Origin of the sequence: Paraburkholderia sp. MM6662-R1, assembly GCF_050436245.1 — a bacterium.
In the GTDB taxonomy this organism is placed as follows: Bacteria; Pseudomonadota; Gammaproteobacteria; order Burkholderiales; family Burkholderiaceae; genus Paraburkholderia; species Paraburkholderia tuberum.
The window spans coordinates 403,083-864,455 of record NZ_JBNDLV010000003.1; the positions used below are offsets into that span (position 1 = coordinate 403,083).

Consider the following 461,373-nt stretch of genomic DNA (forward strand, 5'->3'; position numbering starts at 1 on the left):
CCTTCGGTAAACCCGCGCGCTCGGCGATCAGCGCCGTGCTCGCGCCTTCGAATCCGCGTTCGGCAAACACGGCTTCGGCACAGGCGAGTAGATGGGATTCATTCGACGCACGAATGGAGGCTTTGCGCCGCTGTGGCTTGTGCGATGTATCGGCGGCTCGTTGCGCCTGCACGGTGCCGCGCGTCGCGAGGGGCGCGGCTCGCGTGGTGGGTTCGTCGTCGCGCATGTTCGGTCCATTCGGAAGAGAAAAGGAGCGCGGCGGCGCGCGCATGCCGGAATCATTGTAGCCACGATGCAAGTGCGCCGCGAATTCACCGACGTCAGGAGAAACGCGCAGCACGGACGCCTGGTTTTTTTCACGCACTGCAGCATCAATGGCACGCTTCTCGCTCGTAACTCCGCATTGAATTCGCGAAGTTTCTCGTCTAAAACCTGTCCAATCGGACAGGATTCGAAGGGCTGGGTTTCAGGGGCAGCGCAGTGCCATCGAGACGTGCACCGTCGTGGTCCTTCGCGCCCCAACACGGTGGCATGCATGCACGTTTGACAAGCACGGACAGGAGAACACGCATGAACGCAGTAAGCGAAGCCGCGCTGACGACCGCGATCCACGTGAACGGTCAGCGATTGTGGGACAGCCTGATGGAGATGGCCAGGATTGGCGCCACGCCCAAAGGCGGCGTGTGCCGTCTGGCGCTGACCGACCTCGACAAGCAGGGCCGCGATCTCATCGTGCAATGGGCGAAAGAGGCGCGCTGCACGATCAGTGTCGATCAGATGGGCAATGTGTTTATGCGCCGCGCGGGGCGCAACAACGACCTGCCGCCCGTGATGACCGGCTCGCACGCGGACTCGCAGCCAACCGGTGGGCGCTTCGACGGTATCTATGGGGTGCTCGGCGGCCTCGAAGTGATTCGCTCGCTCAACGATTACGGCATCGAAACCGAGCGCCCTGTTGAAACGGTGATCTGGACCAACGAAGAAGGCTCGCGCTTCGCGCCGGCGATGGTCGCCTCGGGCGTATTTGCGGGTGTGTTTGCGCTCGAGTACGGACTGTCGCGCAAGGACGTCGACGGCAAGACCATCGGCGAGGAATTGCAGCGCATCGGCTACGCGGGCGCGTTGCCGTGCGGCGGCCGCAAGATTCACGCGGCGTTCGAACTGCACATCGAACAGGGGCCGATACTCGAGGCCGAAAACAGGACGATCGGCGTGGTCACCGACGCGCAAGGTCAGCGCTGGTACGAAGTCGTGCTCACGGGCCAGGAGGCGCACGCGGGGCCTACGCCCATGCCGCGCCGCCGCGACGCGTTGCTGGGCGCCTCGCGCGTCGTGCAGCTCGTCAACGAAATCGGCCTGCGTCATGCGCCGCTCGCGTGCGCGACGGTCGGCATGATGCAGGTGCATCCGAATTCGCGCAACGTGATTCCGGGCCGCGTGTTCTTCACCATCGATTTTCGCCATCCGCAGGACGAGGTGCTGGCGCAGATGAACGCCGAGCTGCGCGAAGGCATCGCGAAGATAGCGGAACAGGGCAAGCTCGAAGCCGACGTCGAGCAGATTTTCTACTACGCGCCCGTGCCGTTCGACGAGGCGTGCGTGAAGTCCGTGCGCGCGGCGGCCGAGCGCTTCGGCTATTCGAATCGCGACATCGTTTCGGGCGCAGGTCACGACGCGTGCTATCTCGCGACGGTCGCGCCGACCTCGATGGTGTTCGTACCGTGCATCGACGGCATCAGCCACAACGAAGTCGAGGACGCCACGATCGAATGGATCGAAGCCGGCGCGAACGTGTTGCTGCACGCCATGCTCGAACGCGCGAGCGAGCCCGGCTGACGCAATCTCGATCGAACGCAAGCGGTCTCAGCGCCGCGCTGTCTTTCCAACGATTCCCCACCTACCGGCCGCGCACGTCACGCACGCGGCCGGCGGACCCGTGTTTTGCCTCGCAAGGAGCATCCGGATGTCCCAGACCACCTCGAATGCCGCCAACGGCATCGCGCCAGGCCGTCTCAGTGCCGAGCAACTGGGCTGCAATTTCGCCGACGTCGCGCCGCCGCTTTCCGCGAATGCGGCCGTGATCGCCGCCGACCGCTGTCATTACTGTTACGACGCGCCTTGCGTGAACGCGTGCCCCACGGGCATCGACATTCCCGGTTTCATTCGCAAGATCGGCAACGGCAATCTCAAGGGCGCGGCGCGCGATATCCTCAGCGCGAACCCGCTGGGCGGCATGTGCGCACGCGTGTGCCCGACCGAGATTCTCTGCGAAGGCGCCTGCGTGAGAAATCATCAGGATGGCGAGCCCGTTCAGATCGGCGCGCTGCAACGTCATGCCACGGACTTCCAGATGGCCCGCGAAGCCGCCGGTGCCCCTGCGCTCTTCAAGCGCGCCAGCGAGACAGGCCGTCATGTTGCCGTGGTCGGCGCGGGTCCCGCGGGTCTCGCCTGCGCGCACACGCTCGCGCTTGCCGGGCATCGCGTGAGCGTCTTCGACGCGCGCGAACAGCCGGGCGGCCTGAACGAGTACGGCATAGCGGCGTACAAGACCGTCGACAACTACGCGCAGCGCGAAGTGCGGTGGCTTCTTTCCGTTGGCGGGATAGAACTGCGCCAGGGCCAGCGACTGGGGCATGACGTGACGCTTGCGGAGTTACGCGCGGCGTATGACGCGGTGTTCATCGGCGTGGGCCTTGGCGGCACGCATACGCTCTCCATCGAGGGCGAACTGCTCGACGGCGTGCTCGATGCCGTGGATTTCATCGCGCGCGTGCGCGAGGCCGACGATCTGGCCAGCGTGCCCGTCGGTCGCAAGGTGGTGGTGCTCGGAGGCGGCAATACGGCAATCGACGCCGCCGTGCAAAGCCGCAAGCTGGGCGCGGAGCAAGTGACGCTCGCCTATCGTCGCGGCGCGGCGCAGATGAGCGCCACCTGGGCCGAACTGGAATTCGCGCGTAGCCAGGGGGTGACGTTGGCCGAGTGGATGAAGCCGCTGCGAATCGTCGGCGACACGCAGGTGCGGGCCGTGGAATTCGAGCGCACCGGGCTCGATATGAGCGGCGCATTGCGTGGCACTGGGGAGATCGTGCGCGTGGAGGCCGATATGGTGCTGAAGGCAATTGGCCAGACGCTGTTACCCGAAGGCCTCGACGGGTTGCAACTCACCGAGGAAGGCGGGCGCGTCGCGGTGGATGCGAACGGCGCCACGTCCCTTGCGGGCGTTTTCGCAGGCGGCGACTGTGCCGGCCACGGCGCCACCGATCTGACCGTCCAGGCCGTGCAGGACGGCAAGCTTGCCGCGCATGCGATCGACCGCTTCCTTGCGAGTCAGTCTGCCAAGGCCGCCTGAGCCGCGTGATAGCTACACCGAATCCAGATAAAACGAAGGAGTCGCATCATGGCCGACTTGCGCTGCACGATTGCCGGCATTCAATCGCCCAACCCGTTCTGGCTCGCTTCCGCGCCGCCCACCGACAAGGCCTACAACGTCAATCGCGCCTTCGAGGCGGGTTGGGGCGGCGTGGTCTGGAAGACGCTCGGGCTCGACCCGCACGTGGTGAATGTAAGCTCGCGCTATGGCGCCACCACCTGGCGCGGCCAGCGCATGGCGGGTCTGAACAACATCGAGCTCATCACCGACCGGCCGCTCGACGTGAACCAAAAGGAAATCGCGCAGGTGAAGCGGGACTGGCCCGACCGGGCGCTCATCGTCTCGCTGATGGTCCCTTGCAACGAGCACGACTGGAAGTGGATTCTGCCTCAGGTGGAAGACACTGGCGCGGACGCTGTGGAGCTGAACTTCGGCTGTCCGCACGGCATGAGCGAGCGGGGCATGGGCGCGGCGGTGGGTCAGGTGCCCGAGTACATCGAAATGGTCACCCGCTGGGTGAAGGAAGGCACGCGCTTGCCTTGCCTCGTGAAACTCACACCGAACGTCACCGACATTCGTCACGGCGCGCGCGCGGCGATGAAGGGTGGTGCGGACGGCGTCTCGCTCATCAATACCATCAACTCGATCGTCGGTGTCGATCTCGACGTCATGGCGCCGCTGCCCACCGTAGACGGCAAGGGCACGCATGGCGGCTATTGCGGTCCTGCCGCGAAGCCCATTGCACTGCACATGGTCGCGGAGATTGCGCGCGACCCGCAAACGCAAGGCTTGCCCATCTCTGGCATCGGGGGCATTTCCGACTGGCGCGACGCCGCGGAATTCATCGTGCTGGGAGCGGGCAGCGTGCAAGTATGCACCGCGGCGATGCACTACGGTTTCCGGATCGTCAGCGACATGATCGACGGCCTTTCCAACTGGATGGACGACAAAGGGTACGCGAGCCTCGACGCGATTCGCGGCCGCGCCGTGCCGAACGTCACCGACTGGCAATACCTGAACCTCAGCTACGACATCAAGGCGCGTATCGATCAGGACCGCTGCATCCAGTGCGGGCTCTGCCATATCGCCTGCGAAGACACCTCGCATCAGGCGATCACCGCCACGCGCGACGGCAAGCGCCACTTCGAGGTGGTCGATGCGAACTGCGTCGGGTGCAATCTATGCATGCATGTTTGCCCGGTCGATCAATGCATCACGATGGAGCGTGTCGATTCGGGCGAGCGCTACGAGAACTGGACCACGCACCCGAACAACCCGGCGCGTGTCGCCGACCCGAAAGCCGCCTGACATTTCGAAGCCGGATCGAGCCGGACCCACGACAAGCAGGTGGCACGGAGAACCCACCTCATGAGCCAGCCCTTTGCAGTCGACGCCAATGCGCGCCGCGCCGAAAGCGAGCTATACAACGATGATCTCGCGCCCACCGGCGTTGCGCAGCGCACATGGCGCTGGTATCACTTCGCGGCACTTTGGGTAGGCATGGTGATGAACATCGCCTCCTACATGCTCGCCGCCGGCCTCACCGAGCAGGGCATGGCGCCATGGCAGGCCGTGCTAACCGTGCTGCTCGGCAATCTGATCGTGCTCATGCCGATGCTGCTGATCGGTCATGCGGGTACGAAGTACGGCATTCCTTATGCGGTGCTCGTGCGAGCGTCGTTCGGCACCCAGGGCGCCAAGCTGCCAGCCATGCTGCGCGCCGTCGTGGCGTGCGGCTGGTACGGCATTCAATCATGGCTTGGCGGCAGCGCCATCTACACGCTCGTCAACATCCTCACGCACAACGCGCTGGTGGGCGACGCACTGCCGTGGCTCGGCATTTCGATCGGACAGGCTAGCTGTTTCCTCGTCTTCTGGGTGTTCCAGCTGTACTTCATCCTGCACGGCACCGATTCGATCCGCTGGCTCGAAAGCTGGTCCGCGCCCATCAAGGTGGTGATGTGCGCAGTGCTCGTGTGGTGGGCATGTTCGAAGGCAGGCGGCGTGGGCTCGATGCTGTCGCAACCGTCACAGTTCGCCGCCGGCGGCAAGAAGGCGGGCCTCTTCTGGGCGACGTTCTGGCCGAGCCTCACGGCCATGGTGGGCTTCTGGGCCACGCTCGCGCTCAACATTCCCGACTTCACGCGTTTCGCAAAAACGCAAAAAGACCAGTTCGTGGGCCAGGCCATCGGCCTGCCCATTCCGATGGCGTTGCTCTCGGTGGTCTCCGTGGTCGTGACCTCGGCAACGGTTGTGATTTACGGAAGGGCGATCTGGGACCCGATCGACCTCACGAGTCGCATGGAGGGCGTCGGTGTGGGCATCGCGCTCATCATCCTCACACTGGACACGATGTGCTGCAATCTCGCCGCGAATCTCGTCGGGCCAGCTTACGACTTCTCGAGCCTCTGGCCCAAGGGCATCTCGTACAAGACGGGCGGTCTCATCACCGCGGGTATCGCCATCGTGATGATGCCGTGGAAGATCCTTGCCACCACCCAGGGCTACATCTTCACGTGGCTCGTCGGTTATTCGGCGCTGCTCGGGCCTGTGGCCGGCATCCTGATGGTCGACTACTTTCTCGTTCGCAGCACACGCCTCGACACGGCCCAGCTGTTCGAGGAAAACGGCGAGTACGCCTACTCGAACGGCTGGAATCCGGCTGCCGTGATCGCGCTGATCGCAGGCGTGCTGCCGAACCTGCCGGGCTTTCTCAATGTCGCGTTCCCCAATGCGTTTGCCACCGTGCCCGATGCGTTCAAAAGCATTTACACCTATGCGTGGTTCGTGGGGCTCGCCATTGCGGCGCTCGTCTATGGCGTGATGATGAAGCTCGGCAAGAGCCGGCGCCCACGTGTTGCGAGCGCGTGAGCGTTTCAAGCGTGAATGTTCAACTGAAGGAGACTTGGCATCATGGCGATCCTGATTCGAGGCGGCACCGTCGTCAATGCAGACAAGAGCTGCCGTGCGGACGTGCTCTGCGAAAACGGCGTGATCCAGAGCGTTGGCGAGAACCTCGATGCGCCTGCGGGCGCGACCGTGGTCGACGCCGGTGGCCAATACGTGATGCCTGGCGGCATCGATCCGCACACGCATATGGAGTTGCCCTTCATGGGCACGACCGCCAGCGACGACTTCTACACGGGCACGGCGGCGGGGCTTGCGGGCGGCACGACATCGATCATCGACTTCGTCATCCCTAACCCGAAGCAACCGCTGATGGACGCCTTTCGCGAGTGGCGCGGCTGGGCAGAGAAAGCCGCTTCCGACTATGGCTTTCACGTGGCGGTGACGTGGTGGGATGAAAGCGTGTATCGGGACATGGGACTCCTCGTGAACGAGCATGGCGTATCGAGCTTCAAGCACTTCATGGCCTACAAGAACGCCATCATGGCCGACGACGAGATTCTCGTGAACAGCTTTGCGCGCTCACTCGAACTGGGCGCGCTGCCTACCGTGCATGCGGAAAACGGCGAGCTCGTATTCCAGTTGCAACGCCAGTTGCTTGCGCGCGGTTTCACGGGGCCCGAGGCGCATCCGCTTTCACGGCCACCCGAAGTCGAAGGCGAGGCAGCGAATCGCGCCATCCGCATCGCGCAGGTGCTCGGCGTGCCGGTGTACATCGTGCATGTCTCGGCGAAAGACGCGCTCGAGGCGATCGCGCGCGCACGCGGCGAAGGGCAGCGCGTATTCGGCGAAGTGCTCGCGGGGCATCTCGTGATCGATGAGTCGGTCTATCGCGACCCGGACTGGACGCGCGCCGCCGCCCACGTGATGAGTCCGCCGTTCCGTACCCAGGAGCATCGCGACGCGCTCTGGCGCGGGCTTCAGGGCGGCCTGCTGCACACCACCGCAACCGACCACTGCGTGTTCTGCGCTTCGCAGAAAGCCATGGGCCGCCATGATTTCACGAGAATTCCGAATGGTTGCGGCGGCGTGGAAGATCGCATGGCGGTGTTGTGGGATCAAGGTGTGAACACCGGCCGGCTCACGCCGAACGAATTTGTGCGCGTCACCTCCACCAATGCGGCGCAAATCTTCAACCTGTACCCGCGCAAGGGCACGGTGGCCGTGGGTGCAGACGCCGATCTCGTCGTCTGGGATCCCGAGGCCACGCGCGCGATATCGGTCAAGACGCATCATCAGAACGTGGACTTCAACGTGTTCGAAGGGATGACGGTTCGCGGCGTGCCGACACACACCGTCTCACAAGGCGAACTCGTGTGGGCGGACGGCGACCTGCGCGCGCGGCGCGGAGCCGGGCGTTATCTGAAGCGGCCCGCGAATCCCGGCTATCTGCAGGCCTCGCGCCTCGCGAAGAGCCTGAAGCAGACGCAGCCGGTGCATCGCGAAGGTGACGCACCACAATAAACACGGCAACGCGTGGAGGCACTGCAGGGGATATCGGGGGCTCGACGCGACAGGATTCGCGTTGCGCCCGGTAGTTCGAGTGCAAACCGGTCGGCGCTTTTTATCTGCGTCGGAGTTCGCCATTGAGCGATCAGATACAAGAACAGCGCGAGCCGGGGGGCGGTCATGGTTGAATGAGTAATCCGTATCTCGCGGTTAGTGTTTCCCGCGTTCCGCGATCCATGCGCTATCCGGTCGCTGTTCCAGTCAGCGATTCACAGGCCTGCCAGAGGCGTCTTGCATCGGTTCCGTTTCTTGCCTGACTGGCGACGTTCGCTGGTCCCACGTCTCGACCACGTGTTTCGAACAATCCGAGCGGACCATAGTAGCCGCCGTCGACGACATCGGCCGCGGTTGCGGCATAGAGCGTGGAAAGCGCGCCGGTCTGGTCACTGTTGAACAAGATATCGATCAGTCCGCCTAGCGCAGAGCGGACGATCGGGCTTGCGGCAAAATGGTCGGCACGGAACAGATTCGTATTGGCGACGCCGGGATGCGCGGCAACGGACATCACGCGCGATCGTGCGGCGCGCAACCGGCGATCGAGTTCGAACGCGAACATGAGGTTGGCGAGCTTCGACTGTCGATAGGCGGTCATCGGACGGTAACGACGGGTTGCCTGAAGGTCGTCGAAGTCGAGCCGCCCGGTCTTGTGTGCGATAGAGGCAACCGTGACCACGCGCGGCCGCTCGGCAGACGCTCCTGCCGCCATCTCGAGCGCAGGCAACAGCAGGCGCGTCAGGGCGAAATGCCCGAGTACATTGGTGCCGAACTGCAATTCGAAGCCGTCGACCGTTTCGAGGCGTCGGCGGGGCGCCATGACGCCCGCATTATTGATGAGGATGTCGAGCGGCCGGCATTGCGCGAGTTCGCGATCGCAAAAGGCGCGCACCGAAGCAAGGCTTGCGAGATCCAGTCGTTGAAGCCGCAATCGGGCGGCGGGCAGTTCCCTCTGCAGACGGGACAGGGCATCGGCGCCGCGCTGTTCGTCACGGCAGGCGAGTACGACTTCCGCGCCTGTGCGAGCCAGTATTGCAGCGACGTGATAGCCGATGCCGCTGTTGGCCCCCGTGATGATGGCGCGTCTGCCGTGCTGAGGCGTGATGTCGTCGATGCTCCATTGTTTGTTCTGGTTCATTGGCGATTGTCGAGGGAAGGCCGTTAGCCGGAGAGAATGCTGATTAGCATACCCCTTGCACGCGCGCCGCATGTGCTGGACATTCTCGGGTTTCGCACGGGTCCGGCGGCTTCCTGAGTCGGGCGCGCAGCGCGCGCATGTAATGCGTGTGAAACGCAAGGCGGGCGTCCTGCCCCGTTACATCAGCCGAAGCACGATTCTCTGAAGGAGGGAGGGCAGGTCGCGTCGAGCGTCGACCACGAGATGAACGAAAACGGTCTCGTCGCGGACCTGATAAATGATCCAGTTCTTGCCGGAAAGTCCTTGCCGGAAACCGTCCTCGAAGAAGCCCTCAAGCTCGGCAGGCGCATGACCGCTAGCGGGGAACTGACGAATGTGCGTGATCGTTTCCTGCAGTTGCGTCGATGGTATTGTCAAGTTGGCGCCGGGGTCGACGAATATAATGGGGCATGAAGAAAGCTTCCGTTTCCGTTTTGCTGTCGGCCGAGGCGCCGATTTCGTTCAAGGGCTATCGATTTCCGCCGGACATCATCAGCTACGCGGTGTGGGTCTACTGCTGGTCAGCTCTCTCCTCGTTCAAGAGGAAGCGATATTCCCTCTCCGGACGCCGATTCCGCTAGCTGCGCCGCTGCGATAGTTGCTCCATCCCGAACTCCGCGGCGCGCTGCGTCGCCATTTCGTTTGCGGCAATCGCCCATTTGCCACACGCCGGGCGGTCCCCGGCTACTTCTCGTCATGGCTCACACCTTTGGACTACATCATGAGCGAGTACGTCAGAACTTACAGAGGGTTGGAGATCTATCCCCTCGTCTATTCCCACATTCCCCGGGAGGCCGTTGGGTCATTCGACTATGATGCCGGCTTTGACGCTGCCGTCAGGATATGCCGCCGAGGCACCCACGACACACTGACGGCCAGCCGCGTATTTCGGATCCCACATCGTGCGCCGTTTGGCGATGCGGGCGAGGCGCGCATGGCATCCAACGACTATGCGGAGCGCCTGATTGATGGCGAGGTTGACGGGCAGTCTATGCGTGATCTATGAGCGAACGGCGATACGGTCCAATGCGCGAGGAAACGTGAATGCAGCATCTATGCTAGGCGAGAAGAACTATGAGGTCGTCGCCTCGTCCCGCCGGACGATAAATGGCGCCGTTCCGACCTTGAAGGTGACCCGCCTTTACGACAAGCGGGTTATCTATCCGTTTTGCGGTTGCCCGGACATGCCTCTATTCGACGATCCACAGAGCGCGAAGAATTTTGCCGAGGTGTACGGCTGGCAACTTGTGAAGGGCGATATTGCGGTTCCAGAGTGATCTGAGGGACCACCGTCGAGAGCCGCCGATTACGCTTTTCGGGTTGCATCGAGATAAGGCCAAACGGGCAGGAAAATTTCATGGATTCTCAATGCTGCTAACGGCTATACGATTGCATACGTTCCGCAGGATACGATGGTGACGAGCCCGAGCGGTTTTTTCTTCCCGAGAGAGGCGACTATTCTTCGTGACGAGCCAGCACGTCCTCATTGACGAGCCGAGCGGCCATTACCCTAACCGCATCGAAATCGAACCGCACGTCGATCCGGCGAACCTCGGTGCTTCCACGTTGATTTCAGTCCCGCTTTATGTCGACCGGCCGGGCAACCGTGCGGCAGGCACGCGACCTAATTGCGAGCGCCTCGGCGTATTTTCGAGTCAACCCATGCCTGCCGAAAGGGGCGTTGCGTCGTACACTGTCAAATTCGACATAAAAGGAGGCCATCGTGAGCAAAGCCCATGACGCCAAGAAGACGGAAAAGAAAGTCGCCACGAGGACGCCGAAGGAAAAGAAGGACGCGAAGAAGCTGAAGAAGGAGGCTTCGAAGCGTCGGTGATCTTGCAGTGCCACGAGCGCTGCTAAATAGCCGCGGCACACGGTGGCACGATCGAGGTGAGATCGGACGAACAAGAGATGTCTTCATAGTGCGCCTGCCGCGGCAGCAGTTACCCGGCGAGCGCTCAACCAAGGAAAAAATTGACTACCGTAATTCTGAAACCCGACGAGCCCGTGGAAGTTGCAATACGCCGTTTCCGTCGCGCGATCGAGCGCACCGGCTTGATTCCGGAGCTTCGTGCCCGGACAGCCTACGAAAAACCTACCGCAGAACGCAAGCGCAAAAAAGCTGCTGCAGCGGCACGCCTGCGCAAGCAGATCAAACGGTCGTTGCCGCCGAAAAAGCGGTACTGACCGGGAACTGCCGGGCAGCTATGCTGAAGCGGCCGTCTAGTGCCCAGGCAGGCGTCCCGCGTAACCTCCGCATGGGGAACCGGCTCTGATCTGCACCCAGTGGCCGGTTGAATCCGCCTTCGCATACCGGCCACTTGATCTTCTGCGATCGATAGACAGCTTCGGATCGGGTGCTGTCCGCCGGGCTCGTCGACGCAGCCGGCAACAATGAAGCCGCCTCGATGCTCAAGCGTGACGTCGACAACCTGGCCGCGTACTTCGGGCGATTTGCCCCGCAAATACTCACCGCAAATTATGGCACGGAGATCTGGACGCTCTTCGAAGCAGGCCGGCTGCATGTCGATGCCGAACTGACCGGCCGCATCGAGGTCGACACGCGACGTGTGGACCTCGATGGCGTGCCGCAGGAACTCGAAGAGACACGTTTTGAGGAGGACGCGCGAGTGCGGCGACAGCAGGAACTGAGCGCAGGCCGGTAACCATGCTCAATGTCCCCCGAAGATCGTCCGAATGTGAAGGTCTTCGAGGATGACCTTGCCCCTGTTTGGCGAATCCCTTAACCGAGGAAATTACGCAGCCTCGCCTTGCTGGGCTGCGAACCAGTTTTTCTCGAATGTCATGGGACTGACGTAGTCGAGTGTCGAGTGTAACCGGCGTGCATTGTACAAGCCGTCAACACAACGCCCATATCAGCGAATCAAAGGAGGTTCTCTACCGCTGGCATCCGTGGTACGGGCACACGGTATGGATTTTCACCACGATAGAGAGGAAGAACGCCGAGTCAGTGCTGCGCTGTGGGCGAGAGCCGTTCGACACGGCAGGCTTGCTGGAGGTGCCGCAATGGATGTTCGATCCCGTTGCCTGCTGTCGCATTACCTCGGCAACGTCTCCCGCCGTCAGCTGTGAAGCATTGAGGGAACTGAAGTACCTGCTGGCGCAGGCGCCTGCTGCCACGCCGCGCGGTATGGTACAAGCCGAGCACCATCCTTTGCTCCGTACAGGAGGTGCTGATGCGACGCCAGACAAACCCCCAACCGGGCGGTCAACTCGACCTGTTCCGTCCCTTTCCGAAGACACCACAATGGGCGCACCTGCCGCAGGAGGTCCGGCAGCAGACGGTGCGTTTGCTGGCGCAACTGCTGCGGCAACAGCGTCGCGGGTTGCTCGCCGCCGTACACGAGCCGGAGGTGCGCGATGAGTGACAAGATTCGGGCGCAGCATCTGGCGCGCAAGGCCATGCTGTACGTGCGCCAGTCGTCGGCCTATCAGGTCAGCCACAATCTGGAGAGCCAGAAGCTGCAGTATGCGATGCAGGATCGTCTGCATCAGTTGGGCTGGAACGAGATCGAGGTGATCGACGAGGATCTGGGACGCTCTGCGGCCGGAACGCAAACGCGCACGGGCTTCGAACGGATGGTCGCAGAGGTCTGTCTTGGGCACGTCGGCGCAGTTGCCGCTCGCGAGGTTTCACGATTCGCGCGCAACAGTCGCGAGTGGCAGCAACTGGTTGAGGTGTGCCGCGTCGTCGACACGGTGCTCGTCGATCAGGAGACCGTCTACTCACCGCGGCAGAGCAACGATCGTTTGCTGCTCGGCTTGAAGGGCAGCCTGAACGAATACGAGCTGGATCTGTTGCGTCAGCGTTCGCTCGAAGCTCGTCGGGAGAAGGCCAAACGCGGCGAACTCATTGTCGCGGCGCCGGTGGGTTACTGCAAGACCGAAGACCAGCGCCTGGAGAAGGATCCGGATTTGCGCGTGCAGGACGCCATCCGCTCGGTATTCCGCCAGTTCGGCGCGATTGGTTCGGTGCGTCAGACGTTGTTATGGTTCCTGGAGCACGGCCTGCAGTTGCCGGCATGCATGCCGCGCGGCGAAATCCAATGGAAACGGCCGAGCTACGGCACGCTGTACCGGATCCTGACCAACCCGATCTACGGTGGCACGTATGCCTATGGCAAGACCGAATGCGCGATCCATTACGAGGCTGGGGAACCACGCAAACGTGATCGCCGCAAACCACGGGATCAGTGGCTTGCGCTCATTCCGAATGCCCACGAAGGGTACGTTGACTGGGACGAATTCGAACGGATCCAGTGTGCCATTAGCGGCAACCTGCGTCTGGCCGGACACGCTGGCGCCCCGAAGAACGGTGAGGCTCTGCTGGCGGGACTGTTGCGCTGCAGGCGCTGCGCGAGCAAGCTGACGCTACACTACACGGGTAACAGGCACGACGCCTTGCGCTATAGCTGTCATCGCGGCTGGATGGACAAGGGGCAACCGCGTTGTATTGCGTTCGGTGGCACACGCGCGGACGCGGCCATCGCCGAGGCGGTCTTGCAGGTCGTTCAACCGGCGGCAATTGAGGCAGCAATCGTGGCGCGCGAAGAAGAGACCCTGAAGCAGGACGAAGTGCTGGCCGCGTTGCAGCGGGATCTTCAGGCTGCACGCTACGCCGCGCAACGCGCGCAGAAACAGTACGATGCTGCTGACCCCGAGAACCGGCTTGTCGCCGACGAACTGGAGCGGCGCTGGAATCATGCGCTACTACGCGTAGAGGAACTGGAATCGCGTATCGAGCAACAGTCGGGCACATCCGGCCAGATACCGCCTATCCAGCCAGAGGAGTTTGCCGATCTTGCCACTGCATTGGAATCGATCTGGCCGCAGGCCGACGCCCGCCTGAAGAAGCGCATAGTGCGCACCCTGATCCACGAAGTCGTCGTTGACGTTGACGACGCAACGAGCGAAATCGTGCTCGTCATTCACTGGAAGGGCGGAGTACATACCGAGATTCGCGTACCGCGGCGGCGCCGCGGAGAGAACACTACGCATACGTCACGTGAAGCAATTGATGCCGTGCGCCAGCTCGTCCGTGTCTGTCCGGATCTGGTGATCGCCGGCGTACTCAATCGCAATGACCTGCGAACCGGCCGGGGTAACTTCTGGACCCAGGAGCGAGTCACCGCGTTGCGCAGCCACCATCAGATCCCGGTCTATTCGAGCGAACGACGTGCTGCTGAAGGATGGATGACGTTGACCGAGGCATCGGCGTTCATCGGTGTGAGCCCCGGAACGCTCAGGCTCGCAGTTGAGCGCAACAAGATCCCAGCCGAACATCCGTTACCCAACGGGCCATGGATCTTCAATCGCAATTCGTTAACCGGGGACGCAGTTACCGAACTCGTCGAACGGGCTCGCGCACGGCGTGGACACCCCACAATACCAACGACACAACAGGGCTCTCTAGATTTATCAACAACATAGCGAGGTTGGGCAGTATGAAACGCACTTGTAAAAGCCCAGCCAGTCAATCACCTCATCCATTGCGGCACGCCGCGTGGCGAAGTGCCGGCCATGCATGCGTGCTACCTTCAGCGAACCCCACAGACTTTCGGTCGGCGCGTTATCCCAGCAATCGCCGCGTCGGCTCATCGACGAACTCATGCCATAGGCCTTCAACGTGTCCTGGAACAGGCCGCTGCAATACTGGCTACCCCGGTCGCTGTGCACGATTACGCCGGCTTCCGGGTGGCGCCGGAACCACGCCATACGCAGTGCGTCCGTGACCAGCTCAGCCTTCATGTGCGGCTGCATCGACCAGCCCACCACCTGCCGGCTGAACAGGTCGATGATGACCGCGAGGTACACCCACCCCTCGGCTGTCGCCAGATAGGTGATATCGCTCGTCCAGACCTGGTTCGGTGCAGTGGCGGTGAAATTGCGCTCCAGCAGATTCGGCGCCACCGGCAAATCGTGGTTCGAGTTCGTCGTTGCGATGTACTTGCGCTTGTGGCGAGCGCGAATGCCATGCTGCGCCATCAGCTTGCGAACCCGCTCCTTGCCCACGCGCACGCCACGCGCGAGCAGTTCCTTCCACATGCGCGGCCAGCCGTACTCGCCCTTGACCTGCGCGTGAATCGCCTTGATGTTTGCGAGCAGTGCATCGTCGCTCACGCGGCTTCGGTGCGGCCTGCCCTGCGCGGCGCGTTGCCGGCGCTGATGATATCCGCTGGGGCTGACCTCCAGCACTTCGCACAGCACCGAGACCGACCAGTGGCGTCGATTGCGCTCAATGAATGCGTACTTCACATCGATTCCCTGGCGAAGTACGCAGCGGCTTTTTTTAAAATATCTCGCTCCATCTTCAGGCGAGCTACCTCCGCACGCAGCCGGGCCAGCTCCATCTGTTCCGGGCTTACTGGCCTTGTCCCAGCTCCCGCCAGCTTGCCTTCCCGCTCAGCCTTCACCCAGTTGTACAGCGTCTGTTCAACCACACCCAGTGTCGCCGCCACTGCTGCCATGCTTTGCCCGGCCTTGACCAGTCGCACCGCTTCCAGCTTGAATTCGAGCGTGTACTGTGCCCGCTTTGCCTTGCCTGTCATCGTTCTTCTCCTTGCGTGAGTTTACCTGCTCAGCAAGGGATTCGTTTTTCGGGGGCAAGCTCAACGGCGCGCACACCAGGCAGTCGAATCCCTTCTGCACGAGCTGACGATAAAGTCCATAGCCGCACGGGCCCGCCTCGTAGACGATGCGGATGTGCCGCGCCTTCGATTGCAGGCGCGTACACAGCCGATCAATATCCGTCTTCGTCGTGCCAATCTTGCCGAGCAGTTCGACCTCGCCTGTGCCCAGCGCATAGGCAACCGTGATCGAATCCTTGTGAACGTCGAGCCCTACGTACAGTGTGATATCTTTTTCCACGCTGGCCTCCGTGATGGATATCGCCGGGTGTGGCCCTGTCCACACCGTGCGGCTCTGGCAGAAATACTAACCCGCGTTTGAGTCCTCGCGGCGGGCCAGCCTCTACCTCGCGGAGTCATACTGACTAGTGAATCGCGTCTTGTCGCCGACCATTTCACGGCGCTGATCGATCAGGCTCATCAGACAACGCATACCCGCGCTTTGCGGCCTCAGCGGAGCGAACCGCTCGGGATGCAAAGCAGCAGATCGAGTGCCAGTTTGGCATCGGTGGGATCGTCTTTGGCCCGACTCGGTTTGAACGCCTCGCGGTATTTTGCGAGCGTCGATGGATTAAACGGAAAGAGGACCAGGAAATCATACTTCTGAAGCGCGGAAACTATTGGTCCCCTTGCCAGCTCGAGGGCAACTGCGATCATCCCGTCAAAGCGCTGATGCAATCCATTTGCCCACTCATCAATGCATGCGACCTGATGGGAACACAACTGAACTCTCGACTGGTGTCGTCGGCAGCCTGCAGGCAGATATCGTGTTTCGTATCCGCCCAGTCGATGCCTACATACGCTGCAAACTGCTGATCCGATAGAGGCGACATGTGAACCTCTGCAAGTGATAGATTGTCTGGCAGGGACATGCATGCTTGCGCTCTGCGAAGCCAATATAGTGAGCCGGTGCGACGGCGAACCCTGAGTATTCGTTGACGAGCGCAAGCGCACCTGCGGACTTGGAGCTAAAGCCGCAAACGTCCAGGCGTTTGGGTCGAGATATTCGTAGCCCCGCGGGTGCATGTTCCGCTTGCGCTGGCAGCAAGCTGCCAGTGCTACCAGTATCAGTGAAAGCGGAACGGACTATCTATACAGGGTCGATCAATGGACCATTCGACTGTGCACTAACAGGCGCTCACGCTGCTGCCTGCACTGCAGAGGAAAGCGATTCGCGAGTGTAATCGCTCGGCGGGCAAGAACTGGCGCGCATCGTGACGCGAGGAGCTAGAGCATGTCACACGTTCCCTACCTACGATGGTTGCGGCCGGCGGGTGTGCGATCGGTCCGGCTGACTACCGGACTGGTGATGTTCACCTACGTAGGCACGCATCTCCTGAATCACGCGCTGGGGAATATCTCGCTCGCATGGCTGGAGCGTGATCTGCTTGTGCAGAAGTACGTCTGGCAGGGATGGCTTGGAACGGTCGTGCTGTACAGCGCGCTCGTGACGCATTTCTTCCTGGGTCTGTGGGCTTTGTACGAACGGCGCTCGCTGCACTGGACTCCGGGCGAGGTTGCGCAACTCGTTCTCGGCTTGTGCATACCGCCGCTGCTAGCCAACCATCTTGCGAATACGCGGGTCGCCTTTGCCGAGTTCGGCCTGAACAAGGGCTACGCGCAGGAACTGTACTCGTTCTGGATCGATTCACCGTTCTTTGGCGGTGTGCAGTAAGCGCTAGTTTTCACGCACCTAGCTTCTGCCTTTGAGAAGGTCCACGATTGCGTCCGCAACCCAAACTTGCGGACGCAATCCATGACCGAGAATGACCTGACCTTTTTGCCCTTGCGGGTGACACGCGTTGGTGTCGGCGGCAAGCGCAGTTTCCACCCGTCAGACAAGCGACGACTGGTCGACGCCTGCCTGCAGCCAGGCGCATCGCTGTCTGGCCTCGCCCTGAAGGCTGGGGTGAACGCCAACCAGTTGCGCAAATGGGTTCGGCTGCGCGAACAGTCGACTTCCTCCGCGAGATTCAACACTGCTGTCGGGTTGTCGGCCTTCGTGCCGGTCGTCGCGATCGACGACGCGGCGCCGACGACACATGTTGCGCAGCCGACGCCTGAACTGGATCGCGCAGATCTGTCGCCACCGGCGACACAAGCTGCGCGCCTGTCGGCCAGATTGCCCAACGGTGTAAAGCTTGAGCTCGAATGCTCAGGGCGCGACGCCGCACTGGTGAGCGCGATGATTGCCGCACTGAGAGCCCAATGATGTTCCGGTTCGAGGCGAACATTAAGGTCTTCCTGCATCGTGAGCCGATCGATTTCCGTGCCGGTATCAATAGCCTCGTGGCACTGGTCGAGCAGTCCATGCAACTCGACCCATTTGCACGTGCCGTGTTTGCCTTCCACAATCGCAGACGCAACCGGGTCAAGTTACTGTTCTACGAGCGCACCGGCTTCTGGCTGATGCTGCGGCGCCTCGAGCAGGACCACTTCGTCTGGCCACGTCGGCAACAGGCTGTGATCGAGTTGACGACCGAACAGCTGCATTGGCTCCTTGAGGGCATTGACGTTGACGCAGTGCGCCGCCATCCGGCACGGCGGTACCGTCACGCGAGCTGAACGCCGGGCGTTCCCAGTAAAAACAACGGGCGGGTGGACGGTTACAAATTCCCGTAAACCCGTCGCGCGCAATCATTCGCTATCCTGGGAGCATGAACGAAGACGACTTCTCCCGATTGCCGTCGGTCGCCCAGGCCTATATCCGTGAACTCGAGGCACGCAACCGGCAGCTGGGCGAACGGATTGCCCAGTTGGAGGAGCAGTTCCGCCTGGCGCAGAGCAAGCGCTTCGCGCCGAGTAGCGAGAAGCTCGGGGCTCGTGTCTTCGACGAGGCCGAACAGATCGCCGCCACCGACCACGACGACGATGACGCCGGCGATGCCGAAGGCACGTTCGCGCTGCCCGATACTGGCCTGCCAGATGTACCCGGGGCGGCACGGAACAGGCCCGGACGCAAACCACTGCCGGCGCACCTGCCACGTCAGCGCATCGAATACGACCTGCCCGAAGAGCAGAAGATCTGTCCATGCTGCGCACACGCACTTCACCGCATGGGCGAAGAGGTCAGCGAACAGTTGCATATCGAGGTGAAGGCGTCCGTGCTGCAGCACGTGCGCTTCAAGTACGCGTGCCGCCACTGCGAACGCCATGCCGAACGCACGCCGGTGATCACCGCACCGATGCCAGCGCAGCCATTGCCGGGCAGCAATGCCAGTGCGGCGATGATCGCCACCGTTACTGCCGGCAAGTATGTCGACGGGACACCGCTATACCGGATGGCTCACGCACTGGCGCGCGCAGACATCGAAGTCGGACGTGGCACGCTGGCAAACTGGATCATCCGGCCCGCTGAACTGCATTACCGCCGGCTCTATGAGGCATTGCGCAAGACGCTGCTGTCGCAGCCGTTGATCCATGGCGACGAGACAACGGTGCAGGTGCTCAAGGAGCCCGGCAAGACCGCGCAGAGCACATCGTATATGTGGGTCTACCGCAGTGCCGAAGACTGTGCGGAGCCGGTCGTACTGTTCGACTATCAGCCGGGGCGGGGGCAGGAATATCCTCAGGCATTCCTCGCCGGCTATGAAGATCTGCTGATGACGGACGGATACGCCGCCTGGCGTACGCTCGAAGGACCAACCCACTTCGGCTGCCTGGCTCACGCCCGTCGGGCCTTCGTCGACGCGCTCAAGGGCATGAAAAAACCCGGCGGCCGCGCCGGGCAGGCATTGGAATACTTCAAGGCGCTGTATCAGGTCGAGGCGCTGGCCAAAGCCGATATGCCCGAAGGCGAGACGCGCGTTGACTACACATACCGGCTGCGCCAGCAGCACAGCGTGCCACTACTCGAAGCGTTCAGAAAGTGGCTGGACGAACAGGCGCCGCAGGTTCTGCCAGAAAGCCTGCTGGGCAAGGCAATCTCATATACACGCAACCAGTGGACGTATCTCTGCCGCTACGTGAGCGACGGGCGTGCCGCCGTCGACAACAACGTCATCGAGCGCGACATCAGACCATTCTGTACAGGCCGATCCTCATGGCTGTTCAGTGACACTGTTGCCGGGGCGAAAGCGAGCGCAATCGTTTACAGCCTGATGCTCACGTGTCGAGCCTGCAATGTCGAACCCTACGCATATCTCGTGCATGTGCTGACCGAATTGCCGCAACGCGCACCGGATGCCGATGTCACAGACCTGCTGCCCTTCAACTTCGCGAAGCTCACGGCTGCAGCACGCAACCCCGTTTGATTTGACCAGCGCATTGGCGCGAACTTCACCAATCGACGCGCTGTCGTGAGACGCCATCTCCCCACCACCCAGGGACGTCAATTCCGTGTGCTGGATCGTGCGCTTACGGTGTGCAGTTGATGCTGTTGGTGGTCGCCTGGCTGCATGGGTGTTACGGCATCTGGTTTTGGTTGCGATTGAAACCATGGTTCGGAGCGTGGCGGAGCTTGCTGCTGAGCGCTGCCGTCCTGCTCCCGGTGCTCGCGCTTCTAGGCTTCTTACAGGGCGGACGGGAAGTGATCGCGCTCGCGCGAGATCCTGTCTGGCGCGCCGCGGCGACACGACCGACGATCGTTGGAACCGGACCGCAAAAACTTTGGCTCGCCGAACTGCGCAATGACTTTTTGCTCTTCGATGGCGGTGCGCTGCTGCTGGTGCTTGCCGCGCGGCTGGTGCGCACGGTGCGGGAACGCCAGGTCGGGCGGCTCGGCGTTCTGTATCCGGACGGGCGAAAAATATTTGCGCCGCGCGGATTTTCGGTACTTGAGACTAGCCGCATGGCCGGTGTTCCGCATGCCAGCATGTGTGGTGGGCGCGCCCGATGCACGTTGTGCCGGGTACGCGTGCTCAGCGATGTTCCGCTGCCCGCGCCTGCCGAAGCGGAGCGTCGCGTTCTGGAGCGACTGGGGGCTGATCCGCAGACAGTGCGCCTCGCCTGCCAATTGCGACCGGCCCATGACCTCTCCGTGTGGCCAATGGTGCCTCCCGCAGCATCGACGGCCTTCTTGCAGCGGCGCCAGCGGGACGTTATGCCGCAAGAGCGATTCGCGGCGTTCATGTTCGTGGATATGCGGGATTCCACGAGGCTTGCGGCGGCACAGTTACCGTTCGACACCATATTCTTGGCCAGCCGCTTCCTGAGTGCGGTCAGCTCTGCCGTAGTCCAGGCGGGCGGCCTGCCAAATCAGTTCCTGGGGGACGCAGTGCTCGCGATATTTGGCTTAAGCAGCGAGCCGTCGACCGCCTGTCGTCAGGCTCTCAGCGCAGTGCCGCTGGTGGCGGCCAATATTGACGAGCTCAGCGCTATGCTCGAGCAGCAGCTGCAAACGAAAATTCGCTTTGGGATCGGATTGCATTGCGGCGCGGCGGTAATGGGTGAGATTGGTTTTCGCGAGCACGTCACATTCACTGCAATTGGTGACCCGTTGAATGTGGCCTCGAGACTTGAGCAGTTGACAAAGGAGATCGCTTGCGAGGCGATCGTCTCAGAACAGGTCTTCCAGCATGCCGGCGTTCCGGCCGCAGGCCTGCCGCAGCTTGCCGCACGCCTGAGAGGCCGCGATGATCTGGTGCCCGTCCGTGTGCTGTCCAAGGCGGCGCAGATGCCTCGGGCCTGACCACGCCCGCGGCGCCACGCTCACAGACCGCGTAGTGTCGCTTGACACATCCGAACCGAAGGTCCCGTATTACCGCGAAGGACGAAACCGCTCGCGCGGTAAGGGGCTCCGGCCAACGTTAGTGGTCCCGGAGAGGAAACCGACTCTGTTTTCATGTTGAAGGGCGAGGCAATCCGCCTCGTCGTTCAACGGGAGCAGAGCCATGACTCACACCAGCCAGGATATCAGTCCGCTGCGCCAGCGCCTGATCGACGACATGCGCATGCGCAAGCTCGCACCGAAGACGCAAGCCGGTTATGTCCGCGTGGTCCGTCAGTTCGCCGCTTTTCTCGGGCGCCGGCCCGACACCGCCACGGTCGAGGACCTGCGGCGCTACCAGCTGCATCTGGTCGACCACGGCATCTCGCCCGTGTCGCTGAATGCCGCCATCACCGGACTGAAGTTCTTCTTCGAGATCACGCTCCACCAGCCCGAGCTGATGGCGAAGATGCAGCCGGTGCGCGTGCCCCGCACGCTACCGGTCGTGCTCAGCCCCGACGAAGTGGGCCGCCTGATCGCCGCCGCCGGCAACCTGAAGCACCAGACCGCGCTGTCGGTCGCCTACGGCACCGGCCTGCGCGCCAGTGAAGTGGTGGCGCTGAAGGTCGGCGACGTTGACAGCCAGCGCATGACGCTGCGTATCGAGCAGGGCAAGGGCCGCCGGGACCGCTACGCGATGCTCTCGCCGGTCCTGCTCGAACGCCTGCGTGTCTGGTGGCGCGTGGCCCACGCGCAGGGTCGCATGCTCAAGGGCGGATGGCTGTTCCCGGGGATGGATCCCGTCGACCCGCTGACCCCGAGGGACTGAACCGCGCCATCCATGCCGCCGCCGAGGCCGCGAACATCGACAAGCGCGTGTCCATGCACACGCTGCGTCACAGCTTTGCGACTCACCTGCTCGAACAGAAGGTCGATATCCGCCTGATCCAGGTCCTGCTCGGGCACCGCCAGCTCGAGACCACCGCACTCGTTTCTGCCGGCAACGGTAACAGGTCGATGGTTCCACCTGTACATGATCCTGGACCTGTATAGCCGCAAGATTGTCGGCTGGGAGGTGCACGACAGCGACGCGGCCGAACACGCTGCTCATCTCGTGCGTCGTACGGCGCTCTCCGAAGGCATTGCCGTCCTTGAGACCCGGCCGGTGCTGCACGGCGATAACGGTGCGACGCTCAAGGCCACGACCGTGCTGGCGATGCTCCACTGGCTGGGTGTCAAGCCGTCGTACTCGCGCCCCCGTGTCAGCGACGACAACGCCTACGCCGAGGCGCTGTTCCGAACCGCGAAGTACCGGCCGGAGTTTCCGGTCACAGGCTTCGAGGACCTGAACGCTGCTCGCACCTGGGCTGCCGGCTTCGTGCAGTGGTACAACTTCGAGCATCGTCATAGCGGCATCCGCTACGTGACACCTGCGCAGCGTCATGCCGGTGACGATCGTGCGCTTCTCGTGGCACGTCACGCACTGTACGCGAAGGCGCGCGCGTGCAATCCGGCCCGCTGGTCGCGTCACACGCGCAACTGGACACCGGTTGGTGCCGTGAAGCTTAACCCCGAACGTGACTCAGTCGTTGAGATGGCGTCGATCGGCGCAAATAAACAGCCTCTGGCTGCATGAGTGAGGCGACAACCTGCTTGATGCGCGCCGCACCGCGCGCGGCCTGCGCAGGGGCTTCGCCCGTGTAACCCTGATCGGCGAAGGCCACTTTCACGGTTTCTCCCGTTGCCTGCTGCACCTGGCGTGCCAGTTCTGCCACCTGTGCGCGCTCCTGCTCGTTGGCCGGTGTCACGTGTACGGCGAGCAACTGACCCAGCGTGTCGACCGCCATATGCACCTTGCTGCCACCCTTGCGCTTGTAGCCGTCATATCCTCCGCGTGGACCGCTCTCACATGTCGATTGCATCGTACGGCCATCAAGGATCACCGCGCTGGGCTGCCCCTGCCGCCCCTGCGCGACACGGATGATCGAACGAAGACCACTCACCATGCACTCGAAACAGCCGGCCGCCAGCCATCGCTGCGTCTGCTGGTACACCAGTTCCCGCGGCGGAAAGTTGGTCGGCAGCATTCGCCACGCAGCCCCAGCGCGAGCCATCCAGCGCAACGCATTGAACATCTCGCGCAACTCGTATTTGCGCTGCACTCTCATCCATCAACGTCAGATACGCTGCTACGAATCTCCATTCTTCGTCTGACACGTCTGTCGGGTAGGCTTTACGTTTCTCTCTTGTCATCCCTCCAGGGTGATATGACTTCTCGTGTCAATATGATCGGTTCTGTGTTTTCGATGTTTGAATTTCCTGAGGGCGACGTAGCAGTAAATCTCGACGGTGGATCAAGCTGATATCCGCGGATTGGCTACCGCATTACAGATGTCCGCCCAATGAGCCTTCCGCTACCTACCACCGCAATTCGGATGAGATCCGTTGCCTACCCTGGTCGCGGGTTACTCGTGTGCCGGGCTACGCCGCCTTCAGGAAACTCCTGCACGTGTCGTTACGGTGGATGCAGACGCAGGGCATTGCTGTACATCATGGCATCTGTGTCTCGCGCGGTATGGCCAGCGACAAGGAGAGCCGGCAGATGTCCCAGATGAATCCGCTGAGTTCACGGGCAACTGCGACTACGGCGATATTCTTCTGCTTGCCGCGCGCGACGAGTTTGCGATAGCGTCGGCACAAGCGCACCTGTGCGTCCCAGGCTCGATCTACAATCGGTTTAGGCAGACCTTCGTGACGACGCTGAATATCGGGGCTCACACGCGCAGGGTGGCGATAGCTCCATGCAGCTTCAACTAGCAGCTTTCTTGCATAACTGTTGCCGCTTTTAGTGATGCTGCCCTGACGACGCTTGCCGCCCGATGAGTGCTCGGACGGCGTCACCCCCAGCCACGCCATCAACTGGCGTGGGTGCACGAAGCGTGAGAGATCGCCCAGCTCGGCGAGCATGCCCACTGCCGTGGTGAACTGGACACCGCGCATTGCCTGCAGGCCCAGGACGGCGGGATAGAAGCGCCAGTTGACGACTGCCTCACGCAGCGCGGACTCCAGCCGGTCACATTGGGCGAGCCGGTCTTCGATCGCGCGACGTAGCTCTTCAAACGCAAACTGCTGCCACGCACTGTCGAAGCTGTATGCGCTCAGCCAGCGTCGGTGCGCCGGCCCCCAGTCGGCAGAGCCGGTGTAGCGCACGCCGTGCGACAGCAGAAAGGCTTTTACCCGTTGCCGTGCACGCTTGAGGTCGTCCTTGGCAATCACCCATGCGCGGGCCAGATCCCGGAATGCTTCATCGTCGATGCTGGGGACGTATACGGCCGACAGGTCGCCGGCACGCAGCGATCGGACGAGCTTGACGGCATCACGTCTGTCAGTCTTGATGTGCTCACCTGGCTTGCGGGGAATCAGCGAGGGCGCGCAGACCATGCACTGGAATTCTTTCTGGACAAGCTGCCGGTAAAGCCCATATCCGCACGGACCGGCTTCGTAGACGATGCTGACGCATCGCGCTTTAGATTGCAGTCTCTTGCACAACCGTTCCACGTCGGCCTGTGTAGTACCGATCTTGCCGAGCAGTTCAACCTCGCCCGAACCAATGGCATAGGCGACCGTGATCGAATCCTTATGAACATCAAGACCCACGTAAAGAGTGCTATCGTGCTCCATGCTGGCCTCCGCGTCGGAAATCGCCGGGTGCGGCACGTCCGCACCGTGCGGCTCTGACAGCAATGCTAACCCGCGTTTGATTCCGTTGCGGCAGGCCAGCCTCTGTCCCGCAGGAAGTCATACTGCCTACCAGGTTTTGATCGGAAGTTCCTTCTACCTTGCAGGCTCGCGGGATCGAATGTTCGGGTCAAGCGTTGCGAAATACCGGAGTACATCCGTGCGTCTCAACTGCTTGCACAACCATGTGGCCTTGCGGATCCACGGCGTGAAGCTGCAAAACATTCTTGGCCAGATCCAGTTCAATAGTCGCTATGTTCATGATGAACGCTCCTTTGCCGTGGACGTCACGACTTCTGCACTTTGGCATAAATCCTTTCGCCGCTTAGCGGGAGTCGTCCATCAGATCAGAACCGTTGACGCTTCCCCACAATAGCCCACTGCACATTCGTGTGCTCAATAGAGCGCTTACGGTTAAGCAATCTCGATCGGGCGCGCGCCGGGAGTCATTTGCGCGGGCGAGCGGAGCATTCGACCGGTGGAATCTGCAACTCGACAGCCATTCCGAAGCCAAAATAAAAAAGGGCAGCAGAGATTACTCTGCAGCCCCTTGACTCTCCAAGCGTCTGTCTATGCTTCGCGCGTTCGGAATTTTTGCTGCACTGTGGCTTCCGTCAACGCATCATCGCTACCTTCCTCCAGCGAAATATTCCGGGTTTCGCGTCCTTTGACCCACCAGATCGCGGCGGCCACCGGACCGGGCAGAGCAAGTGCGAGCAGCACGAGCAACGGTGCGGAAGGTGTGCCCGTCGTGCTAAAAGCACTCGTCAGTAGCAGCGGCGTAATCATTGCGCCCACTCGACCGAAAGCAACGGATACGCCCAAACCCGAAGCGCGTAGCCGTGTCGGCAGGATTTCAGCCGAAACCACGTAAGCCGAGATATAGCCCCACGTCACGCCAAACTGGATCAGGCAGTAACCGAACACCATGGAAGGCAGCGTTTGCGCAAAGTAGACCACCAGAATCGCAAGCACGGTGAACGTGTAGCTCGTGAAGAGAGATGAGCGGCGCCCCCACGACTCGAGCACACGAGATGCAAGCAGGCCACCGAGCAAAGCTGCTACGTTGCCGTAAACGTAGTAGATCGGCATCGCGGCGGCCGGCACTTTCATGTACGGCAGAATCACGAGCGCCATCAACGACAGTACGCCATATACAACGACGGCCTGCGAGAAGTTCAGCGCACTGGCAAGGCTGCACGGACCGCGATAGCGGCCAACCAGTTCACTCACGTTACGCCAGAACGTCGGGTGTGCAGGCACGATCGCGGTGGGTTCATAGCGTTTCTGCGCTTCGGTTGCCGCTGCGATTCCGGCGCCCTTTGCATACGCGGCAATCTCGTCGACGATCGCTTCGGCTTCGGTCACGCGCCCTTGCTGCAGAAGCCAGCGCGGCGATTCGGGGATCACGCGGCGAATCCAGAAGAAAATCAGCGCCATCGTGGTACCCAGGCCAAAACCAACGCGCCACGCGATGTCGGGTGGCAGCAGATTGAGCGCGTAGTACGAAACAATGGCCGACAACACGGCACCGAGCGGAAAACCAGACAGGATCAGCGCGTCGGTACGTCCGCGATTGCGGCGCGGAATGAATTCGCCCATGGTGGCCGTCACGGCAGAGTATTCGCCGCCCACGGCAAGCGCGGTCAGTGCGCGGAACAAAAGGAAGGAGTCGTAGTTCCACGCGAAGATGGTTGCCACGCTGAACGCGGCATACCAGAGGAGCGTAGCCAGGAACAGGCGTTTGCGGCCGAAGCGATCCGCGAGGTAGCCGAATGCGACCGCGCCGACCAGAATGCCGAGCACCCATACGCTCACGGCCAGCGAGCTTTGGGCCGCATCAAGGTGCCAAAGCGCCTTGATCGTGCCGAACACGCTACCGATGATATTGGTTTCAAACGAGTCAAGCGTCCAGCCCATTCCCAGCGCGACCGTCAGCAGACTGTGAAAGCGGGTCCACGGCATGTGATCGAGCCGGGTTAAGACGTCGGTCTTGATGGTGGTTCGGGAAGTCATGTCGATATGCTCCTTTCCTGATTCGATTCTCTATTCGTCATACTAACTAAAATGAAATATTTCAGACACATTCGAGTCATACCGCGCGGTTAATTAGCCATGGCGCGCCCCCTCGGACGGCGGTACATTGCCCGAATCAGCGCGTAGCACGTGGACCATGCCGTCATAAGCGATCAGAACGCCTTCCGGCATGATGTTTTCCGATTGCTCCAGTAGCCACGCATCGAGCGTATGGGATGCATGAGTCATCCAGGTACGCACTGGCCGCAGTTGCTCGACCAGCGCACAGGCGGTATCCCAGTCGTTGTGATTGGCCGGCTGAGCCCTCGGGGGAACGAGCAGTCGAGTGCGAGCGAGAACCGTCCCCATGTTCGCAGCCAGTCCAGCGTCGAAGATGGCAACCCGATCGTGTCGGTCAGATAGGCAAAGCGTTCGCCATTCAGCCCTTCGATCGCATAGCCGAACGTTGGTTTGGAATGGATCAGCGGCAACGCCGTGAATTTCAGGCCACCAATCTCGAAAGATCCGAATTTTTCCGCCTGATTGAATGCGAGCAGGCCCGGGTTGCGATACAGATCGGCGCAACCGTTGCTGTCTGGCGGAGCCCAGGTCGGCATGGGTTTCCCGAAGCCCCAGCGCAGATGGAACAATCCCTGCACGTGATCGGGGCGGAAATGCGTGAGTACGATCGCGTCGAGACTGCTGGGCGGAAAGCGTTCGGACAGGTCCATCAGCCCGGCATCGAGCAAAACGCGGGTGGTGTCCGTTTCGAGCAGAGCGCTGCAGGGACGACGGACGCAAGCGGGCACATGTCGCGCTTGTGTACACGCCGGGCAGTTGCAGCCGTAAAGCGGTACGCCGCCTGCCGCTCCGGTGCCGAGGAAGGTAACGCGCATCATGTTTGCTCCGCGTAACGGAGAATCAGCGAAACCAGTGCCTCCCCCGCCTGTTCGAGATCGCCGTCATTACGGATGATTTCCGCTTTGCCGGACAACTGCGCGAGCAGGTCGTTGCGCTGCAGGCGCTGCTCGACCTGCTCGACCGTTTCGCGGCCACGCGCCAGAAGGCGTTCACGCAGTACCGCCTGCGGTACTGCGATTTCCACCGGCACGAGGTACGGGTAGCGTGCGCGCGCCTGCGGCAGATATTCGCGCGACCCGTTCATCACGACGGTGAGACCCTTGTCCAGCCAGTGGTCGATCTCGGCCCCGATGCCGTATTGCAGCCCGTTGCTCGCCCAGTTCAGCGCGAACAGGTCCGAACCGCTACGTGCCGCGAACTCTTCCGGGCTCAGGGCGACGTGGTTTTCGCCACCGGCGTCTGCTGCGCGCGTGATGTAGCGATGAGCAAAGCAGATCGCGGCGTGGCCGGACAGCTGTTCGCGCGCATAGCGCAACAGACTGTCCTTGCCGCTGCCGGATGGGCCGCTCACGTGGATTAGCTTGCCTGACATCGAAGCGGCCTCAGTGATGCACGCGGCTCGCGCCGAGTACGAGCTTGCCGCGAGACCACACCTGGTCGGCATGCGGCAGGCCGCCTATGCGCTGGACTGCAACCAGATCGGCACGCTGTCCCACCGCGATCTCACCGCGGTCGCTTAGCCCGGCTGCGCGCGCAGGATTGCGCGTCACGAGAGTTATCGCGTGCGCGAGCGAAACGTCTGCGACCTCCGGCAGCCTGAACGTGGCCGGCAGCAACGAGGCTGGCGAGTAGTCGCCGCACAGGCAGTCCGCGACGCCTGCTAGCACGGCATCGAGCGCGCGCATGTTGCCCGACTGCGACTTGCCGCGCAGGATGTTCGGCGCGCGGAACAGCGTGGCAATGCCGTGGCCCCTCGCGGCCTGGGCCGTTTCGAGGTTGATCGGGAACTCGGAGATCGTCGCACCGAGTTCGCGCACCACGTCGACCTTGGCGGCCGAATCGTCGTCGTGGCTTGCAATCGCGACACCCCTCGCGCGTGCCAGCGCAGCGAGTTGCTGCATGCGCTCGAGCGCGCCTTTGGCAGCTTCTCGCTTCTGTTTCATGATTTCGTCGAGCGTGGCATCGTCAGCCTTGTAGGCGTTCGCAAGATAGTTGCGGAACGACTCCACGTCGCGAAACTGACCCTGGCCCGGGCTGTGATCCATGAACGAGATCAGGTCGATCACGCCTTCGTCCATCAGGGACGTCAGAACTGGTGGCGCGGTGACATCAGTCACCTCGAAGCGTGCATGGAATCTGTTATCGATCAGCGCATGCGCTTGCCACGCGAGAATCGAGCGGCCAAGTCCGGCTGCCGTTTCGTTGTTGCGCACGCCGAACTCGCGATTCGCAAAAGACAGCGCATGAAATACCGTGGTGATGCCGGCAGACGCGTTGCGTTTGTCCGCCTGCGCGCAGGCGAAGTCGAACGGAAAATACACGCCCGGACGGGGTTCGGCCTCTTTTTCCAGCGAGTCGCAGTGCAGGTCGATCATTCCCGGAATCAGCATATGGTCTTCCAGATCGATCACGGTCGCTCCGGCCGTATGCTCGGGGTCGAGTGCCGCGATTTTGCCGTCCTCGATGAGCACGGCAAGTCGCTCGCGCACTTCGTCGGCGAGAACGACGGTTGCGTTCGTCAGAAGTTGGCGGCTCATTGCGTTATTGCTTCCGAAAGAGAGGGCGGGACAACCGGCGGCGCCAGTTCGATTACATGGTCGGCAAGGCGTGCTACCAGGTCCGGGTGGTGGAAGATGGCGAGCATCGCCACACCTTCCGCCTTGATCGCCTGCAGGATTTCCACGATCTTGCCGGTGGTGCGAGGATCGAGGCTTGCGGTCGGCTCGTCGAGCAGTAGCAGGCGCGGGCGAGCGACCAGGCCACGCGCGAGGTTGACGCGCTGCTTTTCACCACCCGAGAAGGTCGCAGGCGGCACTTCCCAAAGACGCTCGGGCACGTTCAGCGCATCGAGCAGTCCACGCGCGTTGTCGCGCGCTTCGGCACGCGTCGCGCCGCGCACGAGCAGAGGCTCGGCCACGACATCGACAGCGGCCTTGCGCGGCAGGCAGTGCAGGAACTGCGTGACGAAGCCGATCTGGTGCTTGCGCAGCGCGAGCACGTCGTGCTCCGACGCCTGCGCGAGATCGACGGTCTCACCCGCTTCAGTACGGAACAGCACGCTTCCAGCGCTCGGCAGATAACTACGGTAGATGCATTTGAGCACCGACGATTTGCCCGCACCGGTCGGGCCGATCAGCGCGGACAGGGCACCGGGCTCAACGGCAAACGAGACGTTCGCACAGGACGGGATGGTCTTGCGCTGATCGTGCAGCGTGAAATGCTTGCTCAGGTTTTTAACGGTCAGGATCGCGGACATCGGTTTACCTCAGAGTGCGGAGGCCACGAGCCGCTGCGTGTACGCATGCTGCGGGTCTTCGAGGATCTGGTCGGTCAAACCCGACTCGATGATGCGGCCATACTTCATCACGATCGTGCGGCCCGCCAGCAAGCGGATCACGCCGAGATCGTGCGTGACGGCGATCATCGCCGTGCCGAGTTCCTGCTGGATTTCGAGGATCAGGTCGAGGATGCGCGCCTGCACCGACAGATCGAGGCCGGTGGTCACTTCATCGAGGAACAGTAGCGGCGGACGGGTCGCGAGTGCTTTCGCGATCTGCACGCGCTGTTGCATGCCGCCAGAAAACTTCTTCGGCGACTCGTCCATGCGCTCCGGCAGTACTTCGGTGCGCGAGAGCAGCTCGCGTGCGCGTTGCCGGATCTCGCCGAATAGCGTCACGTCGTTCATCAAGAGGCGCTCGGCGATGTTCCCGCCCGCCGACACATTGAAGTTCAGGCCGAGGTGCGGATTCTGGTACACCATGCCGAAACGGTGGTTGCGTAACCAGCGCTGTTCGGCGGCATTCGCTGCGAACAGGTTCCAGTCATTGTCTTCATCGAAGAAACACGCCGTACCCGCGGTCGGCTTTTCATCGAAATACAGCGTTTTGACGACGGTCGACTTGCCCGAGCCCGACTCACCCATGATGCCGAGGATCTCGCCCGGCCGCAGGTCGAAACTGACGTCGTGGGCAGCCACCACCGAACCGCAATGCGCGCAGATGTTGGTGTCCTGTTCCGGTCCGGTGCTCTCGATGCAGCGCTCGCAGCCTGCGCCGTGAATCTTGGTCAAACCGCGCACTTGAAGAATGGGGCTCACTGGGCAGCTCCTTCAGTCGTTGCCGTGGCCTTCTCATCAGTGCGGCCGGCGCGATAGTCGTTGCAATAGTCCGAATCGGAGCATTGGTACAGCTTGTCGCCGTCGTCTCCGATGATCTCGTCGAGAAAGCTCCCGGTCGAGCCGCAACGCGCGCAGGCGCGGCGCTTACCGTGCTCATCGTGGAAGTCCTCCGTACGGAACGGCACGTCGTCGAACGCGAGCGGATCCGCGCTCGTATAGGGCGGCACTGCGTAGATCTTCTTTTCGCGGCCCGCACCGAGCAGCACGAGCGCGGCCGACCTGTTCAGCTGCCGCACGTCGTAGCGCGGGATCGGGCTCGCGTCGATCACGTAATGGCCGTTGATGCGCGTCGGATAGCGATGCGAGATCGTGATCTCGTCGAACTGCACGAGGTCTTCGTACAGCTTCGTCAGCAGCCGCGAATAGTCGCCTTCGCCATGCATGGTCTTGCGACGCGCTTCGGACGGTTCCACCACGACCAGTGGATCGGGGTATGGCACCTGCAAAACGAGAATCTGCTGCTCCGTCAACGCGGTTTCGGGAATCCGGTGGCGAGACTGGATCAGCGTAGCTTCGCTGGTGTGCTCGGTGGTCTGTACGCCCTCGCAGGTGAGTTCGACGAAGTGACGCAAATTGACCGCGTTGACCGAGTCATCGGAACCCTGGTCGATCACCTTGAGCGTATCGTCCGGACCGACGAGGGACAGCGTGAGCTGCAGACCGCCCGTCCCGAAACCGCGACCCATCGGCATTTCGCGCGAGGCATACGGCGTCTGGTAGCCGGGTACGCAGATCGCCTTGATCACCGCGCGGCGGATCTCGCGCTTCGCGTACTCATCGAGAAAGCCAAAGTTGTAACCCGCCTCGTCGAGCGGCAATTCGTAGAGGTCGTTCATAGCTCGACTCCTTGTACATCCTGTTCGGTCTGCTTGCCCGCAGCCTTTCCCTGGGTCGTGCGCAGCCGATCCATGTCCGACTGGAACGTGACGTAATGCGGCATCTTGTAGTGACTCGCGAAACCCATCGAATCCACACCGTCGATATGCAGCAGCACGAACTCGGGATCCTCCGACGGATTGGTCGGACCGTTACGCATGCCGTTCTGCAGCGAGCGGTCAAGCACGGCCATCGAGATTGCCTTGACTTCGTTGTGGCCGAAACATGCGCCATAGCCGAGGGTGAAGACAGGTGGGCCGCCGCCGTCGTCGTCCTCGTACATCGCCACCATCTCGCACTCGGTCATCAGGACCTCGCCGGCTTCGACCAGTTCGCCCGTGACCGGATGCGGAATCCGCACAGGCACATAGCCCACGCGCAGTTCGGCCACCGTCGGGTGAACATCGCCATAGCCGCGCATGTTCGAGTACGCGATCGCGAGCAGTGAGCCGGTTTCGGCGCGCGCCATCGTCGCGAGCGCGGCGGAACGCGACACCGGGAAAATCAGCGGATCACGCGTGACATCGAACGGCTCCCCCTGCGATGGTTGGAGCGTCGGCAGCAGCCCCTCCGCGCGCAGCGCATCGACGACCTTCGGGAAGGTGTCGGGCAGATCGCTTTCGTCGATCGAGTCGAGGAACGTCCGTGCAACCGAACGGAATGCTTCCGGCGATTCGTTGGCGAGGTCGAGGCGCATCAGGCGCAGCGCGTAGTCGTTGGTTGGGCCGAGCATCTGACCGCCCGGAATGTCCTTGAACGCGCTGGAAATACGGCGGATCACGCGCATTTCGCCCGTATGCTGTACGGGCGCCTCGAGCAATCGAGGCTTGGTCGATCGATAGCCACGCAGCGCGAACGCTGCCTCGAGCGTATCGCCCTGCATCTGCTTGATCGCGAGCGCGGCGAGCCGCGGGTGATACAGACCGCCTTCCGACACCACCCGCGAGGTCAGGGAGCGAAGTTGATGTTCGATCGTCTGCAGCGTCAGCGGCGTGCCGTGTTCGCCCTCGGCCGTGCGCAGCGCGTCGACGACACGTTCAGTGCCCTGGATTGCCCGGCCGCCGCCCTTGATAGCCACATAACCCATTATCGGCCTCCTTCTACGGCAACCTTGATCGTGCGCGGCAGCGCGACTACGCTGCGCTCGTCCAGCAGCACCATATCGACGCCGAGCGGGAAGGCGCTGTTCCAGCGCTTGCGCAGCTTCCACCAAAGCGGGTCGACACCCGACATCTGCAGCGAAATGCTGCTTTGAATGCCGGGACCGCTGAGGACAAGCCCGGAACCTTGCGTGATCTCGTCCGCCACCAGTAGGAGTGTTGCGCCGTTCTCGGGGCTGTCGAGCGTGCCGCATGCAAGCTCGACAGCGGGTACTTTTCTGCCCGGCATCACGACGAATTGGGCCTGATCTGCACTGGCTGACTTTGCACCGAGTCGCTGAAGGTCTGCGGCATCAACCAGCTCGCAAGGATCGGCCAGCGTCGTTGCTGGATCGGCCAGCGTGGCAAGCACGAGGGGCAGCACATGCGCGGCCTGTGTCTGCAGTTCGCTGATTCGGCCCGGATAGGAAAATGCGTCCAGGATGCGGCGAAAGGCGCGTTGCTGAACCGGCGGGGTCCAGTCGGCCGGGTGCGAGACGATACGCGTCTGCAGCTCATTCATCATCGTCCTCCTGCGCGGCGAGCAACGCGAAGTCCACGCGCGTTGCCGCCAGCAACTTCTTGCGGTCGGCTGCGGTTGCTTCGACGCTCCGCTCGCCTTCGCGAAGCAGCTCCAGCGCGGCGTCATGTCCCGGCCACGCGGCTGCCGTTACCGCGTCGAGAATCGCGAGCGCACGAATCAGGCTGGTACGGTCATCCATCACGATCGCCGCGCCTTCGGCGGTGCCGCCTTGTGGGTCGGTCAGGCGCACATGCGCCTTGGCGAGCGGAATCTCGCCGAGGTAATAGGTCTCGCCCAGGGCAGCGTCGGTGAGCGGCACCAACGCGAGGCCGGATTGCGGGATTTCCAGGTCTTCCACCTGGAATTGCTCACAGATGCGATGCGCGAGTACGCGAATGCGCTCTACCGGAACGTTCGTCCAGTAGCGCATCCAGTCGCCGCGCGCAGGCTGCGTCCCCATTGTCTTCATGAGCAGTCCTTCAGAATATCCATATGGCTGGATAAATATAAAAAAAATCCGTTAGGTTTCCTGGCAGATCGCAAGGGCACCGGTGGCCAGAACTTCAGGCGCGGCAGTGCCCTGCTGCCGTTACAGCAGCGGAATACGCAACTGAACGCGATCTGCGCGGAATCGGGTAATCACATACTCGATCGGGTGGTTGTCGCGCTCATCCACGTTCACGCTCTTGACCCGCAAGACCGGTCGGTTTTGCGGCATGCCAAGGATTTGCGCATCGTCCCCTTGGGGCAGCACTGCGGTCACGGCGCTATCAACGCGGCGGAGCCGGCAGCCGTACTCTGCGCTCAGAAAAGCGTGAAGCGAGTCGCCTTGATATCGGACCAGCAGATCGGGGAAGGGATGTACTGGCAAAAAATGCGAAATGACACACATCGGCTTGCCGTCCACGCTTCGTAACGTCTCCAGCCAATGCACGGGCTCGCCTTCCAATATGGCAAGGCGTTCGGCAACGCGCATACTGGCAGGCAAGGTCTGCTTGCGAAGGATGCGGTTTCCGGCCTGCAAACCTTGAGCGTTCAGGTTTTCGGTAAAGCGGGTGGACTTACCGATCTGGTAGTCGATCTGGTTGTCGAGCACCAGGATGCCGCGGCCATGGCGGCGCTCCACCAGGCCGGCATCGACCAACTCGTCGATGGCGCGACGGAGCGTGTGCCGGTTCACCCCAAAGCGCGAAGCAAGCTCGCCCTCGGATGGCAGGTAGTCGCCCGGTGCGTAGAGATTGACGATCTCCTGTTCCAGTTGCCGTGCGATCTGGGCATACAAGGATTCGCCCTGCTCTCGACTGACAGCGTACAAGCTCATATGCGGTTATCTAGATAAGTGGATAACCGAATCCTACAAAGAGTCTGTGACAGATATGTGAGGAGGGATGGCAGCTTGTCGGAGCCAGCTGACGACTTTAAATCCATCTCGTTATACAGAGATCGCCGTTCTGGAGAGGATGTTCGGTAGCAAAGCTGCCAGAAGGGAGTTGGTAATGACGTCGATTCCGCGTTTATTCTCGGATTTCCCCGGGCGGTCACCCAAACGAGCTTTCGGTTCTCCACTATGTCCCCGAGCAGATAAATCACGCGGTCGTATTGGACCGTGAGCGCCTTGGTCACCTTGCGCGACTCACGCCAGGTGAGCAGCAGGTCCAGGTCCTCGTCGGCGCGCAGCGACCGATGCGCATCGAACGCGCTCTTGGGCGCCTTGGCAAAACGCGTGTTGTAGGCGGCGATGAAAGAGGGGGCGTACGCATTGGCATCCGCGTACCGTGGCGATGCCGCGCAGCTGCAGCTCTTTGACCAGGCGATCTTGCAGCGTTAAATGCGCGCGCTCGACGCGCCCCTTGGCCGAGCTGCTGTTGGCGCACCAGGTCGACGTTCAGTTCGTACATCGCGGGGCCACACGGCCACGCCCGGCGAGGGCGTGACGCACTTTTGAGGTCTTGGCTGGTCGCTGTTCCGGTTGGTTAGGCAGCCAGCGACGAGTCGTCAAGCCGCAATGTAATACCGGGGCTCAAGAGTCCAAAGCCAAATTCTACGGTTTGACCAGACGCGGGCGTCGCCAGCCGCAGGAAGAGGTTGACATGCTGCACATCGCCACCGGCCTTGTATTTCGAGCATCCATTCTCGACAAGACGCGAATGCCCGCGTTGACGCCGACACCAGTAATGCCTACTGGTAAAAATTCAAAATAAAATGCAAGTTCGATGACACCTGAAGGGCGGAGGCTGCACGATTTCGCAAGGAATGAAAGGCACCTGCAACCCAGAGATCAAAAGACAGGAGACGGAAGTGCACAAGAGAATTGCTGAATGCATGCTGGGTGTCTTGCTGCCGTGCGTAGCGCACGCTCAGTCGAGCGTCACGCTTTACGGCGTTGCTGACGTGTTTTACGGTTACTTCAAGAACTCCGCAACAAGCGTGAGCAGCCTCAATTCGGGCGGACTGGGCGGATCACGATGGGGCATTCGCGCCAAGGAGGATCTTGGCGGCGGCGTGACTGCAATTGCAGTTCTTGAAAGCGGCTTCAACATTAACAATGGAACGCTCGGGCAGGGCGGTCGGGAGTTTGGCCGCCAGGCGTATGTCGGCATCGACAGCCAGTGGGGAACGCTCGTGGGGGGGCGCTTGCAGACGGCAGGCTACGTATGGGGCACGACGTTCGACCCGATCTTGATGTCTGCAGGATCGGTCCTGGGGTCGATGACCGGCGAGGAACCGCGACCGTGGATCTTCAACCCGCTGCAGGATCCCGCCCGCCAGGACAATGCGCTGCAATACAGCTCGCCCACCTGGCATGGCCTCAGCGCGACCCTGGGCTACTCGTTTGGCTCAAACCAGGGCGCCGCCACGAATACGAAGTATCAGATCGGCACGCTGTGGTATGCGAATGGCGGCCTGGTCGCCAGCTACGGACTGGGCCGCAGTCTCACCGTGGCGCCCGGTGGCGACGCCAACACCCTGGAACATGCGTTTGGCGTCAAATACCGGTTCGACTGGCTTTCCCTGTATGGCACGTATCAGTTGCGGCGAAACAATCCTGGATTTACCGACAAGGCATGGCAAGCGGGCTTCACGGTGCCGACAGGGGCCGTGGGTATGTTCGGCTTTGCGTACGGCGGACTGAGCGACGAGAACCAGGTCCGCTCGCAAAACTGGAGCGTGCGCTCATTCGCAGTCAGCTATACGTATTATCTTTCGAAGACCACTTCGCTCTATGGCTTCTATAAGAAGCTCTGGAATCGCGGAGTCGCGAAGCAGACCATCTTCCCACCCGGCGGCTTGCCCGCGCCCACCACGTACGATGAACATGTGTCCGCTATCGGCATCGGCATGCAGATGCGGTTCTGAACCCTGTTGGGAAATGCGGAAATGGTCATCGGGCATTCGGCTATAGCCGTGCCCTCGAGAGCCCGGGCGACCTCGACATCAATGCGATGCGCAACTGCATTGGTGCATCGTTTGCGGTCATGCGCAGTGGGCGATCAAGCTTCGTTGACGAGCGAGGCTTGATGTACCCTCGCCTCGTGGCACCACGGTCCTCGGCCGGTAATAAATAAATGTAGCGCCCCCGGGCGGCCCAATCAGGAAGGGCTCGGACGCCTTGCGCCGTCGACAATCAGGATATAATTTCGTATTGAATACAACTCTTGGGCGGTCATCGTGACAATTACAGAACTTGATGGGGTCGACTTCCCGTCCCAGATCGCGTCGGAGATGCGCAAACTGATCAATCGCGGAACACTCGCGCCGGGCTTGCAACTTCGCCAGTCCGATCTGGCCGAACGTTTTGGCATCAGTCGCGTGCCAGTGCGCGAAGCGCTAAAGCTTCTGGCAGCTGAGGGCATCATCGAACACGACCCGAATCGTGGGTTTTTCGTGGCGCCCTTGTCCAGTGACGAGGCACGTCAACTCTATCGGATGCGCCATCTGCTTGAATCCGAGTTGCTCGCCACCATTGTCTGGCCCAACCCGCCCCAGTTGAAGAGCCTCAAGGCGATGGTGGCCGAGCTCAACCAGTTACTGGCAAGCGGCTCGCGCGACGCCTGGATTGAGCGCCACCGGGCGTTTCACGACGCGATCTTCGATCTGTCAGAAAACAAGATCCTAAAGCGTGAAGCATTGCGGCTGATGCGCCTGACCGATCGGTATCGCTCGTTGGCGGCGGACATCACGCGCCAAGGTACGCACCTCGACGCGCGAATCGAGGAACAGCTTCTCAAGGCATTGTCGGCGAAAGATCGCAAACTGCTCCTGAGCACCTACGACAAGGGCCGCGCCATCGTGCTCCAAGGCTTGATGGCGGTTTTGGCTGCGCGCGGCGTTTAGGAATGTTCATTAAGGGGCCGCCGGGATCAGGCTGGTCCGCGGCGCGCCCGTTTCGCTGCTTCTAGAACCGCAACTGCATCCCGGCAGCGGGGACCGACTGGATCTTGCCCGCCGCCGCGGTGCCAATTTCGGCAGGGTAAGCGCCGTTCGTAGGTAAGCGGTAAGCCATGGGCGTTATAGATCTCGCGTAGAGGCGATCGCACAATGCTCTTCGTTCAATTCGATCAGGAGCAGGCGATGACGGCATCAGCTAGAGAAGAGCAATCGGAAACGGGATGTTCTGCTGGACCGAACTCGGTGCCAGGCAGATCGGTATCGCGCAATGCCTCCTCGTGACGTGCAAGCTACACGACATCGATCCCTACGATTATCTGGTCGACGTGCTGCAGCGCGTGGGCCAGCATCCGGCATCGCGCGTGCATGAACTCACGCCGCGGATGTGGAAATCGCTCTTCGCCGGCAATCCGCTGCGCTCGCCCTTGCATCAGATCGCCTGACATCGCAAGGACGTCGATGAATTGCCGATTACGTTCGTACGCTGAAACACACCGGCCAGGTGGACTGCAGTGGTTTTGGATAGCGCGTGGGTGAGCTGGACCGCCGCTTGGTTGATTGCGACATTCTTCAAAAAGGCATTGTCGTTCCGAATCGGTGTGGGCTGCACCAAGATTCCATGCCGGGGCGAAGTCAGCTTGACCGCATTGGACATGCGCTTGACGCTCACACGGTCCCAGTTGATCGCCTCAGGCCCGTGGGCACGCCGTTGTTGATGATGGGCGGGTACGGGACGACTGCGGCCACCGCGCCGATCTGCGCGGGACCCGCGACACAGAGCAGGTCGGCGCCGAAGCGTCCGGTGCGAAAGTTCAGCATGCCTCGTGCTGCTCCCGTTGCGGGATCAATGCCGCCGATCAGAAAGTAGTCGAAGGCAAAATCATTCTGTCGCCCCAACCGGAAAAAGCCCAGCCCTGTCTGGCGCATCCCGACCGAAGCGGAGTTTTCGAACAGCGCCCCGCGCGACTGCGGGTCAAGGTTGCCGGTGCTCAGGCTGATCAGGGAGTCCAGGCTGAAATTGGCGCTGAGCCCACCGCCGGGTTGTGTCGCGATAAGATTGGCAAGGCAAGAAAGTTCCGCAATGACAAGGAGTCCTTACGCCACCAGCGAATAGAACTGATCGGCGGCGGTTCGGGCGACGCCGCTGTCCTTCATTTCGCCTTTCCTGATCATATGCATCGTCTCAATGCCTGACAGGATGATGCGGGCACACCGGAAATCCTTGAAGCCCATCATGGGCCTGGTTCGTCGTTTGATCGCCCGATGATCCTGCTCGACGATGTTGTTCAGATATTTGACCTGCCGGACCTTGATCGGCGTTTCCCGCTCGGCGTTGATGGCCTGGAGGGCGGCCAGATTCGCCCCGCTTTTATCCATGGTCACGGTCTCGGGCGTCCCGTTCCGATCGATGGCTTTCTCGAAGTAACGGCGCGCGGCAGCTTTGTCGCGATACGCCCGCAACAGGAAATCCACCGTATTACCGGCCTTGTCCACCGCGCGATACAAGTACTTCCACTGGCCGCCCACCTTGACGTAGGTCTCATCCATCCTCCAGCTCTTGCCGACCGGACGTTTGTGCTTGCGAAAGGCCTTCTCGAACAACGGTACGAGTTTGATCACCCAGCGATGCACGCTCGAATGGTCGACCTCGAAACCCCTTTCGGCCATCATTTCCTCGAGATTTCGCAAGCTCAGCGAGTAGGCCACATACCACCGCACACACAGCAGGATCACGTCCAGCGGATAGTGCAGGCGTTTGAGTACATTCGCTACGCCGGCAGGCAGGGCTTTTCTCGCAGTCGCATTCTTCATATCACGCTTCACTTCAGGAAAATGTCCGCCTGAATTTTACTCCCGCATCCTTAGCGCGACACAACTCGCGGAACTGGCGTGGCTGGCGCCCGCACGGTTCGCGGCGTTGCTGCCCGGACTGGGCGACGCGTCGCTTGACGCGCTATGCCGGCGCTTCGATGCGGAGTTTCCCGGCACCGGCGAGATCGACGATTACGCCTGGTTTCCTGCGTGGCTGCTGGTGGTCAAGCCGGCGCTCGCGGGCCAGCTGGGTGACGCCCGGGCGCAACGTGAGGTTGCGGCATCGCGGGCCACGGTCCTGCTGGGCGAGATCCTGCGCCGGGAGCATGACGGCGACCAGCACGAACTCGTCAGTCTGCGTCAGGCGCTCCGTCGCCTGCATGCGGCCCTGTTCGACGTGTACATGGCCGCGCGGAAAGTGCAGCACCGATGAGTGCGCCTTCTTTGCCGCTGCCAGATTCACTTCCGAAACGCTGCTGATTTTCCTTCGTCGGACGCCTCTTAACCCGTAACCGGGGCATCCCTTGCGTTAGTTGTCACCTAATGATAACATGCAGGTCATGACAGATCGAGACTCAAGCCTAGACACCCTCCTCGAGCTGGACGGAGTGGTGTTCACCGTCGACGACACCGGGTGTTGTTGGGTGAAATTTGAAGTGGCGCAAATCGCAGCATCACCGGAGCGCCCGCACGGGCTGCGGTATTCGCTGACCTTGCACGACGAAACGGGTGCTCGCCTGTTGGGATTCGATAACGCGCATCCGATTCGGGAGGGTTCGGGCCCCGGCGCACGGACGCGGATCGAGTACGACCACAAGCACGCCGGCGAGCGTATCCGGTTTTACGAGTATGCGGATGCCGCGAAGTTGCTTGAAGACTTCTGGACCGAAGTCGAAACAGTGATGAGGGAAAGGAGCGAGAGCGATGACTAACGAACATATTCTGAAGGTCGGGATTGCCCCGATGGAGCAATTCAAGGCGCGGACCATGGCAATCGCGCGAGGCGAATACAAGCCCGCCCCCGACGAGCCGAAAATCTGGTTCTCGTCGCCCGAGTCGTTCGCGCAGGTGCTGTCGGGCAAGAATCAGGCATTGTTGGCACTGATCGCGAAAACGAACCCGTCATCGTTGACGGAGCTTGCAGCGACGTCCGGACGCGAGAAATCCAACCTGTCGCGCACGCTTAAGACGATGGAGCGGTACGGCCTGGTGCACTTCGAGAAAGGCGACGGCCGCGAGGTCGCACCACGGGTCAACTATGCCGGCATCAGCCTGGAAATGTCGTTCGCGTAACGCCACACTACGCAGCATCAAGCCCGCGACACGCCGACCGGTGTCGCGGGCTTCTTCATTCTGAGCACCAGAAACTACGCATGGAACGCGAATATCGGCTCGTGTTAGCGGCGGTGTAAAAGCCAGCCCTTTCAAGGGGCGTGGTTCGAAAAGCGCCGATTTTGGGTAACACGGACGAACTGAGCCGCACCGCTCGTGGAGGGCGGTGTTTTGATTTTTGATTAGTATCCCGATGGATTTGGAGGTCTTGGGTATCGACCTCCCGCGCTCAGACTTGCCGCGGTTGAAGCGCTCCGAGTCCCAGCATCATGAGCCAGTGCGGGTGGTCCCGCCCCGTCATCAACTCACACGGACTTTTGCCTTGACGCTCGGCCCGGCGGCTGCGCACGAAGCGCCGATGATTCAGGAAGAAGCGCAGCAGGTCGAGGTAAGGGGCGCCCAGATGGCGACGCAGCGTGAAAAAGTTGCGCAAGCGCGAGTTCAGATTTTCGACGAGCGCGCTGCTGCGCGGCGTGTGGGCCATGGCCTCGGACACCGCGGCGAACACGGCGTGGAACTGGCCGCCCAGTCTGGCGCGTAGCCGGCCCCATCCCTGCCAGTACGCGGGTGAGGTGCGCGGCTTGCGATGCAGCACACACGCGGCGCGCACGAGCTCATCCGAGACGTTGGCGCGCTGCGCGATCGCGGCGAGCTTCTCATCGAGCACGCCGGCGAACGCGAGCAGGTCATCGCGCTGGTTCTGCAGCGCGATGCGCACCGGGCGGATGCGGCGCGCATCCAGCGCTTCGCGCACGCCCAATTCCTCGACGATGAAGTCGAACAGCGCTTGCCGCGTGGCGAGTTGCGGACCCGCCAGCGACACGATGTCATGACTGAGCCACTGGGTCAGCGTGCGGATGTCGCAGGCTAGCTGATGCGCCTGCGCCTCTGTTGTCAAACGAACTATCGTTGATACGAATTTCTACAAAAGTTGGTGCATTTTCAGTTCTGTGACGAATTCCGGGCTGAAGAGCCTTGTGTAGCAAGGGTTTCCGGCTGATTGACGTAAAGATGGTACGCTGTGTAGCGAGAGACTTTGGCCTGTCTCACCCGACGCGTGGCGTCTCAATCAAGAATCTCGAGCCCGTTTTCAGCGCCCCATTGCCTCAGTGCCTTTTCGACAGAGTCGGCTTCAAACGCATACCAGCGTTCCAGAGCACCTTCGCGCTCGAGTAAATCCTTGAAGCGCGCGTATCCCCCTCGCGGCTGGAAAAACCCTTCAATCTGGTCATAACGCGCAGGCAGCTGCTGTGCGGCAAAGCGCAGGGCGAGACTGCTTCCGAGATCAAGTTCGTTCTTGTGCGGTATCGCGAGGTAGCGATCCGGGTCTTCCAGATCCTCGGGAATCGCCTCCTCGATCGTGTCGATGGCATCGGAAATCCAGTAGATTTTTCCCGTATCGAGCGAGATATACGCCTGGTGTTCCATCGGCGCTGCATAGCTGACGAAGTCGAAGGCCGAGGAAAGATCATCGAATTTGACGGCGACCATGACGGTGACCTCATCGGGATGTTTTTGCTTTCTGTGGGGTTGTGTCGCGATAAGATTGGCAAGGCAAGAAAGTTCCGCAATGACAAGGAGTCCTTACGCCACCAGCGAATAGAACTGATCGGCGGCGGTTCGGGCGACGCCGCTGTCCTTCATTTCGCCTTTCCTGATCATATGCATCGTCTCAATGCCTGACAGGATGATGCGGGCACACCGGAAATCCTTGAAGCCCATCATGGGCCTGGTTCGTCGTTTGATCGCCCGATGATCCTGCTCGACGATGTTGTTCAGATATTTGACCTGCCGGACCTTGATCGGCGTTTCCCGCTCGGCGTTGATGGCCTGGAGGGCGGCCAGATTCGCCCCGCTTTTATCCATGGTCACGGTCTCGGGCGTCCCGTTCCGATCGATGGCTTTCTCGAAGTAACGGCGCGCGGCAGCTTTGTCGCGATACGCCCGCAACAGGAAATCCACCGTATTACCGGCCTTGTCCACCGCGCGATACAAGTACTTCCACTGGCCGCCCACCTTGACGTAGGTCTCATCCATCCTCCAGCTCTTGCCGACCGGACGTTTGTGCTTGCGAAAGGCCTTCTCGAACAACGGTACGAGTTTGATCACCCAGCGATGCACGCTCGAATGGTCGACCTCGAAACCCCTTTCGGCCATCATTTCCTCGAGATTTCGCAAGCTCAGCGAGTAGGCCACATACCACCGCACACACAGCAGGATCACGTCCAGCGGATAGTGCAGGCGTTTGAGTACATTCGCTACGCCGGCAGGCAGGGCTTTTCTCGCAGTCGCATTCTTCATATCACGCTTCACTTCAGGAAAATGTCCGCCTGAATTTTACTCCCGCATCCTTAGCGCGACACAACCTCTCCGAGCGTCGCTTCACGTAAAAAACGCTGGCCCTGTCGCTGTAGAACGCCACCGGCTTGCCATGCTGCTCCAAATACGCGCGCGTCGCCTCGAAGTAGCTGAAGGTCGATTCGGTCGCCGTGAAATGCAGCATCATCAGGCGGCTCGTGGCGTCATCGACGTACACCAGCAGCGTGCAGGCCGGCGCCCGGTCCTCGAACCAGCGATGGTCGCTGCCGTCGATCTGCACCAGCTCACCGAAGCACGCGCGCCGGGCCCGCGGCTGGTAGACCCTGGGCGGCCGCTGCCGGCGCGGTACCCACAGGCCGGCGTCCGTCATCAGGTGTCGCACGGTTTCCTTCGACAGCACGATGCCATGACATTCGCGCAGCTTCTCGCAGGCCAGCGTCGGCCCGAAGTCGGCATAGCGTTCGCGAATGGTGGTCAGGGCCCGCACAGCCAGTCCTTCATCGAGCTTCCGGTTGCCGGGCGACCTGCGCTTGCGTGAGGCCAGTCCCGCCGCGCCAGATTCACGATACCGCGCTACCAGCCGCTCGACCTGACGCACGGTCAGGCCAAGTCGCCCGGCGGCACGCCCGGGCTTGAGCCCGATGTCCACCACGGCCTGGATCACCTTCAGACGGTCGAGTTCGCGCATGTTCAATGTCACCAGTGCGGCTGGGCTCATGACTGGCTCCTGCGATCGCGCAGCAAAATGCCAGCTTGCCAGTCACGGTAAAACACGACATTTGTATCTTGCTAGAACACGACATTCTCATATTGCCGCTACATGTCATGTCGAGGCCAGATAGAAATGTCGGGGTTCCAGCAAGATACAGATGTCGGGGTTGAGGGTCGGTTTTGGGTGGTGGGTTAGGGTCGTTTTGCAGTCCTTTTATCTCTCTCTGGAGGGGTTTTTAGCACCGAGCCTCCCGGGTTCTGGTGTGTCCCCATGACTGCCGCATTCCAGTCCTCGAGCGTGACTTCGCGCTGCTTCCTCGTGCCAGGCAGCCGCGCCTTCGTACGCACGGGTTCACCGCGGTTCGTGCGTGACGGTGAGCCGGATATCCGGCGGTTGTCGCGCTGCGCCTGCAGTGCCTGGGCGACCTTCAGCGCATGACCAAGACGCTTGTGCTCCACCACCGCGCCCTGGTCGATCTCGGCAAGCTTGTCGTACTGGACACAGGGCAGCGCGACACCATCGGCGCGGATCTCGAGGCGTCCGTCCGGATACTCCCACACGTCGATGTAGCGGTGAATCAGCCTGCGGTTGGCCGGCGTATCGTCAAGCAGCCAGATCACGCGGTCGTTCAGCAGCGTCAGTGAATCCGAGACCTTGCGCAGGACGCGCCAGGTCAGGATCGCGTCGAGATTCTCGTCGGCGCGCACGGGTCGATGCGCATCGAAAGCGCTGCGTGGCGGCTTCGCAAAGCGCGCGTTATAGGCTGCCATGTAGGCGGGCGCCCAGGCGTTGGCGGCCTCGATGGTGCTGATGCCGCGCAGCCGGAGCTCCTTGACGAGCCGATCCTGCAGCGTCAGGTGGGCGCGCTCGACGCGCCCCTTGGCGGGGCTTGAGTTCGCGCAGAACGTGTCGATGTTCAGCTCGTACATCGCCCGGCCGAACTGCGTGACACCTTTGCCCGCTGTCTCCGAGCGTCGCTTCACGTAAAAAACGCTGGCCCTGTCGCTGTAGAACGCCACCGGCTTGCCATGCTGCTCCAGATACGCGCGCGTCGCCTCGAAGTAGCTGAAGGTCGATTCGGTCGCCGTGAAATGCAGCATCATCAGGCGGCTCGTGGCGTCATCGACGTACACCAGCAGCGTGCAGGCCGGCGCCCGGTCCTCGAACCAGCGATGGTCGCTGCCGTCGATCTGCACCAGTTCACCCAGGCAGGCACGACGGTTTCTCGGCTGATGCAGCTTCGGCGGCCGCTGTTTGCGGGGAATCCACAGCCCGGCCTCACGCATCCAGCGCCGCACGGTTTCCTTCGACAGCACGAGGCCATGACATTCGCGCAGCTTCTCGCAGGCCAGCGTCGGCCCGAAGTCGGCGTAGCGCTCGCGAATGGTGGTCAGGGCCCGCGCACGGACATCCACCGGCAGTTCGCGGTTGCTGGGCTGTCCACGCCGCGCTGAAACCAGCCCGGCCGGTCCCGCCGCCTCGTAACGCCGCACGAGCCGGCTGACCTGACGCTCACACAGCTGCAGCCGTTCAGCCGCCAGTACGCCCGTCAGGCGATGCTGGACGACCGCCTCGATGATCTTCACGCGCTCGAGCTCGTGCATGCTGATCGTGATGAATCCACGTCCGTTCATGGTCTAGCTCCGGGCTGACGGTGATGCCGCAGCATGCGCCACAGCAGCCAGCCCGGAGCAGGAAACCGGACATTTCTAATGAGCCAGAACCGGACATTTCTAAAAAGCTCTGACATTCTCATAATTGAATCTTGGTACCTATGGCACGGTGTTGCGTGGTTTGGTTTTTCAGGTTTTGTTTTTGTTGTATTTCAACGGGGAAGGCGGCCGAGTTATCCACAGGATATTGCCTCTTTAAACGAGTTCCCCGTTGCGCATCCCAAACCGGGACGCTTGTTGCGTCGAGTATCATGAGGCGACGCAACACGATACTCACCAGGAGCGATCTACGATGGCCGTCGGGTTGCGCACGATCTAGCTGGTTTGCGATTTGGGTCCCACGCCGAGTTGCCACAGCATGTCGATGTTTTTCAGGTACAGGGCAACATTCTCGGGCGGAGCATGGATGATCGAATGCCCATCTTCACCAACGCCGGCCACGTGTGCGGACCACGGGTCTTCCAGGCATTGGCAAACGTCGTTGATGTCGTCGATATACCTTTGCAGTGCTTCCGGATCCCAATCACGCACGGCGTCGGGCCCCAGGAGAACCGTTAGCGTTCCTTTCCTCTCACCGATATACCGTATCGGGGAGAGTAGGCCGCCGACGTAAAGCATCATGATGGCGTCGATCACGCGATCGTCGTGATCTTCATCCCAGATGACCGCGAAGTCGAGGAAGCCGCACCGGTCGATTCGGTTCAGGAACTCGTCGTGCCACACGGGCACACGAAGCACCGAGTAGTGGGTTCCGCGACCCAGGTTGCCGACTGGGCGCGTTTCGTCGTGCAGGGTCTGGAAGAACGGGCAATAGGACATCAAACGCTCCTTTCGGGAGAGAAGCGGCTTCCGCCGCGGAACCTCGGCCATTTCGTAGCTGGGGTGTCGAGCAAACACTATCACACCGCAGGGATGGTCATCCTCGCTTTGTGTCTTCGCGGCCTTTTGATTTGGTCGGCGGCATTGCCGATACAGGCGCAGCCGGTATCGCACCAAGCTCGGCAAGCCTGTCGCGCGCCTCCCGATGGTGCTCGTAGAATTTCGCCCACTTGCTGAAGCCACCGAGTTCGCCGACGGCACGCAGCATGGCGAGGTGAGAGGCGGTAAGCAACTGCACGGTAGCTTCGAGCTCTGCAATCCGGATGTCCTTGTCGGCAAGCGACGAGGCCGTGTCGGATCCGGAACGTTTCGCGATTCGGATTCGCCAGCGTCTGTACGCTGATTGCCGCTGCTGATACTCGGCGAGCAGTTGGCTTCGCGACTCGCTGCGGGTAATCGACGATGCCGCCTTGATGGTTGGATGCAATCGGGCAACAGCGCGCGCCGTGATGTCTTCGTCGTCAGCCAGCAGCGTCTCAAGGATCTCGCGCATTGGCTCGTCGCCGGATGCGGTCGTTTCACTGGGCTCAGTCATCAAGTACTCCACGTTGCGCCGGCGCCGAGAGGTCGACGCCGTCAGGGAAAGGGTGTTCACCCGGCCCCGTCGCGAGCAGCTTCTGTACGCCCGCCAGCCGCTTCTCGACATGATCGAGCTGGTTTTTCCCGCCAATGCTCGTTGAAGGACGGGCCCTGATCGTCTCCAGCGCCAGCTTGAACTTACCTTCGAGCCGGATGAGGTTCTGTCGGTGCTCCGGGAGGTCGGTCGCCGAGAGATGACGGCAGTCGGCGAAGCATTCGAGATGCTTGGGGCAAGGGTCGACAGTGAACGAGTTCAGGCAGTGCCCGTACGGCGTGGCATGGAATCCATCAGCTTCGGCACGCAGGTATTCGTACGCAGCCGTCTCGCCTTCCGTGGCCTGGATGCGCCGGAACGTGTCGACTATCGGCCCGTTTGCTTTGCCACCCTTAATGAGTCGGGCAACTGTGCTCGCTTTCTCGCCCAGCATGGCCTCGATTTCCCGCGGAATTTCAACGTGGTCAAGTTCTTCCGCGAGGCTTCGATGGTCATAGTCGTAACTCTGGGCCACACTCCGGCGGTTGAAGCGCTTGGAGATGATCGTGTCGGCGACGCCGAGCCGGAACAGTTCGGTGTTCTGTAGATGACGCAACATGTGGGATTGCATCCGTAGCTTACGATCGTCGTCGGTTTGTCCGTATTTCTCAAACACGGTCTCGCCGGTCGATTGCTCGCCGAGCGCCAACTGAATCAGGTCGGGCCCCGGGCGGCGGACGCACATGTAGCGATTGACGTCACAGAGCAAGTCATTGCGTTCTTCTGCAAGTGAACGCTTTGGCTGCACGAACAGAAGCTCGAACGGCTGAACGGAGCCAACTGCCAGCGGTAAAGGCGTAATGTCCGACACCTTCGTTGGCGTCGTGAGCCGGATGTGCTCCTCGAACTCGCCGACGTGCAAGTACGTCGTATGCCATCCCGTCCGCGCCAGGAGACTGATTGGCGAACCGTCGCCATGACGGAAGCGCAGGCCCGTCTCGCCTGCGCGTATCGCAGATTTCAGGCGATGTCCGAATTGATAGACGGCCATGTCAAGCGTCGTATCGCCGCTGTGCCGCAGCGCATTCTGATAGTCCTGCAGTTCAGCAAGAACGGCAGGTTCGAACCCGTTCCGGTAGCGTTCGATGAATGGCTCCCGTTCAATGGCCAGCCAGAACGGATTGCCCATGAGGCGCTGATAGACTTCGATGAAGGGCACGACGCTGTTGGCCGGATACCATGGGAGCAGTCTTCCCGTTTCGCATTGCAGCTTCAACGTCGCGCGCAGCGGTTCAGTGATTCTGGCCACATGGTCAAGCGTCTCAGTCAGCAGCGTCCGGAACATCTCTGGAACAGGCTGGGTCGCTTCATACAGGACCCTGCTATCCGTTTCATCCTGCTGCTGCTTTTCTGCGAAGTGACGGATCATCAGGGACGTCGAGATGCCACCGGATTCGCCGGCTGGCCGTCCGGTCCTATCCAGGTACGTGCGCTCCCGCTTCCAGTCCACTGGTAAAAGCGCTGCCTCACCCGACCGCATTCCCGTGATGATCATCGTGCGCAACGCTGCAAAGCGCAGTTCATCCATGAATGTGCGCGGCTTTTCAGTCATTATGATGCGCGTCAGTTCCCAGAATGCCCGGCGTTCTGGCAGACGCTCGCTCCGCTTGCGGGCGTCGAGATCGTCACGAAGCTCGTCGGGCGACCACGTATGTTTTGCCTTGATAGCACTTTTCACTTTCATGCGGGGAACGGCAAGTGCCGGGTACAACGGACCGGCGTCACAGACGTGCTGGGCGTCGAACACGAGCTTGACGATGCCACTCACCGCATCCCCCAGCTTTCCAGAAGCCTGGACAGCCGTGCCTATACGGACGGCAACGTGCAGGTCATCAACGGTCAGTTCCCATGGCTCGCTGCCTACGCACGTAGCAATTACGCGCAGTGGACGGAGAATATGTTTATACACATGTCCCGTCGTATTCCGCCTGAACAGCAACTGCTCGGCGACGGCCGCCTTGATCATGTCCTGCCATGCGTCAGACAGCGGCCGCCTGGGTAATGGTGCCAGTCCACGCTCAGCACGTTCCGCGTTGACAATTGCCAGCGCCTTCGTGTCCCCACCCAGGTCCCGCAGGTAGTGATTCGGCGGCGGTATGTCGCCGGCAATGGCCGTGAGGTTCCATCCGACGCCGTCTCGAGCAGCGCCGGCTTCGTCGAGAGGCATCTCCCAGCGCAGCCCTTTTTCGCGGGCGAGGGTTTTGCCCAGCTCGATGAACGCGGAGTAGTGAGGATTCATCGGCCCTCTCTTTCCAGCTCGTCGATGACCGTCTGTATTTCGGCGATCGTGCGCTGCAGCTGGAGATACGTCGGAGACCGGGTGTCGCCGCGAGAGCTCTGCTCGAAGAACACGACCACCTCACGCATCGAGGCCAACACGCTCTCATGCATTGCCTTGTCATGCAAGGGCAAGAACTTCCTGCAGCCGTAGCATGACGTCACCGGGTTATAAGGGCACGCCGGTTGTCCCGACATGCAACCACCGATGCCTGCAATCGGAATGCCGTGAGGCACGCCGGCGATCTGCTGTTCACCCTTAAGTAAGGTGAGCTCTTCCGGGGAGATGAACCGGTCGTGCGCAATCCTCGCCACCCGGCGGTACACATCCGAGGCGCCGAGCGCCCGGTTGACGCGTTCGGCGTGGGAGGCCGACGTCCGGAAGTACACCAGTCCGGTCCGAATGTACGAATGCCCCATGAACTCGGCGAGTTCCTCGTGGCTGGCACCGGCGTCAACGAGCCGTTGGGCTGCTGTATGCCGTAAATCCATGGCCGATCCGAGATCGTCGGAATCAATCAGCTTGCGCACCAGCGCAGCAATGCGAGCCCCAGCCTCGCTGTTCGATTGGACATCGAAGAAGTGTGCGTTACCGGTGGCTCCGTCGAGCCGCCGCCATTTATCAAGCGCAGCAAACACCGGCGCCCACTCATGTTTGACCCGACGTGTAAGAGGTCGCCGTTTGGCTGCACTCCGCTGTTTGGCCATGTGGAACGTCAGATGAACAGTTGGCAAGCCATCCTGGACATCGTGCCAGATGCGGACGTTTCGCATGCTCACCATCGCGATCTGGATGGGTCGCATGGCAAACTGGTAGGCGCACAGCAACATCCCTGTGTCGCAAAGTGCGTCGTAAGGAACCGAGGCCGGTGATGCAAGCGCCGCGACGGTCTCGTCCAGATGCCGCACAATCGCGGCCTCTTCGTCCACGCCCAGAAACACATCTCCAGAATGAACGCCAGCATAGACATCGCGGGCCGGCAAGGGAAGGGTGTTGGTGACATGGAAACTGTAGGAGTCCGACCAACCTTGAAGTCGATAGCGGCACAGAAGCCGAAGCAGCGACTTTGCCAGGACATAGGTCGAGACAGGCATCTCACGCACGCGCAGCGTCGCCCAGACGGATGCTATTTCCACAGGGCCCGCACGAACAATGTCAGCGATGTCCCTCCGCGACAGATGCGTCGCTGAGATCAGGTAGTTCGCAGCGGTAGATGCGGTGAGGTCCTGGCCCAGGAGATACACGAAGACGTGTTTTAACAGCAGGGCGTGCTTTGTTTCATACGGCGTGAAGTCGACCCTGATCGTTCGGCCATTGATCACCAGCTCGAAGACCACCGCATTGACCGGATCGCGAATCGAATACTGTTTGTCGTCAAAGTCGTCGTAATAGCGGAGGACCGGAGGCAGAGCCGGCAATGCCCTCAGGACCCGCTCAATGACGTCCCCGGCAGATGACGGTTCCGGGAACCAGCCTGGGCTCTGTGGTTCCTCCATATCAGTTCCTGCGAGGCAAGGCGCGAAGCAACGCAACCCGGTCATCGAAGGCGTCATTCCAGACGCCAGCCAGTCTGTCCTCAAACACTGCGCGCGCATATCGGGACGGCATCGCGGAGGTCTTGGACCAGCCGAAGAACGTTCGCATCTTCTGAATCGCCTCATCCATCGCATCGCCGTGCTCAAGCAACTGCTGCAGCCTGACGACGGCACTTGTGTGACGCAGGTCATGAGGCGTTATCGCATGCTTGCCAGTACGGTCCTTCAACTCAGCGAGTACTTCGGCCGGCAGGCAGCGAGATATCAGGGCGAATGTCTTGGTCAGCGTTTCAGTCGACAGAGGTGTGTCGAACTGGGAGTTCAGCAGATAGGAATGAGACGGCCGGCCGCGATAGTTTTCCACGTAACGTTGCACCACACTGGCCGTCAGTTCGCTAACAGGAACCTGCCGGACCGAATGCGCGTTCTTGATGCCCGGTTTCGAGTAGCGAGGGTCAACCTCCGCATCCTCGTACCCGTTGTCGTGGACATTGAGCCAGTAGCGCGTGCGCTGCTGCCGGCGGTCGTAAGCGCTTTTCACCGCATCAGCCGGCAGCATCAAGGCTTCCCCCCGGCGTAACCCTTGATGCAACATCAACACGAAGGCGACGAAGACACGCCAGCGTGTGCGCTCGCGTGCAAACGGATTTTGCCGGGAATTCGGGTCGAGCAAGAGGTACAGCGCCTCCAGAGTGCTGGCCGGCAACGAGCGCACCATCTCGACCGGATTGTCACGGCGAACATGAAGTTGGCCGTAGAGCCCGGCAAGGCTGTGTAGCCGCTGCTCAATCCGCCTTAGCCGGTCATTGGAGGCCTCGCTTTTTGATAGCCAGGTGACCACGGACGAGACGAATTCCAGTCCCGTTTGCCAGCGCTTTTCGTCGGCGCCGGTCACGACGGACTGATTGCGGATCGAAACGAACCACGACTCGAGAATTTCAGCCAGCGCCTGGTCGTCCAGCGCTGCCAGCGCGTCGTCCAGAGCATTCGGACCGCCGATTCCGACTGCATGCTGATACAGGTTTTCGAGATACCGGAGCTTTTTTGTATGCGTGGACGCTGCCAATCGAGACGACGACATTGTCGACCAGACTTCAGCCCAGTAACGCGGCAACCCGGTGTCGTCAACCAGCACCGGGCCACGGAGCAACAACGGAAGATCGGGATCATCCAAGTATCGAAACACGGAAGCCATCCGTCAGCAAACGCAACGGCAAAAGCTACCATCTGTTGTGTGACAGTTACCTGCGAGTACGGATTTCAGCCGTTTCCACGCAACGGCTTCATACATACCAGTCCTGGTGATAAATTACGTTATGTCAAATTGTCGGGGCGATTGACAAAAACTGACAGCCGTGTCGGCTCTGGCAACCACACAAGGAGAATATAAGACGGCGCTGCACTGGCCATTGCGAGCGGCGAGTGCGAACTAAACCAGAAGCGACGCCCTGGTCATCTCCCTCGAGGAGCAAAGCGTCGAGGCGAGGCTAGCCGACCACCATCATGATCTAGGAGTGTCCGACCGACCGCATCACAAAGAGGCGTTCGTCCCACACCACGGGTTGCGGCTCGGTCACGGCAATCCGCGTCGCGTCGGGGTGTGCGGGATTGACCAGCACGTTGAACTCTGCACGGACCACGACGGAAGGTACGATCAGGAGCGCGGTACGCGACTCGGTCAGCCAGGCGTCGCCGAACACCCTTGCCACCTGCAGTGCTGGCGCATCCCATCCCCCCGGCAACGATTCGGCCGAATGGCGTTCGACGCGAATATCGTCGGGAACCGCTGCTTCAACCCATCCGTGTGTCTTCGGTACCTTGCCGATGCGCGCATGAACAAGAACCTCGAGCATCGCACCGGCGAAGGTCGACGCGGCGTAGATGACCGGTCGCCCCGGGCTATTGAAGCGGCCGCCCACCAGCATCGCGCCGGTGCCACTCCAGACCGGGTGTCGAGTGTCGGCGATTCGAAACAACTTCACGCCGGCAACCCGTAAAACAGTTTCCAGAGCAGCTCTTCGACCCGGCGCGCGCCGAGCTCGGTCAGCGCAACATCGAGCGGCGCCCGCCCTTCGAGCTCCGGGTGCGGCGCCGACAGGAATTCCCGCGCGTCCTCTTCGTCGTTCCAGACGTAGGCCGTCGTCGCGACGATCCTGGCCAGCCGCTCAGTCTTTTCCGATTCGTCTGGCGTCAGCCGATCGCGACGCCGCTTATAGGTCGCTTCGGGGATGATGCGGGCAAGTAGCGCACGCCGGGCGTCGGCACCCTGCGTCGCATGTTCGACGCCCGCGCGCAGCGCGGACTTGGGCAGGCCGTCGCGGACAAGTGACTCGAGTTCCGCGAGCGTGTGCGGGACCTGCCGCAGTTCCATGACCGCGGCCACTGCTTCAGGCGTGATCAGTGACATGCGACTCCCGACCAAAGTATCAGTTGATGCCTAATGATAGCGCAATTGATACCGTCCGCAAACCCATCTTCGATCTAGCGGGCTCCAGCGGGGAGACTGCCGAGGCGGTCTCCTCGACATCGTCCGTGCCTGCGAGAATCGCCCCGGCCTACAGAAATCTTTCATACACGAAACGCTCAAGCAACTAAGCATCCGCTCGCGACAGGATGTCGCACCGGGCACACGGATAAACCATTTATAGTGCACTGCACAAGCCCGTGTGATTGGCAGCTGCGATCTGACGGTCGTGTTATAGTGCACTGCACAATCTCCGTCCGATCGGCAAGTGCGATCTGACGACCGCGTCCGGCGTTGCCGGGTTGCGGACAGACATGCCGCTGAAGGTGAATCGCCACGCCTGTCAGCTACGCCCAGTTTCTGTCTACATCATCAAAATGAGGTCCCTGTGAAATACCTTCCCCGCATCGCCGCGTCTGGAGCACTCCTGGTCGTCGCTCTCGGTATCGTCACCTTCGCCCAGATCAAGTTCGCGCCGCAATCCGCAGACAACAACCCGGTTGCACGGATCGTCCTGAACGTCGAGTCGCAACTGAACGGCTGAGCGACTCCACCGCTGTATGTAGCCCGCGCCCCACAGGCAAAGGCCGGCAAAGAAAACCCGCCAGGCTCCGAAGAGAACTGGCGGGTTTGAGCTACTGATTTCGGATTCACACGCCAGGCGATGGTAACGGAGTTGACGCCTGCTCAGTCTCCTCCAGCGATCAGTCAGCCTCCATGTCCACGGCATCGAACACCTTGGCAGGTCACCAATCGTCAATTCGAGACGCTTCATTGTGGCCTCGTGAGACAGGCAATCGTCCCCCTCGACGTTTCGATCATCAGAAACTTAAAGGAGCGTGTCGCCACACTGATCCAGCGCAAGCCAGCCCTCCCCGCCTTGCGCAAATTGTCACCGCGCAACCTGAAGGCATGGCCGAATCCAGAATTTGTGCAGCAGCCTCCTGCACAAATTGAAACCCCTTCGGCTTGGTAAACATAGGATTGCGAATTAATCTTCGATCATTCCTTTTATGTCAAGTGCAAACGAACCGGGGGGATAAACGAGGTGGAACAGTTCCCTGAATCTCCGGACACCTATCACCTCTTAAAGTCGAGGATAGTCTTGTGACTGGTTTCAAGCCTAGCTAGGGTGAATGGCACTTACTTAAGCCTACATGGAGGAGAAGACGCGGGTAAGTGCTTGAAGAGAAAGGGAGGGGGCTGATCCAGGGATTGATACGATGGTTGTTACCAGGCAAACACCGTCTCATTCCAAAGATCAGCCCCCATGGATCGTAATGCACGAAGTCATCACAGGCAAACACGAAGCAGGGTTCAAAGCCGGGCATGCAGGGCCCAGGCGGTAGACTACTTCAACATACTGACGAGCCCGGGGCTGTTGGGCATAACGGAAGCGTATTTGCCAGAACATCGGGAACGGCTGTATCCGCCGACGGTGACACTGTCGATGTTCATGCGCCAGGCGCTGGAAGAGGACGCCTCCTGTCAGAAGGCAGTCAACGGGTGGGCGGCGCAGCGAGCTGCCGACGGGCTGCGGCCCATGAGTGTGCGTACGGGAGGCTACTGCCGCGCTCGCCAGAGACTGCCGCTGACGATGGTGCGGGAGTTGGCGCGCGAGACGGGGCGCCAACTGCATGAGCAGGCCGAGCCTGCCTGGAAGTGGCGCGGGCGCCCGGTCAAGCTGGTTGACGGCACCGGGATCTCGATGCCCGATACGCCGTCGAACCAGGCCCGTTTCCCGCAGTCCAGTGCTCAGGCCGAAGGAGTGGGCTTTCCATTGGCCTATCTGGTTGCGGTGATCTGTCTGGCAAGCGGCGCAGTACTGGAGTCGGCGGTCGGAACTTACGCGGGCAAAGGCAGCGGGGAGCTGACGGCGTTTCGCATGCTGCAAGGCACGTTTCGCAAAGGTGACGTGATCGTCGCCGATGCCTTGTACTGCCACTACTTTCTGATGGCCTCAATGATCGCCGCCGGGGTGGACGTCGTGATGGAACAGCATGGGGCACGCCGCACCGACTTTCGGCGAGGCCGGTCCCTGGGCACGCGCGATCACATTGTGACGTGGCCCAAACCCCGGCAGCGTCCCGACTGGATGACGCATGAGCAGTACCAGGCCTTCCCCGATGAGCTGATGGTGCGCGAGTCCAGGCTGCATCACCGGGTGCTGGTCACCACGATGCTTGATGCACGCAAGACCAGCAAACAGGACCTCTCGCAGTTGTACGCCAGGCGCTGGAACGTGGAACTGGATCTACGTAACATCAAGACGACGATGGGCATGGATGTGCTGCATTGCCAGACTGCCCACATGAACGAAAAGGAGATCTGGGTCCATCTGCTGGCCTACAACGTGATTCGGCTGCTGATGGCTCAGGCCGCCAGTCACCATGCCACTGACCCGAGAACACTGAGTTTCAAACACACGGTGCAGTTATGGACTGAATGGCTGGCCAGAGGTCTGACGGCAACTCACAACCAGAGTCTCCTGTTCAACCTGATCACGCAGTCTTGCGTTGGGAGTCGCCCCGGTCGCATCGAACCACGAATGCGCAAACGAAGACCGAAGTCCTACCCATGGCTGAAAGAGCCTCGTCACATCGCACGTGAGCGCGTCCAAAAATATGGGCACGCTCCACGGGCTTACTAAGCCGAAACAAAGTAACCGGACATGGGTCAAGCCGCGTAGCGGACTGACGGATGTTGAAACATGGATCGGACCAAGGCTGGAATCTTCTGCAACGAGCGCAGAACCGCTCGAACTCGCTGCTTGAGATGCCCGGGACCTTTGATGGCAATGCCGATCTTGTGATGTTTGAGATAACCCCATACCAACTCGTCCGGGTTCAGGTCTGGGGAGTAAGCAGGAAGGAAGAACAGACAAAGGCGACCATTCGATTCCGCGGCAAGCTGCCGGATCGCTTTGCAACGATGTACCGGATGACCATCGGCAATCAGGAAGACAGGCGCATCGGCGGTGAGCATCAGTCGTTTGACGAAGTCGACGTACACGGAGATCTTGAAGCTGCCTTCGAAACACATGAATCGAAGTTGGCCACGCGGGCTGATCGCTGAGATCAGGTTCACCTTAAAGCGCGCGCCAGTGACTTCGACTACCGGTGTTTGACCGACCGGTGCCCAGGTCGTGCCGCTGTGATAGTCCGATCGCACCGTCGATTCGTCGACGAAGAAGATCTGTGCCCCGTAGCGTTTGGCCTGCCCGGCAATGGCCGGGTATTCGTCGCGCATCCACGACTCGACCAGTTCAGGGTCGCGTTGGTACGCACGCGCAAGCGGACGCTGGGGTAAAAGCCCGAGCTTGCGCAGCAGTCGACCGACCGACACCTGGGAGAGCTTGACGTTGAAATGTTCGCGAATCAACTCCCGCACCATGTCTCGCGTCCACAATGCAAGCTCGAACTTCATCTGCATGGGGTTCTTCGTTGTGACCGTCTGATAGACGAAGCGGATAGCCTCGGACGAGAGCTTCATCGGTCGACCAGGGATTACCTTGGCTCGTAACGCCTCGATCCCCCCTTCACGCCAGGCCGCCAACCACTCGTAAATACGCGCCCTCGAGAATCCGAGCATGCGGATCACGTCCTCCGGCGACTCGCCAGCTTCGACGCGCTTGACCGCCCGAATACGGATCTCTTCAAGCGTTGCATGTGAAAGCTGCCGGCCGTCGTCCTCGCGCCTCTCGCCCCCCTAAGCCCACCCATTTCCAGTTGAAACTTCTTGCCAGTCGCAATGCAATTTGTCGCAATGGATTTGCCCGTCGCAACTGAACCCGTGAAGCTGATAGCATCAACGTCGGGCGATTGTACGAGCGCCTCGCCAACAACGGACCCCGCTCCCATGACGAGGTTGGCCACCCCGGGTGGCAGGCCAGCTTCCTGCAGAATCTTCATCAGTTCCCAGGCACTTCCAGGAACGAGTTCTGCCGGCTTGAAAATGACGCAATTGCCGAAAGCAAGAGCTGGTGCCGTCTTCCACGCCGGTATCGCAATAGGAAAGTTCCATGGTGTGACGAGACCAACCACGCCGACGGGCTCGCGCGTCACTTCCACGGCCAAGCCGGGGCGCAGTGACGGGAGGATCTCACCGCCGACACGCAGAGCCTCGCCGGCGAAAAATTTGAAAACCTGTCCTGCGCGCGTTACCTCGCCGACGGCTTCCGCCAACGTCTTGCCCTCTTCGCGCGCGAGCAGGCGTCCGAGTTCATGCTTGCGGGCGAGAAGACTCGTACCCGACTGGTCGAGAACATCAAACCGCTGCTGGGGCGTCGTTTGCGACCACTTCGGAAACGCTTGCCGCGCCGCGCCGATTCGACGTGCGCCTGCTGCGCGTCAGCGTGGGCGAATTCACCGATCACGTCATCGGTGTCGGATGGGCTGACATTGCGGGAATAAGCGGTGGACGTTGTCCACTCTCCGCCAATGAAATTATCGAATCGAGTCATATTTGTGGTCTTAAAATGATCAGGTGCCAATGTGAAGACGACAGGCGCTACGACACAGGTCAAGGGCCTGTTAGCCCCCGGCTGATGAGATTGCGGTACAGCGCACGAACACCGAAGCTCCACGGGGGGGTGTCCGTGCACAAACCAACCGTGTTAACGAGAGCACCAAGGGGCGGTGCGGAGATCGTCACGACGTCACCGAGATGGTGGGTAAAGCCGGACCCCGGGGCATCCCGATCCATGATTGGCGAAAACATGGTGCCGAGGAAGAGCATGAATCCATCCGGATACTGATGGTGATCGCCATGGGTCTGCATGACGAGATCCGCCGGGTCGCGGCTGATCTGGCTCATGTGACTCGCACCTTCGAGCACGAAATCGTCGTCAGTGCCTTCCACACGCAGTGACACGCTCGTCTGACGCACCGTGTCGAGAGTGAAGTTGCCATCGAAAAGGCGGATGAAAGGGCCAATCGCGCAGGAGCCGTTGTTGTCCTTGCATTTGCCGAGCAGCAACGCAGAGCGTCCTTCGATATCGCGCAGGTTGACGTCGTTACCAAGCGTGGCGCCTACCGGCTCACTCTTGCTATCGACGGCCAGAACGATCTCGGGCTCCGGGTTATTCCAGGCCGACGAAGGCAACAGTCCGATGGGGGCGCCGAAGCCGACGGCCGACATTGGTTGTGACTTGGTGAAGACCTCGGCGTCCGGGCCAAGGCCGACTTCCATGTATTGCGACCACGCACCGCGCCGCAGCAGCTCTTCCTTCAGCCTTGCCGCGGCATCAGAGCCCGGGCGGATTTTTGACAGATCGGTGCCGATCAGTGCGGTGATGTTTTCTCGCACGTCAGCCGCCTTGTCGCGGCCGCCGCCGGCCTCTTCCTCGATCACGCGTTCGATGAGACTTACGGCGAAGGTGACGCCATGCCTTGATAGCCTGCAGGTCACATGGCGCGAGAATATATTGCTTGCCGGAAGCGCGGGCCGCGTGGGTCTGCGTCAGGAGCTGTTTGACAGGCCCCAGCGCTTCTCCCGGCGCCTGGCTTGCGATTTGCACGCGGTCGTCGCGATCGAGTAGGTCCGCCATCGTCGGTGCGTACGCCGAAATATCAAAGACCTCTCCCTTACGGATAGCGATCACGCATGGGCCTTCGCCCGCTGCGGTTTGTCGCCACATACGGCCGACGAGGAGCGCTGAATCGAGATCAGACGGCAGCCAGTTGGACTGGGTTGATGTATTCATGATGTTCTCTGTGTGAAGGTCAGGTGATCGCGCCGATCTGCCAGGGTAGGAACTCATTCTGTCCGTAGCCGTGAAGCTCACTCTTTGATCGCATGCCCGATGCGGCTGCCAGCATGAGTTCGAAAATTTGCTGGCCCATTTCATCGACGCTCTTCGTTCCGTCAAGGATCTCTCCGCAGTTCAGGTCTATATCCTCTTCCTGCCTGCGCCAAAGTTCGCTGTTGGTGCCCAGTTTCAACGAAGGGGAGGGTGCGCAGCCGTACGCGGAGCCGCGCCCCGTTGTAAAGCAGATCAGGTTGGCTCCGCCTGCTACCTGGCCCGTTGCCGAGACGGGGTCATAGCCCGGGGTGTCCATAAAGACCAAGCCGTGTGCCGACACCGGCTCCGCATAGCGGTACACGTCAACCAGGTTCGTCGTACCGCACTTGGCTACAGCGCCCAATGACTTTTCGAAGATCGTCGTCAGGCCACCTGCCTTATTACCCGCCGACGGGTTGTTGTTCAGGTCTGCGCCCATGCGTGCACAATATCTTTCCCACCAATGGATGCGCTCGATCAGCTTTTCTCCGACCTCGCGTGAAATTGCGCGGCGCGTGAGCAGGTGCTCGGCGCCGTATATTTCCGGTGTTTCGGACAGAATCGCAACGCCGCCGTGGGCAACAAGACGGTCGACTGCAGCACCAAGCGCGGGATTCGCTGAGATACCCGAATAGCCGTCGGACCCGCCGCACTGCAAACCGACGACGAGATTACTTGCGTCGACGGCCTCCCGTTTCACACGATTGGCTTCCGGCAGCAGCGCCTGCACTGCCTCAATGCCAGCTGCCACTGTGCGGGATGTGCCGCCGGTGGCCTGAATGGTCATGACCTTCAGCGCGGTGCCCGCCTCAAGACCCTGGCTCTCGAGGAGGCCGCCAATCTGGTTGGTTTCGCAGCCGAGTCCGATGATGAGCACCGCCGCAAAATTAGGATGTCGTGCATACCCACCGAGCGTTCGACGGATCAGTGCCAGACCTTCGCCCTGTGAGTCGATCGCGCAGCCCTGTCCATGCGTGAGGGCAACCACTCCATCCACGTTCGGATAGTTTCGTAGCGCTTCGGGTTTGAAGTGGTCCGCAATGGCACGTGCAACGGTCGCGGAACAGTTGACGGACGTAAGAATGCCGATGTAGTTGCGTGTCGCGACGCGTCCGTTAGGACGAACGATGCCCATGAAGTTCGCATGGCTCGCGACAGGCGCCGGCTTCGCGTTTTTCCCAAACGCATAGTCGCGGTCGAAGCTGCCCATCGACAGGTTATGAGTGTGGACGTGGTCGCCGCAGGCGATGTCGCAAGAGGCAAAGCCGATGATCTGCCCGTACCGTCGAACTGGCTCGCCTTGCTGGAGGGCACGTGAGGCGACCTTGTGACCGGGCGCCACCAGCCCTCGGACCGTTACGCGGCCACCGTCCACCGTCGTGCCACCCACAAGCTGCTGCCGCGCGATGACCACATCGTCATCGGGATGCAGTCGCACGGTGATATCTGCGGCCGCTGTTGAGGTTTCCATACTGTCTCCGATCATTTAATCGTGTAGTGCGGGGCGCGTCGAAGCGTCTATCGCGGCGTGGGTTCGGGCGCGTGCTCCGGGATCAGGCCATCGTGTTTCAGCGCTTGCCAGAGGCCTGATGGAATGTGCACGGACATTTCTTTCACATTCTCATGAACCTCGCCAGGATTTCGTGCCCCTGCAATTACTGCGCAAACAGGCCCGGGGGCGCTGCAGAATTGCAACGCCGCGGCCTTGAGGCTCACGCCAAATTCAGCGCAGCGCGCTGCCATCCGGGAAGCCATTTCAACCATTTCTCTCGGTGCGGTGCTGTATTCGAACGTTGTGCCTCCAGCAAGAAGGCCGGAGTTATAGGGGCCCCCGATCACCAGCTTCGCGTCGCACTGGATGCAAGCAGGGATCAGACTCTTTAGGGCCGTCGTATCCAGCAAGGTGTAACGACCCGCGAGCAGGAAGATGTCGGGGTCCGAGTCAGTCAGAGCCCTGACACACGGTTCAACCCGGTTGACGCCCAAGCCCCACGACTGGATCATGCCTTGTGCGCGCATGTCAGAAAGCGCCCGAGCTGCGCCGTCGATAGCGATGCGGTATTGCCTTTCCCAATCGGAGCCGTGCGTGTCTTCGGCTATATCGTGGATGTACACGGCGTCGATCCGGTCAACGCCCAGGCGCTTCAGGCTATCCTCAATGGATCGATATGCGCCATCGGATGAATAGTCGTACTCGACGCGAAAAGGCAAGCCATTGACATAGCCATGCCGCATAGACGGCACCGAATCATCCCGGACGAGCAGCCTGCCGACTTTCGTCGACAGAATGAGGTCGTCGCGCGGCATCTCGCGAAGTATCTGACCCAGGCGCCGCTCTGACAGGCCGGTGCCGTAGAAGGGTGCCGTGTCGAAATATCGGACTCCACTTTCCCACGCGGCCCGTATCGTTTCCTCTGCGAGCTGGTCGGGCACGACTGAAAATAGGTTGCCGAGAGGCGCGCCTCCGAAGCCCATCGGGCTCGGAAAAGTCCCACCATTTACTGGCCGGAATAGTCGTTTCTGGATTTCCATTTTGTCCTTCGCAATCGATTCGCCGCGCCGAGCGCAAGGCGAGCGTCGTCCATCATTGACCGACGCGGTGCGGATAACACGCTGCCCGCTGATTCCGGTCACACGGCGCGGGCCTTATCTCACAGCCGGTAAAATGAGCGGGCTGTCTCTCCAAAGATCGCCGCCCGGTCTTCTTTGCCGAGACTGGAGGCCAGTCGCTCGACGCACGCGTGCCACGACGCGTAATCCCCGTTCAGATTCAGGACCGGCCAGTCGCTCCCCCACATCAGGCGCTGAGGTCCAAATTGCGACAGCAGAAAAGCGAAGTACGGCGAGAACGCATCGTCGGTATAGCCCGGAGGTGCCTCGGTGACCATGCCGGAGAATTTGCACAGGACGTTTTTCATCCCGGCGAATTCGCCCATCCAGTGAGTCCACTCAATCCAGTCTTCCCCTACACGCGCACCGGCGTTCGTTCGTGCGACTCCCTGATCGTTGGGCAGATAAGGTTTGGCAACGTGATCGATGACAATCCGCAGTTCCGGGTGTCGTGCTGCAAACTTGGCGAGATATGGCAGATGTCGCACGTACACCAGCGCGTCGAAAGCCAAGCCGTGCGTGACCAGTGCGTCGACAGCCGGGTCTAATCCGGGATTTGCAATCCAGTCGTCGTCCGGCAGATCCTGCAGCATGGGTCTGACGCCCTTGAACTTTGGCTCACGAGCCAGCTCTTCGATGAAGCTTGCGGCGTCGGGGTCAAGCATTGGAACCCAGCCCACGACACCGCCAACGAGCGGCTCGTTGGCAACAAGCTTCAGCAGATACAGCGTCTCCTCCATCGTCGGTGCGGCCTGTACGACAACGGTCTTGTCAACGCCCGCTGCCTGCGCAAGCGGCGCGAGGTCTGCTGAGAAGAAGTCTCGCCATAGTAGAGGGAGTTCGGGTGTGAGCCAGCCGTAGTCGCTTCGCGCAATCGTCCAGAAGTGCTGATGTGCATCAACCTTCATGACCAGTCCTTTTCCCAATTACCACATCGATTTTCTAAAGAAGCAATGGTGTTGTGCATTTCGGTATCCTAATCATTCTGATATCGCATGACCGATGCGATGATCACTGTCAGCCGTCAGCTTTGCCTGGGGCGCCAGGCGTGAATATGTTCGCCAGTCAGCGGGCAGCCGTCGGAATATCGATATTTTCTTCCGTTCCCGCTGTATCCGTTTTTTTAACGCGCGACTTTTTGTCTGAATTCTCGCGTGCCCTCACGCTTGCAATTCGGCCGGCGCGTTCGCTTTCCGCGTTGCCGCTCGCCAGCGGGCTGCTGCACGATTGACGCACGATTAGTTCCGGCGGAAAGACCATATGCCGAGGGCTTCGTTCGTCTCCCCTGATGCGCTCGAGCAGCATGTTGAGCGCCGCTTCGGCCATCGCGTCGACGGGCTGCCGTACGGTGGTCAGTGCGGGAGAGAAAGCGTTCGCCCAAGGGAAATCGTCTATCGCGGTAACTGATACGTCCGTAGGACATGCGAAATGCTTTTCCGCCAACGCCCGCATCGTGCCAATCAGCATCTGGTTATTGGCCACGAAGATGGCTGACGGCGGCTCCGGCAGGTCCATTAGCTCAAGCGCTGCCGTGTAGGCGCCGTGCTCAACGAATGCGCCTTGACGCACGTAATCGGGATTGACCGGCAGATTCGCAGCTGCGATCGCCTGGGCGAAGCCGCGCAAGCGATCACGACCAGGCAGCAGGTTCTGCGGACCGGAGATGATTGCGACGCGCCGGTGGCCAAATTCCAGGATGTGCTGTACTGCAAGGCGTGCAGCGGCAACGTTATCAAGAGCAACCGAATCCCATTCATTGGGGCAGACCACATGGTCGACCGCCACAACAGGCATGATGCCGATCTCCGAGCAGACCTTGTCGTAGGCTTCCTCCGGTGCCGATGCACAAAGGATCGTGCCGACGGCCAGATGGGCGCGGAGCATGCGCAGATAGGCGCGCTCCTGTTCAAGATCCCGATCGCTGTCGAATAACAGAACAGAGTAGCCCAGGGCGTGAGCGCGCTTCTGGATGGAATGGACGAACTCGGTGAAGAATGGGTTCGTGATGTCCGGAACGACCAGGCCCAATAGCTTGGTGGTGCCCTTTTTCAGGCTGCTCGCGACTGTGTTCGGAGCGTAACCCAACGCCTTGACTGCGACGTGCACGCGCTGCGTCAGGTCTGGACTCACGTAGGTCGATCCAGACAGGACCGCCGAGACGGTAGCCAGACTTACTTCCGCAAGACGTGCGACATCCTTCATTGTTGCCATAATTTTCCTGCCACGCAGTTGTGCCCGAGCTTCCTACTGGTTCAGTTCCACCATCCCGCGTGCTCGCGCTTCGGCTGCCGCAAGATGCCGTCCGGTGTACGGGGCGGCTCAATTTCGAGCAGGAACCGCTGGGCAGGCGACATCCGCTCGTACAGTTCCGGGGTGAGATGGTCGATCTGGACGAGCTGCTGCGGAAGGTCACGTCGAGTATACGTGAGATGCAATACCCGGCGGTTTGCGTCGTTCTTTTTGAGTGTGCCGCTGTGCCATCCCGACGCGTTCATGATGAAGACGGTGCCAGCCCGTCCGGTCAGATAGACCTCACCCGGATATGGCGCGTCCAGATCGGCGGGAATCCGTTTGCGGTCTTCTTCGGAAATGGGGCCGGCCTCCCAGTCGCCCTGGTTCACAACAGGCACGTTAATCGGTGCCCATTTGTGCGACCCCGGCACAACCCGCGTCGGACCATTATCCAGCGTCATGTCGTCAAACAGAATGACGGCATTAACCACCCACCAGTCATCTTCGAAGTACTTCGGCACGTCGACGTGCAGTTGCTGGTGACCGAACCCCTTCACGGGATCGCGGAGGTTGGCGCCGTGCACCTTGATCTCACCGAGCAGCTTGTGGGCTGTGGCCAGCACCGGCTGCAGTTCCAGGCACCTATCGAACACCGATGTCTTGTTGAAGATGTTCGACACGCGGCGCGCGCCAGGCTCGACGTGAACTTCATGCCCACCCGTGAGGCGCTCGGCTTCATGGAGCCGCTCAAATTCGCGGGCCATCAGGCGGCACTCGTCCGGGCTCAGCACATTCTCGACGACGAAAAACCCCCTTTCGTCCAGTTCCTTGAGCTGCTCGCTGGCCAACGTGTCGTTGATTTGCAGTGCATGCATCGCCTGTCTCGTGTACATGGGTCGTGTCTCCGTCCATCTCGTTAGCGGGCGAAACGTTTAGCGAAACGTTTCGTTGAGTGAATTTATAGCAAGCATCAGCCGCTAGATATATTCGGGTTTCTCCTATGCCAATTTAAATTCAGCGCCCACGGTCAGCGGGTCAACTCACTTTATCCATGTTTACCCCATGTTAATTGACTTTGCGCAAAGAAGGCCTTAGATTCAGCGAAACGTTTCGCTAAACGTTTCGCCGTGAACTCGGCACCACTGAGTTTTCAGACCCAGGAAGAGACAGGAGACAGACATGAACAGTTTGACGAAGCCGCTGTGCACAACGCGCCCTGTGCGTGCACGCCGTCGTGTGATCGGTGCGGCAATGGGCGCGCTTATGCTCTCGGCGCTGGCCGCACCCTCAGCGTATGCGGACAAGGACCACCCTGTTGTTGCCCTGTTGCCAGGGGTGGTTGATCCGTTCTATTTCACGATGTACCACGGCGCTCAGAAAGCGGCGGCGGAAGACGGCGCCCAGGTGCTGTTCCAGTTGCCAAAGAGCTGGAACACGACGGAGCAGGTGCCGATTCTCAAGGCGTTTATCGCCAAACGCCCTGACGCCATCCTGATTTCTCCCGTGGACGCGCAGCAGCTAATCGAGCCGCTGACGGAGGCAAAGAACGCCGGAATCAAGGTTATCACTGTGGATACCTACATCGGCACCGGCCGTTATCAGACCGGCAGCGGAAACGCGGATTTTCCGCTTTCGTTCATAGCATCGGACAACGAAGAAGGCGGCCGCATCGCAGCGCGGACGCTGGCGAAGTCTATCGGCGAAAAGGGCGTTGTATTCTGCGAAAGCCTGAAGCCCGGTGTGTCAAGTACCGATGCGCGGGTGAAGGGCTTCCAGGAGGAAATGAAGAAGTATCCGAACATCAAGGCTCTGCCAACGTTATACAGCGAAGACGACGCGAATAAGGCGGTATCGGACGTGTCCGGGGTTCTCGCGCGAGAGCCGGATCTTTCCGGCGTGTTCGCATCCAACACGTTTTCCGGCAAAGGTGTGTCGGAGGCAATTCACATGGCCGGGAAGAGCGGCAAGGTCAAAGTGATCGTCTTCGACGCCGTCCCGGGTATCGACAAGGACCTGAGAAGCGGCCTCGTTGACTACGCAATCGCGCAACGGCCGGCCGACATGGGCTATTACGGTGTCAAGTATGCGGTGGACGCCATCCGTGGCAAGCCGATTCCCAAGGACAAAAGCACGGGCTTTGTCGTAATGGACAAGACGAACATCGACGACGCCAACGTCAAGCAATTCATCTACTCCAACTGATTTGCACCGGCGACGGCTCAAAACCGTCGTCCGGTCTTTGCACAGACTTATCTGGAGACATTGCGATGCAAAAGTCCACTTCACTTTCCGGCCTTCCCCCCACAACCAGCACGTCGTGGGCTAACAGGGGGCTCGATTACAGAGAGCTTGTCGGCCGCTTCTGGCCCTGGCTTTTCCTCGCAGTGCTCTGTCTCTTCTTCGAGATCTGGTCCCAAACCGCCCAGCACAAATCGTTTCTCTTTAATGCGTACAACGTACAGTCGATCGCCCTTGCCTCGAGCGCACCAATGCTTCTGGCAATAGGACAGACATTTGTTATCGTCACGGCCGGAATCGATCTGTCAGTCGGATTCGTAATGGGCCTCGCCGCAGTGTGCGCGGCGCAGTTCACATTGCTCGGCGGGGCATCGCCTTGGGCGCTTTGCCTTTCAGTGCCGCTGACTATTGCGGTATCGGTCATTCCCGGGGCGATCAACGGGATCCTGGTCGCGCGTTATCGCGTGCCTCCGTTTATCGGAACGCTGGGCATGTATGGCATCGCTCGCGGTGCCGGCTTTCTCGCGGCAGGCAGCGGCATGACCGTGTCGGTCGACAATGCGGGTCTCCAATGGCTCGGCTCAGGATGGAACCCCGTGATTCTCACGGTTGTGCTGCTGGCTGTCATGCACTTCATCCTGTCGCGCACCCGCTTTGGCCAATATACCTATGCCGTCGGTGGCAACGAGCAGTCTACCGCCCGGGCGGGCATCAATGTGCGTCGGCACAAGATCGTGATTTATATGCTCGCTGCTGCGTTCGCTGCGATTGGGGGCATCGTTTACACGGCGAGATTTTCGGCCGGTTCGGCTACAGCCGGGGAACCGATGCTGCTTAATTCAATCGCCGCTGTTGTGATCGGAGGCGCTAGCCTGTTTGGTGGTACCGGCAATCTGATTGGCACGTTAATTGGCGCTCTCATCATCGCCGTTATCGAGTTTGGACTCGTCTTCATTAACGTCGACGCATTCTGGCAATTCATTGCGGTCGGCGTTGTAATTATCGTGTCGGTGTTGATCGACCAGTACAAGGAACGTCTCGGAGTCCAATCATGATCCAACCGCTACTTGAAGTACGCAACGTCTCCATTCGCTTCGGCGGCGTAGAGGCGCTCAGGAAAGTTTCGATGAATGTGTACCCGGGAGAGGTTGTCGCATTGTGCGGCGACAACGGTGCAGGCAAGTCGACGTTGATCAAGATCATCTCGGGCGTTTATCAGCCCACCGAGGGCGAGGTGATCTTCGATGGAGAACCTCTTAACATGCGTGACCCGCACGACGCACGCGCCAAAGGGATCGAAACGATCTACCAGGATCTTGCACTTGCTGACAATCTCGACGTCGGCAGCAACATCTTTCTGGGACGTGAGCCGGTGAACCGTCGGTTCGGTGTGAGCACCATCGACCGCCCGCGTATGGCTGGCGTCGCACGCGAGGTGCTGGACCAACTCGACATTGTCATTCCGGAAAAAAAGATCCACGGTCCGGTCAAGATGCTCTCCGGCGGCCAGCGTCAGGCTATCGCAATTGGACGCGCTATTTATTGGAACGCCCGCGTGCTGATCATGGACGAGCCCACGGCCGCCTTGGGTGTACCCGAACAGCGAAAGGTGATGGAGCTGATCCTTGGGCTGAAGAAAAAAGGCGTCTCGGTCATTTTAATCTCGCACAACCTGCTTGACATTTTTAGTGTGTCGGATCGGATCTTCGTGCTTCGGCGCGGCGAGGCGGTGGGAGAAAAGCGGGTAACTGAAACCGATGGCGAATCGGTGGTGAAGATGATGGTCGGCGACGAGTACGCCGCTACGAAGGCTGCAGCCTAAGCACGACAAAAGTGCGCCCCCGAGAGACCGCCTTTCGGGTACGCAAGCGAAACACGGAGAACAGTCAATGCAACGAATGGGAATGGTCATTCACGTCAAGCCCGAGAAGATCGACGAATACAAGGCGCTGCACGCAGTTCCATGGCCAGCGATTGTCGAGCGGCTCCAGCGCTCCAATATCACCAATTACTCGATATTTCTTAAGGAGCCGGAAAATCTTCTTTTCGGATACTGGGAATACGTCGGGACAGACTTCGAGGCGGATATGGCTGCGATTGCAGCCGATGCCGAGACACAACGGTGGTGGAAATTGACAGACCCATGCCAGATCCCCTTTGTGTCGCGAAACAACGGGGAGCACTGGGCAACGATGGAAAACGTATTTCACATTGACTAGTAGCTCGAAGCTGCAGAATCGCCGTAGGCACGAAACAAAATTGTGCATCCGATATGTCGGTACGGGTAGCGTCGCTTCGGCGTCCTGCAGCAGTCACGCAAGCCTCTCCGTAGTCACCATTGTGCACCTGCCTGTTCGCTACCGGCGACCGTAGCAAAAGTCGAAAGCTGCTTTACTGAACGTCGCTTTCCGGTTCTATACGGGACCGTCGGAGCGGGCCGCCCAGTGGCTCTTGTGGGTCGTGAGTACGCGTTCGCCCGCAGAGAGTGCGACATTCGCAAACGTCGACATGCGAAAGTCGGGAATGGGACTGAGAGCTGCCTTGCAAACGCCGGCAGCCGAACGTCGGGTATGGCCGACTTGCCGTCCTCCCGGATTATCGCCGGCTGCCCGACCGCTCAGCTAGCCGTCCGCTGAAATGCCGCTTCGTCGCCGGCGGAGAGTGGGTTGGCGGGGCGATGTGCCCATTCCGAGACGGGCTCTTCGAGCACGTTATGGTTCGGGCTTTCCCCGCATCGACGGACGCCACCCAGCTGAGCAGGCAGGAGCGGCGCTGGGCTCTCGCGCATAGGTACAGGCCGCAGCGGCCGCCGATTCTCCTTTCCAGCTAAGAAGTGCTAAAGATAGTGCCGCGTTCCCGAGAATCAAAACCGATTCGTTGGTGTACGCAACTAACGGTCAAGCCCTCGCAGCGGCCGGCTTGGCTCCGCCACAACAGCATTGCCCAAAAAAGGGCGCCGGCCCGATTATTCATGCTTCGAGAAGCGTGCCCGATTCACCCGCGCTGTTCAGGGGCGCTCGAAGTCATCGGGTGTCAGTTCCAGGCGTACGCACGGATGCGCAAGTAGCTTCCGTTCGGCGATCGCGCGGATGCGGCTGTACCCGTCCCGGAAAATCCTCAGGATCCGGGCGTCCCCGGCCCGCGGCTCAAGCCAGAAATGGGCCTCCAGCGCTGCAATCGTGACGATGCATTCGACGGTGGTGTTTCCGCGGACGAGCCAGAACGACACACCCTGTCGATTTGCCAGAATCTGCGGCTCGAATTCAGGTTTTTCCATGGCTCGTTCCGGGCGTCATCTCGTAGGCGAGTGAGCAGGCTGTCGATCGCTCCGATGATGCCAGCGATGGTCGCCGGCATGGGGCCACTGGCTGCCTGACATCACTAAAGTGGGCGGAGGATTGCGCGCTCCGCTTGCCGGTTTGTACCAGCGATCGAACCGTCATCAGGAAACGGTCAACCACCGTGCCGGTCGGTCATGCAGGTTGTCGCGCTCACTTCCGGGTCGTAAACGCCTCACTGATCTGCCGCGCGCGCTTAACCTCGTCACTGTGCAGGTAGATCGAGGTGGTCGATACCGAGGCGTGCCGCAGGTTGTCGCGCACCGTGGTAAGTTCGGCGCCGTGACCGAGCGCGTAGGTAGCGTGGGTGTGCCGCAACCAGTGGGGGCTGGCGCGGCGCAGCTTCTCCGCGAGCGGTGGGTGATCGGTTTCGATGGCACTGGCGGCAAGGACGAGAAAGCGCTCAAGCACGCTCCACAGGCGCACGCTGCTGATGGCCGCACTACTGTCCGCGTCCAGGCTGCCGATGACCGGTGTGTCCGGCCGCCAGCGCGCCGTAGAAGTCGGCAGCTGGCGCCCGGCCAGATAGCGGGTTAGTGCGTCCCACGCGAGCGGCGGCAGCGCCACCCGCGCGACCTTGCCGCCTTTGCCGGTGACCCGCAGCCAGTGCTCGCCGCGTGCGTCCGTCTCGACGTGGCCGAGCGTCGCGCCGACCAGCTCACTCGCGCGCAAACCCGTCGCAAAGCCGAAATCGAGCAGGAACCGTAAGCGCTGCGCGGCCGGAACCGTCCAGCCGTGAGACCATTCCAGCCCCTCGGCCATCGTACGCACCAGCGCCCATTCCCCGTCGGTAAAGGCGCGCGACGCATCGAGCGTCGATGCCGTCTTGCCGCCGCGCACCTTGATGCCGGCAAACGGATTGGCCAGCACGTAGCGCTGTTCGACCAGCCAGCGGAACAGGGCGCCGAGAATTGACAGCGCGTGCGCGACCGAGCGCGCCGAGAGGGTGCCGTTAAACGGCCGCCAGTCCGGTGACGTGCGGGGGCGCACCGGGCCGATCCAGCGTCCCCGCGGCGCCGGATGGCGCAGGAACGTCCGGTACGCAATCGCGTCTTCGGTCGTGAGCGACGACAGCGCGCGGCCGCGTTCGACGATGGCCCAGAGGATCAGCCGCTCGGCTTCCTTGCGGTAGGTCCGTTGCGTGGCGGGCGACTCGTGCAGGGACAGCCACGTCTGCACGGCCTCGTAGTCGTTGGACGCGTCGAGCGTGCAGGTGGCGGGCGGTGCGCGGAACGTGCCGGCGGAGCCGTCGACCTCGTGCGGCAATTTGAGGGTTTCCCACGGCACGATGTCGCCGCGCTGGCTCGCGACCACCAGCCCACGCGCCCTGTCCGTGAGCGCGGGCCAGGCGGCGAAGAACGCCTCGATCGAACGGGCGCTCGCCGTGCCGAGCCCCGGCACGGCCTTCCACCACTGGCGCCGGCGCGGAATGCGCACGGTGAGATCGGCGAGCGTCGTGATGCCGTACGCGTGCAGTACGCGCACCGCGCGCGGGGAAAACCACTGCGCGATGTCGTCGGCGATCTGCGGTTCCCGCGGGCGTGCGGTGCGCAAAGCGTCGATCGCCAGCGCGGCACCTTTCGCATGCTGTTGACGTCCTGCCGCCGGATGAGTGAGGAGTGCGACAAGGTCGTGGCGATGGGCCGCACGCGCGATGTCCACCAGCCTGCGCCGGATGCGCCCGAGGACGCCGCGCGCCGATTTCCCGTCACCGAGTGCGGAGGGCAGGTAACGCGCCACGGCCTGCCGCACGGACACGCCGGCGTACCACGCGCGGAGCACGGCAAGCTCGTCGGCACCGGGAAAACCGGATGCAGAGGATTCAGCGTCAGCAGCAGGCGCGCAGGGCAGGGTGAGGCGCGTTTTCATACCCCGGAGTTTAGCGTAAAAACAGGCACCTTTAGATAAGAATACTTATCGTAATAGATGCATTGTGAATTCCATTTCGGAGAAAAGCCGGTACCAATACCCCGACCGTATTCCTCTTCGCAACTGAAGATGGCACGATTTCCGCTTGGGCAGGTGGGTGAATCCGGCGAACAACGCCGTGATCGCGGTCGATAACTCGTCCAATCCCTCCGCCGCCAACGGGGCTGTCTACAAGGGGCTGGTGTTCGGAGTGAATGCGCAAGGCGGATTCCTGTTTGCGACGAACTTCCGTTCGGGTCGGATCGATGTATTCGGGCCGAACGGTTCAGACGGCCTGTTCACGCCCGCGACGACCGACGGTGGCTTCGCCGACCCGAACACCCCAGCCGGCTATGCCCCGTTTTGGTATCGCGAACATCGATGGGGATCTTTTCGTCACCTACGCGAAGCAGGACAAACAGAAGCACGACGACGATGCAGCCCGCGGTCGTGGATTCGTCGACGTATTCGATACCGACGGCCACCTGCTGCGTCGCTTTGCAAGCTGAGGGACGCTCGACTCGCCGTGGGGTATCACGCGCGCATCGTTTGCGTTCGGCCGCTTCAGCGGCAAGATTCTCGTTGGCAACTTCGGCGATGGTCGAATCAATGTCTTCGACAATGACGGCTCGTTCGTCGATCAGTTGGAGAATGAGTTCGGCAATCCACTGGCTATCGACGGTCTGTGGACTCTGACGCTCGGTGGCGGGCGCAATTCGAGTCCAGACACGCTGTATTTCTCGGCAGGTCCTTAACAAGGAGACAAATGGACTCTTCGGGATCATCGCTCCAGTAAGCGGCTCCAGGGAACGAGCGTCCGGGCAGCACGGACAATAACCGGCAGCGCGCCCCTGGGCAACTCCAGAAGCGCGATGTCGCTGACCCATTGACGATATCGATTCAAGTTCGAGACGAAGGACCTCACCTCAGCCGGTCGCGGAACTCGCCAGACGTGACCGGCTGTTCATTGTTCCGTGGTGCCTGAAGGCCAGAATGACTCGTGGTACGGCAATTCCCGTCCTTCCACACTGAGCTTTACCCACAAGTCTGGTTATCAACTGGATCGAACGGTGTAAACTTGAGTCATTCTGTCGATGCAGCGGCAGCGGCAGCGGATAGGCGATCAGGGACCGTGACAGCGGCACTGGACACGCAAAACGTGCCACCTGTCCCGCACAACATGCCATCCGATGACGGCGCCACCACCATGCCACTGGCTGTGAATAATGGTGGTGAGTATTGAGAGAATGGGGTATGGCAGGTTTGCATCATGAAGGCAAAGGTTCTGTTTGCCATGCTGCTGCTTGGCGCGATAGATTGCGCTGCGGAGCCAGGTTATTACAACACGTGCGCGGCGTATCCGAGTTATCCGTGCGAGTTCTATGCCGGGTGTCCGTCTCGCGGCCAGCCATGCGTATTCCTTGGCGGCGGTTTCCACCGCTTCCACGACTTTGACCATGACGACGGCTTTCACCATGGGTTCCGCGGTGGCAGCACTCACTTCGAGCAGGGCGGGGGCCAAAGCGGCGGTCATGGCGGACGCCACTAGGCACCGGCACAGGCTCGCACGTGCAGTCGCGATATGAAATGCAATATCCTCATTAAGGTCCGGACGGCGCTCTTCGAATGCTTCCACCATGCGTTTTCGTGCACCTTCGATTTTTCCGTATTCTTGCTGTGATCCGCGGCGCATGCCAGGATCGCCGCACCTTCGGTCGCGATCGTCATGCGGAGCATCAAAAAATCACGCACGTCCGTGATGCCGGTCAACGAGCCGTGTGCGATAGCGGGCGGCGCTGCGCGCATGCGCTGGACATAATGCCCCGATCTCAATGATCGAGGGGGACCGGGAAAGGTTCTCCAGTAAACGGTGTGCCCGTGACCCTGCTGAGCTCGAGCGACGTGAAGCCCGATCCGGCGCTGGCGGCGAAGGGGCGCACATGGACGCCTCCGCCGGTGTCGACCAGGAAGGAGAATGGCGCGGCGATGTCGACCTTACACCGTCTCGGAAATTGCGCACTCGATCCCGGGATTGCCTGGGTCCAGACAAGGTCAGTAGCAAGTAGCTTCCGTACCTCGAGGGGCGTGTTAGCTCACCGCGTGCGATAACGCATTAAAAACGTGGAGACTGCGCTGCCGATGATCTTTTCAACCTGATCGTCGGATATCGCGTAGTCGATCTGCAGCAGGCGGGGAAAAAAGAGCGTTTCGCCCAACATTCCGATGAATTCAGCACGGGCGAGCTGCACGTCGGCGATCTGTAGCCCGCCTTCTTCCACCCGGTTTGTCAACCAGACGTCTGTCACGTCGCTGAAGAGATTCTTCGCGCGTTGAAAGAGAACTCCAATGTCAGGAAAGTTTCGCACTTGCGCAATGACCAGACGCAGTGCGGCGATCAGGGTGCTGTCCGAAACAAGTTCGTTGTACGCACGTCCAATCTCACGCAGGCCCGACTCGACCTCCACGGGCACTGTGTGATCCTTCCAGCGTGCGAACTGTTGATGCATGAGATGGTCCAGAGCCTGGCTGAACAAGTCTTCCTTGCCGGGAAAGTGTTTGTAGAGGGTCGCGTATGACACGGCTGCGCGGTCGCCGATGGAGTCCATCGTCGCCGCCTCATACCCATTGGCCAGGAACGTCTCGATTGCGACTTCCAGAATCAGCTTGCGCTTTTCCCTGCTAACGCGCTGCTGATACGCCAACAGGCCATCCGTTGGACGATCCCCCGTAGCAGGAACGGTTTTCTTTCGTTGTGCCTGTGTCATTTCCGCGTGTAAGCCACCCAAATAAGCATCCAGAGTTTTCAGCCGCATTCTGCCCTCCATCGGCAAAGTCCGCCAGCCGCGCCGCATATGCAAAGCCTGCAGCGCTAGGGTTTCCCCCAGCTTGGCAGCCGCAGTTTCTTTTCTGCACTATAGTGTAACATACACTACATCATAGAAAGGCGGAAACGCGAATGGAAATGGATGACAGGGTAAGCATGCGAGGTTTCAGGCAAATAGGCACAGGCTCGGTGGTCCGCAGTATCGATAACTGGTCGTTGATGGGGGCAAAGTGCGCCGATTGTGGGGCGCTGCTGTATCCAGCCCTTACCACGTGCCCCGAGTGCGGCGGTCGCACCTTTGTTGCATCGCCGCTGCAGGCGGTCGGCCATCTGTACAGCTATAGCGTCGTACACATGGGGCCCAAAGGCGTCGATGTGCCCTATGTCGCCGGCTATGTGGACTTGAGCGATGGTTTGCGGCTATTCGGACGCATCGAAATGCCGACTGGTGCTGTGCAAATAGGGCAGCAGCTCGAACTGCAGGTGAAGCCGGCAAATAAACAGGCGAGCCAATTCATTTATTTCTTTACCGCACCCGGCGAAGTTTCTCAGCAGGTCAATTCATGAGCATGGCGAACGGTTTGAGAAGTGTGAGCGTCGTTGGCACCGGCATGATCCGATTTGGTCGTTTTCCGGAAGTGAGTCTCTCCCAACTCGCCGCACCAGCGGTCATTGAAGCGCTTGATGAGGCCGAAATCGATCGCCGACGCATCGGTGCGCTTTACTGCGGAACGGTATCCGGAGGCATGCTGGCTGCCCAACGTATCGCACGGGAGACGGGGCTGACCGGCATCGAGGCAGTGAACTTCGAGAACGCCTGCTCGTCTTCAGCGAGCGCGTTCCGGCTCGCCTACCTCGCAATCGCGGCAGGTGCGGTGGACTGTGCGGTCGTGGTTGGAGTAGAGCAACTGACTCGCCTCGGAGCCGGCCCACTTGACTTGGGCGATGAGGATGTCGAGGCGGCGAACGGATTAACAATGCCCGCGTTGTACGCGATGCGCGCGCAGCGCTACATGCATGAATTCGATTTGTCACCCCGCGATCTCGCGCAGATAGCCGTCAAGGCCAGGGCGAATGGCGCGCTCAATCCCTACGCGCAAATTCGCAGCGCGGTCTCGATCGATGAAGTGCTCGGCAGCCGACCGGTGGCATTGCCGCTGACATTGCATCAGTGTTGCCCGCTTGGCGACGGCGCCTCGGCGGTGGTGCTTGCCGCCTCAAACCTCCCGGGTACAAAGCAAGACGCCGTGAAGATTCTCGCGTCCCATCTGACATCGGGGCGCTACATGCAGGGTGGTCGGGACATGACGACTCCCGAGGTGACGGTGCGTTGCGCGAACGAAACCTACGAATCCTGCGGTCTCGGCCCTTCCGACATCGATCTCGTCGAGTGTCACGACGCCTTCACCATCGCCGAACTGCTGTACTACGAAGCACTTGGTTTTGCAGCGCACGGACACGGCGCGGGTTTGATCAGAGAAGGTCACACGTCGGTTAACGGACGGATTCCGTTCAATCCGTCCGGTGGCCTGCTCTGCAGGGGCCATCCTCTCGGAGCGTCAGGAATCGCACAGATCGTCGAAATAACACGCCAGTTGCAGGGTCGCTGCGGCGCACGACAGGTCGCGCAAGACAAGCCGCGCGGTCCACGAATCGGGCTGGCGCACATCACCGGTGGGGGCACCTACGGCTTTGATCACGGTGCGTGTGCGATACACATTCTTGGAAGGTGAAAAGTGAAATCAGCACCCTTTACCTGGCACCGTCCAGAGAGCGTGGCGCGAGCAGTTGAACTGCTTTCCACGCTAGACAACGCGCGCATCGTCGCCGGCGGACAGACACTGATGCCGATGCTGGCCATGCGCTACGTGTATGTGGACCATCTGGTCGATGTGAATGCGATTCCCGGTCTCAACGGGATAACGCTGGAAGGCGACGAGGTGTGCATCGGCGCGTTGGTCCGCCAGCGGGATATCGAGCAATCCCCTTTGATTCTTCAATATGCACCGCTGATGGTCGAGGCGTATCACCTTGTCGGTCATATCCAGACGCGAAATCGCGGCACATTTGTCGGAAGCGTCTGCAACCTCGATCCAGCTTCGGAGCAGCCCGCCCTTGCAGAAATATTCAATGCGACCATCGTCGCCGTGGGACCCCGTGGGGAGCGGCGCATCCCATTCGATGAATTCGCGTGCGGCTTCATGACTACATCGATTGAGCCGGACGAAATGGTGACGCAAATTCGCCTTCGTATCTGGAATGAGCCGCATGGATACGCGTTCGAGGAGTTCGCGCGTAGACATGGGGACTTCGCAATCGTCGGCGCTGCGGTCATGGTTTCGGTCGACGCAAATCTCGCGATCAGGCGTGCTGATGCGGTCCTGTGTGGGATGGGTGGAACACCTTGTCGTGTGCAGTTTGCCGACATCCTGCAGGGACAGCAACCCAGCGCCGATCTGGCAAAGACAGCAGCCAACAGAGCAAGCTGGATTGACGCCATTAGCGACACGAGTGCCAGTGCCGCTTATCGGAAACGTCTCGCGTGCACCGTGACCGAGCGTGCGCTTGCGCGCGCGTTCTCTCGCGCATTGAACGTAAGCTGAGGGCATCATGGATCAGAGAATCGAGCTTGTCGAACAGAGAAAAATCGCCTTCGAACTGAACGGACAGGCGCTGACCTGCGACATCGACCCCAGAGTGACGCTCGGAGATTTTCTTCGTCACCAGCTTGACAAGACAGGCACGCACTATGGCTGTGAGCATGGCGTTTGCGGGGCCTGCACGGTACTGGTGGACGGACGCTCCATGCGCTCCTGCCTTCAGCTTTGTGGTCAGGTCGACGGGCGCAAGGTCACAACCGTAGAGGGGCTGGCGAATGCCGACGGCTCGCTCGGCGTCCTGCAGCAGGCCTTTCAGGATCGCCATGCATTGCAGTGCGGATACTGCACGCCAGGCATGTTGACCACGCTAACGGAGTTTCTGCAAGCCAACCCCGACCCGTCCGAGGCCGACGTTCGCGATGCGATCAGCGGGAACATCTGCCGGTGCACGGGTTACCAGGCCATAGTCGAAGCGGCGCTGCTCGCGGCGGCCCGAATGCGCGGCGAGCCCGATCCCGTTTTTGGACGTGTTACCGCGTATTCAAAAAACGGCGATCTCCACGCGGCTTCGACCGTGGGTGCACGATACGTCGGAAAACCCGTCAAGCGCACCGAAGATCCCGCGCTGCTGAGAGGCGAGGGGCAATTCGTCGACGATATCCACCTGCCTGGAACACTGCATTGCTGCTTCGTGCGATCTCCTCATGCGCACGCTCGCATCAAGCATATCGATACGGCAGCGGCGAAGGAAGTTTGCGGCGTGCAACACGTCTGGACCCATGCCGACCTGAACGAAGCACTACGACGGCCGTTGCCGTTCCTCACACCGACTCAGATGCTGACCGAACCACGCATGTGGTCGCCGCTGGCCTCGAGCGAGGTGTGCTTTGTCGGCGAAGCGGTGGCCGTGGTCCTGGCGGAAAGCCGCTATATCGCCGAGGATGCCGCCACTCTTGTCCACGTCGAATACGAGCCATTGTCCGTTGCGGGCGACATCCGGACGATATTTGAAGCCACGGCGCCGCAGGCGCACAGCGACGTTCCGACAAACCTCCTTCTCGACATGCCGTTTGCTTTCGGTGACGTCGATTCGGCGTTCGCGCACGCCGCGCACGTCGTCAGGCGCGAGATATTCCATCATCGTGGAACAGCCCATCCGATGGAGTGCCGTGCGACCCTCGCGCGGCTCGATCGCGGTACCGGCGACCTAACCGTCTGGAATGCAGGTCAGGCGCCGCATCTCGAGCGACGTCTTCTCGCAGAAGCGCTCGATTACGACGAAGCGAAGATCCGGGTCATCATGCCGGATGTCGGGGGTGCTTTCGGTCCGAAGGGAATCGCGTATCCGGAAGAGTTTGTCGTCGCCTCCGCGACACTCAGGTTGGGCGTGCCGGTCAAGTGGACTGAAGATCGGCGCGAGCACTTCCTGTGCATTACCCAGGAGCGCGACCAATTGTGGGATCTCGAGTTGGCGCTCGACGTGGACGGAAAGATCCTCGGCATCCGCGGATCCGTGGTCCATGATAACGGGGCGTACGTGCCGTGGGGCATTGTCGTGCCGCTCATCGCGGTAACCTCGTCGCTGGGCCCGTATGTCGTGCCGGCATTCGACGTGAAGCTGAAGGTGGCTTGCACGAACAAGGTGCCCACCACGCCGGTGCGTGGCGCAGGACGACCCAAGGCGGCATTCGCGATGGAGCGGATGCTCGATGCGGCGGCCGACCAGCTCGGCCTGTCCCGTCTGGAAATTAGGCGCCGCAACTTCGTTCAGCCGGACCAGCTGCCGTACAAAACTGGCCTGATATTCCGCGACGGTTCGCCGATGGTATATGACAGTGGCGACTATCCGAAGACCCAGGAAAAGGCGGTCGAACTCGCCGACCTGGATGCGTTTCGTGTCCGTCAGGAAGAGGCACGTCGTCAGCAAAGGTATCTCGGGATCGGCTTTGCCAACTATGTCGAAGGTTCCGGCCTCGGGCCTTACGAAGGCGCGGAAGTCACGTTGCAAAACGACGGGCGCATACACTTGAACGTCGGCGGCGCCGGCGCGCAAGGGCAAGGGATGAAAACCATCTTTGCTCAAATCGCTGCCGATCAGCTCGGCGTCGACATGGATGCCATTACGGTAGTCGTCGGTGACACGAGCAAGCTGGCAATGGGCGTCGGAACATTCGCGAGCCGGATTACCGTCAACGCCGGAAATGCCGTCCACATCGCTTGCGGCAAGCTCGCCGACAAAATCAGGGCGCTCGCTGGGAACGTATTCCACGTTCCGCTGGAATCGATCGAGATTGCGCATCGCGTCGTACGCGTCCAAGGCAATCTGGAAAGAGCATTGCCGCTCGGGCATATCGCTCGCATGTCGTACGGGACGCCGGGCTTCACGCTACCCGAATGGCTGGATCCCGGTATGACGGTCACACATTATTTTTCACCGAAAGCCAGCGTTTACGCCAACGGAACGGCGTTCGCGGAAGTCGAGGTGGATACCGGGACCGGCTACGTAAAGGTTCTGCGCTATGGCGTTGCACACGACTGCGGAACCGTGATCAATCCGATGCTCGTCGAAGGTCAGGTGATTGGCGCGATTTCTCATGGGATCGGAAATACGCTGCTCGAGCGGCACGGCTATGACGAGAATGCACAGCCGCTTGCGACAAATTTCGCCGAGTTCCTGCTGCCCACCGCACTCGACATGCCATCCCACATAGAGATGGCGCATCTTGTTTCTCCTTCACCGAATAACCCGCTTGGCGTCAAAGGCGCAGGAGAGGGCGGGACGATTCCCGCGTCCGCGGCGATCGTCAGTGCCATTGAAGATGCACTGAGCCGCTGGTCAATTCGTTTTAATGAAACGCCCGTGTTGCCTGAAATGATCTTTGATCGTCTGGATGCCGCCGGCGCGTACAGCGACGTAGACGCCCGCCACACCTGAAATAGTAAACTTGATGGATAACGATATGTCTTCTGGAAAAACTGGTCCCCTGAGCGGTGTGAGGGTTTTGGACCTCACCCAGTTTCTGTCGGGACCCTTCGGAACACAAATCCTCGGCGATCTCGGCGCCGAGATCGTCAAAGTCGAGCCGCCGGGTGGCGAGCTCGCGCGCGGCGTGCCGCCGTATTTCGTTGAGGGGGACAGCGCTTACTATCTCGCGGTCAATCGAAACAAAAAGAGTGTTGTCATTGACCTCAAGACGGAGAGGGGAGCGCAGCTCGTTCGGGAGTTGGCGAGGCAGTCGGACGTGCTCGTCGAAAACAATCGCCCTGGCGTGATGGAGCGGCTCGGACTCGGTCCGGCAGAGCTTCGCGCGGTCAATCCGCGCCTCGTGTACTGCAGCATCAGCGGGTTCGGACAGACCGGTCCGGACAGGGATTTGCCTGCTTACGACATGATCGTGCAGGCCATGTCGGGCGGCATGAGCCTGACCGGGGAGCCCGGCAGGGCGCCGGTTCGCGCCGGTATTCCCATTGGCGACCTCGCGGCCGGCATGTACGGCGTGATGGGCATTCTGGCCGCGCTGGTCGAGCGCCAGACTTCCGGGCAAGGGAGGTTCGTCGATGTGTCGATGCTCGACGCGCAGGTCGCAATGCTTTGCTATCAGGGCGCCTACTACCTGTTGTCGGGCGAAGTGCCGGAGCCGCAGGGGCGAGGCCACGATTCGATACCGACCTACCGTTCGTTCGAATGTGGCGACGGCGTCTCACTGGTCGTGACCGCCAACACGGAACGTATGTGGGCGGATCTGTGCAAGGCCGTCGGGTTGCCGCAGCTCGTCAACGATCCGCGATTTAAGGATCCGGCTGAACGGCTCGCGAACAAGGTGGCGCTGTGGGAAATCCTGGAGGCGCGCTTCCGCGCCGAACCGGCGCAGAGTTGGCTTGAGCGCTTGAATTCGGCTTTGGTCCCGGCCGCTATGGTGAAGACACTGGACAAAGCACTGAATGCTTCTCAGGTCGCGCATCGAGACATGCTCGTCGAGCTTCGCAGTCCTGCGGGATCTCATGTCCGTGTGCCCGGCAATCCGATCAAGTTTGATATCCCGGGGCATGCCGAACCTGGTTACCCGCCTCATCTGGGCGAGCACACCAACGTCGTGCTTGGTCAGTACCTCGGCCTTGATCCTGACGAAATAAGGACACTTCAGAACCAGGGGGTTGTCCGCCAGTTTGTACCAGGCATGCCGTCACCCGGCGTGAAGTCGCGATAAATCGGGAGTTTGGAATGGACGAAAATCTTCTGCTGAAGATGAAGGGTCATGTTTTGCATATCACCCTGAACAGCACAGACGGCAGGAACGAGGTGGACGACGCAATGCTGCGAGCGCTGACGCAGGCGATCAGCGATCCCCCGGAAAGCACTGTGGCCATCGTTTTATCCGAGGGGCGGGCGACAATTTCTGCGCGGGGCGGGCCGCATCGCCACTCCCGGCGCTTTCTCAAACGGAAGACCCACGCCCCGCAATCAAGGAACGCGGTGCGGCGCCAATTCTCGCACTCTACGAGGCAATCCGTTCGAGCGCGGTACCGGTCGCCTGCTTCGTCGCGGGGCTCGCTTCGGGTCTGGGTTGCGCACTCGTCGCGGCGAGTGACTATGCAGTCGCCGACGCGCGGAGCCAGTTCGAGGCCAATGAACTGGAGAAGCAATTCGCTCCGGCACTGCTGATGTCGGCACTCTTCGAGCGCATCCATGTCAAGGCGATTTCGCGTCTGGTTCTTACGGCGCAGCCGGTCGATGCAACGACCGCCCTGGCATTTGGGCTCGTCGGCGAAGTTGTCGCTCCTTGGGAACTGCCCAAAGCGTTGGACGATTTCATCGCCTTCATGAACAGCCGGGCTCCTCAGGCATTACGCGGAATCAAAACGTTCCTGCGCGACTCGCATGGTATGCATTCGCCAAAGCTTGCCGCGCTGGCCGTCGACGTTGTGGCGGAGTCGCTTGCCCCGCGCCTTGAGCCGACAGCGTCGCTCGCGCCGTCGCACGACAAGCGGTTCCTGACCATCGGCGGAGAACGGATCGCCTATGTCGACATCGGCAAAGGGCCCGCGGTCGTTTTGCTGCACAGTCTCGGCACATCGAGCTCGCTGTGGGACGACATTCTGCCTGCATTGATTGCGAAACATAGAGTCGTCGCCATAGACGCCAGAGGTCATGGTGACTCGACGAAGCACAGCGCGTGGAATGCAGACGCTGTCGCCAACGACGTGGTCGCAGTGGCCGATGCCGCCGGTCTCGGCCGTTTCGGCCTGGCGGGCATCTCGATGGGAGGACTCACCGCGGTACGCGTTGCCGCGAAGCTACGTCAACGCGTTGCTGCCATGGTCTTGTCAAGCGCTTACGCAGGCGTTTCTGGACCAGCAGTAGAGAAGCGGCTGGCCGCCACCGAAGGGATGTTGAAGAAACTGCCTATGCATCTGTTTGCTCGCATGTACGTGGAGCAGACCCTGCACAGGAACACGGCGTACGCGAATAGAGAAAAACTTGCCCAACAGATCGCAGCGATGTCTCCAAAAGATTACCTGGAAATATTGCGCGCCATTTGTACGGATGACGTATCGGGTCTTTTGCGTGATGTCGAAGTTCCGACGCTTGTGCTAAACGCCGAACTCGACGGGAGTGTACCAAAAGCCGTATCCGCGAAGTTGACGCAAGGAATCCAGGGCGCGGTGGAACAGACGTTGCCCGGCGCCGCGCACCTCGCATGCGTAGATATGCCCGATGCCTACGCCGAGGTCCTGTTAGACCGGTTTGAAAAATACACGGATGAGGACGGGGCAGTATGGAAATCGTAAATCGCTTTTCGGTCGACTCGGCTATCGAGAACGCCTGGAAGGCACTACTCGACGTGCCGTTGATCGTGTCCTGCTTTCCCGGTGCCACGTTGACTGAAACGCTCAGCGAAGACTCGTACAAGGGACTGATTCGCGTCAAGCTGGGTCCGATCGCAATGGCATTCGCCGGCACTGTCACGGTGAGCACACTGTCGGCAGACACGTATGCGGCGACTGTCAAAGCCGCATGGCAGGAGACCAGAAACCGGGGATCCGCCACAACGGCGACGACGTTTTCTCTTTCTCGACTTAGTGACGCAGCCGGCACTCAGGTCGACGTTCGCACCGCCGTACAGATGGCCGGGCAGGTTGCACAGTATGGACGCGGGGTTGGAATCATCAATGCCGTATCGGAACAGATGGTGCGTCAATTCGCTGCTAATTTGCAGGATAAACTCGCGGATCGTCCGGCTACGACAGAGGCGCGGCGAGTCGACGCAGGCGCGTCTGCTGCCGCACCCGCCGGAGAACGCGAATCCATGGCAGGGACACGCCGGGGTGACAACGCAGCGGGCTCAACGAACGAGATATCCGTGCTCGCACTGTTGTGGAGAACGATGGTCGCAAAGTGCAAGCAATGGCTTGCCAGGCCGCATTCCTCATAGTCCTCATCGTTGCTGCTCGTTCTTTCAAGTTAGTCAGGTTATCAAAACACAGGATCTTTTAGTTGTACATAGGAGGAGGAAAACCGATGAGAACGAACTCGACTCTGTTGGAGCCGTCAGGCTGCGCGAGGAATGCCGGCACGTCTGTGGTGGGCAGGGCAGCCTGGATCGTGCTTGGATCGGCGTTCGTGGGGTGGATGTTCGATGCGATGGATCTCTACCTGTTCACGATGGTCATGGTGCCGGCCCTTGGCGACCTGCTCGGGCCGTCACAAGGTAATGTCATGCAGATCGGGGGGCTGATCGTCAGCGCGAAACTACTTTGCTGGGGCATCGGAGGCATTCTGTTCGGTGTCCTGGCCGACCGGTTTGGTCGCGCTCGCGTGATGCTCGGCACGATGCTGATCTACTCGGTATTCACTGCGGCGAGCGCGTTCGCGCGGGATTGGCATCAACTCCTTTTGCTTCAGATGCTGGCGGGTTTCGGAATCGGGGGGGAATGGGCTGCCGGAGCGGCGCTGGTCGTCGAGACCTGGCCGGAAAAGCATCGGGCGAAGGCTGTTCAGGTGATGCAGGCTGCCAATGTAGTCGGACTGATCGTTGCCTCTGCGCTGGCGATCCTTCTGTCCGGGGCTGGATGGCGCTGGGTGCTTGGCGTGGGCGCGGTACCGGCGGTCGCAAGCCTTGGCCTGCGGTTTGTTACACCGGAATCGGCTCGCTGGAAGCAGTCGCATGCGGAAGCGATCCGTCACCCAGGTCAAAAATTCGGTTCGTTATCGGAGATATTCGGCGCTCCGTTACGTCGTCGAACAGTGGTGGGCTCTCTCGTTGCCGCTGCATTGATGATCGGTAGCTGGGGATCATCCATCCTCTTTCCCTCGTTACTGAGGGATTTCTTCCCGTCCGCCAGCAACGCGGAATTCACGCGACAGACAGGGATCGCCTTCATGGCGAGCAACGCTGGGGCGGCACTCGGATTCGCGTCGACGCTGGTCCTGGTGAGTCTGGCGCCGCGTATTTCCAGACGGGCAGTCTATGTGGTGTTTTGTGCAGGCGCCTGGATTGCAGTCGTTGCACTCTTCGGTGCAGCGAAAACACTGGAGACGTTTTATCTCGCCATGGTTGGATTCGGTTTTTTCGCGATTGGAGGATTCGGGATCGTCGCGCTGTACCTGACCGAACTGTTTCCGCTCCATGTTCGCGCCACGGGTCAGGGATTCACATGGAATGTGGCACGTTTATTCACCGCACTCGGTCCGTTGTTAGTGTCGTCTGCGTCAGCAACTCTGGAATTTCGTGCGGTAGGAATCGCTATCGCTACGGCATTTGGAATGGGACTGGTCGCTATTTTGTTTGGACCGGAAACCGGTTGAACAGGCGACGCGGATGCCGATTCGCGAATGTGCATGATCGGCGATCGGCGATCCGCTCTCACTGCAACCCTTGCGGTGCTCATGCCGGACTTGCCCGACACAAACAATACGACATCGGAGACGAAATGAAATTGAAAATGATCGGTGCCTCGGGGCTCATTGCATGCGCGACCGCGGCGCAGGCGCAATCGTCGGTGACGCTCTATGGCGCGATCGATACCGGATTGCTGTATCAAAGCGCGAATGCGCCGAACTTCCAGTCGAAAGTGAATCTCGGGCACGTCTACGAACTCAAGGACGCGGGCATTTTCACGAGCTTCTGGGGTATCAAGGGCACCGAAGACATTGGAGGCAGCTACAAGGTCAACTTCAGGCTCCAGGGAGCATTCGCCAGCCCCAATGGGAAGCTCGGACTGAGCGACACGCCGACCTCCACTGCGGTCTTCAACCAGCAGACGACCTTGGGTATCTCCGGTCCGTTCGGCTCGATCGACGCGGGCCGCCAGTTCGTGCCGATGATCTTTGCGATGGCCGACACCGACGTACGGGGCGCGCAATTCTTCGGCAGCATCCTCACCGCATGGCTCGGCTTGAACCAGGCTGCGGGCTGGCAGGGTACCAGCACGAACGGCGCGATCGGTGCGTTGTACGACTCCAACGCGATTGTCTATCAGTCGCCGAAGTTCTACGGCGCATCGCTTGCGCTCGAGTATGCGCCGGGCGGCGTTCCCGGCCAGTTCCAGGGCGGCACGCGCGAGTCTGTGGTGCTCAAGTATTCGAACTATGGCCTGAACCTCTCGGCTGCTTACTACAACGGGCACGACACCAATCCGTTCACGACGACGGCTACTGGCGCGATTATTACGGCGCCGTCCGCGGGTCAGGACAACAACCGCTTCTACCATCTGGGCGCGATGTACACATTCCACGATTTGTCCGTATCGACGTCGTACAGCATCGGCAAGAATCCGGCGAACAGCGGTCACGACGACTTCGAGATGATTTCCGGGGGCCTCGGTTACAAGTTCACCCCGTTCTTCAAGGTCACCTCGGGCTTCTATTACCTGAAGGACCGCAACGTTTCGTCCAATCAATCGAACTTGTTCGCGGTGGGCGCCGAATACAACTTGTCCACCTCCACCATCGCCTACGCACAGGTTGGCCACGTCAACAACCGGGGCAACATGAGCCAGACGATCGCCTACGGCGCGCCGGTTCCTGAGGGCAAGTCGACCACTGCAGCGATGGTCGGCATTCGCCACAGCTTCTGATCCCACCACAAGCGAACTGGAGTATTCAATGATGATTAACAGGGCACTCAGGATCGCCGCCAGCGTATTGATCGCCTCCGCATCCGTTCATGTCTGGGCGCAGGCAAGCGAAGGCGAAGTGAGTGACGTGTCGAGCGGAACCGCGATCGCGGCTTCGGGCGGCATGAGGGCGAAGGACATCTGGAAAGCCAATTTCGTGCTGCGCCGTAAGGTCTACGCCGCGATCGTGACGCACAAGGAGATAAATGCCGGCGACATCAGCGTGGTTGTGAAGCGCGGCGCGGTGACGCTCGACGGGACGGTGGCGGACACCTCGCAGATCGACACGGTGACCGAGATCGCGAAAGGCGTTCCGGGCGTGACATCCGTGACCAACATACTGACAGTCAAAAAGCCGTTTGGAGGTCAGTAGTAGGCGCACGGGCGCCAGTGCATGACCGTCGGGTCGAAGGGCAAGTTGGCATGAACAGTATTGACGTTGAGGTGCTGGAAGCGGCGATGCGCTGGCTCGATTCAGGCCACCGCATGATGCTCGTGACAGTGGTGAAAACCTGGGGTTCATCGCCGCGCCCGGAGGGTGCGATGCTTGTTTTGCGCGACGACGGTCAGGTGGTGGGTTCTGTATCGGGCGGCTGCATCGAAGATGACCTCATCGACCGGGTGCGCCGGTACGGCGTCGCCCAACAGACGCCCGAAGTTGTCAGGTACGGCATCAGTTCTGAGGAGGCGCGTCGTTTCGGGCTGCCGTGCGGAGGCACGATGCAACTCGTGCTTGAGCCAATTACGCAGCAAAGCGGCGTTCACGCGTTGTACGAGGCGCTCGGACGCCGCGAGCTGGTGGCGCGCACGCTCGACATGGCAACGGGCGCAGTCACGCTCGGGCCCGCATCCGCGACCGAAGGTGTGGACTTCGACGAGATACAACTGACGACGGTCCACGGGCCGCGCTACCGGATGCTCGTGATTGGCGCTGGACAGTTGTCGCGCTACTTGTGCCAGATTGCAGTGGGACTCGACTATCAAGTCACGGTATGCGACCCGCGCGAAGAGTACATGGAGATGTGGGAATTGCCCGGCACGAAGCTCGTGCGTACGATGCCCGACGACACGGTCCTGGACATGAAGCTGGACGAGCGCAGCGCGGTGATCGCACTTACGCACGATCCGAAGCTCGACGATCTCGCGCTGATGGAAGCGCTCAAGACATCCGCGTTTTACCTCGGCGCGCTTGGCTCGCGGCGAAATAACGCTGCGCGGCGAGAGCGGCTCAAGGAGTTCAATCTGAGCGACGCACAGCTTGCAACGCTACACGGTCCGGCCGGGATCTATATCGGCAGCCGCACGCCGCCCGAAATCGCGATATCGATCCTCGCAGAAGTGACGGCGGCGAAGAACAGCGTGCTGCTGCCGGCGATCCTTCAGGTCGAGTACGCGAAGGCGGCAAGAGAAGTCGCGAGTGGCGAGCCGGTAGCAGCTAATGGCTTTCTCGTTGCTGAGCGCCTGGCGGCACGAAAGAAACCAGTCTTACGGATCGCGCAGGACCAATGAGGCTCTGCTGGCAGGGCGGTGGGACGCACGCCTCGACGTCGATGAATCCGTCCAGGCGAAAGGTTTTTTCCATCCTAGCCCTTACTATAACGTTCGCTCGCGCGCTTGACGAATGATTCGACGAACGTGTCCGCGATGTGGCTCAACACCGGCCCGATCAGCTTCTCCAGGATGATGTTGGAGAATTCATAGTGCAGCGCGAATTCGATCTTGCAGGCGTCCGCGCGCAGAGGAATGAAGTTCCAGTAGCCCTTAAACGTCTTGAAAGGGCCTTCGGTGAACTCCATGTCGATACGAGTCGGCCGCTGCTGCTTGTTGTGCGTGGCGAAATGCTGGTGAATACCCTTAAAACGAATATCGATCCGCGCTTGCGCGCTCGTTTCGTCCTGGTGCCGGATTTCGACGCCACCGCACCACCGCAGGAAGTTCGGGTAGTCGGCGACATCGGTCACGAGGTCGAACATGCGTTCGGCTGAGTAGCGGATCAGGACTGTTTTCTGGAGGTCTGCCATATGCGGGTATCGGAGAAGCGACATCAGACGTGGCGCCGCACTGGCCGACACGCCCGAAGTGGCGAGTACGTGGTGTCAGCAACTCGCCTGGCGGGTCGCTTTCAACTGGGGTAGTGCATCTCACAAGGCGGAAGCTCGTTCCTTGGGCGTTGGCGGGCTGGGTCTCGTTTTGTAGATCAGGTATCTGCGTTATCCGGCGACAGATTGTTCCCGTTCGAGACGGGGACGCGTATCGGCGCAATGCGCCAGCAGATCCCGGACCATGACCGTCTGCGGCTTCGAAAGGGGGATATTCGCCGCTCGCAGGGCCAGCCAACGGTCCAGATCGAACTGGCTCGCGCGATACAGGACCGCGGAACATTGCTCACAGCGCGCCACCTCGCGCCGGGCCAGCACGCGGCGGCGGTAGACGCTGTCGCAATGTTCGCAGACCACGAGTGTGGGGAAGGTTTGCAGGACGTCGTTATCAGGAGAACTAGACAAGAACTTCTACCTCGGATAGTGCACGGGCTTTGAAGTACGATGTCGCATAGTCGACGAACGCCCGGACTTTCGCCGTCATCAGGCTCCGGTCCCGATATGCAAGCTTCAGCTCGACCTCGCCGTTCATCAGCTCGAAGCCGGGTAGAAGCCGGACCAGCCGGCCATCGTCCAGCTCCTTGCCGATCATCGCAAGCGGCAACGCGCCGAGGCCAGCGCCGCCTAACACCAGTTCCTTGTTCAGCGCGGCGTTGTTGGTCGACACTTCGTATTCCAGCGGCACCGCAATCTCTTCGCTACCGCGGCGGAACTGCAGCCGTGGTTCGCTGATCGATGCAAGTATCGTGACGAAGCGGAATGCGGCGAGATCTTCGGGCGTTTGCGGCAGCGCGCGCCCCTGCAGATAGCTGCGCGAGCCGACCACCACCAGCGGGAGGCGGTACAGCGCACGGGTGATCGTCTGGTCACTCGTCAGCATGTACGGCAGCAGCATGCCGAGGTCGTAAGCTTCCCTGACCAGATCGACCGGCCGTTCCGCCAGCGTCACTTCGAGTTGCACGCCTGGATAGCGAGCGCGAAACCCGGCAATGAGCGGTGGCAGTTCCTGCAGCGCCGCAGTGGTGTGCGCCACGAGCCTCAATACGCCGACAGGCTCGCGTGCGCGCTGGCCGGCATCGGCTTCCAACTGGTCCAGTTCGGCAACCACGCGCGAGCAGCCGGCGTAAAACTGTTCCCCGGATTCAGTGGGGGCGACGTGTCGGGTCGTGCGCTGAAAGAGACGAACGCCGAGCCTCGTTTCGAGCTCCGTTATCGAGCGCGAGACGACCGGCGTCGATACGCCGAGCGTATGCGCGGCACCCGTGAAGCTTTTCGCCTCGACGACCGTGCAGAAAACCCGCAGCGTTTCAAGGTGGTCCATAGTAGTCGCGATTCCGTGTTAGTAATGGGACTTCCGCAAATTTCATCGGGACACTCGATTGTGCTGCCGCCTTGCGGCAACTAACCGACCTTCTTCGGCAACACTGAAGTACCCACGCGATATCTGGCATTTCCATGGATTCCGTAATGGGGGGTCCTGGGCGTTGTAGGAAACGCTTTATCCGGATGCCGGATAGCGCGATTGCCATCTCTCCGGCAAAAGCGCAGTGAATAAAGTGGTACAAGTGTACCATGAGTCAGTACATCGTGCCTTCTCTCAGCAGGTGCGCACAGGCCCGTTTGCTGTTTGTGCACCACGCCCGTTTGACCCTGGGCCGTGGCCAGGCGATGTGAACGCCGTGCAGTTCCAGATAGTCGTGCCGTTCTCGTCCTGGCCTGAATGAAAAAACGCAGAAACGGCGGCGATTACGCACGATTTCGCCGCGCTTGAGGCGCTCTCGAATTCACCCTCGATGAGCGATAACTTGACGCTCCCAACGAGGATGGCAAAAAGAAGCCGCGCTGCCTGCTCGCTAGCGAGACTCCCGTGTACGTCGCGTGCGCAGGTGGCGAGCTCTATGACGTTGCGCAGCGCATCGCGCAACTCCCGGGTCGCTGACCGAATCCGCTCTGTCAGGACATTTCTTTCAGATAACTCTATACGAGTAAGAAAGATACTTGCCCGGCGAAGCCCGGCCGGGGAGTCCAGGAACCTATCAACCAATCGCAGGCAAAACGCCAGGATGCGCTCTGCCCCATGACCGGTCGTCGCCCAGGTCGGCCAATCGGGGATTAACACGGACACCGGCAGATGGACCCGGTCGAATAACGCGACCAGCAGTTCGTCCTTGTCCGCGAAGTGCCAATACACGGCGCCGGTCGTCAGTCCAGCATGGCGGGCTATGCTGGTTAGCGGGACGGCAGAAACACCGTCGCGTGCGAACAGCACCTCTGCTGCGTCCAGAATCTCCTCGCGGGTTACCTCGGCCTGCTTTCGGCTACTTCGTCCCATCTGAATTCCACTCCCTGTTCGTTTCGACAACGTGGCGTCGGGCCTGCTCCACCCTGGGCATTTGACACGCAGCGGGCGATCAGCCCGCATCTGCAAGTCAACCTGAATACTCCCCGCGACGTTGGCGGCTGTCACCGCCTGGCAGTCGCCTGCACGCAACTTTCGTCCGAGCTTCCATATCGCGCCGTCCATATGGTGCGTTCGCTAATTTGACGTACTGCGTCTGCTGCCTTGCGTGACCGCGTCGCAATACGGCAGCAAAACTTTGTACCGTGAAACGATACGATTGTACCGAAAATAAAAATTGCGTGGTACACTTGTATCGTCACATGGGAAGATGGTTCGCGCATGGTGTGCCAACGCGTGTGGTTGCTTCCCGGTTCCCTCTTAACATTTACAAGGAAGTTGCAAACATGTCTGCTGGATTTCAAACCCGTGCGGGGATTGGACTAACCGCGTGCTCTGTAGCCGCGTTGCTGCTGCTGGGCGGCTGCGACAAACCGCCGGTCGCGGTACCGACTGCGCCCGAAGTCGGTGTGGTCACATTGCGCAGCCAGGCCGTAACCATGACGGCGGAGTTGCCGGGCCGCACGGATGCATGGAAGGTGGCGGAGGTGCGTCCCCAGGTCAGTGGAGTCCTTCAGAAGCGGCTCTTCACCGAAGGCAGTGACGTAAAGCAGGGGCAGCAGCTTTACCAGATCGATGACGCTCCATACCGGGCCGCGTACGACAAGGCGGCCGCCGCCTTGACCACCGCTCAGCATCTTGCCGAGCGGGACGAGAAGTTGCTGGCCGATAACGCTGTCAGCAAACAGCAGTATGACGATGCGATGTCGGCCTGGCGGCAGGCTCAAGCGGACGTCGAAAGTGCCCGTATCAATCTTGCCTATACCAAGGTGTACGCACCGATCTCTGGGCGCATTGGCCGATCCGCGGTGACCGAGGGGGCGCTTGTTACCAATGGTCAAGGCGAAGCGCTGGCAGTGGTGCAGCAGATCGATCCCATTTACGTGGACGTAACGCAGTCTTCAATTGATCTGATGCGCCTGCGCCGCGAACTCGCTCAAGGACAGCTCAGCCGGTCGGGCGAGGACGCCGCAAGCGTCGGTCTCGTTCTCGAGGACGGGACGTCGTACGGCCAGCAAGGCAGTCTCAAGTTTTCAGAGGTCAGCGTCGATCAGGGAACCGGTAGCGTTCTGCTTCGCGCTGTATTCCCTAACCCCGATCACCACCTGTTACCCGGGATGTTCGTGCATGCCCGGCTGAATGAGGGCACAAGGGCGGACGCCGTCCTGGTGCCGGAACAAGGGGTGACGCGTGACACCACGGGCGCGCCACAGGTCTGGGTTGTGGGTCCTGATAGCAAGGCCACCCTTCGACGCATTCAGGTCGATCGAACGGTCGGCAACACCTGGCTGACAACGTCCGGGGTGCAAGCGGGCGAGCGCGTGGTGACAGAGGGCTTGCAGCGTCTGCAGCCGGGGGTGACGGTGTCGGCACAGCCGGCCACTAACGTGCAGATCCAGACCGGTGAGGATACGGGTCTGCCTGGAGCGGCGCCTGCGCCCGCGTCCGCGTCCGACTCAACTGGTAGCTAGGCGGGGGTTCTGATGTCTAAATTCTTTATCGGTCGGCCCATTTTCGCGTGGGTCATTGCGCTGGTCATCATGCTGACGGGCGTGCTGGCGATTCGCGCCTTGCCAGTCAACCAGTATCCCAACATCGCTGCACCTGCCGTCAGAATTACCGTCAACTATCCGGGCGCGTCAGCTCAAACAGTGCAAGACACGGTGGTGCAGGTCATTGAGCAACAGCTGAACGGTCTGGATGGCCTCCGCTATATGACGTCGAACAGCAATTCCGACGGTAGTATGGAGATCATTGTGACCTTTGATCAGGGCACCAATCCGGATATCGCTCAGGTACAGGTACAGAACAAGCTGCAACTAGCGACGCCCTTATTGCCGCAGGAGGTCCAGCAGCAGGGTATCCGGGTAGCGAAGTACCAGATCAACTTCATGATGGTGGTAAGTCTGGTGTCGGAGGACGGCAAGATGTCCAGCGACGACCTCAGCAACTTCCTCGTTTCCAATTTGAAGGACCCGATATTGCGGACGAAGGGCGTGGGTGACTATATGACGCTGGGTTCCCAGTACGCCATGCGTATCTGGCTCGATCCCGCAAAACTGGATAGTTACTCTCTCACGCCGCAGGATGTGTCCGCCGCGATAAGCGCGCAAAACGTTCAGGTTTCGTCCGGATCGCTGGGCGGGCTTCCGACGCGCAGCGGGGTTGAGCTCAATGCGACGGTGGTCGGCAAGGTGCGCATGAAGACCGCCGAAGAATTCAGGCAGATCCTGCTGAAGGTGAACCCGGACGGTTCGCAGGTGCGTCTGCGCGACGTCGCTGACGTGCGCCTCGGCCCTGAAGATTTTTCCATTTCGAGCAAACTGAACGGCAAACCCGCCGCGGGTATTGCCTTGCGTCTGGCGACCGGTGCGAACCTGCTCGAAACCGTTGCGGCGGTGCGCAAGGTTCTCGATGAGAAGAAGTCAATCCTTCCTCCGGGCGTCAAGGTAAGCGTGCCGTACGACACCTCGCCCGTCGTCGACGCGTCGATGCATGAGGTGGTCAAAACGCTGATCGAGGGCATTGTGCTTGTGTTCCTCGTGATGTACCTGTTCATGCAGAACATCCGGGCTACGTTGATTCCGACGCTGGCCGTGCCGGTGGTGCTGCTCGGTACGTTCGGCATTCTGGCCGCGTGTGGTTTTACCATTAACACCCTCACCATGTTCGGCATGGTTCTGGCGATCGGCCTGCTCGTCGATGACGCGATCGTGGTGGTGGAAAACGTCGAGCGTGTGATGGTGCAAGAGGGGCTGGGGCCGAAGGAGGCGACCCGGAAGTCAATGGGACAGATCCAGGGGGCGCTAGTCGGTATCGCGATGGTGCTCTCGGCGGTGTTTCTCCCGATGGCGTTTTTTGGGGGTTCGACCGGCATCATCTACCGGCAGTTTTCGATCACCATTGTCTCCGCCATGGGGCTGTCGGTGCTGGTGGCACTCGTCTTTACGCCCGCACTATGTGCGACGCTTCTGAAGCCCCCCGCTGCAGACCATCACGAGAAGAAGGGCTTTTTCGGCTGGTTTAACCGGACCTTCGACCGCGGTGCCGGACGGTATGAAGGGGCCGTTGGGTCGATTCTGAAGAAGAAAGGCCGGTATCTGCTGGTCTATGCCCTCATCGTTGTGAGCATGGGTTTTCTCTTTACCCGCATCCCGACCGCGTTTTTGCCGGACGAGGACCAGGGACAGATTTTCGTCCAGGTTCAGATGCCGCCCAATGCATCGGCCGAGCGCACCGAGCGCGTCCTGACCCAGGTCCGCGAGTACTTTTTGAAAAACGAAGCCGGCTCGGTGGCAACGGTGTTTAGCGTCAATGGTTTCAACTTCGCCGGTCGAGGTCAGAGCTCTGCGCTGTTGTTCGTCAGCCTGCGTCCGTGGGACCAGCGCACTGGCGACGATCCTAGCGTGTTCGGCGTGGCACGCCGTGCAATGGGCACCTTTTCGAAGATCAAGGATGGGGTGGTTATTCCGATCGTGCCCCCAGCGATTCTCGAGTTGGGCAATGCCGGCGGGTTCGACGTGTTTCTGCAGGACGACACCGCGCAAGGGCATGATGCATTGATGGCTGTACGTAACCAGTTTTTGGGGCTGGCTGCCAAAGATCCGCTGCTGGTTGCTGTCCGACCCAATGGCCTGAACGACGAACCCCAATTCCACGTCAAGATCGACGACGAGAAGGCGCGCGCGCTGCAGGTCAGCATTGCGTCAGTCAACGACACGATGACAGCCGCGTGGGGTTCCGAGTACGTGAACGACTTTATCGACAATGGGCGCGTGAAGAAGGTGTTTATGCAGGGCGAGGCAAGCTCACGGATCAGTCCTGAAGACCTGAACAAGTGGTATGTGCGCAATGCAGCCGGTGGCATGGTGCCGTTCTCGGCCGTTGCCTCCGCTACGTGGGGATACGGTTCTCCAAAGCTCGAGCGCTACAACGGCGTTTCTGCGGTTGAGCTGCAGGGCGCGCCGGCGCCGGGTCACAGTTCGGGTGAAGCCATGCAGGAGGTGGCGAAGATCGCTGCGCAGTTGCCTCACGGCTACAGTATCGCTCCCACTGGTCTCTCCTACGAGGAGAAGCTCTCGGGTTCGCAGGCGCCAGCGTTGTACGCATTGTCGATCCTGATCGTGTTCCTGTGCCTCGCGGCACTGTACGAAAGCTGGTCCGTGCCGTTCTCCGTCCTGCTGGTGATTCCGCTCGGTGTGATCGGTGCGGTGTGCGCAACCTTGCTACGCGGATTGAGCAATGACGTGTTTTTCCAGGTGGGGCTGTTGACCACGGTGGGGCTATCGGCGAAGAACGCGATTCTGATTGTCGAGTTCGCCAAGGACCTGCACGAGCACCAGGGCATGACGCTTGTCGCCGCTGCTGTGCGGGCCGCCAGGCTGCGGTTGCGCCCAATCATCATGACGTCAGCGGCTTTCGTTCTGGGCGTGCTACCGCTCGCAATTTCCCACGGCGCAGGCTCGGGAAGTCAGCATTCGGTCGGCACCGGCGTTGTGGGTGGGATGCTGACTGCGACGTTCCTCGCGATATTTTTTGTGCCTATGTTCTATGTATTGGTGACCGGCGCGTTCAAGCGTAGCAGTAACGAGGCAGTTGCGGAGATACAGCATGAAACCAATTAAATTGACTGTGATGGGTGCGGCCATCGTGTTGGCGGGTTGCACGATGATCCCGAACTATCACCGGCCAGACAGTGGTGTGGCGGCGGCCTATGCAGGTGAGCCGGCGGCGCACTCTGTCAAGCAGGACCAATCCGTCGCCGCGGATATAGACTGGCGGGATTTTTATCAAGAACCGCACCTGGCGAAGCTCATTGAGCTTTCGCTCCAGAATAACCGCGATCTGCGGGTTTCGATCCTGAACATCGAAAGCGCGCGTGCGCAGTATCAGATTCAACGCGCGGACCTGCTGCCGACGGTGTCGGCAGGAGCTTCGGGTACCGCGCAGCACTCTCCCGCCGATCTGTCTCTCCCGGGGCAGCCGTCGCACAACTACAACGTGGGCGGGCAGATCGCTTCTTATGAGCTGGATGTCTTCGGGCGGGTGCGAAGTCTCAGCCAGTCCGCGCTGCAGACTTATTTCGCCACAGCCGAAACAAGAAAAGCCGCGCAAATCAGCCTGATCGCCGAAGTCGCGAACGCGTGGCTGACGCTTCAGGCGGACCTTCAGCTTAGGCGGCTGACGGCGAGCACCCTGGAAAATCAGCAGGCCTGCAACAAGATCGTCCGCTCGAGCTTTAATGCTGGAACGGCTTCCGCGCTGGACGTGAGCGAGTCTGATACGCAGGTGCGCCAGGCGGAGGCGGATCTGGCTCAATATGACCGGTTTGCGAAGCAGGACACCAACGCGCTCACGTTGCTGGTTGGCGCACCGATTCCTGCGGAACTGCTGACAGAGGTGCCTCTCGAGTCGGTCAGGCTCGACGACGGGCTGGTACCGGGGCTGCCGTCCGAGCTTTTGACCAGGCGGCCGGATATCGTCGCGGCCGAGGATCGGCTGAAAGCGGCTAATGCGAACATCGGCGCGGCGCGGGCCGCTTTCTTTCCACGCATTATCCTGACCGCGAATGGCGGCACGGCCAGTGCCTCTTTGAGCGATCTTTTCACAGCGGGAAGCGGTGCATGGTCGTTTGGTCCCTCGATAAGCGTGCCCATCTTCGACTATGGCCGCAACAAGGCGAACCTGGACGTGGCCAAGGTAACCTCGCAGATTGAGGTTGCCAATTATCAGAAGGTCATACAAACGGCTTTTCGCGATGTGTCCGATGCACTGGACGGTCGTGAGACATTTGTGCGCCAGGAAAGCGCTCAAGCTGGGGTAGTGCAGGCAAGTGCGTTGGCCTACAGACTCTCGAATGACCGTTATCAGCAGGGGGTGGATGGCTATCTCAGCGCACTCGTCAACCAGCGCTCGCTTTACGGGGCTCAGCAGACGCTCGTTAAAGTCCAGCTTGCTCGGGCTGAAAATACGGTAGGCCTCTATCGCGCGCTAGGTGGCGGCTGGAAATCCGGACAAACCAACGATGCGGAGCAGGCAAACGCATCGGAAAGCGCCTCCGGGGGGCGGTCCGTTTCGTCGAAAGCGGATTGACCTTCAAGCAGGCCGTTGAGTGGCGGACGCCCGGGATGAAAGCGTCGAGCGCGCAAGGTAACCACGCCGCAAACATGTCGTATCATTATGCGGTACATATCCGCTGTTCTGGCCTCACGGGTGAGGCCAGAACAATCTATTTCACAGGAGCTGGTAGTGCGAAAGAGTTTGGCTGGAGAAGGTGACGATCAATGGCCCGACGCCGACAAGAATGGAATTCAAGTGGTTTCTCGGGCCGCGGCCATCCTGCGTGCTCTGGGACGACACCCAGAGGGACTCAGCCTCGGTGCGATCGCTGAAGCAACTACGTTGCCGCGTTCGACCGTACAGCGACTGGTCGGTGCACTTGAAGTGGAAGAGTTCGTCGAGTCCCTTGGCCCGCGCGGTGGGACACGGCTCGGGCCTGCCTTGGGCCAGCTCGCACGCGCGGCGCATGGAGACATCGTTTCAGTGGCCCGCCCGCATCTTGAAACCTTATCCAAGTCGGTCGGCGAAACAGTTGTCTTAGCTGGCGCAGCGGGGAGGCGAGCCATTGTAGTCGATCGCATTGTTTATGAACGTGAGCTTTGTATCATGGTTCCGGTTGGGGCGTCCGCCACACCCTATACCACTTCGTTTGGCAAAGCGCTCCTTGCACAGCTGCCGGACGACGCAGTGCGTAAAACGCTCGGTGACAAGGTCGAGCCGCAGACAAAACGTTCGGTGAAAACAGTGTCGGCGCTCTTGCGCCAATTGTCCGATATCAGAAAGAATGGCTTTGCATATGACCTGGAAGAGCATATCGAAGGATTATGCTCGGTCGCGACTTCGATCGATACGTTTCTGGGACCGTATGCGATTTCGATTGCTGCGCCGGTTCATCGGTATGAAGAAGGCGCAATGCGTTATGCCGAGGAACTGGCGAAATGCAAGCGCGCTATTGAAACGGAAGTTGGCCGCGCGAATGGCTGATGGACCGGCGGCTACTGACGTGTTCAACAGGGCGGCCGCGGTTCGGGTCGATCCTGAAAACCGCAGGGATTTGCCGCGCCCTTGAGTTACGTATCTCTGCAATGGGGGGAAGCAAGGCTGCCCTTCGGGCCGCCGTCAATGACTCAAGGTCATTGATGAGCGTTTTTTCAATCTAGACATTACGATCTATACCTGAGCATAACCAAGCTCGGATCCATCATGCCGAACACTACGAAGCCCCCGACAGCAAAGCGTCCCACCCGTGCGGCGCCGGTCGCCCCGGTTGCCGTTGCTGAAGGACGGGAGCCGCGCGGTGCGCGTCGCAAGCGCGAGACGCGTACGCGCCTGCTCGACGCCGCCCTCAGGCTGATGGCCGAAAAGGGTGTGGAGGGCGTCGCGATCAATGAAGTCATTGAAGCCGCCGATGTCGGCTTTGGCTCGTTCTACTATCACTTCGAATCGAAAGAGGCGATTTACGCGACGCTTGTCGACAACGTGTTCGAGGAATTCGCGAACATGCTGGATACGCTCGCCGGTGGCCTTTCCGATCCGGCCGAGGTGATTTCCGTCTCCGTGCGCCATACGGTCGTGCGCGCGCGGCACGACCCCGTGTGGGGACGTTTCCTGATACGAGAAGGGTTTTCAGCGCGCGCGATGAGCGTCGGGCTCGGGCTGCGGCTGATGCGCGACATCGAAAAGGGCATTGCCGCGAAACGCTTCGCGGTCGCCGACCCGTTTATCGGATTTATTGCGGTGGGCGGCACGGTCCTCTCTGCGATTGCCGCCGAGCTGAACTTCGTCGCTCCGGGCGCACCCGCGCGAGGCGTACTCAAGGAACTTGGCTTTAGCGGGGAGCACGTCCCTGAGCGTACGGCTGCGGTGCTGTTGCAGACACTCGGGCTCAAGCGCGCGGAGGCGGAGAAGATTGCAGCGCGTCCGCTGCCGTTAAGGTTTATTCGATGCCTGCCATCGGCCGCAGGAATGTGCATGCCTCCGTGCATGTCGGCAGGCGTCGAATAAACCCGATGGAGGAAACCGCGGAGTGCCTCAATGCGGCTGGATGCTTCACGACTATGGCGATTGATAGGGCGGAATGCTCAGTGGTGTCGGATGCGGCACGGTCAGGCGAGGTGCCGAACGGACGCTGACGCCGTAGCGAAGCGGTGCAGTCGTGCATGCACGATGATGAAGCGGGTGGGCGAAGCGCTTCGCGAAGCGACACGCACAAACGTCCGCCCCTGGGCCGCGTTGCCGCAGCGCCAACGTTCGACAGGCAGATTGAGGAACCGTGGAGTTCATGTCTGATCGCGGCGCATCGGCGGTGCGCGGATCGGGGCGGTGCGCGCGAGGATATCGACGACGATCATCGGTGCGCCGCAGTGCCGGCAGATGAAGACGGGGCGGGTTGCGACGATGGCCTCGTCCGGTGACGGGCTGATTCCGGGTGCGACGTGCAGCAGATCGCGCACCTTCGCGAGACTGGCGCGGCGTACCGGGTTGGCGAGCAGGCCGTAGTGACGGATCCGGTGGAAACCACCGGGCAGCACATGGAGCAGGAAATGAAATGAACGCGTCCCACCCGAGTATATGAGCGCAAAGGAAGCTGGATCCTCACAGGCCGATGTGCCTACGTGGAAAATACGAAGTTTCCAGGCAAACCGGAGGATCCGTCGTGAAGCTTACGCCAGTTGGGATTGACATTGCAAAGTCGGTGTTTCAGGTCCACTACGTCGATCAGGAAACCGGAGAAATCGTGAACAAGCCGATCAAGCGGGCAAAGTTTCTCGAGTACTTCGCGAACCGGGCTCCGTGCCTGATCGGCATGGAGGCGTGCGGCGGATCGCACCACTGGGCCCGGCAACTTACGAACATGGGTCACGTGGTAAAGCTGATGCCGGCGAAGTTTGTGAAGGCGTTCAACATCCGCAACAAGAACGATGCGGCAGACGCCCGTGCAATCTGGATGGCTGTGCAGCAACCCGGCAAGGCCGTCGCGGTGAAGACCGAGATACAGCAGGCGATGCTGGCGCTACACCGTATGCGGCAGCAGCTGATCAAATTTCGCACGATGCAGATCAACAACCTGCGTGGACTGCTGATGGAATATGGAGAGATCATGAGCAAGGGCCGGAACAAGCTGAACAAAGAGATACCGGTCGTGCTCGAACGGATCGCGGAGCGCCTGCCTGCCGTGCTGATCGATACGTTTCGCGAGCGGTGGAATGGACTGGCGAAGCTGGACGAACAGGTTGCCGAGATCGAGCGCCGGATGCGCGAGTGGAAGAAGGACGACAAGGCGGTGAAAGCGGTTAGCGAAATTTGCGGCGTCGGGCTGCTGACGGCAACGGCAGCCGTCTCAATGATGGGTGATCCGAAAGCATTCAGTTCGGGGCGGGAGTTTGCCGCATGGGTTGGCATCGTGCCGAAGCAGACCGGCTCGGGCGGAAAAGTGAACCTGCACGGGATCAGCAAGAGAGGCGACACCTATTTACGGACACTGCTGATCCACGGCGCGCGTAGCGTAATAGAGCACGCAAAGGAGCCCGGCGAGTGGGTCGAGCAGATGATGAAGCGGCGACCAAAGAATGTGGTGGTCGTTGCATTGGCGAACAAGATGGCGCGGACGATCTGGGCTGTGCTGGCCCATGACCAGCCGTACCAGAAGGCCTACGTGAGCGTGAAGCCCGTCTGAATGGTTCACGCGAAGCAGAAGATCAACGGTTAACACAGGGTGAACGTCGAAAGGTTGCGCAGCAATCGAGTGTGATGACACCCATTAGCGGGCTCGTGTCAAGCGAGTACGCAAAACCCACGGCTGTCAGCAGCCGGGTTCACATTCCACGGCTGATTGCAGTAGCTGAGCGCGCCCGTTTCTTCAATTCCCGGCTGCGACGGATCGCGCCAGACACCCATCAGGATCAAGCGATCGGCGTACTGCGGTTGCCTGTCGCCCTGGTGGCTTCGCCACCCCAGAAGAACTTTGGTACCGCAATGCGTCCATGGGGTTCGCACAAGTGCAAGGGCTGCCGGGTTGTCGGCGCCAATCCACAGTTGGCTCGCATTGCGGGCGATCCGCTTTACTGCATATCAGGGACGGCGGCACAGCATCCTATTCAAACCAAAGTGGTTGAATACCAGTCATCACATGAGGCTTGCGGCCGCCGTCGTTAGCTCTACGCAAAGCAGCGCGTCATATCGAATGGTTTGTGCTCCTTCAGCATGTGGAAGCACGCCCGGGCGAGCTTGTGCGCCAAAGCTTTGCGCGCCAGGATAGTATTGGTCTTGACCTTCTTTCGCTCATAGAATCGTTTGGCCTCAGCGCAATAGCGCAGCGCAAAGTTGGCCGCTTCGATGAATGCCCAGGACAGATACGGGTTGCCATTCTTTGTGTTGCCTTCGCCTTTCTTTTTGCCGTTGCTCATGTGCTGGCTGTCGACGCAGCGCGCATAGGAAGCGAAAGTGCCGGCGCTGGCGAAACGCTCGATGGTGCCCACCTCCAGCAGAATGACAGTTGCAAGAGTCTGGCCGATACCCGGCGCCGTCATCAGCAATTTGTGGTCAGGCTCCGGTGCGACTTTTTCACGGAGACTCTTTTCCAAAAGGTCGATCTGTGCGCAGAGCGTTGTTATGACCGCGACATTTGCCCGAACCGCGAGTGCGACTTCGTTTGGCAAGTGCATTTGTTTGATCGATTCTTCGTCCAGTCGTTTTACCTGATTGCTCGTGATTCGCCTGCCGAACTGGCGTGCCGTGATGTTCTCCACCGCGAGGATGTGGCTGGTGCGGCTTCGTACGAGTTGCATTCGTTTCCTCGCAAGATCACGGACAGCACGCTGTTGTGGCGGCAGGATGGTCCCTGTCGGGAGTATCCCCAGGCGCAGCAGGTGAGCTAGGTAACGTGCATCGGTCTCATCTCCGCTGTGCTTGAGTCCGTCGTATTTTTTGATCGCCGTCGTATTGGCGAGATGCACTTTGAAGCCCGCTTCCTGCAGCCCGTCGACAAGCCAGTACCAATTGAAGGTCCTATAGAAACATTTCTATAGCACGTTTTATGGACGCCCCGGAATTATGCACGCTTTGTCGTTGAGGAGAACGGAGTGCGCGGCGTGGGTGCCGATGTGAATCGAAGTATGGGGCGTGCCGCGCGCGCTTTCGAGTTCCTGAGCATTGCAGGGCTCACTGATCGGTTCAGTTCACGTGGCCGAGCATAATCACAAGCCCTCGAGGAACTGCAGTACGCGGTCAGTGGGCCGGTAGCGGTGTTGCCTGCCGTGGGGCAATTGAAGCGTACTGAGGGCCCTTTCCTTCATTGCCAGGTCTGCCTCTATGTACATGTGCGTGGTTGCTGGGTTCTCGTGACCCAGCCACAGCGCGATGACCGTGAGGTCAACGCCAGCCTGAAGCAGGTGCATGGCAGTCGCGTGCCGAACCAGGTGCGGTGAGATGCGTCGGCCCTTGAGTCCCGCGCAATGAGTCGCCGCAGCCTGGTAGGCGAGGTTAAGGCGATCGGTTATTCCGGTTCGCGTCATCGGTCCGCCTGAGCGATTTGGAAAGAGCCACTGTCCGGGTGAAGCGCCAATTTGACGAAGCCAGAGCCGGATCTGGCTTGCGGTGCTACGCCAGAGCGGGACCACACGTTCTTTGCGACCCTTACCGTGAAGTCGAACAGAAGGGCTTCGATCCAGATCGACGTCGCCGACGCGTATGCCGATGAGTTCGGATACCCGAGCGCCGGTGTTATAGAGGGTCGCCAACATCACGCGATCGCGCTGGCCGCACCATGTGTTGGGGTTGGGTGCATCGAGCAAGGCGCATATTTCTTCTCGGGAGAGGAAGCGGACCAGCGGGCGCTCGTAACGCTTCATCGGAATCGCGAGCACCTGTTGAATCGTGCCGAGCGATTCTGGTGCTCGGGACGCAGCATAGTGCAGAAACGAACGAATGGCGGCAAGCCGGAGGTTGCGGCTGCGGATGCTGTTTTGGCGAACCACTTCGAGATGATTGAGGAAGTCGAGAACCAGTGGTGCATCAATATCGCTGAGTTCCAGGCGTTCAGGTTTCCGATGCAATCGATGTTCGGTGAATTGGAGAAGCAGCCTCATGGTGTCGCGGTAAGCCGCCACCGTTCGCGGGCTGGCGTTACGCTGCTGTATCAGGCGCTCCATAAAGAACTGCTGCAGCAATTGCGCAAACGTCGGTAATAGGTTCAGATCAAGCATGATTGCCTCCTTGAACGAAGTGCTCGAAGCGATCGCCTGCGATGGTCATCAGCTCAGGTATTGCCGTTACATACCAGAACGTGTCGGTGACCTGGGTATGTCCGACATAGGTGGAAAGCACAAGCATCGCATTACCGACATCGATCCCCTCCTGATACCAGCCGACAAGACGGCGGCAGATAAAGCTGTGCCTCAGATCGTGGATGCGCGGGTGCGGGTGACCTCCTCGCGCCTGCCATCCGAGCTGCGCTCGAAGACGGGCAAAGGCATATGCGATCTGACGATAGTTCACTGGCCTCCCGCGGTCTGACACGAAGAACGCGTCGGTCGTCGACGCGGGCAGCCTTTTATCCCGAATAAAGGCGTAGGCACGGAGGGCTTCGGTGGTGGTCGGATGTAGAGGAACCTGGCGGGCTTTCCGAAACTTGCTCTGACGGATCGTGAGCAGGCCGCGTTCCAAGTCCACGTCCGAGCGCCGAAAGGCCAACGCCTCCGAGATACGCAAACCCGTGGCCGCGAGCAGACCGAAGACGGTTTCACAGGTAACTGGACGCAGGCTACCGGCGGGCGGAAGTCGTCGCGCAGTATCCAGCAACGCGTCGATCTCTTCCTCCGAGTAGATATGCGGAGTCAACCTTCGGTGTCCTGGTCCACAGAGTCCCGGCGGTGCAATTTCGGTGGCGGGATCAAACTGCAGGCGATACTTGGCGAACGGGCTCAAGATTCTTAGCCGACCTGCTCTCGTGGTGGCTGTCGCGCGGCTGGACGAACAGGCCCAACGCAAGGCCAGTTCTTCCGTGATCGGACCGCGGTGGCCGATTTGATCGGCGAAGCGTGCAAAGCACAGCAGCCGCCTTTCCTCACTCTCCAAAGCGAAGCCGAGTCGCCGCCGGCATTCGAGATAGTCCTCGACCAGGGAGACCATGGTAGTGGCGGCCTTCATGTGCGTCTCCCCGGCCATGGCAAGGCAACGGTGATGAGCCTGGGTAGATCGACTTTGACATAGATGGTCGTCGTGTTGACGTTGCGGTGGCGCAGTAGATCGGCGATGTCTTTGAGACTTGCCCCTTCCCTGAGTAGCCTTGATGCGACCGAATGGCGTAGCACATGGGTTCCGGTCCACCGCTGGGCGAGGCCGCACCGGGCGTAGGCACAGCGTACGGCATTACGCACCAGGCTGGGCCCCACCGGTTCATCGTGCGGAGCGCGGTGCCGCACAAACAGTGCGCGGCTTTCCGTTCGCGGGCGCCCGAAGCGCAAATAGTCAGCGATCGCGCGCCCCGTCTCCAAAGGCAACGGCAGAAGTGTTGTGCGCTTTGCCTTCGCTTTGGCAATCCGAAGCGTTCCTTCTCGCCAATTCAAGTCATCGAGCTGGATAAAAGCCACTTCGCTCGCCCGTAGGCCCAGGTCCACCAGACAGCGAACGATCGCGTAGTCACGTCGGCCGGTTGGACACGTATGATCGAAGGAACTCACAAGCCCCGCCAGTTCTGAATCGGTAAGAGAATCCGGTAACGCCGCTAGACGCCAGTAAGCGACTCTTGGGACTGCGGCAATCAGGGGTTCGGTAGGTTGTCCGTGTATGCGACGGAAACGCAAATAACTCCGCAGACAGTCGCCAATGATTCCTGCTGTCCGGGGTTGGCAGCCCGCGGCGCGATCAGTCACGAATCGACAGATCTCTTCTGGCTTGAGGCATTCAAGCGCAATCGGCCCCCAGCCAAATCGGGCAATGAGGAATTCACGGACGTAGCGCAGACGGTAGAGACGCGTTGCTGGTGCTAGCCCCTGCACATCCTGAAGATAGGCATCAAAGAGCTGAAGCTCCTCATTTACGAACACGGACACTGGCGTTGATCTCGGCGGAACGACGCCCTCCGCGCGCAGCATGCGAAGCAGATTGCGGAGCGCGCGGCGAAGATTAGCGAGGGTGCGCGGACTTGGCTTGTAGCAATGGCAGACCGGGAGGTGCACCGTAAGAAAGCGATGTAGTGTCGCCTCGTCGATGTGATCGAGAGCGATGCGCTGCGAAGTCAGCCACCGCCCGAAGTGCGACGCGCATTGCAGGTAGTTCCCTACAGTAACGCCCGCATATCCGCGTCGGACCAAGTATTCCGCGAAAGCCCCAACGAGGGGCTCGAGTGCGCCGTACCGTGCACGATTGCACGCGACGACTTCAGAAATGACTTGCGTGATCATGATCGCTCTCCTGAGAGATGGCGATGAAGCCATCTGGGAAGAGCAGTATCTGTTATGCAAGGTCGACCGTTGGGGAGGCGCTACCCGGCGTCCAGAGGAATTGGGCGTCGCACCTCAGAATGACCGACAAACCGTGCATAATTCCGGAGCGTCCATAAAACGTGGATTCGACCACGACGCCAGCCAGTTCCGTTCGCCATGGCGAGAGAAACGCAAGGATTTTTGGCAAGTCGTTAGGCATGCGCTTTTCCGCGACCACCCGGTCCGCCTCGTCGGTCACAGTCACGACGCTGTTATTCGAATGCAGGTCAATTCCGCTATATTTCATCACAGCCTCCCTTCGGTTAAAGCAGTTGGCAAACTCACTTTAACCGCGCCGCCTCCATGACGACGGTGGGAGGCCCGCTAGATGATTTTCAAACCAGGTAGGACCGGGACTCGCTAAACCTGAATGCGCCGTCGAGCTTCGAGCTCGCGCAGGAAATGAGGTGCGAGTCAGCGTATTTCATAGAGGCCCGCAGCAGCAATACCGGCTGCAACAAGGCCGGATATAAAGCTGCAGCCCATCCTGTCTGTCTGAACACACGAAAACTGTTGCAAACGGGACGCGTTCATATAAAGCGGCGCATGAATTCGCCAGCCTCCAGCGTCATGGTCTTGTAGCGGGTGCGTCCCTTCGCCCGGTAATCCTTCCAGCGGAACGTCACGCCACGCTCATCGAAGGCGACGAGGCGCTGGTTGGAGATGGCAACGCGGCTGCCTCCGCCAGTGCGCGGTCCTTGCGCTTCAGTTCGCGCTGCAATTGCACATTAGCCTGTTTCAGCTCACGCACCTCTGAGGCGTTTGCGCGTGGGCTGCCGGCAGCGCCGGCAGAGCAGAACTGCGCGCGCCACTGGACCAGATGATGGGCAAACAGGCCCCGTTCGCGACACCACGCGCTCAGTGCTTCGTCGTTCAGTCCATGGCTCTGTTGCAAGGCCAGCAGGCGCTCTTCCAAAGACCAGTCTTCCGGGCGCCGTGCATCGACTGGCCCCGTGTTGCGGCTTGCGGCGTTAGATACCCGGATCCACTTCCTCAAGGTTAATACGTTCATGTTCATTTCCGCGGCAACCGTTCCTACGGACCGGTTGCCGCGTTGCAGGACCTTCGCGAGTGCCTGCTCCCTGAATTCAACAGAATACGTCTGTTTGGCCTTCAACCTGCACCTCTGAGTTTTTCATATTAAAAAATTCAGAGGCGACATCTATTGTGACGCCGGGGGTGTTCTCGAGCTTCGCATGGCCGAGCAGCACCTGGATCACGCGGATGTCCACCTTCTGTTCGAGGAGGTGTGTCGCGAAGCTATGGCGCAGCGTGTGCATGGACACTCGCTTGTCGATGTTCGCAGCCTCGGCGGCGGCATGAATGGCACGGTTCAGTTGCCGCGTGCTTAACTGGTCGAGCGGATCGAGCCCGGGAAACAGCCACCCACCATCGAGCATCCTGCCCTGCGCACGGGCCACGCGCCACCACACACGCAGACGCTCGAGCAGCACCGGCGAGAGCATGGCGTAGCGGTCACGGCGGCCCTTGCCCTGCTCGATACGCAGTGTCATGCGTCCGCTGTCGACGTCGGTGACCTTCAGCGCTACCACTTCGCTGGCGCGTAGCCCCGCGCCGTACGCGACCGACAGCGCAGTCTGGTGCTTCAGGTTGCCGGCGGCCTCGATGAGCCGCCGCACTTCATCGGGGCTGAGCACGACAGGTAATACGCGGGGCACGCGCACGGGTTGCATCCTGACCATCAGCTCGGGCCGGTCGAGCGTGACTGTGAAGAAGAACTTCAGGCCGGTGATCGCATGGTTCAGCGACACGGCCGATGTGCCGTGGTCAACCAGATAGAGCTGGTAGCGCCGCAGGTCCTCGACGGTGGCCGTGTCAGGTGAGCGCCCGAGAAACCGGGCGAACTCACGCACGATGTGCAGATAGATGTCCTGCGTCTTGGGGGCAAGCTGGCGCATGCGCATGTCGTCGCTCATGCGCTGGCGCAATCGGCTGGCGTTTGCTGGTAAGGAGGTCATGATTCGGCTCCTGCTGGAGAACGAGGCGGATTGCCTCATTCGCCAACATAAAGCCGAGTGACCGGCCTCTCCCTGGCCTCCAGCGTCAGACCGTAGCCCCTACCGCGCGAGCGGTTTAGGCAGTATGACTTTCCGTGAGCCAGTGGCTGGCCCGCCGTGAGGAACCAAACGCGGGTTAGCATCACTGCCAGAGCCGCACGATGTGCACAGGGCACACCCCGGCGATTTCCAGCGCGGAGGCCAGCATGAACCACGATAGCACGGTGTTTGTCGGTCTGGATGTTCACAAGGAGTCGATCACGGTGGCGTACGCGATCGATATGGGCGACGTGGAACTGTTGGGCAAGATCGGAACGCTGAAGGCAGATATCGATCGATTGTGCAAGCGTGTTCAGTCGAAGGCGCGCCATGTCCGCGTCGTTTATGAAGCCGGCCCCTGTGGCTACGGGCTCTACCGCGCGCTCGTTGAAAGAGGATTCGACTGCGCGGTATGCGCGCCGTCCCTGATTCCGAAGAAACCGGGCGAGCGCGTCAAGACGGACCGGCGCGACGCCGTCAACCTCGTGCGCGCACTGCGCGCCGGTGACCTGGCAGCGGTACACGTACCGGATGTTGAAGATGAGGCGTTCCGGGACCTTGCGCGCGCATGGGCGGCAGCGAAAGCAGATCTCAGACAGGCCCGCCAGCGGCTAAAGTCCTTCCTTCTATCGCATGGCGTGCGCTACTCAGGTAACGCCAACTGGGGGCCCGCGCACCGGCGATGGATAAGCGTATTTGCATTCCCGAACCACTGGCAGCAACTGGCCTTCGACGAGTGCCGTCGCACGATTGAAGACAGGCTTGCGCAATGTGAGCGTCTCGAGGCGACCTTGCATGAAGCTGTCGTCGGCTGGCGATTCTATCCGGCCATACTAGGTCTGCAGACCATGCGCGGCATACAGTTCATCACCGCCGTGGGCATGCTCTCCGAATTAGGGGACCTCTCCCGCTTCGAGCATCCGCGTCAGCTGATGGCCTGGCTGGGCGTGACGCCCTCAGAACATTCCTCGGGTGAGCGGCGGCGTCAGGGCAGCATCACGAAGAACGGCAACAGCTATGCAAGAAAGCTGCTCTATAAGGACTTCCCTTTTTTTGCAAGCTGGGGTTGATTTATCCATCCATCCTCGTCCATCCATTCGATTGCCATGTCATCGGGGTACACATTCGGCATTCAGCGGCGAGACAGACTGCACACCTATAAACGGCCTTGTTGAGCACTATCATTGCGGGTGCCCGGGCCCGGATAGTAACCGCGCAGCAGGACTCCATCCGTTGGACGGCGAATACATTTCGTGTAGCGCCTCACAGCTTTTCGAGTTCGCCCGCTGCCGGTCTGACCTGTCGCTATCCTTGCCTTTGCGTCCTGGATTACGAAGTCACGCTTTTAGGTGACGCTGCGAATTTACCTGTTCATGCTGTTGTCCTACCGTGGCTGGGCCGGTGTTGAGGGAGTGGAGACATACGAGGGATCGAAGCGCTCGCCCTTGGCCAGAATTGCCCAGAGGATGCGCGCGTGCTTGTTGGCGACAGCCACCAGCGTTCGATACCAACCCACGCGTGCCTGGAGCTGAACGATCCAGCGCGAGAGCCGGTCGGTTCGTCGATGGGCGCTCGTTACTGCCGAGCGCGCGCCTTGGAACAGCAGCGTGCGCAGATACGTGTTGCCCTGTTTGGTGATGCGGCCCAGGTGGGTCTTGCCGCCGCTGCTCTTCTGTTTGGGCACCGTGCCGATCCAGGCGGCAAATTGGCGGCCGTTTTTGAACAGGCGAGCGTCGCCGACGGTAGCCACCGTGGCCGACGCGGTGAGCGGCCCGATGCCGATGACCGCCATCACGCGCTGCGCGTTGCTGTCGTGCTTCACGTGCGTGGCGACTTGCGCGTCGCACCAGGCGATTTGCTGGTCGAGGCCCTGCAGGTGCTCCCAGCCTCGCAGCAGCGCAGTGCGCGCGACACCGTTCAGTTCGGTGGCCCCGTCCTCCAGTGCCTCGACGAAGTGGGCACGAAATGCATTGATGCCTTGCGGCAGGAACACGCCGAACTCGACCAGCTCACCGCGCAGCCGGTTGACGAGCGCGGTACGCTCCTCAACGAAACCGTCCCGCATCCGGTGCAGCAGCAGCACGTTTTGCTGCTCTGCCGTTTTGACGGCCACGAAGCGCATGTGCGGTCGGCCCGCGGCCTCGCAGATGGCCTCGGCATCGAGCCTGTCGTTTTTCACGTGTTTGCCGCCCTTGCGGTAGGGCGCGGCGAGCTGCGGCGCGATCAGCCGAACCTCGTGGCCGAGCGCGCGCAGCTTGCGCCCCCAGTAGTGGGCTGCGCTGCACGCTTCCATTGCGACCAGGCACGGCTCGAGGTTGGCAAACCATTCGAGAAACTTCTGCCGTGAAATGGCTTTCCTGACCACCACGCGTTCCATGCTGTCCACGCCGTGTACCTGGATGATGTTCTTGGCCAGATCCACGCCGATACGAGTAATCTTGTCCATGACTTTCCCCTTCCCAGATGAGTTGTCTAGCACCAACCATCCTGGCATATCGCTATGCCACGAGATCGGGAAAGTCCTTACTAATTCGTTGAGGCCGCCTGGAGCTACAGATACCCGGCACGCGTGGGTCCGGAAATTCAGCGCCGACATGAAGGCATTCCCAAACGCATCCTTGACCGTGCCTGGGACGCACAGGTCCGACTCTGCCGCCGATACCGCAAGCTCGCAGCACGCGGCAAGAATGTGAACATTGCTGTCGTCGCCGTCGCACGCGAACTTGCGGGGTTCATCTGGGACATCAGCAAGCTCGCAATGTCCCTTGCCGTAACGAGAAACGAGCAGCCGGCGTAGGGTTGTGCTTTGCACCACAGATTCGACGAGTTTCCTGAAGGCGGCGTAGCCCGGCACCCGAGCAACCCGCGGTCGGACTATGCAACGGATGTCATTCGATTTGCGGCTTTAGATAGCGGCAGGCTCAAGGGGCGGACTCTGTAATGCGGTAACCAACCCGCGGATATCAGTGCGATCCACCGTCGAGACTTACTGCTACGCCGCCCTCAGGAAATTCATGTGCCTTCAAAGGCACATGAAAACCGATCACGATTGACACGGAAAGTCATATCAGTCCGCCGGCCAGTTTGAGACACTCAATCACAATGTTCGAGCGTCCGTTGCCGGGCCAACATGAGACGGTACGCCGACGCAGGTGTACTCCCTCACGCGGCTTATTTCGGCCCAAAGCATTGACCTGATGCATGCGTGACGCCTGCACAATCTCGCCCGACCCTGATTTTCATCCGAATATCAGCCATCGCGAAAGCACCTCCCATCCGTGGTCGACAGAAATGGAAGCGGTCGCTTCCAGGGTTTCAAACAGTGTGCCTACGTATCGTTGGAAAGAAGGAATCCGACGCTGCACACTGCGATAATACAAACCGAATCCCCAAGGAGCATTGGTGAAATGCCAGATGAGAAGACGAAACGGCCCGCGGTTGCACGCAAAACGCGGGTAACGAAACGGCCCGATGAGGCCAAGCCTGAACAAATCAAGCCCCTTGCGCAAAGCGAAGACGGACCGGCCTCCCAGACGACGCCCGGGCGAAACGAAAAGCTCAGGGCGCGCACGCGGGGCAAGCTGATGCAGGCTGCGCGGGTGGTGATGAGCCGCCGAGGCATTGAACGCACCGCGATCAATGACATTACCGAAGAAGCTCAGGTCGCCTTTGGCTCGTTCTACAATTACTTCTCAAGCAAAGAGGAAATCGCACGCGCCGTATTCGTCGAGGACGTGACTGCCACTGCCGACCTGCTCGATCGCAACCGGCCCGCCGACACGGACATCGCGATGATTGTCGGACTGAATATTCGCTGGGCCTTGCGCCATGCGATCACCGATCCGATCTGGGGGTGGTTTCTCGTGCATGCGGCATCCAGCGCTAACGATCTGGTCGAAACGATGGGCGGGCGGCTCGCGCGCGACATCCGGACTGGCGTAAATGACGGCAGCTTCGTGTGCCCCGACGTTCCGACAGCGATGGACTCGATCATCGGCGGCGTACTGTATCTGCTGCGCCAGATCCTCGAGGGACGCCGGCCGCCCCAAGCGATCGAACGGTTCGTCGAATTCGTGTTGCGAGGGTTGGGCGTCGAAGCGAAAGAGGCCGCACGCATCGTGAAGGCCGCTACAAAATACAAGTTGCTGTAATCCTTCCTCTTCGGCCGGCACGCGGTAGTCCGCCGGACCGACCTATTCCCTTCAGCGTCTTCCCACGCCCCACCGTTGCCAGTGGATGTCGTGGTTTGTCGCGCTCGCGCGCCGTCGTCGCTCGTCTTTCGTTCCGCACCTACCAGTCACCACGATTCGGGAAAGCCCCTAGCCGAAAAATATTGATGATGTTATCAAAATGATGAGAGTATCAAAAACAGCAGCACCTTGACGATCCATCATGTGAGGACGACATCTTGAACGCGAATCCCGAATTTTTTGAAGCAGGCAAAAGCGAGGCAGACCTGCGGGCCCGTGCGGCGTCGCTGGTTCCAGCGCTGAAGGGCCGCGCAGCCGAAGTGGACCAGCTGGGGCGCCTGCCGCAGCAAACGATCGACGAACTCGAGGCCGGCGGCCTGCTGGGTTTAACCACGCCTCGCAAATATGGCGGCCAGCAGGTTTCGGTGCGGACGGTTCTTGAAGTGGTGTCCGAACTTGGTCGAGGAGACGCGTCCACCGCGTGGGTGGCAGCCTTGCTCAACGTGACCACATGGGCCGCGGCGACGCTCTTCAGTGAAGCCGCAGCCGACGAAGTCTTTGGCGGTCCCGAGCCGGCCCGCGTGGTGGGTGTGCTGTCCGCGCGCAAAGCCGTGGTGAAGAAAGTCGAAGGCGGCTATCTGATCGAAGAAGGGCTATGGGGATTCAACTCGGGTATCTATCACGCGAACTGGGATTTGCTGGGCATTCCGCTCGTCGATGAGAACGGAAAAACCATCGATCAGGGCGTGGCGCTGATCCGCGCATCCGACGTCAAGATCCTTGACGACTGGAACGTGATCGCGTTGCGTGGCACAGGCAGCTCAAGCGTCTCGGTTACCAACGTGTTCGTTCCCGACGCGCGTGTCGCGTCGCTGAGCGAGGCTATCGAAGGCAACTACCGTTCGACGCATCTCGCTGAGGAGCCGCTCTATCGCGTGGCTTGCATGCCGATGCTCGCGATCATCCTGACATTCCCGGCGCTGGGCATCGCGGCAGCGGCGCTCGAAACCTTCCTCGAACAGCTTCCGCGCCGCGGCATCCAGTACACGTGGTACGCAAAACAGGCTGAGGCGCCTGTGACTCATCTGCAGGTCGGTGAGGCATCGGCGAGGCTCGACGCAGCGCGCGCCATCATCGAACGGCAGGCCGACGCGATGGATCGCAGTGCAGCGTCCGGGACCTACATGGCGTACCTGGATCGCGCGAAAGTTCGCCGTGACGTGGGCTTCGCCGAGAAGCTGATCTGGGAAGCGGTCGACTCGCTCGCGTCGGCCTCCGGCGGATCGCTTGCGTCCATGAATAACCGCTTCACGCGCATCTGGCACGATGCGCGCGTTGCGTGTCTGCACGGGATCGTGGCGCCGGCCACGAACTTCGAGACATATGGGCGCATCGCATGCGATCAACCGGCCGACACGCCGTTGATCTGATCCGGATGGAATTCCCGTCAGTCTGGAGGAGCACATGCTGGCTACTGAAGTCAATGCGGCCCAGTTTCGCCGCGCGATGGGCAAGTTCGCGACGGGCGTGACGGTCATCACTTTTTTTCATGAGGGCCGGCCGGCAGGCATGACGGCAAACGCCTTCATGTCGCTGTCCGTCGATCCGCCGATGATCCTCATCTCGGCGCGCAACCAGGCCCGCTTCGCGCAAACCGTCAAGGAAGGCAAGCGGTTCGGCGTGAGCTTTCTCGCAGAAGAACAGGAGGACCTCAGCCGTCACTTCGGCGGGCAGCCGCAGGCCGGACTGGAATCGCCGTTCGAATTCGCCGGGGAGGTGCCGGTGATCCGTTCGGCGCTGGTCCAGATGGTGGTGCGCGTGCATGCGATCCACGCGGGCGGCGATCACCGCATCTATGCGGCAGACGTCGAAAGTCTCAACGAATCGGATGGCCATCCGCTGCTGTTCTTCAGCGGCAAATACAAGCAGTTGCACGCGCTAGACCCGTCGCAGTGCTGGAACGGGGCAGCGTGGTGACGACGCGGGCTTGACCCGACATTTAAGCGTGGCGCTGCGGCGCCACAAGGAGCGAACAAATGATCAACGTGCGCGACATCGCGTATGTGCGTTATCAGGTGCCGGATATTGAGCAGCAATCGGTCTTTCTGCGCGATTTCGGACTGAATGTCTTGAAGCAGACTGACAATACCCTGCAGATGGCAGCCTGGTCCGGCGGTTATCCCGCGTATATCGCGCAGAAGGGCGAACAGAGGCCGCTGGGCGTCGGCTTCGTGGCTGGCAGCAAGGCGGACCTGGAGAAGGTGGCCGCGGCATTCGGCGTGGACGTGCGCAGCAACGATGAACTCGATGCGGGCTGGGTCGTGACGATCGCTGATCCGGACGGGTTCGTCATCGATCTGCTATTCGGCGGCGACACGATTCCGGGTCAGTCGTTTCGCGAGCCGCTGCGCATCAACAGCGCGGGGGAGCGCGTCCGGCGCGGCCACGTCAACCGCGTTCCAGCCGGTCCGTCACATGTGGTTCGGCTGGGCCATGTGGTGCTCAAGACGGTGGATTTCCCGGCAATGCTCAGGTTCTATGAGGGCATCCTCGGGTTTCAGGTCTCCGATAGCTACTATGCGCAGAAGCCCAACCAGACGGTGGCGGCGTTCCTGCACTGCGGTCTCGGCAGTACTTTCACGGACCATCACACGATCGCGCTGCTTGGCCTCGGCGCGAAGGAGCGGGACTTCGATCACAGCGCATTCGAAGTGATCGACTGGGACGATCTGTCGACCGGCAACGGCTTTCTTGCGGCAAAGGGATACCGGCATTCGTGGGGTATCGGGCGCCACGTGCAGGGCAGCCAGATTTTCGACTACTGGCGCGATCCGTTCGGCAATAAGGTCGAGCACTGGACCGACGGCGACATCGTCAACGAATCCACGCCGGTCGGGCACGAAGCGCTGTCGCCCGATGCGCTCGCTCAATGGGCGCCGCCGTTGCCGCCGGACTTCCTTTCCTGAACCACCTGCTAACCGTTTCCGAATTCAAGGCATAGCGATGAAACTTGCACGATACACCTATAAAGGCAAGACCTCGGTCGGCAAGATCGAGGGCGATACGATCGTCGATCTGTCGGGCGACGGCATAGGACTGCCTGCAGATATTGCTTCCATTCTCGCGTCGCCGGATGCGCTCGCGACTGCTGCCGCGGCGGCTGCAACCCCTGGCAACTCAGGCTGCGTCGCGCTCGCCGACGTGCGCCTCGAAGCGCCGGTACCGGCGCCGGGTAAGTTCCTCGCACTCGGCATGAACTACAAGGACCATGAAGAAGAGGCACGCCGGCTCGGCTTGCCGATTCCGACGTCACAGGTCTGGTTCAACAAGCAGACCTCGTGCATCAACGGTCCGTATGACGACGTCCACTATCCGCGTGTCTGCGAACAGCTCGATTACGAAGCGGAACTCGGCGTCGTCATCGCGAAGGAAGGCCGATACATCTCCGAAGAAGACGCACTCGACTACGTCGGCGGCTATTTTGTCGCGAACGATGTGAGCTCGCGCGACTGGCAGATGAAGAGCCCGACCTGGACGCTCGGCAAATCGTTCGACACCCACGGTCCGATCGGACCGTGGATCGTGACCGCCGACGAGATTCCGGACCCGCAGAAGCTGACGTTGCGACTGATGGTCAACGGCGAGGTCCGTCAGAATTCGTCGACAAGCCTGATGACGTACAGCATCGCGAAACAGATTGAGTACCTCAGCCAGGTCATGACGCTCAAACCCGGCGACATTCTCGTGACCGGTACGCCGGCAGGCGTCGGCATCGCAATGAGTCCGCCGGTCTTCCTGCAGGTCGGCGACGTGATCCGGGTAGAAATCGACGGGGTCGGTCACGTCGAGAACCGTATCGTCAAAGAACCGCGGATCTAACGTGCGGGGCGCCTGAATGCCGCGCGAAGCTCATGTCACACAAAGGGAGACATCGACATGGCGCAAGCCTCGAAGGTCATCATCACCTGCGCGATAACCGGCTCGATCCACACGCCGAGCATGTCGCCGTACCTGCCGGTTACGCCGGCGGAAATCGCCGCCTCTGCCATCCAGGCAGCAGCCGCCGGCGCGGCAGTCGTGCATCTGCATGCGCGCGATCCTGTCACCGGGATGCCCAGTCAGGATGCCGGACTGTTTGCGCAGTTCCTACCGCAGATAAAAGCCGAGTCGGATGTCGTGATCAATCTGACGACCGGCGGCGCGCCCGCCATGACGGTGGAAGAGCGCCTAATGCCGGCGCTGCGTTTCAAGCCCGAAGTGGCGTCGCTGAACATGGGGTCGATGAACTTCGGCATGTACGAGATGCTCGGTCGCTTCAAGGAATTCCGGCATGACTGGGAGCGGCCGTATCTCGAGGCGAGCGAGGACCGGATCTTTCGCAACACGTTCAAGGACATCGCTCACATACTCGCGGCCTGTAACGACAACGGCACGCGCTTCGAGATTGAGTGCTACGACATCGGTCATTTGTACACGGCTGCGCACTTCATGGACCGGGGGCTGCTCAAAGCGCCGGTTTTCATTCAGTCGGTGTTCGGCATTCGTGGCGGTATCGGCGTGCACCCGGAAGATATTGCGCACATGAAGCGCACGGCGGACCGTCTTTTCGGCGCTGACTACCACTGGTCTGCGCTGGGCGCAGGCGCACAGCAACCCCGGGTGCTGACCCAGGCGCTGTTGTTGGGAGGCAATGTCCGTGTCGGTCTGGAAGATAACCTGTGGTTGCGCAAGGGGCAGCTGGCAAAAAGCAATGCCGAGCAGGTCACGGCCATCCGATGCGTCGTCGAGCAGCTTGGGTTCGAGATCGCCACTCCGGACGAGGCGCGGGTGATGCTCAGGCTCAAGGGGCCAGGCGAAGTCGCGTTCTAGGTCGTTGAATGGGGAGCCCGGTTCGCGATAACGGAGCGGGCCCGTCGTATCGGATTCCAATCAATACCTGATGGACAGGTCTTAGAATATTAATAAGGTATCCGATTTATATATCAAGAAAACGTGGAGGAGAAAGGGTATGGAGAAGCGTCGAACGAGTCGCTTATTGGCAGTAGGTTGTGCGCTGGCTCTGGCATCCGGTGCAACGCAGGCAATGAACGCGACGCAAACGAATGCCGCGGGGGTGGACGAGTCGATGATGGGCGGTGCGTCGATTGCGAATCCGCTGACGAGCGCGATTGCCGGCGACAATCCGGCGGGTATGGCTTACCTCGGAAACCGCTCCGATCTGGGGGGGCAGGTGGTGGTGGGGCACGCCCGGTCCAGCTTCGGCAGTCCGTCGAATCAACAGGGCTTCGGCGCGATCGGTCCGATGCCCAGTGGCGGGGTGAATGTCGATGTGACGGAGCGGCTGGCGATCGGCATGTCGATCAACTCCTCGGGCGGCGGCGTCAACTATCCACACGCACCGCTGCCAATTCCAGGCGCGCCACCGGCAAAAGCGAAGGATATCTACATCAACTTCCTGCCGACGGTCGCATATAAGATCACGCCGGATTTGGCATTGGGCGTATCCGCCATCTTGGGCGTGCAGAAGTTCGAGGCGCAGGGCCTTGTTGCGCCGATGCCGGACGGCTCGATCGGCGTATTGCCGACACACGGCATGACAACGACGTATGGCATCGGCGGTCGCATCGGCGCGATCTGGAACGTGACCCGGATGCTGAGCGTCGGCGCCGCCTATTCGACCAAGGTCCGTTTTTCCAGGGCGAGCGGCTATGCGGACGATCTGTTCGCCGCTGCCGGTGGGCATCTGGACGAACCGTCACAGTACGGCGCGGGGCTCGCGCTGCATCTTTCTCCTCGCGTGACCGTTGCGGCCGATGTGGTGCGCATCAGGTGGTCCAACGTTGGCGTTCTGGGAGACACGCAGACGTTCGGCTTGCACGATCAGACCGCGTTGCGGTTCGGCGCATCCTGGGATGTCACCCGCAGGCTGACGTTACGTGTTGGCGGCAAGCACAGCACCGCTAGCGTCGACTCGAATCACACGATTGCCAACTACTACGCGCCGATGATTCTCACCGATTCGCTAAGCGGCGGCTTGACCTGGCACGCTTCGAAGAAGGTCGATCTTTCTGCCGGTTATGAATATGACTTTCCGCAGACCTTGAAGGGCACGGGGCCGAGCACGGGAACGGACATTCACGCTCGTTACTCGTTGATCATGTTCAATCTCGCGATGAAGTTCTAATTCGCGCCGCGGCAGGCGGTCGCACGCACGGCGCGGCGCTGCTGTCGATGATACTGCTCGGTAGCCAGAGTGCGATGACTGAGGGTTCGACGCCTTCTTGCAGCAGATCCATCGCTGTCGTGTGTCGCAACACATGCGGGCTCACGCGCTTGTTCTTCAGCGAAGAGCATTTCTCCGAGGCCGCCAACACATACTTGTGAAGCAGGTAATGGACGCCGTGTGCGCTCAGCCGGCCGCCGCGCGCATTTGGGAACAGTGGCTGATTCCCGGCCCGCGGTGGCTCTCGAACCCACGCGACCAATACGGAGCGGGTGCTCTTGCTCAATGGCGTGCAACGCTCCTTGCGCCCCTTGCCAAACACGCGTACGTGCGCGCCGGCGCCAACGTGCAGGTCCTCGCGCCGAAGGCCGGTCAGCTCAGACAGGCGTAACCCCGTCTGCACCGCCAACAACAATAGAGCGTGATCGCGGCGACCTGCCCAAGTCTGCTGGTCCGGCGCGGCCAGCAACGCATCGACCTCTTGTCGGCTCAGGAATGGGACCAATGCGCGGCTAAAGCGCTTGGCCGGGATGGCCAGCACGCGCTGGATGTGCGCTGAGTGTGACGGCATCTCGAAGGCCGCATACCGGAAGAATGAGTGCACTGCCGTCAAGCGCAGGTTACGCGTTCGAGCTGTGACGCCGCGAACCTGCTCCTGTTCATCGAGGAAGTCCGCGACCAGCGGCGCATCGATGTCTTCCAGTGCCAGAGTGGATGGCGCTTTATGCGGGCGTCGCTGTACAAATTCCAGCAGTAACCGGAATGTGTCGCGGTACGATGCGATCGTATGCACACTGGCCTGGCGCTGGTGCATCAGACGCTGGATGAAGAACTTCTCCAGCAAGGCGGCGAAGCTGGGCTCCCTAATCATGATGACTCCCCCCAACGGCGTTCCAGGAGATCCATCGCTTGTGCCATCAACTCGGGCGACCCGCTCAGATACCAGTATGTGCCGGCCACATAGATGTGCCCAAGATAGGTCGACAGCACCGGCAACAAGCGCCAGGCGTCCTCTCCAGACTGATACCAACGGATCAGCACTTCAACGGCGAAGCGATGCCGGAAGTCATGCAACCGTGGTCCCTTGCTTGCGCCTTCGGCACGCAGTCCCGTTTGCCGTGACAGCGCGTAGAACGTCCGATGAACGCGACCTATGCCGCGTCTCCATGAAACTGACGAACCGGGGCAACAGCAAACCGGCATCGTGCATCTTGAAGCCCAGGCTGCGTCGCAGGTCGAGATATTCTTGGAGCGCCTCTCGAATCGAGTTCATCGTGCACCTCCTGGCCAGGCCATAGCCAACTTCCGAAGTGCGCTGACATCCACCTTCGCATAAACGCTCGTGGACTGCGGGCTACGATGGCGAAGAACCTGGCCGATCTCCGGGAACGACGCACCGAGTTGCAACATGCGAACAGCCAAGGCGTGCCGGAACTGGTGCGAGCCGCGGTGCGGCGCGTCGACTTTGGCGCGATTGAGCGCGTGGCGCACAATCGTGCCGATACCGTCCGACCCTTCCATCAGCCCGCGTATCGGTGCCAGGGATCGAAGGAAGAGGTGCCGATCTGGACTGGCAGGACGCCCGCGCTCGAGATAGGCGGCGATCGCCTCGCCCACGTCGGCGGTCAATGGCAGGAGACTCTCGCGGCCACCCTTGCCACGCACACGCAATTGAGCGCAGTCCCAGTCGACGTCGTCCAGCGTCAACCTGACGATCTCGCAGGCTCGAAGTCCCAGTCTTGCCAGAAGCAGCAGCACGGCTCGATCGCGTCGGCCCACCGCGCTCCGGCGGTCGCAGCTGTCGATTGCGCGCTGCGCGTGCTCGGCTGCAATGGCTCTGGGGATGGGAGGTGTGCTTGCCCAACTGGCTACCGCTGGCACGCTTGCAGCAAATCCCGCGGTAACCTCGCCGCGAAACTGGGCGTAACGAAGGAAGGACCGCAGTGCCGTGACAACGTTCTTCAGGGCGGCTGGCGCCATGCGCTTTGCCTCGCTCTTAACGAAAGCGCTGGCGTCGGTCACGCGAACGTCCCGCAAGCAGACTTCTCCCTGGCCGAACCGCCACACCAGAAATTTGCGTGTCCACCTTGCATAGGACTCAACGGTCACAACGGCCAAACCCTGATCGCGTTTTAAGGATTGCGCAAACCCCTCGACAACGTCGTCAGCGGCAATAGCGTGCGTTTGAGCGACACGACACACACCGCGATCGCGCAAGAAACGCGTCAACAGTTTCAATGCGTGCAGTTCCCGGCGTCTCGTCTCGAAGCATCGCGATCGACGTCGCGAACGAACGCGCTGATATGCGAAACGCCCGTTCGCGGGACCCGAGGCGGTGCTCGCCTACCTGTCACGCTACACGCATCGCGTGGCCATCTCCAACCAGCGGCTCGTTGCGCTCGATGAGCGCGGCGTCACCTTCCGCTGGAAGGACTATCGCGCGAAGGGGCGCACCCGCTACAAGACCATGACCCTGGGCCCTCACGAGTTCATGCGCCGCTTTATATGAACGCGTCCCGTTTGCAACAGTTTTCGTGTGTTCAGACAGACAGGATGGGCTGCAGCTTTATATCCGGCCTTGTTGCAGCCGGTATTGCTGCTGCGGGCCTCTATGAAATACGCTGACTCGCACCTCATTTCCTGCGCGAGCTCGAAGCTCGACGGCGCATTCAGGTTTAGCGAGTCCCGGTCCTACCTGGTTTGAAAATCATCTAGCGGGCCTCCCACCGTCGTCATGGAGGCGGCGCGGTTAAAGTGAGTTTGCCAACTGCTTTAACCGAAGGGAGGCTGTGATGAAATATAGCGGAATTGACCTGCATTCGAATAACAGCGTCGTGACTGTGACCGACGAGGCGGACCGGGTGGTCGCGGAAAAGCGCATGCCTAACGACTTGCCAAAAATCCTTGCGTTTCTCTCGCCATGGCGAACGGAACTGGCTGGCGTCGTGGTCGAATCCACGTTTTATGGACGCCCCGGAATTATGCACGCTTTGTCGTTGAGGAGAACGGAGTGCGCGGCGTGGGTGCCGATGTGAATCGAAGTATGGGGCGTGCCGCGCGCGCTTTCGAGTTCCTGAGCATTGCAGGGCTCACTGATCGGTTCAGTTCACGTGGCCGAGCATAATCACAAGCCCTCGAGGAACTGCAGTACGCGGTCAGTGGGCCGGTAGCGGTGTTGCCTGCCGTGGGGCAATTGAAGCGTACTGAGGGCCCTTTCCTTCATTGCCAGGTCTGCCTCTATGTACATGTGCGTGGTTGCTGGGTTCTCGTGACCCAGCCACAGCGCGATGACCGTGAGGTCAACGCCAGCCTGAAGCAGGTGCATGGCAGTCGCGTGCCGAACCAGGTGCGGTGAGATGCGTCGGCCCTTGAGTCCCGCGCAATGAGTCGCCGCAGCCTGGTAGGCGAGGTTAAGGCGATCGGTTATTCCGGTTCGCGTCATCGGTCCGCCTGAGCGATTTGGAAAGAGCCACTGTCCGGGTGAAGCGCCAATTTGACGAAGCCAGAGCCGGATCTGGCTTGCGGTGCTACGCCAGAGCGGGACCACACGTTCTTTGCGACCCTTACCGTGAAGTCGAACAGAAGGGCTTCGATCCAGATCGACGTCGCCGACGCGTATGCCGATGAGTTCGGATACCCGAGCGCCGGTGTTATAGAGGGTCGCCAACATCACGCGATCGCGCTGGCCGCACCATGTGTTGGGGTTGGGTGCATCGAGCAAGGCGCATATTTCTTCTCGGGAGAGGAAGCGGACCAGCGGGCGCTCGTAACGCTTCATCGGAATCGCGAGCACCTGTTGAATCGTGCCGAGCGATTCTGGTGCTCGGGACGCAGCATAGTGCAGAAACGAACGAATGGCGGCAAGCCGGAGGTTGCGGCTGCGGATGCTGTTTTGGCGAACCACTTCGAGATGATTGAGGAAGTCGAGAACCAGTGGTGCATCAATATCGCTGAGTTCCAGGCGTTCAGGTTTCCGATGCAATCGATGTTCGGTGAATTGGAGAAGCAGCCTCATGGTGTCGCGGTAAGCCGCCACCGTTCGCGGGCTGGCGTTACGCTGCTGTATCAGGCGCTCCATAAAGAACTGCTGCAGCAATTGCGCAAACGTCGGTAATAGGTTCAGATCAAGCATGATTGCCTCCTTGAACGAAGTGCTCGAAGCGATCGCCTGCGATGGTCATCAGCTCAGGTATTGCCGTTACATACCAGAACGTGTCGGTGACCTGGGTATGTCCGACATAGGTGGAAAGCACAAGCATCGCATTACCGACATCGATCCCCTCCTGATACCAGCCGACAAGACGGCGGCAGATAAAGCTGTGCCTCAGATCGTGGATGCGCGGGTGCGGGTGACCTCCTCGCGCCTGCCATCCGAGCTGCGCTCGAAGACGGGCAAAGGCATATGCGATCTGACGATAGTTCACTGGCCTCCCGCGGTCTGACACGAAGAACGCGTCGGTCGTCGACGCGGGCAGCCTTTTATCCCGAATAAAGGCGTAGGCACGGAGGGCTTCGGTGGTGGTCGGATGTAGAGGAACCTGGCGGGCTTTCCGAAACTTGCTCTGACGGATCGTGAGCAGGCCGCGTTCCAAGTCCACGTCCGAGCGCCGAAAGGCCAACGCCTCCGAGATACGCAAACCCGTGGCCGCGAGCAGACCGAAGACGGTTTCACAGGTAACTGGACGCAGGCTACCGGCGGGCGGAAGTCGTCGCGCAGTATCCAGCAACGCGTCGATCTCTTCCTCCGAGTAGATATGCGGAGTCAACCTTCGGTGTCCTGGTCCACAGAGTCCCGGCGGTGCAATTTCGGTGGCGGGATCAAACTGCAGGCGATACTTGGCGAACGGGCTCAAGATTCTTAGCCGACCTGCTCTCGTGGTGGCTGTCGCGCGGCTGGACGAACAGGCCCAACGCAAGGCCAGTTCTTCCGTGATCGGACCGCGGTGGCCGATTTGATCGGCGAAGCGTGCAAAGCACAGCAGCCGCCTTTCCTCACTCTCCAAAGCGAAGCCGAGTCGCCGCCGGCATTCGAGATAGTCCTCGACCAGGGAGACCATGGTAGTGGCGGCCTTCATGTGCGTCTCCCCGGCCATGGCAAGGCAACGGTGATGAGCCTGGGTAGATCGACTTTGACATAGATGGTCGTCGTGTTGACGTTGCGGTGGCGCAGTAGATCGGCGATGTCTTTGAGACTTGCCCCTTCCCTGAGTAGCCTTGATGCGACCGAATGGCGTAGCACATGGGTTCCGGTCCACCGCTGGGCGAGGCCGCACCGGGCGTAGGCACAGCGTACGGCATTACGCACCAGGCTGGGCCCCACCGGTTCATCGTGCGGAGCGCGGTGCCGCACAAACAGTGCGCGGCTTTCCGTTCGCGGGCGCCCGAAGCGCAAATAGTCAGCGATCGCGCGCCCCGTCTCCAAAGGCAACGGCAGAAGTGTTGTGCGCTTTGCCTTCGCTTTGGCAATCCGAAGCGTTCCTTCTCGCCAATTCAAGTCATCGAGCTGGATAAAAGCCACTTCGCTCGCCCGTAGGCCCAGGTCCACCAGACAGCGAACGATCGCGTAGTCACGTCGGCCGGTTGGACACGTATGATCGAAGGAACTCACAAGCCCCGCCAGTTCTGAATCGGTAAGAGAATCCGGTAACGCCGCTAGACGCCAGTAAGCGACTCTTGGGACTGCGGCAATCAGGGGTTCGGTAGGTTGTCCGTGTATGCGACGGAAACGCAAATAACTCCGCAGACAGTCGCCAATGATTCCTGCTGTCCGGGGTTGGCAGCCCGCGGCGCGATCAGTCACGAATCGACAGATCTCTTCTGGCTTGAGGCATTCAAGCGCAATCGGCCCCCAGCCAAATCGGGCAATGAGGAATTCACGGACGTAGCGCAGACGGTAGAGACGCGTTGCTGGTGCTAGCCCCTGCACATCCTGAAGATAGGCATCAAAGAGCTGAAGCTCCTCATTTACGAACACGGACACTGGCGTTGATCTCGGCGGAACGACGCCCTCCGCGCGCAGCATGCGAAGCAGATTGCGGAGCGCGCGGCGAAGATTAGCGAGGGTGCGCGGACTTGGCTTGTAGCAATGGCAGACCGGGAGGTGCACCGTAAGAAAGCGATGTAGTGTCGCCTCGTCGATGTGATCGAGAGCGATGCGCTGCGAAGTCAGCCACCGCCCGAAGTGCGACGCGCATTGCAGGTAGTTCCCTACAGTAACGCCCGCATATCCGCGTCGGACCAAGTATTCCGCGAAAGCCCCAACGAGGGGCTCGAGTGCGCCGTACCGTGCACGATTGCACGCGACGACTTCAGAAATGACTTGCGTGATCATGATCGCTCTCCTGAGAGATGGCGATGAAGCCATCTGGGAAGAGCAGTATCTGTTATGCAAGGTCGACCGTTGGGGAGGCGCTACCCGGCGTCCAGAGGAATTGGGCGTCGCACCTCAGAATGACCGACAAACCGTGCATAATTCCGGAGCGTCCATAAAAGGTCCTATAGAAACATTTCTATAGGACGTACAATTGGTACTGGCTTGTCGACGGGCTGCAGGAAGCGGGCTTCAAAGTGCATCTCGCCAATACGACGGCGATCAAAAAATACGACGGACTCAAGCACAGCGGAGATGAGACCGATGCACGTTACCTAGCTCACCTGCTGCGCCTGGGGATACTCCCGACAGGGACCATCCTGCCGCCACAACAGCGTGCTGTCCGTGATCTTGCGAGGAAACGAATGCAACTCGTACGAAGCCGCACCAGCCACATCCTCGCGGTGGAGAACATCACGGCACGCCAGTTCGGCAGGCGAATCACGAGCAATCAGGTAAAACGACTGGACGAAGAATCGATCAAACAAATGCACTTGCCAAACGAAGTCGCACTCGCGGTTCGGGCAAATGTCGCGGTCATAACAACGCTCTGCGCACAGATCGACCTTTTGGAAAAGAGTCTCCGTGAAAAAGTCGCACCGGAGCCTGACCACAAATTGCTGATGACGGCGCCGGGTATCGGCCAGACTCTTGCAACTGTCATTCTGCTGGAGGTGGGCACCATCGAGCGTTTCGCCAGCGCCGGCACTTTCGCTTCCTATGCGCGCTGCGTCGACAGCCAGCACATGAGCAACGGCAAAAAGAAAGGCGAAGGCAACACAAAGAATGGCAACCCGTATCTGTCCTGGGCATTCATCGAAGCGGCCAACTTTGCGCTGCGCTATTGCGCTGAGGCCAAACGATTCTATGAGCGAAAGAAGGTCAAGACCAATACTATCCTGGCGCGCAAAGCTTTGGCGCACAAGCTCGCCCGGGCGTGCTTCCACATGCTGAAGGAGCACAAACCATTCGATATGACGCGCTGCTTTGCGTAGAGCTAACGACGGCGGCCGCAAGCCTCATGTGATGACTGGTATTCAACCACTTTGGTTTGAATAGGATGCTGTGCCGCCGTCCCTGATATGCAGTAAAGCGGATCGCCCGCAATGCGAGCCAACTGTGGATTGGCGCCGACAACCCGGCAGCCCTTGCACTTGTGCGAACCCCATGGACGCATTGCGGTACCAAAGTTCTTCTGGGGTGGCGAAGCCACCAGGGCGACAGGCAACCGCAGTACGCCGATCGCTTGATCCTGATGGGTGTCTGGCGCGATCCGTCGCAGCCGGGAATTGAAGAAACGGGCGCGCTCAGCTACTGCAATCAGCCGTGGAATGTGAACCCGGCTGCTGACAGCCGTGGGTTTTGCGTACTCGCTTGACACGAGCCCGCTAATGGGTGTCATCACACTCGATTGCTGCGCAACCTTTCGACGTTCACCCTGTGTTAACCGTTGATCTTCTGCTTCGCGTGAACCATTCAGACGGGCTTCACGCTCACGTAGGCCTTCTGGTACGGCTGGTCATGGGCCAGCACAGCCCAGATCGTCCGCGCCATCTTGTTCGCCAATGCAACGACCACCACATTCTTTGGTCGCCGCTTCATCATCTGCTCGACCCACTCGCCGGGCTCCTTTGCGTGCTCTATTACGCTACGCGCGCCGTGGATCAGCAGTGTCCGTAAATAGGTGTCGCCTCTCTTGCTGATCCCGTGCAGGTTCACTTTTCCGCCCGAGCCGGTCTGCTTCGGCACGATGCCAACCCATGCGGCAAACTCCCGCCCCGAACTGAATGCTTTCGGATCACCCATCATTGAGACGGCTGCCGTTGCCGTCAGCAGCCCGACGCCGCAAATTTCGCTAACCGCTTTCACCGCCTTGTCGTCCTTCTTCCACTCGCGCATCCGGCGCTCGATCTCGGCAACCTGTTCGTCCAGCTTCGCCAGTCCATTCCACCGCTCGCGAAACGTATCGATCAGCACGGCAGGCAGGCGCTCCGCGATCCGTTCGAGCACGACCGGTATCTCTTTGTTCAGCTTGTTCCGGCCCTTGCTCATGATCTCTCCATATTCCATCAGCAGTCCACGCAGGTTGTTGATCTGCATCGTGCGAAATTTGATCAGCTGCTGCCGCATACGGTGTAGCGCCAGCATCGCCTGCTGTATCTCGGTCTTCACCGCGACGGCCTTGCCGGGTTGCTGCACAGCCATCCAGATTGCACGGGCGTCTGCCGCATCGTTCTTGTTGCGGATGTTGAACGCCTTCACAAACTTCGCCGGCATCAGCTTTACCACGTGACCCATGTTCGTAAGTTGCCGGGCCCAGTGGTGCGATCCGCCGCACGCCTCCATGCCGATCAGGCACGGAGCCCGGTTCGCGAAGTACTCGAGAAACTTTGCCCGCTTGATCGGCTTGTTCACGATTTCTCCGGTTTCCTGATCGACGTAGTGGACCTGAAACACCGACTTTGCAATGTCAATCCCAACTGGCGTAAGCTTCACGACGGATCCTCCGGTTTGCCTGGAAACTTCGTATTTTCCACGTAGGCACATCGGCCTGTGAGGATCCAGCTTCCTTTGCGCTCATATACTCGGGTGGGACGCGTTCATTTCATTTTCTGCTGCATGTGCTGCCCGGCGGCTTCCACCGCATCCGCCACTATGGCCTGCTGGCCAATCCCGTGCGCCGGGAGAATCTCGCGAAGGTGCGTGGGCTGTTGCACGTCGTGCCCGCAGCCAGCACGCAACCCGACGACACCGGTCCCGCTCTGCGTCCTGCCTTCATCTGCCGGCACTGCGGCGCGCCGATGATCGTCATCGAGGTCCTCCAGCGCAGCGCACCGATCCGCGCACCACCCGTACAGCGAGCCGCAGCATGAGCACAGGTGTTTCGAGACGTTCAAGGCGATCGTCGGCTCTCCGGCAACGGGACCCGATAGCGGACGCTTGCGTCTCTTACACGGACCACGCGGCTGTGCGCCCGGCCTCCCGTCACCAACGCGCGCCGGACAGCCTCCCCAACGTGCATCCCGTCGACATCAACCCGCTTTGCCCCAGCGCCGCGTCAGTCCAACACCGCACGCGACCTCTTCAATCCCCATAGCGCTAAAGGTTCCGGCCGCGCCGGAACACTCCGCGGTTTCCTCCCTCGGGGTTTGTACGACGCCTGCCCGCATGCGCCTGTGGCGTGCGCTCATATCCGTGGTCGAGGGCAGGCATCCTACAAACCTAAACAACAGCGGCCAATCGCTCAAGTGCACTAATGGCCATTCGAGTGTCGGCTCCAGTCAGCTTTCCGCCATCTAGTTCGAATCCCCAAGCGCTTCCCTGGCAGGAAGTATCCGTCGGCAATTTGATTCGCCGCGTTGCCTTCCTGGCATCGTTGCCAGGCCGACGTGTCAGGATGGCGCTCGTAATGAGGTGAACGAGATGATCCGCTCGTGGCGCGAATGAGGGTTGGTCGACCGCCCAGCCGAGAGCCGTTATCAGGGCGAACAGGTCGTCCCCATTCATATCGGCGCGTGCCGTTCCCTCGCCCTGAGCACGGAGTAGTAGGCGCGCGCCTGCTGAGTGCACCGCTGCGCACGAAGCATAAAGCGCGGAATCCGGGTTCGTGTGGGCTGCCGCCATCATGGCGACAACACCCCTGTAGCTTTGGGTGAATACCACCAATTCCCGAAACCAGATGAGAAGTGCTTCGTCAGCCGAAGTCGATGTTTCGAGCTCGGCTGCCTTCTGCGTCAGTGCATCCAGATGGGTGCACAGCAACGCTTCGAATAGGGCTTCTCGTGTCGGGAAATGACGAAGCAGTGTGGCCAACCCGACGCCAGCCCGGCGAGCAATATCGCGCATCGATGCGTCGGCACCATGCTCGGTGACGACGTCACGCGCGATTGTGAGGATCTGGCTGCGATTTTTTTGAGCGTCGGCTCGCATAGGGATGTTGACAAGTGGATCGGTGATCCATATAGTGTTTATGTGGATCGGTGATCCATATCATACAGCGCTGTATGGCATTTCTCCAGCAACTCCAATGAAAGAGCACATGAAATGAACAGACTGAATGGAAAGACCGCCGTGGTCACCGGCGGCGCTACCGGCATCGGCCTTGCCGCGGCAAAGCGCTTCATCGAGGAAGGCGCGTTCGTCTTCATCTTCGGCCGCCGGCAGGAAGCACTCGATGCGGCTTTGGCCGACCTCGGGCCTAATGCCCGCGCGGTGAAAGGCTCTGTCTCCAATCTGGCCGACCTCGACCGACTCTACGCGGCGGTGAAGGCCGAGCGCGGAACCCTCGACATCGTCTTCGCCAATGCCGGGGCGGGAAGCCAGCTTCCGCTCGGCAAGATCACATCCGAGCACATTGACGAAATCTTCGATACCAACGTAAAGGGTTCGATCTTCACGGTCCAGAAGGCGCTGCCGCTGATGGGTGCGGGCGGTTCGATCATCCTGACCGGATCGAGCGCCGGCACCACGGGCGCCCCGGCATTCAGCGCCTACAGCGCGAGCAAGGCGGCAGTGCGCAACCTCGCGCGGACCTGGGCGGAGGATCTGAAGGGCACCGGCATCCGGGTAAATGTGCTGTCGCCCGGGCCGACGGCGACCGAACTCGCGAAGGAAGCGCTGGGCGAGGAAGGCGTGAAGGCCTTCGGCTCGATGACTCCGCTCCAGCGCATGGCCGATCCGGCGGAGATCGGGGCGGTGGCCGCCTTCCTCGCGTCGCAGGACAGCAGCTTCATGACCGCCAGCGAGGTCGCTGTTGACGGCGGCCTGGCGCAAATCTGACGCGCCACGCCCGGCCGGTCACTCCAGTGATCCGGTTATGCGCACATCCACTGAGGAAAATAAAATGGAACGATCCCTTAAAGGAAAAACCGCTCTCGTTACCGGGGCATCGCGGGGCATTGGCCGCGCCATTGCCGAACGTCTTGCAAAGGATGGTGCGACGGTCGCGCTGACTTACAACGCCAGCAAATCCGGCGCAGACGAAGCGGTCGCGACCATCGAGAAAGCGGGAGGCACTGCGTTCGCGATCCACGCGGACCTCGTTGACCCGGCGACAGTCCCGGCCTTGTTTGAGAGACTCGATGACGAGTTCACCAAGCGGAAGGGAAGCAAAGCTCTCGATATCCTGGTTAACAACGCCGGCAATTCCGGCTGGGTTGGCTTCAAGGACGCGACGCCGGAGAGTTGGGACACCCTGATCGCGGTCTACGCCCGCGCGCCCTTCTTCATCGTTCAGGCCGCTCTGGATCGTCTCACAGATGGTGGACGCATCATCAACATCTCATCCGCTGCCGCCACGAAGCCCGTAACAGCCGCGCCTGTCTATTCGATGGCCAAAGCGGCCATCAACAACCTCACCCATGCGCTCGCGTCCGAGTTGGGGCCGCGCGGAATTACCGCGAACGCCGTAGCGCCGGGCTACACGCGAACAGACGTGAACGCCGCCATCCGGGAGAATCCCGAACTCGTCAAGGCGGTCGAGGCCGAAATCGCGCTGGGACGCTTTGGCGAGCCTTCGGAAATCGCCGCCGTCGTGGCGTTTCTGGCCTCCGATGACGGCCACTGGGTGACCGGTCAGACGATTGAAGCGAGCGGCGGCTACAAGCTCTGATCGCGCCGCAAAAACCAAAGGAGAACATATGAGCTACGCAATCATCGGCTTCGGCAAGATCGGCTACGCGCTTGCCAAGGCGTTTGCCCGCAGCGGTATCGAAGTATCCGTTGCAACCACGCGCGACCCGGAAAGCTTTGCGTCCGATGCCGCCGCGATCGGACCCTGAATCATTCCCAAAACCCTGGCGGAAGCCCTCAAGGCAGACACCATCTTTTTAGCTGTCCGTTTCGAGTCGCACCCGGAGGTCGCGAAAGCGCTGCCGAACTGGAAAGGAAAGACCATCATCGACGCGATGAACACGTTAGCCCCGCTTGAGGAACTGGACGGTCTCCCGTCGTCAGTTTTCGTCGCGAAGGCGTTCACCGGAGCCAGGCTGGTGAAAGGCTTCAACCATTTGGTCGCTGCCGTCCTTGACCAGGACCCGGCCGTACACGGTGGCAGGAGAGTCGTGTTCCTGGCGAGCGACGATGACGGCGCCGCAGCGGAGGTTGGTGCGCTTGCGGAAAAACTCGGTTTCGCGCCAATCAACCTCGGCGGGCTTTCGGAAGGTGGACTGCTTGTACACGCGCGCGGAAATAGCTGGGGTCAACTGATATTCAAGGATCTCGTCAAGTTCAAATAGCGGCGCGTCACGACAAAGTCACAGCGGCCACGCGCATCGCCAAACGCATGCGGCGATCTGATCGAGATTCAGTTAGTGATTCTGAGCGAATGCATCATTGCCGCTAACGACCCACCGGCCCCGAGCGCCCGTAACGGAAGACGTGATGCGAACGAATGTCCGTTCGGAATTGGAAAGCGGTCGTTGTTGACATGGTGACGCGGATGACGGCTCGGGGTCGATTTGCGACAGATCGTTCTGTCGCTACCGTGCCTGTTTTCCGTTTTCTGAAGCGTCCCCCAGGCAGATGTCGTCCAACCACGGTATTGCCTTGAGGGGCGGCGTCGGCGTCCACCGCCTGCAGCACAAAGCATCGGCGTTGAAAGCCATACTGGCACGGAGCAGGCCTGCGCAGTCACTGACGCGAGTTGAACAATCGTAAAAGGTAAGCGCTAGTTATCGGCTGGCGTCTCCACCAATTTCCCGATCAGGCGCAGCAGTTCGGTATGCTCCGGCCCTTTGCCATCTCGAACGAGGAAGTCGCCAATTGAGATGTCGGACGGCCGGCCACCTGACGAGAGGTTTGGCTCATGTCGGACGAAAACCCGGCCAGAGTCGTATTCGTGGACGAGCGACCAACGGTCTCCGTTCGCGCTCCTGTAAAGCTCTCGCGCCTTTTGAGTCATGGCCCCTCCTATTCGGGCTAAGCATACAACGGCCGGGACGTCGCTGACAGGGTGTCAACGTGGTTTTAGCGATCGAATCGATCACGGCGATGATGCCGCGACATACGCGATCTTCGGTCCGCCCTTTCGGTCAACCGGCCGGAACTCGACCTTATGGAACGTATCGACCAGGCGTGCGTTGTCTTGCCTGGAAGTCAGTCGGCGCAAATAAAAGAACGCGTCGCAGTGATCCAGTTCCCGGTGGCGTTGTTTCGCGCAAGGGGAGGGGCGGCAAATGCCGGATGCTGTTCATCAAGTGGCGCCCCCCATGAGACTCGACAGACGGCACGCAACGGCTGAGCCTGAGGCCCCGGCAATCTTGAGTGTCGCCCTGGAAAGGGACATCGAGCTTGGTCAGTCAGGCGCTGTGAGCCAGCATGCATCGCGCGCCATTCCGCCAATCACCGCTGCGCACCGATCCTGCGAATTTCGCTGGTTTCACCAATCCACTCGCGTCAAAATGTGGAATGCGCCGCTCTCGCGATGCGTCTGCCAGCTTTCGCGCAACCGGCTACTGCATCGATCGGGACAAGCCATCCGGAGCGAGGAAAACGACCATGCAGAGCGCGATTCGGCGGCATTGCCTGCCCGTTACCGCGCTGGCGACCTGTCTCGCGTTGGCAGCCGTCAGTACGGGTCTGACTGGGCTGCAGTTCACTTTACAGTGAAGGCGCCACGGCGGGTGCCGGTATCGCCGGGGCGGCCGTCGCCGGCACGGTCACCAGCAACGCGGCCGTTGCCACCGGCATCGGCCTCGGCGCAGTGGCCGCTGCCCGAGCCGGCGTGCAGTACTCGGAACGCGTGATGCACGCGTATACGCAGGCGCAGATTGCGACCGCGGCGGGACCGCTCGCGGTCGGCGCCGTGGCACCCTGGTTCACCAGGCACAGCGTACCGATCGAGCCAGACGAAAAAGGCCGCGTGACTGTGAGCCGGGTGATCAGTACCGGTATGCTCGACTGCAAGGAAATTGTCTTTTCTGCCGATACCGATGCGAAGAAGGATCAGCCCGCGACCAGTTCGTTCTACGTCGCTGCGGTGTGCCGTGATGGTGATGACTGGAAATGGGCCTCGGCGGAACCGGCCACGGCACGCTGGGGTGCGCTGCAATGAAGCGCCGCTTTAATGCGATGCTTGCGGCCGGCGTTGTGGCGAGTTTGACGGTAATGATGAGTGGCTGCGCGTCGGTCGGCGCGGTGGCCGGTGCGGTCGCCGCGGTATCGACAGGCGCCGTCACCAGCAATCCTGCCATCGGCATCGGCGTGGGCATCGCAGTGCAGGCCGCCGCCGACGAAGCCGTCAGGCGCGTGATGAAGTCGCTGCACGGCGACCAGCAGATGGCGATCGCGGCCACGGCGGGTGAATTGCCGGTCGGCGCAACGAAGCCGTAGCGGGTCAAACACGTGCTGCCGCTCGAAAATGGTCACGGCGAGGTCCGCGTGCTGCGCGAGTTCGATAGCGCGCTGGCGACCTGTCGCGAGTTTGCATTTTCGGTCATTGCTGGCGAGAAGCCCGGTGCGCCCGCTGCCTGGTTTGTCGCGTCAATCTGTAAGGATCAGGACGGTTGGAAGTGGGCTTCGGCCGAGCCGGCGGTCGGGCGATGGGGCACCTTGCAGTAAAGTCCAGTCGGAACGCGCGCGCAATCGCCACATCGAATACGGCTGGCGTTACGGATTGCTCTGTCGCACCAAGGCGTTACTGTAAGGTAAGATCCGGTGGCCGGAAAATGCTGGCGACCCCCATGGCCAGGACGACGAAGACCGCGCAGGACGTTGCCCCCTGGCGTCGCCCAGGTGCTGAAGCGACTGCACTGTCCACATGATGTGATTTTGATGTGCGTGTGGTGGTCTGTTCGAGGATACTGCGCTTGCCGCCGCTTGCCCGGCAACAGGTGGAAGGGTACGAGGCTAATGTTCGCGCGGAGATCCGCCAAGCTGGGCATCGATCGCGCGCCTGGCGAGGTCTATCGCATCGCTGACTGCGGCCGCTACGCTGAGCAATGAGCGGTAGTGCTCCCAGGTATGCGGCCGCCCTTGCGGTCGATTTCGCCACGCCGCGACATCTGCTCCACCAGCAACGTAACGGTCGACCCGCCGTCGCAGTCCTCTCGCGCGCTGACCGTGATAATGTAGCCTCGGTCCACCTGTTGCTCTTCCATGGCCAACTCCAGACAACAAATGCAAGGTTATTCAGCGATGCCGGCGAGGTCTTCGATGTCGTTTTCAATACGTCCTCGCGCTTCAACCGCCGCTTCCTCCGTAGTCTTTGCGATCAGTGGGAAAATCAGTCCGTTCCCTTTGAATTCGCCGGCGAAATGGACCCATGCCACGTAAGAACATACGCCGGATTCCAGCCGACAGATATTCAGAACTACATCATAGGTACGCTGCAGTCCCTGTCGACGTACGTATTGAAATTTGTACACCTCGGTATCAGGCATGACGACCTCTTCCGCACCTTAAGCCTTAAGGGTAGGCGGCCACGTAGCGACGAAGATCTGCGCTCGTCGCTCGGCATAGCGCGGCTTCCTCCGGTCATACGAGGTTACGCCCTTCCGTATAGGTTGCGAAGACACGCTCAGTTCGATAGGCCCTTTCTCGTACATATCGATGTCCGGACACTACGTGCACGGATCGCGGCAACGCGCGTTGCCGCACGCACTTACGCGGACGCGCGACTCTTCAGCGCGCCGCACCATTACGTTGACCGGCCCGCTCGGCAACGGTGCACTAGCGTCACTTGATCGGCGACGCGGCGATTGGGTTCGTCCGTACCCGGCCAGTTTCCGACACTCGCTTGCGAACGCACACGGACGCTCGAGCGGCCGCTCAGTGTCGGCGCCAACGACCTTCGACGTCTCGATTTCTTCTGCATCCAATCTACCTTCGAAGCATCAAAGCCCACCGTTCTCGGCGCTCACGCCAACCGCGTCGCGCAGCAATCCAGACCCGACGCTGCGCGACGGTCCAGTCGGTCGTTACAGGTTTTGCGGGAACAAGGCGCGACGGGCACCCTCGTTCATCTCGGTGCTGAGGGTCATGCGTTGCTTCAGTGCGATGACCCGCGCCGCCGCCGGACGTGCAGAGATCTCATCGACCAGGCGCTGCACGTGCGGATAGTCGGTCAATCCACGCTCGCCAAAGATGTAGCCTGCCGAACAGGCCCAGCCCCACAGCGCGATATCGGCAATCGAGTATGTGCTGCCGGCCAGGTAAGGCACTTTCGCCAGACGCTGATCGAACACGCCGTAGTGCCGCTCGACCTCCTTGAAGTAGCGATTGCGGGCATAAGGCAGCGGTTCCGGCGCGTAGTGCAGAAAGTGCACGGCCTGGCCGCTGAACGGCGACAGCCCCGTCGCGACGAGCTGCAGCCAGGACAGTGCGGCCGCACGCCCGGCCGGATCCGTCGGCATGAAAGCACCGTGCTTTTCTGTCAGATGCAGCAGAATCGCGTGCGAATCGAACACCGTGATGCCGTCATCGACCAGGGCCGGCACCTTGCCGTTCGGATTGATCTCAAGAAATTCCGGCTGATGCTGCTCGCCGCGGAAAATATCGACGACCTCGATATCGAACGGCAGCTGCAGCTCCTCGAGCATCAGGGCGACCTTGCTGCCGTTCGGCGTGGGATGAAAATAAAGTGTCGGCATAGTGTTTCCTTTGGATCGAATTATTCAGAATTGCTGCAAAACGAATTGATCGATCTGCGGCGAGCCCGGCTTGAACAGCGTGTCGATTCGCGAATTGAGCACGTGCGTCTTGCCGTTTTCCGTCACGGCCGCAGTCGGCATCGAGCGCTCGCTCTTCTGTACACGCTCAATGGTGGCGGTTCGCCAGCCGTCGGTGGAGACGAGTTCGACCGTGCGATCGATGCCCTCGTTCTGCACCACGACCAGGTGCTGCGAATCCACCAGATCGAATCCGTCCGCGCCTTTCAGTGCTTCGGGCAACGTGATCTGCTCGATCCTCGACGGTTCATGAATATCGATCTTGAATAGCGCGCCAGAGTTGTAGTTGCCGATGATCAGATAGCGGTCCGGGTGCATTGCGATCCCGTTCAGGTTGAAGCCCTCGCCGGTGTAAAAACGCGGATCCCGGGCCCATGCCGACATCTGCCCATGCGTGTCGATGCGGTAGACGGTCGGTGCAAAGCTGTCGGTCACATAGACGTTGCCATCGGCGTCGACCGCCAGATCGTTGGCCAGATGCGCGCCCGGATTGATCGACGACAGATCGTAGTAGGCGCGTGGCTCACCGGTAGTCGCGTCGTAAGTCGCGATGGCCGCAAGTTTGCCCTTCGTGGCCGCATTGGTGTGCTCGCCGACACCCGGGTCCGAGTTGGTGACCCAAAGCGTGTTGCGGCGATCATCGACGAACAGACCCAGCGTCGAGATCAGACGGTCGTCATGGATGAATTCCGAGTAATGACCATCGGGCGTGATCTTGCCCACGGTACCGTGCCGCACCGAGCCCACCATGAAAACATGTTGACGGGCCGACCAGGTGATGCTCTCCGGAAAGGCCTGCGGGGCCGTGAACGTGATGTCTGCCGCGCTGGAGAGATTCGGTGCGAGCAAGGCAGCCGCGAGCGTCATGCCACTGATAAGTTGTGCTGGACGCTTGCGATGTTTTGGCGTTGTCATAGAGGTTCTCCTGTTTTCGGCACCAGGCCGGTGATGTGACGGGAGGGATTGTGCTTTTGCTGTATTCCCTAAACAATTAGCGCCAATGCAACCTACGTTTGCAATAAACGCAAAATGCGAGGCGGCAATGCTCAAGGATCTGGAGGTATTTGTTGCGGTCGTCGAAGCCGGCAATTTCTCGCTGGCCGCGCGCGCGCTCGATGTGGCGGTGTCGTCGATCACGCGCCGGATCGACGGGCTGGAAGAGGAACTAGGCTGCGCGCTGTTCCTGCGTGGCAACCGCAAGCTGGTCTTGACCGATGCCGGGCAGCACTTTCTCGGTACTGCGCGCAACGTACTAGGGGAACTGATGGAGGCGCGCGATGAGCTATCGAGTCGGGATCAGGAGCCGCGCGGCCTGTTGACGATCACCGCGCCGGCATCGTTTGGCAGGCGCCATATCGCACCGGCGGTGCATACCTTTCTTGAGAAATTTCCGCGGATGCAGGTCGACCTGCATCTGAGCGATCGGTTGACGGATCTTTCGGTCGAACGCATCGATCTGGCGATTCGGATCGGACGCGATCTGAGTGGCGATCTGATTGCGACGCGTCTTGCGCCGGTGCGACGACTGGTATGCGCCGCACCTTCGTATCTGGCGCGGGCGGGCCAGCCGGAAACGCGAGAGCAGTTGTTGGAACATGAATGCCTGACGGTCTCGTCGAAGCCGACTCCGCCGGGCTGGTGGACTTTCCCGGGGCTCAACCGGGGCGCACCGTTGCGGGTCAACGGGCGATTTCAATGCGATGATACCGAGACCTTGGTCGACGCGGCGGTTGCGGGCTTGGGCATCGTTCATTTGGCGAGCTGGCTGGTAGGCGATTGTCTGCGTGATGGCAGACTCGTGTCGCTCTTTCCCGAGAATGACGGCAGCCCGGGAAAGGGGGCATCGGCGATTCATGCGGTGCGCCTGCCCGGACGCTCCAACGTGACCCGCGCGCGTCTGTTCCTCGAGCACGTGCGTGAGCACATCGGCGATCCGCCGTATTGGGATCGGATGCAGCCGACCACGGGTTCGTCAGGCCGACGCCGCGCGAAGCGGAACGACGCGAAGAGTTAGGCGGGTTCGCTTGCCCTGAGAAGTTCGATCGCCCATTCGACGAATACGCGCACCTCGGAGGCGAGATGCCGATTGGCCGGATAGGCAACATGCACAGCGATGTCATCGCCGCGCCAATCGGGAAAGAGGCGCACGAGTGCACCAGAGCGAAGGTGCGGGGTGACGAGGAACGCATAGGTGGTGAGTACGCCGAGCCCTGCAAGTCCAGCCGCTAGCGCGGCGCTCGAGTCGTTGACGCTTAACCGATGATTGCCGTGGATTTCGAAGAGCTGTTCGTCCCGATGGAGCTGGAAGACGAAGTCTCGCCCCGAGCGCGGCGAATTCATGCGGACGATCGTATGGCCTTGCATGAGGTCCGCGGGCTCGCGGGGTAGCCCGTGGCGCTGAATGTAGGCAGGCGACGCGCACGTCACGAGCGGCAGCGTACCGGCCGAGCGCGCGATCAGCGAGTCGCTGAGTAATGGCCCGAGACGCAGAACACAGTCAAGGTTCTCGGCGATGAGATCAACCGACCGGTTACCGACGCTCAGCTCGACCTGGACATCGGGATAGCGCGCAAAGAAGTCCGGCATGGCCGGGACGACCAATTGGTACGCCAACGAGCCGGGCAGTTCCACCCTGATTTTCCCCTTCGGCGAACGGGTTGCGCTCAGGACGCTGCCATCCAGCGAGCCAACCTCGTCGAGCACGCGAATCGAGCCCTCATAATAGATCTGGCCTTCCTGCGTCAGCGTGAGTTGACGACTTGTACGGTGCAGTAGCCTCACCCCCAGTTCTTTTTCGAGTTCCTGTATGAGGCGGGTGACGGACGATTTGGGCACATTCATGAGGTCTGCAGCACGCGTAAAAGTGCCCGAGTCGACGACACGAACGAAGGTCTGCATCGCGGCCAGCTTATCCATGCATCAGTCCTGTCAGATTGGGATGCATGCGGGTCGCGGGTCGATACAGATATTTGCGTCGTGCGAGGATGCATGCGATGTGCTGCGGCATTCTCGCACGGCGCCGGCGCTGAAAGCGTGTCGTAGAGTCGGTCGCTGGTAGGCTTGCGCCGCCATCAAGCCTCGCTCAGGAAGCTGACCAATGCCTGATATGCGTGCCCCCTGTTCTTTTCGAGCATGAGCATGTGGGTTGCTTCGCCCAGTTCGAGCCAACGCTTGTCCGGCGACCCGCTCAGTTGCGTGAAGTAATCCTGCGCAAGCGCGAGCGGCACGTCGACATCCCATTCTCCATGAATCAGCAGGACCGGCACTTCGATCTGGCCCGGGTCATAAAACGCCTTACCTGCTCCCCAGTACTCGCGAATGTCCTGAATCGGCCCGTTCGCGACACGGATCGACTGGTTCTTGCGCAACGCCTCGTCGGGCTCGGTGCGAACCGTATTGTCGAGCCATGCTTCGAAGCCGCCGTCCGGTATCAGTGTGTTGCGCTTCCACTCGGGGGCGGCATTGACCCAGCGCTCGCGCGCATCAGCCGCGCGCACCACCCGGTAACCACCCAGCGGGCCACCTGCGTCAAGTGGGATTGGCTTGTCGCTGACCCACTGTGGTGCAACGAGCCCGAGCCTGCGAACATTGTGACCGTTGCGGGCCGTGAAGGCACCAGTCACGCTGCCGCCCCAGGACATTCCGATCACATTGATACGCGCGATTCCTGAAGTGCGCAGCACGAAGTTCACGGCGCTCGTGAAGTCGCGCACGCCGGATTCGGTACGCCCCAGCGGCTCGCTCTGCGCAGCGGCGACACTCATTTGCGGTGGTCGTGTCGACTCACCATAGCCGCGCACATCCACGGCGTAAACATCGAAGCCAGCGCGAGCGAGGTAGTCCATAAACGAATAACCGCCGATCGGCGTGTCGTAAAGGCTGCCGGATCCGTAGGTGGCGCCGTGCATCAACATCACGGTGCGTGCTTCGCCAAAGTCGGTGCGGCCTGCCGGCCGCTTGTTGCGGATGTGAAGCTCGATCTCGGGCGTATCGCTCGGGATCATGAAGTCGCGGGATTCAATCGGTGCTTGCGTTGCCATGATGTTTGCTCTCTTGGTGGAGAGGTTTAGCGGGGCAGCCAGGCGAAACCGCCGGCCTGCCTTTCGACGACGCCCACGGACGTTCCAGGGAAATGACTGCTGAAGAACAGCGAGTGCCGGTCTGCGGCGTGGTTCAGCGCCCAGAGCCGCGAGTGCTCGGCATCGTCGGGAAACTCGCAGAAAGTCGAGTTCCACTCGGGCTTGGCTATCTGAATCGGGTGATGCATGACGTCGCCTGAAAACAGTGCATGCTGCCCTTCAGAAGTGAAGCCGAACGACAGATGGTCGAAGCTGTGGCCTTTGGTTTGATAGAACGTGAACCCCTCCAGGCCTTCGAGCGTGGGCTGGCTTTGTGCGTCGATCAACAGGGCGTGGCCCGCATCGATAATCGGCTGCACGCTGTCCTCGAATACGCCGACGCTCGGTGTCTGCACGTGCACTTCGTCGGCATAGAAACGGTACTCGGCACCCGAGAACACGTAGGTCGCATTGGCGAACGTCGGGCGCCACGCGTCACCTTTTCGCACCGTGTTCCAGCCGACGTGATCGACGTGCAGATGCGTGATCAGCACGAAGTCGACGTCGGCCGGCTGAACGCCGGCTGCGGCAAGGCGCTGGAGGTACTGCGTATCGAGTTGATTGAACACGGGGTTCAGTGGTCGATGCTTGCCGTTGCCGGCACCCGTGTCGATCAGGACGGTTTTGCCCTCCGTCTGCACGACCCAGCTATGCACGCTCAACGCGAGCGTTTCACCGTCTTGCGAGACGTTCTCGCGGCCGATCCATGGCGGCGGATCGTTGGCAAGGATCGTGCGATCCCGGTCGGGAAACAGGTAGGCCGAAGGAATCTCAGAAAGAACGAGCTCGGCGACCCGTGTCACGGTCGCAGTGCCGATCCGATATCGATGAATGGTGTCCACTTTGATTGCTCGTCCTTTTGGAAGAGGCCGCGACGATGTGTCGATGCGTGGACGTATAGTCGTGCTTCCCGCCGTCTAGAAGAAGCCGGGCTGGGCGAAAGCATGGTTGCGCAAAAACGAACGTTGTGACGCCTAGACTGGATGGCCGCTTAGGGTGCAACGGCGCTGGCTGATGGACTGCAGCGACAGCTTTTCCGGCTTTCCGGGTATGGCGGCCCGGGTTGTCATGAATGACGCGGACCCGCCGCCGCTGTTTTTTTGTAGGTGTTAAGTGTTCACGAAAATCTGATTTGAAAATCTGAGCCGAATCCGTCGAGCAGTTTTTTGACCTCGGCATCGATGGTTTCCTTGGTCCAAGTGACGAAGCGGCGCCAGTGATACTTGGCGTGCTTCCAGAGGATTTCGATGAGATTCAGTTCGGGGCTGTAGGGCGGCAGATAGAACAGCACCATGCGATGTTCGAGAAACCATCGGTCGATTGTTTCCTGATCGATGTTGTGATGGATCGAGGCGTTGTCGAGCACCACTACCGTCGTCAGACCGGGCGTGCTTTCCCGCGCGATCTGCTCAAGGAATTGCACGACATCGGGGCGTTTGATCGTGGTCTTGTGGTGTGATAGGTCAGCAGGTTGGCGCCGAAATCCAGTGCACCAAGGACGGAGCGTTTGCAGTGCGGTTGCGGGAACACACGATGCGGTTCGCCGATGGGCGACCAGCCGCGCTGCACCGGGGGCGAAGCACTGAACCCGGATTGATCGAAGTAGAACAGCTGGCACGCACCGTCGAGTGCGGCCTGCTGTAGCTTCGTGAGGGTGGAGGCCTTCACGGCGAACTCCTCGGGGTTACGCTTTTTTTGAGCGAATAGCGACCACGCTTGTAGGAAAACCCCGCTCGTTTGAGCGCAGTCGACAAGGTATCCAGGCGGCAGGGAAACGGCACACCATGAGGTTCTTCAACGCGCTGCGCAATCTGTCTGAGAGTCGTCAATTCGGCGCTGGCGGCCTCGATGGCGGTCGCGATCATGGCTTCAGACAACGAACGGGGACGTCCGCCTCTATGACCGACCAGCAGCCCACATATGCCGGATTCTCGCCACGCGTGCGCCCAGTTGTAGACCGACTGCCCGCTCACGCTGAGCTGCGCAGCCACTTCAGTCAGTTTGATCTTGCGGCCGAGCATCATCACGCCCGCGGCCCGGGTGCGCATGTCGCGATGCTGGTGGTTCAACGACATCTGTTGCAAGGTCTTTTCCTCGGCTTCGCTCAGCTCTACAACACACTTCATCTGGACTCCGGCGCAATGGGTTCGCCGAAGTTAACAAAATTCAAACGCGTTTACCAGCAACACTTAGGTGGCGCGTTGTCGACGTGTAGCGGTCATTCAAATTAGAGCGACCGGCGAGGTTCAATCGTGGGTTACACGCGAGGTGCCTGATGAGGCCGCTATGGTCGATAATGGCCGCCCATTTTTTTCAGTCGTGGTGCGTGCATGAATCGATCCGCTAGCGCGGCAGCGAAGCTGCCTGAACATGAGCGTCAGGACCTGGCGGTTCGGGCATTGGCGGGATCCGGGACGATCAGCGCGCTGGCCGCGCGGCACGGCGTGAGCCGCAAATTCGTCTACGCGCAAACGCGCAAGGCCGGCGTCGCGCTGGCGGACGCGTTCGCGTCGGCGGTACCGGAGGATGAAGTGCTGTTCGAGTTGCCGGTCAGCCAGAGGTGGCTACGCCAGGTGATGGTTGCGCTGACGCTGATCTGCCGCAGCTCGTATCGCGGCGTGGTGGAGTTCATGCGCGACTTGCTGGGCGTGTCCACCAGTGTGGGCAACGTTCACGACGTGCAGCAATGGGCCGCGCAGCAAGCGGCCGCGCTCAACCGCGAGCAAGACCTGTCCGGCATTCGCGTGGGCTTGCACGACGAGATCTTCCAGGGCTCGCGGCCGGTGCTGGCCGGCGTCGATGCCGAGTCGACCTACTGCTACTTGCTGGCGGCCGAGGCCCATCGCGACGGCGACACCTGGGGCGTGCACCTGCTGGACGCGGCGCAGCAGGGACTGGCGCCCGACTACACGATTGCCGATGCCGGCCAGGGCCTGCGCGCCGGGCAGAAGGCCGCCTGGGGCGACACGCCGTGCCATGGCGATGTGTTCCACATCCAGCGCCAGTGCGAAGGACTGGCCAACACGCTGGGCAACCTCGCCAGGGGCGCCCGGTCGCGGCGCGAGAAGCTGCAAGCCAGGCTCAACCAGCGCGCTCGCGGGGGCGCGCCGGCGGCTTCGCTGCCCAGCTGAGGCGGGCACGTCGGACAGAGGCGCAGGCGCATCAGCTAGCCTGCGACATCCGCACGCTGACCCAGTGGCTCAGTCATGACATCGTGTCGCTGGCGGGTCCGCAACTCGCCACGCGGCAAGCGCTGTTCGACTTCATCGTCGAGGAATTGGGCGTGCGCGAAGCGCTGGATGCGCGCCGCATCCGCCCGGTGCGCATCGCGCTGCAGAACCAGCGCGATGACCTGCCCGCGTTCGCCGGCGTGCTCGATGAGAAGCTCGCCGCGATCGCGCAGCGCGCCAACATCTCGGATGAACTCGTGCGCGCCGCGTGTGTGCTGCATCGCAAGCCGCGCACCTCACCTGCGTACTGGCAGGGATGATGGGGCCGGCTACGCGCCAGACTGGGCGGCCAGTTCCACGCCGTGTTCGCCGCGGTGTCCGAGGCCATGGCCCACACGCCGCGCAGCAGTGCGCTCGTCGAAAATCTGAACTCGCGCTTGCGCAACTATTTCACGCTGCGTCGCCATCTGGGCGCCCCTTACCTCGACCTGCTGCGCTTCTTCCTGAATCATCGGCGCTTCGTGCGCAGCCGCCGGGCCGAGCGTCAAGGCAAAAGTCCGTGTGAGTTGATGACGGGGCGGGACCACCCGCACTGGCTCACGATGCTGGGACTCGGACCACTTCAACCGCGGCAAGCCTGAGCGCGGGAGGTCGAAACCCAAGACCTCCAAATCCATCGGGATACTAATCAAAAATCAAAACACCGCCCTCCATGAGCGGTGCGGCTCAGCTCGTCCGTGTTACCCAAAATCGGCGCTTTTCGAACCACGCCGGTGGCACTACGCCCGCGGCAGGCGTCGGCCAAACCGGCGCGATGCTCGGCGTTAAGCATCTTTTTTAAACTAAAATTGAACTGGTCGTGTGAGACAACGGAAAGCGTTCGATATGCTAGTGCGTCGCCTCAGGTCGTATGGACTGTTACGAATGGCCGAGCGGACGAGGATGATGGACGCGCCTGAAAATCGAGAGCCAACCGGGAAACGGTTCCGTGGTTCAGTTGCGCGTTCAAGAAGATGGTCGCAGTGCAGATGGTTAGCGCAATCCAACCGGAGCGACCAGGACCATAACTGTCCTATATTTGCGCTTGCGGGATATCAGGACCACGCCGACAGACTGTGACTCTCGCTAGCTACAGGGCCGATTTTCGATGCGTATCAAAGGCAGGATCGGAGTTCGCTGTTGCCCCGATATTCCTGTCTATCACGACTCATCGCGTTGGTTTGCATGATTTTGTTCCTCCTGCGGCACCGACAAATGGCGGCTCGGACCCGTAGCGAGAACAAATTTATTTGAAGAAATTTTGCATGAAATTGTTCCTTTAACGGACTATTGAAGCAATTTTGTAGGTGCCGACGCCTGGGCCGGACTTTGGATGACACCCAGCGCTGTCTAACGTTGTCATGTCGCTCAACCCCGAGTGCTTCAATCGTATTGGCAGCCGCTAGCCGGACCGTTCGCGCGCTCAGCAAGAGACGGCTGATATGACTCCGCTTGTCAAGAGGGGATCGGTTTTGGGTTTTGAGCTGCCATCTGAATTTCCTGAGGGCGACGTAGCAGTAAATCTCGACGGTGGATCATGCTGATATCCGCGGGTTGGTTACCGCATTACAGAAGTCCGCCCAGCGAGCCTGCCGCTATCTAGTGCCGCAAGTCGAATCAAATCCGTTGCCTAACCGTCTCGCGGGTTGCTCGGGTGCCGGGCTACGCCGCTTTCAGGAAACTCTTGCTCGGGTGGTGAGGTTGATTTACTTGTTGCTCAAGGGTTCGGTCACGCCATGCGCACCTCGGGCCGTACGGAGAGCGACATGGCGAGCTGGCTGATGTCCCAGATGAAACCGGCGAGTTCGCGAGCGACCGCGACCACCGCAATATTCTTCTGCTTGCCGCGCGCGAGGAGCTTCCGGTAGCGCCGGCACAGGCGCATCTGCGCGTCCCAGGCGCGGTCAACGATGGGCTTGGGGATGCCTTCGTGGCGGCGCTGGATTTCGGGGCTCACGCGGGCCGGATGCTGGTAGCTCCAGGCCGCTTCCACCAGCAACTTTCTTGCATAGCTGTTGCCGTTCTTGGTGATGCTGCCCTGACGGCGCTTGTCGCCCGACGAGTGTTCGGATGGCGTCACCCCCAGCCAGGCCATCAGCTGGCGCGGGTGGGCGAAGCGTGACAGATCCCCGAGCTCAGCGAGCATGCCCACTGCCGTGGTGAACTGCACGCCGCGCATCGTCTGCAGGCCCAGCACGGCAGGATAGAATCGCCAGTTGACGACAGCCTCGCGCAACGCGGCCTCCAGCCGGTCGCATTGCGCCAGGCGATCCTCGATCGTGCGCCGATACTCCTCGAACGCCAGTTGCTGCCAGACGCTGTCGAAAGCATAGGCGCTGAGCCAGCGCCGGTGCGCAGGTCCCCAGTCGGCGCGGCCGGCATAGCGCACGCCATGCAAGAGCAGAAAGGCCTTCAGCCGTTGCCGCGCACGCTTAAGATCGTCCTTGGCGCTGACCCACGCGCGAGCCAGATCGCGGAATGCTTCGTCTTCCACGCTTGGCACGTACACCGCTGACAGGTCGCCGGCGCGCAGCGACCGCACCAGCTTGATCGCATCACGCCGGTCAGTCTTGACCCGATCGCCCGGCTTTTTCGGAATCAGCGACGGCGCGCACACCAGGCAGTCGAATCCCTTCTGCACGAGCTGACGATAAAGTCCATAGCCGCACGGGCCCGCCTCGTAGACGATGCGGATGTGCCGCGCCTTCGATTGCAGGCGCGTACACAGCCGATCAATATCCGTCTTCGTCGTGCCAATCTTGCCGAGCAGTTCGACCTCGCCTGTGCCCAGCGCATAGGCAACCGTGATCGAATCCTTGTGAACGTCGAGCCCTACGTACAGTGTGATATCTTTTTCCACGCTGGCCTCCGTGATGGATATCGCCGGGTGTGGCCCTGTCCACACCGTGCGGCTCTGGCAGAAATACTAACCCGCGTTTGAGTCCTCGCGGCGGGCCAGCCTCTACCTCGCGGAGTCATACTGACTAGCCCGCATTCAGTCCTCGGCACTGCCGGACGCGGCAAAAGCAGATGCGGGTGGAGAACGGCGCAGGCTAGGCAACCGTTTTTACTCGGACAAGGGGCTGGGAACAAATTCATGCAAAATTCGGGAACAAAAGTTTGCAAACCAACGGGAGCCCAGATCGATGCGAGTTCGTGAAGTGCGAATTTGACATAAAAGAAATGATCGATATTTGGTAGGAATCCTATATATCGTTCGGCCATGAACGTTCAATCAATGACGCTAGTGTCGGCCTTCACGTCTGAGCATGAGGCGCTCGGCTTGGGCCCACACACCCACAAACTTTTGCTGCATCGCAAAAGTTGCCCCTCCGCGACGATAGGCGAGCGTGCGGTTCCTGCGAGAAAATCCTTGAGTCGCGCTTCGGCGTGAAGTACCGCATGCAGAGGTGCGGGCGAGTTGCGCGTCATATGGCGCGCGCGGACCGAACTGGCCGCGAGCACGGCCCATTTGGTTCTTTCTACAACGCCGAGTGTTACGATTCAACGGACCATACAACCGCAGACAGAGTCGTTGCAAACACGGACGATGCATTAGCGGGCGAGGCTTGCGGTTGGTATGTCGACCGCTTTGAACGGCGTAATGGCGAATGGCGGGTCGCCCATCGTACTGTCGTACCTGAGGCGCTGTCGAGCTACGTTGCACAGGGCGGCCGGCGCATTGAAGCGGCGGTTGTCAACGTACTTGTCGCGTCACCTCATGCGCACTGCTTTAGTTCTTCCGGTTGCATGCGCTCCGGATTGAGCCAGACTTCATCCTTCAATTTCCAGTTGCGCGTCGATCGGGACCAACGCCGTGGATTGCGCTGCCTGGCCTCCGCATAAACGATCTCACGTTGCGCAAGAACTGCATTCGCCACGCCGTTATGACACTGGGCCGGCGTGACGAATTTGAGGCCGCTGTGTTTGTGCTCATGGTTGTACCAGCGCACGAACTGCTGCGTCCAGGCCCGCGCCTCATCAACGCTGCCGAACGGCTTGCGCGGGTAGTCGGGCCGATACTTGCAGGTCCGGAACAGCGACTCTGCGTACGGGTTGTCGTTACTCACGCGTGGTCGGCTAAACGAGGCCACGACCCCCAGGTTCTCCAGGGTGGCAAGCATCGTCGCACCTTTCATCGGGCTGCCATTATCCGAGTGCAGCACCAGGGGACGTCCTGCCAGGCCCTCTGCCAGACTGGCACGCCGCATCAGCAACGCGGCCAGTTCTGCCGATTCGGCCTCATGCACTTCGTGACCGACAATCTTGCGGCTGAACACGTCCAGCATCATGTACCAGTAGTAATACTGTCCTTTGACCGCCGCAGGTACCCAGGTGATGTCCCACGACCAGACCTGATTGGGCGCCGTCGCGCAATGACTGGTCACTACCCGGGTCGAGGGCTTGCGCGCACGACCACGATGGTGCTGCTGCGAGGCGCTGCGCAGCACGCGGTAAAAGCTCGATTCCGATGCGACATACACGCCGCGATCGGCCAGCCTCGGCACGATCTGGCTGGGCGGCAGACTGGCAAACTCCGCACTATTGGCTACCTCAAGAATCTGTTGCCGTTCAGCCTCACTCAACTGGTTGCCCGGCGGCGGCCGTTCGGTCGTGGTACGACCATCAGCACGTACCGTGTCACCGTCACCGACCCAGCGCTGAAACGTGCGCAGGCTCACGCCCAACTCGTCGCAAGCCTTCTCCAGCCGGCAGCCTGACTGCGCCGCCTCGCGTATCAACGATATACATAACAGGCGATCCGGGACGTTGATCAATCGTCCTCTTTGTCTCCCCAGATCGCCTGGACTTTTTTTCTCAGAATCAGCAGCGCCGCCGCTTCCGCTAGCGCCTTCTCCTTGCGCTGCAATTCCTTCTCGAGCTGCCGGATGCGCTGCTTGTCGTCTTTCGACTGGTGGCGCTGCTCGCGTGCCTGCTCGGTGGCATTCGCGTTGGCTGCCTGGCAGGCCGCTCGCCACGCCGCGATCTGTTCGGGATAGAGTCCTTTGCGCCGGCAGTACTCGGCCAGCTCCGCTGCGTTGAGCGGGGCGGCTTCCAGCACTACTGCAAACTTGTCTTCCGAAGACCATCCCTCGGGATTCTTCCCATCGCCCGGCACGGCCAGCCCTTGTCCTTTCGCCTGTCGGCGCCACGTGTACAACGTCTGTTCGGTAATTCCCGTTTCTCTGGCCAGCGCTGAGACCAACGCGTTTTCCGGCGGCATCATGCGACGCACCAGCGCTTCTTTTCTTTCTGCTGAGTAGGCTTTCATTCACCCTGATTTTACCGCCCCCGGACCATGTCTATAAGATTCAGATAACACGACAAGTAGTCTGACGCCGGGGGGAAGGGCGGCGCTGGGGGCAACGCAACCGTTTGGACAGACTGTATGAAGTTACAGTAAATTGGAAATCTTTGGGTCCGCTAAGCTCCGTGGCACGCAATTGTTATGTCGATGCGGCAGCGGGTGAATGCGTTTGTTTACACAGAACTCGACTTCATGCATGCCGATGTATTGACGTGAGCAGCGTCGATCCGTGGCGCAGTCGTCAGCTCGACCGCCTCATCAGACCAAGCCAGGTAGGGGCAGACCTTCGCGATTATCTGGACGGCGTCGTTTGCGTGGCCGCTTTGCACACAACACAGGTTGTTGGCCGCTTTTCTCGAATCGACCCGTGGTAGCGCCCTCGGCGCCGGTCATCGCGCGAATTACGCGGTCTGATTGTGCGTGAGGCGATGGGTCATCAGCAGGACTTGTCCGTCCTGCCCGTATCGATGCACTTGGAATGCCATCACGTTCGTGGCGGCTCACGACCGGTCAACGCCTGCCACGCTACCACTTACTCACAACAGGACAGCTTGCTGCAAAAGCTCGAGCGCTTTCAATTCGTCCAATTGCCCCGTGCGTGCTTTACCTGCAAGCGTCTTGATCAATGCTTCCGCTATCGGTTCAATACCATGAAGATTGTCCAGGCTGGTCATGCAAGCGAAGGGGACCAGTACCGGGTTTGGCTGCGGTATGGCGGAGGCGGGGAGCGACTCAAGGGTTGCCGGTGTGGTTGCCGCGGCTTCCCCATTACTTTCTTCAAGTGAGTGACTGGCAAGGTCGTCGGGGAAATCACTTGCATGATCTTGCGGGCTGACGACGATCGTCTCATTCTCTGCTGCAACATCCGCCGAAACAGGTGAGGGCCTTTCCAGATCGCCCAGGGCGCCCGCCCGCGCGCGCCCCGTGCGCGCCTTCGCATTGGCGAGCTTTCCTGGTACGCCATCATTTTCAGCGGCCGCAAGCGGCTCGTGTTGTTGAACCGATACGCGACCGCGCGAAGCAGGCGTAAGCATACGCGACACCGACTCTGGGATCTCGGCCTCGGAGCGCGGCGTGTCCAACCAGCCAACTGGCAATCCTAACTGCTCCGTGAACCGGTTTGCTTCGACACTGTCCATGCGCTTCTTGCCATGTAGTCGATCGGCTATGTTGAATCCACTCATCTCCATGACCACGCCAAGTCTTACTTTCGATCCGTTGCGACTCGTGAGAACGTGGAGGTTAGCGCGTCGGATGTTCTCCACCTCAGCGCTGTCGCTCAAAGCCAGCGGTTGCTGTTGGGGTGTCTTAGGAGACGTCTTGTATTTCGAAGGCGAAGCTTTGAGCGGCGCGCGAGGTTTAGTCTCTCCGGCCATTTCGCTTCGACTATTCTTGACGGCTCTGGGTGACACGCCAGTTGCTTTCTTTGGCATTTGCGCTTCCTCGGACAAACTATCTTTAAGAAATGATTGCTGATCGACGTTCAGGGCAGAAGCCCGCGTGGTTGCTTCAGGCACGTTTGATTCGTCGTCCGTTTGAATGAAGTCGAGCGGTGACTTCAGACGAGTGATTGTCTCTGCCGCGAGTACGGGATTGGGCTGGTCAAAAAAGCCGTGCGGCAATCCAAGCGTGGTTTCCATGTGAAAGGCGGTCTCGGGCGTGAACCGCTCGCCCTTCATCAGTTCGGCCACGCGCGTCATGTTCGATTCAAGTGCTATCGCGATATTCTCCGCGCCCACCGCATCGACCAGAAACTGAAACGATCTTGTTTTGAAAATTGAGGCAGTCTGGGCGGGGTCTCGAGGAGGCGCCTTCACATACGGTTGTCCCTGCCGGCTGGGCGGGGATTTTTTTTCGTGGCGAGGTTGGCGTTGGCCGCTGTCCCGGGATCCCGCATATCGCCCGCGGGCTTGACTCATAACGTAGGGCTCCATGCGATGTTGATACTCTGAATATCTTGATTATAGAGGCGACGTTGTCATCTAATGCGTCAGTTGCTACATATGCGTCCTCCGCTACCGGCCTCCAGCGCCCAAAAGACCGCCCTCATGCTGTCACATTTCGACGTTAAGCTTTTTCGCCCCCGGTAGTAAGCCCACCGTCGTGGGTGGTCACCGGACGCCCGTCACCGGAACACCTGACGACGATCGTTTCTCTCTTTGCATCAGGAGCATCCCGTGCTGAGCGCCCACGAATTTGCAACATTGATGCTGGTCAAGGACTCCGCCGATCACATTGCCGATCGCGAAGAACTTGGAACATTGCTTGAACGCCAGCTTGTCGCACTGGAGCGACTTGCGGGCGGGGCAGTACGCCCTCGCATCACGGAGGACGGGGAGTCTCTTCTCCGTAACCTTGCTTTTATCAATTGATGAGAGAAAACCGTCGGGTGCCTCTCAGGATTTTCCACCCGCCCGACTCGCAGGCGGTACTGCCTCAACGCAGCGCTTCCAGGCGACGTTGGCAACGTTTGTCGTCTCCACCGCGTCGATAGCTCTGCATGGCCTTGGTGCGGTCCGGGGCAACGCTCCTGTCTTCTGCGCCCCACACGCCTTCCCAGAAAAGGCCGAGATTGTGTGCCGAGGCTTTATGCCCCAGTTCAATGGCCTGCTCGTAAAGCGAGCGCGCGCGGCTCACGTCCACCTGCATGCCTCTTCCGAGGCGCGCGCTATCGGCCAGCGCGGCGGCGGCCATGCCGCGCAGACGACCTTCGGCGGTTTCATCCTTCATCACATCCTCGAGAATCGCGTTACCTCTTCCCAGGTCCGGCTCCGCTCCAGTCGGGGTGACCAGAGAAATGGCCATTGCCAGTCGCCAGGCTGGATGACGGTTCGCGCCAAGGCGCTCGAGTAACCAGCGTCCCAGATCGGGTGCGCGGTTTAACGTGCTGGTGAGCAGCGCATTTGCGATGGCAGCGAGCGACTCCGGTGACAGGAATCCAGTCTTGTTTGCCGCAATGACGTGACGGGAGAACTTTTCGACATCCAGTGTAGGGTCGGCGCGGCGCAACTGATGCCATTCACGCTCGATGGTCCCAACCCAGCTTTCCATTTGCACGGTGAGCAATCCGTTGGTGAAGAATGCACCTGATTCTAGCTCACCTTTTGTCGATTGCAACCTGCGGATCAGATAGAGACTGCACGAAGACCCTGGCGGTGCGATTTTTCTACATAAGTGGTACCGCGATGAAGATCGATGGCTGCAGCGCGGTGCCCGTCATCAGAAGAGCGCGTTGAAAATACCTGGGGCAGTCAACGGGTGGTTGACTACAACGTGAAGGTCCGCGTGAAGTCGGACAACACGGGTGTCGACATTGCGAGTGTGAAGGTGTCGATGAACCCGTTGGACGAAATCGCCGTTGAAGAGGCGGCACATCTGAAGGAAGCCGGCGTGGCGACGGAAGTGGCCGCAATGTCAGGAAACGCTGCGCACGGCGCTGGCGATCGGCGCGTACCGCGCGATTCTGATCGAATCGAATGAAGGCCTGCAGTCGCGAAGCTGCTGAAGGCGCTGGTCGACGAGGAGCAACCGCAACTGGTGAACCCCGGCAAGCAGGCCATCGACGACGATTCGAACCAGACGGGCCAGATGCCGGCTGCGCTGGCGAATCTGCCGCAGGCGACCTTCGCGTCGAAGGTTGTGGTGGCTGGCGGCAAGGCGACGAAGGTGTCGCGTGAAGTCGATGGCGACGCGGAAACGTTGTCGCTGAAGTTGCCCGTTATGTCGCAGTCCGGACGATAATATTGCCTTCATCGCAACGGTGGCTGTTTTATCCCATCCATAAATTGGACGGTCTCGTAGTCACGCACGAGTTTTTCGAAACCGCGGACGACGTCGGCTTCCATCGCGTGAAGACCTTTTCCGCCTTGAAAGTTGGATCTGAAGGCTTGATTGAACCGGTTGTTCAAGTAGGAACTGACTTCCTCAATCTTTTCGGGACTCCCTGAGTTCGTGAAGAGAACTGACCTGGGTGAAGCAGCGTCATAGAAAAGGTTGTGCGGCCACTTGGGTACAAAGTTCGCGGGCCTCTCGTCGGTGATCCACATGGAACCGATAAGCTTAAGCTTCCCTTTCATCCCCTTAGGCGTTATGAACGTCCACACCTTGCGCGGCAGCCGCTCCTGAAGTTCAGCCAGCTTGTGAGTATCGGCGCCAAGTGTACCTATCCGCCCTTCGTTTACATCCGATACGAAGTCTTTCCAGTAGTAGAAGATGTCCAAATCTACTCCGTTCTCAAATTGACGATTTCGGGTCAAACGTCGGGACGGTCGACTGGAGGCCGACGCCTGGCAATTCAGTTCCCAAAGGCGCCTCGAATCTTCGAATGACCGGCGCAGCGGACCTGCAGACGGTGGAAGCGGCTCGCGACACCTGGTACCTCTACCGCTTGAACCGTATCCGGTCGAAGCCATCCGGGCGTACCTGAAGGAACATGAGATTGCACAACCGGTGCCCTACGCATCTTCCCGAAGTCAGTGACTTCGCGCGCCGACGGCTGAAGCCGATGCAGCGTCGCCCGAGTGCGCGGCGACACCCGTTAGAGCGAGCCGGTGTCAAGCAAACAGGCGAAGTCAGGCTTGCAGCATCAGGGTGGGGTGGTAGCGCCACACCTTCGGGTCGGCGCTCAGCAGGGGCATCCCCTCGTGCAGCGCCTGGGCGATCATGAGGCGGTCGAACGGATCCGCGTGATCCGCATGGGAAGGAAGCGTCGAGACTGCCTCCGTATGTTCACCCGTGATCGGCAGTTCGACGAAACCGGACAGGCGGAACGCCGAGCGGGCATCGCGCGGATGCACGCGCAGGTTGCCTTTCGCATGCTTGATGGCAATCTCCCAGATCGCGGCTGCGCTGACCAGCAACGTATTGGCCGGATCCTCGATCAGGCTGGCGGCCTGCGGTGACAGCTGTGGCGCACCTTCGGCGGCCCACAGCGCGATATGCGTATCGAGCAGCACTTTCACGGAGTGAGTCCCTGCTGCGCGCTTGCCTCGAAGTCGGCGGCGATCGCGTCATCGGCGGCGTTGAACGCCTCGATGGTGGCGGGCACGGCCAGGCCGGCCAGCAGGTGCCGCGCGGCGCCGATGCGCCGCGGCGCCGCGAACGGCAGCAGCCGCGCGACGGGCGTGCCGTTGCGGGCGATGATGACCTCGTTTTCCTGGCCGACCTCCAGCCGCTCGACCAGGCTTGATAGTTTCGACTTGGCGTCGTGCATGTTGATCGTGAGCATGGCACCACCTACGTATTAGCTAATCAATATTAGCTAGTATGCAGGCATGGGCCGCCAAAGGCAAGCACCAGCATTACGGACAGGTCGCGGCATCGCATGGTTCAGCAGGCGCAATTTGACATAATTAAGATTCACTTTTCGTGAACGTTTTAGTTAAAATTGTGCGCTCCGGATCCGATTCTGTTTTTCCTGTTGAGCCAACCTACCGCGGGCGGAGCCTGAACAGCGCGGCGCTGCCCGTCAGCACGCGGCAGCGCCCGTCGCAGGCTAACGGACATGCCGGGCAGGGCGCGCATTCGTGGTGACTTTCCCGGATGCGGTCAAGCGGGAACGGCTGCTTCCTCGGTGACTGATTCAGACGGGCAGTTCCTGGCCGGAGATGCCTGAACTGCCACGACAGAATTCTTTAACTTCCCACGCAGGGTGCAGCGATTCGCGCATTGAGCGCCCGGGTTTCGATGTTCCGGTTGGCACACCTTACTCCTGTAAAAGCTCACCATTTGCAAAGATTAACAATTGCAGATTCGCAACTAACCGTCTGTGGCAACTGCTCACACCACAAAAGCAAACCCGGCTTGCAGCGAAAGGGGTGATTCTGAAGATCGAACCAGGCGCCTTGTGACCGGCGATCACAGCGCCGGACCGGCGCTGAATCGTCACGTCGCTGGCTATCGCGCTGCATTGCTGTCGGTCAGAATGCACCGAAGATCCGGTCGAGCGCCGCCAGGATGGCTTCACGTTCATCCGAAAGAGAACCGATGCGTTTGCCGAGCGCGTTCAGAGGAACTGCACTCATGCCGGGCGTATCAAGGAAACATTTTTCGCCGTTAACCTCGAAAACCGGCAGCAGATCGGATGGTTTGCCCGAAAAAGCGAGATGCTCGACAGGTCGCAGAGGGATCACAATGCGCGTCGGCAAAATCCCAACGTGCGCGCTCTGTATGTCGAGCAGGTACGGCGCGAGTCTCCGCGTCTCTTTGTCGGGGTTGACGTAGAGATCGAACCGCGCCATTAGAACGTCCTGAATTTCGCTAGCGGAAGCCCGTCGCGATCGACCATCGCACTGTAGGCGGCGACCAATTCGGCGTTGTCATCGGCCCAACGGCGAGCCTCCGCCTCCTGAATTTCTTCCCGCACACCGCGCTCGCTCGCTCGCGAAAGGTTAATCCCCAGCTCCTTGGCCCGATCCAGGACTTCAGGCGGCAATGTGACGTTTGTGGACTTGCGCGGTCGAACTTCGAGTGCCTTACCCATGTGCCCATCCACGTTGCATTTTATGTGCATTATGGTCCACACAAGCGACCCGCGGCAAGTCTGCTTGATTCGGACTAGCTGCGTCCTGTTTCCATCAACACCCCGGGCATCCGTCTGATCCATTTTGGATGCGGGATCAACCCGTGACCTTCGTCGCTCCGCCAGCACGGCCGAGTTGGTCCACGACGTCATTTTTCGAAGCACGGTTCAGGTCAGCAAATTGAGTCGTGTTCCTGTTGAGCCGGGTAGTCAGACCTTTGGCGCTTATAGAGACGTACCATCAACAGCGGATCCTTGATGTTTTAAATGCACCACGAAATGTTGAATCTTGGTACCTATGGCACGGTGTTGCGTGGTTTGGTTTTTCAGGTTTTGTTTTTGTTGTATTTCAACGGGGAAGGCGGCCGAGTTATCCACAGGATATTGCCTCTTTAAACGAGTTCCCCGTTGCGCATCCCAAACCGGGACGCTTGTTGCGTCGAGTATCATGAGGCGACGCAACACGATACTCACCAGGAGCGATCTACGATGGCCGTCGGGTTGCGCACGATCTAGCTGGTTTGCGATTTGGGTCCCACGCCGAGTTGCCACAGCATGTCGATGTTTTTCAGGTACAGGGCAACATTCTCGGGCGGAGCATGGATGATCGAATGCCCATCTTCACCAACGCCGGCCACGTGTGCGGACCACGGGTCTTCCAGGCATTGGCAAACGTCGTTGATGTCGTCGATATACCTTTGCAGTGCTTCCGGATCCCAATCACGCACGGCGTCGGGCCCCAGGAGAACCGTTAGCGTTCCTTTCCTCTCACCGATATACCGTATCGGGGAGAGTAGGCCGCCGACGTAAAGCATCATGATGGCGTCGATCACGCGATCGTCGTGATCTTCATCCCAGATGACCGCGAAGTCGAGGAAGCCGCACCGGTCGATTCGGTTCAGGAACTCGTCGTGCCACACGGGCACACGAAGCACCGAGTAGTGGGTTCCGCGACCCAGGTTGCCGACTGGGCGCGTTTCGTCGTGCAGGGTCTGGAAGAACGGGCAATAGGACATCAAACGCTCCTTTCGGGAGAGAAGCGGCTTCCGCCGCGGAACCTCGGCCATTTCGTAGCTGGGGTGTCGAGCAAACACTATCACACCGCAGGGATGGTCATCCTCGCTTTGTGTCTTCGCGGCCTTTTGATTTGGTCGGCGGCATTGCCGATACAGGCGCAGCCGGTATCGCACCAAGCTCGGCAAGCCTGTCGCGCGCCTCCCGATGGTGCTCGTAGAATTTCGCCCACTTGCTGAAGCCACCGAGTTCGCCGACGGCACGCAGCATGGCGAGGTGAGAGGCGGTAAGCAACTGCACGGTAGCTTCGAGCTCTGCAATCCGGATGTCCTTGTCGGCAAGCGACGAGGCCGTGTCGGATCCGGAACGTTTCGCGATTCGGATTCGCCAGCGTCTGTACGCTGATTGCCGCTGCTGATACTCGGCGAGCAGTTGGCTTCGCGACTCGCTGCGGGTAATCGACGATGCCGCCTTGATGGTTGGATGCAATCGGGCAACAGCGCGCGCCGTGATGTCTTCGTCGTCAGCCAGCAGCGTCTCAAGGATCTCGCGCATTGGCTCGTCGCCGGATGCGGTCGTTTCACTGGGCTCAGTCATCAAGTACTCCACGTTGCGCCGGCGCCGAGAGGTCGACGCCGTCAGGGAAAGGGTGTTCACCCGGCCCCGTCGCGAGCAGCTTCTGTACGCCCGCCAGCCGCTTCTCGACATGATCGAGCTGGTTTTTCCCGCCAATGCTCGTTGAAGGACGGGCCCTGATCGTCTCCAGCGCCAGCTTGAACTTACCTTCGAGCCGGATGAGGTTCTGTCGGTGCTCCGGGAGGTCGGTCGCCGAGAGATGACGGCAGTCGGCGAAGCATTCGAGATGCTTGGGGCAAGGGTCGACAGTGAACGAGTTCAGGCAGTGCCCGTACGGCGTGGCATGGAATCCATCAGCTTCGGCACGCAGGTATTCGTACGCAGCCGTCTCGCCTTCCGTGGCCTGGATGCGCCGGAACGTGTCGACTATCGGCCCGTTTGCTTTGCCACCCTTAATGAGTCGGGCAACTGTGCTCGCTTTCTCGCCCAGCATGGCCTCGATTTCCCGCGGAATTTCAACGTGGTCAAGTTCTTCCGCGAGGCTTCGATGGTCATAGTCGTAACTCTGGGCCACACTCCGGCGGTTGAAGCGCTTGGAGATGATCGTGTCGGCGACGCCGAGCCGGAACAGTTCGGTGTTCTGTAGATGACGCAACATGTGGGATTGCATCCGTAGCTTACGATCGTCGTCGGTTTGTCCGTATTTCTCAAACACGGTCTCGCCGGTCGATTGCTCGCCGAGCGCCAACTGAATCAGGTCGGGCCCCGGGCGGCGGACGCACATGTAGCGATTGACGTCACAGAGCAAGTCATTGCGTTCTTCTGCAAGTGAACGCTTTGGCTGCACGAACAGAAGCTCGAACGGCTGAACGGAGCCAACTGCCAGCGGTAAAGGCGTAATGTCCGACACCTTCGTTGGCGTCGTGAGCCGGATGTGCTCCTCGAACTCGCCGACGTGCAAGTACGTCGTATGCCATCCCGTCCGCGCCAGGAGACTGATTGGCGAACCGTCGCCATGACGGAAGCGCAGGCCCGTCTCGCCTGCGCGTATCGCAGATTTCAGGCGATGTCCGAATTGATAGACGGCCATGTCAAGCGTCGTATCGCCGCTGTGCCGCAGCGCATTCTGATAGTCCTGCAGTTCAGCAAGAACGGCAGGTTCGAACCCGTTCCGGTAGCGTTCGATGAATGGCTCCCGTTCAATGGCCAGCCAGAACGGATTGCCCATGAGGCGCTGATAGACTTCGATGAAGGGCACGACGCTGTTGGCCGGATACCATGGGAGCAGTCTTCCCGTTTCGCATTGCAGCTTCAACGTCGCGCGCAGCGGTTCAGTGATTCTGGCCACATGGTCAAGCGTCTCAGTCAGCAGCGTCCGGAACATCTCTGGAACAGGCTGGGTCGCTTCATACAGGACCCTGCTATCCGTTTCATCCTGCTGCTGCTTTTCTGCGAAGTGACGGATCATCAGGGACGTCGAGATGCCACCGGATTCGCCGGCTGGCCGTCCGGTCCTATCCAGGTACGTGCGCTCCCGCTTCCAGTCCACTGGTAAAAGCGCTGCCTCACCCGACCGCATTCCCGTGATGATCATCGTGCGCAACGCTGCAAAGCGCAGTTCATCCATGAATGTGCGCGGCTTTTCAGTCATTATGATGCGCGTCAGTTCCCAGAATGCCCGGCGTTCTGGCAGACGCTCGCTCCGCTTGCGGGCGTCGAGATCGTCACGAAGCTCGTCGGGCGACCACGTATGTTTTGCCTTGATAGCACTTTTCACTTTCATGCGGGGAACGGCAAGTGCCGGGTACAACGGACCGGCGTCACAGACGTGCTGGGCGTCGAACACGAGCTTGACGATGCCACTCACCGCATCCCCCAGCTTTCCAGAAGCCTGGACAGCCGTGCCTATACGGACGGCAACGTGCAGGTCATCAACGGTCAGTTCCCATGGCTCGCTGCCTACGCACGTAGCAATTACGCGCAGTGGACGGAGAATATGTTTATACACATGTCCCGTCGTATTCCGCCTGAACAGCAACTGCTCGGCGACGGCCGCCTTGATCATGTCCTGCCATGCGTCAGACAGCGGCCGCCTGGGTAATGGTGCCAGTCCACGCTCAGCACGTTCCGCGTTGACAATTGCCAGCGCCTTCGTGTCCCCACCCAGGTCCCGCAGGTAGTGATTCGGCGGCGGTATGTCGCCGGCAATGGCCGTGAGGTTCCATCCGACGCCGTCTCGAGCAGCGCCGGCTTCGTCGAGAGGCATCTCCCAGCGCAGCCCTTTTTCGCGGGCGAGGGTTTTGCCCAGCTCGATGAACGCGGAGTAGTGAGGATTCATCGGCCCTCTCTTTCCAGCTCGTCGATGACCGTCTGTATTTCGGCGATCGTGCGCTGCAGCTGGAGATACGTCGGAGACCGGGTGTCGCCGCGAGAGCTCTGCTCGAAGAACACGACCACCTCACGCATCGAGGCCAACACGCTCTCATGCATTGCCTTGTCATGCAAGGGCAAGAACTTCCTGCAGCCGTAGCATGACGTCACCGGGTTATAAGGGCACGCCGGTTGTCCCGACATGCAACCACCGATGCCTGCAATCGGAATGCCGTGAGGCACGCCGGCGATCTGCTGTTCACCCTTAAGTAAGGTGAGCTCTTCCGGGGAGATGAACCGGTCGTGCGCAATCCTCGCCACCCGGCGGTACACATCCGAGGCGCCGAGCGCCCGGTTGACGCGTTCGGCGTGGGAGGCCGACGTCCGGAAGTACACCAGTCCGGTCCGAATGTACGAATGCCCCATGAACTCGGCGAGTTCCTCGTGGCTGGCACCGGCGTCAACGAGCCGTTGGGCTGCTGTATGCCGTAAATCCATGGCCGATCCGAGATCGTCGGAATCAATCAGCTTGCGCACCAGCGCAGCAATGCGAGCCCCAGCCTCGCTGTTCGATTGGACATCGAAGAAGTGTGCGTTACCGGTGGCTCCGTCGAGCCGCCGCCATTTATCAAGCGCAGCAAACACCGGCGCCCACTCATGTTTGACCCGACGTGTAAGAGGTCGCCGTTTGGCTGCACTCCGCTGTTTGGCCATGTGGAACGTCAGATGAACAGTTGGCAAGCCATCCTGGACATCGTGCCAGATGCGGACGTTTCGCATGCTCACCATCGCGATCTGGATGGGTCGCATGGCAAACTGGTAGGCGCACAGCAACATCCCTGTGTCGCAAAGTGCGTCGTAAGGAACCGAGGCCGGTGATGCAAGCGCCGCGACGGTCTCGTCCAGATGCCGCACAATCGCGGCCTCTTCGTCCACGCCCAGAAACACATCTCCAGAATGAACGCCAGCATAGACATCGCGGGCCGGCAAGGGAAGGGTGTTGGTGACATGGAAACTGTAGGAGTCCGACCAACCTTGAAGTCGATAGCGGCACAGAAGCCGAAGCAGCGACTTTGCCAGGACATAGGTCGAGACAGGCATCTCACGCACGCGCAGCGTCGCCCAGACGGATGCTATTTCCACAGGGCCCGCACGAACAATGTCAGCGATGTCCCTCCGCGACAGATGCGTCGCTGAGATCAGGTAGTTCGCAGCGGTAGATGCGGTGAGGTCCTGGCCCAGGAGATACACGAAGACGTGTTTTAACAGCAGGGCGTGCTTTGTTTCATACGGCGTGAAGTCGACCCTGATCGTTCGGCCATTGATCACCAGCTCGAAGACCACCGCATTGACCGGATCGCGAATCGAATACTGTTTGTCGTCAAAGTCGTCGTAATAGCGGAGGACCGGAGGCAGAGCCGGCAATGCCCTCAGGACCCGCTCAATGACGTCCCCGGCAGATGACGGTTCCGGGAACCAGCCTGGGCTCTGTGGTTCCTCCATATCAGTTCCTGCGAGGCAAGGCGCGAAGCAACGCAACCCGGTCATCGAAGGCGTCATTCCAGACGCCAGCCAGTCTGTCCTCAAACACTGCGCGCGCATATCGGGACGGCATCGCGGAGGTCTTGGACCAGCCGAAGAACGTTCGCATCTTCTGAATCGCCTCATCCATCGCATCGCCGTGCTCAAGCAACTGCTGCAGCCTGACGACGGCACTTGTGTGACGCAGGTCATGAGGCGTTATCGCATGCTTGCCAGTACGGTCCTTCAACTCAGCGAGTACTTCGGCCGGCAGGCAGCGAGATATCAGGGCGAATGTCTTGGTCAGCGTTTCAGTCGACAGAGGTGTGTCGAACTGGGAGTTCAGCAGATAGGAATGAGACGGCCGGCCGCGATAGTTTTCCACGTAACGTTGCACCACACTGGCCGTCAGTTCGCTAACAGGAACCTGCCGGACCGAATGCGCGTTCTTGATGCCCGGTTTCGAGTAGCGAGGGTCAACCTCCGCATCCTCGTACCCGTTGTCGTGGACATTGAGCCAGTAGCGCGTGCGCTGCTGCCGGCGGTCGTAAGCGCTTTTCACCGCATCAGCCGGCAGCATCAAGGCTTCCCCCCGGCGTAACCCTTGATGCAACATCAACACGAAGGCGACGAAGACACGCCAGCGTGTGCGCTCGCGTGCAAACGGATTTTGCCGGGAATTCGGGTCGAGCAAGAGGTACAGCGCCTCCAGAGTGCTGGCCGGCAACGAGCGCACCATCTCGACCGGATTGTCACGGCGAACATGAAGTTGGCCGTAGAGCCCGGCAAGGCTGTGTAGCCGCTGCTCAATCCGCCTTAGCCGGTCATTGGAGGCCTCGCTTTTTGATAGCCAGGTGACCACGGACGAGACGAATTCCAGTCCCGTTTGCCAGCGCTTTTCGTCGGCGCCGGTCACGACGGACTGATTGCGGATCGAAACGAACCACGACTCGAGAATTTCAGCCAGCGCCTGGTCGTCCAGCGCTGCCAGCGCGTCGTCCAGAGCATTCGGACCGCCGATTCCGACTGCATGCTGATACAGGTTTTCGAGATACCGGAGCTTTTTTGTATGCGTGGACGCTGCCAATCGAGACGACGACATTGTCGACCAGACTTCAGCCCAGTAACGCGGCAACCCGGTGTCGTCAACCAGCACCGGGCCACGGAGCAACAACGGAAGATCGGGATCATCCAAGTATCGAAACACGGAAGCCATCCGTCAGCAAACGCAACGGCAAAAGCTACCATCTGTTGTGTGACAGTTACCTGCGAGTACGGATTTCAGCCGTTTCCACGCAACGGCTTCATACATACCAGTCCTGGTGATAAATTATATTATGTCAAATCTAAGATTCGCGACCGCGCGGAGCCTGTCACCCGCGATGTCGACCCTCGTGCTAATATTGTGCACATATTGTGCACGGAGTATCGAGATGAACCCGGAACCCGTTCTCATTAGTCCGACCGCAGGCGCCAGCTTCGAACAGTTTATGGCATCGCTGCGTGACCCGGACAGTCCCGCGCCGGTCGTCTCCGCCCGTCGCTTCGGTGAGGCCCTGCATATCGACCTGCAGACGCTGGCCCAGCAGGCGCATGTGCATCGCAATACGCTCAGTCGTCAGCCCGCCTCGGAAAGCGTCCAGCGGTTTCTGCGCGAAGCCCTCCGTGTTATCCGTGCAGCGACGGACATTTGTGGGGACGTGAGCCAGGCCCTGTTCTGGTACAGGAATGAACCGTTGCCTGTATTTGACTACAAGACGGCGGAGCAACTGGTTTCCGATGGCCGGACTGACGACCTCCTTCGCTACGTTTCATCTCTGGAAGCAGGCGCGGCAGGATGATCCTCGCCGCCATTTCCGGCATCACGGCCTACCGGATGCACTCGCCCAAGTGGGCGGTCGCACCTACGAGCGGCGCTGGCGCGGGCAAGCATGGAGGACGGGCAAACCGCATCGGACTTTCCGCCCTCTATCTTGCGCTGGATATCAACACTGCCATACGGGAATATCAGCAGGTCTCGCCATTGATGCCGCCCGGCACGCTCGTCAGTTACCAGCTGACCATCGATTCTGTCGTCGATTTCACCGGTGGGTGTCGGGCCGGCCAATGGGCTGCGCTGTGGGAAGACTTTTATTGCGACTGGCGTGGTTGCCGGTTTAATCAGCGCGTCGAACCGCCGAGCTGGGTACTTGGTGACGAAGTTGTGGCTGCCGGTGCAAAAGGGATCATGTTCAGGTCACGTCTGTCGCCGGAGGGTGTGAACCTGGTTCTCTACGTGGATGAGCTCGGGTCGACAGACCGGCTTGAGGTGTACGACCCGCAGCGCGCGCTTCCCCGAGATCAGTCGTCGTGGATAGAAGGCCGTACAGCATATGGCTCCCTCCTCCTAATGGCGCTGCAAACCGACGGCACTCGATATCGCTCCAGCCAGGTCCGACCGGCGAACTGAGAGGCAAGAACTCACTGCAACCGTCCAAAGTCGGCCTTTCCTTACGACCGCTCCAAGAGCCCCGACGGCCACCGATGGTTCGGTTGGCCACGACCAGCGTCCCGCTTGCAACAACGTAGCGTAGCGCCCGTAACTTGGCCCACTTGCGCGGCAGGGATCACTTCGAGCAGTTCTTGGTTCATGCGGCCATTCGATCAACCAGTATCCTTATCGTGGCCTGTTCTGGAGCGGCTATCTAATGCGGAGATTTCCACTCGAGCGTCTTCAATGGGCAGCCTCTAAAAGAATGTGTCGGCCGAAGACCGATTGACGGCCGGGAGGCTTCTTAGCCTTTCCGCACTGTTGTATTTCCCGTCAAATCGGGACACGACACGCTTGCTTGTAACTGAATGTAACCATAGACTGTGGAAAAAATTTACTAGATGTGGTCTCCGGGGAACAATGAAAAAAGCTCTAGCCATCAGCGCAGCGGGTGCGATGCTCGCGGCCTGCGCAACCGTATCTACGCCTCCTCAAGTCAAGGAGGCGCCCACTCCCAGAACCCAGCAACAGGCAGCACAAGCCGTCAGCTTGGTGACTGACGAAGAGGCGGCGGTTAAACGAAAGATCGCCATCGGACGTTTCAGCAACGAAACCCGCTATGGCCGCACCTTCGTCGCCGATGCAAATCTTGATCCACTCGGTAAGCAGGCCAGCGACATCCTAGCAAGCCGCCTGGTGGCGTCAAAGCAGTTTCTCGTTTTCGAACGCCCCGATATTGCGAAGGTGGCCGCCGAACAATCTCTTTCGAAAGACGCGGGCCTGATCGGTGTGGACGCGCTGATTCTGGGCTCGGTAACCGAGTTTGGTCGCAGCACCACAGGCAAGGCGGGCTTCCTGAGCGCGACGAAGGTTCAGAATGCTCATGCGAAAGTCGAACTCCGACTGGTCGATGTCAAGACAGGATATGTCTTCTTCTCTGCCTCCGGTACCGGCGAAGCTTCCACCGAGTCGGGAGAGATCGCGGGATTCGGGAGTCGCGCCGACTACGACGGCTCGCTCAATGACAAAGCAATCTCCGCTGCGATCTCCGACGTCATCGGCCGCATGATGACCAAGCTCAAGGAGCGCCCCTGGAAGTCTGACATCCTCAAGGCAGACGGCTCTATCGTCTACATCAGCGGCGGCGCGCTGCAAGGCATCAAGCCCGGTTCAACTCTCCACGTCTACAAGGCGGGCGAGTCGATTCAGAGCGGGCAAACGGGCTTCACGATCACATTGCCCGCGACTCCCATCGCGACCATTCGCGTGACTTCGAATTTTGGCGACAGCGAAGTGAATGAAGGCTCTGTGGCCCTTGTGACAAGCGGGGCCGTCACGAAAGACAAATCTCTGAGGTTGACCCGGTTCGACGGATAGATTTGCAGTTGAGTCTAATGCGGTGTGGCACCTCCCGATAAGATCAAATCGCAGGTTGTCCACGGCCGGGCGGCGGGTCGCCTGTCAAGACCACGACGCTGCCCGGCGGTGGGCAACCCGCGCGACGATAAGCTTTGATCTTGCGCATGCAGGTTTTCGAATTCGAGCGGCGAACAGTAGCCGATGCTGCTGTGGAGGCGGCGTATGTTGTACCAGCTCTCCAGAAACGAGAACAGACGCCGCCTTGCCTGTTCGTGGGTCGCGAAGTGTTCGCGACAGAGCAGTTCGGCTTCGAGCGTGCCGAAGAATGACTCGCACATCGCGTTGTCGTAAGCGTCGCCGGTGGTCCCCATCGACGGTTGTACGCCGGCTTCTCGGCAGCGCCGCCCGAAGGCAATGGAGGTGTATTGGGCGGATTCAACCGGTCGTTGCAACACCTTTGATCGAGGAGGTGTTGCAACGACCGGTTGAATCCGCCTTGACAGCCTTGATCGGAATGTAGAATCACACCGTCATGGCGTCGCTGCTGCAACGCCATGTCAAACGCCCGCAACATCAGTTCGGTGTACAGATGGCTGGACATCGCCCAGCCGACGACGCGACGGCTGAATACATCCAGCACAACCGCCAGATAGAGGAATCCTTCACCCGTGGGTACATAGGTCGCGTCTGCGACCCACAGCACGTTTGTCGCCTCGGCACTGAAGTGCCGGCGCACCAGATCAGGCGCACGCCGGGCGCCTGCGCGTGGCCGTGTGGTGCGCGGCCAGCGCCGCCGGCTTGCCCCGCACAGACCCGCCATACGCATGAGGCGCGCCACCCGCTTGCGCCCCACGTGTATGCCTTCGCGCGCGAGTTGCGCATGAATACGCGGTGCCCCATACGTGCCGCGCGAGCTTGCATGGAGCGTGCGGATATGCGCGAGCAGTTGCGCATCGCTACGCGTGCGCATCGCGGGCTCCCGCACCAGCCATGTGTAATAGCCGCTCGTCGAGACGCCGAGCAGCCGTGCCATCATCGCGATGGGCCAGCGGGCCCGGTTCGCTTTCATGAATCCGTACCCCCCTTCGGTGGAATGGATCCCGTCTCCCTCGCGAACCAGGCTGCCGCGTGAGAGAGTATGTCGCGCTCCATCTTCAGTTGCCGGACTTCGCGACGCAACCGTGTGAGCTCCTGGCGTTCGGCTGTGGTCAGACCGTCATGCCGCACACCTGTGTCGCGATCAGCCTGCGCCACCCAGTTGTAGATGGTCTGTGCAGTCGGCTCGAACTCCTTTTCCAGTTCCTCCGGCCTGCGCCCGGCCTTCACCAGCCCGACCATTTGCGCCCGAAATTCCGCCGGGTACGGGGTACGATGCTTGGCCATAATCGGCACCTCCTTCTCCAAAGGATAGATGTCCGTTTTTGCGGGTCAACTTCACTCTCTTCGTAGCCGAGTAACCAACAAATGATGCGATCCATTTGCGTGACAACGCTTGCCGTTGCCCTCGCGGGCTGCGCTATGCCCCATAGCCAGGTCGTTTCGGGCAGCGCTCGTCCAACCCTTAGCCTTGTCGGCGCTCCGAGCGACAGCGAACTCGTGCTCGACGGGCAGCTGATCGGACCAGCGAACCAGTACAACGGAGTCAACGGCGTGATGTCTATTGAGGAAGGCCCGCACTCCGTTGAAGTGCGTCACGGCAACGCGGTGCTGACAAAGAAAAGAATCCTGGCTGCCAGCGGAGAAGCGGTCGCAGTGGACGTAACGACTGGAGGGCAATAACAATGAAAGTCTGGAAATTTGCAGTCGTGCTCACGGTAGCCGGAATGACCGCTGCCTGTGCTCCTCAGACGAAATACGCCTGGGGAAACTACGAGTCGTCCTTGTACGAACACTACAAGACGCCAGGCGACACTGCGGCATTTGCTCAACACCTGGCTGATACGATCAGCAAAGCCGAGGCATCGGGGAAGAAGGTGCCTCCGGGAATCTACGCTGAATATGGTCAAGTCTTACTTGAGTCCGGTGACTCGAAGCAAGCTGCTGTCTTCTTCGAAAAGGAGAAGACAGCCTGGCCTGAGTCGACCGTCTTCATGACGACCATGATCAGGGTTGCCTCCAGCACGAAGGAAACGAAGCAATGAGCGCAGCAAACCGCCTCCTGAAGCTCACTCTCGCCGTAACGTCTGTAGTTGCGATGGCAGCGTGCGCGCCAGTTCCCGTCCACAACAATTACACAACGTTCCGGCATGCTGATCCGCATTCGATTCTTGTTGTGCCAGCGATCAACCGCAGCGTCGATATCGATGCGCCAGACTATTTTCTGTCAACGATCAGCCGGCCGTTGGCAGAGCGCGGCTACTACGTCTTTCCGCTGAACCTCACGAAGCGAGTCATGGAGGATGATGGGCTCGGTGACGCGGATCTCGTTCACGCCAACGATCCGACCGTTCTGGGCAAGATGTTCGGTGCAGACTCGGTAATGTACATCACCATCAACCGGTGGGATGCGAAGTATGCGGTTCTCGCGACATCGGTGACAGTAGATCTCAGCTATGCGCTGAAGAGCGGCACCACTGGCGAAACTCTGTGGACGCACAGACAGACCATGGTCTACTCGCCGCAAGCCGCAAACGCGGGTAACCCGCTTGCGACGTTGATAGTAGCGGCAATCACGGCGGCGATCGCCAAGGCGAAGCCGAACTACGTCCCCTTGGCTCAACAGGCAAACGCGATCTCCGTCAATAAAGCCGGCCAGGGACTGCCCGCTGGCCCTTATGACGGTCACTACAAGTCTGACGGCGCGACTTTCTGAGACGATTGGCGCCGTTCGAGAATGAATGTTCCCGCGAGAGCAAACCCGGGAACAATTTCGAGGTGGGACAACCATTAAACTTCTTCCGCGCAATGCGTTATATCCGCGAAGTTGTTGCGGGACGTCGTAGCCGACCCGTTGTCCGCGGTCGAGCCGTCAGAGGTGAAAAGGCAGGTATCGGAGCCCGGCAGACGCTCGGTACGGCCACTCAAGGACAATTGGTCGGCCAGAGCAGTCGCTCACCAAAGTGGCGCGCGGGTTGCCGCGAATGACCGCTACCAGAAAATTCGAATGCCCGTAGTCGGGCCCGCCTCTGACGTTCGATCAGGTTCGGTGAAGGCCTCAGGCTCGTTCAAACCAGCCTGGACATAAAAACAGGCATTGGACTCTCCGGATTTGTTGAAATTGGTGACTTGGCCAGATTGTCGTCGACACGTGCAAAGCAAGGGTCTACGAGAAGCCGACCCTTAACCTCGCGATGCGCGACGCGATCATCAAGACATGCCTTTTTCTGATAACACCAACGGTCTCGACCAACCGGCGCCGACGCGAAGCCTCGCCTGCTCAGGAAAAGATCGCCTCGATATCCGCCGACGCGTCCTTCACCTCATCGAAGTTCAGCGTCGCTTCGATATGCTGCAGATGCTCCAGCATGCATGCGGCGGCACGCGCTTCATCGTGCGCTTCGATCGCATCGATCAGCTCGCTGTGCTCGTGATGCGGGCACGCCGGTGCGTTGGGCTTGTCATAGAGGGTGATGACGAGACAGGTCAACGGAGCGAGTTCACGCATCATCCGCAGCAGGATTTCGTTGCCAATCATCTCCGCGATCAGTACATGGAACTCGCCGGACAGCCGGATGATCGCAGGCCGGTCATTCTGTTTGCGCGCATCGCTTTCCTGCCGCACGTGCTTGTACAACGCGCGTACCTGCGCGGACGTGGCGGTGCGACTCAGGAGCCGGACCATTTCCGGTTCGATGATACGCCGCGTGACGAACACATCCCGTGCCTGCTGGACACTCGGACTTGCGATAAAGGCCCCGCGATTCGGCACCAGCTCGACAAGCCCCTCATGCGCAAGCTTGTTGAGTACTTCCCGGATTTTCGTTCGGCTCACACGCGAGACTTCCGCCAGCCGCTCCTCGATCAACTTGGTGCCGGGTGCAAGGCGATGTTCAAGCACGGCCTTCTGGATGCGTCCGTAGATTTCCTCGTTGGTATACGGCGTTTTGGACGCGACACTCTTACTGGCAGGCATGACGGAGGCTCGGCTCAAAGTGTTTCTCGCAGCTGGGAAATAAATCGATGATAGAACAATCGCGAGCGTTTTTGTGCACATAAATTCGCCGCGTCACTATGCCTGGTTGATCGCCGCGCAGCGTACTCCGATCGTCCCACAAGGCCAACCGTGCAATGCGCCGCCTCATCGTGCGGTCGTTCAGACTTGTGTTTCGTGTGCGGATACTTGTCCGAGATCTGGCGTGAAGCGACGCGCGACCAAATGAATTGGTAACTACTTTGTATACAACAATTTATAAATATGCATTGCGATCTTGGAGCAAGACGCACCGCGCGATGTGCGCTCTGATCGAGCTCATCAATCCCAATTTGGTGCGGGCGCGCACCATCTTCATGCAACTATTGCGGCCGTTCATTTCGTCGCGGTCCCCATGCGCTGGCTCAGTTTGAGGCGACCAAAAACCGGCCGGGAGCACCATCTGATCGAGACATGCGATTGCATACAATTTTCTTTTTTTTTGAGTACAAACACACTTATTTATGTTGGCATAAAGATTGCGTCATCAAGCGTCGAGCAAGCACCCTTCCAGCCCTGCTTGCCAGAAGGCTACCCCTGATATGGAAATCATGACGCAACGCACTTTGATTGGCATGTTGACCCCATCTTCCAACACGGTTCTCGAACCGGTCACCTCGACGATACTTTCGGGCGTGCCAGACGTCAGCGCGCATTTCGGCCGCTTCCGTGTGACCCAGATCGCGATGTCCGAGCAGGCGCTGGCACAGTTCGACGACGAGGAGATTCTCGCGGCAGCAACGCTGCTTGCCGACGCCAAGCTCAATGTGATCGGCTGGAACGGGACGTCATCGGGCTGGCTTGGTTTTGAAGCGGACGAGCGTCTATGCCGCAGCATCACCGCGCGCACCGGCATTGCCGCATGCACCTCGGTGCTGGCGCTCAACGAAATTTTCGCCACGACCGGCGTGCGTCGCTTTGGACTCGTCACACCGTATCGCGACGACGTGCAGGCGAAAGTCGTGTCGACCTATAGCGGCGCGGGCTTTGAATGTGTCGGCGAGCGTCATCTGAACAAGCAGGACAATTTTTCGTTTTCGGAAGTCAGCGCGGACACATTGCGCGAGATGGCTCGTGACGTCGCGAAAAGCAAACCCGACGCCATTACGATTTTCTGCACCAATTTGCGCGGCGCGCCGCTCGCCGAAGAGCTCGAAGCGGAGCTCGGCATTCCGGTGTACGACACCATCTCGACGGTGGTCTGGAAAGCGCTGCGGATGACCGGCATCGAGACATCGCGTGTCAAAGGCTGGGGGAGCTTGTTCCGGGAGGTCGCATGAGCGACGCGGCGGGGTTCGACCTTGTGATCCGCAACGCGGATATCGCCACCGCGGCCGACCGCTTTGCCGCCGACATCGGCGTGCGCGGGGGGCGCATCGTCGCGCTGGGCAGCGCACTGGCCCCGGGCGTCAGCGAGATCGACGCGGCCGGGCGGTTAGTCACCCCCGGCGGGGTGGACAGCCACTGTCACCTGGACCAGGACACCGGTGACGACAGCGTGATGGCCGACGACTTCCTGAGCGGCACCGTGTCCGCCGCCTGCGGCGGGACCACCACTGTCATTCCATTTGCGTGCCAGCAAAAGGGGCAAACCCTGCGGGCGGCCATCGATACGTACCATCAACGCGCTGACGGCCGTGCAGTCATCGACTACGCATTCCATCTCATCGTCACCGATCCCACGCCGCAGGTGCTTGAGCAGGAGTTGCCGCAACTGATCGAAGAGGGCTACACGTCGTTCAAGATCTACATGACGTACGACGCGCTCAAGCTCAACGATCGCCAGATGGTCGAATTGCTGGCGCTGGCTCGCGCCCACGGCGCCATGGTGATGATCCATGCCGAAAACGCCGATTGCATTGCGTGGCTGACCGAGGCATTGCTCGAACAAGGCATCACCGCGCCGATCGGTCATGCACTGTCGCGCCCCATGTTGGTCGAACGCGAAGCGACGCATCGGGCAATCAGCCTCGCGCAACTTGTCGACACACCTGTGCTGATCGTGCACGTCTCCGGCCGCGAGGCGATCGAGCAGATTCGCTGGGCGCAGGGCCAAGGTCTCGCGGTCTATGCCGAAACATGTCCGCACTATCTGCTGCTCACCGAAGACATGCTCGAAGACGGCCCACGCGGATATCAATGCATCTGCAGCCCGCCACCGCGCGATGAAGCAAACCGCCAGGCCGTCTGGGACGGTCTCGTGAACGGCACGTTTCAGGTGCTCTCCTCCGACCATGCCCCGTTTCGCTACGACGGCCCGCACGGCAAGCAGGTAGCTGGCGAAAACCCGTCCTTCGATCAGGTGCCCAATGGCATACCCGGCATTGAGACACGTATGGCCTTGCTGATGTCGGAAGGCGTGATGAACGGACGCATCGATATCCATGCCTTTGTCGCGTTGACTGCGACCAACGCCGCGAAACTGTACGGCCTTTATCCGCGTAAAGGTTCGATCGCGATCGGCGGCGACGCCGATCTGGTGATCTGGGATACGGATCGAGCTTTCACGCTCACCAACGATGCGTTGCATCACAACGTCGACTACACGCCGTACGAGGGCTGGCGGATGAAGGCATGGCCAGCGCTGACGCTTTCGCGCGGCGCGGTGGTCTGGGACGGCTCACAACCCTGCGGCACGCGCGGCCGCGGCGAGTTTCTGCCGGCCCTGCGGCCGCAACCCGCACAGCCGCACCGGCCGTTGAACCCGCGTATCGAAGCTCACCGGGTGCTGCCGCGGTTTGCCTTTCCCGCCGTCTATCGCGGGTAAGCAAGGTTCTGCCGCGTAGCGCTCCTTGCGTACTTCGCTGCGTCTCGCACGCTGTCTTAACTCGTAGGTACCTTGATTTTCTCTGGAGAGCCTGATGTCCGAACGATTTTCGCGTCGCCAATTCCTCCACCGTGCCGGCGTGGGCGCGGCCCTGGTGTCGATCGGTTTGCCCCGCTTTGCGCTGGCTGCCGGGCTCACGCTTGACGAGGTCAAGAAGTCCGGCGTCCTGCGCATCGGCTGTGAAGCGACCTATCCGCCGCTGACCTATCGCGACGCGAGCGGCACAATGATTGGCTACGACGTCGATCTTGCCAACGCGTTTTGCTGCAATCTGGGCGTCAAGGCGGAGTTTGTCGACACCGTCTGGGCGGGTGTGATTCCGTCGCTCTATACGAAGAAGTTCGATCTGGTCATGAGCAGTCTGAGCTATACGGCCGAGCGCGAAAAACACGTTGATTTCTCGGTGCCTTACGTCGAAGCGTCGCAGGCGTTGCTGATTCGGGCAGCAGATCAGAAGAGCGTGACCAGTCTTGCCGGGATGAACGGCAAGGTGCTGGGGCTCAAGCTCGGTTCACCGGGTCAGACGCTCGAGCCGAAGCTCGACGCTCAATTGAAAGCGGCTGCCGGAGCGGGCTTCAAAGAAGTGAAAACCTTCGATGACCATCCGGCCGCCTATATTGCGCTGGCCGAAGGCAAAGTCGACGGTGTGCTCAATACCCTGCCGACGCTCGCGCTCGTGCTCAAGAATGCACCAGGAAAATACGCGATCGTCAAGGGTATCGGCGCGGACAACTGGGCAGGCATCGCGGCGCGTACCGACGACACCGCGCTGATCGGCTTTATCGATCAGCAACTGCGCAAATTCAGGAGCGACGGCACGCTGCATGCGCTGCAGCAGAAGTGGTTTGGATTCGACATGAATTTGCCGGACGCGATTCCGGCGCTTACCTGAGAGCCCGGCGCCCATGGACTGGAGCATTATTGTCATGGCCATGCCGATTCTCGCGGTCGGCCTGCTCGCTACGCTGAAGGTCTGCCTCGCGGCAATCGCGATCGGCATTGTGCTCGGCTTCGCGCTGGGCTTTGGTGCGCTTAGCCGCTTCAGGGCGGTCCGTATCGCGGTGCTGGCGTATGTCGATTTCGTGCGCGGCACGCCGCTGCTGGTGCAGATCTTTCTCGTCTATTTTGCGCTGCCGGTCATCGGCATCAACTTCAACGAATATTGGGCCGGTGTCATCGCACTGAGCCTGAATGCCGGCGGGTTCATCTGCGAGATCGTAAGGGCGAGCATGCAGTCCGTCGATCGCGGCCAGACCGAGGCGGCCCAATCGATCGGCATGCGCCATGGCCAGATCATTGTGCATGTGCTCTTTCCGCAAGCGTGGCGGCGCATTCTGCCACCGCTCACCAACGAACTGATCTCACTAATCAAGGGCTCAGCGCTGCTCTCTGCGATCTCCGTGTACGAGCTCACACACGCCGGGCAAGAAATCATAGCGACATATTTCTCGCCGTTCGAGATCTTCCTGCTGATCGCCCTCTACTACTACGCATTGATCTCGGCGCTTGCGTGGCTGTCGCGCTACCTCGAGCGGCGGCTGCCGCAATACTGATTCCATGAACTCTGGTCCCACCATGTCTTCCATCATCACCGCCCCCGAGCTACCCGCGGCGCTCGCCGCTGCGCGCGAGCGTGAAGCCGCCGGTTCACCGCTGCTAGCCATCGAGCAACTGCATAAGCGCTTCGGCGACAAGGTCGTGCTGCCCTCGGTCTCGCTACAAGTGGGGCATGGCGAGACGGTGGTGCTGATCGGCCCCTCGGGTTCGGGCAAGACCACCCTGCTGCGCTGTATCAACTTCCTGGAGAAACCTGACGACGGCACGATCCGACTCGGCGGTCAGCGCATCGGCCTGTCCGAAAACGGCCGTGCGCTACCCGAGGCCGAACTCGCCCGGCAACGCAGCCGTTTCGGATTCGTCTTCCAGCGCTTCAACCTGTTCGCTCATCTGAGTGCGCTCGACAACGTCGCAGCGGGCCCGCAGCGCGTGCTGGGGCTGTCGCGCGATGCAGCTCGGGATCGCGCGCAACAGGCGTTGGAGCGAGTCCAGCTTGCCCCGCACGTCGGCAAGCGACCCGCGCAACTGTCAGGCGGACAGCAGCAGCGGGTGGCGATCGCCCGCGCACTCGCGATGGAGCCGGAAATGATCCTGTTCGACGAGCCCACCTCGGCGCTCGATCCAGAACTGGTCAACGAAGTCCTCGAAGTCATGCGCGATCTCGCCGCAGCCCGTACGACGATGATGGTCGTCACACACGAAATGAGCTTCGCGCGCAACGTCGCCCATCGGGTCGTCTTCATGGATGGCGGCACGATCGTCGAGCAAGGCGCGACCGGCGAGGTTTTCGGCCGTCCGCGCGAAGAACGCACCCAGCGTTTCCTGCAGCACCTGCACACCTGAACTGAACCGGATGAGTTGACTAATGACTGCCCTACCTGTCGACCTTGACCTGCTGTTGCTGGATGCCACCGTTGTGACGATGGACCCCGCCCAGCCGGTGTTACATGACGCGGCCATCGGCATACGCGGCAACCGGCTTGCCTTTGTCGGCCGCGCGCAGGACCTGAGCCTGCAAACGCGCGCGCGTACCACGCGACGGCTAGGCGGACGCCTTATCGTGCCGGGCTATGTCAACGTGCATACCCACGCCATTCTGACGATGGTGCGCGGTGTAGCCGAAGATCTGGGCTTCGCGCCCGCGTACACGCCAGGCATTCCGCACGGCCACGACGTGCGCCCGGACGAAGCGGTCGCGCTGGCTCGTCTCGGCGCGCTCGAAGCGATGCTGTTCGGCTCGACGCTGATCAACGATAGCTATGTTCATGCCGACCTCACAATGGAGGCAATGGCCGACCTTGGCTTGCGCGTGTTCTCATGCGGACGCCTTCACGACGTCGATTTCTCCGGCGTGGCGAACGGGCGCTGGGAATACCATGCCGCGACCGGGGAGCGTACGCTCAACGACGCACTGACGCTCGCCTCGCGCTGGCATCGCAAGCACAACGGCCGCACGGGCGTGCAACTGGCCGTTCACGCACCGGATACCTGCTCTGACGACTTTCTGCGTCGGATCGCCGATGCGGCACGCGCGCATGACCTTGGCGTAACAACTCACCTCGCGCAAAGCCGCACTGAAGTGGGGCAAGTGAAACGGCGTTCGGGCAAAAGCCCGGCGCAGCTACTCGACAATGTCGGACTGCTCAATGAACGGTTGGTGGCGGCGCACTGTCTGTATCTGGACGACGGCGACATCGAGCGCGTCGGACGCGCCGGGATTACGGTCGCACACATTCCAAAGGGCAACGCGACGGGGGGGACGATGGCGCCGACGCCGCGCCTGCGCGCCGCCGGCGCCCGCATCGCGCTCGGCACGGACAACATGCACGCGGATATGACCGAGGTCATGCGCTGGGCGCTGGCCATCGCGCGCATCCAGTTGGACGAGGTCGCCCCCGACTGGCAGCCCGCCGATGCGCTGGCGATGGCCACCCATAACGGCGCCCTTGCGATGGGCCTGGGCGACCAACTGGGTCGGCTGCAGACGGGCTGGCTCGCGGACCTCGCCGTATTCGACTTCCGACGCGCGCATCTGACACCGCACCCGAATCCGCTGGGCACGCTCGTGCATACGGGACTCGGGCGCGATGTGGAGATGGTCATCGTGGATGGAGAAATCGTGGTGGACGGCGGTGCTCCCACCCGTTGCGACGCCGATGCGGTCATCGCCGCCGCACAACACGCCGCCGCGCAATTATGGAAAAGGGCCAGCGCATGAGCACCCCGCACAGTATCGGTTCGCAGGCGAAGCACGGCGGCACAGGCGTCGCGGCCGCCGCATTTGCGCCTCCACGCGCCAGCACTTCACAAGCTGGTGCTGCCGTGCAGATGCGCGGCATCAGACACCGCTTCGCAGCGGTGCCCGTCATCGAAGACGTCACCCTCGAGGTTGCGGCCGGCGAACTGGTTGCGTTGCTTGGCCCCTCGGGGTGCGGCAAAAGTACCCTGCTGCGTATCCTCGCCGGTCTGCAGGTGCAGTCCGAGGGCGAAGTCCATATTGGCGGACAACGCGTGGATAGCCTCGCGCCGCGCCAGCGCGGTGTGGGCATCGTCTTCCAGAACTACGCGCTGTTTCCGCACATGACGGTGGCCGCGAACGTGGCCTACGGTCTGGAAGCCAACGGTGCGGCCCGTCGCGACGCCGCGCACAAGGCCATGCAGATGCTCGAGATGGTCCGCATGGATGCGTTTGCGAAGCGCTATCCCCGCGAGTTGTCGGGCGGCCAGCAACAACGCGTTGCACTGGCCCGCACACTCGCCGTCGAACCCCGCATCCTGCTGCTCGACGAACCGTTTGCGGCCCTCGACAAAAACCTGCGACTCGACATGCAGATCGAAATCCGACGTCTGCAGCGCGAACTGAACATCACGACCGTGATGGTGACGCACGACCAGGAAGAGGCGATGAGCATGGCCGACCGGGTCGCGGTTCTCAATCGCGGGCGTCTCGAACAATACGACACGTCGGTCGCGATCTACGACCAGCCCGCCACCTCGTTCGTCGCCACCTTCGTCGGCACCGCAAACCTGCTGCCGGTGACGCTGCGCCTGGATGGCAACCAGTGCCTGGCAGAGTTCGCCGATGGCGCCGTGCTGTCCGTTCCCCAGCCGGGCCCGTGGCGCGATCCCGGCGCGGCGTTGCTGGCGGTTCGACCCGAACAATGGGACTGGCAGTTGCCACAGCCTGGCGCCAACGCGCGGCAGTTGCTTGCTACCGTTCAACTGGCCATGCCGATCGGCCCAACGCTGGTTGTCGATCTGCAGACCGATGCTGGGCAGCCCGTGAAGATATCGCTCCCACGTGCCGAGGGTGCCGCCTTGCAGCCACGCCTGCGCGTGGCGCTCGATTTCAAACCGGATGCGCGGGTGCGCACCTTCAGTGCGCCGACGCACGGCGCCGCCGGCGTTTAGCGGATGCTCACGTCTGTCTTTATCCAACCGAGCGCGCGCGGCAGCGACGCCGTACGGCGCCGATCCTGTCCGCGGCGCGTGCACGTCGCCCTCTTCCCTATCACCCGTCTATCCACTTCAACCGTTCATCCGGAGGTCCTATGTCGCTGATCGATCACCAACGTCGCAAGCTCCTGCAACTGATGGGAGCGGCTGGGGCCGTTGGCCTGTCGCTCGGCAGCCCGCTTGCCATGGCTGCCTCCGAGTCCCTCGCGGCCACCACCTTTCCTGGCGCGTGGGAAGAGTCACAACGCAAGATCCTGTTGCCCGCGTTTCGCAAGGCTGCGGGTGTCAACGCCGTGCTCACTGCCTCCCAGGCGCTCGACACCCTGACCAAACTGGTGGCCGCGCGCAACAATCCGCCATTCGACGTGGTCATGATGGACGAGGGACCCTACCTGCAGGGCATCGCGCAAGGCGTGTTCGAACCCATTCCGGCGGCCCGCGTGCCGAACCTCGCGAATCTGCCCGCTCACTTCATCGACCCGAAGGGCCTCGGCGCGTATGTGTCCGCGCAGGTGTATGGCATTGCGTACAACACCGAGCGCGTGAAGAGCACGCCGAAATCCTGGAACGATCTGCTTAAGCCGGAATTCAAGGGCCGCGTCGGCCTCGTGAGTCTCGACTCGACCTTGGGCACGGTATGGATGGTGGCGCTCGCCAAGATGCTCGGCGGCGACGAAGACCACATGGACCTGGCATTCGATTACATCAAGCGCCTGATGCCCAACGTCGGCGCGGTCGCTGCCAATCCCGGCGCACTGGGCACGCTGTTCCAGCAAGGTCAGGTGGATATTGCGTGCCACTACATCAACAACGTCGAGTCACTCAAGGCCAAGGGCGTACCGATCGCGCTCGCGCGACCGGAGAGCAACTGGGGAATGGTGCGCAGCACGATGAATATCGTGAAGAACACCCAGGCGCTGGATCTCGCCGCGACCTATATCAACACCGCGCTGAGTGTAGAAGTGCAGCAGCAGATGACGGCTGCGCCTTACTATGTTGCGCCAACCAACACGAAAGTGCCGTTCGGCGCAGCGCTCGCCGCCATCGCCCATAACGCAAATGAAATGGCCTCGTTCGTACAGGTGGACTGGGCACGGATCAACCCGCGCCGTGCCGAGTATATTGACCGTTTCAACCGTCTGGTCAAGGCCTGACGCATCATGAACGCGAACCACCGGATGTCACGCGACTGGCTCCTCGTGCTGCCGCTGGGCCTGTTCTTCGTCGCGTTTGTGGGCGTGCCGCTCGCACTCGTCGCGTTGATCAGCCTGCACAGCGACACCGCCATGACGCATTTCGGCATGCGCCAATACCTGCTGTTTTTTGGCGACAGTTATAACCGGGGCATCCTCTGGCAAACGCTCATGCTGGGCGTGGCAACCACGCTTGCGACGATCGTACTTGGCTATCCCGTCGCCCATCTGTACGTGGTGAGCCGGCCGCGGTGGAGGCGTCTGCTGATGGTGCTGATTCTTCTGCCGCTTCTGACCAGCTCGGTGGTCCGCACGTTTGCATGGGTCGTGATCCTCGGCAATGAAGGGCTGGTCAACGCGCTACTCGTGGCGTTCGGGCGAACGGGCGAACCGGTGCGGCTCTTGTATACACCGCTGGCTGTTATCCTGTCGCTCGCGCAGATTGAATTGCCGTTGATGGTGTTACCGCTCGTCACCACGCTCATGTCGCTCGACACGCGCCTGCCCGAGGCATCGCACGCGTTGGGGGCGAGCAGTTGGTGCACCTGGTGGAAGATCACGGTGCCGCTCGCCATGCCGGGCCTGCTCAGCGGCACCTTGCTGGTATTTACCGGCGCGGTCAGCGCGTTCGTAGTTCAGACGCTGGTCGGGGGCGGCCAGTTGATGTACATGCCGTTCTACATCTACGAGCAGGCGATCCAGACGCAGAATTATCCATTTGCCGCCACACTCGCTGTGATTTTGCTGTTGAGCGTGCTCCTGGTCGTGACCTTGCTCAACTATTTCGGCCGCAAGACCCGGGGATTTGTCCATGGCTAAATACACCGCCGCCGCGGCGCAGGTCATGCCGACGCGCCGCACCCGGCCTGGGCGCTTGTCGTTCAATGCCGTGATGGGAGCGATCGGCGGCATCGGACTCCTGGTGCTGATCGGGCCCACGCTGATCGTGCTGATAACCTCGCTCACGTCGGGCTACTCGCTGAAGTTTCCGCCGCCGGGGTTCTCGCTGAGGTGGTATCACGCACTGATCTTCGATTCGCCCGAGATCATCGACGACCTGCTGCTAAGCCTGAGGCTCGCCGCCGCCGCGACCGCCTGTGCGACCGTGCTGGCGGTGGCGGCCGCGGTCACTCTGGCACGCCGCCGCACGCTCGCTGCGCGACTGCTCGACTCTTTTTTCATGGCACCGCTGACCATCCCGTCACTCGCGCTCGGTTTGGGTATCCTGATCTTGTTCAACCTGGAAAGTGCCGGCCTGTCGTTCTACAGCCTGCTCGCCGGACACATCGCCCTGTGCGCGCCCTATGTGCTGTACACCACGTCGGCCAGTTACGCGCAGCTCGATCCAGCGCTACTCGACAGCTCGAAATGCCTCGGGGCAGGCGGCTGCTTCACGTTTCGCCGCGTCGTGCTGCCGGCGCTGGTACCCGGCATCGCGTCGGGGGCGTTCATTGCGTTCATGAACTCGTTCGACAATGTCGCGCTGTCGCTGTTCCTGTCGGACGCCCGCTCAGAAGTGCTGCCCATCCACCTATGGCACATCATCGAGGACAGCCTCGACGTGCGGGCGGCTGCGGCCTCCGGCGTGCTGATTGTCGTCACCTTGATCTCCATGCTGCTGATGGAGCGGCTCGCCGGATTGTCGCGGCAGTTCCGCTAGCCCCTGCAGCTAACGTTCCTTCAACCGGGTGAAATCCTTGCGCAAGATCCTCTCCAACGTCAGAGCATTACACGGCGCCGGGCAGCGTTATGAGCCTCGGCGCGTCGACGTCGTGATCGAAGGCGAGCACATCGCCGCAGTCGTGCCGGGCGGCAGCGCGACCGACGGAGAGTGCGTGCCCCTTGACGACTGCCTGCTGGTGCCGGGGCTCATCAACGGCCATCAACATTCGCACGAGCATTTTCATAAGGGTCGGCTCGAAAACCTCCCGCTCGAATTGTGGATGCACTACGTGCGCGCCCCCCGCCCGGTCAAGCTGACGCCGCGCCAGGTTTACCTGCGGACCCTGATCGGTGCGCTCGAGTCGCTGCGCAGCGGCGCGACCACCCTGGTCGACGACGTGAGCCTTGGGCAGGCCATCGACCCCGCCATCGTCGAAGCGATTTTCCAGGCTTACGAAGACGCGGGTATTCGCGCGCTCGTCGGGTTCTCGATGATGGATCGCGCGATCGTCGATAACTTCCCTGACGTCGACACAATTTTCCCGCCCGCTCTGCTCGCGCAACTACGCGCCCAGCCGCGGCCCTCGCCCGATGCGTTCTTCGCGCTGCTGCAAAGCCAGTTGGCGCGGCACCATCCTCTGCATGACCGGGTCGGCATGCTGATCGCACCTTCGGCGCCGCAGCGCTGCACGTCTGAATTTCTCGCGCGTTGCCGCGCGTTCGCCGACACGCACGCGCTGCCGGTCATCATCCACGTTCAGGAAACGCGGCTGCAGGTGGTAACGGCACAAGCGTTCTATGGAAAGCCCATGGTGATGCGCCTCGCCGAATTGGGATTTTTGCAACCGGGCACCTCGCTGATCCACGCGGTCTGGCTGTCGGACGCGGAGATCGACTGCCTGGCGCAGTCTGGCGTCAGCGTCCAGCACAATCCGTGGAGCAACCTGATGCTCGGCTCCGGCGTGCAACCGGTACGTGAGCTGCTCGACGCGGGCGTCAACGTGAGTCTCGGGTCAGACGGCTGCGCGTCGACCGTCACCTGCAATATGCTCAACGTGCTTGGCAGCGCCGCGGCTTTGTCGAAGATACGCGGCGACGATTATTCGCGCTGGTTGTCGGCCGCCGAAGCGCTACATGCAGGGACGATCGGCGGCGCGACGGCGCTCGGACTAGGCGGGCAACTAGGCGCGATCGCTCCGGGTTATCGCGCCGACCTGGTCGCCTACCGGACCGACACCGTAGGCTTCACTCCCTTGACCGATCCGGTGCGGCAACTCGTGTATGCCGAGCGCGGCGCCGCCATCGACAGCGTGTTTGTCGCGGGCGAGGCAGTCATACGACAAGGCCGGCTCACGCGCGTCGATGAAGCCGCGCTAATGCGGGAAATTAGTGCGGCCTACGAGGCGCTCAGCGCGGAGTTTGGCCTCGCCGATGAATCAGTCGCACCACTGCGAGCGGAAATGGAGAAGGTCTACGCGCGAGCCCAGACGCTGCACGCCGATTGGCAGACCTGCGTGGCAAAGCTGCCCGGTTGACGGTGCGGCCAAGGGTGCGGTAGCCGTACGCCCCGATCCGTGGAGACAAATCACGAATCACCGGTGCAAGATAATCGCCGGTTCAGCAGAAACTCGCCGCTCGAAATCGCCAGTCATCAAGCCGCCCATACCATTATTCTTGGCGTTAGCTCTCCCTGCAAATGGCGGCTTCCCGCGTCCCAAGGACCCGGACCGAACCCTGCCGGCGGTATGGCAAGATGCCCCGGACAGATATTTAACGTCGTTTGTGTGTCCACCTTCGGTCATTCGATCGGGCGACATGGATGTCCCTTGATGGCCCAGACTGTGTCAAAACGAGCAGCCGCTGGGAATCGACGAAGCCTGTCTCGGCGCACCTCGCGGCTTGTCGGTTACGGCAACCCGAACGTCAAATCGGAGCACAACAACCCCGTGCGGGCGGCACGCCCTCATCGCGTTCATAACCGCTTCTGAACCGAGTATCTTGATCACCCGCTTCATGTTGTACGCCAGCACGTGCAAGCTCTTTTCCGTGCCCACCCGCCCGAGGGTCCGTGTCAGGAAATGAGTGGCGCCCATCCATGCCTTGATCGTGCCGAACGGGTGCTCGACAGTCTGTCGCCGGATGCGCATCATCTCAGGTGCATGATCAAGTCGCGCCTACATGTCATCAAGAACAGCTTCGTGCTCCCGGCGTGTCACGCGACGTTGAGGTCTTGGCGTGCAGCCCCCTTTTTGCGGACATTGCTGGCAATTCGAACTCCAGTACTTACTGATCTTCAGGCCGCGCTCAACGGTTGAGAACTGCCAGATGAGCCTCTCGCCTGCTGGGCACCGGTATTCGTTCGTCGTTGCGTTGAATATGATGTCTTCCTTGCCGAAGCGACCATGGGTCGTTGCACTCGATGTCACCGTCTTCGGAACGGTTGTGGTGCAATTCCGGCGCATCGGTCTGTTACTCTTGAGCTTTTGACGACCACGAGCCAAATGAGCAAGCTGAAAGATCTCGAACGGTTGTTCAACGGGCGTCATTTCGACCGCGAAGTCATCGTCCTTTGCGTGCGTTGGTATCTGCGCTACAAGCTCAGTCTGCGTGATCTTGTCGAGATGATGGCTGAGCGCGGCCTGTCCCTCGCCCACACTACGATCCTGCGTTGGGTGAAGCGGCTACACGCCGGAGTTCGTCAAACGCTGGAATCGGTTGGCTACGACAGCCGGTCAGTCGTGGCGAGTCGACGAGACCTACGTGAAGATTCGCGGCAAATGGGCCTATCTCTACCGCGCCGTTGACCGAGCGGGAAAGACGATCGATTTTCGCCTCAGCGCGAGGCGCGACGTGGCGGCAGCAAAGGCGTTCTTCGCGAAGGCAATCAGAACTCAGGGACGCGCTCCTGAGACGATTACGCTGGACGGCTACGCGGCATCTCATCGGGCGGTCCGCGAGATGAGGACCGACGAGTCGCTACCCAGGCGAACGAAATTGCGATCCTCGAAGTACCTGAATAATCTCATTGAGCAGGATCACCGCCACATCAAATCGCGGGTAAACGTGATGCTTGGGTTCAAGCGGTTCCACAGCGCCGCCGTTACCCTCTCCGGTATCGAACTGATGCATCGCATTCGCAAAGGCCAGTTCGATCTCACCGGCATGCACCTCAAAGATACCACTTCGCCCTCGATTCGGATGGCGGTTCTTTCAGCTCGTTGAGGTCTCCGAAACATGGGCGATTTCTCGCCCGCCTACCCAGTTTGCACCACAGCCGTACACCGCGCCGGTCTTGCCCAGTCTTCGCATCTCGTCGATGTGTGCGCCCCGCGCGCTCTGATGCCGGGCGATTGCTTCGCCCAACTTCGGCGCGAGCCTGCGCCTGCGCGCTTTTTGTTCTGGCGCGAAACGGGCGAATAACCGAATCCACACGTTAATACGGGTTTACCCGCAACAAGCTTGGCTTGTCCTGGCGGAATTGTTTTCTTGTTTGTCTTTCGATTCCCGAATAGCGAAGATCAATCGAACCAGTGACAGGCCGCGACGCGCTTCCTGTCGCACCCCCGCGTATTCACAGTAAGAGAGCCGCGCATGCATAACGGAAAACAGACGATTCGGGCGGGTGTCGACATTGGCGGCACGTTTACGGACGTCGCACTGGAGTACGGCGACCGACTCTACTCGGCCAAGGTTCTGACTGATTACGAAAAGCCTGAACGCGCGATTGTCGAAGCTCTGCGGCGTGCGGCGGCCCAGGCGTCGATCGAACCCGCGCAGATCGGAGCGATCGTTCACGGCACCACGCTCGCCACCAATGCCCTGATCGAACGGCGCGGCGCGCGCACCGCCTTCATCACGAGCGAAGGCTTTCGCGACGTCATCGAGATGCGCACCGAAAGCCGCTTTGAGCAATACGACCTGAGCATCGCACTGCCCAAGCCGCTCGTGCCGCGCTGCGACCGCTTCGCCGTGGGCGGCCGCATGGACGCGCAAGGCAACGAGCTCGTGCCGCTCGACCTCGATGGCCTCGAGCGGATCATTGCGGCGATTCGCGTTGCTGAATTCCCGAGTGTGGCAGTGGGCCTGTTGCACAGTTATCGCAATCCAACCCACGAACGCGCGGTGCGCGAGCATCTACAGCAGCACTTGCCCGGCGTCGCCATATCGCTGTCCAGCGAGGTTTCGCCACAAATTCGCGAGTACGAGCGTTTCAACACCGTCTGCGCCAACGCCTATGTCAAGCCGCTGATGTCGTCTTATCTCAACCGGCTGGCCACGGCGCTCGAAAGCGAAGGCATGCGCTGTCCGCTCTACATGATTCACTCGGGCGGCGGCCTGATGTCGCTGAAAAGCGCCGCTGAGTTTCCGGTGCGTCTGCTCGAATCCGGCCCCGCCGGTGGTGCGATTTACGCGAGCGACGTTGCGGCCCGCTTCGGGCTCGACAAGGTGCTTTCCTTCGACATGGGCGGCACGACCGCGAAAATCTGTCTGATCGAGGAACAGCATCCAAAGACCGCGCGCACTTTCGAAGTGGCGCGCACCTATCGTTTCAAGAAAGGCAGCGGCATGCCGATCTCGATTCCCGTCATCGAGATGGTCGAGATCGGTGCAGGCGGCGGGTCGATTGCGCATGTCGACGATTTGCGCCAGGTGCGCGTCGGCCCTGAAAGCGCCGGCTCGGAGCCGGGGCCGGCCTGCTACGGCCGCGGTGGCCGACGGCCGACCGTCACCGATGCCGATCTTCTGCTGGGCAAGCTCGATGCGAACCGCTTCGCAGGCGGCAAGATCCAGTTGGACACCGCTGCGGCGAACGGCGCTGTCGAGCGCGATATCGCGCAGCCGCTGCAAGGCGATCCAGTGCAGGGCGCCTTCGCGGTGGCGGAGATGGTCGACGAAAACATGGCCAATGCCGCCCGCGTGCATGCGGTCGAAAACGGCTGCGAGCTGGCCGAATACACGATGATCGCTTATGGCGGCGCGGCGCCTCTGCATGCAGCGCGCCTGTGCGAGAAGCTCGGTATCGCGCAACTGTTGATACCGCCCGGCGCGGGCGTGGGCTCCGCAATCGGTTTTCTGCGCACGCCATTCGGCTACGAGTCGCTGCGCAGTGCGGTGATGCGCCTGAGCGAATTCGACAGCGGCATGGTCAACACGCTGATAGATGAAATGAACGTCGAAGTTGCCGCGTTTTTGCGCGAGACTGGCCACACAGGCGAACTGCGACGCGAGTTACGCGCCTATATGCGTTACACCGGACAGGGCTGGGAGATTCCCGTCAGCGTCGCGGCTGAGCGTTTCACGGCATTCGACGTGGCCGCCTTGCGCCACAGTTTCATCGAGGCCTATACGCAGCTGTTTGGACACGAGGTGGCAGGGCTCGACGTGGAAGTGGTCAGTTGGGCGCTTTCCTTATGCACTGTAGAGGCGCGTCCCAAGCGCATCGAGCCGAGCGCCGGCTCGGCAGCGCCAGACCACGGCGGTATTGCCGCGCTCGAACACCGGCCGGTATTCGATGCGAGGAGCGGCCGCTTTCACGATTGCGCGGTCTATGCGCGCGCAAGCTTGCCGCGCGACATACGTATCGATGGCCCTGCGATCATCGTCGAGGACGAAACGTCGACGCTCGTCACCCCGGGTTTTTGCGTCGTCCTGCAACAGGACGATTGCCTGCTCATTCAACGTCGTCGTGAAGGAGATGCATAACATGAACACCACTAACGCCACTATTCATGTTCGTGAGCAGATCATGTGGAACCGGCTCATTTCGGTGGTCGAAGAGCAGGCCGTTACGCTGATCCGCACTGCGTTCTGCACTAGCGTACGTGAAGCCGGCGATCTCTCGGCCGGCGTGTTCGACGCGCAGGGGCGCATGATCGCCCAGGCAGTGACCGGCACGCCCGGGCACGTCAATTCGATGGCGGAATCGGTCGGCCATTTCCTTGCGCGTTTCCGCCCGGATCAACTTGCGCCCGGCGACGTGCTGGTCACCAACGACCCTTGGCTCGGCACCGGCCATCTGCACGACATCACCACGGTGACGCCGGTATTTCGTGGCGCGGGACACCCGATTGGCTTTTTCGCAGCGACTGCGCACGTGGTCGACATCGGTGGGCGCGGCTTTGGGCCGGACGCCGGCGAAGTCTACGAGGAAGGGCTGTGCATTCCGCCGATGAAGCTGTTCCGGTGCGGCGAGCTGAATGCCGATCTCATCGGGATTCTGCAAAGCAACGTGCGCGAGCAGGATCAGGTGATCGGCGACTTCCATTCGCTTGCGGCATGCAATGAAACCGGCCGCAAACGGCTGACAGCGATGATGGACGAGTTCGGTCTCGATAATCTGGCAGAGCTCGCGAATTTCATCTTCGAGCATAGCGAACGCGCGACCCGCGAACGCATTGCGGCGCTGCCACGCGGTCAGCATCGCTATGCGATGACGGTGGACGGTTACGAGCATCCGGTCGAACTGGCAGTCACGCTCGAAGCACGCGACGACGCGATGCTCGCCGACTTCGCCGGTACGTCGGGACCGAGCACATATGGCATCAACGTGCCGCTGACTTACACCAAGGCCTATGCGTGCTACGCGCTCAAATGCGCGATTGCGCCGGACATCCCGAATAACTGGGCCTCGCTGCGGCCGTTCGAAATCATTGCGCCACAGGACTGCATTCTCAATGCACCACGGCCGCTGCCGGTTTCCGTGCGGCATGTGATCGGGCATCTGATTCCCGATGTGGTGCTGGGTGCGCTGCAGGATATGTGTCCCGGCATCGTCCCCGCCGAAGGCGCGAGCGCCTTGTGGAACCTGCAGATGAAGTTTCAGGGCGCGCGCGACGATAACCGCGAGACACGCAACGAATTGCTCGTCTTCAACAGTGGCGGCACCGGGGCCCGGCCGGCGAGCGACGGCCTCAGCGCGACGGCATTCCCAAGCGGCGTGCATACGATGTCAGTCGAGGTCACGGAGAGCATTGGCCCTATCGTGATCTGGCGCAAGGAACTGCGGCCGGATTCGGGTGGCGCGGGCAGATGGCGTGGCGGTCTCGGTCAGAACATCGAGATCGGCGCTCGCGAGGGCTTTCAGTTCAGCCTGAATGCGATGTTCGACCGTGTCGCGTTTCCCGCACGCGGCCATCGGGGGGGCGGTAACGGGGCGGCGGGCAAGGTGCACCTGGATGACGGCACGGCGCTGCGCGCCAAGGGCCGCCAGGCGATTCCCGAAGGCCGCCGGCTGGTGCTCGAGCTGCCGGGCGGCGGCGGCTATGGCCGGGCGGAGGAGCGTCCCGCTGAGCAGGTGGAGCGCGACGTCGCATACGGTTATCTGAGCCCGGAGCAGGCCGAGCATGATTATCCCGGGGTCTTCACGCAGCGGCCCCGCACCTGAGCATGCTGCGTTTCGCTATGGGATTAGCGGCACCTGGACGGATAGCCGATGATTTCCTCGCGACATACATCTTCCAGCAGCCACTCGGCGAAATTCATCAGGGTGTCGGAGTTCTTGCGGTCGTTTTTGTAGAGCAGGAAAAATTTTGGTGTTTTTTCGAGTGGAAGCCTGCTCAGCAGATCGACGCCGAACGGCGCGATCAGCCGGCCGGAACGGATTTCAGTGAGTGCATCGAGATACGAAATGAAGCCGACGCCGAGACCCGCGAGCGTCGCTTCGAGCATTGCGCTGTGCGTGTGCAACAGCAATGTCGGTTGAGCATGTCTTTCTTCGATACCGAGCAGCGCGAGCGTGTCGTGCCACAGGCTATTACCGCCAAGTGGTGAGATCAGCGTATGCCTCAGCAGGTCTTCGGGTTTCTCCACGGGATTCTGCTTGAGCAGCGCCGGGGCCGCGGCAAGTACCTTCAGGTCCTCGATCAACGGCACTTCCGTGAAATCGCTGTTGCCGCCATAACCCCAGTGAATCGCGGCATCGAGGCCGAGATCGTCGAAGTCCACCAGGTCCACACCGATCGACATTCTGAAATCGAGCTCGGGAAACTGACGGGTGAAATGACCAAGGTGGCGGATCAGGCATGCGGTTGCGAAGTACGGGCTGACATGCAGAAACAGCTTGGGTGTGGCGCGTGCCCTCTTGATCAACGTCACGCCTTCGGAGATCTGGTCGAGTCCCCGCCGCACATATTCCACCAGCATCTCAGCGGATTCCGTGGCTGCCACGCTGCGCACGTGACGATCGAATAGCGGCCTGTCAAGCGATTCTTCGAGCAGTTTCAACTGGTGACTGACCGCTTGCGGGGTAATGCAGAGTTCGTCGGCAGCCTGTCGTATCGAGCCGCGGCGCATGACCGCTTCAAAGATCCGGAACGTGTTCAGCGGCGGAAGCCTATAGCGCATGGGCAGCAGGTGTTCGTGTTCAGAGTGAGGGCTGGCGAGACGGTCGGGTGCACGACGCAACAGTCGAAGAAACTGACCAGCGGGGCCGCCGGTACGTGAGTATAGGTGGAACAAAAAACGGCCGCAGAACCCAGCTATTCATGTGCAGGTATGCGGATTCAGTTCCATTGTCTCGACGGCGTTGTCGCGTTGCGGCGTTACCGATGGATAAGGGTTTACCCGTAACAAACCTGGCTTGGCCTGGCTGAATTGTTTTCTTGTTTGTCTTTCGATTTCCGGATCGCGAAGATCAATCGGACCAGCAACAGAGAACGCGCCGCGCTTCCCGTTGCCCATCTTTCGCGGGCCATTTATTCGGCTTGTAGATACCGTAACCACAATACGGTTAACCAATGAAACAGAATTCACGCTCAGGCAAGTATTCCGTGAACAACGGATTTTGAAAAGATACCATTCCAGTCGACGCTGTGCTGGCGGGACGTCCCCGCGAAGTGAACTCCGTTTATCGCGGACACTTAACCTTTAAAGGATTGCAAAATGGCTAGATTTGAGACGGCTTTGCGAATGGTGCTGAAAAGCCTGACGACGCTAAGTCTCGCAGCAATTGCACACGCAGCGTTCGCGCAAGACAGCTCCGTCAAGATCGGCTTCGCGGGTCCTTTAACGGGTCCATCCGCCAGCTATGGCAAGGATCTGGAAATGGGCGCGCGTTTGGCTATCGACGAGGCCAATGCCACCAACATCATGATCCATGGCAAGCAGTTGCAGCTCACGCTCGATTCCGAGGACGACCAGGCCGATCCCAAGATGGCGGTGCAAGCCGCCCAACGGTTGATCGATTCGAACGTCGTCGCGGTTGTCGGGCATTTCAACTCGGGTACCACGCTGGCGGCGTCTTCGGTTTACGACCGAAGCGGGATGGTGCAGATTGTCCCGTCGTCGTCCAACCCCACGATCACCCACCAAGGCTTCAAACTCCTGTTTCGTCCGTACGGCACCGATAACACGGTTGCTGAAGCGGCCGCGGCGCTGGCAGTACAGACCCTCCACGCCAAGCGGATTGCGATCATCGATGATCGCACTGCGTACGGCGCGGGTTTGGCCGACGAATTCGACGCAGCAGTGAAAGCCCAGGGCGGGCAGGTCACAGCCCGCGAATTCACCTCAGACCAAGCCACCGACTTTAAGGCGGTCCTGACTCACATCATCGGTCAGCAGGCGGATCTGGTGTTCGTCGCGTGCCTCGGCGCAGAAGGCGCGTTGATCGTCAAGCAAGCTCGTCAGTTGGATTACCGCGGGGCGTTCGTGGCTGGGGCGACATATGCCAACAAGAATTTTCTTGCCCGTACCGGCAAGGCCGCTGAAGGAATGTACGCCTTCGAGCAGGGCGCCATCCTGGACCAACTTCCGCAAGGCAAGGTGTTTCTCGCGAGCTTCCGTGCCAAGTATGGGGCTGACCCGATTGGCTTTGCTCCGTTTGCATATAACGACATCTGGGTGATCGTGAATGCCATGAAGGCGGCCAATTCGACTGACCCAAAGGTGTTTGCCCCGGCCATCTCGACGCTGTCCTTTCAAGGTGTGTTCGGCACGGTGGAGTTTAACCAGTTCGGCGATTTAAAGAATCCAAAGACCACCCTGTTCAAGGTTGAGCAGGGCAAGTGGGTGCCGGTGAAGTCCTGATGCGCGTCAAGCTGGCGAGGCAATCCATTACTCCTGCCAAAGGTGCGGACCTCAGGGTCCAGACGCCGTGATCGCGCTGTAGACCAGCGTGCGCAACGGACGACGCACCGGGTGTGCGCTCGACGGCAGGAATTGGGTGAGGAACAGCACGATCAGGTCCTCGCGTGGATCGACCCAGAAGAACGGAATCCGAGCATCGGCCGGGTGATGCGTTTGTTCGCGACGTTGCCAGCGATGCACGGCGAGACGAATGGCGGCGTCGTGCTGTCCGGACACACCGATGTCGTTCCCGTAACCGGCCAGAACTGGTCAAGTGATCCCTTCGATCCGGTCATCCGCGGCGATCGAATCTACGGCCGCCGGCAACAGGCGGTAATCGAGCTGACGACCGAGCAGCTACGCTGGCTGCTCGAGGGCATCGACATCGATGCAATGCACCGTCATCCGGCGCGGCGGTACCGCCACGCCAGCTAACGACCGGCATGCAGGTCAACACGCAACGGGGGACGGTTACAAATCTCCGTAAACCTGTAGCGCGTTGCATTCGGCTATCCTGGGAGCATGAATGAAGATGACTTCTCCCGGTTGCCGCCGGCCGCCCAGGCCTATATCCGTGAACTTGAGTCAAGCAATCGTCAACTGGGCGAACGTATTGCCCAGCTGGAGGAGCAGTTCCGCCTGGCGCAGAGCAAACGCTTCGCCCCGAGCAGTGAGAAGCTACGCGATCGTGTGTTCGACGAGGCTGCGCAGATCGCTGCCACCGAAGCGCATGACGAGGACGTCGCTGACAACACCTTCACACTGCCCGATACTGGCCTTCCGGATGCGCCGGAACCGGTACGGCGCAGTCCTGGACGCAAACCGCTGCCGGCGGATCTGCCACGTCAGCGCATCGAATACGACCTGCCTGATGACCAGAAGATATGTCCGTGCTGCGCACACGAGCTTCACCGTATGGGAGAAGAGATCAGCGAGCAGCTGCATATCGAGGCGAAGGCGTCGGTGTTGCAGCACGTGCGTTTCAAGTACCAGCCGGGGCGCGGGCAGGAATATCCGCAGGCGTTCCTCGCGGGCTATCAAGGCCTGCTGATGACGGATGGATATGCCGCCTGGCGCACGCTCGAAGGCCCCACCCACTTCGGCTGCCTGGCTCACGCCCGTCGCGCCTTCGTTGATGCGCTCAAGGGGATGAAGAAACCGGGCGGCCGTGCCGCGCAGGCGCTCGAAGGTTGTGTCGCGCTAAGGATGCGGGAGTAAAATTCAGGCGGACATTTTCCTGAAGTGAAGCGTGATATGAAGAATGCGACTGCGAGAAAAGCCCTGCCTGCCGGCGTAGCGAATGTACTCAAACGCCTGCACTATCCGCTGGACGTGATCCTGCTGTGTGTGCGGTGGTATGTGGCCTACTCGCTGAGCTTGCGAAATCTCGAGGAAATGATGGCCGAAAGGGGTTTCGAGGTCGACCATTCGAGCGTGCATCGCTGGGTGATCAAACTCGTACCGTTGTTCGAGAAGGCCTTTCGCAAGCACAAACGTCCGGTCGGCAAGAGCTGGAGGATGGATGAGACCTACGTCAAGGTGGGCGGCCAGTGGAAGTACTTGTATCGCGCGGTGGACAAGGCCGGTAATACGGTGGATTTCCTGTTGCGGGCGTATCGCGACAAAGCTGCCGCGCGCCGTTACTTCGAGAAAGCCATCGATCGGAACGGGACGCCCGAGACCGTGACCATGGATAAAAGCGGGGCGAATCTGGCCGCCCTCCAGGGCATCAACGCCGAGCGGGAAACGCCGATCAAGGTCCGGCAGGTCAAATATCTGAACAACATCGTCGAGCAGGATCATCGGGCGATCAAACGACGAACCAGGCCCATGATGGGCTTCAAGGATTTCCGGTGTGCCCGCATCATCCTGTCAGGCATTGAGACGATGCATATGATCAGGAAAGGCGAAATGAAGGACAGCGGCGTCGCCCGAACCGCCGCCGATCAGTTCTATTCGCTGGTGGCGTAAGGACTCCTTGTCATTGCGGAACTTTCTTGCCTTGCCAATCTTATCGCGACACAACCGTCCAGCCTGCTCATTCGCCCAGCCGTATCAGCCTTCCCCGATAGGGTTGTCGGGTCGGCCTGCGCATCGACCTTTTCGAGGTTTGCTCGGCGTTCACTCGCGTTACGGCCTGCACACTCGCGCTGTCACCAATTTGTGACACGCATCACCGAAGGCTTCAGCCATTTCGTTACCTCCATAGCTGCTCCGGTTGCTTCCGGCTGGAGCGGTTGCCGGGCGGGGCTTACACCCGCTGGAAAGCGCCACCTTTTCACGGCGCACACCCGATCCGGCCACTCGGTCCGGGGTTACTTCATTGGCAGCTTCCAGCGGCACAACGGCCATTGAAACCCGTCTGCCGTAGGTATTGCAGGCTCACCCCAAGGGCGAAGAGCGACATAACCGGTATCCCGAGGCCAAATCCCGCTGGCCACATCGCAAAGTTGCGCTTCATGTATTGGACGGCCGATAACCGCGCGTCCGATTTTTCGCTCAAGAATCACTGGTTGTTGCCGTTAGACAATCTGCCGTTCCTTCTGCGGCGTATGTGCAGTGCCGTGCGAGCTCGCGCGCCTGCGCATGATTTTATGCGGCCGTGAAACGAAGTTGTTGATAGCTACCAACGCACTGGCGGCGGCAGTTGTAGAGAGATCATTTGTGAAAGGAATTGCAAGGCGCATAAGCTCGCGTCACGCATTCGAAAAAATAAAAAGGAAGAAAGAGGGATGCGCGCTCGCCAGATCACATTGTTCGCTGCAACGGCGTCTATGCTGTTGTCGCTCGCTGGTTGTGGCGATGATTTCATCTCGGGCATGGAAGACTCAAGAGGAAAGACTACGCAGCAGCTAGGCGTATCTGGGAGCCAATCTCAAACAACGGTGACCCCCGGGCGCAATACGCCCTCGGGCAGTTGTATTACGACGGCTTGGGTGTTCCAAAGGATCGTGCTTTGGCAACATCTCTTTATGCGCGAGCGGCGAAAGGGTACACGGACGCCCAGAACGATCTGGGCTAGGCGCTAGCGACAGGAGATGGCGGGCAGCAGCCCGATCTCCCGCGTGGAGCGTCTCTCGTCAAGGCAGCCGCCGAAAAGCGATTGGTTCGCGCGGAGGTCAATCAGATTTTCGCGCTTTTCGTCAGACAGCACTCAACGTTAGATTCAAGTCGCATGTTTTGAGGACTGCTATCCAGCCGCGATTGGCTTGAATTGCCCGGTTGAGGAAGTCGAAGGGGTTACAGGTCAACAGCCTGTAACCGCGGAGCAGCATCGTTGGATGTTGTCCAAGGCGCGAAAAGACTATCGGACCTCACCACTCTATCTCGCACTGTTGGCTGCAAAAGCCGCATTACGGGATGAGACCGCTCGCCTCAAAGAGGGATGCAATCCGGCCAAGACTAGACGCTCCAAACCTGGCAAAGCGCAGCGGGAAGTAATGGTTCAGCGTAAGGAAGCGCGCCAGTCACAATTGCCGCTGAAGCCAGAGCCGGAAGATGTCGCAGGCACGGATCCGAGTCTCGACGAACTAGATTCTGATTAAGTTTGGACTAGGCCGGTCTTCCGGCCTGCAAAGGAGACTTTGCCGTGAACACCAAAAACTTCATGGAGAACGAAGGCGACTGCGTTGAAGTGGGTTCGCGACCCGTGCGCTCGCGGCCGAAACGGATCGGCCCAGGAAACAGATACAGCAGATCGCTGGACCGGGAGGGGCGCGGATACTCGAACGTCGCCTCCACGATCAGGATCTTTTGACGAATCAGCCATGACGCCACCCCATGCACGAGCTCCAGCATCAGCTCGCGCGCAAGCCCGCTGACCGGAGGGCCGTTCGAGGTTGCGGCGAATTCTATCGTCGCATGCGGCCCGTCCCGCGTCGACTCGAGCCGGAAGTCGTCGAGAATCAGGTGCAAGAACTGCCGGAAGCGATGAAGCGCGACCTCGAGCCGCGGTGCATCGAGGAGGCCCAGGCACAGGAACTTCCGGGTGCCGCTGCGCAGCGGGCGCGAGAAGATGCCGGGCATCTCGTCGTCGAGTTCCGTGTAGAGCGTCGAAAACTGCTCCTCGGTCACGCGGGCCGCGGCCTTGCGGAGCAATTCGTGCGGAATGCCCGAGGGTTCGGCGAGGCGCGCCACCGCCGCCCGGTCGGCGCCGCAAAGGAAGCCGTTGACGACGGAGATCGAAACGGTCGAGGAAGGAAACCTCATGACGGTTATGGCCGCCTATGTTATACCCTTGCCGCCCGCGAGCCGACCGCCGTGCGATTCAAGGTTCGGCTACCGCACGGGCCATCAGGAAGCGGCCGGCTCGTCTTCGCCATAACGGCGCTCGACGCAATCGAACATTTCCGTAATGGAAAACTGCAGCGCCACTTTTGCCATCAGACTGTCTCGCTGACGAAGTGCCCGCATCAGCATCGTGCTGGCCGCTTCGCTAACGACGGTCGGCGAGCTGAGTTCGGCATGCACGAGCGGTCCGGCCTGAATCCACAGGTTTTCGATGCAGTTCGTCAACGTCGGACGCCGCGCCTTCTCGTAGAGGTGGAAATGAAAGCGATGGCGCACCGACATCGCGGTTGCCGCGTCGGCTTGAGACTTCGCATCATTCAACTGCCTCGATAGCGAACCGGCCAGCGTCACGTCGTCTTCGGTCAAGTGGGGCACCGCCATTTCGATCGCCTGTCCTTCGAGCTCGATGCGCAAATCCCGGATCTCGCGTAAGCGCCCGCGATCGGCCAAGGGAACCGCCACGCTGCGGTCGCTCAAACTGACCAGCGCCTGCTCGGACACCAATTGCAAAAGCGCTTCGCGCACTGGCGTAATGCTCACGCCGAGCGCCTCCGCGAGCGGCTTCAATAGCAGCTTCTCGCCTGGCGCGAAGTGCCCCCGCATCAACCCCAGCCGCAGAGACCGGTACGCTCGCGAACTCAAGCTCCCCTTATCGAACGCATGCAGACTGGGAAGCTCCAACGCATGAGAGAGCTTATCCGTGGGATCGGTACTTTCTTTAGGTGGAAACGACAAGTCGGAACTCCGGTCTTTTGATCCGAACTACTCGAGAAGCATTGATTATACTGTTCAAAGGTCCCCCGTAAGCCGGCGCAAGGAGAGTGAGGCGCGGCTTTCCCCGCCGCGCCGATACGCGTTCGATGCCGGCGCTCATGCGCTCATGCTCACGGCGGCGTCGCGGTACCGTTTCAGCCATTGCTCGCGCCTCGTTGCCACCGCCGCCATGTTGCGTGTCTTCACGTGGCCGAACCCGCGAATATCTCCGGGCAGTCCGGCGAGTTGCAGCGCCGCGCCGAACCGTTCGGCATTGAGCGACACGCAGAACTCGTCGACCATCGCGCGGTATTCATCGATCAGCGCACGCTCGCCACGACGCTCCTCTGTCTTGCCGAACGGATCGAACACGCTGCCGCGCAAACCCTTCATCTTCGCGAGAACGCGGAACACCGGCAACACCCACGGTCCGAACGGCCGCTTGACCAGTTCGCCGTGTGTATCGCGCTTCGCCAGCAGCGGCGGCGCGAGGTAGAACCGCAGCCGGTAGTCACGCCCGGGTTCGCCTTCGAACTGCTCCCGCAGCTTGTCGAGATAGGCCGGATCCGCATAGAGACGCGCTACTTCGTATTCGTCCTTGTACATCATCAGCTTCGCGAGGTTCATCGCGACCGCGCGCGTGAGCGGCAGCGTCGCGTCGAGGCGAAGATCCGTCTCAACGGTACGCACGCTCTCGACGGCTTCACGATACGTGCAAGCATAGGCGGCGTTCTGATACGCGGTCAGCATGGTTTCGCGCGAAGCGATCAAGCGGTCGAGCGATTCGGGCATCCTCACGACGACGGCGCGCGGCGACGGTTTCCCGACGCTCGTCCGAAGCATGGCTTCGACCGCCTTCGCGCCGTGCTGCGCAACATAGCGTCCCCAGTTGAATGCCTGCTGATTCTTCGCCACCGCCACGCCATTCAACTCGATTGCGCGCATCAGACTCGACAGCGCGAGCGGTAGCCAGCCCTTCTGCCAGACGAAGCCCAGCAGCAACGGGTTCGCATAGATCGTGTCGCCGAGCAGGGCGAGCGCGAGTGCATTCGCGTCGACGAACGCGCAATCGTCGCCCACGGCATCGCGCAAGTCGCTTTCGATCTGCGTACCGGGAAACCGCCAGCCGGGGTTGTGGACGAACTCGGCAGTCGGCGTGGCGCCGCTATTGATCGCCGCGCGCGTCGTGCCGCAGCCCACGCGCGACAGCACGTCGGCGGCGGCCGACACGATCGCATCACAACCGACGACGAGGCGCGCATCACCGACCCCGATGCGCGTGGCGTGCAGCACCCCGGGCGAAGCGGCCAGCTGCACGTGGCTCAGCACCGCGCCGCCCTTCTGCGCCAGCCCCGCCATGTCCAGCACCGACACACCCTTTCCTTCAAGATGGGCGGACATGCCGATCAACGCGCCGATCGTCACGACGCCCGTCCCCCCGACGCCCGTCACCAGCACACCGTACGCCCGCGCAAGATCGGGAAGAATCGGTTGTGGCAACGCATCGAAATCCGGGCTTGCCGCGTTTTGCCCCGCGCCCGTGCCGGGCCGGCGCAACTGCGCACCCTGCGCCACCACGAAACTCGGGCAAAAGCCCTTCACGCACGAGAAATCCTTGTTGCACGAACTCTGGTTGATCTTGCGTTTGGTTCCGAGCGGCGTTTCGAGCGGCTCCACGGACAGACAGTTCGACTGTACGGAGCAGTCCCCGCAGCCTTCGCAAACCGCATCGTTGATGAACGCACGATGCGCGGGGTCCGGGTAGGTGCCGCGCTTGCGACGGCGACGCTTCTCCGTCGCGCATACCTGATCGTAAATCAGTACCGTGGTGCCCGACGTGTCGCGCAGCATGCGCTGCACGTCGTCGAGCCGGTCGCGATGGAATACGTGAACGCCTGCCGGCCGGTTCGCCGCGTTGCGATACTTGTCCGGCTCGTCGGTCACGATCACGATGCGTGCCGCGCCTTCGGCGTGTACCTGATGACAGATCTGCGGCACGGTGAGCTGCCCGTCCACCGGCTGGCCGCCGGTCATCGCCACCGCATCGTTATAGAGAATCTTGTACGTGATGTTGGCCTTTGCCGCAATGGCCGCACGAATCGCCAGCAGTCCGGAATGGAAATAGGTCCCATCACCGAGATTCGCGAACACGTGCTTGTCGCCGGCAAAATGCATCTGGCCGATCCACGTCGCCCCCTCGCCCCCCATCTGGCTGAGGGTTTCGGTGCGGCGGTCCATCCACGTCGACATCGTATGGCACCCGATGCCCGCGATGGCGCGCGACCCTTCCGGCACGTGGGTCGACGTATTGTGCGGACAACCGGAGCAGAACCACGGCTTGCGTTCGACCACGATGCGCGGTCGTGCCGCCCTGCGCTCGTTCGCTTCGATCGCGGCGACGCGCGCCAGCATGCGGGCGCGCCCGTCTGCGTCGATTTCGGCATCGGTCAGAAAGTCCGCGATCGTCTTCGCAATGACCGCCGGCGAAAGCTCGGCGTGCTCCGGCAATAAGCGCTCCTTGCGCGAATGGCCACTCGCATCGCTGCGTTCCGTATACTTACCGACGATCGTCGGGCGCACGGGCAAATCATAGAGCGCCTCCTTCAACGCCTGTTCGAGAATTTGGCGCTTTTCCTCGATCACGAAGATCCGTTCGAGACCGGCGGCGAAAGAGAGCGCCGTTTGCGGGTCGAACGGCCACACGCATCCCACCTTCAGCACGCGCAGCCCAATCCGCGCGCAGGCCGCGTCGTCGAGCCCCAGATCCCCGAGCGCCTGGCGTACGTCGCTATAGGCCTTGCCCGATGCGACGATGCCATATCGTGCTTTCGGCGGGTCGATCACGACCTCGTTCAATCGATTAGCACGCAAGTAAGCAAGCGCTGCCTGCCACTTCTGCTCAACGAGCCGGGCCTCCTGTTCGAGCGGCGGATCCGGCCAGCGGATCCCGAGACCTGCGGCCGGCGCCACGTAATCCTCCGGCACGACGATGCGCACGCGGTCCGGATCCACATCGACCGATGCGCTCGATTCGACGACATCCGTCACGCATTTCATCGCCACCCACAGGCCGGTGTAACGACTCATGGCCCAGCCATGCAGGCCGAAATCCAGGTATTCCTGCACATTGGACGGATAGAGGACCGGGATGCCTGCCGCGATCAACGCGTGCTCGGACTGGTGCGCGATCGTCGACGACTTGGCCGCATGGTCGTCGCCCGCCAGTACCAGCACGCCGCCGCGCGGGTCCGTTCCCGCATGGTTGGCATGCTTGAACACGTCTCCCGTTCTATCGACGCCCGGCCCCTTGCCGTACCACATGCCGAACACACCGTCCCGACGAGCATTGGGCCACAGGTTCACCTGCTGGGTACCCCATACCGCAGTAGCGGCCAGATCCTCGTTGACCCCCGGTTGAAACACGATGTCATGCGCTTCGAGATGACGCTTTGCATTCCACAGAGCCTGATCGACCGCGCCGAGGGGCGAGCCGCGATAGCCGGAAATAAACCCGGCGGTATTCAAACCGGCGCGCCGGTCGCGCGCCTTTTGCAGCATCGGAAGACGAACCAGCGCCTGCGTGCCGCTCATATACGCGCGGCCTTTCTCCAACGTGTATTTATCGTCGATGGATACCGCGCGATTCGCATCGCCGGCCGCTTGTGTCCGGGTTGGGATGGAAGAATTCATTACAGACAATCTCCAATAACACGCAGTTCAGTCATTTCCACAGTCCCTCGCATAACACCTCGATCGCAACGGGTCCGGGCGCCGATATGCCATTCCGGAAGCCGGACCCGTGCACCTTTCCTGTTTGACAGTCGTGACTCCAGGCACTCAAAACTTATGTCGCAAGCCGATCTGGAACGTCGCTTCGTTCTGTCCGGAGGCAGCGGTCACATTGGCAATAGACGCCACTGCTGGACGCCCGAACGAGTCGAGTCCGCTTGCATGCTGATAGCCCGCGAGCCCATACACGTCAGTACGTTTGGACAGGAAATAGTCCACGCCGATATTGATCTGGCGGTAGATCGCGCCGATGTGACCTCCAACCGAACTGCCACGTGTGTAATTTCCAGCCAGTCCTGCAAGAAAGTCCGGCGCGAAGTGGTAGACATAGTTCAACTCGACGTTGGAAAATCCAGCCGATCCCGAGTAGCCCATCGGATTGGGGCCGGACGTTGCGACGTCTCCCAGATGGCTGAACATGGTTCTCGTGTAGATCGCAGCGACCGTCGATTTTCCGAGCGTGTACGAGACCGCGGCGGCGCCCACGTTGAGAGAGCCTGCTGACGCGAATCCCGCATAGACGGGATTCAATGTAGCAGCCGTCGCCGAGCCGGCCGATCCAAGATTGTTTCCGCTGGCGCCTGCAGCGTTTGCATTGGTCCCAAAGTAAGAGAGGTTGGGATTGCGCGCATTCAGATACGCGAGCGCCGCCTGAAAACCGCTGGCCGTATAGGACGCGGCCGCCGACCAAAGCGATTGCCGTGCAACGCTCCCCGATACGCCTCCAAGGCTGTACATCCCTTCGACCGTCAGATTGGGCGTCGCACTGAAAACCGCCTTGATCGAGTTGTTCACCCTTCGCGTGCCCATCGTGTTGTCGAGGTCGTCTGGATGCGCTGCCACGTAGCCAGCCCAGGAGCGGCCGGCGACGAATGACCCGACGGTGTCGGATAGCGGGTCATACTGTCTGCCCATTGTCAGCGTACCCATTCGATTAGACAGCCCCACCCACGCCTGCCGCCCAAACATCGCACCGCCATTTGAAAGCATTCCGTTGTTCACCAGGAACCCGTTTTCCAACTGGAAAACCGCTTGTACCCCGCCCCCGAGATCCTCCTTTCCGAGGAAACCAAATCGGTCTCCGGACAGACCGGTGATGCTATTGAGCGTTATCTGCGTCCCACCTCGCACCGGTATGCCGTTGACCACCGCCGTCTGCGCATTCGTGACGACGTTGATGCCAGTGTCCACGACGCCGTAAAGCGTGACGGAGCTTTGCGCATACGCGCTCGGCGCGCCCACCGCAGCGGCGGCTAGCCAGATGATTGACCCTTTCCTCATTCCATTTGTCTCCATTGAATGGTTATTTACCCGTTTTTTATTGCGAACTACATGGTTGACGCGAGGTGCTCACGCCGGTCGAACGATCAAACGTCGATCCTTCGACCGGGGTCATTTCCTGATCCGGGTGGTGGTCCTGTTTCGTTTTTCCGGTGCGCGGCTGCAGACATCAGGCGGACTGGCTGCGCTCCCTGATTGCTTTCAACACCCATGAACGGTCGATCGTGCCTGCCTCGATCGCCGCGAGTTGGGCCGCCTCGGCGGACATTTTCGTCAGTGCGCGTTCGATAACGCTTTGCGCGTCGTCCCTCGGAATCGCGACGACGCCGTCGGCGTCGCCGACGACTATGTCGCCAGGGTTCACGACCATTCCGGCCACGGAGACCGTTACGTTGATCTGCCCGGGACCGTCCTTGTACGGACCACGGTGCGTATGGCCACGCGCGAAGCACGGGAAATCCAGCCTCGACAACGCGTCGACGTCGCGGACCGCGCCGTCGATCACGAATCCCGCCAGGCCGCGACGCTTCGCGTAGGACACCATGATCTCGCCGATCAGCGCCCGGCCGAGGTCGCCGCCGCCGTCCACGACGATCATGTGTCCGGGCTCCGCGATGTCGAGCGCGTGGTGCAGCAGCAGGTTGTCGCCCGAACGCGCCCTCACGGTGAGCGCCGTGCCCACCACGGCTTTCGTTCCGTGATAGGGCCGCAGCCCGACCGCTCCCGGCAGCCTCGCCATCACATCGCTGAGAATCGACGTTGGAATCGCTTCAAACGCACGCACCAGCCGACCATCCACGCACGAAATCGACGGCTCAATCAGGAAACTATCGCTCATGGGAATCACCTGTCCTGTTGAACGGATGCTTCGTCACGCCTGGGTCCACTCGACGTGCGCACGGACGCATCCTTCCTTCACCCATCCGTGGCGGGCGGCCCAATCCAGCATTTCCCGAAACCGCGCGTCCCAGTCCGGTTCGACACGCCCGGATGCAGTGGCACGCACGAACGACTCGCTGATCCATGCGTGGTCGTTTCCGTCGAACGCGAGGATGTGCGGCTGATATCGCTCGACGAGGCGATCCTTCTGCAACGTGCTCACGAGTTTGAACGTCTTGAAATTCGCGCCGTCTTCGAGGGTGCAGTCGCCATCTCCGGAAAACAGAAGCCACATGATCAGGCCTCCTTTAGCGCGGGCGATGCCACGTCGGCCTCGCCCGCCTCCTCGGCCTCGTCGGTCACAGCGTTCAGATGGGGCGTCACGCTCTTGCCGAACAACTCCATCGATACAAGCGTTTCAGCGGAACTCATGCCCGGCAGCCCCATAATGAAGCTCATCTGTACGGGTCGAAGCGCTCGACGCTGGCGCACCAGCCGTTCCGCGACCGTTTCTGGATCACCGATCGCGAGGCGCCCGAGCAGTTCGTCGACGGTCGGCTCGTTTGGCGCGGGCTCGTTCTTCATCAACGATCCGTCGAGTTGCGCTTCCTTGTTCTTCATCGCCGCGTGCACGCGCATCACGTAGATGACTGCCTCCGCCGCCTTGCGCGCCGCCTTCGGATCTTGCGTCACGTACAGATACTGGTTCAGCGCGAACGGCATGACAGGCGCTGCCCCGCCACACGCGCGGTAGACTTCCTCGATCTGTCCACGCTTCTCGATGACCCAGTCCGTGGAATTGGCCACCATGGATACGATCGACGCGTACTGGCCCGACACCATGCGCTTTTGCACCGCCGCGTCGGTGGTGCCGCTTGCGATATAGACCTGCGGCGCGCGTTGCTTCGGCCGCAACGTAAACAGCGTTTTGGGGATGCTCGCGAGCGTACCGTCGAACTCGATGGCACCGGTACTCATGTACTGGTTGAATATCTCGAGAAAGTCGGAAAAGTACGCCCTGTTCTTGGCGATTTCGAGGCCGAACTTGTGAAACTCGAACTCCTGGTATCCGCCCCCCAGACCGATGGCCAGGCGGCCGTCGCTCAACTGATCGAGCAGCGCGAGTTCCTCGACGACGCGAATCGGATGATGCAGCGGAACCACCACCACGGCCGGTCCCACCTTGATGCGCGACGTGCGTGCGGCGGCGTACGCGGCCAGCATCGTCGGATTCGGACAAATGGAGTAATTCGTGAAGTGATGCTCCGGAAACCATGCGGTCCCGAATCCGAGCTGCTCCGCGAGACCCACCTGATCGCAGGCTTCCATGAAAATGCTGTTTTGCGATTTGGCCGGGTCACGTTGTGACACCGTACTGAAGAGCGCCAGTTCCATCTCACCCATCCTGATTGAAAGTAAAGACTGTTAAGCGAAGCTCAATGGCGTGGCGGACGTCAACGCGCTGAACTCCCGATTGCAATACATGAGCGGCGATCCCGTCCCGTTCACACACGAACGCACCATGCCGACGACGACCAGATGCGTGCCGAAGCGGCTCGCCTTTTCCACCGAGCATTCGAATATCGTGATCGCGTGTCGCATCACCATGATTCCCGACGCAGAACGGCGCCATTCGGCCGGATCGAATTCATCGGTGCCGCGCCCGGGCCTTGCGAACGACTTCGCGATCGGCACGTCGTCAGCACCCAGCACGCTGACGCCGAGCAGCCCGGAGGTTTCCATCGCCGCAATCAAACGCGATCGCGTATTGACACATGCGAGGAGGAGCGCCGGAGAATCCGAGACTGCCTGCACTGAGGTCACCGTAATGCCGACGTCGTCGTCCCCATTCCTCGCGGTGAGAACGCACACGGTCGACGCCATCCGGCTCATCGCGTCCCGGAATTCCAGTTCGCCGATGATGGAATTTCTGTCAGTCATATGCAGTCCTATTCATATACGAAACGAAAACAGCCTCGTTGCGGCTGGAATCAAACTGTGAAAGGGATGATCAGGCTGCCGGATCAACCACGCGCTGCACCTGTTCGCCGAGGCGCTCCACGCCGAGGCGCATCGTCTGGCCATGACTCAGAAAAATATTCGGCCGCTTGCCCAGGCCGACGCCCGGCGGAGTGCCCGTGGTGATGATGTCGCCGGGCTCCAGTGTCAGACATTGACTGCAATAGCTGACGAGCTCGGGAACGGAGAAAATCATCTTCCGGGTGTTGCCCGTCTGCATGCGCTTTCCGTCGAGATCCAGAAAGAGGTCGAGGTTGCTCACGTCCGGGATTTCGTCCGGCGTGACGAGCCACGGCCCGACCGGCCCGAATGTATCGAAGCTTTTCCCCTTGTCCCAGGTTCCACCGCGTTCGAGTTGCCATTCGCGCTCGGAAAGGTCATTGCAAACCGTATAGCCGGCGATGTACTGGTGAGCGTCATCGGCCGAGACCCGTTGCGCACGCTTACCGATCACGATTGCCAGTTCAACCTCCCAGTCTGCCTTGCACGCACCGGGCGGAAGCATCACGTCGTCATTCGGGCCGCACAGCGAGCCGACCGACTTCAGAAACACCACGGGCATGTCGGGAGCCTTGACGCCGGCTTCTTCGGCGTGATCGGAATAGTTCAGACCGATACCGACGAAATTGCGCGTGCCGGCCACCGGCGGCCCAAGTCGCGTCGTCGACGGGACGACCGGAAAGCGTTCGAGGTCGAGTGATCGAAGCGCGTCGATCGAGGCCGCGCCGAGTGCACTACCGGCCAGATCCTCGATGACGGAGGAAAGATCGCGGATATTGCCTTGCGCATCCAGAGCGCCGGGCTTCTCAAATCCGGGCAGACCAAAGCGGAGCAGTTTCATGAACGAGTACTCGGGTTAGTTTGGAGTGTGTGTCGAAGGTGATGCAATCGGTACCGCGGCAATGCCGTCAAGCGTCCGGCGGCCCGACCAGATTGTCGATGTTCGTCATCGCAACCCCTTCCCAGATGGGGGTACAGGAGACCGGGAAATCCTGCCGGAACCGGCCGCCCTCAGCCAGAACCGCATCGAGAAAGTGCGGCAGACGCTTGATCGATCCTTCGATCGGCAGGTCGTGCACCACGACGACGGACCAGGGTTGCGACCGGCACTGGTGGAGTGCGATCTTGTCCCACGTATCGCGGTTTTCCCAGTCGCGTGGCAACGCGTTCCACAATACGCAGGTGTACTGCTGCTCGAACAGATAGTCCCGCACCGACGGACTGAGCAGATGCCTGCCGATGGAGCCGCCGTATCCGAACGGGCGGAATAGCCGCTTATGCCCGATGAACGGGCGGATGAGCTTGTGCGTGCGGATGATCTCGTCGGCAACGACGGTGTCGTCGAGACGCTCACCCAATGGCGTCGAGTGCGTGTAGGTATGGTTGCCGATCCAATGCCCGTCGTCGTACGCGCGTTCGCACGCGTCCATCGCCCCGCTCGTCTCGAACTGCTGTCCAACCACAAAAAAACTGGCGGCAATGCCCCGCTCTTTCAGGACATCCAGTACGTACGGCGTGATGCGCGGATCAGGACCGTTATCAAAGGTCATGGTTACATCGAACATTTTCAGTTCCTTGATGAATGCTGAAGGGAGCCGGAGCCGTCCGTCTCAAACGCAATGCAGGAGGGCACATAGTCCGGCCCGTCGGTGTTCACTAGCTGAAACAGCATTCTGTAAATCCCGACAAAGGTGATTACCTCGACAAGCAAAGCGTCATCCAGAACATCGGTCCGTTCGACTGGCCGGTTGTCCAGCACGCCACGGGTAATGCGCGCCACCGCGTCGATCGTGTCGTCTCCGTAGCTGGCGTGAACCGCGACGGCAAGCTTCTCCAACGCGCGGGCGTTGACGCCGGCCGAAAGCGCGAGCGGCACGTGCGCATGCCATCCATACGGGCAGTTCAACGCCCTGGCAACGGTGAGTACCACGACCTCTCGCGCAGCGAGCGATAGCCGGCTCGCGCTTTTGTAATAGAGCAGCATGTCGTACATGCATAGCCCGACTTCAGCTGCGCGGGCAAGCGCGTTGAACGGTCCAGGCCATGGCGCGCCCGGTTTCGCGACCGCGGCCGACAGGCGCCGCTGCGTGTCACTGAGTCGAGCTGCATCAAGTTGCGGAAAGTAGGACATGGTGCCTCTGGCGCTTCGTCGTCAAGCCGCCGCGAGGCGCCTGTATCCGGCGCCGAAGATGACGAGCGGATCCCCGTCGTGCACTTCGGCAGCTGTGACGTCGCCGATCAGAAGCCGGTGGTCGCCGCTGCTGATCGCGTGCGCGACGCGGCATTCGATCACCGCGGCCGCGCCCTCGATGGCCAGACAGCCGGAGTTCAACCGACGTGTTTTCACGTTGGCGAACTTGTCGTCGATCCGGCTCGCGAACTGGTCAGAAAGCGCCTGCTGGTCCGCGGTCAAATAGTTGATGCAAAAAACCTGCGACGCCAGAATCGCTTTCAGCGAACGCGATTGTTCGCCCACGCAGATCATGTATCGCAACGGATCGGACGAGACAGGGCTCACCGCCCGCATCGTCAAACCGGACGGACTGCCGGACGCATCGATCGTCGTGACAACCGCCACGCCGCGAGGCCATGCGTTGGAAAGCTGCCGAAACAGGTCCATGTTGGACTGCCCTTGCACGGGCGGGTGTGCTTCAGTGGTCATGAACTTCTCCATTCAAAGGATCGAGCCGGGACGAGTGGCGCATCGCCGAAACCGCATGATCGGTGGCGTCAGGTCGAGGACGCGTTTCAGAACGTCCCGCGGGAAATCTGTTAGGCAGGACCAGCGGCACGATTGCAGCTACTGCAAAGAACGCGGAAAACCATGCGAGCCCGGCGCTGAAACTGCCGGTTGCACCGCGCATGAGACCGAACGTGTACGGGCCGAGAAAGCCGCCGATATTGCCGACACTGTTGATCAGCGCGAATCCGCCGGCGGCTGCCGCGCCGCTGAGCGCGGCAGCGGGCCCGTTCCAGAAAATCGCCATGTAGCAGAACGACGACCCCACGGCAACCACGATGGCGGCATACGCCAGCACGGGATTCGCGGCGATAGTGGATGCATACAGGGATGCGCCCGCCAATGCGGCCAGCACGACCAGGTGCCAGCGGCGATCGCCGGTACGATCGGAGAATCGCGGGACCGTCAGCAACAGCACCACGCCGAATAAAAAGGGTAAAGCGCTGATCCAGCCGATGGACGCATTGGACAGATGCGCCGCGCTAGCCTTGACGATTTGCGGAAGCCAGAAAAAGAGCGCGTAAACACCCGAGAGAAGCGCGAAGTAGGTCAACGCATAGACCCAGACCTTGAAAGACTTCAGACTGCGCAGGAATTGGGTTTCCTGCGGACGCGAGGTCGTGCTTCTCTCGTGCGCAAGTTCGGCCATCAGAAACTGACGGCTGGCGTCCGGCAGCCACGATGCGTGCTCCACGCCGCGCGGCAGCATCCAGTACAGAAAGCAACCGAAAACGACGGTCGGCACGCCTTCAACAACGAACATCCATCGCCACCCTTCGATGCCCAGCATGTGCACACTCAGCAACAATCCCGATACCGGACCGACCAGCACCCCGGCCAGCGGCGACGCCGCCGACCAGACGCCGTTGGCGCTACTAAGACTACGGCGCGTGAACCACAGCGACACGTAATACAGCACGCCAGGCGTAAAGCCCGCTTCGGCGACCCCGAGGAAGAAGCGCAGCAGATAGAAGGTAGTCGCGTTGGATACGAATGCCATCGCGCACGACAGCAATCCCCACGTCACCATGATCCGGGCGATCCAGAGCGGCGCGCCCATTCGATGCAGCAGCAGATTGCTGGGAATTTCGAACAATGCATAGCCGACGAAAAAGATGCCTACGCCCAGTCCAAAGGTTTCCGGTCCGAAGCGAAGGGCGGTGTTCATCTGCAGCGCGGCGAATCCGACGTTGATACGATCGAACTGCAGGAGGAAGTGTGCAATGAATAAAACGGGAAGGATGCGCACTGCCACCAGTCGATATGTCCTTTGCTCCTCTGCGTTCATACGTTGTCTCCTCGTTGGGCGGAGGTTCGTCCGAAATCCAGCACGACCTCTTGTTTATAAGTTATAAAAGATTCCACAAGTTCGAAATTGGGGTAAACCTGTGTCGGATCGCTGCGGCTCGAATGCGTCAAACATACAAAAACCCGACTTTCCCGCTTTTTCAAGGGGTTAATGGTACTCGCGAACCGTGAAGATGTCTGTTTCAGTTGTGGTGACGCTTCCGCCAGCCGGGAAAATTCCGCCGTCCCCTCCTGGCTTCACTTATAAAAGAAGGCGCCGAGGCGGATTCCGCTCGTCAACCCGCGCCGTAAGACGCTTTTAGAGGAGGACTGTGACCGTGGCAAGCAGAGGACTTGCGCCGAGTCCGGACATCGCGTTGCGGCGCCGGCCGAAGCAGGACCGTGGACGCGTCGCAGGCCGCTCAGCCGCTAAGGTTGTTGTGACTCGCCGGGCGGCACTGCCGGAAACTGGGGGCGGTGGCGCTACTCCGGGCGTTCCCTTTTCACGAAAACTAGCGATTGCACTCGCGAGGGGCGGGGCGCGCACACTGTCATTGCCAATCGTCCGGTTTGCGGGCGAGCCACGCTGAATGCATCCGCTATTTGGTTCTCGGCGCCGTTGGGATCGCTGGCGCCGCATCAAGCCCGGCGATATTCGCGATGTGCTCCACGCCGAAAATGGTTCATGTTCTCGTATACGTTTTCCAACCTGTATCGACGCATCAAGTGCGTGCCTGCATTCGGCGTGCAATCCATACAGTCCAACAGTCCAACTAACTCGTGACACAAATCCGGCTAATCTAACTATTTCGTTCGGGTCTCGCGCCCAGTGTGTCCGAAAAAGTTAGCAAGTCATTGATTAATAAGAAGCCGCAGTCTAACTAATTCGATCTCCCTGCAGGAGTGTCGGGAAGCCGAATTCGTTGGACTAAGGAACGCTTGGCTAGACTCGAAAGCACGAAATTGACTGGACTGCCCGGAAACCGCGGATCGAAGGATCACCGGGCGGCGTAGTTCGCCGCCCCGGTACTGTGCTGATCGACGCTTCCTGCGGGAGGGCGAGAGACGCTTTACGTTAAGGGTTAATCGACGCCCCCCCGGCGTCAGACTACTTGTCGTGTTATCTGAATCTTATAGACATGGTCCGGGGGCGGTAAAATCAGGGTGAATGAAAGCCTACTCAGCAGAAAGAAAAGAAGCGCTGGTGCGTCGCATGATGCCGCCGGAAAACGCGTTGGTCTCAGCGCTGGCCAGAGAAACGGGAATTACCGAACAGACGTTGTACACGTGGCGCCGACAGGCGAAAGGACAAGGGCTGGCCGTGCCGGGCGATGGGAAGAATCCCGAGGGATGGTCTTCGGAAGACAAGTTTGCAGTAGTGCTGGAAGCCGCCCCGCTCAACGCAGCGGAGCTGGCCGAGTACTGCCGGCGCAAAGGACTCTATCCCGAACAGATCGCGGCGTGGCGAGCGGCCTGCCAGGCAGCCAACGCGAATGCCACCGAGCAGGCACGCGAGCAGCGCCACCAGTCGAAAGACGACAAGCAGCGCATCCGGCAGCTCGAGAAGGAATTGCAGCGCAAGGAGAAGGCGCTAGCGGAAGCGGCGGCGCTGCTGATTCTGAGAAAAAAAGTCCAGGCGATCTGGGGAGACAAAGAGGACGATTGATCAACGTCCCGGATCGCCTGTTATGTATATCGTTGATACGCGAGGCGGCGCAGTCAGGCTGCCGGCTGGAGAAGGCTTGCGACGAGTTGGGCGTGAGCCTGCGCACGTTTCAGCGCTGGGTCGGTGACGGTGACACGGTACGTGCTGATGGTCGTACCACGACCGAACGGCCGCCGCCGGGCAACCAGTTGAGTGAGGCTGAACGGCAACAGATTCTTGAGGTAGCCAATAGTGCGGAGTTTGCCAGTCTGCCGCCCAGCCAGATCGTGCCGAGGCTGGCCGATCGCGGCGTGTATGTCGCATCGGAATCGAGCTTTTACCGCGTGCTGCGCAGCGCCTCGCAGCAGCACCATCGTGGTCGTGCGCGCAAGCCCTCGACCCGGGTAGTGACCAGTCATTGCGCGACGGCGCCCAATCAGGTCTGGTCGTGGGACATCACCTGGGTACCTGCGGCGGTCAAAGGACAGTATTACTACTGGTACATGATGCTGGACGTGTTCAGCCGCAAGATTGTCGGTCACGAAGTGCATGAGGCCGAATCGGCAGAACTGGCCGCGTTGCTGATGCGGCGTGCCAGTCTGGCAGAGGGCCTGGCAGGACGTCCCCTGGTGCTGCACTCGGATAATGGCAGCCCGATGAAAGGTGCGACGATGCTTGCCACCCTGGAGAACCTGGGGGTCGTGGCCTCGTTTAGCCGACCACGCGTGAGTAACGACAACCCGTACGCAGAGTCGCTGTTCCGGACCTGCAAGTATCGGCCCGACTACCCGCGCAAGCCGTTCGGCAGCGTTGATGAGGCGCGGGCCTGGACGCAGCAGTTCGTGCGCTGGTACAACCATGAGCACAAACACAGCGGCCTCAAATTCGTCACGCCGGCCCAGTGTCATAACGGCGTGGCGAATGCAGTTCTTGCGCAACGTGAGATCGTTTATGCGGAGGCCAGGCAGCGCAATCCACGGCGTTGGTCCCGATCGACGCGCAACTGGAAATTGAAGGATGAAGTCTGGCTCAATCCGGAGCGCATGCAACCGGAAGAACTAAAGCAGTGCGCATGAGGTGACGCGACAAGTACGTTGACAACCGCCGCGCCTGCCCTCATTCACATGGCTGCGCGCGTGCTGCGGCGCGTGCGGGCCGGTGTAGTGGTCAACTAATTTCGGAAAGGCAGATAGGTTCTTTCGCTGTCGGTTTCGCCTCGTAGGCGGCGGGCGACAGATAGCCCAGCGTGGAGTGCAAGCGCACCGGATTGTAGAAAGCGACGATGTACTGGTTGATATCGCGCCGAGCCTCATCGTGGTTGGCGTACCGACGCTGCCACACGCGCTCCTTTTTCAGGTTCAGGAAGAATCTTTCCATCACCGAATTGTCCCAACAATTTCCCTTGCGGCTCATGCTGCAAACCACGTGATGCTGCTTCAGCAAGGCCTGGTACTCATCGCTTGCATACCTGGCTGCCCCTATCCGAATGCAAAACCAGTCCCGGCGCTGGCCTACGCTGCTCCAGCGCCATCGTCAATGCCGATATGACCAGTCCAGCCGGCATGGTCGGGGCCATTGACCAGCCGACGACCCTGCGCGAGTACAAGTCCAGCACGACAGCCAGATAGAGCCAGCCCTGCGCCGTGCGGATATACGTGATGGCTACGACCATGACGCTGGCCGGCGGTGGGCAACTCGCCGGGCCAGCAACGCGCAGGTCAAACCGGAGGGCTTCGGAGGAACAGGCTCCCGTTCAAAAAAACTTGACGGACCACCTCAGGGCGTCACTTGGCCGTACACCCAAGCAAAATGATTGTCTGTATCCAGTCCTGCAACGGTCACCGGATCTGCTAATCTCCCGACGAATTTTTCCGGAAATCAACCACGACGCTCGGTCAGTGCTACGAACGCGAAGGCTAGTATTTTGGCCATCGCGTTGCGTCGCCTTCTCCTCTTTGCCGCAAGTTCCGATGGGAACAAAAGCGAGCGATCTTCCGCCGCAGAGTCGCTTAAAATCATCTTTTCGGCACTCTGCGAGGCCAATCATGCGCTCATGGCGGCTTGATCGTCCCAACCTCTCCGGCCATCTGGATCTGTCACGGGCAACGAGCCTGGTCTCGGCCATCGGGTCTAACGATGCGAACGCCTTCGCCGCGGAAGTTCTGAAACTCCTAGGGGACGCCGCAGGCATATCGCAGTGCACCGTCTTTGCTTACGAGTTCAACAATCGTCCTCGGACGGTCTCGGTCGCAGACCACCGTGGCGGTCGATATCTGAGCAACGTCGCGGATACCTACGCCAGGACTTTCTATGCGTTGGACGGAAATCAGACGATTATCTCCTCTGCCCGTCCTCAGAAGCTCGACTCGGCCGTCCTGCTCCACCAGCAGGCCATCGAAGACATCTCGCATGAAGGGTATCGAGCCGCTTGCTATCACCAGCCGGACGTTTCGGGCCGACTCTCCCTTTTGCTGCAGCCCTCGCAGGACATCTGGCTCTCCGTCAATCTCTACCGCGACCGCAGGCGCGGCCATTTCCACGCGAACGAGATCGCGCTGATTGAGGCCTTTGCGCCGCTCATCGCCCAGACCGCCAAGCATCATTACGTGCTATGCGGCCAGATTCAGACCGGCATTCCGCAACTGATGCTGGTGCGTATTCGAGGGATCTGCCCCGAGTTGTCGAAGCGCGAACTCGATGTCCTATGCGGCGTTCTGGAGGGCCGTACCGCGAAAGACATTGGAGAACTTATGGGCGTCAAAGCCTCCAGCGTCGTGACCTATCAAAAGCGGGCCTTTCGCCGCCTCGGCATTTCGAGCCAGCGTCAGTTGTTTGCCTTGTGCCTGGCTACCAGCCGAGAATGATCACGCACTGCGTCATCTCTCTGACCGTGCCCGATCTTCCGCTTGCCTGGCACTGAGGGTTTTTCCTAATCCATTTCACCCGTCAAGTCGTACCCATTTTGGGGACAGCGCGCGCGGGCGAATCTCCATACTCCACTCATCGCCATACCTCGCCGCCCTGACGAGCCTGACGCGATTGCATTGAGTGCTGTGGCGCTCGACATAGAGCTGAGTTTGGAGACGACCCGTATGGAAACGACCCCATTGGCTGACCGCAGTCCGCTTCCTGGCGGTCCGGCAAACGGTGCTGGATCTGGTGAATCGATGCGAGAGCAGCGTGTCATCGCCAAGGTCTCCCGGCACCTTCTTTGGTTTCTCTTCGTCCTGTTCTTCTTCTCGTTCATGGACCGGATCAATATCGGATTTGCCGGCCTTACCATGATGAAGGATCTCGGCCTCTCCGGCGTCCAGTTCGGTCTGGCGACCACGTTGTTTTATATTGCATATATCGCGTTCGGCATTCCCAGCAACATCGTCCTGGCGCGCATCGGCGCGCGGAAATGCATCGGGACTATCATGATCGCCTGGGGTCTGGCCTCTACAGCGACGATGTTCGCATCGAGTCCGGGAACGCTTTACCTGTTGCGAATCCTCGTCGGCGTGACCGAGGCGGGCTTTCTACCAGGCATCCTGCTTTACATGACATATTGGTTTCCGAGCGCATATCGCGCGAGGGCCAACGCTTTGTTCATGATCGCGATTGCCCGTCACGGCCGCGGTCGGCTCCGCACTCTCGGGATACATTCTGGCGCTGGATGGAACGCTTGGCCTCAAAGGATGGCAGTGGCTCTTCTGTCTGGAGGGCCTGCCTTCGGCGATCTTGGGTCTGGTCGTATTCGGCTATCTGCGCGATGTTCCCGAGAAGGCGCACTGGCTCACTGCCGATGAGAAGCGCACGCTTTCGAAGACCCTCGCGGCCGAGCACAACGCCGACCCCGTGCCGCATTCGCCCGCCACCGACGAAAGAAGCCTTCTGAGCGAGCTCTTCTCGCCAACGGTCCTCAAATTTGCGCTCGCTTATTTCTGTCTGGTCAACACGCTAGCAATGGTTGCCGTCTGGACGCCCCTGATCGTCAAAAGCTTCAGCGCTGACGCGAGCAACCGGACCGTCGGCCTGCTGGCCGCGATCCCGCAAATCTGCACGATCGTTGCAATGATCTGGTGGGGAAGACGCTCTGATCGCAAACAGGAGCGCAAATGGCACCTGATGTTGCCGATGCTGTTTTCCGCTGCTGGCTGGCTTTGCACCGCCTATTCCACCAACCCCGTGATTCAGATGTTAGGCATCTGCCTCGCGTCGGCGGGATCGTACACCGCCATGTCGATCTTCTGGACAACCCCTGATCACGCATTGAGCCTCCGGGCCCGTGCCGTTGGGATCGCAGTGATCAACGCGACCGGCAACATCGGGTCGGCGCTGAACCCCCTGGTCGTGGGATGGCTGAAGGATCTCACCCATAGCTTCTCGGCCGGATTGCTCTATGCAGCGGCATTGCTCGTGATCGGCGCCATCGTGGTGGCAGTGCTGCCCGTTCAGCCCAAGCGCTCCCGCGACGCGGAACTATCTAGCAACGCACGTTAGTGCGGATAGCCCTAGTTGGGCGAATACGCCGATGGCGTTACGGCAGCATCGAGGCGCAGCTCATGCGTGGCCCCCCGCTTACCAGAATTCGTTAAGGAGCAACCGATGGAATTCAAAGCTTATCCCTTCACTGCAAAAAAGTACGCTGGCCAGATGCCGAATCTTGACAACGGCATCGAGACAAAGCGACATGCAGTGACGATCGTCGGCGGTGGCCCTGTGGGACTCGCCGTGGCACTTGGCCTCGCCAATCACGGCGTTCCTTCCGTATTGATCGAAGCCGATGATTCCGTATGCTATGGCAGCCGGGCCATCTGTATCTCGCGTCGAAGCCTGGAAATCATCGAGCGCCTGGGTGCAGTGGACGGGTTTCTGAAGACCGGACTGCCGTGGGCCGGTGGGCGCAGTTTTTATCGCGACACCGAAGTGCTGCACTTCAAGATGCCGCAGGACGACAACCAGAAACTGCCTCCGATGGTGAACGTCGCGCAATATCACATCGAACAGTTTCTCCTGGACGCCGCGCAACGGAAGTCTGATCTGATCGACATCCGCTGGCAGACCAAGGTGACCGCCATCGATTCGCGTACGGACGGCGCCATGCTTCGCCTCGCGACTCCCGAAGGCGACTATTCGCTCAATACGGACTGGGTGGTCGCCTGCGATGGTGGGCGCAGCACGATCCGCGAGGCATTGGGCTTGCAGCTCAATGGGACGAGCTACGAGGGCCGTTATGTCATCGTCGATATCGAGCTCGAGAGCGAGCGGCCGACCGAGCGTCTTGCCTACTTCGATCCATCGTCGAACCCGGGCTCCACTGTGCTGGTCCACAAACAGCCTGACAATGTCTGGCGCATCGATTACCAATTGCGGGACGGCGAGGACGCCGAACAGGCAGTCAAGCCTGAAAATGTCATGCCACGGGTGCAAAGCCTGTTGGACATGATGGGCGAACGTGGCGCCTGGGCACCCATCTGGATCACGATCTACAAGGCCAATGCCTTGACCCTGGAAAGCTATCGTCACGATCGCGTGCTGTTTGGCGGCGATGCAGCCCATCTGGTGCCGATTTTTGGCGTGCGCGGCGCGAATTCAGGAATCGATGACGCGGACAACCTCGCGTGGAAACTGGCGTTCGTCGTCCGTGGCCTTGCGTCCGAAGGATTGCTCGACAGCTATTCAGACGAGCGCGTCTTTGCGGCCCACGAAAACCTTAGCTACGGTACCAAGAGCACCGAATTCATGGCGCCGCCCTCATTCGCCTTCGAGTTGATGCGCAAGGCCGTATTGAGTCTGGCGATCAAGCATGAACGCGTGCGTTCTCTGATTAACCCGCGGCAGACTTCGGCCATCAGTTATACGGAGTCGCCGCTCAACACGCCTGAAGCACAGTCGGGCGCGTTTGAGGCTGGTCCTGCGCCGGGGGCCGTGTTGACCGAATGCCCACTGACGATCGTCGAGGGCGGCAGCGCGAGAGAGGCTCATCTGACGGAATTGATCACTCCAAGGTTCACCGCTCTGTACTTCAGCGAAGACGGACGCGTACCGGTGGAATTTGCCGAACTCGAAGCAACGCTTCAAGAGGAAAAGCTGCCTTTCAAGCTGATCCCCGTGACTTCGCATCTTCACCCCGAGACGAAAAACAATCACAACTGGGACCACACAGGTCGGCTGTTCGCCATGTACACCGCCAGACCCGGTACCGTATACCTGGTTCGCCCGGACGGCCATGTACTGGGACGCTGGCATGCGGCAGCGGCTGCAGATGTTGAGGCCGCCATCCACCACGCCCTTCAAATGTGATCACCAAACCGGTAAAGGAGAACGCCATGACCGACAGCGACCTCGACATCATTTATACCCGGCTGTGCAAGACCATGACTCAACTGGGTCGGCCGAACACTTCGCTTTTCCTCGCGCGCTTCGCCATGCTCGCGATCGACAGGATCGACGACCCCGCCGTCGCACTGAATTTAATCGACGACGCAAGCGAAGGAATGACTGAATCAGCGCCGCGGTAGGGTTCCAATCCACAAGCCCACCTCGTAGCACTTTTTCTGGCTTCCCATATCCTTCGCAGGAACGCGAAACAATGACCGTCAATTATCAAACCGGCTTCGCCAATGAGTTTGCCACCGAGGCGCTGCCGGGCGCCCTTCCCGTGGGGCGTAACTCTCCGCAACGCGTGCCTTATGGCCTATACGCAGAACAACTCTCAGGGACTGCATTCACGGCGCCGCGTCATAACAATCGGCGTTCGTGGTTGTACCGGATCCGGCCAGCGGCCATGCACTCGCCATTCCAGCATATCGAGAACTCGCGCCTGTTGAGCCGCTTCGACGAAGTACCGACGCCACCGGATCAGTTGCGCTGGGATCCCCTTCCGATGCCCGATGCACCGACCGATTTCGTGGCGGGCCTTGTAACCATGGCGGGCAACGGTGCGCCCGATGTAGGGCGAGGATGCGGTATCCACCTGTATGCCGCGAACTGTTCCATGACCGACCGGTTTTTCTACAACGCCGACGGTGAGTTGCTTGTCGTGCCGCAACAAGGACGGCTGCGCGTGGCAACCGAAATGGGACTGCTGGACGTCGAACCGCAGGAGATCGTCGTCATCCCGCGAGGCGTGCGTTTCCGGGTTGAACTGCCCGATGGCGAGGCGCGCGGCTACGTGTGCGAGAACTATGGCGCGCTGTTCAAGCTGCCCGACCTTGGCGTCATTGGCTCCAACGGCCTGGCGAATCCGCGTGATTTTCTGACGCCGGTCGCGTCGTATGAAGACCGGGAAGGCGACTTCGAACTGATCGCGAAGTTCGAAGGCAATCTCTGGCGCGCCCGGATCGACCACTCGCCGCTCGACGTCGTCGCATGGCACGGAAACTATGCGCCGTACAAGTACGACCTGCGGCGCTTCAACACGATTGGTTCAATAAGCTTCGACCATCCCGACCCCTCGATTTTCCTGGTGCTCCAGTCCCCCACTGATACCCCCGGCGTCGATTCGATCGACTTTGTCATTTTCCCGCCGCGTTGGTTGCCGATGGAAAACACATTCCGTCCGCCATGGTTCCACCGAAATTTCGCAAGCGAGTTCATGGGACTGATTCATGGCGCGTATGACGCGAAGGCTGAAGGTTTTGCGCCCGGCGGTGCGTCGCTTCACAACTGCATGAGTGGTCATGGCCCAGATGCCGAAACCTTCGCCAGGGCGAGCACCGCAGACACGACCCGGCCTGATCACATCACGAACACGCTGGCGTTCATGTTCGAAACGCCCGCCGTCATCCGGCCGACGCGCCATGCGCTCGAATCGTCGCAGCTCCAAGGCGAGTATTACCGGTGCTGGCAGGGCCTCAAGAAGCATTTCAACCCGGCACAAGCCTGATAGGACGTTGGAGAAATCACATGTCGTTGATCGACGAGACGCACAGCCCGGCTCTGAAAAGTTGGGTGGAACAGGCAAACCGACCGGGGAGCGATTTTCCGATCCAGAACCTTCCATTTGGTCGTTATCGACCGATGGGCACGGACGAGGACTTCAAGATTGGGGTAGCCATTGGCGACCAGATTTTAGATCTGCAGGGCACAGGCCTGATCGACGATCCGGACATGAACGCGTTGATGGCACTTGATTCAACAACTCGACTGGAGTTGCGTCGCGCCATTTCCCGAGGCCTTGCGCACGGCAGCGAGCAGCAACAAGCATGGTCGACGCTGCTTATCAACCAGAGCGCGGCGCAGATGGCAACGCCTTGCCGAATCGGAGACTACACAGATTTTTATACGGGCATTCACCACGCCATGTCTGTCGGCAAGCTGTTCAGGCCCGACCAGCCGCTGATGCCGAATTACAAATGGGTGCCGATTGGTTATCACGGTCGGTCTTCATCCATTCGCGTGAGCGGCCAGATGTTTCGGCGTCCGCGTGGGCAAACCAAAACGCCGGAGGCCGCGCAACCCACCTTTGGTCCCAGCCGACGACTGGACTACGAACTCGAACTTGGCTACTTCGTCGGTCGCGGCAACGATTTGGGGCAACCCGTCTCCATCGAAGACGCGGAGAATCATCTTTTCGGTGTGACACTGCTCAACGACTGGTCCGCGCGCGACATCCAGGCGTGGGAGTACCAGCCGCTCGGCCCGTTCCTGTCCAAGAACTTCGCGACAACCGTCTCTCCGTGGTTAATCACGACCGAGGCACTGGCACCCTTCCGCGCGCCGTTGACGCGTCCCGACGGTGACCCGCAGCCGCTCCCTTACCTCGACGCCGCCTGTAATCGCAAGGAAGGCGCATTCGACGTCACACTTGAGGTGTTGATCCTAACGGAGCGCATGGTCGGGTCAGGCTTCCCACCTCAGCGCTTGACGCTGGGCAACGCTGGCACAGCGGCCTACTGGACAGCGGCACAACTGGTGACCCACCACACGGTCAACGGCTGCAATCTCCAGCCCGGCGATCTGCTTGGTTCCGGTACATTGTCGGGCCCCGCCGCCAATGAGGCTGGCTCGCTACTCGAATTGACCGAGGGCGGCAGGCAGCCCGTCGTGCTGGCCAATGGCGAGCAGCGGACCTTCCTGGAGGACGGCGACACGCTGATTCTGCGTGGATGGTGCGAACGTCCCGGCGCGGTTCGCATGGGACTCGGCGAAGTCCGTGGCACCGTCCTGGCCTAAAAAGGAACCACCGATGACAGTTTCGAACAAGCCGGAAGCTGCGGTCTCAGATCGCGTCCTTTACACATATTTCCGCGGTTCTGCGGCGTACCGGGTGCGCATTGCGCTCAACCTGAAGGGTCTCGATTACCGTACAGTGCCCGTCCACTTGCTTCGTGGAGATAAAGTCAGTGAGGTTGACCCGGTTCGACGGATAGATTTGCAGTTGAGTCTAATGCGGTGTGGCACCTCCCGATAAGGTTGAATCGCGGGTTGTCCACGGCCGGGCGGCGGGTCGCCTGTCACGACCACGACGCTGCCCGGCGGTGGGCAACCCGCGCGACGATAAGCTTTGATCTTGCGCATGCAGGTTTTCGAATTCGAGCGGCGAACAGTAGCCGATGCTGCTGTGGAGGCGGCGTATGTTGTACCAGCTCTCCAGAAACGAGAACAGACGCCGCCTTGCCTGTTCGTGGGTCGCGAAGTGTTCGCGACAGAGCAGTTCGGCTTCGAGCGTGCCGAAGAATGACTCGCACATCGCGTTGTCGTAAGCGTCGCCGGTGGTCCCCATCGACGGTTGTACGCCGGCTTCTCGGCAGCGCCGCCCGAAGGCAATGAGGTGTATTGGGCGGATTCAACCGGTCGTCGCAACACTAGATTATTGAACAGATTTTAGGTATTCGTCCAAGGCCTCCGCAGGCGTCTTCCAGCCGAGTGTTTTCCGGGGCCTGGTATTCAATGTGTTAGCAACGGCCTGGATCTCGCGAGCACTCCACCGGGACAGGTCTGTGCCCTTTGGAAAGTATTGTCGTAGAAGGCCATTGGTGTTTTCGTTCGTACCACGCTGCCATGGGCTGTGCGGGTCAGCGAAGAACACCTTCACGCCGGACTCGATCGTGAAGCGGGCGTGATCGGACAGTTCCTTGCCACGATCCCAGGTCAATGATCGCCACAACTGAGCAGGCAAGTCCGCCACGGTCTTCTTGAGTGCGTTGGCCATCGTAACAGCTCCGTAGCCGGCCAGCGCAGGCCCGTTTTTCGTGCGTGGAATTAGCCCATAGCCTTTCTCGCGAGGTAAGTGCACGAGCATCGTAAAGCGGCTTGATCTTTCCACCAACGTCCCGATGGCTGATCGGTTTAAGCCGATAATCAGGTCGCCCTCCCAATGGCCTGGCACAGCACGATCTTGCACCTCTGCAGGCCGGCTGGAAATCATCACCTCCTCGCTGACGTGCGCCCACGCCTTGGCACGCGCTCTCGCTCGGGGAACGCGCAACGCGCGCCCGGTGCGAAGGCAACCCACCAGCTCGCGCTTGAGCGCACCGCGCCCTTGAATATAGAGCGCTTGATAAATGGCTTCGTGAGAGATGCGCATAGATTCATCATCCGGGAAATCAGCTTGCAATCGATTGGCAATCTGTTCAGGTGACCAGCCGTTGACCCACTTTCGGTCACCGCGATGTGGTTTATTGCGCCCCTTGAACGGTGCCTGCCTGGGCCCCGCAATTTCACGACCATCAGCGTCATGTACCTTGCCCTCAAGGCGCTCCTGTACGTATTGGCGCAGCCGTGCGTTCGTCGCCAGCTTCGCTGGCTTTGGTCGTTTGGCGAACCGTTCCGCCTTCCACTGCGCGACCGAAGCACGATACTCGAGGCACCCACCACGGGTTGCCGCATTGCGTGTGAGTTCCCGCGAAACGGTTGACGGACTGCGTCCAGGACGCCGGGCAATTTCGCGTACCCCAAGACCTTGTACCGAGAGCAACGCTATATCTTCCCGCTCAGCGAACGACAAGTATCGACCAGCGATAGGTTTCGACATGAATAGTGGCATGCCGCCACGATAGCGGAACCAGCGCGAGCCTACCGCTTGAGATACGCCTACCGCCTCCGCTGCTTTCTCGCTTGTAATGCCCGTTGCGATCTGTTGCCAATACCGACGCTCCATCACATGTCCAAGTGATGGCGCACCCGGCGAGTACATCGCTTCTCGCCCTGTCAACCGATACACCTGCTTTGCACTTCGTCCCATGCAACACCTCCTCGATCAAAGGTGTTGCAACGACCGGTTGAATCCGCCTTGGGAGCCTTGATCGGAATGTAGAATTACACCTTCATGGCGTCGTTGCTGCAACGCCATGTCCAGGGCGCGTAGCATCAGTTCGGTGTACAGATGGTTGGGCATCGCCCAGCCGATGATGCGACGGCTGAACACATCCAGCACGACCGCCAGATAGAGGAATCCTTCGCCCGTGGGTACATAGGTCGCATCTGCGACCCACAGCACGTTTGTCGCGTCGGCACTGAAGTGCCGACGCACCAGATCAGGCGCACGCCGGGCGCCTGCGCGTGGCCGCGTGGTGCGCGGCCAGCGCCGCCGGCTTGCCCCGCACAGACCCGCCATACGCATCAGGCGCGCCACCCGCTTGCGCCCCACGTGTACGCCTTCGCGCGTGAGCTGCGCATGGATACGCGGTGCCCCATACGTGCCCCGCGAGCTCGCATGTAGCGTGCGGATGCGCGCGAGCAGTTGTGCATCGCTACGTGTGTGCATCGCGGGCTCCCGCACCAGCCATGTGTAATAGCCGCTCGTCGAGACGCCGAGCAGCCGTGCCATCATCGCGATGGGCCAGCGGGCCCGGTTCGCTTTCATGAATCCGTACCGCCCTTCGGTGGAATGGATCCCGTCTCCCTCGCGAACCAGGCTGCCGCGTGAGAGAGTATGTCGCGCTCCATCTTCAGTTGCCGGACTTCGCGACGCAACCGTGTGAGCTCCTGGCGTTCGGCTGTGGTCAGACCGTCATGCCGCACACCTGTGTCGCGATCAGCCTGCGCCACCCAGTTGTAGATGGTCTGTGCAGTCGGCTCGAACTCCTTTTCCAGTTCCTCCGGCCTGCGCCCGGCCTTCACCAGCTCGACCATTTGCGCCCGAAATTCCGCCGGGTACGGGGTACGATGCTTGCCCATAATCGGCACCTCCTTCTCCAAAGGATAGATGTGCGTTTTTCTGGGTCAACTTCAGCGCGAGCACGGACAAACCGCACATCGGGGCCGGGCGAAAGCGCCCAAGGCTGGCCGGCCGCCGACCACGCACATCGCTTGCGCACCACGGGAAGTCTGGTGCTGGGATATGACGTATTTGCCCGCCGAGGTTGCCGGTCAATGGTTTTACCTGTACCTGATCCTCGACCTGTACAGCCGCAAAATCGTGGGATGGGAGGTACACGAGCGCGACGATGCCAGCCATGCTGCCCATCTGGTGCGGCGCACAGCGCTGGCCGAGGGCATCGCCACTCTGGCAGACAAGCCGGTGCTGCACGGAGACAACGGCTCCACGCTCAAGGCCACGACCGTGCTGGCCATGCTTCACTGGCTTGGCGTGAAGCCATCGTACTCGCGCCCACGCGTCAGTGACGACAACGCCTATGCCGAGGCACTGTTCCGCACGGCCAAGTACCGCCCGGAGTTCCCCAACACGGGCTTCACCGATCTCAATGCTGCACGCGACTGGGCGAGCGAGTTCGTGCATTGGTACAACTTCGACCACCGCCACAGCAGCATCCGCTACGTCAGCCCGGCGCAGCGCCATGACGGCGACGATCACGTGATCCTCGCGGCGCGTCACGAGGTATATGTCCAGGCGCGGGAACGCAACCCCGCACGCTGGTCAGGCTGCACGCGAGACTGGACGCCGATCGGCGCCGTCACTCTCAATCCGGAGCGCGAGTCAGTCGTCACGATGGCTTCGCATGCCACACTTAAACAGCCTTTGGCTGCATGACTGAGGCGACAAGTACCTTGACACGCGCCGTAGGTCAGAAAGCTATTTTCCGTGGAGAAATGCTCGATCGCGGCACGGCACATTTTGCAGGGCTTGAGCGTTGAGTAGATTCGACATGCCAAGCCTGCAACGTCGAACCCTACGCCTACTTCGTGCACGTACTCACCGAACTACCGCAGCGCGAACCGCATGCCGACGTGACTGACCTCCTGCCGTTCAACTACGCAAAGCTCACCGCAGCCGCTCGTTGAGCTTGATCTGGCCGACGCATTCGAAGCGCCTTGCCGATCGATGCGCTGCCGTATTGCATGTCGCCTTCCGTATTTCCCTATGAACTCGGTGTGCTAAATCGCGCGCTTACCATTGATCACGCGCGAGCGTGAACTTTACGCCCTGTTCGATTTCTCGCGCTTCACCTCGCGGCGTCTCCTGCAGTTCGGTTTCTTGATGGGCCACGCGCCGGTCGTAAAATTCCAGGTCGAAACCACCGAAGTGATTTGCAAGGTCTTGACCGTAGTCATTTGAACCGGGATGTGTGTTGGACTGTGATTTACTAACCAGTGCGTAAGTAAGCGAACATAAATCGACGCCATGGTCTAAGCTTTAAGGGGTTTAGGGAGAGGCGAGATGCGAGAGGACGACGGCCGGCAGCTTTCACATGCAACGCTTGAAGAGATCCGTATTCGTGCGGTCAAGCGCGTCGAAGCTGGCGAGTCGCCGGAGGACGTGATCCGCACGCTCGGATTCTCGAGGGCGCGTATTTACGAGTGGTTGGCGGCCTGGCGCGAAGGGGGCATCGAGGCGTTACGAGCCAAGGCAATCCCTGGTCGACCGATGAAGCTGTCGTCCGAGGCTATCCGCTTCGTCTATCAGACGGTCACAACGAAGAACCCCATGCAGATGAAGTTCGAGTTTGCATTGTGGACGCGAGACATGGTGCGGGAGTTGATTCGCGAACATTTCAACGTCAGGCTCTCCGAGGTGTCGGTCGGTCGACTGCTGCGCAAGCTCGGGCTTTCGCCCCAGCGACCGCTTGCGCGTGCGTACCAACGCGACCCTGAACTGGTCGAGTCGTGGATGCGGGACCAATACCCGGCCATTGTCGGGCAGGCCAAACACGTCGGGGCACGGATCTTCTTCGTCGACGAATCGACGGTACGATCGGACTATCACAGCGGCACGACCTGGGCGCCGGTCGGTCAAACTCCGGTAGTCGAAGTCACTGGCGCGCGCTTCAAGGTGAACCTGATCTCAGCGATCAGCCCGCGTGGCCAACTTCGCTTCATGTGTTTCGAAGGCAGCTTCAAGATCTCCGTATACGTCGACTTCGTCAAACGGCTGATGCTCACCGCCGATGCGCCTGTCTTCCTGATTGCCGATGGTCATCCGGTACATCGTTGCAAAGCGATCCGGCAGCTTGCCGCGGAATCAGATGGGCGCCTTTGTCTGTTCTTCCTTCCTGCTTACTCGCCAGACCTGAACCCGGACGAGTTGGTATGGGGTTATCTCAAACATCACAAGATCGGCAAGCTTGCCATCAAAGGTCCCGGGCATCTCAAGCAGCGTGTTCGAGCGGTTCTGCGCTCGTTGCAAAAGATTCCGGCTTTGGTCCGATCCATGTTTCAACATCCGTCAGTCCGCTACGCGGCTTGACCCATGTCCGGTTACTTTGTTTCGGCTTAGTAAAAGAGGATAGTCGGCGGAATCTGTGGGTGAATTAGTGTGCGCGGCTAGCCAAGTGAAGCTCGATTCAGATACTGATAGAGCTTGCGACACGTTGCATCAAAGGAATTTTGTGCGGGCTCGGAGATAGCTGGCCAGATGAGGGGGCCGCCGTCTTCCTCGATGAGTTTGTCCAGGAGGGTTGCCACGGGGAGAGTAAGGAGATCGGGATCTTCATGGCGGCGCCGGATCATTTCGCCGCCGAGCATCCAAATGTGATCGCGGTGCCGAAGCAATGTGTTGCGTGCGTATCCCAAGGTTAGGAGATACTCAAGGAAAGGCGTGAGTATGGCCACGATTGCCTGTCGAGTCGGAATATCTTCGTCGTCGACTTGCCACGTCGCAGGCCAGTTACGCAGATCTGGGACGTACTGCGCAAGCGCTTGCTGTTCGGGGACAATGGCGGCTTTGTCCTTGCCGGTTCTGGGCTTGCTAACCATGTTGCTGACCCGTCTGCTTAACGCCTGTCATCATTTTCCCGGCTTTGTATATGAAGGGGCGCGGCTGTGCGAGACAACTCAATCCATCGAGATCGACGTTCGCCCGCGCAAGGGTTCGAAGCCGATTTGCTCATGCTGTAACCGGCCTGCGCGGGGTTACGACTCGCTCACACAGCGCCGCTTCGAGTTTATCCCCGTCTGGGGCTTTGCCGTGTTTCTGCTCTATACCATGCGACGCGTCGATTGTCGTGCCTGTGGCGTGAAGGTCGAAGCGCTGCCGTGGGCCAACGGCAAGCACACGCTCACCCGCGCTTACATGATCTTCCTGGCGCAATGGGCGCGTAAGCTGTCCTGGAAAGAAACAGCACTGAGCTTCCGAACCAGTTGGGAGAAGGTCTTCAACGCAGTGGAATGGGTCGTCGACTGGGGGCTGAGCCATCGCGAGCTCGGCACGATCCGCGCTTTCGGCGTGGACGAGATCCAGTATGGCTGCGGACACCAATACCTCACGCTCGTCTACCAGATCGAGGCCGGCTATACGCGACTGCTGTGGGTCGGACAAGAGCGCACGAAAGAGAGTTTCGCGAAGTTCTTTGCCATGATCGGAAAGCCGCTATGTGAGAAGGTTGAATTCGTGTGCTCGGACATGTGGCAACCCTACCTGGAGATGATCGCGCGTCATTGCCCGAACGCCCTGAATATCCTCGACCGCTTTCATATCGTCGCCAAGATGAACAAGGCCATCGACGAAGTTCGTGCCGCCGAGGCCCGGCGCATGACTCGCGACGGCTATGAGCCGGTGCTCAAGAAATCCCGCTGGTGCCTGCTCAAGCGGCGCGAGAATCTCACCGGCAAGCAACGCGTTCGCCTGCGTGATTTGCTTCGGTACAACCTGCGCAGCGTGCGCGCCTATCTGCTCAAACAAGAGTTCCAGCAACTCTGGGATTACATCTCGCCCGTGTGGGCCGGCAAATTCCTCGACCAGTGGTGCACTCAGGTAATGCGCTCACGTATCGAGCCGATGAAGAAGTTCGCTCGGACGGTGCGTACACACCGAGAGCTGATCCTCAACTACTTCCGCGCACGAAAACAGTTCTCCAGCGGTGTCATCGAGGGGCTGAACAACAAAGCCAAAGTCACCATGAGAAAAGCGTACGGCTTCCGAACCTTCAGAGCCACGGAAATCGCGCTCTATCATGCACTTGGCAAGCTCCCCGAGCCTCCGTCCACCCACACTTTTTACTGACCAACCGTAAAAGAATAGCTCATATCATTTACCGTAACTGAGTGCGCCCTCTTCGTCAGACACTTGAAGAAATGCCTGCAATCGCGCGAAGTCGCCCAAGTCCCGACGCTGCGCCGATATCGCCTGCACAGACGCGGACAGGACCATGATCGGCTTGAATGCGAACTTCGTTATTGCACGATCAACAGCATGGCAAATAATGCACCCCGAATGTCGCTACAAACTCGGCTGAATGACAAACCGATTTAAGACATAGTAACCTTTTTGTCGTTCCCCCCGCGTCACAATGGTTGTCGCCTGGATAAAATTGGAATCTGGGGGCGATAAAGAGAGAACAAGTTGGCGCGTTACGGAAAGACATTCAAGGACAGAGCGGTGGCGCGGTTGCTGCCGCCGGAGAGCGCATCAGTGGAAGAGGTTGCGCGAGAGATCGGTGTGGGCGCGCAGACGCTGGAGCGCTGGCGCAGTGATGCGCTGTCCATGCCCGCTCGCGAGCGGGCATGGACAGCGGCCGCGCGTTTCGAAGCGGTGTTGAGCACGGCAGCGATGGACGAGACGGCCCGCAATGCGTGGTGCCGCGAGCATGGCGTGTATCCGCAGGAACTGGCGCAGTGGCGGCAAGCGGCCACGCAGGCGCTGGCCGAGCCCGAAGAGGCCCGTGCGAGTCCACAGCAAACGAAGCAGGACCAGCGTCGCATCAAGGAACTGGAACGCGAACTGCGGCGCAAGGAGAAAGCACTGGCCGAGGCAGCCGCATTGCTGGTTCTTTCAAAAAAACTCGGGGCGATCTTCAACACGGACAAGGGCGAGGACGAATGATCGGCCTCGAAGATCGCCAGCTCCTGGCCCGGGAAATCGATTCGGCAAGACTGGCTGGCGCACGGTTGCGCCTGGCCTGCGAGGTGGCCATGCTGCACTGGCTGGGTGTCAAGCCGTCGTACTCGCGCCCCCGTGTCAGCGACGACAACGCCTACGCCGAGGCGCTGTTCCGAACCGCGAAGTACCGGCCGGAGTTTCCGGTCACAGGCTTCGAGGACCTGAACGCTGCTCGCACCTGGGCTGCCGGCTTCGTGCAGTGGTACAACTTCGAGCATCGTCATAGCGGCATCCGCTACGTGACGCCTGCGCAGCGTCATGCCGGCGACGATCGTGCGCTTCTCGTGGCACGTCACGCACTGTACGCGAAGGCGCGCGCGTGCAATCCGGCCCGCTGGTCGCTTCACACGCGCAACTGGACACCGGTTGGTGCCGTGACGCTTAACCCCGAACGCGACTCAGTCGTCGAGATGGCGTCGATCAGCGCAAATAAACAGCCTCTGGCTGCATGAGTGAGGCGACAACTTGCTTGACGCGCGCCGCGTTTGTTCGGGAATATCGCGAGATACTTACACAAAAAAGAGCTACGTTGCCGAAGCAGCGTAGCTAAATCCCTCACTTCAAAATCCGAATTCAGACCAGATCAGCAGCATCTGGTTTGAAAATTTTGGACAACTTCTTCCAGTCGATGATGCGGCCAATCGTCGTCTTGAACGTCATCATCGGAAGGTAGTAGCGGATATACCAGACCAACAGCACCAGGTTGATGTAGAGACACCCGACACCCATGTATGGCGTGAACATCTTATCGAAACGATGGTTCAGGATGATTGCGTTGTACCAGACCACAAACGACACCGGCAGCAGGACCAGTAGGCCGATCGGCACGAAGAGGCCAAGCACGAGAGACAGGCCGCCCAAGATCTCAAGCGTCTTCACGATGTGGAAGAAGTGCGTGTGAACCATCGTGACAAGCAATTCATTCGACGCATGGAGCGTGCCGAACGGCTGCGGAAAGATTGGTCCCATCCCGAGTACGGTGCGCCAATAGCTGGTGCCGCTCACCACCATCCAACCGCCGAGATACAGGCGACAGAAGGTCAGAATGATTTTGCCGACGAGTTGAGCCGTCGTCCTATGATCATCGTTAGACATATATGCTTTCACCGTTTTGTTTACGACCCGCTTATTTGGAGGCCTGCTTTTGCGCGGCAACCTCAGTGTTCGCCGCCTGTTCTTGCACCGGAGCCGTGAGACGATCACGTCGAATGATCCAGCCCGACCCGTCGAGCTCGAATACATCAACGACGTCTTGTGCGGCCTGACCGCGCGCGGCGCCAATCGTGTGGTAGACAGCGACGTCAAAGCCTTCAACGATAACCTTCTTCACGTGATCGGGGATCGGCTCGCCATCCTGGTGATCGTCGGTCTGGGGCGCGGTATCGATCGCTTTAGCCGAGAAGTATTCCTTGTAGGCCTCGCTCCCATGGCCCTGCGCATAGGCCATGTCCATAAATTCGTGAACGACCTCATGGGGAAGTTTGCCGGTGCCTGCGTGCCACTTCCAACGGGGATCCGAATGGAGATCGTGCGCAATCCAGCCGACGAAAATGAATCCGACAAGCATTGCTGCTACACGTCCCGTCCAACTATCGAGCCATCCATCTGCTTGCGCGATGAACTCGGGCGACGAAAGACCACCCTGAATGTTTGACATCCTTTCTCCTTGGCACATTGCAATAGGAACCTTGGGCCCGCTGCCCCGGTCCGCGTTTTGTATTCAATTTAGCATATCTAATGCTATAGGCAAACAAGAAGCCTTGTAAACGTGGGGAAAACCCGATTTTGACTTACGACCCTAAGAAATGATCCCTATTGCACATTACTTTGGATCGCTAAGTAACAAAGTCATGCCAAATGGATCACGCGACTGTCATCTAGTGGATACCCTTAAGCAACATTTTTGTGTTTTTCCACACAACTTATGCAACAAAGAATATCATTTTGAATTCGTACACCCCATATCTCGGCGTGTCACGGTGGGTCGGCAGCCCGCCCTACGACCAATATCAAATTTTTGGAGGCTCCAGTGCGTAAACTTATTACCTGCGGCGCAATTGCCGCAGCAGCATTCGCGCCGATGATGGTTCAAGCGCAGCAGAGCAGTGTCACACTGTATGGCGTGGCCGATGTGTTCATGGGTTATTTTGCCAACTCCAATGGGCAGCACGTCATCAGCATGAACAGCGGTGGTGCAGGTGGTTCGCGCTGGGGCTTGAGGGGCCAGGAAGATCTCGGTAACGGTCTATCGGCAATCTTCACCCTCGAAAGTGGCTTCAATATCAACAACGGCACCTCAGGCCAAAGCGGCCGTCTGTTCGGTCGTCGTGCGTTTGTCGGCCTGCATAGCGCACAGTACGGCGAGTTGATCGCCGGTCGCCTCCAGACGATGGGTTACGATTGGGGTGGCACGTTCGACCCGATCCTGCTCGCGCCGGGATCCCCGCTGGGTTCGATCGGCGGTGAGAATCCGCGTCCGTGGCTGTTCAACATGCTGCAAGACCCGGCACGGTCGGACAATACGATTCAGTACACGAGCCCGACATTTCGCGGCTTGACCGGCACGCTAACCTATTCTTGGGGTGATCCCTCCGATCCACTGACGGCTCAAGCCTACCAGCGGCACTTCGAGCTCGCGACGCTGCGGTATGAAAACGGCCCCCTGATCACGGAATACGGTTTCGGCCATAGCCTTCAGAACCAAGCTGCCGTGGCTCGCAATACGTACGAAAATGTCCTTGGCATCCGCTACAACCTGAATTTCATGGAATTGTATGCCTCGGGCCAAATCCGTACCAACGATCCAGGCTTCGTTGACAAGGGGTGGCAGGTTGGCTTCACGGTCCCGACCAGCCCTTTCGGCACGGTCCGCGTCTCGTATGGCGAGCTGAGCGACCAGAATCTCACTGCGAGCGGCACACAAATCACGACGCCGGTTAAAGTCGGAGACTGGTTCATCCGTTCCGCTGCTATCGGCTACACCTACTCGGTTTCGAAATCCACTATGTTCTATGGCTTCGTCAAGAAGCTCTGGAATAGCGGTATCGCAAGTCAGTCGATTTACCCCCCGGGGGGCTTGGCTACTACCGGTCAGCACTCGAATGTGACGGCTATCGGTCTGGGCATGTCGACGCGCTTCTGAGCGTAGTTGCTGTTGCAATTGAAAACCCGCCGAACGAACTGACCCCGCGAAGTCGGACAGTTAAAATCTGGCGGGCCATCAAGGCCTGAGTCCTTTTCTGAATAGGACTTAGGCCATTAGTTTTTCCTGACGCGTTCGTGGTTGTTGTAGTGGATGTATCTATCCAGCGCGCGTGCAATTGACCGGCGCACGCAAAACGTTCGAGCCCGGCGGATTCAGACTGAGCGCGCCGAAGAGGCTTTCCATGACCGCCTTATCGAGGCAATCGCCCTTGCGGGACATGCTTTGCACGTGGCTGCGGCGGTCCTGCAGTTGACGATAGGCTGACGTGCAGCGGTGTCAGCACTGGTCTGAACGCTGCAGTGGCCACTCCTTGCGTGGGAGTGCGGTCTGTGCGTTCTTCAACCTCCGCTGGCCAGTTCGTAGCTGAGTCGCTGATCCATCCGGAAGCAACGATTTCTCCGTTGTATGAATCCATCACCGGCGACACATAGAAGCTTCGGCCCGTCGACGTTAAAGCCTGCTACATCGGAACCCACTTCTGGACGGGCCACCGGCGCGGTACTTGATCAACTGTCCAGCCTGCCGGATCGCCTCCATGACATGCACATCGCCGTAACGCGCCCGTGATGATCATAGACGCTCCGGAGCTCGACTCTGAGGTCCACGTACGGGACGCTCATCCCCAGAGTAGCGTCCCTGAAAAGGCTCGATGCGCTGCTGCAGGCAAAGCACCGACGGCCTAAACCGGGCATCGTGGCCAATGACCTTAGTGCACTGGCCGGCCAGGCGATGTTCCCGGTAGCTCGCCCCCGGGTCGGATCGCCCTGCCACCCATGCCATAACGCGCGGCCGACGTTCGTGTGCTCGCGCCCGGCTCCAGATACCACTGAACTATCTGCCGCCGAAACTGCTCGTTGTACTTTGCATCCAAAGGTCGGATCAATATCCAACTATAGGGGCGCGGTTCACGCGAGCGGTCTTTCCAGTCGAGGATCGCCGCGGTCAATGGCGCGCGCCACCCGCAGGAGTGGCAGTCTCTGCACGCCGTTGTGCGACGATCGCGCCTGCGCGTAACGCGCTTTCAGGGTAGTGGGACCAATCGTCGGACTGATCGTAGCCCGCCCGCTGCCATTCGATCACCTCGGCGCGCACCTGGGCGCGCGTCAGCGGCGCTGTGGAATCGTACGGTTGGGCGAGCGCCGCAACGGACGCAAAGCAGCACGCTGCGGCAAGGGCGCCGAGCGCAATACGCGGAAGAGAGGTCATGGCAAGGCCTTTTTTATCGGGGATATCCCTGAGAGTATAGGCGCTGTCTTGACAAAAAAAAGGCAGATCGAAACAACATTCATTCTGCCTGATGTGTACCGGCGAGACCCTCGAAATGTGGTTCCAGCAAGCGGCGCGCCGACGTGGTGCCCTACTTCCTGCGCCGCCGAAGCAAGCTTCGACAGACCGCCGGCTTCGCCGCAGTCCTGCGTCCAGGCGCGAATTTGGACCTTGCGGCCATGGCCGGCCCGAGGTGTTTGATGGATCGCCTAGCATCGAGCCACGCCGCAATTGTCAAAGGAATACGCGGCGCAATCTTCTGGCTGCCGTCCATCACAAAGGGACGTGAAGGGCGGGAAGCCCGCGTCGCGTCTTCAATGCGGCGGAGTGGATGTCGGGCACCGTCGTCGCTTCTTCACGACATGCGACGTTATGGAAAACGTCGGGACGCTTGAAATCTGCTTCGCCAGTTTCGCATTCCGGCAATACTGCTTCTCGATGACCGTCAGCGAGATGATCCGCACCGTTCATCCCCCCTGCAATTCGGAAAGGCGAACGAGGTCAAACTGAATCCGTGAAAACAGATCTTCTGCTTTCGCGTTTGTAATGTCTATTGCGATTTGCTTCCAGAGTCGCCGCTCGATCTCACGCCGACGCGACGGTGCACCTGACGAGCGCATCGCCCCTCACCGGGTCAGCTTATGCATCCATCCCGCTGGTCGCCCCATAAACACCAACATGATCAAAGATTGCGACGACCGGTTGAATCCGCCTTTCCTTTCCTGCTCTACCGCTCTCAGGGCGCGTTCAGCGGCATGGTTGTCGATCTCGACTATCCCCCTCGTCGACGTACATTGTAAGCGCGGGCCACTGGTTGAGCGCGTAGTTGATGGCTTTGTCGGTATCGCCCTTTCTGCGAAATATGACTCAATGTCGAGCGCAGCCAGGTCTCGAGGGCGTCGAGTAGCGGACGCGCCTGCTCCTGACAGACACGTCTTCGCACGTCCGTGGCTTGCCGCGGATCGCGGGCTCAATTGCATACAGCTCGCCTCCGGTGTAGCGCCCAGCCCTTCGGTATTCCGCCTCCTTGCACCATCCGGTTCTCCGGGCTCAGTTCAGTGCCTGGGCTTTTTCTCTTAACGGTTAGGCCCGACGGTATCGTCCGCAAAGTCTAGTCGACAAGCAGATCGGGCCGAATGTGAAGCATGCGAAGCGCACATCGCGATCGTGGCCATCATAATGGCTAGCCTAAACTCCGCCCGAAATTGTCGCTGACTGCGGGTGCGCATCCGGCGCTCATCGTTTTAACCGAGGTCACTTACCGCAGCTCGGCACCTTCATCGTTCGGAAGACGGAGGAACGCAGGCATTGACAGACAACTCAACGCCCCGACGATAAAGAACATCATCGGAAAATCGCTCATCGTCAAATGCTCCGCACTATGCCCGTGAGCCCGCGCACTAAACGTCAAGCAGGAAGCGCATAGTGCGACACCAATACTCATCGACGTCTGCTGCATCATAGTTGAAAGTGCTGTTGCCTTGCTCATGATGGCCTTCGGGACGCCGGAATATCCGACCGTATTCATCGTGACCATTCCAAGCGAATTGAAGATGCCAGCCGCGAAGAGCACGGCGCACATGAAATAAATCGACGTTCCGGGCGAGAACAAACCATAAGCAGCAAATGCGGCACCTGACAGTACCGTCGCTGCAATCATAAGAGGTTTGAATCCGAATCTATTAATCGCCCGTCGCATAATTGGCCGAATCCCAAAGGCTCCAACCGAAAGCCAGGCACTCGTCAATCCGGCCTGAATAGGCGTGAATTCCAAACCGACTTGCAAAAGCAGCGGAACGAAAATCGGAGACGATCCGACCGCTATTCTTAATGGCATACCGCCGATATTTGTGATACTGAATGCTTTATATCGGAATAGGCTGGGCGGAATGATCACGTCAGCACGATCTCGACTATAGATCCAATAGGCGATTGATGCCACGATGCCAATGCTTGTAACAAAAATTGTAGCGCTCAGTGAAACAAAATTGTGCCCGATAGTTTCCAGGCCGCAGACCACTCCAGAAAGTCCGATCGCCATCAAAACAAAGCCGGTGACATCAAACGGTTCCCTTTTTTCTGATCGCGAATCCGGCACAAACTTTAGTGACAACAAGATCCCCAGCACGCCGAAAGGGATGTTGAGCAGGAATATCCAGCGCCATGACGCCACCGTGACGATGAAGCCTCCGAGGAGCGGTCCCAAGACACGACCGATGGTCCCAGGCACGGTAAACCAGACCATCGCCATTACCAAATGTGCAGGCGGAATGCTGCGCAAGAGAATCAACCGGCCGACTGGCACCATCATTGCGCCGCCAAGGCCCTGCAATACCCGGAACAGAACTATTTGAGTGATAGAAGTTGCGGCTCCGCACAGTGCCGACGCTACCGAGAATATCGCAACTGCCGAACAGAAGACACGGCGGGTACCGAAGCGATCCGTGAGCCAACCGCTCGCGGGCAGAAACAGCGCCAAACTTAAAAGATACGCGGTGATGGCGAAGTTGAGGTGAAGTATCTCGACGTTCAACGACGTAGCAATCGATTGAAGTGCCGTGCCCAATATCGACGTATCGATTGCCTGCAAAAACATCGGCACAGCGACGATCATAGGAATCAGTCGCGTCTGCCGAGAGGGCGACGCCGCTTTGGCGTCCTGCTTTGCCCCGAGGATTATATTTTCGTCACTCACCGAATTATCTAACGCTTTGCTATCTGACGCCGGTAGGTATCGAGAATTATGGGATCGTAGTTCCGGAAGAATTGCTCTCTGACGGACTCCGTCATAGATTCCATCCTTGCAATTTCCTTTGGCGAGAGGCTCTGAACGATCATTCCATGATGTGCAAGTGTGGCTCTATCTGCCTCGGCCTGTTCTCGAATCAGGTCGCGTTCATAGCGCCCTGCTTCCACCGCTGCGTGTTGCAGAACATTCCGGTCCCCAACCGACAACTTTTGCCATATTGCGGAGTTAGCAACGACTGCAATCGCGCTATAGGAATGATTCGTCACCGTCACGCTCGACTGAACATCATACAGATGGCCAACCACGATTTGGGAGTAAAAGTTGTCTTCGGCCTCCACTCGTCCCGACTTCAGAGCCGGATATAGATCGGGATACGGAAGACCAACGACCTTGGCACCTAAGGCCTTAAACGTCTCCACAAACGCCGGTTCCGGAATCACACGAACCGGACGGTCAGTCAGATCATTAGCGTGTTTGAACGGCCGCCCCGACGTCGTGATCTGCCGGAATCCGTTTTCCCACCAAGCGAGACCCGTCAGTCCATGGCCTTGGAGACGCGACAGCAATTCCCGGCCAAAGGGACCGTCCAGCAGTTCATGCGCCTGGCGATCGCTGTTGACCACGAACGGAAGGTCCATGATCTCGAATTCGCGTTCGAGATGACGCAGCGCCGGCGTAACCAGCAGCATCATATCGGGAGCACCAGGTCCCCCCTTTTGCAACGCCTTGATCTGGTCTTCGGGCGATCCAGGAACCGTCGCTCGACTTACTGTCACTGCCAGGCGTCCGTTGGACTCTTCGTTGACGAGTTCCGCGAACCGGATCATGCCGCGCACTGTCGGTTGATCCGAATTCAGGGGCGACCGATAATCCATGATCGTAAGCGTTTGCAGCCGCTGTGCATGTACCCATATCGGCTGTGCAATCAAAAGCGTTCCGAGCAGCGCCCCGGTAATGTGATTGCAAATATGATTTATCGACCATATCGACTTGAAACGTGTAAATCGCTTCGTCATGTTTCCAGCGTCCTTCAAGACGGTGAAGTGAAGGTATGGGTGCGCGGTGGACGGCGCGTCAATCTTTCTATCGCTTTGATACCGCGGCCCGGACCATCATCGCCAAAACAATGATCCCGGCGCCCAGGGGCGGACCATAATCATAAAGACGTAGATGACGCACGAAGAAAATTGTCGAAGTGGAAATTACAATCAGCGTGACCGCCACTACAACCATAAAAACAACGGCGAAATCCCTCTTCACGACTCACCCCTCGGCTCAAGTCCTTCGCGTTTCATCCCGTCCCAAAACCAAAACGGCTGCGCCTTTATACGGCAAAAATTTGCATAGTATCCACCGTATGCCAGCAAGAGTGCGCCGTTCAGGAACAACTCCTGAAGGCCAGTGAACAATTCACGCGGATCAGGCGAGACGAAGAGATTCAGAAAGACGATCGTCGTACTGATACCCGCCATGACGACCAGCGCAAGCGGCACCCCTATATCGAGTAGCAGCGACGTACCAAGTATGACCTCAACATACTTGATCATTTGATAGAACCCGACGTCCGCCATCGCACCGATATACGCACCAACTTTGCCCGCGTGGCTGAAATCCGGCACGTATCTAAAAATTACGTAATAAAGTCCTGACTCAAGATAGTGGAACGCGAAATACAACCTCCCCCACATGACTAGGTATTTCCACGGTGATTCATGTGCCATCTTCATCGTACTTTCCTTTGATACAGATAAAAAGACTACGTCACCTATGCGAGGCAGCCAACCCTCACTTGGGGTAATCAGTTGCAATTTCGTATATCCGATTTACAGACTTACGCGACGTCCGGCCAGCAAATGCTCGACAACGCCTTCCAGTCGACGATACGGCCGATCACCGGCTTGAACATCACCATCAGGAAGCAGTACCCGGTGTGCCACACCATCATGTACAGGCACCTTTGATCTTGTCGCGGATGAGCACGCCGATAAAAAGCAGCCAGGAGATGCCGAGACCGAAGTAATCGAAGTTACGCAGCGGACGGTAGTCCGCCCAACCCCAACCCGTTGAGCCGTCGATGGCCAGCAGCGTCAGCGCGATACAGATGGCGATTGCGATCCAGGTATTTTTTTTCATGCGAGTGCTCCTTAAGCCGATACTTTTTCTTCGACAGACACACCGACCAAAGTCGGGTCGGTTTGCAATAGACCACCTTTACCCTTCAGGTTGAAGCCATTCCAACCGTCCCACAGCCACATAGGGTTCAGGGTCGGGCGGAAGCATGCAGCCATATAACCGCTATACGCAAGCAGCAGCAAACCGTTCATCAGCAGTTCTTGCGGGCCCGAGAACAATTGACGCGGCGTTGCGGAAATGAACGTATTCAGCCAGAAAATCGTAACCGTCGTCGGCATTTCGAGAATCAGCGTCAGTAAGACAAAACGGTTCGTCAGAAGCAGGAAGCCGTAAATCGCCTCCATATACTTGACCCAATGATACATACCGATTGCATCGGCACCGGCCAAATACTGACCGGCAAGACCAGGAACCATCGGTACGTAACCGTCGATCACGAATCGAATGCCTGAGAAGAAAAGGTGTGCGCCGAAATACAGCCGAAGCCACGTAATGACGTACTTCCACGGGAAAGAATTAGCGCTTTGCATAGGGAAATATTTCCGAAAAGTTAGTGCAGTACAGCGACGAAATATGCCTGCGGCAGGCATACCCCAAAGGCGGTGGTCTAGACCCCCGCCTGAGAGCCCGTTAAATGATGCCTTTGCGTCGATCCCGAATTAAGACGGTGATGACGCAGATCCATGGAATTGCCAGGCCAAACATATCGCGTGCGCGCAATTCTCGATATTCTGTATAGCCCAGTCCTGTGGATCCGAAGAATACCCAGCACGTCATGATGACGCAGCATGCAAGGCCAATATAAAGATTCCGGTTACTTTGCATCTTCGATCTCCCTTATGCGAAATCGCTTGATTTCTTAATAGTGGACGTCGATTCGGCGCCTTTACTCAGCCTCAAATGCTCTTTCCAGACGTCGACCTTGAAGCCCTCCCATAGCGCGAGCGGCTTGTTTGGCTTAAACACACTTGCCATATAGCCGCCATACGCCACCAGAATGAGGCCATTTATTAGCAGTTGATTCGGACCCGAGAACAATTGACGTGGAGTCGCAACGATAAAGGTATTAATCCAGAAAATCGAGATAGATGTCGGGAACTCGAGAATTGCGCCGAGCAACACGTATCGGTTCGTCAGCAACAGGATGCCGGCCAGCATTTCCACTGCTTTAACGGCATAAAACATGTGAATGGCATCGAGCGCCTGCACGTATTGGCCTCCGATGCCTGGAATAAACGGAACCCAGCCTGTCGAAAGATAGCGGAAACCCGACCACAAAAGATCGGCGCCGAAATAAACCCGGAGCCAAAGTACAGCATATTTCCACGGTGGCGAATTAAGTCCGTGCATCGAATATCTCCTATATTGGATTATGGTTATGCAACGCGCCGGAATCGAGCCCGCCGCCTTGTGTTCCGCTATTACGCTTCGACAACCCGATGCTGCTGTCCCGGCGTATGAATCTTGGCCAGTAATTCCTGATTCAATGCAAATCCGAATCCGACGCCTTCACTCGGATACGCAAAGCCGCCGCTAAAGCGCTGGCCGCCGATAGCCAAGTCCTGATCGACGGGGATATCACCACTGTTCCATGCTGCGTGGATCGCGAGCGGGCCCATGCTTTCGCTCATGAACTGGCATGCCCACTCGTTTGCGACCATGAGATGCGTGCTCGGCCCGGATTCGACACCCGATCCGATCAGCGTGCTGCAAAAGACAGGAATGTCGTACATGCGACATGCGGCCAGGAATCGCTGTGCCTTGACCAGCCCGCCGACCTTCTGAATCTTGAGAACGACGCCATCGGCCGAACGGCGTTCGGCGATTTCGCGGAGATCGCCCAACTCTTGCGCTCCCTCGTCTGCGTATATCGGTGTGGTGATACGCTCGCGCAGTTTCGACAGGCTGTCGCGGTATTGATGCGCCAGTGGCTGTTCCATGAATGAGAGGTTGTATTGATCGAGGCGCTTCATCGTCGCCAACGCCTGCTCGTAGTTCCATGAGCCATTCGCGTCCAGGATGATCTTGGCATCCGGACCGAGCGCGGCTCGCACTTCGCGGACCGTAGCCACGTCGTTATTGAACGTATGACGGCCGACTTTGAGCTTGAACGCCGAGAAGCCATTCTCGCGGACCTGGATCGCGAGCTCGGCCACCTTTTCGGGCTCACCCGCCGACAATACCCAGCCGAGCGGAATCTTCTCGCGAGTGCGGCCACCCAACAGGCTGTAGACTGGCACGCCCAAAGACTTGCCCTTCAGATCATGCAGAGCACAGTCGACCAACGCCTTCGCCTGATTGTTGTCGCGTGCGAGTTGATCCATCATGCCGACGATCTTTTCGATATTGCTCGCATCTTCACCAAGCAAAATTCGTGGCGCGAAAATATCGGAAATCATCGCCGTCATCGACGCTTGGCTTTCACCGCGATACCACGATGAAGTGTCTCCCGACTCCGCATAGCCGACGAGACCGTTGTCGGCTGTAATAGCCAAGAAAAGCGTATTCAGGCATGTGATTGTGACATTCGGAAGCTTAATCGGCTTCTTCAGCGGCATCGAAATCGGAATGCACTCAACGCGGGTTATCTTCACTTGATTTAAACCTATAGATATTCGTGGGAAGGGACGTCAGAAATGACGCCCCGACGCGACGACGAGTTATTGCACAACTGGCCGACGCAATGCACCGCTGACACGGATAAGCAGAATCACTGCCAATGCCACGGAGACCACGTAGCAGATGACGAACGAGGCGCCAAGTGCATTCGCACCGTCGAAGAATTTAGCAACGAGCGCCACCACGGTAGGGCCGAGTGCCAACCCGACGAGATTCGTGATCAAGTAATAGAGGGCGGTGATCTTGCCCATCATGTTACCCGGCGTGAACTCGGCATTCGTTGCACCGCCTGCCACCGCGAACATCGCAAACATGAACATTTGGACGAAGTAGAGGACGATACCCGCGCTCATCGTATGGACGAGCGGGAAGCATGCCGTAACGACTGCGGCGATTGCCGTTGTGACTGCCGCTACCCGAACAGGCGCATCGATCATGCCGCGCTTGCGCAACCGGTCCGCGATTCCGCCGCAAATCAGGAGACCGAGTGGGGAAGCGAGCAGTGCAACGCCGCCTATCGCCTTACCGATTTCCGGACGGGCAACATGTAGCGTGCGAGCGATGATTTCCGGAAGCCATGCCATCTGGGAACCAATGGCAATACCGTATAGGCAAATCGCAGCCCAGAGTTGAACATACACGCCACGATTCTTCCAGACGAAGCACATGGTCTGCTTGTACGTCACATCGGAAATATCGGTCTGGAAACGACGGGGCGGCTCACGCAGCAGCCAAAGCAGAATCGCGAACGGAACCCCAATGATGCCCGGCACCAGCAGTACAAAGTGCCAGGGCTTCATGCCGCCGACGACAGGTAGTGTATCGAATGCGCCTGCAGAAGCTGCCTTCAACAGGACGGCACCGAGAGCCATGGACAAACCAGTACCCAACATCGGACCGATATTGTAGATACCGAAAGCAATACTGCGACGATGCGGCGGAAATGCGTCACGAATCATCGACTGCGATCCGGGTGCAAGCGCCGATTCACCAACACCGAGACCAACACGTGTGAAGAACAACTGGAGATAGGTCGTACTCAGACCACAAAGCATCTGAACCACCGACCATGCCATGATCGCGCCGCCGAGGAGCGTCTTCCGTTGGTATTTGTCGACCAGAATGCCCATCGGAATACTGAGCATGCTATACAGCAACATAAAGGAAAGGCCAAGCAACAAACTGACCTGAAGATCGGAAATTCCGAGGTCTTCCTTAATCGGTCCGACAACGAGAGCAAGCGCGCCCCGATCGATAAACGAGATGACGTAGGTGGACGTCAAAACGATAAGCATCCACCATGCACCTTTGGTCGTCTTTGAATCTTCCACGTTGTCGGCGGGGGCCAACTTCGTTTGTACATCTGCGATCTCACTCACTACGGTGTCTCCTTGCTAATTATCCGTACAACTATTTAGCGCCCTTCTCCCGCCCACTATCGGCGAGTGCGGTCTTTGCCGCCGTCACGCCAGATACGATGAACTCGGCGATATCGCCCATCGAGTTGTAATACGGTCCCCATAGCGATCCGCATTCTCCGATTGCATAAAGACCGGCAATCGGCTTGTTCTGATGATCGAGAACACGCTGACCTGCGTCGTGTTTCGGACCGCCGTGCGTGTTCAAATATGTCGGGAGCATTGGCCCGATCGCGTAGTACGGGCCTTCATCGTTGAGCGGCACGAGGAACGTTTCGCGCCCGCAATCGCGATCAAGGTTGTTGCGGCACTGATCGTTGTAACGCTCAACCGTCTCGCGAAGTGCGGCCGGATCGAGGCGGCCGGCCTTGCACACACCCTGGATCTCCGGCCACTGGCACTTCAACGCCAGTTCTTCAAGCGAATCGGCCTTGATGACGAGGCCTTCTTCGATTTCCTTGAGGTTGTCTTGCGACCACGGCGGCACACGCGAATTCAGCGTCGTCATTGCCGCACCGCCCGCACGCACCTTTTCATCGAAAATGTGGAATGCCGGCACGTTCTTGAATTCCGGGGTGCCCGGCGTCGTTGCCAACCAGGTATCGCGATTGGCCAATCCATGTTGGACAACCGACGTGTCCACCGTTTCGTTATGGAAGCGCTTCGCCTGGCGGTTGACCCACAACAGACTGCCGCCGTCCTTGAAGGCGCCGCTTTTATAGCCGAAGCCTGCGACCTTGTTCAGGTCGTAAGTCACATAGACGTAGCCTTCCTTCGTCTTGATGCCCATGTTCAGGGGGCCCGCTACGGCGTTCATGTGCCAGAGTTGCGCGCCAACCTCCTGCGCCATTCGAATGCCGTCGCCGGTCAGATTCGGGCTACCAAGGAAGTAGATCGGGCAAGCAGTCAGGAATTGTTTGCACATGGCGTCGTTCGCCTCGAAGCCGCCACTGGCCAACACGACTGCCTTGCGAGCACGCACCGCGATCGTCTTGCCGTCATGTTCGGCTTCAACACCGAGAATCCGTTTCGTGACCGGGTGCTGAACCAACCTGGTGACGCGAGTGTTGCACTGGACGCGGCCACCCGCCTTCTCCGCTTGTGCGGAGATCGCATTCCAGAGGCCAGCTCCGCCCGGTGCGGCGACGACGCTCATACCTTTGATGCTTTCCCCGCCGGGAGCCCCCGGGAATTCGGGAAAAAATCCCGGTGCCGAGAACGGCTGCGGGTTGTCCTTGAGCGGCAATTCGAGTTTGTGCTGCCAGGCGGGTATGTTTTTGAGGCTCGACACGAAATGGCGAAGAACGCTTTCATCAGTTTGGCCTCCACACAGCCAATCCAGGTATTTGAACGACTCTTCTTCGTCGACAGAGGTCATGATCAGACCGCCCGCGACGCAGACCGAGTTGCCGCCGCCCTGCACACCCTTTTCGAGAATGAGCACGTCGGCGCCCTGCTCAGCAGCTTCAAGCGCAAACACCGCGCCGGCGCCGCCGTAGCCGACAACAACCATATCGGCCTGGTCATCCCATCGGGGCTCGGTCCAATTCAATTCCATTTTCGTTATTCCTCGTGTCTCAGAAAACATACCAGCGCGGTTCGATCTACCTAGGCTGCGGGGGCAGCAGCGGCTCGCTCAGCCTCTTCCGCCGAGCGAAGACCGTTGTAGATTTCGTTGTAACGCAGCACCGGTTGATCCATCACCAACATGATCATCTTGCGCCCCGGCGTTTTCGAGATCGTTGCCTGCTGCGTCTCGATGATTGCCTTGTCTTCAGCGAATGCGGCTTCGGCGATCGCGAAAGCGTGATCTGCCAGATCGGCATGCTCGTGATCCGGACCGAAGTTATAGAAGAACATCGATTCCGTATCGTTGATCGGCGTGATCATCTGGCATGTGCAACGGCGGAAGATCGGCTCTTCTGTGGGCCTGCCATCGACGAGACGATCCTGAACGCCCGGGGCGAACGAATGGATCTTGAGGATGAAGACGCCCGGCACGAGGAACGTGCTGACGACGTTATCGTCGGAAGGGATTTCACCGAAGTATGGATTCGACTGACGTCGCAGGTGCCAGCGGTCAGCAACGACGCCACGCTCGACCGTATCGATGCCGCGCTTTGCTTCGCCATCTTTCTGAATCTTGAGCGACACTTTGTTGTTGGCACCGAACGTCGCTTCGTGAACATACGGTGCGTGCGAAAGGTCGAGCAAGTTGTCAGCGACAATTTCCGCGTTCCCCTTCCATACCTTCTTCGAGCATTTCATCGCGAAGACAGCGCTGTCCGGACCTTCGATCGGCGGAATCAGCGCGGGATCAGCCTTTGCAGCGTCACCCATCCAAACCCATGCAGCACCATGTTTTTCTTCGATCGGGTAGCTACGAACGCAGACCTTCGACGAGATACGATCGGTGCCCGGGATTTCGGTGCAGCGTCCGTCGGCGGCGAATTTCAGACCATGGTACATACAGCGCAGTTCATCACCCTCCTTACGGCCGACCGACAGCGGAACCAGGCGGTGCGGACACAGATCTTCGAGTGCTACGAGCGTGCCGTCTTCCTTGCGGTAGAGCGCCAGTGCCTCGTTCATCACCGTGAACGGGACGATATCAGTAGCCGAGAACTCGCTCGACCATCCAACCATATACCAGCAGTTCCGGAGGAATTTCATTGTCAGTCTCCTGAGAAAGGAATCGAGAACGGATAAATCGGAACAAAGTGCGACACAATAGACCTGCCAGTTTGCGCATGCGACCTCTGTGACTCAACCGGACTGACATCCTAAATAGTATTCAATTCAGTATTCATGGCATCTTATCGCGTTGCTTCGCGCGACATGACTCGGGATAACCCTGAAATGCACGTAAACGGCGTTCCAGTCAGAACGCCGTTTATGTTTGCAACTTCATTAGCTGAAGTAGACGCGCTCAGCCGTCGTATGCAGCACCTTGCGCTGATCTTCAGCCGACAGGGTGGAGACGGAGTCCTTCGCCAGCTGGACCATGTCCTTGTAGTCGCCCTTCGATTGAGCGATGTCGGAACCCCACATCACACGATCGGCACCGAACGAGCGCACCACACGCTCGACAACCGGCGCGGACGGCAGCTCGAGCGCTTTCAACTTGCCGAGGTTGATCATGGAATAAAGCAAGAAGACGTTCGGGCTGTCGACGAATTTCAGCAGTGCTTCATCCACGCCGTAATCCGGTCCCGGGCCCTCGCCGATAATATTTGAAAAGTGGTCAAGAATAACCGGCGTATCAGGGAACTCCCTCACCACGTCTTGAAGCGCTTCGAGTGCTGCCAAACGATTCCAGCGGTAGAAGTGCAGACGCACGCTGCCGCCGAGATCCGTCACTGCTGCCCATGCACGACGCGCTTGCGTCGAAGCGAACCAGCTGCTGTCTGCACCTTTCTTCGGTTCCGTCAGACGGATGCCGACCGAGCCGCGCTCGCCGACCCAGTATTTCACCGTTTCTTCGACGTTCGGTGCCAGTGCGTCGAGCATGCACAGCGAACGCAGACGATCCGGATATTTCTGTGCGGAATCCACGACGTAGTCGTTGTGGAAGCCGTAGAGGTGCGCGCGTTGGACCGCGAGCGCCTTATCGATACCGAATGTGTCGAGCAAGTCGATCAAGCGCTCAGCCGTTACCGGATTGTCGAATGCGTTTTCTTCCAGAACGCCGCTCAGCGGCGACGGCGCATATTTCTCGCGGTCGGTCGAAATAAGGTGTGCGTGGCTGTCAATCATGACGTTACCTCTATTAAATTCAATTTAACCAATGATCTGCGGCATTATTTCCACGGGTCCACGCACACGTGGATCGCACCTTGAATGCCCCGACCTGCGGTGGCCAGAATTGCGTCGTGCACCTGCGACAGGTTGAACGTGTGCGAGCACACTTCATCGATCGGATAGCGGCCTGAGCCTACATAGCGCAGTGCCAATTCGACCGCTGCGTAGCTACGGCCACGCGGTGCACGAACCGTCAGATAGCGCTTCTTGATCTCGCCGATCGGTACGTGCTGCTCAAGGCCGTTCAGGCTCAGATAGGCGCCTTTTGCCGCCAGTGCGATCGACTGCTTGACGATCTCGCCCTTGGGGTCGCCGGTCGTATCAACCACGACGTCCACGCCCCGTCCCTTGGTGATACGCATCACTTCGGCTTCGAGGTCTTGCGTTTCGATGTTGATTGCATAGTCGGCGCCCAGGCGCAGCGACAGATCGAGACGACTTTGATCGCGCGTCATGCCGGCCAGAATCACCGTATATGAGCCTGCGGCCTTTGCCGCCAGCACGCAGCCCAAGCCCTGCTGGCCCGGTCCCCACACGAGTATGACCTTAGCGGGACCTGCGCCGCCGTCGAGACACGCCCACTGCACGCCGTTACCGAACGGCACTGCCAGTGTTGCGTGCGTGGCCGGCATGTCTTGCGGAATTTTGTGCAACACCGTGTTGAGCGGCAGATGCATGTACTGCGCGTAGCCACCCCACAGGTGGGGTGCCTTGTTGGCGGTGGACATGCCGAACCGATCGGTATTGAGGCGATCCTTCACATTGAAGAAATCGACTTCCATACACAGACGGAAATCTCCCTTCATGCACCATTCGCAGTGCCAGCACGGAAGATATTCGTGCAGAGCAACGCGATCGCCGGGCTTCACGCCCCAACGCTTGGCCGCGACTTCACCGACTTCTTCGATGGTTCCGACGTTTTCGTGGCCCATGATGACCGGAAAGTGGCCGGCCTTGCGATAGAGCTCGGGATCGCTGCCACCTACGCCACTGGCTTCGATGCGCAGGATTCCGGTTTCAGGCTTGACAGTCGGATAATCGAATTCACGGATTTCCGTGGTTTCGACATCCGTCTTGACCGCTGCAAGTACCTTCTTCGTCATGTGTTTGTCTCCTGCTCGTTTTCGAGCTCAGAGTTTCCCAAATACGCGAAGTGCGTTAGCACCGAAGATCGCGTTGAGATCCTCATCAGGTAATCCATTGAGTGCAATACGGGTGAGATCCAATGCATTCCCGTAGCCTTCGCGAGAACTCACGACTGGGAAATCGGAACCCCACATCAGGCGATTCGCGCCGAATGCGGCTACCGCCTCGTGGACAAGTGGCGACGTCGCGTCCCCGAAGGGACGGCCCAGATGCCAGGTTTTCGGGTCGCAAGGCATCAATTCGCCGAGCCCCGGAACCTTGAGCATGACATTCGGAAAGGCGGCGAGCTTGAACACCTGGCGACGAATAGCTAACTGCTCATCTGTCGTGACGGGCGTGCTGGTGCCACCCAGATGTTCGAGGACGATGGTCGTCCCTGCCAACCTCGCAACCAGTTCGATAAACCCCGGCGCGTTGAATGCTTCCGCCGACCCCACGCAACTGACGGGTAATCCAGTTTCCTGGACTGCACGCCATGCTTCCGGAAGACGACCATCCGGAAGACACGAGGAGGGGCGAAGCCGAATACCCGACACGCCATCGGCTGCGAGGTTTTCGATCGTCATTGCAACGTCCGGGGCTTCGACATCAACCCAAGCCACGCTCGACAGACGGCCCGGATATCGCTTGACGCAGTCTTGCTGATATCGGTTATCCGTCTGTCCGATCATCTGAGTGAGGATGGCCAGATGAATGCCATGTTCAATCATTTGATCGAGCAACGTCTCGACAGGCTCATACCAATGAGGCGAAACATGCGCGTGACTATCGACGATCATGTGGACCTCAGGCCTTCAGAGCGACTTCCGGATTGAGGGGTACCTCTTCTTTCCACGTACGATCGTTCGGGAAAATCACCGTCGAAGCGTGAATCTCATTCCACGGAATCGTGGTCGTCAGCACGCTGGGCAATTCGCCGCTTTCCGAGTAAGCACGAGCCGCACGGATCATCTGACGACGCCATGCAACGACCGCGACATCCGATGTGCCGAGGTGTTCCTTCGTGCGGTCGAGGATACGGCCCTGAGTTTCGCTGACTGCGTGGTCCTGCGTCAGGATGCCCTTGATGCCCGACATCGACGTCGTCTTCATCGCCTCGCGATCCTGCTTGTACCAGTTGTCGATGTTGAGCTCCTTGCGGAAGTTTTCATCGAGCCAGTGACCGCCTTCCTGAATACGATATTCGATATCGACAGGCTGCGTTTCGTCGAAGAACCACTGGATATGCCACGTCGATTCGTCATCGCGCGGAACAAATGCATTTGCCATGCGACGGTTCTTGCGCACGCCGAATCCATCGGGCGGAATCAGCGTGAAAAACGGCAGGATCACTTGCGTGACGCGGGCGTGCAACTTGCCTTCTTCACGGAAATTGCGCACGCCTGCATAGCGCAGGCCGTACTGCGTGTACTCGACTTCGATCTTCGGACGCAGATCGCGTTCGTGTTCGTACTTGGCCGGCGCTGCCCACGGTTGTTCACGGTGCAGGACGCCTGCGTGTGCGGAGTCGATCGTGCCTTCGACGGCTTGGGCGTAGTTGCAGTCTTCGAGTACCTTGAACGCAACAACCTTTTCCGCCGGGTACGAAAGGAAGTCGAAGTCGGGGAATTGCGGAACCTTCGCGGGATCGCCCATGTACGTCCAGATCGCGCCAGCGACTTCTCGAGTCGGATACGCCACTGCCTTGATACGCGAGCACAGCTTCGAATCTTCCGGCTCCGTCGGAGTGTCCATGCACTGACCATCGACGGCGAACTTCCAACCGTGATACAGACAACGCAGGCCGCCTTCCGAGTTGTCGCCCAGCGCGAGCGACGCACGACGGTGCGGGCACTGTTCTTCGAGCAGACCAACCTTGCCGTCGCTATCGCGGAACGCCACAAGGTCTTCGCCCAACAGACGCACACGCACGGGCTTGCCGCCCGGCTCGCTGATTTCCGACGCCAGCATCATCGGAATCCAGAATTGACGGATCATGTCGCCGTTCGGCGTGCCCTTACCAACCTGGATCAGAACGTCGTTATCTTCGCGGGAAAGCATGGTTTGCTCCTAGATTTTGTTTATCTGTGAATATGCGCGGGAGATAAGTGCTCTCCCACTAGCGTTAAACGAGTTCGACGGCCTTCAGCAGTCGATTACGCGCGTCTACGGTGTTGCTGTCGTTGCCAATGAAATCGTGCGCTTCGACAATCAGGTTGCGCAGAGCAGCAAGGTTCTGCACTTCCCGCACATTCGAGCCCTGCCGTGCAGCAGCGACGATATCGTTATCGAGCAGCCGCCAGACTTCATCGAGCTCGGATTCGCGGTAAATCATGTGCTCGAACGTACTCGACTTCTCCACGCGCCCGATCAGTTCACGCAGCGTTTCTGGTGAGTAATCTTCGATCGAGTGAATATCATTCACGTTCATGGCTCATCCTTATTTCTTGGGACCTGGACCGAACTGCGAAGGTGGGAGGCCGAGCGCATGGCGACCAAATGCCGTCAGCGCCGAATCCCACGTGAAAGCGAAGTGCTGGGCGGCGGAATTGACGTCGCGCCAGATACGTTGGAGCTCCGAAGCGTTGTAAATGCTGGTGCCGCCGGCAGCTTCGAAGACACTGTTGGCCGCGCGACGAGCGGTTTGAGCGGTATACGCCCAGTCGCGCGGTATACGCGACCATTCGAGCGCCGTCAGTGACTCCGCACTTTCTGCCGTATCGACGCGGCGCGTGTCTTCGAGAATCAATGCGTAGGCCGCGTCGAGATCTGCCGTCGCGTGTGCCAGGCGTTCGATCGTAGCCGACTGTTCCGCCATTTGAGCGGCCGGCATTGCCTGAAGACGCGGCGCCAAACCCTCCGCGAACGAACGGAGTGCTGCGCGTGCCATGCCCAGCGGCGCGCCGATGAGCGAGAACGGCGTGACGTTCTGGAAAGGCATCCGGTAGATCGGGGCACGCATTGCGTCGGCGCCTTCGACGTTGCCCGTCATCATGTCTTTGACCGACACCGAACGATGTTTCGGGATGAACGCTTCCGCGACCTTGATCGTGCGGCTACCGGTGCCACGCAGGCCAGCCGTGTGCCAGTCATCGACAATTTCGATATCCGAACGCGGGATCACGAAAAAGCGCGGTTCAGGCGGCCCATCGGGACGCTGCACGGCGTTTCCGATGATGACCCATTGCACGTGGTCGATACCCGAACAGAAGCGACCGTCGCCGTTCACGAGTTTGTAGCCGCCGTCGACTTCGGTAATCGTGCCGCCCAAGCGGAACACGGTTGCCGTCAATACGTGGCCTTTGCCAAGCACGTCTTGCTGTGCTTGCAACGGGAACAGATTCAACATCCAGCTATGACCCGCCAGAACGCCGAAAACCCAACCCGTCGAGCCACAGGCCGACGCGATTTCTGCCGTAACTTCGACGAGCGTCGTGAAACCTAATTCGGAACCGCCAAACGTTTTCGGTGTGATGATGTTGAAAAGACCCGTGTGGCGCAGTGCATCGATCGTTTCTTTGGGCACCACGCGGTCGCTTTCGGTCTGTTTGACGCGTGAACGAATCGCATCATGCAAATCACGGGCAATATCGAGGGCTTCCTCGCGGCTGTTAATACGGCTCAAGACATTCTCCTGGGAGGACCTGGTGCGCCGGAACGTGGCCGGCGTGCAGAATAGTTTTGCTTAAATATCGCTCAGTGTTCGTTGCGACCGTAACGATCTTCGACGGTCATACGCTCCTTGGAGTCGAGGAACCAGCGATAATGACCGCCCTTCGAGATCGGTGGAACGTCTTCGGAGACGATGTACCAGCTTTCGCCATCGTTTTCCGTCGCATAGATTTCGCCCGTTGCCGTACCGGCGATGAGCATGATCTTGTCATCCCAACGGTACATACCCATACCCTCGATGTTGCCGATAATTTCCTCGGGCAGACCGTTACGCATATGTTTCCAGGTAACACCACCATCGGTGCTCTTGAGAACAGTTGCGTTCGCCGACTTACGGGCGCCCCAATCGCGCGGTGCGTTACCCGGTCCACCGAGATACAGAACGTTCTCGTTGCGCGGGTCGATAAACATGGCGTCGGGATAACCGATAAGGTCTTGACGCGTCATCAGGTGAACCCAGGTCTCGCCAGCGTCTGCGCTGTAGTGCAGGCCTTCGCCGCCGCACATGAAGATCTGTTTAGGATTCGACGGGCGGATCACCACGCGGTGGTTGTCGTGGTAGAACTTGTCGTTTTCCGATTCGTACGACCGCGGCTCGTTCCACGTCTTGCCGTCGTCGGTAGTCTTGAGAAGCGCGCCCTGTTCAATACAGACATAAAGCGTTTCGGGTTCGGCCGGGTGAAACGAAATGTTCTTGACGTGTGCAATATGCGGGGGCGGCGGGAACGTCCACCTGTCCTGGTCCGGCACCGTCATCATTTCGGGAATTTCGACCCACGAAGCACCCAGATCGTCGCTGCGATAAAGCGCGGACGGCTCAGTGCCCAGGAACAGGACGGTCTTCCCGTCGCGCTCCTGCTGCGCCATCGTATAAATATGCGTGCTCTGCAGGCCATTGTTGGCCGGTTCCCACGTCAGGCCCAGGTCCTTCGAGACCACGAGACTGCCCTGGCCGTGTGCGCCCGCGAACAGCAGGCCCGCGCCCGGAACATAGAGCAACGCGCTCACGTGGCGATCTTCCAGCGTCGTGCGCATGAGCTCCCACGGGGCACTGGCGTCTTCGCGCTCGAATACGAGCATGCCGCGAATCGTAGCGACCAGTAGCGTCGTTGCCGCGCCATCACCGTGCGTAACGGTTCCACCGTTGGTGGTCAGAACTGCAATCATTTCTCCTCCCTAGGGAATACCCCATGTGATGTCGCCTGTTTCGCTCCGAAGAGTCTTTGACTTTTTCCTGCGCAGACGAAATAATATGCAAAAAAGAATTACGCGTCAAACGGCTGAGCGAGAAACTTTCGATGATGGGTAACTGAGGAAGCGTGATGTGTGATGCCTGCCCCCCATTCGCGGGGTTCCGCGCGTTCTGCGATTTTGGAGGTGAGATGACTGAACTTAATGAAGTGATGACTCTGCGCTTGACCGCGAGTCAATATTTAGCGCGCAACACGCTGGCTCTGACGTTTGAAGACCCCGAGGGCGAGCGTCTGCCCGCCGCCGACGCGGGTTCGCACGTTGCATTGATCCTGCCGAACGGATTGACGCGTCAATACTCCCTGCTCGAGTCCAGCGATAGCCTGACGCAACGCTCTTACGTGATTGGCGTCAAACTCGACCCGCAGTCGCGAGGGGGTTCCCGCTACATTCACGAAACGATGCGTGTCGGTGACCTCGTGCAGGTCGAAACCCCGCGCAACAACTTTCCGCTCGACGAAGACGTTGAGCACACGGTTCTGGTCGCCGGTGGTATCGGGATCACGCCTATTCTGTGTATGGCTCGTCGCCTGAAGGAAATCGGAAAATCGCCGCGTATATATTATTCGTGTCGAGACCGGGTCGACGTCGCGTACGCTGAAGAATTGAAGACGTTCGAAGGTTCGCTCGTTCACGTCGACGCAGAAGTCGGCACATTTCTCAATATCGAAGACCTGGTGAAGCAGGAGCCGGCGTCGACCCATTTCTATTGCTGCGGCCCCGGCCCGATGCTCGAAGCATTCGAAAAGGCTTGCTCGACTTTGCCCCCGGAACAAGTCCACGTCGAGTACTTCAGTGCCAAACACGAAGCCGCACTCGATGGCAACTACGTAGTTGAACTGCGTAAGAGCGGCAAGACGCTCACCGTCCCTCAAGGCAAGACGATTCTCAACGTCGTGCGCGAAGCCGGTGTACCGATCTCGTACTCGTGCGAAGAAGGCGTATGCGGTGCATGTGAAGTCCGCGTGCTGGAAGGTGAGCCGGATCACCGCGACGCCATTCTGTCGGAGCCCGAAAAGGCTTCGAACAAGACGATGATTATCTGCTGTTCTGGCTGCAAGGGCGATCGTCTCGTCCTCGATCTGTAACAAACACCCGTGTGCCTACGGGCACCCACCAACACGTTAATTCAGGAGACAAGTAAGTGATTATCGATTGCCACGGTCACGTCAGCGCACCCGCGGAATTGTGGGTCTACAAAGCACACATTCTGTCGCATCGCGGCGAACACGGTCGCAAGATGCCCGAAGTGACCGACGAGGAAATCCTGCACTACGCCAACAAGAAGGAAATGGCGCCGGTTGGCCACCTCGACATGCTCGACCGCGTCGGCACGAACGTCCAGCTGATGTCGCCGCGTCCGTTCCAGATGATGCACAGCCAGAAGCCGGGCAAGCTCGTGCACTGGTTCACGGAAGAAACCAACAACATCATCTCGCGCACTGTCAAGCTGCTGCCGAAGCGTTTCATCGGAGTCGGCGGCCTGCCGCAAGTGTCGGGCGACCCGATCGAGGTCGTGCTGCCGGAACTGGAGCGCTGCGTCAAGGAACTGGGCTTCAAGGGCGTACTGCTGAATCCCGACCCATTCGAAAACAGCGGCGTCGAAGCCCCCGGTCTCGGTGATCGTTACTGGTACCCGCTGTACGAGAAACTGTGCGAACTCGACGTACCGGCGCACATCCACGCTACTGGCTCGCAGTCGGCTCGTTCGCCGTACACCGTTCACTTCATTAACGAAGAAACGATCGCGGTGTTCAACCTCGTCAATTCGAACGTCTTCAAGGACTTTCAGAATCTGAAGATCATGGTGTCGCACGGCGGCGGTTCGATCCCCTACCAGATCGGCCGTTTCCAGTCGGGCGCCTCGCGTGCCGGCCGCAACTTCCTCGAGGGCATGCGAAATCTGTACTACGACACCGTGCTCTACTCCGAAGAATCGCTGCGTCTACTGATCAAGACGGTTGGCGCTGACCGCTGCATGTTCGGCGCTGAGTGCCCGGGCGTGGGTTCGGCTATCAACCCGGACACCGGCCGCACTTTCGACGACATCAAGCCGTATATCGAAAGCTTCGACTGGCTGTCGAAAGCAGAGAAGGATGCAATCTTCTTCGGGAACGCTCGCGACTTCTTTAAGCTCAACCTCGCGGATTACGAATAATCCCGACGCCCACAGGACTCGAAATCATGGCAAAAATCGTATTGGGAATGGGAACTTCGCATGGCCCCATGCTCATCACGCCACCGGAGACCTGGGGCGCTCGCGTACCTGATGATCGACTGAGCAAGCATGATTTCGAAGGCCGCGAATGGGCCTTCGATGAACTCGTTGAATATCGCCGTAGCGAGAACCTCGCGGATCAGATCACGCCGGAGAAGTGGAAGGAGCGCCATGCCCAGTGCCGGGCGGCTATCGAGGAAATGGCGCGGGTGCTGGCTGAGGCCAAAGCTGACGTCGTTGTCATTGTCGGCAACGATCAGATGGAAATTTTCACCACTGATTGCATTCCCGCATTCGGCGTCATGCACGGCCCGACGATCGTGAACAACATGATCAGTCACGATAAATTGATGCAAATGCCTCCGGGCGTGCGCCATTCGATGCCGGGTTACAAGCCGGAAACTGCCACGCATGAAGGCGTTCCAGAGCTTGCAAAGCACATTATCAAGAACGCGATCGCCGACAACTTTGACGTGGCCGCTCTTGGCCGCTTGTCAGAAACGGAAACGCCGCATGCATACGGCTTCGTGTTCCGCCAACTGATGAAAGACCAGGTCGTTCCGACCGTGCCGGTGTTTGTCAATACGTTCTATCCGCCGAATCAACCGACAGTCGCACGCTGCCACGCTTTCGGTGCATCGATTGCTCGCGCGATCGAATCGTGGGATTCGGACGCACGTGTAGCTGTCATCGCTTCCGGTGGTCTGACGCACTTCGTCATTGACGAGCGCGTCGACAATCTGATTCTCGACGCGATGAAGAACCACGACCTCACGCCGGTATTCGCGTTGGGCGAAGAAATCTTCCAGGCGGGTACATCGGAAATCAAGAACTGGATTCCTGTCGCCGGCATGATGGATGAACTCGGCTTCGACATGACGGTGGTCGACTATGTGCCCTGCTATCGCAGCGAAGCCGGTACCGGCAACGCCATGGGCTTTGTGTACTGGAAGCCGCAGTCCGAATAAGGAAACATCAAATATATGGCAACCAAAAACGAATTCGTCCACCGCCTTCGTCGGCTGGACTGCTGCGCAGTCTCGGACGCACTCGATAAACTCGGCTTGTCCGGCGTCGTGAGCGGCGTCGCCCAAGCCTCAGGCACGAAGCGCATCGCAGGTCGCGTTATCACGATGAAACTCGGTGTTGGTGATCCGCCTCCCGGCCCGCCGCGTCATCTGGGCACCACCGCGATCGAACTCGGTAACTCCGACGATGTGATCGTTGTCGAGCAGCGCACCGGTATTGAAGCCGGTTCGTGGGGCGGCATCCTGTCGCTGGGTGCCAAGGTTCGCGGTATCGCGGGCGTGATCGCTGACGGTCCGGTTCGCGACATCGATGAATCCCGCGAGATGGGCCTGCCGGTGTTCACAAACAAGTTCACGGCGCTCACCGCTCGTGGTCGTATCGTCGAAAAGGGCGTGAACGTCCCCATTGAAGTCTTCGGGGCCGCAGTGGAAGCCGGCGACTACGTGATCGCCGACAGCAGCGCCGTGATTTTCATCAGCAAGGCAAACATCGCCAGGGTGGTCGAGACTGCTGAATCGATCGTCGCACGCGAAGCCTTGATGGCGAAGGCACTACTGGCGCGCACGCCGATCCATGAAGTCATGGGTGGCAACTACGAACTTATGCTTAAGGATTAACCATGTCCGAAATCGAACAAGACAAGAATGTTGCCCGCGCAGCGAAACTCGAAACGGCGACCCTGAGCGACGCACTGGACCGATTGGGCCTGAACGGTCAGTGCTACAAGATCAAGCCGCGTGATTCGTCGTTCCGAATGGCCGGTCGGGCATTCACGATTCTCTACGGCCCCGCCGCTTCGCCCGCAGGCACCGTGGGTGACTTCATCGACGACGTTCCGCCGGGCTCGGTCATCGTCCTCGACAACGGTGGTCGCGAAGACGCAACGGTATGGGGCGACATCCTGACCGAGATCGCTCATCGCCGTGGTATCGCTGGTACCGTGATCGACGGCATAAATCGTGACGTACACCTGTGCCTGTCGCTCGGTTACCCGGTTTTCTCCAAGGATAACTGGATGCGCACGGGCAAGGATCGCGTGCAGGTCGAAGCCACCAACGTTCCGGTGAATATCGGTAACGTGCGCGTTGCTCCGGGCGATCTGCTGCGCGGTGACGCGGACGGCGTGATCTCGATTCCGAAGGAACACGAAGAACGCGTGCTTGCTGCTGCTGAAGAAATCGATGCCGCGGAAAATGCAATCCGACGGTCTGTGGCAACGGGTATGCGGCTAGACGAGGCTCGCAAACAGTTCAAGTACCATCAACTGCAAACGCGTCGGACTGGAGAAGAGGCATGACGGGCCCGGTTTTCAATCGTCATGAGACCACGCGTCTCGCTATTGAGCGACCGGACGTCAATTTGCTTGACGCCGCCGCGAAATTGCCGGCAGCAACGCTTCACGAGGCTGCCGGAAAGATCGGCGTCCTGCCTTATGAAATTAAGCCTGTCGCGCCCGGCTTCAAGATTTGCGGCCCAGCCGTGACCGTCCATTCGCCCGGTGGCGATAACCTTTGGCTTCACCGTGCGATTTACGCAGCACAAGCAGGTGATGTCCTGGTCGTCTCCGTAAGCGAAGCATATGAACACGGGTACTGGGGCGAGATCATGTCAACGGCCGCAAAGGTTCGGGGGCTTGCCGGTCTCGTCATTAACGGCTGTGTTCGTGATCAGCGACTGCTGTCCGAGATTGGGTTTCCCGTTTTCGCTCGCGGTCTTTGTATCCGTGGCACAGGAAAAGATTTCGGCGCCAGAGGTTGGATCAACGCCCCGATTCGATTCGACGATGTCACTATAAATGCAGGTGACCTGATCGTTGGTGACGAAGACGGCGTCGTGTGCATCCCGCGTGAGCGAATCGCCGAGGTGATCATTGCATCCGAAGCACGCGAAGCAGCAGAAGCACAGCAGATGAAGCGACTGGAAGCGGGCGAGAGCACGCTCAGTATCTTCGGTTGGGATCAATAAACCGGCTGAGACTCGCGTCTATAGCATGGGGTGGCGCCCCGAAAAAACGCCACCCCTCCATTTTCTCCGTCTGGTTTTTTGATTGGAGGGTGAGGTGAGCATAGAAGAATCCGAATTCAAACGCGCCATGCGCTGTTTGACCGGGCACGTATGTTTGATCACTACCGGTTCGGACACGGACGGACCGCTTGCCGGCATGACCGCAACCGCTGTGACGTCTGTTAGTGCAGCGCCTCCTATTCTGCTGGTCTGTATCAATCGTGCAAACTCGTCTCTGGCGCACGTGCAGGCCACTGGCAACTTCGTCGTCAACGTTCTGGCGCGCAGTGAGCAGGAATTGGCGCAGCGGTTCTCGCGACCCATTTCGCCGCAAGAAAAGTTTCAGGCAGGGACGTGGAATCGTATTAAGACGGGTGCTCCGGCTTTGGCCAATACTATGGTCAATTTGGATTGCAGCGTCGAACGCATCATTGAGATTGGTACCCACGCCGTGATTTTTGGGCATGTCGAAGGCACTGCCATTAATGGCGACGCAACGACGCCGCTGCTGTATTCCCACGGCTCTTACGGCGAATTTCAGGCGAATAGAGCCGTCGATTTCCATGATTTACTGTGGATCTCCAACTGGGGGTCCGACTAATCCAAAAATTTCAGACGGAGGTACGGCCAGCATTATTCCGCACGCAAGATATGATGCGATTTTGTTAATCACAAAATGCATTGTCGTTAGCCGCCTTTCAGGCATCCTTTAGAATACTTGGAGACAATTGATCTTGAAACTGAACCGGAAACTCTTCCTCTCGGCAGTCCTCTCAGCGGGCGCACTGATCTCGGGCGTCGCCCTCGCGAGTACACCTGCCAAACCGGCACCTGCACCTATTGCTGCACCTGCGGCTAAGCCGGCAGCGGCAGCCCCGGTTGGCGCGCCCACGGGTGTTGTTCTGGTCGCTGAAATCGGCAAAGGCGTGTCCGGAACCGACATCAAGGACTACGCGGATCTGATTAGTCGTCTGAAGGATAATCCGGATTGCTACACCTTCGGTACGACGGCTGACGGTGCGCGCGACCTGACCGCGATCACCACATTGCAAAAGCGTAACGGTGTTCGCATGGTCAAGTTATCCTACAAGGATACCGCAGAGGAAATCGACGGTTTGATGAAAGCGAAGGTGCAGGTGATCCCGGTTCCGTACGATGTCGCAGCCCCGTACATCAAGAAAGGTCAGATGCGTCCCCTGGTGGTCTTTGGTTCGGCGCGTATCCCCGAGATCAAGGATGTTCCCACTGCGAGCGAAGTGATGCCCGGCTTCGTGTACTGATCTGAAACCACGGTGCAACATAGAAAACCCCTATCGTTGCGCTGAACCCCAAGAGTTGGAGACAAATCCGACCCTTGGGGTTTTTCATGGCGAAGCAGGATAAGACGCTTAAACCCAAGGTCGTAATGAGCTGGCTTTTGCGTGACCAGGTTGCAGTGAAAGCGTGCTCTTGGCGGCGTTTGGCATTCGGATCACGCATGCGCCACCGGTGCCGTGGAAGAATGTTTCGCACTTCGCCAGCAGGAGATTTCGACACACTTGAACATGTCGCGCAGTACCAGCCTACCGATACATTTGCAGCCTACGAAGCACCGGATCGGTGGTGCAGGACGAACGGGGAAGTTTCTGTTTGCGGCCTCGACTGCTACATCTGGCACTGGCCGAAACGTCTCTGAACAGACGTACTCTCATCTATGCGGACATAAAGTCCTTCACGCTTCTCCACATTGACAGTGCAGCGTGGCGAGTTTGCGGGCGGTGGTAACCAGGTTTTTTGCGCAAGCCAATTCTGGGGTATAAATGACTGCGCGTCTGGCTCAGCCGGCGGACGCAGTTGAGCCAGCAAAGCTGCGTTCGCGTGGACCTCGCCGCCGCATTTTCGTTTGTAGCCGTCGTGACCCGCACGTGGCGCTCTCTCGGAGGTCGACCGTCCACAAAGACCGCGCTCGATTTACCACTGCGCTCCTGCGCGACCCGGACGATCGAACACAGGTCATTGTCTATGGCATCGAGACAGCCTCCTCAACCCAGCGCTGCGTCTGCTGTTCGACGACTCCCACGCTCGAAAGTCATTGGGCAAGCAACAAGCGTCACGATGCACCAGCCCACAACCCAGCAAGGAGTTGAACATCTCGCGCGGGGCATAGCGACGCTGTGGCGCGTTCTCGTTCATCAACGTCAGCTATACGGCGCGCAGAAGTACCAGTCCTCATCCGATTATCTCCGTTGGCCAGGCTCTGCGTTTTTCCTGGCCGGGAGTTTATAAGACCTTCTAACGGTCGATCACCGAATCGCCTGACAACGTTGTCAGGCGAAGATTCTCAGATATAATACTAAAATGAATGCGATTCCGACACCAGGCCGAACTCCTATCGCTACCGTCCCGGAAGTGGATGGCATTGACTTTCCAGCTCAGGTGGCGTCAGAGACGCGAAAACTGATCAATAGGGGAACGCTCGCGCCCGGCTTTCAACTACGACAGTCGGACCTCGCGGAACGTTTCGGCATCAGCCGTGTGCCGGTGCGTGAGGCATTGAAACTACTGGCGGCGGAAGGCATCATCGAACACGATCCGAATCGTGGATTTTTCGTCGCTCAGTTGTCGAGCGGTGAGGCCCGACAGTTATATTGGATGCGCCAACTCCTCGAAGCAGAGTTGCTCATGACGGTTGAATGGCCCACATCCGCGCAGATCAGGGAATTCAAGGGCTTACTGTCCCGGCTTGAAGAATTGATTTAAGCCGGTAATCGTGAGGGGTGGATCGAATTACACCGCACACTTCACGATAAGATTTTCAACCTCTCGCCTAATAAAGTGATTAAACGGGAAGTCCTACGATTGTTGCGACTCACCGATCGTTATCGGGCGCTGGCTGCTGATATTTCAGCGCATCCGCAAAATCGTAACGCTAATATCGAAGCAAAACTCGTGAACGCTTTGGAAAGCAAAGACCGGGAATTGCTGCTCTCAACTTATGAGAAAGGGCGAACGGTGGTTCTTGACGGGTTGATGATAGTGCTTGCGGCCCGGGAATAAACGAAAAAAACGGCACCGTGAGTGATCTGCTGTCGGAATCCTGAACAGAAAAGGGCTTTTCTTCATTTTGCCAACGAGAGATACCCGGAAGTTAAAATCTTGATATATAATACCAAAATGTATTTCGTTTTGGTGGGGAGTAGATGGTCACCGCACTTCGCGAAACGGACACCGTTGATTTTCCGGCTCACGTGGCCGCAGAGACGCGCAAGCTGATTAATCGAGGGGTGTTAGCACCGGGCCTCCAAGTGCGGCAGTCGGAACTTGCTGATCGATTCGGGATCAGCCGCGTTCCGATCCGGGAAGCACTGAAGCTCTTGGCGGCAGAAGGCATCATTGAGCACGATCCGAATCGTGGATTCTTTGTCGCACAGTTGTCAAGTGATGAGGCCCGACAACTATATCGGATGCGTCAACTGCTTGAGGCAGAACTGCTGAGCACGATCGAGTGGCCTACGCCCGAGCAGCTGACGCTGCTCAAGCGAATGCTTACAGATCTCACGGAGTTGCTGGCGGCGGGTAATCGCGATGGCTGGATCGAAAAGCACCGTGCTTTCCACGACACGATTTTCGAACTGTCTCCACACAAGGTGATCAAGCTAGAAATCCTGCGTTTGATGCGTTTGTCGGATCGCTATCGTGCGCTGGCCGCGGATGTCTCGGCAAGTCCGGAACATCGCCGGGCAGATATCGAAGCGCGATTGGTGCAGGCACTGGAAAGTCGGGACAGAGTTCATCTGCTTGCAGCCTATGATCAAGGGCGTTCAGTGGTTTTGGAAGGACTGTTGAGGGTGCTGGCCGCTAGAGGGGCCTAAAAACGAAAGGAGGGCCGCAATCTGTGCCCCCTTACGCTCATTTGATCGGAACGTCGTGTACAGGAGGTGTTCGGCCCCACGGTACCTTGCCGCTGGACACGATGTTGGCATTCATGGTGGCATTCATGGCGTTGTCAGCACCATCCGTGCGGTGATACGCGCTCACCGCCCAGTCCCACGATTTTCAGTAGTGCGGCAAGCGGATGCCGAGTCCGCAGCCCTTCACGATTTGCGTGTTTTTCTTTTGTGCTGTTTGGTTTTTTTCCCTAGACAGCGCATCGAGCTTTTTCAGATACGCCGCCTCCATCCGCAGATACACGAGTTCCCTGAGTTGTTCTTCGCGTGATCGCGTATCGGCAGCTTTCTCTTCAACAGGCAGGTCACGCCGGGTCTTGGGCATTTTTTGACGCCATCGTCGGCGGGGCATCAGAGCATCTGCAGCGCCCTCATCATATAGGCGCACCCATTGCGAGACCCTGGCAGGATCGTGGATGTCCTACAGAGCCGTGACTTCGCGCAGGGAAAGCCCCTCACGCGACGTGAGCCTGAGCACCTTCGGCCCGCGAAGTGAACGTCGTATCGGCTGCGCTTAGGGCATAGCGTTGCGTCGCCGTGCAAACGATAGGCATCAACCCAGCGACGCAACATCGAGTAGCCGATCTCGTGGCGGGCTGCCAATACTGGCCGCCCAACTCCCCCCGCGCAAATGCGTGTTGCTTAACTTCAGTTTGAACCGCTTATCGTACTTCGCCATGAAAGACACCCCAAAAATTGGATCCGTGTCGAACTTTTGGGATGCAGTTAATTAACATCGAAGGCTTTTTCTCGGTTCTGTTGCAATAAGTTGTCCGCAGTACCGCAGTCTTCGTCGATATCAAGGAAACCATCCCTCATCGATGGCTTTTTTGTGCCTGGAGACTCTGATTTAGATGGCGCGTGCGATCTTGAAGTTAGTAACCAGTGTCTGTAGGCGCTCTGCTTCTGCATGAACGCCACGGGCTGCAGCAGCGGCCTCTTCGACCAAGGCTGCGTTGTGCTGGGTCACTGTATCGATTTCGCCGATCGCCTTATTTATCTCCATGATGCCGCGGTGGCCGTCATCGGATGCGTGGGTGATCTCCTCCATCAGAGTCGAGACCCGGGTGAACTCACTCACCACGTCGTTGATTTTGGACCCGGCATCGTTCACCAGTTGAGATCCTTGGTCAACGCGGGTGACCGAATTGCTGACCAATTCCTTGATCTCTTTGGCCGCCGTTGCCGAGCGTTGAGCCAGCGTGCGGACTTCCTGGGCCACGACGGCGAAGCCACGGCCTTCGTTGCCAGCACGTGCGGCTTCGACCGCCGCGTTAAGGGCTAGGATATTGGTCTGAAAAGCGATGCCCTCGATAGTCGCAATGATGTCGGCGACTTTTCTCGATTGATCGGCAATGCCGCCCATGGTGGTCACAACGTGTTTCATGACCTCTCCACCGCTGTTTGCCAGATCGGACGTAGTCTGTGCGAGTTTGAGGCCTTGTTTGGCATTCGCCGCGTTGTTCTGCACCGTCGCCGTCAACTGCTGGATCGAAGCTACCGTCTGCTCGAGAGACGCCGCCTGTTCCTCGGTGCGCTGGCTCAGATTCTCGTTCCCCGCGGCGATTTCGGACGCGCCGGTCAATACCGCCTCACTGCCGGACCGGACCTGCTTTACGATATCCACGAGACTCTCATTCATGCTGCGAAGCGCGCGCATCAATTGGCCAAGTTCAGTATCGGAATGTACCCTGACTTCTGACGTCAAATCCCCTGACGCAACTGCCTCAGCAATCTTTACGGCGTCATTCAACGGGAAGACGATCGACGTCGCAACCGTGTTGCAGACATATACCGTAGCAACGATAGCGATACATATTACGGTGAACGTCAGCATCAAGGCCACATCATAGTCATGAATGGCCTTTTCCGCAGCCTGATCTGCCTGCTTCTGAATGAAGTCCATATGGGCGGTGAGCGTCTCCTCCGTGGATTTGAAAACAGCAAAGATCTTGGTGTTGGCGAGCACACGCTCGGTAGCAAGATCCGGATTATCAGACATTGCAAGCGTGTAGAGTTCTTTGTTGATCATCGCGTACGCAGCGATTGCTTTCTTATCGTTCTCGAAATATTGACGATCCTCGCCCGGGCGCGCGTGTTTCTCATAGCGATCGACACTCTTTCTCAGCTGATTCAAGGCTTCGGCTCGAATCGCAGCATTGGTATCTTTGGCATTCTTGGTATCAGACAAGACAAGACCCAGCGTGGAACGACGATCTGTACTGAGCGCCAGACGAAGATCCGCAATCGTTTTGACTGACTCCATCCAATTCTGTTTGATGTCCATTAGATGTGATTGAATCTGATGCGCCTGGAAGAGCGCAAATCCCGCGGCACTGCATAGCAGCACGATAACGATTGCGAAACTTACAAACAGCCGGTTGCGTATTTTGAGATTGCGAAGAAGCAGGAGCATGTTTTATTGCCTATATTAATTGTATACTTTGTATTTCGGCATGAGCCCTATGAGTATGGATAGGTGACAACGTTAATTGTGTAATCTGGCCTGATGCGTTATAGCCGCGCCCCGCAAGATCGATAACCGCCCTGTACGCGTGCGCACTGGAAACTCTGAACTCGAGCAAGACCAGCGTGCCGCGCATGCGGCATCCGGACAGTCGCGTCGACTGGGCGAAAGCCGTGCATGGCGCGCAGTGCTGGCGTTTGTTCAGACCGTTGCTCGCGGCCGCGACGATCACCGGACACGCGCGCGAGAAGACGTCGTGGATAAAGGCCAACGCAAAGACGCGCTGGATTAGATCATCCGCTGGCCACGTTTTAGGGCGGAGAAGGGAGGTTGCCGTTCACGCCGGTGCGCCAACGACGCTGGAGGGTCTCGGACTGCCCGTCACGGCAAATCTCGAGACATCGATTGAGCCGTGGGCTGGGGAACTAGCAAGCAGGCGCTTAAGCAACGCAATAAAAATATCGGCTTCATCCTCAGTTAAGAGGCCAATCAATTTATTGTCAGCTGCGCCGAGAATGGCTGTAATGTTCGCAGCCATCGCAACTCCGCTTCCCGTAAGCTGAACACACCAGCAGCGACAGTCGTTTGGATGCCGAGACCTCATTACAACTCCAGCATCCATGAGACGCGGAATGATTCTGGATAGCGCCCCTATATCGAAATGCAGCCGGCGCGCGAGTTGAACCTGCGTCATGAATTGGTGCCCAGCCAGGCATGCGACGACCTTCGCCTGTGCAAACGAAATCCCAAGCGATGACTTCGAATGTTGATCAGCAGACTCGGAGATCGCTTTGTCAATCTCAACAATACGGGTGAGCCAACTTAAAGCCGGGACTTTCGCCTCATAACTTAGGTGTAGCCCCTCCTCGCTCTTCATTTCTTGCTGCTTTTCCTGCAAAGGTGGTCGGAACCAGTGGTTGGGCGTGCTCTATACGTCCTAACACCACCTCGTACTATGGTTGATCATTCGCTCCTGCGCTGCTACTGCTTGCCCGGCGCACCGAATTGCTCTCATCCGCGGGTCGAACGTTTCCGAAGACGTTCGACTTTATTATAGCATTCAAATGTGAATATTATCATTACTTCGGACGAGGGAAAATTGGGGCACTTTCTGAGCTTGACGGGGCGGACTTTCCTACCCAAATCGCAGCGGAAAGGCAAAACTGATCAATCGAGGCACGCTGGCACTGAGTTCGAATTGCGCCTCGCTAACCTTGGCGACCGCTTGGAACGGACGGATGGCAGTATCTGCGGCCCCCGGTGCATAACCCAAGAAGGCCACGACAGCGATGACGAAAACATGATCATCGCTGCCGTTCCTCAATGAAGCATCAGAATCGATGCATTATGCCAAGCTGGAAAACAGTCTGGATATTGCCGCTTGCCACGATGTTCCCGATTTCTGCAGCGTATGCGCCGTTGGTGCGTTGATATACGCCGGCGGCATAGACCGCGGTGCGTCTCGACAACGTGTACGTCAACTGCAACGCGGCCTGGTTGATCACCACGTTCTTCAGCAACGCGTTACCATTTTCGTAGGTATAAGCGCCGCCGAGGTTCCAAGCCGGTGAGAAGTCATATCCGACGCCACCAGCTAGGGCGTAAATCTTGGCCCCCGTATGGGTGTTGCGCGCGTCGCTATACATCCCTGAGACAGTGAAATGGCCGAACTTCGTCCTTGCTCCGGCGAGCAGGTTGGCGATGCCACTATGTCCATTGTTGACCGGCGCATAGTTCTGCTCAGTGTAAACAACAGCAGCACGCGTTTCACCATTCCGGAAGCTGATCGCCGCGCTTTTTCCGGCCCCGTTGTTGAAGTCGCCCGCTGTGCCGCCGAAGCTATACATGACGCCAGCCGACAGCCCGGCATATTCCTCCGACACAACCTTGATGGCATTCGCCATCCGCTTGCCGCCGACACGATCCCAGTTGATGGCCGCTAATCCAGAAATTTGGCCGTTCGTCGTGATAGGCGCGAACTGGCCGCCCGAGACGGCGCCAGCAATCTGCGCCGGCCCTGAAACGCCGAGCAGGTCGGCACCGAAGCTACCGGTCCGGAAGTTGAGCATACCGCCAGCGATGCCCGTTGCCGGATCGATACCACCGATCAGGTAGTAGTCGAAGGCGAAGTCGTTCTGGCGCCCGAGGCGGAAGCTGCCAATCCCTGCTTGGCTGAGTCCGACCCACGACGAGTTCTCGAACATCGCGCCGCGCGACTGCGGATCAAGTCCCCCTGTGCTCAGGCTGATCATCGAGTCGAGGCTGAAGTTTGCGCGCAGGCCCCCTCCCATGTCCTCGCTCCCGCGGAAGAAAAACTTGGTGGGAAAGATGGCGGAATCCTGCATTTGATACAAACGGGCCCCACCTGAATCACGATAGGTGGCGACACCTTCGTCAAGAAATCCTCCAAGCATGACGCTACTTTGCGCATGAGCGGCCGTAACGCTCATGCAAACTGATGCACATGCAAGCGGCACCGCGGCCCACCGGTGTTTCCTCCACGTCCCCTGATGATTCATACATTCTCCTGATTGTTATATGTGGTCTTTGAAACCGACTGCTATTGAATTAGAAACGCGAGTAGGTCAATTTATTACGCTGGTCCGTTGCCCTCACGGAGATGTGCAGCATCCAATGCGGCGTCGGGACCCGCCGGGACGCCCGAAGCAATTCTTGAATGGCGAGCGCCTGGGGCGGTGCCAGTTGCCCGTAGGCACCGACCAAATAGAGAAAGGGGCCGGCGTCGGCTCAGTTGTCGACCACCCCTAGTAGCCATGAGCTTGCCCACACAATCTTCCGACTCCCCACGGCCATCAGTCTTCTAATCCTTCACTCCGTGAGGGCCTGCGGATCAGCCTTCAGCACCATGTTCGACTTCGGATTCGCATGATCTCGATAACGCTTTTCTAATGCATCCTGATACCACCTAATGCGCACCAATAATGCCGATCGCAACCGCCGCCCCGACGGAAACGTAAGCAGCAACCGACGTCTTAATTGCCAATCCGGCGGTCGATACCGCGCTAATCGCACCGACATGGGAGAGAGTCACCATTTATCCCACACCGGATCCCCGGAACGTGTTGGATAGATATGGGTCGACAGAGGATATTCGCCAAGCTGTATGCCTGCGATCGAAATGCCTTTCAGTATCATCCTCGCGATCAAAGCCACGTTTTCGGCCGTCGTAATTGCCCCGCCACCATGACCCGGTGACAGAAGAAGAAGAAGAAAGAAGCGCGCTCGCAGCCGTGACCCCGCGGACCGCGAAGAGCCGCGTGTCACGAAGATACGTGGCGGAAAGCAGGGCGCGCATGCCAACGTCTTCCACTGGAAGCGCGCACCTAAAAGCAGGCACAATAGAATTCGTTGTACTCAGTCAAAATAGTATTTATAGCGGCCTACAATGTCAATGAGCCATATTCTGGCGAAAACCCTTGGCTTCCCCAACTGGCGCAATTTGCCATTCAATGGTGGCGGTTCGCGACTATTGAGTTGCGCGTTATAACCTTGCGCACGTATCACGACCTTGTGCTGTGATGCCGCGCGATGTCGCAGCAGCTGAGGCCTTTTTCACCAAGGCAATCAAGCATCAGGGCGACCACGGGAGACGGCCACGCCATATGGGTATGCAGCGTCGCACCGGGCTGGGCGTGAGATGAAGTCCTATGGCGAATGGCACTTACTTAAGCCCGTGGAGCGTGCCCATATTTTTGGACGCGCTCACGTGCGATGTGACGAGGCTCTTTCAGCCATGGGTAGGACTTCGGTCTTCGTTTGCGCATTCGTGGTTCGATGCGACCGGGGCGACTCCCAACGCAAGACTGCGTGATCAGGTTGAACAGGAGACTCTGGTTGTGAGTTGCCGTCAGACCTCTGGCCAGCCATTCAGTCCATAACTGCACCGTGTGTTTGAAACTCAGTGTTCTCGGGTCAGTGGCATGGTGACTGGCGGCCTGAGCCATCAGCAGCCGAATCACGTTGTAGGCCAGCAGATGGACCCAGATCTCCTTTTCGTTCATGTGGGCAGTCTGGCAATGCAGCACATCCATGCCCATCGTCGTCTTGATGTTACGTAGATCCAGTTCCACGTTCCAGCGCCTGGCGTACAACTGCGAGAGGTCCTGTTTGCTGGTCTTGCGTGCATCAAGCATCGTGGTGACCAGCACCCGGTGATGCAGCCTGGACTCGCGCACCATCAGTTCATCGGGGAAGGCCTGGTACTGCTCATGCGTCATCCAGTCGGGACGCTGCCGGGGTTTGGGCCACGTCACAATGTGATCGCGCGTGCCCAGGGACCGGCCTCGCCGAAAGTCGGTGCGGCGTGCCCCATGCTGTTCCATCACGACGTCCACCCCGGCGGCGATCATTGAGGCCATCAGAAAGTAGTGGCAGTACAAGGCATCGGCGACGATCACGTCACCTTTGCGAAACGTGCCTTGCAGCATGCGAAACGCCGTCAGCTCCCCGCTGCCTTTGCCCGCGTAAGTTCCGACCGCCGACTCCAGTACTGCGCCGCTTGCCAGACAGATCACCGCAACCAGATAGGCCAATGGAAAGCCCACTCCTTCGGCCTGAGCACTGGACTGCGGGAAACGGGCCTGGTTCGACGGCGTATCGGGCATCGAGATCCCGGTGCCGTCAACCAGCTTGACCGGGCGCCCGCGCCACTTCCAGGCAGGCTCGGCCTGCTCATGCAGTTGGCGCCCCGTCTCGCGCGCCAACTCCCGCACCATCGTCAGCGGCAGTCTCTGGCGAGCGCGGCAGTAGCCTCCCGTACGCACACTCATGGGCCGCAGCCCGTCGGCAGCTCGCTGCGCCGCCCACCCGTTGACTGCCTTCTGACAGGAGGCGTCCTCTTCCAGCGCCTGGCGCATGAACATCGACAGTGTCACCGTCGGCGGATACAGCCGTTCCCGATGTTCTGGCAAATACGCTTCCGTTATGCCCAACAGCCCCGGGCTCGTCAGTATGTTGAAGTAGTCTACCGCCTGGGCCCTGCACGCCCGGCTTTGAACCCTGCTTCGTGTTTGCCTGTGATGACTTCGTGCATTACGATCCATGGGGGCTGATCTTTGGAATGAGACGGTGTTTGCCTGGTAACAACCATCGTATCAATCCCTGGATCAGCCCCCTCCCTTTCTCTTCAAGCACTTACCCGCGTCTTCTCCTCCATGTAGGCTTAAGTAAGTGCCATTCGTCCTATGGCCTGCTTCCAAGGATACGAAGTTGCGCTCCTCGAAGTACCTCAATAACCTGATCGAGCAAGACCATCGTCACATCAAGTCCAGGACGAATGTGATGCGCGGGCTCAAGAGGTTCAGAAATGCTCAGACTACGATTTCAGGCATCGAGTTGATGCATCGCATTGGCAAGGGGCAGTGTGACCTGTCCGCTCTTGCGCTTGAGGACATCACTGCCCCCTCCGTCTGGAATGCCGTCATTTTCAATTGATAAGGCATCCATATCTCAAGGCATAACGGACCCACTATCCACTACCTATTTGCACCAGATCCTCCTCGATTACCAGAGCACATTCGATGCGTTTGTCTGGCAGTTTGACTGCCTCAAGCTGCAACGGATCATTCCGATATGAGGCGGGTGGTCACTCTCGGTACACATTCCGCAAGCTCCCCAGTAAAGCCAGCGACCTGCGTAGTGGTCGGCTTCCGCGCGAAGGCGCTTGCCGATTAAAGTCCCGGCTTCTGATGTGTCACGCGACTCCGGTCACGGCGTGCCGGAGATAGCGGTTCGACCAAAGGGCGCAAGCCCCGTCGGCTGGACGGCGTAAGCCCCGATTTTCTCATCCCTTGCCGAGCGGCGGCCGACTTGGGAACCCCGCCAGGTTGCTCAACTGGACTAGCTCATTGGCCGCCTCGCCCAGCAGTACCGAATACTCGTGTATTTTTCCCACGGTCAGCCGTCCTCTCGGACCGGCCGGGCTGATGACGCCAACGCAGCGCGAGCCGCACGGGCGTGGTAACCGCCGACATGCGCGGCGCGAACACCTCGTCGATCATCGCATAGCCACGGACCTGTGCAGCGTGCAGAAAACCGAGCAGCGCCCTGAGCGTCGTCGGCGCATTGGGTCCGAATTCATTCGGCTGTCCGAAGCCCTGTTTCAAGACCAGCGCGGCCGCCTGTTCATCGGTCATCGTCATGAGCCATGCGTGTCCGGTCGACGTGCATGAAAGTCGTGCTGCCTGGCCCACGTCGGGATCGTAGCAAAAGGCCGTCCGCTGCCCGTCCGCCTTCCCCACCCAGATGATCGCTATCATCGCGTCCGCGCATTTGACGATGTTGGCGATGACGTCGATCGTCCAGATAGACTGGCCGCCGAAGCTCGCGATTGTCTCGTCCTGCATGGCCATCGCGAGCGCGAGCGCGAGCAGCGGAAGCATAGGCCAGAGGTGCCGATGCATGCCATGCGAGCGCGTGTCAGTCGGCCGGGCCGAGGTAACCCTGGAACCCCGAGCGCAGTTCTGCTCTCTTTGCGAGCTTCACCGCCCGCTTGACCAGCGACGCGTATACGGCGTCGCTCTTGGGTACAGGCAGAGGCAATTGCGCTTGCGCTTCGACTATGGAGTACTGCCGCCGCTCGCCGAAAAAGTCGGCGATACCATCGAAGCGTGCATCCGACAGCACCGGATCGTGCTGCGCGCCGTTTCATGTACCGGAGAAGCATTCATTCGCAAACGCGGGAGATGCGCGACGCGCATCCACGGTGTACGCCGAACAGCTTATTGACCGCAGCGCGCTCGGCCAGTTGACGCCGCTCGAGCAATGACCCTAAGCGATCTTCCTTACACGATCAAAGTCGGAGAACCGCGCCCGGGCATGGTTACGAATCGTCGGTAACTGCATGCCATCACGCATCGGCCTCCTACCTCAAGCCCGTTCCGAACCGATTGAGCAGTACCAACGCACAGCACACCCGCTCAAATTAAACTTAGTTACCGCGTAAATAATCTGGAAAGTCTGCGGAGCTTCAATCACTACGTGGTCTACCAATGCCATAGCTGCGGATTCTGTTGCGTTCGGAACGTAATCCTTATTTAGAACCTTTTGACAAGCAACACGTAGCTTCGCGCATGTAGGCGATGCGGTCGGAAGTGTTCGATTCATCTTCGACACTGATTGCCCGTGGTAAGAGGCGGCACCCCAAAAAGGAAAGTAACCATCTCGAATGGCAACGTGACGGCGACGGCCGACGGCCGACGGCAGCTCACCTTCAGCCGTGACCGTCTACGGTCACCCGAGCCGCAGTGGCGTCACGCAACGGTCATCCGGCGGACCGCGCTTCTACACCCTTCCCTGCTATTTACTCGAGCGGCGCGACGGAGGCACCTGCAATACGGTGGCGTTCAAGCGCTTGCGCGACGAAACCGTTTCGTTTCATGTCCTCAACGAACTCACGCAACATCTTCGCAGCCATTTCGCGCCGACTCCTGGCGACACCCATCGCCTGCCGGATGACCATGAAGGGCACTGTCAGGTTGGTGGGGAGGCGGCGGTAGAATGAAGTGATGAAAGAAACGAAATCGCCTTATCACGGCCACCGCTTCCCTGCGGTCATCATCAGTTGCGCGGTTCGCTGGTATTTCCGGTTCAGCCTGAGTTTGCGCGACATCGAGGAGTTGATGCTCGAGCGTGGTGTCGTGGTCACGTACGAAACGATCCGTTGCTGGTGCGACAAGTTCGGCGCTCGATTCGCCCAGTGCGCGAAAGCGGCGCGGCGCAAGCCGGGCAGCACCTGGCATCTGGACGAGCTGTTCGTGACGCTGCGCGGCGAGCCGTATTTGTTGTGGCGTGCAGTGGACGAGCATGGCGCCGATCTCGATGTGCTGGTGCAAAAGCGGCGCAACAAGGCCGCGGCAAAGCGCTTCTTCAAGCGCCTGCTGCGCTCAAACCCGGTGCCGCGCCGGATCGTTACCGACCAGCTTCGCAGCTATCCGGCGGAAGGCCGAGATTCCCGAGCTCGCTCATGTGAAGCACGTTTTCGTCAAAGCAGCTGCACGCGTGAACAACCGCGCCGAGAACAGCCACCAGCCGACCCGCAGGCGCGAACGCCAGATGTGCGGCTTTCGCGATCCGCGTCGCACGCAGGCGTTTCTCTCATCCTTCGGCCCGATCCGGCAGCACTTCGCGTTGCCCAGACATCGGATGACCGCGGCCTGTCATCGTGCCGTACTCAGAGAACGCTTCGCCGCATGGCATGCTTGGACTGTCTCTGCCGCAGTCGAGAAAATTATTTGATAAGGATAACTACTCTTGAGCGACACAGGTAGTCTGTGCCCAAGTTGACAGAGCCGTTCAAACTCGTGACCTGCAACGATACCACCGCCGTGGCGGCCGTCGAGGCATTCGAGCAACACGCGGTCAGTCATTTCGATCAGGCAGACGAATGGATGCGCACCACGAACTTTCCGCCGCGAGACTGCCACATCGACGAACATGCGGCAGTGCTGAAGTCGGTCGGCGAGGTGAAGGCCGCGGTCGCGGAAGGACGGGCCGGCGCCGAACTGGCGCACGACCTCGGCCTGCATCTGTTCGAGTGGTTTCCCGGTCATGCGGACTACCTGGACTCGGCGCTGGCGGCATGGATGACGAAGCGGACGATGGGCGGCAAGCCGGTCGTGTTCAGAAGTTCGAACTGAACTGTCGTCCCCGCTCTCGAGCCCGTCTGCGCACGGACGCGGGAACCCGGAAAAGCACTACTTCGCGGCCGATGTATTACGGTCCGCGACGACTGGCCCTGCCTCGATTATGCGTACAGCAGGAATTTTGATAATTTCCTGCTTGTACGGAGGGTTGTATGCCTCGAACACGAAATTACTGACAGGCCCGATTTAGGCTACGCAAACAGACGCTCCAAAGCCATCTCTGGCAACGCCGGAGCAGGAGGAAAGACCTTCCAGCATCCGTCGTCGTGCCGAAAGAAGAACAGCGCGAGTCTTTCGCTGCCGTGTACAGTCTCGACGCACACGAAACGCCCTTTGCCCGAGCGCGGACGGCCCAGTGCCGTCACCCTTGCGCTCTCTGGAGGCTGCAACCCGAGCCACTTTTCAACTACGAAACGTAAAGATTGCTCTCCGGTCTTCATCACTTTATCCTCTCTGTCCCGCGAAAAGGCGCCTGTCGATGCACTGTGCCGATGTTGGGTGCCCGTGCGATGCGTATGCCAGTGCTCCAGCGCAAACCATCGACAAGCGTGCTATTTCCACATTCTGTGAACCGCAAGAATTGACGGACGGAAAGGCGGATGATCGCCCGTCAAGGTAATCGTGTCGAGCGACCAACCCAAAGACCCGGATCCACGTCGTCGGCAAACCGTATCGTGTCGGTGCCGCATCACCTTGAGCCGCCTGCTCCTGCATCAGCCCCGGGTCATACCTCTACGCGCTTACCGATCGCTGGTCACGGATGAGGTTTGCAACAAAGACCAGCCAAGCCACACCCAACCCGAAGTAGTCGAAATTGCGCAGCGGACGGTAATCGGCATACCCCAAACCCGTCGAGCCAATACACGCCGCCACGGTGATCAACAAACAGATTCCTACTGCTATCCAGGTATCCTTCTTCATATCAGCCTCCAGGGTTATGCGTTGCCTTGATGTGGGGATGACAGCGCATGTTTCGCTGTTGAACTGTTGGTTTCGTTCTGGAGACACCTTTTCCAGCCGTCCCAAAGCCACATCGGTTCGAGTTTGAGTCGAAACACCGCCGCCATGTATCCGCTGTAGGCCAGCACGAGCACGCCGTTCATAAACAATTCCTGCGGCCCGGTAAAGAGCTGGCGCGGCGTGGCGACAATGAACGTGTTGAGCCAGAAGATCGTTGCGGTGATTGGCATCTCGAGGATTAGCGCGAGCAGTACGCCCCGGTTCGTCAAGAGCATTAGGCCGTAAAAGAACTCCATATACTTGACCGCTGGATACATATGAATCGTTGTGGCCGCCGCAACGTAAGCTCCGCTAATATCGGGGATTTCCGGCACGTAACCGCTCAGGATGTATCGAATCCCCGAGTAGAAAAGATGAGCTCCGAAGTAGAGCCGCAACCACATGACGACGTACTTTCAGGATGATGCGTTGGCGCAATTCATTCAAGTTTCCTAATCTCAATGCTCGTGATCGATTTGCACGACCATCCAGCCACAGCATTTGCATTTACCGTGACAGCCAGCGCTAGTCTAGCGCGCGGTGTGACGCAAACTGCGCCATCGGTTGACTGTAAAAACTGCTACATATTATGCAATAGTGTATTCACTATATTATGCGACATGACCATGAGATACAAGGGTTGCGATTGGCGGGTATACCCGAGATGGTTCGAGAACGTGCTTCAACTCATACGGCGTCTGAACGACCGGAGGCCGGATGTTCAACGTCACGCTTTGGGTGAGGGTTGGTTGTGTCGCGCTAAGGATGCGGGAGTAAAATTCAGGCGGACATTTTCCTGAAGTGAAGCGTGATATGAAGAATGCGACTGCGAGAAAAGCCCTGCCTGCCGGCGTAGCGAATGTACTCAAACGCCTGCACTATCCGCTGGACGTGATCCTGCTGTGTGTGCGGTGGTATGTGGCCTACTCGCTGAGCTTGCGAAATCTCGAGGAAATGATGGCCGAAAGGGGTTTCGAGGTCGACCATTCGAGCGTGCATCGCTGGGTGATCAAACTCGTACCGTTGTTCGAGAAGGCCTTTCGCAAGCACAAACGTCCGGTCGGCAAGAGCTGGAGGATGGATGAGACCTACGTCAAGGTGGGCGGCCAGTGGAAGTACTTGTATCGCGCGGTGGACAAGGCCGGTAATACGGTGGATTTCCTGTTGCGGGCGTATCGCGACAAAGCTGCCGCGCGCCGTTACTTCGAGAAAGCCATCGATCGGAACGGGACGCCCGAGACCGTGACCATGGATAAAAGCGGGGCGAATCTGGCCGCCCTCCAGGCCATCAACGCCGAGCGGGAAACGCCGATCAAGGTCCGGCAGGTCAAATATCTGAACAACATCGTCGAGCAGGATCATCGGGCGATCAAACGACGAACCAGGCCCATGATGGGCTTCAAGGATTTCCGGTGTGCCCGCATCATCCTGTCAGGCATTGAGACGATGCATATGATCAGGAAAGGCCAGATGAAGGACAGCGGCGTCGCCCGAACCGCCGCCGATCAGTTCTATTCGCTGCTGGCGTAAGGACTCCTTGTCATTGCGGAACTTTCTTGCCTTGCCAATCTTATCGGTAAGCGACATTTGAAGGCCGCCTTGACGATCAGAATTTGATTTCGAAGAGGCGTTCGTTGACGCTCTGGAGGTCAAAGGCAACAGGATCGAAACTACCGCCGCACCAGTCGAGCAACCGCTGGTGTTCGTCATGAGCCGGATCGATGATCGCGTCGAGGAACTCGATGTAGCCGGGTACGCCGCCAACATCTTCCGGTGGACAGGCATTGCGGCCGTCCAGGCAGAGGGGCGAGCGCAGCTGAGGGTCAGGTGGCAAGACCTTCTCGACCTTCACACGATGCTGCCAGTTGTCACCGTAATCGTAGATGTAGGTGAATGACTTCAGTGCACCGAGCGCCTTGCCCAGGCTCACCCGCGCTTCGTTGAGCATCGGTGGGTCACTCGGGAAGTCCGGATCGGGCACCCCGTAGTTGATGTCGCCGAACACGAATTCGTGCAGGTGGCCGCCATCCCAGCCCATCGCCCACAGCAGCACGACGTGCAGCTTCGGCAGCCTGATCGAGGCAGGGACCAGTACCCGTCTCCAGACCGCCGGCTTCAGATACTTCAGCTCGATGCGCAGCTGGTAGACCGGTACCTGTGAATTGACCGCGCGTAACGCGGGTTTGCGAGTCGATGCCATCGTCATGCAGCCTGACGGACCGGCTGCTCCACCGGCATCAAATGCCACGGCAGCAACGCGTCGATCCGGTTGATGGGATGATCGGCGATGCGCTCGAACACCATACGCAGATACGCATACGGTTCGATGCCATTCAGGCGTGCCGTTCCGATCAGGCTGTAGATGACCGCCGCACTCTGTCCACCGCCATCAGAACCTGCGAACAGATAGTTGCGCCTGCCGAGAACCAGCGGCCTGATCGATCGCTCCGCGGTGTTGTTATCTATCTCGATGCGCCCGTCTTCACAGTAGCGCACCAGCGCGTGCCAGTTCCCCAGCGCATACCGGATGGCCTTGCCAAGGCCCGACTTCGCCGAGACCTGCGCGAACGTATGTTCCAGCCAGTCCTTCAGTGTGCCTGCGAGCGGCAATGCCCGCGCCATGCGCACGGACTGCCGGACCTCCGGCTTGCGGCCGCGCACCTCGCGCTCGATGGCATACAGGGCCGCGATACGGCTGAGTGCCTCCTGCGCCACTGGCGAACGCTCCAGTTCGTACAGGTCGTAGAACTTGCGCCGCACATGCGCCCAGCATGCTGCCTCGATGATCGTGCCATCGCGGTACAGCGCATCGTAGCCACTAAAGGCATCTGCCTGCAGGATGCCCGACCAGCCCTGCAGATGCGTACGAGGTCGCTCTCCCTTGCGGTCGGGCGAGTACTGGTACCAGACTGCCGGGGGTGCCCGGCTGCCCGCCGGCCGGTCATCGCGTACATACGTCCACAAGCGTGCCGTACGTGTCTTGCCGCGTCCGGGTTCCAGCACCGGGACGGGCGTGTCATCCGTATGGATTTTCTGCGCCTCACGCACATACCGGCCAACGGCATCCGCCAGCGGCTGCAGCAGTGCGGCGCACTCGCGAACCCACGAGGCCAGCGTGGCACGATCGAGTTCAATGCCGGCACGGCGATAGATTCCTACCTGCCGGTATAACGGCATATGGTCAGCGTACTTGGCGACCATCACCTGTGCCAGCAGACCCGCACCGGCCATGCCACGTGCGATCGGGCGCGACGGCGCCGCTTCCTGGACGACCTTCGCACAACGGCTGCAGCTCAGCCGGGGGCGCACGTGGCGGATCACCCGGAAGTACCCCGGCACGTAGTCCAGCATCTCGGAGGCGTCTTCACCCAGCTTGCGCAGCCGGCCACCGCATTCGGGGCAGTCGCAGCCCTGTGGCCGGTGCGCAGGGAATTCGCGCGAGCGGCGGCGCAGTGGAACCACCGGCGCTGCCGTGTCTACGGGTTCATCCGACGCCGCTTCTGGCGCCGATGCGGGCACGGCACCTTGTTGCGGCAGTGTCCCGTCACCCAGTGCGAGCTGCAATTGTCCCGTCAGTTCTGCCATGCGTTCCGACGAGCGCCCGTACTGCCAGCGCTTCAGACGCGAGATCTCGGCGAGCAGGCGCGCGATGGTTTCTTCGCGCGAAACAAGCATGCGCTTGAGTGTGTCGATGTCGTCGGGGAGTCGGTTGACTGGCATGTCTGGGAGTTTACCAGGCACGTTCAGAAGTGGGGGCAAATTTACGCGGCGCATGTGGGCTTCCACGTCCGTTCGGGGCGTCGCCAGTCGATGCCTTCGAGCAGCATCGACAGTTGTGCCGCCGACAGATGGATGCATCCCGCGTCGGCCTGCGGCCAGATAAAACGGCCTCGCTCCAGGCGCTTGACGTACAGGTTCATTCCATCGCCACTCCACCACAGCAGTTTCACCAGATCGCCCCGGCGACCACGGAAGGCAAACACGTGGCCCGAGAACGGGTCTTGCTCAAGGGCCACCTGCGCCAGTGCAGCCAGACCATCCATGCCACGGCGCATGTCGGTGACGCCTGCGGCGAGCCAGATGCGGGTGCCGGTCGGCAGCGCGATCATGCCGGCCTCAGGCAATGCAGCACCAGTCGCAGCTGGGCTGGGTCTACCTTCCCGCTCACTCGCACGCGTGCGCCATTGAGCTCGATCTCGATACCTGAAGTCGCGGCTTCCTGTGCGCGCAATGGCAATTGCGCTGTCGGCACCGGTAGCGACGAAACCGCCATCGAATCATCCGGCGACATCGCCACCGGAACGAACACTGCCGTCTCGCTCACCGTCCTGTTGTCCAGCAGACCAGCACGGTACTGCCTGCGCCACTTGAACACCATGTTCGGATTCAGACCGTGCGACTGCGCGAGCTTTGCCACCGAGATGCCCGGCTCGCACGCTGCCATCGCAACTTCACGCCTGAATTGAGGCGCGTAATTCGGCCGCCCCTTGCGGCTCCCGGCACAGTCGATCTCTGTCATCAAAGTGGTCCCCACTACTCGAAGTGATGGGCATCACTTTGGACACTCTCAACGTCGACGTCGATACGGCCTTCAAATGACGCTTACTCTTATCGCGACACAACCCGTTTTTGTGCCATCAGCATAGAAACCGCATAGCTATGCTCCGTTCTCAGGCGTTCAAATTCTCTTAGGTACCGTCCTTCGACTCTCGCCGTAGTGCATACCCCGACTACGCCGTCGTCTTGCGTACGAGTGCGGCAGACGGCAACGTCGATATTTTCTGCGGCAACTTGAACCGGACGTCCTGAGCCGCAGTCCGAGCGGTAAACCTAAAAACGGCGATCACCCCGAGGCAACAAGCAGATCATGAGTAATCCGAGGCAATTTCGAAGGGACGATCTGTGCGCAGATGTAGCGCAGCAGCGCGCGCCAGCGATCGAGTTTCGGTGATTGCTCCGCGAGCTGTCTGACATGCTGCAGTGCCTTGCGGATATTGCCCACCAGCGCACGGATGGTCTGCGTCATCGCATGCAACGGCGTGAGATAGAGCCGGGTGCCGCCAGCGTGGCTGGCGCTCGTACCGACGGCGGCCAGCAGCAGCGGCCGGCTCGTCACCGCTTCGAGCCGACCTTGCGGATGAGCGGCGCGGCAGTACCACGACCACCAGTTGTAGACCAGCGCGCCGATCCGGGCCGTCGTCTGGCAGCGCGTGATGTCCTGCGTCGTGAAGCCGCCCAGGCCCCACTGGTTCTTCAGTTCGTCGAAGCCGTTCTCGCAATCGCCGCGGTCGCGGTACAACTGCGCGATCGAGTCCAGCGGATACGGTGCGTTGGTGACGAGGATCGTGTACTCCCACATCTGATGGGCGTCGAGCACCGCCACGTCGGCGATCGGCAGCCGAAGCTGTTGCTGATCCTTGCGCGGCGCGTTCACCACGTCGTCACGAATCCGGCGGCGCACGACGACCACGCGGCGTGTGCGCGACCAGCCGTCCAGCCGCAGTTCGCTTTCGATCGCCTGGCATCCCTGGGCATCCGCCTGCCCCCAGCTGCTGCGCCCCGCCAGCCGGGTAATCAGACGCTTCGCATTCCTGGTCTGGCGCAAACGAAGCAGGTAGGGCTGCGCCCGTTGCTCCAGCACGGCCAGAACACCTTCGTTTCCATAGCCGCAGTCGCCTCGTACCAGCACCGGGCGACACCCATCCAGTTCGTCGAGCAGTCGACCGAGCCCCTCCCTGGCGTGCAGCGACGCATGCTGGTTGCCCGGGCTCACCTGCACGTCCAGCACCAGCCGCAGGGTGCTGACCCAGAAGGTGTGCAGCACGTGGCTCGGACGCCCCGGCTTGTGCGGGTTGTAGCCCAGTTCCGCGCCTTCCTGACGTCCGTACAGCGGCTTGATGCTCGCGTCGATGTCCATGATCCACGGCGTCGCGAGCGCCTCGCGTACGCTGTTCATCAGCGCCGGGCGCATCCACGCCTCGCTGGCCACCGCATCGATCTGCAACAGCGAGCGTCGCACGGTGTCCTCGCTGACGGTGCGCTTCATACCCAGCGCCTGCGCCGCTACCGCGTCACCGCGCAGTGCCGTCACGTGAGCATAGCGGCGGTGGCCAGCAAGGACCGCGAGCACCAGCGTGCCCAGCACGTCACGTTTGTCCGACGTATTGCCGCCGCGATGCACGAGCGGACAAGCATCGACCCACGCATCGAACACGCCGGCGGTCGCGAGAAACTCGGCAAAGAACACCAGCTGGCCGTTTGGCGTCGCGTGCGCGGCCTCGTCCCAATGCACGTGCATGCGCCCGCCCATCGTGTCGACAATCATCGGTTCGGCGTCCGGTGCCGCCGCAATATCCCGGTCTGTCTTTTCACCCATCGGGTGAGTTTGCCAGACTTCCGAAGACCGTTGCCCGCATTGCCTTGGCGCCTGATTTCAAACCTTCAACTGCCGTTTCTAGGGTAAAGCAACTCCGTGTGCCATTCATCCGTGAGATCGATCGCGACTGACGGGTACCGGCTCCGACAGGCGTGCCAGATGTGATACACGGATCGACGAACGCGCCGACGCCCGTCACGACTTCGACCTTGTGCGCCTTCGCCATCCCGGCGAACCCGCCCGTCAGCTTCTTAAGGTGACTTCCAAGTTAGCGTCACGCGACACCTCGGCAACTTCGACGACGAGCGCGGTGTGCAGCGGCGCCCTCCGATCGACTACATCAACGTTCAGGCACACGCGGCGCAACGCCGAATATCGTTCGACTAGCACTATCTTCATGCCAGGATCGGCGGCGCACGCTTCTCAGAAAGGGGGAAATCCGATTAGTCTCGCGACACGCTCCACCTTCCCGGGACCTGAAACATCCGCACCCACACTCTCTTATTGCCATGCCGTGAGCTCCGAGGCATGCCCACGCGCCCTCATGACGACTCTTCAAGTGCACTGAGCTCCGCGAGCGTTATCGGCTTTAGTGGGGGCCGCACGCGTTGGAAACCAACCGCAGCAACGGAGCGACATTGCGCAGATGCAAGCAAATTAGCAACGGTGTAGCCGCATTGACGACCCTGACACGGGCCCATGCCCGCGCGCGTGAACGCTTTTAGCTGGTTCGGCCCCGGCTGGCCGAGCTGCGCGGCCAGCCGTACATCGCCAGCGGTTACCTCTTCGCAGCGACAGACAATCGTCTCATCGGGCGGCGTGAAAATCTCCGTACGCGGCCGATAGATCGAATCAAGCAGAGGCCGCATCGCCAGCTCATGTCCGAGCCGCCGATGCAGCGGCGCTGCAAGCTCGCTTGCGCGCTCGACTGAGAGTGCGCCCGAGGAAAGCGCGACGCCGGTAGCAGCAAGTTCACCGCGTGTGCACGCGGCTTTCGCGCCGCCGATGCCGGCGCCGTCGCCTGCGACATAGAGACCAGTCATGCTGGTTTCACCCCACGTATCAACTTCGGGCGCAAAGCAAAGTTGTGCTTCGTTCCATCGATGGCTGCATCCCATCGCCTGAGTGAAGTGGATAGACGGCACGACGCCTTCATGAACCAGAAGAATGTCGGCAGCCACATCGCCCGACAGCCCGTTCTCGGTGCGATAGACAATCTGTTCAAGACGGCCGATACCGAAAGCGCGAAGGCTACTGACGTTCCGAACAATGGGGAACCCCCTCCCGCGCAATCTTGCCGACCACAGTAGCCCCTTAAGGAGATCATGCCAGCCGTCAACTGCACCACGTAGAGTCGGAAGGCCCCGACGGAGGGCGCCGCGGGGAGTCGTGTCAAGCCAACCTGCAATCCTACCGCCGGCGTCGAGCAGCTGGGTCATGTAGAGCAGTGGCAATGGACCACTACCGGCTATCCAGACGGGTTGATCGGGTATCTGGTGAGCGCTTTTATGCAGAATCTGCGCGGCGCCGACTGTCATTACACCCGGAAGCGTCCAACCTGGGAAAGGCATGGGCCGTTCCTGTGCGCCCGTCGCTAGTAACACATGGCGCGCGCGAATACTTTCGGCGCCATCCGCGCGGCTCAAAAAGACAATCCACTCCCCGGAACCGGCCGGTTTCCCTGGGCTAGGCGCTCGCTCGATCTGCCATACACGGGTCTCCGGCAGGTAGTGCGCACCGCATTCGCGAAAGTTCTGTACCACTGCCGCGCCTGCGCTGTACGCAGCGCCTAACCCTTGATGAACACCGCGTCGGACGTTTTCTTCGATGGCGCGCCATATCTGACCGCCAGGTGCCTGCTGTTCGTCTACGAGGATCGTGGTCATTCCAAGACGAGCAGAACGTATTGCGGCACTCATGCCGGCAGGTCCTGCACCTACAATCAGAATATCGAACGTTCGCATCACGAATGCACCTCACCACTCCGAAGATCGCCACTACCGTCTTCTGACTCAGCGATCGCCTGACTGAGATTGCGGCGACCGTGTTGGCGTTGGATGCGCATCCCGTCGCGCACGATCGTCAGACAGGTCTGCGTGGACGCTACACCGTCAACGACAGCAAGACATTCGAAGCACACACCCATCATGCAAAAAGGTCCGCGTGGACTGCCGCTTCGCGGCGTGGTGCGAGCGACGGGGTTGTCCTCGCGCACGAGGACTGCCGCCACGGATTCGCCTCGCTCGGCGTTCACACGCCTGCCGTCGATCGATACCGTGACCACGGCGTCCTCGGCGGGATTAGATAACTTGCGAAACATCAAAGCGCCTATGATGGAAGAACTCGAAGTTTTCTGGCAGTACGTTGCGCGCGAGAGCATCCGCAACTGGTCCAGCATGAACCGCCGCGAGGGTGATGCCGGAATGACAGAGAGCGATCCAAGCACCAGGGTACGTTGAAGATTGTGCGTATACCGGATGCTCGTCCGGGGTGATGATGCGCAGACATGCCCAATGCCTAACAAGGCGAGCCATAGCAAGGTCCGGCAAAATTCGTAGGGCTCGCTTTGTCATCTTGGCAGCGGTGAAGGTAGTAGTACCGAGATCCATACCGACTTCCTCATGACTTACACCTATCATTACTGTACCGTCGCGAGTCTGGCGAATGCCGCTAGCGGGGAGGCGCAGAATTGGCTCGAGCCGTTCAGTGACCAGCAACTGGCCACGCAGGGGACGCAACGGGACGTCGAGCGCCACCATTGCCCCCAGAGCTGTGGAACCAAGCCCGGCCGCAATGATCAACTGTCCCGTTTCGAAACAACGCGGACCTGTCGAGGTTTGCACATGAACACGAAAACTACCGTCAGGACATGGCTCAATCTTCGACACCGTGTGATTGCCAGCTAGAGTGCCGCCACGTAACTCAATGGCTTGCTGCAGCGCCCGCAACAGCTTAAGCGGATTGCAATGGCCATCGGCAACGCCAATTCCAGCCCCCACCACTTCCCGCCCGAGCCGTGTACCAGGCAGCAGCCTTTCTAATACCGATCGATCGATCATGCGCGAACACGGGTCGATTTTCGGGCTTTGCGCATTCCAGCTCGCGAGGAATTCGGCTTCCTCTTCAAAATCCGCTTCGCTTAGGCAAAAGCGCAAGCAGCCATCGTTTTCATACTCGACATCAATGCCAGTTTCATCGTGCAGCGCTGTTGCGAAAACGGACCAAAGTGCGACGCTCTCGCGTGACAGCTGCTGGTAGCGGGGCGCGCCATATCCCTTCCCGTATGCGCCGACAAGACCGAAATTCGCTTTCGACGCGCGCGGGTCGCAATCACCCCCGTCGAGCACAAGCGCACGCTTCCCTCGCCCTAGCATCCCGTGCGCCAATGCGCAGCCGACAACACCGCCGCCAACTATGACGACGTCATGGTTTTCGCGTATCAAGCCCGCCTCTTTTCCTAAATGATTTTGGTTAACTCTATGATCGTCGCAGCAAGGCGTCAAAGTCGAATTTCAGGTACGAGGTATTCTCAGCGGTTATGGTCCAAAACGCGGGCGCCCCCGGTAGGCGATAGAGCTCGCGTGCCCATGGACGACCGCTTCCATCGCGACAACAATCTCGGCAGCACGGGCGCTCGCAAAAGCCCCAAACCCAGCAACGAGACGCCACACTCCATGATTGGTCCCAACGCATAACTTCATTGCCAAGGCGATACGATCAATGGACCGTGTTAGGCGGCCGTAGCTGACCGCGAATTTAGTCAGCCAACGAAACTTCTGTGGCGGCGTTCGGCTGTGGTCGAGACAAACGCCCCAGTTGGGTTACGCCATCCCGCAGAAAAAAAGGCAACTCAATCGAGCAAGGCTTTGGTTGGTGAGCATCGCGGGAGCATTCGGCAAGCAACGGTACGCACGCTGAAGAAGGTGACGGGATGTTCGCGCGCTCAACGTAAGCCCCTACGATCCCGTGTACATGCTATCCCAAACACAGGTCAGCATGCAGTAGTGGCAAATGACAACTGAAACCGACGCGGAATCAAGGCCGTTCTGTAGTGGCCAAGTTATTTCGGACAGGCAGATAGGTTCTTTCACTGTCGGTTTCGCCTCGTAGGCAACGGGCGATAGATACCCCAAAGTCGAATGCAAGCGTACGGCGTTGTACAAGTGCGTTTCATACTGCCCAACCTCGCTATGTTGTTGATAAATCTAGAGAGCCCTGTTGTGTCGTTGGTATTGTGGGGTGTCCACGCCGTGCGCGAGCCCGTTCGACGAGTTCGGTAACTGCGTCCCCGGTTAACGAATTGCGATTGAAGATCCATGGCCCGTTGGGTAACGGATGTTCGGCTGGGATCTTGTTGCGCTCAACTGCGAGCCTGAGCGTTCCGGGGCTCACACCGATGAACGCCGATGCCTCGGTCAACGTCATCCATCCTTCAGCAGCACGTCGTTCGCTCGAATAGACCGGGATCTGATGGTGGCTGCGCAACGCGGTGACTCGCTCCTGGGTCCAGAAGTTACCCCGGCCGGTTCGCAGGTCATTGCGATTGAGTACGCCGGCGATCACCAGATCCGGACAGACACGGACGAGCTGGCGCACGGCATCAATTGCTTCACGTGACGTATGCGTAGTGTTCTCTCCGCGGCGCCGCCGCGGTACGCGAATCTCGGTATGTACTCCGCCCTTCCAGTGAATGACGAGCACGATTTCGCTCGTTGCGTCGTCAACGTCAACGACGACTTCGTGGATCAGGGTGCGCACTATGCGCTTCTTCAGGCGGGCGTCGGCCTGCGGCCAGATCGATTCCAATGCAGTGGCAAGATCGGCAAACTCCTCTGGCTGGATAGGCGGTATCTGGCCGGATGTGCCCGACTGTTGCTCGATACGCGATTCCAGTTCCTCTACGCGTAGTAGCGCATGATTCCAGCGCCGCTCCAGTTCGTCGGCGACAAGCCGGTTCTCGGGGTCAGCAGCATCGTACTGTTTCTGCGCGCGTTGCGCGGCGTAGCGTGCAGCCTGAAGATCCCGCTGCAACGCGGCCAGCACTTCGTCCTGCTTCAGGGTCTCTTCTTCGCGCGCCACGATTGCTGCCTCAATTGCCGCCGGTTGAACGACCTGCAAGACCGCCTCGGCGATGGCCGCGTCCGCGCGTGTGCCACCGAACGCAATACAACGCGGTTGCCCCTTGTCCATCCAGCCGCGATGACAGCTATAGCGCAAGGCGTCGTGCCTGTTACCCGTGTAGTGTAGCGTCAGCTTGCTCGCGCAGCGCCTGCAGCGCAACAGTCCCGCCAGCAGAGCCTCACCGTTCTTCGGGGCGCCAGCGTGTCCGGCCAGACGCAGGTTGCCGCTAATGGCACACTGGATCCGTTCGAATTCGTCCCAGTCAACGTACCCTTCGTGGGCATTCGGAATGAGCGCAAGCCACTGATCCCGTGGTTTGCGGCGATCACGTTTGCGTGGTTCCCCAGCCTCGTAATGGATCGCGCATTCGGTCTTGCCATAGGCATACGTGCCACCGTAGATCGGGTTGGTCAGGATCCGGTACAGCGTGCCGTAGCTCGGCCGTTTCCATTGGATTTCGCCGCGCGGCATGCATGCCGGCAACTGCAGGCCGTGCTCCAGGAACCATAACAACGTCTGACGCACCGAACCAATCGCGCCGAACTGGCGGAATACCGAGCGGATGGCGTCCTGCACGCGCAAATCCGGATCCTTCTCCAGGCGCTGGTCTTCGGTCTTGCAGTAACCCACCGGCGCCGCGACAATGAGTTCGCCGCGTTTGGCCTTCTCCCGACGAGCTTCGAGCGAACGCTGACGCAACAGATCCAGCTCGTATTCGTTCAGGCTGCCCTTCAAGCCGAGCAGCAAACGATCGTTGCTCTGCCGCGGTGAGTAGACGGTCTCCTGATCGACGAGCACCGTGTCGACGACGCGGCACACCTCAACCAGTTGCTGCCACTCGCGACTGTTGCGCGCGAATCGTGAAACCTCGCGAGCGGCAACTGCGCCGACGTGCCCAAGACAGACCTCTGCGACCATCCGTTCGAAGCCCGTGCGCGTTTGCGTTCCGGCCGCAGAGCGTCCCAGATCCTCGTCGATCACCTCGATCTCGTTCCAGCCCAACTGATGCAGACGATCCTGCATCGCATACTGCAGCTTCTGGCTCTCCAGATTGTGGCTGACCTGATAGGCCGACGACTGGCGCACGTACAGCATGGCCTTGCGCGCCAGATGCTGCGCCCGAATCTTGTCACTCATCGCGCACCTCCGGCTCGTGTACGGCGGCGAGCAACCCGCGACGCTGTTGCCGCAGCAGTTGCGCCAGCAAACGCACCGTCTGCTGCCGGACCTCCTGCGGCAGGTGCGCCCATTGTGGTGTCTTCGGAAAGGGACGGAACAGGTCGAGTTGACCGCCCGGTTGGGGGTTTGTCTGGCGTCGCATCAGCACCTCCTGTACGGAGCAAAGGATGGTGCTCGGCTTGTACCATACCGCGCGGCGTGGCAGCAGGCGCCTGCGCCAGCAGGTACTTCAGTTCCCTCAATGCTTCACAGCTGACGGCGGGAGACGTTGCCGAGGTAATGCGACAGCAGGCAACGGGATCGAACATCCATTGCGGCACCTCCAGCAAGCCTGCCGTGTCGAACGGCTCTCGCCCACAGCGCAGCACTGACTCGGCGTTCTTCCTCTCTATCGTGGTGAAAATCCATACCGTGTGCCCGTACCACGGATGCCAGCGGTAGAGAACCTCCTTTGATTCGCTGATATGGGCGTTGTGTTGACGGCTTGTATAATTCGCGCCGACCACACTCGACGCTCGACTACGTCAGCCCCATGACGTTCGAGAAAAACTGGTTCGCCGCCCAAGAGGGGCGAGCCGCGCAAATCTCTCAGCTATGGGATTCGCCAAACAGGGGCAAGGTCATGATTCAATCAGCCACTGCCCGGCCGGCAGTCATGTTTGCCAGGTCTGAGCGCCCTCAATCCGTCTTCTCGCGAACGCTTCGTCTTCATGCCCGCATAAGGCATCCCGCACTATTTAGTGCACTCATCAGTACGATGATCAATTTCAGCGTTCTGCTAGGTTTGCTTTGTCGCCGACTCACCGAATATCTCCGTCCACGCCTCTTCCGCAACCTGTTTAGCGCATCGTTCATACTCCTGAACACGCTCGATGTTTTTCGCCAATCTCGCATGACAGAAATGAAAATACTCGGGAATATCGGGCTTGAACCGCCTGATATCTAAGCGACAGCTCATGTCGATGACAGATAGGGGATGTACCAAGGAAATCCCCAGTCCCGCCGAGACGAATTCACACAGAGTGGGCGTAGTTTCGCTTTCTAACACGACGTTGAGGTCGACGCCGTAAGAACGGATAGCGTCATTGAAAGCACTGGTCGTCCGGTTATCTGCCGCATATCCGATAAAAGGGATTCCCTCAATATGCTCGGGGGTGATAAATTCAAGTTGGCTCAGCGGGTGTCCTTTTGGCATGATGCAAACTAACGGGCTCTCCATGATAGGCGTCACCACCGAATTTGGGCTGCTCATCAAGCTCGTTGTGAATCCAACGTCCATCTGACGCGTGGCGACGCGATCCGACACAATGTTGGACGCTCGCATATGGATCGTCGGACGAACGTCTGGACACCGAGAGAGGAACATCATCGTCGCCCGCCTGATGAATGATCCGGATAATTCTGGAAGCACTCCGATAGCAAAGTGACTCATGTCCTTCCGCCGGATGATTGCGATCGCCTCTTCAATTTGTCTTAGACCCGCAAATACTCGATCGACTTCACCGTACAAGCGCATGCCTTGTGCCGTCGCAGTTAGTCGGCCTTTAACTCGTTCGAACAGTAGAAGACCTGTCTCCTCCTCAAGGTGGACTAGCAGTTTGCTCACGGCAGGTTGGGTCACGTGAAGAACCTCGGCTGCTCGACTCACCGTGCCTTGCTCGATGAGAGCTTTAAATGCCTCTATCTGCCGTAGTTGAATTTGTCTTTTCATATGCCGGCTGCTTTTTCTAATGTCATTCCTAGACTAGGAAAATGCTGATTAATGTGCGGCCCGTTCGGCATGCAGAAGAACAGGCGTCGAAATTTCCGGATAACGAATCGAATCGGCGCTCATTTCGGGGAATTCGGCTCGTAAACGAGCCTCTTGGTTTCCTCGCGCTTGTCTACGCCGATGTAGCCCGCGTCGCCGATCTGTCCTTTTGAAGCTGTGAAGAACGCTTGTTCTGACGGTCGCAGCGTTTACCCGGCACCGCTGAGCGTCCCTGCTAGCAGTCACTTCCATATGCAACCCATTTTCAGCTCCTTGGATGCCGGGTAGACAACGCAACTCGCTCGCTGTATGCACCGGTAGCCACAGCTTGCGGACGATCCTCAACAAGCGGAGACATTTTTGTCATTTCTTACATCGATGACCGATGAGTTTCCGAACTACGCGGGCTACACAAATACCGTTCTTAAACGAACTGGATCTCCGACAAGCTTTCCGTCAAACCACGCATGTCGCCTCGTCTGGCGTCCGAAATGGCCCTGACCACAATGTTCTGCTGCTCGGGAGTGGCAACGAAACGCGTGGCCTGTCGAAACTTATCCTCGAGTTTATCCCACGGAAGACCGTTGTCCTTCGGGAAGGTTACAGGTGAAACAAAGCGCTGATCCCCGCATGTGACCGTGACACGGGCTGGCAGCATGCCGCTTTCCGCATAGATCTTGTCCAGCTCCGGACTTAGCGAAAGCTCCACCTTGTGTGAAAGCGCAGTGACAGAGGGATTGTTTAGGACATCGCCAGTCAGTGGCAACAGAGCCTCGTGACCGTAGTGCGCGACCAACGCGAGACAATATGGATGACTATACTGAACATCCATTATATCTCTAGGTTCTTTCCAGTTCGAAATGCGTAAGGCCGGCCCGTATGTTTCGACCTCAATCCTGTCGATACTTCGACCCACTAACCGATGTTCTTTGATCAGCTCGATTAATGCATCAAGCGCACCGTGTAGATGCCTGCAACAGCAATACGGCTTAAAGCCCGTCGTGCGAATGTACTGGTAAGAACCGAGGTCTAGATCGTTCGGAAAATTGTAGTAACGCGTTGCGTCCAAGATATTGCGGGCGCCGTGAAATCCGTTCTGCGCTGATGCAAGCGACTCCAAGCCGGTCACGACAGCCCACGTGATGCCTTCCTTGACATGGTTTGGCTCGGGATGCGGTTTTCGGGGAGCGGGAGCGCTCGCCAACGACTGATTGGGTGCACTTTCCCCAGCAATCGCCAAAGCGTGTTCCATCACCTCGCGGGAGGACCGGCGAAGCGCCGCAGCCGTAGCGACGACTGCATAAGGCGCCCAAGTACCACTACTTCCGTAGGCGCGCGCAGCGCTAATCGCTGTACCCACTTCATAACCGATGACAATCGCATTTAATAGCTCTCCCAAGGTGGCTTTCGTCTCTTTGGCAACGGCAATGGCTGTTGGAATGACGGCGGCGCCAGGATGGCCCCGAGATGCCGGCGTGTCATCGTCGAGGTCTAGCGCAGAACCGGCGGCACTGTTTGCCCAAGCAGCTCCAATGACGGAACTGGTCTCTCCCGTAAACCAAATAGGAATGTCGCCAGGAGGTCGCGTTTCGTGAGCCGTCTTTCGGATCGCAAGGGCCGCCGCCTGCCCAACTCCAGCGCCAACAGCACTGAGCAGATCCAGGATACATTTGAGCGCGAATTCCAGCGACTCTTCTGGAGCTCGATTTTCCCGCGCCTCCACGATATAAGCGGAAAATTTTTGGACGATCCCGCCTTGGGGATAACGCTCGTCCTCGATCACATTAGTCGTCATGGTGCCTCGATAACATCAATTGAACATTTCGAACTTGATAGTTGGCTGCAAGTGACACTTTAATGCGCAACACCGCGATGTCCACCCACGATCCCGTTTTGCTGTCGGCCTGCCATAATCGAGGCAGCCGGACACTCTTCAAACATCAAGCCGTCGGCCATGAGAAAAAAGCTGTACACAAGGGCCAATTGCCCTCGTGTACCCGGACGGAGCCGCCCGTAACGGGACAATGTTGGTTCGTGCCGTCAGGCCACTTCTACGTCGTCGAACTGTTGACGCGTTCATGGGCGACCGACACCGTACCGAAGTGCTTAATGCATGGCCGCTGCAGCAGAAGATCCGAACGTGCCGCGATCGCGTCTCTTCGGACTAATCCGCCTTTCGATCATGAATATAACTCTGCTGATAAGAAAGTTCATGCTGAGATATATGCAGCCAGCTATCAAAAATACCTCTAGGGGGCGGTAGCTCTCAGAGATGATTTGCTTAGCCACTCCTGTCACTTCGACTATGGTGATTGTCGACGCAAGTGACGTTGACTTGATCATAATCATAAGTTCGCTTCCATAAGCTGGGAGTGCTTGCCGCATTGCGATCGGGAAGACAATTCTGCGGAATAAAAGGACGCTCGACATGCCAATTGACCGCGCCGCTTCAATTTGTCCCCATGGTACTGACTGAACACCACCACGAATGATTTCGCTGGTGTATGCCGCAGTGTTCAGCGACAGAGCTAAAATCGCACAAAACCACGCATCGCGAAATAGCGCCCACAGGCCGAGGTGTTCCAAGACAATTCTAAACTGCCCCGATCCGTAATAAATCAGGAACATTTGCACCAGAAGCGGCGTGGACCGCACTACATATACGTAACCATAACCGAGAGAAGCCAAAAGTCTACTGTGTGAAAGCCGAGCCAATGCAACTGGGACCGCAAGCAGGAAACCAACAAAAAGCGACACGGAAGCCAATGCGACGGTCGCGGGAACCGCCGCAAGAAGCTTGGGAAACGACTCATATATCAGCTGAAAATCCATCACCGACTCCTTACGCCGCGGTTAGCCCACTTCTCTGCTCTCAGAAATCCCTGGTTAGAAATCGAAGAAAGCAAAAGGAAAATCACGAAGGCGACCAGATAAAACGTAAACGGTTCTTTGAAAGATCCAGCTCCGATGGCAGCTGTGCGCATGATTTCAACCAACCCAACAACGGAAATGAGCGAGGTATCCTTTAACGCCAGTTGCCAGACATTCCCCAGACCGGGCAAGGCGAATCTCGCGGCCTGTGGGATAAGAATCCGACGAAGTAGCACTGTCCGCTCCAATCCCATTGCCACTGCCGCTTCAATTTGTCCTGTTGGAATGGCTATGACCGCCGCCCGTATGACCTCTGTCGCATAGGCGCCGGCACTGATGCCGATGCAGAGCACACCGACTGCGAAGACGGGCAGTTCTATATAACCTTCGAAGCCGAAAACAGCGTTCGCGACATAGCGGAGCAACGTATCCCCACCAAAGAACACCAGAAAAATTATCAGCAGCTCGGGAATTCCGCGTATGACCGTCGTATAGACGTCAGCTAGAAAACGCAGCAAACTGAAGCGAGAGAGTTTTGCCGCGGCAAAAACCGAGCCGAGCAAAATGCCGACGGGAAATGAACATACCGCGACGGCAACGGTCATAAGGGTGCCACGCGCAAATTCATCAACCCACGCTGTGCTTCCCCATGCGAGCACTGAAATATTCACATTCATTCCCCATCAAATTGAGTTCGGCTATGCATAAACGACCGTATTCACTTACCTATTCCTTCGGCGAATTGTCGAAGCCGAACCACTTGATGGCAAGTCTGCGCAGGCTGCCATCCGAAATTGCTTCCCCGATCGCCTTGTCGAACATCGCACGTAGCTGATCGTCATTTTTGCGAAATCCAGCGGCCACTCGGCTGCCGAACGGCCCGTTCGTCATACTAGGGCCAAATGTCCGCAGGTTTTTGCCGTCGGGCTTGTCCATCAACGGCTTGAGGAAATTGAACGAAACCATTCCCGCATCAATTCTCCCAGCCGTCAAGTCGAGCATCATGTTATCCGTGGTGTCATATGTCGAAACTCTCACGGTCGGCATGAACTTCTTCATGAATGTCTCGAAGTTGCTGCCCACCTGTACCCCAACGGTTTTTCCCTTGAGAGCGGAGGTGATTTTTTTTATCGCTGACTCCTCATCAGCATCAAATTTGTCCAAATTCAGATTTGATGGCGATATTTTGAGAGCGGTTAGATCGCTCGCCGATGTGGTGACGAAAACCATCGGAGTGGTTACGTACGGCCTGGAAAATGAGATAACTTTTTCTCGGGCGGGTGTGATCCCTATTGCAGCCATAATTGAATCAAACCGACCGGACAAGAGAGAGGGAATTAGGCTGTCATAGGCCTGATCGACGATTTCGCACTGCAATCCCATCCGTCGGCACAAGTCGCTAGCTACATCGATCTCAAAGCCAACCATCTTGCCGCTCTTGTCCTTGAAGGCATACGGAGCATACGAAGCTTCGGTACCAATCGTGATTCTCTTGTACTCCTTGGCCATAACAGGGTCGCAGAGCATCAATGCAGCAGACAGCATTCCAATAAGCGCACCGATTTTCAGGAACTTCATGAGCATCTCCTGGACTATGTCCTATCTTCTTCGTTTTACGATTCTCGGAATTTCAATATCGCGTTTTAAGTCAGTCAAAGTACACGCGAGAGAAATTCACGACATCTCGGCGATGCTGGATTTTTGAAAACCTCTTCTGGCGTCCCTTCTTCCTCAATGCGTCCCCTTTCAAGAAAGATCATCTTGTTGGAGACATCACGAGCAAAACCCATCTCATGAGTAACGACTATCATAGTGCGCCCCTCTTCCGCCAACTTCCTGATGACTTTCAGCACTTCTCCCACTAATTCGGGATCGAGTGCGGAGGTCGGCTCGTCGAAAAGGAGCGCAGCCGGTTGCATCGCGAGCGCACGCGCGATGCTTACCCGTTGCTGCTGCCCACCAGACAACTCGGATGGGTAACACGCGTGCTTGTCCGCAACGCCAACTTTCCCAAGGAAATCCATTGCCCTATCGCGCGCTTCGTTCTTTGGCAGCTTCAGCACATGGACTGGCCCTTCCATCACATTTTGCAGCACGGTCATATGGGACCACAAATTGAAGCCCTGGAAGACCATACCGAGTTGCGTGCGCATCTGGTCAACTTTCTTGCGATCCATCCCGACGACGCGACCGGTTGCGTCGGTTTCCACGCTGATCTCGCGCTGCCCCACCGCGATGCGGCCTTTGGTAGGGACCTCAAGGAGATTCATGCATCGCAAAAACGTACTTTTTCCCGACCCAGAACTACCAATTAACGAGATCACGTCGCCCCGCTCAGCCTGAAGCGAGACCCCTTTGAGCACTTCGTGAACGCCGTAACTTTTGTATATGCCATCGGCTACGAGAGCCGGTGTTTTATGGCCCACCATGCCGATCGTGGTCCCGCCCGCCTCTGGGGTCATTGACAAGGCGTAACTCGCAGATTGGTACGCCGATCGAAGTGCATTAACCACCTTCATCTCATCTCCTCATGACTGAACATCTCAGGTTTGACATTTACGTCAACCTGAGAAGGATTATCGTTATAGATATTAATTAAACGTTGTACTGCCTTGCGCTGTCGGACCTGCAATGAACGCGGTGGAAGCGCCAAGCACCCTCGACGGACGAAAAAAGGCGGCCGCCGGTCGTTCGCTCGATTTACGCCCGTCTCAGCGCCGAGCGATTGCGGATAAGCTCAGAATACGTATGCCCAAATTGGGTGTCAAAGTCGAGTTGAGACACGATGGTATTCCTCCGGGTTATACCTGCCTTCCGTTACATCGGGCACGTTTGCGGGTCGCACGAGCGCATGTTGAGGTTGCGTCCCAAGACTTCGGTCGCGTGCCCGTTCTGGATTTGGTACGATTTGCACCACGTACGCAATGCGAGCATTCTGATGTCAAGGAGACCGCCGCACGCCTCGGAAAATGGCCATCTCCAGGAGCCAACCCATCACAGAACCTCCCGTGATTGAGCCCCTTTTACTCTTCGATCCAATTTAACGCTCGTTTGAGGTCGAAATTGTTCCAAGGTTTTCGTTTGCCTTCGGCCGATCGGCAGAGCGCCCGCAATTTGACTACCAATGTCATCAGCGACCAATGATCTCTTGAAGGGCGAGGTAGGCGCTGGCTTGCCTCGGGCTGCCAGCGATGCGGCAATAATGCGACGATGGGCTTGGCCCTCGTGGGCAGGCGGGTGAGGATGTCCTTGAGATTGCGTGCGGGTCTTGCCTATTGAGTTGCGCGAAGCGTAGTAAGCCACCGGCCGATACGCGCGTCTTCGCCGGCGGCAAAGCGCACGAAGCTCACACGGCTGTAGCCGAGGCGGCATACCACTTGTCCCCGATATGTCCCTCTAACGTAAATACACCCGGTGCGTAGTCGAGCTTCTCCTGGATGTCCTCGCCGATTCGCACGCATTTCATCACCGAAACGGTGATGAGGCTAACCTCAATCCTTGAAGTTATCCCCCCAAAAATCGTATTATTAGAGCTTCTTAGGCATTCGGACGCGCAATACTCTTTTCGAACGAAGTACTCATACAGGCCTTTAACGGCTCCAAGTCAGCTTTTGAGCGCAGTTCTTCAACCGCGGCGAGCAGTTGCTTTTGCTGCGCACCAGTGGCGTGAAACCGCGTCGCCGCAACGTATTTTGCCTTGAGTTCTTCCCAAGAGAGGGAGTCACCGGCTTCGCCGCGTGGCTCGGTAACCTCCGATACATACCGACGTCCCCCACACACGATTGTGACTCGCGCGAGTGTTCTGGCAGGGAATTGTTTATCAATTTCGGCGTCGACCGTTAGCGAGACCTTGTTGGCGAGTGCGCTCACTCCCTCGTAAGTTAAGCAGTCTATCGTGAGGGGCAAAAGCGACTCTCGTCCCGCGAGGGCGGCGAGGGCCACGCAATAAGGGATGCTGTACTGAACGTCAACAAGGGTAGCTGGGCAGGTCTGGTTCGCGATGCGCAGCGCCCCGCCGTACGTCTCGATGTCGATCGCCTCAATCGCCTTCGCATCGAGTTGATATTGCTCGATCAGCTTCAGGGTGGCTTCCAAGGGCGGGTGAACGTGCCGACAGCAGCAATAGAGCTTGTAGTAGGCATTGCAGATATGCAGAGACTCCCCGAGGGGCGATACGTCGGCAAACCTATAGAGCAGACCGCTGTCAAGTATGTTCCGGGGACCGGTGAACCCGCCTTCTGCGAGATCGAGCGCGAGCATCCCGGTCACTACGGACCATGGTATGCCCTCCTTAATGTCGCTGCTCTCCGGTGTTGGGAAGGAGAGCGGTGGCGCGCTCATGAACAACGAATTGGGCGCGCTTTCGCCTGCGATAGCCAACGCATGCTCGACTACACTACACGAGGCACACCTCAATGCCGCGGCTGTTGCGACAACTGCGTAGGATGACCACGTACCTGTCGTACCGTATGTTGTACGGGCCGCAGCGATCGATACGCCGACTTCATAACCGATGACGATTGACGCAATCAAATCTTCCAGCCCGGCTCCCATTTCAGCCGCAACCGCAAAGGCCACCGGAATGACCGCCGCGCCTGGGTGCCCGCGCGCGCGTCGATGCCCGTCGTCGAGATCCAGCATCGACGCAGCCGCGCTATTCGCCCACGCAGCACCGACGACCGAACTGCCCGTTCCCGTGAACCACATCGGTATATCGCCCGATCCCAGATATTTACATGCTGTCGCGCGAATCGCGACAGCACCTGGTTCGCTAGCCCCTGCCCCCACCGCGCATAAGAGGTCGAGGATGCGTTTTAGCGCAGATTCCCTGGCAACCCCGGACACCCGCCTACCGCGAGCTTCGACGACATAAGATGCAATACGATGAATCGTGCTTTGCTGCAGAGAAAGCTCGTCATCAGGCGGAGGATTGTTCATGACGTTCCAGAATTATGTGACCCGACCAAATGTGCGTAACGCACAAATCTATGTTCAAAATGATTGCACCGGCGTGCGACCGCCCAGGGATCCGATGGAAGCCCTTGGTCGTCGCCACGGATACGACGGACGGGTCGTAACGTCTCCAAGGGGACTCGAAGCTTTGTCAATGAGCATGCGAGTACTTGCCCTGAAAAATCGGAATGCCCCTTTTCGCAAGTAACCCGAACCCGACCACCTTTGGCAACATCTACGCCGATCTGCGACGCCCGACCGTCCTTAATAACAATTGTGCGCTGATGCTACTGCCAACCCACCCGATGCTCACTCGAGTGACGAGACATGTTAGGCGCGTCTCGTCGAAAAATCAAAGTCTGATTTTCAAACGTCAACATTCCAGAAGGTTATAGCGCTGCATTGTTTTATCCCGAGCATTTAACGAAATGCAGGGTCTATTGGCGAGTACATCGTCTCTGCATAAACACCAGAAAGAGGCGGGGATATGTCGTTGCACTACGGACGGGATGCCGTTTTTGGCCGGGACCGAAGCCCCTTTCATGCGCAGCGTACCGAATGATGCACTGATCTCGACGTCCAGCGCGGGAGATCACGAAGCTGCAGACGTTGCTGAAACGATGAAGACAAATGGCTTGGAGCAAAGGTGCGAGGCGAACTGGGCCTGAGTTGCTCGCTTTCCTAAAGGCAACTCCGCACCCATAACCTTCCAGAATACATCCACGATCAAACCGGACTTTGACACGAGATATTTGCCTCTCTATTCTGAGCCCCATTAGCTTTGCTTCTCACTGGATAAGACGGAACGTGCCTTTTCTGCCGCAGTTTGATGCAGCCAATAAAAGTTTTTACAAGGACAAACGCTTGTCTTGCAACCGCCAGTGTTTTCGCACGTAAGAGCATCGCATTGAGCACCAAAACCCGCCACACTCAATGTAGTTTTGCAGATCGATGCTATCTCATATGCGAAAAACGTGTAGGTGACGTTTCGTTTGCCCTCTCCAAAAAGCGATGGGTTTTGGCTTGGCTGAGAAACTTAATACATAACCGCCTAGGTCGTGCACGGCCAGTAAACTATTTCAAGGTATAAGGCACATGCAAGTGACAATCGTGGGAGCCGGCGCAATCGCTTTGGGTTATGCGGCGTATCTCATACAGAATGGACATAAACCGAAAGTTTGGTCTCCATCTGGAGCCCGGACTGCAGACTTCGTTGCTGGACTTCCCCTTCACGTGAAGGGAGCGGTCGAGGGAGAGTTCTACTTGGAAGTCTGCGGGAAAGCGGAAGATGTCGGCGACGCCGATGTCATTATTTTGGCATTGCCGGCCTACGGATACCGATTCGTCCTCGACAGCATCATCCCTCATATCCGCGCACACCATAGCGTAATTATCAGCGCTCATCTTTCATTTGCCGCTCTCTACATTTCCCAGCGCCTTGCGGCGCGGAGGCTCGTCATCCCCATAGCAGCTTGGAGCACCACGGTGCTAACGTGCAAGACTCAGTCTGCGAGAGCTATCACGGTAGGCACGATCCGCGCCAAGGTCGACATGGCCGCATTTCCAACCCGCCACATCCACCGGATTCATACCACTTGCGTTTTCACTCTTCGGAGACCGGTTCGCACTGAAGGACGACATGCTGACGCTGACGCTCAGCAACATTAATCCGCAAGATCACATGGGTATTGCGCTAGCCAACTTGACCCGTATTGAGAAGGGCGAAAGCTGGAGGCAAAACTCCAATCTGACACCAACAGTCGGGAGGCTCCTTGAGGCTCTAGACCAAGAGAGACTTACCATTGCAGCAGCATTCGGAAAGTCAGTGAGAACGACCTTTGATCATTGCAGGCTGTCTTTTGGCGTGGTTGGTGACTCACTTTCGGCAATATCGGAGCAACTGGTCCGGCAAGGGAGTGATCCGCTCGGCCCGAGAGACATCGCGACACGCTACGTGCTCGAAGACGTGCCATTCGGGTTGGTACCGACGCTTCGACTCGCCGAGCTGGCTGGGGTGAGAGCACCCTTGCACGAGGGCGGCGTGGTAATTCTCGGCGCTTGTTACGGTCGGGACTTTGTGGCGGACAACGACATTCTTCCCGAGATTGGACCGCTTCAAATCGACACCCTCAAGAGGCTTGTGGTCGACGGCTATGCCGTTCCAACCTAGATGCCATTACATCCGGCGCGGCGCTCGATGGGCGTCCGAGTCCCACGCCACCGACGCAATAAAAGCAGAAGTACTATGCCGCAAATCCAGACTTCGAGTTTATGAGAAACCAAAATGAAGATGAAAACGCTACTGGTCGCCTTGTGCGCAATGTGCATTCCATTTGCGGCATTCGCGTACGATGGAAAGGAACTTAAGTTCGGAGTCGACAGCGCTTACCCGCCATTTGAGTCGAAAACCCCAAGTGGCGAGCTCGTTGGATTTGACATTGATCTGGGTAATGCAATTTGCGCGAAGGCAATCGGTTTCAGCCACAAGATATACGCCAACTTCGAAGCGCTGGTTGTAAGGGGCGGCTCGGCTCTGGTGGCAATGCCCGAATCGCTCAACGAAAAGCATATCGGAGTCTTGCAGGGAAGCACACAGGAAGCCTATGCACGGAAGCATTGGACGAATGGAGTTGACATTGTGCCCTACCCTTCGCAAGACCAGGTGTGGAATGACCTCGCGGGTGGGCGGCTCGATGCGGCACTGGTTTCGGGGCCGACGGCTGAGTCGGGATTCCTGAATACTGCGCGGGGTCGTGATTTCGGTTTCGCGCGAGGTCCGGCCGTGCACGACGCCGCCATCTTCAGTCCCGGCGTTAGCATCGGTGTGAGAAAGGGTGACAGAGCCCTGCTCGAAGCAATCAACGGTGCGATCGACAGTCTCCGCAAGGACGGGACGTATGACCGAATTGCAAAGAAGTACTTCACGTTCGACGTTTACGGCGGTTAATCGACGTCAACTGCCCAGCAAAACAGACCGCGTGCCCGACCCAGGGTTGCGCATAAAAAAGCATCGAGACGCACAATATAAGGTTTGGAGACCTCAATGAAAATCAAACTTCTTGCAGCTTTCGTGATGTCAGCCGCCGCAGCTCCCGCAATGGCCCAAAGTACGGTGACGCTCTACGGTCTGATCGATGAAGGAATCAACTATACGAATAACGTCGGTGGCGACAAGCTGTTCGAGCTCCAGAGCGGTACGGTCCAAGGGAGTCGTTGGGGCTTGAAGGGAGCGGAGGATCTCGGCGGCGGTCTTAAGGCAGTTTTCCAGTTGGAGAGCGGCTTTAATGTCAATAATGGCAAGCTCGGTCAGGGTGGCCTGATGTTTGGGCGACAGGCGTGGGTCGGCGTCGCATCCAACCAATACGGGACGGTTACTCTCGGTCGACAGTACGACTCCGTCGTCAACTATCTGGCTCAAACGACGGCGAATGGCACATGGGGCGGGGGCATGTTCTCCCATCCGTACGACAACGACAACACGGACAACACCTTCCGTGTCAACAATACTGTCAAGTACACAAGTTCCGAGATTGCTGGCTTTAAATTTGGCGGCACGTACAGCTTTAGCAACGACACTAACTTCGCCAACAATCGCGCGTACAGCATGGGCGTCCAATACGTCATAGGCGGCTTGCTGCTGGAAGCCGCCTATCTGCAGGCGAACAACCAGTCGTCCACCGCCGGTGGTGCAATCGGGAACAATCCCGCTGCGGATGAAAATTTTCTGGGGAACAAGTTGCGCATCTTCGGCGCGGGGGCAACCTACACGTTTGGTTCGGCCAACGTGGGCATCTCGTATTCGAATACCTTCGTCGCCAATCCGGTGTCTTCGGGATACGTCGGCAAGATTACGCCAGCCTCGGGCACGCTTTCCAACCTGCGTTATCAGAATTTCGAAATCAACGGCAAGTACCAGTTCACGCCAGCCTTCTTCGTCGGGGCGATGTATACGTACACCCTGAGCGGTTTCAACGCCACCACTGGAAAGCTAAAGCCGAATTACGAAACTGCGGGGCTGATGGCTGATTACTCACTGTCAAAGCGCACGGACGTCTATGTACAGAGTGCGTATCAGCACGTCGGTGGTGACCGTACTGGCAGCGCCCTCGACTTCGCCTTTGTGCCGGTGGCCGATGACGTATCGTCGAATCGCAATCAGGTGGTTGCGCGCGTCGGCCTGCGTCATAAATTCTAAACCGGCCAGATATCGCTCGATTGACGTTCGTCCACGTTCCGAGCGAACCTGTTGGGCGGCGCCTTGCGCCAGCCCAGTTCCTACAGAAGCGGAGAGCGTCCTCATAAACGCACCCACGTGCCGGCCCTCCGCAGTGATCTCCTGCGAGTGATGTTTGCGCTTGCACATGTAGGCGCGCGTTCGTCGCATCAGCGCGTGGCTGCGTCGGCCCTTTCTTCGGCGCCCAACTGCCATAGGGTGATGGAACGGCTCAACCATATCCCGCCCCGCCTGATGATGCTGAAGCAAACTACTACCGGCAATTCAACAATACTGTTGCAGCCGGTATCGACTTAAACCAAGCGGCTTCCAGGAGTCCGAAGGCGATTCGATTTACCCGATGGATCCGTTCACTTCTTAGTAGCCGAAGCTAACGGCAATCGGAAAGTCGCGCTATCTACGAATCGCAAAAGCTCCGCCTTCGACATGTGGTCTACACCGAGGCGCTTCAGATTACGGCCAGTTTGAAAATAGTTAACGCCGTTGATGGAGGAAGCGATTTCAATCACGGCTTTGATTGCCCGACACTCTATGCCCACTCTGGCGCCGAGTTCGTACCAAGGGACCAAAATATATGGAATATCCTCACATATATATCTATGTTGCATACGATCAGGCGTTTTGACCTTCGTGGAGTTATGAGTTTTGGATTGGAAAGCGAAATCGGAGAAGTTGGAACAATCTCCGCCGTAAAAGCCGATCATTTCCTCGAGGACTGTCGGCAGTCGAAAACCGAAAGCCTCTCCGATTTTCAATCGCTCATTGTCCAACGCCTCTACGACCCTCCCGACCGAGGGTGAGATCCCATCACGATAGAAGAAAAAATCTCCTTTTGTGCTTTCTATCCATCCCGTATTTAAAATACCCCCGACAGGATGAATGACACCATTATTCGACTGCATTCCAATTGCGAAAATGTTATCCCACCACAAGAGCCTTTCCGGAAAGATCGCGGTGATTTGCGATAACTGTTTCTCATCCATGGCGTTCGAAAAAGCAGCAATCGGCAAACAATTCTTAATTCCAGTGATCCGGACTTCGCCGTCCCTGACCGACGACGCATAGGGCGAGGAATTTGTCTCTAGAACTGCCTGCGGGTTTAGCTCTTTTGAACCCATTGGGGAAAAAAAATTGGCATTATTGACTATGATGACATGTCGACTCAAATCGAAATTTTTTAGATCACCAATGAGATTGTCATGCGCGTATGCTGGAACAGCAATCACGAGAAAACGCGAGAAGTTTACGGCCTCATCCATATCAGTAGTTACAGTCGGATAAAACTCACCCGTGATAGCCATGCTAGCCAACAAGCGACCGTTCGCTCGGATCGCATCAATATTACGACGATGATCTGGATTCCCGTAAAGGAGAACCTCGAATCCACGACTAGCCAAATCGGCCGCGAAAGCGCATCCACAATTTCCGGCGCCGATGATTGAAACTGGAAACCTTAATGACATGTCCTCTCCGCATAAACAAACAGAAGTTTTCTGTGACGCCACCCAATATTGCGACGTCATGCAAGGCTGAACGTCGATCAGTAGTTGTGCGTTAGCGCGACGACGGCACGCAACGAACGTGCCACCGCGGAACGAGGCCACCTCTTTAAACGGCTCATATACCGGTTAATGTGGTGAGGAGAACAAGATGCGATTCCTCGTCCAGTGCAGATCATGTCGCGAACGTTACAAATCCAGCATCTTGAGTTGGGTCTGTCCGAATCTCGACGTGTTTGTAAGGCAATGCGTATTAACCTCCGCTGAACAATCATCTGTGCGGAAAGGTTATAAGGCCAAAACGGTGTTTTGGCACCCGGATCGCGTAGGTATGTTGGTGCGAGCTTCTTACAACACGGGTTCCGCTGACGGATACATCTCAATGATCTTCAATTTGGCGCCCTAGTGCCGTAGGCCCGCGAACACCTCCAATAGAGCCTCCCAATCTGTACGTAGGGGCGTTCATTCCATTTGTCGTCGCGTAGTAGCCGACGCTGCGCGACTGGGTCATCCGTCGTGAAGTGTGACAGACCCAATCGCGCGCCAGGACAGAACACGAAGGCACCGCTTGCGACAAACCGCGCGCCGTTTGTCGGGAATCCGACGTCGGCAATGTCAGCCGAGGCAATTTCGCGAAATGCGCCAAAAGTTCGTTCACCGGGGATTTCGAGCTTTCAGGCCGACATGGTGCGAAAGCTGCATGCAGACAGCTATCCGACCTGGGATATTTCGACAAACCGCGACGTCCCGTAACGCGGCTCAATTCCGTCCACGCTGAAATGGCCCCGACAGTTAGCCGGTATGCGCCGTGTGGGCTTCGTTACCACACGCGATCGAGCAGGCACTCCTTTTTCGCGGGACCTTCGCAACATGAAAAAACTTTTCGTGATGACGCGCACAACGAAATTCTGCCTTCTGCGGCATGTCGGTTGGAATTGTGTTACGTTAGGGAATGCTCATATAAGTCACGATTCTTTTGAGACATCGGAGCAGTCTAGCTACAAGTTGCCGACCGAAAATCGGCTTTTTCGCACACGATTTAGAAAGCTGCGCGGGATTGCGTTCATGTTCTACGCGATTCTGCTCTTCGCAATAAGCAATGCGGTTGCGAGGATCATTCCGGCAAGATATCCGGCGAACGAGATGATGTTCTTTCGGATGCTATCCGGATTAATTCCCGCCGCGTTCCTGTTCGGGACTCGTCACATTCAATGGAAGGAACTGACGATTTATCGCTTAGGCGGTCATTTCATCAGAGCCGCCACAGGGCTTGCCGCAGTAGGATTTTTCATTGCCGGCGTGCCATATCTGCCTTTATCAACTGCTGTAACGCTGAAGGAGACAGAAGCAATCTTTGTCTGCTTTTTCGGCATCGTGTTCTTGGGCGAGCGTTTTCGTCTACCTACGGCGATAGCGTCGATGTCCGGATTCGTGGGAGTCGCGGTGGCTTCCTCACCATTTAGCGCCAATGGTGCGTCGCTGCGCGCAATGATTCTAATTCTGCTGAGTGCTATGTTTAGCGCCGGTTCAGTCATCCAGGTCAAGAGACTCTCGCGAACTGACGAGCCAGCGACAATCGTCTTCTATTACACAATCATAGCGACGATTGTTAGCGGAGTGTCACTTCCCGTCGCTTGGGTAGCGCCAGATCTAAGGGATTTCGGGTACATGGTTCTTTTTGGGCTGACTGCAGGTGTAGCGCAACTTATGCTAACGATCGCAGTCGCGACTGTCGCCACCCCAATCGTCGCCTCATTTGGTTACCTCAGCATTGTATGGGCAATCATTTTCGACTATTTGATTTGGGGGGAGGTCATTTCTCTACAGGTAGCACTCGGGACGGTCATAATTATTGCAAGTGTGCTCTACCTGTCGTGTCGCGCCTAAATGATCTTTCGTGACAGAGCAATCTGCGCAGGACCACGACCAGATACTGATATGACTTTCGCAGTCGAGTACCGCAAAGGTGACGACGCGAGCGACAGGACGCGCCGCTCAAGCTCGTCTTCTTCCAGATGTTCGACCGACGCCCAGCCCAGTCCTGCCGCTGTGGCAAGCTGAAGATACTGCGTGATCGTCCCCAGACCGACGCTGAGGGCGCCCTGCACGCTGGCGGTGCGTGAGATCGCATGCCCACTTCAGGCGGAGTACTTCCTTGATTTTGCGCATGGTTGTGCGATGAGCCGGCATCGTCGGTCGCTCCAAAAACGGAGCTACCTTAAGCCAGCGGATTGGTCTATACGCTCGAGCGCAACGAGCAGACTTAGATCGAAACCCTTAAAACCCATTTCTCAACATATCCATGCTATAGATGCAAGGCATCAACGCAATCGATTTTACAAATCAATTTTTGTGTTGCACAGTGAAGCCTCTCGTTGCGGAAATCGGAATCGAAGTTGATTGATCGAATACTTCAAATTTATAAGTAGTACGACAATGTTTAGACGTGTCTTCATGATGATCATACTTTTAGATGTATCTCTCGACGCGCCGCCTAAGCTTACCGGAACCGTGCCCGTCGCAGCCTTTCGGTTGGGACTATCGACCGTGGATCGGCCTACTGGCTCGATAATTGAACGAAACGGTCCAGAGCTGTGAAGGTCCTCAATTGCGTATCCGCGGCGCGCGACGAGTGCCACAATCGCGCCGGATGTCGCGACGTCTACTTAACCTTTGACGACAGTACCAATTCCTTTTTCATACCGAATTTGCTCGATTTACTCGGGCCATATATACGTGCCCCGTATGGAATGTGGACCGAAGCAGTGCTCACTACGTCAGCGAGCGCTGGTCTGGCGCCCCTCCACTGGTCGGTAGACCCGCGAGACCGGTCTCGTCCCGGCATGGACGCGATTGTCAGCGCAGTGCTGGGCCTCTGTCGGGCCGGGTGCAATTGTGCTCTTGCACGGCGGATGCCCTCCCGATGAGTTGGGACGATGTAATCACGCTGGTCGGCGCGAGCAGACCCTCACGGCGCTTTCCCTCAAGATTCCTGCATTGCATGACCGGGGGTTTGCAATCCGATCGCTTCCTCAACCTCACCGGACGAACCAGATACCCTATGAACATGCTTGCCGCAACTAGCACTGTCGCTGTCTCGTTTTATGCGCTGCTCTCGACTGTCTATAAAAGTACCCAGACGCTTTATGCTCAGCCGACAAACGTGTCATCGCTGTCGGACGGTCTGATCGACTCCGACACTCTGCCGGGCGTGGATGTCATCGTTCCCTGCTTCAATGAGGACCCGCGCACGCTCTCGGCATGCCTGGAGTCCATCGCAAACCAGGACTACGCCGCAAAACTGCGCGTCTATGTGGTCGATGATGGTTCTGCGAATCTCGACGCCGTGAGGCCGGTATACGATGAGTACTCGCGCGACCCGAGATTCAACTTCATTACGCTTCCCAAAAATATGGGAAAGCGCAAGGCACAGATCGCCGCGATACGCTCTTCATCCGGGGAACTGGTACTCAACGTCGACTCGGACACGACGCTGGCGCCCGATGTCGTCAAGAAGCTCGTATTGACAATGCGAGACGCGACGATAGGCGCCGCCATGGGGCAGTTGACGGCCAGCAACCGCAGCGACACCTGGTTGACCCGTCTGATCGATATGGAGTACTGGTTGGCTTGCAATGAAGAACGCGCCGCACAGGCTCGCTTCGGCGCTGTTATGTGTTGCTGCGGTCCATGTGCCATGTACCGCCGGTCCGCGCTCCTTTTGCTGCTAGATCAGTACGAGACGCAATTTTTTCGCGGGAAGCCGAGCGACTTCGGCGAAGACCGTCATCTGACGATTCTCATGCTGACGGCAGGTTATCGGACCGTGTACGTTCACGACGCCATTGCGGCGACAGTCGTTCCAGACAGACTGGGGGCGTATCTGCGCCAACAACTGCGCTGGGCGCGCAGTACGTATCGGGACACGTTGCTTTCGCTGCGCCTGCTGCCCCGTCTCGATCGTTACCTTACGCTGGACGTGATCGGACACAATCTGGGCTCGCTATTTCTCGGCTTATCGCTACTAGCGGGTCTCGCGCAGCTCGCATTGACAGCGACAGTGCCGTGGTGGACTGCCCTGATAATCGCATCATCGACCATGATCCGCTGTAGCGTGGCATCGGTTCGCGCTCGCCAGGTTCGATTTCTTGGCTTTTCTCTTCACACACCCATTAACCTCTTTCTCTTGCTCCCCCTGAAAGTCTATGCGCTGTGTACATTGAGCAATAGCGATTGGCTGTCCCGTGGCTCTGCAGGGAACGTATCGAACGTTCGTGAAAAACAGGTCGATACTCCGAATCCGGTTACAAAGCCGAACGCCACTTCAGCGTCAAGATCTGCGACTCCACACCGTGGGCAGGATCACGCGTGCGAGTCTTCAACATTAGCGACGTCTCACGAAGCATTCGATGGCGATTAGTTAATCGTACATATAGATCTCGAGTATTGCGCCAACCCAGAACCGCCCACCATCGGCACTGGTCCGCTTGAGTGCGATCGTCTCACGCAAAGGCTCGATTGTCGTCTTCCCAACGCCAGTGCATTCACCGAAATCCTGGTACTTCATTGTCAGTAACTCTCGCGCTTGGCAGGCAAGGATCTTCTATCGACCAGGGCGTTTTCAATCGGGCCGCGGCAGCAGAACGGCTTCTTTTTCTTTAAGACGAGTGCGTAATTTCCTTCTTATCTCCATGTCCAAAGCAGCAATCAGCTTCACCGGCGTAAGGAAGTCATATGGCGACAAGATCGTAGTCGACGGATTGTCGTTCAGCGTCGCGCCTGGAGAGTGCTTCGGTCTGCTAGGGCCAAATGGCGCGGGCAAGAGCACGACGGTGCGTATGGTTCTCGGCATGGCGCCGCCCGACGCAGGCAAGATCATCGTGCTCGGGGAGCCAGTGCCGGCGCGCGCTCGCTCGGCACGTATGAGCATTGGCGTGGTGCCGCAATTCGACAACCTTGAGCCCGGGTTCACCGTGCGCGAGAACCTTCTGGTGTTTGGGCGCTACTTCGGCATGAGCACACGTGAAATTGAAGCGGTCGTGCCGTCGCTGCTCGAATTCGCTTGCCTCGAAAGCAAGGTCGATGCGCGCGTCACCGAACTATCCGGCGGCATGAAGCGGCGGCTGATGCTGGCACGCGCGCTGATCAACGATCCGCAGTTGTTGGTAATGGACGAGCCTACAACGGGTCTCGACCCGCATGCGCGCCACCTGATCTGGGAAAGCCTGCGTTCATTGTTGGCGCGCGGCAAGACGATCCTCTTGACCACCCATTTCATGGAAGAGGCCGAGCGGCTGTGCGACCGACTGTGTGTGCTGGAGGAGGGGCGAAAGATCGCCGAAGGCGGGCCTCGCGTGCTGATCGAAGAACAGATCGGGAGCCACGTGGTCGAGATCCACGGCGGCAATCCGCATGAGCTGCGCACGTTGATCGCGCCGCACGCGCAGCGTATCGAGGTCAGTGGTGGGACCCTCTTCTGCTATGTATCCGATCCGGAACGGGTGTGTGTACAGTTGCGCGGGCGCGCGGCGCTGCGCCTTTTACAGCGTCCAGCAAATCTCGAGGATGTCTTTTTGCAGTTAACCGGGCGCGGGATGAAGGAGTGAACGATGAGAGAGTTTTATGCAGCGGCCCTGCCCGCGAACGTGTGGAACTGGGTTGCAGTGTGGCGCCACAACTATCTGGCATGGAAAAAAGTCGCGTTTGCCTCGATTCTCGGTAACCTTGCCGATCCTATGATTTATCTGTTCGGCCTCGGCTTTGGTTTCGGGATAATGGTAGGTCGCGTCGATGGCGCATCTTATATCGCGTTTCTCGCGGCGGGTATGGTCGCCACGAGCGCGATGACCTCCGCGACCTTCGAAACGATTTACGCAGCTTTCTCTCGCATGCATGTTCAGCGCATGTGGGAAGCGATCCTGTGTACACGGCTCACGCTCGGCGATATCGTTCTCGGTGAACTGGCATGGGCCGCCACCAGGGCCTTTTTTGCCGGCATCGCCGTCATGGTGGTAGCCACCGTACTGGGTTATGCAGCGTGGTCATCCATTCTCTATGCATTGCCTGCCATCGCCCTGACTGGCCTCGCCTTCGCGAGTCTGGCGATGATCCTCACGGCGCTTGCACCCAGTCACGATTACTTCGTGTTCTATCAAACGCTCGTTCTCACGCCCATGGTGCTCCTGAGCGGCGTGATCTTCCCGATCAGTAAGCTACCTGCCGTTTTTTGCGACGTAGCGCGCTTCTTGCCGCTCGCACATTCCGTCGACCTTATCCGTCCCGCGATGCTCGGACGCCCGGTGGGCAGTGTTGCCCTGCATATTGGCGCTCTCTGCATTTGCACGGTGTTGCCGTTCTTTCTGTCGGTGGCGCTGTTACGTCGACGCCTCATGTCTTAATGCCAGCTATGGCCGGCGCATTACGCACGGTTTGCGTCTGCGCATCGCGCGCGTCGCCGTCGGGGTTCTCGACGTTGAGGAAAAGGCCGTAGCGTTGTGCGGAATCGGGCATTGCAGGCCCTCTCGTGGAAAGACCACGTCAAAGGCAAGTTTTGCGCCCACATCTCGCGGTACGTAAAGTCATGACGACGTCAGCCATGCCTCAGGCAGAAGCGCGACGCTGCGACCACGCCGCGCGGCTGGGCAGGCCGAGCCCGCAACACGCCCGCGATGAAGCTCGTCACGCTCGACGAACGCAAAGCGGACCACGGCGTGCGGTGACGCGCGCACAATCGCCGCAGCGCGACCAGCGAATCCGGGTCGATCAGATCCAATGGGCACAGCACCCGGTAGGCGCCCGACAGCAAAGCCTCGAAGCCTTCGGCACGGCTATCGTCGTCGATGGTTCCGGTGTGATGAACGAACTCGCCTCCGGCCGCCTCCACCAGCGCACGCAGCACGGCGTTGATGCTTGGCCGCCCGCCCACATAAACCCATCGACGCCCGCTCAATGCGCGCGTCAATGCGCGGTCTTCGAGCAGCGCCTGCTCAACCGCGAACAACTCGTGCTGCAGGCTCGCGACATGTGCCCGCGCGCGCTCCAGCGACAGGCTCGCACTGCTGTCGGGAAGGCATGTGCCGCGGTTCTGATTCATGACGGGCTGCGCTTCGGATCGCACCGTTACGGCAACGGCAGGCGGCATGGGTCTCATGGAGAGCGCCTCGTGACATGGCCCGCAAGCCGTTCGCCCGCTGCCGGAGTGAAAAACCAGCTACGCACCGTGTCGTACGTGTAGCGCGTCCGGCCGGCATGACGCGCGTGCGGCGCCAGCCGATGCTCGGACAGCGGCTTCGCCCAGCCCCAGAAGTCGGCCACCCGCGACGCGACACAATCGAAGCGGTGGCCGACGCGTGCTGCCTACTCCGCTCCAAAGCAAAGCGCATGGTCCGAACAGACGCCACAACTCGGCGCCTTGCAGATGAACAGGCCCTCGCGCTCGCACAGTTGCTTGTAGAAGAACTTCTTCCACTTCATGTCATGCGTATTCTTCGCGGCCAGCCGCGGAAACCAGTGGCTGATCAATGCGGACAACTCGCGCCGCGACGGCAGAAGCAGGTCTTGCCAAAGGTGGTTTTGCCCGAGGCTCGCGCAGGCCAATGCATGGGCCACGCAGTTCGCCTCGTCTGCCGGGCCGGCGCGCGGATCGGCATGGTGATTGAGCAACGCCACGAGGTCTTCCAGTTCGTCGCCACGCGGCATCGTGGCGGGCGACAAGACGCACGTAAGACCGAGCGCCGAGCCGGCACCCGGGAACCAGCGCGCGAGCATCCGGCGCGTCTGGTCGGCGTCCAGTCCGGGCATCGGCAGCACATCGACGCCGTGGTGCTCGAACCCGCTCGACAGCACGCCGGCCAGTGCCAGCACGGTGGGATCGCCCGCATCCACCGCACACGCCATCAGGGTCGCATAGGCGTCCATCGCGGCATCGCTCAGAGAACGGCCGCCGCGTGCGTGTAGCACTTTTTCGGGCAGATCTTCGCGCACGCGGTGCAGCCGACGCACAGTTCCCGATGCACGATAATCATCACCTTCTTCTCGTACTCGTCGTCGTCTTCGTCTTCGTCGTCGCCGCCTAGTGCGACGTGCGCGCCGTCCTCGTTAAGCCCGACGAGTTGCAGCACGCCACGCGGACAGACACGGAAACAACGTCCGCAACCAATGCATTTTTCTTCGTCGAGCCTGTTGACGAACGTCGGCGTCCAGGTGGCGCCGCTTGGCAGCGTAACGCTGAAGGTATCGCTCATGATGTGGCTCCATGGCTTCGCTGGTTCAGGCCGCTGCCGCAGCGGCAGCCTTGCGGGCTGCCATCAGCGCGGCGTGGGCGTCATGGCAGCGCTGGGCGACAGCGAGAATGTTCTCCCAGTTGGTCGGGAGTTCCTCTGAGAGGTCGTGGAGGTCCAACTTCGCCCGGGTCGCTTGCGCGTTGAGTTTCTTCAGGTGCGCCTTGAGTTCATCGGCATCGGTGCTCATCGTCTCGGTCCCCTCACGATTCCTTCAGGCGCCGTACTGTGCGACGGCGGGGTACATCCGGATCACCTCGACCGCTTCGTCGAAAAGCTTTTCGCCCGCCTCGGCGAGCTTCTCCAGCGAAGCGAAGCCGAACCGGTGTACGTCGCGCAACTGCTTGTTGACGACAACGAGCCGCCCCGCGATCAACACCATGCGGCCGAAGCCCTCTTGGCTCATCTTCATCATCGGCGAAACCATTTGGCCGGTCTCACGCTCGATCGCCACGGCAATCGCGCTATAGAAAAGCTCGAGCCGCCACAGCGTTTCGGGGGCGGGGTCGCCCATGATCGGAATCGCGCGGCGTTCCTCCGGCGTGTGGATGTACGGCTTGAGCAGTTGCAGGTCGGTCTTTCCTTCCCACACGCCGTGGGTGTCCTGCGCGCGCAACTGCCTGACGAGCTCCTGCACGAACGGCGCGACCAGCAGCATTTCGTCGCCGGCCTTGGACGGAATTGCGGATGTTTCAGCCATGGGATACCTCATCGTCTTCAAAGTCGTATACACGTTCGCCATCCTTCGCCAGCGTCTTGCGCAGCCACGGTGGCGGCGTGCCCTTCAGCACCTGTTGCAACTTGCCGAGAGTCTCCTCGATGGACTCGGGCCGCGGCACCTTGATCGGATGAATCTTCAGCGCAACCACTCGAGCCGCGGCCGAGCCGCCGATTGCGGCGACGTACAGGATCGCGCAATCCTTGACGGCTTCGAGCTTGGGCGCGAGCTTGTCCTCGTCGCCGTCCTCTTCGAGCTTGTCACCAAAGTCGAACGCCTCGACGAACCGGTAGCCGTCCGGTGTGACGTCGTAGGTGACGATGCTCCTCGCCCAGCCAAAATGCGCATCGACGAACTGCCTGTCCTGGGTGGCGAACGCGATCTTCATGCTGTGTGCTCCTTTAGGTGGGTCAAGCACCGGCCGCGACGACAGGAGTGTTCGCTTCGCGCGCCGGATCGCGCGCGGCCAGATCGATAGCGGCCTGCGGCAGCGGCCAGTCGCCCGGATCGTGATGCGGAATCTGCTCGATCATCAGGTTGGCGATCTCAAAGATCAGGTTCATCGTGCCGCGGTAGCCGACGTAGCGTCGATGTGCGTTTCCAACCCGGTCGAAGACCGGAAAACCGATCCGGAAGAGCGGCTTTTGCAGGTGCTCGGCCATCTGCCTGCCGTGCGAATGGGTGATCAGCAGGTCGCAGCCCGCCGCGGCGCGCTCCATGTCTTCGAGATCGCCGATCACGACCTGTTCAGCGGGCAGCAACGCGTGCGCGCGCGATCGCGTCGTGCTGATGCAGCAGCGCAACTGCGCGCCCATCTCGTGCAGCATGCTGCCGACCGCGAACAGCAGATCGGGCTCTGCGCCGATCGCGACCTTGATGCCTCCGGTGTAGAAATGGCCGTCCAGCATCGCATCGAGCAATTGGCTGCGCTGACGCCGGTATTTCGCGGGAACGGGTCGTCCGGAGCGCTGCGCGAGCAATTGCAGCAGACGATCGTTGGGTTCCAGTCCGGTGAGCCGCCCGAACACTTCGAACGGTGTGCCGGCGATAGCATGCAATGCCTCGGCGCCGTCGCGCGTCTGCTCGCCCACGCCGATGGTAAATGCCGATGCACCCGCGGCCCGGATCTCCGCGAGCGTGGTACCACCCAGTGTGGTGCCGCGCCAGTCCGGCGCGATATGGCCGTCGAGCGAGCCGGAAATGTCGGGCAGCACAATGACATCGAAGCCGAACGCTTCGATGATCTCGCGCAGTTCGTCGATGTCGCCAGGCGACAGATGGCTGCCGGGCAGCAGCGTCACCTGATTGGCCACCGTTGGCAACGCCTTGACCAGCGCGTTGACGATGCCGGTAATCGCATGCCGGTAGCCGTCTTCGAATGCGCCGACATAGTCGGGGGTCGACACATAGACGATCTCAGTGTCGTTGAGTTCGGGCTTGCGCTTGCGCACGGTAACGAGATAGCCGTCCACGTCGTCGCCCTCGGTCTCGGTGAGACCTGTTGAACAGATCGCGATGATCTTCGGCGCAGCGCGCTTGCGGATGTTGAGCAGCGCGGCCTCGATGTTCTCGTAGCCGCCGAGCACCGCGGTGACTTCGTCCATGGCTGTCGTCTGCAGCGGGATCGCCTCCCTGAAGTGGCGCACCAGCAGCACGAGGCCGAACGACGTGCAGCCCTGCGAGCCGTGCATCACGGGCATGCAGGCATCGAGCCCAAGGAACGCGAGGCTCGCGCCCAGCGGCTGGCTCATCTTGAGCGGATTGACCGCACAGGCTTTCATAGATTCGACGACATCGGCCATGGCATGTTCTCGAGTTCGGGGGCGTCAGGTCGGCATACTGGGTTCGAGGCTCATCGCCCCCACCCCGCGGCGCTCGACAGCGGGCGGGCGGCTTGCGCCTGGACCACACCGAGCGCTCCCCCGTCGTCGCCCCACGGAGCAGGGATCCGCACCTGTTGCCACACCGGGTTGTAGATCGCGCGGTCGATCTCATGCACCAGCTCGACGATCCCCTCGTAGCCGCCATAAGGGTGGTGGCGTTCCTGATTGATGTCGAGCCACGGTATGCGGGCCTTCAATGCGACGAACTGTGAGCGGCCACCCGACAGCATGATGTCGGCCCGCGCGTCCCTGAGCATCGCGTACATCTCGCGCGGCGTCATGCCGTCGATCATGTGGGCGTCGTCGCCCATGATCTCCCTGATCTTGTCCTTGTCTTCCTTAGTGCTCTTCTTGACGCTGGTGCCGACGATTTCGAGCCCTGCTTCCTGCAGCGCGGAAACCACCGACCAAGACTTCACGCCACCTGTGATGAGCAACACCCGCTTGCCGGTAAGGCGCGCTTTGTAGTGCGCGATGCGCTCCCACGCGCGCGCTTCCTCGACGGCGATCAGGCGCTCGGTCCGCTCGAGCAGATCGTCCGGCGCGCCCTGCTGCACGAGCAGGCGGGCGATATGGCGCAGCGTGTCGCTCATGTCGCCGATCCCATAGAACGAGCCCTCGAAGTAAGGGATGCCGTAGCGCCGCTGCATCTTTGTCGCGATGTTGATCATCGACTTCGAGCAGACCATCATGTTGGCCTTGGCGCGATGCGAACTTGCGATCTCGTTGTAGCGCCCGTCGCCGGAGATGCACGAGAGGATACGGATGCCTAGCGCGTCGAGCAGCGGCTTGGTCTGCCAGAGTTCGCCCGACAGGTTGTATTCGCCAATGACGTTGATGTCGTACGGCGTCGTGTACTCGGGCTCGCGCGTGCCGATCACATAGTTGAGGATCGCCTCGCCGCCAAGCTTGTTGCCCAGATTCTTCGGCCCGGCGAAACCGGGGGAAATGACCGGAATTACCGGCTTGCCAAATTGTTCGGTGGCGCGCTTGCAGACTGCCTCGATGTCGTCGCCGATCAGCGCAGTGACGCAGGTCTGGTAGACGAACACTGCGGGCGGATCGTATTTCTCGATGATTTCGCGCACGCTTCTGAACAGGCGCTTCTCGCCGCCGTACACCACGTCGAGTTCGTTGATATCGGTGGTGAAGCCGGTGCGATAGAGTTGCGGACCGGACGAAGCGGCGTGCCGGTTGTCCCACGAGTTACCTTCACAGGCAATCGGCCCGTGCACGAGGTGTGCGACGTCCACCACCGGCTGCAGAGCGATCTTCGCGCCGTCGAACGCGCACCCGCCTGCGGCCGAACCCGGCGAAAGCTGCTTCGTGCAGCCCCTTTTGCGTTCCTTCTCGCTCTTGCCTTGATTCTTGTCGCAACCCGGCTCGTCGAAAACTTCGGCGATTTGGGCATTGAGCGAAGCAGACATGACGTGCTCCTGATGGATGGACGTTTCTCTAGTGGCAAGTCCCATACCACCGGGAAACGCCTTGAAAACGTGCCAATTGGCGCTGAGGCAGTCGCTCGCGCGCATCGCCATGGCGGGTTTGAACGGTTTGCGACAGACGGCTCGCGACACAGAAAACGACAACACACGTTCACTGCCTGCCTTGCCGTTCCGTATGGAGCAGGACCCGCGCGATCGCATTCGCGCGCGTCTCCAGCAACGCATCCGGCCTCGCCCACACCGGCCAGGCAAACCTGGCCGTTGATGACCTCGACGTTAAGGCCGTCCTGCGTCATCTTGACCAGCCGCGCCCGATGCATCTGCTGTGTCTGCCATGGCCGCGCTCTCCTCGTCAGCGAATGATGTCGTAGCTGTAGTCGGTCTTCGCCACGTCGATCGTGTTGGCGTCGAGCGCTTCGAAGAACTCGTCCAGCAGCGTGACCAGCACCCGCAACGCACCTTCATAGCCCCAGGTCGGGAAGCGATGGTAATGGTGGCGATCGAAGATCGGGAACACCATGCGTATCAGCGGCGTTTTGGTATCGCGCTCGAGATATTTGCCGTAGGTGTTGCCGATCAGGAAATCCACCGGCTCGGTAAACAGCAGTGAGCGCATGTGCCACAGATCGCGTTTCGGATACACCTTGCAGCCGGCGCCGTAGGGCGACGCGTCGAACAGCGCCTGCACCTTCGCAGCCCAGGTTTCGTTGCCGTTGGTCGCCAGCACGTGAGCCGGCTCGGCGCCGAGTTCCAGCAGGAACTGCGTGTAGCCCAGCATCTGGTCCGGGTCGCCGTAGAGCGCAAAGCGCTTGCCGTGCAGGTGAGCCTGGCTGTCGGCCATCGCATCGACGAGCTGGCCTCGCTCCTTCTCCAGTTGCGCCGGAATCGGCTTGCCGGTCACGCGCGAGATTTCCATCAGGAACTGATCGGTGCCCGCGACGCCAACCGGCGAGTTCAGCACCACCACTTCCTGGCCATGCTCGCCAATGAACTTGCTGGTCTTCTCGCAGCAGTATTCCTGGAACACGAAGGTCGCCTTCGCGTTCAACGCGCGCTCGACTTCCTCCTTGGTCGTGCCGCCTTCGTACATCCGGAACTCGCCGTCGGTCGGCGTATTCCACGTTTCGGATGGGTCGCAGATGATGTTCACCGTCACGCCGAACAGATCGAAGATGCGGCGAATTTCCTTCATGTTGCCGACCACGCAGCCGTCGAAGCCGCCGATGAAGTTGACGCTGTCGTCGGGCACGCGCTCAAGCGGCGTCGCTGTGCCGGCCTTGCCGTCCCAGAAGTGCCTGAGGATGCCGAGGAGCGCGTTGTCGTAGCCGGTCACGTGGCTGCCGACGAAGGCCGGCGTGTGCGCGAACGGCACGTCATAGTCTTCCGGCACGCTGCCCTTCTGCTTGCTGCTCTTGATGAGCGCGTCGAGGTCATCGCCGATCACTTCCGCCATGCAGGTCGTGGAGACCGCGATCATGTCGGGCTTGTACAGGTTGTACGCATTTGCGAGGCCGTCGATCATGTTGTTCATGCCGCCGAACACCGCCGCGTCCTCGGTCATCGACGAGCTGACGCACGAGGTCGGCTCCTTGAAGTGACGCGAGAAGTGCGAGCGGTAAAACGCTACACAGCCCTGCGAGCCATGCACAAAACTGAGCGTCTTGTGAAAGCCGTTGGCCACGTACACTGCGCCGAGCGGCTGGCAGGCCTTGGCCGGGTTGATGGTGAGCGAGTCGCGTGCAAAGTTCTTTTGCCGGTAGTCTTCGCTCTTGGTCCACTCGACGATCTGCTTGACCTGCTCGTCTGAATGGTTGAACTCGAAATTTTCCTTTTTCGCGCGAAAAATTTTCTGGTACTCGGGCTCACGGAACAGGAGTTCCTGGTCGAGAATCTGGTCTGCGGATTGGGGCACGGGATGCTCCTGATATTCAATTCAAAGGCCTGCCGGCCGGTGATCAGTCCGGTGATCGGTGCGGTGGCCGGCGCTTAGGGGTTTTTCTTCCAGGGCGCCTTGGCGAGCCCCCATACCGGGCTGGAAATGGCCATGTCCATGTCGCGCGCGAAAATGGCGTAGCCGTCGTAGCCGTGATATGGACCGGAATAGTCCCAGCTGTGCATCTGGCGAAACGGCACGCCCATCTTCTGGAACACGTACTTTTCCTTGATGCCGGAGCCGACCAGATCGGGCTGGACCTGTTCGACGAACCTCTCAAACTCGTAGCCGGTCACGTCGTCGTAAATCAGCGTGCCGTCCTTCACGTAGTGCGTGGTGCGCTGATAGTCGTCGTTGTGGCCGAATTCGTAGCCGGTGCCGACCACGTTCATGCCGAGGTCTTCGTAGGCGCCGATTACGTGGCGCGGACGCAGGCCGCCAACGAACAGCATCACGGTCTTATCCTGCAGGCGCGCTCTGAACTTCGCGTTCACCGCATCGACCAGGGGACGATACTTGGCGATCACCCTCTCCGCGTTGGCTTTGATGGTGTCGTCGAAGTGGCTGGCGATCTCGCGCAGGCTCTTCTCGATCATCGACGGGCCGAAGAAGTTGTATTCCGCCCACGGAATGCAGTACTTCTCCTCCATGTGCCGGCTGATATAGTTCATCGAGCGGTAGCAATGCAGCAAATTGAGCTTGGCCTTGGGCGTATTCTCGAGCTCGGCGATCGAGCCGTCGCCCGACCATTGCGCGATCACGCGCAGGCCGATCTCTTCGAGCAGAATCCGGCTCGACCAGGCATCGCCGCCGATGTTGTAATCGCCGATGATCGCAACATCATAAGGCGTCGAAACAAATTCGGGCCGCTTGTCCGGATCGGCCTTGTCGAATATCCAGTCTCGAATCGCATCGTTAGCCAGATGGTGGCCCAGCGACTGGCTGACGCCGCGAAAACCTTCGCAGCGCACCGGCAAAATGGTGTGCCCTTCATACTGCGCACTCTTCTTCTTCGAGACGGCCTCGATGTCGTCGCCGATCAGGCCGATCGGGCATTCACTCTGGATCGAGATGCCCTTGTTCAGCGGAAACAGTTCCTGAATCTCGTCGATGATCTTGTCGAGCTTCTTGTCGCCGCCGAAGACGATGTCCTTTTCCTGGAAGTCCGACGTGAACTGCATCGTCACGAAGGTGTCGATACCGGTAGTGCCGATGTAGTAGTTGCGACGCGCGGCCCACGAGTACTGGCCGCAACCGACCGGACCATGACTGATGTGGATCATGTCCTTGATGGGCCCCCAGACCACGCCCTTCGAGCCGGCGTACGCGCAACCGCGAATCGTCATCACGCCCGGCAATGACTTGATGTTTGATTTCACGCCACAGTCGGGCTTGCCGTCCTCGAAGGTGCCCAAATGCTTGGCGCGCCGTTTGGCCATCTTCTCCGGATAGGCCTTCAGCACTTCATCGATCAGGGCCTTGTTCGCGGCCTTGCGCTCTTCAACAGTGACGCTCATGGGGGAATGCTCCATAGGGTGAGTATCAAGCCTGGCAGCGGGTAGCCGGCATGGCCCGGTCCATCGCGTGAAGAAGAACACCGGGCCGAGCGCAGCGGCGCTCGTTTAGGCGGTCAGTTCCGCTGCAGGCTTGCCGACTTGCGATTCGTCGATGGACGTCATGATTCCGTGCTCCATTAACAGGTCTTCCAGTTGATCCATCGTGATCGGCGTCGGGATCGTGCCGTTGCCCGCGTTGTTGTGCACCTTGGTGGCGAGCTGGCGATACTCTTCCGCCTGTTTGGATTCGGGCGCGAACTCGATCACCGTCATGCGGCGCAACTCGGCGTGCTGCACGATGTTATCGCGCGGCACGAAGTGGATCAGCTTCGAACCGAGCATCTTCGCCAGCGCTTCGGCGAGTTCGAGTTCCTTGTCGGTCTGACGCTCGTTGCACACGAGCCCGCCGATCCGCACACCGCCGCTGTTCGCGTACTTCAGAATGCCCTTTGAAATGTTGTTGGCCGCATACATGGCCATCATTTCGCCGGACATCACAATGTAGATTTCCTGCGCCTTGTTCTCACGAATCGGCATTGCGAAACCGCCGCACACCACGTCGCCGAGCACGTCATACGACACGTAGTCCACGCCGTCATAGGCGCCGTTTTCTTCGAGGAAGTTGATCGACGTGATGACGCCACGGCCCGCGCAGCCGACGCCCGGTTCCGGACCGCCGGACTCCACGCAACGGATGTTGCGGTAACCGATCTTCATCACGTCCTCGAGTTCGAGGTCCTCCACCGAGCCGGCTTCGGCCGCTAGCGACAGGATAGTGTCCTGCGCCTTTGCATGCAGGATCAGGCGGGTAGAGTCCGCCTTGGGATCGCAGCCGACGATCAGGATTTTCTGCCCGAGTTCAGTCAGGGCTGCCAGGGTGTTCTGCGAGGTGGTCGACTTGCCGATACCGCCTTTACCGTAGAAAGCGATTTGCCGAAGTTTAGACATTGCATTTCTCCATTCAGGAAGAAGGGTTGAAACCAGGGTTGCGTAACCGCGACCATGTCAGCCTGTCGTGCCTGTATGGGTCTTCTTATATCGAGTCACGCATCGGCCGGACCTGTGTCCGCGCTGGACTCCAAACGCAGCTTCTGTGCCACGTCACCAGCGGTACTGCGTCGCGTCCGCCCCGCCGCGCTGCGGCGGTTGGTTCGGGACTTTTGCGGACTCCTCTTCTGTCTTGTCGATTTCGCGACAAACCACGCGAACTTCGTCGCCAATGAAACCATTCGGGCGCGTTTGTCGTGCGATTTCTGTCGTATTGGCCTGCGTGCAGCCGGACAATCGCCGGGTTGCGGCCTGGTTCGGTTATTGCATTGATCGCGCCATGGACACACCAGCCACCCAAGCTTCGCGACCCGTGCCGCGCGAGACGCACTTCGACCGTCTAGGCGGCGAGACCGCCGTCATCCGCCTGGTCGATGCGTTCTATCGGCACATGGATACGCGGGCCGACGCGCAGCGCATTCGCGCGATGCATCACCCGGACCTGTCTTCGACGAAGGCCGTGCTGGTGCTGTATCTGTGCGAATGGCTCGGCGCCGACAAGCGGTACTCGGCACAGCGCGGCCAACCACGGTTGCGCACGCGTCATGCCGCATTCGCGATCGGCACCGCCGAACGGGATGCGTGGCTAGCTTGCATGCGCGCCGCGTTCGACGAGACGGGTGTCGATCCGGTGCTACGCGATGAACTGATGCAGGCCTTTTTCAAAATCGCCGACCGGATGCGCAATACGCAGACGTGAATCCCTCTTCAACGCTGTTTAACCCAAGGATCTGTGATGACCGAAACGCTCGCGCACAAGGAGATCGACGACACCGCGTTCGCCCGTCTCGAACATGAAGGCCGTCTGCTCAACCCGGTTCTCAAGGGGCTGACGAACAGGCTCGGCCGGGTCGGCTTCCGCGGCGAACTTGCGCTGCGGTTTGCCCCGAAGCTCGCCGACGAAGCGCGGCCGCCGGAGCTGACCTGCGATCAGGTGATGGCATGCGCGACGATCGGCCATAAGCACTTGCCGTTCTTCGCCGGGTATCTGTTGAGCTTCGAGCATCTGAAGGACGTGGCCGAGGTGCTCAGCGACACGCTCTCGGCGGACGGCAAGTACTTTCTGTTTTGCGACAACATCGACCTGAGCAAGCGATATCAGGTGCCGTACAAGGGCGCGATGTTCTATGTGCTGCCGATTCTCGAGTCCACCGTCTACAACGAGATGCTCGAACTGCTGTACCTCGAAAAGAACGAATTGAAGAAAAGGGACTCCGGCGGCAAGCTGGATGCGGTAGCGGACGCGGCCATCAAGTTCGACGTGACCTTCGAGACGATCACCTACAGCGAAGGACTTGAATTGATGGGGCCAGTGCGCAACCCCAACGAGAACCGGCCTGTCTGAGGCGCGGGTCCCGACTGCTGCGCCAACCGATGTTCCCTTGCCCCCGAACGCAACCATGATCATGCACACTGACACTGCTTTCGTCGTCCGCGAACGCCTGGCCTCGCGCGTTGTCCGGAACGCCGATGCACAACTCGATACGATCGTGCCCGCCGCACTTTCCACTTGGCTGGCGTACCACGGCTTCCCTGCTCCCCATTCGCGCTGCGTGAACGGCGAAACGCCGTTGATGCGCGCCGCGCAGCATGGCGAGGACGCGGTCGTCGAAGCGTTGCTCGCACTCGGCGCACGCGTCGACGCGCTCGATGACGACGGCAACCATGCGCTCTGGTTCGCGTGCCTGCACGGCGGCCCCGCGACCATCCTGCGGCTGATCGACGCCGGCGCGCCGATCGACCATGTGAACGACGACGACATCACATGCCCGATGCAAGCAGCCGCGAGCGGTCGCCTCGACGTCCTGCAGATGCTGCTTGCGCATGGGGCGAACGCAGAACTGTGCGCACCGGATGGCCGCTGCGCGCTCGACATGGCAGCCGACCTCGGGCTGCAACTGCTGCTTGCTTTCGGATGACAGGCTTTGTTAGCGAGTCTTACAGTAACCGTCAAACGGTGTCGGCATCGGCATCAGATGGGCGCGCTCCTGCTCGAACACGTCGGCGACGCTCAGGTCACGATAGTCCGGATGCTTCACCTGATCCCACAACGACCGGCACCGGGTCGCCAGCCATGCATTCAGATCAGCGAAACTGCCGAAGCGTTGCGCACGCGCCTCAATCCAGATGCGCAGACGGCTGTCCTGCACGTTCTTCTCGACGACGCCTTTCTCCCAGCCACTGGCGACGTTGCAGAAGTCCGGATCGAACAGGTAGTGCGAGCACATCACTGCGAAACGCGGATTTACTGTGCGACCCTTGCTTTTGTGAACCTTGTCTACGGCCGTTTTCATATTGTCGTAGATGCCCCGGCGGGCCATCCCGCCGAAGGCCGCGAACGAGCGCGTATGGGCATCGAACAGCATCTCGTGCCCCTGGCTCGGATAGGCAACCAGCCAGAACGCCCGCGACGCACATAGCTTCATGTGCGACACCTGCAGCTTGCGGTAAATGCCGCCGACAACCAGTCCTTCCTCGGACCAGTCAAACTGGAATGCCTCGCCCAGCTCGAATCGCAACGGCACAAACGCCGACTTCGAAACCGCCTTGCCTTCGCCTTGCCGCCAGCCCCGGATGAAATCGGTCACCCGCGAGTAACAGCCGTCGTAGCCGCCCGCCTTGATCTCCTGAAACAGCATCCGGGCGGTGCGCCGCTCCTTCTTCGACCGCCGCGCGTCGACACTGAGCACCTGCACCAGCACCTCATGAAACGGCGTCAACCGGGTCGGCTGGGAGCGCCGCTGATACTTCGGCTCGTCCTGAACATCCATGTTCAGATATTTACTAATCGTGTTGCGCGACAGGCTTGTGAGACGTGCTATCTCGCGTACCGACTTGTTCTGGCGGTGGAACATCCGCCGCACCTTGCCAATCATCGTCATCGGGATCATCCCCAAACACCCTGCCAGAAAAACTAGCAAGATAGGTTGATTGCCCGGCTCAATTTTCAGTCGGCGCGATCCCTACATGTGGCCGAATTTTCGGTCGGCGTAAACACGGTATGTTCACCCCGAGCCCCGGTGGCACGTCTTGAGATGCGTTCAGTATGGCACGCTGGTTGCCACTCATCGGTGGCTTCCGCCACCGATTGAGCAGCGCGAAAGCTTCGAACTATCAGGAAGCGTCGGCCTGTAGAACGCCGAGCATTGCGATACAAGTGGTTAAACGAAGCTCAACGACGGAGGGAGACGGGTCCTGATTGAGATCGTTAATAATCACGGTGAAGTCTGCGGCAGTGTCATCGATCGCGGTCTTCAGATTTGTCAGGTCGCTAAGGCTGGAGGCCTCGGCGGTGGCCAATGTCTTGCACGCCGTGACCAAACCCTGCAGCACGCCGATCTGACTCGATAGCGAGTTGATGCGATTCTGAATCGCGGCAGCATCGCTTTTCCATTTGAGATAAAGACCAAGCGCAGCCGCAAGGCCCGGTAGACCGAATGGCCCCAGTGCAAGGAGATAGTAGTAACGCTTTTGTGCGGCAGCCAATTGGCCCCGTGCCGCGCCTTCCTGTGCCTGCAAAGTCGTCATCTGACTCTGGATAGAGCCTTCGACGTGGGCTAGCTGCGTAAACGACGACGACATGAGAGCCGCGGCAGCGTTCGATTGGGTCAGTAGTGATGTCGCGCTTTGTTGGTACGTACTGATGGTGGCAGCGACGTCCGAGACAGTTTTGGCTATCGAGCCCGGACTTGCACCTTTTTTAAGGTCAGCGAGCGCACCATTCAGCGCGGTGATTGCCGAACCGGTATAGCCGAGCAGGGCCGTCTGAAAAGGAGCGGCGTCCTTCAGAATACCGATAAGAGAATTGCAGACGGAGTTCTGAATTGGCACCGCGTCGCCGGGCAATTCTTGGATGGACCGCAATTTGGAGACACTACTGTTCAGGGCGGCCAAAGTCTGTGAAAAAGGACCCATGTTGTCTCTTTCCTTCGTTGTGGTATGACGGGGCCGCCTCCGTTGGAATCAATCCCGACGGAGGCCGCACGGGCTAGCGGATCGCGTTACGCCACTCCTGCTGAGGCGGGCAGATTGGCGACCTTCGCGATGAGATCGCTTACGGTCTGATGCGCGGCGGCCGATTGCACGGTTACGCCAGCCATTTGGCCCTTGACCGTCTGGATGTCCGCCAGGAGCGTCCCGATTTCGCCGTTTGCCGCGTTTATGAACAGGGTGCGGATCTCGTCCGCACTCGAAATCCCCTTGTTCAAATCGGCGATGATGTCGCCCAGATCAGATGTGATGCTTTCCCACGCGTTTGCCATCGCCGATGCTGCAGTAATGGCACCATTGACCTGCGTAGAAAGTGATGTGTAGCCGCCACTAATCGCCGTAGCGAGCTTTACCTCTTCCTTCAGGTCCGCTTGTTCGGTGAGCAGCGACGCCTTCGCCTTATTCGCTGCGACGAGCCCGGCTGCCGCGCCGGCTTCACCGAGGACTCCCGCCAAGACAATGCCAACGCCGCCGACGACTGCACCGGTAGACGCGCCAGCGGTGACAAACTCAGCGATCGCCCCTACGCAGATGACAAATACGCCGCCTACGACAGTCAGCCCGCTCAGAACGATTCCGGCGATTGCGCCGTCGATTTCCGCCTGAGCTTTGCTGAGTTCCCCTATGATGATGGCGAGAATCCCGTCTGCTCCGCCAACCGCACTATTCATATTGGTAACGGTGGTTGTGAAGTCCGCTGAGTCCGTCGTTAGATTCGCGCCAAGCGTCTGGAGGTTGGTGACAATCTGGTTCGCGGCGCCTTGGTATTTCACCGACTCCTGCTGCACCGCCGTGAGGGCGGCTGTCCACTCAGCAACAGTCGAGCCTGCCGGCAGCGTCGCCGGTAGTGCTTTGTTGAGCTGGTAGTAGTTGTCGATGTTTGCCATGTTTTCGATCAGGCTGGGCTGCAGCGTGTCCAGATAATAGATCGCATGGCCTTTCGCGGTGGTGAGCCCGTCGTTGATTTGTGTCTGGTATTGCGACAGACCGTCGATGCCAGAAAAATCCACCTGGGGCTGTTCGAGAACGCTATTTACATAGGTTTGAACGGTCAGGGCAGCACACATTTGCTGAGTGTTTGCCTCGCCAATTGCTGTCGCATTTCCGCTGATATCCGGCATTTTTACCCTCGTTATTGAATTCAAATTGCATTGAACGCGACCTGAAGTGGCCGCACGTAACGAACGCCGAGCGAAAGCACGGAACCCCGAGTTGCGGGATTAGATGAAGGCCCCCGAGCGAACCGCAGTGTTCGTATTAATCGTCTTCCCGGCTTATGGTAGTGCTGGCCTGCAGGCTTTTTTATGCGTTACGGCTTGCACTGATTCCCTGCAAAGCCAGAAGGCTAATAGGGCGAATTTTGCCGTACGGTGTGACATTTTTTTTACGACCGATTCAATTACTAAGAGGGACGTGCGTCGCGCGACCAGCGAAGTCGGTCCACTGATCAGCCGAAAAATCGTATAGTTTGCAGCCTCGTGCGGTGTCGAAGTACCAACGCCACGAAAACCGCTGCACGACGATCCGTTCCGGAAGCATCGCTTCGAGGGTTCGCTGGGCACCGACGAGCCCGTATAGAGGCAGACTCATGTCGACGTGATGCGCGGTGTGCTCCATGATGTGATGAAACAGCGCGCCAACACGCCAGCGAAAGGTCAAGTGCACCGTCGTGGATACGAACGGATCTGAACGCCCCCATTTCGCGCGATCGTCGTACCAGCGGATTTGCGGATGCGTGTGGTGCGCGTACACGACGAAACCCACCATCGCGCACCAGAACAGGAACGGCACCGCGAACCCGCATGCGATTGACGGGACCACCCCCCGCTGCGTCGCGCGAGCGATCCACGCGAGCGCGCCGATCCAAAGCAGTGCGAACACCGATATCAGCGTGCAGTCACGGAAGAACATGGGGCGCCGCGTCGGCATTGCGGCCCGCGACGGGAAAAGCATCTTCGTCCACCAAATTTCGATCATGTAGTAGAGACCGGGCGCCCAGCCGCTGCGATAGATACGTTCCAGTGCGCGCCGTGGCCCACTCAAGGCGCGATATTCCTGGATCGTCAGCGGTGCCCACACGAAATCGACGCCTTTCAGGTTCGTGTAGCCGTGATGCACCACGTTGTGACCCACTTGCCACAGGCTGTACGGCGTGAGCGACGGCAGGAAGGCGATCCGGCCCAGCCAGCGGTTGAGCGTGCGGTGCCGGGTCAGGCTCTCATGACATGCGTCGTGACCGATGACGAAGAGCCGTCCGATGACAAAGCCCGCCATGCATCCGAATACGGTCTTCAGCACGAACCCGTGCGCGAACACGCTCGCGGCGAGCGCACACAATAGCAAAACGTAGTCGAACACGAGCAGCAGAAGCGCGTAGGCGGTGCGGCGTTCGGCGAACGGTGTCAGCCACGAGCGGATGACCTTGCGATGGGGCAATGGCTCATTGGCGGGAACGGGGTGATTCGGACTGTTCATGAAGAAGACCGGTAGAGCGGTGCAGGACAACACTACGCACGCGGCCGACGGCTGCATGCCGTGTCCGCGATGATGTGACCAGACCGTTTCGCGCTGGTGGCGAGTCAGCGCGACATCATGTTCATGCTGACATTGTGCATTACCCAGATCGTGCCGAAGATCAGGAACAGCGCGGCGAGCGCGGTGTAGCATAACGCCAGCACGTTCCAGCGCTGGCCGCGCGACAGGTCGAGATGCAGGAACGTCACCAGATGCACGACGATCTGCACGAACGCCAGCAACGCGAGCGCCATAATCGCGGAGCCGGACGGCAGCAACCGTTGCGTGACGATCGAGAATGAGCCAGCCGTCAGCGCCACGGCAAGCACGAAACCGGTGATATAACCGGCGACGTCACCACGCGAGGCGGTCGTGGACGTCGAGTGTGAATGGACCATTTAGAGCATGCTCCCGAGATAGACAAACGAAAACACGCAGATCCACACGATGTCGAGGAAGTGCCAGAAGAGGCTCAGGCATGTCAGACTCGTGAGGTCGCGACCGGACAGTTCAGGCGAGCGGACGACATGCACGACGAGCACGGCCATCCAGACGAGGCCGGCTGTCACGTGCAGGCCGTGGGTGCCGACCAGCGTGAAGAACGACGACAGGAAGGCGCTGCGACTGGGCCCAGCACCATTGGCGACCAGGTGCGAGAACTCGCGCAGCTCTAACGCGAGGAACAGCGCGCCAAGCACGAACGTCACGAGGAGCCAGCCGATCACGGCACCACGCCTCTGGCGCTGCGCGCCGAGCATCGCGAAGCCGTAGGTGGTGCTGCTCAGCAGCAGCACGCCGGTTTGAAGTGCGACACCCGGGATGTCGAACAGGTCCCGTCCGGACGCGCCACCCGCGAACTCGTGCGCCATTACGGCGAACACGGCGAACAGCGACGCGAACAGCATGCAGTCGGTCATCAGGTACAGCCAGAAGCCGAATACGGTGGGCGTTGGGCCGTGGTCAGCGCTCGACCTGCCGTGATGGACGAGTAATGCAGATTGCGACATGGATTAGGTCTCCGCGGATTCGGGTAGTTCAAGGGCGGCCGGGGTGCGTGCGCTGCCGCGACGTGCTTCGATTTCGCGCACGCGCGAGGCCGGAATCACGTAGCCATGGTCGTCGCGGAAGCTACGCGCGATCAGCGCGGCGACGATCGCGACTAAGGCCAGCACGGCGAGCCACGTAATGTGCCAGACGCCGGCGAAGCCGAGCACGAGGCTGAATGCGCCGATCAGGAACCCGTCCGCGGTGTTCGACGGTAGGTGGATGTCCTCGTAATGCGCCAGTGCGGCATTTGCTGCGCCGCTTTCCTTCATGTGCGCGAACGCGTCGAGCTGGTGGACGACCGGTATGCGCGCGAAGTTGTAGACAGCGGGCGGCGACGAGGTGGCCCATTCGAGCGTGCGGCCGTTCCACGGGTCGCCCGTCAGGTCGCCGTATTCCGGCTCGTTGCGATGGATCACGCTCACGACGACCTGGGCGATCTGGTGCACGACACCGAGTGCGATCAGCACCACGCCGCATGCGGCGACGAACAGCCAGGGATGCCAGGTCGGGTTGTCGTAGTGATTCAGGCGCCGGGTCATGCCCATGAAGCCGAGCACGTAGAGCGGCACGAACGACACGTAGAAGCCGACGAACCAGCACCAGAACGCCCGCTTGCCGAGCTTCTCGTCAAGCTTGAAGCCGAACGCCTTCGGGAACCAGTAATGGAAGCCCGCGAGGTAGCCGAACACGACGCCGCCTATGATCGCGTTGTGAAAGTGCGCGATCAGGAACAGGCTGTTGTGCAGCACGAAGTCCACGCCCGGGATCGCCATCATCACGCCCGTCATGCCGCCGATCGTGAACGTGACCATGAAGCCGATCGTCCACAGCACGGGTGTGGTGAACTCGATGCGACCGCGGTACATCGTGAACAGCCAGTTGAAGATTTTCACGCCGGTGGGGATCGCGATGACCATCGTCATAATGCCGAAGAACGCGTTGACGTCCGCGCCGGAACCCATCGTGAAGAAGTGGTGCGCCCACACGAGGAATGCGAGCACCGTGATCGCGCACGACGCGTAGACCATCGTTCTGTAGCCAAACAGCGGTTTCTTCGCGAAGGTCGCGATCACTTCCGAGTAGATGCCGAACGCGGGCAGCACGAGGATGTACACCTCCGGGTGGCCCCACGCCCAGATCAGGTTCAGGTACACCATCGCGTTGCCGCCGAGCTCATTGGTGAAAAAGTGCATGCCTGCGTAGCGGTCGAGGCCGAGCAGTGCGAGCGTCACGGTTAGGATCGGGAACGTTGCCATGATCAGCACGTTCGAGCACAGCGCGGTCCACGTGAACACCGGCATCTTCATCAGCGTCATGCCGGGCGCGCGCAGCTTGACGATCGTCACGAAGAAGTTGATCGCGGTAATCAGCGTACCGACGCCGGAGAGCTGCAGACTCCAGATGTAGTAGTCGACCCCGACGCCGGGACTGAACTGCAGCTCCGACAGCGGTGGATACGCGAGCCAGCCGACCTGCGCGAACTCGCCGATCACGAGCGACAGATTGATCAGGATCGCGCTGATCGCCGTCATCCAGAAGCTCAGCGAATTCAGGAACGGGAAGGCGACGTCGCGCGCGCCGATCTGCAGCGGCACGACAAGATTGAAGAGGCCGACCATCAGCGCCATCGCCATGAAGAAGATCATGATGACACCGTGCGCGGTGAATATCTGGTCGTAGTGGTGCGGCGGCAGGTAACCGGGGCCGTGAAACGCGATCGCGAGCTGAAGCCGCATCATTACGGCGTCGACGAAACCGCGCACGAGCATCAGCACCGCGACGATGATGTACATGATGCCGATCTTCTTGTGATCGACGCTTGTCAGCCACTCGGTCCAGAGCCACTTCCAGCGGCCGAGCTTCGTGAGCGTGACGATGACCGCCAGCACGATGAGCGCCATGAACGCGGCCGCGCCCATGATGATCGGCTGATCGAACGGAATCGCGCCGGGCGTGAGTTTTCCAAACATGGCTTACTCCGTGGTCTGCGTGCGACAGGCGGCGTCGCGGAAGGCCGTGACGTTGCCGTTGTTGTATCGGGCAACGATGTTGCGGAACAGGTACTGGTCGATCGATGAGAAGTAGCGTACCGACTGCTTCTCGCTCGGCTTTGCGACTTCGGCGTATTCGTCCATGCTCAGGCGGTCCGGCGAAGCCTTGACCTTCCGCACCCATGCGTCGAAGTCGGTGGCGCTCGTCGCGAGCGTGCGGAACTTCATGTCGGCGAATCCCTTGCCGCTGAAGTTGGCGGACATGCCTTCGAAATTTCCCGGTGCATCCGCGATCAGGTGCAGACGGGTCTGCATGCCGACCATTGCATACACCTGGGTGCCGAGTTGCGGGATGAAGAATGAGTTCATCACCGAGTCCGACGTGATCCGGAAATTCACCGGCGTATCGACTGGCACGGCGAGCTGGTTCACCGACGCAATGCCGAGGTCCGGGTAGATGAAGAGCCACTTCCAGTCGAGCGCGACCACCTCGACGTCGATCGGCTTCACGCTCGACTGCAGCGGCCGGTACGGGTCGAGCTCATGCGTGGTGCGCCACGTCAGGATACCGAGGTACAGGATGATCAGGGCGGGGATCGTCCAGACGACGATCTCGATCGCCGTCGAGTGCGCCCATTTGGGTGCATAGACCGCGTGACGGTTCGACGCACGGTAGCGCCACGCGAAGAACAGCGTCAGCAGGATCACCGGGATCACGACGATCAGCATCGCCCACGTGGCGGTGGCGATCAGCGACTTCTCGGCCGCGCCGACGCTCCCTTTTGGATCAAGCACAGTCAGATCACATCCCGATAGACAGGCGCTCAATGTCGTGACGATGGCTATCGACCGTTTCCTTAAGGCTTTTCTGTCTGTCATAGTGGTTAAGTCCGGGTTGTGGCACTTTTGACCTCAAGCTGGCTTGACGCATGCGGCATCACACTCGCAGCGTCATGGTCCGACAACCGGCCAGCTTTGTGATTGATGTCGATCAAGGACGAACAAAGCGGCGGGGTGCGGTGCACTGACGCAGTGCGCCGCTGAGTGCGCGTTCCACCACATCGAGTGGCTGGATGCGATTGACAGCCTGCTGAACGTCGGTAGCAAAGTCCTGTACGCCGAAGCTTGCGTAACGACCTTGTTGCATGCGCAGAAGTAGCAGAGTGATCTGCGTGCCGTTCGGCGGCTGCAGCCAGTCCGGCAATGGCTGCGAAATCGGTGTCTGCGGGTGCGAGAAACATCTTGGGTACCAGTCAATGCGGTTGAAGGCCAATAGTCCGACCTCAAGGCTCCCGCTATCTCGACATTCCTACGCGTGACCCGGTGTCGCATCTTGACTTCGGGATCGGGACCGGTTGACCCTGCGCAAGGGCAGCCCTGATTTGCGCGTCGACAATTCCCCGCATACGTCAACAAGGGGAAAGCGATGAAGCACATGATTAAGGCCGTCATGATCGTGGCAAGCCTGTGCGCTACCGGTTTGTTCGAAGTGCTGGCATACGCGGATGACGTCAGCGCGAACGGAAGCACGATGGCAGGCGAGGTGACGGCTGATGGGATCCACGCCGGCGACGTGCTCGTGCGTCTGCGTGCCATCTCGATCGAGCCGGACGTTCACACCAGCGGCACGTTGTCGTCGCTCGGCGTGGGTGTCAATAACGCATTCGTGCCGGAGTTGGACCTGACCTATATGATCCGCGACGCGATCGGCATCGAGCTGATTCTCGCCACCTCGCGGCATCACGTGACGTCCGGCCTCGGCGATCTCGGTGGCGTGAACGTGCTGCCACCGACGCTGCTGCTGCAATATCACTTCAACCATGCTGGCATGATCCGACCGTATGTCGGCGCGGGGGTCAACTACACGTACTTCTACAACGACGGCCTGAGCGCGGGCCCCGTAGGCATCCAGGTGTCACGCAGCAGCTTCGGTCCGGCGGTGCAGGCTGGCGTCGACGTGCAGATCACGAAGACCGTCTTTCTCAACGCGGATATCAAAAAGATCTGGATGCACACGGACGCCTCGGTCGCCGATAGTTCGTTGGGCCGGCTGGACATCGACCCACTGGTACTGGGAATAGGCGTCGGGATGAAGTTCTAGCGAGCGCGCAATGACAGACCACAGCTCGCACCAGCGGGCGATCCGCTGCGCCCCAACCACCTGAAACGGAGATCTGGTCACTATGCCCCTGTACGACTACCGCTGCGCGGCCTGCGGCCACGCATTCGAAACGCTGGTGCGCGCCGGCCACGCGCCCGTCTGCCCGCAATGCGGCGGCACCGCGCTGGACAAGCAGGTCAGCGCGCCGGCCTCGCCCGGCAAGAGCCGCGCGATCATCTCCCGCGCGCGGCGTCAGGCGGCGCGCGAAGGGCACCTCAGCAACTATTCGCCGGCCGAGCGCCGCAAGCTGCTGCGCTGAGCCCAACGGGGAATCGCGCTGTCGATGTAGATGAACCTCGAGGGCGCCTACGGGATGGCACTCAGTCTCACCGTCTTCATGGCCGGCACGCTGGATCGGGCCACCGCCGACAGCCTGCTGGAACGCGCGAAGGGCATCTGCCCGTATCTCGACGCGTGGCTTCGCAACATTGCGTCAGCACGGCCGCCCTCGCGCTCGCGCGCTTCGATGACCATGACGGAAACGTCCTGCCGGCTTGTAGAGCAGCGCGCCCGAGGCCGGCACGTCATCCAGCAACGCGCCGTCTGCGCTATAGGCCGCGAACCAATGGCCGAAATGCTCGGCCTGAGACAGCCCCTGCGACTGCGCCCAGCCGCCCTGCGGCCGCGCCTGCGCCAGCGCGCAATGCAGTGCCGACGGCGTCGGCGTCATGGCGAAGGCCTCATTCATGACGCTCACCAGCGACTTGCGATGCTTGAAGTTTTCGATGAACTGCGCCGCCTGGGTCAGCCGGGTGCGGATCTTGTGCAGCACGCTGACCTTGGCCGTGATGATTTCGGCGAGCGCGAGCGGCGTGGCAGGGACGGCCGTATCGGGGCACAGCGCGAGCAGCGCCGGTCCCAGGTACGGAATGACCCCGCCCGCACACAGGCGTTCGGCGATGGTCTGGACTGAAACGGTCATGCAGTGCGCCTCACAGATAAATGGCAGCGCCGGCGCCCACGTTGGTCGCGGTGTCTTTCAGCGTCTTGACGATGTACTTGACCTGGTCGGTGTCGAGCAGCGTGTGCAGCGGCAGCGCCAGCGCGCGATCGCCGATGCGCTCGGTGTCGGGCAACAGGCCGCTCTTGCGGCCGATCGCATCGCCCGCGTTCATGTAGTGGAACTGCTGATGCAGCGGATGGCTGTAGGCCACCGTCTCAATGCCGCAAGATTTCATGTCGTCGATCATCTGGGCGCGCGCGCTCTGCGTAAAACGCTTGCCCAAATGCACAACATAGAGCATCCAGTGCACTTCTTCGACGTCCTCGGCCACGTAGGCCGGCTTGATCCCTTCGAAGCTTTGCATCTCTTCGTGATACCAGGTCTCGACCTGCTTTCGCTGCGCGAGGCGCGTGTCGAGTTCGGCCAGTTGCGCGAGACCGAGCGCGGCGGTCAGATCACTGATGCCCGCCTGCAGCGGCACCCGCGAGCCGACCGAGACGGACGCGCGGTCCGTGACGCGCCGCTCGCGCAGATAGCGCAGTTCATGGACGAGTTCGTCATCGTCGGTGACGAGCATGCCGCCCGCTCCTGTGCACAGCGCGGACGGGCTGGAGAAGTCGAACACTGATACGTCGCCGAAACAGCCGACGTTGCGGCCCCGGTAGCGCGAGCCCAACGCCTCAGTACTGTCTTCGATCAGCCGCAAGCGCTGCGCGTCGGCCAGTTCGCGCAGCAGCGCCCACGCGGCCGGGTGGCCGTTGGTATTGCCGGCGAGGATCGCGCGCGTGCGAGGGCCGATCTTCTGCGCGGCTTTTTCGGCGCTCAGACAACCGCTCCAGTAGTCGATGTCGGCGAACACCGGCACGGCTCCCGCCAGCGTGATCGCCTGCGCCACCTGATGCCAGGTGTGCGACGCGCAGACCACCTCGTCTCCCGGGCCGATCCCCGTCGCGCGCAACGCAATCCAGGTGGCGAGCGTGCCGCTCGCGACCGCGACCGCATGCTCCCGGCCAACCCAGCCCGCAAACGCGCGCTCGAACGAATCAAGCATCGGCCCGTCGCTCCAACGCGAGGATTGCAGCACCGCGTTGACGAGATCGATCTCGCGCGCCGCGCAGGCCGGTTCGCTCAGCGCGATCTCATCGATTTCCATGCGCCTTGTCCTCAGTCAGGATCAACCCATCGGCCTCTTCAGGCCGCTGCGTGATGGTCCTGTAATACCCGGCCGATATCGCGAAATAGATACTGCGCACACCGAACCGGAGCGCTGCTGTCTCGTCGCGCATCACCGTTGCGCTGACATGCATTGTGCGCACCTCGGGATAACGTTCGTGCCATTGCGCGGCGGCGTCGCGTAGCGTCGGTGCCGTGCGGAGCAGGTTCGCCGCGAAGTCCAATTGCTCGGCGTTCAGGCTCATCTCACTCCTCCACGCCAGCAATGCGCCGCGCTTCGACCGTGATGGGCAGTGGCGTATCGTCGGCCATCGCGGGCAATTCGAGTTGCCAGCCGTTCGCAAGTGTGACGAGACCGCCCCACATTCCGGGCTGCGCCATCGCGACAATGGGCTCTTCCAGGTCCTTCTTTGGCACGTAGGCGCTCAGCGCGCCCTTGCTGTCCTTGCGGATCATGACTTTCATGGTTGCGGACTCCGGAGATTGATGACAGGTTCAGACCAGGTTCAAGCGGGATGCGCTGCTTCCTCCAGCGGTGTGCAGCCAGCGCACGCGCCGGCTTCAGGTGCGCTGCATGTTCGATCGCGCTGAATACGCCACGGTCCCGGCCCTCCGGCGCCGCCGCGTGCAGCCCGCACACAGCCAGGTGATTGGCTTCGGTGGCGCCGCTGGCGAAGATCAACTCTGCGGGCTTGCCACCGAGCGCTCGCGCGATCGTCGCGCGGGCCGCAGCGAGCGTACCCTTCGCCGGCTGCCCGACGGCATCCTGCGACGACGCGTTGCCCCACACATCCGTCAGGATGGACAGCATCGCCTGCCACGGCGGAGGCTGGCGGCATGGTCGCGTTGTGGTCGAGATAGATCGTCGGCCGGCTCCGTTAGTTTGCTTCACGGCCAGAACACGCATTCGCGATCGATGCACAGCGTGTCCAGCAGCTCGGCCAGATCGGTGCTCTCATGCTGGGGCATCCATCGGTGCGACGCATGATCGCGCGCGCTCAGGTGCCACATACCGTCTTCATCGCGCGTGAGCCAGGCTATGTCGATCAGCCCGCCATTCGCGTCGACATTGCGGGAGCAGCACGGGCTCTCGACACGGAACCCCTGCCCGTCGCGCAGCACGCGCGGCAGCACATAGCGGTAGCGGGTACGCTCGCGCAACGCTTGCTCGATCTGGCGCTGGGTCAGGTCGAACGGGCGGCCCGCGCGCAAACCGTCGCGCGGCGGCGCCGCTTCTGGCGCGCTCGCCTGAACCGTCATGACATGGCTCCTTCTTCGGGTAGCAGGCCGGCGGGTGCGGGCGCAATTTCATTCTCCGTGCATCCGACGACACAGTTGCCGAACTGCACCAGATAGACCGGCTCGCCGCTCTCAATCACCTGGCCGACGTTGACGATTTCGCCGACCGTACCCGCCTCGGCCAGACAATCGTCCTGGCCGCGCTCCGGAAAGCTGCCGTCGTTGCACAGGTCATCCAGCGCGATCACGCGCATGCCCCACTGATAAGCAGGCTGAACCGGTTCGATACTCATGCTGACGGCTCCTGCGGTTGCGACGTTTCCGGCTGGACCCGCGTGCCGATCTTGTGCAGCGCTTCGGCCCGCTCGCCCAAGCCTTGCAGCACGTCGTCCGGCAGGTTGTCGAGCGTGCATAGCTCTTTCGCGCGCATGCCGACACGGTGGCCGCTCTCGACGAAATCCACCGCGTAGATATAGAACTGCTGAAGGAAGGTGTCGATGCTGGTGACGTAACCGATCTCGCCCTTGTTCACCAGCACTTCGCCGATGTCCTTGCCGTTGTAAGTGCCGTCGTTGCGGATCACCGCGCGTGCGATTACGCGCTCGCCGTAGTTGAAGCGCGGGGGAAACGCGACCTCGAGCAGGTCGTCGTCGCGGTTGATGTCAGCCATGCTTCACTCCTGCTGATCTCCTGCTGATCGTTGCGTCTGTCCGGTGGTCATCAGGTTCGCGGCCTCGCCCGACGGCCGGCGCAGTCGAGTGGGCCGCCCTGCCAATGGCGCGGTGCAATGTCGCCGCCTGGTACGCGCACGTTCTGTACGTTCATGGTTGCGTCCCCGTCCAGCCGCGCGTCGGATACGCACTCAGCGCATCCATTGCATCGTCGGACCCGACGCCGGTCTCATGACGATCCAAGACTTGCGAAAGCAGCGCGCCCCCCACCCGGTCTTCGGGATCGAGCCGGCGCAATTCGCGCAGTAGCATGCGCGCTTCTTCAAAGTCGCCGAGACGCATGTTGAGGTACGCGAGGCCCTTCAGCGTGAACAGACAAAAACGCGCGGCCGCGTCATAACGCGTGGTCACGATCGCGGCCGCAAGCGGTTCGTCGCCGAGATCCGAGCCCAGCGCGGTGCGGGCGACCGCCAGCGCATCTTCGCCGATCGCACGCGCCTGCGCCAATTGATGGCCGTAGAAGTAAAAGCGGTACAGCGCGATCAACGGCACCGGATGGCGCGGCGCGGCGGCGCGGGCGCGTTGCAACAGCGCGAGCGCCTCGTCGGGGCGCTCGCGCAACCGACCCGCCTCGGCGATCAATGCATTGACGCCCGACGGCAAGCCGCCGCCAATCGTTCTCTGCGCAAACGCGGTCATTACGTCGTCGAGGGCACGGTCGCCGGACTCCATCGCCATCGCTCCTCTTCAGGAGATCTGACGCGGCAGCGGCGGCCGCCCGCGGCCAATCGCGCTGACATCGATGGTCGCCACGCCCGGCGGCGCCGATTCCGCACTGCTGCTGCAACCACAAGCGGCCTGGTTCGGATTGAAGAAGATCAAGCCGGACTGGGTTGGCGTGTCGGCGAAATCGATCGTTATGCCTTCGAGCATCAGCCGGCTCTCAGCCGGCAGGAATACGCGCAGGCCGTTGATGTCGAGTTCCTGTTCGCCTGGTTGCAGCGCCGGCTCGGCGGTGAATTTCGCGGTATAGCCGGAACAGCCGCCGGCGCTCACCACCAGACGGAAGCCGGCGCCAGCCGGCAGGCCCGAAAAGCGCACGATACGACGCATGAACTTCTCGGCGGCGCTCGTAACAGTTACCTTGGACAGCATGATGCGTAGTCTCCTGATGGATGAATGGCCGGCCCGGCCACGAGCCAGACTCAAACCTGAACGATGCAGCCGTCCACGGGACACACGGCGACGCACTGCGGGTCGTCGAAGTGGCCTTCGCATTCGGTACATTTCTTGGGGTCGATCGCGAACACGCCGCCTTTGTCGCTGATCGCGACATTGGGGCATTCCGGTTCGCAGGCCGAGCATCCCGTACAGGTGGACGCAATAATCTTCAGAGGCATGGAGGCTCTCCTGTTGTCCTGTCTGGAAGGGTGTGGGGTGTCACGCCGCTGAGGCTGACGAGGTGTAAGCGCCCTGGCGGATCGAAGCATCGCCGCGGTCCCGGTGCACGATGGCGCCGCTGGCGATGCGACTGCGGTAGTCGTTGAACCAGGCAAGCACCGCTTTTTCGATAAATTCGCCGACGTACTGATCGACCGGCTCGATGCCCGCTTGCGCCAGTTCGTCTTTCGGGCAGGCGCCGATCTTCGCGACCAGCACCGCGTGGCAGTCGTCGAGCGCGCGCACGACCGACGGGAGTTGCTCGTCGTCGCCGTAACCGCCCAGGCAATACAGGTCCACCCGGCGATGGCCGACGAACAGCGCTTCGGCTGCCGAGACCTCGAAGATCTGAAACTCCGTGACGTGGCCGAAGTGCTCGTTGACCCGGCCGCCGCCCTTCGTTGCGACCGCGACCAGCGCCTTCATGTCGTCGGCGACGTCGATCTCGCGAGAGACAGCCAGCGCTTCCTGCTTCGCGTCGTGCTGCGCCTGACGCTCGGCTTCGACGCGCTGCTGGTATTCACGGCGGCGGTCGAGGTCGTAGACCACTTCCATCCGCTCGATCTTGTCGAGCGTGAAATCCTCGCTGCGGTCCTCGCCCAGCAGGCCAACCGCATCCGCGCGGCACTGGCGGCAATGACGCATCAGGTTGGCGCCGCCCATGCAGGCGTCCTGCACGGCCTTGAGTTCCTGCGCAGTCGGTCCGCGCTGGCCGCTCAGGCCAAAGTAAGTGCCGTGCTCGGGCTGCGAGATCAGCGGCATGATGTTATGCAGGAACGCGCCGCGTTTCTTGACGTCGCGGTTGACCTCGATCAGGTGCTCCTCGTTGATGCCGGGAATCAGCACCGAGTTGATCTTGGTCAGCACGCCGCGTGCGGTGAGCATCTCGAGACCCTTCATCTGCCGGTCACGAAGGATGCGGGCTGCTTCGTAACCGGTCACGCGCTTGTGCTTCCAGAAAATCCACGGATAGATTTTCTCGCCCACCGCCGGGTCGACCATGTTGATGGTGATTGTCACGTGGTCGATGTTGTACTTGCAGATTTCGTCCACGAGGTCGGGCAACGCCAAGCCATTGGTCGACAGGCACAGCTTGATGTCCGGCGCCTGTTCCTGCAGCATCCGGAACGTCTCGAAGGTCTTCTTCGGGCTCGCCAGCGAATCACCGGGACCGGCGATGCCAAGCACCGTCATCTGGGGAATCTCGCTTGCGACCGCCACGACCTTCTTCACTGCCTGTTGCGGCGTTAGCTTCTGAGAGACCACGCCGGGACGCGACTCGTTCGCGCAGTCGTATTTGCGGTTGCAGTAGTTGCACTGGACGTTGCAAGCCGGCGCCACCGCCACATGCATGCGCGCATAGTGATGATGGGCTTCTTCCGAGTAGCATGGGTGATTCTTGACCTTCTCCCAGATGTCCGGCGGCATGTCGTCGAGACTACCCGACGCGCCGCAGCTGGCCTTACCCTCGCCACCGTGCGTGCCGCAGCCGCCACCGGTGGACGGGTCTTCGATCTTCACGCCGAGCGGTTTAATCTGCCCGACGCTGATATAGGCCGCTGCGGGCAAGTCGCTCGCATTTGAACTCGCTTGCATGGATATCTCCTCGCAACCAACGGCGGCCGCGCGCAAGCCATAGAGCCAGATCCATGCCACTCGACAAGAACGCCAGGAATCAACGGGTTAGGATATATTTCGCAGTTCTGTTTGATCCCGGCGCGCGACGTATCCCTACAATTTCGTTGCGTCGTGTCGGTGTTGCGACAAATCTCACACGACCCGGACAGCATGTTCTGAACCAGCGAGATGGACCCGCACAAACCAGATCAATCGTTCGCGTTCACCCTCCGGCTTCCCCGGCTTGCGATGTCGCGAACGTGTGGTCGTCCGCTGCTGCTCGTCACGCGAAAGACCCGTAGCGCTCAGGCCGCGCAGTTGCCCGTCCGGTTCGGCCAGCACCACAAAGGCGCGCCGCCACTCCATCGTCTGCACAAGATAGTTCAGGGACTCGCGCAAGGCTTTCGCCACATCGAGCGACGAAACCAGCGTCTTGCTCACCTCGTAGACGCCGTCGAACGCTCGCCTGAATGTTCACGATTGACTTCCCCTTCGTGCGCTGCGCGCTTTCGATGTACCAGCGCAAGGCGCACGATCGACCCAAAGCACAGCGTTTGAAGTAAGCGCATTTCTACGCCTGACGATTCAGCCATCGCGCATGTCAATCCAGCGCGCGTAACGACAAATCCGACAAAAAGAACGGCGGCAATCCTCACTCGTCGGACGCATCGACACAAAAACAACAGCGGCCCAGCTGAAAGAGGCCACTAGAGCGTGAAAATCCACTGGCATGGAAGTTGCCCTGAAGGTCGCATTACCCCGCTTTAGGAGCCTGCAATGTCGGATTTCCAACGCGTGAATACCGGCCTCCATCCGCGCGGCTTCAACCCCGTGCATCTGGATCATGCCGCCACCACGCCGGTCGATCCGCGCGTGATCAGACGCATGCTGCCTTACCTGACCGAGATATACGGCAATCCCGCCAGCCGTTCGCATGCCTATGGCTGGGTCGGCGAAGAAGCGGTGGAACTGGCCCGCGAGCAGGTCAGCTTGCTCGTCAACGGGGACCCGCACGAGATTGTCTGGACCTCGTGGAGCTTCGGCCGCGCATGCGAATCGCGTGCCAAATGCACGGCGGCGTCCACGAGCGCGGCATGCGTTCGGGGACGTTGTGCACGCATCAGATCGTCGAGGAACTGCCATTGCCGCCGGTCGAGATCCACCGCTCGATTCTCGCGCCGAGGACGAGATCAAGGCGGCCGTGTCTGACTTTCGCTCGCGCCAGACGATTCGAGGCGCAGCAGCCGACGACCTGTAACTCGCCGAGCGACCGACCTGCTCGTCTAACCCGAAGTGAGTCCATTCAAGCCTGAGAGGAACCTCCATGGAAACGCTCACCCAACCGGCTGCCGCCACACCCGCCGTCATGCCCGGCCTACTCGAATTCACGCCTCAGGCCGCTGCGAAAGTGGCCTCGCTGATCGAGGAAGAAGGCAATCCCAACCTGAAGCTGCGGCTGTACGTATCCGGCGGCGGCTGTTCGGGCTTGCAGTACGGCTTCGCGTTCGACGACCAGGTGGCGGACGACGACATGCAGACCGTCACGGACGGCGTCACGCTGCTGGTCGATTCGATGAGCCAGCAATACCTGCCCGGCGCGCGCGTCGACTACGAAGACAGCCTGGAAGGTTCGCGCTTCGTCATTCACAACCCCAATGCGCAGAGCACCTGTGGCTGCGGCAGTTCGTTTTCCGTGTGAGGCAATCATGAAATCTCACTGACTGGCGCCTCCCGACGACGAGGAGAACAACCAGTTCGACAATGCGTGGGGCCTTGACCTGCAATCGCGTCTCGCGTGCTGCGTGAAGCTGCACGACGCCGACCTGACGATCGAACTGCCGCCACATACGCGCGAGCTCGCGCGTGAGCATTGAGGGCATGCGTCCTTAGCGCTGTGCGGCCTCTTCAAGCGCCATAGCGGTCATCGCCGCGAGCGCACGTCCTGGCTGACCACGCCTATCGCATCGCGCATCGCTTTCTGCAGCGCCGTGTTCATCGCTACACCTGGCTGTTCGAAACAGGACATTCGCGACAGGTCTTCGTTGGAACCGCTTCATCACAGCGCCAGCGAACACCGGAAAGCCCCGCGGCAAGCGGCTATTCGCACTAAGCGTGCATGGCGCAGTACTTGCAAACCGTATGTTCAAATGCCTAAAGGACAACTTCCCGTGTCGAATCCGATCATCAACGACACCACACTGCGCGACGGCGAACAGACCGCTGGCGTCGCATTCACGGTTGCCGAAAAATGCGCGATTGCCGAGGCGCTCTCAAGCGCCGGCGTACCCGAACTGGAAATCGGTATCCCCGCGATGGGTGCCGAGGAAATCGATTGCATCCAGACCATCGTCGCGCTGAATCTCGACGCCGATCTGATGGTCTGGGGCCGTCTCACCGACGCGGACCTGGCGTCGGCCTTGTGCTGCAATCCCGACATCATTCACCTGTCGATTCCCGTGTCCGATATCCAACTTCAACACAAATTGCGCCAGCCGCGCTCGTGGGTGCTCGCGCAGGTGAATCGCGTGATCAGCGCCGCCGTCAAAAGCGGCCGCAAGGTTTCGCTGGGCGCGGAGGATGCCTCGCGCGCGGCCCCCTCGTTCCTTGCCGACGTGGCGCGGCACGCGCAACAGTGCGGTGCGCAACGCATCCGCTTTGCGGACACGCTCGGCGTCCTCGATCCTTTTTCGACCTATGAAGCGATTGCGCGATTGCACGACGCGGTCGATCTGGAAATCGAAATCCACGCGCACAACGACCTCGGGCTCGCGACCGCGAACACCCTTGCCGCACTGCGCGCCGGCGCAACCCACGCCAACACCACTGTCAATGGTCTCGGCGAACGCGCCGGAAATGCCGCGCTGGAGGAGATCGTGATGGGCGTGCGCCATATCATGGGTCGCAACACCGGCGTCGACACGACCGCGCTATTGAGCATCTCGCGGCTTGTCGAACGGGCTTCAGGACGCCCGGTCGCGCTTAACAAAAGCATTGTCGGCGCCAGCGTTTTCACGCTCGAGTCCGGCATCCACACAGACGGGCTCACGAAGAATGCATCGACCTACGAGAGCTTCGATCCCGCCGAACTCGGTCGCGAACGCTCGGTCGCGCTTGGCAAGCATTCGGGTTCGCAAAGCGTGCGCCGGGCTTATGACGCGCTCGGCCTGGCCGTCAGTGAAAAGCTGCTCGTGCTGCTGCTGACCCGGATCCGCCACCATGCCGCCCAGCACAAGCAAACGCCCAGCGCCGCCGACCTGTATCGCTTCCTGATCGAGTTGCGCTACACCGTCGGAGACTTGTCATGAGCGGCGCTGTGGTCGGCTTCACGAAGTGCGTCGCGAAACCCGAACAGTCAGGCACGACGGCGCCGTGCGCGAGCAGCGGCGCCTGCGACAAGTACTTCGCCGAGCCGACGCTCTGTCCATACCTATCCTCATCCGCTTGCAAGGAGTAAACGCGATGGAAAGCTTTGTCCAGCAACTCAAGGCGCTGTCCTCAGCCGAGGACTTCCTGCAGTTCTTCGGCATTGCGTTCGACCAGAAGGTCGTCAACGTGAGTCGACTGCACATCCTCAAGCGCTTCTTTCAGTACATCCAGCAACAGGACGCGCTGCCGGAAGGCGACGAACCCGCCCTGTTCGCGTCATATCACGCGCTGCTGCTGAAGGCTTACGGCGACTTCGTCACCTCCACGCCGGCGCAGGAAAAAGTGTTCAAGGTGTTCCGGGACACAAATGGGCGGCAGCACGTTTCACTCGACAGTCTGCGCGCGTCGCTGCCCGCGCGCACCCTTGCCTGACAGGTGGAGCAAGACCATGCACATCGTTAAGACCATGCACATTGTCGTCTGCATCAAGCAGGTCCCGGACTCGACGCAGATCCGCGTTCATCCGGTCACCAACACGATCATGCGCCAGGGTGTTCCGGCGATCGTCAACCCGTATGACCTGTTTTCACTCGAAGAGGCGCTGCGACTGAAGGACCGCTTCGGCGGCAAGGTCACGTTGCTTTGCATGGGCCCGCCGCAGGCCGAGGAAGCGCTGCGCAAGTGCATCAGCTTCGGCGCGGACGACGCCGTGCTGCTCACCGACCGTGCATTCGCCGGCGCGGATACGCTCGCTACGTCGTACGCGCTGGCAGCGGGTATCCAGCAGATCGCGAAGGAGCAGGCGGTGGACATCGTGTTCACTGGCAAGCAGACGATCGACGGCGACACCGCGCAAGTCGGCCCCGGTATCGCCAAACGCCTCGGGCTGCAACTGCTGACCTACGTGTCGCGCATCGTCGAGACCGCTCTCGATGCGCGCACGATCACCGTCGAGCGCCGCGCCGAGGGCGGCGTGCACGTGCTCAGGACTGCGCTGCCGTGCCTGATCACAATGCTGGAGAACACCAACGAACTGCGCTTTGCGACGCTGCCCGCGATGATTCATGCAGCCGGCTATCCGGTGCATAAATGGAACTGCGAACAGGCCGGCATCGAAGATCTCAGCAAGATCGGCCTGAAGGGCTCGCCGACAGTGGTCAGCAAAGTCTTTGGACCGACGCCGCGCAGCGAGAAAGCGGAGATGCTCGACCTCGACGCATCGAGTCTTTGCGACGTGTCGGTGAACCTGCTGCAAAAGATCTTCGCGCGCCATCCTACCCTGGAAGCTGACCTGCTGATGAAGGAGGGTTCATGAACACACCCGCCGCCCCCGCGAAGAAACCCGCCGGCCGCGCGGGACGCAATCTCGAACTGCCGAAACACCTGAAGGCCTACAAAGGCGTCTGGGTCTTTATCGAGCACGACCGTGGACACGTGCACAGCGTCTCGTGGGAACTGCTCGGTGAAGCGCGCAAATTGGCCGACACGCTCGGCAGCCGAGTGGGCATCGCGGTGCTCGGCGGCGCGAATGAACCGCTCGAACAGTTCGCCGCAGAAGCCTTCACTTACGGCGCGGACGATGCGTACATCGTCCACGACCCGGTCTTGCAAGGCTATCGCAACGAGCCGTTCACGAAAGGGCTGACCGACCTCGTCAACCGGCATCAGCCCGAGATCCTGCTGCTGGGCGCGACGTCAATGGGCCGCGACCTCGCCGGCTCCGTAGCGACGACCCTGCTGACCGGGCTGACCGCCGATTGCACCGAACTCAACATCGATCCCGCGTCGCGGGCGCTGGCGGCGACGCGCCCCACCTTCGGCGGCTCGCTGTTGTGCACGATCATGACGCTCGCGTACCGTCCGCAGATGGCGACGGTGCGCCCGCGCGTGATGCCGATGCCGCTGCGCGACGCCGAACGCACCGGCAACATCGTCCACGGAACGCTGGGGATGATCGAGACGGACATCGTCACGAGGCTGCTCGACTTTATCCCGGATGCGAGCAGCAACCGGATCAACCTGCCCTATGCCGATGTGATTGTGAGCGGCGGCAAGGGGTTGAAGAGCCCGGAAAACTTCCAGCTGGCGTTCGAACTGGCGAACGTGCTCGGCGGCGAAGTGGGTGCGACCCGGCCATGCGTGCAGGCCGGCTGGGTCGAGGGGGAGCGGCAGGTGGGACAGACCGGCAAGACGGTGCGGCCCAAGCTCTACATCGCCGCCGGCATATCCGGCGCGATCCAGCACCGCGTGGGCATGGAAAGCGCAGATGTGATCGTGGCGATCAACACCGACCCGAACGCACCCATCTTCGATTTCGCACACTACGGGGTTGTCGGCAATGCGTTGCAAGTGTTGCCCGCGCTGAAGCAGGCTTTTGTGGAGCATTTGACCCGGCGCCGCAAGCAGGCTGCCTGAGGAGAATCACGATGAGAAAACCTTCACAATTCGATGTGATTGTGGTCGGCGCCGGTCCGTCCGGCAACGCTGCCGCTTACACGATGGCCAAGGCAGGTCTGGAAGTGCTGCAGATCGAGCGCGGCGAATATCCGGGCAGCAAAAACGTTCAGGGTGCGATCCTGTACGCGAAGGCGCTCGAAGAGATCATCCCGGACTTCCGCGACGATGCGCCGCTGGAGCGCCACATCATCGAGCAGCGGATGTGGATGCTCGACGATACGTCGTTTGTCGGTACACATGTGCGCAGCGAGGATTACAACAAGCCGCCCTATAACCGCTACACGATCATCCGCGCGCAGTTCGACAAGTGGTTTTCATCGAAAGTGCGCGAAGCCGGCGCACTGCTGCTCTGCGAGACCACGGTGAAGGAACTGATCATGGACGGCGACGTGGTGGTCGGCGTGCAGTGCGACCGCGAGCACGGCGATGTCTATGCCGACGTGGTGGTGCTCGCCGACGGCGTGAATTCGACGCTCGCGCGCAAGGCGGGCTTTCATGGAGAGATCGGGGCCGGCAACGTTGCACTCGCCGTCAAGGAGATTCTCTTCATGCCGGAGGAGACGATCCGCCAGCGCTTCAACGTCGGCGAGGACGACGGCGTCGTGATCGAGATGGTCGGCAGGATCACCGACGGCATGATGGGCACTGGCTTCCTCTATACCAACAAGGAATCGCTCACCATAGGCGTGGGCTGCATGCTGAGCGACTTCAAGAAAAACCCCAACCGCACGAGCCCCTACGTGCTCCTCGAAAAGATGAAGCAGCACCCGTCGATCGCACCGCTGATTGCGGGCGGCGAGATGAAGGAGTATTGCGCGCATCTGATTCCCGAAGGCGGTTTTCACGCAATCCCGCAGGTCTACGGCAACGGCTGGATGATCGTTGGCGATTCAGGCGGTTTCGTGAACGCCGCGCACCGAGAAGGATCGAATCTTGCGATGACCACGGGACGCCTCGCCGCCGAAACGGTGATCCACGCGAAAGCCGCGGGCCACGGCTACCGCGCCGGCACGCTCAAGGCCTACAAGGCCGCGCTCGATCAGAGCTTCGTGATGAAAGACCTGCACAAGTACCGCGACATGCCGGCCGTGCTGCACCAGAATCCGCAGTTCTTCACGACCTACCCCGACCTCATGGCGCGCGCCGCGCGCACGATGATCACGGTCGACGGTAAGGACAAGAAAAGCAAGGAGCGCGAGATTTTTTCGAGCTTCCGCACAGCCCGTTCGCTTTCCGGCATCGTGGGTGACGCCTACAAACTCCTGAGGGCCTTCCGATGAGCACCCTACCCGTCAACGTAGAGGAAAAGCTGTTCCAGAACCGTTATCGCGTCGATGCAGGACGGCCGCACGTCCACATCAAGGATGCCGACGTCTGCCAGAGCGAATGCAGCGCGAAGAGTTGCACCTTCGTCTGCCCGGCCTCGTGCTACAAGGCCGAAGGCAACGGCGCGGTGACGCTGATCACCGACGGCTGCCTCGAATGCGGGAGTTGCCGCATCCTCTGTACCGACCACCAGAATATCGAGTGGGACTACCCGCGCGGTGGTCACGGCATCCTGTTCAAGTTCGGTTGAGGAACATCGTCATTGCCAGACCAGAACGACATGTGTTTGCTTGCACCGAGAACCGGCCGCCGCCGCATCCGCGGGGCGCCGGGCGGCAAGGGCTCGACCGCGCTGCTGAAGGCCTTCTGGGCGGAACGGCAGAAACGCCAGGCGCCCGATACCGTCGCGATCACGTATTCGGGCTGCCTCGGCCCGTAGTGGAAGCGTTGCTGCAACGGTCCGTCTGAGGAGACACATGGCCAACGAACCGGCGATGACAGCGCCGCGTTCGCACCACCTTAGTCGAGATACGGACCGCTTCCCATCGTGATCGTGCCAAGGTCCACGCCAAATCCAGATTTGACTTGTCCGAGCCATTCGCCTCAGTCGCGATGTCGCGGCCCCGACACGCCGCAAGTCCGACAGTCCTTTCAGAGGCGCTTGATCTCGACACCGTATTTCCTCAGCGCGTAGCCAATCTGGCGCGGCGTCAGTCCAAGCAGCCGCGCCGCCTTTGCCTGCACCCAGCCGGATCTTTCCATGGCGGCGATGAGACGCTCGCGGTTGGTCATCTTCGCATCACTTCCGAGGACTGCGCCGCCAGCCGCTAACGGAGTCCGCTCGCTGCCGACAGGCTGGACCGCAGCAACTGCGCCCGACGTAGCAGCCTCAGCCCGCAGCGTAGCCGGCTTCACGGGCACTGGTACGATTGGCCCGGGCTGCGGCGCGATTTCGTCCGATCGGCTCTTCCACAGCATCGCGGACAGGCACTGACCGTGGCAGCAGGCAAAGTCGTTTCTCACGATCGCTGGTCCCGGCGCCAAGGTCGCGCTCCGCTGCACGCAATTCTCGAGCTCGCGGACATTGCCGGGAAAACCGCAGTTCATCAATACTTCAATCGCGCTCGCATCGAAGCTCAGCGTACGGCCGTTCTCGCTGTTGAAATTCTCGAGAAACTCAACGGCGAGGAGCGGAATATCACTGCGCCTTTCACGCAACGGCGGCAACAGCAAGGGAACCACGCAGAGGCGATAATAAAGGTCGGCGCGGAACTCGTTCCTTGCCACAGCCTCTTCCAGGTTTTTATTCGTGGCGGCAATCACGCGAACATCGACCTTAATGGTCTGGTTGCTGCCGACGCGCTCGAATTCTTGCTCCTGCAGGACGCGCAGCAGCTTTGCCTGGAACGAGGCCGAGATCTCGCCGATCTCGTCCAGAAACAGCGTCCCCTTGTCGGCGAGCTCGAAGCGCCCCTTGCGCGAATTGAAAGCGCTGGTAAAGGCACCCTTCTCATGACCGAACAATTCGGATTCCAGCACCGTCTCATGGAGCGCCGCGCAATTGAGCTTGATGAAAGGCCGCTTGGCGCGCGGCGACAGCTCGTGAACGGCCTTGGCGACCAGCTCCTTCCCGGTACCGGATTCGCCGCGCAACAGAACCGTGCTGTTCGATTCGGCTACCACCGCGATCTTCGCGAGCAGCCCGCGCAGCGCCGGGCTGTCGCCAATGATCCCCTCGATCTGAAACTTCTTACGCTCACCTGCAGGGTGCTTGAGCTCGGACAATGGCTTTTGCAGCCCGTCCTTTCCCGCCATCAGTCGCTCGCGGTCGCTCTTGAAAAAGCGATGCAGCTTCACCGTCTGCCCCACCAGGTTGGCGACCATGGTAAGCAGCCGCACGTCGTAATCGAGCCGGAAGTTCGACCCATAGTCCAGGATGCGGTCGATGGTCAGCGTGCCTACGACTTTCGCGTCGATGCGAATAGGGACGCCAATGAACGACACTCGCATGTTGTCGGAGGCACCGAGCACGCCCATGTCGGCGGCACTGAAGCCCGAATGCACCGCTACGTTCTCGGCGACGAGCGGCCTGTCCGTCGCCATGATCTGGTCAATTGCCTTCTGCGGCAGGCGCATCCGGTAGTGCTCATCGCTGCCTTCGCTCCAGTCCGCGCCAACGGTAATGTCCGGTACGCCATCATCGTCGAAGAGAGAGACGATACCGAGCCGCATCTGAACAAACGATTGCAGGCGATCGATGACGTTGGCCAACGCGACTTCGAGCCGGTAGGGGGCGGTGAGTACCTTCGATATTTCGAAGATGCCGGTAAGCACGCTCTCGTGCCACTGCACAATAGGGACCGCGTGGTCCGTCTCGGACTTTGAGCCAGGCCTTTCGCGCACGGAAGCGATATGCAGCATGACGACGTCCCCGTTGTGGGGACCGTGCTCCCCGTCACCTTGTTCGGATTTGCGGGCATTGTGTTGCATATCATCCTCGATCTAGCGCCCAATTTCACGGGCTGACTTCAAAAGATAATGCCCTTTCATGGAAGGACGGTGAAACTGTAGTGCCTTGATGTACTTATTTTCTGCTTTTGCGATTTCGCTGCGTGGATTCCGTTAGGAACGCGAGTTCCATTGATGTCGCTCAAATCAACTGCGATTTGTCTACTCCAGGTGCAGCCGATTACAGGTGTCGTCCATCATTGATTGCTGCCTCGGTGCCCGTGAGATAACTCGCCGCATCCGAGCATAGGACGAAGATGATCTATCTTTGCGACCTCTTCGGGCGTGCCCGCCCGGCGCAGCGGGATATTTGGCACAAAAAGCGCTTCCGTGTCGGGCGACAAAATGTCCGTCTTGAACTGGCCGAGGACGTGTGGAAACTGTTTTCAGATCGTTAGATGCGAGTCTATCGGTCCGATCAATCTGGTTTGGTAAGTCATGGCTGCGTTAGCGTAACGTTTCAAGTGCAAAAAAAGCCCCTCCGGGCTCTAGGTGCCAGCCATCCTCACTACCTCTATTGTTTTGGCAATCCAAAGTATCTTCACAGGCGCTGGGCCAGTAGCCGTCGTACTTGCGCACGTTCTGGCCAAGAAAATCGAAACCGTCTGCAATGTTCGTGATCCGGGTCTTCTCTTCCGAGCGCTCCAGATCTTGAGCGGCCATCAACTGCCTGAGCGCCGGAAGCACCTCGAATTCGAGCACTTCTTTCGACATACCGGTCACAATAAAGTCATCGGCGTAGCGAACGACGTTGAGTTGGGCCTTGCTGCGTGCCGCCGGGGTGAAATTACGCTCGGTCATCAGAGCATCGAGCACGACGAGCAGATTGAGATCGAGGCCCTTGAAACGCATGATCCCAACTTATCCATAGTGTGGATGCGTTCCATCAAAACAATCGATTTTACGAAATGTACGGCATGGAGGATAGTGTTCCTGGTAAATCCATTTCAATTTCGCAAACCTGCTGGCGCCTTCGTCGTGCCGGGTAGCGGATGAAGTGTGTCGTAGAACTGAGCGAAGCCGAGGAAATGACGTTGCAGCAGTTGTCGATCAATCACATGCATCGGGACACGCGCACGCGAGCGGCGGCCCTGTCGCCCCTCGGACACAGGATCAAGCGCAAGCTCACCGCCGAGCAACTCGGCGTGAGCGCGCAGTCGATCTGTGACTGGCTCACGCATGGCGCAACAGCGGCGTGTCCGGCCCGATGGGCGGCCATAACGGTGGGCACATGAAGCACCACTGGCGACGCTTCATCGCCTGGACGAAGGAAATCGCAGATCCCGAACTCGCTGAACTTTCTCGGCGGACACGGCACCAAATTTCAAGTCAATTTCTCGTGGACGCTCTCATGAATACTGTGGCAAAACGTCGGGCCGGAGAAATAGAATTTGGGCATATCAAGATGGTTGTCGGTCTTTGCCCTGACGCCGAGAAAAATCCTCAGGTGTACGCCAACCATCAACCGAGGCACATGTCCAATGCGGCCACGGTCTTCGGCGGCATGGGCAAGCCGGATCGCGCCGACACGACGCGACAAGCGTCCGGCAGGTCGCGTAGGCGCTTACTACCGGCAAAACTGCGCATAGTTCTCCAAACTTTTTCTATATCGGCCGCTTACCTTCGTACAGTTGAGGCAAACCTCGACTTCGCCTTGGCTTCGCGACGAATCTTGAAATCGAACCGCTTTCTCAGCAAGTCCTTCGCGTCCGTCAGGTCCACCCTCAAAGGCCGGACGGCGCATAGGAGGCAGTCGTGAATTTGGCCGTGTCCACAGATAGAGGACCTCTCTCCGTGCGCTCTCAGGTGCGGTGGAGGCTGGTTTGGGAAAATGAGTTGCGACTCGCCGACCACATCGAACTGTCCGAGTTCTTCCGAAAGACCTACGGACCGACTGGGGCGTTTAATGCAAAACCATTCGAAGGCAATCACAGTTGGGCTGGTGCGAGGCCAGAGTTCCGTGCAATCGGCTACGACGCGCGCGGCGTAGCGGCTCATATCGGCGCACTGCGTCGTTTCATCAAGGTTGGCGCAGTCGATCTACTAGTGGCCGAACTAGGATTGTACGCGGTACGTCCGGATCTTGAGGGACTCGGAATCCCTCAATTAATGCGCGTGATGTATCCCGTGTTGCAGGAACTTGGCGTTCCATTTGGCTTCGGCACGGTTCGACACGCGTTGCGGCAACATATTGCAAGGCTGCTCGGCCGACCCGGTCTGGCGACTATTGTGTCTGGAGTTCGCGTGAGGTCGACCCTTCGAGAAGTGCATCTCGACACGCCGCCCACGCGCATCGAGGACGTACTCATTGTCGTCTTACCGATTGGACGGTCAATGAGCGATTGGCCGACCGGAACGATAATTGACCGGAACGGGCCAGAGCTGTGAGGCACTGCTTATCCGAAGCGCGCAGCGAGTGCGCTGACACCAACGGACGTCGCGACGTCTATTTGACGTTTGACGACGGCCCTAATCCACTTTGCACACCGGACGTCCTCGATGTGCTGGCGCAACACCGGGTGCCAGCGACTTTCTGCGTCATCGGCGCGTACGCAGCGGACCAGCCGAAGCTGATCCGACGGATGATCGCAGAAGGACACGAGGTCGCAAACCACTCGATGACTCATCCGGACCTGTCCAGATGCGAACCCACCGAAGTACAACAGGAAATACTAACGGCAAGCAGGGTCATCAGGATGGCGAGCCCCCATGCTTCGCTGCGGTATATGCGCGCCCCGTATGGCATGTGGACCGAAGCAGTGCTCACTACGTCAGCGAGCGCTGGTCTGGCGCCCCTCCACTGGTCGGTAGACCCTCGAGACTGGTCTCGTCCCGGCGTGGACGCGATTGTCAGCGCAGTGCTGGCCTCTGTCCGGCCGGGTGCAATTGTGCTCTTGCACGACGGATGCCCTCCCGATGAGTTGGGACGATGCACTCACGCTGGTCGGCGCGAGCAGACCCTCATGGCGCTTTCCCTCATGATTCCAGCATTGCATGACCGGGGGTTTGCAATCCGATCGCTTCCTCAACCTGACCGGACGAATTAGACACCCTATGAACATGCTTAGCGCAACTAGCACTGTCGCAGTCTCGTCTTATGCGCTCCGCGGTCCTTTTGCTGCTAGATCAGTACGAGACGCAACTTTTTCGCGGGAAGCCGAGCGACTTCGGCGAGGACCGTCATCTGACGATTCCCATGCTGACGGCAGGTTATCGGACCGAGTACGTTCCGGACGCCATTGCGGCGACAGTCGTTCCGGACAGACTGGGGGCGTATCTGCGCCAACAACTGCGCTGGGCGCGCAGTACGTATCGGGACACGTTGCTTTCGCTGCGCCTGCTGCCCCGTCTCGATCGTTACCTTACGCTGGACGTGATCGGACACAATCTGGGCTCGCTATTTCTCGGCTTATCGCTACTAGCGGGTCTCGCGCAGCTCGCATTGACAGCGACAGTGCCTTGGTGGACTGCCCTGATAATCGCATCATCGACCATGATCCGCTGTAGGGTGGCATCGGTTCGCGCTCGCCAGATTCGATTTCTTGCCTTTTCTCTTCATACACCCATTAACCTCTTTCTCTTGCTCTCCCTGAAAGTCTATGCGCTGTGTACATCGAGCAATGGCGAGTGGCTGTCACGGAGCGCTGCTGCCAACGTACCAAACGGGGGTGGAAACAGGCCGCCACCGGAAACCCGAAGGCGGGACCGAACGCTACAGAATTTTCGGTATTGCGATGGCGCTTGGCAGAGCGGATCTTACGCGCGATTCTTCGACGTTGGTGGTGGCATATGACGGCGTTTGTAGCGACGAGTGATCGTGCACGCCACTTATCTTAGATGCTATGAGACGATCGTGCTTTCCGTTGAGAATCTAGCAGTTGGTTTCTAAAATCCCTTACCGACTAACGATTTGTGCATCCGTCGACTCCGTGAAAACTGGGAGCTACTGAGCCTTACCGCAAGCAGCTCGGCACTTGCCCACCACCAGATTTTGCACGGAGAGGAAGATTCCCCTGTGAAACGTTGCCGCGCGGCAAAGCGTTCGTACCGCATCCGCATATAAACGTCTCAATCTAATGCACCATTACCTTGGGGGCCTGTAGAAATATTCGAAGGACATCACCCTCTTTCTGGCGCCCCACATCAACTCCTACAGGCGATTCCAGATCGGTACGTTCGCGCCGACCAAGGTCGCATGGAGCCAAGACAATCGGACGGTCGGTTTCCGCCTTTACGGCGAAGGCTCGGACGCCGTCCGCGTTGAGTGCCGCATTGGCGGTGCGGATCTGAATCCGTATCTCGCTTTTGCGGCCCTGATCGCGACGGGTCTTGCGGGCATCGAACGAGCCACCTCCAGCGCTGCCGCATTGTCCAAAACGTAACATTCGCGACACCAACAATCGGACGATGCACCGCCATAACCCGACATTGTGCCGGTCAACATCCCGCAAATTGTGCTCCGACTGTAGATGCTCGCTTGGCACAACGCTTGCGATCCATCGCCGACAACTCAAGAGACCTGACATGCTCAATCCGATCATCAATGACACGACACTTCGTGACGGCGAGCAGACCGCCGGCGTCGCGTTTCGCACCGAGGAAAAATGCGCGATCGCCGCCGCACTGTCGCAAGCCGGCGTGGCCGAACTCGAAATCGGAATTCCTGCCATGGGCGAAGACGAAATGGCGTGCATCGCTGCAATCGTCGACCTGAACCTCGACGCCCGCCTGATGGTTTGGGGGCGCCTCACGGACGAGGATCTCACTGCGGCATTGCGCTGCGATGCCGATATCGTTCATCTCTCGGTTCCCGTTTCGGATATTCATTTGCAACACAAGCTGCGGCAGTCGCGCAGTTGGGTACTGGCGCAGATCGCACGCGTCGTCGACGAGGCAGCGAAAAACCATCCCAAGATTTCCCTGGGCATGGAAGACGCCTCGCGCGCGGATCCCTCATTTCTCATAGAAGTGGCTCAATGCGCGCAGCAGCACGGGGCCCAGCGCGTGCGCTTTGCCGACACTGTCGGTATCCTGGACCCCTTTAAGACCTTCTACGCCATTGCAGCGCTGCGCGTCGCCGTCGATCTGGAGATCGAAATCCATGCGCACGACGACCTCGGGCTCGCCACAGCCAACACACTGGCCGCCCTTGGGGCCGGCGCGACCCATGCGAGCACCACCGTCAACGGGTTGGGTGAGCGCGCCGGCAATGCAGCGCTGGAAGAAGTCGTGATGGGCGCGCGGCACCTGCTGCGACGAGACACTGGCGTCGACACCAGAGCGCTGCCCGACATTTCGTCGCTGGTCGAACAAGCCTCAGGCCGCGCAGTTTCCTTCAACAAGAGCATCATCGGTAGGAGCATCTTTACTCACGAGTCGGGCATTCATACCGACGGCCTCGCGAAGCACCCCACGACCTACGAGGGATTCGATCCAGCAGAGCTCGGCCGGCAACGGTCGACGATACTCGGGAAACATTCTGGATCTCAAAGTGTGCGTGAGGCCTACGACGCTCTAGGCGTGAGGGTGTCGGAGCGGCTCATCCCGCTCCTGCTTGCGCGCATCCGCTCTTTCGTCACGCAGTACAAGCAGGCGCCGAATGCAAGCGATCTGCGCCGCTTCCTGACGCAAGCCCACAGCACGCGGGTGAAGGTGTCGTGAGTGTGGTGATGGCGGCCAAACTTGTCCAATAGAAGTAACGACATGCAAGAAGTTATCGAACAACTGCGTCACCTGTCGTCGGCCGAGGATTTCCTGCGATTCTTCGACATCGCATTCGACGAGAAGGTGCTGAACGTGAGCCGCCTGCACATCCTCAAGCGCTTCTTTCAGTATATCGAGCAACAGAAAGAACTACCGCGTAACAACGCGACGGCCGTGCTCGCCGTCTATCGATGCTTACTGCAGAAGGCCTACAACGACTTCGTTGTATCCACGCCCGCGGAGCAAAAGGTCTTCAAAGCGTCCAGCCTGCGCGACGTGTCGCTGAAACTCGTGCACAAGATATTCGCTCGCCATCCGAGATTGGAGGCGGACCTGTTGATGAAGAGGGCCTCATGAACTCGCCCGCTGCCTCGGAAAAGAAGCCGGCCGCGCCGGTCAACAAGTACCGCTTCGAGATTCTGCTGCTCGGTGCAACCTCGATGGCCCGGGATCTCGCCGGATCTGTCGCAACGACGCCCTTGACCGGCCTCACCGCCGACTGCACTGAGCTGAACATTGACCCGTAGTTGCCGCATTCTGTGCACGGACCATCACAACCTCGAATGGGCGTGTCCGCGCGGCGGGCATCGCATCCAGTTCAGGTTCGCGTAGACAAACACATCCATCGTCACATCGGCTTCCGAGCGCCGCAAAAGCGGCCGGACGCCTCACCATATCGGAGCAAATTGATGAATCTCATTACTGGTATCGAATCGACCGATCTCTTCGGCGGCAACGTTCCCTTCCCCGTGCTACAGCTGATCGAGAGAACCCGCGGCGGCAGCAATGACGATGTGGCCGCCGCGTTGTGGACTGCGGTCCTGTCGTACCCGCGCTGCCTGCCACCCTACTATCTGCTGTATAAGTTCCATGCGAACCGGGGTGAACTTGGCGAGGCGCAGGAGGTCGCGACCAAGGCTTTGGCGGTCGCCGCCCGGCAGGCGTCGCTCGACAGCGACTGGTGTGCGGTACAGCCGGGCGACACCGACTTCACCATTCCTGGTCCAGGCCGCTTCTGGCTCTTCACACTGAAGGCGCTCGCGTTCATCAGCGTGCGGCGCGGCGAGCGCACCGTTGCACTGAAGCTGATCGCCAAGCTGCGCAGGCTGGACCCGATCGATTGCATAGGCTTGGACGTCGTGGAAGCCTTGCTCGCACAGTCCGGATCCCAATAATCGCCGCCGGAAGATCAACTGACAGATCGACAATATGTCCCCGGCTTGGCTATGGCAGAACTCCATTGCAGTTCATGGTGATCGTTTCAGTAGTCAAAGCCGACGCTCACCGCACACTTCGCGCGGGCGCGCAGGCCATGCCGTGGACGTTTTTTCAGCGAGCCGTGGAAACCGGTAGCCCAGCGGTGCCGATAATTCGGCGTACATCCGATAAAGAGACTGCGTCGCAAGCAGGGGTCGCGTTGCAACCAGAGACGCAAATCAAGACAACAACCGGATTGACACACGGCTTGCCAGTCCCGCCGAACCTGCTCGATCAGGCGTTTGCCGTCACCGCGCCGAATGAGGCCTGGTGTGGCGATACACGGTATATCGCCACAAAACCCTCGAAACCCCACAAATCCATGCCGCAAAAACCTTGCTGAAAGATCCCATTTCCTAACTTGGCTGGATTGGTCTTCGCGTGGTCTTAGGCAGAGGAATCATGCGTGACGCCTCCTCCAATATTATCTCCCGCATCCAATTGCTTGCCGGATCACTGTTGTGAAGGGCAGACCATTGGACGGCCTCGGTGAATGCGGGACGTGGCAGCGGAAGTTCGACGATCCGCAGAGGCATCGTTTTTTCGAAATACTTGACCAGCCTTAAGGGCATCGTCCCTATACGGTCAGTGTTTAATAGCATAGGCGGGATCATGCTAAAGCTCGGCACGATGACCTCGTCCCGTCTCTTGAGACCGTGCTGAAGCAAAAACCATTCCTCGATCGAGGGCTGCCGCGCACGCCCGAACTTGACCACAACGTGCCCCATCGACATATATCTCTCGAATGTGAGCTGCCCTGATAGCTGCTGGTTCGTGCGGCAGCCTACGCACACGAGCGTCTCCTCGAACAGCTTCGCTTTAGGGTGCGCGCTCGACATGAAAAATTCCGGCAAGATAAGAAAATCGGCTTCGCCGCGCCGGAGAACCTCATCGGGGTCATCGGCAAGTGGCAGCAATTCGAAACTGACGGCGGGAGCTTCCCGTGCAATACGCTCCACGATCTTTCGAAAAAATACGACTGTCATGAAATCGGAAAGAATGATCCTGAAGCGGCGATCCGATTTGGCTGGGTTGAACACGTCCTGGGAAATAACGGAGAGCTGGATGTGCACCAGAGCCTCCCGGACTGGAGCAGCGAGCCCTTCTGCACGCGGTGTTGGGACAAGTTCCCGGCCCCTCATCGTAAATAGTTCGTCGCAGAAATAGGCGCGTAGCCTGGCGACGGCCGCGCTCATGGCCGGCTGGCTCAGGTTGATGCTGCGTGCCGCCGCAGTGAGGTTACGCTCGCTCATCAGAGCATCGAGCGCGACGAGGAGATTTAGATCGAGGCCCTTGAAACGCATGATCCCAACTTATCCATAGTGTGGATGTGTTCCATCAAGACAAACGATTTTACGAATTGTACGGCATGGAGGATAGTGTTCCTGGTAAATCCGATTGAATTTCGCAAACCTGCTGGCACCTTCGTGGTGCCGGGTAGTGGATGAAGTGTGTCGTAGAACTGAGCAAAGCCGAGGAAATGACGTTGCAGCAGTTGTCGATCAATCACATGCATCGGGAGCCATCCTCCCGAACCCGCCGCATGTTTGGCAACGATTGGGGATTTCCTCGGGGTTCCATCGCTTCAGCTTTCTGGTCGCGCCATCCTTCGTCGCCAAGAAACGCGACCCTGGACCAAACGGTACAGAATTTTCATGAATTGCGGCGCCATTTTGCAGACGGACCCTACGCGAGATTCTTTGGGGCTGGTGACGTCTGACCGGTGTTCGCAGCGGCGAGCGATACCCACCTTACCTATGTGGTAGGGGTTCGAGTTTTGCCAATAGGGGCTTCCTACCACGATGAAGGAGAGAAACATGCTGTGCTTAGGAGTGAGCGGCGGGCTAGACAAAGTTCATGAAAATTCACTCGAACTGCCGAACACATTTCTGCACGACGGCGCTGCGGTGCTTGTCCGGGACGGACGCGTAATAGCGGCCGTCGAAGAGGAGCGCCTCAACCGGATCAAGCACTCTAACAAGTTCCCGAGCAGTTCAATTCAATACTGCCTCGCATCCGCAGGGATTCAGCTCAGCGATATCGACCACATCGCGTTTTACGCTACCGAGGCCTATTGCAACGTTATGCTCGAACGCCTGTTCCTGTCCCAGCCGAACATCTCCATTCCGGTGGATGCCAAGCTGTTTCTGCGTAACTTACTAATGCGGGAATTCGGTACCGAGGTCGATCCTTCGAGAGTCTCATTCGTGAGTCACCATCTGGCGCATGCCGTGAGCGCGTTTGCGATGTCTGGATTCGAGCAAAGTCTGATCCTCGCGGTCGATGGCGGCGGTGATTTCCTCTCGGGGCTCTTGGCGCTCGGATCTGGAACCGAAATTACGCAACTCGCGACTTTCGCAGAGCCTAATTCTCTAGGGCTGTTTTATCTCGAAACAATCCGGTATCTCGGTTACGGCTTGTTCGATGAATACAAGGTCATGGGGCTTGCACCTTATGGGGATCCCGCTCCCTATCGCGGGCTCTTCGAGCAATTCTATCAACTGTCCGCCAACGGTGAGTACCGCGTCTACCTGGACCGCATCGGTCCGACGTTGCTCCGCAGCATCCAGGTCCGGCGAAAGGGAATGCCATTCACACAGCAGCATCGAGATGTGGGTGCTTCATTGCAGGAAGCGCTGGAGCGGATCGTGTTTCACATTCTCCGCCATCATCGCGAGGTCACCGGTATGAAGCGGCTGTGTATAGCCGGAGGAGTAGCTCATAACTGCACCATGAACGGTAAGCTGCTGTATTCGGGACTTTTCGAAGACATCTTCGTGCAGCCCGCAGCGCATGACGCCGGTTGCGCATTAGGCGCTGCCCTTATGATGTCAAGCGACTTCAGTCGGCCCGCGCCGCGTGAGCGATTGCAGGAGGTTTATTGGGGGCCTGATCTGGGGAGCGATCTGGTCGTGGAGCAAGAATTGAATGCGTGGGCCGGACACCTCGACGTTGAACGCAGTGATGACGTGGCAGGCAGAGCAGCGGACTGGATGGCCAATGGTGCCGTGATCGGCTGGGTGCAGGGTCGTTCGGAGTTCGGGCCACGCGCGCTTGGCAACCGCAGCATTCTTGCCGATCCCAGGCCGGCCGCAAACAAGGACCGGATCAACGCCATGGTCAAGAAGCGCGAGGGTTACCGACCGTTCGCGCCATCGGTGCTCGAGGACGATGCGCACGAATTTTTTGACCTCCCAGAGGGCACTCGCGAATTCCCTTTTATGAATTTTGTAGTTCGCGTGCGCGACTCCAAGCGTGCCTTGCTCGGCGCCATCACGCACATTGACGGTACAGCGCGGCTGCAAACAGTATCGCGCAAGACCAATTCCGCCTACTGGGAGGTTATTAATGCGTTCAAGAAGCGGACAGGAATCCCAATTCTGCTCAATACTTCCTTTAATAACAACGCTGAGCCGATCGTAGATTCGGTTGCAGACGCGATTGCCACATTTCTGACGACAGAGCTGGATGGACTTGTGGTCGGACCGTTCCTCGTCAAAAAGCGGCCCGCAACGCAGGAACATTGGACTGCGCTCGCGGTTTCACTGCCGCCCTATGCATCGCTCTATCGAGTCCGCGCTCATACAGCGCGGGATCGTCAGGAGACGGTGTGCGAAATTCGCACCGGCGGCTCCAACTGTGACAGTGTGCGTATTTCACATGAGTTGTTCGATCTGCTGATGCGGATCGAAGGCGAAGCCGTGCTCGGACATCTTCTCGATACCATTACGCCTGAGCAGACTCGACGTGAAGCCCTCGTCGAGGAACTGCGCGGATTGTGGGAACAGCGTCGGGTTCGGCTACATCCCTCACGGGCGTTGTCACGGTAACGACGCCCTTCCAATGAGTGGCTGAAGATCTGAAACCAGGTAACAGCGCTCGCGAGCTATTTTTCTAGAACGTTAAACAATAGCGTTTGGCCGCCGTGCAGTTCTTGTACCAACACGCCGGTGTCCAACGGAGCACCAGTCCCGGCCCAAGGTCCGGACACATGCAGCAGCGCACCATAAAGGTAGGCGGAATTGACACATCAAACGAACTTCGAATTGCTGCGTCGGGAATTGGACGCAGACGATCCATGGCGGCTCGACAGCAATCCCTTTGAGCACGAGCGCCACAGGCAAATGCTTCGGATGGCACTTTCGCAGGGATCCGTCACAAATGCGCTCGAAGTCGGATGCGCAGGCGGAGCCTTCACGGAAAAATTGGCACCGCACTGCCAACGGCTCACCGTGATCGATATCGTGCCACACGCAATTGCCAGGACACGCGAACGGATGATGGACCCACCACACATCAATTGGATCGTCTCCGATGTCCAGCATTTTTCGACTGAGCAACAGTTCGATCTGGTCGTGGCGGCGGAGGTTCTCTATTACCTCGACGGCAGCGCCGAGGTGCGTGCGGCTGTCCGCAATTTAGCACGGATGCTTGCGCCCGGTGGACAGCTGGTTTTCGGATCGGCACATGACGCCAATTGCCGGCGATGGGGCCACATTGCCGGAGCCGAGACGGTCATAGCCATCCTGCAAGAAGAGCTGGTTGAAATCGATCGTTTGAGGTGCGTCGGTCAGTCGTTGAATGAAGACTGTCTGCTCGCCTGTTTTCGAAACGCGGCTTCGCCTTCGTGCGGACCAACTTACCAGCGTTAGGCCGGGAGATATTATGCGCATCTGTGGGATCAAACTGACGCACGACGGAGCGATCGCCCTTGTCGAGGATGGAAAACTGGTTTTTTGCGTGGAGCAGGAAAAGCGAGACAACAATCCGCGGTATCAGGCGATCGACGACCTCGACGCGATCGCGATCGCATTGGCCGAGCATGGTTTCGATGCGCACGATATCGACCAGTTTGTCATCGACGGCTGGGACGGAGTAGTCGAGTCGCAGTTTCGGGTCCTCAGTGGGTCGATTCCCGTCAGCCTGAAAGGGGCCCCTTATGCCGAACGCCAAGCCGATGATCTTCTCGCTTCGCTCGACGGCTCCGGACTGCTTGTCGGCGGCCAGTCCTTTCCTTATAAAAGCTATCCTCACGTGTCAGGCCATGTGGCCTCCGCGTACTGCACCAGTCCCTTTGCCCAAAGCGGGCAATCTGCATTCTGTTTGGTGTGGGATGGTGGCATCGTCCCACGCCTCTACCATGTAGAACGCCACCACGCCCGCCATGTTGACTGCCTGTTCCCCGTGATAGGTCACATCTACGCCGCGGCGGGTCATCACTTTGGTCCTTATAAGAAGCCGGGCGGCGCCCGGTGGGATCTAGGTGTGGCCGGCAAGCTGATGGCTTACATCGCGCTGGGCTCCGTTGACGAAGATATCGTTGAGGTATTTCGCGGGCTTTATCAGGCACGCTTTGCTGGCGACACGGAGTGTGCGCAAGCTTATCGCGAGAACATCCACAGCGCGGACGCGTCACTAGCGGCTGTAGGAGAGTTCTTCGAAGCAAGCGCGCTGCGACTGGAAGCCAGGCCGCCCGAAGACGTACTCGCCTCGTTCCATGTATTCCTCGAGCGTCTTCTCGTTCATGAAATGGGTATCGCGCTGCAGCGTCATTCGATTGCGGGCCCGAAAAATTTGTGCATCGCTGGCGGATGCGGACTCAATATCAAATGGAACAGCGCCCTGCGCGCGAGCGGTTTGTTCGACGCAATCTGGGTGCCGCCGTTTCCCAACGATAGCGGGTCTGCGATTGGCGCCGCTTGTTGCGCGCTGGCAGCAGAGAAGGGCTTCGTGCCGCTGGAGTGGTCGGTATATAGCGGACCGGCCTTAAAAGGTTGCCAAGTACCGCCCGGATGGACGGCGTCTACTTGCTCCATTGCAGAACTCGCTGGCATACTCACCAGAAGCGAGCCCGTCATTTTCCTTGCGGGCCGGGCCGAGCTCGGACCACGAGCATTGGGCGGCAGAAGCATTCTGGCCGCCGCGACTTCGCCCACAATGAAGGATCATCTCAACGACATCAAGTTTCGAGAGCACTTCCGTCCCGTGGCGCCAATTTGCCTTGAGGATCGTGCGCCGACCATTTTTAGCCCGGGGAGCCCTGATCCCTATATGTTGTTCGATCATCAGACGCGCGCGGAATGGCGAGAAAAAATCCCTGCCGTCGTGCATCTCGACGGATCTGCCCGATTGCAGACCATGTCAAGAACTTCCGAGCATCCGGTGGCGCAACTTCTGGTCGAATACGAAAAGCTGACGGGTATTCCGTTGCTCTGCAACACGAGCGCCAACTATCACGGACGAGGTTTCTTCCCGGACGCTGCTTCAGCCTGTGCGTGGGGACGCGTCGAACGTGTGTGGTGCGATGGTTTGTTACTGACCAGGACTGGTCTGTCGCCGTCAGTCGACGAAACGCTTTTCGCTACGTCGCCGTTCGAAGATTGCTGACGTTGCAGCTCAGTGGTCAGTACGACGCCGTCAATTGTCCCGGCAGCTCGCTCTATCGCTACGGTCCGAAGACGATCAGCCGGCCTCCCTTGGCTCGATTTTCGCAAGCACTTATCCCGGGCGGAGGTTGCTCATCGACCCGCGGAACCTCGGTGCCATCCTCGGAAACTTGGCATCTTCTTCAAAATGCAGTGGGTAATGGGGCTCACGGGGCGTGCGGGTTAAAGCTGGAGAAATCCAGCTTGCCGGCGATGAGAAAGAGGACGGTGCGCATCGTCGTGAAGCGCGCGTCACCGCGAGCCTTGCGCTTGGCAGCTTGAAACAAGCCTTGATGACCTCGATGAAGCCGTTGGTCTGGCAGGTCTGAGTCCAGGCGACGATGCGATCGAAGTGCTGGCGAATCATTCGCGCCACTTCCTTCATCGGCTCGACCTTCGAGCGCATGACGTTGGTGCACCACTGCCGCAACACGCGTGGACAATTGACGCACCGCAAGGTTTGCGTATGTTCAAAGTGTTCAGCTTCTCAATTCCTCGTATGATTCACTCAGGCGGCCCGAGGTAATGTCAAACCAAGCATAGTGCTGGTCAGAATGACGCCATTGGGAAGAAAAGCGATCGTCATCTATGGCTTTCGTTTTCCTGCAGCGGGCATCGGCTACGCAGTACGCCGGCACCACCGCCTCAACCTTAGTCCACGGGAATTGCGCTGCACTATCTCGGTTGGCCAATTCCCCTCTAACGGCGGAACAAGTTCCTATGGACATGCTAGACGTCATCGGTATTGGTATCGGACCGTTCAATCTAAGCCTCGCGGCGCTCATTCAGCCCACCGGTTTGCGAGCGCTCTTCTTTGAGAAGCGCATAAAATTCTCCTGGCATCCGGGGCTCATGCTGCCCCAAAGTCAACTCCAGGTGTCGCCGCTCAAGGATTGTGTGACCCTGGTGAATCCCACAAGCCCATATTCATTTCTCAACTATCTCGCTGTACATCGACGCCTGTACAGTTTCGTGAATAAAGGTGGAAACAGCACGTCGCGACGTGAGTTCACCCACTATTACCAATGGGTCGCGCAATGCCTGGACACGCTTCGATTCGGCGAGGAGGTGATCGATATCAGGCCTTGCAATAAGGGCTATTGCGTGACCACTACCGCGCGCACCTATCATGCGCGCGCGGTAGTGGTCGGGGTCGGCGTCGAACCCAAGGTGCCGGCATGTGCGCGGCAGGTGGTTGGCGAGACGGTCTATCACGTAGACGACTACCTTAACCGGAAACCGTTCAGCGAAGACGAACATGTGCTGGTGGTAGGCGGCGGGCAGAGCGGCGCGGAAGTCGTCGAGCACATGCTGACCGAGTCAGGTCCCGACAAGATCACTTGGGCGACGTCGCGCGCCAATCTGTTTGCGATGGACGACAACGCATTTGTCAATGAAGCATACATGCCCAGTTATAGCCAACGCTTTCACACGCTGCCGATCCAGCAGCGCCGGGCCATCGTCGAAAGCGAAAAGCTCACCAGCGACGGCATCTCCGCCAGCCTGTGCAACCGGCTCTATGAAGCGTTGTACGAACGCAGCGTCCATGGCACGCTAGCCGACTGCTTTCGTCTGTTGCCTTCGGTGACGATGGACGAGATCACCCGCCGCAGCGGTCGATGGCATATCGGGTTGACCTCGCTCGTCACGTCGCAGCGCAACGGCATAAGCGCGGACAGAATCATCCTGGCAACCGGTTTTCAGCCGCGCCATTTGCCATTCGTTCAGAAGCTGCTCGACGGCGCAAGCCGTGAAGACGGTCTGCCAACGCTCGATCCCGATTACGCCGTGCGCTTCGATGCGCCAATGCCCGGTCCCGTGTATCTGCAAAACCAAAGCCGCGTGCAGCACGGCCTGCAAAGCGTCAATCTTTCACTGGTCGCGTACAGGAACAGTCGCATCATCAACAGCCTGCTAGGTCGTGCGTTCTATCCGGATGTTCCGGACCGGCAACTGCTCGACAGCATTGAGGATCAGGAGACTGAAGCAGGGTCGATACTGTGCGACGCCCCTCAGGCCTCGCGTCAACCGGCAGTGGCGTAAGCGCATGACTGGCTCCTCCATTTATCTATCGACTGGCGAGCGTGCGATCTCACACGCCGAGCACTTGCCGGCATCCCTCCAATTACGGGCGTTCATTCCGTTTCTGATCGCGTCACTGGTGATCGCCGCTTCGTACGGGACGAGTTTTCTCCTGCCCGAGTACCTGCAATCCCTGGGCATGAAGAGCGGTGTCGCCGGCGCCGTGATTTCGAGCGGCATGGTCTCGACCATGATCTGCTGCTGCGTGGCTGGGCGCATAGCCCAGCGTATCGGTGTCATGCCGACCATCGCGCTGGCCTCGCTCGTCATGGCAGGCAGCATGCTCTGCTTCGCCGCTGCGCCAATGGACATTCGTGCCGTCTATGCAGGCGGTTTGCTGTTGGGCGCTGGGTGGTCCGTGTTCTTCATACTCGCGCCGCTGCAAATCATCCATCATCTGTGCCCCAACGCGCGTATCCAGTACCTGACCTTCGTCTCCGGGACGCAAATGGCCGGCCTGGGCATGGCGGCGCCTTTGAGCCGCCTGATCGCCCAACATACCGGCTCGATCGCGCTGGCCTACCTTCTGTTCGCTGCGGCATGCGCGGTGGCGGCAGTCTGCGTCAAGATCGCCGGCGAGGCGATGAGGGATAGGTCCTGTTTACCGATGACGCGCGTGGCCATTACCGCGACAGACACGTTGGCCCTGCTCAGGGCACGAACAGCAGTGCCGATCGCAATGATCGCACTGGCAGCCTGTGTCTTCGCCGGGCTGGCGACTTACCAGACACCCTATGCCGTCTCGCGTAACCTCAGGCCAGACCTGTTCTTCCTGACGTTCACGATAATCAGCGTGGCACTGCGCTTGTCGCTCGCGAGAACCATGGGACGCATCAAGCCCGCGCGACTGGCGCACGCATTGTTTTTGCTGACCGGCGCCTCGCTCGTACTGTTCCTGTTGAACCACGGCAGCACGACGCTTTATATCGTCGCTACCGCGCTGTTCGCCACGGGCTACGGACTGAGCTACTCGACCCTGAACGGCATGGCCGTGAACCTCGCCGGAGACCACGGCGTATCGGTGCCGGTGACTTCGCAAATCTTTACGCTTGCCTATTTCATCGGTCTGTTCGGATGCCCTTCCCTATGTGGCGTTCTGATTCACGTTTTCGGCGCCGATGCAATGCTCGTCGCCCTGCTAGGCACCGTACTCGCCAATGTCGTGCTACTCGGCGTCATGCGAATGAAGGCGCATTTCGCCGCCTGACTTCTCCTTGAAAACTCCGTTCTTTAACGAGGTGGTTCGTATGCTGAATGAAACGCAAAAATCCAAGTGGCACGAAGATGGATATCTAAAAGTAGAGGGCTTTTTCGATCCGGTCACCCGCGAAAAAATTTCTGCTCTGGTCAACGATGTTTCGCGCTGGGAAATCAGCGACAACAAATGGATGATGTGGTTCGAGAAGACCGAGGACGACCGCAGGATCGTTTCAAAGGTAGAGAACTTTTTAGACTTCAACAATGAGCTGCGCGACCTGTTGCTGGCCGACAAGCGCATCCAGACGGCTGTCGAATCGCTTCTCGATGAAGATACCCGCATGCTCAAGGAACTGCTCATCTTCAAGTACCCGGACAGCGGCGGCTACCGTCCGCATCAGGACATCTATCACATCCCGCACAAAATTCCTGAACGCATGGTTCATGCCGTGGTCGCCATCGGCATCGACGATTCCGATCCGGACAACGGCGGCCTGTTCTTCAGTCCGGGCAACCATCAGAAAGGTGTGTTCCCGATGGACGCCGGCGGCGTGATTCATCCGGAAGTGGCCGAGACGTTCAAGTGGGAACCCGTGCCCTGGAAGGCCGGCGACATCTTCGTCTTCGACGACTACGCGCCGCACTATTCGCAGCCCAACAAAAGTAACCGTTCGCGCCGCGTGCTCTATCTGGCGTTCCAGCGCGCCTCGACTGGTGGCCCCACGCGTACGGAATACAACAAACTGAAGCGTGCCTACAACCCACCCGAAGGAAAGGAATCGGATATCCACGATCTGAAGCCGCCAAATGGCATTTTCTATCGCACCTAATGTAATTCAGCGGAGGATGTGCGTGTACACAAAGCAGATTGACCCATCCATGATGCGGCCGGAATACGGCGTTCTTGTTTGCCGGCTGCTCGAACATCTGCCCGCTGGCCTGACAACAGCGTTCGGCACGTCGATTGTTGAGGTCGTGCCGGCGGGCGCTGTCAATCTGCACTCCCATTCCGAGCATGAACTGTGGGTACTCATTTCAGGCAAGGGAGTCTTCGAGGTGAATGGTCAGGCGCGGCCAGTCGCAGATTCAACGCTGCTCTATATCGAGCCGAATCAGGAGCACGCGATTCGCAATGCCGATCCGGCAGCGAGCCTGAAATTTCTATCGATATGGTGGGACTAACGTGACCACACGCACTTTTTTCGTTTGCCCCGCACCGCCCTGCCCGAACGGCAAGCTGCATCTCGGCCATATTGGCGGGGTCTATCTGCTCACCGATCTTTTCGTTCGCTTTCAACGCATGAGAGGTCACCGCGCCTACCATGTCACAGGTGCGGACGAGCATGGCACCTATACGGTAGTGAAGGCGCGCAAGCTCGGTCGTCCGATTGACGAAGTCGCGCAGTTGCATATCGACGAGATAATGGATTGCTTGCGGGCAATGCACATCGAGCCCGATGTCTTCATCAGAACAACGGACGCTACGCACAAGCAGAACAGTCTGAAGATCTTTCGCGAGCTGGAAGCTGCAGGCTACATTGATGTGCGTGATGGCCATCAACTCTACTGCGAAAACTGTGACGAGTTCGTGGCCGATTCGCTTGCCGTCGGCCTCTGCCCCGCGTGCGATGCGTCCACCGACAGCAACTTGTGCGAAAACTGCGGTTTGGCGCAACAGCACTCGAAGTTGCGAGCGCCAGTCCACACGTCGTGCGGCAAACCGCTATCGCTTCGCCCTATCGAACAGGCGGTTTTCGACGTCCCTCGCATGGCAGCCATGCTTGACGATGCGATCAAAAGGAGTGAATGGGATCAAACGATCCAGCGTAAAGCGCGTGCATGGTTGCGTGACGAATTGCGGCCGCTGCCTATGTCGCGCATTTTCGACCGGGGTGTGACACTTGAAGCACCCGCGAAGATTGCGGGGCAAACGTTGATGACGTGGTTCGAAGGGCTTTGGTGTTTCGAGACGGGGATCCGCTTGCAGTGCGCGCGCGACGAGGTCAACTACGATACCGTGATGCGCGACCCCGATACACGCCTCCTGTTTTTCATGGGCCAAGATAACCGCTTCTACTACACCATCGGCGTGACTGGCAGCCTGCTTGCGCGCGGCTACCCGCTTCCGGCAAATCATTCGATCCAGGACTTCTATAAATTGGAGGGCGAGAAATTCTCGACCAGCCGCGACCATGCACTCTGGGCAGATGAAGTATCCCGGCAGGTCGACCCGAGTGTGTTGCGCTATGCGCTCGCTCGGATTGCCAAGCCGTTCGGCACCAACAATAACGATTTCCAGATCGGCGAACTGATCCGGTCGGCTTCGCACATCCTTGCGTGGGAAAGCGCCCTCCGCCGCGATTCACTGCACTCGGCGAATGTCGATGGAAGCGGTCTTACGCGCGGCGCACGACGACATAGTCCAACGTTATATCACCGCGATGGACCAGGTACGCTTCTGGAACGCCCTCGATCTGATTGACGAATACTTCGTCGCGACGGGCTTCGGCACGAGCCCGGAAACGTGGCGGCCGGTGCACGTATCCGTCTTTCTGAGCATGCTCCATCCCGTGATGCCAGTGCTGGCCGAACGCTATGGAAACGTGTTCTTTGGCGAGAATTGGACACCGGCACTCGGCGCAAACGCTACGCTATTGGCTACGCCTCCCAGAGCAACGGCCGAATTTCCGCCGTTCGGAATGCCGATTGCCGACTCGTTCATCCGCCAATATCAATCGCGCTTCCAGCGCGCCGTCGATGCCGCGTAACCAACGACGGAGCCAGTCATGTCGATGCGCAGTCGCACTTCGCTCAGTTATGGGGTATTCGACTACACCTCAGGCAAGGACACAGTCAACTTCGCCTATGGGCTTCCCGATCCTTTGACGTTCGCCCGCCTGCAATGGCCGGACCCGCTTACCGTCGAGACGGGCGTCAGCATCTCCGACCTACCGCAGTACACCGACGCCTATGGCCTTCCCGAACTGCGCGGACAGCTTGGCCAAAGGTACCGGATGGCGCGTGGCAATGTCATTCTGACGAACGGCGCTTCACAAGCCCTGCAACTGCTCGCCGATGCTTTTATCGACCCAGGAGACGTCGTGCTGACCGAGGACCCGTCCTATCTCGGGGCGTTGCGCATTTTCTCTATTGCGGGCGCGACGGTGGTTCAAGTAGGTGCGGATTCCTCGGGTGTCGACCTCGATCTGCTCGAACAAGCATTGCTGCACGCAAAGGGGCGAGCCAAGTTGTACTACACCACTCCGGCGTTCCACAATCCGACTGGACGATACTTTGCACACCGGCATATGGTCGAGGTGGAGGCTCTACTGTCCCGCAACGGCGTGCGGCTGGTGCAGGACCTGGTTTATAGCGAGTTGCCCTATGATGGCGCGTCACCCGAGATTCTGCAGGCGGGCGGTAACATCATCAATGTGCATAGCTTCTCCAAAATCTCAGGCCCCGGGCTTCGCGTAGGCTGGGTGCTGGCCGAGCCGGAAATTGTCGACCGCCTGGCCCACCTGAAATGCGATGGAGGTGTGAGTCCCATTGTCAGCAATATGGCGCTCGCCTTATTGCAGTCGTCGTCTTTGGACGCTCACGTCGAACACCTAAGGACGCACTACCGGAGCAAGCGCGACGCAATGCATAGGCTGTTACAGGCCTGCCGATTCTGCGAACCGGATTACGAGATTCCGAGTGGTGGATTTTCGTTCTGGGTCTCGCTTGCCGAAGGCGTCGATTCCGCCGAATTGGTCGGCGAGGTGCGCCGGAAGCACAATGTGAAACTCGTCGAAGGAAAGCACCATGGGCCGAGCGGTGCAGCCCGTGTACGCTTAAGCTTCAGTTATCTCCAGCCGCGTTTGATAGAGCGCGGCTTGGCTCAGATAGACGATGCGCATGCGAGCCTTCTGAGATCGACGCGCTTTAAGCGGCGTGGCTAGAGAATGCCAAGTACTACGGATAGTCGGTGCGAGATGTACAAGCGTAGGCCGAGCGAAGACATCCACTGTGCCGCCCTCTACCGCAAACAAGTCGACGAGCGCTTTTCGGCATGGCACCAGGTCACTGATTTCGCTCAGGATCCGTCCGTTATATAGGCAGACACCCCCTTCGCGCGTGTCTCGGAACCAGTCAATTCCTGTGCGTTCTGTACGATCAGCACGTCATCGCTCTGCAGCCGATATCAACATCAAGACCTACCCGATGTAAACGGTATGGGATTCCGACCAAAATCGAAACAGGAGAGCAAGTGAGAAAACTGCTGATCGTGTCGATCGCGGTCGTGCTGATACGCTATCTCTGCATCAGCGGTATCGCGATTCAACGAGTACTGGATCGCTTTGGTGGTGTCCGATTTCGCTGAGAGTGTGAGAAGCGTCGCCTCGAACCCACCGCTTCATGTCATCAAGCAGCGCAACGGCGTGTGCCTGGCGGATGCGCCGTCGCTCTTCGGGCGGCTTGCCTCGAATGTGCTCTTCGATGCGATAGAGTGCGCCAATACGCTTTAGTGCTTCGCCGGTGATCGACGATGGCCGGACAGCGTGCAGATCGTGCAGCTTTCGACGTGCGTGCGCCATGCATGCTGCCTCCTGAATCTGACCGCCCACGTACAGCTCCGCATAGCCCGCGAACGCGTCTGCCTGTAGCACGCCCTTGAAGTTGGCAAGATGCCGCTGCGGATGTTCGCCGCGACGATCCGGTGTATAGGCAAACCAGACCGCCGGAGCTTCGACGGAGCCACTGGGCCGATCATCGCGCACATACACCCAGAGCCGGCCGGTCTTCGTGCTGCTGTCGCGTGATCTGGCTGCTTGACGATACGCCGGCCAACCGCAGGCTGATTCACCGCTATATCGACGTGTGGGAGTGTCCGGACGGACGCCTCGAGATCCGCGCCGATGGTGTCGCGTTGCCCTGTGTCCAGTACGACAAGCTTGCCGAGATCGACCAGGGCGCGGTGGTGGAGCACAAGCGTCTTGGTGATGCGCTGAGTAAGCACCTCACGACGACCGTCGTAGACGACGGCGAGAAGCGACATCAAAGTGGTGCCCATCATTTTCGATTTGATGGACATCACTGTGACAGAGTCGGAAGCCAAGTCGGGTAGCCGCAAGGGGCGCCCGAATTATGATCGCGAATTTCGACGCCGTCTTGCGGCCGCTGCATGCGAGCCCGGTGCATCGGTCGCGAAGCTGGCGCGGGACAATGGCATCAATGCAAATATGCTGTTCACCTGGCGGCGTCGCTATCGCGAGCAATTGCAGGCGGAAACGACGTCGCTGATTCCCGTGGCGGTGGTCCATGAAACGCCGCCGCAGCGCGTGACGATGCCCTCGGATGCAGGGGCCGTCGGCAACCGGACTACACGAGCCGGGACAATCGAGATCCGGTTCGGTGACCTGGTAGTCAAGGTGGACGGCATCGTCGACGCCGATACGCTACGGGTCGTACTGGGGAGCATGCGATCGTGATCTCTCTACCCACGGGTACACGCGTCTGGCTGGTGGCAGGCGTCACCGACATGCGCTGCGGGTTCCAGGGGCTGGCGGCAAAGGTGCAGACGGCGCTCGAGGACAATCCGCTGGGTGGCAACGTGTTCATCTTCCGGGGACGGCGCGGCGATCTTGTGAAGGTTCTGTGGGCGAGCGAGGACGGGCTCTGGCTTCTTGCGAAGCGGCTTGAGCGTGGTCGCTTCGTCTGGCCGCAGGCCGATGGCGGCAAGGTCCATCTGACGGCGGCGCAATTGTCGATGTTGCTCGAAGGCATCGATTGGCGGCAGCCGCGTCGCACCGCTGCACTGTCGATGTTGTAAACCGAGCAGAAGACTCGTAAACTGCGCCGCATGTCGAACGGCGCCGAACTTCCTGACGATGTTGCAACCCTGCGGGCCTTGCTGGTCGAGGCTCGTGCCCAGCTTGCCGAGCGCGATCTGGAGATCGAGCAGCTCAAGGCGCAGCTCGACAAGCTTAGGCGTATGCAATTCGGGCGCAAGTCCGAGCAGTTGGACCGGGAGGTTGCACGGCTCGAAACCGCGCTCGAGGACTTGACGGGCGAGCGCGGCGTCTCTGATGTGCGGCGCGCCCGCCAATCAAGCGCGAGCACGCCTGTGGGCAACGCATCGCCGAAAGAAGCGCTGCCGCCGCATCTGCCACGCGAAGAACGCGTACTCGACGCCGACGCGACCTGCCCGAAGTGCGGCAGCGCCATGCAGCCGCTCGGAGAAGACGTGTCCGAGCAGCTCGCCCGCGTCGCGGCAATGTTCAAGGTGATCCGCACGATCCGGCGCAAGACGGTCTGTCCGTGCGGCCACCACTTCTCGCAGCCGTCCATGCCCGGCCTGCCGATCACGCGCAGCATTGCCCATCCGAGCCTGCTGGCCGACATCCTCGTCTCGAAGTACGCTGACCACGCGCCGTTGTACCGGCAGTCGCAGATTGCCGCGCGCGACGGCGTGAAGCTGGATCCGGCCAGCATGGGACGCTGGGTCGGCCAGTGCGAGGCCCTTTGCGTGCCGCTGACCGAGGCGCTTCGCCGCCACACGGTGGCACCGTCGAAGCTGCACGCGGATGACACGCCTATCCCGGTGCTCGAGCCGGGCAAGAAGAAGACGAAGACTGGGCGCCTGTGGGTGTATGTGCGCGATGACACCCGTTCGGGCTCGACCGAACCGGCCGCGGTGTGGTTTGCTTACTCGCCGGACCGCAAAGGCATCCACCCCCAGACCCATCTTGCTGGATTCGAGGGCATCCTGCAGGCCGACGCCTACAGTGGCTTCAACGAACTGTACGAGAGCGGCAAGATCCGTGAAGCTGCATGCTGGGACCACGCGAGACGGTACCTCTACGACGTGCATGCCCGAACGCCTACCGAGGCGACCCGAGAGGTGCTCGAACTGATCGGCGAACTCTACGGCATCGAGGCCGACATCCGTGGCAAACCAACCGCCGAACGGCTGTGCGTGCGGCAGGAGAAAAGCGTGCCGCTGCTCGCGACCATCAAGACGTGGATGACGGACAAGCTCGCAACGCTGTCGAAGAAATCCGAACTGGCCAAAGCGATCCGTTACTCGCTCAACCAGTGGGACGCGCTCGCGCTGTACTGCGAAGAGGGTCGTGCTGAGATCAGCAACGCCCTGGCCGAAAACGCGCTGCGCTGTGTGAGTCTGGGCCGCAAGAACTTCCTGTTCGCCGGCTCCGACAGCGGAGGCGAGCGGGCAGCCGCGATGTACGGTCTGATCGGCACATGCAAGCTCAACGGGATCAACCCGCGCGCCTACCTCGAATACGTCCTGACCCATATCGCTGACCACCCCATTAACCGCATCGACGAACTGTTGCCCTGGAACGTGGCCACGAAGCTGCCTCGGCAGTCTGGCCCATCGGCGTCTGCTGACACGTAACCCGATTCCCGATCATGCCTCACGCGGGCGCCGCGTTGCGGACGGCCGTCGCGAGGTGCTTACTGCGCTGAAGGTAGCCCAGGCACTGCAGGCGCAGCGCGACAACCGCCGGATATCCGGCTCACCGTCACGCACGAACCGCAGTGAACCGGTGCGTACGAAGGCGCGGCTGCCTGGCACGAGGAAGCCGCGCGAAGTGACGCTCGAGGACTGGAATGCGACAGTCATGGGGACACACCAGAACCCGGGAGGCTCGGTGCTAAAAACCCCTCCAGAGAGAGATAAAAGGACTGCAAAACGACCCTAACCCACCACCCAAAACCGACCCTCAACCCCGACATCTGTATCTTGCTGGAACCCCGACATTTCAATCTGGCCTCGACAAATTTTGTGATTGATGTGACGGCTTTTTAGTAATGTCCGATTCTGGCCAAGTTCAAATGTCCGCTTCCGTGGCGCGTAAGCTGACCAGCGGCCGGTACCTCGGCGCTGGAGGCTGCGATGGCTGCGACCGAACGGATCACGATGACGATGCGCGAACTGGACAGGTACAAAGTGATTCAGGATGTTGCCGATGGCGTGCTCACACCGTGGCGGGCTGCGGAGCGACTTGGGCTGACGACGCGGCAAATCGGTAGTCTTGTCGGCCGGCTGCGTGAACACGGGCCGCAAGGACTCGTGTCAGGGCGGCGCGCCATGGCCAGCGCAAACGGTGAGCTGGTCACACTGTACAGGGAGATCAGACGGTACATCCTCGACCTGCAGAAGGAACCAGGCTGAGGGTGCCAGTGCCGTCGAGCGGCTCGCGCGCGATCTCGAGGCAGTGTTTCCCAACATGCGCGGGTTCTCGCCCGGCGGCCTCAAATACATGCGTACATGCGCGCGCAAGCCTTTCGCCTTTGGGAATTTGTGCAACAGCCCGTTGCATAAATACCGTGGTCGCACGCTGCCACACTTCTCGACAAGCTAGACGGCGCAGCTCGGCGACTCTGCTATGCCCGCCTGAGATAGCGGGAACGTCCTGCCCCGGCGTGTCTACCGTCCAGAATAATCAGTAAGCGCCCAGGAGGCGATCCAGCGCGGCCGTGATCCGGTCACGGTGTTCGACAAGCGAACCGGTCTTCGGCCCCAGTTCGCTTAAGGGCACGGCCGCGACAAACGCCGGATGCAGGATGCACCGGATGCCGCCGATATCGAATGATGGCGTGAAGTCCGCCGGGAGCTTCCCGGGCGGAAAAGCATCAGCCTGAATTAGCGGTACGACGACGCGGGTATTTCCGCATCCTGTTAGGACGCTCACCTCCCGATGCCCCGTTCCCGCCGTTCCGGCAGTCCGCGAATGCGGACGCACCTCCCGAAGACAATGCTTCTGCCGTTGTCGGCGAAGCATGTTTGCTCGATCTCGCTCGGCTACCATCTGGCGCTAGCTACATGCCGCGGCACGGGCGGGACGCTGACGTCGATGGACGAACTGACGCGCGCCGTCTACCTGTCCTATTGCTTGGGGAAGCTGGGCTACGGATGCGCTAGTGAGGTCTTTTACCGGGATGCGGAAGCGCACCTCGAAATTGCGATTCGCCACGCGATTGCAGACGGGGGCTTCCATCTCGGCCCGCATGGCGCGACCGCGGCGGTGTTGCGCGTCCTGGACGGACAGCTTGCGAGCGCACAGACCCTGCACGTGGTTGAAGCAGGCAATCGCTTGGCCCGATGGGTCGCGGGCACGTACCTCAAGTCGTCAATTAACGTTTTGCATAACGTTAATCGATCTATGTGCAGTGCTCCGTTATGTGGAGTTCGGTCGGTCGAGGCATAGTGACGGCCGGTTGGCAGGACGCGGACTCCACATAATTATCAGAGGCGCTTCAACCAGTCGATAGTCGGCAAGCGTTCAAAGGTTCGGCGGTCAGTTGGCACCGTCGTTAATATGTCGGGGAACACTTGCAGAAGCGCTTGGCGCTTCATGTCGATGTCTGCTTTCGAATAGCGCATCGTTGTATCGAGACTCGCGTGACCAAGCCATTGGCTAATCGTTGGGAAGTCCACGCCCGACTTTAGCATGCTGACCGCAGTCGTATGCCTAAGAGAGTGTGGGTGGATACGTTTCTCCCGGAGGGTAGGCGCGACCGCTTCGGCGGTGACCAGATGCTTGCGAAGCAGGTAATAAACGCCGAAGCGCGTGAGCTTGTCGCCGCGATTGTTGACAAACAGTGCCGCTTTCACGTCAAGGGGATACGGTCGCTCTTCAACGAGTCGCTGCAGCAACCTGGCAGTCTGCGGCCAGATCGGGCAGACGCGCACCTTGTTTCCCTTGCCTTGCAATCTGACCTGGCACGGCCGCTGGACGCGCAGGTCGCACAGACGAAGGTCGAGTACCTCCTGCACTCTTGCTCCGGTATTAAACATGAGTGAGAGCAATGCGTAATCACGTCGTCCGGCGGCGGTCGTTCGATCGACCGAACTAAGCAGCGCCTCGACCTCGCCCTCCTCGAGATATTCGATCGGCGCTGACTGGGCGCCGTGTTTGAATGGAATGCCGAGGATTGCCTGCGACGCCGCAAGATGTTCAGGAAATTCAGTTGCCAGGAACCGCGCGAACGTATGAATCGCGGCAAGCCGGGCATTGCGCGTCGCAATGCCGTTGTGCCGGTCTCGCTCGAGAGATGTCAGGAACTGCCCGACCGAGTCAGCAGTGATCGCCGCAAGGTCCAGGCGTTCAATCCCACAGTGTCGCATCGCACTGAGAAATCTCAGCAGGAGTACCAGCGTGTCGCGATAGCTATGAATTGTGTGCCGACTCATCCCTCGCAACGTAGGCAGATAATTCTGGAAAAATCGGACAAGGGCCCGACCGAGTTCGTCGGAATAAGAGCGCCGTTTCATCACTGCTCTCCTTGGACAAGATAACCAAATCGCTTGGCGAACCGATTACTGGCCAGATCCCGGAGCTCCGGAATCCAGCGCAAATAGTAGGCCGTCGAGACGATTGAGACGTGACCCATGTAAAGTGCGAGCTTTGGCAGGTTGGACTGGACGTCCGCGCCCTGTCGATACCATCGCATTAGTGCCCCAATTGCAAAGGAGTGCCTAAAGTCATGAATGCGGGGAACCCGTCCGTCGACATCGCGTATTCCGGCCTCATGCAACAGTTCCATGATGCCGCGACGCAATCCTGTTCCAGTGTAGCCTCGTAGACCATGGCTCAAATTGCAAAGTAGTGGTGACGACGGCGAGGTGTCGAGCGGGGTGGCGAGGCGGCGCACGAGGTAGCGGCGTAGTTCCCGCCGGGCACCACACGAAAGCGGAACCCACCGCGATTTGTGAAACTTCGATTCCCGTACGCGCAGAACTCCAGCGTGTGCGTCCACATCGGCCAGCGTCAACCGTAACAACTCCCTTCGCCTCAGCCCGGCCGTGTACAGCAGTACAAGCGCCAGGCGCAGGACATACGGTCGAAGGGGCGATGTCGCCGTGGCCGCGCGCGTGGCCGCAAGTTCAAGTAATTGGCCGATCTGTGCTGGAGTCAGGATAATTGGTGCGGCGTGCGGTTGCGGTCGCGCAAACCGGTTGATGTCCGGCACGAAACATCGGGGTTCGCTACGTTGCCTGTAGAGGCAGAAATTGCGCACGGCAACTTGACGGGCGCGGCGCACGTTCGAGGTGAGGGAATCGAAGGTCTTGCACCACGATTCGAACAGCCTGCTGCTCAGCTCCGATTCGCCAGCCTGGACGAGAAAGTCCGTCAGCGAGTGCAGGGTACGCTCCTGCATGTTGTATTGACGTCCTAGCGCTCGACGGTGCGCAAGATATCGCCTGATGACCGGATCGAGCGCAGTTGACGCGATATGGTCGTTCATGATGCCTCCTTCCTCGAGGCGTGGCCACAACAAGGGACGGGTAAGGCGACGTGTCGCAGCGCTTCCACATGCAGGCGAAGATAGACGCACGTGCTCTCAAGGCAGTCGTGACCAAGCAGATCGCCGATCGTCTTCACGCCGACGCCTCGCTCGAGCAAGCGCATGGCGAAGCTATGCCGCAGGCAGTAGGGGCTGGTCTGCCGAATGGGCAAACCACTGAGCCGTGCGCGCTTGGCGTAGATGTCGTCGACGGTTGCAGCCTTGATCGGGCCAGCCGGGCACCGCACTCTCAGGAATAACTGACGCGTGCTCGTCAATGGCGGGCGACGGCGTAGATAGCGCTCGAGCACGCGCCGCGTTCGGCCGTTCAGCGGCAGGATTAATACCGACCGGGTCTTGCACTGGTCTACCCGCAGAGTGTTCTTCTCCCAGTCAATCGAGTCGGGCCTCAAGCCAGCAACTTCTGCTGGGCGCAAGCCGTAGTAGGCCATCAGGTAGAGAATCGCGTGATCACGGCAACCCTCAACACTCGAACGGTCGATCGAATGAAGGAGCTTGCATACCGTCCTCCAATTGAGCGCCCGTGGTGGAAGTTCTCCGCGATAGGTACGGGGCGTGTCGATGACGTCGAGCCGATTCCTCGTGTAGCCTCGATCGGCGCAGAAGCTCAGAAAGGCACGAAGGTGTGCAACCGTATGCTGAAGACTCTGACGGCAAAAACGCTTGCTGGTTTGATCAATAAAGCGCTCGACATCGTCAGATCTAACGCTTGCAAGGCGCCTGCGCCCCGAACAGACGCTCGCCAGGAAGCCGGTAACCGTGCTCAGGTGCTGCTCAACCGTGGAAGAAGACAGTCCACGCAGGTCAATGAGGTGCGAACGGTATTGCGAAACGAGTGGGTCGAATCGGCCGGGCTTTGCGACCGGAACGAAGAGGCCTCGATCGGTAAGGAAGCGTGCTGCCGCTCGCTGCGTGGCGCGGTACAGCGTCTCATGCGACCAGGGTGCGAACCAGCGGGACAGCGCAGTCGAGGTAATCGGGAGGCTGGTGGCAGCCGCGACATGGTTATAGGTAAGAACCTCACGGAAACGGTGGACGTGGCGTTTCGCACAAATGCGCGTGTAGCCGCGCTCGACGACCCACGCCGCAAAATTGCGGACTAGCGGTCCTTGCGGGCCGGCGGCATAGCGCGGCCAATCGCGGGGAAAGAGAAATTCCAGCATGTGAATCTCCCATTCAAGTGAACGGAAGAATCACAGTAGCTCGTTCCAGTTATGTGTAGCACTGCGGCCTCAAGGCCCCAGTGGACCGTGGCCGCGGCGGCCGACTGCACATAACGACGTGCTGCACATAGGCCGTTGACGCATAAGTCAGAGGTTTCTGGCTGACAATTGGGGGTGCGTTTCGGCAGGGACCGCCTAAAATAAAACGGTCTCCCCCTTTTCGAGGCTCATGTCATGAACACCTACTCTCGCCCGGCGCTGATTGCGCTGCTCGGTGCGTCGTCTGTGGCCTCGGCGTATGGGCAACCCTCAATGCAATCGTATGATCCATCGGCCCCCAAAGCACGCGCTCAGGTAATCGCCGAACTTAACGAGTGGTTTGCCGCCGGTTTCAATCCGCAAGAATGGTACTACTACCCCGACAATGCTCTATCTGCTGGGCGCCTCGTCGCGCAACGACGCGCCGAGACAGCGCCGATTCAGCAGTAGCCGACTCGTCGGATAGTCGGTGAAGGCTGGCTTCCCGGCCTCTCGAGGGTGTACGTGCGACTTCGTTTCAGGGCGCTGCGGCTCGCCAGTTCAGTTGCCGCGGGTCCTTTTCGCTTTTCAATTCCGGCTCCCGTATCGCGAGAGGGCCGCCCGAATCGAGGCTTGAAGTCGCACGGATCTCCGGACGGGGCGCCAGCGCGCGCGAGTGGTCGCACCGTTGAGTATTCTCGGCGCAGCCGCTCGGTTTCTGCCTGCTTTCCAAGACGGGGGCGCCCCGGTCCTGGCCGCTCATTTCGCGCGGATTCCCGCTAGATGTCCTGTCGCGCCGCAAAACGCTTAGTGGCCCAAATGTCTTCCATCAGGCGTTAATGCGGCAGAGTCTAACCAGTCCGCAGGTTAAATCTCCGGCACAATGCCTTGTCCAACAGACGGGTGGGCAGGAACTTGCTGATATGCCACATCGGATTGAGCGGATAACGCGCCTTCGGCCTCGGTTTGAGCAATGCGTCGCGAATGACCGCGCTGACCGTCTCCACCGGCTGCCCACGGATCGCCGCCACGTTCCCGACTTTTTCCATCGCCTCCATCGCCGCAGAAAAATCGGTGGCGGCGTAGCGTGAATACAGGTCGGACCGACGGGCCTTATCCCAGATGGGGGTGCGAATCGGACCGGGTTCGATCGCCGCCACATGAATTCCGTAAATTGACAGCTCTCGACGCAAGCCATCAGTCATCGCTTCCACCGCAAACTTCGATGTGGAATAGGCCACAGCCATGGGTGTGGCGACGCAGCCGGCATTCGAACTGACGTTCACGATGCGCCCCGGCGGATGGGCGGATCCCCGTTTGGCACCGAGCAACGGCAGAAACGCCTGGGTGACGCGCAAGACACCTGTAACGTTGATATCGAGGAGACGCTTGAAATCGCTGACCGGCATGTGCATCAACGGTCCGACAGGCGCGATCCCCGCGTTGTTGACCAGACCCGTCAAACCGTGTGAGCCAACCATAGCTTCGACCGTTGCGACGGCCGCAGCGATGGCGTCTTCGTCGGTCACGTCAAAGACGAGCGGACTAAAGCCGTCGCCCAGCGCATGACCTACCCGTTCGCCATCCTCGACGCTGCGTACGCTGCCAAAGACGTGACAGCCGTTGGCGATCAGTTCGCGCGCGGCGTCGTAGCCGATGCCTGTGGATGTTCCGGTGACCAGTACATATTTGTTCATTGACTCTTCCCGATCAGTCCCATGATTGATTGCGCTGCGACGAAGTGGCGGACGTGGACCGCGTCACGTGTACCTTCCATGCAGCTTGTGTACTGAGGTGGGTGCATTGTCCTCAGATCCATCAAAGCGCGAGCTGGTCCGCGCCCTTGAGCTGCAAAATTTCGCGCGCTTCATCGGGCGTGGCGACCTCCAGGCCCAGTCCTTCGAGAATCTGGCGCACCTTCCTCACCTGCTCGGCATTGCTTTTGGCAAGCTTGCCTTTACCCAGCCATAGACTGTCTTCCAGCCCCACGCGCACATGGCCACCCATGGAAGCCGCCATCGCCGCGATTTTCATCTGGCTCGCGCCGGCACCGAGCACCGACCAGTGATATTCCCCGCCGAACAGGCGGTCGGCGGTGCGCTTCATATGCATCACGTCGTCCGGGTGTGCACCGATGCCGCCGAGGATGCCGAACACTGTCTGGATGAAGAAAGGCGCTTTGATCAGGCCGCGCTCGGCGAAATGTGCAACGTTGTACAGATGCGCCGTGTCGTAGCACTCGAACTCATAGCGCGTGTTGTTCGGGCCCAGTTCCTTGAACACGGTTTCCAGGTCACCGTAGGTGTTGCGGAAGATCAGCTCCTTGCTGCCTTCCAGGTAAGGACGCTCCCACTCGTGCTTGAACTCGTTGAAGCGGTTAAGCATGGGAAAAAGTCCGAAATTCATGGTGCCCATATTCATCGAGGCGATTTCGGGCTTGAACAGTTTGGCCGGCTGCATGCGCTCCTGCACCGCCATGTAGGGCGAGCCGCCTGTAGTCAGGTTGAGGATGGCGGGACTTCGCTGCTTGATCGATTTCAGGAAGGGCGTGAAGGCCTCCGGACGCTGATCAGGTTTGCCCGTCTGTGGATCGCGCGCATGCAGATGGACGATGGCTGCGCCTGCCTCGCAGGCCTCGACCGCCGCGTCGGTGATCTCCTCGGGCGTCACCGGCAGGTAAGGCGACATTGAAGGAGTATGGATCGCGCCCGTCACGGCGCAGGTGATGATGACTTTGTTCTGGAGTGTCATGTCCGCCTTCTATTAGCGTGAAGACGGAGCCGCAGGTGCCGGCGCACCACGCCGGCACCGTCGGGATGAACTCGCACGTCTGACGTCACGCAGCGCGCAGCGGAACGTTTTTCTCACCCGGTTTGCGGTTCGGCGTCATGCCGTTGGCGGCCAGGGTTTCGTCGGCCGCTTTGTACCAGGTGCCGATGCGGTAGATTCTCTTTGCTTCCTTGCCGTTGGCGATCTCGCGGCCCAGTTCCTGGGCGATGCGCACGGTTTGCCGAACCTGCTGCACCGAGGTCATGCGCTTGCCGTGCTGGTCGATCAGGGTGTCCTCGATGCCGCAGCGGGCGTGCAGGCCCATGGCCAGCGCCATCGTGTTCCACGGAAGCACGTTCTTGAACAGCGATTCGGCGGTAATCGTGCAGCCGTCCGGTGCACGCTGGATGAAGTCGAACAGATTGTACGGATGCGGGCCATGATGACCGCCGCCGATGCCGATGCAGGTCAGGTTCAGCGGACCCGTGTAGACACCGCGACGCACCAGACGGTCCAGCGATTCAAGCGCATGCATGCCGACCAGTTGGAAATGCGGCTGGATGCCGGCTTTCTGCAGGCGGCGCAGGTGCTCTTCCACCCATGCCGGGCCGGCGGGAACAATCATTTCACTGTAGGCCTCGATCACAGCCGGCTTGTCGAGCGAGGTGCCTTTATAGTATTCCGGGTAGATCAATTCCATGATGTTCATCTGGATGGTATTGATCGCCACGGTCACCTGGTCCGGCTTCGGGTCAAGATCGGCCAACGCGTGACGGGTATCGTCCGACAGCCACTTGGCGGCCTGGCCCTCGTCTTCCGGCGCGAATGAAATGGAGCCTCCGACCTGGATGATCATGTCGGGCACCGCCTTGCGCACGCCGGCGATCAGTTCATTGAACATGGACAGGCGCTTGGAGCCCTTGCCGTCGGGTTCACGTACGTGCAGGTGCAGCACGGTGGCGCCGGCTTCGTAGCATTCCACGGCCTTGTCGATCTGTTCTTGCATGGTCACCGGAATGTCTTCCGGGAAGTCTTCCGGCATCCACTCGGGTCCATACGGGGCCACCGTAATGACCACTTTGTCCATGTTTTCCGGGTGCAGGGAATCGTCTAGAAATTGCATTTGTGTCTCCTCGATGGGTACGGCGGATGGGACAAAGTATCCGCGAAGGAGAGAGCGCCAACTTGACATTCCGGGGCATCGATTTTACATTTTGGGGCATACGTGGAGACCCTCTATGCTGAACCTGCTGAGAAGCTCAACCCTGACGAACTATGTCGAGGTTGCACGCGCTTCCGGTCTGGATCCCTATCGGCAGTTGCGCAAGGTCGGCATCAGCAAATCGGCGTTACTGGATCCGGACATCAAGATCGCGGCGAAATCCGTCAGGCGCCTGCTCGAAGAGTCCGCCCAGGTTGCGGGCGTCGAGGACTTCGGACTACGCATGGCCGAGACCCGTCAACTGGAGAACCTTGGACCGCTGGCTATTGCCCTGCGCGAGGAACCAACGCTGCGCAAGGCCTTGAATTCGCTGGTGCGCTATTTCGGCTTGCACAACGAATCGCTGGTCTTGCGCATCGAGGAAGCGGACGGCGTGGCGATTTTCAGTCAAGAACTGATAGATGCGCGAGGATCGCTGCGGCAATCCGTCGAGCTCGGCGTTTGCGTGATGTACCGGATACTGAAGCAGCTCCTTGGAGCGGGCTGGAAGCCTCGCGGCATCTGTTTTACGCACAGCGCGCCGGCCAGCCTGGCCACCCACCGGCGCTTGTTTGTCGGTACGTCGGTTCTGTTCAACCAGGACTTCGACGGCCTCGTATTGGCCGAAGCGGATCTCGATGCAGCGATCATGTCGTATGACCCGGCCTTGGCTCCTCATGCGCGGGAGTTCCTCGATGCGAAAATGGCCCAGTCGGACGCGACGATGCCCGAGAAAGTCAGAAAGCTGGTGTTCGCGCTGCTGCCCACAGGAGCGTGCGTAGCCGAACGTGTGGCGCAGGAGCTTGGCGTGGACCGCAAGACCATGTACCGTCATCTGGTCTATCACGGTCACAGCTACTCGACCATCGTCGATGCGGTTCGGGTCGATCTGGCGACCCGATACGTTGAGAACCGCGAACGGCCGCTGTCAGATGTGGCGACGCTGCTGGGCTTCGCTTCATTGAGCGCTTTTTCGAGATGGTTCTCGGGTCGCTTCGGTTGCAGTGTCTCGAAGTGGCGCCGCGAATGACCGGCCTGTCCCGGAAATTCGCGGAATGGAGTCGGCGGCCGTCGCCGCCGGCGACGCCATATCGTTGACAGATCCACAATCCGCTGCATTGACTGGCGATCGCTCAATCCCCCCTTCACGCCTTGCGATGCAGAACATCAGCAAACCCAGGCATTGCAAGATCGCCATGCCCAAAGCCATGTAGAGTGTGCTGCCGAGCAGTATCGGCACGAGCAATGCGGAGGACAGGAAGTTTCCGAATTGCTGGACGGTGACATAACAGCTGGACGCCAGCCCGCGCCGCTCCGGGAAACAGTCAAGAGCCATCACTTGCAGACTGGGCTGGGTGATCATCATGCCGGCCGCAAAGATGGGCAGCGCCACCAGACTCCACGGCAATGGCGATGCGTGCACCGCGTTGACGCCGATGTTGATGACGCCGGCGGCGATCATCACCATATGGCCAAGCATCACGCTACGCACCGGACTGCCCTGCCCGGCGATACGGTGTGCGATGGCCGCGCCGGCGATCAGGCCCACCACGATAGGCACAAAAAGATAGCCGAAGGACTGCGCGCCGAGGCCAAGATGCTTCACCACGAAGGTTGGCGCAGCCAGCACATAGAGGTAGATGCCAAGATTGACCGCCGCGTTGGCGAATGCGAGCGCAACGAAGCGTGGGTTCGCGAACAGGGTTGCGTAGGCCCCCGCGAGTGCAACCGGATGCAAGGGGTGGCGGCGGGACGGCGGCAGGGTCTCGGGCACGAGAAACCAGCTGATCACCAGCAGCGATGCCGACAGTATCGCGAGGAAGATGAAGATGCCGCGCCACCCGGTCCAGAGCAGCAACCAGCCGCCACAGACGGGCGCGAGCGCGGGCGCAAGCGCGAAGATCATCGCGACCAGCGCCATGATTTTCTGTGCGTCGGTCCCATGAAAGACGTCACGCACCATTGCCCGGCCGATAATTACACCGGCCCCGGCGCTCATGCCTTGCAGCGCCCGTCCGGCATAAAGCAGCGAAATGCCTGGGGCGGCCGCGCACATCAGCGACCCGACCGTGAACAGCGCGTTGCCGAGCAGAATCATCCGGCGACGGCCCGTTGCGTCGGAGATTGCGCCGTGCCAGGGAATCATCATTGCGAATGGCAGCAGGTAGGCTGACAACGACTGCTGGATTTGCGTCGGACTGGCATGTAGCGCCTGCGCCATGGCAGAAAACGCGGGCAAATACGTGGCGATCGCAAACTGACCGAGCATGGACAGTCCCGCGACGAGTACGACGATCGTCCCGGTGCCAGGCTCCTGCTCTGCTATCTCCGCTGTCTGGTTTCGAGTCGACATTCAACCGCCCAGATCGAGGTTCGCCGCAAACCCTCGGCTCGTACCGTCTTGCGCGGCCGCGCAGAAGGCAACGCTCAAACTTTTAAACCGTCCTGTCGTTCTTGCGCTGCCACCGCATGTCTTGACGAATCCGGAATGAAGCCTGTCCCAGTCCGACGCCGACAGATGGCGCCGTGCCGCCGGCAGTATGACTCCTAGTTCGAATGGCACTTACTTAAGCCCGTGGAGCGTGCCCATATTTTTGGACGCGCTCACGTGCGATGTGACGAGGCTCTTTCAGCCATGGGTAGGACTTCGGTCTTCGTTTGCGCATTCGTGGTTCGATGCGACCGGGGCGACTCCCAACGCAAGACTGCGTGATCAGGTTGAACAGGAGACTCTGGTTGTGAGTTGCCGTCAGACCTCTGGCCAGCCATTCAGTCCATAACTGCACCGTGTGTTTGAAACTCAGTGTTCTCGGGTCAGTGGCATGGTGACTGGCGGCCTGAGCCATCAGCAGCCGAATCACGTTGTAGGCCAGCAGATGGACCCAGATCTCCTTTTCGTTCATGTGGGCAGTCTGGCAATGCAGCACATCCATGCCCATCGTCGTCTTGATGTTACGTAGATCCAGTTCCACGTTCCAGCGCCTGGCGTACAACTGCGAGAGGTCCTGTTTGCTGGTCTTGCGTGCATCAAGCATCGTGGTGACCAGCACCCGGTGATGCAGCCTGGACTCGCGCACCATCAGTTCATCGGGTAAGGCCTGGTACTGCTCATGCGTCATCCAGTCGGGACGCTGCCGGGGTTTGGGCCACGTCACAATGTGATCGCGCGTGCCCAGGGACCGGCCTCGCCGAAAGTCGGTGCGGCGTGCCCCATGCTGTTCCATCACGACGTCCACCCCGGCGGCGATCATTGAGGCCATCAGAAAGTAGTGGCAGTACAAGGCATCGGCGACGATCACGTCACCTTTGCGAAACGTGCCTTGCAGCATGCGAAACGCCGTCAGCTCCCCGCTGCCTTTGCCCGCGTAAGTTCCGACCGCCGACTCCAGTACTGCGCCGCTTGCCAGACAGATCACCGCAACCAGATAGGCCAATGGAAAGCCCACTCCTTCGGCCTGAGCACTGGACTGCGGGAAACGGGCCTGGTTCGACGGCGTATCGGGCATCGAGATCCCGGTGCCGTCAACCAGCTTGACCGGGCGCCCGCGCCACTTCCAGGCAGGCTCGGCCTGCTCATGCAGTTGGCGCCCCGTCTCGCGCGCCAACTCCCGCACCATCGTCAGCGGCAGTCTCTGGCGAGCGCGGCAGTAGCCTCCCGTACGCACACTCATGGGCCGCAGCCCGTCGGCAGCTCGCTGCGCCGCCCACCCGTTGACTGCCTTCTGACAGGAGGCGTCCTCTTCCAGCGCCTGGCGCATGAACATCGACAGTGTCACCGTCGGCGGATACAGCCGTTCCCGATGTTCTGGCAAATACGCTTCCGTTATGCCCAACAGCCCCGGGCTCGTCAGTATGTTGAAGTAGTCTACCGCCTGGGCCCTGCACGCCCGGCTTTGAACCCTGCTTCGTGTTTGCCTGTGATGACTTCGTGCATTACGATCCATGGGGGCTGATCTTTGGAATGAGACGGTGTTTGCCTGGTAACAACCATCGTATCAATCCCTGGATCAGCCCCCTCCCTTTCTCTTCAAGCACTTACCCGCGTCTTCTCCTCCATGTAGGCTTAAGTAAGTGCCATTCCTCCTAGTTCCCGTCCCCGGGCGGCCCATATTTGCCGCGCGTATTGCTCAAGCGCTACCGCGAGGGCGGCCACCGCGGACTCGCTGTCCAGCGGCTGCGCGATCTTCGACTCAAGATCGTCAAGCAGTTTGTCTTCGCGCTGTCCAAGAAGCAGGAGTTCATCTATTTCAGCGCGCACGTCGTCAATGCGTTGCCGAAGCGGGCCGAAAAACCAGGCCTCCTTACAGCATCGCAGTGGATGCAGGGTGTCGCGCACGTGGTCGACAACCGCCTGCATGCCCGCCCGATATGGGTCCAGCGTTCGCTGTCGCAGCGGATCTGGGCTGCTCAAAAGGAAGAGCCATTTGAATAATAAGGTGATAAGTCGCTGGTATTCGGTATGTAGCAGTTCAAGGGCGGCAATGCGAGGCGGCAGGCAGCCGCTCCCGAACGTCAAAACCGGAACGGATGCGTGCGAGAGCATATCGATCGTCGCTGTCCCGTTTTCAGCAAGCCGCTTGGGTTCACTAACGATAACAATAGCGTCGCATCCGGCGATTTGCGCTGCATTCAGGAGCTCGTGTGCAGGCTGCGCGGCGAAGAGCGCCCCGGCCCGGGTCGGTAGACCCATTGCATGCGCGGCGGCTTCCACCCGGGCCAGAGCTTCGCTCGCCCTGTGCTCGCGACGTAGCTGATCCAGCGGACCATCCGGCACGCCTTGCGCGTACCAAAGGCTGATCCGCGCGCTATTTGCGCTCGCAAACTGTAGCGCCTGTATGGCCGCCTCCGAGCAGTGATCGCTCGAATCAATGGATACGCCGAGATGATGCAGCATGTAGTCTTTCGTTGGTCATCGAGCCGCCATGATAGGAAAAATCGTGCGAAAAATCCCCCCCATTGGTTGGGGGGGAACGGACCACAGAACCCGCTAAATGCGTAAAAAGCGCCGGACATGGTCCGTTATATAATCAGCAGGCCTTTCAGCCTGCCCGCCTCCCGTGAACGTCGGCACGCTCGGCAACGGTACTATCGGCCCCAATCGGATGACCAATCAACAATCTGTCGCGAACCCCGAAGCGACTCTGAAGATCAGCCCGCCCCGTGCGCCGCGGCACATGCTTGCCCGCGCGCGCCTGAGCTCGGACTGCGAGCGTTTCCGCAATTGCGCCGTGACCATCGTGCAGGCGCCGCCGGGGTTCGGCAAGACATCCCTGTTGATCCAGTGGCGCCAGGAATACCTGATGCACGGCAGCGCTGTGGCGTGGGTCTCGATTGACGGCCACGACGACCCCAGGCGCCTGCTCGCGAGCCTGACGCTGGCAGTCCGCTCCGGATCAGGGCGCACAGCATTCGGCAGACGCCTGCTTGAAGGGGGCGCGTTGCCAGATGCACCGATTGAAGGAGTCACAGCATGGCTGGCCGAAGTGGCTCGCACCGCGCTCGATATTGTGCTGATACTCGACGAAGCGGAGCAGTTGCCGCAGGCTAGTCTGGAAGCGCTCATCTACCTGCTTGAGAATCTGCCGGCCAACCTGCGCATCGTGATTGCCTCGCGCGCTGGATTCGAGAAGGTCATCGCACGCCTGAGCCCCTATGGCCAGTGTGCAGCGGTGGATGCCGCGGCGCTTCGCTTTCGCCTCGATGAAACGATCGCGCTGATCGGCAGCCGGTTGGGCGCCGTGGTCGATGCCGATGCTGAGGCGAGCGCCAGATTACACGACATCGCGGAAGGCTGGCCACTCGGCTTGCAGATTGCCCTTGCTGCGATCGCTGACAGCGATGACCCGGTCGCGAGTATCGACGCCTTTGCCAGCAGCACCGGCGGCATTCGTGAGCAATTCATTACGGCGCTCCTTGAACGGCTAAGCAGCGAGGACACCGAGTTCCTCACCCGTATTTCGATTGTCGACCTGCTGCACGAAGATTTGTGCGAAGCCCTCACCGGAACCAAGGATGCGAAGCAGCGGCTCTTGCGCCTCGCTCGCGAAACGCCGCTCTTTTTCAGTGCTCAAGGACGCGGTCAGTGGTATCGCATGCACTCGATGGCACGTGAAGCAATACGCGCGCATCTGACTATCCTGCCGCCTGCAACGCACAGTGAGCTGCACCGCCGCGCGATGCATTGGCTGGCGGACCACGGCATGACCGAAGCTGCGGCACGCCACGCGCTAGCGTGCGGGCAGGAGGAAACCGCCTACACGCTCGCGCAAGGATCGCTGCACGATGCGGTAACTCAGGGTCAACTTGTAGCTGTACTGGAATGGCTCGAATGGCTACCGGAGCCTGTCCTGGATCGCCATCCGCGCCTGCGGCTTGCCATGGCATGGGCGCTGGCGCAGAGCGACCGTCAGCAGGAGGCGGAAGAGCAGGCGCAGGCTATTCTGCGCAGCACAGAGCCTGACGAGGCGATGCGCTACGAGATCGATCTCATTCTGAGCGCAGCCGCCTATTTCGCGGATGAGCCAGACCGGGCCGCGCGACTGCTCGATCGCTGGGGTGATACACCGCCCGTCAGTGACTCGTGGCTCCTGCAGGTTCATGCGAACCGACTCGCCGTGCGAGCTGTCATGGAGGGCGAGTACGCGAAGGCCCGCCAGCTCCGGCGGCACATGCCGCGCGGGAATGCCAGCGCTGCCTATCGGTACGTGGTTCGCTGGCGCGCTTACACGACGGGCCTCGGCTATCTGCTCCATGGGCAGATGCTATCGGCCGAGCGCACGCTGCGCCCGGCCCTTGTCCAGGCAGACGACGACCTTGGCCGCCGGCACCCGTTTTCCTGCATGATGGCCGCGCTGCTCGCCACCACACGTTTCAAACGCGGCGATTTTAATGAAGCGGCCGCGTTGCTGGCAAACCGGCTGGATGTGCTCGAACGCAGCGGAACACCCGACGCGGTGATTTTCGCCTATCGCACCGCCGCGCGGGTCTCATCGGCCACCGGCGCGGAGCACCGGGCGTTCGACCTGCTCGAGACACTCCATGCAATCGGCACCGCGCGGCGCATGCCGAGGCTATGCGTGGCGAGCCTGACCGAACAGATCAGGCTCCACAGTGGTCGCTTCCGCTCGGCGTCCTGCCGCACGCTCGCTCGCCGACTGGAACAGATTGTCGCGGAACATGCCACCGCCGATTCTCCCCTCAAGCGTCGTGCGCTGCTCCTGCATCAGCATATTGCGCAGGCTTTCGTGGCAATTGCCGAGCAGGACTGGACTGCCGCCGACCGTGCTCTCGCGTTGGCCCAGCAAGACACCGAGGCGATGAAGCTGGGCGCGGTCGGCGTCGATCTGCTGACGTTGCACGCTTTCGTGCTGGACCGTCTCGGCAAATGCGGAACCGCCCTGCTGCGCGAGGCCGTGGATCTGGGCGCGGCATACGGAATGAGTCTCACGGCGCCCGACCTTCATCCGGCGTTCGCGGAATGGTTGCATGAGCGCGGAGCGGATGGCGCGCCGCGCCTCGCCGATGTCGGCCCACCCCTGCCGCCAACCGTTGCCGTTTCACCCGCGCCAGGGCGGGATGCCGAGCCGCGCGTAGCGCCCAGCATGGTACTGACGCCGAAGGAGCGCAGTGTGCTGGAGCTGACTAGCCGCCACCTCACCAACAAGGAGATCGCACTCGCGATGGGCGTCGGCCAGGAGACAGTCAAGTGGCATATGAAAAACCTCTTCATCAAACTCGACGCGACGTCGCGCCGGCAAATCGTGCGCCGCGCGCAGCTACTGGGCCTGCTGCAGGAAACCTGAACGGGGGAAGCACCCCGGAACCACAGCTGAAGAGAGGCGACACCATTCCGCGCGACCCTGACGGTTGCGATGTCAATTAAATCGACAAGCCGCGCTGGCGCCGTCCCAAGGGCGACATGGTTAGCCCATGGATCCGGCTCGGGTCCTTTTCTCTTTATACGTTGGGACGCTTCCATGGTGGTTGTTATCGCAACCATCGATCGAAATATCCGCAACCCGTCATTTTCTGTCACCAAGTTGCAACACGGATAGGCGGTGTCGCCCCCTTCCGGCAGTGCGCGGTCGCCTTGAGGATGCCGCGAAAGCCGTGCCGGATATGGCTGGCCAGCGCTTACCGCGCCCCGGTATTGCCGATAACCCTCCCCCCCAAGGGTGGGGGGAGTCGAGCTGCGTGGCTGTACGTATGCTCCTCTAGACATGCAGCGCCCATATGTTGCACGGGCGTTCTGTACCTAAGGGTTGAACAACGCTACGCAGGAGACCACATGAAGTTGAGGATTACCGGAGCCGCAGCACTTCTCGCGTTCGCGGCATCCGCGCACGCGCAGTCATCGGTGACGCTCTATGGCGCAGTTGACTCGGGCCTGCTCTGGCAGAACACTTCGGCAGCAAACTTTCTGCCGAATGCAAAAGCAAACCCGAACCTGGGCCACGTGTTCCAGTTCAAGGACGGCGGTGTCTATGCGAGCATCTTCGGGTTGAGGGGCACGGAAGACATCGGCGCCGGCTACAAGGTCAACTTCAAGCTCCAGGGCACGTTTAACAGCGGCAACGGCAAGTCCGGGCTGGCCAGCTCGCCGGGAGCAAGTTCGATGTTCACGCAGGTCACGACGGTCGGCGTGTCGGGGCCGTTCGGCCGGATCGATGTCGGTCGCCAGTTCGCGCCAATGGCTTACGCGATGGCGGAAACGGATGTGCGCAACGCACAGTACTTCGGCAGCGTCCTGACCGCATGGTTGACCATGAACACGGCGGCTGGCTGGCCAGGCACGAGCACGAACGGCCAGATCGGCGCACTTTATGACGACAATGCGATCGTGTATAACTCGCCGTCTTTCCATGGTCTGTCGGCCGCGCTCCAGTACGCACCGGGCGGTACGCCGGGCGCGTTCCAAGGCGGCACGCGCGAATCCGCCGTGCTCAAGTACTCGAACTTCGGTCTGAATGCCGATGCAGTCTACTACAACGGCCATGACGCCAACCCTTATCTTGGCGCCAGTCCCACCCCGCTCCATCCGGCGACCGGCCTCAACAACAACCGCTTCGTGTACCTGGGCGCGAAGTACACGTGGCGCGGCCTGTCCGTGTCCGGCTCGTGGAGCAACGGGCGCAACCCGGCAGCTCCAAACGGGAATCCCGCGATTGGCGCGATCTCGGGCGACTTCGACATGTTGACGGGCGGTATCGGGTATCGCTTTAGCCCCTCGTTCGACATCACGTCGGGCGTCTACTACGTGAAGGACGAAAAGCACAACCAGAACCAGTCGACCCTGTACGTGCTGGGCGGCAACTACAACCTTTCCAAGAGGACGTCGCTTTACGCTCAGGTAGGCTACGTCTCCAACCGCGGCGCGATGAACCAGGAGATTACCTACGGCAGCCCGGTGGCAGTGGGGAAGAACACCGCCGCAGGCAACGTGGGGATCCGCCACTCCTTCTGATTTTGGAACCGGGTTCGCGAGCCGTCTGCTCGCGAACCTCGGTGCTGTCTTCCGTCTCCATCCGAAGCCGCCCGCGCGCGCGAGGCGGCTTTGCTCTTTCCGGACTGACTTACAAGGGGCACTAACGTCCGACACGGGGCACTCTTGGCCAAGCGGCCGGCGCCACATAGATCGCCTGCGAAGCCAAGCGGCTCCGCGCGTAAAATTTGACCGCCTGCGTGGGTCCGGGCAAGATAATGGGCTTGCATCCCGCAACCTTGCGTTTCATCCATTTCTGAATGACATCATGTCGATCATCGAGTCCGGACCTCACGAATCCCTGACCTACCGAATAAAGGCGTTAAACAAAATCGCCGATCGCATGAGCGCCGAATTATCCCGAGAGAAACTTGGCGTGCCCTATCCGGAGGCAAGCATCATCGGCGTGCTCGGTACGTTCGGCCCGCAGACCATCAGGGACATTTCCCGCCGCGCCAATCTGGACAAGAGTCAGGCGAGTCGCACAGTTGATGCCCTGCTCGCCAAGGGGTTTCTCGGGCGCACGGCCAGCGACCAGGATGGACGCAGCGTGATCATTTCGCTGACATCCGACGGACGCAAAATCTTCAAAAAGGTTGCCCCCACGATTGATCGGCGGGACACAGAGCTTTACCAGTGTCTCAGCGAGCCGGAAAGCGAGGCGCTGCGTTACCTGCTGGACAAGATTCTCGCGGCCCACGGATGGGAGGCCATCTGATTTCAGGCGGCCCGCGTATTGCTCGTAGGCTGCCGGCTCAAGGCTGCTTTATCAATCAACCATTCACCGACGCCTGAGCGGCCACATACCGGGCCGGGCGCGCCGGGAGCCAAATAAATCGCGCGGCCCCCACTCCCAAGTTCCGCGCCCGGATACACGGATGGTGAGAAGTCGCCGGGGCCGAGTCCTCATGGGCTGGCGACAGCAAGCTTACATGCCGCCGAATGGTTTGCGCACCGTAAGCTTGTTGGCCACCGAAGTGACTCCTGGAACACCCTTCGCGATTTCCGCGACCTTGTCGACCTGGGAAGCCTCCGTGACGGTGCCATTCAGCGTCACTGCGCCGTCTTTTGCCGTAACACTGATATTTCCGGCGCTGATCTCCTTGTGCTTCCCGATCGCGGCATAAATCTTCCGGCGAAGGGCACGATTCGCTTTTCTTCCGGTGGCCGGCGCCGCGGTGCCCGACGCCGCCATCGCCGACGCGCTCGCCGCACTGGCCGTTTCGCCGTTTTGGGCCCATGTGGTGATGGACGTTGCAACCATCAATGTTCCGACAGCCATCCTGAATGTCTTGTTGTTCTGCATCAATTGCTCCAGTTGTGGAGGGGTGGTGGAATCAGAAGGTGTGGCGGATGCCGATCATGGCTGCCGTGGTAGATACGCCCGGCGCTACGAGGGCACCATGGATGATCGTCTGGTTCAAGCTGTTACTCTTCGCCGGGTTCTTGCCGATGCTGTACGAACCGGATATCGAAAATCGGTCAATCGTGTACAGCGCACCGAAATAGATGAAGCGATTGTTGGCAAGACCCGTTGCGGACACAGCCGGAGCGGCGGGATAGGTCAGCGGGAACGGATTGGTGTCATGCCCGTTGTAATACACGGCCGACAGATTCAGACCGTAGTTCGAGAACTTGAGAACCGCCGACTCGCGCGTGCCGCCCTGGAACTGGCCCGCGACCCCGCCCGGCGCGTACTCGAGCGCAAGCGACGTCCCATAGAATTTCGGCGAATTGTAGACCAGCGCATTGCTGTCATAAAGGGCGCCGATCGGGGTGTTCGTGCTGGTGCCGGGCCATCCGGCCGCCTGATTCATGCCCAGCCACGCAGTCAGGATACTGCCGAAATACTGGGCGCCACGCACGTCAGTCTCCGCCATCGCGTAGATCATCGGGGTGATCCGCCGGCCGGCGTCGAACGTGCCGAACGGACCGGATGCCCCGATCGTCGCGAACTGGTTGAAAATCGCGGTCGTGCCCTGGGTGTCGGCCAGGCCAAACTTGCCGTTCATGGTGTTGAACGTGCCCTGCAGCTTGAAGTTGATCTTGTAGCCGCCGCCGACCTCTTCGCTTCCCTTGAGGCCCCAGTAGCTGGAAATGATGCCGCCGTCCTTGAGTTGATAGACGTGCCCCAAGTTCGGCGCGCCGCCGTGCTGCTCAACTTCGATTTCGTGCTTTCTCCTCCGGGTGGCGCGGCGGGGTGGACCCGGCGGCTTTCGTGATTGTTGCTCGAAGCAAGCCATGTTGCTGCCGGGTCGGCGTGTCAGGCCGACAGGTAGTAGTCCCGATACTGGTCCCGCAACTGGTTCTTGAGGACCTTGCCGGTCGCGCCCAGCGGAACTGACTCGACGAACACCACCGCGTCGGGTGTCCACCATTTCGCAACGCGGCCGTCGAAGAACGCGAGCATCTCGCCGCCGCCCAGAGCACTGCCGGGCTTCTTCACGATCAACAGTAGCGGCCGTTCGTCCCACTTTGGATGCCGCGCGGCGATGCACACCGCAGTGGCAACTTCCGGATGCAGGCAGGCGACATTCTCGATGTCGGTGGAACTTATCCATTCGCCGCCAGACTTGATGACGTCCTTGCTGCGGTCGGTGATCTGCATGAAGCCGTCTGGATCGATCTTTGCCACGTCGCCGGTCGGGAACCAGCCGTCGCGCAGCGGCGACGCGTCGCCGTCGCCGGCGCCGAAATACTGCCGCGTGACCCACTGGCCGCGCACCAGCAGGTCGCCGGCCGCGTGGCCGTCCCACGGCAGCGCTTCGCCGTCCGGGCCGACGATCTTCATGTCGATGCCGAACACCGAGCGTCCCTGCTTCGCCTGAACCGTGTAGCGCTCCTCGGTGGACAACGACAACTGATGCGGCTTAAAACTGCAAACCGTGCCCACCGGGCTCAATTCCGTCATGCCCCATGCGTGTAGTACGTCGACCTGATAACGCTCCTGAAACTGCGCGGTCATCGCCGTCGGACAAGGGGCGCCGCCGATAATCGTGCGCCGCATCGACGCGAAGGTCTCCTGCCGTTCGCCGACGTGCGTGAGCAGGCCTTGCCAGACCGTCGGGACGCCCGCGGACAGGGTGACCTGTTCCGCCTCGATCAGTTCGTAAAGCGACTTGCCGTCCAGCGCCGGACCCGGGAACACCAGCTTCGCGCCGACCATGCAGGCGATGTATGGCAACCCCCACGCGTTCACATGGAACATCGGCACGACAGGCAGGATCACGTCGCGTGCCGAACAGTTGAGCGAGTCGGGCAGCGCCGCCGCGTACGTGTGCAGGAGGGTCGAGCGGTGGCTGTACAGCACACCCTTCGGATTGCCGGTGGTGCCCGACGTGTAGCACAGCGATGACGCGCTGTTTTCATCGAGCAGCGGCCATTCGAAAACGTCGTCGTGCAGCTCGAGCAGATCCTCGTAGCACATCAGCATGCCGGTCAGGTCGTTCGCTTGCGGCATGTGCGCGCGATCAGTCATCGCCACGAATACCTTGGGGCTTTTAACGCGCGGCGCAACGCTCTCGATCAGCGGCAGAAACGTCGCGTCAAAGAATACGACGCGATCTTCCGCATGCTCAATGATGTACGCGAGCTGGTCGACGTGCAGTCGGGGGTTGAGCGTATGCAGCACGGACCCGGATCCCGACACGGCGAAGTACAACTCCATGTGCCGGTAACCGTTCCACGCCAGCGTCCCTACCCGCTCGCCCGGCTTGACGCCGAGGCCTTCCAGGACGTTTGCCATGCGGCGCGCGCGTTGCGCAAGATCCCGATACCGATACCGGTGAATGTCCCCTTCGACACGTCGAGACACGATTTCTTGTCCGCCGTGATGGCGTTCAGCGTGCGCGAGCAGCGAAGCGACCAGTAACGGTTGCTGCATCATCAAACCTTGCATCCCTTTCTCCTGAATAGTTGTATGGTCCCGCGCCTGGATGACGTCGTCGCACCCTCATGCATGTGTCGGACTGGCGGCGGGCCCGTCGAGACTCACGACCAGTTGTCCGTCAACGGCCCGGACCGGGAAAGTCGTCAGGCTCAGGCCGCCCGCCCCCGCCATGGATCCCGTGCGCAAGTCAAAGCGCAGGCCGTGCGCCGGACAGCGCAGCATGCATCCCTCCAGTTGACCGCTCGCGAGCGACGCACCGTTGTGGGGACACGAGTTATCAATTGCGTGGATCGCGCCGGCGATGTTGAACAGGACAATGCTGCGGCCATCGATGAAGGCCAGCTTGCGTTGCCCTGGTGCGAGTTCATCGACCGTTCCAACCGATATCTGACGTGACACTCTGCGTTCCTTTAGTCTCGGACCGCCAGCACCATGGCTTCGAAGATCGCGTCGGGAGAATGGGCTCCCGAAAGCGCGTAGCCGGCGTTGAACACAAAGTGCGGAACGCCGTTCACGCGATGGCTGGAGTGCAACATGTGCCGGCCCGATTCGGCCAGATGATCTGTCAGGCCTGCGTAGTCCAGACCGCACTCGAGTCCGAGCTGCTCAAGGATCCGCGGCTCACCAATGTTCTCGCCTTCCATGAAGTAGGCGGTGAACATGCGATCGATCAATGAGGCTAGTTGGGCCTCGCTGCCGCGGCTGGCTGCATAAGCAACGAGCTGGTGCGCGGCAGCGGTGTTGGGCAGCACGCCGATCCGGTCGAACGCAAATTCGACGCCGGCGTGGTAGCCTGCGCGCTGCACCTGCGCGCGCCTTGCCGCCACCGCCTCGGGACTACCCAGGCGATCAAGATAGAACGCCTGGTAATCCTTGCCATTGAGCGGCGTATCGGGAAGGAGTTGATGGGAGCGCCACAGCACCGCCAGCGGCACATCGGGCCGCAACCCGGCAAAGCGGCGCACGGCCGCGTCCATATTGCGTTTGCCGATCAGACACCACGGGCAGATGAAATCGAAGAACACCTCGATCGTCATGGGGGGACGCTCGGCCGTCTCAATGCCTGGCTGGGTGGCGCGCTTCGGGTCAGATGAGTTCATGGATCAGGCTCTCTGCCATCGGCCATTCACCAAAGCCCGCGGCGGGGTTGAGGTGACCCACTTCGCCGAGGTCGACGAGGCGGCTGCCCCAGTCTTTTGCCATCGCGGACACCCGCTCGAACTGCGCGAGCGGATCGTTGCGACTGGCGCCGACGATGCTCGGGAACGGCAGCGGTTTGCGCGGGATCGACTGCCAGCCGTTCTGGGCCAGCGCATCGATGGCCGGATAGCCGGCCGGCAGCGGCGTCTCGAGGTCGGCCGGAGCGGCAAGCAGCGCGCCGTGAATCTTGCGGCTGTGCTGCTGCGCCCAATGCACCGCAATCATCACGCCCGCGCTGTGCGCGACCAGGATAACCGGGCCGTCGATTTTCGCGAGGGCCGCGTCGAGCGCCGCAACGCGCGCCGCGCAACTGAGCTTGTCGTGCTCGAGCGGCGGCACCGAGAGCGCCTTGGGCAACTTCTGCTCCAACAGGGTTTGCCAGTGTTCCGCGACGTGGTCGCGCAAGCCGGGCACCATCAGAATGGTCGGTTTCAATTCGTAATTCATGGGAAGCTACCTGCTAGTTCAGTACGGCTTGTCGCCGATGATGCCGGCGCGTTCCATTTTGCGATGGCACGGCGGGTAGTCCATCACCGCGTAGTGCTGCGTGCTGCGGTTGTCCCAGATCGCCACGCTATTGGGCTGCCAGCGCCAGCGCACCTGGTACTCGGGGATGTACGCCTGGCTGATCAGATAGCGCAGCAGATCGCCCGCGCCCGGATTCGCGTCCTGCCCGAAGCGCACTCGCTCCGGCGTATGAAAGTTCGTGAAATGGCTCGTGAAAGCGCTCACGAACAGCACCTTCTCCTCCGTTTCCGGATGCGTGCGCACGACCGGATGCTCCGCGTCCGGAAATTGCGCCTTCAGCGCGAGACGCTTTTCGATCGGCATCGCGGCACCGAAGCTCGCCTCGATGCTGTGGCGCGCGCGCAGGTCCGCGATCTGAGCCTTCACGTACGCCGGCAGCTTCTCGTAGGCGAGGACCATGTTCGCCCACATCGTGTCGCCGCCGACGGGCGGACACTCGACGCAGCGCAGCACGGCACCGAACTGCGGCGCTTCGCGCCAGGTGGCGTCGGCATGCCACGCGTTTTCGTAACGGTCGTTGGGCTGATCCGGGGTCTTGTAGATACGCACGAGGCCCGGATTTTCCGGATCGCTGCCCGCGACCGGATGGTCTTCCAGTTCGCCGAAGCGGCGCGCAAATGCCACGTGTTCGGCGCGCGAGATGTCCTGGTCGCGGAGAAACAGCACCCGGTGCTTCAGCAGCGCCGAGCGGATTTGGGCAAACAGGCCATCGTCGTAGATGGCGTGGGCGAGATTCACCCCTATCAGTTCGGCGCCGATCGAGCACGTCAGTTGTTCGACTCGCATGGCTAGCTCCTCAAATGACGAAGACCGACGAACCCGTCGTCTTGCGGGATTCGAGGTCCAGGTGGGCTTGCGCTGCATCCTCGAGCGCGTAGCGCTGATTCAGCTCGATCTTGATGCGTCCCGAGGCGATGTGCCCGAAAATTTCACCGGCGAGCTCGTTCTTCTCGGCGGGGTCGGCAATGTAGTCGGCCAGCGCCGGGCGGGTCAGGTGGAGCGAGCCCTTCATCGCCAGAATCTGCGGATTGAACGGCGGAATCGGGCCCGAAGCGGTGCCGACGCAGACCATCAGGCCGCGGCGCTTGAGCGAATCGAGCGACCCTTCGAAGGTGTCCTTGCCGACGCTGTCGAACACCACGCTCACGCCGGCGCCGCTGGTCAGTTCGCGCACTCGCTTCGCGACGTCTTCCCGGCCGTAATAGATGATGTGGTCGCAGCCATGGGCGCGGGCCACCTCGCCCTTGGCTTCGGTCGAAACCGTGCCGATCACGGTGAGACCCAGCAGCTTCGCCCATTGCGACACGATCAGGCCCACACCGCCGGCGGCCGCATGCAGCAGGACGGTGTCACCCGCCTTGAAGTCGTAAATGCGGCGCATCAGATACGACGAGGTCAGGCCTCGCATGGTCATACCGGCAGCCGTCTCGCATGAGATCGCGTCGGGCAGCTTGATGAGTGGCGCGGCCGGGATCAGGCGTTCGGTGCTGTAGGCGCCAAGCGTATTGATGAAGCCGGTGTACGTCACACGATCGCCGACCGCGACGTTCGTTACATCGGCACCGACTGCCTCAACCACGCCTGCGGCCTCGACGCCCATGCCTGAAGGCAGCGGAACCGGGTAAAGGCCGCTGCGGAAATAGGTGTCGGCGAAATTCAGGCCTACGGCCTCCTGGCGCAAGCGCACCTCGCCGAGGCCGGGGTCGCCCACTTCAACGTCCTCATAGCGCAAGACTTCCGGACCACCGGTTTCATGAAAGCGTACTGCCTTTGCCACGCTGAATCTCCTATTCGTTACTCAAACTGCAAAATCGACTACGCCTGCGGCGGAAAATTTCGACCTACCGTAGGCGTCTTTGCCAGATCAGTGTTGTGTCTAAACAAGTTGCAATATCACGCAAATCCTTCAACGACCGGCGCCGTCGCGTGGTAAGCGAGCGAACGGCGCCGGAGGTGAGAGTTCCGCTCAGCGCACGGCCTGCTCACGCAGCGCGTTCAGGCGATCCAGGTCGACGGCATAGTTCCGCTTGCCGATGAAAAATGCGGTAGCCGCAATGAGGGGCGCAAACGGAACGAGTTGCAACGCGCCGAGCAGCCCGATCCGGTCGGCGACAATCCCCGTCAGGACGGCTGCGGGAGCCAGACCGAGAAAATTGTTCGCCAGCGTCAGGGTCGCAAACGCCGATGCGTGAATCGACGGCGGGGTGAGGTTAGCCACCATCGCACCCGACGGGCCGCTCGCGCCTGCGCTGAAGAACATGCCGGCGCCGATCACCACGAGCTGCAACGTACCCGCCGGCAGGCGGAAACCGATCGCGAGCAGCGTGAAGCAGGTCACACAGTAAGCGATCGCGGCGGCCCACTTCTTTTCTCGCGAGTTCTTGCTGAGGCGGTCGGCAAGGTTTCCACATACCACCATGCCAACGCCCGTCACCAGCACAAACGCTGCAGCGGCCATCGCAGCCTTGCCGGTGGCCATGCCGTAATAGCGATTCAGGAAGCTCGGCATCCACGCCCACACTGCCGCGGGAACAAGCAGATGGATACCGCTGCCGACATAGGCACACACGACAGACTTCGTCGAGAAAAGCCCCTTCATCAGCGTCTTGAAACTCATGCGTACGCCGAACCCTGTTGCCTGCGCGCCCACGGTTTCCGACTTCAGCGGTGCGAGCCGTTTTTCAGTGACGACAATCCGGTAGACGATGACCAGGATCATCCCCAATGCCGCCATGGCACCGAAGGCCGGGCGCCAGCCCAAATGAGCCGCGACCCCGCCGCCGACAGCCATGCCCGTCACCGAGCCGAACGCCCCGCCCGCCATGAAGGTGCCCGTGAGCGTGGAGCGCAGACGTGCCGGGAAGATGCTCAGGACAAGCGCGAGACCGACGCTGCCATACGCGGCTTCGCCGATGCCGACGAAAGCGCGCGCGAGCAGCATTTCACCGTAGTTGCTCGAGAGCGAGCACCCCAGTGTCGCGAGACTCCACAGAGCGGCCATCAGCACGATGCTCTTCACCCGGCCCCAGCGATCGGCGAGCACCGACAGCGGGAAAGTCAGGACGCCGACCATCAGCGCGACCACACTGCTAAGCGAACCCAGCTGTGTGTCGGAAAGGTTCCATGTGGCCTTCAACAGCGGAAACACCGCATTCAACACCTGCCGCGACATGTAGTCGGAGAGCAGCAACCCGACCGTCAACGCAAACACGACCCACGCATAGGTGGGCACGTCCGATTGTGCTGCTGAAACGCCGCCCGCGGTGGGCTCGGCATGTTGCATGAGCATGGTTTGTCTCCTTCCCGTCTATCTCGTTTGCAGCCGTCTTTGCCCGTCAGGGCAAAGGGACCGATTATGGATGCCCCGTTACCCTCCCCGGCGCTTGCCGAGGAGTCCTCCCTTTGAAACCCGGTATCCGCTGAAGCGGTCGGCCGGGTTCCAATCCGTCACGCCGCGCGCAGCGGCAGGTTCTTCACGCCGGTCTTGCGGTTCGGCGCCATGCCGTTGGCGGCCAGCGTCTCTTCGACCGTCTCGTACTGCACGCCGATGCGATAGATCTCGCGTGCTTCCTTGCCGCTGGCGATCTCGCGGCCGAGTTCACGCGCAACGCGCACGCACTGGTCGATCTGCTGCACCGACGAGAAGCGCTTGCCGTGCTGGTCGATGATCGTGTCCTCGATGCCGCAGCGCGGATGCAGGCCCATCGACATGGCCATCATGTTGAACGGCAGCACGTTCTTCAGCAGCGACTCGGCGGTGAGCGTGCAGCCATCCGGCGCGCGATGCACGAAGTTGAAGAAGTTGAATGGATTGGGGCCGTCGAAGCCGCCACCGATACCGATCCATGTCAGGTTCAGCGGGCCCTTGTACACGCCCTTGCGCACGAGGCGCTCGAGCGTTTCGAGCGCGTGGATGCCCGTGAGCTGGAAGTGCGGCTGGATGCCCGAAGCCTGCAGGCGGCGCAGGTGTTCCTCGACCCATGCGGGGCCAGCCGGCACCGTCATTTCACTATAGGCGGCCATGAACGCGGGATTGGAAAGCGAGGTGCCTGCCAGATACTCCGGATAGAGCAGCTCCATGATGTTCATCTGCGTGGTGTTGATCGCGATCGTCACCTGATCGGGCTTCGGATCGAGATCGGCCAGCATATGGCGCGTATCGTCGGACAGCCACTTCGCGGCTTGTCCGTCGTCTTCCGGTGCGAACGAGATCGAGCCACCGACCTGAATGATCATGTCGGGCACTGCCGCGCGCACACCCGCGATCAGTTCATTGAACTTCGACAGGCGCTTCGAGCCCTTGCCGTCCAGTTCGCGCACGTGCAGGTGCAGGACCGTGGCGCCGGCGTTATAGCAATCGACGGCCTTCTGGATCTGCTCGTCCATCGTCACGGGGATGTCTTCCGGGAAGTCCTCGGGCATCCATTCCGGGCCGTACGGCGCTGTGGTGATGACTACCTTGTCGTGATTCTCAGGGTGCAGCGAATCGTCGAGAAATTGCATCTTTTATCTCCAGATATGGGTGACTGGCTTGCCGTGCCGCGACAGATCGCGCGTAAGCTGGTCGGAACATAACGAACCTTCCTGATGGCACGATACGGCAATCGCGGGTTACACTTTTATGAATAGACGCCATCGTTTTAGCGGTCCATGCCACTCGGTGTTAACGCCAGTGTTTGCGCGGAGCGGGCATGCCATGACCGGGAGTGAGGCGCAGCTTGTCGGAAGCGGAGGGGAAAGCGATGGAAACGATGCTGCGGTCGGTAGCGATGAGCGGGTACTTCGACGTGATGCGGCGGCTCGGGCTGAACCCGGTCGAGCTCGCGCAGCAGGTGGGGATCGACGCCGCGGCTCTAGCCAATCCGGACGATCGCGTTCCGGCCGCCGCCTGCTGCCGCCTGATGGAACTCTCGGCCGAAAAGGGGGCGTGCCCGACTCTTGCACTGCAAATGGCTGAAACCCGGCAGAAGTTCGGTACCGGCATGGTCAATGTCCTGCTCGCGCATAAGCGCACGCTGCGCGAGGTGCTGCTCGCCGCAGCCGAATATCGGCACCTGCTCAACGAGGCGCTGGCCGTCTACGTCGAGGACGCAGGCCAAACGGTCACCATTCGCGAGGAACTCGTCGTTGAACCTGGCACGCCGACGAGACAGGCGATAGAACTTGCGCTCGGTGTCCTCGCGCGACATTCGAGCGCCCTTCTCGGCAACTACTGGAAACCACGCGCAGTCCATTTCACTCACGCAAGACCCGCAGACCTGACATTTCATCGACGCTTCTTCGGCTGTCCGCTGGAGTTCAGCAGTGATTTCAACGGGTTCGTATGCGCTGCCGCCGATCTCGACTACCCGAATCCGGCCGCTGACCCGGAACTGGTGCGCTATGCCGAAAGCCTCGCCGCTCCGCTGAACATGACGGGTGCGCATTCAGCGGCGCTGGAAGTGCGCAAGGCAATCTATCTGCTGCTGCCACTCGAGCAGGCCACAACTGAGCTCGTCGCCCGCCATCTGGGTCAGAGCGTACGCACGATGCAGCGCCAACTGAAATCGGACAATACAAGCTTCTCCGAACTGGTCGAGGAAGTCCGGCGCGAACTTGCCGTGCGTTACATGAGCAATCCGCGCTATCCAATCGGACGGGTCGCGACCCTGTTGGGTTACACGCAACAGGGATCGTTTACGAACTGGTTCTTTTCACGATTCAGCATGACGCCGCGTGACTGGCGGAGCAGTCAATCATCGAAATGAATGGCGCGGTGCGAGTCGTCCATGCGTGAGTTGCAGCGTTTGGTCTGGAATCGCCCGCGCCGGCTTCCAGACGGTTGCGACCGTTGCGCCGGGCGAGATACATCGCGCGATCGGCGCCATAAAGCGGGGAACGCGCCGATGTTCCTATGCGCTACGAGGATGGCGGGCTCGTGCTGTCGCCCTTGCCGCGTGGCCTACCAACGATGTACGGGAAACACTCGCCTGCTACGGCTCCGCATCTGGCCGTCGTACAGCGATGCGAGGAAACCGGACGAATTTACGCGCACTCGGGCGGGACATCGTGTGCGGTGCGGGGACGACGGTACGATCGCCAGCAAAGTACGCTTCCAATCAACGGGAGAGGGCCGCGGCCTCCGGGAATGGAGGCGAACCTAGCGCGACGCGGTACCTTTTGCTTTGCTGCCGCCCTTTGCGGCGACCTTTCGCGGCGCGATCTTCTCGGGAGCTCTGCGAGCCGCCCTGGTTGCGGCTTTTTTGGCGGGCTTTGAGTGCGTAACGAGGGTTTCGCCCTTCTCGATGAGAAACACTGAGCGGTCTTTTGCATCCTTGATCCAGGCCGGCGGCCGCGCAACGCCGCTCCAGGTAGCACCGGTCTTGGGATCAAAATATTTGGGCGCCAGCTTTCCCTGGGCTGGTGGGGCAATCGGTGTCGGCGACTTGCGTCGGAAATCGATGCCGGCGTCTAGGAGCATTCTGACGGCTGGAGACTCGTCGGAGGCGCTAGTCGCGGCCGACGCCTCCTTTTGGGCACCTTTTGCCACGCCATCATTCTTTGCCAGCGTACCGACGCGTCCGGCTGGGACCAGGCCGCGTAGCTCGTCGGCCGTAATGTCGAAACGCGCCATCTCCGCGAGAATTCTCTTGATGGCGTCATTGCGCTCATCAATGCGCGCTTCCTGTGCTTCCTGTTGCAATTCCAGAATCTGTGCCTGAATCTCTTCGTAAGACCTTTTTGCCATGGCGCTACTCCTCGTTGGCTTTATGTGGCGGAATTATAAGTCTCCGCCGCGGAGTCGGCGCACCATGGGCTACGCCTGGAGAAGCTTTCGAGAGCGGGGCGAGATTACGCGGCAGGGCTGCCGACGAGATCGTTGAGTTGCGTGAGATTCGAATAGTGGTCGACACCCGCTCGGGAGGGAGCGTGCACCGGTGTATTGGCCAGAGCTTTCGGAGTCGACCGGACTTTCGACGTCGCAACCAAGCGTCCCCGCGTTGCTGATGCTGTCGCTCGTCCGCCGAGCCTAATGCCGATGATATTGTTTGACCTGCACCATCCTGCAGGACCGGTAATACGTCTTACACGTCGCCCGATTTTTACACACCTATAATTGGACAGCGGCGAACGTCTACAAAATCTATGCATATCGTTGTTTTATCATCGTTTCTGGATGCGTTCATAACCTGGTTTCAATGAAAAAGAATGACGGCATAACTCACTTGCAGGCTGGATCAGCTTCAGGTTGGAGACCAGTACCCCCCGTTTATGCTCCCTCGGACCCTTTTACGCTATAACCAGCGAAGAGCCCCGTCTGGTAGGCCTGCTCCAGCGGCGTTAGCAACGCCCGAGACCCGCAGCATCCGGATATCCACCAGTTTTTTCCCAGTTATGATTCTGCCGCCCATCATTACCTCCTGCTTTCGGCATTAACTCAAATAGGTGCTGAGAATGTCGTTAGCCGCGGCCCGCACCAAATCCTGTTCCGCGCGACAAGTCAATTTGGACCGCTTCGTCTTCACATGTTCGGCCCGACTGACGCTGTGGCCCATCAACAAGCCAAAGTCGTAGGCGCGCTCAAGGGCCTTAGCAAGACTCGATATCCGGACGAGCCGAATGTCTGTCGTGACTTTGCCTGACTCCGTTAGATAGTTAATCCCGAGTTCCTCGCTGGCGATTGCTATTAGCGGATCCCAGTGAACTTCGTTGCCAACTCTTTCAACCACGATGACCTCCTGTGTTGTGCCGCTTGCCTTACAATCTGTAAGTTTATATGCGTGGCACAAACGCAAGAGCGACGTTCCGTCGCATCTGGATTCAGTAGTCACTTAACATGTTGAATTATCAATGTATTGGAGGATACGACAACAATATAAGTGGAAACGATACGGGAGATAATCAGCTCAAAAGCTTGGCGCACCTGGCCTCCTTCGAGTTGCGAGGCGGACCGGTCTAGCGGAAGGATTGCCGCGTCAGGGCGTCTTGACCGGCGCTCGTCAGGGCGCCGGATTGGCCCAGAATGCGCCGCGCGTATGGTTCTGGCCAGGCCGCTGAGGCTGAGCCGGCCGCTTGATCGTCATTGCACCGGCGCGGTCGAGCGAGATGTCGCGGCCGCTTTCGCCAAGCAGCTTGATCACTTCAGCGAGCGTGCCATCGGCCCGCCATTGGTCGAAACGGCGACGGCAAGTCGGCGACGAGGGGTAGCGGCCCGGCAACGCGTTGCAGCTCTTGCCCGTCGACAGCAGCCATAACACGGCGTTGACTACCGCGCGAGCTTCGATGCGTCGTCGACCACGTGGTGCGCTCTGCGTCGGTTCCTCATAGAACAGCTGCTCGATTAGCGCCCACTCGTCGTCTGTCAAATCTTCAACCGCCATCTTGTTCACTCCTTTAGCGAAACTATCTCCAGCGCCGCCCCCGGCCGAGCGACCCTGCGAATGCTACGTAACGACATAGCAGCACCCCGACATCATCATCGGGTGAAGTGGCAACAAACTTGAGCACCCCATGCAGCATCAAACCTATGCCGGTCCAGATAAGTGAAATAGCGAAACGCAGAATACCGCGGTCAGTACAGCAGTCGACGTGCGGGAGTTGACATAGCCACGCGAGGGATTGCGCATCGCATTTACCTTGCAGAGCTGCGTCGGTCATACGAACTCATACTTACCGCTTCAACTTTAACGGCAATTTTCCGAAATCTGGAGAACCTGTGTGTCCGATCCATCCTTTCAGATTGCTATCACAACCTTATTCGTTGATTTATCTCCTTCAAGCTAGGAGTCCCCATGGAATCTGGGCGAGACACCGCACTTTCTCCTTTCTGTCTTACAACGGGACACCGAGTCCCCAAGCTGTAGCATAATCAGCCGAGCAGCCGTTGATTTCCGCTATTCCCCAGCATCGCCGTCACCCCATCTTCTTTGGGATGCCGCGCCGCCGTGCTCAAGGCGCATATCGTTGCTATATCACTCGGATTCGATATTCCCACGATATCCTCGCCAGAGCGGACCAACCACGCAGGTCTCTTGGACACCAACATTCAGGGAGTTTTGTAATGGAAAGAGAAGTAGTAGTTGTCAGCGGTGTGCGTACCGCCATCGGTAAATTTGGCGGTAGCCTGAAAGACATTCCGACGACCGAACTCGGAGCGCTCGTTGTGCGCGAAGTCCTCGCGCGTGCGGGGGTTGCCGGTGACCAGGTTGGACACGTCGTTTTCGGCAATGTCATCCCGACCGAACCCAAGGATCTCTATCTCTCGCGGGTCGCTGCCATTAACGGTGGGATCGCCGAATCAACCCCTGCCCTCACCGTGAATCGCCTGTGCGGTTCCGGCCTGCAGGCGATTATCTCCGCAGCACAAACGATCCTTCTCGGCGACGCCGAAGTAGCCATCGGTGGCGGCGCCGAGAACATGAGCCGCGCGCCCTATATCTCCACGGACGCGCGATTCGGCTCCCGCATGGGTGACAGTCGACTGATCGACATGGTGCTTGGCGCACTAAACGACCCGTTCGAAACGGTCCACATGGGCGTCACCGCTGAAAACGTGGCGCAGAAGTTCTGCATCACGCGCGAGCAGCAGGACGCACTGGCCCTGGAATCGCACCGTCGCGCGGCGCACGCGATCGCTGAGGGCCGGTTCAAGGAACAGATCCTCGCGATCAAGCGCAAGGTCAAGGGCAAGGAAGTCGTGTTCGATACCGATGAGCACGTGCGCACAGAAATCGACCCGGCCGAACTCGCTGCCATGCACACTGTCTTCAAGAAGGAAAACGGCACCGTCACGGCCGGTAACGCATCGGGTATCAACGACGCCGCGGCCGCCGTCCTGATGATGGACCGGCAAGTCGCCGAGCGGCGTGGCATCAAGCCGATGGCACGACTGGTGTCTTACGCACACGCAGGTGTCGATCCGCGCTACATGGGCATTGGCCCCGTGCCGGCAACCCGGATCGCGCTCGACCGTGCGGGCTTGCAGATCGGCGACATTGACGTCATCGAAGCGAACGAGGCATTTGCTGCGCAGGCTTGCGCCGTCACGCAGGAGTTGCAGCTCGACCCTGCCAAGGTCAACCCTAATGGATCAGGAATCTCGCTCGGACACCCAATCGGCGCGACGGGCGCACTGATCACCGTCAAGGCGCTGTATGAACTGAAGCGCACGGCAGGCCGTTACGCGCTCGTCACGATGTGTATTGGAGGCGGTCAGGGCATCGCGGCCATCTTCAAAAACATCCAGTAAGTGAATTCCTGCAGATGAAAATCGGACGTGTAGGCATCGTCGGCGCGGGCGCGAAGGGCAATGGCATCGCCCAAACCGCTGCCGTGGTCGGCCTGAACGTGGTCATGATCGACGTGACCGAAGCGGCCCTGTCCAAGGGCGTGGCGACCCTGATCAGCAGCCTCGAACGGTTGGTCTCGAAGGGGAAGCTGGACGCGGACGCACGCGCGGCCTCCCTCGCCCGGATCGAGACATCGACCGACTATCAGCGGCTCGTCGACGTCGACCTTGTGATCGAAGCCGCCACCGAAAACAACGATTTAAAGGTCCGCATACTCAAGCAGATCGAAGCCGTGGCTCGACCCGACGCCATCATCGCGTCGAATACCTCGTCGATCGCGATCACGGCGCTGGGCGCGACACTCGCTGATCCGTCGCGGTTTATCGGCATGCACTTCTTCAATCCGGTGCCGATGATGCCGCTCGTCGAGATTATCCGTGGCGTGCGCACGAGCCAAGCGGTCGCCGAGGCAATCCGCGAGTTGACCGTACGGTTTGACAAAACGCCCATCGGAGTCAAGAACTCACCTGGGTTCGTGGTCAACCGGATTCTCGTGCCGATGATCAATGAAGCCTTCTTCGTGCTGGCCCGAAGGCGTCGCCACCCCCGACGAAATCGACGCCGGCATGAAGCTTGGGGCCAATCACCCGATCGGCCCGCTCGCGCTGGCCGACCTCGTTGGCCTCGATGTCGTTCTGTCGGTGCTGGACGTGTTCCTGAAAAACTTCGGCGATCCGAAGTACCATGCCTGCCCGCTGTTGCGCGAACTGGTTGCGGTCGTCGCCTCGGTCGAAAGACCGGCCACGGTGTCTACAGCTACGGGTAACCACACTCGCCGGTTTTCGCAAAGCCAGAAGTTGAAATTACAACCAGCCGTTATCTCCGGCAACACACCAATTAGCGCCCCCACTGCCACTCGTCCGCTTGCCCGGGCAGCCTCTTCCCCCAAGACCATTCCGTTGAGCAAGTCTCAACCGAGTGGTCCCCAGATTCGGTCGCCTTCGTGCAGTTGCGCTTCAGTGGGTGCACAGAAAACGGCCTGCAACCACGAGGATTGCAGGCCTGTTCCGACACACTGGATCGCTATGAGCAGGCATTCACTTGTTGCACGCACCCACCTTGCCGACTAGGCTTTGCTCGTGCGCAGCGGCCTCCTCAATCAGGATGGGAGCAGCAAGACTCATCGAATGGATACCAAGGACGGACACGTACTGCAAGACAGCCGTGATCTCCTCCCGGGTCGCGCCAAGTTCCAGTGCCCTGCGGATATGACGTCGCACCCCGGGTCCATACATGTGAGTGCACGACGCATCAACGGCGATAGCGAGAAACTCGACTGTCTTCGCATCAAGCACGCCCGAGGTGATCGGAGCCATCGCCATGGCCATGAATTTCTCTGTCCATGCGGCATCGAGTTCCGCAAAAGGTTCCCAGTTCGGATTCCAGTTGCCGGTCGCGCGCAGGGCATCACAAACCGGTGTGGCTGTTGCTTCGTTGAATGTCATCGACATACTCTCCTGTACGGGATCAACACGTGTCGCACGAAGCCCCTGCCTGCACCGCTTCCGTGTCACGCTATGACCTCCAGTCTATGGAGCAGCCCTCTGCGTCGCTTGACATTGTGGGTCACTTGCTTATCCTTTTGGGCCACCCCGGGAAGACCCCGATGCCGAAACTCGTTCGCAGCGCCAGCCTGACGCAGTACGCTGAAACCGCGCGCGCGGCAGGACTCGACCCATATCGCCTGATGGCAGAAGTGGGGCTGCCTGCTGCCAGCCTTACCGAGTCCGACCTCAAGATTCCGGCCGACCGGGTCGCGTTGCTGCTCGAACTCTCCGCGCTGCGAAGCGGCATTGAAGCGTTCGGGCTGACCATGGCTCAGACGCGGCGCGCATCCAATCTGGGCCCGCTTGCGCTCTACGTGCGCGACGAGCCCACACTGCGCCACGCGCTTAACGCTGCCGCGCGCTTTCGCCATCTTCATAACGAAGCACTGTTCATCGCGATCGAGGAAGAAGGTGACGTCGCAATCATCCGTGAGGAACTGCTGAGCGGCGCGGTCGTGCCGGTACGGCAGGTGACCGAACTGGCCGTCGCCGTCATGGTGCGCCTGCTGCGCTTCTTCCTCGGTGACGACTGGCAACCGAAGACGATCTGCTTTACTCACGAAGCACCCCGCAGTCGTGCTATTCATGCTCGCGTCCTGGGGAGCGGAGTCAAGTTTGGCCAGCCGTTTTCGGGCATCGTATGTGACGTCCGTGACCTCGACCTGCCTCTTCCGTCCGCCGACCCGGTGATGGGCCGATATGTCCGGCGATATCTCGGCAGTGTGGATACGGAGTCTGATGTACCACTGTCGGATGAGGTCCGCAAGCTGGTGTTTCTCTTCCTGCCGTCCGGGCGCAGTTCGAACGACACTATCGCGCGCCAGCTCGGCATGAGCCGTCGAACCATGCACCGCCATCTGGTAAAGGAAGGCGTGAGCTACCTGTCGATCCTCGATGCCGTACGGGGGGAACTCGTGCTGAGATACCTGGAGCGTCGAGAACGTCCGCTGTCGGAAATATCGGGCCTGCTTGGCTTTTCCGAGCCGAGCGCCTTTACGCGTTGGTTCAGGATGAAGTTCGGCTGCTCCCCCACTGAATTTCGCGAGACCAAAGCGCGGTAATATCATGCCCAGGACTCGCATTGCGCAGAGTCAACCATTTAGTTGAATTACTTAACAACAAAACAAGGAGGAGCAGCATGGTTGGCGGACCCGGCAATCCAATGAGGGCTAGTGAAACTCTCGGTTCAGAATTGATGGTGATCTGTATCGATGTACAGTCTCGTGTCGTCTACGCCAATTCGGCCTATCAACGCGTGACTGGGTACACGAACCAGGAACTCCAGACAATGCCGCCAGCAGAGCGGCTCAAAGACGTACCATTGCAAGTCGTGGTGGACTTCGCTTCCGCACTGCGTAGTGGTAAGCCCTGGACGGGCGTCGTCAACGTTTCCTGCAGGAATGGAGTGGATTACTGGAGCCGTATGAATGCGTCGCCGCTGCTCTCGCACGGCCAGCATATCGGCTTCTTGCTGGTGCTTGAGAAGGCCTCCGCTGAGGAGATCAGCAAGACCGAGGCGCAGTATCGCGTAGTAAGGTCCGGTCGGCAGAAATTCGGGTGGAAGCAGGGGCGCCTCGCGCGCCTGAGCCTTCTGGGAAGAGCGATTAGCAACATTCGCGCGCTCGGTCTCAGACGGCACGTCTGGGGCGCGGTCACTGCTTTGGGATTGATCGAAACCGCAGCGCTGCTCGCGCTGAATGGCGAGGTGACTTCCCTGTCATTCTGGGCGGCCTTGTGGGGGCTACTGGCGGCCACCGTCGCGGTGGGTGCCTATCTGTTGCACGCCATCGTTGCGCCTTTGCGAGAAGTGGTCCAGTTTGCAACAGAGATCTCCGCGGGTGATCTGAGCGCCGAGTTCGGCAGCCCGCGTAGCGATGAGATTGGCGATGTTGTGCGGACACTGAACCGGGTGAGCATCAACATGCGGGCCACCATCATGGACGTACGCGACGGCGTGCACGCGATGCAGCAGGCGACGGCAGGGATTGCATCGGGCACGCTCGATCTCTCGTCGCGCACTGAGACGCAGGCGGCCAGCCTCGAGCAGACTGCGGCCTCGATGGAAGAGGTCAACGCCACCGTCAGAAACAACGCGGAAACCGCGCGGCAGGCTAGCGAACTGGCGGCACGGACCCGGGACACCGCGCAGGCGGGTGGGAAGGTGGTGGGCGACGTGATATCTACCATGAAGGAAATCACGGAAGCGAGCAGAAGGATTGGCGACATCGTGTCCGTCATCGACGGCATCGCCTTCCAGACCAATATTCTCGCCCTGAATGCGGCAGTCGAAGCGGCCCGTGCGGGCGAGGCAGGACGCAGTTTTGCGGTGGTCGCGGGCGAGGTCAGGGTGCTCGCGCAACGCAGTGCGCAGGCGGCCACGGAGATCAAGGCGCTGATCGCCGATAGCGTGGGTCAGATCGACGAAGGCGCGCGGCTGGTCGATTCGGCAGGCGAGACGATTGAAGATATCGTGTCGCAGGTGGAGGCGATGACGGATCTGGTCGGTCAGATCGCGACCGCGTCGTTCGAGCAGTCGGCAGCCATCGGGCAGGTGAGTCAGGCGGTCGAGCAACTCGACGACGTGACGCAGGAGAATGCTGCGCTGGTGCAAGAAAACACCTCAGCGGCTGAGAGGTTGAATTCGCAAAGCGACAGACTGGTCGAGACGCTTTGCGTCTTCACGCTATTGCGCGCCGAGACCAACGCGCTGTTGTTGCGATCCCGTGCCGGGGGAGCAACCACAGCGCCGGCGCCGGCAAAGATCGCGACCGGACGGCCCGCAGCGCGACAAGCGGAGGCTCGCGCTGTGTAGATGTAAGCTAAATGTTCTGCCTATGGGAAGACTCCTGTTAGCGGCGGCAAGGACTTGCCCGGCAACCAGCCGGGCGAGTGCCGCGAGAAAATAGGTGAACTGGCAGGAGTCGGCGTCGCGGTGTACCGCGTGAGAAACGCGTTCTCTCAAGCGGAGGCCACCGAGGCCGCCGCCGATATAGCGATCACGCCGCGCGCTGGTAGTACAGGTTTTGCGGATGACGAGCCTGAGCAAAGAAGAACCAGCGCTCGGCAAGAAGGCCAACGTACTGAATCACGCACGCATCAAGGAGCAGCTTCGCGGACATCGGATGCAACGCTTGCGCGAGCAGCCCGAGGGGCATTAGAAATGCACTCGCGAGGAAGCCCCACTTTACCCAGCACATCGTTGCATCGGTCTGGCCGTGAAAGAACTCGCGCAGATTAAAGGCGCTTGCCGTAAAGCCGCGCGAAATCTGTGTGAGCTTCTCGGCCTTGATGCCCGTCGCGCTTTGCAGCGTCGAACGTGGATGCAAGCGCTCATTGCGCGCCAGTGAGGCGACACGGCTCACGCAACCCGCCACCGTCAGGACACAAGCCGCGACCGCCAAAGCCGGCACGATGTCAGGTGCCAGCCGTGCAGCACAGGCGGTGGCAATCGTAAGGCCCGATGCACAGCCGAGCAGTACGAAATTGACCAGCGTGAGCGGCGTCGCCCATTCCTGAAGGAAGCGCAGGCACTGATAGATCATGGCGGTGCACACGAAAAGGGCTACGCTCGCAAGAACTGCAATCGCACCGATCGTGATCGACCAGGGCGTGTCCAGCCAGTGCGCCAGACCGTACAGGAACGTGGCCGCGAGAAACACGGGCAGCGCCAGGCACTCGCGCGAAAGCCACGACGTGCGCCACATGGCGACTGCACGCCACGCACGTTCCGGATGACCCAGATGGAAGAACGCAGCGACCAGCCCCAGAACGCCGAGCACGAGCGCAAGGCCGGTGCCGCAGACGTAGAACTGCTGCGGCACATGGAACAGCGCCGACGATTCCGGATGCATCCGCATGAACAGCTCGACGCCGAACAGCGCGATGAGCAGCCCCTGCCCGGCACCGGAAAGCGTGGTCAGAAAAACTACGGAAAATGCTGGTCTCATTCAAAACTCCTGCGTCGCTGCGGGCCGCACGCGCGCAAACACCGACTTCACTCGCGTAGCAAGCGCAGCCAGGTTCAGCTTGCCCGAGTCCATCTGTTTCCCGAGCGCCTTCTCGCGCGCCATCGCGGGTGTGCCGCGCTGAATCGCAAAGTCAACGAGGTTGATGGGCTCACCGTATTCGATCGCGTCAGCAGGTGAGCTCGCGGACTCCTCGCTCTTGCATCCGCACGAGCCGCTGCCGCAACTGCTTGCGGTCTTCTGACGGGGCAGGTAGTGGTTGGACGGCTTCGTCCCCCACTCCGGCATCAGCTGGTAGCCGCCGCGCGCCTCGATCGCCTTCGAGGCGTCAGACTCGGGATCGTGAATATCACCGAAGATGCGCGCGGAGGTCGGGCAAGCCAGCACGCATGCCGGCTTGCGATCGCGCTCGGGCAATGCCTCGTTGTAGATGCGGTCCGCGCACAGCGTGCACTTCGTCATCTCCTTGCGCTCCTCGTCGAGCTCGCGCGCGCCGTACGGGCAGGCCCACGAGCAGTACTTGCAGCCGATGCACTTGTCATAGTCGACCAGCACGAGCCCGTCTTCCTTGTGCTTGAAGCTCGCCCCGGTCGGGCACACCGGTACGCACGGCGGGTCTTCACAGTGAAGGCACGACTTCGGGAAGTGGATCGTGTCGGCATTCGGAAACTCGCCCGCTTCGTAGGTCTGCACCCGGTTGAAGAAGGTGCCGGACGGATCGGCGTCGTACGGACGCACATCCGAGAGGCTCCCCGCCTGCCCGGAGGTGTTCCACTCCTTGCAGCTCGTCACGCATGCGTGGCATCCCACACAGACGTTCAGGTCAATCACCAGCGCCATTTGCGTCATATCAGGGTCCTCCTTACTTTCGCTTCACCGAATTGCGCAGACGCTCCGCGAACTTGCCGCTGCCCGCGAAATACGCCTGAACCTTCGCCACCGGTCCAGTGGAACCCGGCAGCGGCTGCATCGGCTTGAACTGCGGCAGCGTGTGGTCGGCGTCCGCCTCGGCGGGATAGACGCGCACGCGCACGTCGTACCACGCGGCCTGTCCCGTGATCGGGTCGGAGTTCGAGAAGCGCCGCTCGCTGTCCCCGTCAGGCAGTTCTTCGGTGATCAGGTGGTTCAGCAGAAAACCCCGTTGCGACTCATTGGCATCGGGCCCGAGATTCCACGCGCCCGCCGCCTTGCCAATCGCATTCCATGTCCACACCGTCCCCGGCTCGACAGCCTCGCTGTAGCGCGCCATGCACCGGACCTTGCCCCATTGGGATTCGACGTAAATCCAGCCGCCGTCCTCGATACCGTTTTCCTGCGCCATGCGCGGATTCATGTAGAGATAGTTTTCGCCATGGATCTGTCGTAGCCACGCGTTCTGCGAGTCCCACGAGTGGTACATCGCCATGGGGCGTTGCGTCACCGCGGCGAGCGGATAACGCTCAAGGTCGGTGGCGCCAAGCTCGAGCGGTGCGTACCAGAACGGCAGCGGATCGAAATAGTTTTCGACACGAGCGCGCAGGTGTTCGGGCGGCTGCCGCCCCGCCGTCCTGCCTTGCGCGGCAAGGCGGAATTTCTGCATCACATCCGAATAGAGCTGAATGATGATCGGCTCGCCGAACTTGCGGAACCCCTTTTCGACCGCGAACTTCATGTACGGCCCGTTGACGTTGCGCATGTACTGCATTTCTTCGGGCAGCGTGTAGTGGAAGACGCAGTTGTTCTTCGCGTACTCCTCCCACTGCCTGGGATTGGGCTCACCCACGAGCGCCTTGTCGCCATCCTTGCCGCGCCAGCCGATCAGGAAGCCGACACCCGAATCCGGCGCGGTCTGGAAGTTGACGATGAAGTCCGGATAGTCCTTGAACTTGCGGTTGCCGTCGGCTGTTGTGAACGCAGGCAGCTTCAGCCGGCTCGCCAGTTCGACGAGCACCTCCTGGAACGGCCGGCACTCTCCGGTTGGCGCAAGCACGGGCACACGCACGGAATCCACCGGACCGTCGAACTCCGAAATCGGCCGGTCAAGCATGGACATCGCGTCGTGCCGCTCGAGGTAGGTCGTGTCCGGCAGGATCAGATCGGCGAAGGCCGTCATCTCCGACTGGAACGCGTCACACACGACCAGGAACGGGATCTTGTACTGCCCGTCAGGCCTGCGGTCGACCAGCATCTTGCGGACCTCGCTGGTGTTCATCGACGAGTTCCAGGCCATGTTGGCCATGAAGATCAGCAGCGTGTCGATCGGGTACGGGTCGCCGCGCCATGCGTTCGTGATGACGTTGTGCATCAGGCCATGCACGGCGAGCGGGTATTCCCACGAGAAGGCCTTGTCGATGCGAACCGGCTCGCCCGCCTCGTCGATGAAAAGGTCGCCGGGTGCAGCGGGCCAGCCGAGCGGCCCGGCAGGAAGCGGGGTATTCGGCTTGACGTCGTTCGGGCTGTTGGGCGGTTTCGCCGACGGCGGTACCGCGCGCGGATACGGTGACTTGTGGCGAAAGCCACCGGGCCGGTCGATGGTGCCGAGCAACGACATCAGCACGGCCAGCGCGCGGATCGACTGGAAGCCGTTCGAGTGCGCGGCGAGCCCACGCATTGCATGGAACGCGACCGGATTGCCCGTCACGGTTTCGTGCTTCACGCCCCACGAATCGGTCCACGGAATGGGCAGCGTGATCTTGTGGTCGCGCGCGGTCTGCGCCATTTCGCGCGCAATGCGCCGGATCGTCTCTGCCGGGATACCGGTAATGCCCTCCGCCCACTCAGGCGTCGTGTACGCGACACGCTTGCGCAGCATCGAGAAGGACGGTGAGACCGGACTGCCGTCGGGCAACGCATAGTGCCCGTCAAGCGCCGGCTCTGCACCGGGGGCATGGTGGACGACCGCCTGCTGGGTATGAACATCCCACCACATATGGTTCTGCGGATACAGCGGGTTGACTTCGGGCGCCGACGGATCCTTGACGAACAGCCCAAAAGAATCACTGTCGGCCCGCATATCGAGCAACTCGCCGGCGTTGGTGTATCGCTTGACGAATTCATGGTCGAACGAGTCGGTCCTTATCATTTCGTGGATCAGCGCCATGAACAGCGCCCCATCCGTACCGGGACGAATCGGCACCCACTCGTCGGCAATTGCCGCATAGCCCGTGCGGATCGGATTGATCGCGATGAAGCGGCCGCCTGCGCGCTTGAACTTCGAGAGGGCGATCTTGAGCGGATTCGAGTGGTGGTCCTCGGCCGTTCCGATCATGATGAACAGTTTCGCGTGATCGAGGTCCGGGCCGCCGAACTCCCAGAACGAACCGCCGATCGTGTAGATCATGCCCGCAGCCATGTTCGCCGAGCAGAAGCCGCCGTGGGCCGCGTAGTTGGGCGTGCCGAATTGCTTCGCGAACAGGCCCGTGAGCGCCTGCATCTGGTCGCGTCCGGTAAAAAGGGCGAACTTCTTCGGGTCGGTCGCGCGCAGATGCGCAAGGCGCCTCTCGATCATATCGAGCGCCACCTCCCACGAGACGGGCTCGAACTGCGCGGTGCCCCGCTCCGCGCCGGGCTTTCGCATCAGCGGTTGCGTCAGGCGCGCCGGTGAATACTGCTTCATGATCCCCGACGAACCCTTGGCGCAGATGACGCCCTGGTTCAACGGGTGTTCCGGGTTGCCGTCGATGTAGCGCACCTCCCCGTCGCGCATGTGGACGCGGATGCCACAGCGGCACGCACACATGTAACAGGTCGTGGTTTTGACATCGAGCTTTTCGTCTTGCTGGCGGGCGCCTTGCTCCATCCGAGCCTCCATTCGTTGGCGTGTCCGGACAAACGTTCAACGCGGTCCGGTCAACCCTGTATGGTAAGCGCAAGTGGTAGATATCACAACTTTGTAGTTGTGATATCTTCTATATGATAAGCCGATAGTTCCACGTCGCATCGACGCACGGCCGCTGTGCGCGGACCGGGAAACCTCGGGTTGTACCTAGTTGCGCCATCAGCTATTTCCCCTAAAAATTCCATTTCTCTATCCTGGGGCCGGGCCTTTCGATCTGGCCGCGATCCGGGTTACGCCGGCTTCCTGCCGCCTTGGGCCAAATATTTCCGGCTCCACGCTTTTCAGACGCCCTTGGTCAAACGTCGACTCCGGCGATTGGACGCATCGCCGTCACCGTGGCCATCACCTCGGAAAACACGGACCTCGTCGCCGAAATCTGCTGCCGCCAAGCGTGATCAATCGAATGTGGGAAAGATCGATCACAACGAAGAGTCAATAATGGGTTTGATCCTGCTAATTGCCGGCGTACTGACAACCAGTGCTGCGGGCTACCACTACGTGGCCTATCCCGATCGCGATGTCGCGATCCAGGCGGCCTATTACCTCGGCCAGTCGGCCGGCATGGGAAACGAGGACTCTCAGGTCAAGTTCGATGAACGCTTCCATGGCGACAAGGACGCGCGCCTCGCATATGAGCACGGGATGAAGAGCGTCGAGCCCCCGGGCAACGCTCGCGTCGACATCCAATAAAGCGGGGCGACTCGCCTGGGCTTTCTGCATAGACTTGTTCTATGCCCGAGCAGGCCTACCCCACCTCAGATGAGATGTTCGCTACTTCAATCGCTCGCCGCTTTTACCTCGATGAGCAGATCCTTCGCAGCTACGCGCTCACCCGGCAGTACGTGCACCGCAACGATTTCGCAGTCACGTTCGGCCGCGATGTGCGTCTCCATCTTCATCGCCTCCAGGGCGACCAGCGTGCTACCGGCTGAGACGCGCTGCCCGGGTTGAACCGAGACGGTCACAATCGAACCCGGCATGGGCGCTGCGATATGCCGTGGATTGGCTGGATCGGCAACCGGCCGGCTCGTACGCGCCGGCCCCGCCAGCACGGTACTGCGCTGCTCGATGACGGCCGTGCGTGACTGCCCGTTCAATTCGAACTGGACCTTGACCATGCTCTCGTCGACATCGGCGTGCTGTCCCTGCAGCGACACGAGCAGTGTCTTGCCCGGGTCGATATCCACCGCGACTTCTTCCTGCGGCTGCAGGCCGTACAGGAACGCCGGCGTGGGCAACACGGAGGTGTCGCCGTACGCGCGCAGGTGTGCGTGGTAGTCGGCCGTCTGCTTCGGATACATCAGGTACGAAGCGAGCTGTCTGTCATCGAGCGGGTGTTCGCAGGCAGCCTCGCCTTGCGCGCGCGCCACGTCCAGATCGACTGGCTGAAGCTGATCGCCGGGCCGATATGGCGCGGGCGGATTGCCCCGCAAGACCTTACTCGACAACTCCGCCGGAAAGCCGTCGGGCGGGAAGCCGAGCTCCCCTTTGAACAGCGACACGACCGATTCGGGGAAAGCGATATCCTTCGCCGGATCGCACACGTCAGTCGCGCTCAGATCGTTGGCCACCATCATCAGTGCCATGTCGCCGACCACCTTCGAGGTCGGCGTCACCTTGACGATATCGCCGAAGATCCGGTTGACGTCCGCGTAGGCGCGCGACACCTCCGTCCAGCGATGTTCGATCCCGAGCGAGCGAGCCTGTTCACGCAGGTTCGTGTACTGGCCCCCCGGCATCTCGTGACGGTAAACGTCCGCCGTGCCGGCCCTGATCTCCGATTCGAACGGCGCGTAGTAGCGACGCACACCTTCCCAGTACATCGACGCTTCGTGCAACCGATCGAGACTGAGCCCGGGATCGCGCTCGCTGCCTGCCAGCGCAGCGGCAATGCTCGAGAGGTTCGGTTGCGAAGTGAGGCCGCTCATCGCATCGAGCGCGCCGTCGACTGCATCGCAGCCGGCATTGATCGCGGCGAGTGCCGAAGCGGCCGAAATACCGCTGGTGTCGTGCGTATGGAAGTGAACAGGCAAACCGGTCTCTTCCTTGAGCGCCTTCACGAGCGTGGCGGCAGCCTGTGGACGGCAGATGCCCGCCATGTCCTTGATGCCGAGAATGTGCACGCCGGCGCGCTGGAGTTCCCGTGCGATGCCGACGTAATACTTCAGGTCATACTTCGAGCGGGACGAGTCGAACAGATCGCCCGTGTAGCAGATCGCTCCTTCACACAGTGCCCCGCTCTCACCCACCGCATCGATGGCCACACGCATGTTGCGCACCCAGTTCAACGAATCGAAGACCCGGAACAGGTCGACGCCGGCACTCGCCGCCTGGCGGACAAAGAAGCTCACGACATTGTCCGCGTAGTTCGTATAGCCTACTGCGTTCGAACCACGCAGCAGCATCTGGAACAGGATGTTGGGCACCCGTTCACGCAACTGCGCGAGGCGTTCCCACGGGTCTTCCTTGAGGAAGCGCAGCGCGACGTCAAACGTCGCGCCGCCCCAGCACTCCATCGAGAAGAGCTGCGCAAGCTCGCGGGCATAGAACGGCGCGATCGGCAGCATGTCGCCGGTACGCATGCGCGTGGCGAACAGCGACTGGTGCGCATCGCGCATCGTCGTGTCGGTCAGCAGTACCTGCTTCTGGTCCAGCATCCAGCGCGCGAACCTTTCGGCTCCAAGTTCGCGCAGGCGGTCTCGCGTGCCCGCGGGCATTGGGCCTGGCGTGTCCACTGCGGGGATCACCGGCCTCGACAGCGGCAACGCAGGCAGTGCACGGCCGCTCATTTCCGGATGCCCGTTGACGCTCACCTCCCCGAGGTAACGCAGCAACTTGGTCGCACGGTCACGACGTTTCGTGAAGGCGAGCAGTTCGGGCGTCAGGTCGAGGAAGCGCGTGGTGACATCGCCTCGTCCAAAGGCCGGATGATTGATGACGTTCTCGAGGAACTGCAGATTCGACGCGACACCGCGAATGCGGAATTCGCGCAGCGCGCGGTCCATCCGCCGGATCGATTCGGCGGCCGTCGGCGCCCACGTGGTGACCTTGACCAACAGCGAATCGTAGTACGGCGTGATCACCGCGCCACCATACGCAGTGCCGGCGTCCAGCCGCACGCCGAAGCCTGCCGCGCTGCGGTAAGCGGTCAGCCGCCCATAGTCGGGCAGAAAGCCATTGTCGGGGTCCTCGGTTGTGATCCGGCATTGAAGCGCATGCCCGTTCAGCGGAATCTCCGCCTGAACCGGTACTCCGGCGGAACGTTTGCTGATAGCACCATCGTGATCCAGCGTGTCTTCGGCGAGGCCGATCCTGCCGCCTTCGGAAACGCGAATCTGCGCCTTGACGATGTCGACTCCGGTGATCATCTCGGTGACCGTGTGCTCCACCTGGATGCGCGGGTTGACTTCGATGAAGTAGAACTTGCCCGAGTCCGCATCCATCAGGAACTCCACCGTGCCGGCATGCGTGTAGCCGACCGCCCGCATCAGGCTTAGCGCCGATTCGCACAGCCCGGCGCGACCTGCCTGATCGAGATACGGCGCGGGTGCCCGCTCCACGACTTTCTGGTTGCGCCGCTGCACCGTACAGTCGCGTTCGTAGAGATGCACGAGGTTACCGTGCGTGTCTCCGAGCACCTGCACCTCGACATGGCGTGCGTTGCGCACCAGCTTTTCCACATACACTTCGTCGTTGCCGAATGCAGCGAGCGCTTCCCTTCGGGCCGCGGCAAGCGCTGTCTCGAGATCCTGCTCGCTTTCCAGCACCCGCATGCCTCGCCCGCCACCGCCCCAGCTTGCCTTGAGCATCAGCGGGTAGCCCACTCCCGCCGCAAGACGTTTGCATTCGTCGAGATCGCGTGGCAAAGGGTCCGTCGCGGGCATCACCGGCACGCCGGCAGCGATCGCCGCGTTACGCGCCGCCACCTTGTTGCCGAGCACGCGCATGACTTCCGGGGAGGGGCCGCACCAGCGTATGCCGGCGTCGATCACAGCCAGCGCAAAATCGGGATTCTCCGAGAGGAAACCGTAACCCGGATGAATGGCGTCGACCTTCGCTTGCCTCGCTATCCGCAGGATGTCGTCAATATCGAGGTAGGCCGCGAGCGGCTTTTTGCCCTCACCCACCAGGTAGCTCTCATCAGCCTTGAAACGATGAAGGGCGAGTCGGTCTTCCTTCGAATAGATGGCCACCGTACGGATGTCCATCTCAGCGGCCGCCCGCATCACACGGATCGCGATCTCGGAGCGGTTGGCGATCAACAGGGATTTGATCGGAAGGTAGTTCATGATAGGCAGGGACTCGTATGGGGTCGCGACGCCTGGCGAACCAGGCGTCGCAAACGGACAGCAGTTGCGCCAGCCGTCAGAGGCGGCTGAAGGAAAAGCGCCTGAAGGTACTCATCGAAGGCTAGCCCCTGGACAGGACCGCGTTCGCCGGAAACCTCCATAGGCACGCAGATTCCGTCGCCCGGAACAGAGCGGGGCGACCGGGCAGTTCAAATGTTGTGAGATCTACGTTGGTCCCGACGCAGGGACCGATCCAGCCAGGACAAGCCGTAATTACGCCCCGGCTCAGTCAAGACTGGCAAACGGCACGTGCGAATCCATCCAGTCGTAGTGACCGTGTGCCGTCGCCCACGCCCAGTTCGAGACGGGGTGAGAGGCAACCTTGCGACTCTCGTCGTGCGAGCGGCCGACTTGCATCCGCTCTTTCACATCATGCTCGGCGTGTAGCGGTTGTCTCCCGTTTGCTCCGTGGTTCATTCTGATCCTTACCCTCTGAAATTGATGGCATGCACGCCCGACCTGTCCATGAGGAAGGATCCGGTCGGCGCGCCCTCGAACGCTCGCCAACTTACCCGCGCGCGAATCCTCGCCATAGGAGCAAGGAACGGACCAAGCTGTCCTTCGATTGAAATGCCATTGATTTATCGACGTTTTCCAAAAACGGATCAACCTGCCGGTTTCAACATTGAATGATCAGGTTTCACTTGTGCACGCCGCATTGCTTCGAAAGACTTCCTTACTTCTGTCGCGCAACGACGACGATTGTGGCGAGAGAGATCCAATGGCTAGTTGCTTTATCAACTTTATGTAAGCCGCGGCCGACGGATGGCCCCCATGACTCTGCCGCGGCCCATCCCGCGTCCCGCAAGGCGCGAAAAAACTCGCTGCACGGCGTAATGCCGTTCAGTTAAGGTCTCTTTTAAGGACTCGAACGGTATAACGAAACGGTCGGGATTTGACGGTTCGAGCGCAACTGCGCCCGGACCGTTTCTCATTGGGAAGTTGCCTGAGCCGCTCATGCAGGCGCTTGAGCAGCGCAGGCAGTTTGCCGTACGAGCGCGTCACGGCCGCCCATGTCATCTCGTACTGAATGGTGTGGAACGCGCGGATGAAGCTCAGTTCATCGGGTGCATGTCCGGGCGCAAGTGCGGCTTTGGCCATCTCCAGACGTATCAGGTTATAGGCGATCAGCGCGCCCCAGAATTCCTGGTAGACGCCTTCCACGGTCTGACTGCGAAGGGTCAGCTCCATGCCCAGCATCGACTGCTTCAACTCGTGGTAGCGGGTCTCGATCTGCCAGCGACGCTCGTAGCACGACACAAAGTCGGCAGCCTTGAAACGTCTTCGGTCAGTCAGGGACGTCGCTACCCTCTCCCGACGCAGATGCGATACATCCGCGAAGTTGTTGCGGGACGACCTAACCCATGACGCCGTTGACCTAAGTCGCGCCAACCACGGTGCCGGCAGGCCGAGAAAGCAAGGTGCGTGTCCGGCGGTTGAATGGTCGCTTAGCGGGCGCATGCCACTGCTATGTGTCCGGTTACCGGTCGGGGCGAATGACGCCTCTTGGCCGAACCCCGAAGTACGCGACTTCGCCAGTTCCCTCCTTATTCCACGCTGCTGTCGTCCGCCGTAGAGGCTTATCAGGCGAAGTTTACAGCTTCGCCTCCCCCTCGTGGCCGATGCCCCGACTCCCCCCCAGGCCGCTGAACGACGCGGCGGATCCGTAGCCAACGTAATCACGATCACACGCCGCACTTGGAAACGACTTCTACATGCTTGTGATGGAAGGCGCGCCGGCAAGCGTCCCTCCGAACTGTCGCTGATTGAGCGGCCCCACGTGTGCCTCTCTATGCACGTCAAAAGCGCTATCCTCGATAGCAACAATGCGTAGCATGCCCGCTCTTCTGCTCATCACGTGGATTTCTGATCGATCGAAGCAAAGATATGGAGTGAGATGCGATGGCAAATCTGCTTGAATCGAGTCCGGCTCCGGGCGCACCTGGCAATCCGCTGAACTGGAGCCGCGCGGACAAAGACGCCGTCGGAACGGCGTACTCGCTGTCGAGCCAGGTCTGGTACACGACAGCAGGCGGCATCCTCACGGAAATCTACTTCCCGGACGTCGATACCCCTCAGGTACGAGACTTCCAGCTGATCATTACCGACGGGTCGACCTTCTATCACGACGCGCAGAAGGACTTCGACCATCGATGCGAATGGCCGGAGCCGCCCGCCTTATCCTGCCGGCTCACATCCCAGGCGAAAGGGCAACCCTACACCGTCGTGCAGGACGTGATCGCCGAGAAGGGTTCGGCCTGCGTGCTGGTTCGCACGACCCTGCAGGGGGACCAGGATTTCCTTAACAAACTGCACGTCTATGCCTTGTTGACGCCTCACATGGCGGGATACGGCGCTGGCAACACCGCGCATCGCGTCAGCACCGCAAATGGCGATCGCCTGGTCGCGACGCGTGACCATTACTGGCTCGCGCTGGGCGCCGACTGCGGCTTCGGCACGACGAGTTGCGGCTTCGTGGGAGTGAACGATGGCTGGACCGACATCATCGCAAACAAGCGCTTGCCGGTCTGGAACTACGACGCAGCAAAGGACGGATACGTCGCCGTGACGGCGGAGATCAACCGCGCAGGGCAGAATCAATTCGTTCTGGCACTGGCGTTTTGCGTCGACGAACCGACGCCGATTACGCAGAGCACGCCCAACAAGGCGCTGACCGCCGTATCCGAGGCGCTGGCCTACCCCTTCGACGGACCCGCCGACCCATACAGCCACAAGCAAGCGTTCATCCAGGGGTGGAACGACGCTGTTCGCGACCCGTTCCAGCCCAAGGCGAACATTACGGGCGATGGCAATGCGCTTTTCAACATGAGCCGCAACGTGTTGCTCGCGCATGAAGACAAGACGGCCGACGGCGCACTGGTGGCTTCACTGAGCATCCCGTGGGGACAGACGGTGCGGGACCTCGCTGCCGGCTACCACATGGTCTGGCCGCGTGACATGTGCCAAAGCGCACTCGCGCTGCTGGCCGCGGGCGCGCAGGATGCGCCCCTACGCGGGCTGATGTTTCTCGCTGCGTCGCAATTGGCGGATGGTAGCTTTCCGCAAAAGTTTTTCATTGACGGCGAGCCTTGGCGGGACAATGCCTCGCAGCTCGACGAATATTCCTTTCCAATCATTCTGGCCTATCACTTGAGCGAAGCCGGTCTGCTGCGTCAGTTCGATCCCACCGGCATGGTGCTGGCCGCAGCAGGCGCATTGATCAAGAACGGCCCCATGACTCAGCAGGAACGATGGGAAGAACTCGAAGGATACTCCCCTTCGACACTGGCATCGAACATCGCGGCGCTAGTCTGTGCGGCTACTAAATGGGCGGACGCCAGCACTGCCCAGTTCCTGCTCGAATACGCAGATTTTCTGGAATCGCATCTAGAGACATGGTGCGCCGCTGCGGAAGGCTCACCGGTTCCGGGCGTGACGCAGCACTACATTCGAATCTTGCCGACGCACGTCAATGGCGTCTTTAATTCTCCAGAAAATCCAGATACCGCCCAAGTAAGCGTCTGGAACAAAGACTACAACGCAAACACCATCGTGGACGCGGGTTTTCTCGAACTGGTGCGCTATGGCATTCGCGCCGCGAACGATCCGATCATCGTCAACTCGGTCAAGGTAGTCGATGCAGTAATCAGAAAAATTCTGCCGCAGGGGCCTGCCTTTTACCGATACAACCACGACGGTTATGGTCAAGGCAATCTCGGCGAGGACTGGTACGACGGCGCTACCTTCGGCGTTGGTCGACCCTGGCCGCTGCTCACTGGCGAACGCGGTCATTACGAATTGGCCGCCGGTGGCGACCCCACCCCCTACATCCGCGCTCTCGAGGCGTTCGCTGGAACGCGCGGTCTGCTTCCGGAGCAAGTGTGGGATCTGCCCGATCTGGCAAACCCGCCCTTCGTCACTGGCGGGCCGACTGGCTCTGCCATGCCGCTCGCCTGGGCCCACGCCGAATACATCAAGCTCGTTCGCTCCACTTCGGACGGTCGGGTCTTTAACCACCTGAAGGTCGTCGCCGATCGTTATCAGTCTCAGCCCGGCCAAGCGCCGCGCGCTCGCAGCAATATCGAAATCTGGAACTTCAACCGCCCGCTGCCGTCGATTCCGGCCGCCACGACAATTCGGATCCCTTTGGCTGCGCCTTTCCGCCTGCGCTGGACGATCGACGACTGGGCCACGTCGGAGGACAGCGAAGCCACCGCAACGGCGCTCGGCATCTACTACGTCGATCTGGTCACGCAAGCAGCCCAGGCCGGTTCATCGCTTGCATTCACCTTCTTCTGGACCTCGAGTCAGACGTGGCAAGGGCAGAATTTTTCCGTCGCCCTCCAATCCTAAGCGATGCGTCGCCAACGGCAGACAATTGCTTCTGTCATGGAGAAACACACGACTTCATCTAAGCCGTCCATGATCTCCATGACGCTGGAGAACCGCACGTAGGTACGCGGGTCATCGAACTGTTTGATATTCCCTTTGACGAGCAGCAGGTCCCAAGCGGGCTCGGTGTTGTCGAGGGCCAGATAGAACGCGCCGATGTGCGCGATGAAGTTGCGGGCGCTGGCCAGCCGGTTAAACCACTTCAAGCCCTGAGTCAGTCCGTCAAGCGTTTCGAGGGGGCCTCGCCGTCTCCGTCCAGGAGCACAGCGCTCATTCGCCGAGTAACTTTGCTGGACATACTCCGCCGCACATCCGGTCGCCCATAGTCCACCGAACGACTGACGCGTGGAACGGGTGAACGACGCGGTGACGCTCAGGCGCGCAATCAATTAGGCCAGCGCGGTCCAAATGCTTACGTTACCGGGAGGGGATTCAAAAATTCCCCGTCGGCTCAGCAATGGCCAATTGCGCGCGGTTATTCCTGATCGCAATGCACCTTGAAGTGCGTTAGCACGGCGGCCCCAAACGCATTGCTTATCGCAACATCGGCGGCGTCGCGACCGTATGCCATCAAAACGCGCCCGATGCGCGGTGCGTTGTTACGCGGATCGAAGGTTTGCCAGCTACCCCCTACGTAGGCCTCAAACCACGCCGCGAAATCCATCGGCGCTGCGACGGGGGGCAAACCGACATCGCTGATATAACCGGTGCAGTAGCGAGCCGGAATATTCATGGCGCGGCATAGCGTGATGCCCAGATGGGCGAAGTCCCGGCAGACGCCTCTTCGTTCGCGGTAAACGTCCGCTGCGGTTTTGGTCGGCCGCGCATGCCGGTAATCAAATGCGATATGCCGGTGCACGAAGTCGCAGATTGCGAGAACAGTCTCGCGGCCCGGCGCGCACTGTCCAAAAACCTTCCACGCGACGTCGACCATCAAATCGGTTTCACAATAGCGGCTACCCAATAGGAAAACGAGCGTATCGTCGGGCAACTGCTCGACTGGATGGCCCCGACCGTCTTTCGGACGCGTTTCCATCGCATTTGGCACATTCAGAAGCGCGGTCGTGCTCAAGCCAACACGCCCGGCGGGCGCGATTATCCGCGTGCACAGGTTGCCGAACAAGTCGCGGTACTGCCTCGTCGCCACCGGCGGATCGGTAACGAGCAGATCTGCCTCGACAATATCCTTTGCATGCGAAAAGTGCGTGTTCAGCATCAGCATCATCGGCGTCGGTTGTGAGCACTCGTACGACAGTTCGTATCCGACGCGAAGCTTCATATATTTATCCTGTTCGTCTGATCCCGGAGGTGGGGGCTGGCAACTCAAAGGCGTGCGGCCCGAGACAGCCACAACAGATGATCCCACGACGCCGGGCGTCACGCTCGCATTCAAAAACAATCGCCGCTACCTGGCCTGAGCGGCCCTATCGTCTGTCGAAATGAAATGAACGCCGTCTCCCGGTGAGAGATTGGGCCTGACGCCAATGCTCTCAACGGCGACGACCGTCGTGCGTGTGACGTCGAACGCAGCTAGTGACCGTACTCGGCGGGACGAGTGAGTGTGTCGAGGCGGCGAAACAGGAATGGAATCAGCCAGTCGGGCCAAGCAGCAGGTCGATTGCGGCTTGACCGGCGACTTCCCCAACCAGGTAGGCCCATCGTTCAGTAAAAGGGCCGTTGCGCAGCGCGATCCGGCCCCCCCGCGCGCCGAGCACTTCGAGGTTGGTACCGCCTTTGATCTGGACAGTCACGTTGAACGTGTCCTCCGCAGCCGGAGTCAACTCGACGTGAATCTCGAAGCCACGATAGGTGATCACTCGTTGCATGAAAGCCTCCATGTCGTTATCGGAGACTAACACGCGAACGTTGCATGGCTCATACGGCTACAGCCGCTGATCCCGTACGAGGTCGGTAACCGGTGTCGTAATTCTGCTTGCAGAGGCGTTCGAGACGGCAATTGCCTATTGGTTGAACTGCGCCCCGAGTACTGATGGTCCTGACAGACGCGCCGAGCGTCGGGAAGGGACCGGGTGCCGCGAGAGGTTCTGGTGCAAATAGGCTGTCTGGACGAGAAGGTCTCGATAAAAACGATACCTTATCGATAAGACAGGACCGCATTCCATACGGTAGGTACAGTGGCATCTTTGAGGCCGAGCTTTGCGAGGTTGAACTGGCCTTTGCGGATGCGATGCATCAACTCAATGCCGGCCAGAGTGATCGCGGCGTTCCTGAAACGCTTGAAGCCGAGCATGGCATTGGTCCGGGACTTGATGTGGCGATGGTCCTGTTCGATCAGATTGTTGAGATATTTCGAAGATCGAACCTTCGTGCCCTCTGGCATCAGGCCGTCGGCCTTCATCTCGCGCACAGCACGGTGTGAGGCGGCATAGCCATCGAGTGTAATGGTTTGCGGCGGCCGCCCCTGATGTTTGATTGCCTTGTTGAAAAAGGCTCTGGCCGCGTTCACGTCGCGTTTCGCCCTGAGCAGGAAGTCAACCGTCTGGCCCGCCCGATCTACTGCCCGATAAAGATAGACCCATTTACCGCGGACTCTCAGGTACGTTTCGTCGACGCGCCACGACGTTCCCGCAGGCGTGCCGAACCGGTTCCAGCGCTTGACGAACTCCGGCGTGTAACGCTTCACCCAACGCAGGATCGTTGTGTGGGCGAGCGACAGGCCGCGCTCGGCCATCATCTCGACGAGATCACGCAGGCTGAGCTTGTAGCGTAGATACCAGCGCACGCACTGAATGATCACATCGCGGTTGAAGTGACGGCCTGAGAACAGATCGCCCATGTTTTTAAGCTTGCTCATTATCGAATCATGAGATCGGGGAAGCAGCACTCTAACCCATCACATTCACTGTTTGCACCAGAACCGTTCGAGCCATGATTCAGGTTCGGGTGCGCACCGGGGGTTGTACTCTTTCATGATGCAAGTCCTGTACAGACTTCTGTCTGTCGTAAAACTGCCGGCAACAACCGCATTACGCTTCAGTTCAGTCATCGGCGGCATAACGGGCGCTCGTCCCACAGGCCTGGGCCCGCCCGTTGACGACAGCACGCCGGGCCACAGGCCTTGCGTGGGCCGCCCTCCCGGTGACCTGGATGCACCGCGACGTCATGCGACCCAATGATGCGCCAGCACCGTGGCGACAATCGAATGCCCTGGATTGGCCGCGAACTGATTGCGCAACTGCCGGTCAAGCTCGTCGCGCGTCATGCCACTCGCGAGCGCCGCCTGTGAGAGCGAGGAATAGGCATCGAGTACATCGCCACTGGTGATTTCATAGCCAAAACCTGCGTTTATCCAGTGCAGCGCCGCCATACCACAGGTCATCGCAAACGCTGGTGCCTGTCCGGCGAAATCGCGTGCGGCTCGCGTCAGGGTTCGCGGGTCGGTGGGGCCGCGCATCGCGAGCGACGCCGCCAGATCGAGAAGGCCGGCGTCCTTCGCGGCGGCGAACCATTTCCCCTCGGCGCCGGGACTGCTCGCGACCAGGTCGCGGAGAATGCTGCTGGAACTCCTGTCCGGATATTTTTTCGCGATGCCACGGAACGTCGCGAGATGCGTGGTGGCCTGATTGGCCTCGATCGCGTAGCGCCGATAGGCCTCGTCCGTCATGCCCTTCGACAGAAGGATCGCTTCGCATTTGCGGGCGATGGCGACAGCGGGCGCATTCAGCCCCCTCGACGCTTCCGCATAACGCAGTGCTTCAGCCGAACGATTTAATGCGATCAGTGCATCTACCCCGTACTGGCGATACCCCCACCAGTTCAGGCGCGCGCCATTCACAAGAGCGAGTAGCTCCTCATGGCGGCGGGCGGCATTCAGTGCACTGAGGCAGGCGGTGGTACCCGCGAAATGCTCGCCCAGACCTTCAGCGCCCATGACGCGCGCGGTAACCGGCAACAACCGGTCTGCCCATGAGGACGCGATGGCGGGTGAGGCGCACAGGTCGCCCCAGCGATCGCCCAGCTGTTCGATATACGGCATCCGGTCGTCCTGGAGCGCGTCAAACAGGCGTTCCAGCCAACGCGTGCGGACCAGAGCAGGCACATCTGCCCCGGCAATGACGGGCACCAGCGCATCAATGGCGCGATTCACGGCGGTACCGATCGCCCCGGAAGAACTGTCTACCTGCTCGAGCGCCGGCGAAAGCTTTTCGAGCAGGGCGACAGCGCCGTCGGCCGCGAGAACAGGATCTGCACGGGCGACCTGCCGGATTTCGGTCAGGGCCTCCTTCAGACGCTGGATCGGCAACGCGGATTTCCAGCCGAAGGCGCCACGCCGGAACCGCGCGGCGAACACCCATTTGTGAGAAGCGGTTCGTGACATGTTCCGTGGACCTTCTCAGCGCGTCTTCATGTAGGCAGCGTACAGCGCCCCGTTGAGCGCCTGCAGTTCGCGCCGGGTTTCCAGCAGTTCGTGATGCCGGCCCTGACGCTCCAGGCTGAGTAACTCGAGCATCACCTTCGCCGCCCGCTCGGGCGCATTCTGTCGCGAAGGCTCCGCCTGTTTGAACAGCGGCGCGAGGCCGGTCTTGTCCGTGAGTACCCACGCCGGAAACCATGCCAGATCGCCGATGTCGCCAGCGCCTTCAAACGACGTATCGAAGGCGCGCCGCAACCTGTTGACGCACGCGTCGTCAAGCCGGCTCAAAAGGCGGTCAAACCGGGATGGAGAAAGCCACGCAAGTTCCACCAGAAACGGCCAGGCCGCGTCCACGCCGTCGAGCCGGTAGCGCGCCTCCGTCATCCAGCAAAGCGACGCTGGAATCCGTCGCCAGGACGCGACACGCGATATCGCATTAGAGGCCTCGGCCCACCTCGCAGCAAGCAGGAAGAGCGGCGCCGCGTGTGCATCCGCGTGGTCCGCACGGAAAGGCAGCGCAGCGGCGCGACCGGCCAGTTCTGCCCAGAGCGGTGCGAGCCAGGTCGCCCCGCTCTGCCTCGGGAACGCCCGCGCGACTGCGGGCTGGACTTCGTGAGACAGCGCCTGGCAAGCCTGCAAGGCGGCTTCGTGACGGCCAAACGGTGCCGTCGATCGACCCTCGAGGGCATTGACCATCGACCCGAAATACACCTGGGCGACGTCGTCCGGATACTCGTTCGCAAGGGCCTGCAGCGCGCGCCGCGCGCCCGCCGCATCATACTGCTGCAACGCGGACAGGACATCGTTGCGCAGCATCACGTCGCGGCTGTCGTTGAAAATGTCGAGCTGTATCCGTCGGATTCAGAACAGTTTGCTGGTCAGCGTGACGAGATTAATCCATTTGACCGTGCTTCTCAATTTCCTGCCGTGCTCATCGACTGACTCGGCGATTGCGCGCCGAACGCCCGCGTCGGCGACACGGTGCGGGCGCGTCATCACTGGTCGTGGTCCGTCGGGTCCGCGAAAGACGGTTCCCAGGCCCGTCCGCCGTAGAACACGCCAACGATTGACACCACCTCATGATCCACAAGGTAAGCAATCACGGCGCGCTGCCGGTAGTGGGTCACGCGCAGGCCAGGCAACAGATCATCGCGCGGCACGCCGCGCTCAGGGAACGTCTGCAGGCGCAGGCAGAAACTCACGATGGCGTCGACATATTGGGCCGCCGTGATGGGCGAACCCGCTTCACGGATAAACCTTTCGATGTCCTCAAGCTGGTCCCGCGCTTCCGGGGCAAACTGCACCCGGTAGTTCATGCGGCGCCCGAGCGCTTCTTCGCCAGGTGAGCGCGCACCTGCTCGGGCGTGAGCGCGCGCGCGGCCTCCGCGCGCAACGCTTCGGCCGCAGGCACCACCTCGTCACGCAACCAGGCCTCGATGGCCCTGTCGCGGGCCGCGAGGGTGCGTAGCCCGTCGCGGATCACCTCGCTTTCAGACGCGTATTCGCCGCTGGCGACCTTGGTGCGGATGAGCTCGGCCATCTCGTTGGGCAGGGTAATGCTGAACTGCTGTGTGGTACGCATGGCGCTCTCCAAGCTGACAGGATTTAATCCTACTCCGTCGACCGGGGTGCTGGCAAGACGCGCCGGGCTTGCACAGATGACGATAACGGCTGCGCGCGACGGGACGGGACGGGACGGCGCACAGCTTCATGGCCCGTCCGGCGCCGAACCATTTCGAAGGAAAAACTGGATGCGTCTGTCACGGGCGCACTTGATCTCCGCTCACCGGGGCCAGCATCGAACCGGTACACCGCTTCGTCCCACAGTAGCAGGCGTAGTCGGCGACCAATTCGGGAGTCATCGCTTCATCGATCGTGAGTCCGTAGGCGATAGAAAGCTCGTCGCCCGGCATGACGTCTTTGAGCGTTTCGATAAAAACCCGCCCCCGCTCGTCCTCGATCGCCTCACAGTTCGGCTGGCAGGAGTGGTTCAGCCAGCGGGCGCTGTTGCCGCCGACGCTACCGTCGATCACGCGCCCGTCAGCCAGTCCGAAAATGAACGTGTGGCCGCGCATCCCGAACCGCCGGTGTCTGGCAGAGGCCCGCCGCCACGAAGTGACCTCACCACGATGTTCGAAAATCCGCTGGCCGGCAGGGATTGCCTGTAGCGCGAAGACGCCTCGCCCATGAACTGATGACTGTCTGACCGTAACGCGCCGCACTTCGTGACTCACAGATTGGTTGAAGGTCTGGAGCATAGCGAGCGGCGCGCTGCGCGGCAACCGGAGACGTCGCGTCAGAACAGACTGGTCTGTCGGGCATCGCGCGCCGGGGGGCGGGATACGTCGGTCCGGCGGGCGCGCCGACTTCCACTGCTCCTGTTTCCAACCCGCTGCAGCCGGGCCAGCATCAGGCATTCGCCTCCACCATCGCTGAAGCGCAACTCGAACACGCCGGTTTCGCCAGATGGGCATGGCGCCGTCGCGCGGAACGACAGGCGCAGGCCCCGCCGTTTCGCGCGGGCCATCATCTGCGTGCGGCTCATGCCCTGCCAGCAATCCGACACAAAGCGCGTCACCGTCACGGGCAGCGACTCATGCGCGACGCCATGTGGAAGCGTCAGTCCAGTGAGCAGGTAGAGGTCAGCCATGCAGCCGGTTTCCTTAAGCGACGGGTCACATTCTGCGTTTATACCGCTTTCTTGCGACGCCTGGCTGGGCTGGCGGTCGGTACGACCCGGGACGAACGGGTCGAACGTGATGTCTTCCGGACGGCAGCAGGGACAGCTGACTGCCGGTCTTCCCGCGCACGCGTTTCCGCTTCCCGCAGCGTCATCACCTCCGTCTGCAGCCGGGCATTCTCGGCCTGAACGGCTTCCAGGCGCCCCTGCAGCACGCCCGCGTGATGACGCGCGTCACCCAGCTGCGCGCGCATGGTTTCCGATGCACGGCGCTGGTCGTCGTCCTTCCTGTCCGCACGACGGGAGGCCTCTTCCAGCTCCTTCTGCAGCTTTGTTGCAATACTTCGTTCGCGATCAATCTCCAGCAGGGCGCGCTTTTCGGAGGCCCGTAGCCGTTCCCCGGCGCGTTCAGCCGCTTCCCGCTGCTTCTCCAGGTCGCGCGAAAACCCTTCCCTCACTTCCGCGAGTTCGCGATCGCGCCCGATCAGCGCGTCCCTGAGTCGCCCGAGGTCCGCTTCGAGTGCCTGTCGCTGCGCGTGACCTTCAGCCTGCGCCTTGTCGAGCTCCCGTACCTCGACCTGCGCGGCCAGCAGCGCGGCGGTGCGCTGTTCGAGCGCCGTCTCGAGGCGACCCAGCTCATCGCGGGCGGCAACGACCGACTGTTGCGCCTCCGCCCGCTGCGCCTCGAGTTCGTCACGCAGTGCGTCCAGTGAGGCCGCAGCCGACGCGCTCGCGCGCGTCCAGAGGGTGGCGACCAGTTCGCCGGCGGCCGCACCGAGATCGGCGGGCAGGTCGGGATGGTCGATGCGCACCCGGCTTTTCTCGCGCAACTCGGTCCAGAACTCGCCCAGGACCTGGGTCGGCGTGCCCATGCTGCCCCGCTTCACGAGCTGGTACAGGCGGTTCGCGGTCGGCGTGATGCCGAAGCGGAAGAACAGCAGCGCGCAGACCTCGCGGTACAGCTCGCGGGTCTTCGGGAACCGGGCCTTGAGATGCTCGATCTCGGCGGCCAGCGCCGCGTCGCGGGACAGGACGTCACTCATGAGGGCTTTACGGATTTGGCTTCCGCTTATATTACTACGTAAACCGACCTATATCTAATGCGCTCTCCCTATAATTTTGACATTATCCCTATAATCAGCGCCGTCCGCGCCTGGCTCGCGCGCCTTGTCACCAGCGGCGTGGAATTCGATGAAAACGGACGGTTTCAAATTCACACTGACGAAGCGATAGCACGATCGCGCGATCAAGGGTCAAGCTCGTTCTGCGCCGCGACTCACCTCAGTGGCTAGTCCGCTGAGAATGCGGCAACTACAAGGGAAGCAGGAGAACGGAGCGAAGAAAAATAAAGAAGAACCAGGCTTTAGACAAACCGGGCCCCAAAGAAAATGAACCAAGAAAAGTCGGTTCCACGCGGTGAGTTTCACACCGTAAGTTTTTGACGACTTTCAGATCGCCAATGACACGCCTCGCGGGGTTGTCGTACTTTCCGTGCGAATCCTGCGGTTTGGTCCTAAAGGTTCTTACCGCTTATTGAGTGACGACCTGACAAATCGTCCGCTGTGCGACACACGTAGGGCCGTGGAGCCTTGCTGCAAGCGACTCTACGGGCGATCACCGCCCCATTTCGCACGGAAGGACGTTAGCCGCTAGTACGTTGCGGTGGTGTGCGCATGATCGCGCAGTTCGTCAGGAATGAACACGCGTTCGAGACCACCTTCGCCGAGCCACGCGCGCGTCTTCTGCGCAGCACGTTCGATCAACCGCGCACACTGCGAGTAGTCGTACGGTGACACATCGAGCGGACACAGCGGCGGAACGACGTAGATCTGCGCGCGTGCCGAGTAGAATTCCAGATCGCGAACGAGTTGTCGCGCGATGACGAGCGTCAGAGCGTGCATGGCCTGCGCAATCGCGCTGCCGGGCGGCGCATGCAACGCACAAGCGAAGCCGGCCGGCAGCACGATGATGCGCGTCGCGCCGAGCGCGACCGCCACCGAGACCGGCGTGTTGTTGGCCACACCGCCATCGACCAGAGCCACCCCGTCGATCCGCACCGGCGGAAACACGCCAGGTATCGCCGCGCTGGCGAGCACGGCGTTCACCACGGGACCCGATGAGAGCACGATTTCGTGGCCGGCGAGCATATCGGTCGCAACGATGTGAAGGGCAAGCGTCGCCTGCTCGATCCGCTCATACGACAGATGCTTTTCCAGCAGCCGCCGCAGCGCATTTGCCTCGACGAGATGCGCACGGCTACGCAGAATCATCGCGAGCAGCCCGAGCATCGACAACGGCATGATGTCCTGCCGCCTGATCGTGCACCACAGCGCTTCGAGCATCGCGACGCCGTCGCGGTCCGGACGGCCGGCGAAATACGCCGCGTTGATCGCGCCGGCGGAAGCGCCGACGACCAAACCCGGCCGCTCACCGCGTTCGATCAGTTCGCGCAGCATGCCCACCTCGATTGCGCCAAGACTGCCACCGCCTGCAAACACGAACGCGGTCAAGCCGGACGGATGGGATTTCATGGCTTTTCAGAAACACCGTATGCGGAAAGCCGGAGCTAATGCGCGTGGGCGCAGGGTCGTCGCGACCGCGCAGTCTCAGCAATTCGCGCTGCGACGTCAATGTCCCTTGAAGATATCCAGCAGTTGGGTCTGCAACTGCATCATGGCCTGCGCGTGCTTCATTTCCATTTGCGCCATCGCCTGCTGATGCTCCATGTCCATCTTCATCATCTTTTCCTGGATGTCGATGGCCTGGCTCCGTTGTTCGGGAGTCAACTTGTCCATCATCATTGCCCAGTCCGGCGGCATGGTGTACGTGCCGCTGCGTCCGATGCCCTGCGCGTGCGCCGCGCCGGCTGCCAGGACAAACGGCAGCATTCCGTACAGAATGACCTTTTGTATCGGTTTCATAGAACCTCCATTTCGCGTTCGCAGCCCGAATCAGAAGAGGGCCGCACAGGCGACGTCCACTCGCACAGCGCGGCAGGCTTCGGCGTATCCGTCGCACAAACCGCATCTGGGAACACAACACCAGCGCTCGCGACGGGATCGTGCGGCGCGGTGTTTCAAGCTTTCGTCGTGCGGGCGGCCGGGAAATGACAGGCGTTGGGCAAAATGAACGCGACGCGGCGCGCGGTCTCTGATTTTCCGCGCGCTCAGTGACCGGTCGTACCGTAATCGCGCGCCTTCAGCTATAGCGAACTGTCCGCAGGCCGCTTCTCCAGGTTCAACGTCCGTCGTAGAGGGTGGTGAAGCCGACGCCGTAACAATGCGGGTGCCAGATCGCCTGCCTACCGCTGCCGCTGGGTTGTTGCCGCTGCACCATTTCCACGATCTCCTCGGCCCTCTTGCATTCGCACCCGACAATGGATACGAACCAGCGCACTCTCTGCAACCGGCACAACGTTATCGACCGCCGTTGGCAGGTCGGGTGACGCGGCGTGCTGTGTTCTTTCGGCGTCGATCGTTGCAATCAGCCCCATCGAGCGTTGATCGACCATCGCGAGCAGCAATTCCCGGTTGTTCCGGATCTCGTCGGCATCCTGCGGGCGGACATTGGCGCAGAGCGGCATGAACCACCGGGAATCACTGCACGCGGACGGCCGCGTTGTTCAGCGTGTCAAGATCAAACCAGGGTCGGCAGTCCCACGGATTGCAAAATCTCGACGGCGACGGCAAATAGAGCCCCCGGTTGCACAGCGTGGCTTCGAGGTAGCCGGTCCAACTTTCGCCGTATGGCTGATAGTGGTACGGGGGCGACGCGCTGATTCGGAGGCCGTGACGGGAGGGCATCGTACCGTACGCGGGAAAGGGAATGGACACTGTATCAACCGGCCAGGGCGGCCGGCGATCCTTAAGCCGGCTCGCTGTCCCGTTGATCTCCGAACCCCGCAAAGCACTCGCCTCCCGGCGGCCATGTCCGAAAGACGAAGACACGTTCATCTTTCACCGCTGCACGGGTCCACCGTTCCCGTACCTCAAGCGTTATATAAAGCGACGCGGACGAGAATGCGAGCGGGCGGAGACAGGGATTGACGCGGGCAACCGGTCAGTCCGCGAGCGGCAGCGAAATGCGACGCGCGTTGGCGTCGGAATGCTGATGCCCGGGCGCGGTCACAGGAGGCCGGGGTACCTCATCGGGGCCCAGAAATAGCTGCCCCGACGGGTTACAGGATTGACCGGGGGAAATGCACAGAACTGACTTGGCGGTGCCTGAAGCGCAGAGGAACATGTAGAGGGCACCCCGGGAAGAACCGGTGAAAGCGGGTGATAACAAACCGGCGACCGCAGGATTCACGTCATGAAAAAGGAGCTCAAGATGAAACGTCTGATCATGGCTGCATGTTCAGCAAGCCTTCTGATGCTGGGTACTTCTGCATTCGCCCAGTCGAGCGGCGCGATGGGCAACAACTCGATGTCAAAGGGCGCAATGGCCGCAAGCGAACCCATGGCTGCAAGCGGTACGATGGCCAAAAAACCGATGAAGCATCAGAAGAAAATGATGAAGAAGGAAGATGGCGGGATGGGAATGGGTAACCACGCCTCGGGTACGAGTGCCAACTAGGAGAAAGTCTGACGTGAAGGGCGACGGACGACGTCAGCCCTTCCCGCATCGACCGACCCGGGGTGTGTGGAAACGTCTAAAGAACCGCAATATGACGCGCGGCTCTTGCGCCACCTGGCGCGTTTAGTAACTGTCGCCGGCAGCAACAAGGCAACAATGCGCCGTCAAACGGCTCGATTTGCAGACCACGGCGACTGGAAAGCACAGGACGCCAAGGTCTGCAGCAAGGGCAGCAAGATCCCCTACGCCTGCAACGAGGTGCGCATCAAGGGCGACGACCTGTACCTCAAGCGCGATAGCGGCGAGATCGTGCAATTTATCGAGGCCTATTAACCAGAATCGCGGATGACGTGACGGCCGGGGCCGGCCACTGTCTGGAGCGCTTTCGCGGTTGGGCAATCGCATCGTCGGTATCGGACCTGCATCGACGGCTCGTGGGCCACGAAAGCAGTGCCTGCCAAAGACCACCAAGGCGGCTCGACCCATGACGAGCACCGCAACACAAGGCTCGTACCGCCTGTCGTTGCGACGGGTTCCGTCATGAACAAACGCATGGGTTCTTTTCATCCCGGTTTCTGGATTCGGCCGTCAGGATGACTTTGGGCCTGGCTGCTGACGATCGCGTATCGCACCATGCCATCCGGCCCGCGCGTAATCGCTTCCCAAGGTCGTCGACGTCCCACCCGCCCCGGCGTCGCACAGCGGTTTTCTTTTTATTGCGCCGCAGACGACCAAAGCCGCCGCGATTCTCTATGTCGGCAGACACGGCAGCTTGCAACTGAACCTGTATGGAACGTTCGGTTGGGGCGAAAACACGTTTCTCGTCCGTACGTGTGATTCATTCAGAGTGAGCACGAAACGCGCACCCAGGATGTCAAATTCGACAACCCCATGATCGACGCGCTGCGCACAGTTAGCCGCGAGACGTACGACGGATCTAGAGCAAATGGCGGAGATGATCGAGGGCGTTGATTTTGACAGGATACCTGATTGAGCCGGAAAGACCTCGTTCCAAACTGCAGACGCAGTGATACCTCTGAGGGTTCAGGTTTACCCACATGTCTGTGAATGAAGCTGCGATTTTCTGCTTGTAAACGAGCGGATGCGATACTAACTTTGGCCATCCTCATGCACGCGGCGCTTGCGACCCAGTCTTGGACCCCGGCCAGACAACCAGCTGGACCATTCGCATTAGCGCGCCCACGAGAAGCAGAACCGAAATCCACAGCGCCCCGCTGTGCAACACGCGGGTGGAAACGCCACCGAGCACCGCGCCCGCGAAAAAACTGAAGCCGGCCATTCCGAGCAGTGATGCATCCCGCAACGCTGTCCTGTCATATCTTGGAATCAGGCCTTCCAGCAGCCTCTTCGCAGCCCGTCGCAGATTCCCGGTCGTCATGACCGACGTATAGGTCAGATTCTCGAGATGTGTAAACGACAAGGTCTGCAGCGTGGCGACGAACGAAATGCCCGGAATAAGCCAGACTTCCGAAGCCCCGACCAGACCGCTCGATGCGATGGTCAGGAACACGATCTCGAGTAGCAGACAGATCAGCGCAGGACGCCGGATCGAACGCGTGACGGCGTCCAGGCGCAACAGGTGAACCACGAATACCGCGAACACGAACGCGACTAGTGGAGGGATGTGACGGGCCGCTTGCACCCAGTTCCCGGCCGCGACTTCGATACCAAGCAGTGCAACATTTCCCGTCATTGTGTTAGCAAACACGCCCCCGTGACCGACATAGGTAAATGCGTCGAGAAATCCGCCGGACAACGTCAACAGCACCGCCACGCCCCGGCTTCGGCTAGCCGCATCCAGATTCATCGCATCTTCTCCGGTCTTGCTTGTTCCGCCGAATATACCAGCGGATGACCGGACCGCGGGGCAGCAGCGCATCCACACAAGACGGACCCATGCCCACAGCATCGCCCCCCTCGTCTCTGTGAAACTGGTTTCGGCTGATTGTGCTCGCAAGGACTTCCCCGAGAGTCAAGCTCGGTTATTTGTGGATGTCAGCCGATGTGTGTCATAGACGCTAGTTGCCCCGGTGGTTGTTGTTCAACCACATCCTGAAGGCGCTGTACCTTGAGTGCCAGTGGCACATGTTGCCGATCGACAGGAATCAGCAAAGGTCGACGCGAAAGCCATCCGACGAGCATTTACCGAATCTTTCGTGGCTCTGTCGCGGTAAGCCAGTCCGGTTAAGCTGGAGTCCATAAAACCGCTCTATCTGCAGCTCGAAACATCGAACCTTCGAAAGGTTCTGAAGCGCCTTCGCTACCCGCTGGATATCATGCTGGTGTGCGTGCGCTGGTATGCGGCCTACCCGCTAAGCCTGCATTAGCTCCACGAAATCATGGCCAAACGGGGTGCAGCCGTCGATCACGCTACCGTACATCGCTGGGCGCTGAAGATCCTGCCGGTGCTGGCCCGCGTGTTTCGCCAGCGCAGGCATCCGCTGGGGCGACCTCGACCTGCGCGGCCACCCGCGAATCGAAGGGTCGCCTCGATGCGGCCCAGTTCGTCGCGGGCGGCGGCGACCGACTGCAGCGCGCCGAGCGTCGCCCCGCTGACGTGGTGGCGCGCCTCCACAGGATAGCGACCGGTTCGCCGGCGGCCGCGGCGGTTGTCAACGTACTTGTCGCGTCACCTCATGCGCACTGCTTTAGTTCTTCCGGTTGCATGCGCTCCGGATTGAGCCAGACTTCATCCTTCAATTTCCAGTTGCGCGTCGATCGGGACCAACGCCGTGGATTGCGCTGCCTGGCCTCCGCATAAACGATCTCACGTTGCGCAAGAACTGCATTCGCCACGCCGTTATGACACTGGGCCGGCGTGACGAATTTGAGGCCGCTGTGTTTGTGCTCATGGTTGTACCAGCGCACGAACTGCTGCGTCCAGGCCCGCGCCTCATCAACGCTGCCGAACGGCTTGCGCGGGTAGTCGGGCCGATACTTGCAGGTCCGGAACAGCGACTCTGCGTACGGGTTGTCGTTACTCACGCGTGGTCGGCTAAACGAGGCCACGACCCCCAGGTTCTCCAGGGTGGCAAGCATCGTCGCACCTTTCATCGGGCTGCCATTATCCGAGTGCAGCACCAGGGGACGTCCTGCCAGGCCCTCTGCCAGACTGGCACGCCGCATCAGCAACGCGGCCAGTTCTGCCGATTCGGCCTCATGCACTTCGTGACCGACAATCTTGCGGCTGAACACGTCCAGCATCATGTACCAGTAGTAATACTGTCCTTTGACCGCCGCAGGTACCCAGGTGATGTCCCACGACCAGACCTGATTGGGCGCCGTCGCGCAATGACTGGTCACTACCCGGGTCGAGGGCTTGCGCGCACGACCACGATGGTGCTGCTGCGAGGCGCTGCGCAGCACGCGGTAAAAGCTCGATTCCGATGCGACATACACGCCGCGATCGGCCAGCCTCGGCACGATCTGGCTGGGCGGCAGACTGGCAAACTCCGCACTATTGGCTACCTCAAGAATCTGTTGCCGTTCAGCCTCACTCAACTGGTTGCCCGGCGGCGGCCGTTCGGTCGTGGTACGACCATCAGCACGTACCGTGTCACCGTCACCGACCCAGCGCTGAAACGTGCGCAGGCTCACGCCCAACTCGTCGCAAGCCTTCTCCAGCCGGCAGCCTGACTGCGCCGCCTCGCGTATCAACGATATACATAACAGGCGATCCGGGACGTTGATCAATCGTCCTCTTTGTCTCCCCAGATCGCCTGGACTTTTTTTCTCAGAATCAGCAGCGCCGCCGCTTCCGCTAGCGCCTTCTCCTTGCGCTGCAATTCCTTCTCGAGCTGCCGGATGCGCTGCTTGTCGTCTTTCGACTGGTGGCGCTGCTCGCGTGCCTGCTCGGTGGCATTCGCGTTGGCTGCCTGGCAGGCCGCTCGCCACGCCGCGATCTGTTCGGGATAGAGTCCTTTGCGCCGGCAGTACTCGGCCAGCTCCGCTGCGTTGAGCGGGGCGGCTTCCAGCACTACTGCAAACTTGTCTTCCGAAGACCATCCCTCGGGATTCTTCCCATCGCCCGGCACGGCCAGCCCTTGTCCTTTCGCCTGTCGGCGCCACGTGTACAACGTCTGTTCGGTAATTCCCGTTTCTCTGGCCAGCGCTGAGACCAACGCGTTTTCCGGCGGCATCATGCGACGCACCAGCGCTTCTTTTCTTTCTGCTGAGTAGGCTTTCATTCACCCTGATTTTACCGCCCCCGGACCATGTCTATAAGATTCAGATAACACGACAAGTAGTCTGACGCCGGGGGGCCGCCGCGAGATCGGCGGGCAGGTCCGGATGCCCGATGCGTACGCGGGTTTTCTGGCGCGTTCGGTCCAGAATCCGCCGAGCACGTGCGCGGGCCGCTCATGCTGCCCCGCTTCACCAGCAGGTAAAGCCGGTTCGCGGTCGGCGTGATTGCGAACCGGAAGAACAGCAGCGCGCAGACCTCGCGGGCAGCTCGCGTCTTTGGGAAGCCGACCTTCAGGCGGTCGATCTCGGCGGTGAGCCGGGTTTCGTCAGGGACGACGTTGGACACCGGAGCGGTTTGCGCGGATATTGATTAGCAATGCAACGTAATTCGCGTCATATCCGACGCATCCGTCGACGTATTTAACACTAATCCTACAATGTTGAAATGATGCGGCACAGATGCGACAACCATCGCTTGACATCCCGAAACTAAGACCCGCCGCGCTCTCGACCATGAAAACGACCCTGATCGTACCGCGTCCGCTTGATGCGGTCGAATTGCCGGCCGAACTCGATGGACGACACGGCACCAACCGCGCGAACGGCCGCATGCAGATCACAGCAGTCGACGATCTCAATGTGATACGCGCATGGCTCGCACGCGTGGTCGACACAAAAACCACCTTCGAGAACTACCGCAAGGAAGCCGGGCGGCTGTTGCCGTGGGCGATCGTCCAGCTGGGCAAACCGCTATCGTCGCTTACGCACGAGGATCTGCTTCAACTAATGGAATGGACGCTCTCTCCGATCAAATGGTGTTACGACACCGACCACTTTGGCACATTGATGCCGTTTCGGGTGGGGGCGTCCATTCCATTAGTTGAAGGCGTCACCACTTCGACGCCGGGCGCCGGGAATGACGTCTATCGCCTGAGCGGTTCTGGTGCAAACAGAGAATGTGATCGGTTAGAGTGCTGCTTCCCCGATCTCATGATTCGATAATGAGCAAGCTTAAAAACATGGGCGATCTGTTCTCAGGCCGTCACTTCAACCGCGATGTGATCATTCAGTGCGTGCGCTGGTATCTACGCTACAAGCTCAGCCTGCGTGATCTCGTCGAGATGATGGCCGAGCGCGGCCTGTCGCTCGCCCACACAACGATCCTGCGTTGGGTGAAGCGTTACACGCCGGAGTTCGTCAAGCGCTGGAACCGTTTCGGCACGCCTGCTGGAACGTCGTGGCGCGTCGACGAAACGTACCTGAGAGTCCGCGGTAAATGGGTCTATCTTTATCGGGCAGTAGATCGGGCGGGTCAGACGGTTGACTTCCTGCTCAGGGCGAAACGCGACGTGAACGCGGCCAAAGCCTTTTTCAACAAGGCAATCAAACATCAGGGGCGGCCGCCGCAAACCATTACACTCGATGGCTATGCCGCCTCACACCGTGCTGTGCGCGAGATGAAGGCCGACGGCGTGATGCCAGAGGGCACGAAGGTTCGATCTTCGAAATATCTCAACAATCTGATCGAACAGGACCATCGCCACATCAAGTCCCTGACCGATGCCATGCTCGGCTTCAAGCGTTTCAGGAATGCCGCGATCACTCTGGCCGGCATTGAGTTGATGCATGGCATTAGCAAAGGCCAATTCAATCTCGCAAAGCTCGGCCTCAAAGATGCCACTGTACTCACCGTATGGAATGCGGTCCTGTCTTATCGATAAGGTATCCTTTTTATCGAGACCTTCTCGTCCAGACAGCCTATTTGCACCAGAACCGTTTTCATGTCGTTTTCGTGCCAGCAAAATCATTTCGATTTTTCAGCTTACAACCATTTGCGAGATGCAACCGCCCAGGTTTTCTGTCATTTTTGAACCGCTAAGTGCGGAAGTCCCTGGTGGGCTATTCTGCACGTTGAAAACATTAAGCTGGTTCAGAATCGGCTCTATACACGGAAGCATCACCTCTAGACTGAAGAGCATGAAAGATCGATCCACAATCGTATGCGTACGAGACAGCAAGGTGCTTCTGGTCGCCCGCGCGCGCTCACGGTGGTCGCTGCCCGGCGGTACGATAAAGTAGTCCGAATCGCCGCTGGAAGCGGCTCGACGCGAACTGGAAGAGGAAACGAACCTCGTTGAGACGAGGTTGACGTACCTGTTCCAGTTTGGCGGCCTGAACAAACGGCATCATGTTTTTTCCGTCGACCTCGCGCGGGACGCGTCGCCTGAGCCCGGCAACGAAAACTCAGAGTGTCACTGGTTCAGCCCGATCAAGGTAGCAACCTTGTCGGCCAGCATACCCACTCGCGCGATCGTTGATCTCTTTCTCCGATTTGAAAATCGTCGCAAGAATCCGTCCGCAATCGTCATTGAACAGGATTCGCAGGTTTGCGTGGACTGAGAGTAACCACCCCATGACACGTACATATGAACACCACGGGTTCACCCTCGAGGTGGGCGTCGAATCGGACTTTAGCTGGCCGCGGATCGCCAGTTCCGCCAACCGAGCGGGCTTTGTGGCCACGGTAAGGATTCTCCAGGCAGGCACGGCTGTCGCGTAATTTTCGCCGCTGCGCTTCGGTGACACCGGGGGCCGGCCGTTCGACACGGAGGCCGCCGCCATTATGGGAGGTTATAGTGCTGCGCGAAAAATCGTCGATGATCTTTTCAGCCAGCAGCCTCACTAATGCCTGCTCTAAACCTCTTGCGAGAAGGATAACGCGCGCTCGCCTTCACACACGGCCTGTGATGAATCTATGGTGTTCGATGCATGTAGTAAGCGTGACCGTCCGCTACATGCAGAGCCTAGGCCATTTGCTCCGAGTCCGCGAAAGTCTCTTGATGGCCGTACCGCGTCCGAGGACTAAGCGTGCCGGTTCACCCCGTGAACGGACGCAGACTATCACCGTAGTCACGCTGGATCGGCCGCCAGGCGGCCTCTTCGTCTCTGTACTTGGCTTCTCTCCAATGGAACGCCCCGCGCCAGGTGTCGAGAGTGGACCTTAACGGACCCAACGCCCCGCCGCAGAAGATTAAATCCACCGGGTCGGCCCCCACCAGCGCGCGCTGGAGCGTCCATTCGTTGGAGGCAGGTTCTCAATGCATAAGCGCGCACGCCCCCTATTCCGATCGGGAACTCTGTTTGCTGGTTTCAACTGCAGTCGCCCGGCGTTCAGGAGCCTGCGAGTCAGTATCGAAACTCCTGCAAGGTAACCGTAAACAGGAATCCACCATGCCTTCCGACAACACCCTCTCGCCGTCGCGCCGCAAGCTGATGCAGGGCGCCACCGCGGGTCTGATGACCGCGGTGGCCGGCCATGCTTTGGCGCAGTCCGACACCGCAAATGCAACCGGCACCGCGGGCACCACCACACTGACCGATCCGCGCGAACTCTATCCGCATCCGCCGTTTCCGGCACAGGAGCAACCGTGGCCGGGGCTCGCCGGACGCATGACGCCACGCCCGGATCACGGCGAGACGAGCTATCGCGGAACCGGCCGTCTTAATGGGCGACGCGCATTGATTACCGGCGGCGATTCGGGCATCGGCCGCGCGGCAGCAATCGCTTTTGCGCGTGAAGGCGCCGACGTGGCCATTGTCTATTTGCCCGCGGAAGAGCCGGACGCACGCGAAGTATTGCAGATCATCCGTTCAGCCGGACGCAAAGCCGTCGCATTGCCGGGCGACATTCGCAGTGAGTCGTTCTGCCAGTCTCTGGTCAGCAGCGCCGTGCAGGAGCTTGGAGGTCTGGACATCCTCGTGAATAACGCCGGGCGCCAGCAGAGTCACGATTCCATTCTTGACATCACGACCGAGCAATTCGACTGGACGTTGCGTACGAATCTCTATGCGATGTTCTGGATCACCAAGGCCGCGATTGCGCATATGCCGCCTGGCGCGGCCATCATCAATACGAGTTCTGTCAATGCCTACGAACCTTCCGCGAATCTGCTCGACTACGCGATGACCAAGGCGGCCATTGCGAATTTCACGAAGGGGCTGGCCAAGCAAATGATCAAGCGAGGCATTCGTGTCAACGCCGTGGCGCCCGGGCCATTCTGGACCGCGCTGCAAGTCACTGGCGGGCAGACTTCCGAGAATGTGCAGAAGTTCGGCCAGCAGGTGCCGATGGGGCGTCCCGGCCAGCCTGCCGAAATCGCACCGCTTTATGTGCAACTCGCTTCGGCCCAGGCGAGCTATGTGACGGGCCAGGTGTTCGGTGCATCGGGCGGTGCGGGCAACCCTTGATCTGAACGACCGAAAGTGGCCCGAGCCCGGTCCGATAGCAGACTTCGATAAGAGGGCTAGAGGGCTGAACACAGCCCTTTGCGGTCGGCGGCACCCGTAGGGGCGGTGTCAGAAACCAACGCCGACACCAACACCCACACCACCGCCGAAGCTTCCGCCGCCAACGCCCACGCCGATGCTGGTACTAGGCGCGTAATAGCCGGGGCCATATCCATACGGAGGATAGCTGGAATCGTACGGCTGGGTGGCAACGCATCCCGCGACGCCAGCCGCTAAGGCCAATATGCCGAAAAGCCTCATCATGATCGGTCTCCCGTGCATGAATTAGGCAGCAAGATTTGGTCCCTTGTGCGCGCCGAATCGGCTGCTCCTTGTCGCAGGGATCTTCTTTGCGAAAGCGTTATAGAACTATGAAATCCTATGGTCAAAAAACGTAAGCTTTTGCGCGAGGTGAATGCTTCGAGGAGGTGCAGTTGCCAGGCACGGATATCTTCGGGCCCCAGCGTTGCTGGGGAGCAAGGAACAGCTTCACGACAGGCCGCATACCTGCATCGCACGTAATGTGCAACGCAGGTAAGGCAACAGGATCGTAGGGTCGGGCGCGCCACCTTTCCCGAGGAGGATGTCAGTCACGACCTGGTCGTTGCAGGGTGAGGCCGCAGGAGGGTCAAGCAGGATGGTCGTATAGTCCCCCGCCGCGTACTTTCCGTTGCCCTTCTGAACGGTACCACCGATCCAGATGCCGGAAAACGCCGATCCCGACCATGCCCTGGCAAAGTTCGATGGCGTGCTCACGTTGACCGTGCCGAAATCGGAGCCATCGCGATCCGCGACCCGCACGATCGATATCGGCTAGAGGCAGGCAAGTCGTGCCGGGTGGCAGATCGATATCGGGCGCACCGGGCCGTTAGCTCAGCTGGTAGAGCCGCGGACTTTTAATCCGTTGGTCACTGGTTCGAATCCAGTACGGCCCACCAGACGGCTGGCGGTCCGTCTGCGTCTCGTCCAGCGCAAAGACCGTCGAGTTCCGCCGCCCCAGCCAGAGAAGAAGGCCTCCGGTCCGCCGGCTGATGCAGAAGCCATGGAACCGTCTGCCAGTCAGGGGATCCGGGCAAGCGTTTTATAGATATTCACGTATTCCCACGCCATGCGCCGCGACGTGAAACGGGCGACGAACTGCGCCCGGATCTGCTTGCGGGAAAGAGAACCGAGTCGCGTCAGCGCTTCGACCGCGCTCTGGACACCGTCGACGACGTAGCCCGTCACACCCTCTGTTATCACCTCCGGCACGGATCCCCGGTTGAACGCGACCACCGGCGTCCCGCATGCCATCGCCTCGATCATCGCCAGGCCAAACGGCTCGGCCCAGTCGATCGGAAACAGCAGGGCGCGCGCGCCCGCCAGAAAAGCCGCCTTCTGCGTTTCGTCAATTTCGCCGACGAATTCAACGTGCGGCTGCGACAGCAGGGGCGCGATCGCGTTTCTAAAATACGTTTCGTCCGCCCGGTCCACCTTCGCGGCAATCCTCAGGCGTTGCTTCGCCTTTGCCGCGATCTCGATGGCCAGATCAACCCGTTTTTCCGGGCAGATCCGGCCCAGAAATGCCAGATAGTCCGGCCCGGTCTGCGGCTGCGGCTCCAGCAGGTATTCCGGCAGACCGTGATAGATCGTGCCGAGCCAGTTGGCCCGCGGTAGCTGGCGGCGTTGCGAAGTCGAAATCGACACGACGGGGGCATAGGGGAACGCGTCGAACAGCGGCTGCAACTCCGGCAGGTCCAGACGACCATGGAGGGTGGATAAAAACGGTACGGCAAGTTGCGAAAACGTCGGGAACGGGAGATAGCTGAGGTGAAAATGCAGCACGTCAAAGCGGGAAGCCACGCACCGGACCTTTTCGAGCAGCAGCAGGTGCGGGGCCAGGGTGTCGATGATGGACGGATCGAGGCGCATTGCGCGCGGCCACGCCGCTTCGAGATGCGCCCGCGTGCGCGAGTCGCCGCTGGCGAACAGGGTCACGTCGTGTCCCTGTTCGACCAGCGCCTCGGTCAGATACGACACCACGCGCTCGGTGCCGCCATACAGTTGCGGCGGAACGGCTTCATGCAGTGGCGCAATCTGCGCGATCCGCATTCGTTGTCTCCATGTCTGCCGCGCAAAGTTACCATTCACCCGCTGCGAGTCGCAGCCCGCAGCGGGCACGTCGCGTTGTTCTTCTGCGCGCGTTCGTCACGCCGATCGTTAAACCGGCTTTTTCGTCGAGTCCTTGACCGCTTCCCTGACATCCCCGGCCGTCTTGCGCGCTTCGCCGGCTGTCTGCTGCACGTCGCCTTTGACCTCCTGCTTTGTGTTGCCGGTCACCTTGCCAACCGTCTCGTTGACCTTCCCCTTGACCTTCTCCGTCGTACCTTTGACCTGATCCTTGTTCATATAAGCCTCCAATGACCAATGTCCGACGCTGGATGTCCCTTCCGGGGCCGACTGCCTGCGGGGGCAGCTCCAGTGGCATCGAGCAAGGCACGTGCCGGAGTTCCGTAGTTCTGAGGAACGCGATTAGGTGTAGCGGCCCGATAACATCCGACGCAGGAACCGATTACATCGGGTTTTGCGGGACCACATTCGCTGAGAATATCGGCCACGCGTGGAACCACATTGCGTGAGAAGGGGCCCCACATTCTGTGATAACAGCCCGATAACATCGGCCAGGAACCACATTAAGCGAGAATGCCCGGAGCGGCTCAGCCAAGGTGGGTGTCAACGTCAGCTAACGACCCGTTGCCGTCGTTCAAGTCGATGCGGTGGCTACGACTGTTCCTGGAGTCCAACGGTCACTCGTTCACCCGGATTGTCCTGCCGCGTGTCGGCCTTCCCCGCCGTTCGTGCATTGAAGTGTTCGAAGCGCTGGCAGAGTTAGCGCTGCGCGGAATCACGCGGGTCAATTAGTCCGTGGCGGCGATGATCGCGCGAGCCTGCAATGCGGACGACGGGAGCGGTCGGCCAGAGCGTTCTCGCCGTGCGTCTTGTGGCGTACAAGCCATTTGTGCCCGCTCTGACGCTGATGTTAAAGCGCTGGCATAACTCGCTGAAGGGCAACGCCTGTGCGGCGGCCAGATAAACGAACTCATATCTCTAAGGCTCATGGTGTCTTTTACGTTCGAGGGCATGGAGGAATCCGGCGTTCGATTACACAAAAGTGTCAACCGTGTCCCCATAAGTGGGCGCAGGTTCAGCGCCGCCTGCAGTTCGAGGAGGTGTTCGCGGCGCGTCTGGTCGCGCCGCGCGTATTCCTTCCAGAGCGCAGGATCAATGTCGAGCTCCCCGGCAACGTACTGCAGCAGCGCGAGTGGAGGCTCGACACCAGCGGTCAGGGTGATGCCCGGATAGCGCATACAGCAGAACTGGACGGGAAATCCCAGACGGTTAGCCGCCCCACGATGCTGGCCGGTCAGCGACAGCTCAGCTTCGCTGAAAGTGCACCTCTAGTCCGAATGGCACTTACTTAAGCCTACATGGAGGAGAAGACGCGGGTAAGTGCTTGAAGAGAAAGGGAGGGGGCTGATCCAGGGATTGATACGATGGTTGTTACCAGGCAAACACCGTCTCATTCCAAAGATCAGCCCCCATGGATCGTAATGCACGAAGTCATCACAGGCAAACACGAAGCAGGGTTCAAAGCCGGGCGTGCAGGGCCCAGGCGGTAGACTACTTCAACATATTGACGAGCCCGGGGCTGTTGGGCATAACGGAAGCGTATTTGCCAGAACATCGGGAACGGCTGTATCCGCCGACGGTGACACTGTCGATGTTCATGCGCCAGGCGCTGGAAGAGGACGCCTCCTGTCAGAAGGCAGTCAACGGGTGGGCGGCGCAGCGAGCTGCCGACGGGCTGCGGCCCATGAGTGTGCGTACGGGAGGCTACTGCCGCGCTCGCCAGAGACTGCCGCTGACGATGGTGCGGGAGTTGGCGCGCGAGACGGGGCGCCAACTGCATGAGCAGGCCGAGCCTGCCTGGAAGTGGCGCGGGCGCCCGGTCAAGCTGGTTGACGGCACCGGGAACTCGATGCCCGATACGCCGTCGAACCAGGCCCGTTTCCCGCAGTCCAGTGCTCAGGCCGAAGGAGTGGGCTTTCCATTGGCCTATCTGGTTGCGGTGATCTGTCTGGCAAGCGGCGCAGTACTGGAGTCGGCGGTCGGAACTTACGCGGGCAAAGGCAGCGGGGAGCTGACGGCGTTTCGCATGCTGCAAGGCACGTTTCGCAAAGGTGACGTGATCGTCGCCGATGCCTTGTACTGCCACTACTTTCTGATGGCCTCAATGATCGCCGCCGGGGTGGACGTCGTGATGGAACAGCATGGGGCACGCCGCACCGACTTTCGGCGAGGCCGGTCCCTGGGCACGCGCGATCACATTGTGACGTGGCCCAAACCCCGGCAGCGTCCCGACTGGATGACGCATGAGCAGTACCAGGCCTTCCCCGATGAACTGATGGTGCGCGAGTCCAGGCTGCATCACCGGGTGCTGGTCACCACGATGCTTGATGCACGCAAGACCAGCAAACAGGACCTCTCGCAGTTGTACGCCAGGCGCTGGAACGTGGAACTGGATCTACGTAACATCAAGACGACGATGGGCATGGATGTGCTGCATTGCCAGACTGCCCACATGAACGAAAAGGAGATCTGGGTCCATCTGCTGGCCTACAACGTGATTCGGCTGCTGATGGCTCAGGCCGCCAGTCACCATGCCACTGACCCGAGAACACTGAGTTTCAAACACACGGTGCAGTTATGGACTGAATGGCTGGCCAGAGGTCTGACGGCAACTCACAACCAGAGTCTCCTGTTCAACCTGATCACGCAGTCTTGCGTTGGGAGTCGCCCCGGTCGCATCGAACCACGAATGCGCAAACGAAGACCGAAGTCCTACCCATGGCTGAAAGAGCCTCGTCACATCGCACGTGAGCGCGTCCAAAAATATGGGCACGCTCCACGGGCTTAAGTAAGTGCCATTCCCTCTAGTCCGCCAATCTCGATTTCACGCCGCATCGGGCTGGCGATCCGGCGCCGCCTGGGCAAACGCTTCAAGTTGCAACGCGTTCGCATTGATTCGGGCGAGCGTCGGATAGCGATTCACATCGATCGAGAAACGCTGCGCATTGAACACCTGGGGCACGAGGCACAGGTCGGCCAACGTCGGGGCATCGCCATGGCAGAAAGTACCCGTACGCGCATCACTGGCGAGCCGTGCCTCAAGGGAACTGAAGCCCACCTCCACCCAGTGGCGGTACCACGTGCTCTTGGTTTCCTCGTTCAGACCAAGGCTCTCGGTCAGATACTTGAGTACACGCAGGTTGTTCAGCGGATGAATCTCCGACGCAATCTGCAGCGCCAACGACCGCACATACGCTCGGTTAGCCGGTTCGCGCGGCAGCAGCGGTGGCGTAGGATGAGTTTCCTCGAGGTATTCGATGATCGCGAGCGACTGCGGAATCGGCGCTCCCGCATCGTCAAGCAGCGTAGGCACCAGCTGGTCGGGGTTGATTTCCCTATATGCCGGCGCGAGCTGTTCACCGCCGTTGCGCACCAGATGCACCGGCAGGTACTTGTACGGGATCCCCTTGAGGTTCAGCGCAATCCGCACGCGATAGGACGCCGAACTCCGGAAGTAGCTATAGAGCTTCATGTCCGCTCTTAGCCCTGAAGCTGATCCCACATTTCCCTGTCTCGTTCAGCCGTCCAGATACGTGGATGGCTGATACCGCTGGCCTCGTCGTAGGCTCGCGACACGTCGAAGGGCAGGCAGTGCTCGTAGATGAAAACATGCCCGAACTTCGGGTCCATGACCTTGCGCGTGTGCGCCATTGCACCCTTCAGATCGAGCTTCTGCGCGACCGCATCACGACCACTCTGACGCAGAGTGGTCACGAAGTCCTTCGTATAGTTGAGCCCTTGCTCGATATCTTCGCGTGTCACCAGTGCCGGTCCACGGCCCGGCACGAGCTTTTCCGCACCGAGAGCACGCAGCGCTTCGAGCGTCGCCGGCCACTCGGCCAACTGAGCGTCACCGCAGTAGCAGGCCACCCCGTATTCGACCAGATCACCGGAGAACAGCACCTTCTGCGACGGCAGCCAGACCACCGTGTCGCCCTTGGTATGGCCCGCGCCGGGATGTGCGATCTTGACTTCAAGCTTGCCGAGAAAAAGCGTGATTTCCTTTTCGAAAACAAGCGTTGGCCAGGTCAGCCCAGGCACCGTCTCCACATCTGCGAACAACCTCGGGAAGCGTTCGATCTCCGACTTCATGTCCGCTTCGCCGCGCTCTACGATCAGCTCATAGGTACCGCGGCTGGCGATGATCTCCTGGGCCCCTTCCTTAAAGTAGGCCGACGCGCCCAGGACGCGCACGGCGTGATAGTGCGACAGCACCACATACTTGATCGGCTTGTCCGTCACCGACCGGATTTTTGCGATCAGTTGCTGTGCCATTGCGGGCGTACCGGTTGTGTCGATGATCAATACACCATCATCACCGATGATCACGCCCGAATTCGGATCGCCCTCGGCGGTGTACGCATAAGCGTTCTCCGACAGTTGCGTCCATGTAATTTCTTTGACTTCCAGGTCCCCTTGGGATGCGAATGCCTTTGCCATGCCAACTCTCCGTGTTCTGTAACGGATATCTAAGATGGGAAACAGCTGTTTTGTGCTAGCGCGGACCCCGAGGTCATGCGCCGCCGCGCTCCACCTGCATATGAGACAGGATGGCGTGCGCGTCGTCCTGCTCCTGGATAGTGTTCACGATCTGCACAAGCTGGTCAGCCTGCTGACCTGAGACCGGTTTAGCCGCATACTGCAGACAGTCCGTGAAACGCGCCAGATGGGCTTGCTCGGGCAGAGCGTTGCCTGGAAAACCCGGAGCAATATCGAGCGCCAGCTTCAGCCGACGGCCGTCGGCCGCTTCGACGTGAAGCTCGACTGCCGTATGGTGAAGCGCCTGCATGGTCTCATCGGAAATCACGTCGACCCGACCGGTGAATGCAAGTACCTCGGGATCGCGGATGCTCGACTCGACGAAGTGCTCGAGTCGCGATGCGCCCCGAACCAACGCATTAGCGACGCAGTATTTCGCACTGAACTGCGCGTTCACGCGAGGGTTCTCGCCTATTACGAAATCATGGCCAACAAGGCGGAACGCATACGGCGGCAGTCTGACCTCAATGCGACCGACGTTACCCGGTCCGATATCGAGTTCCTTGCGTGCGCGCAGCGCCAGCTCGGTCACCCCCTGCGTCAGGCCGCAACTGGGGTATTTTTTGAATACGGTGCTCATTACCTGCCACTGTTCTCCGAGTCCCTCGACAAACTCGTCGGCCTTGCGAAGCCCTCGGGCAAATTGGTGCGCATATCCGTAGACACCCGACAGGAAGCGGCCCGGTCCGGTGATACCGCGTTGCGCGAGCTGCGCGCACGTGACCCCGGTCTCGGCCACCCACCCCTGAATCAGTCGCACCGCGAGTGAGCCGTCGATATTGCTCTGGAAGCTGCCCGCTGCCCGGTTGAACGCCAAGGCCAGTGAGTGCAGGGTTTGCTGACGGTCCAGGCCGAGTATCCTCGCCACCGCTGCGGTCGCGCCGAAGACCCCGGCCACGCCCGTCGGATCGGCGCCATCGTAATCCGCCTCTGCCAGATTCATCCGGGAGGCAATCTCCGCCCCGATGAGCAGCGCGGATAGGAAGTCCCGGCCCGAGCAACCGCCGGCGAGCTCCACCGCGGCCAGTGCCGCGGGAATGAGCGAGGAACCGATATGCAACCCGGGCGCCATCGCATCGCAAAAGTCCAATGCCCGACACATGACGCCGTTTACCAACGCGGCACCGCTGGCTGATACGGAATCGCCATGAATGAACACTGTGGCACCGCCTGATCTGTCACGTTCCCTGACGAAGTCCAAAATCGCTGCGCAACCGTCCTCGGAGGCACCCGCGATCGCCGTGCCCAGGGTCGTCAAAAGCATGTTGCGCACGACTGCGAGTGCCTCTTCCGGTGCATGCGAGGCATCAAACCCATGCACAAAATCCGTCAGACGCCATTCAGCCTGCATCAAATCATTGGATCCGCTCATGGATCAACGCTCCGCGGAAGGTCCGAGGTTGCCGGTGGTCTCCACTTTTCCCCTCGCGATACCAAGCGCCTCGCGCAGCACCGATAAATCACCGATGTGGTTGGCCAGCAGCAGGATCAGCCGCGCGTTGAGCGTTGAACTCTGCTCATCGGTGAGGTCACGATGAGCATCGATGAGCGCCTCGTAAAAATCGTCGCCCGGAACGAACGAATAGAAATAGCGTTTGCCGGGTTCAGCAAAATTGGGCTGTGTAGTCAGTGCCATTCTGAGTCCTTCAATCGTTGCACGTCGCGCGGGCAATCGCACTCCGTACCTTCATCGGGTCAAGCTCGCGCCAGCGTGCCGCGACATGCTGGTCGGGCCGCACAAGATAGACGCTCCCGGGAGCGAGATCGTATCGCTCGCGGACGCGCCCCTTGACGTCGATGAGCGTGGGAATGCCGCCAGGGGCGCTGCCACCTTCCGCCACCACAACTGCCTCGACCGGAATCGGCGCGTCCGAAAGTTCGGCGAGCGCCTGAACAGTCGCCGCATCGAGCGCTGATGCGTCCTTCGTGAAAAGGAGTAGCGCGAAGCGGTCACCGAAGGCACCGAGCAGCCATGATTGACCGCCACCGGTCACCGGCGCATCGGCCATCGGCGCCCCCGGCACCATGTTGCCGGCGAACGTCGACGCATCCGGCGTGTTAAGACTCGAGTCGATCAGGATGGTGGGCACCGAGAGACGGCCAGAGTCCACCAGCGCCCGTGCAAAAGGCTGCTCCCCGGCCAGCCCCAGTAGAGCATCACGGAACGTTTTGCTGATGTTGCTTTTCGGGGTAATGAAATCCGTCGAGCGCGTCGAGTTCCTGATGTTGTCGTCAGCAGCCAGCCCGCGCTCTTCCGTGTAGGTGTCGAGCAGCGCCGACGGCGCCTTGCCTTCCATAACGAGCCTGAGCTTCCATACCAGGTTGTCGGCGTCCTGTATGCCCGAATTGGCACCCCGCCCGCCAAAAGGAGAAACCTGATGCGCGGAATCGCCGACAAAAAGCACGCGACCATGGTTGAAGCTGCCCATGCGCCGGCACTGGAACGTGTAGATGCTCACCCATTCGAGCTCGAACTCGCGGTCGTCGCCCAGCATCGCTTTGATGCGCGGGATCACATTCTCTGGCTTCTTTTCCTCTTCGGGGTCGGCCTGCCAGCCAAGCTGGAAGTCGATCCGCCAGACGTTGTCGGCCTGACGGTGTACGAGCGCCGACTGATTACGGTGAAACGGCGGATTGAACCAGAACCACCGCTCCGTGGGGTAGTCGGCGTTCATGACCACATCGGCAATCAGGAACCGATCCTTGAAGATTTTCCCGTCGATGTCCAACCCAAGAAGGGTGCGGATCGGGCTGCGCGCGCCGTCCGCAGCGACGAGCCACTCCGTATCCAAGGTGTAGTCACCCGCAGGGGTCCTGACCTGAAGCGTCACCTCATGACCCTGCGGCATAACGCCGATGACCTCGTTCTTGAAACGGATCTCGAGATTCGGTAACTCGCGAGCGCGTCGAAGCAGAAACTCTTCGAGGTAGTACTGCTGAAGGTTAATCATGCCGGGCCGATGATGGTCGGGCTCCGGGCTGAGATTGAAGTTAAAAACTTCCGTCTCGTCAAAGAATGTACGGCCGACGTTCCAGGACACGCCCTTTTGCATCATCGGCCCACTGCAGCCGAGTCGGTCGAAGATCTCGAGCGTGCGTTTGGCGTACGCCACCCCGCGTGAGCCGAGTGAAACAGTATCGTCGTTGTCCAGGAGAAGCACCGGCGTCCCCTGGGCGGCCAGGTCAATAGCGGTAGTGAGACCAACCGGGCCGGCGCCGACCACGACCACCGGGTAGCGCCCATGGGGAACGCCATTGAGCTCAGGCGGGCGCACAAATTCGAATTTCTCGTACTGATAGGTACTATGCACTGTCAATGTCTCCAGATTACAACCTTGCGTAACCGCGCCGCCAAGTCCACGCCATGCAACGCCGACCCGGCGCCCGCCCGCCACGCCAACCCCTCGTGTCACGTCTCGTGCTTCAGTCTTCCCGTGCGTGTCGCCAGCATGAACGCCACGACAAGGATTGCGCCGATCAGGGCGGCCACCCTGGGATAGGCCAATCCTGCATACATGTTCCCGTTCGCCGCGACGATCGCGAAAGCCGCTGCAGGAAGAAATCCTCCAGTCCAGCCGAAGCCGATGTGGTAGCTCACGGAAAGCGCGGGTGAAGCGAATCCTGGCTGGAAACAGTTCAGTCATGGCCGCTGCTAAAGGTGCGTAGGTCATGGCTGCAAAAGTGGCAAGGGCGACCAGCAGCAGGAAGACCATTGGCCGGTTCACACCGTGCGGCGGGGCCTTCTGCGGGTATCCGGCGGAGTCCAGCGCACCGCGCAGCGAGGCGGCGAAAGCTTTAGCCTTGACTGGGGCGTCCGTCCCGCTGCCGTCGTAAGAAGCGACGACCTTATCGCCCACCCTGATGATTGCACCGGCACCCGCGCTCGCTGTCTCATTCGTGTAGCTGATGCCGGCGCGGACAAGCGCACTCTTTGCGAGATCGCAGGACGTATGGAACTTCGACGTTCCGAGTGCATTGAATTGCGTCGAGCATTCGTGCGGATCGGCCACGACCACGACGGGCGCCGTCTCAATGGCGCGTTCCAGCGCCGGATTGGCAAAATGCGTCAGGCCGCGGTAGATCGCCGGATAACAAAGGACAACCAGAATGAACCCTGCGCAGATTACTGTCTTACGCTCGATCTTGTCGGACAGCACGCCGAAAGCGAGAAAGATCGGAACCGCCATGACGAGCGAAAACATTGAAAGCAGATTGGCCGTTGCGGGCTCAACGCGCAACACCTCGGTCAGGAAAAATGGCGTGTAGAAAAATGCGCTGTAAAAAGTCACCGCCGCGCCGGGTCCAAGAGCGAACAGCGAACAGATCATTGCGACGATGTTGCGACGACCGGTGAACGCTTCCCTGAGCGGCGCGCGCGAGACCTGGTGTTCGTTGCGCAGGCGTTCGAATTCAGGTGATTCGCCCATGCGGGTACGCATCCACAACGACAACGCCAGCAAAACCAGCGATAGCACGAACGGCACACGCCAGGCCCATTCAAGAAAAGCCGCCCCGCCGAATGTAGAACGCGTGCCCTGCACGACCAGCTGAGAGAGAATCAGACCGGCGATCGGTGCAATCTGGAGCCACGACGTATAGAAGGCGCGCCGGTTTGCCGGAACGTGTTCCGCGACATAGACCATCGCCCCTCCATTTTCGCCGCCCAACGCAAACCCCTGAACAAGCCGCAGCCCGACGAACATAATGGGGGCGAGAACGCCGACGGTTGCATATGTCGGCAGCAGACCGATTAGCACGGTCGCCAGTCCCATCAGCGCGACCGTCACGACGAAAACCTGTTTTCGACCGAGCCGGTCGCCTATGCTGCCGAAGACCATCGCGCCAAGCGGCCTGACGAGAAAGCCTGCCGCAAATCCGAGCAACGTAAAGATCAGCGACAGCGCGGGATTGACACCGGAAAAAAACTGCTTGGCAATCACGGCAGCCATTGTGCCGACGAGGAACAAATCGTACGCCTCGAAGCACGATCCAAGCGATGCAGCAACCACAATCTGGTAAAGGCTCGCGCCCGAGCGCTTTCCTGCGGAATGTTCAGGCAATGCTGTGCCTGCCGCGAGGCTCGCGGCGGTTTGATCGGATTTCATTGTGTCTCCTCCATCCGGACGATGGTGGACCGGCTTTGGACCAAACCCTTTGGGCATGTCACTGGGTTGCCTTGTCCTTTACCGATCCGGGTGATTCCTGGGTAGCCGCTTATCTCTTACGGACAATGCGGTTCATGTTTTCCTACCAGCTGCGGGCCAAGGCCACAGCCGCTCCTTACATCATCACGTCACCCGTCACGGCCGGCGCGCGGGAAGCACCGTCGCGCGGCACTCTCCGAACCCGATGCGACGATACCCGTCTCGTTCGCACCATCCGCGCATGATGACTGTGTCGCCGTCCTCCAGGAACGTGCGGGTTTCTCCACTCGGCAACGTGAACGGATGCTTGCCGCCTTCCGTGAGTTCAAGAAGACAGGCGCGCGAAGCCGGATCGGGGCCTGAGAGAGTCCCGCTGCCGAGCAGGTCGCCTGGGCAAAGATTCGTCCCGTTCGATGTCTGATGTGCAATCAGTTGTGACATTGCCCAATAAGCGTCCGGATAACGCGAGACGGACAAACTCGCCGGAGGTGCGCCGCTGGTTCGCATCTGCGCTGACTGCAACAGGGTCTCGACCCGAATATCAATCGAACCGCGTGTCGCCAGCTCGGAGCTCCAAAGGTGCGGCATTGGCGCCGGATCACCTTCAGGACGAGAGAAGCCGGTGCGGTACGGCTCGAGCGCCTCGAGCGTCACGATCCATGGCGACAGGCTCGTGAAAAAGCTTTTCGCAAGGAACGGCCCCAGCGGCTGGTATTCCCATGACTGAATGTCGCGCGCGGACCAGTCGTTCAACAGGCAAACGCCGAATACATGCGCGTCAGCATTCTGGATGTCAATGGCCGTGCCGAGTTCGTTTCCTTGTCCGATGAGTACACCGAGCTCGGCTTCGTAATCAAGTCGCCGGCTGGGCGCAAACTCCGGCTCGGCGCTGCTCGGGTCCTTCAGTTGACCGATTGGCCGGCGGAAATCCTGTCCCGACACACGAATCGAAGACGTACGGCCGTGATAGCCTACCGGCAGCCAGCGATAGTTTGGCAAGATCGGATTGTCGGGCCGGAACAGACGGCCGACGTTTGTTGCATGGCTGAGCGATGAGTAAAAGTCGGAAAAGTTCTCGATGCGCGCCGGAAGAGCGTATTCAGCGTCCGCCTGCGGAACGAGGCATTCGGAAACCTCCTTCCGCTGAGGACAGTCCTCAGATAGCAGGAACGACACAGCCGAGCGCACAGCGCTTCGCTTGTCGGACGGTAGCGCCATGTAATCGTTGAGCGGCGCACGTGCAGCCGAGTGCGCTGCCTCACGCGCTTCTGCCGGAAAAAGATTCCTTGCCAGAACAGCGCCTACATCGAGGATCTGATCGCCGATCGCGATGCCGCCGCGGAAATTTTCATTTCCCGAAGCCCGCCGGAATACGCCGTGGGGAAGGTTCTGAACCGGAAAATCCGTCGCGCCGTCATTGGCTGAGCGGACCCAGCTCTTCCGTGAAGCGTCATGGGTGTGATTGGAACGGGTCATGTTTAATTATTTCCTTCCGCAGAGGTCTCGTAGCGCTTGCGCTTGATCTGTCCGATCAACTCAATCATGGCGGCGGAGACGTCCCGACCTTCGGCTTGCGCCGCTGCTTTCGCGGCGAGCCAATGATCAAGATCTTCCTGCGCCTGGGTAGTGTGCTGGTTCCATGCAGGATCGATCGGCGTCGTCAACTCAAGCCGATATCCGTTCGGGTCCCGGAAATAGATGCTCTGAATAATGCCTTTGTGATCGACAGGGCCAAGTACATCTACGCCCTCGCTGACCAACCATTCCTTCCAGCGCATGAGCTCGGCCGTATCGCTCACCTCAAGCGCGATGTGGTCGAAGACATCGTAGGCGGGATGCGACGGAGACGAGGGCAAAGGCAAATCGGTGCATTCGAAGAACGCCATCGTTGACCCGTCCGCCATCCGGAAGAAGATATGGAAATAGGGAAAGGCATCACCCGTGGACGGCACGTGATCATCCATGATCGTGCTCGCGAGTTCCATTCCGAGGATGCGGCCGTAAAAGTCGGCAGTGGCCCCTACGTCATGCGTGACGCGTGCATAGTGATTGAGCATATTCGGCCGCAGTCCCAGCTCGGAGGCCGAGCGGCGCGATTCTAGTGTGGAAGTTTGCATATCGATTCCTATCTGTCGTAGTTAGACCAGCACGGGGGCGCGATCGATGACTTGTGCCAGCACGTCCGTCAGGCACTGCGCGAGATCGACACCTACTGGAGCAGTTGTACAGCGCCACGCGACGTGCTGATCCGGGCGCAGCAGGACTGCGCCGTCATCCTCGATTTCGCGTACGTTGCGCCATTCGCCCGAAGGATCGCTTACCTGTGCGTCGTCGGCGATGACTATCACCTCGACGGGCATACCAAGCCTGTCAGTGGTCTCCTTTGCCGCCGTTTCCCAGACGTCCGGCCGGCCGGTAATAAGCACAAAGCGATCAGCCCGTGCGAGATCAAGGCTGGAAATTCTCTGCGAACCGCGCGCGAGCCACGCGTGCGCGATGCGATGGCCGGGGCGCGTGGTCGGAACGAAGCGTTGGCCCAGCGGGTCGCGGGCCGGAGGCGACGTGTTGTCGCTGACGAGCGCACCCCTGTCGTACCGGATGCCGATTTCGAGGTCATGCGCCTGATATTCTGTCCGGTGCACCTTCATCAGTTCGTTGAATCGGGCACGTCGTGCCTCTGCGTCGTCGCCCTCGGCGAGCAAGGCCTTGAAGTTTGCCTCGCTGCCCTGCGGATCGCCCGGCACGATTCCGATGGCTGCATTCGTCACCTGATAATTTCCGAACGTGAACAGTGCCCAGTGGACGTTGCGCTCGGCGACCGGGCGACGTTCGCTCTCATAGCTATCAAGCAACCCGGCTCCGGCCCGGCCCCGAATCACGGCAGCCAGTTTCCATGCCAGATTCTGTGCGTCGTGCACGGCGGAGTTCAGGCCAAGCCCCGTCGTGGGCGTATGTCTATGTGCGGCATCGCCTGCCAGAAAGACGCGGCCAAACCGATAGCGATCAGCCAGCACACCCTGCACGATCCACTTGCCGACGCTGAGCACGCTAACGTCGAGATCAGGAATCTTCAACAATGCGCGGATGCGAGGCACGAGCGTAGCCGCCTCGTAATTTTCGCCGCTGCCGGGCTTGAAACTGAAATGGAACATCCATTCTTCCGAGTGACGGTCGAACCGCGTCGGGCCCAACTTACCCAGCACGCCGCTACCCCATGCTTTAGTGTCGCCTTCGGGATTCGCAAACCAGAACGTGCTGACGTTGTCGTCGTCGATATAAGCCGACAGATCTGCCGCGAAATAGACGGTTACCATCTCCAGCAGTTCGGGCGTACCTTCAAGACGCGCACCGACGCACGGACCGACCGTTTTACCACCGTCGGCAGCGACGACGTATTGAGCGCGAACCTGATAGGTTTCGTCAGCGATACGGTCACGCACGGTCGCGATGACCTCGGTCTCGCTTTGCTCGATCGACAGCAACTCGTGACCGAAGCGCATCTGCGCACCACCCCTCTGCTCCGAATGCGCCTTGAGCAGCGGCTCAAGGCGCACTTGCGGATAAACGGTGCTCTGGCATGGACTATCTTTCTGATACGTAAACCCCAGGGAACCGCCGCCCCAGGCTTCGAGTTCGTAAAGCGTCTTGCGGTCCCAAGGGCGATCGCCGCCCAGACTCGTGCACCAGCGCATCTTGCTGACGTATTCGATCGGCAATGAGCGCGCGTAGATTGCGTCGGCAAGGCCGTATTGACGAAACACCTCCATCGTGCGCTGATTCAGGTACCGCGCCTTCGGCATCGGCGACTGCTGCGGGTGCCTCTCGATCAACAGCGATTCAACGCCAAGGTTGGCCAAAAAAATAGATGTGCTCAGCCCGCAACCGCCGCCACCGACGATCAGTACCGGTACATTGACTTGTTTCAAGATTGTTCTCCTCATCTTCAGAAGCTTGCGCAGCGACTACTGGCCGAGGCGGCCGCGCAACTCCGTTTTCAATACCTTGCCGTAACTGTTTTTTGGCAACTCATTGGCGAACCAGTAGTGTTTCGGGCGCTTGAAGCGTGCAATGTGCTGCACACACCAGGCGTCCAGTTCGTCGCGGGTCGTTTGACGGCCCGCGTGAAGCACCACGAAAGCCACGGGCACCTCACCCCATTCGTCGTCTCGCTGGCCCACTACCGACACTTCCGACACCGACGGATGAGCCAGCAACGTTTCCTCCACCTCTCGCGGATAGATGTTGGAACCACCGGAAATGATCAGGTCCTTCGATCGGTCCTTCAGCGTGAGAAACCCGTCCTCGTCGAGACTGCCGGTATCGCCCGTGTAGAGCCAGCCGTTGCGGATCGCGTCGCGCGTAGCGGACGCATTGTTCCAGTAGCCGGACATGACGGCGGCGCCGCGCACAACGACCTCGCCTGTTTCTCCTTTCGGGGCGGAGCTTCCATCTCGCGCCACGACGTCGACTTCGACGAGCGACTGTGCGACACCCACCGAAGCGGCACGGGCCAACCAATGAGCATGCTTCCGATCTGAGAGATGGTGACGTCCGAGTGCAGTAATTGTCATGGGGCTTTCGCCCTGCCCATAGATTTGCACGAGGCGCGGACCCAACACTTCCAAAGCCTGCTGTAGGTCATTCACGTACATCGGTCCGCCGCCATAGATGATCGTCTTGAAGCCGGCGGGATCGGCATCGACCGCGCGGAAGTGATCGACAAGCCGTTTGACCATCGTCGGTGCGGCGAACATAGCGAGAGGTCCGACACGCGCAGCCAGAGCAGCAAGCTCCTCGGGCTCGAATCCACCCGACCGCGGCACCACGTGACGCGCGCCGCGCAAGATGTACGCATAGTGGTAAAGTCCGGCCCCGTGGGACATCGGCGCTGCGTAGACCATCGCGTCTTCGGGGCTGACATCGTCCACGTCAATGCAATAGCACGCGGTCATCGCCATCAGGTTCCGGTGAGTTTGCATGACGCCTTTCGGTCGCCCAGTTGTTCCGGATGTGTAGAACAACGACGCGAGATCGTCGGGCTGACGGTGATGCAGGTCGGTCGGTGCATATTCGACCGCATGCAGGTATTCGTCCGAGCCGAACACGACGCAGCGCCGCTTACCGCATTGCAGGTCGCTCAATGTCGACAGCAACTCGCTCGAAACGAACAGCACGTCGGCCCCGGCGTCATCCAGGATGTACTCCAACTCTCTGGGATGCAGCTTGCAGTTAGCAGGCACGGAAACGGCACCTGCCCAATAGATGGCCTGAAGCACCTCCAGATATTCGGGACGATTGGCGGAGTAGATGGCAACCCGGGCACCGGGCTGTACGCCGCATTGCTCGTTCAGGAAACCCGCTAGCGCCGCCACGCGTGTCGCAAGTTGCCCGTATTCGAGCCAGGGTTCGTCGCCGTGCAGAACCGCGAGCCGCTTGGGAAAGATCGCTGCCGTGCGCTGCAGCCACCGGGCGATGTTCATCTGCTGCGCTCCAGAATGCTGACATAGCTCGCCACCGCGGAGCCTCCCATGTTGAAGACGCCGGCGAGTGAGGCATCGGGAACCTGCATTGCGCCTGCTGTATTGGTCAATTGCATCGCAGCAATCACGTGCATGGACACGCCCGTGGCGCCGATCGGGTGGCCTTTCGCTTTGAGCCCGCCAGAAGCGTTGACCGGAAGTCGCCCTCCACGGGCAACGACCCCTTCTTCGATAAGACGATGGCCCTGGCCAGCAGCGGCCAGGCCCATCGCTTCGTAGCTGAGCAACTCAGCGATCGTGAAGCAATCGTGAACCTCGGCGAACGACAGGTCGTCAATCACGCAACCGGCCTGCTCGAGTGCGCCGCGCCAGGCACGCTTCGGACCTTCAAACGACGCAGCATGGCGGCGCCCCAGCGGCAGATAATCGTTGACCTGCACACGGGAACGGATTGAGACCGCACGAGGAAAATCTGCGGCCGCATCGCTCGAGGCAAGCACCAATGCAGCAGCGCCATCGGAGATTAGCGAGCAGTCGGTCTTGCGCAGCGGTGGCGCAATCATCGGATTTTTTTCAGATACGGTATTGCAGAACTCAAAGCCGAGGTCTCGCCGCATATGCGCCCACGGATTGTCGACGCCGTTCGCGTGATTTTTTGCGGCTATACGCGCGAGCGCCGACGAATGGTCTCCGTACTCCGCGAAATAGTCCTGCGCGATTGAGGCGAAGATTCCCGGGAAGCCCCCGGGCGGATTTCCCGCCTCGCCCGAGTATGCGCAGTTACCAAGAATGCGCGTAACATCTTCGCCGGATACATCGGTCATCTTTTCGGCGCCGATTACCAGCGCGGTACGCGCACGGCCCGCCTCAATCGTATCGCATGCCGAGTAAATTGCGGCGGCGCCCGACGCGCAGGCGTTCTCAACACGCACCGCCGGCTTCCATCGCAGCCCATCGCTGCAATTGAGCGTCAGTGACGAAGCGAAGATGTCCGGGACAAGACCGCCATTCAAATTGCCCAGCCACGTGCCGTCGATTTCTTCGCCTTGCAGGCCCGCATCCTTCACGGCTTCGCGGCCGGCCCGCACGATCAGATCCTCAAGGCTTGCGCCGTCGAATCGGCCAAACGGCAAGTGCGCCCAGCCTACAATCGCCACTCCCATCGCGTTCTCCCATCAATGTGCATTTGGGAAATTTACCCGCGTCATCACCGAGAGGGCAGTCGTCGAATTACATTAGGGTGAACACCGGTAAGATGCGTCTTAACTTCCTTTCATTAATCCGCGTTTCTCCGGGCATAGAACTTACAATGTGGCAGTGTGGCGCAGAGGAAGTGCAGAAGGTCACCGATCGCGCCCGAGTAGCTTGCCGATCAGTTCTCCCGTCGTCATGGCTGCATACTTGCGCATAAGCCGGGCACGGTGTGCTTCAACCGTTCGATGACTAATTTGCAGCTCGCGCGCGATCTGCTTGCTGCTTTTTCCCGTCACCAGCAGTTGCGCGACCTCGCGCTCGCGCCGAGTCAGGTCGCGAGTTACCCGACGGGCCGACGAAATATCCTCGAATGCCCAGATCGCAGTTGCAAATGGATCGTCGCGGTTCATTGAGCGCCCGGAAACGTGGCACCAGAACGGGTTGCCATCAAGCCTTTGCATGATGCGCTCATCGGAATAAAAGCCCGTCTCCTTCATCACCAGCCATGCGCGCTCGCCGATGTGTCGAAACTCATCCTGGGAGGGGTAGAGGTATTCCAGCGAGCGTCCAGCCAGTTCGTTGGGCGCACACCCAAAAATTTCACCGAACGTGTAGTTGCAAGACACGATGACTCGCTGCCTGGACAGGAGCAGGCCAACGGGTGCCATGCGAAACGCCTGCACAAGATCGTCAGGCGGATTCGGCGACTCACCGGAACCCACGTCGGTAGCCAGTCTGTCATCACTGGAACCCTGTCCTTCCTGGTTGACGGTGGGCGCCGCCTTTATAGAAACGACTTCGGATCCAGCAGAAGTAGGCGCGGTACGAGATCCGTGGGATCCGGATCGTTTTACCGGCCTGTCCATGTTCTGCCATATCCGGCCGACAGTGGAGGCGGAAACGTTAGCCTCTCGTGCGACGTGGCGGGCACTGCTTACTGCCATGACACCGTCGGGCTTGCGAGATGCGATCTCGGCCACCGTCGCTTCGCCGATTCTTTGGGGAGCCCCGCTGCGAGGAAGATCCGTCAAGCCCTGCAGGCCATCCATGATGAACCTTCTGCGCCATTTGGAGACTGTGTGCGCGGTCGACTGAACGCGAGCGGCCACAACCGCATTGTCCAGTCCCTCTGCACAGGCCAGGACGATTCGGGCGCGAAATGCCAGCGCTGGACGAGTGCCGCCGCGCTGCGCGAAGTCGTTGAGCGCGGCTCTGTCCTCCGGACTTAACGACAGATGCAGTTTCGGCCTTCCTTTCATCGCCTGGGCTTCAGCCGCCGGACAGGTCAATCGGCCAGACGACTTATGTAACGAACATACCAGGCATCATACCCGTTGAACTGATACATAGGCTCGATTCAGCCGTCGGACTTTCGCGGTCTCTGTTGCGTGCACCGTCGGCTTCGCCAAGGAAAGCAGGACAAGCAGAACATTGTCGCTGTCGCATGCCGCGTGGTTGGTTAGAACCGTTAGCTTGCGTGACCAGGACTGTAGGGGCGGTAAAGGGCGGGCAGGAAAACAACCAGCGCAAGCGCTCTTGACTGGTAAGCACGACTTCAGGTCATGCTTACTGCGTCTCAGTGCGCATTGCGAGCCAAGCGGTACGTCGTGCAATTCAGTCGAGGATCTTTAAACCTTCAGGAGGCTCGCACGGTATTGTTCCCATCCTGGCCGGCACTGAAATTTCCAGGAACTCGAAATCTTCCGAGATTGCCGTTTCATTGTGTTTGAGACCAGGTGGAATATAAAGCGATTCGCCAGCGCCAACCCGAATAACTCGACCATCTTCGAACTGAAGATCTATCCAGCCTCGGAGGGTGAAAATAAACTGCGTTTCGCAAACATGGTAATGCCAACCGGTCTGCTGCATCACGCCTGTCGCCACGGTCACCTGCGCCCTCATCCGACCGTCCGTGGCGTCGGAAACACCGAGATCCCGATAATTGAAGAATGTTCGGCGACCTGCTACTAGTGGGGCTGTTTCCGTCGTAGCGTACGCGAGTTTCTCTAAAAGATCTGCGGAGACCTTTGCGGCCTCGGGGGAAAGGGTACCGCTGTAGTGTTCCATTGAATGTCCTTAATTTAGCCGGTGGGTGCCCAGGTGTTTTCGTCAAAGCGAGGCCAAGCTTTCGCGACTCTAAAGCCAGCGCAAGAGTGTGAGTGGCTCACAGGGCAGCGCGTGTCTCTTCATTGAGCCTCCATCGAATTTACTGGCTTGGGTGGAAGGCAAACAGTCGCAGAATTACATCAGGGCAAACCCTATAATTCTTGCGTGACCCGCTACAGGAAATCGGTGTGCTTCGTCGGAACGTCGAATGGATGTGCGACGGAAGGGCATTTGCTGTTGAGGAAGGGGCGTAACATTGGACGCGTGAGCGCTCGAAGGTCGCCTGGGCGACGGCGTCCCCTAAGCGTTGACGAAGGGGAATTCGGGGATTCAACTCTTGGAGCATCGGTTCCGACTTCGGACATTTCTGCCGATTCCGTCGCTGGGTGTGCACACGGGATCGACTGCTTAGCCCTGGGAAACGGGCGTCCGGGCTGAGAGACGATGGATGGCGGCTCAGGGTCGGGAGTACGCGTTCGCCCGCCGCGAGTGCGACATTCACAAACCCCGGCATCCGAAAGTCGGGAATGGGACTGAGAGCTGCCTTGCAAACGCCGACAGCCGAACGTCGGCTTTGGCCGAAAGGACTAAACCGCTCGCGCGGTAGGGGGCTGCGGCCCGTCTCTGGCGGCGAATGGGAGGCCAGTGGCGCCGGCGCTTATGTTGGTGGTTGAGGCAATCCGCCTCGTCCTCCAGCAGGAGCCCCATCATGACCTCCTCCGATCCGGGCATCAGCCCGCTGCGCCGCCGTATGCTTGAGGACTTGCGCATGCGCAAGTTCGCACCCAAGACCCAGGCCGCCTACCTGCGTGCCGTACGTCAGTTCGCCCGATACCTCGGGCGTTTACCCGATACCGCCACGGTCGAGGACCTCCGGGACTATCAGCTGCATCTGGTCGATCACGGCGCGTCGCCGGTGTCGCTGAACGCCGCGATCAGCGGTCTGAAGTTCTTCTTCGAAGTCACGCCCGGCCGGCCTGAGCTGATGGCGCGGATGCAGCCGGTACGCGTGCCTCGCACGCTCCCGGTTGTGCTCAGCCCCGAGGAGGTGCGCCGGCTCATCGCGGCAGCCGGAAACCTCAAGCATCAGACCGCGCTGTCGGTCGCCTATGGCGCCGGGCTGCGTGCGAGCGAAGTGGTCGCCCTCAGGGTCAGCGACATCGACAGCCAGCGCATGACCCTGCGCATCGAGCAGGGCAAGGGCCGCCGTGACCGCTACGCGATGCTCTCGCCGGTCCTGCTCGAACGTCTGCGCGTCTGGTGGCGCGTTGCCCGTGCCCAGGGCTGCATGCTCGATGGCGGGTGGCTCTTTCCGGGCCTCGATCCGATTGACCCGCTCAGCACGCGGCAACTGACCCGCGCCATCCATGCGGCCGCCGAGACCGCAAACATCGACAAGCGCGTATCCATGCACACGCTGAGGCATTCCTTTGCCACGCACCTGCTGGAACAGAAGGAGGATATCCGCGTGATCCAGGTGCTCCTTGGACACAGGCAGATCGAGACCACCACGCTCTATACCCAGGTTGCCACTGACCTCCTGCGCAAGGTGGTCAGTCCGCTGGACCGCCTGCCCGCCGGCTAGCCCGGCCGCACGCGGAGCACCCCGTGCTGGAGGTCGCGGATATCTTCCGCGCCTGCGGGCCGGCGTGGCGGCGCACGGTAGCGCTGAGCCTGGGGCAGCTGAAGGTCATGTCGGCCATCGAACAGTGCCGCAGTGCGGCACTGGGCGGATACGAAACACGATATCTGCCTGCAGGCTGCCGACGACACCAGACGAGAGTTCAGTTGTGTTCCCATCAGGTCGCATGCATTGATGAGTGGGCAAAGGGATTGCATCAGCGCTTTGA

At 60.1% G+C, this 461,373-nt stretch carries 407 protein-coding genes, 1 tRNA gene and 68 pseudogenes (1 of these 476 cut by a window edge); 203 read left to right on the forward strand and 273 right to left on the reverse strand.

Features of this window, described 5'->3' with window-relative positions:
• Positions 1–226, reverse strand: the 5' end (the start) of a protein-coding gene (locus OKW39_RS24415) for a TetR/AcrR family transcriptional regulator (protein WP_090811902.1). The gene continues 494 nt to the left of window position 1, outside the view; only the first 226 of its 720 coding nucleotides appear in the window; it begins with the start codon at positions 224–226; its stop codon lies beyond the left edge, outside the window.
• A gap of 344 nt (positions 227–570) precedes the next feature.
• On the opposite strand from OKW39_RS24415, the gene OKW39_RS24420 reads away from it, so the two are divergent.
• From OKW39_RS24420 to hydA (OKW39_RS24440), 5 genes are all read left to right on the forward strand, one after another.
• A complete protein-coding gene (locus OKW39_RS24420) occupies positions 571–1,836 on the forward strand; it encodes a Zn-dependent hydrolase (RefSeq protein ID WP_184054146.1) in 1,266 nt (421 codons plus the stop codon).
• A gap of 127 nt (positions 1,837–1,963) precedes the next feature.
• On the forward strand, positions 1,964–3,349 hold the full coding sequence (locus OKW39_RS24425; protein ID WP_429359924.1) for an NAD(P)-dependent oxidoreductase: 1,386 nt from the start codon (positions 1,964–1,966) through the stop codon (positions 3,347–3,349).
• A 48-nt stretch (positions 3,350–3,397) separates the two neighbouring features.
• On the forward strand, positions 3,398–4,678 hold the full coding sequence (gene preA / locus OKW39_RS24430; RefSeq protein ID WP_429563906.1) for an NAD-dependent dihydropyrimidine dehydrogenase subunit PreA: 1,281 nt from the start codon (positions 3,398–3,400) through the stop codon (positions 4,676–4,678).
• 60 nt (positions 4,679–4,738) lie between these two features.
• The gene (locus OKW39_RS24435) at positions 4,739–6,241 is read left to right on the forward strand and encodes an NCS1 family nucleobase:cation symporter-1 (RefSeq protein ID WP_184033163.1); all 1,503 of its coding nucleotides are present in this window, start codon (positions 4,739–4,741) and stop codon (positions 6,239–6,241) included.
• A 42-nt stretch (positions 6,242–6,283) separates the two neighbouring features.
• Positions 6,284–7,741 (forward strand): dihydropyrimidinase, encoded by a 1,458-nt coding sequence (gene hydA / locus OKW39_RS24440; protein WP_429563907.1) that lies wholly within the window; start codon positions 6,284–6,286, stop codon positions 7,739–7,741.
• 226 nt (positions 7,742–7,967) lie between these two features.
• On the opposite strand, the gene OKW39_RS24445 is transcribed toward hydA (OKW39_RS24440), so the two are convergent.
• Positions 7,968–8,990 carry an oxidoreductase gene (locus OKW39_RS24445; protein WP_429563908.1) on the reverse strand — a complete coding sequence of 341 codons (1,023 nt, stop codon included), beginning with the start codon at positions 8,988–8,990 and terminating at the stop codon, positions 7,968–7,970.
• Positions 8,991–9,095: 105 nt separating this feature from the next.
• Complete coding sequence (locus tag OKW39_RS24450; protein ID WP_429332799.1) at positions 9,096–9,335, reverse strand: type II toxin-antitoxin system RelE/ParE family toxin; 240 nt, start codon at positions 9,333–9,335, stop codon at positions 9,096–9,098.
• Between the two features lie 32 nt (positions 9,336–9,367).
• On the opposite strand from OKW39_RS24450, the pseudogene OKW39_RS24455 reads away from it, so the two are divergent.
• The 7 genes and pseudogenes from OKW39_RS24455 to OKW39_RS24485 form a co-directional block, all read left to right on the forward strand.
• A pseudogene (locus OKW39_RS24455) lies at positions 9,368–9,472 on the forward strand (IS6 family transposase); the annotation flags it as partial.
• A gap of 206 nt (positions 9,473–9,678) precedes the next feature.
• Positions 9,679–9,963, forward strand: coding sequence for a hypothetical protein (locus OKW39_RS24460; RefSeq protein WP_429332800.1), 285 nt, complete (start codon positions 9,679–9,681; stop codon positions 9,961–9,963).
• A 34-nt stretch (positions 9,964–9,997) separates the two neighbouring features.
• Positions 9,998–10,234: a DUF6723 family protein gene (locus tag OKW39_RS24465; protein ID WP_429563909.1), complete on the forward strand. Its 237-nt coding sequence runs from the start codon at positions 9,998–10,000 to the stop codon at positions 10,232–10,234.
• 697 nt (positions 10,235–10,931) lie between these two features.
• Positions 10,932–11,144 (forward strand): 30S ribosomal protein S21, encoded by a 213-nt coding sequence (rpsU, locus tag OKW39_RS24470; RefSeq protein ID WP_090812766.1) that lies wholly within the window; start codon positions 10,932–10,934, stop codon positions 11,142–11,144.
• A gap of 188 nt (positions 11,145–11,332) precedes the next feature.
• Positions 11,333–11,623, forward strand: a pseudogene (locus tag OKW39_RS24475) (PA4780 family RIO1-like protein kinase); the annotation flags it as partial.
• Between the two features lie 531 nt (positions 11,624–12,154).
• On the forward strand, positions 12,155–12,346 hold the full coding sequence (locus OKW39_RS24480) for a hypothetical protein (protein WP_027803874.1): 192 nt from the start codon (positions 12,155–12,157) through the stop codon (positions 12,344–12,346).
• The gene (locus OKW39_RS24485) at positions 12,339–14,408 is read left to right on the forward strand and encodes a recombinase family protein (protein ID WP_429563910.1); all 2,070 of its coding nucleotides are present in this window, start codon (positions 12,339–12,341) and stop codon (positions 14,406–14,408) included. The genes OKW39_RS24480 and OKW39_RS24485 overlap by 8 nt, the downstream gene beginning before the upstream one ends.
• 27 nt (positions 14,409–14,435) lie before the next feature.
• Here the strand turns inward: OKW39_RS24485 and OKW39_RS24490 are convergent.
• The 3 genes and pseudogenes from OKW39_RS24490 to OKW39_RS24500 form a co-directional block, all read right to left on the reverse strand.
• Positions 14,436–15,526 (reverse strand): annotated as a pseudogene (locus tag OKW39_RS24490) (IS3 family transposase); the annotation flags it as partial.
• A 46-nt stretch (positions 15,527–15,572) separates the two neighbouring features.
• Positions 15,573–15,845: pseudogene (locus tag OKW39_RS24495) on the reverse strand (IS110 family transposase); the annotation flags it as partial.
• Between the two features lie 209 nt (positions 15,846–16,054).
• Positions 16,055–16,327, reverse strand: coding sequence for a hypothetical protein (locus tag OKW39_RS24500; RefSeq protein WP_429359912.1), 273 nt, complete (start codon positions 16,325–16,327; stop codon positions 16,055–16,057).
• A 586-nt stretch (positions 16,328–16,913) separates the two neighbouring features.
• Here OKW39_RS24500 and OKW39_RS24505 point away from each other — a divergent pair.
• The 7 genes and pseudogenes from OKW39_RS24505 to OKW39_RS24535 form a co-directional block, all read left to right on the forward strand.
• The gene (locus OKW39_RS24505) at positions 16,914–17,279 is read left to right on the forward strand and encodes a hypothetical protein (RefSeq protein WP_429563911.1); all 366 of its coding nucleotides are present in this window, start codon (positions 16,914–16,916) and stop codon (positions 17,277–17,279) included.
• 81 nt (positions 17,280–17,360) lie between these two features.
• Entirely contained in the window at positions 17,361–17,816 is a 456-nt protein-coding gene (gene tnpA, locus OKW39_RS24510; RefSeq protein ID WP_429354897.1) for an IS66-like element accessory protein TnpA, read from the forward strand.
• A complete protein-coding gene (gene tnpB / locus OKW39_RS24515; RefSeq protein ID WP_165572787.1) occupies positions 17,813–18,169 on the forward strand; it encodes an IS66 family insertion sequence element accessory protein TnpB in 357 nt (118 codons plus the stop codon). The genes tnpA (OKW39_RS24510) and tnpB (OKW39_RS24515) overlap by 4 nt, the downstream gene beginning before the upstream one ends.
• Positions 18,170–18,261: 92 nt before the next feature.
• Positions 18,262–19,857: an IS66 family transposase gene (gene tnpC / locus OKW39_RS24520; protein ID WP_429562207.1), complete on the forward strand. Its 1,596-nt coding sequence runs from the start codon at positions 18,262–18,264 to the stop codon at positions 19,855–19,857.
• A 119-nt stretch (positions 19,858–19,976) separates the two neighbouring features.
• Positions 19,977–21,233: an adenylate/guanylate cyclase domain-containing protein gene (locus OKW39_RS24525; protein WP_429563912.1), complete on the forward strand. Its 1,257-nt coding sequence runs from the start codon at positions 19,977–19,979 to the stop codon at positions 21,231–21,233.
• Between the two features lie 202 nt (positions 21,234–21,435).
• Positions 21,436–22,304 (forward strand): annotated as a pseudogene (locus OKW39_RS24530) (tyrosine-type recombinase/integrase).
• Positions 22,240–22,887 (forward strand): annotated as a pseudogene (locus OKW39_RS24535) (transposase); the annotation flags it as partial. The pseudogenes OKW39_RS24530 and OKW39_RS24535, both read left to right, overlap by 65 nt.
• Before the next feature lie 7 nt (positions 22,888–22,894).
• Here OKW39_RS24535 and OKW39_RS24540 read toward each other — a convergent pair.
• From OKW39_RS24540 to OKW39_RS24615, 16 genes and pseudogenes are all read right to left on the reverse strand, one after another.
• A pseudogene (locus tag OKW39_RS24540) lies at positions 22,895–23,504 on the reverse strand (IS5 family transposase); the annotation flags it as partial.
• 297 nt (positions 23,505–23,801) lie between these two features.
• Positions 23,802–24,932, reverse strand: a complete 1,131-nt coding sequence (locus tag OKW39_RS24545) for an IS110 family transposase (RefSeq protein ID WP_090812607.1) — start codon at positions 24,930–24,932, stop codon at positions 23,802–23,804.
• Between the two features lie 187 nt (positions 24,933–25,119).
• The gene (locus OKW39_RS24550; RefSeq protein WP_429332106.1) at positions 25,120–25,251 is read right to left on the reverse strand and encodes a hypothetical protein; all 132 of its coding nucleotides are present in this window, start codon (positions 25,249–25,251) and stop codon (positions 25,120–25,122) included.
• A 308-nt stretch (positions 25,252–25,559) separates the two neighbouring features.
• Entirely contained in the window at positions 25,560–27,005 is a 1,446-nt protein-coding gene (locus tag OKW39_RS24555; RefSeq protein ID WP_429359910.1) for an MFS transporter, read from the reverse strand.
• 93 nt (positions 27,006–27,098) lie between these two features.
• A complete protein-coding gene (locus tag OKW39_RS24560; RefSeq protein WP_429332108.1) occupies positions 27,099–27,254 on the reverse strand; it encodes a hypothetical protein in 156 nt (51 codons plus the stop codon).
• Positions 27,251–27,904 carry an MBL fold metallo-hydrolase gene (locus OKW39_RS24565; RefSeq protein ID WP_429563913.1) on the reverse strand — a complete coding sequence of 218 codons (654 nt, stop codon included), beginning with the start codon at positions 27,902–27,904 and terminating at the stop codon, positions 27,251–27,253. The genes OKW39_RS24560 and OKW39_RS24565 overlap by 4 nt, the downstream gene beginning before the upstream one ends.
• On the reverse strand, positions 27,901–28,458 hold the full coding sequence (gene phnN / locus OKW39_RS24570) for a phosphonate metabolism protein/1,5-bisphosphokinase (PRPP-forming) PhnN (protein WP_429332110.1): 558 nt from the start codon (positions 28,456–28,458) through the stop codon (positions 27,901–27,903). The genes OKW39_RS24565 and phnN overlap by 4 nt, the downstream gene beginning before the upstream one ends.
• Before the next feature lie 10 nt (positions 28,459–28,468).
• The gene (locus tag OKW39_RS24575) at positions 28,469–29,623 is read right to left on the reverse strand and encodes an alpha-D-ribose 1-methylphosphonate 5-triphosphate diphosphatase (RefSeq protein WP_429563914.1); all 1,155 of its coding nucleotides are present in this window, start codon (positions 29,621–29,623) and stop codon (positions 28,469–28,471) included.
• Complete coding sequence (gene phnL / locus OKW39_RS24580) at positions 29,620–30,342, reverse strand: phosphonate C-P lyase system protein PhnL (protein WP_429332112.1); 723 nt, start codon at positions 30,340–30,342, stop codon at positions 29,620–29,622. The genes OKW39_RS24575 and phnL overlap by 4 nt, the downstream gene beginning before the upstream one ends.
• A 9-nt stretch (positions 30,343–30,351) precedes the next feature.
• Complete coding sequence (locus tag OKW39_RS24585) at positions 30,352–31,182, reverse strand: ATP-binding cassette domain-containing protein (protein ID WP_429332113.1); 831 nt, start codon at positions 31,180–31,182, stop codon at positions 30,352–30,354.
• Positions 31,179–32,099 (reverse strand): alpha-D-ribose 1-methylphosphonate 5-phosphate C-P-lyase PhnJ, encoded by a 921-nt coding sequence (locus tag OKW39_RS24590; protein ID WP_429563915.1) that lies wholly within the window; start codon positions 32,097–32,099, stop codon positions 31,179–31,181. Before OKW39_RS24590 ends, OKW39_RS24585 begins: the two co-directional genes overlap by 4 nt.
• Positions 32,096–33,226: a carbon-phosphorus lyase complex subunit PhnI gene (locus tag OKW39_RS24595; RefSeq protein ID WP_429563916.1), complete on the reverse strand. Its 1,131-nt coding sequence runs from the start codon at positions 33,224–33,226 to the stop codon at positions 32,096–32,098. The genes OKW39_RS24590 and OKW39_RS24595 overlap by 4 nt, the downstream gene beginning before the upstream one ends.
• Positions 33,226–33,801: a phosphonate C-P lyase system protein PhnH gene (phnH, locus tag OKW39_RS24600; protein WP_429359900.1), complete on the reverse strand. Its 576-nt coding sequence runs from the start codon at positions 33,799–33,801 to the stop codon at positions 33,226–33,228. Before phnH ends, OKW39_RS24595 begins: the two co-directional genes overlap by 1 nt.
• Positions 33,794–34,270, reverse strand: coding sequence for a phosphonate C-P lyase system protein PhnG (gene phnG, locus OKW39_RS24605; RefSeq protein ID WP_429332117.1), 477 nt, complete (start codon positions 34,268–34,270; stop codon positions 33,794–33,796). The genes phnH and phnG overlap by 8 nt, the downstream gene beginning before the upstream one ends.
• Positions 34,271–34,390: 120 nt before the next feature.
• Positions 34,391–35,122 (reverse strand): phosphonate metabolism transcriptional regulator PhnF, encoded by a 732-nt coding sequence (phnF, locus tag OKW39_RS24610; protein ID WP_429332118.1) that lies wholly within the window; start codon positions 35,120–35,122, stop codon positions 34,391–34,393.
• A 224-nt stretch (positions 35,123–35,346) separates the two neighbouring features.
• Positions 35,347–35,708 (reverse strand): annotated as a pseudogene (locus OKW39_RS24615) (ISNCY family transposase); the annotation flags it as partial.
• A 391-nt stretch (positions 35,709–36,099) separates the two neighbouring features.
• Here OKW39_RS24615 and OKW39_RS24620 point away from each other — a divergent pair.
• From OKW39_RS24620 to OKW39_RS24630, 3 genes and pseudogenes are all read left to right on the forward strand, one after another.
• A complete protein-coding gene (locus OKW39_RS24620) occupies positions 36,100–37,158 on the forward strand; it encodes a porin (protein WP_429563917.1) in 1,059 nt (352 codons plus the stop codon).
• Positions 37,159–37,470: 312 nt separating this feature from the next.
• Positions 37,471–38,136, forward strand: coding sequence for a GntR family transcriptional regulator (locus OKW39_RS24625; protein ID WP_184062864.1), 666 nt, complete (start codon positions 37,471–37,473; stop codon positions 38,134–38,136).
• Positions 38,137–38,405: 269 nt separating this feature from the next.
• Positions 38,406–38,633 (forward strand): annotated as a pseudogene (locus OKW39_RS24630) (transposase domain-containing protein); the annotation flags it as partial.
• Between the two features lie 223 nt (positions 38,634–38,856).
• Here the strand turns inward: OKW39_RS24630 and OKW39_RS24635 are convergent.
• Positions 38,857–39,117, reverse strand: coding sequence for a hypothetical protein (locus OKW39_RS24635; protein ID WP_429359894.1), 261 nt, complete (start codon positions 39,115–39,117; stop codon positions 38,857–38,859).
• A gap of 168 nt (positions 39,118–39,285) precedes the next feature.
• Positions 39,286–40,002 carry an IS6 family transposase gene (locus OKW39_RS24640; protein WP_429359741.1) on the reverse strand — a complete coding sequence of 239 codons (717 nt, stop codon included), beginning with the start codon at positions 40,000–40,002 and terminating at the stop codon, positions 39,286–39,288.
• Positions 40,003–40,108: 106 nt separating this feature from the next.
• On the opposite strand from OKW39_RS24640, the gene OKW39_RS24645 reads away from it, so the two are divergent.
• The 3 genes from OKW39_RS24645 (at position 40,109) to OKW39_RS24655 (ending at position 41,295) form a co-directional block, all read left to right on the forward strand.
• Complete coding sequence (locus OKW39_RS24645; protein WP_429359891.1) at positions 40,109–40,435, forward strand: hypothetical protein; 327 nt, start codon at positions 40,109–40,111, stop codon at positions 40,433–40,435.
• 178 nt (positions 40,436–40,613) lie between these two features.
• Complete coding sequence (locus OKW39_RS24650; protein WP_429359889.1) at positions 40,614–40,934, forward strand: toxin-antitoxin system TumE family protein; 321 nt, start codon at positions 40,614–40,616, stop codon at positions 40,932–40,934.
• On the forward strand, positions 40,927–41,295 hold the full coding sequence (locus OKW39_RS24655) for a MarR family transcriptional regulator (RefSeq protein ID WP_429359887.1): 369 nt from the start codon (positions 40,927–40,929) through the stop codon (positions 41,293–41,295). Before OKW39_RS24650 ends, OKW39_RS24655 begins: the two co-directional genes overlap by 8 nt.
• A 268-nt stretch (positions 41,296–41,563) precedes the next feature.
• Here the strand turns inward: OKW39_RS24655 and OKW39_RS24660 are convergent, their stop codons facing one another.
• The 12 genes and pseudogenes from OKW39_RS24660 to OKW39_RS24715 all read right to left on the reverse strand — a co-directional run bounded on the left by OKW39_RS24660 (position 41,564) and on the right by OKW39_RS24715 (position 53,750).
• Complete coding sequence (locus tag OKW39_RS24660; RefSeq protein ID WP_429359885.1) at positions 41,564–42,232, reverse strand: hypothetical protein; 669 nt, start codon at positions 42,230–42,232, stop codon at positions 41,564–41,566.
• A gap of 167 nt (positions 42,233–42,399) precedes the next feature.
• A complete protein-coding gene (locus OKW39_RS24665) occupies positions 42,400–42,825 on the reverse strand; it encodes a hypothetical protein (protein ID WP_429563918.1) in 426 nt (141 codons plus the stop codon).
• Between the two features lie 93 nt (positions 42,826–42,918).
• Positions 42,919–43,635, reverse strand: coding sequence for an IS6 family transposase (locus tag OKW39_RS24670; protein ID WP_429359741.1), 717 nt, complete (start codon positions 43,633–43,635; stop codon positions 42,919–42,921).
• Between the two features lie 67 nt (positions 43,636–43,702).
• Positions 43,703–44,371: pseudogene (locus OKW39_RS24675) on the reverse strand (ISNCY family transposase); the annotation flags it as partial.
• 185 nt (positions 44,372–44,556) lie between these two features.
• Positions 44,557–45,999, reverse strand: coding sequence for an ISNCY family transposase (locus tag OKW39_RS24680; protein WP_429359881.1), 1,443 nt, complete (start codon positions 45,997–45,999; stop codon positions 44,557–44,559).
• A 354-nt stretch (positions 46,000–46,353) separates the two neighbouring features.
• Positions 46,354–46,857 carry a hypothetical protein gene (locus OKW39_RS24685; RefSeq protein WP_429563919.1) on the reverse strand — a complete coding sequence of 168 codons (504 nt, stop codon included), beginning with the start codon at positions 46,855–46,857 and terminating at the stop codon, positions 46,354–46,356.
• A gap of 97 nt (positions 46,858–46,954) precedes the next feature.
• The gene (locus OKW39_RS24690) at positions 46,955–47,452 is read right to left on the reverse strand and encodes a hypothetical protein (protein ID WP_429563920.1); all 498 of its coding nucleotides are present in this window, start codon (positions 47,450–47,452) and stop codon (positions 46,955–46,957) included.
• A complete protein-coding gene (locus OKW39_RS24695) occupies positions 47,445–49,769 on the reverse strand; it encodes a hypothetical protein (RefSeq protein ID WP_429563921.1) in 2,325 nt (774 codons plus the stop codon). Before OKW39_RS24695 ends, OKW39_RS24690 begins: the two co-directional genes overlap by 8 nt.
• Positions 49,766–51,304 carry a site-specific integrase gene (locus OKW39_RS24700; protein ID WP_429563922.1) on the reverse strand — a complete coding sequence of 513 codons (1,539 nt, stop codon included), beginning with the start codon at positions 51,302–51,304 and terminating at the stop codon, positions 49,766–49,768. Before OKW39_RS24700 ends, OKW39_RS24695 begins: the two co-directional genes overlap by 4 nt.
• Position 51,305: 1 nt before the next feature.
• A complete protein-coding gene (locus OKW39_RS24705; RefSeq protein ID WP_429563923.1) occupies positions 51,306–52,517 on the reverse strand; it encodes a tyrosine-type recombinase/integrase in 1,212 nt (403 codons plus the stop codon).
• 334 nt (positions 52,518–52,851) lie between these two features.
• Positions 52,852–53,325: an RES family NAD+ phosphorylase gene (locus OKW39_RS24710; RefSeq protein ID WP_429563924.1), complete on the reverse strand. Its 474-nt coding sequence runs from the start codon at positions 53,323–53,325 to the stop codon at positions 52,852–52,854.
• Positions 53,322–53,750 (reverse strand): antitoxin Xre/MbcA/ParS toxin-binding domain-containing protein, encoded by a 429-nt coding sequence (locus OKW39_RS24715; RefSeq protein ID WP_429563925.1) that lies wholly within the window; start codon positions 53,748–53,750, stop codon positions 53,322–53,324. Before OKW39_RS24715 ends, OKW39_RS24710 begins: the two co-directional genes overlap by 4 nt.
• A gap of 445 nt (positions 53,751–54,195) precedes the next feature.
• On the opposite strand from OKW39_RS24715, the gene OKW39_RS24720 reads away from it, so the two are divergent.
• Complete coding sequence (locus OKW39_RS24720; protein ID WP_158608233.1) at positions 54,196–54,351, forward strand: hypothetical protein; 156 nt, start codon at positions 54,196–54,198, stop codon at positions 54,349–54,351.
• Positions 54,352–55,077: 726 nt separating this feature from the next.
• Complete coding sequence (locus OKW39_RS24725) at positions 55,078–56,457, forward strand: IS4 family transposase (protein WP_429563926.1); 1,380 nt, start codon at positions 55,078–55,080, stop codon at positions 56,455–56,457.
• Positions 56,458–56,483: 26 nt separating this feature from the next.
• On the opposite strand, the gene OKW39_RS24730 is transcribed toward OKW39_RS24725, so the two are convergent.
• From OKW39_RS24730 to OKW39_RS24765, 8 genes and pseudogenes are all read right to left on the reverse strand, one after another.
• The gene (locus OKW39_RS24730; RefSeq protein WP_429563927.1) at positions 56,484–57,407 is read right to left on the reverse strand and encodes an IS630 family transposase; all 924 of its coding nucleotides are present in this window, start codon (positions 57,405–57,407) and stop codon (positions 56,484–56,486) included.
• Between the two features lie 113 nt (positions 57,408–57,520).
• Positions 57,521–58,269: pseudogene (locus tag OKW39_RS24735) on the reverse strand (aldehyde dehydrogenase family protein); the annotation flags it as partial.
• 59 nt (positions 58,270–58,328) lie between these two features.
• Positions 58,329–59,511: pseudogene (locus OKW39_RS24740) on the reverse strand (fumarylacetoacetate hydrolase family protein).
• Positions 59,512–59,530: 19 nt separating this feature from the next.
• Complete coding sequence (locus tag OKW39_RS24745; protein ID WP_429360627.1) at positions 59,531–61,060, reverse strand: UxaA family hydrolase; 1,530 nt, start codon at positions 61,058–61,060, stop codon at positions 59,531–59,533.
• Positions 61,061–61,107: 47 nt separating this feature from the next.
• Entirely contained in the window at positions 61,108–62,121 is a 1,014-nt protein-coding gene (locus tag OKW39_RS24750; protein ID WP_429360628.1) for an aldo/keto reductase, read from the reverse strand.
• A gap of 119 nt (positions 62,122–62,240) precedes the next feature.
• Positions 62,241–63,107 carry an amidohydrolase family protein gene (locus OKW39_RS24755; RefSeq protein ID WP_429563928.1) on the reverse strand — a complete coding sequence of 289 codons (867 nt, stop codon included), beginning with the start codon at positions 63,105–63,107 and terminating at the stop codon, positions 62,241–62,243.
• Between the two features lie 157 nt (positions 63,108–63,264).
• Positions 63,265–64,410 (reverse strand): LacI family DNA-binding transcriptional regulator, encoded by a 1,146-nt coding sequence (locus OKW39_RS24760; protein WP_429360632.1) that lies wholly within the window; start codon positions 64,408–64,410, stop codon positions 63,265–63,267.
• Between the two features lie 41 nt (positions 64,411–64,451).
• Complete coding sequence (locus tag OKW39_RS24765) at positions 64,452–65,306, reverse strand: phytanoyl-CoA dioxygenase family protein (RefSeq protein WP_429360633.1); 855 nt, start codon at positions 65,304–65,306, stop codon at positions 64,452–64,454.
• A gap of 304 nt (positions 65,307–65,610) precedes the next feature.
• Between OKW39_RS24765 and OKW39_RS24770 the strand changes: the two genes are divergently transcribed.
• The 4 genes from OKW39_RS24770 (at position 65,611) to OKW39_RS24785 (ending at position 68,888) form a co-directional block, all read left to right on the forward strand.
• Positions 65,611–66,633, forward strand: coding sequence for an ABC transporter substrate-binding protein (locus OKW39_RS24770; protein WP_429360635.1), 1,023 nt, complete (start codon positions 65,611–65,613; stop codon positions 66,631–66,633).
• A 65-nt stretch (positions 66,634–66,698) separates the two neighbouring features.
• Positions 66,699–67,724, forward strand: a complete 1,026-nt coding sequence (locus tag OKW39_RS24775) for an ABC transporter permease subunit (RefSeq protein ID WP_429360636.1) — start codon at positions 66,699–66,701, stop codon at positions 67,722–67,724.
• Complete coding sequence (locus tag OKW39_RS24780; RefSeq protein WP_429360638.1) at positions 67,721–68,491, forward strand: ATP-binding cassette domain-containing protein; 771 nt, start codon at positions 67,721–67,723, stop codon at positions 68,489–68,491. The genes OKW39_RS24775 and OKW39_RS24780 overlap by 4 nt, the downstream gene beginning before the upstream one ends.
• A gap of 67 nt (positions 68,492–68,558) precedes the next feature.
• Positions 68,559–68,888 carry an L-rhamnose mutarotase gene (locus OKW39_RS24785; protein WP_429360640.1) on the forward strand — a complete coding sequence of 110 codons (330 nt, stop codon included), beginning with the start codon at positions 68,559–68,561 and terminating at the stop codon, positions 68,886–68,888.
• Between the two features lie 788 nt (positions 68,889–69,676).
• Here OKW39_RS24785 and OKW39_RS24790 read toward each other — a convergent pair.
• Positions 69,677–69,946 carry a DUF1488 family protein gene (locus tag OKW39_RS24790; RefSeq protein WP_018420601.1) on the reverse strand — a complete coding sequence of 90 codons (270 nt, stop codon included), beginning with the start codon at positions 69,944–69,946 and terminating at the stop codon, positions 69,677–69,679.
• Between the two features lie 214 nt (positions 69,947–70,160).
• Positions 70,161–71,876, reverse strand: coding sequence for a phage integrase family protein (locus OKW39_RS24795; protein WP_429360642.1), 1,716 nt, complete (start codon positions 71,874–71,876; stop codon positions 70,161–70,163).
• Positions 71,877–71,983: 107 nt separating this feature from the next.
• Here OKW39_RS24795 and OKW39_RS24800 point away from each other — a divergent pair.
• Positions 71,984–72,752: pseudogene (locus tag OKW39_RS24800) on the forward strand (TIGR03118 family protein); the annotation flags it as partial.
• Between the two features lie 286 nt (positions 72,753–73,038).
• On the opposite strand, the gene OKW39_RS24805 reads toward OKW39_RS24800, so the two are convergent.
• Together OKW39_RS24805 and OKW39_RS24810 are read right to left on the reverse strand one after the other, a co-directional pair.
• A complete protein-coding gene (locus OKW39_RS24805; RefSeq protein ID WP_429563929.1) occupies positions 73,039–73,608 on the reverse strand; it encodes a hypothetical protein in 570 nt (189 codons plus the stop codon).
• 400 nt (positions 73,609–74,008) lie between these two features.
• Positions 74,009–74,728, reverse strand: coding sequence for a TetR/AcrR family transcriptional regulator (locus tag OKW39_RS24810; RefSeq protein ID WP_429333719.1), 720 nt, complete (start codon positions 74,726–74,728; stop codon positions 74,009–74,011).
• Between the two features lie 143 nt (positions 74,729–74,871).
• On the opposite strand from OKW39_RS24810, the gene OKW39_RS24815 reads away from it, so the two are divergent.
• From OKW39_RS24815 to OKW39_RS24865, 11 genes are all read left to right on the forward strand, one after another.
• Positions 74,872–75,306, forward strand: coding sequence for a Zn-ribbon domain-containing OB-fold protein (locus OKW39_RS24815; RefSeq protein ID WP_429333720.1), 435 nt, complete (start codon positions 74,872–74,874; stop codon positions 75,304–75,306).
• Entirely contained in the window at positions 75,303–76,472 is a 1,170-nt protein-coding gene (locus tag OKW39_RS24820; protein ID WP_429333721.1) for a thiolase family protein, read from the forward strand. The genes OKW39_RS24815 and OKW39_RS24820 overlap by 4 nt, the downstream gene beginning before the upstream one ends.
• Before the next feature lie 3 nt (positions 76,473–76,475).
• Positions 76,476–77,342, forward strand: coding sequence for an FAD binding domain-containing protein (locus tag OKW39_RS24825; RefSeq protein WP_429359419.1), 867 nt, complete (start codon positions 76,476–76,478; stop codon positions 77,340–77,342).
• A gap of 7 nt (positions 77,343–77,349) precedes the next feature.
• A complete protein-coding gene (locus OKW39_RS24830) occupies positions 77,350–80,274 on the forward strand; it encodes a molybdopterin-dependent oxidoreductase (RefSeq protein WP_429333723.1) in 2,925 nt (974 codons plus the stop codon).
• A gap of 25 nt (positions 80,275–80,299) precedes the next feature.
• Positions 80,300–81,547 (forward strand): CaiB/BaiF CoA transferase family protein, encoded by a 1,248-nt coding sequence (locus tag OKW39_RS24835; RefSeq protein ID WP_429333724.1) that lies wholly within the window; start codon positions 80,300–80,302, stop codon positions 81,545–81,547.
• A 166-nt stretch (positions 81,548–81,713) separates the two neighbouring features.
• A complete protein-coding gene (locus OKW39_RS24840; RefSeq protein ID WP_429564264.1) occupies positions 81,714–83,129 on the forward strand; it encodes an alpha/beta fold hydrolase in 1,416 nt (471 codons plus the stop codon).
• The gene (locus OKW39_RS24845; protein WP_429333726.1) at positions 83,117–83,773 is read left to right on the forward strand and encodes an SRPBCC family protein; all 657 of its coding nucleotides are present in this window, start codon (positions 83,117–83,119) and stop codon (positions 83,771–83,773) included. Before OKW39_RS24840 ends, OKW39_RS24845 begins: the two co-directional genes overlap by 13 nt.
• Positions 83,774–83,859: 86 nt before the next feature.
• Positions 83,860–85,146 (forward strand): MFS transporter, encoded by a 1,287-nt coding sequence (locus OKW39_RS24850; RefSeq protein WP_429333727.1) that lies wholly within the window; start codon positions 83,860–83,862, stop codon positions 85,144–85,146.
• Between the two features lie 125 nt (positions 85,147–85,271).
• A complete protein-coding gene (locus tag OKW39_RS24855) occupies positions 85,272–86,417 on the forward strand; it encodes a porin (protein ID WP_429359423.1) in 1,146 nt (381 codons plus the stop codon).
• Positions 86,418–86,445: 28 nt separating this feature from the next.
• Positions 86,446–86,829 (forward strand): BON domain-containing protein, encoded by a 384-nt coding sequence (locus OKW39_RS24860; protein WP_429333729.1) that lies wholly within the window; start codon positions 86,446–86,448, stop codon positions 86,827–86,829.
• A 50-nt stretch (positions 86,830–86,879) separates the two neighbouring features.
• Entirely contained in the window at positions 86,880–87,965 is a 1,086-nt protein-coding gene (locus OKW39_RS24865; RefSeq protein ID WP_429359425.1) for an XdhC family protein, read from the forward strand.
• 74 nt (positions 87,966–88,039) lie between these two features.
• On the opposite strand, the gene OKW39_RS24870 is transcribed toward OKW39_RS24865, so the two are convergent.
• The 3 genes from OKW39_RS24870 to OKW39_RS24880 form a co-directional block, all read right to left on the reverse strand.
• Entirely contained in the window at positions 88,040–88,477 is a 438-nt protein-coding gene (locus OKW39_RS24870; protein WP_429563930.1) for a type II toxin-antitoxin system RatA family toxin, read from the reverse strand.
• 475 nt (positions 88,478–88,952) lie between these two features.
• Positions 88,953–89,876 carry a LysR family transcriptional regulator gene (locus tag OKW39_RS24875; RefSeq protein ID WP_429333733.1) on the reverse strand — a complete coding sequence of 308 codons (924 nt, stop codon included), beginning with the start codon at positions 89,874–89,876 and terminating at the stop codon, positions 88,953–88,955.
• A 276-nt stretch (positions 89,877–90,152) separates the two neighbouring features.
• A complete protein-coding gene (locus OKW39_RS24880) occupies positions 90,153–90,887 on the reverse strand; it encodes a TetR/AcrR family transcriptional regulator (RefSeq protein ID WP_429563931.1) in 735 nt (244 codons plus the stop codon).
• Between the two features lie 413 nt (positions 90,888–91,300).
• On the opposite strand from OKW39_RS24880, the gene OKW39_RS24885 reads away from it, so the two are divergent.
• From OKW39_RS24885 to OKW39_RS24905, 5 genes are all read left to right on the forward strand, one after another.
• A complete protein-coding gene (locus OKW39_RS24885) occupies positions 91,301–92,485 on the forward strand; it encodes an efflux RND transporter periplasmic adaptor subunit (protein ID WP_429333735.1) in 1,185 nt (394 codons plus the stop codon).
• 12 nt (positions 92,486–92,497) lie between these two features.
• A complete protein-coding gene (locus OKW39_RS24890; RefSeq protein WP_429563932.1) occupies positions 92,498–95,638 on the forward strand; it encodes an efflux RND transporter permease subunit in 3,141 nt (1,046 codons plus the stop codon).
• Positions 95,625–97,106, forward strand: a complete 1,482-nt coding sequence (locus OKW39_RS24895) for an efflux transporter outer membrane subunit (protein ID WP_429333736.1) — start codon at positions 95,625–95,627, stop codon at positions 97,104–97,106. Before OKW39_RS24890 ends, OKW39_RS24895 begins: the two co-directional genes overlap by 14 nt.
• A gap of 156 nt (positions 97,107–97,262) precedes the next feature.
• Positions 97,263–98,057 (forward strand): IclR family transcriptional regulator, encoded by a 795-nt coding sequence (locus tag OKW39_RS24900; RefSeq protein WP_429333737.1) that lies wholly within the window; start codon positions 97,263–97,265, stop codon positions 98,055–98,057.
• 219 nt (positions 98,058–98,276) lie between these two features.
• On the forward strand, positions 98,277–99,077 hold the full coding sequence (locus tag OKW39_RS24905; protein ID WP_429333738.1) for a TetR/AcrR family transcriptional regulator: 801 nt from the start codon (positions 98,277–98,279) through the stop codon (positions 99,075–99,077).
• Positions 99,078–99,352: 275 nt separating this feature from the next.
• On the opposite strand, the pseudogene OKW39_RS24910 reads toward OKW39_RS24905, so the two are convergent.
• A pseudogene (locus OKW39_RS24910) lies at positions 99,353–99,616 on the reverse strand (transposase); the annotation flags it as partial.
• A gap of 113 nt (positions 99,617–99,729) precedes the next feature.
• On the opposite strand from OKW39_RS24910, the gene OKW39_RS24915 reads away from it, so the two are divergent.
• The gene (locus OKW39_RS24915; protein WP_429359434.1) at positions 99,730–100,749 is read left to right on the forward strand and encodes an IS110 family transposase; all 1,020 of its coding nucleotides are present in this window, start codon (positions 99,730–99,732) and stop codon (positions 100,747–100,749) included.
• Between the two features lie 481 nt (positions 100,750–101,230).
• Here OKW39_RS24915 and OKW39_RS24920 read toward each other — a convergent pair.
• The 8 genes and pseudogenes from OKW39_RS24920 to OKW39_RS24955 form a co-directional block, all read right to left on the reverse strand.
• A pseudogene (locus OKW39_RS24920) lies at positions 101,231–102,079 on the reverse strand (IS110 family transposase); the annotation flags it as partial.
• A gap of 189 nt (positions 102,080–102,268) precedes the next feature.
• Positions 102,269–103,276, reverse strand: a complete 1,008-nt coding sequence (locus tag OKW39_RS24925; RefSeq protein WP_429563933.1) for a site-specific integrase — start codon at positions 103,274–103,276, stop codon at positions 102,269–102,271.
• The gene (locus OKW39_RS24930) at positions 103,269–104,219 is read right to left on the reverse strand and encodes a tyrosine-type recombinase/integrase (RefSeq protein WP_429563934.1); all 951 of its coding nucleotides are present in this window, start codon (positions 104,217–104,219) and stop codon (positions 103,269–103,271) included. Before OKW39_RS24930 ends, OKW39_RS24925 begins: the two co-directional genes overlap by 8 nt.
• Entirely contained in the window at positions 104,216–105,475 is a 1,260-nt protein-coding gene (locus tag OKW39_RS24935; protein ID WP_429563935.1) for a site-specific integrase, read from the reverse strand. The genes OKW39_RS24930 and OKW39_RS24935 overlap by 4 nt, the downstream gene beginning before the upstream one ends.
• 157 nt (positions 105,476–105,632) lie before the next feature.
• Positions 105,633–105,803 (reverse strand): annotated as a pseudogene (locus OKW39_RS24940) (IS110 family transposase); the annotation flags it as partial.
• A gap of 286 nt (positions 105,804–106,089) precedes the next feature.
• Positions 106,090–106,230, reverse strand: a pseudogene (locus OKW39_RS24945) (transposase); the annotation flags it as partial.
• Positions 106,179–106,673: a transposase gene (locus tag OKW39_RS24950; RefSeq protein ID WP_429333751.1), complete on the reverse strand. Its 495-nt coding sequence runs from the start codon at positions 106,671–106,673 to the stop codon at positions 106,179–106,181. The pseudogene OKW39_RS24945 and the gene OKW39_RS24950, both read right to left, overlap by 52 nt.
• A complete protein-coding gene (locus tag OKW39_RS24955) occupies positions 106,645–107,535 on the reverse strand; it encodes a site-specific integrase (protein WP_429333750.1) in 891 nt (296 codons plus the stop codon). Before OKW39_RS24955 ends, OKW39_RS24950 begins: the two co-directional genes overlap by 29 nt.
• A gap of 245 nt (positions 107,536–107,780) precedes the next feature.
• On the opposite strand from OKW39_RS24955, the pseudogene OKW39_RS24960 reads away from it, so the two are divergent.
• Positions 107,781–108,647 (forward strand): annotated as a pseudogene (locus OKW39_RS24960) (IS110 family transposase); the annotation flags it as partial.
• Between the two features lie 350 nt (positions 108,648–108,997).
• Here OKW39_RS24960 and OKW39_RS24965 read toward each other — a convergent pair.
• On the reverse strand, positions 108,998–110,059 hold the full coding sequence (locus OKW39_RS24965) for an IS110 family transposase (protein ID WP_090812806.1): 1,062 nt from the start codon (positions 110,057–110,059) through the stop codon (positions 108,998–109,000).
• A gap of 87 nt (positions 110,060–110,146) precedes the next feature.
• Between OKW39_RS24965 and OKW39_RS24970 the strand changes: the two are divergent.
• The 8 genes and pseudogenes from OKW39_RS24970 to OKW39_RS25005 form a co-directional block, all read left to right on the forward strand.
• A pseudogene (locus OKW39_RS24970) lies at positions 110,147–110,410 on the forward strand (IS110 family transposase); the annotation flags it as partial.
• Positions 110,411–110,891: 481 nt separating this feature from the next.
• Positions 110,892–111,764 (forward strand): TetR/AcrR family transcriptional regulator, encoded by an 873-nt coding sequence (locus tag OKW39_RS24975; protein ID WP_429563936.1) that lies wholly within the window; start codon positions 110,892–110,894, stop codon positions 111,762–111,764.
• Between the two features lie 257 nt (positions 111,765–112,021).
• Positions 112,022–113,233, forward strand: coding sequence for an acyl-CoA dehydrogenase family protein (locus tag OKW39_RS24980; protein ID WP_429333747.1), 1,212 nt, complete (start codon positions 112,022–112,024; stop codon positions 113,231–113,233).
• Positions 113,234–113,267: 34 nt separating this feature from the next.
• Complete coding sequence (locus OKW39_RS24985) at positions 113,268–113,780, forward strand: flavin reductase family protein (protein WP_429333746.1); 513 nt, start codon at positions 113,268–113,270, stop codon at positions 113,778–113,780.
• Positions 113,781–113,839: 59 nt separating this feature from the next.
• Complete coding sequence (locus OKW39_RS24990) at positions 113,840–114,769, forward strand: VOC family protein (RefSeq protein ID WP_429333745.1); 930 nt, start codon at positions 113,840–113,842, stop codon at positions 114,767–114,769.
• 37 nt (positions 114,770–114,806) lie between these two features.
• Positions 114,807–115,682: a fumarylacetoacetate hydrolase family protein gene (locus OKW39_RS24995; RefSeq protein WP_429333744.1), complete on the forward strand. Its 876-nt coding sequence runs from the start codon at positions 114,807–114,809 to the stop codon at positions 115,680–115,682.
• A gap of 57 nt (positions 115,683–115,739) precedes the next feature.
• On the forward strand, positions 115,740–116,672 hold the full coding sequence (locus tag OKW39_RS25000; RefSeq protein ID WP_429563937.1) for a 3-keto-5-aminohexanoate cleavage protein: 933 nt from the start codon (positions 115,740–115,742) through the stop codon (positions 116,670–116,672).
• Positions 116,673–116,886: 214 nt separating this feature from the next.
• Complete coding sequence (locus tag OKW39_RS25005; protein WP_429333742.1) at positions 116,887–117,987, forward strand: OmpP1/FadL family transporter; 1,101 nt, start codon at positions 116,887–116,889, stop codon at positions 117,985–117,987.
• Here OKW39_RS25005 and OKW39_RS25010 read toward each other — a convergent pair.
• The 3 genes from OKW39_RS25010 to OKW39_RS25020 form a co-directional block, all read right to left on the reverse strand.
• Positions 117,965–118,897, reverse strand: a complete 933-nt coding sequence (locus tag OKW39_RS25010) for a tyrosine-type recombinase/integrase (protein ID WP_429563938.1) — start codon at positions 118,895–118,897, stop codon at positions 117,965–117,967. The genes OKW39_RS25005 and OKW39_RS25010 overlap by 23 nt on opposite strands.
• Positions 118,894–119,100 carry a hypothetical protein gene (locus OKW39_RS25015; RefSeq protein WP_429359433.1) on the reverse strand — a complete coding sequence of 69 codons (207 nt, stop codon included), beginning with the start codon at positions 119,098–119,100 and terminating at the stop codon, positions 118,894–118,896. Before OKW39_RS25015 ends, OKW39_RS25010 begins: the two co-directional genes overlap by 4 nt.
• 195 nt (positions 119,101–119,295) lie before the next feature.
• The gene (locus OKW39_RS25020; RefSeq protein WP_429333739.1) at positions 119,296–120,264 is read right to left on the reverse strand and encodes a site-specific integrase; all 969 of its coding nucleotides are present in this window, start codon (positions 120,262–120,264) and stop codon (positions 119,296–119,298) included.
• Positions 120,265–120,328: 64 nt separating this feature from the next.
• On the opposite strand from OKW39_RS25020, the pseudogene OKW39_RS25025 reads away from it, so the two are divergent.
• Together OKW39_RS25025 and OKW39_RS25030 are read left to right on the forward strand one after the other, a co-directional pair.
• Positions 120,329–120,532, forward strand: a pseudogene (locus tag OKW39_RS25025) (transposase); the annotation flags it as partial.
• Between the two features lie 286 nt (positions 120,533–120,818).
• Positions 120,819–120,989 (forward strand): annotated as a pseudogene (locus OKW39_RS25030) (IS110 family transposase); the annotation flags it as partial.
• Positions 120,990–121,150: 161 nt separating this feature from the next.
• Here OKW39_RS25030 and OKW39_RS25035 read toward each other — a convergent pair.
• Genes OKW39_RS25035 through OKW39_RS25045 form a run of 3 tightly spaced genes read right to left on the reverse strand, consistent with a single transcriptional unit; the run spans position 121,151 to position 124,357 of the window.
• A complete protein-coding gene (locus OKW39_RS25035) occupies positions 121,151–122,158 on the reverse strand; it encodes a site-specific integrase (RefSeq protein WP_429563933.1) in 1,008 nt (335 codons plus the stop codon).
• Positions 122,151–123,101, reverse strand: a complete 951-nt coding sequence (locus tag OKW39_RS25040; RefSeq protein ID WP_429563934.1) for a tyrosine-type recombinase/integrase — start codon at positions 123,099–123,101, stop codon at positions 122,151–122,153. The genes OKW39_RS25035 and OKW39_RS25040 overlap by 8 nt, the downstream gene beginning before the upstream one ends.
• Positions 123,098–124,357: a site-specific integrase gene (locus OKW39_RS25045; protein WP_429563935.1), complete on the reverse strand. Its 1,260-nt coding sequence runs from the start codon at positions 124,355–124,357 to the stop codon at positions 123,098–123,100. The genes OKW39_RS25040 and OKW39_RS25045 overlap by 4 nt, the downstream gene beginning before the upstream one ends.
• 185 nt (positions 124,358–124,542) lie before the next feature.
• On the opposite strand from OKW39_RS25045, the pseudogene OKW39_RS25050 reads away from it, so the two are divergent.
• Positions 124,543–125,391: pseudogene (locus OKW39_RS25050) on the forward strand (IS110 family transposase); the annotation flags it as partial.
• 481 nt (positions 125,392–125,872) lie between these two features.
• On the opposite strand, the gene OKW39_RS25055 reads toward OKW39_RS25050, so the two are convergent.
• The gene (locus tag OKW39_RS25055) at positions 125,873–126,892 is read right to left on the reverse strand and encodes an IS110 family transposase (RefSeq protein ID WP_429359434.1); all 1,020 of its coding nucleotides are present in this window, start codon (positions 126,890–126,892) and stop codon (positions 125,873–125,875) included.
• Between the two features lie 113 nt (positions 126,893–127,005).
• Between OKW39_RS25055 and OKW39_RS25060 the strand changes: the two are divergent.
• Positions 127,006–127,269: pseudogene (locus tag OKW39_RS25060) on the forward strand (transposase); the annotation flags it as partial.
• Between the two features lie 484 nt (positions 127,270–127,753).
• On the opposite strand, the pseudogene OKW39_RS25065 reads toward OKW39_RS25060, so the two are convergent.
• Positions 127,754–128,326, reverse strand: a pseudogene (locus OKW39_RS25065) (TetR/AcrR family transcriptional regulator); the annotation flags it as partial.
• A gap of 114 nt (positions 128,327–128,440) precedes the next feature.
• Here OKW39_RS25065 and OKW39_RS25070 point away from each other — a divergent pair.
• The 3 genes and pseudogenes from OKW39_RS25070 (at position 128,441) to OKW39_RS25080 (ending at position 130,632) form a co-directional block, all read left to right on the forward strand.
• Positions 128,441–129,175: an SDR family NAD(P)-dependent oxidoreductase gene (locus OKW39_RS25070; RefSeq protein WP_120294484.1), complete on the forward strand. Its 735-nt coding sequence runs from the start codon at positions 128,441–128,443 to the stop codon at positions 129,173–129,175.
• Positions 129,176–129,239: 64 nt separating this feature from the next.
• Complete coding sequence (locus OKW39_RS25075) at positions 129,240–130,007, forward strand: SDR family NAD(P)-dependent oxidoreductase (protein ID WP_429333753.1); 768 nt, start codon at positions 129,240–129,242, stop codon at positions 130,005–130,007.
• 28 nt (positions 130,008–130,035) lie between these two features.
• Positions 130,036–130,632, forward strand: a pseudogene (locus OKW39_RS25080) (NADPH-dependent F420 reductase).
• 431 nt (positions 130,633–131,063) lie between these two features.
• Here OKW39_RS25080 and OKW39_RS25085 read toward each other — a convergent pair.
• Positions 131,064–131,297, reverse strand: a complete 234-nt coding sequence (locus OKW39_RS25085; RefSeq protein WP_429359438.1) for a hypothetical protein — start codon at positions 131,295–131,297, stop codon at positions 131,064–131,066.
• Between the two features lie 596 nt (positions 131,298–131,893).
• Here OKW39_RS25085 and OKW39_RS25090 point away from each other — a divergent pair.
• Positions 131,894–132,449, forward strand: a pseudogene (locus OKW39_RS25090) (hypothetical protein).
• Positions 132,446–132,955, forward strand: a pseudogene (locus OKW39_RS25095) (hypothetical protein). Before OKW39_RS25090 ends, OKW39_RS25095 begins: the two co-directional pseudogenes overlap by 4 nt.
• Positions 132,956–133,521: 566 nt before the next feature.
• Here OKW39_RS25095 and OKW39_RS25100 read toward each other — a convergent pair.
• From OKW39_RS25100 to OKW39_RS25110, 3 genes are all read right to left on the reverse strand, one after another.
• Positions 133,522–133,776, reverse strand: coding sequence for a hypothetical protein (locus tag OKW39_RS25100; RefSeq protein ID WP_429333754.1), 255 nt, complete (start codon positions 133,774–133,776; stop codon positions 133,522–133,524).
• A 537-nt stretch (positions 133,777–134,313) separates the two neighbouring features.
• Positions 134,314–134,985: a glutathione S-transferase family protein gene (locus OKW39_RS25105; protein WP_429359439.1), complete on the reverse strand. Its 672-nt coding sequence runs from the start codon at positions 134,983–134,985 to the stop codon at positions 134,314–134,316.
• A 24-nt stretch (positions 134,986–135,009) separates the two neighbouring features.
• Positions 135,010–135,978, reverse strand: a complete 969-nt coding sequence (locus OKW39_RS25110) for an SMP-30/gluconolactonase/LRE family protein (protein ID WP_429359441.1) — start codon at positions 135,976–135,978, stop codon at positions 135,010–135,012.
• Between the two features lie 127 nt (positions 135,979–136,105).
• On the opposite strand from OKW39_RS25110, the gene OKW39_RS25115 reads away from it, so the two are divergent.
• Entirely contained in the window at positions 136,106–137,077 is a 972-nt protein-coding gene (locus OKW39_RS25115; RefSeq protein ID WP_429359443.1) for a LysR substrate-binding domain-containing protein, read from the forward strand.
• On the opposite strand, the gene OKW39_RS25120 is transcribed toward OKW39_RS25115, so the two are convergent.
• The 6 genes from OKW39_RS25120 to OKW39_RS25145 all read right to left on the reverse strand — a co-directional run bounded on the left by OKW39_RS25120 (position 137,074) and on the right by OKW39_RS25145 (position 141,256).
• Positions 137,074–137,979: a LysR family transcriptional regulator gene (locus tag OKW39_RS25120; RefSeq protein WP_429563939.1), complete on the reverse strand. Its 906-nt coding sequence runs from the start codon at positions 137,977–137,979 to the stop codon at positions 137,074–137,076. The two genes, OKW39_RS25115 and OKW39_RS25120, sit on opposite strands and share 4 nt — an antisense overlap.
• Positions 137,980–138,134: 155 nt before the next feature.
• Entirely contained in the window at positions 138,135–138,977 is an 843-nt protein-coding gene (locus tag OKW39_RS25125; protein ID WP_429563940.1) for an alpha/beta hydrolase, read from the reverse strand.
• 152 nt (positions 138,978–139,129) lie between these two features.
• Complete coding sequence (locus OKW39_RS25130) at positions 139,130–140,023, reverse strand: MBL fold metallo-hydrolase (protein WP_429359449.1); 894 nt, start codon at positions 140,021–140,023, stop codon at positions 139,130–139,132.
• 275 nt (positions 140,024–140,298) lie between these two features.
• On the reverse strand, positions 140,299–140,604 hold the full coding sequence (locus OKW39_RS25135; RefSeq protein ID WP_429564265.1) for a transposase: 306 nt from the start codon (positions 140,602–140,604) through the stop codon (positions 140,299–140,301).
• On the reverse strand, positions 140,559–140,849 hold the full coding sequence (locus OKW39_RS25140) for a hypothetical protein (protein ID WP_429359453.1): 291 nt from the start codon (positions 140,847–140,849) through the stop codon (positions 140,559–140,561). Before OKW39_RS25140 ends, OKW39_RS25135 begins: the two co-directional genes overlap by 46 nt.
• Positions 140,846–141,256: a helix-turn-helix domain-containing protein gene (locus tag OKW39_RS25145; protein ID WP_429360644.1), complete on the reverse strand. Its 411-nt coding sequence runs from the start codon at positions 141,254–141,256 to the stop codon at positions 140,846–140,848. Before OKW39_RS25145 ends, OKW39_RS25140 begins: the two co-directional genes overlap by 4 nt.
• Positions 141,257–141,511: 255 nt before the next feature.
• Here OKW39_RS25145 and OKW39_RS25150 point away from each other — a divergent pair, with 255 nt between their 5' ends.
• The 3 genes from OKW39_RS25150 (at position 141,512) to OKW39_RS25160 (ending at position 142,992) form a co-directional block, all read left to right on the forward strand.
• Complete coding sequence (locus OKW39_RS25150) at positions 141,512–142,312, forward strand: hypothetical protein (protein ID WP_429563941.1); 801 nt, start codon at positions 141,512–141,514, stop codon at positions 142,310–142,312.
• Between the two features lie 83 nt (positions 142,313–142,395).
• Positions 142,396–142,671, forward strand: a complete 276-nt coding sequence (locus OKW39_RS25155; protein WP_429563942.1) for a hypothetical protein — start codon at positions 142,396–142,398, stop codon at positions 142,669–142,671.
• Between the two features lie 66 nt (positions 142,672–142,737).
• Entirely contained in the window at positions 142,738–142,992 is a 255-nt protein-coding gene (locus tag OKW39_RS25160) for a hypothetical protein (protein WP_429359457.1), read from the forward strand.
• Between the two features lie 1,127 nt (positions 142,993–144,119).
• Here OKW39_RS25160 and OKW39_RS25165 read toward each other — a convergent pair.
• From OKW39_RS25165 to OKW39_RS25175, 3 genes are all read right to left on the reverse strand, one after another.
• Positions 144,120–145,250, reverse strand: a complete 1,131-nt coding sequence (locus OKW39_RS25165) for an IS110 family transposase (protein WP_090803864.1) — start codon at positions 145,248–145,250, stop codon at positions 144,120–144,122.
• Positions 145,251–146,109: 859 nt separating this feature from the next.
• A protein-coding gene (locus OKW39_RS25170) for an IS3 family transposase (protein ID WP_244168772.1) occupies positions 146,110–147,662 on the reverse strand; the annotation gives its coding sequence in 2 pieces (ribosomal slippage) (positions 146,110–147,200 and positions 147,200–147,662; 1,554 coding nt in all).
• Between the two features lie 572 nt (positions 147,663–148,234).
• The gene (locus OKW39_RS25175) at positions 148,235–149,617 is read right to left on the reverse strand and encodes a hypothetical protein (protein ID WP_429563943.1); all 1,383 of its coding nucleotides are present in this window, start codon (positions 149,615–149,617) and stop codon (positions 148,235–148,237) included.
• A 258-nt stretch (positions 149,618–149,875) separates the two neighbouring features.
• On the opposite strand from OKW39_RS25175, the gene OKW39_RS25180 reads away from it, so the two are divergent.
• Positions 149,876–150,070 (forward strand): hypothetical protein, encoded by a 195-nt coding sequence (locus tag OKW39_RS25180; RefSeq protein WP_429289665.1) that lies wholly within the window; start codon positions 149,876–149,878, stop codon positions 150,068–150,070.
• A gap of 64 nt (positions 150,071–150,134) precedes the next feature.
• On the opposite strand, the gene OKW39_RS25185 is transcribed toward OKW39_RS25180, so the two are convergent.
• Positions 150,135–150,815: a sel1 repeat family protein gene (locus tag OKW39_RS25185; RefSeq protein WP_244145042.1), complete on the reverse strand. Its 681-nt coding sequence runs from the start codon at positions 150,813–150,815 to the stop codon at positions 150,135–150,137.
• Positions 150,816–150,893: 78 nt separating this feature from the next.
• Between OKW39_RS25185 and OKW39_RS25190 the strand changes: the two are divergent.
• A pseudogene (locus tag OKW39_RS25190) lies at positions 150,894–151,421 on the forward strand (electron transfer flavoprotein subunit beta/FixA family protein); the annotation flags it as partial.
• Between the two features lie 26 nt (positions 151,422–151,447).
• Here OKW39_RS25190 and OKW39_RS25195 read toward each other — a convergent pair.
• The 10 genes from OKW39_RS25195 to OKW39_RS25240 all read right to left on the reverse strand — a co-directional run bounded on the left by OKW39_RS25195 (position 151,448) and on the right by OKW39_RS25240 (position 160,894).
• Positions 151,448–151,918, reverse strand: coding sequence for a hypothetical protein (locus OKW39_RS25195; protein WP_429332252.1), 471 nt, complete (start codon positions 151,916–151,918; stop codon positions 151,448–151,450).
• A gap of 351 nt (positions 151,919–152,269) precedes the next feature.
• On the reverse strand, positions 152,270–152,659 hold the full coding sequence (locus tag OKW39_RS25200; RefSeq protein WP_429332253.1) for a type II toxin-antitoxin system VapC family toxin: 390 nt from the start codon (positions 152,657–152,659) through the stop codon (positions 152,270–152,272).
• Entirely contained in the window at positions 152,656–152,925 is a 270-nt protein-coding gene (locus OKW39_RS25205; protein WP_429332254.1) for a type II toxin-antitoxin system Phd/YefM family antitoxin, read from the reverse strand. The genes OKW39_RS25200 and OKW39_RS25205 overlap by 4 nt, the downstream gene beginning before the upstream one ends.
• Before the next feature lie 691 nt (positions 152,926–153,616).
• Positions 153,617–153,937 carry a CcdB family protein gene (locus OKW39_RS25210; RefSeq protein ID WP_184050358.1) on the reverse strand — a complete coding sequence of 107 codons (321 nt, stop codon included), beginning with the start codon at positions 153,935–153,937 and terminating at the stop codon, positions 153,617–153,619.
• Complete coding sequence (locus tag OKW39_RS25215; RefSeq protein ID WP_244145174.1) at positions 153,937–154,179, reverse strand: type II toxin-antitoxin system CcdA family antitoxin; 243 nt, start codon at positions 154,177–154,179, stop codon at positions 153,937–153,939. Before OKW39_RS25215 ends, OKW39_RS25210 begins: the two co-directional genes overlap by 1 nt.
• A 551-nt stretch (positions 154,180–154,730) precedes the next feature.
• Positions 154,731–155,234, reverse strand: a complete 504-nt coding sequence (locus OKW39_RS25220) for a hypothetical protein (RefSeq protein WP_429563919.1) — start codon at positions 155,232–155,234, stop codon at positions 154,731–154,733.
• A gap of 97 nt (positions 155,235–155,331) precedes the next feature.
• Entirely contained in the window at positions 155,332–155,829 is a 498-nt protein-coding gene (locus OKW39_RS25225; protein WP_429563920.1) for a hypothetical protein, read from the reverse strand.
• Positions 155,822–158,146, reverse strand: a complete 2,325-nt coding sequence (locus tag OKW39_RS25230; RefSeq protein WP_429563921.1) for a hypothetical protein — start codon at positions 158,144–158,146, stop codon at positions 155,822–155,824. Before OKW39_RS25230 ends, OKW39_RS25225 begins: the two co-directional genes overlap by 8 nt.
• The gene (locus tag OKW39_RS25235) at positions 158,143–159,681 is read right to left on the reverse strand and encodes a site-specific integrase (protein ID WP_429563922.1); all 1,539 of its coding nucleotides are present in this window, start codon (positions 159,679–159,681) and stop codon (positions 158,143–158,145) included. The genes OKW39_RS25230 and OKW39_RS25235 overlap by 4 nt, the downstream gene beginning before the upstream one ends.
• Before the next feature lies 1 nt (position 159,682).
• A complete protein-coding gene (locus OKW39_RS25240) occupies positions 159,683–160,894 on the reverse strand; it encodes a tyrosine-type recombinase/integrase (RefSeq protein WP_429563923.1) in 1,212 nt (403 codons plus the stop codon).
• 238 nt (positions 160,895–161,132) lie between these two features.
• Here OKW39_RS25240 and OKW39_RS25245 point away from each other — a divergent pair, with 238 nt between their 5' ends.
• The 3 genes from OKW39_RS25245 to OKW39_RS25255 all read left to right on the forward strand — a co-directional run bounded on the left by OKW39_RS25245 (position 161,133) and on the right by OKW39_RS25255 (position 163,546).
• Entirely contained in the window at positions 161,133–161,540 is a 408-nt protein-coding gene (locus OKW39_RS25245) for a DUF2384 domain-containing protein (protein WP_187630312.1), read from the forward strand.
• Complete coding sequence (locus tag OKW39_RS25250) at positions 161,537–162,148, forward strand: RES family NAD+ phosphorylase (RefSeq protein WP_429563944.1); 612 nt, start codon at positions 161,537–161,539, stop codon at positions 162,146–162,148. Before OKW39_RS25245 ends, OKW39_RS25250 begins: the two co-directional genes overlap by 4 nt.
• 441 nt (positions 162,149–162,589) lie before the next feature.
• Positions 162,590–163,546 (forward strand): CsgG/HfaB family protein, encoded by a 957-nt coding sequence (locus tag OKW39_RS25255; RefSeq protein WP_429563945.1) that lies wholly within the window; start codon positions 162,590–162,592, stop codon positions 163,544–163,546.
• A gap of 146 nt (positions 163,547–163,692) precedes the next feature.
• On the opposite strand, the pseudogene OKW39_RS25260 reads toward OKW39_RS25255, so the two are convergent.
• Positions 163,693–164,911: pseudogene (locus OKW39_RS25260) on the reverse strand (IS3 family transposase); the annotation flags it as partial.
• 81 nt (positions 164,912–164,992) lie between these two features.
• On the opposite strand from OKW39_RS25260, the gene OKW39_RS25265 reads away from it, so the two are divergent.
• The 3 genes from OKW39_RS25265 to OKW39_RS25275 are packed head-to-tail and all read left to right on the forward strand — an operon-like array spanning position 164,993 to position 166,340.
• The gene (locus OKW39_RS25265) at positions 164,993–165,307 is read left to right on the forward strand and encodes a hypothetical protein (RefSeq protein ID WP_187630310.1); all 315 of its coding nucleotides are present in this window, start codon (positions 164,993–164,995) and stop codon (positions 165,305–165,307) included.
• Positions 165,308–165,309: 2 nt separating this feature from the next.
• Complete coding sequence (locus OKW39_RS25270) at positions 165,310–165,669, forward strand: DUF4810 domain-containing protein (RefSeq protein ID WP_187630309.1); 360 nt, start codon at positions 165,310–165,312, stop codon at positions 165,667–165,669.
• Positions 165,666–166,340, forward strand: coding sequence for a DUF799 domain-containing protein (locus OKW39_RS25275; protein ID WP_429563946.1), 675 nt, complete (start codon positions 165,666–165,668; stop codon positions 166,338–166,340). Before OKW39_RS25270 ends, OKW39_RS25275 begins: the two co-directional genes overlap by 4 nt.
• Before the next feature lie 564 nt (positions 166,341–166,904).
• Here the strand turns inward: OKW39_RS25275 and OKW39_RS25280 are convergent.
• Positions 166,905–167,600 carry a GntR family transcriptional regulator gene (locus tag OKW39_RS25280; protein WP_429563947.1) on the reverse strand — a complete coding sequence of 232 codons (696 nt, stop codon included), beginning with the start codon at positions 167,598–167,600 and terminating at the stop codon, positions 166,905–166,907.
• A gap of 608 nt (positions 167,601–168,208) precedes the next feature.
• Between OKW39_RS25280 and OKW39_RS25285 the strand changes: the two genes are divergently transcribed.
• The 11 genes from OKW39_RS25285 to OKW39_RS25335 all read left to right on the forward strand — a co-directional run bounded on the left by OKW39_RS25285 (position 168,209) and on the right by OKW39_RS25335 (position 179,887).
• Positions 168,209–168,937, forward strand: a complete 729-nt coding sequence (locus OKW39_RS25285; protein WP_429359761.1) for a maleate cis-trans isomerase family protein — start codon at positions 168,209–168,211, stop codon at positions 168,935–168,937.
• Positions 168,934–170,424: a dihydropyrimidinase gene (gene hydA, locus OKW39_RS25290; RefSeq protein ID WP_429359759.1), complete on the forward strand. Its 1,491-nt coding sequence runs from the start codon at positions 168,934–168,936 to the stop codon at positions 170,422–170,424. The genes OKW39_RS25285 and hydA (OKW39_RS25290) overlap by 4 nt, the downstream gene beginning before the upstream one ends.
• 94 nt (positions 170,425–170,518) lie before the next feature.
• A complete protein-coding gene (locus OKW39_RS25295) occupies positions 170,519–171,376 on the forward strand; it encodes a transporter substrate-binding domain-containing protein (RefSeq protein WP_429563948.1) in 858 nt (285 codons plus the stop codon).
• Positions 171,377–171,410: 34 nt separating this feature from the next.
• Positions 171,411–172,037 (forward strand): amino acid ABC transporter permease, encoded by a 627-nt coding sequence (locus OKW39_RS25300; RefSeq protein ID WP_262421591.1) that lies wholly within the window; start codon positions 171,411–171,413, stop codon positions 172,035–172,037.
• A gap of 4 nt (positions 172,038–172,041) precedes the next feature.
• Positions 172,042–172,884 (forward strand): amino acid ABC transporter ATP-binding protein, encoded by an 843-nt coding sequence (locus OKW39_RS25305; RefSeq protein WP_429359756.1) that lies wholly within the window; start codon positions 172,042–172,044, stop codon positions 172,882–172,884.
• 22 nt (positions 172,885–172,906) lie between these two features.
• On the forward strand, positions 172,907–174,259 hold the full coding sequence (locus tag OKW39_RS25310; protein WP_429563949.1) for an amidohydrolase family protein: 1,353 nt from the start codon (positions 172,907–172,909) through the stop codon (positions 174,257–174,259).
• Positions 174,256–175,452 carry an ABC transporter ATP-binding protein gene (locus OKW39_RS25315; protein ID WP_429359753.1) on the forward strand — a complete coding sequence of 399 codons (1,197 nt, stop codon included), beginning with the start codon at positions 174,256–174,258 and terminating at the stop codon, positions 175,450–175,452. The genes OKW39_RS25310 and OKW39_RS25315 overlap by 4 nt, the downstream gene beginning before the upstream one ends.
• A 140-nt stretch (positions 175,453–175,592) precedes the next feature.
• Positions 175,593–176,651, forward strand: coding sequence for an ABC transporter substrate-binding protein (locus OKW39_RS25320; protein ID WP_187630303.1), 1,059 nt, complete (start codon positions 175,593–175,595; stop codon positions 176,649–176,651).
• A gap of 6 nt (positions 176,652–176,657) precedes the next feature.
• A complete protein-coding gene (locus OKW39_RS25325) occupies positions 176,658–177,509 on the forward strand; it encodes an ABC transporter permease (protein WP_429563950.1) in 852 nt (283 codons plus the stop codon).
• Entirely contained in the window at positions 177,502–178,350 is an 849-nt protein-coding gene (locus tag OKW39_RS25330; protein WP_429563951.1) for an ABC transporter permease, read from the forward strand. The genes OKW39_RS25325 and OKW39_RS25330 overlap by 8 nt, the downstream gene beginning before the upstream one ends.
• Positions 178,351–178,378: 28 nt before the next feature.
• Positions 178,379–179,887 (forward strand): amidohydrolase family protein, encoded by a 1,509-nt coding sequence (locus OKW39_RS25335; RefSeq protein WP_429563952.1) that lies wholly within the window; start codon positions 178,379–178,381, stop codon positions 179,885–179,887.
• Positions 179,888–180,310: 423 nt separating this feature from the next.
• Here the strand turns inward: OKW39_RS25335 and OKW39_RS25340 are convergent.
• A pseudogene (locus OKW39_RS25340) lies at positions 180,311–180,799 on the reverse strand (transposase); the annotation flags it as partial.
• A gap of 54 nt (positions 180,800–180,853) precedes the next feature.
• Between OKW39_RS25340 and OKW39_RS25345 the strand changes: the two are divergent.
• The 3 genes from OKW39_RS25345 (at position 180,854) to OKW39_RS25355 (ending at position 185,736) form a co-directional block, all read left to right on the forward strand.
• Positions 180,854–181,574 (forward strand): IS6 family transposase gene (locus OKW39_RS25345; protein WP_429563953.1). Its coding sequence is split into 2 segments (ribosomal slippage): positions 180,854–181,036 and positions 181,038–181,574, totalling 720 coding nucleotides; the frame shifts between segments, so codons are not numbered across the junction.
• A 369-nt stretch (positions 181,575–181,943) separates the two neighbouring features.
• Positions 181,944–184,055: a hydantoinase/oxoprolinase family protein gene (locus OKW39_RS25350; protein WP_429563954.1), complete on the forward strand. Its 2,112-nt coding sequence runs from the start codon at positions 181,944–181,946 to the stop codon at positions 184,053–184,055.
• 1 nt (position 184,056) lies between these two features.
• Positions 184,057–185,736, forward strand: a complete 1,680-nt coding sequence (locus OKW39_RS25355) for a hydantoinase B/oxoprolinase family protein (protein WP_187630298.1) — start codon at positions 184,057–184,059, stop codon at positions 185,734–185,736.
• 23 nt (positions 185,737–185,759) lie between these two features.
• On the opposite strand, the gene OKW39_RS25360 is transcribed toward OKW39_RS25355, so the two are convergent.
• Positions 185,760–186,695: a LysR substrate-binding domain-containing protein gene (locus OKW39_RS25360; RefSeq protein WP_187630297.1), complete on the reverse strand. Its 936-nt coding sequence runs from the start codon at positions 186,693–186,695 to the stop codon at positions 185,760–185,762.
• Positions 186,696–186,833: 138 nt separating this feature from the next.
• Positions 186,834–187,031: a hypothetical protein gene (locus OKW39_RS25365; protein WP_429348335.1), complete on the reverse strand. Its 198-nt coding sequence runs from the start codon at positions 187,029–187,031 to the stop codon at positions 186,834–186,836.
• A 201-nt stretch (positions 187,032–187,232) separates the two neighbouring features.
• Between OKW39_RS25365 and OKW39_RS25370 the strand changes: the two genes are divergently transcribed.
• The gene (locus OKW39_RS25370) at positions 187,233–188,378 is read left to right on the forward strand and encodes a branched-chain amino acid ABC transporter substrate-binding protein (protein WP_429563955.1); all 1,146 of its coding nucleotides are present in this window, start codon (positions 187,233–187,235) and stop codon (positions 188,376–188,378) included.
• A gap of 51 nt (positions 188,379–188,429) precedes the next feature.
• Here OKW39_RS25370 and OKW39_RS25375 read toward each other — a convergent pair.
• A pseudogene (locus OKW39_RS25375) lies at positions 188,430–188,561 on the reverse strand (serine hydrolase); the annotation flags it as partial.
• Positions 188,562–188,576: 15 nt separating this feature from the next.
• Between OKW39_RS25375 and OKW39_RS25380 the strand changes: the two are divergent.
• From OKW39_RS25380 to OKW39_RS25400, 5 genes and pseudogenes are all read left to right on the forward strand, one after another.
• Positions 188,577–188,738, forward strand: a pseudogene (locus OKW39_RS25380) (M20/M25/M40 family metallo-hydrolase); the annotation flags it as partial.
• 201 nt (positions 188,739–188,939) lie between these two features.
• A pseudogene (locus tag OKW39_RS25385) lies at positions 188,940–189,605 on the forward strand (IS66 family transposase); the annotation flags it as partial.
• Between the two features lie 66 nt (positions 189,606–189,671).
• Positions 189,672–190,388, forward strand: a complete 717-nt coding sequence (locus OKW39_RS25390) for an IS6 family transposase (RefSeq protein ID WP_429359893.1) — start codon at positions 189,672–189,674, stop codon at positions 190,386–190,388.
• A 901-nt stretch (positions 190,389–191,289) separates the two neighbouring features.
• Entirely contained in the window at positions 191,290–191,439 is a 150-nt protein-coding gene (locus OKW39_RS25395) for a hypothetical protein (protein WP_429564266.1), read from the forward strand.
• Positions 191,440–191,698: 259 nt separating this feature from the next.
• Positions 191,699–191,962, forward strand: coding sequence for a hypothetical protein (locus OKW39_RS25400; protein ID WP_429359740.1), 264 nt, complete (start codon positions 191,699–191,701; stop codon positions 191,960–191,962).
• Between the two features lie 7 nt (positions 191,963–191,969).
• Here OKW39_RS25400 and OKW39_RS25405 read toward each other — a convergent pair whose 3' ends face one another.
• The 13 genes from OKW39_RS25405 to OKW39_RS25465 all read right to left on the reverse strand — a co-directional run bounded on the left by OKW39_RS25405 (position 191,970) and on the right by OKW39_RS25465 (position 205,456).
• Positions 191,970–192,554, reverse strand: coding sequence for an AraC family transcriptional regulator ligand-binding domain-containing protein (locus tag OKW39_RS25405; protein ID WP_429359739.1), 585 nt, complete (start codon positions 192,552–192,554; stop codon positions 191,970–191,972).
• Positions 192,555–192,710: 156 nt separating this feature from the next.
• Positions 192,711–193,349, reverse strand: a complete 639-nt coding sequence (locus tag OKW39_RS25410) for a GntR family transcriptional regulator (RefSeq protein WP_275426078.1) — start codon at positions 193,347–193,349, stop codon at positions 192,711–192,713.
• A 228-nt stretch (positions 193,350–193,577) separates the two neighbouring features.
• Positions 193,578–197,150 carry an indolepyruvate ferredoxin oxidoreductase family protein gene (locus OKW39_RS25415; RefSeq protein WP_429563956.1) on the reverse strand — a complete coding sequence of 1,191 codons (3,573 nt, stop codon included), beginning with the start codon at positions 197,148–197,150 and terminating at the stop codon, positions 193,578–193,580.
• Between the two features lie 147 nt (positions 197,151–197,297).
• The gene (locus OKW39_RS25420) at positions 197,298–198,530 is read right to left on the reverse strand and encodes a porin (RefSeq protein ID WP_429359737.1); all 1,233 of its coding nucleotides are present in this window, start codon (positions 198,528–198,530) and stop codon (positions 197,298–197,300) included.
• A gap of 169 nt (positions 198,531–198,699) precedes the next feature.
• Positions 198,700–199,368 carry an RraA family protein gene (locus OKW39_RS25425; RefSeq protein WP_429563957.1) on the reverse strand — a complete coding sequence of 223 codons (669 nt, stop codon included), beginning with the start codon at positions 199,366–199,368 and terminating at the stop codon, positions 198,700–198,702.
• Positions 199,369–199,401: 33 nt separating this feature from the next.
• A complete protein-coding gene (locus tag OKW39_RS25430) occupies positions 199,402–199,704 on the reverse strand; it encodes a hypothetical protein (protein ID WP_429563958.1) in 303 nt (100 codons plus the stop codon).
• A 2-nt stretch (positions 199,705–199,706) separates the two neighbouring features.
• Positions 199,707–200,804 carry an LLM class flavin-dependent oxidoreductase gene (locus tag OKW39_RS25435; protein WP_429563959.1) on the reverse strand — a complete coding sequence of 366 codons (1,098 nt, stop codon included), beginning with the start codon at positions 200,802–200,804 and terminating at the stop codon, positions 199,707–199,709.
• 30 nt (positions 200,805–200,834) lie between these two features.
• Complete coding sequence (locus OKW39_RS25440; protein WP_429359732.1) at positions 200,835–201,350, reverse strand: flavin reductase family protein; 516 nt, start codon at positions 201,348–201,350, stop codon at positions 200,835–200,837.
• A gap of 70 nt (positions 201,351–201,420) precedes the next feature.
• On the reverse strand, positions 201,421–202,269 hold the full coding sequence (locus OKW39_RS25445) for a fumarylacetoacetate hydrolase family protein (RefSeq protein ID WP_429359730.1): 849 nt from the start codon (positions 202,267–202,269) through the stop codon (positions 201,421–201,423).
• Between the two features lie 67 nt (positions 202,270–202,336).
• Positions 202,337–202,993 carry a polysaccharide deacetylase family protein gene (locus tag OKW39_RS25450; protein ID WP_429359728.1) on the reverse strand — a complete coding sequence of 219 codons (657 nt, stop codon included), beginning with the start codon at positions 202,991–202,993 and terminating at the stop codon, positions 202,337–202,339.
• A gap of 2 nt (positions 202,994–202,995) precedes the next feature.
• The gene (locus tag OKW39_RS25455) at positions 202,996–203,559 is read right to left on the reverse strand and encodes a carboxymuconolactone decarboxylase family protein (RefSeq protein WP_429359726.1); all 564 of its coding nucleotides are present in this window, start codon (positions 203,557–203,559) and stop codon (positions 202,996–202,998) included.
• A 21-nt stretch (positions 203,560–203,580) separates the two neighbouring features.
• On the reverse strand, positions 203,581–204,090 hold the full coding sequence (locus tag OKW39_RS25460; protein WP_429359724.1) for a flavin reductase family protein: 510 nt from the start codon (positions 204,088–204,090) through the stop codon (positions 203,581–203,583).
• Complete coding sequence (locus tag OKW39_RS25465) at positions 204,080–205,456, reverse strand: MFS transporter (protein ID WP_429359722.1); 1,377 nt, start codon at positions 205,454–205,456, stop codon at positions 204,080–204,082. The genes OKW39_RS25460 and OKW39_RS25465 overlap by 11 nt, the downstream gene beginning before the upstream one ends.
• A gap of 1,167 nt (positions 205,457–206,623) precedes the next feature.
• Between OKW39_RS25465 and OKW39_RS25470 the strand changes: the two genes are divergently transcribed.
• Positions 206,624–208,176, forward strand: a protein-coding gene (locus OKW39_RS25470; RefSeq protein ID WP_244168772.1) for an IS3 family transposase whose coding sequence is annotated in 2 segments (ribosomal slippage) — positions 206,624–207,086 and positions 207,086–208,176 — 1,554 coding nt in all. Because the reading frame shifts where the segments join, the coding sequence is not laid out codon by codon here.
• A 91-nt stretch (positions 208,177–208,267) separates the two neighbouring features.
• On the opposite strand, the pseudogene OKW39_RS25475 reads toward OKW39_RS25470, so the two are convergent.
• Positions 208,268–208,784 (reverse strand): annotated as a pseudogene (locus OKW39_RS25475) (IS3 family transposase); the annotation flags it as partial.
• A gap of 361 nt (positions 208,785–209,145) precedes the next feature.
• On the opposite strand from OKW39_RS25475, the gene OKW39_RS25480 reads away from it, so the two are divergent.
• From OKW39_RS25480 to OKW39_RS25515, 8 genes and pseudogenes are all read left to right on the forward strand, one after another.
• Positions 209,146–209,964: a LuxR C-terminal-related transcriptional regulator gene (locus tag OKW39_RS25480; protein ID WP_018420249.1), complete on the forward strand. Its 819-nt coding sequence runs from the start codon at positions 209,146–209,148 to the stop codon at positions 209,962–209,964.
• Between the two features lie 381 nt (positions 209,965–210,345).
• A pseudogene (locus OKW39_RS25485) lies at positions 210,346–210,642 on the forward strand (MFS transporter); the annotation flags it as partial.
• Positions 210,643–210,703: 61 nt separating this feature from the next.
• Positions 210,704–211,585: an MFS transporter gene (locus OKW39_RS25490; protein ID WP_429563960.1), complete on the forward strand. Its 882-nt coding sequence runs from the start codon at positions 210,704–210,706 to the stop codon at positions 211,583–211,585.
• Positions 211,586–211,690: 105 nt separating this feature from the next.
• Complete coding sequence (locus OKW39_RS25495) at positions 211,691–213,388, forward strand: FAD-dependent oxidoreductase (protein ID WP_429563961.1); 1,698 nt, start codon at positions 211,691–211,693, stop codon at positions 213,386–213,388.
• Between the two features lie 26 nt (positions 213,389–213,414).
• Positions 213,415–213,606 (forward strand): hypothetical protein, encoded by a 192-nt coding sequence (locus OKW39_RS25500; protein WP_429359716.1) that lies wholly within the window; start codon positions 213,415–213,417, stop codon positions 213,604–213,606.
• 71 nt (positions 213,607–213,677) lie between these two features.
• On the forward strand, positions 213,678–214,973 hold the full coding sequence (gene hmgA / locus OKW39_RS25505; protein WP_429359714.1) for a homogentisate 1,2-dioxygenase: 1,296 nt from the start codon (positions 213,678–213,680) through the stop codon (positions 214,971–214,973).
• A gap of 20 nt (positions 214,974–214,993) precedes the next feature.
• A complete protein-coding gene (gene fahA / locus OKW39_RS25510; RefSeq protein ID WP_429359712.1) occupies positions 214,994–216,262 on the forward strand; it encodes a fumarylacetoacetase in 1,269 nt (422 codons plus the stop codon).
• Positions 216,263–216,275: 13 nt separating this feature from the next.
• Positions 216,276–216,422 (forward strand): annotated as a pseudogene (locus OKW39_RS25515) (maleylacetoacetate isomerase); the annotation flags it as partial.
• Positions 216,423–216,605: 183 nt separating this feature from the next.
• Here the strand turns inward: OKW39_RS25515 and OKW39_RS25520 are convergent.
• From OKW39_RS25520 to OKW39_RS25535, 4 genes and pseudogenes are all read right to left on the reverse strand, one after another.
• A pseudogene (locus tag OKW39_RS25520) lies at positions 216,606–216,857 on the reverse strand (transposase); the annotation flags it as partial.
• Positions 216,858–216,899: 42 nt separating this feature from the next.
• Complete coding sequence (locus OKW39_RS25525; protein WP_429359710.1) at positions 216,900–218,273, reverse strand: IS30 family transposase; 1,374 nt, start codon at positions 218,271–218,273, stop codon at positions 216,900–216,902.
• Between the two features lie 15 nt (positions 218,274–218,288).
• Positions 218,289–218,894: an IS3 family transposase gene (locus tag OKW39_RS25530; RefSeq protein ID WP_429563962.1), complete on the reverse strand. Its 606-nt coding sequence runs from the start codon at positions 218,892–218,894 to the stop codon at positions 218,289–218,291.
• Positions 218,891–219,208: a transposase gene (locus tag OKW39_RS25535; protein ID WP_149671671.1), complete on the reverse strand. Its 318-nt coding sequence runs from the start codon at positions 219,206–219,208 to the stop codon at positions 218,891–218,893. Before OKW39_RS25535 ends, OKW39_RS25530 begins: the two co-directional genes overlap by 4 nt.
• A 55-nt stretch (positions 219,209–219,263) precedes the next feature.
• Here OKW39_RS25535 and OKW39_RS25540 point away from each other — a divergent pair.
• The 3 genes and pseudogenes from OKW39_RS25540 to OKW39_RS25550 form a co-directional block, all read left to right on the forward strand.
• Positions 219,264–220,022, forward strand: a pseudogene (locus OKW39_RS25540) (transposase); the annotation flags it as partial.
• Positions 220,023–220,135: 113 nt separating this feature from the next.
• A pseudogene (locus tag OKW39_RS25545) lies at positions 220,136–220,273 on the forward strand (transposase domain-containing protein); the annotation flags it as partial.
• Positions 220,274–220,649: 376 nt separating this feature from the next.
• A complete protein-coding gene (locus OKW39_RS25550) occupies positions 220,650–221,675 on the forward strand; it encodes an IS630 family transposase (RefSeq protein ID WP_429563963.1) in 1,026 nt (341 codons plus the stop codon).
• A gap of 77 nt (positions 221,676–221,752) precedes the next feature.
• Here OKW39_RS25550 and OKW39_RS25555 read toward each other — a convergent pair whose 3' ends face one another.
• Positions 221,753–222,184 (reverse strand): hypothetical protein, encoded by a 432-nt coding sequence (locus tag OKW39_RS25555; RefSeq protein WP_429563964.1) that lies wholly within the window; start codon positions 222,182–222,184, stop codon positions 221,753–221,755.
• Here OKW39_RS25555 and OKW39_RS25560 point away from each other — a divergent pair.
• From OKW39_RS25560 to OKW39_RS25570, 3 genes and pseudogenes are all read left to right on the forward strand, one after another.
• On the forward strand, positions 222,183–223,430 hold the full coding sequence (locus OKW39_RS25560; protein WP_429361906.1) for an ISL3 family transposase: 1,248 nt from the start codon (positions 222,183–222,185) through the stop codon (positions 223,428–223,430). The genes OKW39_RS25555 and OKW39_RS25560 overlap by 2 nt on opposite strands.
• Positions 223,431–223,805: 375 nt before the next feature.
• The gene (locus OKW39_RS25565; RefSeq protein ID WP_429332269.1) at positions 223,806–224,249 is read left to right on the forward strand and encodes a transposase; all 444 of its coding nucleotides are present in this window, start codon (positions 223,806–223,808) and stop codon (positions 224,247–224,249) included.
• A gap of 92 nt (positions 224,250–224,341) precedes the next feature.
• Positions 224,342–224,758: pseudogene (locus OKW39_RS25570) on the forward strand (integrase core domain-containing protein); the annotation flags it as partial.
• 121 nt (positions 224,759–224,879) lie between these two features.
• Here the strand turns inward: OKW39_RS25570 and OKW39_RS25575 are convergent.
• A complete protein-coding gene (locus OKW39_RS25575) occupies positions 224,880–225,401 on the reverse strand; it encodes a DoxX family membrane protein (RefSeq protein WP_429563965.1) in 522 nt (173 codons plus the stop codon).
• A gap of 31 nt (positions 225,402–225,432) precedes the next feature.
• Entirely contained in the window at positions 225,433–225,963 is a 531-nt protein-coding gene (locus OKW39_RS25580) for a hypothetical protein (RefSeq protein ID WP_429332271.1), read from the reverse strand.
• A 372-nt stretch (positions 225,964–226,335) separates the two neighbouring features.
• Here OKW39_RS25580 and OKW39_RS25585 point away from each other — a divergent pair, with 372 nt between their 5' ends.
• On the forward strand, positions 226,336–227,448 hold the full coding sequence (locus OKW39_RS25585) for a porin (RefSeq protein WP_429332272.1): 1,113 nt from the start codon (positions 226,336–226,338) through the stop codon (positions 227,446–227,448).
• A 1,005-nt stretch (positions 227,449–228,453) separates the two neighbouring features.
• On the opposite strand, the gene OKW39_RS25590 is transcribed toward OKW39_RS25585, so the two are convergent.
• From OKW39_RS25590 to OKW39_RS25680, 19 genes and pseudogenes are all read right to left on the reverse strand, one after another.
• Positions 228,454–228,717: a DUF4148 domain-containing protein gene (locus tag OKW39_RS25590; RefSeq protein WP_184062786.1), complete on the reverse strand. Its 264-nt coding sequence runs from the start codon at positions 228,715–228,717 to the stop codon at positions 228,454–228,456.
• A 746-nt stretch (positions 228,718–229,463) separates the two neighbouring features.
• Positions 229,464–229,767 (reverse strand): annotated as a pseudogene (locus OKW39_RS25595) (IS66 family transposase); the annotation flags it as partial.
• A gap of 268 nt (positions 229,768–230,035) precedes the next feature.
• Positions 230,036–231,391, reverse strand: a complete 1,356-nt coding sequence (locus OKW39_RS25600) for an MFS transporter (RefSeq protein WP_429563966.1) — start codon at positions 231,389–231,391, stop codon at positions 230,036–230,038.
• An 89-nt stretch (positions 231,392–231,480) separates the two neighbouring features.
• Positions 231,481–232,542, reverse strand: a complete 1,062-nt coding sequence (gene dctP / locus OKW39_RS25605) for a TRAP transporter substrate-binding protein DctP (RefSeq protein WP_429563967.1) — start codon at positions 232,540–232,542, stop codon at positions 231,481–231,483.
• Positions 232,543–232,782: 240 nt separating this feature from the next.
• Positions 232,783–233,253, reverse strand: a complete 471-nt coding sequence (locus tag OKW39_RS25610) for a hypothetical protein (RefSeq protein ID WP_429359694.1) — start codon at positions 233,251–233,253, stop codon at positions 232,783–232,785.
• Positions 233,254–233,467: 214 nt separating this feature from the next.
• The gene (locus tag OKW39_RS25615; protein ID WP_429332276.1) at positions 233,468–233,659 is read right to left on the reverse strand and encodes a hypothetical protein; all 192 of its coding nucleotides are present in this window, start codon (positions 233,657–233,659) and stop codon (positions 233,468–233,470) included.
• An 11-nt stretch (positions 233,660–233,670) separates the two neighbouring features.
• On the reverse strand, positions 233,671–234,189 hold the full coding sequence (locus OKW39_RS25620) for a hypothetical protein (RefSeq protein ID WP_429332277.1): 519 nt from the start codon (positions 234,187–234,189) through the stop codon (positions 233,671–233,673).
• Positions 234,190–234,496: 307 nt separating this feature from the next.
• A complete protein-coding gene (locus OKW39_RS25625; protein WP_429332278.1) occupies positions 234,497–235,009 on the reverse strand; it encodes a hypothetical protein in 513 nt (170 codons plus the stop codon).
• Between the two features lie 71 nt (positions 235,010–235,080).
• Positions 235,081–236,253: a mandelate racemase/muconate lactonizing enzyme family protein gene (locus tag OKW39_RS25630; protein ID WP_429332279.1), complete on the reverse strand. Its 1,173-nt coding sequence runs from the start codon at positions 236,251–236,253 to the stop codon at positions 235,081–235,083.
• 66 nt (positions 236,254–236,319) lie between these two features.
• Positions 236,320–237,657: an MFS transporter gene (locus tag OKW39_RS25635; protein WP_429563968.1), complete on the reverse strand. Its 1,338-nt coding sequence runs from the start codon at positions 237,655–237,657 to the stop codon at positions 236,320–236,322.
• Between the two features lie 31 nt (positions 237,658–237,688).
• The gene (locus OKW39_RS25640; protein ID WP_429563969.1) at positions 237,689–239,284 is read right to left on the reverse strand and encodes an FAD-dependent oxidoreductase; all 1,596 of its coding nucleotides are present in this window, start codon (positions 239,282–239,284) and stop codon (positions 237,689–237,691) included.
• A gap of 20 nt (positions 239,285–239,304) precedes the next feature.
• Positions 239,305–240,369, reverse strand: a complete 1,065-nt coding sequence (locus OKW39_RS25645; protein ID WP_429563970.1) for a Rieske 2Fe-2S domain-containing protein — start codon at positions 240,367–240,369, stop codon at positions 239,305–239,307.
• 237 nt (positions 240,370–240,606) lie between these two features.
• Positions 240,607–241,452 (reverse strand): amidohydrolase family protein, encoded by an 846-nt coding sequence (locus OKW39_RS25650; RefSeq protein ID WP_429563971.1) that lies wholly within the window; start codon positions 241,450–241,452, stop codon positions 240,607–240,609.
• Positions 241,453–241,496: 44 nt separating this feature from the next.
• Entirely contained in the window at positions 241,497–242,600 is a 1,104-nt protein-coding gene (locus OKW39_RS25655; RefSeq protein ID WP_429563972.1) for a zinc-dependent alcohol dehydrogenase, read from the reverse strand.
• A 27-nt stretch (positions 242,601–242,627) separates the two neighbouring features.
• A complete protein-coding gene (locus OKW39_RS25660) occupies positions 242,628–243,422 on the reverse strand; it encodes an amidohydrolase family protein (RefSeq protein ID WP_429563973.1) in 795 nt (264 codons plus the stop codon).
• Positions 243,423–243,429: 7 nt separating this feature from the next.
• The gene (locus OKW39_RS25665; protein WP_429563974.1) at positions 243,430–244,683 is read right to left on the reverse strand and encodes a Rieske 2Fe-2S domain-containing protein; all 1,254 of its coding nucleotides are present in this window, start codon (positions 244,681–244,683) and stop codon (positions 243,430–243,432) included.
• Between the two features lie 64 nt (positions 244,684–244,747).
• Positions 244,748–245,053, reverse strand: coding sequence for a hypothetical protein (locus OKW39_RS25670; protein WP_429563975.1), 306 nt, complete (start codon positions 245,051–245,053; stop codon positions 244,748–244,750).
• Between the two features lie 9 nt (positions 245,054–245,062).
• Entirely contained in the window at positions 245,063–246,247 is a 1,185-nt protein-coding gene (locus OKW39_RS25675) for an acyl-CoA dehydrogenase family protein (RefSeq protein WP_429563976.1), read from the reverse strand.
• A gap of 71 nt (positions 246,248–246,318) precedes the next feature.
• Positions 246,319–247,374 (reverse strand): glycosyl hydrolase, encoded by a 1,056-nt coding sequence (locus tag OKW39_RS25680; protein ID WP_429563977.1) that lies wholly within the window; start codon positions 247,372–247,374, stop codon positions 246,319–246,321.
• A 302-nt stretch (positions 247,375–247,676) separates the two neighbouring features.
• On the opposite strand from OKW39_RS25680, the gene OKW39_RS25685 reads away from it, so the two are divergent.
• The 10 genes and pseudogenes from OKW39_RS25685 (at position 247,677) to OKW39_RS25730 (ending at position 256,647) form a co-directional block, all read left to right on the forward strand.
• Positions 247,677–248,633, forward strand: a complete 957-nt coding sequence (locus tag OKW39_RS25685; protein ID WP_429563978.1) for a PDR/VanB family oxidoreductase — start codon at positions 247,677–247,679, stop codon at positions 248,631–248,633.
• A gap of 56 nt (positions 248,634–248,689) precedes the next feature.
• On the forward strand, positions 248,690–249,703 hold the full coding sequence (locus OKW39_RS25690; protein WP_429563979.1) for an amidohydrolase family protein: 1,014 nt from the start codon (positions 248,690–248,692) through the stop codon (positions 249,701–249,703).
• 26 nt (positions 249,704–249,729) lie between these two features.
• The gene (locus OKW39_RS25695) at positions 249,730–250,731 is read left to right on the forward strand and encodes a protocatechuate 3,4-dioxygenase (protein WP_429332289.1); all 1,002 of its coding nucleotides are present in this window, start codon (positions 249,730–249,732) and stop codon (positions 250,729–250,731) included.
• A gap of 15 nt (positions 250,732–250,746) precedes the next feature.
• Entirely contained in the window at positions 250,747–251,409 is a 663-nt protein-coding gene (locus OKW39_RS25700; protein WP_429563980.1) for an RraA family protein, read from the forward strand.
• A gap of 2 nt (positions 251,410–251,411) precedes the next feature.
• Positions 251,412–252,089, forward strand: a complete 678-nt coding sequence (locus OKW39_RS25705) for an RraA family protein (protein WP_184062837.1) — start codon at positions 251,412–251,414, stop codon at positions 252,087–252,089.
• Positions 252,086–252,757 (forward strand): 4-carboxy-4-hydroxy-2-oxoadipate aldolase/oxaloacetate decarboxylase, encoded by a 672-nt coding sequence (locus tag OKW39_RS25710; RefSeq protein WP_429563981.1) that lies wholly within the window; start codon positions 252,086–252,088, stop codon positions 252,755–252,757. Before OKW39_RS25705 ends, OKW39_RS25710 begins: the two co-directional genes overlap by 4 nt.
• Before the next feature lie 94 nt (positions 252,758–252,851).
• Complete coding sequence (locus tag OKW39_RS25715; RefSeq protein ID WP_429563982.1) at positions 252,852–253,397, forward strand: flavin reductase family protein; 546 nt, start codon at positions 252,852–252,854, stop codon at positions 253,395–253,397.
• A 133-nt stretch (positions 253,398–253,530) separates the two neighbouring features.
• Complete coding sequence (locus tag OKW39_RS25720; RefSeq protein ID WP_429563983.1) at positions 253,531–254,076, forward strand: tripartite tricarboxylate transporter substrate-binding protein; 546 nt, start codon at positions 253,531–253,533, stop codon at positions 254,074–254,076.
• Between the two features lie 1,057 nt (positions 254,077–255,133).
• Positions 255,134–255,832, forward strand: a pseudogene (locus tag OKW39_RS25725) (GntR family transcriptional regulator).
• A 143-nt stretch (positions 255,833–255,975) separates the two neighbouring features.
• Complete coding sequence (locus OKW39_RS25730) at positions 255,976–256,647, forward strand: GntR family transcriptional regulator (RefSeq protein WP_429563984.1); 672 nt, start codon at positions 255,976–255,978, stop codon at positions 256,645–256,647.
• A 184-nt stretch (positions 256,648–256,831) separates the two neighbouring features.
• On the opposite strand, the gene OKW39_RS25735 is transcribed toward OKW39_RS25730, so the two are convergent.
• The 5 genes from OKW39_RS25735 to OKW39_RS25755 form a co-directional block, all read right to left on the reverse strand.
• On the reverse strand, positions 256,832–257,047 hold the full coding sequence (locus tag OKW39_RS25735; RefSeq protein ID WP_429359664.1) for a hypothetical protein: 216 nt from the start codon (positions 257,045–257,047) through the stop codon (positions 256,832–256,834).
• A gap of 525 nt (positions 257,048–257,572) precedes the next feature.
• A complete protein-coding gene (locus OKW39_RS25740; protein ID WP_429332297.1) occupies positions 257,573–259,138 on the reverse strand; it encodes a methyl-accepting chemotaxis protein in 1,566 nt (521 codons plus the stop codon).
• 388 nt (positions 259,139–259,526) lie between these two features.
• The gene (locus OKW39_RS25745) at positions 259,527–260,087 is read right to left on the reverse strand and encodes a MarR family winged helix-turn-helix transcriptional regulator (protein WP_429563985.1); all 561 of its coding nucleotides are present in this window, start codon (positions 260,085–260,087) and stop codon (positions 259,527–259,529) included.
• A 433-nt stretch (positions 260,088–260,520) separates the two neighbouring features.
• A complete protein-coding gene (locus tag OKW39_RS25750; protein WP_429332299.1) occupies positions 260,521–261,708 on the reverse strand; it encodes a porin in 1,188 nt (395 codons plus the stop codon).
• 1,167 nt (positions 261,709–262,875) lie between these two features.
• Positions 262,876–264,252, reverse strand: coding sequence for an IS4 family transposase (locus OKW39_RS25755; protein ID WP_090800641.1), 1,377 nt, complete (start codon positions 264,250–264,252; stop codon positions 262,876–262,878).
• Positions 264,253–264,421: 169 nt separating this feature from the next.
• Between OKW39_RS25755 and OKW39_RS25760 the strand changes: the two are divergent.
• Positions 264,422–264,643 (forward strand): annotated as a pseudogene (locus OKW39_RS25760) (DDE-type integrase/transposase/recombinase); the annotation flags it as partial.
• Between the two features lie 410 nt (positions 264,644–265,053).
• Here the strand turns inward: OKW39_RS25760 and OKW39_RS25765 are convergent.
• From OKW39_RS25765 to OKW39_RS25775, 3 genes and pseudogenes are all read right to left on the reverse strand, one after another.
• Complete coding sequence (locus tag OKW39_RS25765) at positions 265,054–265,560, reverse strand: hypothetical protein (RefSeq protein ID WP_429563986.1); 507 nt, start codon at positions 265,558–265,560, stop codon at positions 265,054–265,056.
• 67 nt (positions 265,561–265,627) lie between these two features.
• Positions 265,628–265,834: a hypothetical protein gene (locus OKW39_RS25770; RefSeq protein ID WP_429332301.1), complete on the reverse strand. Its 207-nt coding sequence runs from the start codon at positions 265,832–265,834 to the stop codon at positions 265,628–265,630.
• A 676-nt stretch (positions 265,835–266,510) separates the two neighbouring features.
• Positions 266,511–266,672, reverse strand: a pseudogene (locus tag OKW39_RS25775) (ABC transporter substrate-binding protein); the annotation flags it as partial.
• A 43-nt stretch (positions 266,673–266,715) separates the two neighbouring features.
• On the opposite strand from OKW39_RS25775, the pseudogene OKW39_RS25780 reads away from it, so the two are divergent.
• Both OKW39_RS25780 and OKW39_RS25785 read left to right on the forward strand, forming a co-directional pair.
• Positions 266,716–267,445, forward strand: a pseudogene (locus OKW39_RS25780) (IS6 family transposase).
• Positions 267,446–267,480: 35 nt separating this feature from the next.
• On the forward strand, positions 267,481–267,846 hold the full coding sequence (locus tag OKW39_RS25785) for a bacteriohemerythrin (RefSeq protein WP_429332302.1): 366 nt from the start codon (positions 267,481–267,483) through the stop codon (positions 267,844–267,846).
• 197 nt (positions 267,847–268,043) lie between these two features.
• Here the strand turns inward: OKW39_RS25785 and OKW39_RS25790 are convergent, their stop codons facing one another.
• The 3 genes from OKW39_RS25790 to OKW39_RS25800 form a co-directional block, all read right to left on the reverse strand.
• Positions 268,044–268,292, reverse strand: coding sequence for a hypothetical protein (locus OKW39_RS25790; protein ID WP_429332303.1), 249 nt, complete (start codon positions 268,290–268,292; stop codon positions 268,044–268,046).
• Positions 268,293–268,584: 292 nt separating this feature from the next.
• Complete coding sequence (locus OKW39_RS25795; RefSeq protein WP_429332304.1) at positions 268,585–268,773, reverse strand: hypothetical protein; 189 nt, start codon at positions 268,771–268,773, stop codon at positions 268,585–268,587.
• Between the two features lie 14 nt (positions 268,774–268,787).
• Entirely contained in the window at positions 268,788–269,255 is a 468-nt protein-coding gene (locus tag OKW39_RS25800) for a hypothetical protein (protein WP_429332305.1), read from the reverse strand.
• Positions 269,256–269,664: 409 nt separating this feature from the next.
• Here OKW39_RS25800 and OKW39_RS25805 point away from each other — a divergent pair, with 409 nt between their 5' ends.
• Positions 269,665–270,381 (forward strand): IS6 family transposase, encoded by a 717-nt coding sequence (locus OKW39_RS25805; RefSeq protein WP_429563987.1) that lies wholly within the window; start codon positions 269,665–269,667, stop codon positions 270,379–270,381.
• A gap of 76 nt (positions 270,382–270,457) precedes the next feature.
• Here OKW39_RS25805 and OKW39_RS25810 read toward each other — a convergent pair whose 3' ends face one another.
• The 18 genes and pseudogenes from OKW39_RS25810 to OKW39_RS25895 all read right to left on the reverse strand — a co-directional run bounded on the left by OKW39_RS25810 (position 270,458) and on the right by OKW39_RS25895 (position 291,086).
• Positions 270,458–271,051, reverse strand: coding sequence for a plasmid pRiA4b ORF-3 family protein (locus tag OKW39_RS25810; protein WP_429332306.1), 594 nt, complete (start codon positions 271,049–271,051; stop codon positions 270,458–270,460).
• A gap of 2 nt (positions 271,052–271,053) precedes the next feature.
• On the reverse strand, positions 271,054–272,571 hold the full coding sequence (gene tnpC, locus OKW39_RS25815; protein ID WP_429563988.1) for an IS66 family transposase: 1,518 nt from the start codon (positions 272,569–272,571) through the stop codon (positions 271,054–271,056).
• Positions 272,572–272,612: 41 nt separating this feature from the next.
• Positions 272,613–272,960 (reverse strand): IS66 family insertion sequence element accessory protein TnpB, encoded by a 348-nt coding sequence (tnpB, locus tag OKW39_RS25820; protein WP_090801994.1) that lies wholly within the window; start codon positions 272,958–272,960, stop codon positions 272,613–272,615.
• Positions 272,957–273,370, reverse strand: coding sequence for an IS66-like element accessory protein TnpA (gene tnpA, locus OKW39_RS25825; protein ID WP_090801995.1), 414 nt, complete (start codon positions 273,368–273,370; stop codon positions 272,957–272,959). Before tnpA (OKW39_RS25825) ends, tnpB (OKW39_RS25820) begins: the two co-directional genes overlap by 4 nt.
• A gap of 324 nt (positions 273,371–273,694) precedes the next feature.
• Positions 273,695–275,227: a transposase gene (locus OKW39_RS25830; RefSeq protein WP_429562411.1), complete on the reverse strand. Its 1,533-nt coding sequence runs from the start codon at positions 275,225–275,227 to the stop codon at positions 273,695–273,697.
• Between the two features lie 169 nt (positions 275,228–275,396).
• A pseudogene (locus OKW39_RS25835) lies at positions 275,397–275,641 on the reverse strand (dihydrolipoyl dehydrogenase); the annotation flags it as partial.
• A gap of 128 nt (positions 275,642–275,769) precedes the next feature.
• Positions 275,770–277,191, reverse strand: a complete 1,422-nt coding sequence (locus OKW39_RS25840) for an FAD-dependent oxidoreductase (protein ID WP_429563989.1) — start codon at positions 277,189–277,191, stop codon at positions 275,770–275,772.
• Positions 277,191–277,625: a (2Fe-2S)-binding protein gene (locus OKW39_RS25845; RefSeq protein WP_429563990.1), complete on the reverse strand. Its 435-nt coding sequence runs from the start codon at positions 277,623–277,625 to the stop codon at positions 277,191–277,193. The genes OKW39_RS25840 and OKW39_RS25845 overlap by 1 nt, the downstream gene beginning before the upstream one ends.
• Entirely contained in the window at positions 277,528–278,670 is a 1,143-nt protein-coding gene (locus OKW39_RS25850) for an NAD(P)/FAD-dependent oxidoreductase (RefSeq protein ID WP_429563991.1), read from the reverse strand. Before OKW39_RS25850 ends, OKW39_RS25845 begins: the two co-directional genes overlap by 98 nt.
• Before the next feature lie 745 nt (positions 278,671–279,415).
• Positions 279,416–281,485, reverse strand: a complete 2,070-nt coding sequence (locus OKW39_RS25855) for a recombinase family protein (RefSeq protein WP_429563910.1) — start codon at positions 281,483–281,485, stop codon at positions 279,416–279,418.
• The gene (locus tag OKW39_RS25860) at positions 281,478–281,669 is read right to left on the reverse strand and encodes a hypothetical protein (RefSeq protein WP_027803874.1); all 192 of its coding nucleotides are present in this window, start codon (positions 281,667–281,669) and stop codon (positions 281,478–281,480) included. The genes OKW39_RS25855 and OKW39_RS25860 overlap by 8 nt, the downstream gene beginning before the upstream one ends.
• A 636-nt stretch (positions 281,670–282,305) precedes the next feature.
• Positions 282,306–283,238 (reverse strand): LysR substrate-binding domain-containing protein, encoded by a 933-nt coding sequence (locus OKW39_RS25865; protein WP_090811254.1) that lies wholly within the window; start codon positions 283,236–283,238, stop codon positions 282,306–282,308.
• 463 nt (positions 283,239–283,701) lie between these two features.
• A complete protein-coding gene (locus tag OKW39_RS25870; RefSeq protein ID WP_429359646.1) occupies positions 283,702–285,072 on the reverse strand; it encodes an MmgE/PrpD family protein in 1,371 nt (456 codons plus the stop codon).
• A 311-nt stretch (positions 285,073–285,383) separates the two neighbouring features.
• Positions 285,384–286,109, reverse strand: a complete 726-nt coding sequence (locus tag OKW39_RS25875) for an ABC transporter permease (RefSeq protein ID WP_090811259.1) — start codon at positions 286,107–286,109, stop codon at positions 285,384–285,386.
• Complete coding sequence (locus OKW39_RS25880) at positions 286,109–286,825, reverse strand: ABC transporter permease (RefSeq protein WP_429332317.1); 717 nt, start codon at positions 286,823–286,825, stop codon at positions 286,109–286,111. The genes OKW39_RS25875 and OKW39_RS25880 overlap by 1 nt, the downstream gene beginning before the upstream one ends.
• Positions 286,826–286,874: 49 nt before the next feature.
• Positions 286,875–287,726 carry a transporter substrate-binding domain-containing protein gene (locus tag OKW39_RS25885; protein WP_184010321.1) on the reverse strand — a complete coding sequence of 284 codons (852 nt, stop codon included), beginning with the start codon at positions 287,724–287,726 and terminating at the stop codon, positions 286,875–286,877.
• Between the two features lie 74 nt (positions 287,727–287,800).
• A complete protein-coding gene (locus OKW39_RS25890) occupies positions 287,801–288,577 on the reverse strand; it encodes an ABC transporter ATP-binding protein (RefSeq protein ID WP_429332824.1) in 777 nt (258 codons plus the stop codon).
• A gap of 1,108 nt (positions 288,578–289,685) precedes the next feature.
• Positions 289,686–291,086, reverse strand: a complete 1,401-nt coding sequence (locus OKW39_RS25895; protein ID WP_429332318.1) for an MmgE/PrpD family protein — start codon at positions 291,084–291,086, stop codon at positions 289,686–289,688.
• Between the two features lie 1,110 nt (positions 291,087–292,196).
• Between OKW39_RS25895 and OKW39_RS25900 the strand changes: the two genes are divergently transcribed.
• From OKW39_RS25900 to OKW39_RS25915, 4 genes are all read left to right on the forward strand, one after another.
• Entirely contained in the window at positions 292,197–292,769 is a 573-nt protein-coding gene (locus OKW39_RS25900) for a ketopantoate reductase family protein (protein WP_429563992.1), read from the forward strand.
• Entirely contained in the window at positions 292,741–293,271 is a 531-nt protein-coding gene (locus OKW39_RS25905; protein ID WP_429563993.1) for an NAD/NADP octopine/nopaline dehydrogenase family protein, read from the forward strand. The genes OKW39_RS25900 and OKW39_RS25905 overlap by 29 nt, the downstream gene beginning before the upstream one ends.
• Positions 293,272–293,385: 114 nt before the next feature.
• Entirely contained in the window at positions 293,386–294,048 is a 663-nt protein-coding gene (locus OKW39_RS25910; protein ID WP_429332320.1) for a transporter substrate-binding domain-containing protein, read from the forward strand.
• A 96-nt stretch (positions 294,049–294,144) separates the two neighbouring features.
• The gene (locus tag OKW39_RS25915) at positions 294,145–295,296 is read left to right on the forward strand and encodes a porin (RefSeq protein ID WP_429563994.1); all 1,152 of its coding nucleotides are present in this window, start codon (positions 294,145–294,147) and stop codon (positions 295,294–295,296) included.
• A gap of 389 nt (positions 295,297–295,685) precedes the next feature.
• On the opposite strand, the gene OKW39_RS25920 is transcribed toward OKW39_RS25915, so the two are convergent.
• The gene (locus OKW39_RS25920; RefSeq protein ID WP_429332322.1) at positions 295,686–296,798 is read right to left on the reverse strand and encodes an NAD/NADP octopine/nopaline dehydrogenase family protein; all 1,113 of its coding nucleotides are present in this window, start codon (positions 296,796–296,798) and stop codon (positions 295,686–295,688) included.
• 906 nt (positions 296,799–297,704) lie between these two features.
• Between OKW39_RS25920 and OKW39_RS25925 the strand changes: the two genes are divergently transcribed.
• Positions 297,705–298,721 (forward strand): DMT family transporter, encoded by a 1,017-nt coding sequence (locus tag OKW39_RS25925; protein WP_429563995.1) that lies wholly within the window; start codon positions 297,705–297,707, stop codon positions 298,719–298,721.
• Between the two features lie 98 nt (positions 298,722–298,819).
• Here OKW39_RS25925 and OKW39_RS25930 read toward each other — a convergent pair.
• A pseudogene (locus tag OKW39_RS25930) lies at positions 298,820–299,024 on the reverse strand (IS21 family transposase); the annotation flags it as partial.
• 871 nt (positions 299,025–299,895) lie between these two features.
• On the opposite strand from OKW39_RS25930, the gene nodC reads away from it, so the two are divergent.
• From nodC to OKW39_RS25945, 3 genes are all read left to right on the forward strand, one after another.
• Positions 299,896–301,254, forward strand: a complete 1,359-nt coding sequence (gene nodC, locus OKW39_RS25935; RefSeq protein WP_429332323.1) for a chitooligosaccharide synthase NodC — start codon at positions 299,896–299,898, stop codon at positions 301,252–301,254.
• A 247-nt stretch (positions 301,255–301,501) separates the two neighbouring features.
• Complete coding sequence (gene nodI, locus OKW39_RS25940; RefSeq protein WP_429564267.1) at positions 301,502–302,440, forward strand: nodulation factor ABC transporter ATP-binding protein NodI; 939 nt, start codon at positions 301,502–301,504, stop codon at positions 302,438–302,440.
• Between the two features lie 3 nt (positions 302,441–302,443).
• Complete coding sequence (locus tag OKW39_RS25945) at positions 302,444–303,232, forward strand: ABC transporter permease (protein ID WP_090811273.1); 789 nt, start codon at positions 302,444–302,446, stop codon at positions 303,230–303,232.
• On the opposite strand, the gene OKW39_RS25950 is transcribed toward OKW39_RS25945, so the two are convergent.
• The 12 genes from OKW39_RS25950 to nifH all read right to left on the reverse strand — a co-directional run bounded on the left by OKW39_RS25950 (position 303,222) and on the right by nifH (position 313,596).
• Positions 303,222–303,344, reverse strand: coding sequence for a hypothetical protein (locus tag OKW39_RS25950; RefSeq protein ID WP_429332324.1), 123 nt, complete (start codon positions 303,342–303,344; stop codon positions 303,222–303,224). The two genes, OKW39_RS25945 and OKW39_RS25950, sit on opposite strands and share 11 nt — an antisense overlap.
• A 79-nt stretch (positions 303,345–303,423) precedes the next feature.
• Positions 303,424–303,927: a hypothetical protein gene (locus OKW39_RS25955; RefSeq protein WP_429563996.1), complete on the reverse strand. Its 504-nt coding sequence runs from the start codon at positions 303,925–303,927 to the stop codon at positions 303,424–303,426.
• Between the two features lie 263 nt (positions 303,928–304,190).
• Positions 304,191–304,751, reverse strand: a complete 561-nt coding sequence (locus tag OKW39_RS25960; protein ID WP_429332326.1) for a nitrogen fixation protein NifQ — start codon at positions 304,749–304,751, stop codon at positions 304,191–304,193.
• An 11-nt stretch (positions 304,752–304,762) separates the two neighbouring features.
• Entirely contained in the window at positions 304,763–305,077 is a 315-nt protein-coding gene (gene fdxB, locus OKW39_RS25965; protein WP_429563997.1) for a ferredoxin III, nif-specific, read from the reverse strand.
• 25 nt (positions 305,078–305,102) lie between these two features.
• On the reverse strand, positions 305,103–305,303 hold the full coding sequence (locus tag OKW39_RS25970; RefSeq protein WP_105512102.1) for a CCE_0567 family metalloprotein: 201 nt from the start codon (positions 305,301–305,303) through the stop codon (positions 305,103–305,105).
• 24 nt (positions 305,304–305,327) lie between these two features.
• A complete protein-coding gene (locus tag OKW39_RS25975) occupies positions 305,328–305,813 on the reverse strand; it encodes a NifX-associated nitrogen fixation protein (protein ID WP_429332327.1) in 486 nt (161 codons plus the stop codon).
• Positions 305,806–306,219 (reverse strand): nitrogen fixation protein NifX, encoded by a 414-nt coding sequence (gene nifX / locus OKW39_RS25980; protein ID WP_429563998.1) that lies wholly within the window; start codon positions 306,217–306,219, stop codon positions 305,806–305,808. The genes OKW39_RS25975 and nifX overlap by 8 nt, the downstream gene beginning before the upstream one ends.
• A gap of 22 nt (positions 306,220–306,241) precedes the next feature.
• Entirely contained in the window at positions 306,242–307,633 is a 1,392-nt protein-coding gene (nifN, locus tag OKW39_RS25985) for a nitrogenase iron-molybdenum cofactor biosynthesis protein NifN (protein WP_429563999.1), read from the reverse strand.
• Between the two features lie 50 nt (positions 307,634–307,683).
• Complete coding sequence (nifE, locus tag OKW39_RS25990) at positions 307,684–309,141, reverse strand: nitrogenase iron-molybdenum cofactor biosynthesis protein NifE (RefSeq protein ID WP_429564000.1); 1,458 nt, start codon at positions 309,139–309,141, stop codon at positions 307,684–307,686.
• A gap of 370 nt (positions 309,142–309,511) precedes the next feature.
• Positions 309,512–311,071 (reverse strand): nitrogenase molybdenum-iron protein subunit beta, encoded by a 1,560-nt coding sequence (gene nifK / locus OKW39_RS25995; RefSeq protein WP_429564001.1) that lies wholly within the window; start codon positions 311,069–311,071, stop codon positions 309,512–309,514.
• A 74-nt stretch (positions 311,072–311,145) separates the two neighbouring features.
• Entirely contained in the window at positions 311,146–312,609 is a 1,464-nt protein-coding gene (nifD, locus tag OKW39_RS26000; protein ID WP_184010370.1) for a nitrogenase molybdenum-iron protein alpha chain, read from the reverse strand.
• A gap of 105 nt (positions 312,610–312,714) precedes the next feature.
• The gene (gene nifH / locus OKW39_RS26005) at positions 312,715–313,596 is read right to left on the reverse strand and encodes a nitrogenase iron protein (RefSeq protein WP_018423167.1); all 882 of its coding nucleotides are present in this window, start codon (positions 313,594–313,596) and stop codon (positions 312,715–312,717) included.
• 379 nt (positions 313,597–313,975) lie between these two features.
• Here nifH and OKW39_RS26010 point away from each other — a divergent pair, with 379 nt between their 5' ends.
• The 3 genes from OKW39_RS26010 to OKW39_RS26020 all read left to right on the forward strand — a co-directional run bounded on the left by OKW39_RS26010 (position 313,976) and on the right by OKW39_RS26020 (position 315,614).
• Complete coding sequence (locus OKW39_RS26010) at positions 313,976–314,395, forward strand: group II truncated hemoglobin (protein WP_026226291.1); 420 nt, start codon at positions 313,976–313,978, stop codon at positions 314,393–314,395.
• A 36-nt stretch (positions 314,396–314,431) separates the two neighbouring features.
• On the forward strand, positions 314,432–315,040 hold the full coding sequence (locus tag OKW39_RS26015) for a hypothetical protein (RefSeq protein WP_429332331.1): 609 nt from the start codon (positions 314,432–314,434) through the stop codon (positions 315,038–315,040).
• Positions 315,041–315,101: 61 nt separating this feature from the next.
• Complete coding sequence (locus OKW39_RS26020; protein WP_429332828.1) at positions 315,102–315,614, forward strand: ankyrin repeat domain-containing protein; 513 nt, start codon at positions 315,102–315,104, stop codon at positions 315,612–315,614.
• Positions 315,615–315,638: 24 nt separating this feature from the next.
• On the opposite strand, the pseudogene istA reads toward OKW39_RS26020, so the two are convergent.
• The 9 genes and pseudogenes from istA to OKW39_RS26065 form a co-directional block, all read right to left on the reverse strand.
• Positions 315,639–316,577, reverse strand: a pseudogene (gene istA, locus OKW39_RS26025) (IS21 family transposase); the annotation flags it as partial.
• Positions 316,578–316,809: 232 nt separating this feature from the next.
• Positions 316,810–317,610 (reverse strand): hypothetical protein, encoded by an 801-nt coding sequence (locus OKW39_RS26030; protein ID WP_133667168.1) that lies wholly within the window; start codon positions 317,608–317,610, stop codon positions 316,810–316,812.
• 86 nt (positions 317,611–317,696) lie between these two features.
• Positions 317,697–318,806 (reverse strand): HBL/NHE enterotoxin family protein, encoded by a 1,110-nt coding sequence (locus OKW39_RS26035; RefSeq protein WP_429564002.1) that lies wholly within the window; start codon positions 318,804–318,806, stop codon positions 317,697–317,699.
• 274 nt (positions 318,807–319,080) lie between these two features.
• Positions 319,081–320,160: a fatty acid desaturase gene (locus tag OKW39_RS26040; protein ID WP_262420066.1), complete on the reverse strand. Its 1,080-nt coding sequence runs from the start codon at positions 320,158–320,160 to the stop codon at positions 319,081–319,083.
• 104 nt (positions 320,161–320,264) lie between these two features.
• Positions 320,265–320,597, reverse strand: coding sequence for a cytochrome o ubiquinol oxidase subunit IV (gene cyoD / locus OKW39_RS26045; RefSeq protein WP_090811308.1), 333 nt, complete (start codon positions 320,595–320,597; stop codon positions 320,265–320,267).
• On the reverse strand, positions 320,598–321,206 hold the full coding sequence (gene cyoC / locus OKW39_RS26050; RefSeq protein ID WP_429564003.1) for a cytochrome o ubiquinol oxidase subunit III: 609 nt from the start codon (positions 321,204–321,206) through the stop codon (positions 320,598–320,600). It lies immediately after the preceding gene.
• A 3-nt stretch (positions 321,207–321,209) separates the two neighbouring features.
• Positions 321,210–323,216 (reverse strand): cytochrome o ubiquinol oxidase subunit I, encoded by a 2,007-nt coding sequence (gene cyoB, locus OKW39_RS26055; protein WP_429332336.1) that lies wholly within the window; start codon positions 323,214–323,216, stop codon positions 321,210–321,212.
• A gap of 3 nt (positions 323,217–323,219) precedes the next feature.
• Positions 323,220–324,116, reverse strand: coding sequence for a ubiquinol oxidase subunit II (gene cyoA / locus OKW39_RS26060; RefSeq protein ID WP_260330634.1), 897 nt, complete (start codon positions 324,114–324,116; stop codon positions 323,220–323,222).
• 112 nt (positions 324,117–324,228) lie between these two features.
• The gene (locus OKW39_RS26065; protein WP_429564288.1) at positions 324,229–324,510 is read right to left on the reverse strand and encodes a hypothetical protein; all 282 of its coding nucleotides are present in this window, start codon (positions 324,508–324,510) and stop codon (positions 324,229–324,231) included.
• A 153-nt stretch (positions 324,511–324,663) separates the two neighbouring features.
• Between OKW39_RS26065 and OKW39_RS26070 the strand changes: the two genes are divergently transcribed.
• Both OKW39_RS26070 and OKW39_RS26075 read left to right on the forward strand, forming a co-directional pair.
• Positions 324,664–325,338, forward strand: coding sequence for an OmpW/AlkL family protein (locus OKW39_RS26070; RefSeq protein WP_090811318.1), 675 nt, complete (start codon positions 324,664–324,666; stop codon positions 325,336–325,338).
• Between the two features lie 82 nt (positions 325,339–325,420).
• Positions 325,421–325,657 (forward strand): FmdB family zinc ribbon protein, encoded by a 237-nt coding sequence (locus OKW39_RS26075; RefSeq protein ID WP_429332337.1) that lies wholly within the window; start codon positions 325,421–325,423, stop codon positions 325,655–325,657.
• Between the two features lie 198 nt (positions 325,658–325,855).
• Here OKW39_RS26075 and OKW39_RS26080 read toward each other — a convergent pair.
• From OKW39_RS26080 to OKW39_RS26140, 13 genes and pseudogenes are all read right to left on the reverse strand, one after another.
• Positions 325,856–326,320, reverse strand: a pseudogene (locus OKW39_RS26080) (SIR2 family protein); the annotation flags it as partial.
• Positions 326,321–326,330: 10 nt separating this feature from the next.
• Entirely contained in the window at positions 326,331–327,494 is a 1,164-nt protein-coding gene (locus OKW39_RS26085) for a DegT/DnrJ/EryC1/StrS family aminotransferase (RefSeq protein WP_090811322.1), read from the reverse strand.
• Positions 327,481–327,759: a hypothetical protein gene (locus OKW39_RS26090; protein ID WP_090811324.1), complete on the reverse strand. Its 279-nt coding sequence runs from the start codon at positions 327,757–327,759 to the stop codon at positions 327,481–327,483. The genes OKW39_RS26085 and OKW39_RS26090 overlap by 14 nt, the downstream gene beginning before the upstream one ends.
• Before the next feature lies 1 nt (position 327,760).
• Complete coding sequence (gene nifT / locus OKW39_RS26095) at positions 327,761–327,979, reverse strand: putative nitrogen fixation protein NifT (protein ID WP_007177241.1); 219 nt, start codon at positions 327,977–327,979, stop codon at positions 327,761–327,763.
• Between the two features lie 130 nt (positions 327,980–328,109).
• Positions 328,110–328,421: pseudogene (locus OKW39_RS26100) on the reverse strand (aminotransferase class V-fold PLP-dependent enzyme); the annotation flags it as partial.
• Positions 328,403–328,774 carry a hypothetical protein gene (locus tag OKW39_RS26105; protein ID WP_184072322.1) on the reverse strand — a complete coding sequence of 124 codons (372 nt, stop codon included), beginning with the start codon at positions 328,772–328,774 and terminating at the stop codon, positions 328,403–328,405. The pseudogene OKW39_RS26100 and the gene OKW39_RS26105, both read right to left, overlap by 19 nt.
• Positions 328,771–329,046, reverse strand: coding sequence for a nitrogen fixation protein NifZ (locus tag OKW39_RS26110; protein ID WP_429359624.1), 276 nt, complete (start codon positions 329,044–329,046; stop codon positions 328,771–328,773). The genes OKW39_RS26105 and OKW39_RS26110 overlap by 4 nt, the downstream gene beginning before the upstream one ends.
• Positions 329,043–329,423: a nitrogen fixation protein NifZ gene (locus OKW39_RS26115; RefSeq protein ID WP_090811330.1), complete on the reverse strand. Its 381-nt coding sequence runs from the start codon at positions 329,421–329,423 to the stop codon at positions 329,043–329,045. Before OKW39_RS26115 ends, OKW39_RS26110 begins: the two co-directional genes overlap by 4 nt.
• A 151-nt stretch (positions 329,424–329,574) precedes the next feature.
• Positions 329,575–330,156 (reverse strand): hypothetical protein, encoded by a 582-nt coding sequence (locus tag OKW39_RS26120; RefSeq protein ID WP_429564004.1) that lies wholly within the window; start codon positions 330,154–330,156, stop codon positions 329,575–329,577.
• A gap of 15 nt (positions 330,157–330,171) precedes the next feature.
• Entirely contained in the window at positions 330,172–330,579 is a 408-nt protein-coding gene (locus tag OKW39_RS26125; RefSeq protein WP_429564005.1) for a HesB/IscA family protein, read from the reverse strand.
• A gap of 50 nt (positions 330,580–330,629) precedes the next feature.
• Entirely contained in the window at positions 330,630–330,824 is a 195-nt protein-coding gene (locus OKW39_RS26130; protein ID WP_090811334.1) for a 4Fe-4S binding protein, read from the reverse strand.
• A 40-nt stretch (positions 330,825–330,864) separates the two neighbouring features.
• Positions 330,865–332,460, reverse strand: a complete 1,596-nt coding sequence (gene nifB, locus OKW39_RS26135; protein WP_429564006.1) for a nitrogenase cofactor biosynthesis protein NifB — start codon at positions 332,458–332,460, stop codon at positions 330,865–330,867.
• A gap of 174 nt (positions 332,461–332,634) precedes the next feature.
• The gene (locus OKW39_RS26140) at positions 332,635–332,922 is read right to left on the reverse strand and encodes a hypothetical protein (RefSeq protein WP_429564007.1); all 288 of its coding nucleotides are present in this window, start codon (positions 332,920–332,922) and stop codon (positions 332,635–332,637) included.
• A 336-nt stretch (positions 332,923–333,258) separates the two neighbouring features.
• Here OKW39_RS26140 and OKW39_RS26145 point away from each other — a divergent pair.
• The 11 genes and pseudogenes from OKW39_RS26145 to OKW39_RS26195 all read left to right on the forward strand — a co-directional run.
• Positions 333,259–333,513, forward strand: a pseudogene (locus OKW39_RS26145) (aminotransferase class V-fold PLP-dependent enzyme); the annotation flags it as partial.
• Between the two features lie 292 nt (positions 333,514–333,805).
• Positions 333,806–334,180 carry an iron-sulfur cluster insertion protein ErpA gene (erpA, locus tag OKW39_RS26150; RefSeq protein ID WP_429564008.1) on the forward strand — a complete coding sequence of 125 codons (375 nt, stop codon included), beginning with the start codon at positions 333,806–333,808 and terminating at the stop codon, positions 334,178–334,180.
• Between the two features lie 22 nt (positions 334,181–334,202).
• Positions 334,203–334,355, forward strand: a pseudogene (locus tag OKW39_RS26155) (2Fe-2S ferredoxin); the annotation flags it as partial.
• A 294-nt stretch (positions 334,356–334,649) separates the two neighbouring features.
• On the forward strand, positions 334,650–335,786 hold the full coding sequence (gene nifV, locus OKW39_RS26160) for a homocitrate synthase (RefSeq protein WP_429564009.1): 1,137 nt from the start codon (positions 334,650–334,652) through the stop codon (positions 335,784–335,786).
• Positions 335,783–335,935: a hypothetical protein gene (locus OKW39_RS26165; RefSeq protein ID WP_429564010.1), complete on the forward strand. Its 153-nt coding sequence runs from the start codon at positions 335,783–335,785 to the stop codon at positions 335,933–335,935. Before nifV (OKW39_RS26160) ends, OKW39_RS26165 begins: the two co-directional genes overlap by 4 nt.
• 5 nt (positions 335,936–335,940) lie before the next feature.
• Positions 335,941–336,279 (forward strand): nitrogenase stabilizing/protective protein NifW, encoded by a 339-nt coding sequence (gene nifW / locus OKW39_RS26170; RefSeq protein WP_090811340.1) that lies wholly within the window; start codon positions 335,941–335,943, stop codon positions 336,277–336,279.
• 34 nt (positions 336,280–336,313) lie between these two features.
• Positions 336,314–337,162, forward strand: coding sequence for an electron transfer flavoprotein subunit beta/FixA family protein (locus tag OKW39_RS26175; protein WP_090811342.1), 849 nt, complete (start codon positions 336,314–336,316; stop codon positions 337,160–337,162).
• Positions 337,159–338,262, forward strand: coding sequence for an electron transfer flavoprotein subunit alpha/FixB family protein (locus OKW39_RS26180; RefSeq protein ID WP_429564011.1), 1,104 nt, complete (start codon positions 337,159–337,161; stop codon positions 338,260–338,262). The genes OKW39_RS26175 and OKW39_RS26180 overlap by 4 nt, the downstream gene beginning before the upstream one ends.
• An 11-nt stretch (positions 338,263–338,273) precedes the next feature.
• Positions 338,274–339,584: an FAD-dependent oxidoreductase gene (locus OKW39_RS26185; RefSeq protein WP_184062997.1), complete on the forward strand. Its 1,311-nt coding sequence runs from the start codon at positions 338,274–338,276 to the stop codon at positions 339,582–339,584.
• On the forward strand, positions 339,581–339,880 hold the full coding sequence (locus OKW39_RS26190; RefSeq protein WP_018423212.1) for a ferredoxin family protein: 300 nt from the start codon (positions 339,581–339,583) through the stop codon (positions 339,878–339,880). Before OKW39_RS26185 ends, OKW39_RS26190 begins: the two co-directional genes overlap by 4 nt.
• Positions 339,881–339,916: 36 nt before the next feature.
• Positions 339,917–340,069, forward strand: a complete 153-nt coding sequence (locus OKW39_RS26195) for a hypothetical protein (protein ID WP_429332347.1) — start codon at positions 339,917–339,919, stop codon at positions 340,067–340,069.
• A gap of 212 nt (positions 340,070–340,281) precedes the next feature.
• Here OKW39_RS26195 and nifA read toward each other — a convergent pair whose 3' ends face one another.
• Together nifA and OKW39_RS26205 are read right to left on the reverse strand one after the other, a co-directional pair.
• Complete coding sequence (gene nifA, locus OKW39_RS26200) at positions 340,282–342,120, reverse strand: nif-specific transcriptional activator NifA (protein WP_429564012.1); 1,839 nt, start codon at positions 342,118–342,120, stop codon at positions 340,282–340,284.
• 465 nt (positions 342,121–342,585) lie between these two features.
• A pseudogene (locus tag OKW39_RS26205) lies at positions 342,586–342,897 on the reverse strand (hypothetical protein); the annotation flags it as partial.
• 233 nt (positions 342,898–343,130) lie between these two features.
• On the opposite strand from OKW39_RS26205, the gene OKW39_RS26210 reads away from it, so the two are divergent.
• Genes OKW39_RS26210 through OKW39_RS26230 form a run of 5 tightly spaced genes read left to right on the forward strand, consistent with a single transcriptional unit; the run spans position 343,131 to position 345,931 of the window.
• Positions 343,131–343,373 (forward strand): hypothetical protein, encoded by a 243-nt coding sequence (locus OKW39_RS26210; protein WP_429332349.1) that lies wholly within the window; start codon positions 343,131–343,133, stop codon positions 343,371–343,373.
• On the forward strand, positions 343,370–343,897 hold the full coding sequence (locus OKW39_RS26215) for a hypothetical protein (RefSeq protein WP_429564013.1): 528 nt from the start codon (positions 343,370–343,372) through the stop codon (positions 343,895–343,897). Before OKW39_RS26210 ends, OKW39_RS26215 begins: the two co-directional genes overlap by 4 nt.
• A 47-nt stretch (positions 343,898–343,944) precedes the next feature.
• Positions 343,945–344,526 (forward strand): NodA family N-acyltransferase, encoded by a 582-nt coding sequence (locus OKW39_RS26220; RefSeq protein ID WP_279633854.1) that lies wholly within the window; start codon positions 343,945–343,947, stop codon positions 344,524–344,526.
• The gene (gene nodB / locus OKW39_RS26225; protein WP_429564014.1) at positions 344,523–345,185 is read left to right on the forward strand and encodes a chitooligosaccharide deacetylase NodB; all 663 of its coding nucleotides are present in this window, start codon (positions 344,523–344,525) and stop codon (positions 345,183–345,185) included. Before OKW39_RS26220 ends, nodB begins: the two co-directional genes overlap by 4 nt.
• A gap of 50 nt (positions 345,186–345,235) precedes the next feature.
• Positions 345,236–345,931 (forward strand): glycosyltransferase family 2 protein, encoded by a 696-nt coding sequence (locus OKW39_RS26230; RefSeq protein ID WP_429564015.1) that lies wholly within the window; start codon positions 345,236–345,238, stop codon positions 345,929–345,931.
• Between the two features lie 280 nt (positions 345,932–346,211).
• On the opposite strand, the gene OKW39_RS26235 is transcribed toward OKW39_RS26230, so the two are convergent.
• A complete protein-coding gene (locus tag OKW39_RS26235) occupies positions 346,212–346,523 on the reverse strand; it encodes a hypothetical protein (protein ID WP_429564016.1) in 312 nt (103 codons plus the stop codon).
• Positions 346,524–346,662: 139 nt separating this feature from the next.
• Between OKW39_RS26235 and nifV (OKW39_RS26240) the strand changes: the two genes are divergently transcribed.
• The 5 genes and pseudogenes from nifV (OKW39_RS26240) to OKW39_RS26260 form a co-directional block, all read left to right on the forward strand.
• Positions 346,663–347,799 (forward strand): homocitrate synthase, encoded by a 1,137-nt coding sequence (gene nifV, locus OKW39_RS26240; RefSeq protein ID WP_429564017.1) that lies wholly within the window; start codon positions 346,663–346,665, stop codon positions 347,797–347,799.
• A 42-nt stretch (positions 347,800–347,841) separates the two neighbouring features.
• Positions 347,842–348,198 (forward strand): nitrogenase-stabilizing/protective protein NifW, encoded by a 357-nt coding sequence (gene nifW / locus OKW39_RS26245; protein ID WP_429332354.1) that lies wholly within the window; start codon positions 347,842–347,844, stop codon positions 348,196–348,198.
• 38 nt (positions 348,199–348,236) lie between these two features.
• Positions 348,237–348,365 (forward strand): annotated as a pseudogene (locus OKW39_RS26250) (electron transfer flavoprotein subunit alpha); the annotation flags it as partial.
• Positions 348,366–348,530: 165 nt separating this feature from the next.
• The gene (locus OKW39_RS26255; protein WP_090811371.1) at positions 348,531–349,016 is read left to right on the forward strand and encodes a hypothetical protein; all 486 of its coding nucleotides are present in this window, start codon (positions 348,531–348,533) and stop codon (positions 349,014–349,016) included.
• Positions 349,017–349,214: 198 nt separating this feature from the next.
• Positions 349,215–349,396, forward strand: a pseudogene (locus tag OKW39_RS26260) (IS3-like element ISBvi4 family transposase); the annotation flags it as partial.
• A 58-nt stretch (positions 349,397–349,454) separates the two neighbouring features.
• Here OKW39_RS26260 and OKW39_RS26265 read toward each other — a convergent pair.
• Positions 349,455–350,402, reverse strand: coding sequence for a LysR family transcriptional regulator (locus tag OKW39_RS26265; protein ID WP_429564018.1), 948 nt, complete (start codon positions 350,400–350,402; stop codon positions 349,455–349,457).
• Positions 350,403–350,915: 513 nt separating this feature from the next.
• On the opposite strand from OKW39_RS26265, the gene OKW39_RS26270 reads away from it, so the two are divergent.
• The 3 genes from OKW39_RS26270 (at position 350,916) to nodU (ending at position 355,485) form a co-directional block, all read left to right on the forward strand.
• On the forward strand, positions 350,916–352,928 hold the full coding sequence (locus tag OKW39_RS26270) for a carbamoyltransferase family protein (RefSeq protein WP_429564019.1): 2,013 nt from the start codon (positions 350,916–350,918) through the stop codon (positions 352,926–352,928).
• 192 nt (positions 352,929–353,120) lie between these two features.
• A complete protein-coding gene (nodS, locus tag OKW39_RS26275; protein WP_429359608.1) occupies positions 353,121–353,750 on the forward strand; it encodes a nodulation methyltransferase NodS in 630 nt (209 codons plus the stop codon).
• Between the two features lie 13 nt (positions 353,751–353,763).
• Entirely contained in the window at positions 353,764–355,485 is a 1,722-nt protein-coding gene (nodU, locus tag OKW39_RS26280; RefSeq protein ID WP_429564020.1) for a nodulation protein NodU, read from the forward strand.
• A 205-nt stretch (positions 355,486–355,690) separates the two neighbouring features.
• On the opposite strand, the pseudogene OKW39_RS26285 reads toward nodU, so the two are convergent.
• Positions 355,691–355,956 (reverse strand): annotated as a pseudogene (locus OKW39_RS26285) (transposase); the annotation flags it as partial.
• 287 nt (positions 355,957–356,243) lie between these two features.
• Between OKW39_RS26285 and OKW39_RS26290 the strand changes: the two are divergent.
• The 7 genes from OKW39_RS26290 to OKW39_RS26320 are packed head-to-tail and all read left to right on the forward strand — an operon-like array spanning position 356,244 to position 362,746.
• Positions 356,244–357,566, forward strand: a complete 1,323-nt coding sequence (locus OKW39_RS26290) for a lysine N(6)-hydroxylase/L-ornithine N(5)-oxygenase family protein (protein ID WP_429359604.1) — start codon at positions 356,244–356,246, stop codon at positions 357,564–357,566.
• A gap of 4 nt (positions 357,567–357,570) precedes the next feature.
• Complete coding sequence (locus tag OKW39_RS26295) at positions 357,571–358,812, forward strand: MFS transporter (RefSeq protein WP_429564021.1); 1,242 nt, start codon at positions 357,571–357,573, stop codon at positions 358,810–358,812.
• Between the two features lie 40 nt (positions 358,813–358,852).
• On the forward strand, positions 358,853–359,632 hold the full coding sequence (locus OKW39_RS26300) for a phytanoyl-CoA dioxygenase family protein (protein ID WP_429332359.1): 780 nt from the start codon (positions 358,853–358,855) through the stop codon (positions 359,630–359,632).
• A 16-nt stretch (positions 359,633–359,648) separates the two neighbouring features.
• Entirely contained in the window at positions 359,649–359,984 is a 336-nt protein-coding gene (locus OKW39_RS26305) for a cupin domain-containing protein (protein ID WP_090811385.1), read from the forward strand.
• 1 nt (position 359,985) lies between these two features.
• Positions 359,986–361,284, forward strand: a complete 1,299-nt coding sequence (locus OKW39_RS26310) for a class I tRNA ligase family protein (protein WP_429564022.1) — start codon at positions 359,986–359,988, stop codon at positions 361,282–361,284.
• On the forward strand, positions 361,244–361,570 hold the full coding sequence (locus tag OKW39_RS26315; RefSeq protein ID WP_429564023.1) for a hypothetical protein: 327 nt from the start codon (positions 361,244–361,246) through the stop codon (positions 361,568–361,570). The genes OKW39_RS26310 and OKW39_RS26315 overlap by 41 nt, the downstream gene beginning before the upstream one ends.
• A gap of 18 nt (positions 361,571–361,588) precedes the next feature.
• A complete protein-coding gene (locus OKW39_RS26320) occupies positions 361,589–362,746 on the forward strand; it encodes a PLP-dependent aminotransferase family protein (protein ID WP_429564024.1) in 1,158 nt (385 codons plus the stop codon).
• Positions 362,747–363,120: 374 nt separating this feature from the next.
• Here the strand turns inward: OKW39_RS26320 and OKW39_RS26325 are convergent.
• Positions 363,121–363,592, reverse strand: a pseudogene (locus OKW39_RS26325) (IS66 family transposase); the annotation flags it as partial.
• Positions 363,593–363,600: 8 nt separating this feature from the next.
• Between OKW39_RS26325 and OKW39_RS26330 the strand changes: the two are divergent.
• The 5 genes and pseudogenes from OKW39_RS26330 to OKW39_RS26350 form a co-directional block, all read left to right on the forward strand.
• Positions 363,601–363,795, forward strand: a pseudogene (locus OKW39_RS26330) (ISNCY family transposase); the annotation flags it as partial.
• 76 nt (positions 363,796–363,871) lie between these two features.
• Positions 363,872–364,276, forward strand: coding sequence for an IS66-like element accessory protein TnpA (tnpA, locus tag OKW39_RS26335; RefSeq protein WP_429360657.1), 405 nt, complete (start codon positions 363,872–363,874; stop codon positions 364,274–364,276).
• Positions 364,277–364,308: 32 nt separating this feature from the next.
• Positions 364,309–364,617 carry an IS66 family insertion sequence element accessory protein TnpB gene (gene tnpB / locus OKW39_RS26340; RefSeq protein ID WP_425199363.1) on the forward strand — a complete coding sequence of 103 codons (309 nt, stop codon included), beginning with the start codon at positions 364,309–364,311 and terminating at the stop codon, positions 364,615–364,617.
• Between the two features lie 30 nt (positions 364,618–364,647).
• The gene (tnpC, locus tag OKW39_RS26345) at positions 364,648–366,204 is read left to right on the forward strand and encodes an IS66 family transposase (protein WP_429564025.1); all 1,557 of its coding nucleotides are present in this window, start codon (positions 364,648–364,650) and stop codon (positions 366,202–366,204) included.
• Positions 366,205–366,705: 501 nt separating this feature from the next.
• A pseudogene (locus OKW39_RS26350) lies at positions 366,706–366,915 on the forward strand (helix-turn-helix domain-containing protein); the annotation flags it as partial.
• 340 nt (positions 366,916–367,255) lie between these two features.
• On the opposite strand, the gene OKW39_RS26355 reads toward OKW39_RS26350, so the two are convergent.
• Complete coding sequence (locus OKW39_RS26355; RefSeq protein ID WP_429332364.1) at positions 367,256–367,621, reverse strand: CcdB family protein; 366 nt, start codon at positions 367,619–367,621, stop codon at positions 367,256–367,258.
• Between OKW39_RS26355 and OKW39_RS26360 the strand changes: the two genes are divergently transcribed.
• The gene (locus OKW39_RS26360; protein ID WP_429564289.1) at positions 367,568–368,020 is read left to right on the forward strand and encodes a hypothetical protein; all 453 of its coding nucleotides are present in this window, start codon (positions 367,568–367,570) and stop codon (positions 368,018–368,020) included. The two genes, OKW39_RS26355 and OKW39_RS26360, sit on opposite strands and share 54 nt — an antisense overlap.
• 38 nt (positions 368,021–368,058) lie before the next feature.
• Here OKW39_RS26360 and OKW39_RS26365 read toward each other — a convergent pair whose 3' ends face one another.
• The 3 genes from OKW39_RS26365 to OKW39_RS26375 are packed head-to-tail and all read right to left on the reverse strand — an operon-like array spanning position 368,059 to position 371,284.
• Positions 368,059–369,087, reverse strand: a complete 1,029-nt coding sequence (locus OKW39_RS26365) for a tyrosine-type recombinase/integrase (protein WP_429564026.1) — start codon at positions 369,085–369,087, stop codon at positions 368,059–368,061.
• Complete coding sequence (locus OKW39_RS26370; protein WP_429564027.1) at positions 369,087–370,061, reverse strand: tyrosine-type recombinase/integrase; 975 nt, start codon at positions 370,059–370,061, stop codon at positions 369,087–369,089. Before OKW39_RS26370 ends, OKW39_RS26365 begins: the two co-directional genes overlap by 1 nt.
• Positions 370,058–371,284: a tyrosine-type recombinase/integrase gene (locus OKW39_RS26375; RefSeq protein ID WP_429562523.1), complete on the reverse strand. Its 1,227-nt coding sequence runs from the start codon at positions 371,282–371,284 to the stop codon at positions 370,058–370,060. Before OKW39_RS26375 ends, OKW39_RS26370 begins: the two co-directional genes overlap by 4 nt.
• 234 nt (positions 371,285–371,518) lie before the next feature.
• Between OKW39_RS26375 and OKW39_RS26380 the strand changes: the two genes are divergently transcribed.
• Positions 371,519–371,773 (forward strand): DUF4148 domain-containing protein, encoded by a 255-nt coding sequence (locus OKW39_RS26380; RefSeq protein WP_429359590.1) that lies wholly within the window; start codon positions 371,519–371,521, stop codon positions 371,771–371,773.
• A gap of 380 nt (positions 371,774–372,153) precedes the next feature.
• Here OKW39_RS26380 and OKW39_RS26385 read toward each other — a convergent pair whose 3' ends face one another.
• From OKW39_RS26385 to OKW39_RS26395, 3 genes are all read right to left on the reverse strand, one after another.
• Entirely contained in the window at positions 372,154–372,999 is an 846-nt protein-coding gene (locus OKW39_RS26385) for an SDR family oxidoreductase (protein WP_429332365.1), read from the reverse strand.
• Between the two features lie 121 nt (positions 373,000–373,120).
• The gene (locus tag OKW39_RS26390) at positions 373,121–374,053 is read right to left on the reverse strand and encodes a 3-keto-5-aminohexanoate cleavage protein (protein WP_429332366.1); all 933 of its coding nucleotides are present in this window, start codon (positions 374,051–374,053) and stop codon (positions 373,121–373,123) included.
• An 85-nt stretch (positions 374,054–374,138) separates the two neighbouring features.
• Positions 374,139–375,194 carry a 3-keto-5-aminohexanoate cleavage protein gene (locus OKW39_RS26395; RefSeq protein WP_429359586.1) on the reverse strand — a complete coding sequence of 352 codons (1,056 nt, stop codon included), beginning with the start codon at positions 375,192–375,194 and terminating at the stop codon, positions 374,139–374,141.
• A gap of 115 nt (positions 375,195–375,309) precedes the next feature.
• On the opposite strand from OKW39_RS26395, the gene OKW39_RS26400 reads away from it, so the two are divergent.
• Positions 375,310–376,302, forward strand: a complete 993-nt coding sequence (locus tag OKW39_RS26400) for an AraC family transcriptional regulator (protein WP_429289925.1) — start codon at positions 375,310–375,312, stop codon at positions 376,300–376,302.
• On the opposite strand, the gene OKW39_RS26405 is transcribed toward OKW39_RS26400, so the two are convergent.
• The 3 genes from OKW39_RS26405 to OKW39_RS26415 all read right to left on the reverse strand — a co-directional run bounded on the left by OKW39_RS26405 (position 376,231) and on the right by OKW39_RS26415 (position 380,166).
• The gene (locus tag OKW39_RS26405) at positions 376,231–377,625 is read right to left on the reverse strand and encodes a multidrug effflux MFS transporter (RefSeq protein WP_429564028.1); all 1,395 of its coding nucleotides are present in this window, start codon (positions 377,623–377,625) and stop codon (positions 376,231–376,233) included. The genes OKW39_RS26400 and OKW39_RS26405 overlap by 72 nt on opposite strands.
• A gap of 214 nt (positions 377,626–377,839) precedes the next feature.
• Positions 377,840–379,216, reverse strand: a complete 1,377-nt coding sequence (locus OKW39_RS26410) for an IS4 family transposase (RefSeq protein WP_429564029.1) — start codon at positions 379,214–379,216, stop codon at positions 377,840–377,842.
• Between the two features lie 119 nt (positions 379,217–379,335).
• The gene (locus OKW39_RS26415; RefSeq protein ID WP_429564030.1) at positions 379,336–380,166 is read right to left on the reverse strand and encodes a universal stress protein; all 831 of its coding nucleotides are present in this window, start codon (positions 380,164–380,166) and stop codon (positions 379,336–379,338) included.
• Between the two features lie 163 nt (positions 380,167–380,329).
• On the opposite strand from OKW39_RS26415, the gene OKW39_RS26420 reads away from it, so the two are divergent.
• From OKW39_RS26420 to OKW39_RS26430, 3 genes are all read left to right on the forward strand, one after another.
• The gene (locus OKW39_RS26420) at positions 380,330–383,074 is read left to right on the forward strand and encodes a LuxR C-terminal-related transcriptional regulator (protein ID WP_429564031.1); all 2,745 of its coding nucleotides are present in this window, start codon (positions 380,330–380,332) and stop codon (positions 383,072–383,074) included.
• 485 nt (positions 383,075–383,559) lie between these two features.
• Positions 383,560–384,735: a porin gene (locus OKW39_RS26425; RefSeq protein WP_090811406.1), complete on the forward strand. Its 1,176-nt coding sequence runs from the start codon at positions 383,560–383,562 to the stop codon at positions 384,733–384,735.
• Positions 384,736–385,021: 286 nt separating this feature from the next.
• A complete protein-coding gene (locus OKW39_RS26430) occupies positions 385,022–385,471 on the forward strand; it encodes a MarR family winged helix-turn-helix transcriptional regulator (protein ID WP_090811408.1) in 450 nt (149 codons plus the stop codon).
• A 210-nt stretch (positions 385,472–385,681) separates the two neighbouring features.
• Here OKW39_RS26430 and OKW39_RS26435 read toward each other — a convergent pair whose 3' ends face one another.
• The 10 genes from OKW39_RS26435 to OKW39_RS26480 form a co-directional block, all read right to left on the reverse strand.
• Positions 385,682–386,059 carry a BON domain-containing protein gene (locus tag OKW39_RS26435; RefSeq protein WP_090811410.1) on the reverse strand — a complete coding sequence of 126 codons (378 nt, stop codon included), beginning with the start codon at positions 386,057–386,059 and terminating at the stop codon, positions 385,682–385,684.
• Positions 386,060–386,090: 31 nt separating this feature from the next.
• Complete coding sequence (locus tag OKW39_RS26440; RefSeq protein ID WP_090811412.1) at positions 386,091–386,996, reverse strand: porin; 906 nt, start codon at positions 386,994–386,996, stop codon at positions 386,091–386,093.
• 20 nt (positions 386,997–387,016) lie between these two features.
• On the reverse strand, positions 387,017–388,651 hold the full coding sequence (locus OKW39_RS26445; RefSeq protein ID WP_090811414.1) for a 3-(methylthio)propionyl-CoA ligase: 1,635 nt from the start codon (positions 388,649–388,651) through the stop codon (positions 387,017–387,019).
• Positions 388,652–388,705: 54 nt separating this feature from the next.
• Positions 388,706–389,041, reverse strand: coding sequence for a Rieske (2Fe-2S) protein (locus tag OKW39_RS26450; protein WP_090811416.1), 336 nt, complete (start codon positions 389,039–389,041; stop codon positions 388,706–388,708).
• A gap of 11 nt (positions 389,042–389,052) precedes the next feature.
• A complete protein-coding gene (locus OKW39_RS26455) occupies positions 389,053–389,679 on the reverse strand; it encodes a DsbA family oxidoreductase (protein WP_429564032.1) in 627 nt (208 codons plus the stop codon).
• Positions 389,680–389,728: 49 nt separating this feature from the next.
• Entirely contained in the window at positions 389,729–390,289 is a 561-nt protein-coding gene (locus OKW39_RS26460) for an RBBP9/YdeN family alpha/beta hydrolase (protein ID WP_090811420.1), read from the reverse strand.
• Positions 390,290–390,307: 18 nt separating this feature from the next.
• Positions 390,308–391,156 (reverse strand): TauD/TfdA dioxygenase family protein, encoded by an 849-nt coding sequence (locus OKW39_RS26465; protein ID WP_429359576.1) that lies wholly within the window; start codon positions 391,154–391,156, stop codon positions 390,308–390,310.
• Positions 391,157–391,166: 10 nt separating this feature from the next.
• Complete coding sequence (locus OKW39_RS26470) at positions 391,167–392,147, reverse strand: quinone oxidoreductase family protein (protein WP_090811423.1); 981 nt, start codon at positions 392,145–392,147, stop codon at positions 391,167–391,169.
• Positions 392,148–392,336: 189 nt separating this feature from the next.
• Positions 392,337–393,659: an MFS transporter gene (locus OKW39_RS26475; RefSeq protein WP_090811425.1), complete on the reverse strand. Its 1,323-nt coding sequence runs from the start codon at positions 393,657–393,659 to the stop codon at positions 392,337–392,339.
• Between the two features lie 158 nt (positions 393,660–393,817).
• The gene (locus tag OKW39_RS26480) at positions 393,818–394,873 is read right to left on the reverse strand and encodes a 3-keto-5-aminohexanoate cleavage protein (protein WP_429564033.1); all 1,056 of its coding nucleotides are present in this window, start codon (positions 394,871–394,873) and stop codon (positions 393,818–393,820) included.
• Positions 394,874–395,112: 239 nt separating this feature from the next.
• Here OKW39_RS26480 and OKW39_RS26485 point away from each other — a divergent pair, with 239 nt between their 5' ends.
• Positions 395,113–396,117: an AraC family transcriptional regulator gene (locus OKW39_RS26485; protein ID WP_090811429.1), complete on the forward strand. Its 1,005-nt coding sequence runs from the start codon at positions 395,113–395,115 to the stop codon at positions 396,115–396,117.
• A 392-nt stretch (positions 396,118–396,509) separates the two neighbouring features.
• On the opposite strand, the gene OKW39_RS26490 is transcribed toward OKW39_RS26485, so the two are convergent.
• The 3 genes from OKW39_RS26490 to OKW39_RS26500 form a co-directional block, all read right to left on the reverse strand.
• Positions 396,510–397,097: an H-NS family nucleoid-associated regulatory protein gene (locus OKW39_RS26490; RefSeq protein ID WP_429359574.1), complete on the reverse strand. Its 588-nt coding sequence runs from the start codon at positions 397,095–397,097 to the stop codon at positions 396,510–396,512.
• Positions 397,098–397,782: 685 nt separating this feature from the next.
• On the reverse strand, positions 397,783–398,079 hold the full coding sequence (locus tag OKW39_RS26495) for a DUF6900 domain-containing protein (RefSeq protein ID WP_429564034.1): 297 nt from the start codon (positions 398,077–398,079) through the stop codon (positions 397,783–397,785).
• 270 nt (positions 398,080–398,349) lie between these two features.
• Complete coding sequence (locus OKW39_RS26500) at positions 398,350–398,730, reverse strand: transposase (protein WP_429564035.1); 381 nt, start codon at positions 398,728–398,730, stop codon at positions 398,350–398,352.
• Between the two features lie 680 nt (positions 398,731–399,410).
• Between OKW39_RS26500 and bktB the strand changes: the two genes are divergently transcribed.
• On the forward strand, positions 399,411–400,598 hold the full coding sequence (gene bktB, locus OKW39_RS26505) for a beta-ketothiolase BktB (protein WP_090811433.1): 1,188 nt from the start codon (positions 399,411–399,413) through the stop codon (positions 400,596–400,598).
• Between the two features lie 14 nt (positions 400,599–400,612).
• Positions 400,613–401,464 (forward strand): annotated as a pseudogene (locus OKW39_RS26510) (3-hydroxybutyryl-CoA dehydrogenase).
• 271 nt (positions 401,465–401,735) lie between these two features.
• Here OKW39_RS26510 and OKW39_RS26515 read toward each other — a convergent pair.
• Positions 401,736–402,143 (reverse strand): carboxymuconolactone decarboxylase family protein, encoded by a 408-nt coding sequence (locus tag OKW39_RS26515; protein ID WP_429332378.1) that lies wholly within the window; start codon positions 402,141–402,143, stop codon positions 401,736–401,738.
• 161 nt (positions 402,144–402,304) lie between these two features.
• On the opposite strand from OKW39_RS26515, the gene OKW39_RS26520 reads away from it, so the two are divergent.
• Positions 402,305–403,306: an AraC family transcriptional regulator gene (locus OKW39_RS26520; protein WP_090811435.1), complete on the forward strand. Its 1,002-nt coding sequence runs from the start codon at positions 402,305–402,307 to the stop codon at positions 403,304–403,306.
• Between the two features lie 77 nt (positions 403,307–403,383).
• Positions 403,384–405,057 (forward strand): methyl-accepting chemotaxis protein, encoded by a 1,674-nt coding sequence (locus OKW39_RS26525; protein WP_244145161.1) that lies wholly within the window; start codon positions 403,384–403,386, stop codon positions 405,055–405,057.
• Between the two features lie 184 nt (positions 405,058–405,241).
• On the opposite strand, the gene OKW39_RS26530 is transcribed toward OKW39_RS26525, so the two are convergent.
• From OKW39_RS26530 to OKW39_RS26540, 3 genes are read right to left on the reverse strand one after another with little or no spacing between them, the layout of a single operon-like run.
• Entirely contained in the window at positions 405,242–406,192 is a 951-nt protein-coding gene (locus tag OKW39_RS26530) for a dimethyl sulfoxide reductase anchor subunit family protein (protein ID WP_429289946.1), read from the reverse strand.
• Positions 406,193–407,059: a 4Fe-4S dicluster domain-containing protein gene (locus OKW39_RS26535; RefSeq protein ID WP_429564036.1), complete on the reverse strand. Its 867-nt coding sequence runs from the start codon at positions 407,057–407,059 to the stop codon at positions 406,193–406,195.
• Positions 407,060–407,072: 13 nt separating this feature from the next.
• Positions 407,073–409,988, reverse strand: a complete 2,916-nt coding sequence (locus OKW39_RS26540; RefSeq protein ID WP_090811442.1) for a molybdopterin oxidoreductase family protein — start codon at positions 409,986–409,988, stop codon at positions 407,073–407,075.
• A 477-nt stretch (positions 409,989–410,465) separates the two neighbouring features.
• Here OKW39_RS26540 and OKW39_RS26545 point away from each other — a divergent pair, with 477 nt between their 5' ends.
• On the forward strand, positions 410,466–410,717 hold the full coding sequence (locus tag OKW39_RS26545) for a hypothetical protein (protein WP_090811444.1): 252 nt from the start codon (positions 410,466–410,468) through the stop codon (positions 410,715–410,717).
• A gap of 86 nt (positions 410,718–410,803) precedes the next feature.
• Here OKW39_RS26545 and OKW39_RS26550 read toward each other — a convergent pair whose 3' ends face one another.
• Both OKW39_RS26550 and OKW39_RS26555 read right to left on the reverse strand, forming a co-directional pair.
• Positions 410,804–414,316 carry a pyruvate carboxylase gene (locus tag OKW39_RS26550; protein ID WP_429564037.1) on the reverse strand — a complete coding sequence of 1,171 codons (3,513 nt, stop codon included), beginning with the start codon at positions 414,314–414,316 and terminating at the stop codon, positions 410,804–410,806.
• A gap of 903 nt (positions 414,317–415,219) precedes the next feature.
• On the reverse strand, positions 415,220–415,837 hold the full coding sequence (locus OKW39_RS26555) for a transposase (RefSeq protein WP_429332381.1): 618 nt from the start codon (positions 415,835–415,837) through the stop codon (positions 415,220–415,222).
• A gap of 441 nt (positions 415,838–416,278) precedes the next feature.
• Here OKW39_RS26555 and OKW39_RS26560 point away from each other — a divergent pair, with 441 nt between their 5' ends.
• A complete protein-coding gene (locus OKW39_RS26560) occupies positions 416,279–418,729 on the forward strand; it encodes a glycoside hydrolase family 15 protein (protein WP_429564038.1) in 2,451 nt (816 codons plus the stop codon).
• On the opposite strand, the gene OKW39_RS26565 is transcribed toward OKW39_RS26560, so the two are convergent.
• The 14 genes from OKW39_RS26565 to OKW39_RS26630 form a co-directional block, all read right to left on the reverse strand.
• Complete coding sequence (locus OKW39_RS26565) at positions 418,726–418,974, reverse strand: hypothetical protein (protein WP_429332383.1); 249 nt, start codon at positions 418,972–418,974, stop codon at positions 418,726–418,728. The two genes, OKW39_RS26560 and OKW39_RS26565, sit on opposite strands and share 4 nt — an antisense overlap.
• A gap of 269 nt (positions 418,975–419,243) precedes the next feature.
• Positions 419,244–420,047, reverse strand: a complete 804-nt coding sequence (locus tag OKW39_RS26570; RefSeq protein ID WP_090811454.1) for a transglutaminase-like domain-containing protein — start codon at positions 420,045–420,047, stop codon at positions 419,244–419,246.
• 310 nt (positions 420,048–420,357) lie between these two features.
• On the reverse strand, positions 420,358–420,594 hold the full coding sequence (locus OKW39_RS26575) for a hypothetical protein (RefSeq protein ID WP_184058717.1): 237 nt from the start codon (positions 420,592–420,594) through the stop codon (positions 420,358–420,360).
• Positions 420,595–420,863: 269 nt separating this feature from the next.
• Positions 420,864–421,583, reverse strand: a complete 720-nt coding sequence (locus tag OKW39_RS26580) for an IS6 family transposase (protein ID WP_429563900.1) — start codon at positions 421,581–421,583, stop codon at positions 420,864–420,866.
• A gap of 306 nt (positions 421,584–421,889) precedes the next feature.
• Positions 421,890–423,107 (reverse strand): hypothetical protein, encoded by a 1,218-nt coding sequence (locus OKW39_RS26585; RefSeq protein WP_429564039.1) that lies wholly within the window; start codon positions 423,105–423,107, stop codon positions 421,890–421,892.
• 15 nt (positions 423,108–423,122) lie between these two features.
• Positions 423,123–423,959 carry a hypothetical protein gene (locus tag OKW39_RS26590; protein WP_429564268.1) on the reverse strand — a complete coding sequence of 279 codons (837 nt, stop codon included), beginning with the start codon at positions 423,957–423,959 and terminating at the stop codon, positions 423,123–423,125.
• A 179-nt stretch (positions 423,960–424,138) separates the two neighbouring features.
• Positions 424,139–424,459: a type II toxin-antitoxin system RelE/ParE family toxin gene (locus tag OKW39_RS26595; RefSeq protein ID WP_429564040.1), complete on the reverse strand. Its 321-nt coding sequence runs from the start codon at positions 424,457–424,459 to the stop codon at positions 424,139–424,141.
• Complete coding sequence (locus OKW39_RS26600; RefSeq protein ID WP_429359556.1) at positions 424,456–424,725, reverse strand: type II toxin-antitoxin system ParD family antitoxin; 270 nt, start codon at positions 424,723–424,725, stop codon at positions 424,456–424,458. The genes OKW39_RS26595 and OKW39_RS26600 overlap by 4 nt, the downstream gene beginning before the upstream one ends.
• A 178-nt stretch (positions 424,726–424,903) precedes the next feature.
• A complete protein-coding gene (locus tag OKW39_RS26605; protein ID WP_429360655.1) occupies positions 424,904–425,365 on the reverse strand; it encodes an SET domain-containing protein in 462 nt (153 codons plus the stop codon).
• A 74-nt stretch (positions 425,366–425,439) separates the two neighbouring features.
• Positions 425,440–425,793 (reverse strand): hypothetical protein, encoded by a 354-nt coding sequence (locus tag OKW39_RS26610; protein ID WP_429359554.1) that lies wholly within the window; start codon positions 425,791–425,793, stop codon positions 425,440–425,442.
• A gap of 38 nt (positions 425,794–425,831) precedes the next feature.
• Positions 425,832–426,866 carry a DNA-binding protein gene (locus OKW39_RS26615; RefSeq protein WP_429359552.1) on the reverse strand — a complete coding sequence of 345 codons (1,035 nt, stop codon included), beginning with the start codon at positions 426,864–426,866 and terminating at the stop codon, positions 425,832–425,834.
• 606 nt (positions 426,867–427,472) lie between these two features.
• Complete coding sequence (locus tag OKW39_RS26620; RefSeq protein ID WP_429348347.1) at positions 427,473–428,354, reverse strand: patatin-like phospholipase family protein; 882 nt, start codon at positions 428,352–428,354, stop codon at positions 427,473–427,475.
• Between the two features lie 96 nt (positions 428,355–428,450).
• A complete protein-coding gene (locus tag OKW39_RS26625; RefSeq protein WP_429348346.1) occupies positions 428,451–428,744 on the reverse strand; it encodes a hypothetical protein in 294 nt (97 codons plus the stop codon).
• A gap of 380 nt (positions 428,745–429,124) precedes the next feature.
• Positions 429,125–429,406, reverse strand: coding sequence for a hypothetical protein (locus tag OKW39_RS26630; RefSeq protein ID WP_429348345.1), 282 nt, complete (start codon positions 429,404–429,406; stop codon positions 429,125–429,127).
• A gap of 728 nt (positions 429,407–430,134) precedes the next feature.
• Between OKW39_RS26630 and OKW39_RS26635 the strand changes: the two genes are divergently transcribed.
• Together OKW39_RS26635 and OKW39_RS26640 are read left to right on the forward strand one after the other, a co-directional pair.
• A complete protein-coding gene (locus tag OKW39_RS26635; RefSeq protein WP_262421745.1) occupies positions 430,135–430,398 on the forward strand; it encodes a pentapeptide MXKDX repeat protein in 264 nt (87 codons plus the stop codon).
• A 66-nt stretch (positions 430,399–430,464) separates the two neighbouring features.
• Positions 430,465–430,731, forward strand: a complete 267-nt coding sequence (locus OKW39_RS26640; RefSeq protein WP_429359547.1) for a hypothetical protein — start codon at positions 430,465–430,467, stop codon at positions 430,729–430,731.
• Positions 430,732–431,524: 793 nt separating this feature from the next.
• Here the strand turns inward: OKW39_RS26640 and OKW39_RS26645 are convergent.
• The gene (locus OKW39_RS26645; protein ID WP_429564269.1) at positions 431,525–432,226 is read right to left on the reverse strand and encodes a YoaK family protein; all 702 of its coding nucleotides are present in this window, start codon (positions 432,224–432,226) and stop codon (positions 431,525–431,527) included.
• Positions 432,227–432,617: 391 nt separating this feature from the next.
• Here OKW39_RS26645 and OKW39_RS26650 point away from each other — a divergent pair.
• Positions 432,618–432,869, forward strand: a pseudogene (locus OKW39_RS26650) (IS6 family transposase); the annotation flags it as partial.
• A 184-nt stretch (positions 432,870–433,053) separates the two neighbouring features.
• Here the strand turns inward: OKW39_RS26650 and OKW39_RS26655 are convergent.
• Positions 433,054–434,606, reverse strand: a protein-coding gene (locus OKW39_RS26655; protein WP_244168772.1) for an IS3 family transposase whose coding sequence is annotated in 2 segments (ribosomal slippage) — positions 433,054–434,144 and positions 434,144–434,606 — 1,554 coding nt in all. Because the reading frame shifts where the segments join, the coding sequence is not laid out codon by codon here.
• Between the two features lie 73 nt (positions 434,607–434,679).
• Positions 434,680–434,950, reverse strand: a pseudogene (locus tag OKW39_RS26660) (DNA-binding protein); the annotation flags it as partial.
• Positions 434,951–435,117: 167 nt separating this feature from the next.
• Here OKW39_RS26660 and OKW39_RS26665 point away from each other — a divergent pair.
• The 6 genes and pseudogenes from OKW39_RS26665 (at position 435,118) to OKW39_RS26690 (ending at position 439,829) form a co-directional block, all read left to right on the forward strand.
• Complete coding sequence (locus OKW39_RS26665; RefSeq protein WP_429564041.1) at positions 435,118–435,606, forward strand: hypothetical protein; 489 nt, start codon at positions 435,118–435,120, stop codon at positions 435,604–435,606.
• On the forward strand, positions 435,606–436,325 hold the full coding sequence (locus OKW39_RS26670) for an IS6 family transposase (RefSeq protein WP_429564270.1): 720 nt from the start codon (positions 435,606–435,608) through the stop codon (positions 436,323–436,325). The genes OKW39_RS26665 and OKW39_RS26670 overlap by 1 nt, the downstream gene beginning before the upstream one ends.
• Positions 436,326–436,581: 256 nt before the next feature.
• Positions 436,582–437,004: pseudogene (locus OKW39_RS26675) on the forward strand (NUDIX domain-containing protein).
• 831 nt (positions 437,005–437,835) lie between these two features.
• On the forward strand, positions 437,836–438,852 hold the full coding sequence (locus OKW39_RS26680; protein WP_429360653.1) for an SDR family oxidoreductase: 1,017 nt from the start codon (positions 437,836–437,838) through the stop codon (positions 438,850–438,852).
• Positions 438,853–439,585: 733 nt separating this feature from the next.
• Positions 439,586–439,708: pseudogene (locus OKW39_RS26685) on the forward strand (Hsp20 family protein); the annotation flags it as partial.
• A gap of 45 nt (positions 439,709–439,753) precedes the next feature.
• A tRNA-Lys gene (locus tag OKW39_RS26690) sits at positions 439,754–439,829 on the forward strand.
• Between the two features lie 121 nt (positions 439,830–439,950).
• Here the strand turns inward: OKW39_RS26690 and OKW39_RS26695 are convergent.
• From OKW39_RS26695 to OKW39_RS26710, 4 genes and pseudogenes are all read right to left on the reverse strand, one after another.
• Positions 439,951–440,982, reverse strand: coding sequence for a glycosyltransferase family 4 protein (locus OKW39_RS26695; RefSeq protein ID WP_429564042.1), 1,032 nt, complete (start codon positions 440,980–440,982; stop codon positions 439,951–439,953).
• Between the two features lie 108 nt (positions 440,983–441,090).
• Entirely contained in the window at positions 441,091–441,279 is a 189-nt protein-coding gene (locus OKW39_RS26700; protein ID WP_429359539.1) for a CsbD family protein, read from the reverse strand.
• Between the two features lie 505 nt (positions 441,280–441,784).
• Positions 441,785–441,862 (reverse strand): annotated as a pseudogene (locus tag OKW39_RS26705) (hypothetical protein); the annotation flags it as partial.
• A 202-nt stretch (positions 441,863–442,064) separates the two neighbouring features.
• Positions 442,065–442,310 (reverse strand): annotated as a pseudogene (locus tag OKW39_RS26710) (DUF4158 domain-containing protein); the annotation flags it as partial.
• Between the two features lie 161 nt (positions 442,311–442,471).
• On the opposite strand from OKW39_RS26710, the gene OKW39_RS26715 reads away from it, so the two are divergent.
• A complete protein-coding gene (locus OKW39_RS26715; protein WP_429564043.1) occupies positions 442,472–443,848 on the forward strand; it encodes an IS4 family transposase in 1,377 nt (458 codons plus the stop codon).
• A 36-nt stretch (positions 443,849–443,884) separates the two neighbouring features.
• Here the strand turns inward: OKW39_RS26715 and maiA are convergent, their stop codons facing one another.
• The 13 genes and pseudogenes from maiA to OKW39_RS26780 all read right to left on the reverse strand — a co-directional run bounded on the left by maiA (position 443,885) and on the right by OKW39_RS26780 (position 459,484).
• Complete coding sequence (maiA, locus tag OKW39_RS26720) at positions 443,885–444,532, reverse strand: maleylacetoacetate isomerase (protein WP_429359537.1); 648 nt, start codon at positions 444,530–444,532, stop codon at positions 443,885–443,887.
• 8 nt (positions 444,533–444,540) lie between these two features.
• Positions 444,541–445,500 carry an MBL fold metallo-hydrolase gene (locus OKW39_RS26725; RefSeq protein ID WP_429561751.1) on the reverse strand — a complete coding sequence of 320 codons (960 nt, stop codon included), beginning with the start codon at positions 445,498–445,500 and terminating at the stop codon, positions 444,541–444,543.
• 73 nt (positions 445,501–445,573) lie between these two features.
• The gene (locus tag OKW39_RS26730) at positions 445,574–446,971 is read right to left on the reverse strand and encodes an MmgE/PrpD family protein (RefSeq protein ID WP_429359533.1); all 1,398 of its coding nucleotides are present in this window, start codon (positions 446,969–446,971) and stop codon (positions 445,574–445,576) included.
• Between the two features lie 3 nt (positions 446,972–446,974).
• The gene (locus tag OKW39_RS26735; RefSeq protein WP_429359531.1) at positions 446,975–447,235 is read right to left on the reverse strand and encodes a DUF2783 domain-containing protein; all 261 of its coding nucleotides are present in this window, start codon (positions 447,233–447,235) and stop codon (positions 446,975–446,977) included.
• 10 nt (positions 447,236–447,245) lie between these two features.
• Positions 447,246–448,910 carry an FAD-dependent oxidoreductase gene (locus tag OKW39_RS26740; protein ID WP_429561750.1) on the reverse strand — a complete coding sequence of 555 codons (1,665 nt, stop codon included), beginning with the start codon at positions 448,908–448,910 and terminating at the stop codon, positions 447,246–447,248.
• A gap of 98 nt (positions 448,911–449,008) precedes the next feature.
• A pseudogene (locus tag OKW39_RS26745) lies at positions 449,009–450,704 on the reverse strand (MFS transporter).
• A 195-nt stretch (positions 450,705–450,899) separates the two neighbouring features.
• On the reverse strand, positions 450,900–452,219 hold the full coding sequence (fahA, locus tag OKW39_RS26750) for a fumarylacetoacetase (RefSeq protein ID WP_429561748.1): 1,320 nt from the start codon (positions 452,217–452,219) through the stop codon (positions 450,900–450,902).
• 2 nt (positions 452,220–452,221) lie between these two features.
• A complete protein-coding gene (locus OKW39_RS26755) occupies positions 452,222–452,860 on the reverse strand; it encodes a VOC family protein (RefSeq protein ID WP_429561747.1) in 639 nt (212 codons plus the stop codon).
• Positions 452,861–452,881: 21 nt separating this feature from the next.
• Positions 452,882–454,669 (reverse strand): FAD-dependent monooxygenase, encoded by a 1,788-nt coding sequence (locus OKW39_RS26760; protein WP_429561746.1) that lies wholly within the window; start codon positions 454,667–454,669, stop codon positions 452,882–452,884.
• Between the two features lie 36 nt (positions 454,670–454,705).
• Positions 454,706–456,223 carry an AMP-binding protein gene (locus OKW39_RS26765; RefSeq protein ID WP_429561745.1) on the reverse strand — a complete coding sequence of 506 codons (1,518 nt, stop codon included), beginning with the start codon at positions 456,221–456,223 and terminating at the stop codon, positions 454,706–454,708.
• A complete protein-coding gene (locus tag OKW39_RS26770; RefSeq protein WP_429561744.1) occupies positions 456,220–457,386 on the reverse strand; it encodes an acetyl-CoA acetyltransferase in 1,167 nt (388 codons plus the stop codon). The genes OKW39_RS26765 and OKW39_RS26770 overlap by 4 nt, the downstream gene beginning before the upstream one ends.
• A gap of 180 nt (positions 457,387–457,566) precedes the next feature.
• The gene (locus tag OKW39_RS26775) at positions 457,567–458,676 is read right to left on the reverse strand and encodes a LuxR C-terminal-related transcriptional regulator (RefSeq protein WP_429561743.1); all 1,110 of its coding nucleotides are present in this window, start codon (positions 458,674–458,676) and stop codon (positions 457,567–457,569) included.
• A 355-nt stretch (positions 458,677–459,031) separates the two neighbouring features.
• Positions 459,032–459,484, reverse strand: a complete 453-nt coding sequence (locus OKW39_RS26780) for a cupin domain-containing protein (protein WP_429359513.1) — start codon at positions 459,482–459,484, stop codon at positions 459,032–459,034.
• A gap of 748 nt (positions 459,485–460,232) precedes the next feature.
• Between OKW39_RS26780 and OKW39_RS26785 the strand changes: the two genes are divergently transcribed.
• Together OKW39_RS26785 and OKW39_RS26790 are read left to right on the forward strand one after the other, a co-directional pair.
• On the forward strand, positions 460,233–461,108 hold the full coding sequence (locus OKW39_RS26785; protein ID WP_429332195.1) for a tyrosine-type recombinase/integrase: 876 nt from the start codon (positions 460,233–460,235) through the stop codon (positions 461,106–461,108).
• 23 nt (positions 461,109–461,131) lie between these two features.
• Positions 461,132–461,269, forward strand: a pseudogene (locus OKW39_RS26790) (IS91 family transposase); the annotation flags it as partial.
• Between the last annotated feature and the right edge of the window lie 104 nt (positions 461,270–461,373).

What these genes read in the sequence shown, in the direction of transcription:
- OKW39_RS25420 (WP_429359737.1), bottom strand. Translation starts at nt 198,530, where the DNA reads ATGAGGAAAGGGTCAATCATCTGGCTAGCCGCCGCTGCGGTGGGCGCG.
- erpA (WP_429564008.1), top strand. Translation starts at nt 333,806, where the DNA reads ATGGAAACGCTCACCCAACCGGCTGCCGCCACACCCGCCGTCATGCCC.
- OKW39_RS25885 (WP_184010321.1), bottom strand. Translation starts at nt 287,726, where the DNA reads ATGAAGTTCCTGAAAATCGGTGCGCTTATTGGAATGCTGTCTGCTGCA.
- cyoB (WP_429332336.1), bottom strand. Translation starts at nt 323,216, where the DNA reads ATGTTTGGAAAACTCACGCCCGGCGCGATTCCGTTCGATCAGCCGATC.
- OKW39_RS25440 (WP_429359732.1), bottom strand. Translation starts at nt 201,350, where the DNA reads ATGACTGACAGAAATTCCATCATCGGCGAACTGGAATTCCGGGACGCG.
- OKW39_RS26635 (WP_262421745.1), top strand. Translation starts at nt 430,135, where the DNA reads ATGAAAAAGGAGCTCAAGATGAAACGTCTGATCATGGCTGCATGTTCA.
- OKW39_RS25215 (WP_244145174.1), bottom strand. Translation starts at nt 154,179, where the DNA reads ATGGGTAAGGCACTCGAAGTTCGACCGCGCAAGTCCACAAACGTCACA.
- OKW39_RS24965 (WP_090812806.1), bottom strand. Translation starts at nt 110,059, where the DNA reads ATGGACAAGATTACTCGTATCGGCGTGGATCTGGCCAAGAACATCATC.
- OKW39_RS25270 (WP_187630309.1), top strand. Translation starts at nt 165,310, where the DNA reads ATGAAAGTCTGGAAATTTGCAGTCGTGCTCACGGTAGCCGGAATGACC.
- OKW39_RS26355 (WP_429332364.1), bottom strand. Translation starts at nt 367,621, where the DNA reads ATGGTAGCCGAGCGAGATCGAGCAAACATGCTTCGCCGACAACGGCAG.
- OKW39_RS26375 (WP_429562523.1), bottom strand. Translation starts at nt 371,284, where the DNA reads ATGCTGGAATTTCTCTTTCCCCGCGATTGGCCGCGCTATGCCGCCGGC.
- fdxB (WP_429563997.1), bottom strand. Translation starts at nt 305,077, where the DNA reads ATGAGCGATACCTTCAGCGTTACGCTGCCAAGCGGCGCCACCTGGACG.
- preA (WP_429563906.1), top strand. Translation starts at nt 3,398, where the DNA reads ATGGCCGACTTGCGCTGCACGATTGCCGGCATTCAATCGCCCAACCCG.
- tnpC (WP_429563988.1), bottom strand. Translation starts at nt 272,571, where the DNA reads ATGCCAGTCAACCGACTCCCCGACGACATCGACACACTCAAGCGCATG.
- OKW39_RS26735 (WP_429359531.1), bottom strand. Translation starts at nt 447,235, where the DNA reads ATGGCACTGACTACACAGCCCAATTTTGCTGAACCCGGCAAACGCTAT.
- OKW39_RS25640 (WP_429563969.1), bottom strand. Translation starts at nt 239,284, where the DNA reads ATGTTTTCTGAGACACGAGGAATAACGAAAATGGAATTGAATTGGACC.
- OKW39_RS25160 (WP_429359457.1), top strand. Translation starts at nt 142,738, where the DNA reads ATGGCCCACACGCCGCGCAGCAGTGCGCTCGTCGAAAATCTGAACTCG.
- OKW39_RS25150 (WP_429563941.1), top strand. Translation starts at nt 141,512, where the DNA reads ATGAATCGATCCGCTAGCGCGGCAGCGAAGCTGCCTGAACATGAGCGT.
- OKW39_RS26785 (WP_429332195.1), top strand. Translation starts at nt 460,233, where the DNA reads ATGACCTCCTCCGATCCGGGCATCAGCCCGCTGCGCCGCCGTATGCTT.
- OKW39_RS24760 (WP_429360632.1), bottom strand. Translation starts at nt 64,410, where the DNA reads ATGGCAACAATGAAGGATGTCGCACGTCTTGCGGAAGTAAGTCTGGCT.
- nodU (WP_429564020.1), top strand. Translation starts at nt 353,764, where the DNA reads ATGCGCATCTGTGGGATCAAACTGACGCACGACGGAGCGATCGCCCTT.
- OKW39_RS25895 (WP_429332318.1), bottom strand. Translation starts at nt 291,086, where the DNA reads ATGAACAATCCTCCGCCTGATGACGAGCTTTCTCTGCAGCAAAGCACG.
- OKW39_RS25360 (WP_187630297.1), bottom strand. Translation starts at nt 186,695, where the DNA reads ATGCGCTATAGGCTTCCGCCGCTGAACACGTTCCGGATCTTTGAAGCG.
- OKW39_RS25530 (WP_429563962.1), bottom strand. Translation starts at nt 218,894, where the DNA reads ATGAAAGCGAACCGGGCCCGCTGGCCCATCGCGATGATGGCACGGCTG.
- OKW39_RS24925 (WP_429563933.1), bottom strand. Translation starts at nt 103,276, where the DNA reads ATGCTTGATCTGAACCTATTACCGACGTTTGCGCAATTGCTGCAGCAG.
- OKW39_RS25245 (WP_187630312.1), top strand. Translation starts at nt 161,133, where the DNA reads ATGAACCCGGAACCCGTTCTCATTAGTCCGACCGCAGGCGCCAGCTTC.
- OKW39_RS24885 (WP_429333735.1), top strand. Translation starts at nt 91,301, where the DNA reads ATGTCTGCTGGATTTCAAACCCGTGCGGGGATTGGACTAACCGCGTGC.
- OKW39_RS26115 (WP_090811330.1), bottom strand. Translation starts at nt 329,423, where the DNA reads ATGGCTGACATCAACCGCGACGACGACCTGCTCGAGGTCGCGTTTCCC.
- OKW39_RS26315 (WP_429564023.1), top strand. Translation starts at nt 361,244, where the DNA reads ATGGACCAGGTACGCTTCTGGAACGCCCTCGATCTGATTGACGAATAC.
- OKW39_RS25765 (WP_429563986.1), bottom strand. Translation starts at nt 265,560, where the DNA reads ATGGCCATGCAGGACGAGACAATCGCGAGCTTCGGCGGCCAGTCTATC.
- OKW39_RS25035 (WP_429563933.1), bottom strand. Translation starts at nt 122,158, where the DNA reads ATGCTTGATCTGAACCTATTACCGACGTTTGCGCAATTGCTGCAGCAG.
- OKW39_RS26180 (WP_429564011.1), top strand. Translation starts at nt 337,159, where the DNA reads ATGAACACACCCGCCGCCCCCGCGAAGAAACCCGCCGGCCGCGCGGGA.
- OKW39_RS24670 (WP_429359741.1), bottom strand. Translation starts at nt 43,635, where the DNA reads ATGAAGAATGCGACTGCGAGAAAAGCCCTGCCTGCCGGCGTAGCGAAT.
- OKW39_RS25235 (WP_429563922.1), bottom strand. Translation starts at nt 159,681, where the DNA reads ATGGAGGAACCACAGAGCCCAGGCTGGTTCCCGGAACCGTCATCTGCC.
- phnN (WP_429332110.1), bottom strand. Translation starts at nt 28,458, where the DNA reads ATGTCAGGCAAGCTAATCCACGTGAGCGGCCCATCCGGCAGCGGCAAG.
- phnH (WP_429359900.1), bottom strand. Translation starts at nt 33,801, where the DNA reads ATGAATGAGCTGCAGACGCGTATCGTCTCGCACCCGGCCGACTGGACC.
- OKW39_RS25870 (WP_429359646.1), bottom strand. Translation starts at nt 285,072, where the DNA reads ATGACGACTAATGTGATCGAGGACGAGCGTTATCCCCAAGGCGGGATC.
- OKW39_RS26015 (WP_429332331.1), top strand. Translation starts at nt 314,432, where the DNA reads ATGACCGAAACGCTCGCGCACAAGGAGATCGACGACACCGCGTTCGCC.
- OKW39_RS24445 (WP_429563908.1), bottom strand. Translation starts at nt 8,990, where the DNA reads ATGCGGCGCGCGTGCAAGGGGTATGCTAATCAGCATTCTCTCCGGCTA.
- OKW39_RS24775 (WP_429360636.1), top strand. Translation starts at nt 66,699, where the DNA reads ATGCAAAAGTCCACTTCACTTTCCGGCCTTCCCCCCACAACCAGCACG.
- dctP (WP_429563967.1), bottom strand. Translation starts at nt 232,542, where the DNA reads ATGACGAAGCGATTTACACGTTTCAAGTCGATATGGTCGATAAATCAT.
- maiA (WP_429359537.1), bottom strand. Translation starts at nt 444,532, where the DNA reads ATGAAGCTCTATAGCTACTTCCGGAGTTCGGCGTCCTATCGCGTGCGG.
- nifE (WP_429564000.1), bottom strand. Translation starts at nt 309,141, where the DNA reads ATGTCTGCTTCGCTCAATGCCCAAATCGCCGAAGTTTTCGACGAGCCG.
- fahA (WP_429359712.1), top strand. Translation starts at nt 214,994, where the DNA reads ATGTCGTTGATCGACGAGACGCACAGCCCGGCTCTGAAAAGTTGGGTG.
- OKW39_RS25955 (WP_429563996.1), bottom strand. Translation starts at nt 303,927, where the DNA reads ATGAATCAGAACCGCGGCACATGCCTTCCCGACAGCAGTGCGAGCCTG.
- OKW39_RS24875 (WP_429333733.1), bottom strand. Translation starts at nt 89,876, where the DNA reads ATGGACCACCTTGAAACGCTGCGGGTTTTCTGCACGGTCGTCGAGGCG.
- OKW39_RS25945 (WP_090811273.1), top strand. Translation starts at nt 302,444, where the DNA reads ATGAGAGAGTTTTATGCAGCGGCCCTGCCCGCGAACGTGTGGAACTGG.
- OKW39_RS26775 (WP_429561743.1), bottom strand. Translation starts at nt 458,676, where the DNA reads ATGAAAGGAAGGCCGAAACTGCATCTGTCGTTAAGTCCGGAGGACAGA.
- OKW39_RS24640 (WP_429359741.1), bottom strand. Translation starts at nt 40,002, where the DNA reads ATGAAGAATGCGACTGCGAGAAAAGCCCTGCCTGCCGGCGTAGCGAAT.
- OKW39_RS26255 (WP_090811371.1), top strand. Translation starts at nt 348,531, where the DNA reads ATGAATCTCATTACTGGTATCGAATCGACCGATCTCTTCGGCGGCAAC.
- OKW39_RS24425 (WP_429359924.1), top strand. Translation starts at nt 1,964, where the DNA reads ATGTCCCAGACCACCTCGAATGCCGCCAACGGCATCGCGCCAGGCCGT.
- OKW39_RS26425 (WP_090811406.1), top strand. Translation starts at nt 383,560, where the DNA reads ATGAAGTTGAGGATTACCGGAGCCGCAGCACTTCTCGCGTTCGCGGCA.
- OKW39_RS26765 (WP_429561745.1), bottom strand. Translation starts at nt 456,223, where the DNA reads ATGAACATCGCCCGGTGGCTGCAGCGCACGGCAGCGATCTTTCCCAAG.
- OKW39_RS25755 (WP_090800641.1), bottom strand. Translation starts at nt 264,252, where the DNA reads ATGGATCGTAATGCACGAAGTCATCACAGGCAAACACGAAGCAGGGTT.
- cyoC (WP_429564003.1), bottom strand. Translation starts at nt 321,206, where the DNA reads ATGTCGCAATCTGCATTACTCGTCCATCACGGCAGGTCGAGCGCTGAC.
- OKW39_RS26715 (WP_429564043.1), top strand. Translation starts at nt 442,472, where the DNA reads ATGGATCGTAATGCACGAAGTCATCACAGGCAAACACGAAGCAGGGTT.
- OKW39_RS25300 (WP_262421591.1), top strand. Translation starts at nt 171,411, where the DNA reads ATGGCCATGCCGATTCTCGCGGTCGGCCTGCTCGCTACGCTGAAGGTC.
- OKW39_RS25555 (WP_429563964.1), bottom strand. Translation starts at nt 222,184, where the DNA reads ATGGTTAGCAAGCCCAGAACCGGCAAGGACAAAGCCGCCATTGTCCCC.
- OKW39_RS25525 (WP_429359710.1), bottom strand. Translation starts at nt 218,273, where the DNA reads ATGGGACGAAGTGCAAAGCAGGTGTATCGGTTGACAGGGCGAGAAGCG.
- OKW39_RS26695 (WP_429564042.1), bottom strand. Translation starts at nt 440,982, where the DNA reads ATGCGGATCGCGCAGATTGCGCCACTGCATGAAGCCGTTCCGCCGCAA.
- OKW39_RS26525 (WP_244145161.1), top strand. Translation starts at nt 403,384, where the DNA reads ATGGTTGGCGGACCCGGCAATCCAATGAGGGCTAGTGAAACTCTCGGT.
- OKW39_RS26575 (WP_184058717.1), bottom strand. Translation starts at nt 420,594, where the DNA reads ATGCAACGAGTGATCACCTATCGTGGCTTCGAGATTCACGTCGAGTTG.
- OKW39_RS25665 (WP_429563974.1), bottom strand. Translation starts at nt 244,683, where the DNA reads ATGCTTTCCCGCGAAGATAACGACGTTCTGATCCAGGTTGGTAAGGGC.
- OKW39_RS26110 (WP_429359624.1), bottom strand. Translation starts at nt 329,046, where the DNA reads ATGAGTATCGAACCGGTTCAGCCTGCTTATCAGTGGGGCATGCGCGTG.
- OKW39_RS25580 (WP_429332271.1), bottom strand. Translation starts at nt 225,963, where the DNA reads ATGTCAAACATTCAGGGTGGTCTTTCGTCGCCCGAGTTCATCGCGCAA.
- OKW39_RS25650 (WP_429563971.1), bottom strand. Translation starts at nt 241,452, where the DNA reads ATGATTGACAGCCACGCACACCTTATTTCGACCGACCGCGAGAAATAT.
- tnpA (WP_429360657.1), top strand. Translation starts at nt 363,872, where the DNA reads ATGGACATCACTGTGACAGAGTCGGAAGCCAAGTCGGGTAGCCGCAAG.
- OKW39_RS25105 (WP_429359439.1), bottom strand. Translation starts at nt 134,985, where the DNA reads ATGCCGACACTTTATTTTCATCCCACGCCGAACGGCAGCAAGGTCGCC.
- OKW39_RS26295 (WP_429564021.1), top strand. Translation starts at nt 357,571, where the DNA reads ATGACTGGCTCCTCCATTTATCTATCGACTGGCGAGCGTGCGATCTCA.
- OKW39_RS24790 (WP_018420601.1), bottom strand. Translation starts at nt 69,946, where the DNA reads ATGGAAAAACCTGAATTCGAGCCGCAGATTCTGGCAAATCGACAGGGT.
- OKW39_RS25880 (WP_429332317.1), bottom strand. Translation starts at nt 286,825, where the DNA reads ATGAATGTGAATATTTCAGTGCTCGCATGGGGAAGCACAGCGTGGGTT.
- OKW39_RS25390 (WP_429359893.1), top strand. Translation starts at nt 189,672, where the DNA reads ATGAAGAATGCGACTGCGAGAAAAGCCCTGCCTGCCGGCGTAGCGAAT.
- OKW39_RS26730 (WP_429359533.1), bottom strand. Translation starts at nt 446,971, where the DNA reads ATGAGCGGATCCAATGATTTGATGCAGGCTGAATGGCGTCTGACGGAT.
- OKW39_RS26440 (WP_090811412.1), bottom strand. Translation starts at nt 386,996, where the DNA reads ATGGCTTGCTTCGAGCAACAATCACGAAAGCCGCCGGGTCCACCCCGC.
- OKW39_RS25535 (WP_149671671.1), bottom strand. Translation starts at nt 219,208, where the DNA reads ATGGGCAAGCATCGTACCCCGTACCCGGCGGAATTTCGGGCGCAAATG.
- OKW39_RS26560 (WP_429564038.1), top strand. Translation starts at nt 416,279, where the DNA reads ATGGCAAATCTGCTTGAATCGAGTCCGGCTCCGGGCGCACCTGGCAAT.
- hydA (WP_429359759.1), top strand. Translation starts at nt 168,934, where the DNA reads ATGAGCGACGCGGCGGGGTTCGACCTTGTGATCCGCAACGCGGATATC.
- OKW39_RS26270 (WP_429564019.1), top strand. Translation starts at nt 350,916, where the DNA reads ATGCTGTGCTTAGGAGTGAGCGGCGGGCTAGACAAAGTTCATGAAAAT.
- OKW39_RS25325 (WP_429563950.1), top strand. Translation starts at nt 176,658, where the DNA reads ATGAACGCGAACCACCGGATGTCACGCGACTGGCTCCTCGTGCTGCCG.
- tnpA (WP_429354897.1), top strand. Translation starts at nt 17,361, where the DNA reads ATGACCGAGAATGACCTGACCTTTTTGCCCTTGCGGGTGACACGCGTT.
- nodC (WP_429332323.1), top strand. Translation starts at nt 299,896, where the DNA reads ATGAACATGCTTGCCGCAACTAGCACTGTCGCTGTCTCGTTTTATGCG.
- tnpC (WP_429564025.1), top strand. Translation starts at nt 364,648, where the DNA reads ATGTCGAACGGCGCCGAACTTCCTGACGATGTTGCAACCCTGCGGGCC.
- OKW39_RS24575 (WP_429563914.1), bottom strand. Translation starts at nt 29,623, where the DNA reads ATGAGCCGCCAACTTCTGACGAACGCAACCGTCGTTCTCGCCGACGAA.
- OKW39_RS24865 (WP_429359425.1), top strand. Translation starts at nt 86,880, where the DNA reads ATGAACAGTATTGACGTTGAGGTGCTGGAAGCGGCGATGCGCTGGCTC.
- OKW39_RS24750 (WP_429360628.1), bottom strand. Translation starts at nt 62,121, where the DNA reads ATGGAAATCCAGAAACGACTATTCCGGCCAGTAAATGGTGGGACTTTT.
- OKW39_RS25040 (WP_429563934.1), bottom strand. Translation starts at nt 123,101, where the DNA reads ATGAAGGCCGCCACTACCATGGTCTCCCTGGTCGAGGACTATCTCGAA.
- OKW39_RS25840 (WP_429563989.1), bottom strand. Translation starts at nt 277,191, where the DNA reads ATGCGAACGTTCGATATTCTGATTGTAGGTGCAGGACCTGCCGGCATG.
- OKW39_RS24755 (WP_429563928.1), bottom strand. Translation starts at nt 63,107, where the DNA reads ATGAAGGTTGATGCACATCAGCACTTCTGGACGATTGCGCGAAGCGAC.
- OKW39_RS26300 (WP_429332359.1), top strand. Translation starts at nt 358,853, where the DNA reads ATGCTGAATGAAACGCAAAAATCCAAGTGGCACGAAGATGGATATCTA.
- OKW39_RS24505 (WP_429563911.1), top strand. Translation starts at nt 16,914, where the DNA reads ATGTTCACCTACGTAGGCACGCATCTCCTGAATCACGCGCTGGGGAAT.
- OKW39_RS26475 (WP_090811425.1), bottom strand. Translation starts at nt 393,659, where the DNA reads ATGCTCATGCAACATGCCGAGCCCACCGCGGGCGGCGTTTCAGCAGCA.
- OKW39_RS25655 (WP_429563972.1), bottom strand. Translation starts at nt 242,600, where the DNA reads ATGACGAAGAAGGTACTTGCAGCGGTCAAGACGGATGTCGAAACCACG.
- OKW39_RS26125 (WP_429564005.1), bottom strand. Translation starts at nt 330,579, where the DNA reads ATGCTGTCCAAGGTAACTGTTACGAGCGCCGCCGAGAAGTTCATGCGT.
- OKW39_RS26305 (WP_090811385.1), top strand. Translation starts at nt 359,649, where the DNA reads ATGTGCGTGTACACAAAGCAGATTGACCCATCCATGATGCGGCCGGAA.
- OKW39_RS26480 (WP_429564033.1), bottom strand. Translation starts at nt 394,873, where the DNA reads ATGCAATTTCTCGACGATTCGCTGCACCCTGAGAATCACGACAAGGTA.
- OKW39_RS26610 (WP_429359554.1), bottom strand. Translation starts at nt 425,793, where the DNA reads ATGGCTGACCTCTACCTGCTCACTGGACTGACGCTTCCACATGGCGTC.
- OKW39_RS25865 (WP_090811254.1), bottom strand. Translation starts at nt 283,238, where the DNA reads ATGAAAAGACAAATTCAACTACGGCAGATAGAGGCATTTAAAGCTCTC.
- OKW39_RS24525 (WP_429563912.1), top strand. Translation starts at nt 19,977, where the DNA reads ATGCTGTTGGTGGTCGCCTGGCTGCATGGGTGTTACGGCATCTGGTTT.
- OKW39_RS24550 (WP_429332106.1), bottom strand. Translation starts at nt 25,251, where the DNA reads ATGAACATAGCGACTATTGAACTGGATCTGGCCAAGAATGTTTTGCAG.
- nifD (WP_184010370.1), bottom strand. Translation starts at nt 312,609, where the DNA reads ATGAGCGTCACTGTTGAAGAGCGCAAGGCCGCGAACAAGGCCCTGATC.
- OKW39_RS25125 (WP_429563940.1), bottom strand. Translation starts at nt 138,977, where the DNA reads ATGTTGATGCACGGCGCCACCTACGGATCCGGCAGCCTTTACGACACG.
- OKW39_RS26105 (WP_184072322.1), bottom strand. Translation starts at nt 328,774, where the DNA reads ATGACGGTTCAGGCGAGCGCGCCAGAAGCGGCGCCGCCGCGCGACGGT.
- OKW39_RS26540 (WP_090811442.1), bottom strand. Translation starts at nt 409,988, where the DNA reads ATGGAGCAAGGCGCCCGCCAGCAAGACGAAAAGCTCGATGTCAAAACC.
- OKW39_RS25320 (WP_187630303.1), top strand. Translation starts at nt 175,593, where the DNA reads ATGTCGCTGATCGATCACCAACGTCGCAAGCTCCTGCAACTGATGGGA.
- OKW39_RS26435 (WP_090811410.1), bottom strand. Translation starts at nt 386,059, where the DNA reads ATGCAGAACAACAAGACATTCAGGATGGCTGTCGGAACATTGATGGTT.
- OKW39_RS24420 (WP_184054146.1), top strand. Translation starts at nt 571, where the DNA reads ATGAACGCAGTAAGCGAAGCCGCGCTGACGACCGCGATCCACGTGAAC.
- OKW39_RS25210 (WP_184050358.1), bottom strand. Translation starts at nt 153,937, where the DNA reads ATGGCGCGGTTCGATCTCTACGTCAACCCCGACAAAGAGACGCGGAGA.
- OKW39_RS25455 (WP_429359726.1), bottom strand. Translation starts at nt 203,559, where the DNA reads ATGTCCTACTTTCCGCAACTTGATGCAGCTCGACTCAGTGACACGCAG.
- OKW39_RS26430 (WP_090811408.1), top strand. Translation starts at nt 385,022, where the DNA reads ATGTCGATCATCGAGTCCGGACCTCACGAATCCCTGACCTACCGAATA.
- OKW39_RS25685 (WP_429563978.1), top strand. Translation starts at nt 247,677, where the DNA reads ATGACTGAACTTAATGAAGTGATGACTCTGCGCTTGACCGCGAGTCAA.
- OKW39_RS26090 (WP_090811324.1), bottom strand. Translation starts at nt 327,759, where the DNA reads ATGAGCCTGAACGCCGAGCAATTGGACTTCGCGGCGAACCTGCTCCGC.
- OKW39_RS25010 (WP_429563938.1), bottom strand. Translation starts at nt 118,897, where the DNA reads ATGATTAGGGAGCCCAGCTTCGCCGCCTTGCTGGAGAAGTTCTTCATC.
- phnG (WP_429332117.1), bottom strand. Translation starts at nt 34,270, where the DNA reads ATGAAGACAATGGGGACGCAGCCTGCGCGCGGCGACTGGATGCGCTAC.
- OKW39_RS26550 (WP_429564037.1), bottom strand. Translation starts at nt 414,316, where the DNA reads ATGAACTACCTTCCGATCAAATCCCTGTTGATCGCCAACCGCTCCGAG.
- OKW39_RS24695 (WP_429563921.1), bottom strand. Translation starts at nt 49,769, where the DNA reads ATGAATCCTCACTACTCCGCGTTCATCGAGCTGGGCAAAACCCTCGCC.
- OKW39_RS26620 (WP_429348347.1), bottom strand. Translation starts at nt 428,354, where the DNA reads ATGAAATCCCATCCGTCCGGCTTGACCGCGTTCGTGTTTGCAGGCGGT.
- OKW39_RS24850 (WP_429333727.1), top strand. Translation starts at nt 83,860, where the DNA reads ATGAGAACGAACTCGACTCTGTTGGAGCCGTCAGGCTGCGCGAGGAAT.
- OKW39_RS26515 (WP_429332378.1), bottom strand. Translation starts at nt 402,143, where the DNA reads ATGACATTCAACGAAGCAACAGCCACACCGGTTTGTGATGCCCTGCGC.
- OKW39_RS26230 (WP_429564015.1), top strand. Translation starts at nt 345,236, where the DNA reads ATGCGCTCCGCGGTCCTTTTGCTGCTAGATCAGTACGAGACGCAACTT.
- OKW39_RS24560 (WP_429332108.1), bottom strand. Translation starts at nt 27,254, where the DNA reads ATGACTCATGCATCCCATACGCTCGATGCGTGGCTACTGGAGCAATCG.
- OKW39_RS26725 (WP_429561751.1), bottom strand. Translation starts at nt 445,500, where the DNA reads ATGGCAAAGGCATTCGCATCCCAAGGGGACCTGGAAGTCAAAGAAATT.
- OKW39_RS26265 (WP_429564018.1), bottom strand. Translation starts at nt 350,402, where the DNA reads ATGCGTTTCAAGGGCCTCGATCTAAATCTCCTCGTCGCGCTCGATGCT.
- OKW39_RS24595 (WP_429563916.1), bottom strand. Translation starts at nt 33,226, where the DNA reads ATGGGTTATGTGGCTATCAAGGGCGGCGGCCGGGCAATCCAGGGCACT.
- OKW39_RS24680 (WP_429359881.1), bottom strand. Translation starts at nt 45,999, where the DNA reads ATGAACGGACGTGGATTCATCACGATCAGCATGCACGAGCTCGAGCGC.
- OKW39_RS25220 (WP_429563919.1), bottom strand. Translation starts at nt 155,234, where the DNA reads ATGTCCTATTGCCCGTTCTTCCAGACCCTGCACGACGAAACGCGCCCA.
- OKW39_RS25045 (WP_429563935.1), bottom strand. Translation starts at nt 124,357, where the DNA reads ATGATCACGCAAGTCATTTCTGAAGTCGTCGCGTGCAATCGTGCACGG.
- OKW39_RS25275 (WP_429563946.1), top strand. Translation starts at nt 165,666, where the DNA reads ATGAGCGCAGCAAACCGCCTCCTGAAGCTCACTCTCGCCGTAACGTCT.
- OKW39_RS24590 (WP_429563915.1), bottom strand. Translation starts at nt 32,099, where the DNA reads ATGAACGACCTCTACGAATTGCCGCTCGACGAGGCGGGTTACAACTTT.
- OKW39_RS25075 (WP_429333753.1), top strand. Translation starts at nt 129,240, where the DNA reads ATGGAACGATCCCTTAAAGGAAAAACCGCTCTCGTTACCGGGGCATCG.
- OKW39_RS26645 (WP_429564269.1), bottom strand. Translation starts at nt 432,226, where the DNA reads ATGAATCTGGATGCGGCTAGCCGAAGCCGGGGCGTGGCGGTGCTGTTG.
- nifX (WP_429563998.1), bottom strand. Translation starts at nt 306,219, where the DNA reads ATGAAGATCGCGTTCGCCACCCAGGACAGGCAGTTCGTCGATGCGCAT.
- OKW39_RS26500 (WP_429564035.1), bottom strand. Translation starts at nt 398,730, where the DNA reads ATGGCGGTTGAAGATTTGACAGACGACGAGTGGGCGCTAATCGAGCAG.
- hmgA (WP_429359714.1), top strand. Translation starts at nt 213,678, where the DNA reads ATGACCGTCAATTATCAAACCGGCTTCGCCAATGAGTTTGCCACCGAG.
- OKW39_RS25295 (WP_429563948.1), top strand. Translation starts at nt 170,519, where the DNA reads ATGTCCGAACGATTTTCGCGTCGCCAATTCCTCCACCGTGCCGGCGTG.
- OKW39_RS25435 (WP_429563959.1), bottom strand. Translation starts at nt 200,804, where the DNA reads ATGGAACTGGCGCTCTTCAGTACGGTGTCACAACGTGACCCGGCCAAA.
- OKW39_RS26625 (WP_429348346.1), bottom strand. Translation starts at nt 428,744, where the DNA reads ATGAAACCGATACAAAAGGTCATTCTGTACGGAATGCTGCCGTTTGTC.
- OKW39_RS26130 (WP_090811334.1), bottom strand. Translation starts at nt 330,824, where the DNA reads ATGCCTCTGAAGATTATTGCGTCCACCTGTACGGGATGCTCGGCCTGC.
- OKW39_RS25875 (WP_090811259.1), bottom strand. Translation starts at nt 286,109, where the DNA reads ATGGATTTTCAGCTGATATATGAGTCGTTTCCCAAGCTTCTTGCGGCG.
- OKW39_RS25810 (WP_429332306.1), bottom strand. Translation starts at nt 271,051, where the DNA reads ATGGCATCGACTCGCAAACCCGCGTTACGCGCGGTCAATTCACAGGTA.
- OKW39_RS26380 (WP_429359590.1), top strand. Translation starts at nt 371,519, where the DNA reads ATGAACACCTACTCTCGCCCGGCGCTGATTGCGCTGCTCGGTGCGTCG.
- phnF (WP_429332118.1), bottom strand. Translation starts at nt 35,122, where the DNA reads ATGAGCTTGTACGCTGTCAGTCGAGAGCAGGGCGAATCCTTGTATGCC.
- OKW39_RS25575 (WP_429563965.1), bottom strand. Translation starts at nt 225,401, where the DNA reads ATGTCTAACGATGATCATAGGACGACGGCTCAACTCGTCGGCAAAATC.
- OKW39_RS24785 (WP_429360640.1), top strand. Translation starts at nt 68,559, where the DNA reads ATGCAACGAATGGGAATGGTCATTCACGTCAAGCCCGAGAAGATCGAC.
- OKW39_RS25975 (WP_429332327.1), bottom strand. Translation starts at nt 305,813, where the DNA reads ATGGCTGAAACATCCGCAATTCCGTCCAAGGCCGGCGACGAAATGCTG.
- OKW39_RS25670 (WP_429563975.1), bottom strand. Translation starts at nt 245,053, where the DNA reads ATGAACGTGAATGATATTCACTCGATCGAAGATTACTCACCAGAAACG.
- OKW39_RS25115 (WP_429359443.1), top strand. Translation starts at nt 136,106, where the DNA reads ATGCTCAAGGATCTGGAGGTATTTGTTGCGGTCGTCGAAGCCGGCAAT.
- OKW39_RS25805 (WP_429563987.1), top strand. Translation starts at nt 269,665, where the DNA reads ATGAAGAATGCGACTGCGAGAAAAGCCCTGCCTGCCGGCGTAGCGAAT.
- OKW39_RS25695 (WP_429332289.1), top strand. Translation starts at nt 249,730, where the DNA reads ATGGCAAAAATCGTATTGGGAATGGGAACTTCGCATGGCCCCATGCTC.
- OKW39_RS26390 (WP_429332366.1), bottom strand. Translation starts at nt 374,053, where the DNA reads ATGACACTCCAGAACAAAGTCATCATCACCTGCGCCGTGACGGGCGCG.
- OKW39_RS26070 (WP_090811318.1), top strand. Translation starts at nt 324,664, where the DNA reads ATGAAGCACATGATTAAGGCCGTCATGATCGTGGCAAGCCTGTGCGCT.
- OKW39_RS26545 (WP_090811444.1), top strand. Translation starts at nt 410,466, where the DNA reads ATGGGTTTGATCCTGCTAATTGCCGGCGTACTGACAACCAGTGCTGCG.
- OKW39_RS26210 (WP_429332349.1), top strand. Translation starts at nt 343,131, where the DNA reads ATGAAGTGTGTCGTAGAACTGAGCGAAGCCGAGGAAATGACGTTGCAG.
- OKW39_RS24700 (WP_429563922.1), bottom strand. Translation starts at nt 51,304, where the DNA reads ATGGAGGAACCACAGAGCCCAGGCTGGTTCCCGGAACCGTCATCTGCC.
- OKW39_RS26600 (WP_429359556.1), bottom strand. Translation starts at nt 424,725, where the DNA reads ATGCGTACCACACAGCAGTTCAGCATTACCCTGCCCAACGAGATGGCC.
- OKW39_RS26370 (WP_429564027.1), bottom strand. Translation starts at nt 370,061, where the DNA reads ATGAACGACCATATCGCGTCAACTGCGCTCGATCCGGTCATCAGGCGA.
- nifV (WP_429564017.1), top strand. Translation starts at nt 346,663, where the DNA reads ATGCTCAATCCGATCATCAATGACACGACACTTCGTGACGGCGAGCAG.
- OKW39_RS25735 (WP_429359664.1), bottom strand. Translation starts at nt 257,047, where the DNA reads ATGCCCAAGACCCGGCGTGACCTGCCTGTTGAAGAGAAAGCTGCCGAT.
- OKW39_RS25480 (WP_018420249.1), top strand. Translation starts at nt 209,146, where the DNA reads ATGCGCTCATGGCGGCTTGATCGTCCCAACCTCTCCGGCCATCTGGAT.
- tnpB (WP_090801994.1), bottom strand. Translation starts at nt 272,960, where the DNA reads ATGATCGCGCTGCCGACCGGCACCCGCATCTGGCTCGCCGCAGGCGTC.
- OKW39_RS24655 (WP_429359887.1), top strand. Translation starts at nt 40,927, where the DNA reads ATGACTAACGAACATATTCTGAAGGTCGGGATTGCCCCGATGGAGCAA.
- OKW39_RS24870 (WP_429563930.1), bottom strand. Translation starts at nt 88,477, where the DNA reads ATGGCAGACCTCCAGAAAACAGTCCTGATCCGCTACTCAGCCGAACGC.
- OKW39_RS26035 (WP_429564002.1), bottom strand. Translation starts at nt 318,806, where the DNA reads ATGCCGGATATCAGCGGAAATGCGACAGCAATTGGCGAGGCAAACACT.
- OKW39_RS24665 (WP_429563918.1), bottom strand. Translation starts at nt 42,825, where the DNA reads ATGGTCGCCGTCAAATTCGATGATCTTTCCTCGGCCTTCGACTTCGTC.
- OKW39_RS25910 (WP_429332320.1), top strand. Translation starts at nt 293,386, where the DNA reads ATGAAGATGAAAACGCTACTGGTCGCCTTGTGCGCAATGTGCATTCCA.
- bktB (WP_090811433.1), top strand. Translation starts at nt 399,411, where the DNA reads ATGGAAAGAGAAGTAGTAGTTGTCAGCGGTGTGCGTACCGCCATCGGT.
- OKW39_RS25450 (WP_429359728.1), bottom strand. Translation starts at nt 202,993, where the DNA reads ATGTTCGATGTAACCATGACCTTTGATAACGGTCCTGATCCGCGCATC.
- OKW39_RS24745 (WP_429360627.1), bottom strand. Translation starts at nt 61,060, where the DNA reads ATGGAAACCTCAACAGCGGCCGCAGATATCACCGTGCGACTGCATCCC.
- OKW39_RS25920 (WP_429332322.1), bottom strand. Translation starts at nt 296,798, where the DNA reads ATGTCATTAAGGTTTCCAGTTTCAATCATCGGCGCCGGAAATTGTGGA.
- OKW39_RS25740 (WP_429332297.1), bottom strand. Translation starts at nt 259,138, where the DNA reads ATGCTCCTGCTTCTTCGCAATCTCAAAATACGCAACCGGCTGTTTGTA.
- OKW39_RS26290 (WP_429359604.1), top strand. Translation starts at nt 356,244, where the DNA reads ATGGACATGCTAGACGTCATCGGTATTGGTATCGGACCGTTCAATCTA.
- OKW39_RS24635 (WP_429359894.1), bottom strand. Translation starts at nt 39,117, where the DNA reads ATGCGCCAGACAGGGCTGGGCTTTTTCCGGTTGGGGCGACAGAATGAT.
- nifW (WP_090811340.1), top strand. Translation starts at nt 335,941, where the DNA reads ATGGAAAGCTTTGTCCAGCAACTCAAGGCGCTGTCCTCAGCCGAGGAC.
- OKW39_RS26580 (WP_429563900.1), bottom strand. Translation starts at nt 421,583, where the DNA reads ATGAGCAAGCTTAAAAACATGGGCGATCTGTTCTCAGGCCGTCACTTC.
- OKW39_RS25350 (WP_429563954.1), top strand. Translation starts at nt 181,944, where the DNA reads ATGCATAACGGAAAACAGACGATTCGGGCGGGTGTCGACATTGGCGGC.
- OKW39_RS25145 (WP_429360644.1), bottom strand. Translation starts at nt 141,256, where the DNA reads ATGTCGTTGAACCACCAGCATCGCGACATGCGCACCCGGGCCGCGGGC.
- OKW39_RS25705 (WP_184062837.1), top strand. Translation starts at nt 251,412, where the DNA reads ATGTCCGAAATCGAACAAGACAAGAATGTTGCCCGCGCAGCGAAACTC.
- OKW39_RS25415 (WP_429563956.1), bottom strand. Translation starts at nt 197,150, where the DNA reads ATGAATTCTTCCATCCCAACCCGGACACAAGCGGCCGGCGATGCGAAT.
- OKW39_RS26535 (WP_429564036.1), bottom strand. Translation starts at nt 407,059, where the DNA reads ATGACGCAAATGGCGCTGGTGATTGACCTGAACGTCTGTGTGGGATGC.
- OKW39_RS26410 (WP_429564029.1), bottom strand. Translation starts at nt 379,216, where the DNA reads ATGGATCGTAATGCACGAAGTCATCACAGGCAAACACGAAGCAGGGTT.
- OKW39_RS26520 (WP_090811435.1), top strand. Translation starts at nt 402,305, where the DNA reads ATGCCGAAACTCGTTCGCAGCGCCAGCCTGACGCAGTACGCTGAAACC.
- OKW39_RS24780 (WP_429360638.1), top strand. Translation starts at nt 67,721, where the DNA reads ATGATCCAACCGCTACTTGAAGTACGCAACGTCTCCATTCGCTTCGGC.
- OKW39_RS24830 (WP_429333723.1), top strand. Translation starts at nt 77,350, where the DNA reads ATGGATCAGAGAATCGAGCTTGTCGAACAGAGAAAAATCGCCTTCGAA.
- OKW39_RS26530 (WP_429289946.1), bottom strand. Translation starts at nt 406,192, where the DNA reads ATGAGACCAGCATTTTCCGTAGTTTTTCTGACCACGCTTTCCGGTGCC.
- OKW39_RS25710 (WP_429563981.1), top strand. Translation starts at nt 252,086, where the DNA reads ATGACGGGCCCGGTTTTCAATCGTCATGAGACCACGCGTCTCGCTATT.
- OKW39_RS26175 (WP_090811342.1), top strand. Translation starts at nt 336,314, where the DNA reads ATGCACATTGTCGTCTGCATCAAGCAGGTCCCGGACTCGACGCAGATC.
- cyoD (WP_090811308.1), bottom strand. Translation starts at nt 320,597, where the DNA reads ATGGTCCATTCACACTCGACGTCCACGACCGCCTCGCGTGGTGACGTC.
- OKW39_RS25265 (WP_187630310.1), top strand. Translation starts at nt 164,993, where the DNA reads ATGATGCGATCCATTTGCGTGACAACGCTTGCCGTTGCCCTCGCGGGC.
- OKW39_RS25795 (WP_429332304.1), bottom strand. Translation starts at nt 268,773, where the DNA reads ATGAAGAAGGATACCTGGATAGCAGTAGGAATCTGTTTGTTGATCACC.
- OKW39_RS25400 (WP_429359740.1), top strand. Translation starts at nt 191,699, where the DNA reads ATGTTGTCCAAGGCGCGAAAAGACTATCGGACCTCACCACTCTATCTC.
- OKW39_RS25120 (WP_429563939.1), bottom strand. Translation starts at nt 137,979, where the DNA reads ATGGATAAGCTGGCCGCGATGCAGACCTTCGTTCGTGTCGTCGACTCG.
- OKW39_RS26595 (WP_429564040.1), bottom strand. Translation starts at nt 424,459, where the DNA reads ATGAACTACCGGGTGCAGTTTGCCCCGGAAGCGCGGGACCAGCTTGAG.
- OKW39_RS26680 (WP_429360653.1), top strand. Translation starts at nt 437,836, where the DNA reads ATGCCTTCCGACAACACCCTCTCGCCGTCGCGCCGCAAGCTGATGCAG.
- OKW39_RS25660 (WP_429563973.1), bottom strand. Translation starts at nt 243,422, where the DNA reads ATGATCGTCGATAGTCACGCGCATGTTTCGCCTCATTGGTATGAGCCT.
- OKW39_RS26235 (WP_429564016.1), bottom strand. Translation starts at nt 346,523, where the DNA reads ATGTTACGTTTTGGACAATGCGGCAGCGCTGGAGGTGGCTCGTTCGAT.
- OKW39_RS24725 (WP_429563926.1), top strand. Translation starts at nt 55,078, where the DNA reads ATGGATCGTAATGCACGAAGTCATCACAGGCAAACACGAAGCAGGGTT.
- OKW39_RS24460 (WP_429332800.1), top strand. Translation starts at nt 9,679, where the DNA reads ATGAGCGAGTACGTCAGAACTTACAGAGGGTTGGAGATCTATCCCCTC.
- OKW39_RS24480 (WP_027803874.1), top strand. Translation starts at nt 12,155, where the DNA reads ATGCGACGCCAGACAAACCCCCAACCGGGCGGTCAACTCGACCTGTTC.
- OKW39_RS24485 (WP_429563910.1), top strand. Translation starts at nt 12,339, where the DNA reads ATGAGTGACAAGATTCGGGCGCAGCATCTGGCGCGCAAGGCCATGCTG.
- nifH (WP_018423167.1), bottom strand. Translation starts at nt 313,596, where the DNA reads ATGTCTAAACTTCGGCAAATCGCTTTCTACGGTAAAGGCGGTATCGGC.
- OKW39_RS25085 (WP_429359438.1), bottom strand. Translation starts at nt 131,297, where the DNA reads ATGACTCAAAAGGCGCGAGAGCTTTACAGGAGCGCGAACGGAGACCGT.
- OKW39_RS24565 (WP_429563913.1), bottom strand. Translation starts at nt 27,904, where the DNA reads ATGATGCGCGTTACCTTCCTCGGCACCGGAGCGGCAGGCGGCGTACCG.
- OKW39_RS25600 (WP_429563966.1), bottom strand. Translation starts at nt 231,391, where the DNA reads ATGATCGTCGCTGTGCCGATGTTTTTGCAGGCAATCGATACGTCGATA.
- OKW39_RS26465 (WP_429359576.1), bottom strand. Translation starts at nt 391,156, where the DNA reads ATGCGAGTCGAACAACTGACGTGCTCGATCGGCGCCGAACTGATAGGG.
- OKW39_RS25005 (WP_429333742.1), top strand. Translation starts at nt 116,887, where the DNA reads ATGAACGCGACGCAAACGAATGCCGCGGGGGTGGACGAGTCGATGATG.
- OKW39_RS26630 (WP_429348345.1), bottom strand. Translation starts at nt 429,406, where the DNA reads ATGCCGCTCTGCGCCAATGTCCGCCCGCAGGATGCCGACGAGATCCGG.
- OKW39_RS26415 (WP_429564030.1), bottom strand. Translation starts at nt 380,166, where the DNA reads ATGCTGCATCATCTCGGCGTATCCATTGATTCGAGCGATCACTGCTCG.
- OKW39_RS25425 (WP_429563957.1), bottom strand. Translation starts at nt 199,368, where the DNA reads ATGAGCGATAGTTTCCTGATTGAGCCGTCGATTTCGTGCGTGGATGGT.
- OKW39_RS25255 (WP_429563945.1), top strand. Translation starts at nt 162,590, where the DNA reads ATGAAAAAAGCTCTAGCCATCAGCGCAGCGGGTGCGATGCTCGCGGCC.
- OKW39_RS25730 (WP_429563984.1), top strand. Translation starts at nt 255,976, where the DNA reads ATGGTCACCGCACTTCGCGAAACGGACACCGTTGATTTTCCGGCTCAC.
- OKW39_RS25110 (WP_429359441.1), bottom strand. Translation starts at nt 135,978, where the DNA reads ATGACAACGCCAAAACATCGCAAGCGTCCAGCACAACTTATCAGTGGC.
- OKW39_RS25000 (WP_429563937.1), top strand. Translation starts at nt 115,740, where the DNA reads ATGGCGCAAGCCTCGAAGGTCATCATCACCTGCGCGATAACCGGCTCG.
- OKW39_RS25445 (WP_429359730.1), bottom strand. Translation starts at nt 202,269, where the DNA reads ATGAAACTGCTCCGCTTTGGTCTGCCCGGATTTGAGAAGCCCGGCGCT.
- OKW39_RS26395 (WP_429359586.1), bottom strand. Translation starts at nt 375,194, where the DNA reads ATGCAATTTCTAGACGATTCCCTGCACCCGGAAAACATGGACAAAGTG.
- OKW39_RS26030 (WP_133667168.1), bottom strand. Translation starts at nt 317,610, where the DNA reads ATGGGTCCTTTTTCACAGACTTTGGCCGCCCTGAACAGTAGTGTCTCC.
- cyoA (WP_260330634.1), bottom strand. Translation starts at nt 324,116, where the DNA reads ATGACAGACAGAAAAGCCTTAAGGAAACGGTCGATAGCCATCGTCACG.
- OKW39_RS25590 (WP_184062786.1), bottom strand. Translation starts at nt 228,717, where the DNA reads ATGACCTCTCTTCCGCGTATTGCGCTCGGCGCCCTTGCCGCAGCGTGC.
- OKW39_RS26755 (WP_429561747.1), bottom strand. Translation starts at nt 452,860, where the DNA reads ATGCAAACTTCCACACTAGAATCGCGCCGCTCGGCCTCCGAGCTGGGA.
- OKW39_RS24815 (WP_429333720.1), top strand. Translation starts at nt 74,872, where the DNA reads ATGGAAATGGATGACAGGGTAAGCATGCGAGGTTTCAGGCAAATAGGC.
- OKW39_RS26585 (WP_429564039.1), bottom strand. Translation starts at nt 423,107, where the DNA reads ATGTCACGAACCGCTTCTCACAAATGGGTGTTCGCCGCGCGGTTCCGG.
- OKW39_RS24955 (WP_429333750.1), bottom strand. Translation starts at nt 107,535, where the DNA reads ATGACCTCCTTACCAGCAAACGCCAGCCGATTGCGCCAGCGCATGAGC.
- OKW39_RS25900 (WP_429563992.1), top strand. Translation starts at nt 292,197, where the DNA reads ATGCAAGTGACAATCGTGGGAGCCGGCGCAATCGCTTTGGGTTATGCG.
- OKW39_RS25495 (WP_429563961.1), top strand. Translation starts at nt 211,691, where the DNA reads ATGGAATTCAAAGCTTATCCCTTCACTGCAAAAAAGTACGCTGGCCAG.
- OKW39_RS24715 (WP_429563925.1), bottom strand. Translation starts at nt 53,750, where the DNA reads ATGTCACTGATCACGCCTGAAGCAGTGGCCGCGGTCATGGAACTGCGG.
- OKW39_RS25100 (WP_429333754.1), bottom strand. Translation starts at nt 133,776, where the DNA reads ATGCCTGATACCGAGGTGTACAAATTTCAATACGTACGTCGACAGGGA.
- OKW39_RS26020 (WP_429332828.1), top strand. Translation starts at nt 315,102, where the DNA reads ATGCACACTGACACTGCTTTCGTCGTCCGCGAACGCCTGGCCTCGCGC.
- OKW39_RS25680 (WP_429563977.1), bottom strand. Translation starts at nt 247,374, where the DNA reads ATGCTCGTATTCGAGCGCGAAGACGCCAGTGCCCCGTGGGAGCTCATG.
- OKW39_RS25315 (WP_429359753.1), top strand. Translation starts at nt 174,256, where the DNA reads ATGAGCACCCCGCACAGTATCGGTTCGCAGGCGAAGCACGGCGGCACA.
- OKW39_RS24435 (WP_184033163.1), top strand. Translation starts at nt 4,739, where the DNA reads ATGAGCCAGCCCTTTGCAGTCGACGCCAATGCGCGCCGCGCCGAAAGC.
- OKW39_RS25550 (WP_429563963.1), top strand. Translation starts at nt 220,650, where the DNA reads ATGCGAGAGGACGACGGCCGGCAGCTTTCACATGCAACGCTTGAAGAG.
- OKW39_RS26700 (WP_429359539.1), bottom strand. Translation starts at nt 441,279, where the DNA reads ATGAACAAGGATCAGGTCAAAGGTACGACGGAGAAGGTCAAGGGGAAG.
- nifB (WP_429564006.1), bottom strand. Translation starts at nt 332,460, where the DNA reads ATGCAAGCGAGTTCAAATGCGAGCGACTTGCCCGCAGCGGCCTATATC.
- OKW39_RS25070 (WP_120294484.1), top strand. Translation starts at nt 128,441, where the DNA reads ATGAACAGACTGAATGGAAAGACCGCCGTGGTCACCGGCGGCGCTACC.
- hydA (WP_429563907.1), top strand. Translation starts at nt 6,284, where the DNA reads ATGGCGATCCTGATTCGAGGCGGCACCGTCGTCAATGCAGACAAGAGC.
- OKW39_RS25860 (WP_027803874.1), bottom strand. Translation starts at nt 281,669, where the DNA reads ATGCGACGCCAGACAAACCCCCAACCGGGCGGTCAACTCGACCTGTTC.
- OKW39_RS26085 (WP_090811322.1), bottom strand. Translation starts at nt 327,494, where the DNA reads ATGGAAATCGATGAGATCGCGCTGAGCGAACCGGCCTGCGCGGCGCGC.
- OKW39_RS25800 (WP_429332305.1), bottom strand. Translation starts at nt 269,255, where the DNA reads ATGTGGTTGCGGCTCTACTTCGGAGCTCATCTTTTCTACTCGGGGATT.
- OKW39_RS25950 (WP_429332324.1), bottom strand. Translation starts at nt 303,344, where the DNA reads ATGCCCGATTCCGCACAACGCTACGGCCTTTTCCTCAACGTCGAGAAC.
- OKW39_RS25365 (WP_429348335.1), bottom strand. Translation starts at nt 187,031, where the DNA reads ATGGGCAACGGGAAGCGCGGCGCGTTCTCTGTTGCTGGTCCGATTGAT.
- OKW39_RS26320 (WP_429564024.1), top strand. Translation starts at nt 361,589, where the DNA reads ATGTCGATGCGCAGTCGCACTTCGCTCAGTTATGGGGTATTCGACTAC.
- OKW39_RS26010 (WP_026226291.1), top strand. Translation starts at nt 313,976, where the DNA reads ATGGACACACCAGCCACCCAAGCTTCGCGACCCGTGCCGCGCGAGACG.
- OKW39_RS25330 (WP_429563951.1), top strand. Translation starts at nt 177,502, where the DNA reads ATGGCTAAATACACCGCCGCCGCGGCGCAGGTCATGCCGACGCGCCGC.
- OKW39_RS25430 (WP_429563958.1), bottom strand. Translation starts at nt 199,704, where the DNA reads ATGTGGCTTCTGTTTTCCGGAGATGGCGACTGCACCCTCGAAGACGGC.
- tnpB (WP_165572787.1), top strand. Translation starts at nt 17,813, where the DNA reads ATGATGTTCCGGTTCGAGGCGAACATTAAGGTCTTCCTGCATCGTGAG.
- OKW39_RS25460 (WP_429359724.1), bottom strand. Translation starts at nt 204,090, where the DNA reads ATGACCACTGAAGCACACCCGCCCGTGCAAGGGCAGTCCAACATGGAC.
- OKW39_RS24935 (WP_429563935.1), bottom strand. Translation starts at nt 105,475, where the DNA reads ATGATCACGCAAGTCATTTCTGAAGTCGTCGCGTGCAATCGTGCACGG.
- OKW39_RS25230 (WP_429563921.1), bottom strand. Translation starts at nt 158,146, where the DNA reads ATGAATCCTCACTACTCCGCGTTCATCGAGCTGGGCAAAACCCTCGCC.
- OKW39_RS25355 (WP_187630298.1), top strand. Translation starts at nt 184,057, where the DNA reads ATGAACACCACTAACGCCACTATTCATGTTCGTGAGCAGATCATGTGG.
- nifN (WP_429563999.1), bottom strand. Translation starts at nt 307,633, where the DNA reads ATGGCCGATGTCGTCGAATCTATGAAAGCCTGTGCGGTCAATCCGCTC.
- OKW39_RS26365 (WP_429564026.1), bottom strand. Translation starts at nt 369,087, where the DNA reads ATGAAACGGCGCTCTTATTCCGACGAACTCGGTCGGGCCCTTGTCCGA.
- OKW39_RS24845 (WP_429333726.1), top strand. Translation starts at nt 83,117, where the DNA reads ATGGAAATCGTAAATCGCTTTTCGGTCGACTCGGCTATCGAGAACGCC.
- OKW39_RS26460 (WP_090811420.1), bottom strand. Translation starts at nt 390,289, where the DNA reads ATGAATTACGAATTGAAACCGACCATTCTGATGGTGCCCGGCTTGCGC.
- OKW39_RS26185 (WP_184062997.1), top strand. Translation starts at nt 338,274, where the DNA reads ATGAGAAAACCTTCACAATTCGATGTGATTGTGGTCGGCGCCGGTCCG.
- OKW39_RS25620 (WP_429332277.1), bottom strand. Translation starts at nt 234,189, where the DNA reads ATGCAAAGCGCTAATTCTTTCCCGTGGAAGTACGTCATTACGTGGCTT.
- OKW39_RS24555 (WP_429359910.1), bottom strand. Translation starts at nt 27,005, where the DNA reads ATGACTTCCCGAACCACCATCAAGACCGACGTCTTAACCCGGCTCGAT.
- OKW39_RS26075 (WP_429332337.1), top strand. Translation starts at nt 325,421, where the DNA reads ATGCCCCTGTACGACTACCGCTGCGCGGCCTGCGGCCACGCATTCGAA.
- OKW39_RS25890 (WP_429332824.1), bottom strand. Translation starts at nt 288,577, where the DNA reads ATGGTGGGCCATAAAACACCGGCTCTCGTAGCCGATGGCATATACAAA.
- OKW39_RS24685 (WP_429563919.1), bottom strand. Translation starts at nt 46,857, where the DNA reads ATGTCCTATTGCCCGTTCTTCCAGACCCTGCACGACGAAACGCGCCCA.
- OKW39_RS25645 (WP_429563970.1), bottom strand. Translation starts at nt 240,369, where the DNA reads ATGAAATTCCTCCGGAACTGCTGGTATATGGTTGGATGGTCGAGCGAG.
- OKW39_RS24995 (WP_429333744.1), top strand. Translation starts at nt 114,807, where the DNA reads ATGAAACTTGCACGATACACCTATAAAGGCAAGACCTCGGTCGGCAAG.
- OKW39_RS26615 (WP_429359552.1), bottom strand. Translation starts at nt 426,866, where the DNA reads ATGAGTGACGTCCTGTCCCGCGACGCGGCGCTGGCCGCCGAGATCGAG.
- OKW39_RS26405 (WP_429564028.1), bottom strand. Translation starts at nt 377,625, where the DNA reads ATGTCGACTCGAAACCAGACAGCGGAGATAGCAGAGCAGGAGCCTGGC.
- OKW39_RS25750 (WP_429332299.1), bottom strand. Translation starts at nt 261,708, where the DNA reads ATGAATCATCAGGGGACGTGGAGGAAACACCGGTGGGCCGCGGTGCCG.
- OKW39_RS25960 (WP_429332326.1), bottom strand. Translation starts at nt 304,751, where the DNA reads ATGGACGCCTATGCGACCCTGATGGCGTGTGCGGTGGATGCGGGCGAT.
- OKW39_RS25615 (WP_429332276.1), bottom strand. Translation starts at nt 233,659, where the DNA reads ATGAAAAAAAATACCTGGATCGCAATCGCCATCTGTATCGCGCTGACG.
- OKW39_RS24895 (WP_429333736.1), top strand. Translation starts at nt 95,625, where the DNA reads ATGAAACCAATTAAATTGACTGTGATGGGTGCGGCCATCGTGTTGGCG.
- nifT (WP_007177241.1), bottom strand. Translation starts at nt 327,979, where the DNA reads ATGAAAGTCATGATCCGCAAGGACAGCAAGGGCGCGCTGAGCGCCTAC.
- OKW39_RS25610 (WP_429359694.1), bottom strand. Translation starts at nt 233,253, where the DNA reads ATGAAGATGGCACATGAATCACCGTGGAAATACCTAGTCATGTGGGGG.
- OKW39_RS26190 (WP_018423212.1), top strand. Translation starts at nt 339,581, where the DNA reads ATGAGCACCCTACCCGTCAACGTAGAGGAAAAGCTGTTCCAGAACCGT.
- OKW39_RS25500 (WP_429359716.1), top strand. Translation starts at nt 213,415, where the DNA reads ATGACCGACAGCGACCTCGACATCATTTATACCCGGCTGTGCAAGACC.
- OKW39_RS25465 (WP_429359722.1), bottom strand. Translation starts at nt 205,456, where the DNA reads ATGAACGCAGAGGAGCAAAGGACATATCGACTGGTGGCAGTGCGCATC.
- OKW39_RS26215 (WP_429564013.1), top strand. Translation starts at nt 343,370, where the DNA reads ATGAAGCACCACTGGCGACGCTTCATCGCCTGGACGAAGGAAATCGCA.
- OKW39_RS26040 (WP_262420066.1), bottom strand. Translation starts at nt 320,160, where the DNA reads ATGAACAGTCCGAATCACCCCGTTCCCGCCAATGAGCCATTGCCCCAT.
- OKW39_RS25205 (WP_429332254.1), bottom strand. Translation starts at nt 152,925, where the DNA reads ATGCTCACGATCAACATGCACGACGCCAAGTCGAAACTATCAAGCCTG.
- OKW39_RS26590 (WP_429564268.1), bottom strand. Translation starts at nt 423,959, where the DNA reads ATGCTGCGCAACGATGTCCTGTCCGCGTTGCAGCAGTATGATGCGGCG.
- OKW39_RS26455 (WP_429564032.1), bottom strand. Translation starts at nt 389,679, where the DNA reads ATGACGATCGAGGTGTTCTTCGATTTCATCTGCCCGTGGTGTCTGATC.
- OKW39_RS25175 (WP_429563943.1), bottom strand. Translation starts at nt 149,617, where the DNA reads ATGAGTCAAGCCCGCGGGCGATATGCGGGATCCCGGGACAGCGGCCAA.
- phnL (WP_429332112.1), bottom strand. Translation starts at nt 30,342, where the DNA reads ATGTCCGCGATCCTGACCGTTAAAAACCTGAGCAAGCATTTCACGCTG.
- tnpA (WP_090801995.1), bottom strand. Translation starts at nt 273,370, where the DNA reads ATGACAGAGATCGACTGTGCCGGGAGCCGCAAGGGGCGGCCGAATTAC.
- OKW39_RS24770 (WP_429360635.1), top strand. Translation starts at nt 65,611, where the DNA reads ATGAACAGTTTGACGAAGCCGCTGTGCACAACGCGCCCTGTGCGTGCA.
- OKW39_RS24855 (WP_429359423.1), top strand. Translation starts at nt 85,272, where the DNA reads ATGAAATTGAAAATGATCGGTGCCTCGGGGCTCATTGCATGCGCGACC.
- OKW39_RS24795 (WP_429360642.1), bottom strand. Translation starts at nt 71,876, where the DNA reads ATGAAAACGCGCCTCACCCTGCCCTGCGCGCCTGCTGCTGACGCTGAA.
- OKW39_RS26400 (WP_429289925.1), top strand. Translation starts at nt 375,310, where the DNA reads ATGCTGAACCTGCTGAGAAGCTCAACCCTGACGAACTATGTCGAGGTT.
- OKW39_RS25925 (WP_429563995.1), top strand. Translation starts at nt 297,705, where the DNA reads ATGAAAAAACTTTTCGTGATGACGCGCACAACGAAATTCTGCCTTCTG.
- OKW39_RS24820 (WP_429333721.1), top strand. Translation starts at nt 75,303, where the DNA reads ATGAGCATGGCGAACGGTTTGAGAAGTGTGAGCGTCGTTGGCACCGGC.
- OKW39_RS25905 (WP_429563993.1), top strand. Translation starts at nt 292,741, where the DNA reads ATGCTGACGCTGACGCTCAGCAACATTAATCCGCAAGATCACATGGGT.
- OKW39_RS25915 (WP_429563994.1), top strand. Translation starts at nt 294,145, where the DNA reads ATGAAAATCAAACTTCTTGCAGCTTTCGTGATGTCAGCCGCCGCAGCT.
- OKW39_RS26120 (WP_429564004.1), bottom strand. Translation starts at nt 330,156, where the DNA reads ATGGAGTCCGGCGACCGTGCCCTCGACGACGTAATGACCGCGTTTGCG.
- OKW39_RS25250 (WP_429563944.1), top strand. Translation starts at nt 161,537, where the DNA reads ATGATCCTCGCCGCCATTTCCGGCATCACGGCCTACCGGATGCACTCG.
- OKW39_RS25225 (WP_429563920.1), bottom strand. Translation starts at nt 155,829, where the DNA reads ATGACTGAGCCCAGTGAAACGACCGCATCCGGCGACGAGCCAATGCGC.
- OKW39_RS25830 (WP_429562411.1), bottom strand. Translation starts at nt 275,227, where the DNA reads ATGGGTGAAAAGACAGACCGGGATATTGCGGCGGCACCGGACGCCGAA.
- OKW39_RS26485 (WP_090811429.1), top strand. Translation starts at nt 395,113, where the DNA reads ATGGAAACGATGCTGCGGTCGGTAGCGATGAGCGGGTACTTCGACGTG.
- OKW39_RS26570 (WP_090811454.1), bottom strand. Translation starts at nt 420,047, where the DNA reads ATGAAGCTTCGCGTCGGATACGAACTGTCGTACGAGTGCTCACAACCG.
- OKW39_RS26165 (WP_429564010.1), top strand. Translation starts at nt 335,783, where the DNA reads ATGAGCGGCGCTGTGGTCGGCTTCACGAAGTGCGTCGCGAAACCCGAA.
- OKW39_RS25310 (WP_429563949.1), top strand. Translation starts at nt 172,907, where the DNA reads ATGACTGCCCTACCTGTCGACCTTGACCTGCTGTTGCTGGATGCCACC.
- OKW39_RS26665 (WP_429564041.1), top strand. Translation starts at nt 435,118, where the DNA reads ATGAAAACGACCCTGATCGTACCGCGTCCGCTTGATGCGGTCGAATTG.
- OKW39_RS25285 (WP_429359761.1), top strand. Translation starts at nt 168,209, where the DNA reads ATGACGCAACGCACTTTGATTGGCATGTTGACCCCATCTTCCAACACG.
- OKW39_RS26780 (WP_429359513.1), bottom strand. Translation starts at nt 459,484, where the DNA reads ATGGAACACTACAGCGGTACCCTTTCCCCCGAGGCCGCAAAGGTCTCC.
- OKW39_RS25790 (WP_429332303.1), bottom strand. Translation starts at nt 268,292, where the DNA reads ATGAAGACCGGAGAGCAATCTTTACGTTTCGTAGTTGAAAAGTGGCTC.
- OKW39_RS24835 (WP_429333724.1), top strand. Translation starts at nt 80,300, where the DNA reads ATGTCTTCTGGAAAAACTGGTCCCCTGAGCGGTGTGAGGGTTTTGGAC.
- OKW39_RS24880 (WP_429563931.1), bottom strand. Translation starts at nt 90,887, where the DNA reads ATGGGACGAAGTAGCCGAAAGCAGGCCGAGGTAACCCGCGAGGAGATT.
- OKW39_RS26490 (WP_429359574.1), bottom strand. Translation starts at nt 397,097, where the DNA reads ATGGCAAAAAGGTCTTACGAAGAGATTCAGGCACAGATTCTGGAATTG.
- OKW39_RS24805 (WP_429563929.1), bottom strand. Translation starts at nt 73,608, where the DNA reads ATGCGCCGCGGATCACAGCAAGAATACGGAAAAATCGAAGGTGCACGA.
- OKW39_RS25855 (WP_429563910.1), bottom strand. Translation starts at nt 281,485, where the DNA reads ATGAGTGACAAGATTCGGGCGCAGCATCTGGCGCGCAAGGCCATGCTG.
- OKW39_RS25625 (WP_429332278.1), bottom strand. Translation starts at nt 235,009, where the DNA reads ATGCACGGACTTAATTCGCCACCGTGGAAATATGCTGTACTTTGGCTC.
- OKW39_RS26670 (WP_429564270.1), top strand. Translation starts at nt 435,606, where the DNA reads ATGAGCAAGCTTAAAAACATGGGCGATCTGTTCTCAGGCCGTCACTTC.
- OKW39_RS25845 (WP_429563990.1), bottom strand. Translation starts at nt 277,625, where the DNA reads ATGCTGGACCAGTTGCGGATGCTCTCGCGCGCAACGTACTGCCAGAAA.
- OKW39_RS25370 (WP_429563955.1), top strand. Translation starts at nt 187,233, where the DNA reads ATGGCTAGATTTGAGACGGCTTTGCGAATGGTGCTGAAAAGCCTGACG.
- OKW39_RS26385 (WP_429332365.1), bottom strand. Translation starts at nt 372,999, where the DNA reads ATGAACAAATATGTACTGGTCACCGGAACATCCACAGGCATCGGCTAC.
- OKW39_RS26445 (WP_090811414.1), bottom strand. Translation starts at nt 388,651, where the DNA reads ATGCAAGGTTTGATGATGCAGCAACCGTTACTGGTCGCTTCGCTGCTC.
- OKW39_RS25280 (WP_429563947.1), bottom strand. Translation starts at nt 167,600, where the DNA reads ATGCCTGCCAGTAAGAGTGTCGCGTCCAAAACGCCGTATACCAACGAG.
- OKW39_RS24890 (WP_429563932.1), top strand. Translation starts at nt 92,498, where the DNA reads ATGTCTAAATTCTTTATCGGTCGGCCCATTTTCGCGTGGGTCATTGCG.
- OKW39_RS24810 (WP_429333719.1), bottom strand. Translation starts at nt 74,728, where the DNA reads ATGCGGCTGAAAACTCTGGATGCTTATTTGGGTGGCTTACACGCGGAA.
- OKW39_RS24990 (WP_429333745.1), top strand. Translation starts at nt 113,840, where the DNA reads ATGATCAACGTGCGCGACATCGCGTATGTGCGTTATCAGGTGCCGGAT.
- OKW39_RS24690 (WP_429563920.1), bottom strand. Translation starts at nt 47,452, where the DNA reads ATGACTGAGCCCAGTGAAACGACCGCATCCGGCGACGAGCCAATGCGC.
- OKW39_RS25970 (WP_105512102.1), bottom strand. Translation starts at nt 305,303, where the DNA reads ATGAGCACCGATGCCGATGAACTCAAGGCGCACCTGAAGAAACTCAAC.
- OKW39_RS25700 (WP_429563980.1), top strand. Translation starts at nt 250,747, where the DNA reads ATGGCAACCAAAAACGAATTCGTCCACCGCCTTCGTCGGCTGGACTGC.
- OKW39_RS24930 (WP_429563934.1), bottom strand. Translation starts at nt 104,219, where the DNA reads ATGAAGGCCGCCACTACCATGGTCTCCCTGGTCGAGGACTATCTCGAA.
- tnpC (WP_429562207.1), top strand. Translation starts at nt 18,262, where the DNA reads ATGAACGAAGACGACTTCTCCCGATTGCCGTCGGTCGCCCAGGCCTAT.
- OKW39_RS25305 (WP_429359756.1), top strand. Translation starts at nt 172,042, where the DNA reads ATGAACTCTGGTCCCACCATGTCTTCCATCATCACCGCCCCCGAGCTA.
- OKW39_RS24905 (WP_429333738.1), top strand. Translation starts at nt 98,277, where the DNA reads ATGCCGAACACTACGAAGCCCCCGACAGCAAAGCGTCCCACCCGTGCG.
- OKW39_RS25560 (WP_429361906.1), top strand. Translation starts at nt 222,183, where the DNA reads ATGTTGCTGACCCGTCTGCTTAACGCCTGTCATCATTTTCCCGGCTTT.
- nifW (WP_429332354.1), top strand. Translation starts at nt 347,842, where the DNA reads ATGCAAGAAGTTATCGAACAACTGCGTCACCTGTCGTCGGCCGAGGAT.
- OKW39_RS24985 (WP_429333746.1), top strand. Translation starts at nt 113,268, where the DNA reads ATGCTGGCTACTGAAGTCAATGCGGCCCAGTTTCGCCGCGCGATGGGC.
- OKW39_RS24545 (WP_090812607.1), bottom strand. Translation starts at nt 24,932, where the DNA reads ATGGAGCACGATAGCACTCTTTACGTGGGTCTTGATGTTCATAAGGAT.
- OKW39_RS24860 (WP_429333729.1), top strand. Translation starts at nt 86,446, where the DNA reads ATGATGATTAACAGGGCACTCAGGATCGCCGCCAGCGTATTGATCGCC.
- OKW39_RS26360 (WP_429564289.1), top strand. Translation starts at nt 367,568, where the DNA reads ATGCTTCTGCCGTTGTCGGCGAAGCATGTTTGCTCGATCTCGCTCGGC.
- nifA (WP_429564012.1), bottom strand. Translation starts at nt 342,120, where the DNA reads ATGCAACACAATGCCCGCAAATCCGAACAAGGTGACGGGGAGCACGGT.
- OKW39_RS26770 (WP_429561744.1), bottom strand. Translation starts at nt 457,386, where the DNA reads ATGGGAGTGGCGATTGTAGGCTGGGCGCACTTGCCGTTTGGCCGATTC.
- OKW39_RS26555 (WP_429332381.1), bottom strand. Translation starts at nt 415,837, where the DNA reads ATGCGCCCGCTAAGCGACCATTCAACCGCCGGACACGCACCTTGCTTT.
- OKW39_RS24765 (WP_429360633.1), bottom strand. Translation starts at nt 65,306, where the DNA reads ATGCATGCACTGCAAATCAACGACACGTTGGCCAGCGAGCAGCTCAAG.
- fahA (WP_429561748.1), bottom strand. Translation starts at nt 452,219, where the DNA reads ATGACCCGTTCCAATCACACCCATGACGCTTCACGGAAGAGCTGGGTC.